This is a genomic window from Pseudomonas imrae, assembly GCF_046352735.2.
Lineage (GTDB): Bacteria > Pseudomonadota > Gammaproteobacteria > Pseudomonadales > Pseudomonadaceae > Aquipseudomonas > Aquipseudomonas imrae.
Genome location: NZ_CP110853.2, coordinates 2,528,919 through 2,990,291, shown reverse-complemented (window position 1 = coordinate 2,990,291; position 461,373 = coordinate 2,528,919). Strand labels below are relative to the sequence as shown.

The window sequence follows — 461,373 nt, the reverse complement described above, 5'->3', positions numbered from 1 at the left end:
AAAGCGGCTTCAACCTGTTGTCGACCCCGACCTTGCTGACTCTGGACAATGCCGAAGCGTCGATCCTGGTGGGCCAGGAAGTGCCCTTCGTCACCGGCTCCGTGACGCAGAACAACACCAACCCCTACCAGACCATCGAGCGCAAGGAAGTGGGGATCAAGCTGCGGATCAAACCGCAGATCAACATCGACAACACGGTGCGCCTGGATATCGTCCAAGAGGTTTCCTCGATTGCCGACAGCACTGGCGCCAGCGATGTGATCACTAACAAGCGCGAGATCAAGACCAAGGTCATGGTCGAGGACAACGGCCTGGTGGTGCTCGGCGGGCTGATCGGTGACGAGGCCAAGAACAGTGATCAACGCGTGCCGCTGCTGGGTGATATCCCCTATCTGGGGCGGCTGTTTCGCTCTGACGTCAGCCAGCGCACCAAACAGAACCTGATGGTGTTCATCCGCCCGCGGATCATGCGCGACGGCGAAACCCTGGCCCATCTCAGCAGCGAGAAATACCGCAATCTCAAGGAAAACACGACGCTGGCGTTGCCGGCGATCTCCGACAGCAATGCGTTGCTGCAACTGTTTCCGGCCAGCCGCGAGCGCCTGGACGGGGGGATCTGGTGAGTACGTTGCTGCCTTATCGACTGGCGCGCCAGGCCGGAGTGGCACGCGCACCGGGCGCCGAGGGCTGGACCCTGTGGTTGCGTGAGGATGTGGACACCGATGCCTTGCAGGAAGTGTTACGTGTCCACGGCTTGCCGTCGGCGGTCGAACACCTGGACCCGGCCCAATACGAGTTGCGCCTGGGTGGCCTGTACCAGGCGGGCGAGTCAGCGACGGCGGCCTTGATTGAAGGAATCGGCGAGCAGGTTGACCTGGACAGCCTGATCAACGAATTGCCGCGCATCGAAGACTTGCTCGAAAGTGACAACGAAGCGCCGGTAATCCGCCTGATCAACGGGTTGTTTGCCGAGGCTTTGCGCTTGCGCGCTTCGGATATTCACATCGAGACCTTCGAGCAGAGCCTGGTGGTGCGCCTGCGCGTCGACGGCCATTTGCGCGAGATCCTGCGCCCACCCCGGGCCTTGTCGGCGATGCTGGTGTCGCGGATCAAAGTCATGGCGCGCCTGGATATCGCGGAAAAGCGTCAGCCTCAGGACGGGCGTATCACCCTGCGCTCGGGCGGTCGCGAGGTGGATATCCGCGTCTCGACCCTGCCTGGGATCCACGGCGAGCGGGTGGTAATGCGGGTGCTGGACAAGCAGGCCAACCTGTTGGACTTGCGCAACCTGGGCATGCCCGCCGAGGTCGAACAGGCTTTGCGTGCCTGTCTGTCGCGGCCCAACGGCATTCTGTTGAGCACCGGGCCCACGGGTTCGGGCAAGACCACCACGCTTTACGCCAGCCTCAATGCGCTGAATGACGGTTCGTGCAACATCCTTACCGTCGAAGACCCGGTGGAATATGCGATTACCGGCATCGGCCAGACTGCGATCAACCCGCGTGCCGGCATGACCTTCGCCAGTGGCCTGCGGGCGATTCTGCGCCAGGACCCGGACGTGATCATGCTCGGTGAAATCCGCGATCAGGAAACCGCACAGATCGCGGTGCAAGCCAGTCTTACCGGGCATTTGGTGCTCTCCACCCTGCACACCAACAGCGCGGTGGGCGCCGTGACCCGCCTGCGCGACATGGGCATCGAACCCTTCCTGATTGCTTCCAGCCTCAAGGGCGTGATGGCCCAGCGTTTGGTACGGCGCCTGTGTCATTGCGCGAAACCCGCGCCCTTGCAGCCTGCCGAGCGCCAGTTGTGGCCGGAGTTGGCGCAGCTTGAGCAGAGTTTTCATCCCCACGGCTGCGAAGACTGCCAGGGCAGCGGTTACAACGGGCGCATCGGGCTCTATGAGTTCATCACCCTGGATGCCGGGCTGATCGGCCTGCTGTACGACGGTGCCAGCGAAATGGCGATGCACGAATACCTCGCCGACAAACGCCAAAGCCTCACCGCCATGGCCACCGAATGCATGCGCCGTGGCGAAACCAGTCTTGAGCAAGTATTGCGCGCGGTGCGTGACTGATGCCGACTTATCGTTATCAGGCGTTGGATCTGCTCGGACGTCGCCGCAAAGCCAGTATCCAGGCGGAAAGCGAGCGTCATGCCCGCCAGTTGCTGCGCGAGCAGGGGCTGTTCGCCCGTGACTTGCAGGTGCAAAACGCCAGCCTCGCAAGCCCTCGCGGGCAACGCCTGAACCACGGGCAACTGTGCGAATTGACGCGCCAGTTGGCCACGTTATTGAGTGCTGGCATTCCCTTGGTGGATGCCTTGGCCACGTTGGAACGCCAACTGGCCGAACCGGCTATCCGCAACTTGCTGGTGGCGGTGCGTGGCGCACTGGGTGAGGGCTTGAGCCTGGCCCAGAGCTTGCGTCGCCAGGGCGGGCAGTTCAATACGCTGTATTGCGCACTGGTCGAGGCCGGCGAGCGCTCCGGCAAGCTGGCACCGGTGCTGGAACGCTTGGCCGAGCATCTGGAGCAAGTGCAGAAACAACGCCACAAGGCCCGCACCGCGTTGATCTATCCTGCGGTGCTGATTCTGGTATCGATGGCCGTGGTGATCGGCTTGATGACCTTTGTGGTGCCCAAGCTCACCGAACAATTCAGCCATACCGGCCAGAGCCTGCCGCTGATCACCCGGATATTGATCGGCGCCAGTGAAGGCTTGGTGATGCTCGGCCCGTGGTTACTGGCCCTGGCCTTGTTGTTGGCGCTGGTCGCCCGGTTCTTGCTGCGCCAGCCGGTCTGGCGCCTGCGTCGCGATAGCCTGGCGTTGCGCCTGCCACGCATCGGCGCGTTGCTGTCGGTGCTGGAAAGCGCACGGGTGTCGCGCAGCCTGGCGATTTTGCTGGGCAGCGGCGTGCCATTACTCGAGTCCCTCGAAGTGGCAACCGCCACCGTCGGCAACCGACAGATCCACCAAGCCCTGGAAGCGGTACGTGAACAGGTCGAAGGCGGCGTGACCCTGTTCCGTGCGTTGAGCGCCAGCGGGCATTTCCCGCCCATGCTGTTGAACATGGTCGCCAGTGGCGAGGCCAGCGGCACCTTGCCCGATATGCTCGAACGGGTCGCTGATAACCAGGAGCGCGGTTTTGCGCGTCAGGTCGATCTGCTGCTGGCGTTGTTCGAACCCCTGATGATTCTGCTGATGGGTGCGGTGGTGCTGTTCATCGTGCTGGCAGTGCTGCTGCCGATCATGCAACTCAACCAAGGCCTTAGCTTTTGAAAGTAGAGAACCTGAAAATGGAGATCCAAGCCATGCCTGGCAACCCTATGTCCAAGCGTCGTCAACGCGGTTTCACCCTGATGGAAATCATGGTGGTGATTTTTATCATCGGCCTGTTGATTGCCGTGGTCGCGCCCAGCGTGCTCGGCAGCCAGGACAAGGCCATGCGCCAAAAAGCCCTGGCTGACCTGGCGACGCTGGAGCAGGCGCTGGATATGTATCGGCTCGACAACTTGCGCTTTCCCAGCTCCGAACAAGGCTTGCGGGCCCTGACCAGCAAGCCGAGCACTGAGCCGTTGCCACGCAGTTGGCGCGCCGACGGCTACATTCGGCGCCTGCCGCAAGACCCGTGGGGCAATGACTATGGCTACCGCACGCCAGGCCAGCATGGCAGGGTGGACATCTTTTCCCTGGGCGCCGACGGCCAGGAAGGTGGCGAAGGCACCGACGCCGACATCGGTAGCTGGGACCTCTAGGCATGCAGCGCTGCCACGGGTTCTCACTCCTGGAAATGCTGGTGGTCTTGTTGATCGTCGGTTTGTTCAGTGCCCTGGGAGTGGCCTCGCTGGATGCCGGCCAGGCACCGATGCACCAGGCCTTGGCACAGCTGGCCAGTGAGGCCCGCAGCCAAGCGGCCGTGGCGCGGCACAGTGGGCAAGTATTGGGCTTGCGCTGGAACGGTCGGCAGCCGGAGTTCGTGCGCTGGCAGCCAGCGCGCGGCAGGCCGTCGTGGCAGGTCGAGTCGTCGGGCACCATGTCCTGGCCGGCCGGGCTGCAGCCTGATTGGCCGGTGAGCACCGCGCCGCAGGTGATGTTCACGCCCTCGGGTCTTGCCCGCCCGGTGGCGGTCACCTGGCGCTGGGCCGAAGGTCGCCAGCGCTGGCAATGGCGTGCGGACAACACGCTGCAGATTGCGACTCGGCCATGAAGCGCCAACAAGGGTTTACCTTGCTTGAAGTGATGGTCGCCCTGGGGATTGCCGCGCTGATGGCGGTGATGGTCAGTCAGTTGTTGCGCCAGCGCATCGCCACCCATCAAGCCGTCGCGCAACACCGTGTGGGCAGTTTGTGCGCGCGGGAGTTGGAGGCGCAGTTCGGCGTCGAACGCTATTGGCCGCAGATCAATGCAGTGGCCGGTGAACTGCGTCAGGGCCACACCACGTGTCACTGGCAATTGACGTTGGGCAACACCGGTGTCAACCGTTTGCGCCGAGGCGAGTTGTCATTGTTTGCCGACCCCGAGCAGCGCCAGCCATTGGGCCAATTCAGCCTGTTTCTGGTGCGCCCGTGAAGGCGGCGCAGCGCGGCTTGACCCTGATCGAGCTGTTGGTGGCGATGGCGCTGACCGCTGTCATCGGGATATTGCTGGCGGCGCTGGTCAATGGCTGGGTCAAAGTGCGCGAGCGTCTTGATGAGCCGGGTAGCGAACCTCAAGTGCTGGAGTTTTGCCTGGCCCTGGAGCGGCGTTTCGACGCTTTGGTGCTGCGCCAGTTGTATGAGCAACGCTTGCCGGAAAAGCTCGCCTGGCTGGATTGGCAGCCCGCGTCCGCGCAGTTGCAATGGGTCGCGCTGACGGCCTGGCCGCCCGCCGAAGCTCATTCGCGGGTGCAACGCCAGCGCCTGGTATTCGATGCCCGGCAAGCACGCTTGAGTGTCTTTACCTCGGCCGATCTGTATGCCGTCGGCAAACCGCGCTGGGAGCTCAACGAGTCACTGGCGCCAGTCGAGCGCGCGGTTTTCAGTTTTTACCAGGGCACGCGCTGGCTGGCCTTTCCTTCCACTGTGGCCGCCCAGCCCAATCGCGGCGTGCGGATCGAATTCGAGCATCATGGAGCACCTTATGTCTGTACTTTCGCCTTGCCGGATACCCAACCGTGAGTTGGCGTGCGGGCATGTTTGAGCGCTTGCGGGCCAAACCGCGCGAGTGGCTGCTGTTGCGTCCACCCGCCACTGCGGACGGTGTTTGGCAATGGATGCATTACGCCGCGCAACAGGTTCAAGCCAGCGGCACCTGGCCGCCGCCGACAACCTGCCTGCAACTGCCGGGCGCGCTGGTTATCCCCGCGCTGGCGTGTAGCCATTTTTGCCTGCCGGCGCCTCCTGGGCTCAAGCGTCATGAATGGCCGCAACTGTTCGAGGAGTACGCGCAACAGCCCGCCGAGGAGTTGCTGGTCAGTTGCCTGTCCCGTGAGGCCGGGCACCTTGAGTTGCTGGTGATGCAGCGCCAGCAGGTCCAGGACTGGCTGGTCGAATGTGCGGCGCTGGGCGTGCAGATCAGCCACGGTTGGGCGGAATTGCAGTTGTTGCCGCAACCTGCGCCCGGTTACGCGCTGAGCTGGCAGCGTGAACAACTGTTGTGCGTCAAGGCTTCTTCCCGCCAGTGGTTGATCTGGCCGCAGGTGCTGGGTGAACGCTTGCCCCAGGCCTGGCGTGAATTGTCCATCGAACCATTGACCGGAGACTGGCCATCGCGCCTGGCACGCCTGGAACAGGTGCCCTGCGTGTTGGAAGATGCGCGCCCGCTACGTACCCGCGTGCGTCGGACTTCTGTGCTGACCGGCGTACAGCGGCGTTTGCTGCTGGGGTGTGGGTTGCTGGCGGCCTGCTGGGGCGCAATCTATTTGCTGCAGATCGTACGTCAGCTTGACGATTGGCAAGCCCAGGTCAAGGCTGTGGCGGCGCCGGCCAACAACCTTTCCCAGGCGCGAGCCGCACTCGCGCGGCTGAACAACCAGACGACGGACTGGCGCGTGCGCCAGCAACAAGTGGCGAGTCTGGAGCAGGCACTCTCGACCTGGCTGCAACAGCAACCCGGATGGTTTGTCTCCAGTAACCGGTTTGACGGTCGAGTCTGGCGAGTGGGACTCAGCGGTAGCGGACCTCAACCGGCGACAGGCGAATGGCAAGCGATTGCCGAGGCGGCCGGTGCTCAGTGGCTTGAGGAGCCCCAAGGCCTGGCGACGGGTATGCAACTGAGTTTCGATTTGGGAGTGCAGCCATGAAAGCGCGGATGTTGGAGTATTTGAGCAACTTCAATCAACTGCCACCGCTGCGCCGTTATTGCGTGCTGGCAGGCTGGGCCATCGCACTGCTGTTATTACTGGTGTTGCTGACACGGCCGCTGCTGGCCGCCTGGCAGGACGCACGGCAATGGCAAGCGTTGGCGCAACAGGCCCGCACATTACCGCCGCCGGCGATATTCACCAGCGAGCAATGGCAGGCGCTGGCGGCGTCGCGCCAGTGGGTGCTGACCCATGTCGAACAGCAGGCGGGTCGCTGGCAGTTGCAAGGCGAACTGCCCGGTCCAGAGGCCCTGCGGCAACTGTTGCGTACCGTGCAGGATCAGGGTGGACGCCCGATGCAATGGAGCCTGGAGCAGGGCGCCCAAGGCTATGCCTTCAGCCTGGAAGTGGCGGATGGGGTGGCTCGGCCATGAAGCGCGCCATCGCGTGGGGGACGTTGGTATTTGCCTTGACCTTGCTGGCGCAATTGCCAGCGGCTTTTATCGTCCGGCAGATCAATTGGCCGTCTGGCTGGCAGCCCAATGGTGTCTCGGGCAGCCTGTGGAATGGTCATGCCAGTGAAGTCGGCGCGTTGGCACCGGTGCAATGGGCGGTCCGACCCTGGGCGCGGGAGGTGCAGGTGAATCTGGGCTTTCAACAGCGTATTTGGGAGCTGTCGATTCATGGCTGGCCCTGGAACTGGCAGGCACAGTTGGCGCCGCGTGCGGTCAGCGCCGTGGCGCCGCCAATGTTTGTACTTGATGGCGCGTGGGACGGGCGTTTGCAAGTCAATGGCGCCGGGGCCAACTGTCGCACGGCTGCAGGTGCGCTGGTGGGCGACGATCTGGCGCTGTTGAGCCCGTGGTTGCTTAATCTCGGCAGTACCCGGCTTGAGCTGCAATGCTCTGGCGGGCTGCGGTTGCTGGCGGACTTGCAGCTACCGGCCCAGCATCGATTCAAGATCAATGCGGATCTGCAGCGCCAGCGCCTGCAAATCGACGGGCAAGTGGAGGCGGGCGCTGCGGTGACGCCGTTACTGGTTCAGGCACGCTGGCTGCAAGCGTCGGAGCAGACCTTCAGCAAGGTGCTGGGTCGTCGTCACTGACGGTTCAACCAGCATTGATTATTTCTCCCACTGCTCCAGCAGTATCGAGACAAATTTCTCCGCCGCAGGAGACAGCGATGCGCCGCGTCGGTAAACCAGGCCCAGAGAACGATTCACCACCGGCTCGATCAACGGCACGCTGACCAGAGTTGGATGATCCACCGCCGGCATTGCCAGGCTGGGCATCGCCGATACCCCCAACCCCGCTTCGACCAGGCCCAGGGAAGTCGACAGGTGCTGCACTTCGTAGAACCACTGCGGACGCCAGCTCAAGCCGGACAGCGCGTGGTCGAGCAACATGCGGTTGCCGCTCAGGCGGCCGACCCCGATCAGGCGGTAGTTGCTCAGTTCCGACCAGGTTACCGAACTGCGTCCGGCGAGCTCATGATCGCGTCGGCACGCCAAGACAAAAGGCTCGTTGACCAATGGCACAAACTCGATATCGGGGTGCTGGCCGCTCATCATATTGATGCCGAAATCCGCTTCGCCACGCAGCACCGCTTCCAGCCCCTCGTTCGCACTGAGGTCAAGCAGGCGGATGCGGATTTGTGGGTAGCGTTCGTTATAGAGACGGATAACCGATGGCAGGAAGTAGAACGCGGCGGTGGGGATGCAGGCGAGGGTGACACGCCCGCTTTGGCGTTCCGCCAGCTCGCGGATATTGAGGATCGAGTCGTCGAAGTCGTCCAGCAACCGCCGCGCCTTGGGCAGGAAGTCGCGCCCCACGCTGGTCAGGCTGACTCGCCGGGTGGTGCGGTCCAGCAGCGCGGTACCCAAGCCTTCTTCGAGCTTTTTCATCCTCCGACTGAGGGCGGGCTGGGACAGGTGCAAGGCATCGGCAGCTTCGTGGAAACTACCGAGTTCGGCGATTTTAACGAAGGATCGAATGTCGTTCAGCTCATAATTCATCGTTTTTTCTCAGGCGCGCCAGTCCGGCAGGTTCATGTCGACTCTTTTGTAAAACGCAATAATAGCTCTGATATTTGCATTGGAAACAATTTTTAAAGCCTGCGACTCTTTCATCCAACACATCAATTACCCCGATTGATCCATAAGAGTCTGTAGTCATGCAACGAATTCCCTGTGTGTTAATGCGTGGAGGTACATCCAAGGGCCCGGTGTTTCTCGCCTGGGATTTGCCTGCCGCGATCGAGGAGCGTGACGAGCTGCTACTCAACCTGATGGGCTCCGGACATGAACTGGAAATCGACGGTATTGGCGGTGGCAGCCCGCAAACCAGCAAGGTGGCCATTGTGAGCCCTTCGCTGCACCCCGATGCGGACGTCGACTATCTGTTCGTCCAGGTTCTGGTGTCCCAGCGCCGCGTCGATACCGCGCCCAACTGCGGCAACATGCTGTGCGCGGTCGGCCCGTTCGCCATTGAGCAAGGACTGGTCAAGGCCTGCAGCAAAGCGACGCAGGTACGCATCCGCAACCTCAATACCGGGACGTTTATCAATGCCCAGGTACACACGCCCGATGGCAAGGTGAGCTATGAAGGCCAGACCGCCATTGATGGCGTACCAGGCACCGCAGCGCCGGTGCAACTGACCTTCCTGGATGCCGCAGGCAGCAAGACCGGCCAACTGTTCCCGACGGGGCGCCCCCAGGACCTGCTCGACGGCATTGCCGTGACCTGCATCGACATGGCGATGCCGATGATGATTGTCGAAGCAGGCCAACTGGGCAAACGCGGCGACGAAAGCCCGGCAGAACTGGATGCCGATAAAGAGTTCCTGTGTCGTCTGGAGTCCCTGCGCCTGCAAGCCGGCCTGGCCATGGGCCTGGGTGATGTCAGCGACATGGTCATTCCCAAGCCGGTATTGGTCTCGCCAGCGAAGGCGGGCGGCACGATTCAGGTGCGCTACTTCATGCCGCACAACTGCCATCGGGCCCTGGCCATTACCGGCTCTATCGGCCTGGCCACCGCGTGTGTGACCGACGGCAGCGTGGTCGCGCAACTGCTCGGCGGCGCCAGCGAGCCGCGTTTGCAGCAGGTGCGTATTGAGCATCCAAGTGGCGGCATCGACGTCGTGCTGTCTTATACCGGAGCCCGTGGCGAGACGATCCAGGCCTCGGTGGTACGTACAGCGCGCCGCTTGTTCGCAGGGTTTGTCTACGCCAGTGCCTCCAGGCGATTGGCCGGATGACTCGTGTCGCAGCAAGTAAATACCGCTGACGGCTCAAAGTAGGCTCGACACACACGCAATACATCATTAAAAACGTTCGCCAGTCACCCAAGCATGCCGCCTGGCGGATTCGGGGGCGTCGCGCCCGCGCGTCGGCCACGCTAATCATAAGAACAAGAGAACTGACCTATGCTCGCATTACTTGGCTTGGCCATGGTGGTGGTCTTTACCGTCCTGATAATGACCAAACGCTTGTCGCCGATTGTCGCGTTGACCGTGGTGCCCGTGGTATTTGCGGTGATTGGTGGCTTCGGCGGCAGCACTGGCAAGATGATGCTGGACGGCTTGAAAATGGTCGCGCCTTCAGCGGCGTTGTTACTGTTCGCGATTCTCTTCTTCGGCCTGATGATTGACGCCGGGCTGTTCGACCCGCTGATCCGCAAGATCCTCAAGCGCGTCAACGGCGACCCGATGAAAATCGCCATCGGCACAGCGTTGCTGTCATTGGTGGTAGCCCTGGACGGCGACGGCACCACCACCTACATGATCACCTGCGCGGCCATGCTGCCCCTGTATAAGCGCATCGGCATGAACCCGATGATCCTCGCGACGATTGCCATGCTTTCCTTGAGCATCATGAGTGGCATGACCCCTTGGGGTGGCCCCGCCACACGGGCAATTGCCGCGCTCGGGCTGGATGCGGGGGAGTACTTCATTCCATTGCTTCCGACCATGATCGGCGGTGCCGCCTGGGTAGTATTCAGCGCATTTTTGTTAGGCCGTGCCGAGCGCAAACGCATTGGTAACGTGCAACTGCACAGCGGTGGGGGGGATTGCTACATCGACGCGATTCTGGGCGAGACCCCGCACAAACGCCCGAAGCTTGCCTACCTGAACCTGTTGCTGGTGATTGTTGTAATGACCGCCCTGGTCATGGGCCTGGCGCATTCGGCGATTCTGTTCCTGATCGGCTTCGTGTTGGCGCTGATGATCAACTACCCGCAACTGGATATTCAAAAAGAACGCATCCTGGCGCACTCCGGCAATGCCATGACCGTGGTGCTGCTGGTGTTTGCCGCCGGGATCTTTGCCGGGATTTTCTCCGGGACCAAGATGGTCGACGCCCTGGCCCAGACCCTGGTCGATTGGATTCCACCGTCCTGGGGGCACCTGTTCCCGCTGGTGGTGGCGATCACCAGCATGCCGCTGACGTTCGTGCTGTCCAATGACGCGTATTACTTCGGCGTGGTGCCGATCCTCGCCAACGCCGCGGCGGCCTATGGCATCGATCCGGTGGAAATCGCGCGGGCTTCGATTCTCGGTCAACCCGTACACCTGATGAGCCCGCTCGTGGCCTCGACCCTGTTGCTGGTGGGAATGGTAGACCGTGATATCGGCGACTTTCAGAAGGCCACCGTCAAATGGGCGGTGCTGACTTCCCTGGTGATCACCGCGTTGGCTCTGCTCACGGGTGCCTTGACGCTGTTCTCCTGATTCACCGCTGACTTATCTCTGATCAGACTCGCGCGTCGCTGGCCGGCGCGGGGTTTTGTGCATCCCTGAAAACAACAATATGAGTAGTACGACATGAGCCACTTCTTGACGCGCGCAAGTCTTCTTCCGCTGCTGGGTGCGTTGCCGCTGGCACCGGCCGGGGCGAGTGATTTCATCGACGACAGCAAGTTGAAACTGCAACTGCGCAATGTGTATTTCAATGAGAACTTTCGTGATGAGCACGGTATGAGTGCGCGTGCGGCGAGAACCGCGAAAAGCGAGCGTACCGAGTGGGCCCAGGGTTTGCTGCTGGATTTTCAGTCGGGCTTTACCCCAGGGTTGCTTGGCTTTGGCGTTGATGCGCTGGGTCTGGTGGGAGTCAAGCTCGATTCAGGGCGAGGCCGCAGTGGCACCGGGTTGCTGCCGGTACACGATGACGGGCGCGCGGCCGATGAGTTTGCAAGCGCGGCAGTGGCGGCAAAGGTCAAGCTGGCCAAGACCACGCTCAAGTACGGCACTCTGTTACCGAAAAACCCGGTACTGATCTACAACGATGCACGCTTGTTGCCGCAGACCTATGAAGGCGGGCAACTGATCAGCAGCGACATCGACAACCTGACGCTGACAGGCGGGCGTCTGGAGCGCTTCAAGTTGCGCGACTCCAGCAATAGCGTCGCGATTGTGCCCGACGGTTATTCCGGCGAAAAAGGCGGCGATTTCACCTACGCCGGGGCCGATTACAAACTGGGCAAGAGCACTCGGCTGAGCTACTTCTATGGTGAGCTGGAGAACTTCTACCGCCAGCAATTGGCCGGTATCCAACACGACCTGACACTGGGCCAAGGCGTCCTGACCGCTGACCTGCGCTATTTCCGCAGCGAAGACGCAGGGCAGGCCTATGCCGCGAAGATTGATAACCACATGTACAGCGGGCTGCTGTCGTACGCGGTGGCGGGGCACACGTTTGGCGGCGGCTATCAACAATTGCGCGGTGACGCCGGGCTGCCCTATGTCAGCGGGGCGACGGTGTACTCATTCAGCAACGTGGGCATTGGCAAATTTATCGAAGAGGACGAGAGGACTTGGATGCTCAGCTACGCCTACGATTTCGCCCCGCTGGGTGTGCCCGGGTTGACGTTCATGACGCGTTATCTGAAAGGCAGTGATGGCAAGTCCAATAGCCCGATCAATGAGTCCGAGCGCGACACCGAGTTGGCGTACGTTGTGCCCCACGGCATGTTCAAAGGCGTTGGTGTGAAGCTGCGCAACTATGTCTACCGCTCGGACTTCGCGCGTGGGCGGGACAGCAACCGGCTTTATCTCACTTACGACATAGCCCTCTGGTAGCCAAACAGGTCGCCCTTCGTTTTACGCGGCGGGCGTATCCCGTTGCCGCTGATCGATTTTGTAGGAAAATTCCTAGCTGGTTGTGAACTTTATTAACGTAGCCCCCTCCTACGTGCGTTGCCTGCCTTGGCAATCCTGCTGCCCCAGCCAAGTGCCGCCCCGGCGCCGAATCTGCCAGCAGGGGATTTTCACAGGGATGCGGAATGAAAGTGCTTTCTCGGCCAAGGAAGTCTCTGGCCTGCTTCGGCTCGTCGCGTGTAGCTATCAAAAAATTGCCACTGGCGCATCACCGTTCATTGGTGGTGCTACTCGGTGCGTTCGGCAGTTTTGCGGTGTACGCCGCCGATCCGCCGGCGCCTGCCCAGCAATTGTTGTTGCAACAAGATCGCGAGAGAGCCTTGCGCGAGCAACTCGAGCCGGCCCCGGATGTACGCCTGGAACTACCACCGTCTTCCTCCAGGGGCGTGTTGCTTGAGAAGCGTGAAACTCCATGCTTTCTGATCCGCCAAGTCACTCTGAACGGCGAATTGGCCGAAGATTTTCAATGGGCGCTGCGCAGCGCCGATCCCCAGCACGACCCCGCCACCGGTCAGTGCCTGGGTGCCCAGGGCATCAACCTGACGATGAAACGCATCCAGAACGCGATCATCGAGCGCGGTTTTGTCACCACGCGTGTGCTCGCGCCGCCCCAGGACTTAAACAGCGGCGTGCTGCAATTGACCCTGATCCCCGGGCGTATTCACTCGATCCGCTTCGCCGAAGGCACCTCGCGGCGGGCCAATGCCTGGAACGCCGTACCTGCCAAGGCCGGTGACCTGCTCAACCTGCGCGATCTCGAGCAAGCCCTGGAAAACTTCAAGCGTGTGCCGACCGCAGAGGCCGATATTCAGATCGCCGCGGCCCAGGGCATGCACGCAAAACCTGGCGACAGCGATTTGGTCATCGCCTGGAAGCAGGCAATGCCGGTGCGCTTGAGCCTGTCGGTAGACGATTCAGGGACTGATGCGACGGGCAAATTCCTGGGCTCGACCTCGGTGTCACTGGACAACATGCTGAGCCTCAACGATCTGTTCTATGCCAGCTTCAACCACGACTTGGGCGGCGGAGACTCCGGTGATCGCGGCTCCAAGGGCCACACCCTGCATTACTCGGTGCCTTACGGTTACTGGTTGTTTGGCATCACCTCCAGCGAATACGACTATCACCAATCGGTTGCCGGGGCCAATCAGACCTATAACTACACCGGTGAAAGCAAAAACAATGAAGTCAGCGCCTCGCGCTTGCTGTACCGCGATGCCGTGCGCAAAACCACGCTCAAACTCAGTGGCTGGACCCGCACCTCGAAAAACTTTATCGACGACACAGAAATTGAAGTCCAGCGCCGCCGCATGGCGGGATGGGCGCTGGGCCTGAGTCATCGCGAGTTCATCGGCACTGCGACCCTCGATGTGAACGGCAGCTACCGGCGCGGCACTGGTGCGCGCAACGCCATCGCCGCGCCTGAAGAAGCACTTGACGAAGGCACTTCGCGCTCGCAGATCCTCAATGCCGACGCGCAGCTTTCCGTGCCGTTTGGTCTGGGCGCGCAACGCCTGCGCTACACCAGCTATTGGCGCGCGCAGTGGAACCGCACCGCATTGGTGGCGCAGGATCGTTTCTCGATTGGCGGGCGCTACAGCGTGCGCGGCTTTGACGGTGAGAACATCCTGTCGGCCGACCGTGGCTGGCTGGTGCGCAACGACCTGGGACTGGCGCTGGGCAACAGCGGCCAGGAGACTTACCTGGGCGTCGACTACGGCAAGGTCGGTGGGCCTTCGAGTCAATACCTCATCGGTGACCACCTGGCCGGTTATGTGGTGGGGCTGCGTGGCGGATACCGTCAACTGTCCTACGACGTGTTCGTCGGGCAGCCCATCAGCAAGCCCAAAGGCTTCGACACCGCGAGCACGACCGCAGGTTTCAGCCTGACGTGGTCGATGTGAGGAACTTGCATGCAACTCGATAACCTTGAGCTGTTGGCACCCGCGTTCAGTGAAGAACCCTGGAGTGAGGCCCATGCACTGGGCGCCGCCGTGTGGTTGTGGATGCATTCGCCGACCCATCGCGAAGCCCCGTTGCACACGCTGAACGCCTTGTTGCTACCGGCCATTGGCAATCGCCAGTTCGTGATCGGCAGCGAACACGGACGCCCGGTGTTCTACGCCGCCTGGGCCTGGTTCAGCGTCGAAGCCGAGCAGCGTTATCTGCAAAACCCTGCGATCACCCTCGCGCAGGAGGACTGGAACAGCGGCGATCGCTTGTGGTTCCTCGACTGGATTACACCCTTTGGTCACAGCGCCCGGCTTGCCCGCCTGGTGCAGCGCCATCTGTTTGCCGACAGCCGTTTCAGTGCCTTGTATCACCGGGGCAATGAACGCGGGTTGCGGATCCAGCATTTTCAAGGCGTGGGCCTGGCACCCACACGCAACGCCGACCTCACCCGCACCACGTAGCGCTCGTCGCTTTTCCAGGCTTTACAGGACACAGGGATCGTCATGAACAAGAACCTCTATCGGATCGTCTTCAATAAAGCGCGTGGCCTGCTGATGGTGGTGGCTGAAAACGTGCTGGGAAGCAAAAAATCCTCCGGCACGGGCACCCGTACCACGCCAAGCGCACAGGTCACGGTATTGACGTTGCGCCCGCTGCGGTTTTCGTTGATGGCAGCCCTTGGTTTGATCACATTGGCGTCGCCCCTGGCCTGGGCTGACATTGTGGCAGACCGTGGCGCGCCTGGAGGGCAGCAGCCGGTGGTCATCAACGCCGCCAACGGCGTGCCCCAGGTCAATATCCAGACCCCAAGTGCGGCAGGTGTGTCGCGTAACGCCTACAGCCAGTTCGACGTCAACGCGCAAGGCGCGATTCTGAACAACTCGCGTACCAACACCCAGACCCAACTCGGCGGCTGGATCGAGGGCAACGCGCATTTGGGTGCCGGCACCGCACGGGTGATCCTCAACGAGGTCAACAGCAGCAACCCCAGCCAACTGCGTGGTTATGTCGAAGTCGCCGGTGATCGTGCCCAGGTAGTGATTGCCAACCCTTCTGGGATTGCCTGTGACGGGTGCGGCTTTATCAACGCCGACCGTGCCACATTGACCAGCGCCAACGTGCAGATGCAAGACGGGCAGATCCAGGGCTACCGCGTGCAAGGCGGACGCGTGGTGATTTCCGGCAAGGGCCTGGATGCCTCGCAGACCGACTTTACCGACGTGATCGCGCGCTCGGTCGAGGTCAATGCCGGGGTCTGGGCCAAAGACCTGCGGGTTACCAGTGGCGCCAACCAGGTGAATGCCGATAACACCCAGGCCACGGCAATTGCCGGTACTGGCGAAAAACCCCAGGTGGCCATCGACGTCGCTCAATTGGGTGGCATGTATGCCGGCAAGATCAAGCTGGTGGGCACCGAAGCCGGAGTGGGCGTGCGCAACGCCGGGCAGATCGGTTCCAGTGCCGGTGACGTGGTGATCAGCGCCGATGGCCGACTGGGCAACAGTGGGCAAATCAGCAGCAGCCAGAACCTTCAAGTCGACAGCCAACTGGGCATCGACAACAACGGTTCGCTGTACAGCCAGGGCAACAGCACCTTGTCCACTCGCGGCGATATCCGCAATCAGGGCGTGATCGCCGCGCAACAGGACTTGACGCTGACGGCGCGGGATATCGACAACACCAGCAAGTCGCTGCTTGGCGCGGGCGTGGCGAGCGACGGCAAGGTGACCGGCAGTGGTTCGCTGCGCGCCGACGCGAACCAGACACTCAAGCACCAGGGGGCGGCGATTGCTGCTGGCGATATCCAACTGGCCGGCGCGCAACTGGACATGAAGGCCAGTGAGACTGCTGCGCGCAACGTCACCCTGACCGCACGCAGTGGCGCCGCCGACTTGAACGGTGCGACGCTGGACGCCGCGGGAACCCTGAATGCCTCGGTGAGCCAACGCCTGACTACCGATAACGCCAAGGTCAACGCCGGTCGTGTGCAAGTGACCGCCGCCAGCCTGTCCAACCACAAGGGTGAAATCGTCCAGGTGGGCAAAGACCAGACCTCGATTGCTGTCACTGGCGCTCTGGATAACAGCGAGGGGCGTATCGCCAGCAACGCGGTCGACCTCAGCCTGGCCGGCGCCACACTGTCCAACGCCAAAGGCAAGATCGAACATGCAGGCTCAGGCAAGCTGAGCATCCGCGGCCAGGCGCTGAACGGCACCGAAGGTTCGCTGCACAGCAACGGTCTGTTGCAGCTCACGGTGGCGGATGCGGTACTGGATGGCGCGACGACCCTGGCGCGGCAGATTCAAATCGACACTCATCAACTGTCCAACCGTCAGGGACAAATATTGCAGACCGGCGCGGGCACCTTGCGCATCACCGCCCAGGGTCTGCTCGACAACACCGCCGGCACCGTGGTCAGCGACAGCGACGTGACGCTGACCGCAGATCGGGTGCTCAACCAGGCAGGCTCGGTGCAGGCTGCGGTTACCGGCAACCTCGACGTCACGGCGTATACCCTGCTGGACAACACCGCAGGCAAACTGGCGTCGGCCAAGGGCACGCAACTGACTGCCGGGCAATTGCTCAACGCCCAGGGCAAGATTACTGCCGGCGACAGCCTCTCGCTCACGGGCGGGCAATTGAGCAACGACGGGGGCACGCTGGCGTCCAGCGGTGCGCTGAGCATCAACGCCAGTCAGTTGAGCAACCGCCAGGGCACGGTGGGCTCGGTCAACGGGCCGCTTGACCTGACTGTCAGTCAAGGCGCCTTCGATAACCGTGGCGGCACGGTACAGGCGCAGCAGCGTGTGGGCATTCTCAGCCAGGGCCTGCTCAATGACGACGGCTTGATCAATGGCGCGGCCCTGCGCCTGGACAGCAATGGCCAGGCGTTGTCCAACCAGCGCGGTGCGATCATAGGCGACGCTGCGGTGGAACTGCTCAGCGGTGAGTTGAACAACCAGGCCGGGCTGATCCAGGCCAAGGGCGCCATGAGCATTAATACCCATGGACACACCCTGGCCAACACCGACTCGGGCACCACCAACGGCATTCTAGGCCAGGCCGAGGTCAATCTCACAACCGGGGTGCTGAGCAACAGCGGCGGATTTGTCGGCAGTAAAGGTGATGTGGTTATCGAGGCCACTACGGTCGACAACCTCGCTGGCGGTGTACTGAGCAGTGAAAAGTCTCTATTGCTGACCAGCCAAGGCCTGGATAATCGTGGCGGCCAGTTGCAGAGCCTGGGCAATGCGCGCCTGGACATTGGTACCGGCCGCGTCGATAACCTCGGCGGCCTGCTGCGTGCCGGTGGCACCCTGACCGTGGGGGCAGGGCAGTTGGACAACCAGCAGACCCAGGGTGCCAATCAAGGCGTCGAGGGCCAGTCCCTGGACCTGAGCGTGGCGCAACTGCTCAATGGGGCGGGCGCCATTCGCGCCGACCAGACGCTGACGCTAAACGCCAGCGGGCAACTGGACAACAGCGCCGGGCTGATTTCCTCAAGCAAGCAATTGTCGATTCGCGCCGACCAGGCGTTGCTTAACCGCGGCGGTACCTTGATCGCCGGGGAAAACCTGGGCCTGAGCAGCGCCAGCCTGAGCGGCGACGGCAGCGTGCTGAGCCTGGGCGATGCGACTCTCAACCTGGGTTCGGGCCTGGTCAATACGGGCAAGCTGCAAGCCAACGGCGACCTTAACCTGAACCTGCAAGGCGCCCTCGATAACCAAGGCGCCGTGCAGGCCAGCAAGCATGTGCGCGTCTCCAGTGGCGTCATCGAGAACCGCGTCAACGGTGAGATCAGTGGCGCCCAGGTGACCCTGGATGTCGCTGACACTTTGACCAACCGTGGCCTGATCGACGCCCAGCTCACTCGGATCAATACCCAAGTGTTGAACAACCTGGGGAGCGGGCGTATCTACGGTGATCAAGTGTCGATTGATGCGCGTCAGTTGACCAATGATGTCGAGGATGGCCGTGCGTCAGTGATTGCGGCCCGTGGCCGACTGGACATAGGCGCCGGGACGATTCTCAACCGCGAGCACGCGATGCTGTTCAGTGCCGGTGACCTGTTCATCGGCGGTAGCCTGGATGCCAACGGCCTGGCCACGGGCCAGGCGACTCTGGTGCAGAACGCGAGTGCGAGCATCGAAGCGCTCGGTGCGCTGGGCCTCAATAGTGCAGAGTTGCGCAATACCAACGAGCACTTCAGCACCCACGTGGTAGAAGTCAGCCGCGAAGGGTTGCGAGAGTTCCAGCATACCGGCTCCCCCAATCGCTATCGCCCGGACCAGGTTTCGGTCTATCGAGATGAAGTCAGTCATTTGGCGAGCCCGGAAGGCCGTGCGGATAACTACAATCGTTATGACTTCACCCGCACTACGACCCAGACCCAGATCCTCACGTCGGACCCTGGGCAGATTCTCTCCGGCGGCTCGATGCTGTTGACTGCCAACTCGGTGTTCAACGATAAGAGCCGGATCATTGCCGGGGGCACGTTGACCGGCAATATCGGGGTCTTGCACAACACTGAAGTCACCGGGCAGCAGACAGTGACGGACAACGGCACTGTCAGCCATTTGTATCGTATTCACCGCAAGGGCCGTGATCGCCAGGGCACTTCGGTGTCGGCCTACAACCCGGCAGCGAGCGTGAGCGATATCTTTCTGCGCCCGACCCAGTATCAGGAAAACACCGCCCATGGTGGCAGTGGCTTGCAGGTCGGTGAACGGCTGACCAGCAGCGTCGATCAGGCCGCGGTGGGCGCGAGTGGCGCAGCGGTCAACGTGGGTAATGGCCGCACGCCTGGCCCGGTACTCGAAGTGCCTGCGCTGCAAGGTACCCAGGCCGGGGAAGTCGGCGAGTCGATCCGCACTGGCGGTATCGATGTACAGGTGCCGGACAACAGCCTGTTTCACCTCAATCCACAGGTGAACCCGGACTACTTGGTGGAAAGCGATCCGCGTTTCACCAGCTATCGCTCGTGGTTATCTTCCGATTACATGCTCGATCGGCTGCAACTTGATCCGGGCTTGACCCTGACACGCCTGGGGGATGGTTTCTACGAACAGAAGCTGATCCGCGAACAGATTGCCCAGCTTACCGGGCGGCGTTTCCTCGACGGTTACGCCAACGATGAAACCCAGTATCGCGCGTTGCTCGACAGTGCGTTGACCTACGCCGGCCAGTGGGACCTGGTGCCCGGAGTGGCGCTGAGTTCCGAGCAGATGGCACAGCTGACCAGCGACATAGTCTGGCTGGTTAAAAGGGATGTAAAACTGGCCGACGGCAGCACCACCCAGGCGTTAGTACCACAGGTCTATGTGCGGGTGCGCGACGGTGACCTGGATGGTTCCGGAGCCCTGATGGCGGGCAACGTGGTGGACCTGCAACTGCAAGGCGACCTGGTCAACAGCGGCACGATTGCCGGACGTAGTGTGCTGGCGATCTCTGCCGAGAATATCCAGAACCTGGGTGGCCGTCTGACCGGCGCCGATGTGCAGGTGCAGGCGCGCACCGACTTGAACAACCTCGGCGGCCTGATCGACGCCAGCACGCGCTTGAGCGCACTGGCTGGTCGAGATATCAACATGGTCTCCACTACCGGCGACACCGAAAGCACCCAGGGCCGTGCGACCCAGGTATCGCGGGTGGCCGGGCTGTTTGTCTCTGCGCCCACAGGTGAACTGGTGGCGAACGCTGGCCGCGATATCAACCTCAGTGCGGCACAAATCGTCAGCGCCGGCAAAGATGGCAAGACCACGGTTCTGGCCGGCAACAACATCAACCTGGGCACCGTCACCGAGACCCGTGAGCAAAGTGTGCAGTGGAACTCCAGCAACTGGCGCAGGGACGCCAGTCGCATCGATGCCGGCAGCGTTATCCAGGGCGAAGGCGAGGTGCGCCTGATCGCCGGCAATGACCTCAATTCCCGTGGTGCCAACGTCACCAGCGAGCAAGGTGCTGTGTTGGTTTCGGCAGGGCGCGACGTTAACTTGAGCACCAGCCAAAGCTACAACCATGTCGATGAGGCGCATAAAGTCACCGGCAGCAATAGCCTGTTTTCCAGCAAGACCACCACGACCCGCGACACCCTGACTGAAACCCGCACCCAGGCCAGTACCTTCAGCGGCGACACAACGCTGGTCAAGGCAGGCAATGACGTAAATGTGCGCGGCAGCAACGTGGTCTCCAGTAACGGCACCACGCTGGTGGCGGGGCATGATGTGAATGTGTTGGCCGACACTGATCTGCTCAGCGAGCAGCATTCCAAAGAGGTCAAGAAAAGCGGCCTGTTCAGTGGCGGCGCGATTGCGGTGACCATCGGTAGCCAGCAAAGCAGCAACAAAAACCGCACCGACAGCCAGGCGGCGGCGCCCAGCACCATTGGTTCGACTGACGGGAATGTCGCGATTGAAGCCGGCAATGCCTACCGCCAGGTCGGCAGCCAGGTCACGGCGCCCCAGGGCGATGTGGATATTGCAGCCAAGACTGTGCAGATCCTTGAAGCACGAAACCAGCAGCACATCACCCAGGAGAGCAAGTTCAAGCAGGGTGGCCTGACGATTACCATCACCAACCCCGTGATCGATGCCGTGCAGACTGCCCGAAGGATGAAAACCGCTTCCGAGCGCACTGACGATGGTCGCATGAAAACCCTGGCCCTGGTCAGCACCGCACTGGGCGCCGGCACCGGCTATATGCAGTATGCCGACGATCCAGCCATGGCTGGCGGAGTCAACATCAGTATTTCTGCTGGCGGCAGCAAGAGCGAAAGCAAAAGCGAGCAGACCGCCAGCATCGCGGCAGGCTCGACGGTCCTGGCCGGTGGTGACGTGAATATCACCGCCAGTGGCGCCGGCAAAGACAGCAACCTGACGGTACAAGGCAGCCAAATCACTGCCGGGCGCAATGCCAATCTCAAGGCGGACGGCGACATTGCCTTGCTGGCGGCGCAAAATACCACCGTGCAAAGCACCACCGAAAAAGGCAGCAACGCCAGCCTCGGCATCGGCATTGCCATCGGCAGCCAGCAAACCGGTATCAGCTTTAACGCCGGCGCTTCGCAGAGCCGAGGCAAGGGGGAGGGCGCTGATCTGGCCTGGACCAATACCCATGTGGACGCCGGCAATCAAGTCACGCTGCAGTCTGGCGGCGATACTCGGCTCAAGGGCGCGGTGGTCACCGGCAAGCAAGTCACTGCGGATGTGGGCGGCGATTTCAGTGTCGAAAGCCTGCAGGACAGCAGCACCTACAAGGCCAAGCAAACTACCCTCGGTGTCGGTGTGAGCATCTGCGTACCGCCGTTCTGCATTGGTTCCTCGAGCCTGAGCGTCACCCAGAGCAAGGGCATCCAGAAGGCCAACTATGAAAGTGTCGTCGAACAAAGCGGCATTCTGGCCGGCGACGATGGTTTTGAGGTTCGGGTCAAGGGCAATACCGACCTGGTAGGCGGCTTGATCGCCAGCAACGACAAGGCCATTGCCGATGGCAAGAACAGCCTGGACACCGGCTCGTTGACCACCTCTGATCTGCACAACAGCGCCAAGGCCAGTGCCGACAGCAGCGGTATCACCCTGAGCACCGATCTGGTTTCCCAAGGGATGTACGGCGCGGGCAAAGCCTTGATCGGCAATGCCATGGACGCCGGGAAGGCGAAGGATTCTTCCAGCGGTCGCACCTTGAGCGCGGTCAGCGGTGGCAACATCCTGATCACCGATGCTTATCGCCAGCAACTGTTGACCGGGCATGATGCCAGCCAGACCGTCGCCAGCTTGAACCGCGACACCGCCAACGCGCACCTCGCGGCGCAGCGCCAGGACCTGGAAAAACTGCAACGCACCGCCGAGGCTGAGCAGGCGATCAAGAATGAAACCTTCCGCCAGACGACGCAGTACAGCGATATCGCCTATAACACCATGTTCAAGAAAGACGCGCGCATGTTTGAACTGCTGCTGGATGCCGATGGCAAACCGCTGTTGGATGAACAAAAGAACCCGCGCCGCCGCGAGTTGAATGAGGAAGAAAGGCGCAATTTGAAGGCCAGCCCTGAAGGCATCGTTTACGTGGCCGACAACGGGATTTTCAACGACGAAGGCGCGGCTGCCAAATATGCGTACCAACATCGTGAAGTCGGGTCCACCAACCCGCAATATTTCCTCTGGTTCCCCGATACTGGCAACCTCGTGTCGGAGCTGATGGTCGCCGGTTACCAGCGGGTCATGGACAACGACTTCTGGGGCCTGACCAACTCCACCGAGGCCACGCGCCAATTGCAGCTCGATTATGGCAAGAAGGGCCTGCACCTCGATGGCCACAGCCGCGGCACCATGACTATCGGCAACGCCATGCAGTCGATCCTCAACCTGCCGGATGCCAGTGGCCTGTTGAGCAATACCACCCTGAAGTTCTTCGGCGCGGCCTATAACGTGTTCAAGGCCGACGAACAACTGAGCTCCCTGCAAAACCGTGACGCCGTCACCGATCAGGCCAAGCGTGAGCAAATGACCGTGGAATACCAGATCCATAACAATGACCCGGTCGGTACCTTGGGCATCATGGGCGGCAATCCGGGCACGGGCGGGGTTATTCCGCCCGATAGCAGCAAGCTCAAGGAGCTGCTGAACGTGTTCACCGGCGATACTACGGTGCACAGTTGCTATGGCGCCGGGGTCAAATCATGCACGCGCTACTGGACCGATTCGCCGGGCTCCCTTCCGGCTACGTTGCGAGTGCCCGATAAAAAATAAGGAGTGCCGTTATGTGGACAAAGACGCGCGTGGTTGCGCTGTTATTGCTGCCTTTTATCGCTGGGTGCTTCGCCAAGCCGTTTCAGCCGCCGCGTGCCGAATCGCAAATCTGGAAAAAGGCCGGCGCCAGCGAGGCAGATGTCGTCAGATCAATGCTGGCGTGCGGCGAACATGATGCCTCCGGCGTCGATCAGACAGCCAGCCTGGAGGTGCAAGCCGAACGCTTCGAATGCATGAAGCGTGCAGGCTATACCCGCAGCGATGGGTTCGACATGTGTGAAACGAACGCGCGACACAAGCTCAAGGCTTGCGGTACCGACCGCTGAGCCGCGTACAGTTTTGCCGCGCTCGTGAATAATGCTGATCAGTTAGTGATGCTCAAGATGGTGCAGACAAAATGTGGGAGCTGCACTTGTAGGATTTGCGTTCCTCAGCTGACTGGCATGATGCCTATTTTAAAGGAGCACAACCTGTGAAATATCCACTCTGCGCCGCGTTGCTGTTGACACTAAGCGGCTGCGTCACGATGTCGGGAGACTATGAAGTCACCGCCCAGGATGCTTCAGGTGTACCCATCACCCACCTGGGTAAATACATCGCCCATGGTCATAACATTTACCCGATACGCAACGCGTTCTGCCTGAACGCACCGGGCGCCACGGTAATCATCCGTGATCTGGCCACAGGCCAGGAACTGAGCGGCGAAAGCCCTTATCACTGCAGATGAAATCGACCACGAGGGATTCCATGAGAGCACTCCTGATAGCCGGCATGGTGCTAGCCGTCGGCGCCTGCGGCAATATCTCCAATATACGCGCCTACTCCACGAACTATGTCGAACCCACGGCAGGCGATACCGCACGCGTGCGGGTGATCACCAACGGCATGGTGCGCGGTGTACCGGGGCGTGACTGCGTGGATTGGCGCGAGCCGGGTTCGGGGGTAATGGCCTCGGCGGAATCGGGGTTCGCCGACCAGAACAATGGCCGCAGCCTGGGGATGCCTGTCAGCAACCGAGATGTCAAGGCCGAACAATTGGCGCGCACCGAGCTCAAGGTGCCCGCCGACAAGCCATTTACGGTGAATTTCCAGAGCGAGGGCAGTCGCTCCGGCGGTTACTCCTATAGCTGCCAGAAATCCCTGCATTTCACCCCCAAGGCTGGCCAGGATTATGAACTCATCCTGCTGGATTCGGGCCAGTGCCTGATGGCATTGCAACAGTTGAACCACGGCACCAAACCCGCCAGCGTGGCGCTCGAGAAGGCTGGGTTGTGTAATGCGCTGGATGCGTTTTAGCGGGGAAACAACTCAAAGCCTTTAAGGTCAACGGTTGCGCATCGCAATCGCGAGCAAGCCCCACATTTAGAGTCAGGCATTTCAGCAATAGACTATGCAGTACCGGGCAAAACCTGACGGGACTGCGCAGAAACATTTGTACACAGTCTGTTTTTAATTATGGTTGTACGACGTCGTACCTAGTGTGTTCGACTGCGCGGGTTATCACAAAAAAAATAATCGGAGATACCCCGCTATGACCAGCATCCCTTCGGCCGAAGGCCAGGCTGCGGCGCCCACGCAAAATCGCCTTACCCGCACATTCAAGCTGCTGGGGCCAGGCATCATCGCCGTACTCTCCTGGTTAGGCGCAGGTGATCTGATCACCTCATCGGTGGCTGGCGCCAACTATGGTTACGCCATGATGTGGGTGTTGGCCGTGTCTCTGCTCTTGAGATACCTGATCGTCAACATCATCGCGCGCTTCCAGTTGTGCAATAACCAAGGCATGACCATCCTGCAGGGTTATGCGCAACTGAACCCGTTTTTCGCCTGGTTCATGCTCGTCTATGCCTTGTTGATGGGGCATTTGATGAACGCCTATATGATCAAGGGCGCAGGTGAGTCGTTGGCGATGTTGCTGAAAATCGACCAGCCCTTGTTGTGTTCCTTTGCGGTGGTGCTGGCGGTGTGGATGCTGGTGGGCCGCAATATCTATTCGATGATCGAAGGCGTGATGAAGGTGCTGCTGGCAATCATGACCCTGGCGTTCATTGCCCTGGCGGTCATGTCCGGACCGGATGTGGTCGGTATCGTCAAAGGCACCATCGGTTTCAGCATTCCGCCTGATGAAGGGGTGCATGGCGCGCTGCTGGTGGCGGTGTCAGTGATTGGCGCCGTGGCTGGCTCGATTGCCAATTTCGTGCATCCGTATGTGATGCGCCAGAAGGGCTGGGTAGGCCCGCAACACAAGCGCATTCAACGTAACGATCTGCTGTTTGCGGTATTTGTCGGGATCGTTATCAACCTGGCGATCTGGATCGTCGGCGCGGAAATCCTGCGGCCCAACGGCATCGAAGTCAAAACCCTGAGCGACCTGGGCAAGGCGCTGGAAATCTACTTTGGCTCGATCGGTTGGTATGTCTTCTTTATCGGTGTATTCGCGACCCTGTTTGCGAGTATCTCCGGCAAAACCACTGCGTTCCCGATGCTGATTACCGACGCCTTCCAACACGTGCGGCCCAAGCGTCGCGATAAATACGGCAAAGAGTTCCACCATGACCCGATGCACAAATGGTTCATGCTGTTTATTCTCGTCACGCCGCTGATCTGGTCGTTGCCTGGCATGCCGGACTTCGTGACCCTGACCATTGGCGTCAGCGCGCTGAACATTATCGGTTTGCCGGTGATCTCCCTGGGCTTGCTGATCATGTCCAACCAGAAGTCGCTGCTGGACAAGCAGTACCGCAACAACCTCTTCGAGAACATCGCGTTGCTGTTTGCCACGGGCCTGGCGTTGTGGGTGGCGTTCCAACTGGGGGTAGATCTGTTTGCCTGACGCGTAACAGCCGGGCAGCGAACCTCAGGCCGATACCTCGCCGCGCAATGCAGCGAGCACCAGCGAGAACGCCGGCGTCGGCAGGCGGCGGCTGGGATAATAAAGGTGGTAGCCCGAGAAGCTCGGGCACCAGTCTTCCAGCACCCGCACCAGATCACCGGTCTCGATATGCGGCGCAAATTCCTCCTCGGGCAAGTAGGCGATGCCCAGTCCACTGAGCGCCGCCGCCGGAACGTGGGCGCTGGTGTTAAGGATCAGTTGGCCCGCCACGCGCACGTTAACCTTGCGTCCACGCCTTTCGAACTCCCAGGCATCCGTCCCACCCAAGGTCGGGAAGCGGATATCGATGCAGGTGTGCTGCACCAGGTCCTGGGGTTTTTTCGGCAGGGGATGACGGGCCAGATACGCTTTCGAGGCCACTGCGGCCATACGCACTGTAGAGCCGATCGGAACCGCAATCATGTCTTTGTCGACCGTCGCGCCGAAACGTATGCCTGCATCAAAGCGGTCGGCGACGATGTCCCGGAAACCATAGTTGATATCGAATTCGACCTTGATGTCCGGGTATTCCAGCAGCAACGGTGCCAGCCTGGGAAGCAGCAAGGTCCTGAGCACAAAATCGCCGCAGGTAATACGCACCGTGCCGGCTGGCTTCTGCGAGAGCTCGGTCAGGGCATCGAGCTCGAACTCGATCTCGTCCAGGCGATGACCAATGGTCTGCATCAGGCGCTCACCGGCGCTGGTGGGCGAAACACTGCGTGTCGTGCGCGTCAGCAACCTGATCTTCAAACGCTTTTCAAGCCCGGATACGGTCTGGCTGAGCGCGGACTGGGTCACCCCTAGCTGGGCTGCTGCGCGGGTAAAGCTGCCTTCTCTGGCGACCGTGATAAAAGCCAGGAGGTCATTCAGGTTATGGCGTGGCATTGCAAGTCATTCCAATTGATTGATTAGATTTTCTTATAAGTACAACAAGAGTTCATTAGATTATCAAACATACGGCGTGCCCGGATAATAGTGCAAGCCTTGACCGTACTGGTTGCCGTAACGGCAGCTTCAAAGGTCATTCCTTTCACTCCATCGGGAGCACGCGTCATGAAAAAGCTCGTTATGTTGCTTGGACTTCTATTGGCGTCGCACTCTGCATTGGGAGCAGATATGCGCAACGGCGCGGATAACTTCTACAAAAGTGACAAGGTCACAATGCAAAAAGTGACGTTCAAGAATCAGTACCAGATGAACACCGTAGGGAATCTGTTTGTGCCCAAGGGCCTTAGCGCGGAGAGGAAAAACCCGGCGATCATTGTCGGGCACCCCATGGGCGCGGTGAAAGAGCAGAGTTCGAACCTGTATGCGCAAAAGCTTGCGGAGCAGGGCTTCGTGACCCTGGCCATCGATCTTTCGTTCTGGGGCGACAGCGCGGGCCAGCCGCGCAATCTGGTGTCGCCGGAAATCTACGCGGAAGATTTCAGCGCCGCAGTGGATTACCTTGGTACACAGTCCTTGGTCGACCGCGACCGGATCGGTGTCCTGGGCATATGTGGCAGCGCAAGCTTCGTGATCAGCGCCGCCAAGATCGACCCACGGATGAAGGCCATCGCTACGGTCAGCATGTATGACATGGGTGCGGCCAATCGCAACGGTTTGACGCACTCGTTTAGTGTCGAGCAACGCAAGCAGGCGATTGCAGCGGCGGCTGATCAGCGTTACGTCGAGTTCATGGGGGGCGAAACCCGATACACCAGCGGCACGGTCCATGAGCTGACTGAAAAATCCAATGCTATCGAGCGTGAGTTCTACGATTTTTATCGCACACCGCGCGGCGAATTCACCCCCAAGGGCCAGTCACCTTTGCTCACCACGCATCCGACGCTGACCAGCAACGTCAAGTTCATGAACTTCTATCCGTTCAACGACATCGAGACCATATCGCCGCGCCCGATGTTGTTCATCACCGGTGAAAATGCCCATTCCCGTGAGTTCAGCGAGGAGGCCTACAAGCTGGCTGGCCAGCCCAAGGAGCTGGTGATCGTACCGGGTGCCGGGCATGTAGACCTTTACGACCGCACGCAGCTGATTCCATTTACCAAGTTGACCTCGTTCTTTCTGACCCACCTGAAATGAGCCAGATGACCAGTACTTCATTACCCGTTCAGACTACGAGCCGACAAGTCTGGGGCGCCGTGCTGGCAATGGCGCTGTGTGCCTTTGCCCTGGTGACGTCGGAGTTCCTGCCGGTCAGCTTGCTCACGCCTCTGGCCACTGATCTTGCGCTGAGCGAAGGGCAGGCGGGGCAGGCGATTTCCATCTCAGGAATCTTCGCCGTCATCACCAGTTTGTTTATTGCTTCAGTCATTCGCCGGCTTGACCGCCGTCCTGTGCTGCTTGGTCTGACAGCCTTGATGATCGCTTCGGGTACGCTGGTGGCCTTGGCCCCTAACTACACGACACTGATGATCGGTCGCGCCGTTCTGGGCATTGCAGTCGGTGGCAGTTGGTCAATGTCGACCGCCGTCATCATGCGCATTGCTCCCGAGCGCTTTGTGCCCAAAGCCATTGCCATGATCCAGGGCGGAACGGCTCTGGCCACCGCCATTGCTGCACCCATAGGCGCGTACATGGGTGGTCTGGTGGGCTGGCGAGGGGCGTTCTTTTGCGTAGTGCCCCTGGCCGCTGTGGCGCTCTGCTGGCAAGCACTGACCTTGCCGAGAATGCCCAGTGATCAGCGTGCCGGTTCGGCAATGCACGTGTTTCGGCTGCTGGGCAGTGTAAAGGTCGCGCTGGGGATGGCGGCTGTCGGGTGTGTGTTCATGGGGCAATTTGCGTTGTTCACCTACTTGCGTCCGTTTCTTGAGTCGGTGACCCGGGTTGACGTGTCTGCACTGTCGCTGTTGTTGCTGATTATCGGCATGTCAGGGTTGGTGGGGACGATGCTGGTCGGCTCGATACTGAACAAAAACCTGTACCGGGTCCTTATGGGCATCCCGCTGTTGATGTCGGGGATCGCCGTGGCGCTGCTGATCTATGGCGGTTCGATGGGGACTGTCGCGGTGTTGCTGGGCGGATGGGGCTTGATCGCAACGTGCGCACCGGTCGGCTGGTTTACCTGGCTGTCACGCACACTGCCTCACGATGCCGAGGCGGGAGGGGGCCTGATGGTGGCGGTGATTCAACTGGCGATTACCCTCGGCGCGACCGTGGGAGGGGTGCTGTATGACGGGATCGGCTATCAGGCAACCTTGATCGCCAGCGCCGCGTTTCTGCTGGTAGCGGCAGTGCTGGCGTGGATGGTTTCGCGCATTTCCTTGCCGCCGGCGACGGCAGGGTAATATCAAGCCTCGCCGGGGGTCGATAGCGCCTGGAATCGAGCGCTATCGAGGCAGAATCAATGCATGTGGTGGTGGTTGTCGGTGCTGCCCAGGCTGCGCGCGGATGCCTTGACTTCAATCGACTGCTTTTGACCCTTGGCGTTTTCCACGGTCAGGGTCAGCGGCACCTGGTCGCCTTCTTTGATCTGGCCCGTCAGGCTCATCAGCATGACGTGGTAACCCTCAGGGTCAAGCGTCACCACCTTGCCGGCTGGCAGGGCCACGGCATCGACCGGGCCCATGCGCATCACGTCGTCTTTCATGCTCATTTCATGAATCTGCACGTCTTTGGCCACTGGCGACTGGACGCTGAGCAATTTGCTGTCGCTGTCGGCGGTGAGGGTCATGAAGGCGCCGCTGGATGTCTGGCCCGGTACGGTGGCGCGCACCCAGGCGTCGCTGATTTGGACCTGGGCGCTGGCGTGGGCGGCAAGGCCCAGCAGGGACAGGCCCAGGGCAATGCGCTTGAGGTGTTGAACAGCAGTCATTAGCAGACCTCCATGACGGTGAGCAGATCTTCTGCGCACTCTTGGGCGTTAAGGGATGCCGACAGGCCCAGGCGCAGATTGCCGCGGGTGTCGAAGACAAAACTGGTAGCGGTATGAGACAGGGTGTAGGTGTCGCCAGCGGGGATCTTTTCATAAAAAATCCCGAACTCCTTGGCCGCCACCGCGACTTCTTGCGGTGTGCCATAGAGTGCTTCGAAGCTGGGGTCGAAGGCCTTGACGTAGGCATCGAGCACCTGGGGCGTGTCGCGCTCCGGGTCCAGCGTGATGAAGATCACTTGCATGATCTCGCCGTCACGGCCCATCAGTTTCTTGGCCTGGGCCATGCGTGCCAGGGTGGTAGGGCAGACGGCAGGGCATTGGGTAAAGCCGAAGAACACCACCGGCATCAAGCCCCGGAAGGAGCTCAGGGTGACGGTTTCGCCTGCGGTGTTCTTGAGCTTGAAGGTACGGCCCATGATCTTGTCGCTGAGATCCTTGCCATACCTGAAGTTCAGTTTGGGGCCGGTGTCACAACCGCTCAGCAGACCCAGGCCCAGCAGGCCCATGCCGGTGAGAACAGTGCGGCGGGAAAATAACGTACTCATGAAGTGTGCGTCCCGTGAAACGCCTGACGGTTGCGCATAACAGGTAAGTCAGGCCTTGAAAAGAGGCAAGCGAGAAGGGCAGGCAGCCTGCCGACCTCGATCACTCTTGATAATCTGCGACGTCCTGCCACAGGGGCGGTCGATACCATACCAGCCAAAGCTGCGGCGGGATCTGTGGCAAGCTGTCGCACGCCCAGGCTCGGCCCGATTCTAGTGTATGGGCTTGTGTGGGAGCAGGCTTGGTCGCGATGGCGGTATATCAGACACACATAAGGTGACTGACACACCGCCATCGCGACCAAGCCCACACATTTAGATCGGTGCATCGGGCTGATATTCGACAACTTTCAGGCAGTTGCGGGGTAGTGTTCGACAGCCTCACAATGGTTTTGCTTCACAAGCGCAAGACCTTGAAAGGGCAGCGCTTTCAAGGTTTCTGAAGAGCGTAGTCGCATGGCGTTGGGTTTGGGGTACATATCCGTTGCTGCGGTTGTGGCTGATATTGGTTTCGCCCTTACGGCGACTTACTTTGGAAAAGCCCCAAAGTAAGCAAAGGGCTCTTGCCCCACCACTCGGCACCTTGCTCAGGCTCGGTGTGCCCGCACTCAGGCATTGCTCCGTGGGCCCGCTGCCATCGGCCATCCATGGCCGAGGGCAGCTACCCCGGCATCCTGCCGGGGTGCCCACTGCGCAATACCTGCCTGCGGCCAGCGTGGTTTAACGGGGCGCCTCAGATCAAGATCAAGATCAAGATCACAATCAAAAGCCAGAGCCAGAGCCAGAGCAGATCAACAGACCGCTGACGTTGTCAGCGAATAAGGATGTAGAGGCAACAGCGCGTACGCTCACGATCAGGTCGGCTGTCAGGCCGCCTCGCTCTGTTTTTGATTTTGACTTTGATCTTAGGCGCCCCGTTAAACCACGCTGGCCGCAGGCTGATATTGATTTGGGGGGTAAACCGGCAGGACGCCGGTTTAGCCGCGCTGGGCCATGGATGGCCCATCGCGGCGGCCCCCCGAATCAATGTCGGACTGCGGGCATGCCGAGCCTGAGCGAGGCACCGAGTGGTGGGCATGTACGGAACAACCACATGGGTTACAAAAAAGTGCATTCACATAGGTGACACTTTGATTGAAACATAGCCGTTTTTTGCGTCCCGGGCATTGACGTGACCGAGGATCACCGGACCGAAGATAACATTCCATACCCCGTCTTTGATCATCTCCATTCCAATGGTTTGATGCCTGAGCAGGTTCCCCACATATATCCGCAGACCATCTCGATTAATGATTCCGCTACCATCGGCCAGGTAACACTCAACATGGCTCGCATACCCCATTTCCGGTAGTTTCTCCGGGTAAGCTCGGGTTGATGGGGTATAGCAGGACGCCGGGGTTTTCTGGCCGAGTGCCTCGTGTCCCCGTTCGTGATTGTAGTGCTGCATAAATCGATCAAAGTGTTTTTGCTGAGCCTCCCAGGCAATGGCCGGCGGTTTGGGAAACGTACTCTTCAATGTCCGGTGCATACGCTCATGACGTCCATTTTGATCTGGTCGACCGGGCTCAATTCGCTCAGGAATAATCCCAAGGCGTAGCCACCAGATCGATAACTGCGACAACCCCGCACGCCCCGTGCTCGCAAACGGCACGCCATTATCGGTTCGGATGCGCTCAGGCATCCCATACTCCCGAAAGACGCGCTCGAAGGTTTGCTGGGTCTCCTTGAGATTGGTGTTAGCCATGCTCTCGCAGGCAAGCAAGAAGCGACTGGCATGGTCCATGATCGTCAGCGGATAACACCAGACACCCGCTCCGGTGAGAAATTGGCCTTTGTAATCTGCGCTGAAGAGTTGATTAGGCGATTCTGCCCTACGCAAAGGCTTGGGATAGACAGCGACACGCTGGCGCAACGGTCGAGACGTGATCAGGTCCGCTGCCTTAAGGATGTTGTAGATGGTCGTTTTAGAAGGCGGATCCTGTCCGGGAAAGCGTTTCATCAGATCGTTCTGAATCTTTTTAGGACCCGGAACCGTTTCGCCAGTAGAGCGAAACTCAATGATTGCCTGCCTCACAACCAGCGGCACCACATAGGTCTGGTTGTGCCGGCGCCGACTACGCTCATCGAGCCCACTGGGCCCCTCTAGCTGATAGCGTTCGACCCACTTATAGCCAGTCTTTCGGCTGATCTGATAGTCCTGACACAGCTGGCTAAAGCTGTGCTCTTCAGACAGATACGCCGCGATGAACATCACTTTGAGGTCCATAGGTTTCAGCTCTTTCCAGGGCATGGTCAGATCCTCGCGAAATCGACCATGCCAGTTAATAACTGTTACCTATGTGCTTGAACTGATTTGTAACCCATGTGGGTGAGTCATACCGGCAAGAGCCTTTTGCTTACTTTTGGGCTCTATCCAAAAGTGAGTCGCCGTAAGGGCGAAACCAATAGCCGCCATAACCGCAGCAACGGATATGTACCCCAACCCCAACCCCAACCCCATGCGACTGTTTTCTCCTACAACCGGTAAAGCCCCGGCGCTTGAAAGCAAGGTTGATTCGCATCAAGGCAAAACCCCCACTCGCCAGGCACAATCACAGCATCAGGATCCGTCCCCGTGAGGCTTGAATGCTGTATCTCCTGTTCCTGCTGGCTCATCTGTTCGCTGCACTGGTGTTTATCGGCACGGTATTTTTCGAGGTGTTGATCCTTTCCAGCCTGCACAAACAATTGCCGGCCAGGGTCATGCTACTGGTGGAGCAGGGCATCGGCCAGCGCGCGAGGGCCTTGATGCCGTGGGTGCTGCTGGCGCTGTTTGGCGCCGGTATCGGCATGGTCTGGTTGCGCTATTTACCGGTGCTGGCCGCGCCTTCCAGCTCTTCGTTCGGCGCGCTACTGACCCTCAAGCTGATCCTGGCAGCCAGTGTGCTGATGCATTTTCTCCTGACCATAGGGCTGATGCGGCACGGCCGGGCCAGTGCGGCGTACCTGCGTTTCGTCCACCTCAGCCTGTTCTGCCATCTGGTCGCCATTGTGTTGCTGGCAAAAAGCATGTTCTACCTGACCTGGTAAGCGCTACCGGTCTGTTTCATGTCTTGTGTCATTGGGTCTTGATGCATATCAAGGTGCGTTGTCCGGTCGCACCGGACAATGGCACACCGTAGCCAGCCCCGGAGACCGCCATGCTCACCCTCATTCACCCCGCCCGCGAGTGGCGCCTGCGTCGTGACCAAGGCGTGCTGGATCAGGGCCAAGTGGACATCGGCAAGTTCCACGATGGTGTCGGTTCCCTGGACCTGTTGCGCGCATTGCGCGATAGCCGCCAGCGGCAAAGGCCCTTGGCGCTGAACCTGCAATGGCCGGCAGGCACGCCGCCCAATGACTATTTGCCGGCGCTGGAACGAGAGATACACCAAGTCGCGCGCCACCTGGGCAACCGTCAGCCGGTGGACCAGTTTCATTGGGCAGGTAGCACGCCGGCGATGGCCGAAGTGCAGGCGTTGATGGCATTCCTGCGCAGCCGCTTGCATTTTCTCGAGCATGACCAGGGCGACTACAGCATTGATCTTGATCCGCTGCAGACCGGCTGGGCCACCATGGGCCATCTGCGAGAGCTGGGTTTCAACCACATCAGCATCGGCGTGCCCGATGGTGGCGCCGGCGCCGCGCCTCTGGTGGCCGGTTATCAGGATCCGGCGCCTGTCCAGTCTCTGATCGACGCCGCACGAACGTTTGGTTTTCGCTCGGTGAATGTCGATCTGGGTTACGGCCATGCCTGGCAGACGCTCAGCAGCTTCGAATTGAAACTCGACAGCCTGATCGCCCTGGAGCCTGACCGCATGTGTGTGTTCGACTATGCCCAGGCACCCCGACGCTACCAGCATCAGGCGCCTCGCGCGCTGTCCGCGGATGCGGACAAAAACTCGATGCGCCGCATGGCCTTCCAACGGCTGGAAGTCGCCGGTTATCACTACATTGGCCTGGGCCAGTTCGTGCGGCCCGACGATGACCTGGCGCTGGCCCAGGAGCGTGGGGGGCTGAGTCGCAACTGCCAGGGATTCACCCGTCACGGTTATTGCGACCACATCGGCCTTGGCCTGGGCGCCATCAGCCAGATCGACGCCCTGTATGCGCAAAACGCTGAGGACCTGGCGATCTACCGTGAGCATCTGTGCAACGGCGGGTTGCCCACCACACGTGGCTGGCGCTGTGAGTCAGGTGACCAGATTCGCCAGCACGTCATGGAGCGCCTGGCCTGTGACATGGAGCTGGATATCCAGGCGCTGGAGCGTCGTTACGGGCTGAAGTTTTCGCGCTATTTCTCGGCGATCTGGCCGTTGCTCGAGCATCTGCACCATGACGGCCTGATCGATTTGTCCGAGCGTTTTCTCTGCGTGCTGCCGGCGGGCCGCCATCAGGTAGAAGCGCTTTGCGCGCTGTTTGACCGGGCCGGCAACGCTGTCCCTCCTTGCTCCAACGACGAGACAATCGACCATGAATGCGTTTGAGTTCAACCGGGCCCTGGTTCAGAAATACGACCGCCCGGGGCCGCGCTATACCTCATACCCGACCGCACCACAGTTTCATTCAACCTTTGCCCTGGATGACTACCAACAGGCGGTAGCCGCCAGTAACCAGGCAGCAATGCCCAAGCCATTGTCGGTGTACATCCATGTGCCGTTCTGCCAGAGCCTTTGCTACTACTGCGGCTGCCACAAAATCATCACGCGCAAGCCTCATCGCGCGGTGGAGTACTTAAGCTATCTCAAGCGTGAGATCCAGATGCAGGCGGCCTTGTTCGACCGCACCCGAGCACTGACCCAACTGCACCTGGGCGGGGGCACGCCGACTTACCTGGACGACGTGCAACTGGCCGAGTTAATGGTGTGCCTGGGTGAAGGCTTCAATCTGGACCGCAGTGAGCGCCATGAATTTTCCATCGAGGTTGATCCGCGCACCATCAGTGTCGAGCGGATCCACAACTTGCGCGCACTGGGCTTCAATCGCCTGAGTTTCGGCGTGCAGGACTTCGACCCCGAGGTGCAGGCGGCGGTCAATCGCGTGCAAAGTGAAGAGCAGATCCTGCAACTGGTGTCTGCCGCTCGCCAGGCGCGGTTCAAGTCGATCAGTGTCGACCTGATCTATGGCCTGCCGCTGCAGACCGTGGCCAGCTTCGACGTGACCCTGAGCAAACTGATCGCCCTGCGCCCGGATCGCGTGGCGGCCTACAGTTACGCGCATTTGCCCACGCAGATCCGCGCGCAGCGCATGATCCGACCGCAAGACATGCCGCCTCCCGAGCGCAAGCTGGAGCTGCTGGAACTGACTATTCGCCGCCTGACCGAGGCCGGTTACGTGTATATCGGCATGGATCACTTTGCCTTGCCCGACGACGAGCTGGCGCAAGCCCGTGCCAACGGCTCCTTGCAGCGTAACTTCCAAGGGTACTCGACCCATGCCGACTGCGACTTGATTGGCCTTGGCGTGTCGGCCATCGGCAAGGTGGGCGACAGTTACAGTCAGAGCGTCAAGGAGTTGTCCCAGTATTACGCGCGCATCGATGCTGGGTTGTTGCCGGTGCAGCGTGGTTATCGCCTGAATGCCGACGACGTGCTGCGCCGGGATGTGATCAACGGCCTGATGTGCCATGGGCGTATCGATTTCGCCTCGGTGGAGGCGGGGCATGACATTCGTTTTACCGAATATTTTGCCCAGGCATTGGCGCGGTTGGATGAGCAGGTGGCGGATGGGCTTTTGTGTATCGAGGAGGATGCGGTGCAACTATTGCCTCAAGGGCAATTGATGGTGCGCAGTGTGGCGATGGCGTTTGATGCGTATCTTGGCGGGGAGCAAAAGGGGCAGTTTTCTCGCACGGTCTGAGTCCGGGCTGGATCGACAGGTTCCCGGCGATCAATTGCTTGGCCATCGGCAACTCGAATGAACTGTCGGCGCTGTGCAGGCGCACCAGTTGCGTCGGCAGGTAGCGCACCACGCGGTGCGTGGCATTTGTCAGCGACAGCGTCTCGATCTCGTTGACTCGCTGGTGCAAGCGCACACACAACTTGCCCGGCAACGCGAAGGTCAGGCGGCTGTTGCTGTGCAGCAAGCGCATGTAGGTGGCGTTGGACAGGCGATACAACTGCGTGGGGCACACCGCTTCGGCGCATGCCACATAGTTGGGGGTGTCCATCAGCATCATCGCTTCGGCGAAGGTCTGCCGCTCGCCGATCACTTCAAAGACCTTCTCTTGGCCATCCGGGGTCAATCGGTAGATCTTCACTGCACCGGCGATCACGAAGTAAAACGCGTCGGCGGACTCGCCCTGGCGAAACAACGGCTCGCCTTTGTCAACGCTCAGCAAGTGACTGCTGGCCATCAACTCATCCATCTGCTCTTCATTCAACGGCTCGAACAAATGGTGGCTACGCAGGATCTGGTGATGAACGCGATGCAGGACCCTTGGCGCGTGCTTGGAGCAAGCCAGGGACGGGATCATACAAGCCACAACGACAGGCCACTGGCCGCCGCCATCATCGAACCGAGGATCACAAACCAGGCGAGGGGCTGGATGACGCTTTTCATGGAGTACTCCGTGGTGCAGGGTGCTAAAGGGATAACCGGGTAGAGCAAGAGCCGGGCCAGCAGGCAATACATGGCTTGGCGCCGCAAAAGGGTAAAAATGACCCAGCATTTTCGAGGTTGTTTTTACCCATGGATGGTCATTTTCACCAAACCCTCGGTAGGAGCGAGCTTGCTCGCGAAAACCCCAGACGCACCCCGTGTCGCCGGGATGCCGCGTTATCGTTGATGTGCTTCGCGAGCAAGCTCGCTCCTATACAGCTTTTGCCGATATCGGCGCGCGCCTTGCAACCCGGTTTGGGCAACGGCCCCAAGGATATTGCGCCAGCTCTTGATGCGGCTTGATCTGCGACAAGGGCCCGGCGCGGGCAATCCCGGATGATCGGGCCGGCAATGACTTTGAGGGGTAGCTGTATGCAAGTGCTGGATCGACGCAAGGCTATGTCGATTAACCCGCTGTTTCGTCTGGCTTTCCGGCCATTTTTCCTGGGTGGCTGCCTGTTGGCGCTGTTGGCGGTGCCGTTGTGGTTGCTGGCCCTGGCCGGCGCCAGCGGCACTTGGCAGCCGGCGGGCGGGTGGTTGGCCTGGCATCGGCATGAACTGTTATTCGGTTTCGCCTTGGCGATCATCGCAGGCTTCTTGCTCACGGCGGTGCAGACCTGGACCGGGCGTCCCGGCTTGAGCGGTACGCCATTGGCCGTATTGGCGGTGGTGTGGCTGGCTGCGCGGCTGGGGTGGCTGTTCAACCTGCCATGGCCGATGCTGGCGATGCTGGAACTGGCGTTTCCCCTGGCAGTCGCCGGGTTGATGGGCTGGACCCTGTGGCAGGTTCGGCAACGGCGTAATTACCCAATTGTGCTGGTGTTGCTGTTGCTGACCCTGGCCGATGGGTTGTCGCTGTTTGGTCTGCTGCGCGGTGATGAAGGCTGGCAGCGTCAGGCGGTGTTGACCGGGTTGTGGCTGGTGGCGGCCATGATGGGTCTGATCGGTGGCCGGGTAATTCCGTTTTTCACTCAGCGCGGCCTGGGCCGGACCGAAGCGGTACAAGCCTGGCCCTGGCTGGACCGTCTGTTGTTGGGCGGCTCGGCGTTGGTAGCGTTGCTGTATGCGGTCGGGTTGGCGCTGGTTGCCAGCACCTGGATTGGCCTGCTGTTCACGCTGCTGGGGCTTGGGCATCTACTGCGCCTGGTGCGCTGGCATGACCGGGGTTTGTGGCGCGTACCGTTGTTGTGGTCGCTGCACCTGGCTTATGCCTGGTTGGCGCTGGCGTGCCTGGGGATGGGGCTGTGGCATCTGGGTGTGCCGCTGAACCCGAGCCTGGCGGTGCATGCGCTGACGATAGGTGCGATGGGCGGATTGATCCTGGCGATGATTGCCCGTGTCAGCCTGGGTCATACCGGCCGTCCCCTGACGCCGCCGGCGGGCATGACCCTGGCGTTTGCGCTGCTGAACCTGGCGTGTCTGAGTCGGGTATTGCTGGTGCTGGTCTGGCCGTATGCCGGGTTGTGGCTGGCCGGCCTGTGCTGGACCCTGGGCCTGGGATTGTATGTATGGCGCTACGGGCCAATGTTGTGGCGGGCGCGGGTTGACGGCCATCCAGGCTAGGAGATCGAGAATGCTGTATTCGTGGTTACTGATCGTGCATTTGCTGGCAGCCATTGCGTTTATCGGCACGCTGTTCTTCGAGGTATTTATCTGGCACCGCGCCCGCGAAGAACTGGCCTGGTCGGCGCGACTCACCTCGGATCAGGCGATTGCCCGGCGCTCGCGAAAAGTACTGCATGGCGTGGTCGTGTTGTTGTATGGCGCCGGCATCGGGCTAGCCTGGCATTACCGTGGCGTGCTCGGCGCGCCTTGGGCCAGCCATTTCGCGGCGCTGCTGAGCCTCAAGATCCTGTTGGCGCTGAGCATCATCGGGCACTACTTGCTGTTGGCCTACTGGCTGGGCAAGCAGCACCTGGGACCGGTGCGGGCGATGTGGATACGGCGCAGCATCCTGGCACATATGCTGCTGATCGTGATTCTGGCCAAGTTGATGCTGCGCTGATGGTTGGGTAGGCGCGTGCGGTTCAGGCGGGCGATGTGAGTGCCCGTACAAACAACACGTCGTTCTCCAGATGAATATGCTCCAGCAGATCGCCGTGAAACTGCGCAAGCCCCCGATACAGTGTGCGCCAGGTGTTGCAGGCGTCGGCCGGTGGGGTGATCTGCTCGGTCAGCGCCAGCAGTTGTTCCAAAGCCTGGGCGTGTTGTTCATGTTCAAAACGCATCACCTGGATCGGCGGTGCGGCCTGGGACCCCATGCCCATCTGCAGCATCGGGAACAACACTTGTTCTTCCTTGAGCATGTGCCCCTCCAGCTCTTGCTCGATATCACGCAGCAAATCCGCCAGGCCGTTGGGGCAGTGCAAATGATGGCCGTGAACCTGTTCAACCCGGCTGGCCAGGCGGATCAATTCCGGCAATTGCTCGCGATGACGAGTGTGGTAGCGCTCCAGCAAGTGTTCGATCAGTTGGGCCAGGGGCAGGGTGTCGGCGGCGAAGGCGTTCATCGGGTTTCCTCACAGGTGAACAGATGAACTCGCACTGCATGACCTATGCCATCGCCAAGTCATTGAAAAAACTTGTTTATTTTTTTTGTGGTGGTCAGGAATACCCTGATGCTGCACGGTACAGCCGACCATACAAGGGTATCTATGACCATGCTGCGTGAAAGCCTGTCGGCCGATCTGATTGTCGAACTACCCAATGCGGTGCGCCTGCAACGGCTGGTGCAGACCCTGCGCGAATACTTCAACAGCGGCGCCGTGGGCCTGTTGCGCCTGGATGGCGCCGACAGCCTGCGCCCGGTGGCCACCGTGGGGCTGGTCCATGAAGCCTTGGGCCGACGCTTTGTGATTGCGCAACACCCGCGGTTGGCAGCGATCATGGCTTCTCGCGAGCCGACATGGTTCGAACCCGATAGTCGTCTGCCAGACCCTTACGATGGCTTGCTGGACAACCATGTCGGCGAGCCGCTGCCGGTGCATGACTGCATGGGCGTGAGTCTGTTTGTCGAAGGCCGGCCCTGGGGGGCGATCACCCTCGATGCGCTGCACGCCGGTACGTTTGATGCCAACGCCCGTGAGCAACTCAAGCGCTGCACCCTGCAAATCGAAGCCGCGGTGCGCGTAACCCGGCTGGAGCAGGAAAACCGCAGCCTGCGCTTGTCCCGTAGCAATGCAGGCAACGGTGTGCCCAGCGCCGAAGAGGCTGAGATCCTCGGCCAGAGCCCGGTATTGCATCAATTACTCAACGAACTGGATGTACTGGCCGAGTCGGATCTGCCGGTGCTGTTGCTGGGCGAGACCGGTGTCGGCAAGGAGCTGTTCGCCCGGCGCCTGCATCGATTGTCCCGCCGCAGCCACAAGCCGCTGATCCAGGTCAACTGTGCCGCGCTTCCGGAATCATTGGCCGAAAGCGAATTGTTCGGGCACGTCAAAGGCGCGTTCTCCGGCGCCACCAGTGATCGCGCCGGGCGCTTTGATGCGGCCAATGGCGGCACATTGTTTCTCGACGAGGTGGGCGAATTGCCGTTGAGTGTGCAAGCCAAGCTGCTGCGCACTTTGCAAAATGGCGAGATCCAGCGCCTGGGTGCCGACAAACCGTTGCATGTGGATGTGCGGATCATTGCGGCCACCAACCGCCATCTGCCCGACAGCATCCGCAATGGTCTTTTTCGTGCTGACTTGTACCATCGGCTTTCGGTGTACCCGGTGCCGATTCCGGCGTTGCGCGAGCGTGGCCAGGATGTGTTGCTGTTGGCTGGGCACTTTCTTGAACTCAACCGCGCCCGCCTTGGGCTGCGCGGCCTGCGCTTGTCACCGGCGGCCGAACAGGCGTTGCTCGGCTATGGCTGGCCAGGCAATGTGCGCGAGCTGGAGCATGTGATCAGCCGCGCCGCGTTGAAGCAACTGAGCCGTGGCGGCAACCGCAACCAGATCATGACCCTGGCTGCGCCATTACTGGACCTCGACAGTAGCAATGCTGCTGTGGCCCGAGCGCCGGTTGCTGAAATGCCTGAGATGGTTTTTCAAACCCTGGGCGAGGCGGTGGACGATTGCCAGCGCCAGAAGATTCGCCAGGCCTTGAGCCAGTGTGACGACAATTGGGCGAGTGCTGCCAGATTGCTGGGGGTGGACTCCAGCAACCTGCACAAACTGGCCCGGCGCCTGGGGCTCAAGTAAGCGCTGCGACGCCATGTCGCGGCGCACAGTTGATCGTGATCAAGGTGTGATGAGCTGCGGCTGAGCAGACTGTGGCGAACTGTCCGGAGGTTCGCCCCATGCCCCTTTCCCTGGCGCAGATGCGCCGCAACTACACCTTGTACGGCTTGCGGGACGACCTGGCGCAAGACGATCCCATCGCGCTGTTCGGCCAATGGCTGGAGCAGGCACGCAAAACCGAAGTGGCGCCCGTGGAAGCCAACAGCATGGCCCTGGCTACCGTGGACGCAGAAGGTCGCGCTCACTGTCGGATTCTGTTGCTCAAGGGGTTCAGCGATCAGGGCTTTACATTTTTCGGTCATTACCAGAGTGCCAAGGGCCAGGAACTGGCGAGCAACCCCCACGCCGCCATGACGTTCTTCTGGCCGGGCCTGGAACGCCAGGTACGAGTCGAAGGTACGGTTTCACAGCTGGCGCCGGCATTGTCCGATGAGTATTTCGACTCGCGCCCGTTGGCCAGCCAGGTGGGGGCCTGGGCTTCACCGCAAAGCCAGCCCCTGAGCCACCGCGCTGATCTGGAAAGCCGATTGCGCGAGGTCACCCAACGCTTCGCCGGACAACGTCCGTCACGCCCGCCGCAGTGGGGCGGCTATTGCCTGCAACCCGAGCGCGTGGAGTTCTGGCAAGGCCGCGCCGACCGTTTGCATGATCGCCTGGATTATCGACGGCATGACGGCGCCTGGCGGCGCAACCGCCTGGCGCCCTGAATCCGTTTGGAGGTACCTCCTCGGAGGAATAGGCCCGCCACGCTTTGCAGTGCAGGCTGGGCCATTGCTCATTTATCTCGGGATTTTCACCATGGCACATTTGACTCAACACACCTTCACTTCACTGAACATCGCTGTCCTGACCATCAGCGATACCCGCAGCCTTGACACCGACACCTCCGGGCAAACCCTCTGTGACCGACTGCAGGGCGCAGGTCATACGTTGATCGACCGCGCGCTGGTGGTGGATGACATTTACCAGATTCGCGCGCGCATTTCGCAATGGATCGCCGCCCCCCAAGTGCAAGTGATCCTGACCACCGGCGGCACTGGTTTTACTGCGCGGGATAACACGCCCCAAGCGGTGCTGCCGCTGCTGGACAAGCATGTCGAAGGTTTCGGCGAGTTGTTCCGCCAGGTGTCCCTGCAAGAGATTGGCATGTCCACCCTGCAATCCCGTGCGCTGGCCGGCATGAGCAACGGCGTGCTGGTGTGCTGCATGCCGGGCTCGCCGGGGGCCTGCCGTACCGGTTGGGACAAGATCCTGCTGGGGCAACTGGACAGCCGCACGGGCCCCTGCAACTTCGCCCCGCACCTCAAGCCCCAAGCGACGCAAGCACTGGAACCTTGTGAGGTGCGTGCATGAACACATCGGTCTGTGAAAGCGGTGAATTGCTCCCGGTGGACGAGGCCGTCGAACGCTTGCTGGCCCAGGCACCGTCACCGCCTGCCACGCAACAGGTGAAAACCGCGTTGGCGTTGGATCGGGTGTTGGCCAGCGATATTTTCTCTGCGGTAAACCTGCCGGCCTGGGACAACAGCGCCATGGACGGTTACGCATTGCGCGCTGCCGACCTGCCGGCAGAGGGCGGTTACTTGCGTCTGGCCGGGCGGATTGCTGCTGGTGAAGCAGCGGCCTGCGCGTTGGGCAGCGGGCAAACCATGCGGATCTTTACCGGCGCACCGCTGCCCGCGGGTGCGGATACCGTGGTGCCCCAGGAGCGTTGCCGGGTCTACGGCCAGCGCATCTGGTGCCCGCCCATGCGTGCCGGCGAACACGTGCGCAAACAGGGTGAAGAAGTGCTCCAGGGGGCCTTGCTGCTGGCAGCGGGCAAGCGCCTGCGGGCGCAGGAGTTGGGACTGCTGGCGGCGGCCGGATTGGCCCAGGTCAAGGTCTATCGCCCGCTGCGGGTGTGCCTGTTGAGCAGCGGCGATGAGCTGCGCGAACCGGGTGAGCACCTTGCACCGGGGCAGATCTACAACAGCAATCGCCATTGCCTGGCCGCGCTGCTGCAAGGCTGGGGTGTCGAGGTGCACGATTACGGGGTGATGGCTGATGAACTGGCGGTCAGCCGTGATGCGCTGACCCTGGCGTCCTCGGAGTGCGACCTGTTGCTGACTTCCGGTGGCGTCTCCGTGGGGGAAGAAGATCACCTCAAACAGGCGATCAAAGAGCTGGGGCACATTGACTTCTGGCGCCTGGCGATCCAGCCGGGCAAACCTTTGGCGTTTGGCGACGTGGCCGGCAAGCCGTGGATCGGTCTGCCGGGTAACCCGTCGGCGGCGCTGATCACCGCGCTGGTGGTGGTGCGTCCGTTCCTGCTGCGCGCCCAGGGCGTGACTGACGTCGCAACGCTGGCGGTGCGCTTGCCGGCCGGTTTCGAATGGACCCAACGCAACCGGCGCAGGCAATACCTGCGGGCGCGCCTGGTGGCGGGCAGCGATGGCCAGGCACACGTTGCGCTGCATCCCCGGCAAAGCTCGGCGATGTTGAGCGCCGCCTGCTGGGCCGATGGCCTGGCGGTGGTGGAGCGTGAGCAACTGATTGAGAAGGGCGCCCTGGTGGGTTTTCTGTCCTTTGCCCAATTGATGCACTAAAAGCTCTTTATGAGGATCAACCATGCAACTGGTTTGCCCGGCAGGGAACCTGCCTGCGCTTAAAGCCGCCGTGCGCCAAGGCGCCGATGCGGTGTATGTCGGTTTTCGCGACGATACCAACGCCCGGCATTTCGCCGGGTTGAACATGGATGACAAACAGTTCGACGGCGCCGTCGCCCACATCCGCCAGCATCAGCGCAAGCTGTATGTGGCGGTCAATACCTACCCGCAACCCAAGGGCTGGGATCGCTGGCGCCGCGCGGTGGACCGTGCTGCAGACCACGGCGTCGATGCGCTGATTGCCGGCGACCCGGGTGTGCTGCACTACGCCAGCACGCGCCATCCGCACCTGGCGTTGCACTTGTCGGTGCAGGGTTCGGCGACCCATGCCGCAGCGTTGCAGTTCTATGCCCAGCGCTACGGTATTCGCCGTGCGGTGCTGCCCCGGGTGCTGTCGCTGGCCCAGGTCAAGCAAGTTGCCGCCAGCAGTACGGTGCCGATTGAAGTGTTCGGTTTTGGCAGCCTGTGCATCATGGCCGAGGGGCGGTGCCATTTGTCTTCGTACATCACCGGTGAGTCACCGAACCTGTGCGGCGTCTGTTCGCCGGCCAAGGCCGTGCGCTGGAGCGAAGACGCCGACGGCCTGAGCGCCCGTCTCAGTGAAGTGCTGATCGACCGTTACACCCCGGACGAGCCCGCCGGCTACCCGACCCTGTGCAAGGGCCGCTTCATCGTAGACGGCAAGCGCTTCCACGCCCTGGAAGAGCCCACCAGCCTCGACACGCTCGACTTGTTGCCGGAACTGATCGCCATGGGCGTTGAAGCAGTGAAAATCGAAGGTCGGCAACGCAGCCCGGCCTACGTCGAGCAAGTCACCGGGGTTTGGCGCGCCGCATTGGACGCCCATCGCCGTGCGCCCCACAGCTTTGTGGTCAAGGACCACTGGCGCAAGGTGCTGGCCGGTTTATCCGAAGGCAGCCAGACCACCCTGGGCGCCTACCATCGATCATGGCAGTGAGGAGAACCACATGAAGCTCAGCCTGGGACCGGTGCTGTTTTATTGGGACAAGCAACAACTGGGGCAGTTTTACGCAGAGATGGCCAACCTGCCGCTGGACGTGATCTACCTCGGCGAAACCGTGTGCTCCAAGCGCCGGGCATTCAATCTGGATCAATGGTTGGGCCTGGGCCGCGAATTACAGGCGGGCAGCAATGTGCAAATCGTACTGTCGAGCCTGACCCTGATTGAAGCTGCCTCGGAACTGTCAAGCCTGCGTCGCCTGTGTGACAACGGCCAGGTGCTGGTAGAGGCCAACGACATGGGTGCGGTGCAATTGCTCGCCGAACGCAAGCTGCCGTTTGTGGGCGGTCCGGCGCTGAATCTCTATAACGGACATGCCCTGGTGCAGTTGCTCGATGCCGGAATGACGCGCTGGGTGCCACCGGTGGAGTGCTCGGCGGCGCTGGTGAGCGATGTGCTGGAGCACGTACGCGAACTGGGTCGTCCATTGCCGCAAGTGGAAATCTTCGCCTACGGGCATTTGCCCCTGGCGTATTCGGCGCGGTGCTTCACCGCCCGCGCGCAGAACCTGCCCAAGGATGATTGCCAATTCTGCTGCCTCAACTACCCGGAGGGCATGGCCCTGAGTAGTCAGGAAGGGCAGGCATTGTTTACCTTGAACGGCATCCAGACCATGTCGGCAGAGGTGACCAATCTACTGGCGGATTATCCAGGGTTGGTAAACTGCGGCGCGGACCTGCTGCGCCTGAGCCCGCGTGCGCAGGGCATGGTTGGTATCGTCGAAGCGTTCGACCGGGTACGCCAGGGCGCTATGCCGCCCGTGTATGTCGCAGGTTGCAATGGCTACTGGCATGGCCAGGCCGGGATGTTGCGGGTTGAGGAGGTTGGACTGTGTTGAGTCGCAAGCAATGGCTACTCAAGGGCGCCGACCGAGCCCTGCCGATGTTGCGCAAAGTGCCGTTTGTGGTGCAACGCCTGACCTTGCAACAGGCGCTCAACCGTTGCCTGGCGCAGCCTTTGCGCGAGGGAGGGTTTGAACTGCTGCGCGGCCGCTGGATGTGTTTGCGGATCCCGGACTTGGGGCTGCGCTGGTATTTGACCGTGGATCGAAACGAGCTGCGGATTGCGGAACAGGCAGAGGCGCAGGTAACCATCAGCGGCAACTGGCGCGAGTTTTTGTTGCTGGCCAGCCGGCAGGAAGATCCGGATACGCTGTTTTTTCGGCGGCGGTTGGTGATTGAGGGGGACACGGAGTTGGGGCTGGGGTTGAAGAACCTGATCGACAGCCTGGACCCGGACGTGTTGCCGGCTTGGCTGTGGCGCAACCTGGAGCGGGCAGGGAAGGGGGTGGCGGTGGGGTAGTTTTTGTAGCAGCGGGAATTGATCTGCTCGAGAACCGCCCCTCGCCCCTTGCGTTCCATCCCCGACAGCCTCTGTCACAAAAACGCCACGGCGCTGGGGCTCGCCACGCAAAACGGCTACTTTGAAAGATTCCAATAAAACAGAGTACCCAAGGATGAACTACCAACCCTTTACCCGAACCCTGATAACAACGGCGCTGGTCTTGACCTTCAGTGGTGTCCAGGCAGCGTCCCAGGCCCCGGTGGCCGGCGAAAACGGCATGGTCGTCACCGCCCAGCACCTGGCGACCCACGTTGGCGTCGATGTGCTCAAGGCCGGTGGCAACGCGGTGGATGCGGCAGTCGCCGTCGGTTACGCGCTGGCGGTGGTGTATCCGGCCGCAGGCAACCTGGGGGGTGGCGGGTTCATGACAGTACAACTGGCGGACGGGCGCAAGACCTTCCTCGACTTCCGCGAAAAGGCCCCATTGGCGTCCACGGCTGACATGTACCTGGACAAGGACGGCAATGTCATCGAAGGCCTGAGCGCCAAGGGCCACCTGTCGGTCGGTGTACCGGGCACGGTGTCGGGCATGGAAATGGCGCTGGGCAAATACGGCACTCTCAAGCGCGACCAGGTCATCGAACCGGCCATAAAACTGGCAGAAAACGGTTTTGTCCTCGACCAGGGCGATATCGACATGCTGCACGCGGCCACCGGTGAGTTCGAAAAAGACCAGGACATGCGCGCAATCTTCCTCAAGGACGGCAAGCCACTGCAGGTCGGCGAGAAACTGGTACAAAAGGACTTGGCAAAGACCCTGCGGGAAATCTCCGCCAAGGGCACGGACGGCTTCTACAAAGGCTGGGTCGCCAAGGCCATCGTCGACTCCAGCCAGGCAGGCAAGGGCATCATTGCCCAGGCTGACCTGGAAAAGTACCAGACCCGGGAACTGGCGCCCATCGAGTGCGACTACCGTGGCTACCATGTGATCTCGGCGCCACCACCGAGCTCGGGTGGCGTGGTGATCTGCCAGATCATGAACATCCTCGAAGGCTATCCGATGGCCGAGCTCGGCTACGGTTCGGCCCAGGGCCTGCACTACCAGATCGAGGCCATGCGCCACGCCTATGTTGACCGCAACAGCTACCTGGGCGACCCGGACTTCGTAAAGAACCCGCTGGATCATCTGCTGGACAAAAACTACGCGGCGAAACTGCGCGCGGCCATCGATCCGCAAAAAGCCGGTGATTCCCAGGCGATCAAGCCGGGCGTCTCGCCACATGAGGGCACCAACACCACCCACTATTCCATCGTCGATAAATGGGGCAACGCGGTCTCGGTGACCTACACCCTCAACGACTGGTTCGGTGCTGGCGTCATGGCCAGCAAGACCGGCGTGATCCTCAACGACGAAATGGACGACTTCACCGTCAAGGTCGGTGAGCCCAACATGTACGGCCTGATCCAGGGCGAGGCGAATGCCATCGCGCCGGGCAAGGCACCGCTGTCATCCATGAGCCCAACCATTGTCACCAAGGACGGCAAGGCCGTGATGGTCGTAGGCACGCCCGGTGGCAGCCGGATCATCACCGCCACCCTACAGACAATTCTCAATGTCATCGACTACAGGATGAACATCCAGGAAGCCGTTGACGCTCCGCGTTTCCACCAACAATGGATGCCCGAGAGCACCAACATAGAAACGTTCGCCTTGAGTCCAGACACCCAGAAAATCCTCGAAAGCTGGGGCCATACGTTCGCCGGCCCGCAAGACGCCAACCATCTGGCGGCAATCCTGGTAGGCGCTCCGTCCCTGGAAGGCAAACCCGTGGGCAACAACCGCTTCTACGGCGCCAACGACCCACGACGCAACACCGGCCTGTCGCTGGGGTACTGAGCCCATGTACGGCGGGGGCAAGCACCTCCCGCCGTGTTGCAGCCAGAATATTTTTTGAAATCAAGGGGTTGCCAGCCCCGGCAAATGAGTACATAATTGCCGCCATCGAACGCATCGAGGCATTAAAAACCTTAATGTTTTCAATGAGATAGAGTAGAGGCAGGCATTACGTAGCCCACTCAAGTTTGTATGCGGTGGATGTCAGCAGTCAGGGCATCGATCGTTTGAGGCCGAGTAGCAAAATGGTTATGCAGCGGATTGCAAATCCGCCTACGCCGGTTCGATTCCGACCTCGGCCTCCACTCTTGAAAGCCCCGCAGCCATTGAGGTTGCGGGGCTTTTTTTGTGCTTGCGGATTGTGCTCGTCGGGACAATCCTGGGGCACCGAGACTGTTTGCATGTCCCAGGGCTGATCGGCAAAATCCGCAGCATGGCAACTATCGAGCAGCGTCCCAATGGAACATGGCGGACAAAGATCCGCAAAAAAGGATACCCGGCATTTTCGGCTTCGTTTGATATGAAAGCTGAGGCGTAACGGTGGGCTTCTGAAATCGAGGGGGATATGTCGCGCAAGCGCTTCGTCGATACCCGCGAGGCCGAAGCCACCACGGTTGCAAAGGCGCTTTGAGCGCTATGCGCGTGAAGTATCTGCGTAGAAGAGGGGGGCTCGCCAGGAGCTGACCCGGATAAAGACGTGGTCCGATGGCAAGTACGGAAGCAAGTCGCTGGCCGAACTTAGATAATCCGACCTGGCCGAGTACCGTGATGCTCGCCTGGCTGAGGGTACATCGACCAACACGGTGCGATTGTCTCTGGCCTTGATAAGCCACCTATACACAGTTGCCATCAAGGATTGGGGTATCGAAGGATTGAGCAACCCGGTTGCAAAACTGAGGATGCCCAAGGGTAGCCGAGAGCGTGACCGTCGGCCGACTGGCTTCGAATTGAAAGCAGTGTTGAAGGTCGCCGGTGAAATCCATGCTGAAATGCCGGTGATTATTGAGATCGCCGTGGAGACCGCAATGCGCCGCGGTGAACTGCTGACGCTTCGTCGCGAACACATCAGGGTAAGCATGTGCTGCTGGAGGACACCAAGAACGGAAGTCGCCGGCTGGTTCCGCTGTCGATCCGGTATATGCCGATGTACCAACGCCTTACTTCGGACACAGTTATTTCCTTCCGGGTCATGCTCGGGCGGTGGAGTGGGGGAGTTACGCGGATGAGGCGGAGAGGATCACAACCGATACGCTGGTGCCGGCGAATTCGTTGTTGTAGATCTGTGACCACTCATGCTTCAGGCCTGGCAGCACGTCTTTGCCTTTCGCGCTCGCCGGCAAAACTGCGACCAACCGCCCACCGAGCTTGAGCATCGATGCTGCGCGCTCAGTGTGAGCATGCCAGCGGCCTTCGCTGGCATGCTGATACACCTTTGTTATCACTCATATGACCTCAAGGTCATAAACGCGCCGATATTGGCGCTATCCCAGTCCTTGGGCTTGCAGGCGAAGAACTGGGTATTCCTCAATCAGGCTTCTTGATAAAAAGTAATTGTTTCTTTTAGCGAGGTTGAGAATTCATAGATCTCATCAAGCGAATTGATGGGGTGACGTGTTTCGACTTTGTCTTTGTCGAAAATACCTAGGTACTTTTGTCCGCGATTGAAGTGAAGTCTGGCGATAGGTTTTCGATTATTGTCATCCAGCAGTATGCCGAAATAGCTCTGAGTGTCTCTGCTAGCTATGCGTTTCGCGTCTATTACGGTCCGGACAATTGCTTTGATGATGTGAAAGCCTTCAAGTTCTTCCATCGTAGTCAGAATGCGATCTTCAGGGACCTCTGGCGTTTCTACCTGGTTTTCAGCCACGACCGATTCAGCGACTGTTGGAAAGGTGGCCCTGCTCATTGCTGACTTTAATCTGTCGTTGATTTGATCACTCAGGAACTGAGAAGCAGCCTTTCTGGTGAGCTGAGCAAATTGGTCTCGAACCTTTTGCGTGATCACTCCATCGTAGACGCGCGATGCAAAAAAACGAACGAAGTCATCATCAGGCTGAGAAAACTGCGTAGCCATTTCTTTTTTAATGTTCCCCACGTACTTCAGCTCGCCGGCCGCGTTGATGATCGACTCAACATCGAAAGCTGACTTTGTGAGCTTTTGGAGCTCTGGGATGATGTGCTCATCGATGTTGAGCAGGTCGATCTCTAGAAAGGGTTTCTCATCCATTTTGTTTGGGGCGTCCAGATCGGTATAGAACCGATAAAACCTGCCGTTTGTTAGGATGGAAATTCTTGCAGTGGTCACGTGAAAGTAGCGAAATAGCTGACTTGCATGATTGATATTGAGTGCTTCGCCAACCTTTTTCGTCTCGATCAGTATTTGGATCTGTCCGCCTTTTAGAATCGCGTAATCAATTTTCTCGCCTTTTTTAGTTCCGATATCACATATGTATTCAGGCACAACCTCGGACGGATCGAAGACGTCGTAGCCGAGCACTGTGTGGATGAACGGCATCACGAAAGCGGTCTTGGTTGCTTCCTCGGTCTGGATCGTTGACGCCAGCTGATTTACCTTCGCTGACATTGCGTTCAAGCGCTCTACAAAATCCATTTTTTTGCTCCGTTGCACGTTCACCCGATTGGGCTCGTAGAGGCGCAACGCTACTACGGCAGCTTCTCAGCCTGCTACTGGGTTTCCATCCACGCTGGATGCCTGGCCAGGGAGGCAGTATGTGGAACATCCGCATTCGATCCGAAGCTGCCTATCAGGAAAACCACAGAGACAATTCGGACATACGTAAAATTCAACAATAAGTTGATAATTCAACAATGTGTTGATATTTTTGTCGCCTTCGATAAATCACTTGAAGGCACCAATGAAGGTTTCCGAAGTATCACTAGCCGAGCGGCAGCTGATTCTTAACGTGCTTCACAGCACCCTCAAAATGCTCAGTAATGCTGTTGGTCTTCATACGGAGATCGTGTTGCATGACCTGATCAATCCGGAGCGATCCATCCTTGCCATCGCCAATGGTCATGTCACTGGAAGAAAAGTGGGCGGGTCAGTGTTGGGCGGCCCACGCCAGGACTTAGGGTTCAGCGCTGTCAGGCGCGCCATGGAAGATCACTCAAGCTCTGATCCCGTTGTGGTGGAGAGTTATCCGGCACTCGCGCCTGACGGCCGCCCGCTCCGCAGTTCCACCGTGGTGTATCGCGACAGTAGCGGGCAGCCTTTCGCTAGTCTGTGTATCAATTCCGACTTGAGCGGTGTTGCCGCCGCCCACGCCGTTCTCGGAGGACTTCTGGGGCTGGAAGGCGTTCCTGAGTCACGCGTCGATGAGCCGAGGGATATGGAGCAACTGATGGTGGAAATCATTCAGGTAGCTTGTCCCGGCGGTGTTGTAGGGATGAAAAAACCTCAAAAGCTTGAAGCTGTACGGCAAATGCAGGATCGCGGGGTATTCATCGTCAAAGGCGGGATTGAAAAAGCCGCTGCCGCGCTCGGCGTGACCCGATACACCATCTACAACTACCTGGAGCAGATCCGGGTTACAGACAACACTAGCGGGCAGGAATGATCAGAATGCAACTCGATATTTTCCAGGTGGACGCTTTCTCCTCTGAGGCTTTCGCCGGCAACCCGGCGGCGGTTTGTCCGCTGAAGGCCTGGTTGCCTGATGCGACGCTGCAAAAAATCGCCGCAGAGAACAACCTATCCGAGACTGCTTATGTTGTGCGTAACGGCGAGGTGTTCGAGTTGCGCTGGTTTACTCCTACGGTGGAAGTCGACTTGTGTGGTCACGCCACCCTGGCAGCAGCCTGGGTGCTGTTTGAACAGCTTGGTGAAAGCCGTGACATGCTGCGGTTTTCCACTCGCAGCGGTGAATTGCGAGTGCGCCGCGAAAGCGGGCGCTTGGCCATGGACTTCCCGGCCAAGCAGCCTAAAGCCGTAGCTGTCCCGCCAGGCCTTTTGCAAGCCTTGGGCCTAGAACGGATCGATGCGCTTTATCGCACAGATGATTACGTGGTAGTGGTCGAGGATGAAGCCATCATCGCCGGCCTCAATCCCGACTTCGTTGCACTGTCCGCTTTCGACGTGCGCGGTGTCGCGGTTACCGCGCCGAGTAGTCACTTCGATTTTGTCTCTCGTTGGTTCGGGCCTCGGGTGGGGGTGAATGAAGACCCGGTCACCGGCTCGGCCCACACCTCCCTGGCGCCATATTGGGCCAAGCGCTTGGGTAAGTGCGGGCTGAGTGCCGAGCAAGGTGGGGTGCGCAAGGGCCAGTTGCACTGCGAAGTCCTAGACAGCGACCGCGTCATTATCAGCGGCCACGGCGCGTTGTATCTACGCGGCACTATCTTTATCTGAGGTCAGTTTATTCAGGCGAACTTGCTCAACAGAGTGAATCACCACGGATTCTCTAGGCACGCTTGCCAATTGGGCCTGCCAGGAAAAGGCTCCGTTGATGGCATTCCATCCACGCTGGATGCCTGGCCAGGGAGACAGTATGTGGAGCATCCGCATTCAACTAAAAGGGATAATATTTGACTACCACATCACCTGCTCACACTCTGCGTGCGCTACCCGATCTTGATTACTATGACTGCAGGTCGGTTCTGCTCCCTGTTGACATCACCACTCTTGACGCTTGGAACATCATGACGGCTGAATCGGGACTGTTCATGCGGCTAGCTTTCCGAATGAGGGACGCTATTTCCTCGTTATTCGGTGTGAAGCGAATCGGCGGGTTCTCCGGCGCTAGGCGAGAGACAATACACACTGGAGAACTGCTGGATTTCTTTCTGGTGGAGCATAGCGCCCCCGACATGTTGGTTCTGACCGAACGTGACCGGCACCTAGATGTCATGATTTGCCTTTCGATAACAGCTCGTGTGCTCACAATCACATCATCAGTCGTAACGCATAACGTCTTTGGGCGCGCCTACATGTTGCCGGTAGGTCTCGTCCATAAGCTGATCATCAATAGTGATCTCAGGCGGCTGAAGCGAAAGCTTGAAGGACAGTAGGTTTTGGTTGTTTCGACTTTATCCCTGTGACCTCTCATGGCCGAAAGCTGGCCTCGAAATAGCCCAGCCCCGCGCTGGGCTTTTTGCATCTGAAGGGCATGCACACGCTGGAACTGGGTAAGCGTCTGGTCAATACGTCTTTCTGATCCTAACGCTTAGTGATCCGTCACACTCATTTGTCATCGCAAATGCGATCATGTAGAGCAGTAGGCTCAAGCCTGCACGCGACACAGCGATCCAACAAAGGGAAAAGCACATGACGACGTTCAATCACCAGGAGGGCCAGCACATTGAGATAGACCACGCGAGCCTCTACTATGAACAGCAAGGGAACAAGGACGGCCCTGTCTTGGTATTCCTCCACGGCGGTTTTGGTGACATCGAGACTTTTAATTCCATCACGCCCCGTTTGGGCCGGAACTACAGGTTGATCGGCATCGACAGCCGGGGCCAAGGAAAATCCACGCTTGGTCCATCACGACTGACCTATAAGCGCATCCAGCAGGATGTGGAGGCAGTGGTCAGGCACCTGGGGCTTGAGCATTTCAGCATTATCGGCCATAGCGATGGTGGCATAGCTGCACTGCGCATTGCCGCCGCCAACACTCTCCCGATAGACAAGCTGGTAACGATTGGCGCGCACTGGGCATTGAAGGCAGACGACCCAACGCGCGGCATTTATACAGAGGTAACAGGCGAGAGCTGGCGCGAGATGTTCCCGCACAGCTACGATAGTTATCAGGTCATGAATCCCGCACCAGATTTTGAGCGATTGGCAGTGGCGCTGCGGGCTCTTTGGCTCGATTCAGGCGCGGATGGCTACCCGAACGAAGCTGTGCGCAACATCACCGCCGATTTGCTGGTGGTCAGGGGCGACGAAGACATGCTTGTCTCGCGCACGAATGCAGTTGAACTCGCTGATCGGGTGCCAAACGCTAGGTTCTTGAATATTCCATTCGCGAATCACTCGCCCCAAGAAGATCGACCAGAATGGCTGATACCTGTCCTGGAGGCATTTCTGGCGGACTGATCGGTACTTCATCTTTTAGCGGTAAGCGTCCGACAAACCAAAGAGGGAGCGACATGCGGATTTTGATAGCGGCGGTAGCGGTGGCGATGCTGGCTGGCTGCACGTCATCCGCAACAGCTGTCCAGCATGCCGAGCCCGCTTCAGATACTCAGGCGTGCATGACGTACAGAGCTATGATGACCGCGCCGATGGAGCCAAGGGCTCACGCGCGGTTGAGATTGGCTTGCGAAAAATCTAGGTCAGTGAAGGCTATAGAGTAGAGGCACCAGGGTCGTCGGGGCTTAGCTGAAGCCCATATACCCGATATGCAAAAAAGCCCAACCCCGTGCTGGGTTTTTTGCATTTGGTGGTAGTAAAGCGTAAAGGCAGATTTGCCTTCAATACGTAAGGCCTCTAGGGCGGTTGGTGGGTAGCTCTATTGTCAGAAGCAGGCGTTCGCCCTGTCGCAGTCTGTAGGGGATGAATCGGTTAAAACCAGCCGTTTACCAGCGACAGTTATCGTACACTCCATAAGTGCGCCGGCCCGACAATTACTATGGTCATCGTGCGGGGAGGGGGAAATGCCGCTTCCCTCACTAACGTTATGATTCTTGGACGCCCTATGCGAATAAAACACCCAATCCTGCCCCTTGCCAAAGCCGCATTTGCCGCTGCTCTCAGGGCAGGCCATGGGCGTGTTATCCAACACATCGAGAGTCATGGGTCGAATGGGTTGGAAGACATGATCATCGAAGCGTGCATGACATGTCTTTCCTATGACCCTCAGTGCGAGGCAGAACGGGCACAGTGGCTGTTCTCGATTGTCGAGCGCGCGAAGCTGAATGCGAAGGTGTTGCAGGCTATCAAGGCGATGGAGAACACTCCACCGCCTGAGGAGCATAGCGATAGTGCTCAGCGGAGTGCGATATTGAAAGAGTTGGCTGCGTCAGGATCCGAAGACGCGAGACGTCTCTTGTATTCTTCCCTAGCGCTCTTTCCGAATACCACCAATGTGATTGGGGCCAATGAAATTATCGCGCTCGACGGCCTGGATGGCTTGATACATGTCGTCAGACATATGGGGCAGTGGTTGCAAGCTGATCCTGATTTTTGGATCGATGACTATCCCATCACACAATATGAGGCTTTCACAGGAGATAAAGGAGCACTTGCGGCATTGGAGCGTGAGGCCGCAGTTGATTCCGATATCGCAAACTATCTCGCGGGGATGCGCAAGACATGCGATAGCCGCGGCGGTCCTTCAGCCCACGTTGACTTCATGACCTTTACAGCCGATGAGGTCGTGGCCTATGTCAGAAAGAACCCAAAAGAGCAATGTTATTGGCTCAGGAGGTGGGGTTCCCAAGTTGAAGAAGATCAACGCGAGACGGTTTTCGTAGCGCTGCTGGCGTCAAAGGAGTCAGAGCATGTCAAGCGACTGCTCAGATGCTTCGGACAAACTGGCGTTCCACGATTCGACAGTCGATTGCTCCGATGGATTGACCATATCGACGCACAGGTTCAATGGGCGACTGTGGCGGCCTTGGCACCTGTGAAGCACGGAGAGCTGCGAAACGTTGCGAAGCGATTGATCGCTGATGGCAACATCGCTAACGGTATCGCACTACTGGTGAAGAACTTTCATGAGGGCGATTTTTCATTGTTCGTGGAACATCTGGCACAGCTTGATGACCCTGATGAAACACACCAAATCGTTGGGAAACTTCTCAACTTGTGCGAAGCGTATCCTGGCCACAAGGCGCTCGATTGCCTTCTCTACGTATATGAGTTTTCGCCATGTTCGACCTGTCGCAAGCGGGCCGTGAAGGCATTGATCGACACAAACACAGCTCCAGCTTGGGTGTTGGCAGAGTCGACATTCGACGCCGACCCCGAGACGCGAGCACTTGTCAGGGCAGACCGTTCCTTCACGTAGTCTTAGTACTTACGGGCAGGTTGGCAGAAAACAAGCTAGATCAATTTTAAAAGATTCGTCATCTAGCCAACTGCAACATTGGTACAGCGGATGACTGCGCGAAAGCGCCAGATAGAGACCAAAGGAATCGTTGCCACTGACTCGACTGCCGAGGATCGGCTTTAGGTGACTCAATCCTCAAATGGCAGCAGCGTCGTGCTGTATCAGAGACTGTCTTGAGCGCTTGGCTACGGTCGCGCGGTCATTGAGACGGCAGTTCGCGAGGGCCTTTGACGAACAAATAAATCAAGCCGCCTACGGGCGGTTCTTTCATGTCTGGAGAATGACGAGTAGGTGCCAAAGGCTCTGGTCCAGGCTCGCATGGCGGCTGGCATTCGGCGAGCGACTTTACGCAGTGAGGCGGGGAGGCCTGTGATGCCTTGGTTGGGTTTGCCAAGGCGCTCGCCACTCAACTGACTGCAGTTCATCGCGAACAATACGGGCTGCCCGGTCGTTGAACGGAAACTCAATGATTGCATTACTGCCGGGCTCAGTACTACGCGTGCAGCCACCAGTGGCATATTCAATATGTTTCCGTCTTGGCTGATGCATTCGGCACAACGCTTCGAAGGCGCAAGGCCGCGAATCTCCATAGCCTTCAACTTTGGCGCTTGAGATTTCGCTCGATCTGCACAAGGTTGCAGGATTTTTTGCTATGTTGCGGCATCACTTTTTAAAAAAACTGGTGTTATGAAACGTCCTGACCTTTCGCTCCTTTCAATCCTTTTATTAACGATGAGCCTGACATCCTGCAGCCTGTTGATGCCCGCAGGTAGCAAAGAGGCGTCACCTGCAACGGCCCAGTCGGAAAAAGCGCTTGTGCAGTTCGTGGCAAGAGGCAATGAGCCGTTCTGGTCAATCAAAACCAGTGCAGACACCTTGACCTGGAAAACCCCCGAAAACCCAAACGGGACAAAGCTCACGGCGCAACGTGCAACTTCTGGCGAGGGTGTTAAATACATGGGCAAGGACGGTGACAAAACGTTCATGTTGGAGGTGGTTGGCACGCCATGCATCGACACAATGTCCGGGCAATCTTTCGGGTACTCAGCCACCTGGGTGTATGCGGGCGACAGCAACGCCGGTTGCGCTGAACAAGTCGATAAATAACGCCCTTGCCGGTATCTAACCGCAGGCCACCTTAGTAGAGATTGCAGACCATGAGTACTCAACACAGCCCCGTTCCTCTGATTATCCTAGATGTACAGGACGCAATTGATCAGCCTGTCTGGGATGGCAAGAGCAATCCCGGTTACCTGGCGGCGATTCAGTGTCTTCTGGCGTATTGGAGGCTTAAAGGCTGGCCTGTCATGCACATAAAGCATGATGAGCAAGCACCAGCCTCGACCTATCACGTCCACGGCCCATGGAATGGCATCAAGCGAGAGGTTGCTCCTGTTGAGGGAGAGTTGGTGATTGTCAAACAACAGAACTGCGCCTTTATTGGTACTGAGTTGGATCAAGTTCTCAAGGGCATGCGGGTAGAGCGTTTCGTGTTAACGGGGGTAGTGATCCACAACAGTATGGATGCCACTGTTCGTGCCGGAAAAGCCCTCGGGTACCACATCATCCTGCCTTCTGATAGTACGACGGCTGTACCGGTTGTCAGCGCCGACGGAAAGTCTTGGGAGGCAGGGACGGTGCATGAACTGACCCTGGCAATCCTCAACGGCGAATATGCTGAAGTCATGACCTCGCAGGAGGTGATAGCGCTTGATATCGCTGGGTGTGCAGATGTTCATGCGGAATGAAATCGACGTCCAAACGAATAGCGGCGCCCATCGTGCACTGAATGCGTGACTGATAGAAGCGTTTGGGAAAGAGCGCTTCGTAGCGTATCGGCTGGTCCGTCTGGTCAAATCGCAGGCAAAGAAAAGCCCGCGATGGGGAGAGCGGGCTTAAAGGTGTTCACTTAGGAGCTGAGACCACCATAGGCGCTTGAGTGTGAAAGGGATGTGAAAGAGTTAGCCGAATGCACGCAGAGCCGAATATGTGCTTGACCAAAGTGTATCTCTCTATCTGTTGATAGCTGTACGGGGCGAGCCTGCGCTGAACACTCTAGTGTCAGGGCGACAATAATTCGCCTGGATGACGCCTCATGTTCATGTCCTCAAGCCTGCTTTCAGCCTTCGCACTGTTTGCCTTTGTATCTTCGATCACGCCTGGACCGAACAACACCATGTTACTGGCGTCAGGAGTGAACTTCGGATTCCGCCGTTCAATCCCGCATGCCATGGGAATCAGTGTGGGATTCATGGTGCTGGTGATTTCGGTCGGCCTGGGCCTGGGGGAGGTGTTCAAGGCACTGCCTTGGGCCTACACAGCGTTGCGCTATGTCGGGGCTGCCTATTTGTTGTACCTGGCGTGGAAGATCGCGACGTCCAGCCCTATGTCCGATGAAACCGAGGGCAAACGCAGCCCCATGACTTTCCTGGGCGCGGCAGTGTTTCAGTGGGTCAACCCCAAGGCCTGGGTCATGGCGTTGGGGGCTATCACCACCTATACGCCTGCGCAGGGTTACTTCACTAACGTGCTGGTGATCGCGGCAGTGTTTGCACTGATCAACCTGCCCAGCGTGTGCGTGTGGGCCGGGTTTGGTAGCGGCTTGCGCAGTGTGTTGCGTAACCCGCGCTGGCTGAGGCTCTTCAACTGGTCCATGGCTGCACTGCTGGTATTGTCTTTGTACCCGATGTTCTTTGCAGGTTGAAAAGGCCAAGCCTGTTTCAAACCGGTGAAACCGTGGCGAGCAAACCAATCGCAACGGTCAGCGCCAAAAAGCCGAACAGAAAAAATGCCATCTTAGCCATGGGGCCTCCGAAAGGTAGATGAACCGCAGGATAATTCCCGCCGGGCTCCACGAGTGCGTCGGGAGTGGCCCATTATCGGGGGTGGGAACTGTTCGGTACAGATTCAGGTGATCAAGAAAAAAGCGTATCAGATGCTCCTGCCACGCCGGTGCAGTGGGGTTTGACCTGATCCGCAGAGGTGCCAACCAGAGTTCTTGACCTAGCGCGGCAGGACAAATACCTTCTCTCGCGATCAGCAGAAAAGCAGGAAATATCCGGCTGTACTTCCAGTCCTGGTGATGAGCGCTGCAGGCACCTGGGTTCATGAGGCGAGGAGGGGGCTTCCAGGGCTCTGTCCGGCCGGCCAACCGTGAATGACGCGTAGATCACTGATCTGATGAGTTTTTTTCTTGGATGGGGGCCTGCGATAAATCTGAAAAAGACCGCCCGCAAACTTGCGCCGAGGGTCTTGGATCTATATATTCCCTAGCCTGTTGCGACGCTCAAGGGCTTTGATCTTGTGCTGCTTCATCGCGCTACCGCCCGAATGGCGAAACTGGTAGACGCATGGGACTTAAAATCCCCCGCCTGTAAGGGCGTCCCGGTTCGATTCCGGGTTCGGGCACCAATTAAAACAAGGACTTAGTAAAGTTTTCATGCTTGCTGGGTCCTTGATAATTTCCGCAATATTTTACTCCTTTCCGCAATTCACTTCGTCGGCGTGACTTTTTACCGATCCGTTTACGGATGTAGTTCTCTGTCATGACAACAGTTGTGTGCCCAAGCTGGTCCCTGGCTTGCAGGATATCCCCACTCGATTCCGCCTTGTCTGTGCCAGCTTTTGCGCGCAAGTCGCGCATCTGAAAATGAGCCTTTTCAACGCCGGCCGCTTTCCTTGCTGCATCAAATCTTCCGCGCAACATGCCTCATCATTCCTTGAAGTGGGCAAATAGAAGTGGCCGAATAATAGACAATCTAAAATCTTGCGCTAGCCTAAGAGTTCTCCTAGAGAGGAGATCAATTAACCAAAGGAATGAACCAATGAATAAGCCAGAATCCAAGTCGCAGTTGAAACACGGTCGTGTAATTTCCCCCGCTAGTCGTTCTGCTATTGCGACAGAACAAGGCCTCATACTTGACTGGGAGGCTAATGAAATGGAGGGAGGTAAGAACTTCCCATCGTTGACTGCTGGCCCATTCCCAAGACCTTATGAGACTGACAACGGGAGCCTGATGCCACCGACTGATGGTTATATCCTCAGTGGTAGTAAGACTGACTCCCGGGACTGCGTTAATTTCACTAATGAAGAAATGAGCCAAAAGCTAAATCGCCCATTTGCCTGGCCTCTGTTGGATGTTAACCCGGGCGAAACCTTTCGTGTTAAATGGGTATACACCATGCCTCACGTAACTCGGGGTTACAGTTGGTTTATCACCAAAGATGGTTGGGATCCTGAAAAACGTATCAGCCGCGCTCAGCTTGAACCAAAGTCCTTCTGCGATGATTTTTATACTCAGGTTCCCTACTATGAGCATACCGCCGAATTGAAGGCGAAGACTGAGCATGAAGTGAAACTGCCTACGGGTAAACAGGGACATCATGTCATTATTTTACTTTGGGTAGTTGCTGATACTGGCAATGCGTTCTATCAGGCGTTTGATGTAAATTTTAAATAAAGTTGAGTCATGTACAGCTCCTAGTATAATTCTGAAGGAATAGAATAATGCCTAAGATTGATTTTTCATTGTTAAAGTCAAAAGTAAGTGACTCAGCATCGTTAATGCCTAGCATTGCCAATAAAAAAATCCTTATGGGTTTTTGGCATAATTGGCCGGCTGGCCACAGTGACGGTTATCAAGGTGGGCAGTTTAGTAATCTAGAGTTGGTGGATGTACCCCAGGACTACAACGTTGTTGCTGTGGCTTTTATGAAAGGCGAGGGCATTCCTACGTTCAAGCCGCATAACCTCTCCGACGAAGAGTTTCGCCGCCAGGTAGGCGTGCTGAACAGCCAGGAAAGGGCTGTCTTGATCTCGTTGGGCGGCGCCGACGCTCATATCGAGTTGCACATTGGGGATGAACTACCTCTGGCGAATGAGATCATTCGTTTGGTTGAAACCTACGGCTTCGATGGGCTGGATATCGACCTTGAGCAAAGCGCCATTGATTTCGCTGATAACAAGACGGTGCTGCCTGCAGCCTTGAAGCTGGTGAAGGATCACTACAAGGATGAGGGGAAGCATTTCATCATCAGCATGGCGCCTGAGTTTCCCTATCTTAATCTTGGCGGCAAGTACATTGACTACATTCAGGCCCTTGAGGGGTACTACGATTTCATTGCGCCTCAATACTACAACCAAGGTGGCGATGGGATCTGGGTTCCAGAGGCCAATGGCGGTCAGGGGGCCTGGATTGCGCAGAACAATGATGCGATGAAAGAGGACTTTCTCTACTACCTGACCGAAAGCCTCGTAACGGGCACTAGGAACTACACCGCTATTCCCGCAGACAAATTCGTCATTGGCTTACCAGCCAACGTTGACGCTGCGGCTACAGGCTATGTGATTGATCCCGCTGCGGTGGTTAATGCGTTTAAACGTCTCGATTCTGCCGGTCACTCCATCAAAGGACTCATGACCTGGTCGACCAATTGGGACGATGGTGTTAGCAGGAACAATGTCCCCTACGGTGGGGAGTTCTACAATCGCTATGCCCCGTTGATTCACGGTGAGACAGGTATTGGTGACCGGCCAACGGCTCCCTCAAGTTTGTCCTCTGCGAGCGTGACTGAAACCAGCATGACCTTGAGTTGGAGGGCTTCAACCGGACCTCGTCCAATCGAGACATACACGCTGTATCGAAATGGGGCCCCAATAGGTCATACGGCGTCCTTGACGCTGGAAGACTCGGGTCTAACGCCGAACACCCAGTACAGCTACTTTGTCGCGGCAACAGACTCTTCGGGAAAAGAGTCGCTCCCCAGCAAGAGCCTGAGCGTTAGAACCGTTGGAGACATAACAGATCCAGAGTATCCCGAATGGCAATTGAACCACCGCTATAGCGAGAAGGACGGCGTGACTTACGAAGGCAATATGTACCTGTGCCTGCAAGAGCACACATCAAACTCAGGTTGGACACCACCAGTCGCCTTTACCCTTTGGTCGAAGGTTGCACTCAAACGACACGCTTAGAGCGGTATGCAAAGCCCGTCAGAAATGCCGGGTTTTTCTTTTTCATTTGAAGAATCGATTTTTCGATTTTGGAATCATGGCTTTGTGCAGGTCATGTTGCATGAGGAAAGTGCGCGCTCGGCCAGTGACACCAAGCTCTAGCTAATGGCACTTCCGGTTTACGAGCCGTTGTTCTGATAATCTGAATCGCCCCGGATTTTCTAGGCACGCTGCCAATTGGGCCTGGCAGGAAAAGGCTCAGTCGACGGCATTTTATCCATACTGGATGCCTGGACAGGTAGTTTAGTCACTGGGGATGGGTCAGGGTTTCGGCTCATCGGTTGCCTCTTGTGACATGCAAGTGTGGCCTATCAGAATAGTTATACAGCGTAGCAGTCGGCTTGCTTGATGAGATTGCGTTCGGTCGGCAGGACGCCTGAGGGAGGGTAAAATCAGCTTCAAAATAAAGGCAAGGGGTCACGCTCTATACGGTCTACAGAGGTGTTTTTTTGTCTTGGTTTCGGAATCAAATAACGCTACAGGACTAGGCCTGCTTGTATTTCGCTGTCGGATCGAAATTTGCCTACGCCGGTTCCATTCCGACCTCGGTCTCCACTCTTAAAACCCCCGTAGATTAACGTCTACGGGGGTTTTTATTGCCTGCTGAAAACTGTAGACGTACCAAAACACTGAAGTGAGCATACCAATACTTTCTATTTTGTCGGGTTGGCAATAGCTCCGGCCCGGACATAAGTTTTCTTGGTCGTCTGCTGTTTTGAGTAGCATCTACATGCGTTTACTGACACATATCACGCATTGACTAACATCAGTGGGCTAATAGATTGGCCGTGATCTTTGACAAGGTTATCTTCGATAACTATTTTACTGCTGGGGGAGATATAGTACTCGTTTGTCTTTGCTTGACCTTGTACGGCCATTAAATAGCCTCTTGAATCGCTACGCGACCACGTTTCGGTATTGCCTTGCTCTATTGTGTAATAGTCGTCACTACCGTCTTTGTGCCATGTGCCTACTGCAACTTTGATAAGTCCGCTTGCACCGTTTGTGATTGTGATAGCCATATTTACATTCCTTTTTGAATTTACATTCCATGAGTTGGCTCCCTATTTAGAATAAAGCTGCAGACTTGCCACTGCTACAGAGAATCTGTAGTTAGGTTAACTCGTTGGTAATTTCATATCCCATTGATACTGGAGGCGATAGATACTAGACTCCAGGGAAAATATAATTTTGTTAAGTGGTATATTGTTCTGCCTGCTACAGTCAAGCCTATAGACGGGTAAATGCAAGGTGCCATTGCCCTTCTAATGTGTCGATTCCGACGAGCGGTGAAATAGGTGTCTGAGATATTTGTTATTTCCTTATTCCCTTGAGTTCTTTCGTATAGGTCCGGCATCTGGGTATTCAGTCTGAAGTAAGTACTCTGACCGCAGGGTGATAGGTCTGTTATATCCCTGCGACGACCTATTGGTAGGGGCCTAGTAAGCAGAGGCTATTATGCTGAGGACGGTGCTTGACCTGGGTTGCTTTTCAGGCGGAATCTGTACATTGAATCTTTTGGTGTTTAACCAATAATCGGCTGCTCCAGGCCCACGCTGGTTGAGCGCTGTAGAGAAAAGTCTCAACCCGTGCTCGATGAGATTCTCGAGGCCGTTTCAGCCAGAGGGCGATCACCACAGGGAAATCCCATGAGCATCCATACCCGCACTAAACGAATGACGGTCCCGCAATTGGTCGCAATGAAGGGCCAGCAGAAAATCGTTTCCCTGACGGCGTATTCCAGCTCGATTGCCAAGTTGATCGACCCTATTGTCGATTTCATTCTAGTGGGTGATTCCACCGCTATGGTTGGCTATGGCCGGGCATCCACACTGAGCATGCAGCTTGAAGAAATCATCGGTCACACCCGTGCCGTGGTTGATAGCACGGGCCTGTCCTGTGTGATTGCCGATATGCCTTTTGGCAGCTATCAGGAGTCCAACGAGCAGGCCTTTCGCAACTGCGCCCAGGTTTTGGCGCGCACCGGTTGCGATGCCGTGAAGCTGGAAGCCAACAAGGCGCTGGCGGGAACCGTCGAGTTCCTGGTGGCGCGTGGTATTCCGGTCATGGCTCACATCGGGCTGATGCCGCAGTTTGTCAATGTAATGGGTGGGTTCAAGGCCCAGGGCCTGACGGCTGAAACAGGCGCGCTGATTGCCGAGGATGCGCGGGCCAATCTTGAGGCGGGTGCGTTCAGTCTGTTACTTGAAGGTGTGGCCGAAGGCGTGGCCCGGCAGATCACCCTGGATTCGAAAATGCCCACCATTGGCATTGGCGCCTCGCCAGCCTGCGACGGGCAGGTGCTGGTCACCGAGGATGTACTGGGCCTGGGCGGCGAGCAAATGCCGCGCTTCGTCAAACAATATGCCGATGTCGGTGCACAGATTCGCGAGGCTTGCCTGAATTTTGCCGAAGATGTGCGCCATGGCCGTTTTCCTGAAGCGCGCCATTGCTACGGGCTCTAGACCAGCCTAGCGCTCTGCGCCGATAGCCTGGGCCAGTTTCTCCAGGGCTTGGGGAACATCCTTGCTCCAGTCGAGCGTATAGCTCAGGCGCAAATGGTGTTTCCAGGCCTGCTGCTGGCTGAAGATTTCTCCGGGTGCGATGACGATATGCTGCCCCAGCAAGCGCTCGAACACCCGTCGCATGTCTACCGGGCGTGTGGCCTCGAGCCAGAAAGCTGCGCCGCCATGTGGGACGATCACCTGCAACTGGCCATCGGTATGCTCCTTGAGCAAGCTCTTCATGTGCGTCATGCGCTTGTGCAATACGCCTCGCAACCGCACCAGATGCTGGTCGACGCGCTTGGAGTTGAAGAGTTTGGCGATTGCTTTCTGGCGGATCGGCGACAGGCGAAACCCGCGCGCCAGAAATAGCCGCCGCAACTGCGGTTCATGCTGGCGACACAACACATACCCGTAAGGGGCTTCCGAACCGATGATTTTGTCGAAGGTCGAGAACACCAGCAGTCTGTCGGGGTCGGCAAAGTCACGATAACGCGAGGGTTCTGGCGAGAAGCACAACTGGCCATAGGTGTCGTTTTCAAATAGCCAGATAGTCCGCTCCGCCAGCCAGCGGCATATCTGTTGTTTATCCTGTGCCGGCATCAGGCCGCCCTGGGGAATGTTCACGGTTGACGACAGCACGGCCAGCCGGATGGGTTCACGCCTGAGCAGCTCCTCGAGTGCGGGCAGGTTGAAGCGGCCATCTGCGCCAAGGGGCATTTCGATCACGCGAATTTTCGCCGCCTGCAATTGGCGCAGAATCGCCCACGAGCATGGCGACTCCACCAGCGCCACAGTGCCTTCCAGGGCCAGGGCGCTGAGGGACAACTCCAGCACACTGTGCAGGTCCGAGCCGATATACACATGGCTGGCCTGCCAATAACAGTGAGTGGACCGGGTGTAGCGATCGGCCAATGCTGCGCGCAATTCGGGTTCGCCGAATGGTTGATAGAGCGGGGCAGGGGAACGTGGGTACTGGCGGGCCAGTTCGCGCTCCAGCATCAACAGCGGATTTTCCAACGACAACAGCATTGCCGGTGCATCGCTGCTCAGGGCCAGCATCCCCGGCTGGCGTGCGTTGGAGAACACGCTGTCGAGGAGGTTGGGCGAGCTTTCACTGGGTGAAGGGGCTGCTTGCGACTTGCTGAAGTAACCGAACTTGGGTTTGGCATAGATCCGCCCCTCGTCCTCGAGCAGCGAATAGGCGTACTTGGTTGTCGATACCGACACACTCAGGCGTTGGGCCAACTGCCGCAATGACGGCAGTCTTTGCTCATGCTCCGAAGGGACATTGTCGATCAGCTCGACGAGATAGCGGTACACAGCCTGATAGGCAAAGGACGCGTTTTTGGGAGTATTCATGCTCACTTGCCTCACTTCGTGATTGCCCACTGATCATCTGACCCGCAGTTCATCCATTGGATACGGATGAAAGCTGCCCGAAGTGTTTGGAGCACGCTTCGCAGCAGCAGCCACAGAAGCAGCACAAAGGCCGATAGTAGCGTGGAATCAGTCCTCGATAAAAACCTTCAGCGGTGGTTCATGCATCAGGAAGTTCTGGTGCGAGATGTTCCAGGCATAGGCGCCCGCCAAAGTGAATACCAGCAGGTCACCTATCGCGAGCTGCGCTACGGGTTGTTGGCGTGCAAGAACGTCTTTTGGTGTGCACAACTGGCCTACCAGGGTCACGGACTGATTGCTGATCTGTGCCGCTTGAGTACCTCGCAACACCGTGAACGGATGGTCGTGGCCTTGAGCCGCCGGGGTGCGAAAATGGTGGGTGCCGCCGCGTCCTATTGCAAAGAATTCCCCATGGCTGCTTTTGATGTCCAGCACCTGCATGACGTAGTAACCACAGGCAGCGCTGATGAAGCGGCCGATCTCGAAACGTACGCAGGTTGCGCCCATCTCATATTCATTGATCAACCCCTGCAAGCCCTGGCAAAACCTTGGCCAATCGAACGACTTCGTCGGGTCCTGATAGTTGATGCCCATTCCGCCGCCGACATTCAGCAGTGGCAGTTGCAGGTCATGGTCGGCGCACAATTGGCGGAAGGTCAGGAAGTAGCTGCGAATCAACTCAAGGTGTGCATCCACATCCAATTGGTGCGACAGCAGGTGGAAGTGCAAACCCTTGAGTTCCAGGGACGGTTCTTCGCGCAGGATTTGCAGAGCACTTGCCAGACCTTCCTCATCCAGGCCGAACGGCGTGGGTTTGCCGCCCATGACCAACCGACTCTGTGGTGCCTGGGCCAGCTTCAGGTTCAGCCGCAGCATTACCGGGGCTCGCACACCGCGTTCGCGGGCGATGCGTGCCAGGCTGCGCAATTCGGTCACGCTCTCCACATGAAACGCCGAAATGCGGTATTGCAGGGCAATCTCCAGTTCGCGATCAAGCTTGCCAGGGCCTCCGAAGATCAGCGGTTGGTCCGGGCATTGCTCGTGCAGCCACGCAAGCTCCCCGCCCGAGGCCGCCTCGAAACCATCCACCCATGGCGCCAGGGTCTTGAGTACCAAGGCTTCCGGATTGGCCTTGGCGGCGTAGAACAACTCGCAGTTTGCTGGCAGTACCTCACGCATTGCCTTTACGTGTCGTTCGAGGGCCGGCAGGTCGTAGACGTAGGCGCACAATGGTGCGTCGTGTTTGGTCTTGAGTTGCTCGATGTGCTGTATGACAGAGGCTGAAAGGTTCATGCACGTTTTCTCTTTTCAATCATCGCCAGTGGGCTGGGCAGCGAGGTGTAGCCTGCCTCGCGGTCGGCGCGCATCAACAGGCGCGTCAGGAAGTTTTCCTTGCTCGGGAAGGGCGCGCCGGCGCACAGCTCACGCAGTTGCTGCGGATGATCGAGGCGTGTGGATTGGGCGTGCAGCAGGTCGCCGATTCGCGCCCATAACTGTTGTTCCAGCAATTCGCTACCGTTGGCCAGATGGAACGTGGCTTCGCCGAGATTGTTCACCAGTGCGCAGTAAGCCACGCGCTGCCAGGCTTTTTGCGCGCTGTAGTACACCGAGCTGCGCGTGCGCTCGTCCAGCTCACTCAGGCGTGCGGCGGGCCAGATTTCCGGCACCAGCTTGGTGCCTTCCAGGTCGCGAATCCAGACCTGGGTAGGCAGGCCGTCTTTCGCGAAGCCAATCACCGTGTTCTGCAAGTGCGGCTCCAACACCACACCCTGACGGAACAGGCAATACAGCACGCCGCCGAGCATTTGGGCCGCGTACGCCTGCAGCCAGTTCAGCGTGGCCTGCTCAAGGGGCAGGCCGCTGTTGTCGGCATAGCGCTGTACTTGCTGGCGGCAGACACTGCGACCTTGCTGATCCCAGGTGAACAGCGCCATCGCCACTTGCGGCTGGTACTGCTGGCGATCGGCGAGGGACAGGTTCTCCCGATAAACGATACCGAAGCATTCGGTGACTTCGCGGGCCTCCTCCAGCGTACCCAGGGCGCTGAGGTCCAGGCTGGTGGCGCTGGGTTCCGGCATCAACACGAAGCCTGGCTGGTGTATTGCCAGCTCGCTCATGATCGGGCCGAGCAGGCGCGTCAGGGCGACGGCGCTGTCCAGTTCGTACCAGGCGTTCTTGCGCACGCAGTTGGTCAGGCGCACATGCATCGAGAACTTCATGAAATAGGGCAGTTGCGGATGGTAGAGCGTGCGCACCGACGATGTGGGGTACATGGCCTGGCCCAAGGGCCCGAGGTATTCGATCAAGCCTTGCTGTTGCGCACGCTGCACCAGCGGGTCGGCAAGTATGCGGGCGACTTCCCAGGGGTGGCACGGATAGGCGTCGTCGCGCCCGGACAACTGGCGCAGTGTGCTGCGCGGGTCTTCGCCTTGATGACGAACCAGCGTCGGATCGACCTTGAACCAGTGCAATTGAAAGTGCGCGCCGACTTCCGGTGAGCAGGCCAGCAAATCGTCATGGGAAATACCTTCGCGACTTTTCGGCGTCGGATGCAGGGCATGGCCCCACAGCTGATGCTGCTCGGATGCCAGCAGGCTGTCGGCTGCTTCGTTGGCCGGGCGTGAGTGACGCAGAAAAGTGCGGGTGATCTGTAGGCTGTTGGCCACCTGTTGCAACATCTCGCCGACACGCTCGGCGCCACTGAGAGGGGTGCAGAGCAAGCTCGCCAGTTCAAGGGCTTTCAGCGGGCGCCAACTCTGGTTGTTGCCTTTGAAATAAGGCGCGCTGCGGTAGTGGCAACGACCCAGGCGGCTGGCACGGTCGATGCGTACCACCAGGCGGCCGCTGGGCAGGCGAATGCTGATACAACGGCCATTGGCCTGGCGCAGGCTCATCGGCAGGTCCTGGGCTTGATAGTCCAGGTTGGCTTCGTTGCGGGGCAATGCGTATTCGCGCAGGTAGCAGTTGAGCAGGCACTCGATGGCATGTCGCTGAGCTTCGCCATCGAGGGCATGGTCATGCAGGGACAGGGTATTCAACGATGCGGTCTGGATTGCGAGCGTCATGCCGGTATCTCCCGGGAGGTCATCAATAGGGGGCGTGCGAGCACCATGGCTGCCATGGCCGCCAGGCATGCAACAAGAAACGGAGATGCGATGCCGAAGGACTGGCTGATCAGGGCGGCAGCCACACCGGCAGCGGTACCGGCCCATTTGCCGCTTGAGTCGAACCAGCCGAACAGGCGACCGGCGCTGCCTTTCTGGCTGCGCTGGCTCAGGCAGCGGTGCAGCCCGACAAAGCTGAGCAGCATGCCGGCTCCGCTGAGCAGACGCAGGATGAACAGCGGTTCGGCGTGTACGCTCCAGAACTGCAATGCGTTACTGATTGCCAGCAATGCCAGCCCATGCAACAGCAGGTTGCCCTGATGCTTCTGGACCCACGGCAAGGCCAGCAGGTAGACCAGATGCGGCAGGCTGTAGAGCACGCCGATCAAGGCGTCGTTGCCAATCCCCAACTGCTCGCCGAAGGGCATGAAGTAGGGGAAGGTGACGACCATGGCGAAGCTGAACAGAAACTGCACTGCCAGCAGCCGCGGCATGTCTTGCGGCAGTTCGCCCAATGCTTCCGCTTTTTTGCTCGCCAGCCCATGCTTGGGCGCGTCCTTGGGCAGTGGCAGGATGAGCACGAAGGCCAGCAGTGGTAGCCAGGCCAGATAGCGATACAGGTCCAGTCCCAGGCCTTGGGCAGTCAGCAGCCCCAGGAGGATTGGCCCACTGATCATCGCCAGGCGCGCCGAATACTGCGTCCAGTTCAGGGCGCGGGACAAGTCGCCGCCCTTGAACTGGGTCGACAGATAGGCGTTGGACGCTGCCATCGCGCCGCCGAAGGTGCCCTGGATGATCAGCGCCAGGACGAACACCGTCAGATTGGGACTGAAGCCTGCCAGCAGAAAACCCACGAACAGCCCGGCATGAGCCCGCAGCAACGACAGGCGGCAACCATTGCGATCGGCCCAACGCCCCCAGATCGGGGCCGCCAGTGCGGTGCATAAGGTTGGCAGGACGAACAGCACACCGATGGCCCAGCCAGGGGTGCCAGGTGCAAGATCGCTGAGAATGCGCGGCAGATACAACGGAATACCCAGAGCCGTGAAGGCCGACAGGTAATGCCCCAGCAGGACACTCGTGATCAGGCGTCGTTGCATGGCGCGTCCTCCAGCAGGAAGTTTGCCGCGCTGTAGCCATAAAATTTGTTGATATCGCTGGCACCGGAATGCGCCTTGCTGAACAGGCTGCCGGCGCTGAGCAGGTATTTCACCGGCAATTTCGCACTGTCGAGCAGCCATTGGCGCGCGTCATGACAATCGATGCCTTCGGCTTCGAGCTGTGCCAGGCAGGTCATGAAACGCCGGCGCAGCGTGCCGTACAGGCTGGAGCGAGTAGCCAGGCCCGCGGTGGCTATCGCTTCCAGGATTGCAACGATGTTCAGCTGCAAGGTAATGGTGCAGAACATTTCGGCCAGTGGCTGGCTGTTGTCGACACGAATGCGCTCATCCTGCAAGGCTGTCGCAGCATCAGCCAGGTCCGGGCGAGCATTGGCCAGGCGCTGCGGCCACAGGCGCGCGGCGTCGTTGTCCTTCATCAGCAGGCGCAATGGCTGGCCTTGTTCGAACATCAATACGGCGTTCTGCTGGTTGGCTTCCAGCGCGATGCCGTACTGCAGCCAGAGTCGCAGATGGACCTGCAGCAGCAGATCGAGATAGTCATCCAGCCAGTGTTGCAACGAACCTGCGTAGAAACGTTCGGCCAGTTGTTCGAGGAACAGGCGCCCGTCGGCAAGCGGGCTGGCCAATGCGGCGACAGGCACCAGCGTTACGTTCTCCAGGCCCATCGGGTACTGACGCACGATGTAGGCCAGGTGACGACTCTCGGCGGCATGCCCGCCGTGTTTTTCGTCAACGTGCAGATAGCGTGCGGCGAGCATCGGATCGCGCTCGCTCAAGGCCTGCAGGATGGTCTGGAACCGGTGGCCGTCGTACAGGGTGCTGGGCTTGATCAGGCGCAAATTGCGCGCACCGAGGGTGCTGACCAACAACGGCAGCTTGATGTGCCACTGCGGTTGATTGATGCAGACCACCGTGCGCACGGACAGCGTCGGCTCGACCTGTATGGCAGTGAGTGGCGCCTTGAGTGTGCCTTCAGGCATGCCGTGTTGCGCCAGTTCATCCCATGTCAGCGGGTGTACTGGCAGCAATGAATGGGTGTTTTGCAAGGCCGGTGGCAAGCCGATTTGTTCGAAGGTCGGCCAGTGTGGCGGCGGCGGGCTGGTCAAGCTCAGGGCATGGTTGGGAATCGCCAGCCAGTTGAGCTCGAAGCGCGGCGCGAACTCCGGCGCGTAGCCTTTGAGCGCGGTGGAATCGAAGCCACTTTTGGCACGGGCCGTCGGGTAGAACGGGTGATCCAGATAGCTCGCCAGTTGATCGATCTTCAGCAGCCGCTGCGACCAGTCCTGCAGGTCGATTGCCTCGCCCAGCGCAGGTGCATGTTCACGATATGCCTGATTGCACAGGGTCCGATGTTCGCTCGCGCAATCTGCTTCTTTCTGATATGCGGCGAACAGCGTCAGGCTTTCTTCGTCCAGGCCGTGGCTCAGGTGATCCAGCCAGAGCCGGTAGCCGCGTTGAAGCACAGCATTGCCTTGCGCCGATACTTTGATCCAGGCGTCGCACGTTCCGATCCAGTCTTGTAGTGGATACGCATTGGCCAACGGCAGCCAGAGTTCGTCGCCACCCAGATGGGCAATTCGCAACCAGTTTGCGGCGGGCGGGTGCGGCAAATGCTCGCTCAGTTCCTTGGGCAATCGACAAACCTGCCCCTGGCTGACAATTCCGCGGATGTCTTCGCGCAGGCAGCAATCGATGATGCGTCGAGCAATGAGCGCCTGATCCGCTGCGTCCGGATACTGGCTCATGCGATCACCCACTTCAGGTCGTCCAGGGTTGAATTCAGTTGTGCTTCAAGGCTCGCTTGATCCGGCGCGATCAGCCTCAGTACGCCGATGTAGTCCTTATTGGAGTGACTGATGGTCAGCGTGTCGCCGGCGTTGTGCAGCGCGCGGTAATCGCACCAATGGTCCTCGGTTTCAACATTGAAGCTGGCGCTGGCCTGGTTCAGGCACCCTGAGCGGTCGGCCACCAGATAATGGACGGTTGCCTGGGCTTGCGCGGGCTGCGCCTCGATCAGTGGTTGTCCCAGATGCAACGCGATGATGCGGTCGAACCAGCCCTGTGGCAGCAGGCGATCAAGCAGGAACTCGCGGCCATCGCCGATGCTGCGGTAGTTGATTTCAACCAGCACCGGGCCTTGGGCGGTCAGAATGAACTCGCTGTGGCAAACCCCGAAGTTGACCCCGAACGCTGCCACCTGAGCCAGTGCGGCGCTACGATGGGCGCGGCTGAGTTGCCCATCCCAGTGTGCGGCCAGCTCCACGAAATGCGGCGGTGGCGAGAGGGAGACGTCAAAGCCACCGACAGCTTGCAGGCTGCGCCCATCGCCCAGTGTCTCGAGGGTGAATAAAGGGCCCTCCATGTACGCTTCCAGTAACAGCGCCCGGTCCGGTTGTTGTTGCCAGAACTGCTCGCAGTAAACGGCCAGGTCGCCAGCGTTGTGACACAGTTTGACGTCCAGGCTGGCGACCCCCTCACGAGGCTTGGCAACCACCGGCCATGGTGCATCGTCCGGCACGCTGGAGTTGGCGGTAAGCACCTGGAACCATGGGCCGGGCAAGCCCAGGCGTTGCATGCGTTCGCGCATGGCGGCCTTGTTCTTCGCCGCATAGCACAGTCGCCAGTCCTTGCCAGGGCATTCGAATGCTTCGGCGACCAGTGCGGTTGCGGTCTGCAGGTGGTCACTGTTGGAGAACACCGCGACCGGGCGCAGGCCCTGGCCGTTGAGTGTCTCGATGACGGCCAGCGGGTTGAACACATCGCATTCGATAACGTGCAGCTCATCGGCTGATATGTGCGAGGTGGCGAGCAGGCGGCGGTGTTCCTGAGCGTGATCGGTGATCACCACGATTGGCAACCCGCGTTTGTGCGCGGCAGGCAGAAAACCCTCCAGGATGGCGGGGTGGGCGACGTGAGCAAGAATGACGAATGGGCGATGCATGGCAGTTTCCTGGGGGCAACAGTTGCCCGTCCCGTAGGATCGGGCAACTGATTGACAGGGGCGCAGGTGCGCGGTTTAGAAGCGGTAGTTGACGCCTAGGGTGAGCGAGCGCTCCGGCGCGGGTTGACGACCCCATGGGCTGGTGTCGATGCCGCGGAAGTAATACTGGCGGTTGAACAGGTTGCTGATGCCAACGGAGGTGGTCAGCAGGCTCTTGTCCGCCAGCTCGAACTCACGCTCAAGGGCTGTGTTCCAGACCCAGTAAGCAGGCAGTTTGCCTACGCTGGCATTGGCGTCTTCATTGCTGGAGTTGGCGGCGTCGGTGTAAGCGCTGCTGACATACAGCCCGTCGAGGTTGTAGGTCCAGTGCTCGGCAAAACGGTAACGACCGTCAACCGTGAACTGATTGCGCGAGGAGTACGGTACTTCGTTGTCCTTGAATGTGCCGTTGCGTTGCTTGGCATCGAGGTACGCATAGCTGGCGTGCAGATCCAGGTCAGGCAGGGCTTGCGGGGTCCAGAAAATCTCGCTCTCGAAGCCCTGGTGACGTGTACTGCCCAGGTTGTTGAAGCGGTCGGTCGTGGCGTTGTAGCTGATCTGGTCGTCGAAATCGATGCGGTACAGGTTGAAGTCGACACGCATGCCATCCCATGGGGTATAGCGCACACCGGTCTCGTAGTTCCACGCCAGCTCTGCACCGACATCGCCTTCCTTGACGATCTGCGTGACTTGCGGCGGGCGCAGGGACTTCTGGGCGTTGGCGTAGACGTACCAGGCGTCGGTGGCCTGATAACCCACGGTCAGGCCCGGCAGCCATTCTTCGGATTTGTTTTCGCGCGAGGCGCCGGTGATGCCGTCGCCGTAGTCCATGCGAGCGTTTTCGTAACGTACGCCGGGGGTGATGGTCAGGCGGCGATCGAGCAGGCTGATGGCGTTGCTGATGTAGAACGCGCGGGCATCGTCATCGAACTTCCAGTCACGGAACGGCGTCGTGACGCCGCTAGCCACGCTCTGGCGGTTGACCTTGTAGTCGATGCTTTCACTGACATAGCGGGCGCCCAGCAACCAGGTCTGGCCGACCGTGTCACCATCGATGGTGGCGCTGATGCGTGGCTCCGTGCCCCAGACTTTAAAGTCGCGTGGGCCGTCCTGTTTGGTCGCTGCCGTGCCGTCCGGGGTGAACGGCAGGCCGACCACGAAGTTGCGGTAACTGTTGTGGGCGAAGTTGGTCCAGCTGAACTCCACCGAGTCGAACGGCCCCATGGCGCCCAGGCGCTGGGTATAGGTGCCCCACACACGATCGGTGTCGCCCTCGAAGCGGTCCAGTGGACGCGTCGATTGGCGTGGATCGTTCTTGTAGTCCTTTGCGCTGAGCGCGCCAGCCAGGTCCATGTCGGCCTTGTAATGCTGGATGCCGAAGCTCAGGTCACGATCGTCGTCGATGTTCCATTGGCCGCGCAGGCGATAGTTCTGCACATCGGTATCGGAGTGTTCGCGCCCGTATTCGCCGCTCAGGGTGTTGACGTCCAGTTGCAGGCCGAAGTTGTCAGTCAGGTAGCCGCCGGTGCCCAGATAGCTGTCCCACAACTGGCGGCCGCCGGCGTTGAAGGTGATTTTTTCTTGCAGCGTGGTTTCCCATGTACGCGGAATCGGCTTGCTGATGAAGTTGATCACTCCACCCACGTTGTTCGGGCCGTATTGCACCGCAGCGCCCCCGCGCACGATATCAATCCGGTCGACGGTGGCCATCGTCATCGGAAACAACGACAGGCCAGTCTGGCCGTAGGGAGCCAGTGCCAGTGGTATGCCGTCGGATAACGCCTGAATCCGCCCGCTGCGACTCTCGTACAGACCGCGTACCGAGATCTGTGGCAAGGCGCCGGTGCCGGTCTCGTCGAAAATCTTGACCCCCGGTACCCGTTGCAGCGCGTCGTCCAGACCGCGGGTGCTAGCTTTTTTCAACGCACTTGCGTCGACGACGCTGCGGCTGCCGGCGTAGGTACGCACTTCCTGGTCGCTGGCGGTGCCAAGAACGTCACCCTGGATCACCAGGGGCGCCAGCTCCATGTCGCCGGACGGTGCGATGGACGAGGCACCGGCTTGTTCGGCCGCCATGGCGCCGTGGCAGATGCCGAGAGTAATCAGGCTGAGTGAAAAGTGTAGGGATGTTGTTATTTTCATTTGGGCTACGTTGGCTCGTTTTTTAGCTATTGGAGGGAGTTAAGGCGCGCTTTCAATGCGTTGTGCAACAAACCTCGGTCTTCACCGGCCAGGAAGCTTCGGACCCCGCGAGCGCGCCACAGCGTGTTCTGTTCAGTGGTGCGCGGGTTAGCGCAGAAGGGGATGGCGACCTGGGCGCATGCATCCGCCATGTCTTGCAGCATTTGCCAGACTTGGGGGTTGAGCGGGTCGGGCCCCAGGCCAAGATCGAGCGACAGGTCCAGTGCGCCTTCCATAATCATGCCGACGCCCGGCAGTTGCAGGATATCGCCCAGAGCGTCGACCCCGGCGCGGCTTTCGATCATGGGAATAATCGGCGTCTGGCGATTGGCCAGATCAATGTATTCGGGTAATGGCAGGCGTCCGAACCCGGTAATACGACCCCCGGTTATTCCGCGTTTACCCAAGGGTGGAAAGAACGCAGCTTCGATAGCGCGCTGAACTTGTTCGGCACTTTCGGCGCGTGACAGGACAATGGCCTCGATCCCGGCATCCAGCGCTCGACCAATCAGTTTCGCGTCTACTTGAGGTATGCGCAGCCACGGTGAAATACCCGCGCTTTCGCACGCACGGACGCAGTGCATGATGTCTTCTTCGGAGCGCAGCAGGTGTTCAAGGTCCAGAATCACGAAGTCATAGCCCGCAAACGCGAGCATTTCGCAAAGCATCGGTGAAGGTAGAGAGTTGAGCATGCCGTAGACGTTGTTCCCCGCTTGTAATCGGGAAAACACGGGAGAGGTTCGTATCACTGACGCATATCCTTCAGGCTGGATGCGCGCCAATAGTAATCATTCCCAATTATAAGTAAACATTTTTTGACACTTGATATTTGAAATTCGTGATGGCCCTCATAAAAAAACCGTTCCGGGGTTTTCTACCGGGGCACCGCCATTACTGACCTTGAGGCCTGTCATCCTGAAGCGCGTACCACGAGGCTTTTGATTCGACATAAACGTGTTTCTGCCAGGGCAACGTCACGGTTGTGTCCAGGGTGCCCAATGCAATCGAGATCCAGTCGGGGTAATCGCCGAGGCGGTTTGACCAGAACAGTGATGAACCGCACTGACCGCAGAACTGGCGCAGGATGCCTTCGGAAGAAGGGTACGACATAAGGCGGTCGGCGCCTTGAAGAAGGTGCAGGTCGGTACGACGCACGCTGGCGTAGCTGGCAAATGCAGCGCCATGGCTTTTACGGCATTGGCTGCAATGGCAATGAGAAACTGCTTGAAGGGGGGCGCTGAGCTGGTATTTAACGGCACCGCAAAGGCAACTGCCCAAGAGGGTATCGGTCATTTCAAGGCTCACCCTGGATTGGAGAAGGCATTCATTTAAACAGTGGCGATTGATGCTGTCGACTGGCCTTGATTGATAGATCGCAGGCTGTACAAACATCAGGCAAAAACTATATAGTGAGAAGCATTCCCATTAGTATCAAGTGAAGCTTACATGCACCACAACCACGTTGTCTCGCCAGTCGAACAGCTGTATGCGAGTCATCACGGTTGGCTTCGCGGTTGGCTGCACCGGCGATTGGGCCACAGTGCCGACGCTGAAGACTTGGCGCATGACACCTTCATCCGGTTGCTACGCTCGCAGCAGGATGTGTGCGAATTGCGCCAACCCATGGCGTTTCTTGCAGCGATTGCCAATGGCCTGTTGATCAACCGTTGGCGTCGTCAAGAGATCGAACGTGCTTATCTCGAGGCGTTGGCGGCACGGCCCGAAGTCGAGGAGCCCTCGCCCGAAGAGCGTTACTTGATGATCGAAACCTTGTTGCAACTCGACTCGCTGTTGGTCGGGTTATCGATGCGGGTGCGGCAGATTTTCTTTTTATCCCAGCTCGACGGTTTGACGTACCCGCAAATCGCCACTCAATTGGGCTTGACGGTAGCGCAAGTGCAGCGGGCGATGAGCAAGGCCTTCAGTGTTTGCTATGCGAGCCGTTTTGAATGAACGGTGCCTCGGTCGAGCCGAAAGTACGCGACGCCGCCATCGACTGGATTGTCAGGACGCAGTCCGGCGTCATGAATGCAACCGATCACCGGGCCTTGGAGCAATGGCGTCAAGCGAGCGCTGAGCATGAATACGCCTGGCAGCGCGTGCTCAGCTTGCCATTGCTGCTACAACCCGGAGCTGGTCTGTTGGCAGATACCACCGCACGCCGCGCCTTGGAGTCCGCCGGAACCGACCTGCAAGGTCGGCGGCAGATACTCAAGTGTTTGTTCGCTGCCGGACTGCTCGGCGGAACAGCTTGGCAAAGTGTAGACACCACTCTGGTGCGCGCAGCTTTCGCGAACTACCGTACCGGCACCGGGGAGAGACGCCGATGGGTGCTGGACGACGGCAGTACGCTGTGGTTGAACACGGCCAGTGCTGTGAATCTGGAGCTGACGGCGGACCAGCGCCACGTACAGTTGATAGAGGGTGAAGTGGCTCTTGATGCGCGAGCCGCTTCGCGACCTCTGCAAGTGATCACCCAGCATGCCGTGGTCTACACCCCTGAAGCGAATGTGCTGGTGCGGCAAGGCCCGCGTCATACCCAAGTGACGGTGTTGCGTGGTTTGGCGCACGTCAGTCCGCAAAACAGCCCTGTACCGCTGACGCTTGCAGCCGGTTGGCAAACCCGAATAGACAGCCTGGGTGCCAGCGCACCAAGACGCGTCGACCTGGTTGTGGCACAGGCTTGGCTGCGCGGTATTTTGCCGGCGGAACGCATGCGCCTGGATCTATTGCTGAGCGAACTGGCACGTTACCGCCCGGGGATTTTGCGTTGCAGCGAACAGGTCGCCGGTTTGCGTGTAACGGGGAGCTTTCAATTGGACGACATCGAGACGGCGCTGGCGTTGATTGCTCACACGCTACCCGTGCGTATCGAGCGACGTACCCGTTATTGGGTGACCGTGGTGCCCGCCTGAATATTTATTTTTGCCTGGACGATAGTTTTTCAAAAGTTGCTTGGCCTTTAGGAATAACCCATCGAAACAGGTGGGCCAAAACCTCTAGGAGCCCAACATGACTTCCCCATCAAGAGCCTTGTGTGCCCGCACGTTTGGTCGGCTTTTTATAAGTTTGCAATTGCTTTACGGTACGACCGTTTTTGCCGCAACCCAACAGCATTACGACATCGAGGCTGGCCCACTCGATCAGGCGCTCTCGCGATTTGGTGCGCAGGCGGGCATCAGCATGGCAGGCAGTTCTACGCTGACGTCTGGTAAAAGTACCCGGGGGTTGCAGGGCGATTTCAGTACACAAGCAGGCCTGACCCGCTTGTTGCGAGACACAGGCTTGAGCTTTCAACGTCAGGAGAATGGCAGTTTCAGCTTGTTTCAGACCGGTGGCGAAATTGTTCTGCCGGAGCAGCAAGTCACCGGCGAAAACCCTCAGAAAACGGTCTACTCGGCGCCACGTTCCTCGGTGTATATCTCCAGCGAAGATATGCAGCGCTATGGTGTGATTTCCCCCGCAGATCTTCTTAAAGGCCAGCCCGGCGTCCAGGTGGGCGACAGCCGAAATGGTGGTGGCCTTGACGTCAATATCCGGGGTATCCAGGGTCAGAGTCGTGTCGCGGTAACGGTCGATGGTTCGCAACAGGCGCTTGATGTCTATCGCGGCTATGCCGGCACTCAGCAGCGCAGCTATATCGACCCTGACCTGATCAGCGACATTACGATCGACAAGGGGCCGAGCCTGACCTCCAGCGCCATCGGCGGCTCGGTGAACATGCGCTCTCTGGGTATCGATGACATTTTGCGGGACAACAATACGATTGGGCTGCGCCTGAAGGGCGATTTCTGGAACAACGGTGTGGCTCCCGCTTCCCGTGATGCGCACTCCACCAGCGAGGATCTGACTGCGCAGCCGCACATGAAACGTGGCGGCCTGTTCGGCTCGAAGGCTGAGTCCGGTAGCGCCGCGTTTGCATATACCCATGACTTGTTTGATGTCGTGGCGGCTTATGCCCATCGCAACCAGGGCAACTACTTTACCGGCAAAAAGGGTCAGGATCGCTATCGCACATTCGACCGTTATGGCCGTGAAAACATGACGGTAGCAACTGCCTATAACGCGGGTGAGGAGGTGTTGAACTCATCGCTGGAAACTGAATCGTTCTTATTGAAAACGAGCCTGCGGCCAGCGGATGATCATACGCTGGACTTGGGTTATATCCGCTATGACGGACGTATTGGGGAAATCATGCCCTCAGACATTTTTCGTTTCGGCACGGGTGGCATCTATCAATATCCATTGGGCCGAGTCCAGATCAATACCTATACGGCCCGCTATAACTACCTTCCTGCGAACAACCCGCTGGTAGACCTCACGGCCAGCGTATGGATGACGGACGCTAAAACCAGCCAGTTGAGCGCGGTCCTGGCGCCGGCTTCGCAGGCCTATCGTTCGGACCGAAACTGGAGTCGGCAAGACAATCGACGCATTGGCGGTGACCTGCTGAACATCTCGCGATTTGATTCGGCCTATGGTGATTTCAAGCTGGATCTGGGCGGATCGTTCCAGCTGGAGGAGCTTCGCCCACAAAAAAGCGTGGTCACCACGCAGCACGACATCAACGCCAACCGCAGTCTGCGAGAGGGCTCGCGACAAGAGTTCAGCCTGAACGGCAAGCTGGAGTACAAACCGCTCGATAGCCTGACGTTGTGGGGAGGAGGTCGCTATCTCTACTACCGCACCAAGGATCATGTCCCGCACGCAACGGCGCAGTTGGAGGAGCGTGAGCTGCGCTATATCAGCGTCCAAAAGCCGGGGCACTACGGCAACATGATGTGGTTCCCCGACCAGAACGGGCAGTACACCGATGCCACGGACCCACGGCAAAACAACGGTATCGTGTTTGGCAACACCAACTTTCCCTTTGAAGGCGAGCGCTTTAATGACTTCGGTGCGACTGAGTCAAGGGTGTATGACTCTCAGGTCGGGACGGTAGTGAGCGGTTATGAATATTCCCCCAAGCAAAGCGAAAGCGGTGGCGCTTTTTCACCTGCGGTCGGCATCAACATTGAAGTAGCGCCAGATACCTTCGTCTATGCATCCTATACCCAGGGGCTGCGGATGCCCTCGTTGTTCGAAACCAGTCAAGGGGTGCTGCAGACCATGCCTGGCAAAGGTTTGAAGCCAGAACGCTCAAGCAACTGGGAGGTCGGTGCCAGCACGATGCACAAGGGCCTGTTGTTCGATAACGATTCGGCGGCGATCAAACTGACCTACTTCAACAACACGATCAAAAACTACATCACCCGCTATTACGATCCGAGCCCGGGATTGATGGGGCTGATGCGCTTCAGCAATACCGATAGTTTCAAAACTAGCGGCCTGGAGCTGCAATCGCGCTACGATGCGGGGCGGGTGTTTGCCGACTTGTCCTCCACCTACTATTTGAAAACCGAATCCTGCGACTCGGCTTTCGCGGCGCGATTGCGCGCAAGCTCCAACCCCTATCAGGACCTGAGCCGCACGCCGAACTGTACGCAGGGTAGCTTTATGGGGTCGTACACTAACACGCAGAATCCACCCCGGTTCGCCGGGAACCTGACTACGGGCCTACGCTTTTTTGACCAAACACTGACAGTCGGCGGGCGCGCTACCTACACCTCTGGTCCGACCGCCACGGCCAACAAGACTTGGCAGACTGGTGCAACCACCTCGCAGTTGGTCTATCACCAAGTGGCGTTGTTCGATTTATTTCTGAACTACAAGTTCATGGAACATACGAACCTCAGCGTTTCGCTACAGAACCTGACCGATCGCTACTACCTGGACCCGCTGGCACAGAGCTTTATGCCTGCGCCGGGCCGCACCTTGCGCATGGGGCTCGAGACCCGGTTCTAGGTTAAGGCTAGGGTTTACCTGGTAACTGTTCATACGCCGCGGTCATCACCTGCCAGGAATGCGCATCTGCCGGAATCAAATGCTCGATACGCAACGACGTCACGGTGATATCGAGCGGCATGCCGAAGGTGGTGAAGGTCGACAGGAAACTCAACTCGCCTTGTCGCGAGTTGACTCGGGTGAGTACCAGCGGTGGCAGTTCATCGGCCAGGGATGGCGGGCTTTGCGGCGCCGGCAGGCTTGCCAGCAGCGTAGCCAGGGCCGGGTTGCCCAGGGCCTCGCGGCTGGCGCGTTGCCAGGCGACGGTGCGGATCTCTTCAGCGTTGATCAAGTGGTCGCCCAGGCCTCCCGGCTGTAGCAGGGTCGTCAATAGATTCAATCCCGTCGCGGCGTCTGGGTTCAGCCCCACCAGATCAAACAGCACTTGGGTGCTGGCATTGGCGGCGAGTACTTCCCAGTGGCTGCCCAATACGATGGCCGGTGCCGGATTGTTGGCTTGCAGCACATGGCTGATCGCCTCCCGAATCGCCTCCATTGAGGCACATGCGAGCGGCGTGGCCTCGTAGCGCGGCGCGTATCCGGCGGCCAGGAACAGGCTGTTGGATTGCGCCAGCGGTACTTGCAGCGCCGTCAGCAGGTTATGCAGCGTACCTGGGCCGGGCTTGGCGCGGCCGGTTTCGATGCAACTGAGGTGACGCTGGGAAATCCCGGTGATCAGTGCCAGCTCCAGCTGGCTCAACTTGGCCTGGCGGCGCAACAACCGCAGTTGCGCGCCGGCGCTGGCGTCGGGGTGTGCCCGGGGGAAAGGTTGGCTGCTCATGGGTGGACTCTGGCAGGGCGAGGCGGAGGGCGTCGATGACCTCAGAGGTCATTGAGATGTCGAGGACGTTATCACTAATGTGCGCTTCGCCCAATCGTTGGTGCTGATCTCCAGGGAGGAGCATATGAACAGACCCTATATCGCCCTTGCCAGCCTGTCGGCTTTTTCGCTGTATACGCTGGGCACGATGCTCTCGGCCAACCAGTCGCTGATTGCCTTCGGCCTCGAGTTGATGTCGAGGCCGGACACGGCCCAAGTGGTGATTGATCTTTATTTGATGGCTGGCATGGCATGCGTATGGATGTACCAGGATGCCCGCGCCAAAGGCAGATCACTGATCCGCCTGCTGCCTTACTTTTTGCTGACGGCGGTCCTCGTCTCGATAGGGCCGCTGTTGTACATCGTGATCAATGGGTTTGGCCGTCATCCAGGTGGCCGGCAATGAGCTCCGTGCTGCATGTCTATGCAGGGTGTGTGCTGGTCTTGTTGTGCAAAATGTGGGCGGTCTCCTGTTACCAGGGCTTCTTGCGTATCAGGCGCCGTGCATTTACCAACCCTGAGGACGCGGGCTTCTTCCAGCGCGACGCACATCCCCAGGAGTTGCCACAGGTCAGCCGAGCGGCCAAGGCGTGGATCAATGATCTGGAAAACATTCCCTTGTTCTTCGTCCTGGGCGGGCTGTGCCTGGCGCTGGAGACCACAAGCGTTATCACGGCGTGGCTGTGTGCCGCGTTCACTGTTGCACGGGTGGTGCATACCGTGATGTACCTGGGCGGCCGACAACCGTGGCGCACGGTTGCCTATGGCGTGGGAATGATGTGCCTGCTGGGCATGGCAGGCATGGTCGGGTTCGAACTGTTGCCGGCGTTGGGAACGGCAGGGGCCTGACAGGTTTACCACACGATACTCAAGATCCATCCAATGCCAGCGCTTGCAGCCACCACTAACCAGGGGGGTAGCTTCCAGAACATCAACGCGACCAGTGCGAACAGGGCCAGGGCAAAGTCTTGCGGTTGCATAATTGCACTGGTCCAGACCGGCTGATACAGCGCTGCCAGCAACAGGCCGACCACCGCTGCGCTGACGCCGGCCAGTGCGGCCTGGGTACGCACACTGTGGCGCAACTGTTCCCAGAACGGCAGGGCGCCGAGGATCAACAAAAAGGACGGCAGGAAGATTGCCAACAAGCAGACGATGCCTGCTACCCAGCCGGAAGGGCTTGTAGTCATCGATGCGCCGAGGAAGGCGGCAAACGTAAACAAGGGGCCGGGCACGGCTTGCGCGGCCCCGTAGCCTGCGAGGAATATGTCATTGCCCACCCAACCTGTAGGCACTACTTCGGCTTGCAGCAATGGCAGCACCACGTGCCCGCCGCCGAAGACCAGCGATCCTGCCCGGTAGAAGGCGTCTACCATCGCCAGGGTCTGGCTGGGCAACCATTGGCTCAAAAGCGGCAGACCCACCAACAGCACCACGAACAGCAGCAACCACGCACTGCCGGCCCGCCGGCTGATGCTGATTGGCAGTGAATCGTGTTCGTGGCTTTGGGTGGGTTTGAACAGCAGCAGGCCGACAAGGCCTGCGGTGATGATCACGCTGACCTGCGCCCAGGCAGACGGCAGCAGTAACGCGACACAGGCGGCCATAAGCATGAGTGTCACTTTTGGCACGTCTGTACACAGGTTGCGTGCCATGCCCCAGACGGCTTGAGCAACCACGGCCACGGCGACGACTTTCAGGCCATGCAATACGCCCGGTGCGAAGGCCGTACCTTGTCCGGATATGCCCAGTGCAAACAGGATCAGCGCCATGGCCGAAGGCAGGGTAAAACCGACCCAGGCCGCAAATGCTCCGCTGTATCCAGCGCGTGACAGGCCCAGCGCAATACCGACCTGGCTGCTGGCGGGTCCCGGCAGGAATTGGCATAGCGCTACGAGGTCGGCATAGCTGCGCTCGCTCAACCAATGTCGTCGGGTGACGAATTCTTCGCGAAAGTACCCCAGATGGGCGATAGGCCCGCCAAAGGAGGTGAGCCCCAGCCGCAGGAATATCAGGAATACAGCCCATGGGCTGCTGCGCTGACGGGTATGAAACTGGGACATGTGTTTGCCTTCCTGGGGAAAGTAAGACCGGTTCGACAGGGCTCCTAGGATAATGGATTCTCGCTCATAGGAGCGTGGCCCGTTGCACGCCCACACCAGCAGCTTCATTCAAGGACTAGAATGCTTCGGTCACTACCCTTTTGGAGAGCCGAAATGATCCCCAAGACTACCCTTTGCCTCTGGTATGACGGCACAGCACTGGACGCCGCGATCTTTTATTCCAAGACCTTCCCGGACAGCGCGGTTATCGCTGTTCATCACGCCCCCGGTGACTATCCGGCGGGCAAGCAGGGTGACGTCCTGACGGTTGATTTCACTGTGATGGGCATTCCCTGCCTGGGTCTCAATGGCGGCCCGGCGTTCAAGCACAGCGAGGCTTTTTCGTTCCAGGTGGCCACCGATGACCAGGCCGAGACCGACCGCCTCTGGAACGCGATTATCGACAACGGCGGCGAGGCGAGCGCCTGCGGTTGGTGCCGGGACAAGTGGGGGCTGTCATGGCAAATCACCCCGCGAGTACTGACTGCCGCGTTTACCGACCCCGATCGCGCCGTAGCCAAGCGCGCTTTTGAGGCGATGATGACGATGACCAAAATCGACATTGCGGCTATCGAAGCGGTATTGAAAAAGTGACACACCTTGGTAAAAGAGCATCGTCGACCCGTTGGCCAAAGCAAACGAATGAACATGGAATTGACGGCTGAAAGGTTGATCGAAATTGCAACGGCCAACCTGATAAATGCTGGCTCAGGATTCTACCGGGTGGCGAACAGGCCAACGGCGGGTGTTTTGTACGAGGGCGTATCAGGGCAATGCACCCGCGCGTTGTGTGATACCGGGTGACCGGCATCCTGTGTCACCCCGATATGTGATCTAAAAAACCGCATAAGTTAATGGGAATTAATATCAAGTAATAATTAATTCATGTATCTTGCCCGGCAAATTTCTGGCCGAGCGTTTTGCGCGCCTGGCGTTTTTCAAGGGCAAGTCATCGATGCGTCGGCTTATCGTTTCTCTGTGCGTCCTCCAGGCCTCTTCCTTTAACGTCTGGGCTGATCAGTCCCTGGCTGAACCGGGCACCTTGCAGTTGGAGGCCATCGACATTACCGGCGAGGAGCAAGTAGAAACCGCCTCTGGTCCGGTTACCGGCTACCACGCTACCCGTTCCGCAAGCGCCACCCGTACTGATACCTCGATCCATGAAACGCCGCAGTCGATTACCGTGGTACCGCGTGATGTGGTGCAAGATCTCGGTGCAACGCGCCTGCAGGATGCGCTCGATTATGCGGGCGGTGTGGGCCGGGCCAATAACTTCGGCGGGCAGGGCCTGACCACCTTCACGGTGCGCGGCTTCAGCACTGGGGAGTTCTACCGTAATGGCTTTGCGATCAACCGTGGCTACCCGAACATGCCGGATGCCAACACCATTGAACGCCTGGAAGTGCTGCGCGGGCCGGCCACTATGCTGTATGGCCGTGGTGATCCCGGTGGCACCTTCAACGTAGTGTCCAAGCAGCCCTTGGCCGAACGCACCGTGACCCTGGGCAGCCAGATCAATGATCAGGGCATGCGTCGCGGCACCCTCGACACATCGGGCCCATTGGATGAAGACGGGCGTTTTGCCTATCGCCTGAACCTGGTGGGTGAGGGCGGCGATACCTTTCGCGATCACGTCGAAACCGAGCGTTACGGCATCGCCCCGGTGTTGAGCTGGCAAGTAAACGACAGCACCCGCGTGATATTCGAGGGTGACTTCATGCGCAACAACCATCCCCTGGACCGAGGGCTGACGCGCTATGCGAACCAGCGCGGCACGGCCTCGCGCAGCACGTTCTTCGGTGAAAAGGACGTTGGCAAGTTACACAACGACAACAATGTGGCGCAGTTACGCTTCGAGCATTCGCTCAACGATAACTGGACCCTGGCCGGTGGCATGCAATGGCTTGACGGCACTTTGCAGGGCAACGCTGTCGAGGCCCAGAAGCTTGGCGCCGACGGCCGCACCCTGGAGCGCAACTTCAACTACCGCAAGCTGGAATGGACCGATCGCGACTACCAGATCAACCTTACCGGCAGATTTTCCACCGGTGCGTTTGAGCACACCTTGCTGACCGGTATCGAGTACGAGGATTATGACTACAAGTCGATCATCCAGCGTTCCGCCGCCGAGCCTGGAACGTACCCGATCGATATCTACGACCCGGTCTACGGCCAGGCGCGCCCGCCACTGACACGCACGCCGACCCATGACAAGGAAAACCTCAAGACCTACGCCGCCTTCATCCAGGATCAAGTGGCTCTGAGTGAGCGCCTGAAAGTTCTGGCTGGCGCGCGTTTGGAGCGGTTTGAGCATGACTATCAGACCTACGTGGCTGGCGCCAAGGGTTGGACTGCCAGCGATAACGCTGTTACCCCGCGCCTGGGGTTGATCTACGACCTGACCGACACGCTGGCGGTGTATGCCGATACTGCGCGCTCGTTCAAGCCCAACACTGGCGCCAGCAACCAGGGGCCCGGGTTCAAGCCGGAGAAAGGCAAGTCCTATGAAGTGGGGGTCAAGTGGCAAGCCCTGGATCGACAGTTGAGCGTTGATGCGGCGGTGTACCAGATTGAAAAAACCAACGTGCTGACCAAAGACCCGGCGAACCTGGACTTCAATATCGCCACCGGCGAGGTACACAGCCGAGGTTTTGATCTGAATGTGGCCGGCAACCTGACCCCTGAATGGCGGATGATCGGCGGTTATGCCTATGTGGATGCTGAAGTGGCCAAGGATAGCCAGGTCAAGTCGGGTACACGTTTGCTCAACATCCCGCGCAACAGCTTCAGCCTGTTGAACGTCTATGAGTTCCAGGACGGAGGTCTCAAGGGCCTCGGTTTGGGCCTGGGTGGCAAATACGTGTCTGAACGTGCCGGCGCGCAAACGGCCAGCGCGTTCTCGATGGACAGCTACACGGTGGTGGACTTGCTGGCGTTCTACAAGGTCAATGACAAGATTCGTCTCAACCTGGATGTGAAAAACCTGTTCGATGCCGATTACGAGGAAGGCGCCTTTGGTGGCACCTACGCTTATCCGGGGGCGCCACGTACGGTGCAGGCGGGTATTTCCTACACGCTGTGAGTTGATGGCTCCTGGGTCAGCCCTTTTCCCCTCACACCAGCCCTCTCCCCTTTGGGGCGAAGGCTAGTGTGAGGGGTGGTTCGCAAACCACATACAAAACCATCCCTTAATCCTTGCCCATGGCCTTGGCCAATACCCGCGAGACCTGGTCGGCAGAGTAGGGTTTGGCGAGGAACTCGAAACCGTCGTAGCCGCTCCTGGCCAGCTCTTCACTGTAGCCCGAGGTCAGGATCACCGGCAGGCCGGGCCTGCGTCGACGTAGCTCCCTGGCCAGCGCCACGCCACCAATGCCCGGCATGACGACGTCCGAGAAGACCCCGTCGAATGCCATGGCGTCCGGGCCGACCATTTCCAGTGCTTCTTCGGCATGGGTGGCCCAGACCGTCTGATAGCCCAGGTCCTGCAGGATCTGATTGGCGAAACGTCCGACTTCCAGGTTGTCTTCCACGATCAGAATACGTCGCCGTGCAGTGTTCGGCAGCGGCTCAAAAATCTCCTGGGTGAGATCGCCGGGCACTGCTGCAGTTTCTACCTGTGGCAGGTACAGGGTGAACACCGTGCCTTGGCCGACATTGCTGGCAACATCGACATTGCCTCCCGACTGCTTGGCAAACCCAAACACTTGAGATAGCCCGAGCCCCGTGCCCTTGCCGACTTTCTTGGTGGTAAAGAACGGTTCGAAAATACGCTCGAACGTTTCTGAAGGGATGCCGGTACCAGTGTCCGCAAGCGAGATCGAAACGAAGGCTTTTTGCGAGCCACCGTGCCCGCGTATGCATGGCAGCGCCTGGTCGCCATCCACTCGCAGCACCAGCGTGCCTTGGCCGTCCATGGCGTCCCGGGCATTGAGGGCGATGTTGATCAGCGCGGTTTCAAACTGGCAGGAGTCGGCACAGATGTAGTAGCAGCGCTCAGGCAATTGCACGTTTACATGGATGCGTGTGCCAGTGACTGTTTCCAGCATGTCGCCAATATTCTTGACCCGCTGGCCGGCATCGAATATTTGCGGGTTCAGCGGCTGGCGCCGTGCAAAGGCGAGCAGTTGGCTGGTCAACTTGCTGGCACGTTCCACGGTATCGGCCACGGCGTTTATGTAACGCTGGCGGCGCTCTTCGGACAAGTTGGGGGTGCGCAAGAAATCCACCGACGAACGAATGATCGTCAGCAAGTTGTTGAAGTCATGCGCCACGCCGCCCGTCAACTGGCCGATGGCTTCGAGCTTTTGTGATTGGCGCAATGCGGCTTCGGTCTGGGTCAATAGCGTGGTGCGTTCCACCACCCGTTGTTCCAGGGTTGCGTTCAAGTCCGCCAGCGCCGATAGACCTTCACGCACGATCGCATCGGCGCGTACCCGCTCGATGTGGGCCCAGGACCTTTCGGTGACCTCACCCAACAATGCGAGATCGTAGGACGACCATCGACGTGGCGCGCGGTCATGCATCGCCATCAGCGCGGTCAGCCGGCCAGACTTGATCAACGGCATACAAATCGTCGCGGTCACGCCCAAGGCCTGAAAAGTCGCGGCTTCCTCCGGGCTCAGTTCCTGCAGGTTGTTATGGATGATCAGCGGTTCGCCTGCCTGCAGGCGAGTGACTGCCAGTTGGCCGAAGTCGGACAGGCTGTAATGCCCAAGGATACTGGGTGAACCTTGGGCCGCCCAATTGCCGCGAATGGTGAAGCCATCTTCATCAGGCTCCATGTCCGCGTAGGCGCAGTTGGATAATTGCAGATGAGTGGCCAGGACCTGTGTCGTGACCGCCATGATGGTTGCCGGATCGGTGGCACTGGCGATCCCGCTGCTGATGGCATCCAGCACCGCCAGGCGGCGGGCCATGAACACCGCGTTGGTGGTTTCGGTCACCGTATCGAGCATTCCCACGACCTGGCCTTGAGAGTCGCGGATCGGGCTGTAGCAAAAGGTGAAATACGCCTGTTCCGGACCGCTGCCGCGTTCGACCACCAACGGAAAATCTTCAATGTAGGTGGCGCGCCCTTCAAAAGCTGCATCGGCGATGGGCCGGATGTGGTCCCAGGCTTCTCGCCAAATGGCATTGAAGGGCTGGCCCAGTGCTTCAGGCTTGTTGCCAAGGATGGGGACGAAGGCATCGTTGTACAGCGTGATCAGGCCTGGCCCCCAGACAATCGCCTGGGGAAAATGCGAGGCAAAGCTTAGCGCCACCGTGGTCTTGAGCACGTCCGGCCATTGCTCCAGCGGCCCGAGTGGCGTGTTCGCCCAGTCGTGGCACCGAACCCGTTCGGCCATATCACCGCAGCCTTGCAGCCAGTCTTTCATTCGCCCACTACCTTGTTTGTCCGAATCGCTTGTCCCTTGGTTACAGCAGGGTGCCAAGGTACAGACCCGGACAATCTTCGCCAGTTCAGCGCGATCGTCACTGGTGCTTATTGGCTACCCAACAATGCCGTCCAGTAGATCCCCGCATCGCTTTTCGGATCAGTTGCATAGGCGGCGCCCAGCTCCTGGAATTGTGGGTTCATCAGGTTGGCGCAATGGCCTGGGCTGGCCAGCCAGCCGTCGACGACCTTGCGCGGCGTGTCCAGGCCGGCGGCGATGTTTTCGCCGCTGTTTCTCGCGATGTAGCCCGCCAGTTCGGCGCGGTCGCCGGGGGTGCGGCCGTCACGATCCAAATGATCGAAGTAGTTTTTGTTGGCCATGTTGCGCGAGTGACCTTCGGCTGCGCTCGTCAATTGGGCATTCCAGGTCAGTGGCGTGGTGGCCGCGAAGGCTTGCGTGCCGCATTGGCGCGGTTGCTGGCGGGCGGCGTTGATCATTTCCAGCACTTGCTGGCCGGCAGCCTGTGAGTCGGCCAAGCCTCTGGTCAGTAGCGGCCGCGCGAGGACGATGCGCCAGTCCTGGCCATTATTGCTGACACCGATGTCGACAAACTGCGGGTCCAGCACCACCCGGCAGAAGCTTTCACGCACCGCTTTCATGGCTGACTGAGCATCTCGCGGGCCGGTCAGGCTGATGGCCTGCACGTTGACCATCGGATAGGCCGACTGTGCCAGCGCCTGCTGCAAGTCACCAATGCTATTGACGGGCAGCACCAGGCGGGGGTCAACCGCCAGCGGTGGCAATTCCTGGGAGCCCTGTTCACCGCAGCGTTGAACCTGGCTGCGGTACTGGTTGATCGAGTCGACCAATTGGCTTTCTTCGCTCGACGACGCCGTTGGGCAAAACACCAGACTGGCGGCCAGCGTCGTAACACCCATCATCAATGACAGAACGCGCATGGACGTTTCCCTTGAGCTTGAAAGTGCCCATGATGCGCGATGAGGGGGCATGGATGCACCCCCTGGTCGAGTTTTTGCTCAGTTCTTGAAGGCGGAGTGCTTGCGGCCCTGGTCACACAAGGCGAACACTACGACCAGCAACGAAGCAATGGCGAGGATGATCACCACACCGTCGGTGGATTGGGTCGACGAAGCCGCGACCATCGACAACGCACCCAGCGGAGCCAGGCCACCGGCGATCGCGGTGCCGATTTCGCGTCCGGTGCCGAAGCCTGACGAACGGGTCTGGGTCGGGAACTGACGACTCAGGAACGAGCCCTGGGGCGCGAACATCATCGGCGCGAGGATACCGGTGCCGACGCCGATGGCGATATAGATCATCAGGCTTTCACCGGTATTGAGCAGTGCCAGGAATGGATAGGCAAACAGCAATGACAGCACGCCACCGAGTACCAGCACAGTTTTGCTGCTCCATTTGTCACACAACCAGCCAAAGCAGGGCACGGCAACAATCGCAATCAGGCTGGCGATGGTCACCGACAGCGACGTGACATGCACATCGACACCTTTGAACTGTGTCAGGTAGGCCAGGGAAAAAGTCTTGAAAATGTAACTCAGCGCGTTGTAGCCAATGGCCACGAAAAACACCACGCCCAAGCCTTTGAGATCGTTCTTGAGCAAGGCTTTCAACGGCGAGACCTTGACCTTGGCCTGGGCGCTTTCCTTGTTCAATTCGTTGAACTGCGGGGTTTCCGGAATGCTGTTGCGCACCCACAAGCCGACACCGACCAGGGCAATGCTGCAAATGAACGGGATGCGCCAGCCGCCGGCCAGCAGGAATTCGTTGCCATTGATGGTCAGCAGGTAAACGGTCAGCGACGACAGCAATAGACCCAGGTTCAAGCCCAGGGCAGGCCAGGCGCCCTGGCTGCCGCGCTTGCCTTCCGAGGCGTGCTCATAAGAGGTGACGGCCGCGCCAGACAATTCGGCACCCGCGCCCAGGCCCTGGATGATTCGGACAAACACCAGGATGATCGGGGCCCAGATGCCGATGGAGGCATAGCTGGGGATCAGGCCGATCAGGGTGGTACACACACCCATCATGCAGAAGGTCAATACCAGCACATGTTTACGGCCGAACTTGTCGCCCAGGTAGCCAAACAGGATGCCGCCGAAGGGGCGCGCGATAAAGCCAATCGCAAAGGTCGAGAACGCCATCAGCGTCGCGGTCTTGGGGTCGCTGTTATCGAAGAAGATCTTCGAGAAGACAATCGCCGCCATGGTGGCGTAGAGGTAAAAGTCGTACCACTCCAGCATCGATCCAAAAATGGTTGCAGCGGCGACTTTGCGCAGGCGCTTTTTACTCTGGGCCGGCGTCTCTTGCGTGGCGTGATTGTGGGCTGTTGCCGTCATGCTGTACTTCCTTCTGAGTCATTATATTTATTGTCAAATCGACGCGCGCAGCACCCCGTCAGCCGTCTCCCAGCCATGGGGCTTGGCAGCCGGCTTCATCGCGAAGCCGGCTGGCCGGTAAAATCCATGCCGATCAGTTGGGCTTGAACATACGTTCGGCGATCATTTCGCCAATCGGGATCGCCGACGTAGCGGCAGGTGAGGGCGCGTTGCACACGTGAAGCATGCGTGGCGTCTGGGCGAACAGAAAATCGTGGACCAGCGTGCCGTCGCGCATCACTGCCTGGGCACGGATACCCGCTTCGTAGGGCAGCAGATCATCGATCTGCAGGGACGGGCAGTACTTGCGGCATTGCTCCAGGTAACCGGATTTGAACAGCGAGTTCTTCATCTCGACGCTCCCCGAGCCGAGGTTCTGCCAAATGGTTTTCCAGAAACCGGGGAAGCGCGCGTACTCGGCCACGTCCTTCCAGTTGACGGAAAATTTCTTGTAGTTTTCGCGCCCCAGCCCAAGTACCGCGTTTGGCCCGACAGTAACGCTGCCATCGATCATGCGCGTCAGATGCACCCCCAGGAACGGCAGCTCCGGGTCCGGGATTGGGTAGATCAAATGGTTGACGATGTTGTTTTTCGTCGCCGGCAAGCGGAAGTACTCGCCGCGAAACGGGATGATCTGATGATCAATGTCGATCCCGGCCAGGGTTGCCAGGCGGTCTGACTGCAAGCCGGCGCACACCACCAGGTGTCGGGCCTGCCAGGTGCTTTGGTGGGTGCTGATGCTGACCTTGTCGGTGTCTTCTTCAATCGCGCTAACGGTTTGCTCCAGGCGAATCTCACCGCCGCCGCTGCGGATGACACGGGCCATGGTTTCGCAGACCTGGCGGTAATCGACGATCCCCGTGGCATCGAGGAACAACCCGCCCATACCGACGATGTTGGGCTCGCGAGCGCGCAACTGATCGGCATCGAGGCGCTCGACCTGCATGCCGTTGAGCTGCGAGCGCGCATACAGCGCTTCCATCCTTTGCATTTCCAGCGGGGTGGACGCTACCAGCACCTTGCCGCACACCTGGAACGCAATGCCGTGTTCGCTGCAAAACTGCTTGGTGGCTGCCGCGCCACGCTTGCACAAGTCAGCCTTCAGGCTGCCCGGAGCGTAGTAGATACCTGCATGAATCACACCGCTGTTGTGGCCGGTCTGGTGCTTGGCCAGCAACGCTTCTTTCTCCAGGATCACCAGTGATGCGCCAGGTTGGCGTTTGAGCAATTCCATCGCTGTGGCCAAACCGACGATGCCACCGCCGATGATGCAAAAGTCATAAATCATTTGGTTGCCACCTAAATCGATACATTTCAGTCTGCTTATCAGGTTGTCAGACTAATGTTTTTGTTAAAAAAACGGCGCGCCCGCAGACGCGCTTATACGAATGGGGTCAATCAGTGTGTTGCCGGCAATTCCAATTGCAGACGCTTTGCCGCAGCGCGCAAGTGCGCCTCGGCTGTTGCTGCCGCTGCGTGGGCATCACCGTCGCAGATGGCCTGGTAAAGGGCTTCGTGCTCCTGGAGAGCATCCGTCGAACCGCTGGCAATCCGTGCCGAGTTTTCCCACGCAGTCTTGCGTGCGCTTGCCAGCTGGTTTCTGAGGAAGTCGTGGAAGGCGACGAAGTAGTCGTTCTTGCTGGCGTCGGCAATTGCCCGATGAAATTCAACGTCGGCAAGTGCAGCAGCTTCCAGGTCGGTACGTTTGTCGTGCATTTGCTGCAGCGCATGCTTCATGCGTTGCAAGTCACCCGCATCGCGACGACAGGCAGCAATCGAGGCTGCCTGGGTTTCGATCCACAGGCGCACTTCGAACATTTGCGCCAGGTCCGGTCGGCGACCATTGGTTTGCGGAAAGCGGAACACCGTACCTGCCGGCGTCTGCGAAATGAACGAGCCCAAGCCACGCCGTGCTGTCAATACACCGTCGGCCTTGAGTTGCGCTATCGCCTCGCGCACCACCGAGCGGCTGACATTCAACTGTTCAGCCAGCTGTTGTTCGGTAGGTAGTCGCGATTCAGGCGCCAGTTGCCCGTTGTCGATCTCGGCGCGAATAGCGTTGACGACACGCATCACAAGGGAGTCTGGGCGCTGGAGCTCAAGCATGGCAAAACCTTGGTAGTCAGGTTGTCAGACAATAGCCGTTGGGATTTTCCCTTGTCAAGGTGCCGATGGGGACAATGCGGTTTTCCTTTGGCAACCCATGGCCATTAGCACCAGCCCCAGTGATAGGCCAAAGGTGATGTGCAGGCCATTGCTCAGTGCCTCGGGTGGGGCGCGGTTGATATCACCGGTCTCCCAGGCAAACACCGCACCCAGTGCCCAGGCGCCGACAATCAGCCCCAGGTTACGTGAAAGGTTCAGCAGGCCGGCAATCACCCCGCGGCGGTCTGGCGCAAGGTCGCTCATTACCAAAGTGTTGTTCGCAGTCTGGAATTGGGCATAGCCGAGGGTGAGGATGGCCAGCGCACCGATATAACCGGCAGCGCCGGCCTGTTGTGGCAATAGTGCCAGTGCCAGGCAGCCGGCCAGCATCGCCAGCAAGCCGGCCAGGGTCATGGCCCGGCAGCCGAAACGCTCGGTCAAACGCCCCGCAGGCATGCCCGCCAATGCTGCAATGACGGGGCCGACAGCCATTGCCAAGCCCATCCAGGCCGGGCCAAGCCCCACGCCATGGCTCAGGTAGAACGGTCCGGCCACCAGGGTGGCCATCATCACCGCCATCACCAGTGTGCTCATGATCAGCGCCGCCTTGAGCGTCGGATTGCGCAATATTGCGCGTAGATCGAGCGCGGTTTGCCGTGACGGTGCGGGGTGTTTGTCGTGGCTCAGGGCGCGATAGGCGAGGGCAAGCGCCACGAGCCCCAGCGGTACCAGGCTCAGGAACACCGCGCGCCAACCGTACCCGGCAATCAATACACCGCCTGCTGCCGGCCCGGCAGCCGTGCCAACCGCCGACATGGTGCCCAGCAGCCCCATCACCCGGCCGGTGCGTTCCTTGGATACACTCTGGCCGATCAATGCCATCGCCATTGTCATCATCATTGCCGCGCCGAGTCCTTGGACCGCGCGGGCAGCAATCAGCTGCGCCAGGGAAGAGGCTGCGCCGCACAAGATGCAGGCGATGACGAACAGCAGCAAACCCGCGAGCAACAAACGGCGGTGGCCTATCCGATCTCCAAGACGGCCGACACTGACAATGACTGCGGTAATGGCCAGTAAGTAAGCCAGCACCACCCATTGCACCGATGAAAACGTTGCGTCGAACGTGATGGCCATTTCGGGCAGGCCGACGTTCGCAATACTGGTGCCCAAAGATGCCAGCAGCATGGTCAGCGACAGGCTGGCGATGGCGCTGCGCGGGGTCTTGGAGGTCATAACCGATTCCTGAGTGAAGCTGCTGCCCAACCGGCAGCTGTCAGAAATCTACGGCGTCGCCTAAGATGGCGGAAGACGCAACAGTTGCAGGTTATAGCTGCATCAAACGCCATCAGAGGACATGCCCGTGTCGAGCCCTGACTTCAACTTGCTGGTTACCCTCGACGTCCTGCTTGCCGAGGGCAGTGTCGCCCGCGCAGCCCAGCGCCTTGGGCTGAGCCCGTCGGCCATGAGCCGGGCATTGGCACGCCTGCGTGAAACCACGGGCGATCCGCTGCTGGTACGCGCTGGCCGTGGCTTGGTGCCAACACTGCGAGCCCAGCAACTGCGGGCACAGGTCAGCCAGTTGGTGCTGGACGCCCAAGCCGTATTGCGTCCGGCCCAGGCCATAGACCTTGCGCAGTTGACGCGTACTTTTGTCCTGCGCAGCAGTGAAGGCTTCGTCGAAAGTTTCGGTCCTGCGCTGATCGCCCGTGTGGCCGAACAGGCGCCGGGCGTGAAGCTGCACTTCGTATACAAGCCGGATGGGCAGGGCACGCCTTTGCGCGACGGCAGCGTTGATCTGGAAACCGGCGTGGTCGACAGTCACGCCAATCCCGAAGTGATGACTCAACTGCTGTTCCGTGACCGCTTTATCGGGGTTGTACGTAAGGATCACCCCCTTTGTCGCGGCGAAATCACCGCGCAGCGCTATGCCGCCGGCAAGCACATCTACGTGTCGCGTCGCGGTCGGGTTCGTGGGCAAATTGACGATGCGCTCGAGGCCCTGCAACTGACGCGTGAGGTAGCCACCATCGTCACTGGCTTCTCCACGGCGCTGGCCCTGGCGCATCGCACCGACCTGATCGCCAGCGTGCCGGAGCGTTATACCCAAGGCCTGCGCGAAGGCCTTTATAGCTTCGCCTTGCCGGTCGATTTGCCGCAGTTCAGTGTGGCGATGCTCTGGCATCCGCGATCAGATGCTGATCTGGCGCATCGTTGGTTACGCGGATGCCTGCGGGAGGTGTGTGCACAATGATTCAAAGGGTCTATCTGACGGGCGCCTCGGGTGCGGGTGTTACCACACTGGGCAAGGCTCTGGCGGCGGCGCTGCAACTGCCACATGTCGATGTGGACGATTACTACTGGTATGCCACGGACCCGCCCTACGTAAAAGCGCGATTGCCGGCAGAGCGCGTGGCTTTGCTTGGACAGGCGCTGGCTCGTGGACAATGGGTGCTGTCCGGCTCATTGGACGGTTGGGGTGATGAGCTGATCGTGGATGCGCAACAGGTGGTGTTGGTTGACACGCCGACACCGCTGCGAATCGAGCGCCTCAAGGATCGGGAGGCGGTGCGTTTTGGCGAGCGCGTTGCGCCCGGCGGCGACATGCATGCTGCACACCAAGCGTTTCTGGCATGGGCCGCAGGCTATGACAACGCTACATTCGCCGGGCGCAGTCGGCCCCGGCACGAGGCATGGTTTGCTCGGTTGAAGCATCCTGCGCAACGAGTCGATGGCAGTCGATGCGTCGAAGCGCTGCTGCAACAGGTACAATCTTTCCAGGCTTAATGCGAAATATCAGGAAACAGGAATTCGATGTACACCCTGACTCACTACACCTCCCCATGCCCCGAACCCATCAACAGCCAAATCCTGCAGTTGGTGGTCGACAATCTGACTGACATCAGCATGGTCGCAATCCCGGCGAGCAACCTGCTGTACAACATCTATCAATATGCGATTGGCTATGAAGTACACCTGTACCTTGAAGCGGTGGGCGGCTCCAAGGGCATTGCGGTGGAGTTGATCGTGGCACTGGACGAGCAGGATCCGGAAAAAGTCAGTGGCTTTTTACTGTACCTGCCGGTCAAGGATGATCCCCAGGCCTGCGGGGTTGCGTACATGGCTGTGGGGGCGGCCTATCGGCGCAAGGGCGTGGCGCGGGCCATGATGCAGGACATGCTCGGTCGTTATCCCCATGCCGAACTGACCTGCGCCGTAGAGAAGGTCCCGGTATTCGAATCCATGGGGTTCCAGGTGCGGGGTGTGCGCGGTACACAGGTGTTGATGAACACCCGCGACTACAGCACCGACGGTCTGATGGGCCTTTTGGATGTGGCATCGATCTACAGCTCGCTGGAGGTGCGGCAAATTCACACCTACCTGCTGCAAAAGCATGGCAAGCGGGCCATGATCGACGCAGAAAAACAGCGGGACCGTCATTTTGACCAGATGACCCGCAAGGCCCAGGCCTTTGTACAAGGGCGACAGGCATAGCCTTCAGCTCTTCAAGCGTGCGCCTCGCCGGACCATGGCCTTGATGGTCTCCAGCAGTTCTTCCTGGGCTTGCGCGGGGCTGATTTCATCGCTGGCCGCTGCATGGGACAGTGCCTCGGCCGCACCCAGCATGGCGCGCAGGCCGGCCAGCGAGATGTCGCCCGACGGGGCAAAGGGCGCGAGCACATCGCGGCACTTGACCATGAAAATCATCTCGTACTCGCGCTTGAGCGCCTCCAACTCCGGAGCCCCGTTCAAAGCGGCGATCACGCCCGGTATTTCGCGCCCCTGAAGCAGCACACATTCGACATAGGATGAAGCGATAACGCCGGCTCGACCTTCAAGGCTTGGCTCACTGGCCGCCAGGGCCTGCTCCAGAACCGTATTCTGACGTTCGTCAAAATCCTTGTACAACGCCGCGAGCAAGCCTGCGCGCGTGCTGAAGTGGTCGTACACCACCGGTTTAGTGACCCCCGCCATTTCTGCCAAACGACCCAGGGTCAGCGCTTCGGTGCCTTCTTCGCGAACCAACCTCCAGGCCCTGTCCAGCAGCTGGCGCAGGCGATCCTCCCGGGACAGGCGGCGACGAGGCACAGGTATTTCGGTGCTTGACATGCTTATATACCAAAAGTAACTTACTGATCGTAACTTAACTCAGCGTATCACTGGAGCATCCGTCATGCATGCGCTTATTGTTGTCGCCCATCACGATCCCCGTTCCTTGACGCACAGCCTGGCCGCGCAGGTCGCAGCCGGCGTTGCCAGCCAGGGAAACACCTCTGAAATCGCCGACCTGGCGGCTGAAGGTTTCGATCCACGGTTCACCCTTGCTGACCATGCCGTACACCGCGCTCGCGCCACACCACCCGCCGATGTCCAGGCGCAGCAGGCGCGCATCGACCGCGCCGACGCGCTGGTCTTGGTTTACCCGGTGTATTGGTGGTCCATGCCGGCCTTGCTCAAGGGCTGGATCGACCGGGTATTCAGCAATGGCTGGGCCCTGGAATACGACATGCAGACGGGCAGAACGATAAAGAAACTGGGGCGTCTGCGCGTGCATCTGCTGGGCGTGGGCGGAGCCGATGAAGGCACGTTCGAGCGCCACGGTTATACCAGCGCCATGCGGACCCAGATCGATCATGGGATCTTTGATTATTGCGGGGCGAAAGTGCTGAGTTCGCAACTGTTGCTGGAGTCCGAAGTGCGCACGCCCAAGGTCCATCTGGAGGCCGCGTGGCGAACAGGGCAGGGGATCTTTGCAGGTGCTGATGCAACAGAGGCGCTATCGGTCTAGTTTACAGCCGCAGATCAGGCGTCTCTGAACAGGTCATGGGCATCCAGCAAGCGATAGGCGATTTCCGGGCGGTTCTCCAGGCCTTTGCGGATTGCCGACGGAATCGATTGCCGGGTCTTGCGGCATAGCCCTGGCAATTCGTCGATAACGATTTGAATTCCGCGCATGCTTTTGACTTCGGTGTGACCGGGTGCGATGTGTACCCGGATACCCAGTTGCTGGTGCATCAGTTGCTGCATCCGCTCAAGGTCCGCCAGGCTCTGCACGTTTTCCAGGCGCTCCAGCAAGCGCTTTTCTTCCTGGCGGGTCAGTTGCAGGATGCGCTGGTCTGCGTTCGCGACCTCGAGCAGTTGCCGGCGTTCGCAGTCACAGACAGCAGGTGGGCAGGGTTGGCGAATTGTCATGATCACTCCCTCCCCACGTTGGCGCTGTGACTCAGTAGCTGAGCTGTACGCCGAGGCTGCCCAAGGCGTTCCAGTACTCAGGATAGGTCTTGCCCACGCAATCGGGGTCCTGGATTCTGATCCCCGAGATTTTCAGGCCTGCCAAGGCAAAGCACATGGCAATGCGGTGGTCGGCGTGGGTGTCGATCGACGCGTTGCACGAGCTGCCCGCGAGTGTCGGATCACTGGCCACCAGCAGATCGTCGCCTTCGATGTGCGCCAGGCCCGGACGGATTTCGTTGAGTCCGTCGTGCAGGGCCTGGACCCGGTCGCATTCCTTGACCCGCAGGTTGGCCAGCTCCGTGAAACGCACCGGGGTGTTGTTGAAGGCGGCAAGCACCGCGAGGGTTGGAATGGCGTCCTGCATTTGCGAACCAACGACGATGGATTGCATGTTCGGGAACTGTGCAATCACCGCCTGGGCCTTGGCATCGGGCTGGGTGAAATCTTGCGGGGCTACGCCCAGGTCGATCTTGCCGCCAGTGAGCACTTCTGCGGCCCAGAGGTAGGTTGCGGCGGAGGCATCGGGTTCGATCTGATAGTCGTGGGCGCTGTAGCCGGTAGGCGCTACGCGCCAGGTGCTGTCGTCAACCACCTCCACCTGGGCACCGAACGCGCGCATGCAGTCCAATGTCAGGTCGACGTAACCACGGGCACCGATATCTTTACCGGTCAGCGCTACTTCAATGGGTTTTTCGCCACAGGCGGCGAGCATCAACAGGGCCGAGACGTATTGGCTCGACAGGCCGCCGTCGATCTCGAAACGCCTGGCGTGGACTCGCCCGGTGCCATGCACTGTCACCGGGGGGCAACCGCTTGGGCTATCCACCTGGATACCGTTCTGGCCCAGGGTTTCCAGCAGCGGGCCGATAGGGCGCTTGTGCATGTACGTGTCGCCATCGAGCACTACAGTGCCTTGCACCGTCGCAACCGCTGCCGTGAGAAAACGCATCGCGGTGCCGGCATTGCCCAAAAACAGCGGTTGTTTCGGCAATTGCAACTGGCCTTGACCGGTCACGACAAAGGTCACGTCATCCGGCTCGTCAATGACCACGCCCATCTGCCGCAATGCCACGGACATATGCCGGGTGTCGTCGCTTTTAAGCGCCCCACTCAGGCGACTGGTGCCTTTGGCCAGGGCCGCGAGTAACAGGGCACGGTTGGTAATGGATTTGGAGCCGGGCGGTGCTACCTTGCCGTTCAATGGAAAATTAGGCGGCGTAACGGTCACGGTTTTCTGCGAACTCAAGGGACAAGGCTCCTGATAAGGCTGGAGTGGCTGGGAGTGGCCGGCTGGCGGAAACGAATAATCGACCAAACCACAGGGTATGGTCAAATGCCGTGGGAGCGCCGCTGTATCAGCGCTTGCTTGCCCAATAATCGTGCAAGGCCCTGGCTGCTGGCTCGATGGCTGCCACGCGTTGTTGGTGGGCTTGCACATCCAGGTCCGCTGGCAATTCGAAGTTGTCCTGTTCGGCGCACCAGGAGATGGTTTCCAGTTGGGCGGCCTGCTCGGCGGGCAGGGCTGGCCACTTACCTATGGCCGCGCCACGGATATAGCCAAAGCACCATTCTTCAGCCAGGGTCAGCGCTCGTCCCTGATGCTCGGTTTCTTCGAAGCGCGCCTTGAAGCTTTCGGCGTCCAGCGCTAGTTGACTGGCGAGAGTGTTCGTGTGGCGTATGCACAGTTCGAGGAATCGTTGGGCTTCGTCTATCTGTTCCCACTCAGGATTCCGCCCACCCCAGATCGCAGGGAACCATTCGCTTACGTCGACCTGTGTTGGGGACGAAACCAGCGCGGTGAAGTAACCATCGAGCTCGGCCAGGTTCAACACTGAATGATCTTCGCCGTACTTCAACAGGACTTCTTCGATGAACTCGAAATCGGCAGGGGCGAGGGCTTGGTCGTGCATGAAAAATTCCTTAGAGCGTCCAGCGCCGCTGATAAGGCGGCTAAAGCGTGGAGGATGGCGGGTGTGGGTGATTAAATCCAGCACCAGTGGCTCGTGCGGTTAATTAATCAACCTGATACACCGAGCTCAGGAAGGTAGGGCGATAGCGCCGGAGCTGGACTGAAATGGGTGGTATTGATACAGCCAGGTTTCAGATAGCGTCTCGTTTTCCAAGCGTAAAAACAGACGAAGCTCCACCGGGTCCTTGCCATCGACAATCAAGTCAAATTGAACACGCCAGTGACCCGCCACACCATGGGGCACAACTTCGGTAAATACCAGTGAGAAAGTCCCTCTTGACGCGGAAAGTACCGCCTGCGGTTGTATTCCCTTGGGCAGGTTTTCCAATGACTTACCTTTGAATTCTACGCTGAACTTGCGTACCCCTTTGGGTCGTGGTTTGCCTTGCTGTCCTCCATTGCCCAAGCGAGTAGCGACACAACGAGCCAACTCAGAGGGGTAGGGCTCGTCTGCCAGCCAATGCAGTCGGTACCGTAGGCGGTAAATATCGCCAGCTTCGGCAGGCTTCTTGGGGACCCACATGGCAACGATGTTGTCGTGGATTTCGTCGTCGGTAGGGATTTCCACTAACTGCACGCTGCCTTCTCCCCAATCACCGAGAGGTTCGACCCACAGGTTGGGGCGCCGCTCGTAATGCACGCCTTCCAGATAGTGGTTGAAATCTCTATCCCGTTGCTGCAGCCCGAATCCCTTGGGGTTATTGTCGCCGAATGCCGAAGCCATGGTGCGCGGGGGGTTGTTCAAGGGACGCCAGATGCGCTCACCACTTCCAGTCCAAAGGGCCAGCCCGTCGGAGTCATGCACTTCGGGGCGCCAATCGGCGGCGGTGGGCTTGGCCTTCTCACTGAACCAATACATCGAGGTGAGGGGCGCAACACCAAAACGACTCACACTCCTGCGCAAAAACAAGACGCTGTCGATATCCATGACCACACCTTTGGTGCGACTGATCACGAAACGATAGGCGCCACAGATGCTCGGGCCATCAAGCAAGGCGTAAAGCGTAACGCCCCGATTGTTATCATCCTTGGGTGTCTCGAACCAGAAGTGCGTGAAGTCAGGAAACTCTTCGGGCTTACCGGTCGCGTGCGCTACATCCAGCGCAATGCCCCGCGCTGAGAGGCCGTATTGGTAAAGCTCGCCGATTGCACGAAAATACGAGGCCCCCATAAAACCCACCCAATCGTTGTGCTTCCAATTTAGCGTCTTTTGATTGCCGACACGACTTTCCTGCAGGCGAAAACCTGCAAACCCACTCCCAGGTGGCAGGGAGTGGGCAGGGCTATCGGAAGGCTTGTCGAAGTAGGCCGCGTCGTAATTGAACTCTTGGGCAACGCCATTTGTAATAACGTACATCTTTACCGGCACCCGGAAAAAATTTCCCAGATGCACGAAGGTAATCGGATATCGCCCCAGCCCTGTGGCGAAAAGAGCTCGTTTTGGATCGAACATGATTTTAGCGTGGGCGTCATAGTCAATTTTCGACAGCACCCCCGCCAAGGCTGTCGATGGATAGAGGTAAGGTCGCTGTGCCGTGGCTTGCGTCAGTTCAATCAAGCCTTCAAATGAGAAGGGGGCAGGCGCGCCCATCATGGGGCGTTCATCTGCAATCGACTGGTTTTTTATACCTGATGAAGCCCACGCCACTCCCAGTGATGCAAGTGTCAAAAAATGGCGGCGTGTCAGCATGATTTTCTTCCGTGAACAATCCAAAAGAGAGATTCGGCACCTAGCTCTGCATGAGAATAAAAGCATGGGCAGGTTGCCCCTGAATCAAGCAAGCTCGCTACTGTGAAAGTTGACAGGTTTGACGGTTGTTTGAAGTTGATGGTTTTCGCCAGCGGACGGAAGTCAGTAAAAAAAGGAATAAAGTCAGATCGTATCGGTATAAGTAGTTATAAGAAAAATCGCTATGCTGCCGCCAGAAATCTATAAGGCCGCAGGTAGTTGCAATGGATGTAGGTAATTTTGGTTTTGTGGTGGCGGGCCTGATTGTTGGTTTTATCGTCGGTATGACCGGCGTTGGTGGGGGCTCGTTGATGACGCCTATCCTGTTGTGGTTTGGCATCAACCCGGCGACGGCCGTGGGCACTGACTTGTTGTACGCCGCCATTACCAAGGCCGGCGGGGTGCTGGTCCACGGCAAGAACAAGAACATTGACTGGACCATCACCGGCTGGCTGACCCTGGGCAGCGTCCCGGCGGTGTTGCTGACGCTATGGTTTCTCAAAAGCCTGCACACTGATCCCAGCGCCCTGAATGAGGTGATCAGGCAGGCATTGGGCGTGGTGTTGCTGCTGACGGCCTTGGCGATTTTGTTCAAGAAAAAGCTGCTGGCGTTCGCTCAGCGTCACGCTGGTGATCACTACCACATGAACCCGCGTAACCTGAACGGGTTGACTGTATTCACCGGGGCGATCCTAGGCACCATGGTGGCGCTGACGTCCATCGGTGCCGGCGCGCTGGGCACGGTGGCGTTGTTTATCCTTTATCCGTTTTTGGCCACCAGACGCCTGGTGGGCACCGAAATTGCGCACGCAGTCCCGTTGACGCTGGTCGCCGGCCTTGGCCATGCGAGCATGGGCAACATGGACTGGCAGTTACTGGGGTTCTTGCTGATGGGCTCGCTGCCGGGGATTTATGTGGGCAGCCACATGTCCGGCAGGGTTTCGGATGAATTGTTGCGCCCGTGTCTGGCGGTAATGTTGGGGTTGATCGGGTTCAAGTTGGCGTTTTGAGGATGGCCAAGATCAAAGGTGGGAGTTGTCGAGCGCAAGCGAGGCTACGATGACGGCGGTACTGCCGGCATCTACGTTGCCTGACACTCCGCTATCGCAGCCTCGCCAAGGAAGCCCCTTTACATCTCACTTACCTGAACCCAGCGTTCTTCACGCGCAGCAACCCGAATTGCCGTGGCCAACCGCTCCACTTCCCACGCTGCGGTAAAGTCTGTGCCGGTCGATCCCTGACCCGCCAGGGCCATGATCAGCTCCTGCACTTCCAGCGTCTTCAACTCGTTGTACCCCAACTGATGCCCGGCTGCGGGGCTGAACGCCGCGTAGCCAGGCTGAGCAGGGCCTGCGAGCAATCGTTGGAAACTGTCTTCGCCGGCGCGACACAGGCGCAGTTCATTCAAGCGTTCCTGATCGAAGGCCAGCGTCCCGTGTGTGCCGCTGATCTCGAAGTTCAGGTGATTCTTGTAGCCGCGCTTGAGCCAACTGCTGCTGACGGTACCACGTGCTCCGTTGGCAAAGCGCAGCAAGGCGTGGACCTGATCGTCCACCACGATCGAGCGCATTTCGGTGCTGCCCGGGCTGGCAGGGCGTTGGGTGTGAACGGTCTGGGTATCGGCGCAGACGCTTTGCACATCACCCACCAGGAACCTGGCCATGGACAGTAGATGGCTGCCCAGGTCCGCCAGTGCGCCACCGGCATGTTCCGCCTCGCAACGCCACGACCAGGGCGAAACGGGGTTGGCCATGAAGTCTTCGCTGAATTCGCCCTGGAAACTGATGATCTGCCCCAACTCGCCGCTTTCGATCAGTTGCCGGGCCAGGTCGATAATCGGGTTGTGCTGGTAGTTGTAGCCGACCCGGGTCACCACCCCGGCTGCGCTGGCGGCGCGGCGCATGGCATCGGCCTGTTCCAGGCTGACGGCCAATGGCTTTTCGCAATACACCGCCTTGCCTGCCGCAATCGCCGCCATGGCCATGGGGTAGTGCAGATGGTTGGGTGTGGTGATCGCTACAACGTCGACCTTGGGGTCGTTGATCAACGTTTGCCAGTCGCCATGGGCGGTGGCAAACCCCCAGGCCCAAGCGCAGCGTTGAGCGCGTTCGGTATCGGCGTCGGCCAGGGCCGCCAGCTTCAGGTCGAACGGCAATTCAAACACTGCTCGGGCATTGTTGAACGCCAGCGCGTGGGCGCGGCCCATGAAGCCTGTGCCGATCAGACCGACTCCGAGTTCTCGCATAACGATGGTCCTTTTGAATTGTTGTTTTCAGGATGCGAATTAATGGAATAAAAATTGCCAAAATTCAATAGATAGAATAAAAAATCGTTTGCGCGCAGTGCCCACTCATTACTTTGGCGAATGCAGCTATATTCAGCCAATGGGCAATTGGCCTTCAGTTAACAAAACATAACGTAGCGCTGATTGTCAGACGATTCGAAAGCCCGATAGGATGGCCCTGCCTCAAGAAGTGGCTCTAGGTTGCAGGTTTCAGGACAGTGTTCTGGCCCTTGAGAGCCCGGGAAGGCGATACGACCTAACAATAATAAATGGGAGAAAGGTCTATGAGTGAGCCTGTCATGGGTGTGGGTTTTTACCGCCCGCGAGCGTCGCGCAAAGTCGCGGTGCTGGTCACAGCGCTCTCGCTGATGGGGGCTGGTGTCTTTTCGACAATCGCCCAGGCCACAACCGGCACCGTTGCGTCAGTGTCTGCTATTGAGTCGGCCATGGCCGAAAAAAGCCTGATGATCGACGTCGTCCACGCCGGCAAACGCCTGGTTGCGGTGGGTGATCGCGGGCATATTCTCTATTCCGATGATCAGGGTGCCCATTGGACCCAGGCCAAGGTGCCCACCCGGCAATTGCTCACAGCGGTGTATTTCGTCGATGACCAGCGTGGCTGGGCCGTCGGACATGATGCGCAAATTCTCGCCAGTGCTGATGGTGGTGCAACCTGGACCCAACAATTCCAGGACCTCAAGCGCGAAGCGCCGTTGCTGGACATCCTGTTCAACGACGCCAATCACGGGTTCGCCGTTGGCGCCTACGGTGCGCTGATCGAGACCACGGACGCCGGCAAAACCTGGCAGGACATCAGCGATCGCCTGGACAACGAAGACCAATACCACCTCAACGCCATCGCCCGGGTAAAAGACGCCGGCCTGTTTATCGTCGGTGAGCAGGGCAGCATGTTTCGTTCCAGCGACGACGGGCAAACCTGGGAAAAACTCGAAGGCCCTTACGAGGGCTCGCTGTTTGGCGTTATCGGTACTGCTCAGCCCAGGACCCTGTTGGCCTACGGCCTGCGCGGCAATCTTTATCGTTCCACCGATTTCGGTGATACCTGGACCCCGGTGGAGCTGAAGGCTGCCCGTGGCGCCCTGGAGTTCGGCCTGTCGGGCGCGACACTGATGGGCGATGGCTCACTGGTGGTGGTGGGTCACGGCGGCAGCGTGGTGGTGAGCCAAGACGACGGCGTGACTTTCAGCGTGTACAACCGCGCGGACCGTATTTCGTTGTCGGCGGTGACGGCGGCAGGCAATGGCAACTTGATTCTGGTGGGGCAGGGCGGTGTTCGCGTTGCCGGTCCAACCGGCACTGAGCTGATCAAGTAAGCCAAGGCACAATAATAAGAAGGCGGGGATCTACATGAGTAGTCATCACAACGACAAGGCGACGTTTCTGGAACGCCTGATTTTCAATAACCGCCCGGCAGTGATTGTCATCTGCCTGGTGGTCAGCATCTTCCTGTTCTGGCAAGCGACGTTGATCCGGCCTTCTACCAGCTTCGAAAAAATGATCCCCCTCGATCATCCCTTCATTGTAAAGATGATGGAGCACCGCAATGACCTGGCGAACCTGGGCAACACGGTACGCATCTCGGTAGAGGCCAAGGACGGCGATATCTTCAGCAAGGAGTACATGGAGACCCTGCGTCAGATCAATGACGAAGTGTTCTACATCTCTGGCGTCGACCGCTCTGGCCTCAAGTCCTTGTGGAGCCCCAGCGTACGTTGGACAGAGGTGACCGAAGAGGGGTTTGCCGGTGGTGAAGTAATCCCCCAGAGCTACGATGGCTCGCCGGAGAGCCTCGATCAACTGCGCAACAACGTACTCAAGTCCGGGCAAGTAGGGCGGCTGGTTGCGAATAATTTCAAGTCGAGCATCGTCGACATTCCGCTGCTGGAGTCGTATCCGGACCCGCAGGACCAGGGCAAATTGTTAGCCCTGGACTACCAGAAATTTTCCCACGAACTTGAAGAAAAGATCCGCGACAAGTTCGAAGCGCAGAACCCTGATGTGAAGATCCATATCGTTGGTTTCGCCAAGAAAGTCGGCGACCTGATCGATGGCCTGATCATGGTGGTCCTGTTCTTCGGCATCGCGTTCGTCATTACGCTGGTGCTGCTGTACTGGTTCACCTGGTGTATCCGCAGCACCATCGCGGTGTTGATCACCACCCTGGTGGCGGTAGTCTGGCAACTGGGCCTGATGCACGCAGTGGGCTTTGGGTTGGACCCCTATTCGATGCTGGTGCCGTTCCTGATCTTCGCCATCGGTATTTCCCACGGCGTGCAGAAAATCAACGGTATCGCCCTGCAATCCAGTGATGCCGACAACGCGCTGACGGCTGCGCGCCGTACTTTCCGCCAATTGTTCCTGCCGGGGATGATCGCGATCCTGGCCGATGCCGTGGGCTTTATCACCCTGCTGATCATCGATATCGGGGTGATCCGCGAGTTGGCCATCGGCGCTTCCATTGGCGTGGCGGTGATTGTATTTACCAACCTGATTCTGCTGCCGGTCGCGATTTCCTACGTAGGCATCAGCAAACGCTCCATTGAACGTAGCAAAAGGGACGCGAACCGCGAGCATGCCTTCTGGCGCTTGTTGTCCAAGTTCGCCAGCCCCAAAGTGGCACCCGTCTCGGTGTTTCTTGCGCTGGTCGCCTTTGGTGGCGGCCTCTGGTACAGCCAGAACCTGAAGATCGGCGACCTCGACCAGGGCGCGCCGGAGTTGCGTCCCGACTCGCGCTACAACAAGGACAACAACTTTATCATCAGCAATTACTCCACCAGTTCCGACGTGCTGGTGGTGATGGTCAAGACCAAGGCCGAAGGTTGCTCGCGCTATGAAACGATGGCGCCTATCGACCAGTTGATGTGGAAGATGCAGAACACCGAGGGTGTGCAATCGGCGATTTCCCTGGTGACCGTGTCCAAGCAGATGATCAAGGGCATGAACGAGGGCAACCTGAAGTGGGAAACCCTGTCGCGCAACCCGGATGTACTCAACAGCTCGATCGCCCGCGCCGATGGCTTGTACAACAACAGCTGTTCCGTCGCGCCGGTACTGGTGTTCCTCAACGATCACAAGGCCGAAACCCTTGACCGCGCCGTACATGCGGTGCAGGAGTTCGCCAAGGAGAACAACAAGGACGGCTTGGAATTTATCCTCGCCGCTGGTAACGCCGGTATCGAAGCGGCCACCAATGAGGTGATCAAGGAGTCGGAGTTGATCATCCTGCTGCTGGTGTACCTGTGTGTGGCTACTATGTGCATGATCACCTTCCGTTCCTGGGCGGCGACCTTGTGCATCGTCTTGCCGCTGGTGCTGACCTCGGTGCTGGGCAACGCGCTGATGGCGTTCATGGGCATTGGTGTGAAGGTCGCGACCTTGCCGGTGGTGGCGCTGGGCGTGGGGATTGGCGTGGACTACGGCATTTACATCTACAGCCGCCTGGAAAGCTTCCTGCGTGCCGGCCTGCCGTTGCAGGAGGCTTACTACCAGACGCTGAAATCCACCGGTAAAGCGGTGCTGTTCACTGGCCTGTGCCTGGCCATCGGCGTGTGCACCTGGATCTTCTCGGCGATCAAGTTCCAGGCCGACATGGGCCTGATGCTCACCTTCATGTTGCTCTGGAACATGTTCGGCGCACTGTGGCTGCTGCCTGCGCTGGCACGGTTCCTGATCAAGCCCGAGAAGCTGGCGGGGCAGAAGGGCAACTCGTTGTTTGCCCACTGAGCCGAGCGTATCGGCAAGCGCCCGATGCCAAACATCGGGTGCTTGCGTTTTGGGCGACTTGTCAGCGCGGGCCGGAGGCTGGTGCGATGGTCAGGAACAGTTGATCCACAGGCGCTGTTATCAATGTGTAGAGGATCTTCCTGACCGGCTCGGCGCCAGGCACCTGTTGCTCACGCAAAGACGCCTGGACGTGCGCCTTGAGCAAATCCTTTTGCGTGTATTTGCGTTGTGCAGCCAGTTTCAGATGCGCCCGGGTGTAGTCGCTCGGTGAAGCATCGGCCGTTGCATAGTGAAAGTGTGCATACCACAGCACCACAGGCGGTTTCTGTGCCTTGTCGTACACGGCGTACTCGGTAAAGAAGTCGCCACTGAGGGTTGGCCGTTGCGGGTCTGCGCGGCTTGTCAGGTTGATATCGATTTCACCATGGCGCCATAGATAGTCGAGGCTTTCCTGAGTCGGCCATTGCTGTTTGTACGCGGCGCTACAGACTCGCTGGGCCTCGCGCTGCATGTCCCGGGCCTGGGCGCGGAACTCGTCGACCAAGCCTTTCGCCGAGGGCTTGTCGAGATGCCCGCGTGCGATTTCGTCGGCAATCTCGGTAAGTTTGGTGGCTAGCCCGGTAAGCGATTTATCCCAGTTGCCGGGGTCGATCGACTCTTGGGTCGCGGGTGAAGCCAGCAATGGCTGTTGGGCTTCGATCACCCGTTGAACATCGACACGCTCCTTGACCAGTCCTTGGCCAAGGGTTTTCAGCATCGTCAGTGGGCGCGTCGCGGTTGGCCCAGGCGCAGGCAGTTCGAGCGGTTCCAGGGTGCTTGCCCAGCCGTCTGCGCGCTGTTCGAAGGAGGCGATGGTATTTCCGCTGAGTTGGTCGACAATTTCATAGTGCTCGCCCCCTGATGCCGCGCTGGCAGGCTTGAGGTCGCCAATAAGATAGTGCTTGTGCTGGGTCTTGAACACTCGCTTTGTCGGCGCCTTGGGACGCAGGTCTTTAGACAATGGCAACTGCACCTGCAATTGTTCCTGGGCGCGCACTACCGTCTCCAGTTCGTCTGTTGCCAACTTGCGCGCGTACTGGAGACCTTCCAGCAGCCGCTCGCTAACGGGGTTGAGCCGGTTCGGGTTAAGGGTCCTGAGGGCGAGGAGGGCGCTCTCGTATTGACGATATTTATCGAGAACGCTCTCGTATACGTCACGTTGCTCGGCAAGCGAGTAGTCTGCGCTGCTGCGCACTTCGATGTGTGAAAACGCGGTATTGCCCAGGTCGGCCTGGTCCATGCGCTTGACGTAAAATGATTCTTGCGACGGTAGAGAACTGTCTATCACCACTGTGGCCCAAGAGAGTGGGATCAAGGTGCGCAGTTTCAGGTTTTCAGGAAAGAAGGCTTGTGGATAGACGATATCTTTCAAGAGTTCCTGGCGTACGCCACGCCCGCCTGCTGAAACCTGTTCCAACTGATCGAGGGTGTTCAGCATTGCCTGGGTGATGCCTGCAAGGCGTTCTATGCCATCGGCGAGTTCAACGGCCCTGGTGACATACTCGTTATAGAGCACAGAGTCGCCAAATAGCTTACCGATGTACATGCGTTCGCTCAGGGCGGTCATGGGCTCCCCGGTAAGCGTCATAAAGAGCGTCCTGACCCACGTAGCCTCATAGATGTGAAGGGCTGTCTGCTGGTCGAAAATCGTTTTCAGTATCTTTGGCAGCTCTTGGACGTGCGCCCCGGCGCCTGCGAATTTTTTCAACGCCTTACCGACTTCGACCAGTTCCAGGCGTACCGCCATTGTAGGTTCAAACTGCTTTTTCAGATTCTCCAGCAAAATCTCGTACTGGACCCGCAGTGTTGAGTAAGCCTGCATTGCCTGGAGGTGTCGCGCTTCCAGGGCGGGCCTTTTGTCATTGCTGACTTTTTGCAGGAGTTTCCAGATCAATGAGAGTTCAGTGGCTTTTTTCTTCAGGTCATCCCGTACGCTGGTCATCTGTTCCGCAGAGGCCGTATACGCCTCCATGCGGGGGACAATATCGGCGGAGAGCGCCTGCATCTGAGCAACGAGTTCCTCGGTCTTGCGCCGGTTCTCTTCCCGTAGCGCTTGCAGGCGCTTGGGGCCTCCGCCTGATAGTTTCAGCCCGCGGTCCAACGTCCAGTGACCGCTGCCGTCGGTTTTGAGCTTGATCCCGGGATGGTCCGGTTTCTCAGGATGAACGATATACACCTCGCTGAAGCCCGGAACGATTTTGACCTGAAAAAGCAGGCCTCCCACAGCGGCGTGCCAACGGTTGTCGATCTTGTACAGCCCCATCCACGGGCCTATTGCGACAGGTTGCGGCGTGGGCACGGGCCAGCGAACGTTGACCGACGTGAGTTTCTCCAGCAGGCGCGCGGCGGCGCTGTCGCTGGCCAGGGAGCGATCGAAGTCGAGCAAGGTTCTGCCTCCGCCCGGTGGTTCGGAGGGCACGCCGAATACGCCTCGCTTGATCGACGGGAGTGGGCCCTCGGCTTGATCGACGGGGCGCCTGAGGGGCAGACGAGCAAGTGCGCGGTCGAGACTGTCGTCCCCGCTTATGGGACGTTCCGCTTGGGTGGTACTCACGGCGTTGTGTACCAGCACCATGGCCGTATTGAGCAGCAAGTCGACCCATGCCAATTCCCGGGCAATCGGGTCGTTACTTTCCAGCGCCGGCAAATCCTGCGTCAGGCCTTGCACCAGTTGCACAAACCATCCTACCGTCGCCAACGGTCCACGCACCAGCATCAACAACGTGTTGAATCCCAGTTGCGCGCCTTCCAGAATCAAGGCCCAACGGCTTTCGGCATTGGAGGTCGATTCGCGGTCGGCCTGTTCCAGCAACTGCTGTGCCTCGCTGACAAACAGAAACTCCAATAGTGTGTTGTTGGCGAGCGCCAACAGGATTTCGTCGCCACACTCATCATTGGCACCGGCCAAAGTTGCAGGTTTCGGCACCTCGGGTAGTGGGTCGAACTCCGAGCCCACGCCGCCTATGCGCACGTAATGCGGCTGGGTAAACCCACCATTGCTGTAGACGGCCCTGGCACTGTCGGAGAGCCAAGCCAACACACTGTCCTGAAGCTCTCCCGGTTTAACGATGGCTGCCAGCAACCTGTCGCGGCTGGGAAACTCCAGCAGTGACTGGCGATACGCCGGGCGATACAGCAGGTGTGGCCCGGACTGCACGTTGCGAGGCTCGATGATGAACATGTTCAGCACCTTGTCCGCCTTGGCACCGGGCCTGCGTTGAAAGGCCAGGGGCCGCATGACGATCTCATCGTTGTTTACGTGGCGCTCGGCGTGGTTGGTTGCGACCACCGCACGGATGTATTGGAAGCCACGTTGAGTCAGGCCCGCTTCGTTTTTTATCTGGTGCTCCAACGCCTGGATCTTCAGTTGCACAGGGCGCTGGGCCACGAACTGGCGTTTGCGCTGTTCGGCATTCTCGGTCTCGCCCAGCAGCGCCTCGCGGATATAGGTTGGATAGTTGCGGCCGATATTGACGCGCTGAACCAGTTGCAGTACGTATTCGGGCGTCAACCAGGCTTCAATGGCTTGATCATCGGTGTCGCGCAGGGTCATGCGACCCTCGGGCTGGCCTGACAGATTTTTAAGGGCCAGGTCGACGAGACTCATTCGTACTTGCTCAACGTAGCCGCTTTGCAGCGTGCCCACGGGGACATGAAACGTCAGTTCCAGTTTGTCCGCTCGGTACTTCAAGCCATCTTCTTTGCACTCGCGCTTGCCATGAAGCGCGTCGTGACGATCCAGGCACAGTTGATGGTCCAAGTGGCTGGCGGCATAGGTACGGATATCCTCCAGATCCTCCAGCCAGGTTTTGCCGCCGGCGAGGCGTCGGGCGCTGGCTTGTTCGAGCAGGCATTGGCGCAAGGCGAAACGGTCGCTGGGGGATGCATTGCGCAACCAACTGGGCAGGGCGTCCTGGATCGAGGACAAAGTTTCACGGGGCACGGGGTGCGCCTGGTCCAGGTGGCGCGCCACGTCGGTGATCGATTCAAACAGCTTTTCCAGCTCGATCAGGGGCCTGGTGCCAGGAAGTTCTATCGCTGCGAGGTCGTCCAGTTGCTGGTTGAGGACTAATGCCGCCTGCACCTCGAAAATATTGCCGTCGGGTTCGTACAACTGCCAGGTAATGGTATCGGCCACGAAGCGTTGGGCCACGTCTCGGCTCCATGCTTGACCGAAGGTGTCCAGGTCGGCATAAGGTCGAACCTGCCCCGCAACGGAGCAGAGCAACACCTGCTTGCCCTCAACGACCAGTACATCGCTCGATTGCAGCGTGAGTCGGGTTTTTCCGCGAACCAACCGAGCCTGCGGAATGTAGGCGCGGATCGAGCTATCCGGCCAGGGTCGGTTGCTGCGGGTTTCTCGGGCGGGGTAGTCAGCCAATGCTGTGAGTTTTTGCAACGCGCGGGTATCAGCGGCGGATTGACGGATCGCCGAGGTACGCAACTGGCCCTGCAATATGCCGGCCAGCCACTGCCAGCGGCTGCCGCCAGCATCGCCTGCCTGGCCCCAGTAGGCAGTCAGCGCGTCTTGATAACCGATGAACAGGATCAGTGGCAGCTCGTGAATGATGCTGCTGATGACTGTCAGATCGTAGTCATGCGTACCATTGGACTGGAAAGTCAATCGGTTGCCGGAGGCATCACTCAAGTACGCATCAATACCCTGGCGCGACGATAAATCGGGAAAGCTGCCGGCTGCCAGGTGCTCCAGCGCTACGGTTAACAGTGGGTGCAGGTCGCGGCCACCGCGCTCACGCGGTAGCGCCAGGCGCAGGTCGGAGACCGGATGCGTCAGTGTTGGATATTTTTCTTTCAGGTTATCGGCCAGCATTTGCATAACGACCGAACGCAGGTTCGGGCGTGTGGAAAACTGAGCCTCAACGGCTTGTTTCAGAGGATTGGTAACCGTTGTTGGAGTGTTTGACATGGGGAGTCCTTTACGAGGAGGAAGATATGCCCTCGTAAAGTACTTTCCGTTGGGCGGCTGATGCGTTAGCCCGCTACCACCGCGTTGGGTGCTGGCACAAAAGTCGCCTATGATGGGCGCTTTCTCTTCAAGATGATTGCCACGTAATGACTGCCAACAACCTGACCACCACCCTGAGAAACAGCGATATGCTGATTATCGATGGGCTGCACGCCTTCGACTTCACTCTCGATAAAAACTTGATGATAGAAAGTATGGATGGCCGGGACCTCAAGCGTTGGACATTCAGTCCAGAGCAACTGGACGCCGCCACCTTTGATGAAAGCCTGCAGAGCTGGTTGATCGGCAACGAAGACGGTGAGCACCGCCTGGTCTGCTTGAGCGCAATCAAGGGCGACAATAACAACGATGAGGATCAAGCGGATGATGATGCGTAAATTCTGGCCCCTGCTGATGGCGGGCAGCGTCGGCGCGATGTCTGTGCAGGCGACGCCGGCCCAGACGTACGAGTTATTGGTGGGTAGTTACACCGCAGGCTCCAGTGAAGGTATCTACCGCCTGAAATTCGACAGCCGCTCCGGTCGGTTCAGTGGTCAGCCGGTGTTGGCCGCACAAACGCAGAATCCGTCCTGGCTGACTGTCTCCAAGGATCAGAAGCGCGTGTATGTAGTCAATGAAAATGGTCCGGGCCAGCAGGATCCCGTGGGGCGTGTCAGCAGCTATGAACTCAACCCGCAAACCTTTGAACTGACCTTGATCAACCAGGTACAAAGCCTGGGCAACGAACCAACACATTCGAGCAGCGCCAAGGATGAGCGTCACCTGTTCATTGCCAACTATTCGGTGCTCGAAGATCCGGGCGGCAGCCTGGCGGTGCTGCCAGTGGATGCCGAGGGCAAGCTTTCTGCCCCGGTGCAACTGAGCGGGCATCCGGCCAGCCGCGTCAATCCGCAGCGCCAGGCGTCCAATCATGTGCACTCGGTGGTGTCGTCGCCGGATGGCAAGTACGTGTTTGCCAATGACCTGGGAGCGGACAGGATCTTTGTCTACCATTACGATCCCAAGGCCAACCATGAGCTGCCGTTGACCCCGGCCGAGCCGTCCTTTGTGCAGCTGCCACCAGGGAGCGGGCCGCGTCACTTGCTGTTCAGCGCCGATGGCAAGCATGCCTGGCTGACCATGGAAATGAGCGCGCAGATCGCCGTGTTCGACTATCAGGACGGCAAACTGACCCAGCGACAGTTGGTGGACATGGCTGCCGGGCAACCGGTATCGGACAAGGCGGGCGCTGCGCTGCATGCGTCCAGCGATGGCAAGTTCCTCTATGTGAGCAATCGTGGTACTGCCAATCAGTTGCTGGTCTACAGCATTGATCCGAGGACTGCCCAACTGAACGAAATCCAGCGTCGCTCCGTCGAGGGCGATCATCCCCGTGAGTTCAGTCTGGACCCGAGTGGCAACTTCCTGCTGGTTGCCAACCAGAAAAGCAACGAAATCGTAGTGCTCGAACGCGATCCCAAGACCGGTCTGCTGGGTAAAACCACGCAGAAACTAGCGATCGACGCCCCGAGCGATCTCAAGTTCTTGCTGCGACAATAAGCCATAGGCCCCGCAGGTCGGGGCCTTACCTCTTCTATTAATGCCAGTGATAACAGCTACTGTTTCAAAGAATTTCAAGCACCAAGCCACCCAGGCGTAAGTTTGCTTCAAGGCTTTCACAAGCCATCAAGCCAACCATACGCAAGGGTTACCGACATGAACTTCAATCTCTTCTCGATCATTGCCGCCTCCGCCGTTTCTGCCACCGTAGCCCTACCTGTCAGTGCCAGTGTGGAAATCAGCAGCAAAAAATCCGGCAGCAGTGCCTACACCCAGAAATACCTGCAACAAAGCGCCAATTTCTATGCGGCGCTGGATCATAAAACCCAACACTGAGTTGAATTGAGCGACGGTCAAATGTGGGAGCTGGCTTGCCTGCGATAGCATCGCCTCGGTATGACTGATCCACCGAGTTGAATCCATCGCAGGCAAGCCAGCTCCCACATTTGATTGCGTTGGGCTCAGGTTTTTGCCATCACCGCGACAAACAGTGGCGATTCCAGGAAGCGCTGCAGCCAGGCCTGCAAGCGGTGATAGGGGGTTGTGGCAAACCACACTCGATCCACATGCGCGAACTGTCGCACAAACGGCGCCAGCGCCACGTCCGCCAGGCTCAAGTGATCGGCAAGCAAGTAGTCACGATCAGCCAGTAACCTCTCCAACGCCTGCAAGAACACTTCACCCTCAGCCCGATAAAACGCCATAGGCTGTTCGGGGTAACGCTCGGCGTACTTGTATCGATTCAAGTGATACTTGAAGCCCTGGTCATTTTCGGCAATCAACGCCAGCACCGCTGGATCGCCTTGCAACAACCAATCATCCGGATCGTGCTGCGCCAGCGCCCATTGCATGATCTCCAGGCTCTCTTCAATCACTTGCCCTTCAACGCTCAATACCGGCACCGTGCCCTTGGGCGACAGGGTCAACATTTCGGCCGGCTTGGCCTTGAGGCTCACCTCGACAATACGCACCGGCACCTGTGAGTAGCGCAGCGCCAGGCGTGCCCGCATGGCATAGGGGCAGCGGCGAAACGAATACAGCACCACCTCGCTCATTTGACCTCCAGGGTGCTTAAGCCATTACCCTGGCGCTTGACCTGAATCTGCACAGGAATCCGTTCATGCATTTCCTGTACATGGGAAATCACCGCGACTTTGCGTCCCTGTGCCTGCAAACCGTCCAATGCATCCATCGCCAATTGCAGCGACTCTGGATCGAGGCTGCCAAAACCTTCGTCGATAAACAGCGACTCGATCTTCAATGTACTGGAGGCCATCGATGCCAGCCCCAGGGCCAGCGCCAGGGACACCAGGAAGGTTTCGCCACCGGACAGCGAATGCACCGAGCGCAGTTCGTCACCCATTTCCGTATCCAGTACCAGCAAGCCGAGCATGCTGCCGCCGCGTTTGAGGCGGTAGCGCCGCACCAGTTGGCGCAGTTGCACGTTGGCATGGTGTACCAGCAGGTCGAGGTTGTAGGCCTGGGCGATCTTGCGGAAGGTGTCGCCGGTGGCCGAGCCGATCAGTGCATTGAGTCGGGCCCAGCGCTGCCATTCGTCGTAGGCCTTGTCGATCGCGAGCGTCAGAGACTGATTAGCGTCCTGGCGGCGCTGGTCTTCAGCCTGGCGGGCACGCAACTCGGCACAGGTTTTTTCGTCATCGTTCAGTTGGCCGTTGAGTTCGGTCAGCGCGTTGTCCAACTGCTCGGCATCCAGATTGCCATTGTGCTGGGCCTGGTGATCCTTGAGCCGCTGCTCGCGCTCATGCAACAGGACCTTGGCTTGCGCGACGGCTTTTTCGCCGTGCTGCAAACGCTGGCGCAACTCGCCGGCTTGCTGCTCGTCGACACTTAGCAGGCGTGCGAGGCCCTCGTCGTCAAGGTCCGGATGCAAAACGCGCCAGTCATGCAGGCGCAGCTCAAGTGCCTGTTGCTCGGTGTACAGTGCGAGTTGCCGCTCTTGGCGGGCCTTGAGGTCGGCGGCCAGTTGGATCAGTTGGTTATGAGTGTCCTGCAACTGCTGGCTGGCCTGGGCTTCGCTGCTGCGGGCCTGTTCGACGGACAGGTCGAGTTGCTGTTGCCAATGATCGGCACTGGCGTGTGTGCCCAACAGTTCGGCCAGCCTGGCCTGGGCGGCCTGTTGCTGAGTGTTCAACTCGACGAATTGCTGCACCAGCACCTCCAATTGCTGCTGGCGGTGCTGTTGGCGGTCCAGCTCTTTCTCGATGGTTTGCTGGCGCTGCTGATGCTCGGTCAGCTCTTCCTGCTGCTGACCGAGTTGTTCCAGGCGTTGGCTGATCTGCCGGTCGAGCTGCATGAACGTTGCAGCCGGCTCGTGGCGCAGGTCTTCGAGCATGTCAGCCGGCAGCAGGTCGGCAAAGGCGTTTAGCGCTTCTTCGCGGCGTTCGCGGTCGTTGGCCAGTTCTCGTTGCTGATCTACCAACTGTTGGCGGGCCAGTTGGCTGGCATCCTGGGCGACTTGCAGTTGTTGCTGCAGGCGGCCGGCGTTTTGTTGCAGGTTGAGCAGGGCGCCCTGGCGTTGTTCGTCCTGAGTGATGCTCTGGTTCAATTGGCTCAGGTGCTGACTCAGCCAGGCACTGCGTTTGGCGGCCTCCTGGTTGAACAACGTGGCTGACAGTGGGTGGGTTTCAAGACTGGGAGCCAGGGTCTGTTGTTCGGTTGCAACCTGCTGCTGCTGGCGCAATAGTTCTTTTTGCTGGGCGATCAACTCTCCCAGTTCGGTACGCAGCCCATCCATTTTATCCTTGAGCACATCGACGGCTTTGCGTGCACGGGTCACTTCATCTTCATCGTGACGCTCAAGGCTGACGATCAGCACATCAGTGGCGTGATACGGATGCTCGACGCTGCCACAAACGGGGCAAGGCTGATCAGGCTCCAATTGTTCGCGCAGGGTCTGCACATTAACGTCGCGTGCCAAGCGCTGGCGCTCCAGCAACTGCTGGATCACCGAGAGCGTGTGTTCGGCGATGGCAAGTTCTGCCTTGGCTTCGACGCCGATGCGGTTGAACTCTTCGCGCTGTTGCTTGGCCAACGACTGCTTCGCCACAAGGTCGTCATATCGGTCTTGCAGCTTTTGGCTGGTTTCCCATAGCCGCGCCAGTTCCTCGAAGGCGCGCTGTTGCTTGCGATTGTCCTTGAGCAGGCTGTCCAGTAACTGGATCTGCTCGGCGACCGCATGGGGTTCGGCTCCTGCCTCCTGGTAGAGCAAGTCCAGGGTGGTGCGTTGCTGCGTCCATTGCGCCAGGGCGAGCGCGGCCTGCTGTTCCAGCGCAGGTAATTCGGCCTGGCCCTTGTTCAGGCGATTGCCGATCAGCATCAGTTGTTGCAGACGGTCGCGGTACGCGCCCCAGGCTTCGCCCAACGGCGCCAGCGTAGCGCTTTGCTCCAGTTGCACGGCCAGTTGTTGCAGGCGTACGACGACTTGCTGTTGCCGTTCGTGCAGGGCGTTCAGAGCGGCCTGGCCTTCGGAACAGGATTTTTCCGCGAGCAGCTTTTGCTCGTCGCTCTGGCTCAGGTCACGGGTCAGGCGGGCGAGGTTGCTGTGCTCCTCGAAGGCCTGTCGCAGCAGCGGTGCAGCCTCGGCTTGGCGCTTCAACGCTGCGCCTAGGGCATCTTTTGCGCCGCCTTGCTGCTGTTGCAGTTGTGCCTGGCGTGCGCGCAGCGCAGCCTCTTGCTCAAGATGCTGGCGGATCTGCAGGGCCAGGGGCTGCAACTGTTGGGCCAGCTCGGCCTGGCGCGCGAAATGATGACGCTGCGGCGCCAGTTGCTCCAGGCGGTTCAAGTCCAGGCGTTGTGAGTCCTGGGCCTGCCAGTCCTGCTCGGCCTGTTGCAATTGCTCGGCGGCGCTGTGCTGGCGTTCTTGCCATTCGCCCAATTCCTTGAGCCAGGTGTGCTGCAGTTCAAGCTGCTTGAGCCGGGCTTGTCGGGCCTTGAGCTGTTGCTGGGCTTCGCCCAGTTGTTGATCCAGCTCGACGCGGGCCTCGGGAGCCAGCGGGGTGACGCCGGTGGCCTGGTCCTGCAGCAACTTGTGCGCTTCCTTGGCATCCTTGGCCTTGATGAATGCACGCTGGCCCAACTGGGTGTAGAGCGCTGTATCGGTGAGCTTTTCCAGCAGTTCGCTGCGCTCGTTGTCGTTGGCCTTGAGGAAGGCGCTGAACTCACTTTGCGCCAACAGCACCGCGCGGGTGAACTGCTCGAAATTCAAGCCCAGCGCCAGTTCCAGTTGGGCTTTGTATTCGGTTTTCTGGCTGGCCAGCAAGTGTTCGCTGTCCAGGTCGATCAGGCTCTGTCGACTGTTTTGCAGTTTGCCGCTGGCTTTGTCCCGTGCGCGATTGGCCTCCCAGCGCGCGCGGTAGCGACGGCCGCTGACGCCGACGAAATCCACTTCGGCATACCCGCCGCCCGTGCCGCGACGAATCAGGGTGCGTGGATCACCAATGGAAATATCGGTCTCGGCATCGGGCATTTTCGCCTGGCCGGTATCTCCCAACCGAGGCACGGCGCCAAACAGCGCCAGGCACAGGGCGTCGAGCAAGGTGCTTTTACCGGCGCCGGTCGGGCCGGTGATGGCGAACAGCCCGGCGCTGGCCAGGGGTTCGGCAGTAAAATCAATCTCAAAGGGCCCTGCCAGGGAAGCCAGGTTTTTCAGGCGAATGGCGAGGATTTTCATGATTGTTCTGCCTCCTGCTGCACTTCCTGGAGCAGCACGGCGAAATCCTTCAGGGTCTGTTCATCAACCTCATTGCCATAGCTTTCCAGCCAGGTACGGCTGAACAATTCCTGGGGCGTGAGTTGGTCCAGTTCGATCAACTGATCCTGCGTGTCGTCCTCGCGGCGACCCGCACCAGCGTATTCGGCGGCAATACGCACCAGTCGCACGGCCTTGCCCAGCAGGGCATTTTCCACTTGCTGGCGCAGGTCGGGTTGGGGTTCGTCGAGCCGCACCCGAACTTCCAGCCAGGGCTGGCGCTGGGTTTCTGCCAGCAGGTCGACGTCGGGTAAGTCCGCCAGTTGCTTGAGGATCTCGGCCAGGGGGGCGGCTTCCAGGCGCTGCAGGTTGACGGCGCGGGGGATCAGGTGGGTTTGGACGCTGACCAGGGTTTCACCGTCCAGCTGCACATCAAGAATCTGATGCTGGTAGTCGATTTCAGAGAACGACAGCGGGATTGGCGAGCCGCAGTAGCGAATCCGCTCTTCGCCATTGACCCGTTGTGGCTTGTGCAGATGCCCCAGGGCGACGTAACTGACGCTCGCATCGAACAAGCTGGCCGGCAGCGCCTCGGCGTTGCCGATAATCAGGCTGCGTTCGGAGTCTTCCGAGACCGAGCCACCCGCCATATGTGCATGACTGATTGCGATCAGCGCCTGGCCGGGTTGGCGTTTTGCATTGGCGGCGTCGATCAGCCACTCATGCACTTGGGCGATCCCGCGCAAATAATCATCGCCCAACTGCGCGCCGGTGACTTCTGCCGGTCGCAGGAACGGCAGCGCCAAGCACCAACCCACCACCGCACCGCTTTTGTCGGGGAGGGGAATCAGCAACCGCTCGACGTCCAGTTGCCCATCATCGAGCCACAACACGCGCCCCAGCGCATGTGTGCGCAGGCGGCGCATCAAGGGAGCGGGCAATTCGATGCGTGAGCCGGAGTCGTGGTTGCCGGCGATCATCACGATGGTCAGCTCGGGGGTTTGTTCGTGGGCATTGATGATGAAGTCGTACAGCCGCTCCTGCGCCTTGAGTGGCGGGTTGACGGTGTCGAAGATATCGCCGGCGATCAGCAGAACATCGGGGCGCTGCTGATGCAGTTGGCTCAGCAGCCAGTCGAGGAAACAGGCGTGTTCGAAGTCGCGTTCCTGGCCGTGGAGGTTTTGGCCAAGATGCCAGTCGGAGGTGTGAAACAGACGCAAGGCGGACTCCGTGGAGAAGATCAAAAGAGGGGGAGTTTACCTGTAAATGGCGGTTGACCGGAGGTTCTTGGCGGGCGGGCGCGGTCAACCCCAACCAATGCCTACTTGGGATACAAGGGCGGCAACCCAGCGTTATCGCCTGCAGAGTCCAGAGCCCGCTCGGTCATCGGGATAGCCTTCACCGCACGCCATATCTCCTCACCCTGCCAGAATTGCCCGGTCTCGCTATAAAGCGCGCCATTGAGCCCATCCAGCGCATCGGACAGCGGCACAAACCTCGCGGCCATTTCGGCCAGAGTCTCCGGTTGCTGCCTGGCCCATGCATCCAATGCCTGGCGTGTCGCCTGAGGATCGTTGGCCTGGCTGGCGCGCTTCAGATCGTCCAGCAATGTCCGTGGGCTCGGGCCGGATTGTGCGGCACGCAGCACCGCCGGTTGCGCCCGCGCACGCCACCACAGGCCGAACCCAAGCAGCGTGGTCAGGCCCAGAGTCAGGCTGCTGAGTTGCCAGATCCACAGACGCTCATTATCGGGCGCGGTGATGATGATCGGGGTTGCCGGGGTGTCCACTACCAGGCTGGGGTTGTTCGCCACCTGCAGGGTGCGGGCTGGCAGGCTGGTGCGTTCGAGTTGGTCTGCATGGGTGTTCCACCACACCACTTCCACCGCCGGCAACTCCAGGGCGCCGGCACGGTTGGGGACCAGGGCTTCACGGTCTTCGCGGCTGCCGATTACCCCGCGTTCGCTGTTCTGATTGCCCAGTACCGGCTGGTCTGGATAGCGCCGCAGGCCATTGACTTCGGTGCTGGGCAGCGGTGGCAACTGGGCGCTGGCCAGGCCCTCGGCCTTGAGGGTCAGGCTGCGGGTCAGGGAGTCGCCGACCTGGACCTGATCCGGCTCGGGGTTCCAGCTTTCACTCAAGCTCAAGCTGCGAGCCGGCAGCCAGGCGGCGTCCGCTGGATACAGGGCGGGCTTGGCCTTGACCGTGAGGGGGATTTGGGTGGAACTGACATGCAGCAGCTTGCCCGGTTTCGGAACTTGTGGCGCAGCGTCCTCGGCAGGGCGCGGTTCGACCATGGTCGCCGTGAATACCTGCGCGGGAATCGACAATTGGCCGCTGTGTTGCGGGTAGATTCCATAGCGCATTTCGATTACGCCATGGCGCACGCCGTTGATGACTTTCTCGTAGGTGCGCGAATCGCCCAGTTGCTCGACGCGGGCATCGGACAGTTGCGGTGGCGTCAGGTTGCTGTCGTCATACATCGCCACTGAGTGATAAATGCGCACGGTCAGCAACGCCTGGGCCTGAACATAGACGGTGTCCTGGTCGAGGCGGGTCTCGATGAATACCGGTGCCAACTGGTTGCCAGTGTCTTTATTGAGGGTTTGCAAGATCTGCAGGCTGATCGGTTGGGTCTTGAGCGCTCCCAGTTGCAGCGACGGGATAAGCACGGTGCCGCTTTGCCTGGGCAGCAGGGTGATGATCCAGCGGGTGGTGGCGTGATTATCCCCGTCCAGGGTCGTGAGCTGATTGATCTGTCGGGTGCCGCGTACTTCGAATTGCGGTTGCAGGGGCGTGAGGTCTGGCTTGCCGAATTGGGTGACGTCGTTGGACTCCAGCGTCAGCTCTACCGTTTCTCCAGAGTTGAGTTGGCTGCGGTCGACACTGGCTACGAGGTCGGCTGCCTGGGACTGACCGGCCCATATCGCGAGCATAAGAACGGCGCAAGTACAGCGGCTCATTGAATCTTGTCCTGATGTTGTTGCTGTTCGTACCAGAATTTGCGCCGCAGCAGCTCGCCGGGGTTGTCCGGGATCTGTCGCAGCCATTGTTCCATGGCCTGGCGGTGCTCATCGTCGAGGTCGTCGCCCGCCGGGCGCAAGGGTGGGGTGGTGGTTTGCTCGTCATCCAGTTCGCTGCCGGGGACTTCGTTGCTGCCGGCAGGCGGCGCGTCGGTCTGCGGCTGGTCTGTGCCTGCCTGGCCATCGCCAGCAGGCGATTGTTGAGCCGCGGTTGCTGGTGGCTCACCGTCGCCTGGTTGGGCAGTTTGGCCTGGCTGAGAGGTTTGGTCATCCTCGTTCGCAGCGGGCGGCTGCGATTCGGGTTCTTCCTGCAGCAGCTTCTGCACCAGGGCCAGGTTTTTCAGGGCCGGTTGCAGATCGGGCTGGGCCTCGAGCGCTTGCTCATAGGCGTCCAGCGCGGCTTCCAGCTCTCCCGACCGAGCCAGTGCGTTGCCGCGATTGTAGTGGGAGTAGGCGTCGATGCCTTCGGCGAACCGTTTGGCGGCTTCGCCATACTGACCGGCTTCATAGAGGGCCACGCCCTGCCATTGCCGGTTTTCGAAATGCTCGGCGGCTTCTGCGGGGCGTTTATGCTTGAGCAGGTACTGGCCCTGTTGGTCTGGACGCAGCCACAGGTCCTGCAAGTCAAAGGCGTAGCTCGGCTGCGGGGCTGCCAGCAGCAGCGGCAGGCAGAACAACCAGCCACGGCGCCCGGCACAGGCGGCAAGTAACAGCAATGGCAGTAGCAGCCAGTAACCCTGATCCGCCCACGTGTCCAGCTGCAGCAGTTGGCCGTCGTTGCGCAGGTTTTGCGGGCCATCCAGCACGCCAAGGCCGCGCAGGTCCTTGTCGTCCAGCCGGGCCTGGCGGTAGCGGCCACCCATTTCGCTGGCAAAAGCCTTGAGGGGAGGGCTGTCGAGGCGCGGTACCAGGATCGCGCCTTGTTCATCCTTGAGGAACTCGCCGTTCTCTTGAGTTACCGGTGTGCCCTCACGACTGCCGATGCCGAGGATCGACAGGCTCGGCGCCTGCCCTTGCAGCAAGAGGCGGATACTCTGGCGCTCTTGCTTGGACAACGACGAGCCGATCAACAGCAAGCGGCCTTGACCGAGGCCGCCGTGCTTGAGCAGCTCCAGGGCTTTTTCGACGGCCAGGTCGGCGCGGTGACCGGCCACGGGCATGATCGATGGGCGCAAGGCTTCCAGTAGGTTGCGGCTGGTAGCCAGATCATCGGATAACGGCACCAGCGTATGAGCGCTGCCCGCGTAGACAACGATGGCGGTTTGCGCGTCGCTGCGGGCCTGAAGCAGGTCAAACAGTTTGCGTCGCGCCTGTTCCAGCCGGTTGGGCGGGCTGTCGGTTGCGAGCATCTGCGGGGTCAGTTCCAGCAACACCACCAGCGGGTCTGCGGGCTTCTGGCTGAGTTGTTCGACCCGCTGCCAGCTCGGGCCAAGCAACGCCAGCACCGCCAGCAGCCAGGCCAGGGCCAATAACAGCCACGGTGATTTGCTTTCCCGACCGTTGCCGCCACTGAGCAGGGCGGCATGAAACGCGGGCGGCAGGATCATTTGCCAGCGCCCCACGCGTTTTTGCCGATGCCACAGTTGCCAGAGCAGCCAGCCAAGCACCGGCAGCAGCAATAGCCACCAAGGGCGGAACCAGTGAGGCCATAAAGCTATCATCGACGCCTCCGCAAACGCAGGCGTTCAAGACGTTGACGCCATTGCGGGTGTTGCTGCAGAAACTGCGCCCGGGTGGTGAGGCGGTTGAACAGGCGTTGCAGCGCGTTGTCCGGCCAGCGTTCCTGGATCACCAGCAGCATGCTGAGAATCAGTGCCAGGGCCAATGGGCCGCTGTAGAGTGCCTGGGCGGGACGGGCCCGGGTCGGTTGCTGGGTCACGGGCTCAAGCTGGTCAAGGGTTTCCTTGATATCTTGCAGTTCTTCGCCGTCACGGGCACGGAAGTAGCGACCGCCGCTGGCGTCGGCGATTGCCTTGAGTGCGGGCTCGTCGAGGTCCAGGCTCGGATTCAGGCCGAGCATGCCCAGAGTCCCGCTTTGTTCGGGCGCGGCGCCAATGCCGATGGGGTAGATTTTTACACCTTCTTCGGCGGCGAGGCGGGCGGCGGTCAGCGGGTCGATCGCGCCACCGTTGTTGGCGCCGTCAGTCACCAGGATCAATACCCTGCTCTGTGCCGGCCGTTGGCGCAAGCGCTTCAGCGCCAGGCCGATGGCATCGCCAATGGCCGTGTTTTTGCCGGCGATACCAATGCGTGCTTCATCCAGCCAGGTGCGCACGGTACGCCGGTCGAACGTCAGCGGCGCCTGTAGGTAGGCCTGGCTGCCAAACAGGATCAAGCCCACCCGGTCGCCTTCGCGGTTTTCCAGGAAGTCGCCGAGCAAGTGCTTGACCACGCTCAGGCGGCTGACGTCTTCGTCCTGCCAATGCATGTCGGGGAAATCCATGGAGCCGGACACATCGACTGCCACCAGCAGGTCCCGGCCGCTGGCGGCAATTGGCAACGGTTCGCCAAGCCATTCCGGGCGGGCGGCGGCACTGAGCAGCAGCAGCCACAGGACCACGAAGGGAGCCTGTTGGCGCCAGCCTGGCAGGTTGGCCCGAGCCCGGCGTCGTGCCAGGCCTTCCAGGTCTGCGAGGAAACTGACCTTCAGCGCAGGTTCGCCGCTGTCGGCGGCCGGCAGAATAACCCGCATCAGCCATGGCAATGGCAACAGGGCAAAGACCCACGGCCAGGCGAACTCAAACATGCTTGCGAATCCACGTGTCGACGGCCTGTGTGAGGCCGGCGATGGCCTTGTCGTCGAGTTTGCATTCAGGTTTGTAGGTGCCTTCCACCAGCACCATCCAGCGGGTCAGGCCGGCAGCCGGGCACCGGTTGTCGAGGAAGGCCAGCCATTTACGTCCATTGAGGGTGTGGCTCTGGCTGTATGGATAGTCGTTGCGGCACAGGCGCTTGAGCAGGCCGTTCAGTTGCTGCAGCCATGCGCCGGCAGGGGCGCCGTCGTAGGGTTTGGGCATCAGCGCCAGTTCCGCGAGGGCGGCGATACGCAGCGGGTCCAGTGGCTGCTCGGCGCGCGCGAGCGGGCGCCGGGCGGGCAGAAAGCGGCGCAGCGACCACAAACCCCAGATAACCAACGGGATAATCAGCAGTAAAAGCCACCAGCCCGGCGCAGGCGGCCAGAAGCCGATGGCCGGCGGGGCTATCAACGGTTGCAGTTGATCCAGGCTGTTCATTGCTTTCTGACCGGGCGCTGCGGGTTGAGGTATTCGCGCAGTTGTTCGACCATCTCGCTCTGAGTGCTCAAGGGCATCAGCAGCACCCGCAGTTTTTGCGCGAGTAGCTCCCAGCGGGTGATACGGGCTTCAGACTGGGCTTTATAAGCCTGGCGCAGATCGAAGTTCAGGGTGTCGAGTTCCAGCTGTGCCCCCCGCTCGGCGAAACGCAGCAACCCGGCGGCGGGCAAGGCATGATCCAGCGGATCGGAAACCGGCAACAACAGCAGGTCGCAGTGGCGTGCCAGCAGGCTCAGTTGCTGCTCGGCGCCCTCGCTGAGGGCACGTTCGTCGCAGATCACGATTACCAGGCTGCCAGGGCGCAGCACTTCGCGAGCACGGCGCAGGGCCATGCCGAGAGCGTCGGCTTCCGGGCGGCTTTCGGTGGTGAGGCTCTGGTTGACTCGTACCAGGCGGTTAAGCAATTGCAACAAGCTCTGCTTGCTGCGTCGGGGTTTGATTTCGTAGTGCTCGTTGTCGCCGAACACCAGGCCGCCGACCCGGTCGTTGTGCCCCAACGCGGCCCAACCGATCAGGCTCGCAGCCTGAGCTGCCAACACCGACTTGAACATCTGCCCGGAGCCGAAAAACAGCCGGCAGCTTTGTTCCACCATGATGAAAATCGGTCGTTCGCGTTCTTCGTGGAACAACTTGGTGTGGGGTTCCTGGGTCCGTGCGGTTACACGCCAGTCGATGGTGCGTACATCGTCGCCCGCTTGATAAACCCGCACCTGATCGAAGTCGACCCCGCGCCCGCGCAATTTCGAGTGGTGCAGGCCTATGAGTGGGCTGCGCTGGCTGGGCGTGGAAAAAAGCTGCACTTCCCGCACGCGATGACGCATCTCGATCAATTCGCTCAGGGTGACGCGGGTACCGGACTCGTCAGCGTTCATGGGGCTCAAGCGACGGCTACGACGTCGAGAATGCGTTGCACCACGCGGTCCTGGTCAATGCCGGCGGCTTCGGCTTCAAACGACAGAATGATTCGATGGCGCAGTACGTCGAACAGCACTGCCTGGATATCTTCCGGGCTGACAAAGTCGCGACCGGCCAGCCAGGCGTGAGCACGGGCACAACGGTCAAGTGCAATCGAGCCCCGAGGGCTAGCGCCATAAGCGATCCACTCGGCCATTTCGGTGTCGAACTTGGCAGGCGTTCGGGTGGCCATAACCAGTTGCACCAGGTATTCCTCCACGGCGTCGGCCATGTACAAACCGAGGATTTCCTTGCGCGCGGCAAAGATCGCCTGCTGACTGACGCGGCGCTCGGGCTTGGTTTCACCATTGAGGGCTTCGCCACGAGCCTGCTGCAGGATCCGTCGTTCGACCGTGGCGTCCGGGAAACCGATCTTGACATGCATCAGGAACCGGTCGAGCTGGGCTTCGGGCAGCGGGTAGGTGCCTTCCTGCTCAATAGGGTTTTGCGTGGCCATCACCAGAAACAGCGGCGACAGCTCGTACGTACTGCGCCCCACGCTCACCTGGCGCTCGGCCATGGCCTCCAGCAAGGCGGACTGCACTTTGGCCGGGGCGCGGTTGATCTCGTCCGCCAGTACCAGGTTGTGGAAGATCGGCCCTTGCTGAAACACGAAACTGCCGGTTTCCGGGCGATAGATTTCGGTGCCGGTGATGTCTGCGGGTAGCAAGTCAGGGGTGAACTGGATGCGATGGAACTGTGCCTCGATCCCTTCGGCAAGCTCTTTGATGGCTTTGGTCTTGGCCAGGCCCGGAGCCCCTTCAACCAGCATGTGTCCGTCGGCGAGCAGGGCAATGAGCAGGCGCTCGATGAGTTTTTCCTGACCGAGGATCTGCGTTGAAAGAAAGGTTCGCAGCGCAAGCAGCGCTTCACGATGTTCCATCGATGACGGTTCCTGGAGAGATGAGCCTGGGAATTGTGAAAACTGCCCAGGCCTGGGGTGCTTACTTTAATGCATTGGAGGGGCTGGCGACTAACGACGCGGGGGGTATTTTTTGGAGTTTGTGGGAAGGGGCTGAAGTTTTTGGCGTTGATGCAGGCCTCATCGCGGGCAAGCCCGCTCCCACATTTAGGATTGTGGCGCGTTCAAGTGTGGGAGCGGGCTTGCCCGCGATGGCGATTAGGCGCTATTCAGAGCTCGCGGATGTAGGTGCCGGTACCCTTGAGAATGTTCTGCAGGGTTTCTTCCACTTCGGCCAGATCCGACTCCGCCGTACCGTGGGTGATCTCCAGGCGGTCATTGCCATCCAGTGCGTCCTTGTCCACTGCGGCAATTTCCACCAGCAGAGTTGTCGCGCTCAGGGTGACCTTGAGTCCGTCCAGGGTTGATGGCTCGTAATCCCACGTCAGTTCCACCTCATCCTCATCCGGATAACGGGTCAGCATGAACATTTCGCCCTTGTTGCCGTGGCAGCAGAGCATGGCCATGTTGTCTTCTTCGTCATCGCACGGGTTGACGATCAGGTGGGCGGTGGTCAGTTGCATGGGAAATCCTGTCTGGGGGAGGGTGCAGCCGGGTAATTGTGCCATTGCGGCGGATTTTGTGCTGCCTTGTGTAGTGGGTATGACTTGATGGCATATATCAGTCACTTTCGGTACTCGACGATGCAGAAATGGCAGGTTTTGAGGTCGCTGCCTGTGGGTTGCCCAAGTAGCAACCCACAGGCAGCGTGCCGATGACCGAATATGTCGCAGCATCGCAAGCAGCCAACTTCCCACTCTCGCTAAGCTGCGCAACGGATGTGTCGCTACACCAGACTTTGACCTGCCCGTCGTTCCGTCGTCTGGAGCTGCGCACCCACTGGAAGTTGAATGTGACCTGACGGTCTTGTCCAGCTTCACCCACCTGTCACTCTGAATTCGTTATGGTAGACCCCGAACAGAGCTGACGGTCTCCCCGCAAGGGGATAACACGCGACGCTTCCATCAATAACAAGCCCAAGCGGAGTACCACAGATGGCGTTCTTCACCGCAGCCAGCAAGGCCGACTTCCAGCATCAACTGCAAGCGGCACTGGCGCAGCACATCAGTGAACAGGCACTGCCACAAGTGGCGCTGTTCGCTGAGCAATTCTTCGGCATCATTTCCCTGGACGAACTGACCCAGCGTCGAATGTCCGACCTGGCTGGTTGCACCCTGTCCGCCTGGCGCCTGCTTGAGCGCTTCGATCATGCCCAACCGCAAGTGCGGGTCTACAACCCCGATTACGAACGTCATGGTTGGCAATCGACCCACACCGCGGTCGAAGTGCTGCACCACGACCTGCCTTTTTTGGTGGACTCGGTGCGTACTGAGCTGAACCGCCGTGGCTACAGCATCCATACGCTGCAAACCACAGTACTCAGCGTGCGCCGCGGCAAGAAGGGCGAGTTGCTGGAAGTCCTGCCCAAGGGCACCGTGGGCGACGATACCCTGCAAGAGTCGCTGATGTACCTGGAGATCGACCGCTGCGCCAATGCCGCCGAGCTGAATGTCCTGAGCAAGGAACTCGAGCAGGTATTGGGTGAAGTGCGCGTCGCCGTGGCTGATTTCGAACCGATGAAGGCCAAGGTCCAGGACCTGCTGGCGGGTATCGACAACAGCCAGTTCGTTATCGAAGGCGAAGAAAAAGCCGAGATCAAGAGCTTCCTGGAATGGCTGGTGGGTAACCACTTCACCTTCTTAGGCTATGAAGAATTCGTGGTACGTGACGAGCAGGGTGGCGGCCATATCGAATATGACACCAGCTCCTTCCTCGGCCTGACCAAACTGCTGCGCGCCGGCCTCACTGCCGATGACCTGCGCATCGAAGACTACGCCGTCAATTACCTGCAAGAACCGACCGTGCTGTCGTTCGCCAAGGCTGCGCATCCAAGTCGTGTGCATCGCCCGGCTTATCCGGACTACGTGTCGATCCGCCAGATCGACGCCGACGGCAAGGTCATCAAGGAATGCCGCTTCATGGGCCTCTACACCTCTTCGGTGTATGGCGAAAGCGTTCGGGTCATTCCGTATATCCGGCGCAAGGTCGCGGAAATCGAACGCCGTTCGGGCTTCCAGGCCAAGGCTCACCTAGGCAAGGAACTGGCCCAGGTGGTCGAAGTCCTGCCACGTGACGATCTGTTCCAGACCCCGGTCGACGAGTTGTTCAGCACCGTAATGTCGATCGTGCAGATCCAGGAACGCAACAAGATCCGCGTGTTCCTGCGCAAAGACCCGTACGGTCGTTTCTGCTACTGCCTGGCCTATGTGCCGCGTGACATCTATTCCACCGAAGTGCGCCAGAAGATCCAGCAAGTGCTGATGGATCGCCTGAAGGCGTCGGACTGCGAGTTCTGGACGTTCTTCTCCGAATCCGTGCTGGCGCGTGTGCAGCTGATTTTGCGGGTCGATCCGAAGAACCGCCTGGACATCGATCCGGTGCTGCTGGAAAAAGAAGTGGTGCAGGCCTGCCGCAGCTGGCAGGACGATTACGCCAGCCTGGTCGTCGAAAGTTTTGGCGAAGCCCATGGCACCAACGTGCTGGCGGACTTCCCGAAAGGTTTCCCCGCAGGCTATCGCGAGCGCTTCGCTGCGCACTCGGCGGTGGTCGACATGCAGCACTTGTTGAACCTGACCGAAGCCAAGCCGCTGGTGATGAGCTTCTATCAGCCGCTGGGTCATGTGACCGGCCAGCAAGAACTGCACTGCAAGCTCTATCACGCCGACACGCCGCTGGCACTGTCCGACGTGTTGCCGATCCTGGAGAATCTTGGCCTGCGCGTACTGGGTGAGTTCCCGTATCGCCTGCGCCACGCCAACGGGCGTGAATTCTGGATCCATGACTTCGCGTTTACCGCCGCCGAAGGGCTGAACCTGGACATCCAGCAGCTTAACGACACGCTGCAGGATGCCTTCGTGCATATCGTCAACGGCGATGCCGAGAACGATGCGTTCAACCGTTTGGTGCTGACTGCCGGCCTGCCATGGCGCGATGTTGCGCTGCTGCGCGCCTATGCCCGCTACCTGAAGCAGATCCGCCTGGGCTTTGACCTGGGTTACATCGCCAGTACCCTGAACAACCACACCGACATCGCCCGCGAGTTGACCCGGTTGTTCAAGACGCGCTTCTATCTGGCGCGCAAATTGACCGCCGAAGACCTGGAAGACAAGCAGCAGCGTCTGGAGCAGGCGATCCTGACGGCACTGGACGATGTTCAGGTGCTCAACGAAGACCGTATCCTGCGGCGCTACCTGGACCTGATCAAGGCCACTTTGCGCACCAACTTCTACCAGACGGATACCAACGGCCAGAACAAGTCGTACTTCAGCTTCAAGTTCAACCCGCATGCGATTCCAGAGCTGCCCAAGCCGGTGCCGAAGTTTGAAATCTTCGTCTACTCCCCTCGCGTCGAAGGCGTGCACCTGCGTTTTGGTACCGTCGCCCGTGGTGGCCTGCGCTGGTCCGATCGCGAAGAAGACTTCCGTACCGAAGTCCTCGGCCTGGTAAAAGCCCAGCAAGTGAAGAACTCGGTGATTGTGCCAGTGGGCGCCAAGGGCGGCTTCCTGCCGCGTCGCCTGCCATTGGGCGGCAACCGCGACGAGATCGCGGCCGAGGGCATCGCCTGCTACCGCATCTTCATTTCCGGCCTGTTGGATATCACCGACAACCTGAAGGATGGCGCGCTGGTACCGCCAGCCAACGTCGTGCGTCATGACGACGATGATCCGTATCTGGTGGTTGCGGCCGACAAGGGCACTGCGACCTTCTCTGACATCGCCAACGGCATTGCCATCGACTACGGCTTCTGGTTGGGTGATGCGTTCGCTTCCGGTGGTTCTGCCGGTTACGACCACAAGAAAATGGGTATCACCGCCAAAGGCGCGTGGGTGGGTGTACAGCGCCACTTCCGCGAGCGCGGCATCAACGTCCAGGAAGACAGCATCACCGTGGTCGGCGTTGGCGACATGGCGGGCGACGTGTTCGGCAACGGCTTGTTGATGTCCGACAAGCTGCAACTGGTCGCAGCCTTCAACCACTTGCATATCTTCATCGATCCGAATCCGAACCCGGCCACCAGCTTCGTCGAGCGTCAACGTTTGTTTGACCTGCCGCGCTCAGCCTGGACCGATTACGACACCAGTATCATGTCCGAAGGCGGTGGTATCTTCTCGCGCAGCGCGAAGAGCATCGCAATCTCGCCACAAATGAAAGAACGCTTCGACATCCAGGCCGACAAGCTGACCCCGACCGAACTGCTGAATGCCTTGCTCAAGGCTCCGGTGGACCTGTTGTGGAACGGCGGTATCGGTACGTACGTCAAGGCCAGCACCGAAAGCCACGCCGATGTGGGCGACAAGGCCAACGACGCGCTGCGTGTCAACGGCAACGAGTTGCGCTGCAAGGTTGTGGGCGAGGGCGGTAACCTCGGCATGACCCAGCTGGGTCGTGTGGAGTTTGGCCTCAATGGCGGTGGCTCCAACACTGACTTTATCGACAACGCCGGTGGTGTGGATTGCTCCGACCACGAAGTGAACATCAAGATCCTGCTCAACGAAGTGGTGCAGGCCGGTGATATGACCGACAAGCAACGCAACCAGTTGCTGGCGAGCATGACCGATGAAGTCGGCCACCTGGTGTTGGGCAACAACTACAAGCAGACCCAGGCATTGTCGTTGGCCGCACGTCGTGCCTACGAACGCATCGCCGAATACAAGCGCCTGATGAGCGATCTGGAAGGCCGTGGCAAGCTGGACCGCGCCATCGAGTTCCTGCCGTCGGAAGATCAGCTCAACGAGCGGATTACGTCTGGCAAGGGACTGACCCGTCCGGAGTTGTCGGTGCTGATTTCCTACAGCAAGATCGACCTCAAGGAAGCGCTACTCAATTCCCTGGTGCCGGATGACGACTACCTGACCCGTGACATGGAGACCGCGTTCCCGCCGAGCCTGGTGGCCAAGTTCTCCGAAGCCATGCGTCGTCACCGTCTCAAGCGTGAAATCGTCAGCACCCAGATCGCCAACGATCTGGTCAACCACATGGGCATCACCTTCGTTCAGCGACTCAAGGAGTCCACCGGCATGAGCCCGGCGAACGTGGCGGGCGCTTATGTGATCGTGCGTGACATTTTCCATCTTCCACACTGGTTCCGTCAGATCGAGGCCCTGGATCACCAGGTGTCAGCTGAAGTGCAACTGGCGTTGATGGATGAGCTGATGCGCCTGGGCCGCCGTGCCACGCGCTGGTTCCTGCGTAGCCGTCGCAACGAACAGGATGCCGGGCGTGACGTCGCGCATTTCGGTCCGCACCTGGCAGCCTTGGGCCTCAAGCTCGACGAACTGTTGGAAGGCCCGACCCGTGAAGGTTGGCAGAATCGCTATCAAGCCTACACCGAGGCGGGTGTACCGGAATTGCTGGCACGCATGGTTGCCGGTACCACCCATCTGTACACCTTGTTGCCGATCATCGAAGCCGCCGACGTTACCGGCCAGAGCGCTGCAGACGTGGCTAAGGCCTACTTTGCCGTAGGCAGCGCGTTGGACTTGCCATGGTACCTGCAGCAGATCAGCGATCTGCCGGTGGGCAACAACTGGCAGGCCCAGGCCCGCGAAGCCTTCCGCGACGACGTGGACTGGCAGCAACGGGCTATCACGATCAAGGTCCTGCAAATGGCCGATGCCCCAGAAGACATGGAAGCCCGCGTGGCCCTGTGGCTTGAGCAGAACCTGGACATGGTCGAGCGTTGGCGCGCCATGATGGTAGAAATCCGCGCTGCGGTCGGTACGGATTACGCCATGTACGCGGTGGCCAACCGCGAGTTGCTGGACCTGGCGCTGAGCGGTCAATCGGTGCTGTAACTGGCCTGATCGAGCGTTAAAACAGAAAGCCCCGTATCGCGAGATACGGGGCTTTTTTGTGTGCAGTCAGACGATTGTGCCGGCCTCTGCGAGATCCATTACTGGGTCAAGGCGGCTTGCACTTGATCCAGATGCTGGCTCATCAAGGCAATGGCTGCGCTGGCATCCCTCTGCTCAAGGGCTACGACAATCGCCATCTGTCTCTGCCAATTGGCAGGGCGGTGCCCATGCTGCGCGAGGGCCAGCGATGTCAGCGGCACCAGACTGTTGAGAAACTGCGTCAGCGGCCCATTGCCTGCAATTGCTGCCAGTTGCAGATGAAACTCCCCCGACAGACGAATCGCCGCGCCCTGTTGATCGCGCTCGATACATTCTCTCTGGTGGGCAATCAGTTCGCGTAGTTGGCGCACCTGGGCCGGTTTTGCCAAGGTGCAAGCCAATTGCACTACGGTCACTTCCATCAACCGACGTGCTTCGAGAATATGCTGTAGCTGCCGGGCATCCGGCGCGGCCACCTGGGCGCGAAGATTGGGACGCAGGATGATCACCTGCTGCTCGGCCAGGCGCGCCAGCACCCGCCGGATTACGCTGCGGCTGACGCCAAAACTCTGCGCCAGGCTTTCTTCGGTAAAGCGGCTGGCCGGGACAATGCGCTGTTCGAGGATGGCGTCGAACAGACGTGGATAGATGTCATCCGCCGAAAGTTTGTTGCCAGCCACCAGTCGCATGGCGGGCGGGGCTGCGACAACAGTATTGCGTTGCAAGGCGTAGGCGGTCATGGCCTGTCTCCAATATCAGCTGCCGAGATGGTCGTCCGGGATGTTCAGGGCTACGCCCATGCGCCGGCCTTCCATCAGGATATGGCGACGCATTTCGGCGCTGGCCAGGGCGCTGTTCTTATTGCGAATGGCGCGTACTACGGCGTCGTTTTCCTGCAAACGTTCGGCCAGGTGCTCAGGTGAATTGCGCAGCACCTGGGCGCTCTGCTTGAGGGCATTACTGGTCTGCTGCACCACGTTCTGGAAGATCGGGTTTGAGGTCAGGGCAAAGAGTTCTTCGTGGAAGGCAATGTAGGCGTTCATGCCGGCTTCGCTATCGCCGGCGTCGAGCGCTTCGCGCATGTCCATCAGGGTCAGGCGCAGTTGTCCGACTTCCTTGCTGCTGATGGATTGGGCCACCAGGCCAACAATGAAAGGCTCCAGGGTATAGCGCAACTGCAGGATGTCTTCGAGACTGGCATCGGCCACGGCATCGCTGGCCTGGGGGTCGTTGACGCTGGTTTCCAGCACGACCACGCCTTTGCCGGGCATTGAGCGTACCAGCCCGAGGGTTTCCAGAACGATCACCGCTTCGCGCAGGCTCGGGCGGCTGATGCCCAGTTGTTCGGCCAGCTCGCGCTGCCCGGGCAACATTTCCCCGCGCCGCCACTGACCCTGCGCCAGAGCGGCGCGCAGTTTTTCTACGACTGAATTGACGACGGTTGATGTGGTGATCACGTCGATGTCTCCTTGATATTGCAAATTGCGACAATGCTCCAATGTGGCAGCAGGCAAGCCAGCTGCCACATTGGATAGATGTAGTCTCAGGTACGGCTAGAACTCCTGATGCGCCGGCGATACCGGCTTTTTCGCCTGGAAGGCATAGCCTTGCTGGCCACCTAAGACCTTGTTGGCGCGTTGGATATCAATGTCTTTTTCCCAGCGTGCAATGGCCACGGTTGCCACACAGTTACCGATCAGGTTGGTCAGCGCGCGGCCAATCCCCATGAACCAGTCCACCGCCAACACCAGCACCAGGCCCACCACCGGAATGGCCGGGATGGCGGTCAGTGTCGCCGCCAGAATCACCAGGGCCGACCCTGGAATGCCGTGGGCGCCCTTGGACGTGATCAGCGACACCAGCAAGATGGTCATCAAGTCGGTCATCGACAGCGGCGTTCCGGTGGCGTTGGCAATAAACACGATGGCCAGGGTCAGGTAGATGGAGAAACCGTCGAGGTTGAACGAGTAGCCGGTAGGAATCACCAGGCCCACTGTGGAACTGCCGATGCCCAGGTGCTCCAGTTTACGCATGATCTGTGGCAGTACGGCGTCGGAAGACGCGGTGCCCATCACGATCAGCAGTTCTTCGCGCAGGTATTTGAGCAGGGGCAGCATGCGCAGGCCCGACAAACGCATTACCAGGCCCAGGATCAGTGCGACAAACGCTATGCACGTGAGGTAGAACAGGCCCACCAGGCTGCCCAGGTGTTGCAGTGAGTCCAGGCCGTAGGTGCTAGTGGTAAAGGCAATGGCGCCGAACACGCCAATGGGGGCCAGGCGTACGATCATACCCATGATGCGGAAAATCACGTGACTCAGCTCATTGATCAGGCGCGAGATGCCGGAGGCCGCTTCGCCCACCAGGTTCAGTGCGCTGCCGAACAGCACGGAGAACAACAACACTTGCAGCACATTGTTGTCGGCAAAGGCGCCTACCACCGAGTTGGGGATCAAATCCATCATGAACTGGCTGGTGCCCTTGATGTGCTGGCCGCGGTCTGCCAGTTCATTGAGGCCGGCCGAAGAAAGTTGTTCCAGGTGGATATTGGCGCCGCTGCCGATACCGGTACTGAAGGCCAGGATCAGGCCAAGCACCAGGGCAATGGTGGTCAGCACTTCGAAGTAGATCACCGACTTGAGGCCGATGCGCCCGACTTTTTTCAAGTCTCCTGCGCCGGAGATACCGCTGACCACCACGCAAAATACAATCAGGCCAATCAGCATTTTGATCAGCTTGATAAAGCCGTCACCCAAGGGTTTGAGTTGTGAGGAAAATTCGGGAAGGGCCAAGCCGCAAACTATGCCAAGGATCAGGCCAATGACGACTTGCAGGAAAATCGAGCGCGAGCACCATCTGAGCATGGGAAGGATCTCTATTCGGCGCCTTGGTGGGTCCAAGGCTTAATTGTTGTGGTCTTACCGGTATGTCCAGTTCGGGGCCAGTCTAGCCAAGGTCTTTTTCAATTAACAAGCGAATATTTGGGATGCGGTATGCCCCGGTCTGACCAGTTGCTCGGTAACCGTGGTGCTTGAGGGGTTGGAGGGGGGTAAGGTTTTTTCGTTTATCATTCGGCGCTTGGCCAAAAGGTGAGTTATGGATCTTCCAGGACTGACAACGCACGAAGACGTTACCCGATGCACCTGGCGCCTCTCGGCACCGGAATACGCTCATTATCACGATCATGAGTGGGGCGTGCCGGTGGCCGACGATATCCAGTTGTTCGAGAAGATCTGCCTGGAAGGCTTCCAGGCGGGCATGGCGTGGATCACTATCCTGCGCAAGCGCGAGAACTTCCGGCGCGCATTCGAGGGCTTTGATTATCAACGGATTGCGCACTACACCGAGGAGGATATCCAGCGCTTGTTGCTCGACCCCGGCATCGTGCGAAACCGGGCGAAGATCGTTTCGGTGATCAACAATGCGCGGCGGGCGTGTGAACTGGTGAATGAAACCGGCTCGCTGGCAGCGTGGCTGTGGTCGTTCGAGCCCGCTGCCGACGAGCGTCCCAAGGTAGTCGACCTGGCCTGTTTGACGGCCAATCCCACCTCGGCGGCGTCGACGCGTTTGTCAAAGGCCTTGAAAAAACGCGGTTGGAGCTATGTCGGACCGACCACGATGTATGCCTTGATGCAGGCGATGGGCATGGTCAACGATCATCTGGAGGGTTGCATCTGCCGGCCAGAGATTGAACGCCGTCGCCAACGGTTCATTCGGCCGCGAGGCGCTGCAGGCGAATAGGTGTCGATGCCTAATGCGCCAGAGGGGTCAGCACTTGCGCGTCGTCATCCAATACCATCACCACCAACAACCTGGCCGGTTTGGTCTGGCTGGCATTGCTCGATTCGTAGTGTCGCGAGCCTGCCGGCTCGTAGAACGACTGGCCGGCCTTGTAGGTGATGGCGTTTTCATCGTTGACCCGTGAGGTGATCTCGCCTTCCAGCACGTACGCCACTGCCGTGCCCGTGTGGCTGTGGGGCACGGTAGCCTGGCCGGGAGCATAGTCTACGGTGAGCATGATGGTTTTCTTGCCCGCAACGTCGGTGAGGGCGTGTTCCTGGAGTACGCTGATTTTTTCCTGGTTGTAGACCGGGCCGTGGGCAAGGGTAGTGAAAGAGGCCAGCAGAAAGACGGTGCCGAGGAGCGCTTTCATAATGGGAGTCCCAGGTTGTTCAAGACCCCACCCACATTAGATCCCACATCCGCACTGACCAAGAGCCAATATGCAGGAAAACACCTTAGCCAATCTGCTGCAGAATATCGCGCACCTTATCCAGCGCCGGGTCGATGTCCAGGGTCTCGATGGCCCCGAAGCCGAACATCAAGCCTGTTTGTACCGGCACTTCATGAAAGAACAGCGCCAGGGGGTGTAGCCCTATATCGTCCTCGCGCGCCCGCTCGATAAGCAATTTGATGTCTATGGGTACCTTGCACAGCGCCGCCATATGAAAGCCCGCAACGGTAGGCACGGCGGTGAACCAGGGCGAAAGATCGCCGGCCAGGCGCGCGATAATCCGCTCCCGTCGCCCGGCGTATACCGTGTGACAGCGGCGGATGTGCTTGAGCAAATAGCCTTCGCTGATGAACTTGGCCAATGCCCACTGCGGCAAGGTAGAGGTATGTTGGTCTGTCAGTTGCTTGGCTTTGAGCACGGCGCCGAAGATGGCTGGCGGCAGTACCGCGTAGCCGAGGCGCAACTCGGGTAGCAGGGTTTTGGAGAAAGTGCCGACGTAGGTGACCACGCCTCGGGTGTCCATGCTTTGCAGGGAGTCGGTAGGCCGGCCCTCGTAGCGGAATTCGCTGTCGTAGTCATCCTCGATCACAATCGCGCCCAGCTCGATGGCCCGTGCCAGCAATGCTTCACGACGTGCTTGGCTCATGGGCATGCCCAAGGGGAACTGATGAGAGGGCGTCACATAAATCAATCGTGTGCCGTCGGGGATCAGCGCGACCTGCAGGCCTTGCTCGTCAACCGGCACGCTTGCCACCGTGGCGCCCATGGCTTTGAACATCAGTCGCGCTGGCGTGTAGCCTGGGTCTTCCATGGCCACGATGGTGCCCGGTTCCAGCACGACGCGGGCGATCAGATCGAGAGCCTGCTGGGCGCCGTTGGTCACCACGATATCGTCGTCCCGACATTTGACCCCACGGGAAAAGGCAATGTGCCCGGCGATAGCGCGGCGCAACGCCGGCAAGCCTTCGGGCTGGCTGTAGAACCCGCTGCTTTGGGCGATACGGCGCAAGGCGTCCTGGGTGCAGCGGCGCCATTCATCCTGTGGGAACTGGTTGCGGGTGGTGGCACCGCCGATAAAGTCACGACGCGGGCGGCTGTCTTGGTCGGGGTGGCCCAGGGGGGAGGGAAGGGCTTGCCATTTGGCCAGGGTACTGGCGCAGGCGAGGTCCGCTGCGCGTTGCAGCTGCCCAGTCTGTGTCGCCCAGGCATTGACGAACGTGCCTCGGCCAACCTTGCCGACCAGCAGGCCTTCGTAGGTCAGTACGGCATAGGTATCGGATACGGTCTTGCGTGAAACACCCAATCGCTCGGCGAGCAGGCGGCTGGGTGGCAGTTGCGCACCGGCCGCCAGGCGACCTGACTCGATAGCGCTGCGCAATTGCTGGTAAAGCTGTTCCGCCAGGTCCTTGCGGCCCTTGATAACGACGTGCAGTTCCATGGTTCATCCCGAGGCATTCAATCGCCTGCAAGGTTACCGCAAGTCGCCATGGCTGGAGCCCCTGGCGATCAGGACAGGAAGCCACCGTCCACGTTCAGCGACACGCCGGTGGTGTAGCTCGAAGCATCGCTGGCCAGGTACAGCACCGCGCCGGCCATTTCGTCCGGCGCGGCCACGCGCTTGAGTGGGATCTGTTGCAGGGCCATGTTCAGGATCGACTCGTTCTTGACCAGGGCCGAGGCGAACTTGGTGTCGGTCAGGCCCGGCAGCAGCGCATTGCAGCGAATACCGAACTGCGCGCATTCCTTGGCGAAGACCTTGGTCATGTTGATCACGGCAGCCTTGGTCACCGAGTAGATGCCCTGGAAGTGCCCAGGGGAAATACCGTTGATCGAGGCGACGTTGATAATGCTGCCGCCGCCGTTTTCACGCATCAGCTTGCCCGCTTCCACCGACATGAAAAAGTACCCGCGAATGTTCACGTCGACAGTTTTCTGGAACGCACCGAGGTCGGTGTCCAGCACGTTGCAGAATTGCGGGTTGGTGGCCGCGTTGTTGACCAGGATATCCAGGCGCCCGAATTGTTCGCGGATACCGGCGAATACCTCAGTGATCTGTGCCATCTCGCCAATGTGACAGGCAATGGCCGTCGCCTTGCCACCGGCAGCGATGATCGCGTCGGCGACGTGCTGGCAGCCATCGATCTTGCGGCTCGAAACGATCACATGCGCGCCTTGCTGGGCCAGCAGTTTGGCGATGGCTTCGCCGATACCACGGCTGGCGCCGGAAACAAAAGCGATTTTGCCGTCGAGGTCGAACAACTGAGTCTTGGACATGGTTTTTCCTTGTGAGGTCATAGCTCGAACGATCAGAGTGCGGATTTGCCGATGACATTCAGGCTCATCTGCTCCAGCAGCTTGTTCATCTGAATGAACGAGGCAAAGCGTTTGTCCTGGGTCTGGCCATGGAAGAAACGGTAGTAGATCTGCTGCACTATGCCGGCTAGGCGGAACAGGCCGTAGGTGTAGTAGAAGTCGAAATTGTCGATCTGGATGCCCGAGCGTTCGGCGTAGTAATCGACAAATTGACGCCGGGTGAGCATGCCGGGCGCGTTGCTTGGCTGGCGGCGCATCAATTGCACGGGGGCCGGGTCGTCGGCCTCGATCCAGTAGGCCAGGCTGTTGCCCAGGTCCATCAATGGATCCCCGAGTGTGGTCAGCTCCCAATCCAGCACGCCAATGATCTGCATCGGATTGTGCGGGTCGAGGATCACGTTGTCGAAGCGGTAGTCGTTGTGGACGATGCTTGGGGTCGGGTGATCGGCGGGCATCTTGTCGTTGAGCCAGGCGCGCACGGCTTCCCATTTCGGCGCATCCGGGGTCAAGGCTTTCTCGTAGCGCTCGCCCCATCCGCGGATCTGTCGAGCTACGTAGCCTTCGGGCTTGCCCAGGTCAGCGAGGCCGCAGGCGGCATAGTCGACCTGGTGCAGTTCGACGAACTTGTCGATAAAACTCTTGCACAGGGCTTCGGTCTTCGCAGCGTCCAGGCCCAGTTGCGGCGGTAGGTCCGAGCGCAGGATGATGCCCTTGACCCGCTCCATCACGTAGAACTCGGCGCCGATCACCGACTCGTCGGTGCAGTGCACATAGGCCTTGGGGCAGTACGCAAAGCCGTCCTGGAGTTGGTTGAGTATGCGAAATTCACGGCCCATGTCATGGGCGGACTTGGCTTTGTGGCCGAAGGGTGGGCGGCGCAGGACAAATTCCTGGTCGGGGTACTCCAGCAGGTAAGTCAGGTTTGAGGCGCCGCCCGGGAACTGGCTGATTCTGGCGGTGCCGTTCAGGCCCGGAATGTGGGCCTTGAGGTAGGGATCAATGAGACTGGCATCAAGTTCTTCGCCGGGGCGAATCTGAGTCGATTGGTCGTTGAGCGCCATGCTTATCCCTTCTGCTTATTCTTGAGGCCTTGGACTATTGGCTAATCTAATGCCCACGGCCGACCCGCGACAAGGTCGGGCCGGCTTAATAGGTTAGCGTGTTGGACGATGATCAGCGTGCCTGATCGGTCATTTATCGAGCGCTGGGTTACGCGGTGGCAACGCTACGGGGGTCAGTACCGGGAGGCCGGCGAAGTACGCCAGCAAGTTGTCCGCCACCCGCTGCACAGTGTCGTGGGCCGCTTCTGGCGAAAGGCCGGCGACATGCGGAGTCAGTACCGTGTTGGCGAGTGACTTGAGGGCGTCGGGTACGTTGGGCTCGTCGTCGAATACATCCAGCGCCGCGCCACCAATGCGTCGCTGCTCCAATGCACTGATCAGGTCCGCGGTGACGATCACACTGCCACGGGCGATGTTCACCAGGAAACCATTGGGGCCGAGAGCATCGAGGGTCTGCCGGTCGACTAGATGCCGGGTGCCAGCGCCGCCTGGGGTGGCGATGATCAGGAAGTCCGAGTTCCGGGCCAGCTCCAGCGGCGTCGAGCAGTAGGTGTAGTCGACATCGTTACGCGGTTGGCGGCTGTGGTAGCTGATCTGCATGTCAAAGCCCAGGGCTGCGCGCTTGGCGATGGCCATGCCGACGGCGCCCAGGCCCAGGATGCCTAATTGTTTGCCTGACAGGGAAGGGCGCATGACCTTGGGCCACTCACTGCGCCGCACGGCGGAATCGGCCTGGGGAATGCCCCGCACCAGTGCCAGCAGCATCGCCATGGCGTGGTCTGCCACCGAGGGCGCATTCACGCCGGCTCCGTTGGTGACAACGATGCCTCGATCGCTGGCGGCTTGCAGATCCACCTGTTCATAACCGGCACCTATCACGCAGATGATTTCCAGCGCCGGCAGGGCGGCAATCTCTTCGGCATACAGGCCCAAAGGACCACGGGTCAGTACTGCCTGGATCTGGCCGCCATGGTTATTGATCGCCTCACGGCGCTCGGTTGGTGTCGGCGCCAGGATCACATGAAAGCCGTTGCTCTCGATAATGGGCAGGTAATCATTGATGGTTTCAACCAGAACCAGAACAGTTGCAGGCATTCGAGGGCTCTTCCTTAAGGGTTGGGTGAAAGCGAGTATGCGGCATTTTTCAAGGCGGGTTGCTTACAGGCGAGGAAAAGTGCTGACGCATCACAGATACGCGGCATCCCGCCAGGGTGGCCCTTCAATATGACCATTCCTCAGCTAAGTCTTTGCTTATTCAAGTGAATCTTGGACAATCGCGCCCCTGTTACGGTCGTGGCGCTGCCTGTCAGGTTTTTCTGACTCGCCGCGATTGTACGAATGCGGAGAACCGAGCGGATGAATGATCAGGCCAATAGCGTCGATGAACGCTACGCAACGACACCTGTAATCCTCACTGGCTGGAGCCGCCAGGATACGACCTGGATGCTTGGCCTGTTTGGCACGGCGATTGGCGCCGGTACATTGTTTCTGCCCATCAATGCGGGCCTCGGCGGCTTCTGGCCGTTGCTGATGCTTGCGCTGCTGGCTTTCCCGATGACGTTCTACGCACACCGTGGCCTGACGCGCTTTGTCCTTTCGGGTCGCGCGGGTTCGGACATTACCGAGGTAGTCGAAGAGCATTTCGGGATCAAGGCCGGTGCGTTGATCACCTTGTTGTACTTCTTTGCGATATTCCCGATCCTGCTGATCTACAGCGTAGCCCTGACCAATACGGTGGGCAGCTTCATGCAGCATCAACTGCACATTGAGCCGCCGCCACGGGCGTTGCTCTCGTTTGTGCTGATCCTGGGGCTGCTGGCCGTCGTGCGTTGCGGCGAGCAAGTGATCGTCAAGGCCATGAGCCTGATGGTCTATCCGTTTATCGTTGCCTTGCTGTTTCTCGCGGTCTACCTGGTGCCGCACTGGAATGGTGGCATCCTTAGCACCGCGAGCACCTTGCCAGAGCCGTCGGCGTTGCTGCATACGCTGTGGCTGGCGATTCCGGTGATGGTGTTCTCGTTCAATCATTCGCCGATCATCTCGGCCTTTGCGGTCGACCAGAAGCGCCAGTACGGCGTCCATGCCGAAGAGCGTAGCTCGCAGATCCTGTCCCGCGCCCATTTGTTGATGGTCGCAATGGTGATGTTCTTTGTCTTCAGTTGCGTTCTGACGTTGTCGCCTGCGCAATTGGCGCAGGCCAAGGCACAGAATCTGTCGATCCTGTCTTACCTGGCCAACCACTTCGATAACCCGACCATCGCCTTTGCCGCGCCATTGATTGCTTTCGTGGCGATTGCCAAGTCGTTCCTGGGCCACTACATCGGTGCCAGCGAAGGCCTTAAAGGCCTGATCGTGAAGAGTGGCAAGCGACCTGGCGCCAAGGCCCTGGACCGCATGACTGCGGCATTCATGCTGATCGTCTGCTGGATCGTGGCGACGCTGAACCCGAGCATCCTGGGCATGATCGAGACCCTGGGCGGTCCGATCATTGCTTCGATCCTGTTCCTGATGCCGATGTACGCGATCCGCAAGGTCCCGGCCATGGCCAAGTACCGGGGGCAGGCATCTAATGTGTTCGTGACCCTGGTGGGTCTGGTGGCGATTTCTTCGCTGATTTACTCGCTGATTCCTTGATGCAGTAAGCCTCAGGGCCGTTGTAGGTCCTTAAGCTGATGTGAGTACGGCCGACTCTGCGCCCAACGCGTGTCGGCCGTTTTTCTGCCAGGCCGGAAAACTCAGCGCTACCACATGGTCCTTGTTTACCCGTTGCGGGGAGCCAAGGCGACTCAACTGCACACCGTTCTTCAGGAAGTAACGTTCCAGCGCCGGCGTGGTCACCGCGACCACCCGATCGGCACCCTGGCTCCAGGCATGGTGCAGGCTGTTCCACCACACCCGCATCGGCAACGTACCTTGCTCCAGGGCGCGCGCGGCAAAGCGCGACACTTCCCAGGTGTCACTGCTTCGCGGGCTTGGCTGGTCGCAGAGAAATCCGAAGACTTCCGACAGCAGATAAGGCTGGGTCGTTGGCAGCAATCGCGCACAGCCACAGACTTGGCGTTTGGCATTCAGGGCCAGGATATGGCGGGTGTCAGCTTGGTCGAACTGATCGAATTCGCGCTGGGGCGCTGCGTGGGTGGAGTCCAGTTGCCAGCCCAATTGCTGGATGAATACCTCGTATCGATAGCGGCCCAGGTCGTCCTCAAGTGCAGCAGACAGCTCATGGTGATGGCGGGTGATGATGCTGATCATAGGATGTCCTTATCGTGATCGGTGGGGTTTAGATCAGGCCCAGTGCGGCGGCGTAGGCCGCCGCCAGTGTCTTGTTGGCGGCCCCGAATTTCTTCTGGATGGCCTTGAGGTGAAAGTTGACGGTGTTGATGGAAATGGCAAGGATCAACGCGATTTCGCCTGAGCTTTTGCCATCAGCGGTCCACTGCAGGATTTCCCGCTCACGCTGGCTCAGATGCACCGATTCGCCGGAGCGTTCGCTATGGCCCAGGTCTTTCAAGCGCAATGTCGCCTGCTCGAGAATGCAGCGCAGGCGCAGTTGGATCTCATCGCTTTCCGCCAGGGAAATAGGCTCCTGGCGTCGGGCTACCGACAGTATCCGCAGTGAAAGGTCGTGACCGCGGATCGGCAGCGTGGCGCCGACGCACAAACCCCAGTCCCTCGCTTCCTGCCATAACTTCGGGCTTTTCTCGAAGAGCGCGTCGGTCCACAGCACCATCTCGGTAGATCGCAAGCCATTGAGGATGGACGGATCGACCGCGGCATAGTTTTGTTCCTCGTAATGCTCCAGCCAACTTTCGGGGTAAGAGCCGTAAATCTCGGTTTTCGGGCGGGTAAAAGGGGTCAGGTGGCGTACACCATAGGCGTAATACTCGAACCCCAGTTGCAACACTTCCCGCTCCATAAGTGCGAACACTTGTGTGCCTGCCTGTTGCTTGAGCATCTCGATCCGCAAGCGATTCCACCAGCGGATGAGGTCGTTTTCCTTCTCCATGGACAGTCGCCTCGAATCCTGGAACCTTTGGCAATCTAGCCCACGTGATGTTTCTGTCAAACTATTCCTGTTCATGTCGGACCGCTCTGGCACAGTCCTCTTGCCTGCAACCCTATGGTTTATGAGACTTGGCGAAGGTGAGGTATTGAATGACGTGCGTGGCATTGTTCAATGGCTTTGACTGCGGTTTCACAGGCTGGCGTATTGGCAGGCATCAGGCTGCTTGCCTGGCGACAGGCCGCTTGCAGACGGGCATCGTGCAGGAGGGATGAAATCGCACCTTGCAAGTCGTATTTGCCCAGCGGCAGCGCCATACGTATCCCACATCCCATGCGTACGAGTCGTTCGGCGTTATCAAACTGATCATGTGCGATCGGCAGAACGATCTGTGGGATACCAGCCGCCAGTGCCAGGCTCATGGCGCCGATCCCGCCGGGATGGACCAGGCCAGCCGTGCGAGGCAACAGCGAGCTCATCGGTAAAAACTGGCGCTGCAGCACCGTGGGCGGCAAGTCGGCGTTGATCGGTCGATCGCCGGTCAGGAAGATGCCGCGCGCGCCCATCCGGTGCAGCGCTGCCAGGGCATACTGATAGAACTGCTGGTCGAAATGTTCGGTTGAACCTTGGGTGAAGACAATCGGAGCCGGTCCGGCATCGAGAAACTCGCGGGTCTGCTCATCGAGCCCCAGCTTGCCGCCATCGAACAGTGCAAAGCCAGCCATGTGCAATGGCTGCGGCCAGTCCTGCTGCACAGGCGCAAACCATTCAGGGAACAGGCAAATCACCCCTTGAGGGGCGTGCATCCATTGACTGAAGATGTTTTTCACCGACCCCGGCAAGCCGTGTTTGCGGCGCAAGGCATTGATCTGTGGTGCGCAGGTACGGTCCAGGCTCAGGTATTCGATGCCTCGCCAGAGTAATTTGCGCATGCTCAACGGGAGTCGCTGCGGCACGTTGAACGTGGGGTGTACGGGCGGCAAATGCGCCGACAAAAGGGTTGAAGGGGATACCTGGACGGACAAGTATGGGAAACCGTACTTCTCGTGAGCGATGCGTGCGCCCAGCGCCCACAGCGAGCCGATGACCACGATATCGTCGTGGCGCTGGGCTTGCACATAGTCGTAGACCGGCTCCAGAAGGCCGGCGATGGCTTGCCACAGCACTGCAAAGGAAGTTTTCGGGTCCCACATCCGTGGATCTCCCATGGCGGCGCTATAGGTCGTCTCATCGCATAACGGCACGAAGGCCAGGCCGTGCGCTTCGATGGTGCGTTGGAAGGTCGGCATACTGCACAGGGTGACCTGATGGCCGCGCAAGGTCAGGGCGGCGCCCAGGCCGATAAAGGGAAAAACGTCACCGGCCGAGCCGATGGCAATCATGATTACTCGCATCATTCACATCCTTGCTGAAAAGTGCTCAGGCGAAGTTCAACTGCACTTGGTGCGCGGGCGATACGTAAAACGCCTCCGGCAGGGCGACGTGAGGCTTAAGCAAGTGGCCGAGCAGCGCGCGGTGAACACCGTTGGCCGCAGCCCTGGATTCCAGATCCAGAAAATGCCCACTGCTCTGGGCGGTAGAGAAGCTGCAGCGGCGGATGTACTGTTTGAAGCGCTGTACGTCCACGGCGCTGGTGTATTCGTCCCACGCACCGTTCAAGAAGTGCACATGGCTGTCGATCGTCGACAGTTGCGGCAGGTAAGCCCCTTCATTGAGCTTGAGTGCCTGCTCGATATGGAATCGCGCTTGATGCTGCTCGGCGTCGATCAGCAGCGTCATGTGCTGTTGATTGGCAGTCTTGAGTCGGGCCGGGAGGTGCTTGCCCAGCGTCTGGTTGAGTAGGTGACCGATACCTGCGTTGTCATTTCGAGCCATGAGAGCCTGGGCACCGGCGACGTAATCTCGCATCGGGGCATTGAGGCCGGGAGCGAAAGACATCACCACCGAGCTTTCGACCCTGACGGGTTTTTGGGCGAGGGCCAGCAGGGTTGACAAGCCACCCCAGGATGCAGAAACCAGGTGGTGGATGTTGAAGCGCTCGATTAATGTCAGCAGGATCTGCACTTCGTCGTCTTTGGTTACCAGACGCCGGTCCGGGTTATGGGCGCGGGAGTTCCCGGCGAACGGCAAGTCGAACAGCACCACGTTGAAATGCTCGGCCAGGCACTTGCTGGTACGGGCAAAGGCTGATGTCGTGGCCATGGCGCCATTGACCAGCAGAATGTTTTTTCTGTCGGCTGCGTCGCCGATCTGCTCCACCGACACTGCGTAATCCTTGAAGACCTTTCTGATCACGTATTGATTGCGCCACATAACACACCTCCATTAAGCACTTAAAAACGGGCGAAAACGCCCCTGCCGCTCGGGTTCAGGTGTCGAGGGCAAGGCTTAGCTGTTTTTTTATTAGAAGTAGTACGGCTTAGAGCGCGAAGTACATCCAAAGCAGGCAGATCCCATGGGGAATCACGGTGCAGAGAGTTTTAGTCTTCAAGGCGTTGGGGGACAACTACCTGATCTGGTAGGGGGCTGATGAAGTTCAACCGCCAGCCATTTTTTTCGTCCTGGAGTGGTTCTCCAGACATAAAAAAACGCCGCGAATCCTGCGATCCGCGGCGTTTCGATACCCGCTACATCAACACATCTTAGGCTTGCAGTACCGGGATGTTGGCGTTTGCAGCGCTTTCACGGAACTCGGCGATCTGGTCAAAACTCAGGTAGCGATAGACATCGCTGGCCATGGTGTTGATCTTCGCCGCGTACTCCATGTACTCCTCGACGGTCGGCAGGCGACCCAGGATGGAAGCTACCGACGCCAGCTCGGCCGAAGCCAGGTAGACGTTCGCGCCGTCACCCAGGCGGTTCGGGAAGTTACGGGTCGACGTCGACACAACGGTCGAGTTCGGTTCTACACGTGCCTGGTTACCCATGCACAGCGAGCAGCCCGGCATTTCCATGCGCGCGCCAGCCTTGCCGTAGATGCCGTAGTAGCCTTCTTCGGTCAGTTGGTGAGCGTCCATCTTGGTCGGCGGCGACAGCCACAGACGGGTTGGCAGCTGACCCTTGACCTGATCCAGCAGTTTGCCGGCAGCGCGGAAGTGACCGATGTTGGTCATGCACGAACCGATGAACACTTCGTCGATCTTCTCGCCAGCAACGCTGGACAGCAGACGGGCGTCGTCCGGATCGTTTGGCGCGCAGAGCACAGGCTCATTGATCTCGGCCAGGTCGATCTCGATCACTTCGGCGTATTCGGCGTCGGCGTCGGCCACCATCAGCTCCGGGTTGGCAACCCAGGCTTCCATCGCCTGGGCGCGACGCTCCAGGGTACGTGCATCGCCGTAGCCTTCGCCGATCATCCAGCGCAGCAGAGTGATGTTGGAGTTCAGGTACTCGGTGATGGACTCTTTCGACAGCTTGATGGTGCAACCGGCAGCCGAACGTTCGGCGGAGGCGTCGGACAGTTCAAACGCCTGCTCGATGCTCAGGTCGTCCAGGCCTTCGATTTCCAGGATGCGGCCGGAGAAGGCGTTTTTCTTGCCTTTCTTCTCTACGGTCAACAGGCCTTTCTGGATCGCGTAGTAAGGAATGGCATGCACCAGGTCGCGCAGGGTGATGCCGGGTTGCATTTTGCCTTTGAAGCGCACCAGGATCGATTCCGGCATGTCCAGTGGCATTACGCCAGTGGCGGCGGCAAAGGCTACCAGGCCGGAGCCGGCCGGGAACGAGATGCCCATCGGGAAGCGGGTGTGAGAGTCGCCACCGGTACCGACGGTGTCCGGCAGCAGCATGCGGTTCAGCCAGCTGTGGATGATGCCGTCGCCCGGACGCAGGGACACGCCGCCACGGGTCATGATGAAGTCAGGCAGGGTGTGGTGGGTGGTAACGTCGATCGGCTTTGGATAGGCCGCGGTGTGGCAGAAGGACTGCATCACCAGATCGGTAGAGAAGCCCAGGCACGCCAGGTCCTTGAGTTCGTCACGGGTCATTGGACCGGTGGTGTCCTGGGAGCCGACGGTGGTCATCTTCGGTTCGCAGTAGGTGCCGGGACGAACGCCTTTGCCTTCTGGCAGGCCGCACGCCTTGCCAACCATTTTCTGTGCCAGGGTGAAGCCTTTGCCGGTGTCGACAGGTGCTTCAGGCAGTTTGAACAGATCGGTAGGGCCCAGGCCCAGTTCAGCACGTGCCTTGTCGGTCAGGCCGCGACCGATGATCAGCGGGATGCGGCCGCCGGCGCGCACTTCGTCCAACAGCACCGGGGTCTTCATTTCGAAGGTAGTCAGGACCTCATCGGTGCCGTGTTTGCAGACTTTGCCAGCATGCGGGTACAGGTCGATCACATCGCCCATGTTCATGTTGGTAACGTCAAATTCGATCGGCAGGGCGCCGGCATCTTCCATGGTGTTGTAGAAGATTGGAGCGATCTTGCTGCCGAAGCAGAAGCCGCCAGCGCGCTTGTTCGGCACGTAAGGCACGTCGTCGCCGAAGAACCACAGCACCGAGTTGGTTGCCGATTTGCGCGACGAACCGGTACCGACCACGTCACCGACGTAGGCGATCGGGAAACCCTGGCCGCGCATTTCTTCGATCTGCTTCATCGGGCCGGTCTTGCCTTGCTCGTCCGGCACGATACCTTCGCGAGCCATTTTCAGCATGGCCAGGGCGTGCAGCGGGATGTCAGGGCGAGACCAGGCATCGGGAGCAGGGGACAGGTCGTCGGTGTTGGTTTCGCCAGTGACCTTGAATACGCGCAGGCTGATCTTGTCTGCCAGGGTAGGGCGGTTGCTGAACCACTCGCCGTCAGCCCAGGACTGGATCACGCCTTTGGCGTGTGCGTTGCCGTTCTTGGCTTTTTCGGCCACGTCATGGAACGCGTCGAACATCAGCAGGGTGTGCTTGAGTTGGGCAGCGGCGACAGGTGCAAGCTCGGCGGCGTCCAGCAGCTCGACCAACGTCACGATGTTATAGCCACCTTGCATGGTGCCCAGCAGCTCTACAGCGCGTTTCTTGTCGATCAGGGGGGAAGTGGCTTCGCCCTTGGCCAGGGCGGACAGGAAGCCGGCCTTGACGTAGGCAGCCTCGTCAACACCTGGGGGAATGCGGTTGGTGATCAGGTCAACGAGGAACTCTTCTTCACCAGCCGGGGGATTTTTCAGCAGCTCAATCAGGCCTGCGGTTTGTTCGGCATTAAGCGGCTGGGGAACGATACCCAGGGCTGCACGCTCTTCGATATGTTTGCGGTAGGCTTCAAGCACAGTTATTACCCTCATCAGTGGTCCCACGGGACGCTCATCCAGAAATGAACGGCACGCATGCGCTCGGGGGCTTTTTGGGCCGCAAAGCCAGCGCTGCCGGCATTCCTCACAGAAGCTGCTTTCAAAGTTTTACGCCTGCAGAACGGAGCTGATGAGGGTTGGCGCTGGTTATTGACCTACCGGGTTATAACCATCGCCAACACCGTTCTGAAGGAACGACTGTGCTCGTGACGCTTTGAAAACAGCTTCCAGCGGATTATTGGCGCCTTACAAGGCCGGGTGATTCTACGGCAAAAAAATTCTAAAGGTAAGTTGCCGCACCAAGTTTGCAGGGTGATGAAGATTAGACAAAGGGCTAACATGGCGCACTGTTTCGCTGATTTGCGTGTTGTTGCCATGTCCAACCAAACCATCAAGACCCCTTGCGTCGGCCTGTGCTCCACGGTTTACGGCGATCTCGTGTGTCGAGGGTGCAAGCGTTTTCACCATGAAGTCATCCAATGGAACGGCTATGGCGAGGAAGAGAAACGCGCCGTGTGGCTGCGTCTGGAGCAACTGCTGGTGCAGGTAATGGCCGGCAAACTGGAGGTTTTCGACCCCAAGACCCTGCGCAGCCAGCTGGAGCAACGCAAGATTCGCTTCGTGCCACACCAATCCGAATATTGTTGGGCCTACCAGTTGATCGCCCGCGGCGCTCGGGTCATTAACAATCTGGAGGCCTACGGCATGGTGTTGCTGCCGGAGTTTCGCGACTGGAGCCTGCCCGAACTGCGCGATGCCATTGACCGTGAGTTTTTTATCCTGTCCGAGGCACATTACCAGCGTTATATCGCGCCGGGGTTTCTAAAAGACGCGCTATCTGGCTGATGATGCAAATCAGAATGTGGGAGCGGGCTTGCTCGCGATAGCGGTGGGTCAGTCACGTAAATACCGGATGACACACCGCAATCGCGAGCAAGCCCGCTTTGTTCTTCATTGACTCAGGGTTTGGTTGCCAATTCCTGCAGCTTATCCATCAGGCCCTGGGGCTTGAGCACCAATACATCGCTTTCCACCGCATCCAGCACCACTTCCGCAGTATTGCCGATCAACGCCCCGGAAATTCCGGTGCGCGCTACCGTACCGATAATGGTCACCGCCGCCTGCCATTTATGGGCAGCATGGGGGATCAAGACGTCTGCCGGGCCCTCCTCGATATGCAAGTGGGCATCATCCACATCGAACTCGGCCTGGAACGCCTTGCACTGCTCGCGATAGCGCGCCTCGATGGTTTCCTTGAGCTGGAATACCGGGTCGGCGGCCGACAGCATGGGCGATGGATGGGCACTGATCACATGCAGTTGCGCCTTGGCCAGGCTGGCGATGTCGAAGCCATGGTCAATGATCGAGTTGTGCAGGGAACGGTGTTCGGTGTCGGTATTGCCCACATCGATGGCTGCCAGGATCACGCCGCCAGTCCACGGGGTCGAGGTCTTGACCAGCAACATCGCCGCAGGGCAATAACGCAGCAGTTTCCAGTCTGCCGGGGTCAGCAGGGCTTTTTTCAGCGGGCTGTCGGGAAAGTGCTGCTTGATCACCAGGCCACAGCCTTCGGCTTGCTGCACCTCGATGATGGTTTCATGCAGGCTGTCGTTCCAGGCCTGTTCGGTGGTGACGCTGTAGCCATCCTCCTGCAAGCCGGCCTTGAGCACACTTAACAGCGCCGAATGCTCGTGTTTCCTGTCACAGACCAGCAAATGCAGGTGTGCATCGGTGACCCCGGCGATCAATTTGGCGCGCTTGAGGGCCAGGCTTTCCGAATGTTCTGGTTCGATGACCACCAGGATACTGCGAATGGCTTGCATGGTCGGGATCTCCAGGAAAAGGGCTGTTGAACAACTATAGTTGCTGTCTGCCAGGCGTCATGTTGATGCACATCAAGCCCGGTGACTGGTGGTCTGCGGCACGGTCGGTATAATCGGCGGTCTTTTGTGATCCTTTGTCCGTGAGCCCGATGAACCTGCCCGAAATCCACGAATTCCTCGGCTGCCGTACGCCTGCTGCCTGGGTCCAGGCCGCGCTGGCCGATCAGCAGACCTTGTTGATCGACCATAAGAACTGCGAGTTCAAGGCTGCCAGCACCGCCCTGAGCCTGATCGCCAAGTATCACGGGCATGTCGACCTGATCAACATGATGTCGCGTCTCGCCCGGGAAGAGTTGGTGCACCACGAGCAGGTCATGCGCTTGATGAAAAAGCGCAAGGTGGAGCTGCGTCAGTTGTCCGCTGGGCGTTATGCCTCTGGACTGCGCAAAGTGGTACGCAACCACGAGCCGGTCAAGCTGGTGGACACCCTGGTGGTCGGCGCCTTTATCGAGGCGCGCAGTTGCGAGCGTTTCGAGGCGCTGGTACCGCATTTGGACGAAGAACTCGGCAAGTTCTATTTCGGCCTGCTTAAAAGCGAGGCGCGACATTTCCAGGGATACCTGAAACTGGCATACCAGTACGGGGACGCCAAAGACATTGCTCAGGTCATCGAGCGGGTGAGGGCGGCCGAGCAGGAGCTGATTGAATCAGTGGATGTTGAGTTCCGCTTTCACAGTGGCGTGCCAGCCTGAGGCGACGGCCACGCCGATCAGCGCAGTGGCTCCGGTCAGGAGCATGATCACCGTTTGGGTGCCCAGTGGCGCCGCCAGTACTGCAATCAACAGGCCCGCCAATGGTTGGGACAGGTTGTTGAGCAGGGTGATCACTCCCACCGTCTTGCCAAAATCCTGTGCCGGAATCACGCGCTGGCGAGTGCTGCGCATGTAGACGTTGAACATCTTGTCGAAGCCTGTGACTAGCAAAAACCCCAAGGTATACGTCCAGAGATCGGGACTGATCGCGGTGATCAGCGCCCCGACGGTAATCGTCAAGTACGACAGGCCGCCCAGTACTTTCAGGGACAGGGTGGAGCGTGCGAGATAAAGCAAAATCACGATAGTCACCACAGCGCCAGCGGCTTGCAACAAGGCGTAGGCATCCTTGTCGGCGGCGTATTGACCGGTGACCATCGCGGCAGACGTGGCCAGTGTCACACCAATGATCAGGTTCACGCCGGCAGCCAGGGCAATGATGCGCTTGAGCTCCGGCAGGGCGAGGATGTGCCTGAAGGCGATGCGTAGCGGTTGCAGCCAGATGTCCCGCTGTTGTTGAAAAGTCTCCAGGTTCACCGTGGTATTGCGCTGCCAGGCCCGCATTGCCAAGTCTGCCAGCACAAACAGCGCGGCGATCCCCAGTACCACCCAATGCCAGGCCCAGACTTGCAGCAGCAACGCCGCCAACAGCGGCCCCAGTACCAGGCCGCTCTGGTCGGCTATCTGCGAGTAGGAGAGTGTCCGGGCGTAGGTGTAGTGCTTGAAGACATGCGGCATCAGCACTTCACGGGCCATGATGCCTTGGGTGGTCAGTACACCGCACAGGGCTGAGAGCAGGATCAGCCAGGAGATACCGCCAAACAAGCCATAAAGTGCCATCGCCACCAGGCAGGCCAGCGCCCGGTACACTTGGCTGACGTGCAGGATGCGCACCGGCGAGAATTTATCGCACAGCGCTCCGCACACAGGAAAGGCTAAAAAGCGTGGCAATGACTCGACAAAGAACGCCAGCCCAGCCCAGGACACGCTGCCCGTGGTCTGGAATACGATCAATGGCACGATAAACAGTAGAATCTGGTCCGCCAGCCGGGACAGGAACAGAGAGATGAAAAAAGCCAGGTAATCCTTGCGCATACAGCTCCCTGTGGCTGCTGTTAAAGACTGCAGGCAATTTGTTAAAAACTCTTAAAAGCATGAAGCTTCCTCGATCAGCGAGAGCCAATGCTTTTGTCGATCAGCTTGCCACCTATAATGCCCGCACTTCAATCCACGTGCGCACACTGAGAATTTATGGAAAACCAGGGGCTTGGAAAGGTCTTGCTCGTTGAGGACGATGAGAAGCTGGCAGGATTGGTCGCACACTTTCTTTCGCAGCATGGGTTTGAGGTCCGAGTCGTGTACCGAGGCGACGAAGCCTTGGCGGTGTTCCTGGACTACAAGCCGAAGATCGTCGTGCTTGACCTGATGCTGCCAGGCCAGAGCGGCCTGCACGTGTGCCGCGAGATTCGTAATGTGTCCGATACGCCCATCGTCATTCTGACTGCCAAGGAAGACGATCTGGATCATATCCTCGGTCTGGAGTCCGGGGCCGACGATTACGTGATCAAGCCGATCAAGCCCCCGGTGCTGCTCGCACGCCTGCGGGCCCTGCAGCGACGTCAGCTCCCCGAGCCGACGGTGCGCGGTTCGTTGGAGTTTGGCCGCCTGGCCATTGATCGCAGTTGCCGAGGGGTGAGCCTGGGCGGTGAAAAGATCGACCTGACGACGATGGAGTTTGAACTGTTGTGGTTGCTGGCCAGCAGCGCCGGGAAAATTCTCTCCCGGGACGACATTCTCAATCGCATGCGCGGCATTGCCTTCGACGGGCTGAACCGCAGTGTCGATGTGTATATCAGCAAGCTGCGCGGCAAGCTCAATGACAACCCCCGTGAGCCGGTGTGCATCAAGACTATTTGGGGCAAGGGCTACCTATTCAACCCGTTTGCCTGGGAGGTCTAGATGCTGCGCCTGTATCTACGCCTCTATCTTTTCCTGGCACTGGGGTTAGCGGGGGCTATCTGGCTGGTCAACTATACCTACGATGAGTTACTTCCCGAAGCCAACGAAACCTATAACCGCGAAGCCATGCGTGGCCCGGCCTACGGTTTGGTCGAGCAACTGAGCCCGGTGATGGGGGATGCCCGTATCTTGCGCCTGGCCGAGTTGCAGCGCCATTACGGCCTGCGACTGGCATTGGTAGAGCGAGATGAGTTGTCCCTCGACGAACGCGAGAAAAAACTGCTGGCCGCAGGACAGTTGGTGGTACGTGGCGATTTCATGGAGTTCATTGCCAACATTGATGGTGGCCCACAGCTGTTGAATATCAAGCTGCCCGAGGAGCCCAAGTGGCTGTACGTCTGGGCCTACAGCCTGCTGGGCTTGTGCCTGGCGATCGTGCTGTATTTTTGGGTGCGCCCGCACTGGCGTGATCTGGAGCATATCCGTCTGGCAGCGCAACGCTTTGGCGACAATGACTTGAGCTCACGCATCCTGCTGCCGCGCCGCTCTACCGTGTGCGAGCTGGCAGGGCACTTCAACCAGATGGCCGAGCGCATCGAAAGCCTGATCGCCAATCAACGTGAATTGACCAACGCGGTGTCTCACGAGCTGCGAACCCCCATTGCGCGCTTGTCGTTCGAGCTGGATCAGCTCAAGCAGCAGGCAGATCCGCGCCAGAGCGGCGCGTTGATCAACGACATGTACGCAGACCTCGGCGAATTGGAGGAGATGGTCTCCGAACTGCTGACCTACGCCAGCCTGGAGCGGGGCGCGACTCAGGTCACGCGGGAAAACATCGAGGCCCACAGCTGGCTCGACAGCGTAATCGGCAGCGTGGCCCTGGAGGCCGAGGCGGCGGGCGTGCAATTGCTGCTGCGAACCTGTGATGTCGACTTCATACGCATTGAGCCGCGCTTTATGGCGCGTGCGGTGATCAACCTGCTGCGCAACGCGATTCGTTATGCCGACCGGCGCGTCGAGGTGTCGCTGGTCAAGTTCGGCAGTGGTTACGAAGTGCGGGTCTGCGATGATGGTCCGGGCGTACCGCTGGAGGGAAGGGCGAAGATCTTCCAGCCGTTCATGCGCCTGGACGCTAGTCGCGACCGCCGCACCGGTGGCTTTGGCCTGGGACTGGCGCTGGTGCAGCGGGTGTGCCAATGGCACGGCGGGCAAGTTGAGGTGCTGGATTCGGAATGGGGCGGTGCGTTGTTTCGGATGACGTGGGCGTATGACGAGTAAAGGCTCCCGCGCCGATGGCGCGGGAGCGTTCAGTCAAAACGTGTACTTGAGCACTCCCATCACCGACGTCTGCAAACGCCGCTCGACAATCGGGCTCTTGCCCGCATCGCCCGAGAGATAGTGCATATCCAGCAGCGTTGTGAACTGTGTGTGTTCGCTGATGGGCAGGTTCCACGTCAGGTTCAGCCCACGACTGACCAGCCCGCCCTTGGCATCAAAGGCATGAAAGCGACTGCGCGTGGCCTGACCTGGCGTCACGCCATACCAGGTCTGTACATAGTTGCCGTCGCCAAAGCGGCTGTTGAGGCTGGCATCCAGGCTGCCGTAGTCACCTTTATACAGCAGGGTGCCGATGCTCAGTTCGAGGGAGGTAAACGCTTTGCCGCTGTCTTTTTTATCGTCCTGTTCAAGCGCATGCTCCAGGGTGGCGCCGAGAATGGCCGAACCCAGGGAATAGCTGGCGCTGATGCCCAACTGGGGCCGTGACTTGATTTCGCCCATGCCCTGGAGCCGATCGGAGCCCGCGTGCCCGCTCTTCTTCTTGTCCTTGCGCCCGGCGCTGGCGCCCACATAAGCACTGAAACTGGCTCTTTGCCCCTCGTAGCCCCAGCCCAGGCCTCGATCAGTGTCGAGAAAAATTCCCCAGGGGCTGATGACTTCGGCCCCCAGCAAGGGCGCAGTCATCCGTTCGTTGCTGCCGCTGTAACGAGGCAAATTGGCCACGCCGGCGCTGAGGCTGTATTGCCAGTCCTGCGCGGCCGCGGCGTGAGCCCAGGGGGCCAGGCACAGCGAAGTAACGCACAGATAGATCGTTTTAGAGCTCATGATGACCTTCGTTTGGGTTAGGAATGTATGGCGGGGCGCGGCGTTGGGCCTGGGTCCAGGCGATAGTCGGCAGTGCGACGGTTGGCACGGATACGCGAGGGTGACAGCGCAGGAATGGAGCATGACGAGCACCGCAGGATGGATGCTCGAATGCTAGGGAGGGGGACGAAGTGGGTCTTTGACAGTTTTGTCGAAAAACTGTCAAGGACTGTTAAGCGTGGGATGGCGGCACCAAGGCTGCAATCAGCGCCTGGATAGCCCGGCGTACGGTGTGAAGGAAGATCCAGGTGCTATTGGCGCAGGCGGCTGAACAACCGGATCAGTGATTCATGGCCTCCAGAATAGTGTGCGCCGCCTTTACGCGTTCGGCGTTGGGATAGTTCTTGTTGGCCAGGATCACAATGCCGATCTCCTTGCTCGGCACATACGCAACGTAGGCGCCAAAGCCACCGGTAGAGCCGGTTTTGTTGATCAGGGTATTGGCCCCCAAGGGGCGCGCCGGGGTTAGCCAATCGACCTTGTGGGGTTCCATGGCCATGGGCGTCGAGTTACCTGCGAGCAGGTCATCAAGCTTGACCGGGTACTCGTACATTTCCCAGCCGAGTCCCTGGGTGGTGTTGCCAACACGGTAGTAACCCGTGTGGGTCGCGGCGATGGCCTGTTGCAGCGGCTTCTCCAGGCCTGTCGGATTGATGTTCATGGCCACATAGTGGATGAGATCCGCAGGGCTGCTCTTGACCCCGTAGGCTTCGCCGTCAAGGGCGCCGGGCTCGACGCGCACGGGTTTGTCCTGCTTGTCGTAGCCTTGGGCGTAGAGGCCCATTTGCGTCTTGGGTACGTTCATATAGGTGTGTTTGAGCCCGAGCTTTGGCAGCAGGGTATTTTCCATCGCCTGGTTGAATGGCTGCTTCAGGCTTTGTGCTGCCAGGTAACCAAACAGGCCGAGGCTCGGGTTGGAGTAGAGGCGCTGGGCGCCAGGCTCGAAATCGGGCTTCCAGTGCTGGAAGTAGCGGATCATCTTGCTGCTGTCGTCCGCATCGCCTGGAAACTGTAATGGCAAGCCTCCCGCAGTATAAGTACCCAGATGCAGTACGCTGATGCGATCGAAAGAGCTGCCTCGCAACGCTGGCAGGTACTGGCTTGCGGGGGCTGACAAGTTCAGTTTGCCACAGGCCTTTGCATAGCCGGCGAGGGTTGCGGTGAAGGTTTTGCTGACGGAGCCGATCTCAAACAAAGTGTTTTCAGTAACCGGCTGCCGAGTGTCTTTTGACGATATACCGTAGTTAAAGTATTGGGCCTTGCCGTGTTGCACGATGGCCACCGACAGGCCGTGAATGCCCTGCTGTTGCATCAGCGGCAGGATCGTGGCGTCTACTGTCGGGCGAATGTCGGTGGCTGCCATGCAGTTGCCTGCACCCAGTAACAAGGCGAAGATTGTGGTGTTGCGCACATGTTGGTGCATGATGAGGTCGCTTCCATGAGGATGATCGGGTGTTACCGCTGCCTGCGCAGGCGTCGCAAATGTAGGCAGTCTGCCGGCCTCGGGCAAACGATGAAATCTTGCATCTATCATTAGAAAAATTTGGGTTAAGCCATGCTCCGTTCTCATTTGCCCCTCAACGCACTACGGGCTTTCGAAGCCGCGGCGCGCCATTTGAGCTTTACACGGGCAGCCATTGAATTATGTGTGACCCAGGCGGCGGTCAGCCATCAGGTCAAAAGCCTCGAGCTACAACTCAATGTCACACTTTTCAAGCGCCTGCCCCGTGGCCTGATGCTCACCAGTGAAGGTGAAACCCTGTTGCCGGTACTGCGTGAGACCTTTGACCGCATTGCCCAGACCCTTGGCCAGTTCGAAGGCGGGCATTACCGCGAAGTGCTGACTGTCGGCGCGGTAGGCACTTTCGCCGTGGGCTGGTTGTTACCGCGCCTGGTAGACTTTCAGGTGCGGTATCCCTTCATCGACCTGCGGTTGTCCACCCACAACAATCGTGTGGATGTGGCTGCCGAAGGGCTGGACTACGCGATCCGCTTTGGTGCCGGTGCCTGGCATGGAACCGAGGCCTGCCAATTGTTGGAAGCACCGCTCACCGCGCTATGTGCTGCGCATATAGCCGAGCAATTGCGCAGCCCCTCGGACCTTCTCAAGCACACTTTGCTACGGTCCTATCGCAGCGATGAGTGGACACAATGGTTTCAGGCGGCGGGCTTGCCTGCCGATACGCTGGTGCCACGCAGCATTGTGTTTGACTCCTCATTGGCGATGATGGAAGCCGCGTTGCAAGGCGTGGGAGTGGCATTGGCGCCTGCGCTGATGTTTTCGCGACACTTGGCCACGGACGTGATCCGGCAGCCGTTTGACGTGGGTATTACCACGGGGAGTTATTGGCTGACCCGTTTGCAGTCACGCGCCGAGACGCCCGCGATGCTGGCTTTCAAAGGCTGGTTACGAGAGCACTGTGAAGCTGCGGATTTACACCAGGTACTTACGAAACCAGCCTAGGGTCCTCTCCCACGCAAGGTTCGCGGCGGCTTCGTCGTAGCGGGGCGTGGAGTCGTTGTGAAAGCCGTGGTTGGCGCCCTTGTAGATAAACGCCTCATAGAGGGTGCCGGCCTCTTTCAACGCTCTTTCGTACGCCGGCCAACCCTCGTTGATCCGCGTATCCAGCTCGCCAAAGTGCAGCATTATCGGTGCCTTGATCCTGGGCACGTCCCTGGCTTCGGGCTGGCGTCCGTAAAACGATACGGCCGCGCCCAGTTCCGGATAAGCAACTGCTGCAGCGTTGGTCACGCCGCCGCCATAGCAAAAACCGGTGATGCCGACCTTTCCGGTGCTGGCGTCGTGGTGCATCAACCATTCGATGGCGGCGAAAAAATCGTTCATCAACTTGGCGGGGTCAACGGTTTTTTGCAGTTCCACACCTTTTTCATCGTTGCCAGGGTAGCCGCCGACCGACGTCAAGCCATCGGGGGCCAAAGCGACAAAGCCGGCCTTGGCCAGGCGCCGGGCAACGTCTTCGATGTAGGGGTTCAGGCCTCGGTTTTCATGAGCTACAACCACAGCGGGCAACTTGCCGCTGGCTGTGGCTGGCCGCACCAGATAGCCACGGACTTCACCGTTGCCCTTGGGTGAGGGGTAGGTGATGTACTCGGCGAGGATGTCCGGATCTGTAAACTTCACCTGTTCGGCCAAGGCGTAATCTGGGCTCAAGGCGGTCAGCAGCGCCGAGGCGGTCAGCCCGCCAAAGGTGAACAGCGCCGCACGGTCGAGAAACTCGCGTCGGTTGAGCTTACCGTGGGCATAGCCGTCGTAGAGTTCCAGCAGTTCAGGGGCAAAGTCTTTGGCGGTCAGGCGAGTCATCGGCAAGCTCCTCTACAGGTGGTGGCATTGAATGTAGACCATGCCTACGCCGGCCGACCATGGGCTGACGCTGCCAATTGTCCGGTGTCGACCCGCACGAAGATCGAGTCGCCAATCGCCGTCAGCACGTCACCGGCGTACACCTCGCAGACCACACGGCTCTTACGCCCGACTTCACCTTCGACCCTGGCCCGCAGCGTCAGTACTACGCCCATCGGTGTGGGCTTGATGAACTTGATGCCAAGGTTGCCGGTCACGCAGTCGATACGCGGCAGATCGCCGGGCTCGCGCTGTTCGGCGCGGTAGTGATAGGCCATGGCGGTCCAGTTTGAATGACAGTCCACCAGCATTGCGATCAACCCGCCGTAGACCAGATCTGGCCAGCCGCAGTACTTGGCGTCAGGCACATGCTCGGCAACGAGGTGGACACCGTCAGCGTCCCAGCGACTCTTGATGTGCAAGCCGTGGTGATTGCTGGCGCCGCAGCCATAACAGACACCTTCTGGTGCGGTGATGTCCTGCAAAGAAGCGGGGGGCATGGGTAATCCTTATTATTTTGGGTTCGGTCAACGAGCCTAATGGGCAGATCCTTATCGCGCAAACTTCTTCGCCCCGGCCACGCACGCAAGCACGGCCACAGTCACTGCCAGCATTCCCACACTGACCTGCTCGTGCAGCAAGGTTGCCGCCAGGGCCAGGCCGAAAAATGGTTGCAGCAGTTGCAGTTGGCCGACTGCGGCGATCCCGCCCTGGGCCAATCCGCGATACCAGAACACAAAACCGATCAACATGCTGAACAGCGATACATAGCCCAGGCTGAGCCACGCCGGCAGGCTGATACCTGAAAAAGAGGTGGGCGCCAGTATCACCGCTGATGGCAGTACCACCGGCAGCGATACTGCCAGCGCCCAGCAGATCACTTGCCAGCCGCCGAGGGTACGGGACAGCTTGGCGCCTTCGGCGTAACCGAGGCCGCAAACCAGCACCGCCAAGAGCATCAATAGGTCGCCCGCAGGTGCGGCGTTCAAGCCTTGGGACAACGCGTAACCCACCACCAACAGGCTACCGAGTAGCGAGAACAGCCAGAACACCGGGCGTGGCCGCTCGCCGCCACGCAGCACGCCAAACAACGCAGTGGCCAGGGGCAGCAGGCCGATAAACACAATGGAGTGGGCCGACGTGACGTATTGCAATGCGAGCGCCGTGAGCAGCGGGAAGCCAATGACCACACCGAGTGCGACGACCAGCAGCGGTGCCCATTGGCTACGGGTCGGGCGCTGTTGCTTGAACAACCTCAACAGGCACAGACCCAATAGTGCGGCAATGCTCGCCCTGGCCACGGTCAGGAACACCGGGTCGAACTCCAGCACGGCCAGGCGGGTGGCCGGCAAGGAACCGCTGAATATCAATACGCCGATAAAACCGTTGATCCAGCCACGATTGCCACGCGCGGCTGGGTTGCGCTGCGAGGTAGTTTCCATGAGATGTGCGCTCGAAAAGGATGGGTTGCGTCTCGCGCATCCTATGACTGAGAATCATGACAATCAAAAAATTGTCATGGATACGGTGCCTATGCCTCGCGCCCGCTACAAGACACTGGTGGATACATTTGCCCGGGATATTCGCTCAGGTAGCCTGGTGCCTGGCACTCGATTGCCGACGCATCGCCAGTTGGCGGCGACCCACAGGCTGGCGCTGGCTACGGCCAGTCGGGTGTACGCCGAGCTGGAGGCCATGGGGTTGGTCAGCGGCGAGACTGGGCGCGGGACGTTTGTGCGCGAGATTGCATTGTCGCCAGGGCAGGGCGTGGGGCAGATCGCGGTGGCGGCGGGCATGGTTGATCTGAATTTCAACTATCCCTCTTTGCCGGGCCAGGCTGAACTGTTACGCACGGCTCTGCGCCAGTTGGCTTTGTCCGGCGACCTGGAAGCCCTGTTGCGTTACCAACCCCATGCCGGCCGGCCCCATGAGCGCGCAACGGTGGCGCAGCATCTGTTGCACCGTGGGCTGACCGTGCAGGCCGAGCAGGTGTTGCTGGTCAGTGGCGCCCAGCATGGGTTGACGGTGGCGATGATGGCGCTACTCAAACCGGGTGATGTGGTGGCGGTGGATGCGTTGACCTATTCCGGCTTCAAGGTTCTGGCCGAGACCCTGCACCTTGAAATCGTCGCGGTGCCGGTCACGGCGACAGGGCCCGACCTGGCCTTTCTCGAACACCTGTGCCGCAAGCGTGCAGTACGTGCGGTGTACTGCATGCCGACTTTGCATAACCCATTGGGCTGGGTGTTGGATATCGAGCAGCGTCGGCAGATCGTCGCTATCGCCCGCCAGTATGAGTTGATGCTGATTGAGGACGCCGCCTACGCCTTCCTCGTCGAGCATGCGCCACCGCCCCTGGCCGAGCTGGCACCGGAGCGCACGGTGTACGTGGGTGGACTGTCCAAGAGTGTCGCCACCGGTCTGCGGGTAGGGTTCATCGCCGCGCCGGTTTGCTGGGTGCCGGCCCTGGAGCGCAGCATCATGGCAACCGTCTGGAACGCCCCCGGTGTCATGACGGCGATCGCTGTGGCCTGGATGGACGACGGCACGGTCCTGCAACTGGAAGCGCAAAAGCGCGAAGATGCCAAGGCTCGACAGGTCCTTGCAGGTGAAGTGCTGGCGGGGCTGGATTACCGCAGTCATCACGCCTCGTATTTCTTGTGGTTGCCGTTGGCGGAAGACGCGCGGGCCGATCAGATCACCATGGCGCTGGCGCGGGAAAATATATCGGTGTCCACCGCTGAACCGTTCTCGGTCTGCGCCCATGTGCCCCATGCGATTCGCCTGGCGCTGGGCTCGGTGGACAAGGCTGCGCTGCGCAAGGCCTTGGAGACAGTGAAGCGGGTAGTGGAGGCCTGCCAGGCAAGCCTGCGTTGATCTTGCTGTTGGGTTCTATCCAAAGTGAGTCGCCGTAAGGGCGAACCCAATAGCCGTCATAACCGCAGCAACGGATATGTCACCCATTCCCAACCCTCAAAGCCCTCGAAATGGCTGGCCCTTAGTAGTTGATCATGTGTTTCTTGGCGTGCCGGGTGGTTTCTCGATTCGCACCAGGATGATACGAACCGCCATGACGACCCCCAAGAGAACGGCAGCAAGGCCTGAAGTTTCCAGAGGAGTGGGTAGCCGGCCATGAAATAACAGGCCGAGCAGTGTTGCAAACAGCGATTCAAGCGCAATCAGTTGGCCACAAAGCACCATGGGAAGGCGTCGGGACGCTGCGTTCCAGGCCCAGGCCCCGATCAATGAAGACATGAGCGCGATCACAAGGCCCCACAGATAAAGCTGTCCTGCCACGCAAATACTAAAACCAAGGTGTGGCAACTTGAGAAGGTCCAAAGCCAGCACAATGGGTAACATGCAGCAGGCACCCAGCCCGGCTCCCGCCATCATCAGGCCTGTCCAGGCAGCGGTTGCATGGGCCGGGAGCTGGCTCAGAGCGCGTTGATTCAGTACGCTGAATGCGAGCCACAGGGCAACGGCGCTGATCGAGAAAAACAAACCCAACGGCCACGAACCGTCACCGGCCATGGGTTGATTGATACTGCTGATGTTCGACAGCACAAGCCCGACGCTCAGACACGCCAGCGGTAGCGCCAACCTGCGCCAGGGCAGGTTTTTTTTCGTGGCGTTGCCCAGCACTGCCAGCAACACCGGCACCATGCCAATAAACGCTGCTGTCAGAACAGGGCCGCCAAAGATTACCCCGGCGGCAATACACGTGCTGTACCCCAGGTAGCCAATCAGCCCCAGGCCTGCAGCGAGAACCTGTTGCTGACGAGGCAGGAGTCGTAATTGCCAGCGACAGCACACCATCACCGCCACGCCCAGCACACCTGCGATCAGAAAACGGATAATCATCAGGTCATAGATGCTGTAGGCGCCTGTCACGTAGGGTGCAACAAAGTTCAGCGCCCAGCTCAGGGTCGCGACCACGGCGAGCGTCACACCGGCGAAAATGTTTAAGTGAGTCGAGGTCATCCGGCCAATCCGTGAGGTGTTCAGCTTATGTTGCACAGCCTGCGGGATATGCTACAAACGAGTTCTCGGCCCTGGATGTATAACCTCTGATTATGAATACACTTGGGAAATCATTGCCGCCGCTTGCCAGTTTGTTGCCCTTTGAAGCAGCTGCTCGACTGGAGAGCTTTTCGAAGGCCGCGGATGAATTGCACATCACGCAGGCGGCAGTCAGTCGCCAGATCCGTGGCCTTGAAGACAATCTTGGCTTGAAGCTCTTTTGCCGGCGCAACCGCGCCGTCTTCCTGACTCAGGAAGGGCGTGAGTTGGGACGGGTAGTGAGTGCCGCGCTGCAAAGCGTCAGCGCCAGTGCAGTCTACCTTCGTGAGTCGCCTGGCAAAAACCGTGTGGTTTTGCTCTGCCAGTTGTGTGAGGCGTTCTACTGGTTGATGCCACGTCTGTCGACATTTCACCAGCTACACCCGCACATCGAGATTCAGGTGGCCACATCCACCCGACCGCTGGCCGAATTCAATGACCATTTCGATGTGGCCTTGCAAACTACTGGACGCCCCAGCGGACCACATGTTTTGGCATTCACCGCTGCAGATGAAGTGTTTCCGGTCTGCAGCCCTGATTATGTGAGTGCCCGGCAATCACTGAAGCTCAGCGAGCTTGACCTGCACAGGCTGTTACACCATCGCGCCACGCCACCTAACTTTATGGAATGGGATGACTGGTTGCAGGTGTTCGGGCAAACATTGACGGGCGGGCCTCAAAACCGTTTTTTTGACAGTTACCCCTTGATGCTTCAGGCCGCTGTGCAAGGACATGGCATTGCCATGGGCTGGCGCAGGACTACGGCAAAACTCATTGAAAATGGCGCGCTGGTAAGACCTTGCGCAGAAAGTGTCCCGTTACCCGATGCGATATCGGTTTTCAGGCAACAGGGCGGGAAAGACCGGCTTGAGGTGCGAGCGTTGATTGACTGGCTTGAACAGCAGTTACGCGGTGAATCTGATTTTTGCGGGTGACGGATTGATCAACGAGATCGCGTTCAGGCACATACCCGTGATATCTGGCGACGGATTTGTACAGCCGTCTGAAGTTTTTATACCTTCCTTCTACTGATTGCCAATCAAAGGAACAGACATGTCGGTCTACTCGATTACCCTGCCGTGTTTTGCCCAGATGCTGCGATCCTTGTCTGCACTTTTAGCCAAGGGTCAAACATGTGCCTCTGAGCGGGGCTACGATCCGCAGGTTCTGCTTGAAGCACGGCTTGCGCCGGATATGCACAACCTCGCCAGGCAAGTGCAGTACGCCTGCACTCAAGCGCAAGAGGCGGTTCAGCGGCTTACACAACAGCCGTTGGCATCACTGGCGACACCCACAAGTTTGCCTGCCGCCCAGGCGTTGATCGAGCAGACACTGACGGTGCTTGCTGCGGTGGGCCAGGCCCAAGTAGATGAAGGGGCGGAGCGCCAAATCATCATTGAGCTACCGGATGGCTTGACGTTCGAGATGACCGGAAATGAATACGCGGTGAATTGGGCTATCCCGCAGTTCTACTTCCACCTGGTCACGGCCTACAACATCCTGAGGCATAACGGCGTGCCGCTCGGTAAAGCCGATTATGTACAGCACATGTTTGCTTACCTGCGACAATAACTATGTTTGCCTATGCCCGATGCTGCTGTCGCAAACTGCTGCGCCGCTTTGTGATCAGTCCCGAAACGAATATCGCGCCATGACTACCATCTGGATTTCTGCAATGTCGGTGCGAAAAGGTAGTTCTGCCAAGGATTGAAAGCCATTTGCTGTGTAGAAACGCTGGGCGCCGATATTGGTCTTGAGCACTTCCAGCCAAAGAATCGACTCGTTGCGGTTCTGTGCCAGTTGATCAACGGCCGTCAGAAGTTGCTGCCCATAGCCTTTGCCCGCTGAGACTTGAGGAAGTAGATTTTTTGTAGTTCCGCGCCGACTTTTTTGCTGCCAGGCAGCGGCTTGGCCCAGTTTACTTTGGCAAACCCTACCGGGCGGGCGTCTTCGTCGTGCGCCAGCAACCAACAATGTTGCTCGGGCAGCTCCAGGGTTTTTTGCAGGGGGTGTATGCCGAAGTCTTTGTCCAGAAACGCCTGCATGCCCAATGGGCTCCAAATCGTGGCGAAATGCTCTGAATAGGTTTTGATGCCGATATCGTGCAATGCGCGAAGGTCATCGAGGCTGGCTTTTCTGATGGTGATCATTTTTGCTCCAGGTAGACGCTATGCCCCTATAACCTATTTGCGTGCGACGCTCGGTAGGCTCCGATTCCCTGCCCGGGTGTATGGTAACTCCTGGACTATCTCTGGAATAAGAGAGGTGACTATGAGTATTCCCATGTTGAACAAGATGCACCTCAATGGCTACGCCATCGTACGGGTCAATAGCGGTCCGTGGAGGGTGTGTACGCGCGACGATCGGCTGGCGTCGTTTGGCTCCCGTGAGCAGGCATTGGCCTATGCTGCGGCGTTGCCAGGGTACAAGGCTCACCCGACGGCGATTGCAAACGACAATTGAGCGTTGGCAACTGTCGAGTTTCAGCGACGCTGCAATGCAGGTGGATGGGGCTGTTCCCATCTGCCTGTAGCGTCCGGACGCGCTGGGTGCCGGGTATATCGATACCGATGCTTTTTTTGCCGTTCGAGCCGGTCCGGGACTAGGCGGCACTGGACGTTTTAGTGGATCATTCGCCACTCGTTGGCTGCGACCGAACCGCATTTGCCAGGAAGCCCTGATGTCTCTCGCTACGTTATTTGTATTTGTCATGATGAGCGCTGCAATTATTGCGATTCCGGGGCCGACAGTGTTGTTGGCATTGCAGAATGGAACGCGTCACGGATTACGGGCGGCGGCATGGGGCATGGGCGGCGCGGTGCTTGCCGATGCGCTGCTGGTCACTGCGGTGGCGTGCGGTCTGGGTCTGTTGCTCGCGGCCAGTGAGGGTTTGTTCCAGGTGCTGAAATGGTTTGGCTCGGCGTACCTGGTCTGGGTGGGCTGGCAGATGTTGCGTGCGCCGCAAGCGACGTTGCCAAGGGTTGGCGGGGGGAATGACCTGGGCCCTCGTTCGGCGAACATTTTCACCCGCAGCTTTCTGGTAGCGATCTCCAACCCCAAGGCCTTGCTGTTCATGTCGGCGTTCCTGCCGCAGTTTGTCGACAGCACTCAACCCCAACTGCCGCAATACGCGTGCCTGTTGCTGGCGCTGTGTGTATTGAATGTGGCGACCATGATGTTCTATGCCGTATGCGGGGCGCGCTTGTTGAGTCGTTTACGGCCGGCACACTTGCAGCATTTCAATCAAGGTGCAGGCGCCCTGTTAATCACGATGGGAGTGCTGCTGGCCGCCTACCGCCGTGCCCCGGCGTCTTGAAGTGGACGAATGACTCGTCGCAGCCCAGAAACCATGCGGCGTATAAACAAATCATGAAAAGGAATGAGTGATGAGCGTTGAAGTAGTTTGCCGGGAGGGTGGTTGCCGGTGTAATCGAGTTCGGTTCACCGTCAGTATGAAGCCGATTATCACCATGGCCTGTCATTGCACGGGCTGCCAGAAAATGTCCTCCAGCGCCTTCTCCCTCAGCGCGCTTGTACCTCAGGCAGGTTTTACCATCAATCAGGGCGAACCCGTGATCGGTGGGCTCCACGGTGCTGCGCGCCATTATTTCTGTGGGTACTGCATGAGTTGGCTATTTACACGCCCTCAAGGCATTGATGATCTGATCAACCTGCGGGCAACGATGCTGGACGACGCCAGTGACTATGTTCCATTCATGGAAACCTGGACCAGCGAGAAGTTGCCATGGGCATCCATACCGGCAATCCACAGCTTTGCGCAGCTGCCCGAATCTGAAGAATTCTTGCACCTGCTACAGGCTTACGCCGAGTTTGCGGCAGCGGCTGCCAATCGGTAAGTCGACGCCAGCCGCGCGATCTTGGCGTAATAGGCATGAGCGGCTATTGTTCTTGGTCTGGAGTACAGCCCAAAGGAGGGCGTCACCATGAACACCAGCGATTTACTGGAACAGTTGTTGCGAGCCGGTCAGGCCTCGATGTCACAACAGGGTGGATCGGCAGCACCCCAAGGCGGGGCAGGCGGGCTCGGTGGATTGGGTGGTTTGCTGGGCGGCTTGCTCCGTGGCGGCGGTTCTGGCGCTCCGGCATCGGGCGGTGGCGGACTTGGGGATTTGCTGGGTGGGCTGGGCGGGCTAGGCGGGATGCTCGGGGGTACAGCGGCAGGTGGCTCGACTCAAGGACGTGCCGGTGGTACCAACTATGCGGCCCTGGCGTCACTGGGCATGATGGCTTTCCAAGCGTATCAAGCCTGGCAGCGGCAACAGGCATCGGCGCCACAACAGGCGTTGCAGACGGTTGACCAACTATCCGGCGCGGCCGTCGAGGAGCACAGCCATGCAGTGTTGCGGGCATTTATCGCGGCGGCCAAGGCTGATGGACGGATTGATGAGCAGGAAACGCAAGTGATCAACGCCGAGATTAAGCGCCACACCGACGATCCGGACTTGCAGCAATGGCTGGACGCCGAAGTCGCCAAGCCATTGAGTGCAGCAGATTTTGCCGAGTACTCCCACGACCCGGCGATGGCCGCGGAGGTTTACCTGGCCAGCGTCATGCTGGTGGATGATCAGCAGGACGCTGAACGCAGTTATCTGGATGAACTGGCGGGCAAGCTGAAGATTGACCCCGAGCTGCAATTGCACCTTGAGCAACAGGCCAAAGGTGAGGCTGCCTGAGGTGGTGGCTTAAAACCGCAGCGTAGCCCCGGTCGTCATCCACTGGTTACGCTCTCCAACCAGGCTGCGCCCGATCAGCAGATCGACATCCAGGCGTTTGCCGACATGCAGTCGCGGCCCGGCCTGCCAGGCCTGGTCGCCACGCTGTTGACCGTAACGCTCAGCAACCAATGTCAATTGATCTGCCGCGTTGTATTCAAGCCCGGTGCCCCAGGTCAGGCGGTGGCTTTGTTCGCCGTCGTCATAGGCGTGGGCCCATCCGGCATTGAGGTTCAATCGCAGTGCGTCCAGAGGTTGCCAGGTTAGCGGGAGGTTCAAGTCCGCACCTTCGAAGGCATGCCGACGATTCACTGCAACATGCGCGGCGCCGGCCACGGCGATTTCGATACCTGCATCCTGCCAGGACCATAATGAGGCCTTGAACTGTGGGCTGACCTGAGTCTCGGCCCTATCGTCATCGAGGGCAGCCCCCCACTGCACCGTCGGTAATGTTTTGGACGTACAAGCGCTAGACAGCGTGGTGTGGTGCGTGGATGAGCCATGCCGATTGCGGGTGTACCAGGCGTCAACGTTGCATTCACCGGGGGCATTGAGCGCTCCATCGTCAACCACATACGGACCGCCGGCCGCAAAGGCCCGGGACAGCAGGCTGAGCAACAGGGCGCTGCCCAGGGTCGTGCCGATAAAGATCAAGTTCCGACGTAGCGCCCGTTGCCGTGAGGTCGGCAGGGACTTGAAGAGGGTGTTGGCTGTGTGCTTTTGCCGCTTGCGGTATTTGGCAAAGCCATCCGGGCGCAGCGTGGTGTATTTGTGCATGGGCTCATGCTCCAGAAAAAGATCAATCAATTGTCGATGGTCAGCACATGAATGCCACAGGCCTTAGCCTGGCTGACCAGTTCAGAGGTGTCCTCGCCGCCAGGCAGGGCGAGGATCACATCGGGGTGACTGTCGGCCAGCATGAACCGGTTGCGATGGCGCTCAGCATGCTTGCCGTGCCGCTGCCAGTTGGGTGGATAACGCACAACGTCCACTGCGGCTTCCCGGGCCCAGTCCTCCACGTCGCTGCCCAGGAACTGGTTGCCACCGTGGATCAGCACCTGCACCGGGTGCAGGCGGTGCCAGGCGTCCAGCACCCGGCGAGCCATCTTGGTATCGGCGTAATGACGACCTGCACAGATCAAGACGCGCATGGTGAGGTTTCCTTGTCTTGCCCAGGCACGGGTCATCGGATGATGGCCCGCGCCTGGTGGCTCAGTACCACTGCTTGAAGCGGCGGATGTAGAGGGTCTTCATCAGTTGTGCGACGCAGCAGTAGCTGATCAGAGTGCCGACCAGCCAAGGGAAGTACGCCAGAGGCAGCGGTTGCAGGCCCACCAGGGTGCCCAGGGGCGAGAAGGGCACGTAGATCCCCAGCACGATGACGATGCAGGTCATCATGAGTACCGGCCAGGCGGCAGTGCTCTGGAAGAATGGGATCTTGCGGGTGCGCAGCATATGCACCACCAGGGTCTGCGAAAGCAGCCCTTCGATGAACCAGCCGGACTGGAACAAGGTCTGCATTTCCACGCTGTTGGCCGAAAACACGTACCACATCAGTGCAAAGGTGGTGATGTCGAAGATCGACGAGGTCGGCCCGATCCAGATCATGAACCGCCCGATGTTCTTTGCATCCCATTTACGTGGCTTGGCCAGGTATTCCTTGTCCATCTTGTCCCAGGGCAAGGCCAACTGAGAGATGTCGTACATCAGGTTTTGCAGCAGCAGATGGATCGCCAGCATCGGCATGAACGGAATAAACGCACTGGCCACCAATACTGAGAACACGTTGCCGAAGTTGGAACTGGCGGTCATATTCAGGTACTTCATGATATTGCCGAAGGTTTCGCGTCCCTTGAGCACGCCTTCCTCCAGCACCATCAGGCTCTTTTCCAGCAGGATGATATCGGCCGATTCCTTGGCTATATCGGTGCCACTGTCCACTGAAATACCGACGTCGGCGTCGCGCAATGCCGGCGCATCGTTAATGCCATCACCCAGAAAGCCGACAGTATGCCCATTGGCCTGCAGCGCCTTGAGCACCCGGGACTTTTGCAGTGGGGTCAATTTGGCGAAGACTGTGCGTTCCTCGACCTGCCGCTTGAGGGTGGCATCGTCCATGGCTTCGATGTCCACACCCAATAGTGGCTCGCCGGGCTCCAGGCCGACCTGGCGGCAAATCGTGCGGGTGACCACGGCGTTGTCACCGGTGAGTACTTTGATAGCGACGCCGATTTCTTGCAGGGCGGCAATGGCAGGGCCGGCTGTTTCCTTCGGCGGATCGAGGAAGGTCAGCAAGCCCTGGATCACCAGGTTGCGCTCATCAGAGGCGGTGTATTGCTGGCGGGCCAGGGCCTTGGGAATGTTGCGTGTGGCAACCAGCAGTACCCGCATGCCGTCTTCGTTGTAGTCGTTGGCGATCGCCAGTAGTTGCTGGCGACGTTGCGCATCCAGCGAGACGGCGATTTTACCCTCCATGACATGGGTGCAAATGTTCAACATTTCCTCGACGGCACCTTTGCACACCAGCAAGTGATCGTCGTGGCTGTCCTTGAGCACAATTGACAGGCGTCGGCGCACGAAGTCGAAAGGCAACTCATCGACCTTGCTGTAGGCAAACGGCGCCTGGAAGTCGGGATTGTGCCGGGAGAACTCCAACACAGCCTGATCCATCAGGTTCTTCATGCCGCTCTGATGGTGGCTGTTGAGCCAGGCCAGGGACAGCACCGTGTCGTCCCGCTGACCTGAGGCATTGACGTGGTGGGCGAGGATGATTTTGTCCTGGGTCAGGGTGCCGGTCTTGTCGGTGCACAGCACGTCCATCGAGCCGAAGTTCTGGATCGCATTGAGTCGCTTGACCACTACCTTGCGCTTGGCCATGGCTGTGGCGCCTTTGGCCAGATTGGCGCTGACGATCATTGGCAGCATTTCCGGGGTCAGCCCAACAGCCACCGCCAGTGCAAACAGGAACGCATCGCTCCAGTCGCCTTTGGAGAAACCATTGAGGAAGAACACAATGGGCACCATCACCAACATGAAGCGAATCAGCAGCCAACTGACGCTGTTTACCCCACGGTCGAACGCAGTCTGCACCCGGGAGCCGACAATCGCCTTGGCCAGCGAGCCAAAATAGGTACGTGGCCCGGTAGCGACCACCACTGCCCGAGCCCGGCCACTGACGACGTTGGTGCCCATGAAGCAAATGTTCGGCAGCTCCAGCAGGTTGCCCTGGTCTGGCGCCTTGAAGGTCGCGGACTTTTGCGTGACATCGCCCAGGGTGTCGTACTTTTCCACGGGCAAGGCTTCCCCGGTCAGCACTGCCTGGCTGATGAACAGATCGCGCGACTCCATCAGGCGAATGTCGGCAGGGATCATGTCGCCGGCCGACAATTGCACGATATCGCCTGCCACCAGATCGCGCATCGGCACTTCACGCAACGTAGGTTGCGCGCCGACTTGTGTACGCCGCAGTACCGTTGCGGTGGTGCGAACCATGGCCTTCAAGGCTTCGGCGGATTTTGCCGAGCGATGTTCCTGCCAGAAGCGCAACAGGCTGCTCAGGAGAACCATGGTCATGATGATAATGACCTTGGTCAGTTCGGTTTCCTCGCCTGCACGCAGCGGCAGCCAGTAATCGGTGACGAAACTGATGGTGCCCAGAGTAAGCAGCACGTAGATGAACGGGTTGTTCAGGGCCTGGAGAAACTGCACGACGGCATGGGGTGGCTTGTCGTGGGCCACCTCGTTGTAGCCCTCGCGTTGCAGGCGGGCACTGGCGTCCAGTTCGGTCAGGCCTTCCTTGGTGGCCCTGACATTGGCGAGCGTGGCAGTGAGGCCATTGTGTGCTTCGCGGGCGGCTCGCATCGACAGTTTGGCGTCAGCCGCGGTGCGGTTTTTGTCAGGCAGCCGGGTGGTTTTTACTGCGCTCATTGTATGTGCTCCTGTCGCTTTTTTTCGACAAAACATACCTGTTACTTGCCTGGTGACAGGCGAGCGAAAGCATGCCGAGTCGCTGGTTCTGCGATCGGTTTGAATAAATTTTAATAACTTTTTATGGATGGGTTATTTAACAGGCGCGCAGCGAACTAGTACTGGATTAGTTCATAAGGAACACCAGTTAAATAATTAACCAATCATCAAGAAGTTGCGGTTTCCAGTCGGCTTGCGCCGCACGAGCGCTCAGGCAGCGGCTCAGCATCACACGCGTTCAGGCGAGCAGGCTGGAAACGTTTCGACTCTGAGGGTCTTGAGGGTCGGCGTGATCCCACTGCTGGACCAGATGGCCAGTATTGGGACACAGGCGCCAGTAGGCGTGGAGATGCACCAGGCTGATACGCGGGGAGGGGAAAATCAAGGCGGTGCGCGGTTGGGCAACACCCGGGAACTCACGACGCAGCCTGGCCTGCAGGGCCGTGGCCAGCCCATGCAGATCGGGTAAAACAAAGGTTTTGAACTTCATAACACACCTCCGGACCGGACTGGCGCCGGCGAAGGCAGTTACGTTGGAGCATCAAGCTCTAGCGCAGCTTACCCGGCCTGAAAGGCGAGTCCCGTCATTACTCTGGGTTTGGTGTCCGACTCGCGCATTCACGGTGAGCGGACAGCGACTAGATACTGTGTCCATTGGCTTCTTTTGTGAGATTTAAAAAGGCCTGATTTGCAGGCACGGGCAATCTACTCAAGCGTGCAGAAGTTGTCAATGTTTAACAACTTGATTGAGTGTTGGTTCAGAGTCTGTTCAGGTAAGCGAATCCCTTATATATATTCACACACTGCGTGCGGCCAAGAACGCCAGATAGATCAGTACCACACCACAAGATCCATAACTGAGACGCTGCCAAGTTGCCGATGCGTTTTTTCTCAATACATTTACCAAGGCCGCAGTCAGGAAGCACGACAGGACCGAAGCCAACATGAAACCGGCAAAGAACATCAGCGTCTGGCCGTGGCTCGGCGTGGCGCCGACAATGCCTGACAGCGCGCTGCCAAGGGCGCCCCAATAGACAATGTTTTTCGGGTTGGCCAACGAGATGGCTGCTCCGACCACCAGAGCATTGCGCCCGCTGCCCGCGGGAGCGTCGTCGGATTGCGGCAGGCGCCAGGCGTCCAGCAGGCTGCGTATCCCGAGCCAGGCCAGATACAGCGCGCAAACAGCGGTCAGCGGGACTCTTATCGCGTCGTGTTGAATCAGTAGTGCCATGCCGGTCAGGCCTATCACTGCCCACGTTGCATCACCTACCAATGAGCCGAACTGCACCAACAGTGCCGGGGTAAAGCCGTGCAACAGGCCGCGGCGCAGGGTCTCCGCCAGCACGGCGCCGGGGGACAGGCAAAACACAAAACCAAACACCAGGGCGGAAAAAAAGATCGTCAACATCGTCAAAACCTTTCAAGGGATGGCGGTAAGCCTGAGGCTTGGGAGGGCCGGTGTCTTGAGCAGTGCACGGAGCTGGTGGCGTGGTCGCGCTGGATCCAGCCGCTGCGATTGATCTGCGTCAAGGTTCCTGCGGTTGAGGCCAAGTGATTGAAATTAAAATGAAACATAGCTGTCGTAAATTGCTCGCTCTTGGTGAATAAGGAAGTACCCGCGTGACCCGTGCCACTCGAAACCTGCGCAAGACCCTCGACGCCGTTGCGGATAATAACGAAACCGCAGCCTTTGATCTGATGCGCGCGGTGGAAAAACTGGCTGATGAGGTATTGCGCCAGCGTTTGCTCAATACCATTCACCGCCTTAACCAAGACGCCCACGAACTGCGTGAAGCCCGCGACGCAGTGGAGCGGGTGTCGGTCAAACTGGCTTGAGCAACGTGCAATATCGTTCAAGACAACCCTTATTGGCGCTGGCATGCTTGTCGACTGTCTGTCGACGAGCCTGCTGTCTATGTCCGCCACCTTGCCTCATTACGCTTTCGCACGCGGTGCGATTGCAATTATTCCGCTGTCGTTAGCCTGTGGCCCATGGGGGCTGTTGGCCGGCTCCCTGGCGATTGACGCGCAATTTACTCCGCTGGAGAGTCAGGGCCTGTCGGCCATTGTGTTTGCCGGTGCCGCGCAGTTGGTAGCCATCGGGATGGTCAAGAGCGGCGCGAGCCTGATCGCTATTTTGCTGACGACCTTGCTGCTGACGTCTCAACATTTGCTCTATGGCATGCATCTGCGCCCGACGTTGTCGCCGCTCCCGGCGCGATGGCGCATGAGCCTTGGCTTTCTGTTGACTGACGAGTTCTTCGCGCTGGTCAGTCAGTACGACCGCCAGACCTTCAATCGCTGGTACGCCCTTGGGGTTGGCCTGACCTTCTACCTGATCTGGAATCTGTTTACCTTGGCCGGCATCGTGCTTGGCAAGAGCATTCCAAACCTGGACCAGTTGGGCCTGGAGTTTTCCATCGCTGCGACTTTTATCGCCTTGATCACGCCGGTGGTACGTGACGTGCCGAGCGTGGTCTGTGTCGCGGTTGCATTGCTGTTCTCGGTACTGCTCAGTTACTGGCACTGGGAGTCGGCGGTGGTGGTGTCGGGCCTGTTGGGGATGAGCGCAGGGTATGCCTGCAAACGGCTGGGGGTAGGGCAACCATGATTTTCGTGATGATTTTCGGCATGGGCCTGGCTGTGTTCTTCAACCGCTACCTATTCCTTGAGCCGCGCCTGCCGGTACGCCTCAATCGTGGCGCACGGGAGTTTCTTGGCTTCGCGGTGCCTGGCATGTTGACCGCCATTTGTGGCCCGATCATTTTCCTTTCCGAGCACAAGCTCAACTTGAGCCTGGGCAATCCATATCTGTTGGCCGGGGTAAGCGCAGTGGCGTTGATGTACTGGACCCGCAGTGTGCTGGTCACGGTGCTACTGAGCATGAGCCTGTTTTACCTGTTTCGCTGGGTGTTGTGATCGGTTATGGCGCGACTGGGTTGTGCCACTAAATGACTTTTTCCGGCGTGCCGCCTGTTGCGTTAAAACCAGTGGTACAGTCGCGGTTTTTCCCAAGGAAGCGATGGCATGCGGAAGGTGGTAATAGGCGCGTTGGTACTGGCGGCGTTGGGTGGCTGTGCCGGCTCGAAGATGAAAGAGGCGCGCGCTGGCGCACCCTATAAGACCCTGGCGTCAGATAAAGCGCCGCTGGTGGTCGCCCAGTGCATCCAGTTCGGCTGGCAAGACGAAGCGGTATTCGGCGTCGATGCCGGCGGTTTCATGGAGCCCGCGCAGGGCGGTGGCCACACGGTCTACACCACGGGCGGTGACTACTTCGTCGACGTGCGCAGCGCGGGTGCCGCGACTACGGTCAGCTACTACGCCATCGTGGACAACTGGGCTGCCAAACGCCGCCTGGCGGCACTGGCGACCTGTCTTTAAGACGCTACCTTAGATTTATTCAGAAATGCCCGGCGGACACACTGCCGGCGCTGTCTTACTATGCTCGTGCTTGCCTGGCATTGGCTCTTTACCAGTACACGGATGTCGAGGCGTAATGTCGGGCAAGCACCCTTTTCATCGCGGCATGTAACCCAGGTGCCAGCGCCGGGGGATCTTCAGCGACACCAGCCCCAGCAGTGCCGACAGCAGGCCGCTGACCAACAGCGCACGAATGCCCATTTGCTGCTCCAGCAAGGCACCGATCACTGCGCCGACAAACATCCCGGCCCAGGGAATCAGTTGTACGCGCCAGCCGTTACGGCGCTCCCCCAGTACCCAGCGCCCCAGCCCTCGCCCGAAGCGCGACAACGCGCCGGTCACGTAGGTGAGCCCAACGGGCAGGCCATTCACTTCTTCGACTGCCGCATTGAGCATGCCCATGGCGATGATCGCCGCCAGCAGCGCTGGCAACAGATCGTCCCACGGCCATGCGGCCGCGCCGCACAACAGCATGGCGATGCACAGCAACAGCGGTAGTGCATGTCGCTTGCTGGCGCGGCTGATGATCACCCCCAGGGCATTGCCGAGGATAAACGTGCCGACCAGCAGCGTCAGGCGTGCGCTCAGGCCGAGGTCGCCGTCACTGATGGCGACCGCCAGGCGCGTGGTGTTGCCGCTCATGAACGAGACAAAGTCACCGCTGGCCATAAACCCGATGGCATCGGTCATGCCTGCGAGTACCGACAGGCAGGCCACCAGCATCAGCCCGACACGGCCGCGCCATTTGTGACGTTGCAGCAGGGCTGCATTGGCCGCACGTTTGGGGGAGGAGGGCAGCATAGGGTCGGGCATCCTTGATGACGGCGGCAGCTAATGAAAATACAACAGGGTGGGCCTGTTAAGGAACGCAAATCCTATCGCCCAGCAAAACCTGTGTTGGCGTGGTCGAGCTCCCACCTTTGAGCAACGGGTCAGCATTAAGCAGGGTGGCTGCTTTATCCCAAGGCAGGCTGGTGCTGGTCATCGCCCTGACTCAGATGGCTCAACTCCCACAGTACGTCCAATACATGCTGTGTCGCTCGTTCGACATGTTCCTCACGATGGGCGATTCCCAGGTGGCGCCACAGTTCAGGTCGCAGTGGCCGCATGACGATTCTGCTGTCGGGCAAGGGCGTAGAGGCTTCATGGGGCAAAAGTGTCGCGCCGTAACCGGCAGCTACCAGGCTTTTGATTGCATCGTTGTAATTAAGCTGGATACGCGCAATCGGCTGTTCCCCTTCGCTGGCGAACCATTGTGAGGTCAGTCGCGAAAGTCGGGTGCTGCTGTCGTTGAGAATCAATGGCTGTGTGGCGAGCCAGCCGGGTGTAATGAACTCCGGGCAATCCCGGCGAGCCGGCAGAAAGGCCATGACCGGGTCCCGCCGCCACGGTTTAATCCGCAATCCCTTCATGGGCTGTTGCGGTAGCGCCACCAGCCCAATATCCAATGTGCCGTCGACGAGCTTTTTCAGGGTTTGCTGTGAGGTGAGCACCGAAACTTGCACGTCGATCGTGGGGTGGTATTGGCTCAATGTGTCCAGGGCTCGGGGCATCAACTGTGCAATCGCTCCCGTCGACGCCCCCAATCTCACACGCCCTGCCAGCCCCAGTACTTGACGCTGCACGTCGTCCAGCGCCTCTTGCGCATCGGCCAACAGCTGGCGTGCCCGCTCCACCAGCGTTTCGCCAATCGCTGAAGGCTGAACTCGCCCACGGGTACGCGATAGCAACAGGGCGCCGACACGAGCCTCCAGATCGGCGATATGTAAGCTGACCGTCGGCGGCGCCAGGTTGAGCAAGCTGGCGGCCTTGGCAAACGAGCCCAGGTCGGCGACGGCTACCAAGGTGCGCAAGCGGTCTAGGCTGATTTCCCGCATGAGTAACTCCTGATTCAGAAAAACTGAATGAAACAGTCCTGAAATTAAACTTTAACTATTGTACGGCTATGGGGAAGATCGCGGTTATTCAATCTTGCTGACGAGAACTTTGCATGACCACTCCCCTGATATTCATCGACGGCGACCAAGGCACTACCGGCCTGCAAATCCACCAGCGCCTGAGAGGTCGCCATGATCTGCAATTGGTCACACTCGCCGAGGAATACCGCAAAGATCCCCAGCGCCGCGCCGAAGCGATCAACGCCTGTGACATCGCCGTACTCTGTTTGCCTGACGACGCCGCTCGCGACGCGGTCGCCAGCATCCGAAACCCAGCAGTACGAGTGATCGATGCCAGTTCGGCGCACCGTACTCATCCGGACTGGACCTACGGTTTTGCGCAAATGAGCTCACGCCAGGCACAACGCATCGCAACGGCGCGGCGGGTGAGCAATCCTGGCTGTTATCCGACGGGCGCTGTTGGACTGCTGCGTCCGTTGCTGGAGGGCGGTTTGCTACCCAGGGATTACCCGGTCAGCATTCATGCAGTATCAGGCTATTCCGGCGGTGGGCGTGTTGCGGTCGAAAAGCACGAGGGTGAAGGGGCTTCCCAAGCGTGCGCATTTCAGATTTATGGATTGGGACTGATGCACAAGCATGTTCCGGAGATTCAACTGCATAGCGGCCTGACGCAGCGGCCTATGTTTGTCCCAGCCTACGGCGCGTTTCGCCAGGGCATCGTCCTGAGTGTACCGCTGGAACTACGCTTGCTGGCGCCCGGCACGGATGCGGCGCAGATACTGGCTTGCCTGGAACAGCACTACGCCGAGGCCGATCATGTTCAGGTCATGTCGGTGGCCGATGCAAGGGAGCTGGCGTACCTCGACCCACAATCGCTCAACGGGACGGACGATATGCGGCTGATGATGTTCGAAAATGCCGGCCAGGTTCTATTGGCCGCAGTGTTTGACAATCTGGGCAAGGGGGCTGCCGGCGCAGCCGTGCAGAACCTGGATTTGATGCTTGCAGGCGTCACTCGCTGCTCTGCTTAGCCAATTGCTCGGCCATCCAGTTCGAAAAGCTCCGTAGGTGAGTGACAAACTCTTTGCCCTGTATTTCATGACCGTTGGCGTGAGCCAGGAAGAACACCATCTGCGAACCTTTTGCCGGGAATTGCACGAGGAACAGCTCAATATGTTCTTCCAGCGTCCACGGCCACGCCAATGCGTGTTCCGGACGCAGGACCTGGGTCGAGCGGATCAGCTTACGCGATGCCTCCCGCTTCAGCCGCAGTTGCTGGGTCGGTGTTTCAGCTTGCTCAATGAGCGTCGCGTAGGCTGCCAGCTTGAGCTGGAAGTCACCGTTCACGGCCACGGCAATTTCGCGCGACGGCCAAAATCGCCCAAAGTGTCGGGCCAGGTCGTTGCCCCACAAATTGCGACAGTGATGTTTGAGCCAGTAGCCCCAGCTGTATAGATTTTCAGGGGCCAACACTTGCGATCGGCTGCCGACATCGAAGTCGATCTTGGAGACTGTCTTGTGTCGAGCCTGCAATTGCTGGCGAACAGTTTCAAGTGTCTGTGTTTCAAGCCCAGAGGGTGGATCGCGAAATACGAGAGTAAGGTCCAGATCGCAAACACCGGGCCGGGCCTCGCCCCGGGCAATGCTCCCGTACAGATAAACTCCGTCCAGAGTCGGCTGCACAAGCGCGAGCGTGGTGCATACATCGGCCAGCAGCACCTCAAACTCGGGCTGGAGGCTGGTCTCGGGCAGGGTGAGGATAAAACCGTCTTCATCAACACCCATGACAGGCAAACGGGTCATGAGGCCTTCCGGGGCTTAAGGGCGATGAACCATGATGACAAGCTCTTCATCCGGATGAGGAACGCAAAAGTGGCTGGTAATCAGGTCAAACTCGGCATCGGTTGCTGCAAAGTCGTGGTCGCCTTGCTGGTTGCGTGCGTGAAGCCGGGCACGGCAAGTGTCGTCACTCACCTCAAGCAAGTGCAGGCAATGCGCCGTGCGCGCGCTCAAGGCCAAGCCACGCAACCACGCGCGATCGGCAATGGTGTTGGCGGGAAAATCCAGCACTACGCAGACGCCAGACTCAAGCAGGTTGATCACCAACGGCCCCACCACACCACGAATTTTCTGTGCACACTGCAGGTAATCCGCTATCGAACGGATCTCTCCAGGGTAGAGCCGGGAGAGCCAGTGGTCTTCACTCAGCACAATCGCGGCGTGCTCAACCGCGAGGGTTTTGGCCAGTGTAGATTTGCCGGATGCGATCTTGCCGCACATCAGGTGCAGCGTGGACGTTGGCATAAGTGACAAGCTCCTTGTGTCGGCCCTGGATCATGAACGACGCAGACTGAAGGTGCAAAGACTGGACAATTGCGATCAGTTAGCCTTTTAGTTGGCGTGGTCGCCACCTTGAGGGCTTGCGCAGTTTTATTGCTCACAGAAACCAGGCGCTTACATAATTTGTAGCGTACACACGAAAATCCACGGCGCGCCGAAACACTCAAAATCAGGGACGATGATGCAACAAGTCAAGATTCAACAGATAACGGACCTGCCCCCACAGATCCTGGCCCTGGAAAAGGAGGCGGTTGGTGGCGGCTTCAGGTTTCTCACTCGCTTGATTGCCGAGTGGCACTCTGGAGCAAACCGCTTCGATGCACCCGGCGAGTGCCTCATGGCCGCGTATGTGAACCAGCAACTGGTCGCTATCGGAGGTCTTTCAATTGATCCATATGCTCAGACCAATACGGCAAGGCTGCGGCGGGTGTACGTTGCTGCTTCGTCAAGGAGGCAACACATCGGTCAGATGCTGGTAAATGCGCTGGTTGTACAGGCCGCTCTTCGCTTTGAGAACGTGCGTCTTAGCACCGATACATCCGAAGGAGATGCGTTTTACCTGCGCTGTGGCTTTACGCGAACAGAGGATGCCCAGGCCACCCATAATATGTTGCTGGCGGATATCTGACTCAGGCCGGGATCGGCCAGGCACCTGTCTTGAATCCCGGTTCTGGGTCGTATAACGACGGTCTCGACCGGCAATCCGAGTCAGAAGTAGCTCTTGAGACGAGCACCGGTCTTGTTCCAGCTCACTGATGACAGGGACCAGTCTGCGCGGTCAGAGTCGTGCAACAGTGGGAAAAACTGAGGCAATCCTGCGGCTGGGTGAGTTCGACGCTTGCCTGCCGCGCCTGACTCTCAACATATCGTCAGGCGCCAGCCATCCGCTTGCCAGCTCAGAACATGAGTGGGGTTGAGTGCTGCAAGAAATGCGGCGTCGTGGGATACCGCAATCATGGCACCGGTAAACCCTTGCAAGGCGTGTTCAAACGCAGTGATCGACTCCAGGTCCAAATGGTTTGTGGGCTCATCCAGCAGCAGTAATTGCGCCGGGGTTTCGCGCCACAGGGCGACGGCCATGGCTGCTTTCAGCCTTTCACCACCGCTGAGGTTGCCCACCGGTTGGGTGACGCGCCGCGCATCCAGTTGCAACAGCGCCAGCCGCGTGCGCAACTCGGCTTCGGCCAGTGGTGTGTTCAGCAGGTCGAGCTGTTCGACAATGGAATATCGATCGTCCAGCAGCGTCAGGTGTTGATCGATATAGGCGCAGGGGACGTGGACCGTGGATTCGCCGCTGATGGGTTGCCATTGGCCGGCAAGCACCTTGAGCAGGGTCGATTTGCCGCAACCGTTCGGCCCGTTTACTGCCATGCGCATCGGGCCGGTGAGGTTGAGGTTCAGGAAGGTGGCCGGTGCGCGCGGATCAAGCCAGGGAAGCTGGACGTCGATCAAGGACAGCACTTGCCGCCCGGCGGGTAGAGGAGGGCCGGGCAACGCCAGCAGAATGGGCGCATCCTCCACGACGCGTTCGTGGGCTGCTCGCACCCGTTCGTTCAATTGCTGCTTGTGTTGCAGGTGAGCGCTGCGCACGTTGCTGACGATTTCATTTGCGCTGCCCTTCCAACGTGCCTGGGTGAAGGCATCGACATTCGCGGTTTCTGCGTGTTTGCGTGCACGTGCTGCGTGGCGCTGGAGGTTGTCATGGTCTTTTTGCAGGCGCTGGCGTTCGCGACGACGCTCCAGGCGGGCGTGCTCCAGCACCGCGTGGGCCGCGTTTTGCTCGGCATCACGCTGGCGGCGGTAGTCGTCATAGTTGCCGCCGTAGACATGGGCGCCCAAGGATGACAGTTCGATGATCCGGCCCATTGTGTTGAGCAGTCGCCGGTCGTGGCTGACCACGATCAAGCCGCCGCGCCAATGCGCCAGTGCCGTCAGCAGCCAGTCGCGGCCCGCGCTGTCGAGGTGGTTGGTGGGTTCGTCGAGAATCATTAATTGCGGTTGCGCCAGCAGGGCGCCGATCAAGGCGATCCTGGCCAGTTGCCCACCGCTGAGCTGTTCGGCGGGCTGGTCGAACTCGATATCCGATAAACCGGCAGCGTCCAGTGCCTTGCGCAAGCGTTCGGCCAGGTCCCAGCGATCATCGATCAACTCCAGGTCATCGGGCTGAGCCTGCCCAGTCGCCAAGCGCTGCAGAGCGGCGAGGACCGTGGCGCAACCCATTAATTGCGCCACGGTTTGACGAGGCTTGGGGTCGATGATCTGGGGAACGTAGGCAATGTTGGCTGCGGATTTGATCGTGCCGCCGGAAGGTGTGAGTACACCGGCAATCAAACGCGCGAGCACACTTTTACCCATGCCGTTGCGCCCGACAATCGCGGTAGGTGTGTGATCGAAAGAGACGGTGAGGTCCTCCAGCAAAGTTTCGCCATTGGCAAACTGGAAACTCACGTGATGCAGGGAAACAAGTACGGGCAGCCGGTTGACGTCAGTCATCAGCACCTCCAGAACAATGTGGTACAAGCCAACAAGCACGCCGGGCGGCTCGTTGCGTTTACATGTTGGAAGGCTTAGTGATTCACGTCTGCGGTCATCCTGGGGGGCAGAAAGGATTGGCAGGGTAGCGCAACTGGCGGTTTTCCTACAAGCTCGCAGCCAGTCGTTCAAGAAACATTGCCAACCCTACCTCCTCGGTTTTCAAACCTTGGCGCGCTCGGGGTTTGGGCAGTTTCGCCAGCTCACCGAGGGTGAAGTGCTCGAGCACGGCCGGATGGATATAGCATTTGCGGCACACCGACGGCGTATTGCCCAACTGCCGGGCAACGTCCTTGACCATCTGGACCATGTGTTTTTTTGCGTCGGATTCCGGCTGCCAGGCCAATGCCCGCAGTACCGCCAACGCCTGGGCACTGCCGGCCCAGGTGCGGTAGTCCTTGGCGGTAAAGTCGGCGCCGGTAAGGCTGTGCAGGTAGGTGTTGACGTCGGTGGAACTGATCGTGCGCCGCTCGCCGTTCTCGTCCAGGTACTGGAATAGGTTCTGTCCCGGCAGTTCCAGGCAGCGCTTGAGGACATTGGCCAGTCGCCGGTCCTTGACGCTGACCTGATGCTCAATGCCGCTCTTGCCACGAAACTGGAACAGGATTTCACTGCCGTTGATGTCTACATGCCGGGTGCGCAGGGTGGTCAGCCCATAAGAGCGGTTGTCGCGCGCGTACTGGCTGTTGCCGACCCGAATCAGCGTAGCATCGAGCAGCAATATGACGGTTGCCAGGACCTTTTCCCGGCTCATGCCGCGTGTGGCGATCTGTGCTTGCAGCTGTTTGCGCAGTTTTGGCAATGCGTTGCCGAATGCCTGCAGGCGCGAATATTTGTCGCTGTCACGCACCTCTCGCCAGCGAGGATGATAACGGTACTGCTTGCGGCCTCGTGCATCGCGTCCGGTGGCTTGCAGATGGCCTTGCGGGTCGGCGCAGATCCAGACATCGGTGTAGGCCGGTGGGATGGCCAGGGCGTTGATGCGCTGGATTTCAGCGGCGTCGGTGACGCGCTGGCCGTTGGAGTTGAAATACTGGAATTTGCCCCGCGTTTTTTTACGGTGCAGGCCAGGTTGGGTGTCGTCGACGTAATGCAGGTCACGGGGCAGATCGGCGGGCAACGCAGCGTCGGGCATGGCACAAAATCCTGGGTGGCCAATCAGGCGGGTATGACTGATTGACCGTAACGGCGTGCGGGGGTGCCAATAAATTACGACCGATCAGGCCAGTACTGCCACCGCCTTGATCTGCGCCCATAACGCCTGTCCGGGATGCAACTGCAATTGATCCCGGGAGTAACGGGTAATGCGCGCCAGCAGCGGGGTGCCCGCAGCGTCGAGACGCACCAGCACATGGGCACTGTTATCGGCGGGTATCTCGTCGGTCACGGTGACGGGCAAGCGGTTGAGGATGCTGCTGTGCTCCTCGGGTTGCAGGCTGAGGCTGACATCCCGTGCCTGGACCTTGAAACGCAATTGTTTACCCAGGCCCAAGGGGCCGTGGGCCACGCGCATCTGTAGCGGGCTGTCGGGCAATTGCAGGGTAAGCAACTGGTAGTGGGAGTCGTGGGCGCTGACTGTACCGTTGATCACCACACCGGCCTCATCGCCCAGAGCCAGGGGCAAGTCAAGCCGGGCCAGGGTTGCGCCGATGGGGCCGCTGGCCAGGGCTTTGCCCTCGCCGAGCAAGACAATGTGATCGGCCAGGCGCGCCACTTCATCCTGAGCATGGCTGACGTAGAGCAGCGGAATCTGCAGTTGGTCGTGCAAGCGCTCCAGATACGGCAGGATTTCGCCTTTGCGTTTGCTGTCCAGCGCGGCCAGGGGCTCGTCCATCAACAGCAATTGCGGGCTGGTGAGCAAGGCACGGGCGATACCGACGCGCTGGCGCTCGCCACCGGACAAATGTTCGGGACGACGCTCCAGCAGGTGGCCGATGCCTAATAGTCCAGTGGCCTGCGCCATGTCGACCTGCCGTAACTTGCGGGGGATGCGCTTGAGCCCAAACTCCAGGTTGGCCTGTACCGACAAATGGGGAAACAGGCTGGCCTCTTGAAATACATAGCCAATGGCGCGTTTGTGTGGCGGCACAAACACATTATTGTGGCTGTCTTGCCAGACTTGATCGTTGATCTGCACGAAGCCGCTATCGGCCCGTTCCAATCCGGCGATGCAGCGCAGGCAAGTGGTCTTGCCAGAGCCGGAGTGCCCGTAGAAAGCCGTCACACCGCGGCCGGGCAATTGCAGGTCGACGTCCAGGGCAAACCCCGGATAGTTAAGTTGCAGGCGCAGTTCAATCATTCATCTCAACTCCAGCCGGCTCTGGTATTACGGCTGGAGTAGAGGGCCAGCAGCACCAGGAAAGAAAACACCACCATCGCCCCTGCAAGCCAATGGGCTTGCAGGTATTCCATGGCTTCGACGTGATCGTAGATCTGCACCGAGACCACCCGTGTTTTATCCGGGATATTGCCGCCGATCATCAACACTACGCCGAACTCGCCCACGGTATGTGCAAAGCCGAGAATAGACGCGGTAACAAAACCCGGACGGGCCAGGGGCAGGATCACACTGAAGAACGTGTCCCAAGGATTGGCGCGCAAAGTGGCAGCCACTTCCAGTGGCCGGGTACCTATCGCGCAGAACGCGTTCTGCAGCGGTTGCACCACGAACGGCATCGAGTAGATCACCGAACCAATCACCAATCCGGTAAAACTGAAGGTCAGTGTGCCCAGGCCCAGCCACTGGGTGAACTGGCCGAGATAGCCGTTGGGCCCCATGGTCAGCAGCAGGTAAAAGCCGATGACTGTCGGTGGCAATACCAGGGGCAAGGCGACTATCGCGCCAATCGGCCCGCGCCACCACGAGCGCGTGCGTGAAAGCCACAAGGCAATCGGTGTACCGATGATCAGCAGAATCACGGTGGTCAGCGACGCCAGTTTCAGGGTCAGCCAGATCGCGGACAAATCGGCACTGGATAGAGGCATTTACAGTTGGTAACCGTAGGATTTGATGATGGCAGCGGCCTTCGGTCCTTTGAGGTAGTCAACCAGCGCCTGGGCGGCCGGGTTGTCCTTGCCTGTGTTGAGGATCACGGCGTCCTGTTTGATTGGCTCATGCATCTGCCCGGGAACGATCCATGCCGAACCGCTGCTGACTTTGCCGTCCTTGTAGATCTGCGACAAGGCGACAAAGCCAAGTTCCGCATTGCCCGTGGACACGAACTGGTAGGCCTGGGTGATGTTCTGGCCTTCCACGATCTTGTCCTTGACCTGTTCGGTCAGCCCAAGCTTGGCCAACACCTGTGCGGCGGCGAGGCCATAGGGGGCAGTTTTCGGACTGGCAACCGACAAATGTCGAAAGGCGTTTTTTTTCAGTACCTCACCGTTGACGTCGACATAACCTGCCTTTGACGACCACAGCGCCAGGGTGCCGACGGCGTAGGTAAAGCGCGAACCCTTGATACTGGCGCCTTCGTTTTCGAGCTTTTGCGGGGTCGTATCGTCTGCGCTGAGGAATACCTCAAACGGTGCGCCGTTCTTGATCTGCGCGTAGAACTGCCCTGTAGCCCCGTAGGCTGCAACCAGTGTATGGCCGGTGTCTTTTTTGAAATCAGCGGCAATTGCCTGGATCGGCGCGGTGAAGTTGGCGGCTACCGCAACTTGGACCTCGTCGGCCTGGGCAGGGCCAAAGGAGAGCAGGGCGGCCAGGCTCGCAAAGGTGGCTGCCACACGATGGCGGCATAAAAGTGTGTGGATACCCATATCAAACAGCTCCGAGGCGTAGGCAGGAAGATAAAAGCGCTATGTATCGGAATATATAGCGCTAGGCCCTCGGCGGTACAGCACAAAGTTTCCCGGGTTATGCGTGTTTTCAGCTGTTCTTGAGTTTTTCCAGGGCTTGTTGCGCCAACGTTCGGGTCAGCTCATAGGTTGTCTGCTCCTTGCACAGGCGCAATGCCTGTCCCGACCATAAGCTGCTGAAGCCGGATGCATCCTTGGCCTTCAATGGCATCAAGGCGCCGCCGGACAGCGGGAATGCCGGAGCTTGCGCGTTGATTGGACCTAATTCACCCATGACCCGATTGATGATGCCCCGCGCCGGGCGCCCGGTGAACAGGTTGGTCAGTGCGGTCTCACTGGCCTGGGCATGGCGCAAGGCTATGCGATGCGGCGCTGTGACGCTGGCTTCTGGGGTAAACAGATAAGCCGTGCCGATCTGCACCGCCGATGCCCCGAGGGCAAATGCGGCGACGATACCGCGCGCATCACCAATGCCGCCGGCGGCGATCACCGGCACACTGACGGCATCGACAATCTGCGGCACCAGGGCCAGGGTGCCGATCTGGCTGTTGAGATCGGCTGTCAGGAACATCCCGCGATGGCCGCCGGCTTCATAGCCCATGGCGATGATCGCGTCGCAACCGTGCAGCTCCAGCCAGACAGCCTCTTCTACTGTAGTGGCGGATGACAACACCTTCGCCCCCGTAGCCTTGACGCGGTGCAGTAAGCTTTCCTCTGGCAGGCCGAAGTGAAAACTGACCACTTCAGGGCGAAACTCTTCCACCACTTCACAAGCCGCGTTGTCGAACGGTGCTCGGTTCGACACGGGTGTCGGCGCATCGAAATCGGCGCCCAGTTCACGGTAGTAGGGCTCCAACAGGTTTTTCCACTGACGATCACGCTCGGCGTCGACCGGTGGTGTCTGATGACAGAAGAAGTTGACGTTCAGCGGTCGCGTGGCGGCGTCATGCAAGACGCTCAGTGCTTCGCGCAGTTGCACGATGCTCAGGGCCGCGGCGGGCATTGAACCCAAGGCTCCGGCTCGGCTGGCGGCTATCACCATTGCGGTGCCGGTGGCGCCGGCCATGGGCGCCTGAATAATCGGCAGCTCGATGCCCAGCAGGTCAAGAATGCGAGTGTCTGGCCAGGTGCTCATGGGACGCGTCTCCAGTAGGGGGATTGCTTGCCTGCTATTTAGCAGAGGCTGAAGGCGTGCGGCCAGTGTGTTTTATTCACTGGACGAACCCGGGTTTTCATGCCGGGCATCATGCCGATGTGAACCTTCGCGCTCCAGCAACTGGCGCTTGCGTTCTACCCCCCAGCGGTATCCCGACAGTTCGCCATCGCTGCGTACCACCCGGTGACAGGGGATTGCCACCGCTAGACGGTTGGCTCCACACGCCTGGGCCACGGCGCGGAATGAGCCTGGTGCTCCGATCTGCCTGGCAATCTCTGCGTAACTGGCGGTACTGCCTGCAGGAATCTGCCGCAAGGCTTGCCAGACTCGTTCTTGAAACGCTGTACCGCGCAAATCCAGGGGCAGGTCCAGGCCCAATGCCGGGGTTTCGACAAAGCCGATGACCTGGGCGATCAGCTGTTCGAAGGCAGGGTCGGCTCCGATCAGATTGGCCTGGGGAAACTGATCCTGCAGGTCACGCAGCAATTTGTCCGGATCATCGCCCAGCAGAATCGCACACACACCGCGAGTGCTTTGTGCCACCGCGATGGCACCCAGGGAACACTGGCCGACGGCGAAACGGATGTCGCTATTGGTGCCTCCGGCTTTGTAGTCGCAAGGTTTCATCCCGAGCACCTGGTCGGCGGTTTCGTAGAAGCGGCTATTGGAATTGAAGCCGGCGCTGTATAGCGCATCCGTCACCGAGTGACTGTTCTTGAGGCGGCTACGCAGTTTGCGTGAGCGATGGGCGTTGGCGTACCCCTTGGGTGTCAAGCCGGTGACTGCCTTGAACGTGCGATGGAAGTAAAACGGGCTCAAGCCGGCGAGTGCGGCCAGCGCTTCAAGGCTGGGCACGTTCTCGGCGCGCTCGATATGCCTGCAGGAGGCCTCCACGATCTGGGCGTGGCGCTGCGCGACCTGGGTCTGATCCCCCGACGCGCGCTTGCTGGCACGGTAACCCGCCGCTTCGGCATGTTGCGGGGTGTCGAAGAACTCGACGTTTTCCGGGCGTGGTAAGCGTGAGGCGCTGCTGGGGCGGCAATAGACACCCGTGGTTTTCACGCCGTAGACGAATTGCAGATCGGCCTTGGCATCACGGGCGACGACGGCGGCCCAGCGTGGGTCTTGTTCGGTTGGATGAGGCGTTGTCATGGTCGCTTACTCTGGGGCGAATACGGCCAGATTAGCTCGGCAGTCTATTCACGGCACTCCGATGCTTGCGGTCAAATTCAGCCGGCCTTGCGAAAGGTCAGGTTGATGCGCTGCGCGCCCATTTGCGGATGCACGCCTTCCTTTATGGGCAGCACCCCATGGAAGCGCAACCGATCCACCCCGCCCCAGACCACCACGTCGCCATGGAACAGGGAGATCTTTTGCGTATTGTCATTGCGCTGGTGCCCACCGAACAGAAACACCGCCGGCAAGCCGAGGGACACCGAAACCACGGGTGATGCGTAGCTGCGTTCGTTCTTGTCCTGATGCAGGGACATTTTTGCTCCCGGCACATAACGGTTGATCAGACAGGCGTCGGGTTCGAAATGGCCGAACCCCGCTTCGGCTGCCGCAGTCACCGCCAGTTGGCGCAATACATCGGGCAGTGCGGGCCAGGGCTGCTGACTGTCAGGGTCCAGAGGGGTATAGCGATAGCCGGTGCGATCCGTGCTCCAGCCCAATTGGCCGCAACTGCTCAAGGCCGCTGACATGGTAAAGCCGCCCGGAGTGACCATTTTTCTAAAGGGCGATTGCGCCAGCACGCGTCTTAACTCAGGCAGCAGGCGCTCGACCCAGGGCAGGGCATAGCCTCTGAGGACGTAGGACTGTTCACCTATCTGTTTGTTAGACGTCAGTTGTTGCAGTGCGTCGCCGCTGAACAGATCTGCGATGGAGCCGGAAATCGGCTTGTTGAGCATCGTGAAAAATCACTCCGCAAAAAGTCCTGATACAGGCAGTTAACGCTGCTTTACAGCGCCTTGCTCACGTTGATGTCGGTGACTTCATCACTGGCATCGTGAATTTTCGCCAGTGCTTGCCTGGCCTCTTCGACGCTGGCGGACTGCAATTGCGCGAATTCGAAGCGTCGTTCGCCGTTGAGTTTGTACTTGATGACGTACTTGGTGGTTTGAGTCACGGTTTCTTCCTGTCGGCTGCGGTTGAACAATCAGCTCAGCTTGGAGTTGGTACGACGAACGATGCGGATCTTGTGGGACAAGGCCGGCTTGCGGGTGACGCTGATGGCCCGGCGGGTAACAACGTCGAGGGTGATATTCCAGAACCCGGTGCTGGGTGCGGTGATCTTGGCTGGAAATTTTTCGAACGCGCCGCCATGGTAGGTGTGGCGCCCGCCATTTTTGAAGCTGCGAAAGTTCGCATCGCTCATCAGGCGAATATTACAAGTTTGCGAGCACTCGATGACGACAATGTCTCCCTCATTGAGGTGTTCGCGCTGGTGAATGAATTTCATGGGGTGTCTCCAGAAGGCTTTTTCTGAAAAATCAGAACGATACGTAGGTTAATATGGAGTTTATCAGTCCCGGCGCGTTTATTATCGGGTCGTCTTCGACGTCTTCGACAATTTAAAACAGTTATTTCTCGAGTTATCAGGGATAAATCCTACATTGGCGGGAGAAAAACACCGTCCTCGCTGTCGTAGGGTCTTTATCGGAGGTTTTGTATGAAGTGGAGTGTATTGGTTCTGGCCCTGGCAGTAAGTGGATGTGCTTCGGTTTCAGACATCAAGCAGACGCCGCCAACGATGGCGGTCATCTCCGGGAAGAAGCCACAAGAGTATGCGGCGTGTGTGGTCCAGAAACTCTCGTCGACCCGTCGGCCGTCGCAGATCGAGCCGCAGAAGGAAGGTGTCCGGGTAATCGTGCCGCAGAAATTTTCTGCCGATCCGTCTGCCATTTTCGAGATCGAAAACCGGTCAAGCGGTAGTAGCATCAAGCTCTATGAGAGCATGTCCAATGTCCCGATTCGTCCAGGAGATGTGAAAAAAGCCGCGGAAGAGTGTATCTCCGGCTGATTCCACGGGCCTGCCCCACACCACTGAATCCGATTTAAGAAGCCTGGGCTGTGATTGCAGCACCAGGTTTTTTTTGCTCTGGAAAATTCCCGTTATTTTGTAGGGGCTTGTCGCTAAGAGTGCATTGTCCTACCATTTGCAGGCTTATTCCTTATAGGTCTAAGCATATAACTATAAAAAATGGAGTAGTGATGATGTCTCTGTACCGAGTACTGATGGGAGGTGCGCTGCTATTGATGCTGGGCACCGCACATGCACTGGAAGGAAAGAAAATCTTCGATGCGGGCGGCATGCAGCCTGGCGCGACAGCCTGCATGGCTTGTCACGGAGCTGACGGCCTGGGCTTGGCTGCCGCGGGCTTCCCACGTTTGGCGGGGCTGCCGGCAGGTTATTTGAGTAAACAACTGCAGGACTTCAGAGACGGTACGCGCACCAACCCGGTGATGCAGCCGTTGGCCAAGGCGCTGACAGACGAAGAAATCGCAGCCGTGACTCAGGTGCTGGCCGCAATGCCAGTGCCCGGGGCTGTCACGGCCTTTCGTAGTGCTCTCCCAGGCAGTCCTGCGCAGAAGCTCGCTTTGCAAGGCGCCTGGGATCGACAGATTCCCGCGTGTGTCAGTTGTCATGGTCCAGCAGGTGTGGGGGTTGGCGACGCGTTTCCGCCGCTGGCCGGCCAATCTGCCGCTTATCTGGCGGGCCAGCTCAGTGCCTGGCAGAGCGGGGCGCGGCGCAACGACCCGAATGATCTGATGGGGCATATCGCCAAATCCCTCACGCCTGAAGAAATACAGGGCGTCGCCAGCTATTTCGCCTCTCTTGGCGTTCGGGAGGTCAAGCCATGAAGCTATTAGCCGTTGTACCGTTACTGGGTTGGTTGATCGGCTCGCCCGCCTTGGCGACGACTATTGCCATGGAGGACCAGTCGCAGTTGCAGATGTCGACCGCAGCGCAGTCTGCGAATACACCGTTTCAGCCGCCCCACGAAAATGAGCTGCCAGACAATGCCTACGGCAAGTTGGTGATGCAAGGCTATGCGTTGTTTGTCGATACCAAGCGCCTGGCGCCAGACTTTGTCGGTAACGGCCTCAATTGCAGCAACTGCCACCTGGATCAAGGGCGGTTGCCCAATTCGTCACCGCTGTGGGGCGCATACCCAATGTACCCGGCCTATCGGAAAAAGAACGACAAGGTCAACACGTTCGCCGAACGCCTGCAAGGGTGCTTTCAGTTCAGCATGAACGGTGGCACACCGCCGGCAGCGGACAGTCATGAGATCACGGCGTTGTCGGTCTATGCCTATTGGCTGGCGAGTAAAGCGCCCTTGGGTGTGGAGCTGGCGGGGCGCGGGTATCCTGAAGTCCCGCAGCCGACCAAGGGCTATAACCTGGCCCAGGGGGCAGCGGTCTATAAAGATCAGTGTGCGCTATGCCACGGTGCAGAGGGGCAGGGACAGAAGGTCGGCGAGAGCTATGTCATGCCACCCTTGTGGGGCAAGGACTCATACAATTGGGGCGCGGGCATGCATCGCATCAATACCGCTGCGTCTTTCATCAAGCACAACATGCCGCTGGGCAAGGGCGGCAGCTTGACCGATCAGCAGGCGTGGGATGTGGCGGCATATGTCAATCGCCATGAGCGGCCGCAAGATCCGCGCCTGGTAGAGGGGTCGGTGGAGAAAACCCGGCTCAAGTTCCATGCCAATGACGGCGTGAACCTGTATGGGCAAACGGTAGATGGTGTGCTGATCGGCCAAGGCATCCGGTAAACTGTGCTCCAACCATACAAAATGCCGCTGAAGCCTCGGGTTTCAGCGGCATTGTTATTTTGGAGTATCACAATGAAGCGCGAACGCGTCAGAGAGCGGCATGCAGAGGGGCACATTTGCGCCACCCATGTGATTCAAAACCCGGCCAATTCAGGCGAATGGATCGTGTTTTTCAAGAAAAGCGCCGGGCGCAGCTTCTTCCTGGTGGATGAGCAGGACGAAGTCGAGTCCTTCCCGCGGCTGGATGACCTGATCGAGACTATCCGCGGCCTCGGTATCAAATTTGCCGAGATCCACCTGTAGTCAGCGATATTACTTGCAGACCACCACCACACTGCGGCCCTTGAAATTGCCGACGTCCGCGCCCAGCGTCTTGTCGCTTTCCTTCAAGACTGGCGTGCCCTCTGTACCGACAATGCGGTAACCGGTACCTGCGCAGGATGCATCGGCTTTCTCGTAGCAACTGGCCCAGGAATTGGCCTCGCCCGAGCAATCAATTGTGAGTCCCTGCTCGCCGTTTTTCAGGTAGATATCCGAGGTGGTGGTGCAGCCGGAGAGCGCCAGTACCGCAATCAGTGCCAGAGTCTTGTTCATGTGTGTGGTCGTCGTTTAAAGGTGCTGGAAAGGCGCTGACACTGTTGTGGGCGTTTGTAGCGAGATTATAGCGAACGGCCATCAAGGTACAGGCAAACACAAAAAAGCCCCGTTTAACGGGGCTTTATGCGCAAATGCAGCAGCTTATTTGCCTTTCGGCCTTTTGCTCGACGCGTGACCAGCTTCGTCCACGAACACTTCTGCTACCGCGATAGCCTGGCTTTCGCTCGCGAATGCCCCGGCAACACTGTCTCCGTGGAAATTGATCAGGTGCCAGCCGTCTGCTCGCTTGGTGATCAGGTAGCCGTTTACGCCTTTGGGTTCTGACATCTATTAACAATCTCGTGGTCTGGTTCAGGCAGGCATGATAACGCCAAATGCCATGGCTGAGCGCATGTTGTTGCAGGTCCGTGCTCTGTACTCAAAAGCGTGCTAAAACGACTGAAGCCCTTTTAAACCGAGACACCGTTTGTTTTCTCGTACCCTTGGTAAGGCCAATTGCAGGGTAGGCGGAACTAACGGCGACATTTTTTCTCTATGTTGACATCGCAACGCCAGCAGGACCCATTGTAAGGTGGCTGCGGCCTGATTAGACTGCGCCGAATTTCGTACGCACAGCCCTTTTAAGGACTCATATGATCAAGAAATGCTTGTTCCCAGCAGCCGGTTACGGTACTCGCTTCCTGCCAGCGACTAAAGCCATGCCCAAAGAGATGCTGCCGGTGGTAAACAAGCCACTGATCCAGTACGGCGTCGAAGAAGCACTGGATGCCGGCCTGAACGAAATTTCAATCGTGACCGGTCGCGGCAAGCGCGCCCTGGAAGATCACTTCGACATCAGCTACGAGCTGGAAAACCAGATCAAGGGCACCGACAAGGAAAAATACCTGGTCGGTATCCGCAAACTGCTCGACGAGTGCTCGTTCTCCTACACTCGCCAGACCCAAATGAAAGGCCTTGGCCACGCTATCCTGACCGGCCGTCCGTTGATCGGTGACGAACCCTTTGCGGTCGTGCTGGCGGACGACTTGTGCGTCAACCTCGAAGGCGACGGCGTATTGACCCAAATGGTCAAGCTTTACCAGAAGTACCGTTGCACGATCGTTGCGGTTCAAGAGGTCGACCCTCAAGAGACCAACAAATACGGCGTCATCGCCGGCGATGATATCGGCGATGGTCTGATCCGCGTGCGCGACATGGTTGAAAAGCCGGCGCCGGAAGATGCACCGTCGAACCTGGCGATCATTGGTCGTTATATCCTGACCCCGGATATCTTCAAGCTGATCGAAGAAACCGAGCCGGGCAAGGGGGGTGAAATCCAGATCACCGACGCCCTGATGAAGCAGGCCAAGGACGGCTGTGTCATTGCCTACAGATTCAAAGGCCGTCGTTTCGACTGCGGCGGCGCCGAAGGTTACATCGAGGCCACCAATTTCTGCTACGAGCACTTCTACAAGACTGGCAAGGCTTACTGATTCAGGTTTGCCGCCCGCTGTGAAAAAGCCACCTTCGGGTGGCTTTTTCATTATTCAGCTCCCTGTATGACCCGAGCTGTGTCAGCAGGTATGCTGATGTCCTGCCGAGGAGAGTGAAATGGCTTACGATTTTGATCTATATGTAATTGGCGCCGGTTCTGGCGGTGTGCGAGCAGCGCGGTTTGCGGCCGGGTTTGGGGCTAAAGTGGCCGTGGCTGAAAGCCGGTACTTGGGTGGTACCTGCGTCAACGTGGGCTGTGTGCCGAAGAAACTGCTGGTCTATGGAGCGCATTTTGCCGAAGACTTCGAGCAAGCTGGCGGCTTTGGCTGGTCCCTGGGTGAGGCGAACTTTGATTGGGCAACCCTGATCGCCAATAAGGATCGCGAGATCAATCGCCTCAATGGCATCTACCGCAACCTGCTGCTCGACAGCGGTGTCACCTTGCATGAGGGGCATGCACGGGTGACCGGCCCACATGCAGTGCAAATCAATGGCGAGAGTTTCACCGCCAGGCACATTCTGATTGCCACCGGCGGCTGGCCGCAGATTCCTGAAATCCCGGGGCGCGAACACGCTATTGGTTCCAACGAGGCGTTCTTCCTCAAAGAGCTACCCAAGCGCGTACTGGTGGTTGGCGGTGGTTATATTGCGGTGGAGTTCGCCGGGATCTTCCACGGCCTGGGTGCGAAAACTTCGTTGCTATATCGCGGTGATCTTTTCCTGCGCGGTTTTGATGGCGCGGTACGCAAGCATTTGCAGGAAGAGCTGACCAAGCGTGGCCTTGACCTGCAATTCAATGCGGATATTTCGCGTATCGAAAAGCAGGCCGATGGCAGTCTGAAAGCCACGCTGAAAGATGGCCGGGTATTGGAAGCCGATTGCGTGTTCTACGCCACGGGCCGGCGTCCGATGCTGGACAATCTGGGCCTGGAAAATACCAGCATCAAGCTTGATGAGCGTGGTTTTATCGAGGTTGACGACCTGTACCAGACCGCTGATACGTCAATCCTCGCCATTGGCGATGTCATTGGTCGCGTGCAGTTGACGCCGGTGGCCTTGGCGGAAGGCATGGCTGTCGCTCGCCGCCTGTTCAAGCCCGAACAGTATCGTCCGGTTGACTACGCGATGATTCCGACAGCGGTGTTCAGTCTGCCCAATATTGGTACGGTGGGCTTGAGCGAAGAGCAGGCGAGGGCTGATGGCTATAAGGTGCGGATTTTCGAGAGCCGTTTCCGCCCGATGAAACTGACCCTCACCGATTGCCAGGAGCGTACGCTGATGAAGTTGGTGGTCGATGCCGACACCGACAAGGTGCTGGGTTGTCATATGGTTGGGCCGGACGCGGGTGAAATCGTGCAGGGTCTCGCGATCGCCCTCAAGGCGGGCGCGACCAAGCAGGACTTTGACGAAACCATCGGCGTGCATCCGACGGCGGCCGAAGAGTTCGTCACCATGCGCACGCCTGTCTCGAGCTGATCAGGTAGGGTTGGGTGTTTCTGGCGGCGTCGCAACGACGGCCGCCAGGCGCAGTGCTTCGATACTGGCCTGGGCCTTGATCAGGTCTGTTTCCAGGGATTTGCTGAGCTGCTGGTGTTCGGCCAGTGCCTCCTGGCGTGCCTGGGTTTCCAGCAGGGCAACCCGCAGGCGCTCCTGAAGCAGGCTGCGTTCGGCATCGACCAGATTGAGTTGCTCGCCTAGCTGGCGCTGAGCCTCGCGGTCCTGGGTAAGCTGTGTCTGCAAGGTACTCAGTTCTTTGGAGGTGACACGATGCTCAATCAGCAGGCGCTCGTTATCGCGGTGCAATTGGGTAATTTCATCCTGGCGCACCATGGCGCTCTGCTGCGCCAGACGCAGTTCGGCCTGCACTTGCTGCAACTGACCCTCATGGCGTCGCTGCTCCTGCTCGCGTTGTTCCTTGATCGCGTTGCGGTAATGCTCCAGGGCATCACGTGCATGCAGGTGTTTCTCTTCCAATGAGCGAATCTGCTCGTCCTTGTCATTGATCCGCAGTTCGTAGTCGCTGCAGGCCTGGCTAAGCCCGGCATTTCGGGTTTGTTCCGTCTGCAGGCTGGAGAGGGTGCTTTGCAGCGTGGCGCTTTCCTCTTGCAGCGCGGTGGCCTGGATCTCGAACTGCTGTTTGAGTTGCGTATGGGCTTGTTCCAGCTCGTTCAGTTGCGCAAGTAGGGCGGCTTTGTCCTGCTCGAATTGCGCCAGGGCGCTATCAATCGGCTCCTGGGCCTTGTCTTTCAAGCGTTGGGCCAGCTTGCCCACCAGCTCCGCCAGCTCCTCGTCAAGCGGGGCTTGAGTGATGGATTGCCGGGATTCGCTCTCGTCCAGCTCCTTCAAGTACCGATGAATCGTGGTTTTCGAGCCGGTATTGCCCATTTCTATGCGCACTGCGTCGATGCTTGGGTTTTCGCCGCGGGCGATGATCGCCTGGCGGGCCGTCTGAACCACTGCTTTGTTAATGCCGCCGCGCGCCATGAAGTCTCCGTCGATTTAGTACTGTGGTACATGTTATGTATTTACGTACTATAACATGTGATTATATTTGTTTGAAATCATCATTTTACAGATGGGATATTGACGTATTATCCCGTGTCATATGTGTTTTCATCGAACCGCCGCCCTGTAGCCGTACACATGAGGTCATGTCATGAGCGAACTGGATCGTTATCTGAACGCCGCCACTCGCGAAAACACTCGCCGTAGCTACCGTGCGGCCATCGAGCACTTTGAAGTGGGTTGGGGTGGCTTCCTGCCCGCCACCAGTGACAGCGTGGCGCGCTATCTGGTGGCGTACGCCGGTGTGTTGGCAGTCAACACCCTGAAGCTGCGACTCTCAGCCCTGGCCCAGTGGCACACCAGCCAAGGATTTCCCGACCCAACCAAGACGCCTGTCGTGCGCAAGGTGCTCAAGGGGATTCGTGCCCTGCATCCCGCTCGGGAAAAGCAAGCGGAGCCATTGCAGCTGCAGCATCTGGAACAGGTAAATCAGTATCTGGGGCAGGAAGCCGATCAGGCTCGAAGCGCAGGAGACCGGCCACGGTGGCTGCGCGCCAGGCGTGACAGTGCCTTGATCCTGCTGGGCTTTTGGCGAGGGTTTCGCAGTGATGAGCTATGTCGTTTGCACATTGAGCACGTGCAAGCGAGGCCGGGGGAGGGAATTGCCATGTATTTGCCGCGCAGCAAAAGCGATCGCGAGAATCTCGGCAAGACCTACCAGACCCCGGCGCTCCTGCGCTTGTGTCCGGTCCAGGCCTATACCGAGTGGCTCGGCGCTTCGGCCCTGGTTCGTGGGCCGGTGTTTCGCGGCATCGATCGCTGGGGCAACCTCAGTGACGCGGGCTTGCATCCCAACAGTGTGATTCCGTTACTGCGCCAGGCACTGGAACGTGCAGGCATTGATGGCGAGCAATACACCAGCCATTCCCTGCGCCGGGGCTTCGCCACCTGGGCTCACCGCAGTGGTTGGGACATGAAGTCGTTGATGAGTTACGTCGGCTGGAAAGACATGAAATCGGCCATGCGCTACGTTGAAACGACGCCCTTTCTTGGGATGGCTCAGGCTGACGTCCCACTGATTTAAGAATCTTCTATTAATACAGTCGCCTGATAGGCAAAACCAATCGTGAGCATCAGGTTTGCCAATGAGCCATCGGAAGTCAGAGTCGGTAGGCTTCACTCATCAACTTACTAACCCCTGACGGAGAGTCAACGATGCCTATCATCAACAGCCAAGTAAAACCGTTCAAAGCAACCGCATTCAAAAACGGCGCTTTCGTCGATGTGTCGGATGCCGACCTGAAAGGCAAATGGTCTGTCGTATTCTTCTACCCAGCTGACTTTACTTTCGTTTGCCCAACCGAGCTGGAAGACCTGGCTGACAACTACGCCGAATTCCAGAAACTGGGCGTCGAAATCTACAGCGTGTCCACCGACACCCACTTTGCCCACGCTGCCTGGCACAACACCTCGCCAGCCATCGGCAAGATTCAATACACCATGATCGGCGACCCGACCCTGGCTATCTCCCGCAACTTTGACGTGCTGATCGAAGAAGCTGGCCTGGCAGACCGCGGTACCTTCGTGATCAACCCTGAAGGCCAGATCAAAATCGTTGAAATCAACGACGGCGGTGTAGGTCGTGACGCATCCGAGCTGCTGCGCAAGATCAAGGCTGCTCAGTACGTTGCTGCTCACCCAGGCGAAGTGTGCCCAGCCAAGTGGAAAGAAGGCGAGGCTACTTTGGCTCCGTCCCTGGACCTGGTCGGCAAGATCTAAGTCTGTGAAACGCTACAGGGCGGGCTTTACCGCACCTCAGTAAGCTGCACCGCCCTCAAAGACGCCCGGGCGAGATTCGCTCGGGCGTTTTTTTTCGACCGCAATAAACCGAATTAACAGGAAATCGCCCGTATGTTGGACGCCAATCTTAAAGCTCAGTTGAAGTCATACCTGGAACGGGTCACCCAGCCGATCGAGATCGTCGCCTCCCTTGACGACGGTGCGAAATCCCAGGAAATGCTTGCCTTGTTGCAGGACGTAATCAGCCTCACCACGCGGATTACCTTGCACACCGATGGCAATGACGCGCGTAAGCCGTCGTTCGCCATCAATCGCCCGGGTGCCGATATCAGCTTGCGTTTCGCCGGCATACCCATGGGTCATGAATTCACTTCGTTGGTGTTGGCGTTGCTGCAAGTTGGCGGCCATCCTTCGAAGGCCAGTGTCGAAGTGCTTGAACAGATCCGTCACCTCAAAGGTGAGTTCAATTTCGAAACCTACTTCTCGTTGTCCTGCCAGAACTGTCCGGACGTGGTCCAGGCGCTTAACCTGATGGCCGTACTTAACCCGAACATCCGCCACGTCGCCATCGACGGCGCGCTGTTCCAGGCCGAAGTCGATGATCGCCGCATCATGGCGGTGCCAAGCGTCTACCTCAACGGTGTGAGTTTCGGCCAGGGTCGCATGGGCCTGGAAGAAATCCTCGCCAAGCTCGACACCAGTGGTATCGAGAAACAGGCAGAGAAGATCAGCGCCAAGGCTGCCTTTGATGTGCTGGTGGTCGGCGGTGGCCCGGCCGGTGCATCGGCGGCGATCTATGCGGCGCGCAAAGGCATTCGTACCGGGGTTGCTGCCGAACGTTTCGGTGGGCAGGTGTTGGACACCATGGCGATCGAAAACTTTATCTCGGTCCAGGAGACCGAAGGGCCGAAGCTGGCCAGCGCCCTGGAAGAACACGTCAAGCAGTACGATGTCGACATCATGAATCTGCAGCGCGCAAGTGCGTTGATTCCGGCGAAGAATCCCGGTGAGTTGCACGAGATACGTTTTGAGAGCGGTGCAACGCTCAAGTCCAGCACTGTGATCCTGGCAACCGGCGCCCGCTGGCGTGAAATGGGCGTGCCCGGCGAGCAGCAATACAAGGCCAAGGGCGTGTGTTTCTGCCCCCATTGCGATGGTCCGCTGTTCAAGGGCAAACGCGTGGCGGTGATTGGTGGCGGCAACTCTGGCGTCGAGGCGGCGATTGACCTGGCAGGTATCGTCAGTCATGTCACTTTGCTTGAATTTGACAGTAAATTGCGCGCTGACGCGGTATTGCAGCGCAAGCTCTACAGCCTGCCTAACGTCAAGGTGATCACCAGCGCCCTGACCAGCGAGGTCAAAGGTGATGGCCAGAAGGTCACCGGTCTTGCCTACAAAGATCGGGACAGTGGTGAGTTCCATACTGTTGAACTTGAAGGCATCTTTGTGCAGATCGGCCTGCTGCCGAACACCGACTGGCTCAAGGGAAGCGTCGAGCTTTCGCCGCGGGGCGAGATCATTGTCGATGCTCGTGGTGAAACTTCGCTGCCAGGTGTGTTTGCCGCCGGCGACGTGACCACCGTGCCGTACAAGCAGATTGTGATTGCAGTAGGCGAGGGCGCGAAAGCTTCGCTCAGTGCCTTCGATCACCTGATCCGCAGCTCGGCGCCTGCATAACGCAGGTCTGAAAATAAAAAAACCCATGAGCGATCATGGGTTTTTTTTGCGTCACACTTACAGTGGCGCGGGTTGGATGATCTCGACCCAATAAGCGTCCGGGTCTTTGATAAATGCCAGGCTTTTCATACGCCCGTCAGTCAGGCGCTTCTGAAAGTCGCAGCCCAGGGATTCAAAGCGCGCGCAGGCGGCCACGATATCCGGCACCGAGATGCAGATATGACCAAAGCCACGTGGGTCTGTGTTGCCGTTGTGGTAGGCGAAGTCGGCATCGTTTTCGGTGCCGTGGTTGTGGGTCAGTTCCAGGATGCCCGGAATCGACTTCATCCATTGGGTGCGCTCGGCGGCGTCGGCTGGAATCTGTGCCTTGTCCACCAGGGCCAGGAAGTACAGGCTGAATTCGGCTTCAGGGAAGTCGCGTTTTTCTACCAGGGAGAACCCCAGGACGCGGGTGTAGAAGTCCAGCGATTTGGTGATGTCCTTTACCCGCAGCATGGTGTGGTTGAACACGAAGCTCGAGGTGGCGGTATCAGGTTGGGCGGTGACGCCCGGGAAGGTGTTCAATTCGTGCAGGCTCATGGGCCCTCCAGAAAAAAATGGGGCATACGCGACTCATTGCATGAGCGATCCGTTGGCGTGCGGCTGACCGGCATCCGTGCAGCCAGGCCATGATACGCAAGCCCTGAGTGCTGCGCCAAATGAAAAAGCCGACTCGCCCCTTGCGATTGCCGGTTGGACGGCCGCAAACTTTGTCGCTGGCAACTTGAGTGATTTTCGCAATGACCCGATCTCGCATTTCTTCCTTTGGCATCTTTTGCCTGTTGTTGGGCAGTACCGGTGTGTTGGCTGTCGACCCGCAAATCCATTGGCCCGCTGGGTGGCAGGTGGAGGAGGTTGTGCCAGATGGTGAATTGCCGAAGCAGCCTGCGCAGGTTTCCCGACAGCGCGCGATAAAAAACAATGAAAACGGCGCGACGTTGATGGTGATGGAGCTGACGCGTACACCCATTGAGGCAGGGCATAAAGTCAATTTGCAGGGTGTGATGCTGGAGATGCGCAAGTCCATCCAGAAGGATTTCGGGCGCACGGGCTATCAAAGTGTTTGCAACAAGATTCACCCCACAACTTTGAGTCGTCTTGAGGCGCTTGAAACAACCTGCGTCATCACCGAGAACGGCCGGCACGTATTGTCGCAAACATTGGTGGGGGCGCTTGATAGTGATACGGCCTATGTTTTTTCGTACGCCGGACAAGCCAAGGCTTACGAGGCCAGTAAGGATGAAGTGCGTTCGGTGCGTGAAAGCTTGAAACTTTAACCCTTCAGACTAATGCTTAGGTATGTTCTGTAGGTCACTGGGTTCAACTACGCATCATTATGGGTCGTCTGGATCGTGCACGATTACAACGTGAAATGTTATTTAAACTTCATGGGCAACAGCAAGTCCTTTGCATTTTTGTTCAGAATCGAAAATCGATCATAAAAAACCCCGCATCGGCGGGGTTTGTATGAACCAAATGATACTAGCCACGTAGCCACGAATCGACAGTGGCTGCGCCGTATTCTTCTTTCCAGGCTTTGAGGCCGCGGTGGTTGCCGCCTTTGGTTTCGATCAGTTCACCGGTATGCGGGTTGTGGTACACCTTGACCACGCGAGCGCGGCGCTGTTTTGGGGCCGCCGTTAGTTGAATACCCGACTTGCCCGGGTTTGGATCAAGGATTGCGATGATGTCGCGCAGGCTCTTGCCGTAGGTTTTCATCAAGCCTTGAAGTTTTTCTTCGAATTCAATCTCTTTCTTCAGGCCCGCATCATTTTTCAAGGATTCCAGCTGGGCAAGCTGTTCTTGAAGGGCCTTTTCTGCTGCGCGAAACTCGGCGAGTCTGGACAAAATATTTACTCCAATAGTGTATTTGGCTGATACCAACTGCAAATAAAGCTATAAGCCAAGAGCCATTAAGGTGACCCTCCTGCCAATTCTGCACAGGCAGGAAAAATTGTAGTAGTTAATTGCTCGAGAGTAAATCCTGAGTTTTGCAAACATAGCAATATTCCAATCGTATGACAGATGGTTAGTCAATGGCTACGCAGGCATCTAATGAACTCGTCTGCTGGCATTGGCCTGCCGAACAGGTAGCCTTGTAAGAAATCCACACCTTGTGTCGCAAGATACTGGCACTGCTCGGCAGTTTCGACACCCTCGGCGACGATACCCAAGTCCAGCTTGCCCGACAGTTCAATGATGCTGTCGAGTATATGGCGTGACAATGCATCCACTCCGATCATCGCCACAAAGCTCTGGTCGATTTTCAAGTAATCGACATTGAAGCTACGCAAGTACCCCAGGCTGGAGTGACCGGTGCCGAAGTCGTCAATTGCGATCATCACCCCCAGGCGATGCAGAGCCTCGAATAGCTCGCGGGTGATGTCGGTCGGTTCGATCAACTCGCGTTCGGTCAACTCCAGCACCAGCGTTACTTGGCCTGGGGGGAAGGCGGCGAGGAACTCCCGGCAGGCATCCACCAGTTCCAGGTCGTGACAGTGACTGGCGGCAATGTTGATACCTACATGAAAGCCCGCAATGAATGAGTCTGCATGGGGTGCCAGTTGAGCCGCAGTTTCGCGCATCAGGGCGCGTGTCATGGGGACGATCAACCCGGAGTGTTCTGCCAGCGGGATAAACAGATCGGGGCGTACAAGTCCCTCTCTGGGGTGCGCCCAGCGCATCAGCACTTCACAGCCGGCCCACTGATGTGTATCGCCGCGTACCACCGGCTGGAAGTAGGGAAGAAATTCATTGGCTTCCAACGCCCGGCGCAGTTCGTGGGTAGGGGCAGAGGAGCGTTTCTGCAACCAATGGGCCAATGCCCCTGCCAATACGCCGAAGAACACGATCAGGCTGAACAATGGTGGATAGCGCGCTTCCATATAACGCCACACTTCACCTTCAGGCATACCGGCTACGACGCGAAAGGCATAGTGCGAGGAAGCGAGTTGGTGGTGCGCGACGGGAAAGACAGGGGGGGCGGTGGTGTGGACTTTGCCATCGCCCCCCAACCAGTTGGGCCCGACTTGCAATACCAGTTCGGTGTAACGACTGATCAGGCGCAAGGCGTTTGTCAGGTGGTATCCATCAACCGAGGCAAAGGCGCCTTGATCGCCCTTTGTCAGCCGGTACACCAGCAGTGCGGTGTCGGGAGTCACCGGGTTGCCATTCATCAGCCACAGTCGACCGTCGACGTAGTCTTCGGGGTTGACCGGTGACACCTGACCATCGCCGAAAAGCGAACTGCAGTAAATGTTCTTCTGCCATGACAGGGTGGTTGCGCGCACGAACGGGCGACGTGTGACCTGTTCGCGCAGTGCCAGTGTTGTCGTGCTGTCACAAGGGCGGCCGGCCAGTGGCAATAGGGCTTGGGCGGCGAGTTCAGTATTATCGAGCATCAGGTCGAATTGGCGCACCGCTTCGATGGCGTTTTGTGCGGTGCTTTGCTCCAGGGTGCGCTCGGCCTGCCAATAAAGAATCGGCACCCCGAGCAAAATTGGCAATGCACCACTGATCAGTGTCAGCAAAGAGCGAGTCTTGCGTGTTCGTGGGCCGTTGACGGTCAGTGGCATTTGCGCAACCTGTAGCAGGGAAGGGCGAGGCTCTCGACTGCGGGCAGGCAGCGAGGCCATTCAAGAAAATGTGCTGGCATCGGCCATGATAGATGGCTGGACGGATCTGTGCGCGTGCGTGGTGTGATTGCGAGCGCGCTAAGTGACCTGCATCAAGCGCCGTTGCCATAATCCAGGCCGGTCGCCAGTTTGATAAACGCCAGAGTAGCGGGCGACGCCTGGCGCTGATCCAGTACCGCCAACCCTACTTGGCGCGTGATCGCCGGTTTCAGTGGCTTTATCAAATAGCTCGCCGGTTGTACGTCGGGCAGCGACAGTTGCGCGACAACGGTTACGCCGTCTCCACGCCGCACGGCGTCCAGCGTGCTGAGCAGTTGCGAGCAGCGGTAGCGAATATCTGGCTTGAGTCCGGCACCAACGAACAACCGCGATACCAGCTCCGACGACCCGGCTTCGGTCAGGATAAACGGGTCGCTGCATAGCGCCTTGAGACTGATATCCGGTTGATCGGCCAAAGGATGGCCGGTGGGCAGCAGCGCCACCATCTGATCTTCGATCAGAGCAAAGGTATCGAAGCGTTCTTCGGGCAACACCACAAACGCGACATCGATCCGCCGCTCCTCCAGCCACTGTACAACCTGGCGATCGGGACCTTCGTCGACATGCACCATGATCCCTGGATGCGCCTGGCGAAAACGCCGCAGGATCCTGGGCAGCAAGCGAATCGAGGACGTTGGGCCAAAGGAGCCAATGCGCAAGGTGCCGCGTTTCATGCCCCGGGCATCATCAGCTTCCTGTTGCAGAGTGTTGGCCAGCCCCAGCATCGTGCGGGCACGTAACACTAGTTGCTGACCAATATCGGTGAGCTCGATCAAGGCCTGGTGTCGATGGAACAGTTCGACGCCCAATTCCTGCTCCAGCGACTTGATCGCATGGGAGACCGCGGACTGGCTGATACCCAGTCGATTGGCTGCGCTGGTGAAACCTTGCAGTTGCGCAACCTGGGAGAAGATTTCCAATTGAGTAAGGGTCATGAGGTTTTACTCATTTTACGATGAGATGGCATTAGTAAAAGAATAAAGCAAACCCCACGTCGAATGCAGGAATATCATGCCCGGCCATATCATTGCCCTTACCGGCGAGCGCACGACTTACTTCAAGCTGGCGGCAGTCACCATGATCTGGGGCGGCACCTTTGTTGCGGGCCGCTTCCTGGCAGCAGACCTGGACCCCCTGGTGATTGCGAGCCTGCGTTTTGGCTTGGCCAGCCTGGCATTGTCGCTATTCATGGCCTTCGCCCGTATACCCCTGGTGTGTCCCGACCCAGCACAAATGGCCCGCTTGATGGTGCTGGGGTTGTTCGGGATATTCTTCTACAACCTGTGCTTTTTCTACGGCCTGCACTTTATCAACGCATCACGTGCTTCCTTGATTGTTGCGTTGAACCCGGCAGTGATTGGCCTGGCTTCCTGGTGGTTTTTCAAGGAGCGCCTGGGCCGTGGCAAAGTCTTGGGTATCGCGTTGTGCCTGGGCGGGGCCGGGGCGGTGATCGCCAGCCGCAATCCGCAAGTGCTGCAAGGCACGGCCGATGCCTGGGTCGGTGACCTGCTGATATTTGGCTGTGTCGTGAGCTGGGGCGTTTACTCGTTATGTTCGCGCTCGCTCAACCAGAGCCTGGGGCCATTGCAGACGGTAACGTGGTCGATCCTGCTGGGCACGCTGATGCTTGGGGTTGTTACCCTTGTGACGGGCAGGGTCACGGTTGAAGCCATGAGCGCTATTCGCTTGCCCCAGTTATTGGCACTGCTGTACCTCGGTGTGCTGGGTTCGGCCCTGGCCTATATCGGCTATTACGACGGTATTCGCCGTATTGGTGCGACCCGGGCTGGCGTGTTTATCGCCCTCAACCCGCTGACGGCGGTGGTCTGCGGTGCGCTGTTGCTTGGTGAACCCCTGACAGCCCCGATGTGCCTGGGCGGCGCGGTGATTTTGCTGGGCATTTATCTGTGCAACAAACCGCTTGCGCCGGGCAAGGCATAGGGATTTGATAAGGAATACGGACAAACGTGGTTACGCTGTGTAGAATCAGGTTACGCATACAAGAATAAGCGCTTGCCTTAACGCAAGCCTCGTCCGTCAGAGACGCCCGTAAGAGAATGATCCAACCATGAAGCTACTCGGGTTCCAACTCATCTACGGTGACTTCCTCGCCCGCAGCGTGCGGGGCATTTCCTGTGCGCCACCTTCCCACCTCATCCTTGCTGGCAATTAACCCGTTTAATTCTAAAAAGATGATGAGGCGCCAAATCATGGCAGATCTATACGAAAACCCAATGGGCCTGATGGGCTTTGAGTTCATTGAGTTCGCATCGCCAATCCCGGGCACCCTGGAGCCGATCTTCGAGATCATGGGCTTTACCAAGGTCGCGACCCACCGCTCCAAGAATGTGCACCTGTATCGCCAGGGCGCGATCAACCTGATCCTCAACAACGAACCCAACAGCGTGGCCTCGTACTTTGCCGCCGAGCATGGTCCGTCAGTGTGTGGCATGGCGTTCCGGGTCAAGGACTCACAAAAGGCCTACAACCTAGCGCTGGAACGTGGGGCCCAGCCGATCCACATTGAAACCGGCCCGATGGAGCTGAACCTGCCGGCGATCAAGGGGATTGGCGGCGCGCCGCTGTACCTGATCGACCGTTTCGGCGAAGGTAGCTCGATCTACGACATTGACTTTGTGTTCCTGGAAGGCGTGGACCGCAACCCAGTGGGTGCCGGCCTGAAGATCATCGACCACCTGACCCACAACGTGTATCGCGGACGCATGGCCTATTGGGCCAACTTCTACGAGAAGTTGTTCAACTTCCGTGAAATCCGTTACTTCGACATCAAGGGCGAATACACCGGCCTGACCTCCAAGGCCATGACTGCCCCGGACGGTATGATCCGTATCCCGCTGAACGAGGAGTCGTCCAAGGGTGCCGGCCAGATCGAAGAGTTCCTGATGCAGTTCAACGGTGAAGGCATCCAGCACGTGGCGTTCCTGACCGACGATCTGATCAAGACCTGGGATCAGTTGAAGGGTATCGGCATGCGCTTCATGACCGCGCCGCCGGACACCTACTATGAAATGCTCGAAGGGCGTCTGCCGAACCACGGCGAACCGGTCAGCGAGTTGCAAACGCGTGGTATCTTGCTGGACGGTGCGGCGAATTCCGAAGACAAGCGCCTGTTGCTGCAGATCTTCTCGGAAACCCTGATGGGGCCGGTGTTCTTCGAGTTTATCCAGCGCAAGGGTGATGACGGCTTCGGTGAAGGTAACTTCAAGGCGCTGTTTGAGTCCATCGAGCGTGACCAGGTGCGTCGTGGTGTGCTGACCGCTGACTGACCAAGGTTGCGACAAAACCAAAAGCCCGGTCGGGGAACGCCTCGACCGGGCTTTTTGATTGTTCGCAGTCAGGCTTTGCGTTGCCGCACCAGATGCTTGAAGCCTTCGAATACCAGCACCAGCACCGCCATCCAGATCGGGATATAGGTCAGCCACTCACCTGGCCCGATGCTTTCTCCCAGCAGCAAGGCCACGGCCAGCAACAGTACCGGCTCTACATAGCTGAGCAAGCCGAACAGGCTGAATGCCAGGAGTCGGCTGGCGATGATATAGCTCACCAGCGCGGCGGCACTGATCAGCCCCAGCATTGGAATCAGGGCGTACAGCGCTTTGTGGGTGTCCAGCACACCAAACCCCTGTTCACCGCTTTGTACAAACCACAGCGCCACTGGCAGCATCAGCGCCATATCGAGCCATAGCCCGCCCAAATGGTCGGTGGCCAGGCGTTTGCGCAGCACAAAGTAAAGCGGGTAACCGATGATCACCACCAGGGTCGCCCAGGAAAAGCCGCCAACCTGATACAGCTCGTTGAGCACGCCGGCGGCGGCAAAAAATACCGCGATCTGCTGCAACCGCGACAAACGCTCGCCGTATACCAGGCGTCCGGTCAGGACCATGGTCAGCGGCAGCAGGAAATACCCAAGGGACACGTCGAGGCTACGGCCGTTGAGCGGCGCCCACATAAATAGCCACAACTGCACAGCCAACAGCGCCGAAGACAGGACAATCCCGCCGATCAGCCGGGGCTTGCCCGCCACCAGCCGCACCAGCTCAAACACCCGCCGCCATTCACCGCTCAAGGCCATGAAGACCGTCATGCACGGTACGGTCAGCAGCATGCGCCAGCCAAAAATCTCCAAACCGCTCAACGGCGTGAGCAGGGAGGTGAAGTAATACATCACGGCAAATAACACCGAGGCCAATACCGATAGAGCAACACCTTTAGACACGCTGTCCTCGCGAAAACGACTGATACAAGAAGAAGGGGTAATTCGGATGGGAATATATTGCTTTTGCAGTGAGACGTTTGCTCTGTTTTACGGCATCTTATGAGAAAATTTCTCATGCCAAGGTGCGTCCGGATGCCCATTCAACCCCAATCGCCCCTCGATGCCTTCGACTTGGCGATTCTCAAGCAACTACAACAAGACAACACCACCGCGCTGCGAGTGATCGGCGACACGGTCAACCTGTCCACGGCAGCGGTGCAACGGCGAATCAAGCGCATGCAGCAGAACGGTGCGATCAGCGCGAATACGGCAGTGGTCAATCCAGAGGCGACAGGCAAGCCCATCACTATCTTGGTGGAGGTTCATGCAGAGCGAACCCACATTGAAGACCTTGATGTGCTCAAGGCCCAGATGTCAGTGCCGGCGGTCCAGCAGTGCTACTACGTGACCGGTGATGCGGATTTCATGTTGGTGGTCGTGGTCGAGACCATGAAGGCCTATGAAACCCTGGCTCGACAGCTATTTTATGAGAACCGCAATATCAAATGGTTTCGCAGCATCGTGGTGATGGACCGGGTCAAGGTCAGCCTGGACGTGCCGCTCGGCTGACAGGACATCAGCGACCGGATGCAGGAACCGGCGCGCCCCCACAAACGGTCGGCGCGCTATCAAGAACGGACGATCCGCCCCGAGACAAAATGCCCCACATCATTGAACCCTGGCGTCGAGGCGTGCCCCGGTGTGACCAGAGAGTCGATGAACGCTTCATCCTCGGCGGTGATTTCAACGTCCAGCGCCAGGGTGTAGGCGTCCCACTGTGCTTCGGTACGTGGCCCGACAATCGCTGAGCTGACCGCTGCGTTGTTCAGCACCCAGGCAATTGCAAATTCGACCATGCCCACCCCGCGCCCCTGGGTGTATTGCTGGATCTGCTGGGCAATACGCAGCGATTCCATGCGCCATTCGGTCTCCAGGATGCGCTTGTCCTGGCGTGCGGCACGGCTGCCGGCCTCAGGGCTGACATCGGGGGCGTACTTGCCGCTGAGCACGCCGCGGGCCAGCGGACTGTAAGGCACAACGCCCAAACCATACGCCGCAGCGGCAGTGATTTGCTCGATCTCGGCCTGGCGATTGACGATGTTGTACAGCGGTTGGCTGATGATCGGTTTATCCACCCCGAGGCGCTCGGCTACGCGGATCACTTCAGCAATGCGCCAGCCTCGGTAGTTGGACAGCCCCCAGTAACGAACCTTGCCTTGGCGAATCAAGTCGCCGATGGCCGATATGGTGACTTCCAGTGGTGTGTTGTGATCTTCCCGGTGCAGGTAGTAGATATCCAGATAGTCGGTATCCAGGCGCCCGAGGCTGGCCTCCAGGGCATTGAAAATCCGCTTGCGGCTCAAGCCACTGCGATTGGGCAGGCCGTCCCCGGGGCCAAAGCCGACTTTGGAAGCCACCACCCAGTCTGCGCGATGGCGAGTGATCGCTTCACCGACAATCTCCTCCGAGCGCCCGCCGGTGTAGACGTCAGCGGTGTCGATGAAGTTGATGCCCTGGTCCCAGGCTTTGTCGATGATGCGCAGCGAGTCTTCGGTGTTGGTCTGTTCGCCAAACATCATGCTGCCCAGGGTCAAGGCGCTGACCTTAAGCCCGGACTGGCCCAGTGTGCGATAAATCATGGAGAACTCCTCGGAAGGTACGACGGGTTCTATCCAATACCAGATCGCGAGGCTCTGGAACAGGCCTCGCGCGTGCATTGCAGTGATCGATAGGCCTATGCGCGCAACGTCCGGGTCATGCGCAACGCCAACACACTCCCGCCGACAATCACTGCCGCCAGCAGGTACAGCGCCAAATCGGTAGACCCGGTGGCATCCTTCACAAAACCCACCACATAGGGGCTGAGAAAGCCTGCCATCTGCCCCATCGAGTTGATCAGCGCCAAGCCACCGGCCGCCGCGCCGGCACTGAGCATGGCCGTCGGCACTGGCCAGAACATCGGCAGGCCGGTAAGGGCGCCCATGGTCGCGATGGTCAGGCCGAGGATGGCGATGGCGGGCGTGGTGGCGAAATTCACCGCAATCACCAGGCCGATCGCCCCCATCAACATCGGCACTACCAAATGCCAGCGTCGCTCCTTGCGCAAGTCCGCGGAGCGGCCCACCAGCAACATGAACACGGCGGCCAGCAGGTAGGGAATCGCACTGATCCAGCCGATCACCAGGTTGTCGGAGAAGCCCATGTTCTTGATGATTGATGGCAGCCAGAAGTTGATGGCATACACGCCGCTCTGGATACAGAAGTAGATCAGGCCGAACGCCCAGATTGCCGGGTTCTTGAACACCTGCAACAGCGAGTCGCTGGTGGTTTTTGGCTTGTTGGCCAGGTCTGTAGCCTGATCGGCTTCCAGCACCGAGCGCTCATGGGCACTGAGCCACTTGGCATTGGCAAAGCTGTCGCTGAGCAGGAAGTAGGCGAGGGCCCCCAGGATAACGGTGGGTACGCCTTGCAGCAGGAACATCCACTGCCAGCCCGCGAGCCCGCCTTGGCCTGCGGCAAAGTGGTTGAGGATCCAGCCGGAGAACGGACCGCCAAGCAAACCGGACACCGGGATCGCGGACATGAACAACGCCATGATCCGGCCTCGGCGGAACGTCGGGAACCACTGCGAGAGGTAAAGCACCACGCCAGGGAAGAACCCGGCCTCGGCGGCACCGGTAAACAGGCGCAGGGTGTAGAAATGGGTGGGCGTGGTGACGAACAGCAGGCAGGTGGACAACGTGCCCCAGGTGATCATCATCAACGCAATCCAGCGCCGTGGACCGAAGCGTGTCAGCGCCAGGTTGCTCGGCACGCCGCACAGCACATAGCCGATAAAGAAGATCCCGGCGCCAAGGCCGTATACGGTTTCGCTGAATTTCAAGGCGTCGAGCATCTGCAGCTTGGCAAAGCCGACATTGACGCGGTCCAGGTAATTGAACAGGTAACAGACGAAAATGAAGGGGATCAGGCGCAGGGTGATGCGCTTGTATACGGCGTTCTTGTCGTCTTCGTGGGCCAGGATGGCGGCGCTCTGTGACATGGCGTTCTCTCTATTATTATGATTTTTCGCGATGCGGGGGTAACGTTGATCGCCCCCAGAGTCTCGTCTACAGGACAGGGGTGTGTCTTTGTGCCCCTGCACAGCGATCCGCCATTTGCGCTGTGCCGTTGAACAAGCATTACTGCGCTCGTTTTCAAGGAATTTAACCCCATGTTCGAACTCGATCATGACTTGGCGCAGGATATCGTCGATCGAACGATGGCCATCCTGCCCTATAACGTCAACGTCATGGACAGCCAGGGCCTGATCCTTGGCAGCGGCGAGCCGGAGCGTATCAATACCCGTCATGAAGGCGCGCAGTTAGTGCTGGCCAACGGGCGCGTGGTGGAAATCGACGGGCCCACTGCCAGGCATCTCAAGGGTGTCGCGCCGGGGATCAATTTGCCGCTGTTCCATGATCAGCGGCTGATCGGCGTACTGGGTATCAGCGGCGAACCCGAACTGCTGCGTACCTACGCCCAACTGGTACGTATGACGGCGGAAATGCTCGTCAGCCAGCGCCATCAGCAGGCCGAACAGCAATGGCGGCGTCAGCGCAGCGACGATCTGCTGGCCTTGTTGCTGGCCGATGACAGTGATTCGCCACGCCTGGTGGACGAGGCCCGACAATTGGGGCTCAAACCGCAATTGATGCGCACGCCGTATCTGTTTGAACTGGGCCCCGGGCAGAGCGCAGAAGCGTTGGCCATGTGGTTGATGTCCCGCTATCCAGACAGTTGGTGCGTCAGTGGCGCGCCATTTTCCTTGTTGTGGTGCCGACCGGCTTCAGCCTCGATAGACAACCCGCGCCTGCTGGAGAAGCTCGATGGCTTGGGCTGGAAGATCCTGCGGGTCGCCGTCGGTGGGCAGGCTGACGGCCTGGCTGGACTGCGCCGTTGTTATCGACGGGTCGCCGACTTGCTCGCCTACGGGCGCGACATACTGCCGGATTCACGATTACTGACCCTCACACGCTATCGCCTGCCGGTCATGCTCTGGCGCCACCGCAACGATGATGCGCTCGATGAGTTGCTCAACCCATTACGCAAGGTCCTGGCCAAGGATAACAACGGTCAACTGCTGGCCACCCTGCGCAGTTGGTGCGAGCACGATGGTCAAAGCCAGGCCTGCGCCGACGCCCTGGGCATCCATCGCAACAGCCTTCGCTATCGCATGGAACGTATCGCCGAACTGAGCGGAGTCGACCCGTTGACCCTGGACGGAATGCTGGCGTTGTACTTGGGCGTGCAACTGTTGCCGCAGAACTGAGCATTGTAGAAATGAACAACAAATCTCGCTGGCACTTGTGCAATGGACAGGCGTTATTGCCAGTGGCAACTGGCAGCATGAGGGCATAAAAACGGAGAAAGCCCATGAAGATCATCATCGCCCCCGACTCGTTCAAGGACAGCCTGAGCGCCGAAGACGTGGCCGACGCCATTGCCCTGGGGCTGACCCAGGTCTGGCCCGATGCGCAACTGGTCAGGTGCCCGATGGCCGATGGCGGGGAAGGCACAGTGGCTTCGGTGCTTGCCGCTTGTGAGGGGCAGTTGCGCTGCCACCCAGTGCAGGGGCCTTTGGGCGCGACGGTACAGGCCCGCTGGGGCTGGTTGGCGGCAAGTCACACCGCGATCATCGAGATGGCCGAGGCCAGTGGCCTGCAACTGATTGCGCCGGGCAAGCGTGATGCCTGTGCCAGCAGCACTTACGGCACCGGCGAACTGATCCGCGCCGCGTTGGACGCTGGCGCGCGCCGCATCATTTTGGCCATAGGCGGCAGCGCCACCAACGACGGCGGCGCCGGTGCGATGCAGGCGCTCGGAGTGCAACTGTTTGATGCCCGGGATGCGGCACTGCCTCTCGGTGGCCTGGCCCTGAGTACGTTGGCGCGTCTGAGCCTCGAATCCCTGGACCCACGCCTGGCCGGGGTGCGCTTTGAGATCGCCGCCGACGTCGATAATCCCCTGTGCGGGCCCCATGGCGCTTCGGCGATATTTGGTCCGCAAAAGGGCGCCGATCACGGGCAGGTCGAGCAGTTGGATCATGCCCTCGGCCACTTTGCCGATCACTGTGCAAAGGTTTTGCCCAGGGACGTGCGCGATGAGCCCGGCAGCGGCGCGGCGGGCGGCCTGGGCTTTGCGGCCAAGGCATTTCTTGGCGCGCAGTTTCGCCCCGGAGTGGAGGTAGTCGCCGAACTGGTGGGGCTGGAAAGCGCAATCCACGGTGCCGACCTGGTGATCACCGGCGAAGGCCGTTTCGACGCGCAGACGCTGCGTGGCAAAACTCCGTTTGGCGTGGCACGGGTCGCCAAACGGCATGGCGTCCCGGTGATCGTGATTGCCGGCACCCTGGGCGACGGTTATGAACAGATGTACGCCCATGGTGTCGATGCAGCTTTTGCCTTGCCGGGCGGGCCGATGAGCCTGGAGCAGGCCTGCAGCGAGGCGCCGCGACTGTTGCGCGAGCGGGCTGCGGACATTGCCAGGGTGTGGCGATTGGCACGCCATTCCAGAGAATGACAGTTACTTGAAGTGTGCCCTACACTGGTCGGCCATGTGTCTTTCAAAGGATGAAACACAATGCCCGCACCTGAACCTGAAATCGTGATCCAGCGCTTTGCCGAAGCTCATCTGGACGGTATGAACGCGCTATACAACGAACCGGCCGTTTGCCGTCAGGTGCTGCAGATGCCCTTCCAATCGGTGGAGGTGTGGCGCAAACGCCTGGCAGACACCAACGAGCGGCTGATCAGGCTGGTGGCGTTGCACGGTGCCGAGGTGATTGGCAGCTGCACCCTGGAGCAATATTCCCGCAGCCGGCAAAGCCATATCGGCGGGATTGGCATGGGCGTCTCGGTAGCCTGGCAGGGCAGGGGTGTCGGCTCAAGGCTGCTGGGCGCAGCGCTGGAGGTGGCTGACAACTGGATGAACCTGCATCGGGTGGAGCTGACAGTGTATGTCGACAACGAACCGGCCCAGGCGCTGTACCGCAAGTTCGGTTTCAAGACCGAAGGCCGGCTGCGGGACTACGCGGTGCGTGACGGCATGTTTGTCGACGCCCTGACCATGGCCCGCCTGCGTCAGACGGCCTGATCGTCCAGGGCGAACGCCACCGCGGCTTGCGCATGCAACTCGGTGGTGTCCAACAACGGCAGGTCGCTGTGTTCGGGCTTGATCAGCAGGCCGATCTCGGTGCAGCCGAGGATGATGGCCTGGGCGCCACGGGCTGCCAGGGACTCGATAACCCGCTGGTAGACCTGACGCGAGGCGTCGCTGATCACCCCGACACACAACTCTTCATAAATGATCCGGTGCACGGCCTGGCGTTCGTGTTCGTCAGGTACCAGCACGGTCAGTCCCTGCACAGCCAGGCGCGCCTTGAGGAACTCCTGTTCCATGGTAAACGCGGTGCCCAACAAGCCCACGGTGAGGGTGTTCGCCTCGACGGCTGCCGCACCGGCTGCGTCGGCAATGTGCAGGAACGGAATCGACACCGCCGCTTCGATCTGCGGTGCCACCAAATGCATGGTGTTGGTACACAGCACGATGCACTCGGCACCACCGACTTGCAGGCGCTTCGCGGCATCTACCAGGATCTGCGCCGCGTCGTTCCAGCGCCCGGCATGCTGGGCCTGCTCCACAGGACCGAAATCCACGCTGTACATCAACAACTGCGCTGAGCGCAGCGGGCCGAGCTGGTCCCGGATGCGTTGGTTGATAATCCGGTAATACTCGGCGCTGGACTCCCAGCTCATGCCGCCGATAAGGCCAATGGTGCGCATGCGGTGCTCCTCGAGCAGGTGGGCGAGGGCATACCTTACCCAACTGGGGGCGTTAGTCATACGCACCGGTGTGGTATCTGCCATGATCATCGCTCGCAGTTTGGTTCACCCGAGGAACACCGCAATGGACGATGTAGAGCAATTGGGCGAGATGCTTCGTCATTACGCCGACAGCGAAGCGCACAAGCGTCAGCAGTTCGAGGTGCAGTCCGGGCACTGGGTGCAGAAAATCACCGAGTTGTTCGGGCAGATCGATCAGTGGCTTGAACCTGTCAAAAGGGTTGGCCTGCTGGAAGTTCAGCGAGAGGACTATGTGGCTTTCGGCCCCAGCGTGCCGCTGGAGACCTCGACTTTCAAGAGCGAGAAGTTGACGATCAATATTGCCGGCAAGCCGGTGGAGTTCGTGCCGGATGTGATGGGCGCTGGCGGCCTGATTTCCCTGTCGGTAATCGGTTTGACCGCTGCACGCTACGGCAGCGTTTCCCTGGTGCTGCTGCCGGGTAAAAGCGACTGGCTGTGGAAAAAAACCAACGGTCTGAAGGACCCGGATACCTTCGCCTTCGATGCCAACTTCCTGGCCGTGCAGTTGCAGAGCCTGATTCCCCGCGAACGAGGTTAAGCCGGTCAATCATGTGAAGGCGTGCGTGCCCCACATGAGGCTTTCATACAATGACGCTATTTTTCCAGAATTGGCTATACCTACAGCTAATGTTCCAAAAAACCACCGCCAGGAGTTTCATGATGAAGCCAGGGTTAATGATCAGCGCACTATGCATCGCCTCTATCGGCATGGTGGGGTGCGCGAGCAAAGTCACGCAGCCGGACGAATACTCCGGGTTTCTCTCGGATTACAGCCGGTTGAAGGAAGCCAAATCGCCGTCAGGCGTGGAAGTGATGCGCTGGATTGACCCCAAGCTGAACCTGAACCGCTACACGGCGGTATACATCGAGCCCACACAGTTTTTCCCAAAGCCTCAAGCTACCAGCAAAATCCCCGACACTACCCTGCAAGGCATCAGCAGCTACTACAACGAGGCGCTCAAGCGTGAACTGGTCAAATCGCTACCTCTGGCCAACGGACCGGGGCCGGGGGTGATTGTGGTGCGGGCAGCGATCACCGCAGTCAGCAGCAAGACCCAAGGCCTCAAGCCTTACGAGTTTATTCCTGTGGCGCTGGTGGCAGCAGCGGTCAGTACCGGTACTGGAATTCGCGACCAGGACACCACCCTTGCCACCGAAGCCCAGTTTCTGGACGGCAACAAAGTGATTGCCCAAGTGGTACGCAAAGGCACGGGCAAGCCGTTGCAGAACGACAGCCAGGTAATGCGAGCCGACGATGTGAAAAATGTCATCGACGGGTGGGCGCAGGATCTGCATCAGTCGTATTTGAAACTCAAGGACAAGTAGCTCCGAGCTGCAAAGCTCATCGTGCGAGAATGGTCTGGACCTTGTCCCGCAACTGATCGATGGAGAACGGCTTGCCAATCACATGCATGCCGTCAGGTACGTCGATGTTTTCTGCATAGCCGCTGGCAAACAGGATGGGCAAGGTCGGGCGTAACTCCCGCACCTTGGTCGCCAGTTGCTTGCCGTCCATGTCTGGCAGGCCGACATCGGTCATCATCAAGTCAATGGTTTGTTTACCGTCGTCAAAGAACTCAAGGGCAATTTCGGCATTTGCGGCTTCAATCACCTGATACTCCAGTTCCTCGAGGACATCGACGATCAACATGCGCACGATCGCGTCGTCTTCGACTACAAGGATGGTGGGGGAGGCTGCGGACATAATGAGGGTTCCCGAGAAGTAGAGTTACAGGTCTTTAGCCGTTGAAAGACCATGCTCTAGTGAGTCACGGCAATCCTGGCAAGTTCCCGAAGCAGGGCGGGTATTGTGCGGGGAATGGAGGCAAATGTCCCGTTCGCAACGATGCCGATGGACATCATGATGCAAGGCAGGCGCCATAGGAATTTCAGGATGCCCGACACCCAACTAGACGGGTACCGGGCAATTACATCAAGCTGAAACGACGGGGTTCGAGGGTCTTGGAATGGTTATAGGTGCTGAAAACAAACTACTGACGCCTTGGATACTTCCGGTTGCCTGCATCAAGTGCAGCTCGCTGAATTGCACGATGCCATAGCCGCTGGCTTTGTCGGCGGGCTGGAACAAATGACTGGTTTTACCGCTACTCAAGGCGCGCTCAATGCCATCGCGCATAGACGCCTGCGTAGGGAATTTGGCTAAACCAAGATTGGGGTCATAGTAGAACCAGGTTTTTTGACCGCCATCGACCACGGCTCCGGCAATGACGCCGTGCTTTGTGTTGCCGATGAGCAATGTTTTTGATGCCGTGGCTTTTTCCAGTTGTGAAATAATTTCCTCATAAGTGGCGGGGGTTGAGGACTGCCCTGCATAAAAGTTTTTTCGCAGCGTTTGCTGGAAGTTAGTCAAGTCCTGGCGAAATTTTTTGGTGTTGGCATGTTCGGGGTGTGCCATGGCCGTGAAGAAGTTCTCAATCAGAACCGCTTCTTTCTTCTCGTTGATAGCCATTGCCATCGCATTCGACAGGGCTGCACATTCGCCTCCAGACATTGGGTTTACCTGGCTGAGATAAAAACCCTGCGGCATGGGGGTTACTGAGCCGCCAGCGGCTCTGATTTCGTCGCTGAACTTTCTCGCGACCGACAGGTTTACCTCAATCGCTTTTCTTTCTATCTGCCTGAATAGAAAACCTATTTCCTCTGGCGTACGGTTTGGTGTCAATGCCAACTCCTCAAGTTGCTGCACATTCATTGTCGGTGAGTAATCGGCGATTGTATTTAGCGTGTTCGTGTCGTAACCGCTTTTAAATTGGTCAGGCGCTGTTAGCTTGGTGACTTCCAACTTTGTATTGAGGCGTTCCGGAAGTTCTTCCAGATTCTCTATCCGCCTGTACAAACTGCCCATTTCTTCGGGCGTGCGGCTGATTTCCAACGCAAGTTTTTTGAGCTGAGTCGTATCCAGCGCAGGTGAATAACCATGAATACTGGGTGGGCGGCTACTCTGATAACCACGTTCGTACGCCGCCCTATCTGCTTGATGTGCTGCATTGTGCGCAGCATTAAATTCTGTGGGGATATCGATATTGGGGCGCGCGGGTCTGAACCAACTGGCCAGCCATTCGCTGGCCGCGGCTGGGGTCGAAGCTTTGATCTCGCCATCAGCGGCTATGAGTTTCGGCGTAAAACCTTGAAGTGGCTGCCCGTACGGCTGCTGCTTGACGACATCGAAGCCATACCATTTACCGCCCTGAAGCACAGCGGCAGTTTCGATGGCCTGGTCAGCGATTGTGCAAGTGCCGGTTGCCGAAGCCTTGTAGCGCGTACTGGCTTGGATCAAGTCATAACTGCCGGATGCACCACGAAGCTGATTGACGCCGTTGTTAAGCACCGATAAACCTTCGCTGCCAACTTTACGTACGCCCTTGTAGAGCGACTGCGTTGCGGTTTTTGTCACCCTCGCCGCACCGACGAGCATATCGCCCACCCCATCCAATGGATTAAACGCGTTAAGAGTGCCGACACCGATGATTTTTCCTACCTGCAGCGCCTTGGCGCCTGCAGAAAGACCCGTTTGCGCAACCTTCGCGACTTTCGCCGCGGTGCCTACACCTGCTGTAAGAAAGCCAAAGGCATCCAGTGCCAGATCAAAGGCACCCTCGGCATAATTCCCATTTTTAAAGTTGACGATGGCTGATCGAAGCGGGACCAAATTCAGGAAAAAATCCGCAGCTTTCGATTCTATTTCTTGCTGTTTGTCATAGGAGGTCATGCCCTTGGCATGTTTGACAGCGTCTGCACCGTCGATATCAAGATGCTCCACGAACGCATTGGCGATGGACTGGCTCCGGGCGCTGGAAAAACTTGCAGGTGGCAGTGATGAGTCATTGCGGGCTTTTTGTGTGAGAGCTGCTGCCTCGACGGTAGTTGGCGTGAACTTTTCCAGCCGCTCTTCCTGGTTGGCATTACGCTCTCGCTTTCGCGTCAGTTCGTCAGGCCGCACTGGATGAATCGCACCTTTTGCCAAGTCAATTTCATAGACCTTTTCGTTATCTCCTTCCAGTACTTTCATCAGCAGATTAGTGTTTTTCTCAGTGAGGGCTTTAGAGGTGAAATCCATGCCCAGGGTATAAGTCTTCCGCTGATAAAACTCGAGTGCTCCCTGTTCAAGGCTTTTTCTGTCAGCCAATGGAAGTTGGCTGATCATGTGTTTCAAGGTTGTAGCAATACCCTTCTTGCGGGAGTCGATGGTTTGGCTGAATTGTTCGTTGAAGGCTGCGTTGACGCCTAGCTTGAGAGGCGCATTGATCGCGTCAATCGGAATGCGGGAGTCGCTGGTTTTCCACTGGGCGCCCGGCAACTCCATCATCGCGATATCCAACATCGAGTGCAGGCCGGCGGGTGGTCGACGTGGGTCGTAAAGTGGTTGAGCGTGGGGCTGCCTGTGGTCCTGAAACCTTAGTAGCTTTTCTTCAAAGGGCAGATTTTCACCAAATTGCTGCTTGAGCTTGGCCAGTGCGATTTCTTTACGGCTGGGTACTTCAGCGTTCAGCAAACCAGAGGCGGTGATCCGTTCATTCTGTTCTTGGGTGAACGTTGTTCTGATGCGTTCAAGTTCATTGTGGGTATAAGTGTCGCCTTGTTTGTGAGGAACAACGCCTTGGGCGACGGCCCAATCTATCAGGGCTGCTTTCTGTGCAGAGGCGGGCGCAGGATTGGCATTTTCACCAGCTGTGGCCATCACTTGCGCAAAGCTCATGTTCGCTACTGTTCCCGGCGCATCAGATTCTATCTTGGCGACCGCGATACATAAGTTGGCCCACGCCTGGCTACCAAAGGCGACAGCGGCAGGAATGTCTTTGACCAATAGCTGGGGAGCGGCCCTCATCAGCAGAAGGTGGCTCGCCAGCTTGGCGGTCTGTGCAGACGCTGTACCGTTCTTGACCAGGTGTTCGCTCAGCGCGGTGACTATTTCAGACGCCGGTTTGCCCCAGTACTGCGGCTTGGCCAAGTCAAACCCGGCAATACGGTTGCGGCTGGGAGACATGATCGAATCGTGATCCAGCCCTATCTGGATCGCGGCCAATGTGTAGTCGTTTCTGCTGTTGGGCGTAGAGATACCGCCTTGGCTGTTTTGGAGCGCAAGTCCCAGGGCCTGGCCCCGGGGGGAACTGATGAGCTTTTCCAGGGCAAGGGTGGGATTTTGCAAGTCGGACGCGGTCAAGTCACAGCCTGCAACCAAGTAGCCCAGCGCACCTTTACGTTCGTCGAGCATCGGCAGCCCTGGCAGGTTGGCGGTATTTTTATCTACCAGGGTACTGACCTGAAGCTGCTGGGAGGTGCTCAAGGGGATGGGCCAGGACAGGCCACCGCCGAAACTGCCCAATGGATGCGCCAATGCTCGCTGAGCCAAGGCCTGCGCCAGGTAACGCAGATGGTTCCGGTTTTTTGGCAGAGCCAGGCCACTTTCGATAATAACTGTTTCAAGGCTGGTCGATCCCAGGGGCCCGGTTTTAGTCGAGGGAAATGAAGAGTCCGGATGGACATTCATGCGCGTGGCTTTCAAGGAGGCCTGCACAGCCTTTTCATCGGCGTCCGAGGGCAATTGGCTGGCTGTTTCAATAAGCATCTGCGCCAGTCTCTGCAGGTTCTTCTGGTTGCCAAGCCCCTCCTTCAACGCAGGACTGCCGTTGTCGGTGATTTGGCTTTCGGGCACGACTGGCGGGCTATCGGCGTGGGATTGCACGGTTTGGGTCGCGCTGCTGGACGAAGTGGTTGCCATTGACGCTTGTAGACTGACCGGTTTCAACAGCACGGCGGGTAGCATGGGTTGCGAAGAAAGGGAAGAAATCATTGTATTAGACCTGTTCGCAGAGTCTGAATAAACGCCCTCTCAAGGGAGCTTCCCTGTACCCGAGGCGTGCGATTGGGTGTGTGCAAGCCGATCACACGTTCCACTTTTGCGCCCTCAGATCTGTCAGATTTTATGTGGGTGACACGATGTAAAAGCCGGGAACCGGTCGAGTTTATATGAAGCCTGTCGATGGTTTGACGCTTAGAAGATGTCAGAAACATAGCCGCTCCCCTCGACTTTGGGGCAAACTTCCGGCTTTTCCGCATTTGGCCAAGGCATGACCATGACTCCTGCGTCGTCAGTCGATGAGAACAGTTTTCGCAAACTCCTGAGCCGTAACGTCGGGTTGCCGCTCGGAGTCGGTGTACTCAGCGCGGTATTTTTCGTCTCCCTAATCACCTATTTGCTGTCTGTGATCCAGTGGGTCGAACACACCGATCGTGTGATCAACAACCTCAATGAAACCGCAAAACTGACCATCGACCTGGAAACGGGCATGCGTGGCTATCTGATCACGGGTGACGAGCACTTCCTCGATCCTTATGAAGTGGCCAAGCCGCGCATCGTCGCTGACCTGCGCGGTTTGCAGGAGTTGGTGGCGGATAATCCGCAGCAGGTCGAGCGCCTCAAGCGCCTGGAGTCGATGCAGGTTGAATGGAATGGTTATGCCCAGGAGATGATCAGGCTGCGCCGCGAGAACGGCGATTATCGCGGCGCGGTGCAGGCCGGGCGCGGCAAACGCCTGACGGACGAGATTCGCAGGGAATATGAGCAAGCGGTTGCGGTCGAGCAGCAGTTCCGGGTGGCCCGTAACGAGGAGGTCACCCGCACCACCGTCATCAGCGTCTCGCTCTACCTGCTGTTCATCCTCGGCCTGAGTGGCTTTCTGGCTTATGTGGGGCGGAAAAATCTTTTGACGCTGTCTGCCGATTACAGCGCCAACCTCGCCTCGCAGCAAAAGATCGCCAAACGCCTGGAACAGCAAGCCTGGCTGCGCAATGGCCAGACCGAACTGGCCGAACAGGTGCTCGGCCAGCCGACACTCAACCTGTTGGGGCGCAATATCTTGCAGTTCTTCGCCCAGTACATGGGCTCGGTGGTCGCGGCGTTATATGTGCGCGAGGAGCACGGTGGCCTCAAGCGCGTGGCGGCCTATGGTTTCTCCCGGGAGCAGGAGCAGCAGGAGCAGGCGATCTACAACGACGAAGGCCTGGTTAGTCAATCGGCCCGGCAAGACCGCTTGATTCGTCTGGATGATGTGCCGGTGGATTATTTCAAGGTCAGTTCCGGCCTGGGCGAAGGCACCACCCGCAGTGTGCTGATCGTGCCCACCAGTGACGACGGCCGGGTCAATGGCGTGGTCGAGCTGGGCTTTCTACGGCCCTTGGACGCGCGTGACGTAGAACTACTGGAGCTGATTGCCGACAATGTCGGCACCTCTATCGAAGCCGCGCGCTATCGACAGCGCTTGCAGGAAATGCTCGCCGAAACCCAGCAACTCAACGAAGAGCTGCAGGTGCAGCAGGAAGAACTGCGCACGGCCAATGAAGAACTGGAAGAGCAGTCCCGCATTCTCAAGGAGTCCCAGGCTCACCTGGAAACCCAGCAGGCTGAGCTTGAACAGACGAACGAGCAGTTGGCCGAACAGACCCAGACCCTCGCCGATCAGCGCGACGCCATGGACCAGAAGAATGTTGAACTCAATCGAGTGCAGATCGAACTGGAGGAGCGCGCCGACGAGCTGACGCGGTCCAGCAAATACAAGTCCGAATTCCTCGCCAACATGTCCCATGAGCTGCGCACGCCGCTCAACAGCTCATTGATCCTGGCCAAGTTGTTGGCCGAGAATCCTCAGGAAAACCTCAGTGCCGAACAGGTCAAGTTCGCCGAGTCGATCTATTCGGCGGGTAACGATTTACTCAACCTGATCAACGACATCCTCGACATCTCCAAGGTCGAGGCCGGAAAACTGGAGGTGCGCCCGGAAAATACCAGCGTGCCGCGCCTGATGGACGGCCTGCGCGGGATGTTTGAACCGCTGGCTGCCGACCGCAACCTGGCCTTCACGGTGACTGTGCAGGAAGACACGCCAACGATGCTGTTCACCGACCGCCAGCGCCTGGAGCAGATTCTCAAGAACCTGCTGTCGAACGCGGTCAAGTTCACCGAAAAAGGCCAGGTGAGTCTCACCGCCGTCCGCCAGCAGGACGAGGGCATCGCCTTCATTGTGCGTGACTCGGGAATCGGTATTGCCCCGGATCAACAGGCAAGCATTTTCGAGGCCTTCCGCCAGGCGGACGGCACGACCAATCGGCGTTATGGCGGCACCGGCCTGGGCTTATCGATCTCCCGTGACCTGGCGGCCTTGTTGGGAGGCTACATCAGCGTCACCAGCCAACCGGGCCAGGGCAGCACTTTTACGCTGGTTCTTCCGGAGCAATACGTGGAGCGCGATGACGACGCGGCGGTGGTCGAGCCGGTACGCACGTTGCCGGTCGCGCCGGCTGTAGTGCCGGCAAAGGTTTCGCCCATGCCGATAGTCGACGAAACCCTGATTCCGCGCTTTGCCGACGACCGCGACAAGGCGCCGTTCGCCACGCGTTGCATCCTGGTGGTGGAAGATGAGCCCAACTTTGCGCGCATCCTCTTTGACCTCGCGCATGAGCTGGGTTACCAGTGCCTGGTGGCCCATGGCGCAGACGAAGGCTACAACCTGGCGCAACAGTACATCCCCGATGCGATCCTGCTGGACATGCGCCTGCCGGACCATTCCGGCCTGACGGTATTGCAGCGCCTCAAGGAGCACGCCAACACCCGGCATATTCCGGTGCATGTAATTTCTGTCGAGGACCGCGTCGAAGCGGCCATGCACATGGGCGCCATTGGTTATGCGGTCAAACCCACGACCCGCGAAGAACTCAAGGATGTGTTCGCGCGTCTGGAGGCCAAGCTTACGCAGAAGGTCAAGCGCGTATTGCTGGTAGAGGACGATGATTTGCAACGTGACAGCATTGCCCGGCTGATCGGTGACGAGGATATCGAGATCACGGCCGTCGGCTTTGCCCAGGAAGCCCTGCAACTGCTGCGCAGTACGGTCTACGACTGCATGATTATCGACCTCAAGCTGCCGGACATGCTCGGCAACGAGTTGCTCAAGCGCATGGACACCGAAGATATCTGCTCGTTTCCGCCGGTCATTGTCTACACCGGGCGCAACCTGACCCGGGATGAAGAAGCCGAGCTGCGCAAGTACTCGCGTTCGATCATCATCAAGGGCGCTCGCTCACCCGAACGCCTGCTGGATGAGGTCACGCTGTTTCTGCACAAAGTCGAATCGCAGCTGTCCCATGAGCGTCAGAAGATGCTCAAGACCGCGCGCAGCCGCGACAAGGTGTTCGAGGGACGCAAGATCCTGTTGGTGGACGATGATGTGCGTAACATCTTTGCCCTCACCAGTGCCCTTGAACATAAAGGGGCGATTGTGGTTATCGGGCGTAATGGGCGCGAGGCAATCGACAAGCTTAACCAGGTCGAGGATATCGATTTGGTGCTGATGGACGTGATGATGCCGGAAATGGATGGTTACGAGGCTACCGCCTTGATCCGCCAGGACCCGCGCTGGCGCAAACTGCCGATCATTGCGGTAACGGCCAAGGCGATGAAGGATGACCAAGAGCGGTGCCTGCAAGCAGGTTCCAACGACTACCTGGCCAAGCCCATCGACCTTGATCGCCTGTTTTCACTGATTCGTGTGTGGCTCCCCAAGATGGAACGTATCTAATTGGAACGAAACGCTGATATCGAACTTCGCTTGTTGATCGAGGCGATTTACCTCAAGTACAGCTATGACTTTCGCGACTATTCGGGTGCGTCGGTCAAGCGCCGTGTGGCCCACGCCTTGACCCAGTTCGACTGCAAGACCATTTCTGCCTTGCAGGAGCGCGTGCTGCACGATCCGTCGGCGTTCCTGCAGTTGTTGCAGTTCCTGACCATTCCGGTCAGCGAAATGTTTCGCGATCCTTCGCATTTCCTGGCGATTCGCCAGGAAGTGGTCCCGCTGCTCAAGACCTATCCGTCGATCAAGGTCTGGATCGCCGGGTGCAGCACCGGCGAAGAGGTGTATTCCATGGCCATTCTGCTGCGCGAGGAAGGGCTGTTGGAACGTACGATCATCTACGCCACCGATATCAACCCAAGGTCCCTGGAAAAAGCCAAGCAAGGCATCTTCTCCCTGCAGAATATCCGCGCCTATACCCATAACTATCAGCAGGCCGGTGGCCAGCGTTCGTTTGCCGATTACTACACGGCTGCCTATGACCACGCGATTTTCGACAAGACCCTGCGCGAGAACATCACTTTCGCTGATCACAGCCTGGCAACCGATAGTGTATTTTCTGAAACTCAATTAATTTCATGTCGTAACGTGCTGATATATTTCAATAAAAAGTTGCAGGACAGGGCCTTCGGGTTATTTCATGAGTCGCTTTGCCACCGCGGCTTCCTAGTGCTGGGCAGCAAGGAAACCGTGGACTTTTCAGGCTATAGCAAGCATTTCGAGCCCTTGGTCAAGCAAGAACGGATCTTTCGAAAACTATGAGCGACGTCGTTGCCAGCGAGCTGTGCTTGCCCGGGATCAAAGCCGTAGTCATCGGCGCTTCGGCAGGCGGTGTCGAGGCATTGCTGAGTATTTTTGCTGCCTTGCGGGCGGGATTCGGCCTGCCGATCATTGTCGTCCTGCATTTGCCGGACGAGCGACACAGCCAGTTGGCAGAGGTCTTCTCCCGACGCGTGCCGATACTGGTCAAGGAGGCGCAGGACAAAGAGCTGATCCAGCCTGGCACCTTATACTTCGCCGGGCCTGGTTATCATTTGTCGGTTGAGCAGGACCGCAGCCTGTCATTGAGCCAGGAAGAGCGCGTGTACCATTCGCGTCCAGCCATTGATTATCTGTTCGCCTCGGCTGCCGATGCCTATGGCAGCGAGCTGCTGGCGATACTGCTGACCGGAGCCAATCAGGACGGAGCCCAGGGCTTGGCCGAAGTCAAACGCCGCGGTGGTACGACGGTGGTCCAGGACCCCGACGAAGCACGAATTGCGACCATGCCTCTGGCTGCCCTGGCGTTGCACACCCCCAACCACATTCTTACCTTGAGCCGCATTGGTGCATTGCTGGCTTCGCTGGAACCTTCCCCATGATAAGTACTGTCCAGGCCAAGCTGCTGATCGTCGACGATCTGCCGGAAAACCTGCTGGCCCTCGAGGCACTGATCAAGCGCGAGGATCGTCTGGTCTATAAGGCACTGAATGCCGACGAAGCCTTGTCGCTGTTGCTTGAGCACGAATTTGCCATAGCCATTCTCGACGTGCAGATGCCCGGCATGAACGGCTTTGAGCTGGCGGAAATGATGCGCGGCACGGAAAAGACCAAGAACATCCCCATCGTGTTTGTCAGCGCCGCCGGCCGCGAAATGAACTATGCCTTCAAAGGCTACGAGAGCGGGGCGGTGGACTTCCTGCACAAGCCGTTGGACATCCATGCGGTCAAAAGCAAGGTCAACGTCTTTGTGGAGCTGTATCGCCAGAGCGAAGCCATGAAACTGCAGCTCGAGGCGCTTGAGCGCAGCCGTCGCGAACAGGAAGCCTTGCTGACCAGGTTGCAGGCGACCCAGGCGCAACTGGAACAGGCGGTGCGCATGCGTGACGACTTTATGTCCATCGTCGCCCATGAGGTGCGTACGCCGCTTAACGGCCTGATCCTGGAAACCCAACTGCGCAAGATGCATTTGGCCCGCAATAACGCCAGCGCCTTTACCCTGGACAAGATGCACGCCATGGTCGACCGCGATGAGCGGCAGATCCAGAGCCTGATTCGCTTGATCGAAGACATGCTTGATGTGTCGCGCATCCGTACCGGCAAGTTGTCGATTCGCCCTACGCGCTTCGATCTGGCGCTGCTGGTGCGCAACCTGCTGGACAACTTCGCCCCTCAAGCGGCCGCTGCCGGTTCAACCATAGATTTTGTGGCTGAACAGCCGGTGGAAGGGCATTGGGACGAATTCAGGATCGAGCAGGTGGTGTCCAACCTCCTGACCAATGCCTTGCGTTATGGCGCCAAGAGCCCGGTAGATGTGCGTGTATACGCGGAGCATGGCGAGGCCCGGGTCGAGGTGCGAGACCGTGGAATTGGGATCAGCGAAGAGAATCAACAGCGGATCTTCCAACAATTCGAACGAGTTTGCGCCAACCATGCGGTCGCGGGCCTGGGCCTGGGGCTGTTCATTTCCGAGCAGATCGTCACCGCCCATGGCGGGAGCATCGAGGTCGAAAGCCGGGTGGGCGAGGGTGCTTTATTTCGGGTGTGCCTGCCTCTGGAGTCCGACGCGTGAAATCATACGTATATTCAACGCAACCTCTGCGTGACCTTATGGTCGTATCTGCAGCAATCGACCGAACAAAGGCTTCCCATGAGTGAAGATGCACAAGATGTTGTACTGATCGTCGAAGATGACGAATCGATCATGTTTGTGCTGGGTGAATACCTGGCAGGCCTGGGGTATCGGGTGTTGAAGGCGGTCGATGGGGAGCAGGCCTTCGAAATCCTCGCCAGCAAACCTCATCTGGACTTGATGGTCACTGACTATCGGCTGCCTGGCGGCATCTCCGGGGTGCAGATTGCTGAACCCGCACTGCTGTTGCGCCCGGAGCTCAAAGTCATCTTTATCAGCGGCTATCCACAAGAGATTCTCGACTGTAACAGCCCGATCACCCGTGATGCGCCGATTCTGGCCAAACCGTTTGATCTGGATACGTTGCAAGAGCATATACAGCGGTTGCTGGCTTGAGGGCGTCTGCTCTGAAGCGCATTTCCGAGACCCGGACACTTTCCCTGTGTCCGAGTGCAGGCACCGCAGCTTGACGTCAACGCAGACTAGCTAAGCCGCGTTAACCGAAGTGGCTGGAGCAGGTAACGGTTCTTTGTAGAGTGCTTCGAAAGCTGCGTTATCGTTCCCTGTCGTCTTTTTCCAGGAGTTATTGTACTCGGAGACCTTGAACTCAAGTTTATGAGGGTCCACGCTATGCGTCTTATACTGTTTGCCCAGTTTTTTATCATTGAATATTTTACTCATTTCAAGTTTCATGCTTTCCATGTTCTTGAACTTGATCAATCCGAAGTTGGGGTCGTAGAAAAAAAACGTTTTGTTTGCACCTTCAAATTTTACGCCTCCAGTCATCGCATGTCCTGGAAACTCTATCATGAATGTCTTTGAGGCTTGGGCACTGCCGAGTTCATCGATGAGAGAGAGGTAGGAAACCTGCTTTTGCGGTTGCAGGACGTGAAAAGCCGACGCACCGGTTACCTGGTCATGTAAATTACTCAATGTTTTCATAAAGCTCTGAGACGCAGGGGCTGCCGGGTACGCGGCGGCGGTATACATGTTATTGATTAAGTTTAGTTCCTTGCCTTCCGCCACCGCGGAGGCCATCGCCCTCGAAAGCCCTGCGCACTGCCCCCCGGAAAGTTGCGAGGTTAAAGCAAGATATGAAACCTGTGGCATAGGTATTAACGTGCTGACACTGGGATCAATCTTATTGTAAAGATTGCGTATGTGAGTAGCCCCTGCCTCAAAAGCTATATTTTCACGTTGCTTTACCAAGGCGCCTAATTGTTCTGATGTCAGGCTTTCATTTTTTGCCAAAGCCATTAGCTCCTCACTTTTCATCTTTTGGGAAAAGCCGGGAATGTCATGTACGTTGCCAGAGTTGTAACCCCGTTCGAAAGCGATTTTCTCAGTGCCATCCCGTTTTTTGTGAACGGCTGTGGCCCAGTCCCTTTCAATATCTATGGTTTTTTGACTCTTGGGGCTTGTGATGTTTTCCCATTTGGCGAGGTCCTGCGCACTGACACGCAGTGAGGGCGTGAAGTTGTCAAGGGGCTTTCCAAAGGGTTGGCTGGTAACGAAGTCATAGGAGTACCATTTTCCCCTCTCAAAAATAGCGGGTGCTTCCAAAATTTCATCATTGAGCTTAAAGGTGCCAACTGAGCTGGCCTCAAAGCGTTTACTGGCCGCCAGCAAGTCATAACTTTCAGCTGCCCCACTTATTTGCCTGATATTTTTGATGGCTGTATTACCCCCTCGAACCGTACCTCTCGCTAAGCCAACAACTACATCATCGAGCCCACTAACCGGATTGAGTGAGCCAATGGCAGCACGGCCCATAATCCTTGCGGCATGGGTCAATTTCTGGCCCGCCGAAGCACCCGCTTTTAAAGCTTTTGCACCCTTCGCCGCCGCCCCAACGCCTACGACAAAGCCAAATACATCGAGCGCCAGATCGACAAAACCCTCTCCAATATTGCCTTTTTGGAAGTTTTGAATGGCTGATCTGAGTGGGATCAGGTTCAGCATAAATTCTCTTGCTTTGAGATAAAAAGGCTCCTCGGTATCAAAGGTAGTGAGACCTTGTGCTTGATCTTTCAAGTCATTTAGGTTCATTTCCTCTACTAACGCGTCAGCAATGTATTGTGTTCTTTCGCTACTAAAGCTGTTAGGAGTAAGCCCGCGTGAATTACTTTCGGCAGCGATGTTCGCAGTGTAGTTTCCACGAGGGGTAATGGCTTGCAGTTCCGTATAAGGTCGATAGCCTCCATGGGATTTGACCCCTGTGATGAAATCTGAATCGAGCACAATGGGAGTTATGCTATTTTGTTTAAGATCTACCTTGTAATTTTTTTCCGTGCCGTTGAGTGTTGTATTGATCAGGAGTACATGTTCGCCGTATGAGTTGGTAGGCTCGCGCTTCTCGATTGTATGATGGGTAGTCAGTGATTTAGCAAGGCGAATACCTCCATACTCAAAACGTTTTCTATCCTCCAGAGGTAACTGCGAGATTAAAAGCTTTGTTTGGGTTGCAATGCTGTTTTCCATTTTCTTGAAATAGTCAGGCAGTTCCTTGTCAAAAACGGCCTGAATGTTTGGAAGTTCGTGGGCCCGCGCGTCAATACTATTGATATGCACGTCAGCACTTGAAGATGCCCAGCTAAAATCGCCGGGTGGATTGCCGAGAAACCCCTTCATATAGAGGTCGACTATCGAGTAAGGTCCAGGAAACTGTTTACCCACTGAATCAGGTGAAATACAGCGTTTCTCAAAGTCGATATGCTCCCCATAATGCGCTTTCAGGTACTTGAGCGCCAATTCACGGCGCGTGGGTATCGGTGTTTCCTGAGCTTGGGAAGCAGCACTCAGTTCGGCTACTTGAGTATTAAATGCGTCATGTACGGTGTTCATTTGCGCAGTGTCATACACATCCAGTGTATTCAAGGGAATCAGGCCGTTAGCAACGCCCCAGTCTTTGAGTGCATCCTGCTGGGCGTCATATTCGACCTGCCTGTCCGCAGCCGTGACCGGAGCCAGGGAAGCTCGAGCCATCACGTCACCAAAGGTCATGCCTGAGGTGGCGCCAGGTGCCTGGGCTTCTATTCGAGCCACGGCGGTGGTAAACGTGACCCAGGTATGAGAGCCATAGGTCACGCTCCTCGGAATATCTTTGACCAGAAAAGCGGGGGCCCGGAGCGATAACAGGATATAGGCCGCAAGACGGGCTAGCCGTGGTGACGCTTTTTTCTTGTCGATTAAGTGAATGATCAATTCTTCTACGGTGTCTGAAACCGGTTTGCCCCACTGTTCACTGCGGGCCAAATCAAATCCCCCTACGCCAGTTCTTACCGGGGCCAGGGTGCTGCCTTGAGTGGTTTCTCGGTCGAGGGAGGCGCCGATAGCCGCCAGTGTCCAGTCATCGATACTGGTATCTGTGGCAATTGCATCAAATTTGTTTTGCAGTGCCAAACCCAGAGCCTTGGCTTTAGGCGTATCCAGAAGGTTGTTGATCACTCTGCGAGGATTAGCCAAATCTCGAGGTTCCACCCGAAAACCCTGGCCCAGGTAGCCCAATACTTCTTTGTCGCTGTCGTAGTGGGTCAAGGTGGCAAGGCCAAGGGTATTCCCCAGGATGGCATAGCGTACGTTAAGGCGCTCTTGATCGGTCAACGGAATGGGCCAGGATAAGGCCCCTCCCAGATTGCCATGGAGTGCTTGGCCCGGCGTATCTTTTCTCAGGTATTCCCCAAGGTTCATGATCTCTAAAAAGCTCTTGGGTATATCCAGCCCGTTTGCCGTCAAATACTCTTTAAGGCTTGCGCTTGCACCGGGCACCAGGTTGTTACTCTGGCTGCAGGAAGAGTGCGGGGCGGGAGTGAAGTGGGTATTTTCCAGCGCAGAAAGAATGCCATTGTCCAGTTGCTCTTGTGCCAATTCTGGCGTCAAACGCTGCACACCGTAAATACTTTGTCTCTGTCGAGACTCAAGCTCATCGGCTAACTTGGCAATTGACGTTGCAACTGTCAACAATGGTGGAGTGGCCCTGCGACGATCGGAAACGTCTGCAAGTTTTCTTCTCCCTTGCTCCAGAAATGCCTCTGAGTGCTGGGAATCAATGTTGTTGAAGGTTTTGTGGGTTTCCAGTTTTAACGCTTGCTGCTCCAGCTTTTTTTTATCGTCATCGGTTAAAAGTGCGTGATGCTCGGTCGACACGTCTTCACGGTAAAACCTGGCTATTTCCGATAGTGTGGCGATGCTTTTTTGCCCTGCGCTAACACTGCCTCCTGAAGGGGCGAGTGCTTTGGCGGCACCTTTTAACATTGGCCATATCGGTGCGAGACTCTTACTTGCGTCATTCGCTACTTCAAAATGTTTTTTAACACCAGAAGCTGTGCAAGTGATAATCCCTAACGATTGATTGATGACAATATCCTTTGATAGATCCACGCGATTTTCGGCAGCCCACGCGTTGAAGTCTGGACTTTTTATTATGTTGTGAAGGTGTGTTCGCCACTGCCAAAACAGAGAGTCCTGCGGGGGAGTTTCAATGAATTCGAACGCTATAAAGTTGACGGCTAGATCCTCTTTTACACCCTCACGTAGTTTTCGTGCGTAAAGCTCAGCCAGTGTACTGTCACCCTGGGAGTAGGGTGTGTCATTGAGTATCGACTGGGAGGTGTGAGTGACGGCAGTCTCGACGCTGCGCATGGCAGAGCCTTGTGCAGATACTGGCAAATTATTGGAGGTCTGCGGGGAGGACTTGAGTTGGATAGAGTTAATAGTCATAGGATTACCGTCGAAATTGCGAAAGGCTTCCATTCAGCTGAATTTTCCTCGGCTAAACGGTAACTCTGCGTACCGAAATCAACGGGTCGGTTCCATTAGATAATGAGCGGTAACACTCTTGGCTCAGTGCCCGATCATCTCTCTTACTTTCGCTGTCAACAAATCAAACGTAAATGGCTTGGTGATCAATTGCATCCCAGGATCCAGAAAGCCTCCACGCACTGCTGCGTGCTCGGCATATCCGGTGATGAACAGCACCCTCAGGTCCGGCCGGATCTGCCGGGCGATCTCGGCTAACTGCCGACCGTTCATGCCCGGCAACCCCACATCGCTGATCAACAAGTCGATGCGCTGCTCGGATTGGATAATCGCAAGCGCACTGTCGGCGTCACTGGCCTGGACAAAGGCGTAACCCAATTCCCCCAGCACCTGGCTTACCAGCACCCTGACGGCGGGGTCGTCCTCGACGATCAGCACAGTCTCGCCAGTATTGGCATAGGGTAACAACGCAAGATCCAGCGCTTGATCAGCGATTACTTCGCCGGCAAAGCGCGGCAGGAACAGGCTGACGGTGGTGCCTTCACCAACCACACTGTGAATGCAAACATGACCGTGGGACTGGCGAGCGAAACCGTAGATCATTGACAGGCCCAAGCCGGTGCCCTGGCCGATGGGTTTGGTGGTGAAGAACGGATCAAATGCACGGCTGACAACGCTAGCGGGCATCCCACAGCCGGTGTCACTGACGCTCAGCTCCAGGTAGTCACCCGGCTGGAGCGTGCCGTAGGCTGCGGTAAAGACATTGTCCAGATGGCGATTGCTTGTCTCCACCACCAGTCGGCCTCCGTCGGGCATGGCGTCCCGGGCATTGAGGACAAGGTTGAGCAGGGCGCTCTCCAGTTGATTGGGGTCTGCTTCGGCGATCCATAGCTGGTCGCTCAGGCGCATCTGCAGCGTGGTGCTTTCATTGAGGCTGCGCTGCAGCAGTTCGCCCATGGACCTGACCAGGTCGTTGATCTGTACCGGCTTGGAGTCGAGCGATTGCCGGCGGGAAAACGCCAGCAAGCGGTGGGTCAGGCTGGCGGCGCGGTTGGCAGAGGTCACGCCCAGGTCAATCAGGCTATCGAGATCTTCCAGGCGCCCACGGGCGAGGCGCCGGCGCAGTAGCTCGAGGCTGCCGATAATGCCAGTGAGCATGTTGTTGAAGTCATGGGCGATACCGCCGGTCAACTGGCCGACAGCCTCCATTTTCTGTGATTGACGCAGAGCCTCTTCATTGTTGCGCAACTGGGTGGTGCGTTCTTCGACTTGCTGTTCGAGCGTTTCCAGGGTGCGCTGCAGGCGCAACTCGCTTTGGCTCAAGTCAATCAGGCGATCCCGCGCTTCGTATTGCCGACATCGCCCGCGCAGGGCGGTGGTCACCAGGCTGATCAGGGTAACCGGATGAAAGGGACGTTCCAGCAGAGTGATGTTGCCCAGTAGCGCACTCAAGCGCGACGAGCTGGTTTGTTCGCTACCACCATGCTGGGTCATCAATACAATAGGCAAATCCGACCAGGCCGGCTGTTGCTGCAAATAGTCGAGCAGCGGCTGCAGATCGACGCCGCGTAGCGCTTCGGCGGCGATGATCAACAGGCCGGCACCTTGCTCCAGGGTTTCACAGAGCATCGGCAGGTGGTTGGCAATAACTGCGCTGAAGCCCGCCTCGTTGAGCATTTGCGCCGCCAGAGTGCTGTCGCGTCCCAACGGCGCGAGGATGATTGCGCGTCCGTGGATGCCGGACAGATCACTCACAATCGCGGCTCCTTGAGCAGTGGCTGGCCGGCGCCCATGTAGGTCGGCACGCCACGCAGTACACCTTGGAACGATTCAAGTGGTTCGCCGACGGTCATGCCCTGAGTGCTGATACGGTATTCGCGAATGGTCGATTCATGGCTGCCGGTGCGTTTCTTGATGATGGAGATTGCCCGGCGCACCTTGCCCATTGCTTCGAAGTAGCGCAGCAGGATCACGGTATCGGCCAGGTACGTAATATCTACCGGTGCCTGCATGCTGTCGCCGATCAGCCCATGCTGGGCAACTGTCATGAAGGTCGCGACACCTTGGCGGTTGAGGTACAGCAGCAGCTCATGCATGTGCAGGATCAGCGCGTTCTCTTCAGGCATGGCCGCCTGGTAGCCGTTGATGCTGTCGATGACTACGGTCTTGATCCCGCCTTCGTTAACGTGGCGTCGCACACGGTGGGAGAACTCGCCGGGCGACAGTTCGGCCGCGTCGACCTGTTCGATGATCAGGTTGCCGCTGTGTTGCAAGGTCTGGAGGTCGATGCCCATTTTCTTCATGCGCTCGAACAATAGCCCCAGGTCTTCATCGAAAATGAACAATGCGGCTTTCTCGCCACGGGTCACGGCTGCGGCGGCGAAGATCAGCGAGATCAGTGATTTTCCGGTACCGGCAGGGCCAAGGATCAGCGAGCTGGAACCGGTCTCGATACCTCCGCCCAACAAGGCGTCCAGCTCGTTTATGCCGCTGCTCAACGTCTGCTGGATATAGCCGCTACGATGTTCAGCCGCCACAAGACGGGGGAATACATGGATGCCATCGCCCATGATGGTGAAATCATGAAAACCACCGCGGTATTTCTGACCCCGGTACTTCACCACTCGTACACGGCGACGTTCGGCGCCGTAGTTGGGGGTCAGTTCCTCCAGGCGGATCACACCGTGGGCCACGCTGTGCACGGTCTTGTCCAGGGCTTCGGTGGTCAGGTCGTCCAGCAGCAGGACTGTTGCGTCGTAGCGCACGAAATAGTGCTTGATCGCCAGGATCTGCCGGCGATAGCGCAACGAACTCTGCGCCAGCAGGCGAATCTCCGAAAGGCTATCGATCACCACGCGGGTGGGCTTGACACGTTCCACCACTTCGAAAATCTGCCGGGTGGCTTCGCCCAGCTCGAGGTCCGAGGAGTACAGCAGGCTCTGCTGGTGATCGGCATTGAGCAGATTCTCTGGCGGGGTCAATTCAAAGATATGGATGTTCTCATCCAGGTCCCAACCGTGGGATTTGGCACCCTGGCGCAATTCGCGCTCGGTTTCCGACAGGGTGATGTACAGCGAGCGTTCGCCTGCCTTGGCTCCATTCTGAAGAAAATGCAGGGCCACGGTGGTTTTACCGGTGCCGGGCTCGCCTTCAAGCAGGAACAGATGGCTGCGCGACAGCCCCCCGCAAAGAATGTCGTCGAGTCCTTCGATACCGGTTGCTGCTTTTGCTGTGAACAGCTCTTTGGATGTAGACAAGAAGTGCCCTCGGGTCACGAACAAATGGTGGATGCAGCCCAATTGGGTGCGCCATGTGTACTTGACCGTAGCGGCGTGCGACGGTTCACGTTTTTTATTGATGGCGGCAAGCGACTGGCGTTTGCGTTCGCCGGCGAGGCTTTCTACAAGCCCTGTTGCAACGCTGGATCATCCGGGTTCTGCTGCTCCAGTTGCGCCAATAACACCTGGACGTTCTGCAACTGGCCGCTTTCCTTCCAGTAATGCACCAGCAGCACCCGAGCCTTGCGATTTTGCGGGTAACGCTGGACGATTTCCTCCAGTTGACGTTGAGCGGCTTCCAGTTCCTGCTGGGCGTGCAGGGTGGTGGCCAGGTCGTAGCGATAATCCTGATTGTCCGGTTCAAGCTCCACGGCCTTGGACAAGCCGAGCAGCGCATATTCGCGCTCGCCGTGGTTCAGCAGCCACATACCGAGGGCATGTTGCAGGTAGGCCGACTCCGGGTACGCTTGTAACTGGCCGGCGAGTAATTGGCGCGAATCGTCGACCTTGCCTTGTTTATCCAGCAGCTCGATCTGCGCAACCACGGCTGGCAGGTTGTCGGGTTCCAGGCGCAAGGCCTGTTGCAGCGCGTTTTGTGCCTCTGGCAGGCGCGCGTTATGAATGTACAAGCGTGCCAGCTGAATCCAGGCTCCTGGCGTTTCGGGCTGACCCTTGAGCTGCTTTTCGAACTCGTCGAGGACGCGCTGCAGCGCGCCGAAATACAAACCCAGTACGTCAGGCGAAAGTCCCAGCAAGGCATTGGCGGCGGCAAACCGCACGCTCTGTTCGGAGTCTTCGAGTAATGGCCCTAGCAGCAAGGTACGCTGGCCGCTGGGCACCAGCCCGACGATGCTGCCAATGGCTGCCTGGCGTACCAGTGGAGCGCTGTTGGCCAAGTCCTTGTCCGCCAACTTCAGCGCCTGGGGGCTGGGGTAGTTGGGCAACTCGGCGTGCAGCGCAACTCGGCGGGTGTCGGACAAGTCCGCTCGCCCCAACTGTTGGTACAGCACCCGAGCAGCACCCGGCTCGCCGTTGCGGGCCTGTTTCAATGCCTTGGAGTAGCCGTGGGCGATGGCCTGGGGGATGGCCTCCTGGGATGAGCGATTGAAATACCAGACGATCAGCAGGATAAACAGCAGGGTACACAGGCCGATGAGGGAGTAACGGCGAGACTTTGACATGCAGGCGTCCGGAAGTGGGCAGCTATTACAAAGCCACCAGCTTCGGTCAGGCCAGTCGGTGTGTCAAACCCTTGGCACAGGGGGATAGGTGCCTATCCATCTTTCTGAATGGATGTTGGGTTGGCTGTCCAGGCGAAACCCACATCCTGCAGTCCTGCCTTTGGCACAACCACAGCCTTACCCCCCGTCACACTCCCTTGCTATAGTTCGGCCCTAATTTGCCGCCAGCCAGGGATTTCTGCCATGTCCGAATATCAAGCCTTTGTCGTCGAACTCAACGGCAACGTCGCCCATGTGCAGATCAATCGCCCGGAAAAGATCAACGCCATGAACGCGGCGTTCTGGAACGAGATCATTGATATCTTCCAATGGATCGAAGACACCGATGCGGTGCGCGCCGTGGTGCTCAGTGGCGCCGGCAAACATTTCTCCTCCGGCATCGACCTGATGATGCTGGCCTCGGTGGCCAATGAGTTCGGCAAGGATGTGGGGCGCAACGCACGCATGCTGCGGCGCAAGATCCTGCAGTTGCAAGCTTCTTTCAATGCCGTGGACAACTGCCGCAAACCGGTGCTCGCGGCGATCCAGGGCTACTGCATTGGCGGTGCCATCGACCTGATCAGTGCCTGCGACATGCGCTATGCCGCCGCCGACGCGCAATTCTCCATCAAGGAGATCGACATCGGCATGGCCGCCGATGTGGGCACCCTGCAACGCCTGCCGCGCATCATCGGCGATGGCATGTTGCGCGAACTGGCCTACACCGGGCGTACCTTCGGCGCCGAAGAGGCGCGTAGCATCGGCCTGGTCAATCGCATCTTTGCCGATCACGAAAGCCTGTTGGCCGGGGTAATGGAAATCGCCGGGCAAATCGCCGCCAAATCGCCGATCGCGGTGACAGGCACCAAGGCCATGATCAGCTACATGCGTGACCACTCAATCAATGACGGCCTGGAATACGTTGCCACCTGGAACGCAGCTATGTTGCAATCCAACGACCTGCGCGTGGCCATCGCGGCCCACATGAGCAAGCAGAAACCCGAATTTGTGGATTGAGTGAAATGACCCCAGGCTGGATTACCACGACGCTGCTGGACAACGAGACCCCTGGCGGCTGGGCCGTGGCCCGCAGCCGCGAAGGCTTCCTGCATGACGACAACGGGCCGCTGTTTCCCAGGGAGTGGCTCAAGCGCCAGGACCTTTCGGTACTGGCCGAGCACGGTATTGGCTACCTGGATGGCGAGCCGATGTATCTGCTGGAGCTCGATCGCCCTGGCGATGTGCAAGGCTGTCGCTGGCAGGGCCTGCGGGGCTTCATGCTGCAGGATGACCATCAACTTTACAAAGTCTTGGGGTATGCGGCACAAATCGGCACGTGGGCACGCGAACACCGGTTTTGCGGCAGTTGCGGCCAGGCGATGGTGCAGGTTCCCCGCGAACGCGCGATGTTTTGCCAGGCCTGCGATCTGCGCAGCTATCCGCGTATTTCACCGAGCATGATTGTGCTGATTACCCGAGGCGACGAGATACTGCTTGCACGCTCGCCGCGTTTTGTCACCGGCGTCTACAGCACCTTGGCCGGCTTTGCCGAGCCTGGTGAGTCTGCCGAAGATTGCTTGATCCGCGAAGTGCGAGAGGAAGTGCAGGTAGAGGTGAAGAACATCCAGTACATGGGCAGCCAGTGCTGGCCGTTCCCGCATTCGATGATGCTGGGGTTTCATGCCGAATACGCCGGTGGCGATATCGTGCCCCAGGCCGACGAGATCGAAGACGCGCAGTGGTTCAACATTCACCAACTGCCACCGCTGCCGGCGTCACGCTCGATTGCGCGCTACCTGATCGACCTCTACGTAGCGCGGCGCTTAGGCCACGCTGAACCAGTGCTGCCAGGCTAGGCGCACCGTCAGGCCCAATACCACCGTGATAAACACTGGGCGAATGAACTTGGCGCCGCCGCTGATCGCGCTGCGAGCGCCAAAGAAGGCGCCTACCATCACCGAAAAGCCCATGCACAGGCCGACGATCCAGTCGACCGAACCGTTGAAGATAAACACCGACAGCGCCGCCGCGTTGCTGACGAAGTTCATGCTGCGTGCCACGCCGCTGGCCTTGACCAGGTCGACGGGGTACATCAGCAGTGTGCTGACAGTCCAGAACGCCCCGGTACCCGGACCGGCCACACCGTCGTAGAAGCCCAGGCCGAAACCCTGGGTCGACTGCCATTTCTTCTTGATCGGCGCATCGGCATCCAGCGGTGCCTTGGGCGTACCGCCAAACAGCAGGTAAAGACCGCAGCCAAAGACAATCACCGGCAACATCTTGTTCAGCCATTCGGCCGGCAGGTAGTGAGCCACAACGGCTCCGGCCAGCGCGCCGACCAAGGTGCCGACAATGGCATGTACCCATTGGCGTGGATGAAACAGCTTGCGCCGGTAAAAGGTGAAACTGGCAGTGGCCGAGCCGAAAGTCGAACTCAACTTGTTGGTGCCCAGCACCATATGCGGCGGCATACCTGCGGTGAGCAGTGCCGGGGTGGTCAACAAACCGCCTCCGCCGGCGATGGCATCGATAAAACCGGCGACGAAGGCAACAACGGCCAGAATGGCCAGGGTAGTGAGGTCAACGCTGAGTTCAAAAGGCATGGAGGCGACTTATTTTCGGCGAGGCGCAGAAGGGCTGCGCGAAAGGCCGATAGCTTACCTATAACCAGATGTTACGGCGACTGTTGCGATGCGCCTTATTCCGCTGACGGTTGCAGGGTCAGGACTTCGTAGCCATCGGCCGTCACTGCCACCGTGTGTTCCCACTGCGCTGACAAGCTGTTGTCGCGTGTCACCACGGTCCAGCCGTCTTTGAGATCGCGGACCTTGGCACTGCCCTGGTTCAACATCGGCTCGATAGTGAAGACCATGCCTTCGCGCAATGTCATGCCCGTGCCGGGGCGGCCAAAGTGCAGGATTTGCGGTTCTTCATGCATCTCGCGCCCGATACCGTGGCCGCAATACTCACGTACCACGCTGTAACCATTGGCGTGCGCGTGGCGCTCGATAGCGTGCCCGATATCGCCCAGACGCGCGCCGGGCTTGACCTGGTGGATCCCGGCCCACATGGCTTCGAAGGTTTTTTCTACCAGGCGCCGCGCCTTGGGCGAGACCGCGCCGATCATGTACATCTTGCTGGAGTCGGCAATAAAGCCGCCTTTCTCCAGGGTGATATCGATGTTGACGATATCGCCATCCTTCAACACCGCCTTGGCGTCCGGCATGCCATGACACACCACCTCGTTGATCGAGGTGTTGATGGAGAAGGGATAATCGTACTGCCCGAGGCTGGCGGGGCGTGACTGCAGGTCGTTGCGGATGAATGCCTCGACGGCCCGGTCCAGCTCCAGAGTCGACTGGCCGGCAGCGACTTGACGGTCGAGCATCGTGAATACCTGCGCCAGCAGACGCCCGGCTTCACGCATCAGGGCAAGCTGTTGGGCATTCTTGATCATCGACCGCGCCCCCGGATCAGGTCGGGTTTGTCCAGCAGCAGTTTGTTGATCAGATCGTTGTAGCCCAGGTGCGGGTTGAGTTCGGCCAAAAGACCGATCTTGATCCAGAACTCTGCCTGGGCATTGATGGAACGATCCATGGCGGCACTGGCCAGACGGATTTGTTCATGCAGTTGATCGGTGATCTTGACGATGCCCATGAGCTTCACTGTGTAATTTGATATATGAATCGTATGCGTTTCATATAGCGATCGTAAAGACTTTCATGCTGAGTAAAGAGCCCTGAGTCGTACGGGTTTGCCATTGACTTGCCCCACACCGCCGGTTAGTTTTGCGTCATGACATTTCAAACCTATCGTTCCCAGCCAAGCATTATTACCGCCATTCCTCATTTGGCGGGATAGCACTTGGCTGTACCCAAGACCCGCCCTCGAGGCGGGTTTTGTTTTTCCGTCTCCCAGGCTCGGCACCACCCCAGGAGACACCCATGAGTACCCCGCACCGCCACGCTGCCGATCAGGACCTGCTCGAACGCTACGTCAAAATGATTCTTGCCGCGCCAGTCTATGACTTGGCGGTGCGCACTCCGTTACAAGCTGCGCCGGCACTGTCGGCATTGCTGGGCAACCAGCTCCTGCTAAAGCGCGAAGATTTGCAGCCGACCTTTTCCTTCAAGGTCCGCGGTGCCTACAACCGGCTGGTGCAGCTTGACGACGCGCAACGGCTAAGGGGCGTAATCACCGCTTCGGCGGGTAACCATGCCCAAGGCGTGGCGCTGGCAGCGCGTGAGCTGGGGATCAAGGCGACGATTGTCATGCCCAGTACGACACCGGAGTTGAAAGTACAAGGTGTACGCTCCCGAGGCGCCGATGCGGTGCTGCACGGCGCCAGCTTTCCCTTTGCGTTGGCCCACGCGCTGCAGTTGGCAGAGCAGTCGGGCAGCACCTTTGTTTCGCCGTTCGACGACCCGTATGTGATCGCCGGGCAAGGTACGGTGGCCATGGAGGTGTTACGTCAGCAACAGGGGACGCTGGACGCTATCTTTGTGCCGGTCGGCGGTGGCGGCTTGATCGCCGGCATTGCGGCCTACGTCAAGTATCTGCGTCCTGAGGTGCGCATCATCGGGGTAGAACCCGAAGGTTCCAGTTGTCTGCGGGCAGCCATGCAAGCTGGCGAGCGGGTTGTACTGCCCAGTGTCGACAGCTTCGCCGATGGTACAGCTGTCGCACAGATCGGCGCCTACGGTTTCGAGGTCTGCCGCCAGTATGTGGACGAGGTGATTACGGTCAGCAACGATGAGCTGTGCAGTGCAATCAAATTGATCTACGACGATACGCGCTCCATCACCGAGCCTTCAGGAGCCCTGGCGGTTGCGGGAGTTCGCGCCTATGTGGCGCGCACCCAGGTCCAGGGGCAAACGCTGGTCGCGATCAATTCAGGGGCCAATATCAACTTTGACAGTTTGCGTCATGTGGCCGAACGCGTGGCAGCGCAGGTGCCTGGGGCCGGCCATCCGACGGTTCTCGGTAACTGCGACCCTCAACCAAACCAAACTGCTTCCTACCAATCGGAAAAATCCTATACGAATGGCCACTCCCGGTTGTTAACGTCGCCGCCAGATTTGGCCTGACGGCGGACGTACCGGGAGTGGACCTTGCAACAAAAGATAGCGGCAGAATTTCTTGGGACCTTCTGGCTCACCTTCGGTGGCTGTGGCAGTGCAATCCTGACGGCGGTACTTGCTGGGCTCGGTGTTGGTTATACCGGCATAGCCCTGGCATTTGGCCTGGCGGTATTGACCATGTCCTACGCGGTGGGCGCTATCAGTGGTGCGCATTTCAACCCGGCCGTGACCATTGGTTTGTGGGTCGGCCGACGGCTGCCGGGGGCTGATGTGTTGCCTTACATCATTGCCCAGGTGGCCGGCGCGATGGTCGCTGCGGCGGTGCTGGCCTTGATCGCCAGTGGCCGGCCGGGCTTTGAAATGGGCACCTTCGCCGCCAATGGTTATGGCGAGCTGAGCCCAGGGCAGTACAGCATGCTGGCGGCGCTGGTGGTCGAGACGGTAGCGACGTTCTTTTTCGTGTTCATCATCATGCGTGTGACCGCTCCGGGTGCGGCGGCAGGCTTTGCGCCGATTGCCATCGGCCTGACACTGACCTTGATCCACCTGGTGGCGATTCCCGTCACCAACGCTTCGGTCAACCCCGCGCGTAGTACGGGGACGGCGCTGTTTTCCGGTAGCGCATACTTGGCGCAACTCTGGTTGTTCTGGCTGGCACCGCTGTTGGGCGCCGTGGCCGGGGCAATCGTGGCAAACGCCGTCAGGGCGCGATAACCCTGACGGCGTGGGCAGGTCAATCCAGTTGAGCACGATAAGGAAGATCCGGCCCGGTCTTGCTACAGGTCAAGGCTGCGGCACGAACCGCAAACTTGAGCAGGTCGTCGACCTGCTCCTTGTCAAGGCGCTGCAAACCCTCGACCGAGTCCAGTTGGTGTTCAGTTAGCCAGGCAATCAGTGCCGCCTGGAAGGTATCGCCGGCGCCGACGGTATCGGCCATTACCGCCTTGACTGCCGGTACTGACCAACTGCCATGCTGGTGGCTGAAGACTGTCGCACCATCGGCGCCACGGGTCAGGAATATCAACTGGCAACGGTGCTGCAGCCAGCCCTCGAGGACGTTTTCCGGCGCTTGCCCGGGGTAGAGCAGGTGCAGGTCTTCATCGCTGACCTTGATCAGGTCGGCGTGCTGTACCAGTTCGCCGACGCGCTGGCGCCATAATCCGATGTCCGGCTGCGGGTTCAGGCGCACGTTGGGGTCCAGGCTGATCAGGCGCTTGCCACTTTCCCGGCGGATCAGCGCCAGGAGCGTATCGGCAACCGGCTGCACCACCAGGGAGAACGAGCCAAAGTGCAGGCCGCGCACGTCATCGTCCAGTGTCGGCAGGTGTTCGAGCTGTAATTGTCTGTCTGCACAACCTTCGCCGCGAAAGCTGTATTGCGGTGAGCCGTTGGCGCCGACTGCGACCATCGCCAGCGTGGTGGGCGCCGCGAACTCGTGCAGATAACTTCCCTGCACGCCTTCAAACTTGAGCACCTGGCGCAGGCGCTGCCCCAGGTAGTCGCTGGACAGCCCGGTAAACAGCGCAGTCTCGATCCCCAGGCGGCGCAAGCCCACGGCGACGTTAAACGGCGAGCCGCCGGCTATGGCCTTGAAATTGACTCTCGATGCCTGCCCACCTGCATCGTCTTCACTGAAAATATCAAACAGCGCTTCGCCACACACCAGATACATAGTTATTCACTCTTAAGGGTTGCCACGTGCTGTTGATAGCGCTCATAGGCGTGTTGATAGGCGCTGACGCTGGTTGCCGACGGGCGCGTCAAGCTGCCTGCGTCGAGACTGACGCAGCGTGTGCACAGCGCCTGCAGGCTTTCTCCGGACTGACACCAGGCTGCCTGTATCGCCGCACCCAGGGCCGCCGCTTCGCTTTGCTCGGTACAGATCACCTCGGTGTTCATGATGTCCGCCACCATCTGGCGCCACACCAGGCTTTTCGAGCCACCGCCGATCAGCCGGATACTGTGGCTCTGCAAGCCGGTCTGGCGCAACAGGTCCAGGCCATAGCGCAAACCGAACGTCGTGCCCTCGACCACCGCACGACACAGGTTGGCGCGGGTCAGGTTGTTCATGGTCAGGCCATGCAGGCTGCCGGTGGCATGGGGCAGGGCGGGCACCCGCTCACCGTTGAGGAACGGCAGCATGCTCACCCCTTCAGCACCAATCGGTGCGTCGTTGACCTGGGCGTTGAACGCAGCCAGGTCCAGCTCGAACAAGTCGCGAATCACGCCGGTGGCATTGGTCAGGTTCATGGTGCAGATCAACGGCAGCCAGCCACCGCTCGAGGAGCAGAACGTTGCTACCGATGCTTGCGTGCTGATATTTGGTTGGTCGGCGAAAGCGTAGATGGTGCCCGACGACCCCAGGCTCATGGTGATCACTCCAGGGGTGATGTTGCCGGTGCCAATGGCCCCCATCATATTGTCGCCCCCTCCGCTGGAAACGATCGCATCGGGGTTGATCCCCAGGCGTTCGGCAATTGCTGGCAGCACCTTGCCCACCGCCTGGTCAGCCTCGATCAGTTGTGGCAGCGCCGCTTCCAGGCGCCCGCTGGCATCGATATGACGCAGCAATGGCAAGTCCCATTCACGGGTGCGCACATTGAAATAACCGGTGCCTGACGCGTCACCGTACTCGGCGCAAGCGCGCCCGGTCAGCCAATAATTGAGGTAGTCGTGGGGCAGGAGGATATGGGCAATGCGTGCAAAAACATCGGGGTGTTGCTCCAGGGTCCATAACAGCTTGGACACGGTGTAGCCCGGCGCAATGGCCACGCCCAGGCGCTCCACGGAGCCTTGCTCGCCGCCGAGATAGTGCAGCAGACGCAGGTTTTCAGCGCTGGTTTCGGTGTCGCACCAAAGCTTGGCGGGGCGCAAGACCTGGCCTTTTTCATCGAGCAACACCAGGCCGTGTTGTTGGCCTGAAACACCGATGGCGAGAATGTCCTGGCCGTCGACACCGGCTTGCTGCAGGGCGCGGTGTGTGGCTTCGGTAAACGCATCGAGCCATTCGTTGGTGTCTTGTTCGCGACGGCCATTGGCGCCGCTGAGCAGGCGATGGCTGGCGGCACCGAGGCCCAGGACTTTTCCGGTCAAGGTGTCGAGGACGATCGCCTTGGTGCCTTGGGTGCCGCAGTCGATGCCGAGGTAGAGGTTTTGCTGGGTCATGATGAGTTTGCTCAGCGTTGAAATCGATCCCTCTCCCCAAAGGGGCGAGAGGGCTGATTGGGGGATGTTGGTGGTTCACATTGACCTGAAAGAACACCGTGGAATCCATAATCGATGCGGTCTTTCAGGTCGCAATGTTTATCAGCACACCGTGGTTAATACCCGCTCCAATGTCTTGCTGACACCCTGATCGCGCAAGCTGGCATAGCAGCGCTCGAACGCTGCCACAAATCCGGGCGAGTTGGGAATAGCCGTACCGAAAATCTCTTCCACTCCCAACAAGCGCTGGCTGATCAACGCGTCATCGGCCACCAGCCCCTGACAAAACTCACCTCGCGGATCCGGGATCCGGTAGCTCACGCCATTTTCATCCACACCCTTGAGGTACAACGCCCAGGCCGCCACCACCAGCGCTGCCCGCTGGGTCTCGCGGCCGTCGGCAATCAAGCGGTTGATGGTCGGTACAGTGAATTTGGGAAACTTGGAGGAGCCATCGGAACAGACGCGCTCCAATTGGTCGGCAATTGCCTGGTTGGAGAAACGGTCCACCAGCGTCTGCTTGTAGTCCGTGAGGTCGATGCCGGGCACTGGCGCCAGGTTCGGCGTTACGTCCAGGTCCATATAGGCGCGCATGTACCTCACGAACAGGGGGTCGTTCATGGTCTCGTGGACAAACCGATAACCCTTGAGAAATCCCAGGTAGGTGAGGGCCAGGTGGCTGCCGTTGAGCAGGCCGATTTTCATCTCCTCGTAAGGCGATACGTCATCGGTGAATTGCACGCCGACCTTTTCCCAGGCGGGCCGCCCATTGACGAACTTGTCTTCCAGAACCCACTGCACAAAAGGCTCGCAGACCACCGGCCAGGCATCGTCAATGCCGTGTTCGTCATGCAGTTGCAGGCGATGGTCGATGCTGGTCATGGGAGTAATGCGATCGACCATTGCATTGGGAAAACTGACATTGGCCTTGATCCAGTCATGCAAGTCGGCGTCATACAACGCGGCAAATGCCAGCAAGGCCTTGCGGGTGACGGCACCGTTATGCGGCAGGTTATCGCAGGACATAACGGTGAACGCGGGTGTACCGGCGGCGCGGCGGCGAGTCAGGGCAGCACAGATAAAACCGAATACGGTTTTCGGTGCGCCAGGATGAGCGAGGTCATATTGAATCTGCGGCAGATGAGCCATGAATTCGCCGGTACTGTCGTCGATACAGTAGCCACCTTCGGTGATGGTCAGCGAGACGATGCGAATGTCCGGGCTGGCCAGTTTTTCGATCAGCGCCTGGGCGCCGTCTTCGGCCAATAGCATGGCGCTGATGGAGCCGATCACTCGAACTTCGGTGCCCTGGTTGTCACCCAGTTCGTACAAGGTAAACAGATAGTCCTGACCCGCGAGGTCGTCACGCGCCCTGCGGTCTTCAGCTCGCAGGCCAACACCGCAGATGCTCCAGTCCAGGTCCACGCCGGTGTTCATCAAGGCATCGGTGTAATACGCCTGGTGGGCGCGATGGAAACCGCCGACGCCGATATGCGCGATGCCCTGGCGCGTCTGGCCGGGCGCATAGCGTGGCAGTTGTACTTCTGGTGCCAGTTGCGTGAGATTTTGCTTGTTGAGTTTCATCGGACAGTTCTCGCGAAATCAGGCAGCAGCGCGCAGTGGACGGGCCACGGCGACGCCATCGGTATCGAACAGATGGCAATGCGCAGGGTTCAGGTGCAGGTTCAGGGTTTCGCCGTACTGACTGGCCATATCGCCACGAATGCGCATGGTCAGGGGCTCGCCGCTTGCGGTGACGACATGGCAAAAGGTGTCGCTGCCCAGTCGCTCGCCGACGTCGGCGGTAACGGTCAACGTGGTGTCGCCTGGAGCGGCGATTTCCAGGTGCTCCGGGCGAATGCCCAAAGTCACCGCGCTGCCCACGCTCAGGGTGGAACCGCTGAAGGGCAGGTTGATCAGGGTGCCGGCATCCAACTGCACTTCGCAGCCCTGGGGTTCAATCCGTGTGACTGCGCCCTTGAGAAAGCCCATTTTCGGCGTACCGAGAAAACCTGCGACAAACAGATTGGCTGGCTGGTGGTACAGCTCCAGGGGCGAGCCGACTTGTTCGATACGGCCACTGTTGAGCACCACCACCTTGTCGGCCAGGGTCATTGCTTCTACCTGGTCGTGGGTCACGTAGATCATGGTCGCTTGCAGCTCTTTGTGCAGGCGGGCCAGTTCCAGGCGCATCTGTACCCGCAGTGCCGCATCCAGGTTGGACAGCGGTTCGTCGAACAGGAAAATTTTCGGATTGCGCACAATGGCGCGGCCAATGGCCACACGCTGGCGCTGGCCGCCGGACAGCTGCTTGGGCTTGCGCTCCAGCAGCGGGCCGAGCTCCAGGATACGTGCCGCTTCACTGACTTTGCGCTCGACCACTTGCTTGTCGACGCCCGCCAGGTCGAGGGCAAACGACATGTTCTTGCGTACGCTCATGTGCGGGTACAAGGCGTAGGTCTGGAACACCATCGCCAGGTCGCGCTTGGCTGGCGTCACTTCGGTGATGTCGCGACCATCGAGTTCGATGGTGCCTTCAGTGACTTCTTCCAGGCCGGCGATCAGGCGCAGCAGGGTGGACTTGCCACAACCGGAAGGGCCGACGAAAACCACGAATTCCTTGTCGAGCACCTCAAGGTCAATGCCTTTGATGATGGAAAAGCCCTCGAAGCCTTTTTGCAGATTCTTGATTTTCAGGTTGGCCATGATGGGCCTCCACATTGAATTTTTTATAAGGCGGCGTTATTTCACTGCGCCGAAGGACAATCCGCGCACCAGCTGTTTCTGGCTGATCCAGCCGAAAATCAGAATCGGTGCGCAAGCCAGGGTCGACACAGCGGACAACTTGGCCCAGAACAAGCCTTCAGGGCTGGAGTAAGAGGCAATCAGCGCCGTCAGCGGCGCGGCGTTGGAGGAGGTCAGGTTCAGCGACCAGAAGGCTTCGTTCCAGCACAGGATCAGCGACAGCAATACGGTGGAGGCCAGGCCACCCTTGGCGATAGGCAACAGCACCCGGACCATTTCCTGCCATAAGGTGGCACCGTCCAGGCGTGCAGCCTCGAGGATGTCCTTGGGGATGTCCTTGAAGTAGGTGTAAATCATCCAGACCACGATCGGCAGGTTGATCAGGGTGTAGATAATGATCAGCGCGACCCGCGTATCCAGCAGGCCCATGCTCTTGGCGAGCAAGTAGATCGGCATCAGCACGCCCACCGGTGGCAACATCTTGGTCGATAGCATCCACAGCAGCGTGCCTTTGGTGCGCTGGGTTTCATAAAACGCCATGGAATAGGCCGCCGGTACCGCAATCAGCAGGCACAAGGCTGTGGCGCTGAAGGAAATCACCACCGAGTTCCAGGCGAAGCTGAAATAGTTGCTGCGTTCGTTGATGTGCAGGTAATTCTCCAGCGTCGGCGTGAAGATGAACTGCGGTGGCGTGGCGAATGCGTCGATTTCGGTCTTGAAGCTGGTGAGCACCATCCAGAAGATCGGGAAAAAGATCACGATCGCGATGGCCCAGGCCAGGGTGCCGAGCAGCAGGCTTTGCAGGCGGCGGGATTGTTGAAGGGTCATGGTGCGGGCCTCAAGGCTTGTCTGTCAGGTTTTTGCCGAGCATCCGCACGAGGATGATCGCCGCAATATTGGCAATGACCACGGCTATCAAACCGCCTGCCGAGGCCATGCCCACATCGAATTGCACCAGCGCCTGGTTGTAGATCAGGTAGGCGAGGTTGGTCGAGGCGTAGCCGGGGCCACCGTTGGTGGTGGTGAAGATTTCGGCGAACACCGAGAGCAGGAAGATGGTTTCGATCATCACCACCACCGCAATAGGACGGGCCAGATGCGGCAAGGTCAGGTGCCAGAAGATCGCGATGGGACCGGCACCGTCCAGGCGGGCGGCTTCTTTCTGTTCCTGGTCCAGGGACTGCATGGCCGTCATCAGGATCAGGATCGCGAAGGGTAGCCACTGCCAGGACACAATGATGATGATCGACAAGAGCGGGTAATGCGCCAGCCAGTCCACCGGTTGGGCGCCAAACAACTTCCATACGGCGGCCAGCACCCCGGAAACCGGATGGAAAATCAGGTTCTTCCAGATCAGCGCACCGACGGTGGGCATGATGAAGAACGGCGAAATCAACAGCACTCGCACCAGTCCGCGACCGAAGAATTCGCTGGCCTCAAGCAAGGCACTGATCAATACCCCCAGCACCACGCTGATCAACAGCACGCTGCCCACCAGCAGCAAGGTATTGGTCGCGCCCGGCAGGAACCCCGAGTCAGTGATGAAGTAATGGAAGTTTTCCAGGCCGACGAACTGGTTTTCGCCAGGGTAAAGCAGGTTGTAGCGGATCAGTGAAAAGTACAGGGTCATGCTCAGGGGCACGATCATCCACAGCAGCAACAAGGCTACCGAGGGGCTGACGAGGAACCAGCCGGGGTTGGCCAGACGGCTTTTGCCTGGCTTGTCCGGCACGACGGTTTGCACTTGGGCAGTGTTGGTATTCATAGGATCAGAACCAGTCAGGTACATGCAGAACGAGAGTCGGAGCGCGGTCAGTGTGGGAGGGAGCAAGCCCCCTCCCACATTTGACTATGGTGGGGTTGGGTTACTTGGGGTAGCCGGCCCGCTTCATTTCCCGCTCGGTGGTGGTCTGCGCGGCGGTGAGTGCTGCATCCACCGTCTGCTGGCCCGTCAACGCACCGGCGAAGAACTTGCCCACTTGGGTACCAATGGCCTGGAACTCAGGAATGGTCACCAACTGAATGCCGATATACGGCACCGGCTTGAGGGTCGGTTTGCTTGGGTCGGCGACCTTCAGCGATTCCAGGGTCACTTTGGCAAACGGCGCAGCCTTCATGTACTCCTCACTGTAGGTCGAGGTACGGGTACCTGGCGGTACGTTGGCAATCCCGTCGGTCTTGGCCACCAGTGCGCTGTACTCTTTGGAGGTAGCCCAGGCGCTGAATACCCTGGCGGCATCCTTGGACTTGGAACTGGCAGGGATCGCCAGGGACCAGGAGTACATCCAGGAGGTGCCTTTGTCAGTTTTTTCCTGCGGGGCGAAGGTGAAGCCGACATGTTCGGCAACCTTGCTCTGGGTCTTGTCGGTGACAAACGAGCCGGCGACGCTGGCATCGACCCAGATCGCGCACTTGCCGCTGTTGAACAGTGCCAGGTTTTCGTTGAACCCGTTGCTCGAGGCACCCGGCGGACCGGACTTTTTCATATTGTCGACGTAGAAGTTCAGCGCTTCTTTCCATTCGGGCCCGTTGAATTCGGGTTGCCATTTTTCATCGAACCAGCGCGCACCATAGCCGTTGGCCAAGGTGGTGATCAGCGCCATGTTCTCGCCCCAGCCAGCCTTGCCCCGCAGGCACAGGCCATACTGCTCCCTGGTCTTGTCGGTGAGTTTTTCAGCGAATTGGCCGATCTGCGTCCAGGTTGGGTGTTCGGGCATTGTCAGCCCAGCGCCCTTGAACAGATCGGTACGGTAATAGGTGATGGAGCTTTCGGCATAGAACGGCAGGGCATACAGCGTGCCTTTGACGGAAAGTCCGTCACGCACCGAGAGAAAAACGTCGTCCAGATCGTAGGATGCCGGCAAGTCTTTCATCGGCTCCAGCCAACCCTTGGCTCCCCAGAGTGCGGCTTCGTACATGCCGATGGTCAACACGTCGAACTGTCCGCCCTGGGTGGCGATGTCGGTAGTCAGGCGCTGGCGCAGGACGTTTTCTTCGAGTACTACCCAGTTCAACTTGATTTGCGGATGCTCGGCTTCGAAGGTTTCCGAAAGCTTTTGCATGCGAATCATGTCGCTGTTGTTGACGGTGGCAATGGTCAACGTTTGCGCGCCAAGGCTGACAGCGCTGAGGGTCATGCAGGTGCCGGCAAGCAGTGCTTTTGCTGTGAAGTTCATCGCGCACTCCGTTTCTGCGCCCGAAGGCGGCAGAAGGACAGTTATTGTTGTTGTGTCTTCCCTGGCAACTGGAAGAGTGTGCGTTGATTACAGCGTTCTAACGACGCGGTGACAAATCCTTGGGAACACTTGCGCTGATACTTTTTTGCACTGATTGGAGACCTGGCTGATTCGATCTGGTTGTGCGCTTGACATCGATGGGTAGCAAGCTCGCCCGGGTTCAGGCCAGGTTCTGCTCGGTCAGGCGTTGTACCGCCAGTCGACGGTAATGGGAGGGCGTCATGCCTTTGAGTTGCTGGAAGCGGCGGTTGAAGTTGGAAATGTTGTTGAAGCCGGACTCAAAGCACACGTCAGTGACCGCCTTGTTGCCATCGGCCAGTAATTCGCAGGATTTACTGATGCGCAGCCGATTGACGAACTCGATAAAGGTACGGCCGGTTGCCTGTTTGAATACCCGGGAAAAGTAGGTGGGCTTCATGCCCAGGTAGTCTGCTACCTCTTCCAGCGACAGTTCGCGGGCGTAGTGGGCGAAGATGTAATCCACCGCGCGGTTGGTACGGTCGATACTGTGTTCGTCCGCTACCTGCGGTGTGGTTGCGCCGGACAGCAACTGGTAGTCCTCGCAGGCAACCAGCACTTCCAGCAGGATCAGGAAATGCCCAAGCCGCGCCACGCCCCTGGCGTCCTCGATGCGTTGCATCAACGTCATTGCCTGGGCAATGGTGTGCTTGCAACGGAACTCGATACCGTACTTGGCCCGTTCCAGCAACGGCGTCAGGGCCTTGAGTTCACTGAATACCGGGATGGCGCTGTCAAACAACTCGTCGGTGAAATTCACCAGCATGTCGCGCTTGGGCACCACTTCATCCTCAGCCACCTGGCTGATCCAGTTGTGGGGCAGGTTGGGGCCAGTGAGAAAAAGGCTTTCGGGGTAGAAGTTGCCGATGTAATCGCCGATAAACACCTTGCCGGAGCTGGCGACGATCAAGTGCAGCTCGTATTCCTTGTGGAAATGCCAGCGCACCAGCGGGCAGGGGAAACCGTGCTGGCGATAGATGATGGACAGGCCGTTGTGGTCGTCCATCAGTTCGTAGGAAGGGTCGGTGATTCTCGCTGCTCGGGTCATGCTGCCGTCGCTTTTATTGTGGTTGCGCAAGCCATAATGCCTCCTTGCGTATTGCCTCGCCAACGCCTGAATTCAAAGCGCGCGGTTTTTCGCCTCGATCCACTGCGCCATATACTGGGTGCTTTTGTGTAAATGGTGACGCAGCATGCTGCCGGTGAAATTGGTGCGTCGGTGTTGGCTCAGTTCGCGACGGCATTGCTCCAGGCGTTGTACCAACTGAGCTCCATGGAGCGCAGGTGCATAGCGCTCGGCAAGTAGCTGGCGTCCGTTTTCCTGGGCCTGGGTCCAGGCTTGTGGGTCTTGATACAACGCCACAGCGGCATCGGCCAGGGCACTGGCGCTTTCGGCGATCAGCCCGGGCCAGGGCTGAGTGTCTGCCATACCTTCGGCCCCAATGGGTGTGGTGATATTCGGGGTTCCACAGAGCATGGCATCGGCCAGCTTGCCCTTGATTCCGGCGCCGAAGCGCAGCGGGGCCAGACATATGCGCGCCGCCGACATCACTTGCAAGGCATCCTCGGCCCAGTTCATCACATGGAAGCCCTGGGCGGGGTTATGCAGCGCCGTGGCCTTGGGCGGCGTATACGCGCCATAGATATGCAATCGGGCGCCGGGCAAGCGCTGGCGAATCAACGGCCAGACGCTGTTTTTCATCCATAACACGGCGTCCCAATTGGGCGCGTGACGAAAATTGCCGATGCTCAAGAAATGTGCGCGCTCCTCATACGGCGTAAACGCCGCGGTGGGCGCCTCGACCAGTAACGGAAACCAGTGGAGCAGGGCGGCCGGCACCTTGAAGTGTTCGGTCAGTAGCTGGATCTCGACATTGGAGATCATCAGGCTGATATCGCAACGGTAGATCGCCGCGATCTCGCGTTTGGCCAGGTCGGTCCCGGCCATCAACTGGAACTCTTCATGCAGTGCCGGGGTAAAGAGCGCCTGGAAATCATCGCAGTCGGGCTGGTTTTTCAAGTGTTCCTTGAGACGTTGCTGGCGCGCGTCCCGCAGGCTTTGCAAATCGGAGGTTTCCAGCACACGCAAGGCGTGTGGGCATTGTTGCTCCACGCGCCAGCCAAACTGTTCCTCCATCATGAAACGATCAAACAGCACGATATCCGGGGCCAACTCACGAATAAAGTCGTCAAAGCTGCTGCTATTGAGCTCAATAGTGCGTTCGTGAATGCCCAGGGCCGCTAAATCAGCCTTGTGCTCCCCGGTGGTCGCCGGGCTGCTGAAGGTAATGTCCCAGCCCTGGCGCAGAAAACAATCGAGAATCTGCATCATGTGCCCGCCCGCTGCCGAGGAGCGAGGTTCTGGCCAAACGTAACCGATGACCAGGATTTTGGTGGCGGGCTGACTCATCGAAAAGCGTTCCTTTAGTAAAGCTGGATAAGAAACCGCAATTTAACCACAGCAACCCATTCTCCCGGGTTGCCGACTTCGGTAAAAGAAACAGCAAGCTGGAGATGAGTCGGGACTCGTCAATACCCAACTCAGCTCCTGCCGTTGGCAGAGTGGTCAGTCTCGGACGAAGTCCATCACCCCCCTGATCATCTGCGCGTTGAAAACGCCCTTGCCAGAACCATCGATCAATTTGAAGGTGCCGTCGGCGTTGATATCCACGCCGACCGAGCTGGCTATCTCGACGTCCACACCGGGCTTGCTCAGGAGATCAAGGAGTGGTTTTTTACCGGCGTACTCTTGCCCCAGGACGACGGCCATACCCACTGTGCTGTCAGAGTTGACCCCCGCGACGAATATTATTTTCCCACCTGCATCCAAAGAGTCGCTCAATTGCTTCACGACCTGATTAGCGTCTTGATCCATCAAGCCGCCATCCAGGTTACTGCCTGTCAAATGCATCAAGGTGCGCTTTTCATAGATGCCGTCTTTCAAATCTGTCAGTACGGCCAGGGCGGAGCAGTCGGTCAGACTGCGTGTTGACAGTATCGAGCGCTCATCTTCAACCGTGTGGGAATACCCCATGAAAACTTCCACTTTCTGCGGTGGGGCTGTGACTGGCGTCTTCTCGAAGACTTTCCATTCGTGATCATGTGGGCGACGTATGTTTGGGTATTTTTCCAGAAACCAGTATCGGTCATTGGTGACTTTAAACTGTGAAACTGTACCGACCGGTGCCTTGACCGGCATCTTCAGGTGGTTTGATAGTTCTTGGGCGAACCCCGTTTGAGCGGACTTGCAACTGAGCAGCCTGACGCTGGTGGCGCCGGTTTTCTTCAGCAGTGGGGCGATCAGTTTGGCGAGTGATTCAGGCGTTTGGAATTGTGCACCGGCCAAGTCGCTTTTAAACGTCACGCCACCTTTGTCGCCATGCCCGACGATGTTCAGTCGCGTCTCTGTACCGTTCTTCGGTCCATCCAGGAAATACTCGAACTGAGAGTCGGCAGAAGCAGTAAATGCGACACTGTCAGCAATTTTCTCGGCATCGGACAGTCTTTTGAACGCTTGAAGTTCGGCCAGGCTGTACAGCTCTTTGGTGGTGTGGCGCACTGGCGTTTGAGAAAGCGGCTCATTTTTGGCAGGGCCGAAGCGCACAGGTCGGTAGTCGACTTTTATTTCTGTATAAACCGGGTGCTCGATACTTCCGATATTCACCTCAATCGGGGTGCCCTGTTGCTTGAAAACGTTGGCGAGAATGGGTTTTTTCGCCAAGTTGTTATCAAGCTCGACTTGCGCAAGCCGCTTTATATCCTCTTGGGAAAGGTGGGGGAATTTGGCTCTTTGGGTTTCCAATGACTTCTGGTAGACATCGGAAAGGGGCTCACCATTGGTGAACTCGGTAATGACTTGTCCTTCGAAACCTTTGACCGGTACCCCGGTGATCGAGTGCAACGTCGAGGCAAATGATTGCGAACCTCCGTGGCCGGAGTAGCAGAATAAGGCCCGGATATTTGCATAGTCCCGGATATCGACACCGCGGGCGAGGAGCTCGTTATAGATGTCTTCCGCAGAGTAACTCTCGCCACTCTCTCCTAGAATCCTTGAGGGTTGATCTGGCAAAGGTTCAACGGCATGGCCAAGGATATTGATACGCCTGGAGCCGTTGTAAAGGTCGACAAAGGTCTGAACATCGCCATCGATGGGGGTGACGCTTTCGATAGGCCCTCCCAGCCTAACCCGGTAGTTGGAAGGTGGGGCAGGTACAGGCTGGAGCGATAAAAGTCGACTCTCGGTCAGTTGGCCGGATGAACCAGTGCGGGGAGACGTCGTGGGTGAACGAGACTGAAAATGAGCCAGCACATTGGCGAAATTAAGTAACAGGTCTGCAGCGCCGGCTTCCTTCTTTCTCTTGTCATCGCCGCTCAATGTCTCAAGGTCATTCAAAATAACTTCAAGCTGCAGCGCCGTCCCAATAGCCGCGCCCGGACCGCGCATCACTGGTAGCACCGTGTTGAGCAGCAGATAACCGCCCTTTTTGAGGGAGGCCGAACGACTTTCTTCGTTGGACGTCGATTGTTCATCGGCCAGCGTCAAGAGGCTGTGTACATGGGACTCGTACAGGTGATCGGTCAACTGACCATCTTGCAGTTTCTGCTGCAGCATATCGGCAACCTTGAAATCATTGGTGGCCAACGGGTTTGCCGCAGCAGGGCTGGTGAAAATGCGACCGGTGTTGAAGCCGAAAATGATCAGGTTCGGGTGGAGAAAACCGTTGCCTGTGTAAATTGCGCGCGTTGTCTCGTCGGGAAACCAGGCCAAAATGTCTTGCTGTAATTTGCCCGGTTTCTGGATCGCCTCCAGCAATGCTTTGCGTGAGGAGAATTGCATCAACGGGGCATCGGAAATCATTGGGCGATAAAGAACGTGGGGCCCCTTGCTCAAATCCATGGGTTCGATCAGGTACATATCATCAACCACGTCGATCTTGCCCTCTGCCCTCCTGTCGAATGCCAAGGGCCTGATCGCAATTTCGTACCCATCAACCGTCTTTGCTCCGGGTTGAGGACTCATTATTTCCCTTACAAACTTGAACCCGGTCGAGTCCAGGCCATGCTCCCCTTTGGCTGCCATTTCAAGGGCCTTGATTTGTAAATCAATCGGTAGCTCTTGGGTAAACAACGACATTCTTTGAGCTTTAGTCGAGGGGGTGTCGAGCATTTCCCGTTTCAACAGTTCGCCGTAGCTTTTGCCAATATCAAGGTCCTGAACAATTTTCTTGAGGACACCTTCTTTTTCAAGTTTGGTTATCCGAACATTGCCCGGCTTATAAAAGACTTCAATCTGACCATCGGGCAGGCCTGAAACGTTTTGTAGAAGTACGTCGGTCAAGCTCATGGTTTTGCGTTCGATAAAACCGTTACTTAAAGTTCCCACCGGAACTTTGAAGACAACCTCCAGATCCTCGGCTGTATATAACCTGGGCGAAGGTAACGTGGCATTGAACTGTTCCAAGGCAAAGGAGCGGATATCCTTGATGCCACTGTTATATAGGCGACCATTATTGCGCTGTATATAACTGGCTACTTGTAATGTGAGGTCGCGCAGAACAAAGCGCTCGGCATCCCCCGCGGCTTCCATCCAGTCGGGCAATTTTTCCTCGGATTGGACGGTACCTTCCGCGGCTATAGCTGAGGAACTGAAAGACAGCATCTTGCCTAAATGCTGATTGATGATAATGCCAGCCTGCGCTGCAAATATATTGCCGGTCAGTGGCTTGTCGAATTGCAGGTTGGCTGCCGCCAATTCGTCCAAAGAGTCATAAGGGATGATTTTTCCGTTGGGTTCCAACAACAAGAAAGTTTCTGGCTTGCCTTCTCCAAGGCAATGAATCAGCAGGTTTGGCGTGGCTACTGGGTTTGTCCCTGTTTTCACCGAGTATACGTCGAGTCGCCCTGTATCCATGAGGTCTAGACGTGTAGAGGCTTCGGGATACCTCACCACCATGTCTACGGCTTCACGTTGTCTATCATCAAGCCCCGGCTGCTTTAATCCCGCAAGTTGCAGGTTTTCTCGCAAAAGATCGCCAAGCAAAGCCTTGCGGCTGCCGGTGTAGACACCACTGGCAGTATGCGCTTGGCCTGTCTGGTCTGAGGCCGGCTCCCCAAAGGCCGGTTGCTCCCAATACTTGCTCACCGCAACGGCGTAGTAATCATTGAGTAGTACCGGAAGTTCGAGCATTGCCAGCCTGATGGCCCCCATTGCTATATCAAGAGGTGCATCTGATGTGGGTTGGGTGGCGGTTGGAAGGCGAGGCTGGGTGTCGAAAAGTCTATTTTCATTGGTAAACTGAATGGATTGGTCGCCAGCAATACAAGACAAAGCAACTTGCATCAACGGGGTGCGTTTGTATTGCCCAGGATTATCCGGGTCAGGCTGGCCAAAGCTCAGATGGTTGCTGTCCAGGTTCAAGGTGCCGCCTGATCCCGACTCGATGGCAGCGTTCAAGCGATCCGTTATCAACGTATGCAAGTTTGGTTCATCAGCAAACAGACTCCTTACAATTTTGGTGGCGGGATCGACAGTTGGTTTTAACGCCGGTACTGCGGGGGCGATGGCCACGTTGGGGTCAACCGCAGTGGTAACGGTGACACGTGGTTTTGCAAAGCCTGGGTTTTCAAGGCGTTCGATGAGGGTGCGGCGTTTTTCCTGGAATGCACGGGAGCGCTCATCCGAGGGGGGATTACTCTTTCTCGCCGCGGCGAATCCCTCACTTATTAAACTCGAACATTGCTCCAGCGTTCCTTTTAGCCCCTCTGTTTTTGGAGGCTGTGCATAAAAATTCAAGATAGAGTTGACGTCATATAACGCACGCCCCTTCCAACGATCCCCTAAAGGATTGCGGACCGCTATTGTCGATCCGGCGGCGAGGCTTTTCGCCAAACTCACTATCTCGTGGGATACAGCTGACCAGCCAGACGCGTCGGTAGTTTTAAATACCCTCTTGGCGATATCGCCATTGGCGTCATGCGCGTCGCATAACAGGTCGCCGGTTTGCGGTGCGATGCTGATGCTCTCGAAAACAATGTTTTTCTCATTCACGAAGTCTAGAAAAGCGGGCGCGGTGAGGGCTCTATCAAGATCCTTGAGCACCAGTCCCATGGTCGACTCTTTTGACGGCAACTGAGCTAACCCTGATACCCCGAAGCGGCTACGCATTTCAGGCGCATGTTTGCTTCCCAGGATCAGGCTGGACATTTTTGCCTCTCTGCGATCGGCTTCGTCAATTCGGCTCGCCCATGTTTGGTTGCGCTGCGCCGGCAAAAGCCCCTCGGGCTCATTGGCGAGCATGTACGCAGTGCTTTCGATCGCGTCCTGTTGCCGCAACTGGATACGTTCGTACTCTGGCCTGAACGGAAACTCTTTTTTCCAATACCCAGTATGCAGGGCGGGAAAAGAATTAATAAGTTGCAGACAACCGATGAAGTAGAGGGTGTCGGCCTTTGTGTTGTTGTAGCTTGCGCTATAGAAATCGCCGATCAGCTCGTAACGGGTAGCGTGTTCTCCTGCATAAGCAATAAAGTTACTCTTTGGGGCCAAGTCTCGTGCGGCAGCCAGCACACCCGCAGATGCTTGCTCCCACCCAGGCGAATGGCTTCCGAACGTCGCGAGCTCACCACCGATTCTGCACTGCAGCGTATTTGTGGATAAGTCCAGGTTGAATACAGAGGTATCGATATTATGTGTCCGGGCATAGCTCGCGAAAGGCTCTTGCTTGAGGGCCAGAGTCAAGCGCCCCCATGCCTGCCCGAAAGTAGAGTAGGGGGGAATGTCGGAAACAATCCGGGCTGCTGGCGTGTCAGTTGCGCCTGGTTCGAGTGAAATCACCCGTTTCATCAGGGTGGCGGCGAATAATTTCGCCAAGTCTTCATCGCCCTGCTTGATCAGCTTTTCTGCATTTTTCTGCGCGTGGGCCGGGATGACAGGGGTCTCCATTGCGATGACATGCGGCACGTGGCGTCGGGCTCGCACCCGATTGGTCGATGTCGTCGCAGATTGATGGCTGTTGGATTCTGCCAGCAATTCGCCAATCAGCTCTGTATAGGTCTTTTGCGCATCTTTGGGACTGGGCTTATTCAACAGCTGGCGCACCTGCTCGTGCAGCCCGGTGTCGTCAACAGGGCGGGCGCAACGCCGAACGTGCTGTTGGATCTGTTCGGCCAGGCTGGGTTGGCCCGTTGTGGACGCCAGCCGTAGCAGGTATTCAACCTGGTTCAGGGCATCTGCCTGGTGACCCGATGCATAGCCCTCCAGGCCAGCGAAAAGTGATACCACGCGGGATGCTACTTGGTTGGAGTGCTCTGCCGCTGCACCGGTAGACCTAGCCGTGAGCGATAGGTGAGGTGTAGCTGCAGGTCCGGCAAGTCTCATGAAATTTCCTTCGAGCGTTGACTGACATAGTCGCCTTAGGCCAGAGGGCGAGTCCGAAGGGGTGGTGGGATTTTGGCGCTGGGCAGTTCCGGCTTGATGTAAAACAGGATGTGTGAGGCGGTTTTTTCACTGCATCGCCGTCCATGAGATTTTGCGCTCGGTTATAGGTGCTCACGCCACTTTGTGGTTAACTTCGGCCTCTCGAATTCGTTTAATCAAACCCAGCATAAGGATTCCGTTAATGGCTCAAGTCACTCTCCGTGGTAACCCAGTCCAGGTTGAAGGCCAATTGCCGCAGATCGGTACCCTGGCAGCAGACTTTTCCCTGACCGCCGGCGATCTGTCGGACGCATCCCTGGCCTCCTTCGCCGGCAAGCGCAAAGTGCTGAACATCTTCCCAAGCGTTGACACCCCGACATGCGCCACTTCGGTTCGCAAGTTCAACGCCCAGGCCAACGACCTGAGCAACACCGTGGTGTTGTGCATCTCCACTGACCTGCCATTCGCCCAGGCGCGTTTCTGCGGCGCCGAAGGTCTGGAAAACGTGAAGAACCTGTCGGACTTTCGTGACCCAGGGTTCGCTGTTGACTATGGTGTGGCCATTGCTGACGGTCCACTCAAGGGCCTGACTGCCCGCGCAGTAGTGGTACTGGACGAAAAAGACAAAGTGCTGCACAGCGAACTGGTCAGTGAAATCGGCCAAGAGCCAAACTACGACGCAGCCCTGGCGGTTTTGAAGTAATTACCCAGGCTCATAAGTGAACGCCGAACCCTTGTAGGCGCGAGCAAGCTCTCTCCTACATCTGGCAGTAACACGAATGATGCATGATTGCGGCCTGGACTAGTCCAGGCCGTTTTTATTTACGGTTCAGCGGCTTAGCCCGGAAGATATGACACTTGCAGTCTAAAAGTGAATGTTTGTAAATCCGAAGGTAAATAGCCGGTAAAGGCGCTTTTCTTAAGGCGCTCCAGTGCTTATCTTTCAGCCTCCCGAAAAAGAAGCTCTAGTCCCCAATGGTTGATCAATCCATGCAATCCTCCCCGCGTAAATCCCGCCGCTGGCTTTTAGCTTTGCTCGTTCTGTTGGTTATTGCCGGCCTGTGCTGGAAATTCTGGCCGGCAGGCACCGAGAGTAAAGAGCCGCCCGCCACTCGCACCGGCAAAACCGGGATGATGCGTCCAGGTTTCGGCGGTGCTGGCGGCCCGGTGCCGGTGCGTGTGGCACCTGCGATCCAGGGGGAGTTTGCGGTGTACTACAAGGCGCTGGGAACGGTGACGGCATTGAACACCATCAATGTGCGCAGCCGGGTAGGGGGAGAGTTGATCAAGATTGCCTTTGAGGAGGGGCAAATGGTCAAGGCGGGGGACCTGTTGGCAGAAATCGATCCACGCAGTTACCAGAATGCCTTGCTTCAGGCTCAAGGTACGCTGCTGCAGAACCAGGCCCAATTGAAGAACGCCCAGGTCGACCTTGAGCGCTATCGTGGCCTTTATGCACAGGACAGCATCGCCAAGCAAACCCTGGACACCGCGGCCGCGTTGGTCATGCAGTACCAAGGCACAGTCAAGACCAACCAGGGCGCGGTCGACGATGCCAAACTCAATCTTGAATTCACCAAGATCCGCGCGCCGATTGCCGGTCGCGTGGGCCTGCGCCAACTGGACGTGGGCAACCTGGTCGCGGCCAATGACACCACCGCCCTGGCCGTGATCACCCAGACCCAACCCATCAATGTTGCCTTCACCCTTCCGGAAAACGCCTTGCAAACCGTACTGGCTCGTTATCGCAGCGGTAACAAGCTACCGGTACAAGCCTGGGACCGTGGCGATGTGAAACTGCAAGCGACTGGCGTCTTGCAGAGCCTGGACAACCAGATCGACGTCACTACCGGCACCCTGAAATTCAAGGCGCGCTTCGATAATCAGGACCAAGTGCTGTTCCCCAACCAGTTCGTCAATGTGCGCCTGTTGGCCGACACCTTGAAGAACGTGGTGCTGGCGCCGTCGGCTGCTATCCAGTTCGGCAACAACGGCACGTTTGCCTACGCCCTGGACGGTGGCAACAAAGTCAAGATTCGCCAGTTGGTGATTGGTGACACCGACGGCGAGAATACGGTGATCAAGGAAGGTCTCGCCGCCGGCGACCGTGTGGTGCTGGAGGGCACCGACCGCTTGAAGGATGGGACCGAGGTGGAGGTGGTCAACGACAGTACTGAGGTGCCCACTACGCCGGCCGAGCACCTGCAGGGCAAGCCTGGGGCCAAGGATGACGACGGCTCGACGGCCGACAAGGCGCAAAAGGCCAGCGCATGAACCTCTCAAGGCTGTTCATCCTCAGGCCTGTCGCCACCACCTTGAGCATGCTGGCCATCGTCCTGGCCGGCCTGATTGCCTACCGATTGTTGCCGGTTTCGGCATTGCCCCAGGTAGATTACCCGACCATTCGGGTCATGACCCTATACCCAGGCGCCAGCCCGGACGTCATGACCAGTGCGGTGACCGCGCCCCTGGAGCGCCAGTTCGGGCAAATGCCCGGGCTGACACAGATGGCATCCACCAGTTCCGGCGGCGCCTCGGTGTTGACCCTGCGTTTCAATCTTGACGTCAACATGGACGTCGCCGAACAGCAGGTCCAGGCCGCCATCAACGCCGCCAGCAACCTGTTGCCCAATGACCTGCCGGCGCCACCGGTATACAACAAGGTCAACCCGGCCGATACGCCGGTACTGACCCTGGCCATTACCTCCAAGACCATGCTGCTGCCCAAGCTCAACGACCTGGTCGACACCCGCATGGCGCAGAAAATTGCCCAGATCAGCGGTGTCGGCATGGTCAGCATTGCCGGGGGGCAGCGCCAGGCAGTACGCATCAAGGTCAACCCCGAGGCCCTGGCGGCCAACGGCCTGAACCTGTCGGATGTGCGTGCACTGATCGCCGCATCCAACGTCAACCAGCCCAAGGGCAACTTCGACGGCCCTACCCGTGTTTCGATGCTCGACGCCAATGACCAACTGGTCTCGCCCGAGCAGTACGCCGAACTGATCCTGGCCTACAACAACGGCGCGCCGCTGCGCCTCAAGGATGTCGCGCAGATCGTCGACGGCGCAGAAAATGAACGCCTCGCGGCCTGGGCCAATGAAAACCAGGCGGTGCTGCTGAACATTCAGCGCCAGCCCGGGGCCAACGTCATCGAGGTGGTAGACCGCATCAAGGCATTGTTGCCCAGCATCACCGACAACCTGCCGGCAGGCCTGGATGTGATGGTGCTTACCGACCGTACCCAGACCATCCGTGCCTCGGTTACTGACGTGCAACACGAACTGCTGATCGCCATAGCCCTGGTGGTGATGGTGACGTTCCTGTTCCTGCGCCGCTTCAGCGCCACGATCATCCCGTCAATCGCCGTGCCGCTGTCGCTGGTGGGCACGTTTGGCGTGATGTACCTGGCAGGTTTTTCCATCAATAACCTGACGCTGATGGCCCTGACCATCGCCACCGGCTTTGTGGTGGATGACGCCATCGTCATGCTGGAGAACATTTCCCGCTATATCGAGGAAGGCGAGACGCCGATGGCGGCGGCGCTCAAGGGCGCCAAACAGATCGGCTTTACCCTGGTTTCCCTGACCCTTTCGTTGATCGCGGTGCTGATTCCGCTGCTGTTCATGGCTGATGTGGTAGGGCGGTTGTTCCGCGAGTTCGCTATTACCCTGGCGGTGGCGATCCTGATTTCCCTGGTGGTTTCCCTGACGCTGACGCCGATGATGTGCGCGCGTTTGCTCAAGCGTGAGCCAAAGGAGCATGAACAGGGACGTTTCTACAAGGCCAGCGGCGCCTGGATCGACTGGCTGATTGCGACCTACGGTCGCCAGCTGCAATGGGTGCTCAAGCACCAGCCGCTGACATTGCTGGTGGCCATCGCCACACTGGGCCTGACCGTCGTGTTGTACATGGTTGTACCCAAGGGGTTCTTCCCGGTGCAGGACACCGGCGTGATCCAGGGCATTTCCGAGGCGCCACAATCGATCTCGTTTACCGCGATGAGTCAGCGTCAGCAAGAACTGGCGAAGATCATCCTCGAAGATCCTGCAGTCCAAAGCCTGTCTTCCTATATCGGAGTGGACGGCGACAACGCGACCCTCAACAGCGGCCGGCTGTTGATCAACCTCAAGCCACACAGGGAGCGTGATCTGAGCGCCACCCAGGTGATCAGCCGCCTGCAGCCCGAGTTGGACAAACTGGTGGGCATCCGCCTGTTCATGCAGCCGGTGCAGGACCTGACCATTGAAGATCGTGTCAGCCGCACGCAGTACCAATTCAGCATGTCCTCGCCCGATGCCGACCTGCTGGCACTGTGGAGCGGCAAGCTGGTGCAGGCCTTGAGCCAGCTGCCAGAACTGACCGATGTGGCCAGTGACCTGCAGGATAAAGGCTTGCAGGTGTATATGGTGATCGACCGTGACGCCGCCTCGCGCCTGGGCGTGTCGGTTGCGAACATCACCGACGCGTTGTATGACGCATTCGGCCAGCGGCAGATCTCTACCATTTATACCCAGGCCAGCCAGTACCGCGTGGTATTGCAGGCTCAGGCCGGGGAAACCCTGGGACCGGATGCCCTGAACCAGATCCACGTCAAGACTACCGACGGTGGCCAGGTTCGCTTGTCGAGCCTGGCGCGCATCGAACAGCGCCAGGCGCAGTTGGCGATCGCCCATATCGGCCAGTTCCCGGCAGTGATGATGTCATTCAATCTGGCGCCGGGTGTGGCCCTGGGCACGGGTGTCGAACTGATCAACCAGACCCAGCAGGATATCGGCATGCCGGTCGGAGTGCAGACCCAGTTCCAGGGCGCAGCCCAGGCTTTCGAGGCATCGCTGTCGAGCACCTTGCTGCTGATCCTGGCGGCGGTAGTGACCATGTACATCGTGCTGGGCGTGCTCTACGAGAGCTACATCCATCCGATCACGATCCTTTCGACCCTGCCATCGGCGGCGGTGGGGGCCTTGCTTGCGTTACTGCTCAGTGGCAATGACTTGGGAATGATCGCCATTATCGGCATCATCCTGCTGATTGGTATCGTCAAGAAAAACGCGATCATGATGATCGATTTTGCCCTGGATGCCGAACGCAACCAGGGCCTGGATCCGCAGACCGCGATCTATCAGGCAGCGTTGCTGCGCTTTCGGCCCATCCTGATGACCACCCTGGCCGCGCTGTTTGGTGCGGTGCCCCTGATGCTCGCCACGGGTTCCGGTGCCGAGTTGCGTCAACCGCTGGGCCTGGTAATGGTCGGCGGCTTGCTGTTGAGCCAGGTGCTGACGCTGTTTACCACGCCGGTGATCTACCTGTACTTCGACCGCCTTGGCCGCCGCTGGCGCAAAACGCCGCAAACGCCGGAGCCGGTTGAGCCATGAACCTGTCCGGACCGTTTATACGTCGGCCGGTAGCGACCATGCTGCTGAGCCTGGCCATCATGCTGCTGGGGGGTGTCAGTTTCAATCTGCTGCCAGTGTCACCGTTGCCACAAATCGACTTCCCGGTGATCGTGGTCTCCGCCAGCTTGCCCGGCGCCAGTCCCGAGGTAATGGCGTCCAGCGTGGCCACGCCGCTGGAGCGCTCCTTTGGCTCGATTGCCGGGGTTACCACCCTCAGCAGTTCGTCCAGCCAGGGATCGACCCGAGTGATCCTCGCGTTTGACTCCGACCGCGATATCAATGGCGCGGCGCGAGAAGTACAGGCGGCTATCAATGCCTCGCGCAATCTGTTGCCCAGCGGCATGCGCAGCATGCCGACCTACAAGAAGATCAATCCGTCCCAGGCACCGATCATGGTGCTGTCGCTGACGTCGGACGTATTGCCCAAGGGCCAGCTCTATGACCTGGCCTCGACTATCTTGTCCCAGAGCCTGTCCCAGGTGCCCGGCGTTGGCGAAGTGCAGATCGGTGGCAGTTCGTTGCCGGCGGTACGCATCGCCCTTGAACCCAAGGCGCTGGAGCAATACGGCGTGGCCCTGGATGAGGTACGTGACACGATTGCCAATGCCAACGTGCGCCGGCCCAAGGGCTCGGTGGAGGACGGCCAGCGCAATTGGCAGATCCAGGCCAATGACCAGTTGGAAAAAGCCAAGGACTATGAGCCGCTGTTGATCCGTTACCAGGATGGCGCCGCATTGCGCCTCAGTGACGTAGCCAAGATCAGCGACGGTGTTGAAGATCGCTACAACAGCGGCTTCTTCAACAATGATTCAGCGGTATTGCTGGTGATCAACCGCCAGTCTGGCGCCAACATCATCGAGACCGTGAAGCAGATCAAGGCCCAGTTGCCGGCGTTGCAGGCGGTATTGCCGTCCAGCGTCAAGCTCAATCTGGCCATGGACCGTTCGCCAGTCATCACCGCCACGCTGCATGAAGCGGAAATGACCCTGTTGATCGCCGTCGCCCTGGTGATCCTGGTGGTGTACCTGTTTCTCGGCAACTTTCGTGCTTCGCTGATTCCTACACTGGCAGTGCCTGTGTCCCTGGTGGGCACCTTTGCGATCATGTACCTGTACGGGTTTTCCCTGAATAACCTGTCGCTGATGGCGCTGATCCTGGCCACCGGGCTGGTGGTGGACGATGCGATCGTGGTGCTGGAAAACATTTCCCGGCATATTGATGACGGAATCGCACCGATGAAAGCGGCTTACCTGGGGGCCAAGGAGGTCGGATTCACCCTGCTGTCGATGAACGTGTCGCTGGTGGCGGTGTTCCTGTCGATCCTGTTCATGGGCGGGATCGTCACCAGCCTGTTCCGTGAATTTTCCATCACTCTGGCCGCGGCAATAATCGTGTCGCTGGTGGTCTCGCTGACCCTGACCCCAATGCTTTGCGCGCGTTGGCTCAAGCCCCATGTCAAAGGTCAGGAAACCGGGTTGCAGCGCTGGAGCAACAAGGTCAACGAGCACATGGTGGCCGGCTACGCCCGCAGCCTTGATTGGGTGCTCAAGCACAAACGCCTGACTTTGCTCAGCCTGTTTGTCACCGTCGGGGTGAACATCGCGTTGTACGTGGTGGTACCAAAGACCTTTATGCCGCAACAGGACACCGGACAGTTGATCGGCTTTGTGCGCGGCGATGACGGTTTGTCATTCACGGTCATGCAGCCGAAGATGGAGATCTTCCGCAAGGCAGTGCTGCAAGATCCTGCCGTCGAAAGCGTGGCGGGCTTTATTGGTGGCAGCAACGGTACCAACAACGCGGTGATGCTGGTACGCCTGAAACCGATCAAGGAGCGCAAGCTCTCCGCCCAGGCGGTGATTGAGCGCCTGCGCAAAAGTGTGCCGCCGGTGCCCGGTGGCCGCCTGATGCTGATGGCCGACCAGGACCTGCAATTTGGTGGCGGTCGCGACCAAACCTCCTCGCAATACTCTTATATCCTGCAGAGCGGCGACCTGGCGGCCCTGCGCCTGTGGTATCCAAAAGTCGTCGCCGCCTTGCGTGAACTGCCGGAGCTGACGGCCATCGATGCGCGTGAAGGCCGTGGCGCGCAGCAAGTCACGCTGGTGGTCGACCGCGACCAGGCCAAGCGCCTCGGCGTGGATATGGATATGGTCACCTCGGTGCTGAACAACGCCTACAGCCAGCGGCAGATTTCCACGATCTACGACAGCCTGAACCAATACCAGGTGGTGATGGAGGTCAATCCGAAATACGCCCAGGACCCGATCACCCTCAATCAGGTTCAAGTGATTACCGCAGACGGCGCACGGATACCCCTGTCAACCATCGCGCACTACGAAAACAGCCTGGCGGACGATCGTGTCAGCCACGAAGGCCAATTTGCCTCGGAAGACATTGCTTTTGATATGTCGCCCGGCGTAACGGTGGAGCAGGGCACCGCCGCCATCGAGCGCGCCATTGCCAAGGTCGGCTTGCCGGAAGATGTGATTGCCAAGATGGCCGGTACCGCCGATGCCTTCGCCGCCACTCAGAAAAGCCAGCCGTTCATGATCCTGGGTGCGCTGATGGCGGTGTATCTGGTGTTGGGGATTCTCTATGAGAGCTATATCCACCCGTTGACCATCCTCTCGACCCTGCCGTCGGCCGGTGTCGGCGCATTGCTGTCGATTTATGTACTGGGCGGCGAGTTCAGCCTGATTTCCCTGTTGGGCCTGTTCCTGCTGATTGGCGTGGTCAAGAAAAACGCCATCCTGATGATTGACCTTGCCTTGCAACTGGAGCGCAAGGAGGGCATGGAGCCGCTGGAGTCGATTCGCAGTGCCTGCCTGCTGCGATTGCGGCCGATCCTGATGACCACCCTGGCGGCGATCCTCGGTGCCTTGCCGTTGTTGCTCAGTACCGCAGAGGGCGCGGAAATGCGCCAGCCCCTGGGCCTGACAATCATCGGCGGGCTGGTGTTCAGCCAGATCCTGACCCTTTACACCACTCCGGTGGTCTACCTCTATCTCGACCGCCTGCGCCACCGTTTCAACGGCTGGCGCGGCGTGCGTACCGATGCTGCCCTGGACACTGCGCTATGACTGACTCAACGCTGCCCCCTGTAGACGCAAGCTTGCTCGCGAAAAACCTGAGGACGTCTCGGGGCGCCGGACTTCCCGCGTCATCGTTGGCGATTCTTGCGAGCAAGCTCGCGCCTGCAGCCGGGGTAGTACTTCTCGGGCTACTACTGAGTGCCTGTGCCGTCGGCCCGGATTACGAACGTGTGCAGGTGAGCGAACCTGTGCAGTACAAGGAGGCGCAGGGCTGGCGTCAGGCCACCCCCAGCGACGCCCTGGCCCGTGGCGCCTGGTGGGAGCTGTACGGCGACGCCCAACTCAATGACCTAGTGGCCAGGCTAAACAACGCCAACCAGACTGTGGCCCAGGCCGAAGCCCGTTATCGCCAGGCCCAGGCCACCGCGCGCAGCTCTCGCGGGGCGTTTTATCCAAGCGTCGACCTGAGTGTCGGGAAAACCCGGGCCAGCCAGGGCACTGGCAGCAGCAGCGCCAGCTTGAGCAGTTCCAGCAGCGGTATTCGCGACACCCTCAATGCCCAGTTGGGGGTCAGTTGGGAAGCAGATATCTGGGGTAAATTGCGCCGGGGCCTGGAGGCCAGCGAAGCCAATGCCGAAGCCAGCGCCGCGGACCTTGCCGCCATGCGCCTGAGCCAGCAGTCGGAGCTGGTGCAGAACTACCTGCAGTTACGCGTGATGGACGAGCAGACCCGGCTGCTGCAAGCCACCATCGAGGCTTACCAGCGTTCGCTGACCATGACACAAAACCAGTACCGCGCAGGCGTTTCCGGCAAGGATGCAGTGGCCCAGGCCCAGACCCAGCTCAAAACCACCCAGGCCAGCCTGATCGACCTGATCTGGCAGCGGGCACAACTGGAAAACGCGATTGCGGTACTGATCGGCATCCCACCAGCCCATTTTGAGCTGGCCGTGAGCAAGGACATCCCCCGCCTGCCGCAGATCCCGGCCAGCCTGCCATCGCAGCTGCTCGAACGTCGACCGGACATCGCCTCGGCGGAGCGCTCGGTGATTGCCGCGAACGCCAATATCGGCGTGGCCAAAACCGCCTATTATCCGGACCTGACCCTGAGCCTGGCCGGTGGTTATTCAAGCAGCGCCTATGAAGACTGGATCAGCCTGCCAAACCGCTTCTGGTCGGTGGGGCCCAAACTGGCGATGACCTTGTTCGATGGCGGCCAACGTTCGGCCGAAGTCGATCGGGCCGAGGCATCCTATGATGAAACCGTGGCCAAGTATCGCCAGACGGTATTGGATGGCTTCCGGGAAGTGGAAAACTACATGGTTCAACTCAAGGTCCTGGAAGACGAGGCTGGCGTAAGCAACGAGGCGCTGGAGTCGGCTCGCGAGTCCCTGCGCCTGACCCAGAACCAATACAAGGCCGGGATGATCGCCTACCTTGATGTAGTGAACGTGCAGGCGACAGCGTTGAGCAATGAACGTACCGTGCTGACGCTGCTGCAAACCCGACTGGTGGCGAGCGTGCAATTGATCGCTGCCCTGGGTGGTGGTTGGGATGGGAAGATGCAGCCTGACGAGAAACCATAACCGCGGTTTGCACTTGCCCTGGGTCGTCTAGACTGAGGGCGGTAGCTACGGGACGGGGTAGGTGGCATTTTGATAATTTTCAGGCTTCCGAGAATTATTCTCGCTACAATCGCGACCTTTCCCCACGGCACGGACGCTCTTCGAGCCGTTAGTATCGAGAAGTCCAATGCTCACCGGTAGTTACTCCCCTGCGCTGGTTGTTATTTCCCTGTTTGTGGCAATCCTTGCGTCCTATACCGCCTTGGACTTGACCGGGCGCATCGCCACGGCAAAAGGGCGCGCGGTGTACCTGTGGATGGCCGGCGGTGCGTTGGCCATGGGGGTTGGCGTCTGGTCGATGCACTTTATCGGCATGTTAGCGTTCCGCCTGCCGATTGCCCTGGGGTACGACATCGGCATCACCGCGCTGTCGCTATTGATCGCGGTCCTTTCCTGCGGTTTCGCCCTGTGGCTGGTCAGTCAGCCGCGCTTGCCGATGTGGCAACTGGGGTTTGGCGCACTCGTCATGGGGGCAGGCATCAGCTCCATGCACTACACCGGCATGGCCGCCTTGCGCATGACACCCGGCATCGACTATGACCCGACCTTGTTTGGTGCGTCCTTGCTGATCGCCGTCGGCGCCTCGGCCGCTGCGCTATGGATCGCCTTTAACCTGCGGCGCAATACCCCCTATGTGCGCCTGGCCCGATCCGGGGCTGCGGTGATCATGGGCGTGGCGATTGTCGGCATGCATTACACCGGGATGGCCGCTGCACGCTTTGCCGATGGTAGTTTTTGTGGCGCAATCGTGAACGGTTTGAGTGGCAGCGGTCTGGATATTCTGGTGCTGATCACCACGTTGGCAGTGCTGGTCATCGCGTTATTGACCTCATTGCTGGACGCGCGCCTGGAAGCACGCACCGCCGTGCTGGCTGATTCTCTGAGCCAGGCCAACGAGGAACTCATCCACCTGGCCCTGCACGATACGTTGACCGGCCTGCCAAACCGTACGTTGCTCTCGGATCGCATCCAGCAGGCGACGCAGTGGGCTACTGAACAGGATGGTTGTTTTGCCCTGATGTTTATCGACCTTGATGGCTTTAAACCAGTCAACGACGCCTTTGGTCATCATATGGGCGACCAACTGCTGCGTGAGGTGGGGCTGCGCCTTCGCGAAGACCTGCGCAGCCAGGACACCCTGGCCAGGATCGGTGGTGACGAATTTGTATTGCTGGTGCAGCTGCATTCGCCCGATGACGCGGTCCGCCTCGCGGCACGTCAGGTTGGCCTGATCAATCAAGTCTTCCGGGTGGCCGAGCAGGAGTTGAATATTTCTGCCAGCATCGGCATTGCGTTGTTTCCGGGCAATGGCGTAACCCCCCAGGAATTACTGATGAACGCCGATGCGGCGATGTATCACGCCAAAAGCATGGGCAAGAACGGTTATAGTTTTTTTGATGTGTCGATGAACACCAACGCGCGCAAGCAACTGCAACTGTTGCAAGACCTGCGCAATGCCTTGGAGCACCGGCAGCTCAAACTCTATTACCAGCCAAAGTTCGATGCAGGCAGCGGCCAGCCGGTCGGCGCCGAAGCCCTGCTGCGTTGGGAGCACCCCCAGCATGGGCTGTTGATGCCGGACAAATTCATTGAACTGGCGGAAAAAACCGGGTTGATCATTCCCATCGGCGAATGGGTGCTTGATGAGGCATGCCGCCAGATGCAAGTCTGGTATGCTCAGGGTTATAAGAGCTGGCGTATTGCCGTGAACCTTTCGGCCTTGCAGTTTTGCCATGCTGGGTTGGTCAAGAGTGTTGCCGACGCGTTGGAACGTCATCAATTGCCGCCCAACAGCCTGACCCTTGAGATCACCGAAACCACGGCAATGAGCAATGCCGACGCAAGCATGACCGTGTTGCAAAAACTATCGGACATGGGCGTCGACCTGTCCATCGACGACTTCGGCACCGGCTATTCGAGCCTGATGTACCTCAAGCGCTTGCCGGCCAATGAGCTAAAAATCGATCGTGGTTTTGTCCGTGACCTGGAGCACGATAGCGATGACGCGGCTATCGTCTCGGCCATCGTCGCGCTGGGGCAGGCCCTGGGCTTGCGAATTGTGGCCGAAGGTGTGGAAACCGATGTGCAGCAGAATTTCCTGACGCGCTTGGGGTGTGACTCTCTCCAGGGATATCTACTGGGGCACCCGTTGCCGGCCGAGGATTTCATGCTCGAAATCTGTCGTGAACGTTCATTGTCGAGCACTAAGTAACAGTCCTTTCACAACCTGGAAAGGACTGGCACCAAATAACCATGATTGAGGGACAACCTTTGTTGAGCGATACCTGTCAATTCTGACAGTAGAACCCATGTTTGCCGCGTTGTAGCCTTTGATTTGCAAGGACTTGCAAATCAAAGGCGCAAAAGTCGAGGGACATGATGACTACGAATCCAGGCGGGTTTATGCCGGTCAATGCCATGCAGCAGGCGCGTGCTTTCCACGCCAGCGTGGTACTTGCGGATGAAGGGCTCCTGGTTATTGGCGGTAGCGATGCAAGGGTGCACCAGAACTATCGACTTTATGATTCATTCCTGAACTGGATGTTTCCCAGGCATTGGGAAGCGCGACTCCCTGGCCGGGGTGCAGTGGCTGGCGTGGAGCGGTTTGATCCACGCACCGGACTCTGGCGGCAGGTTGCGCCCCTGGCACAGCCTCGAACCGGCTGCGGGGCGGTGCTGCTGGCCTCAGGCCAAGTGCTGGCGGTAGGGGGCAGTGGTAACGGCCAATCATACGCAAGTGCCTTGCTTTATGACCTGGCGGGTGACCAGTGGACATCGACCGGCGCGTTGGCGTTTCCACGCTTCGGTCACAGCACTACGCTGTTGCCGTCGGGTGAAGTACTCGTCGCGGGGGGCAACAACCTGCAATCGAGCGGTGGCCAAGTGCAGGACAGCGCAGAACGTTATGACCCTGCCACCGGAAAGTGGCGCCTGGCGACGGTGCTGCCGGTTGATTGCATGGATCACACCGCGACTCGCTTGCCCACGGGGAAAATCCTCGTGATCGGGGGCTACTCGGGACGTAAAAATGCTGCCCTGACGCAGGTTTCAATATATGACCCATCGGACGATTGCTGGCATGCAGTCCGCCCCTTGCCACAACCGCGCATGCAGCACACCGCGACTTTGCTGGAGAACGGTCGTCTATTGGTTGCCGGCGGCAGTGCAGAACCGTTCGGTGTAGCTCAGGACGTCGCGTTTATCTACGACCCGGGCGCCAATACCTGGTCTTCCACGCAAATGATGGTGCCACGCAAAGGCCACAGTGCTACGCGCCTGCTGACAGGAGAGGTGCTGATGGTCGGTGACAGCTCAATCGCCAACCCGCAAAACGCCCAGAGCGCAGAGTTGTTTCTCCCGTCATCGAACCAATGGTCGCTGACAGGGGAGTTGTATGATGGCCGCTACGGCCACAGTGCTGCGTGCCTGAGTAACGGGCATGTCCTGGTCGCAGGTGGGTATAGGCCGGTGCCTCACCCCGCGCCATTGAATAGAGTGGAGCAGTACCAGTCCAGTGTGCTGGCAGGTGATATGACAGGGCGTTGATGTGGATCCATGCAAAACAGGGCGGTCGCGGGTATTCTTGGATCCAACCGTTTTGAGGTCCACCAGGAGACAACACCCATGGAAAAAGTCGTCATCATCACCGGTGGCAGTCGTGGGATCGGCGCCGCCACCGCGTTGTTGGCCGCCCGTCAGGGCTATCGCATCTGCATCAACTTCCAGTCTGACGAAGAGGCCGCTCACAGTGTGCTGGCGCAAGTGCGCGCACTTGGCGCCCAAGCCATCGCGGTACGTGCCGATGTCAGCATCGAAGATGAAGTGATCAGTCTGTTCAACCGTGTGGATTCCGAACTGGGCAGGGTCACGGCACTGGTCAACAATGCAGGCACCGTCGGCCACAAGTCGCGGGTCGATGAAATGTCCGAGTTCCGCATCCTGAAAATCATCAAAACCAATGTCCTTGGCCCAATCCTGTGTGCCAAGCACGCAGTGCTGCGCATGTCGCCCAGGTATGGCGGACAAGGCGGCAGCATCGTCAATGTCTCGTCGGTGGCCTCGCGCCTCGGCTCACCGGGCGAGTACGTCGACTATGCGGCGTCCAAAGGTGCGCTGGACACCTTCACCATCGGCTTGTCGAAGGAAGTGGCGGGCGAGGGCATTCGCGTCAATGGGGTACGTCCTGGCTACATCTACACCGACTTTCATGCCCTGAGTGGTGACCCGGACCGGGTCAGCAAGTTGGAATCGGGCATCCCCATGGCCCGTGGTGGGCGTCCGGACGAAGTGGCTGAAGCGATTGTCTGGCTGCTGTCGGACAAGGCTTCGTACTCCACCGGGACGTTCATCGACTTGGGTGGTGGGCGTTAATCAAGTCGGCAGATTGCGCAGCGCTGAATAACCCGCTGCGGAAAACTGCTTGAGCAAATGGGCTTCCGAGTTTTCCTGAGTGGTGTACCCATAGTTAGAAAAACCTTCAACAACACCGCTGCGTTCCTGACTGCCGTCAAGCGTGCGCTCATCTACGTTATCGATAAACCGCAGCACCTGGTCCAGGTTGTATGCGGCGTCGGCACGGGACTCCGGGCTTGCATTGGCAGCGGTCCAGTCACCTACGTGCATTTTGAGGTTGTCACCCACCTCATAATGGTCGCAAGTACCCAAAAAATGCGTGAGCGTAGAACTCTGCTCAATAATTCGCTCGGCTGAACGATGATCGCCAGCAGGGCGTCCCAACGGACCCGTTTCAGCCATGTTACGTACTTGCTGTTGTTCCGTCATACGCATGTAGTGCGGCGGGAGGGGCAATGGTTTCGGGGCGCTGGGCAACAGGCTCAAATTGCTTCGTAGAAAAGCGATACTCACGAATGACCTCTGATGCTAACCGGCGTGGGGGAGGGCAACTCCTTACGTGAGAAGTGCCAGTTTTGAGTGGCTCGGCAGCAGCTTTGGTTCCGAACCAATCAATGAGGTTACCCTCAGAACGAGCGCACGATACGCCCCAATGTCTCCATCGCCTTTTCACTGGCTTCATCCCAGGGGCTGCCGTAGTTCAGGCGGATACAGTTGCCGAATCGCTGGGTCGGCGAAAAGATCGGCCCCGGTGCGATGCTGATGCCTTGGGCCAACGCCATCTGGAACAGTTTCAGCGAATCGGTTTGCCCTGGCAGTTCCAGCCACAGGAAGTAGCCGCCGGCAGGCTGGCTCACGCGGGTTTGCGCAGGAAAGTAACGGGCAATGGCGGCCAGCATTGAACGTTGTTGTTCTTCCAGCGCATCGCGCAGTTTACGCAGGTGGCGGTCGTAACCGCCGTGTTGCAGGTAGTCGGCAATCGCCGCCTGGGCGGGCATCGAGGCGCATAACGAGGTCATCAGCTTCAGCCTTTCGATCTTTGTCGCATAGCGTCCCGCCGCCACCCACCCAATGCGGTACCCGGGTGCCAGGCTCTTGGCGAAGGAACCGCAATGCATCACCAGGCCTTCGGTATCAAAGGCCTTGGCCGGTTTTGGGGCCTGTTGCCCGTAGTACAGTTCGGCGTACACATCGTCTTCAATCAACGGCACCTGGTGCTCACGCAGCAACTGCACCAGCTCCTGCTTTTTTGCCTCGGGCATGGTTGCCCCCATGGGGTTATGGAAACTGGTCATGCACCAGCAGGCCTTGATCGGGTAACGCGCAAGGCTTTGGGCCAGCACTTGAAGGTCAAGACCATCACGGGGGTGCACGGGGATTTCCACCGCCTTGAGTTTCAAGCGCTCGAGCACTTGCAGACAGGCATAAAACGCCGGGGCTTCGATGGCCACCAGGTCGCCCGGTTCTGTCACGGCCTGCAGGCACAGGTTCAGGGCTTCCAGGGCACCGTTGGTAATCAGCAGCTCTTCCATCGGCAGCATCAGGCCGCCGACCATATAGCGCAGGGCAATCTGCCGGCGCAGTTGCGGGTTACCCGGCGACATGTCGGTGACGACCATGCGCGGGTCCATCTCCCGGCTGGCGGTGGCCAGGGAACGCGCCAGTCGCTGCAGCGGAAACAGCGTCGGGCTGGGGAAGGCAGAGCCAAACGGTACGGTCTGCGGATCCTTGATCGAATCGAGCACTGAAAACACCAGTTCACTGACGTCGACTTCAGTGGTCTCGTGAACATGAGTACTCACTGCAGGCTCAGAAAACGGGCTTGGGGCGTGGGTATTGACGAAATAGCCGGAGCGCGGTCGGGCGCGAATCAACCCACGGCGCTCCAGCAGGTAGTAAGCCTGGAACACCGTGGACGGGCTGACGCCATAGGTCTGGCTGGCATAACGCACCGACGGCACCCGCTGGCCAGGGCCCAGGACGCCGGAGCGGATCAGTTCTGCGATGTCTTCGGCGAATTTTTCGTAGCGTTTCATCAAGGGCCTAGTGCAGTGGGTAATGTTTGCCAATCCAAACCGCAGCGTTGTATCAGCGATTCAACGGTGCCACAAACCGGCTGTTGGCGACGCTGTAAATACCGGGTTGATCGGTGTCTGTCACCTTGAAGCTTATGGTTTGCGAACTGCTGGAGGGTTTGTCCGCCGTCATCGCGACGGATACCGGTACATCTGTTATTTCGCCGGGCGCCAGGCTGATCCGGGTCTTGCCCTGGAGCTGGAAGCCGTCACCGTCTACCAGCTCCAGGCGGTAATCCTGACGCTGCTGGGTCTTGTTGATGACCTTGAGGCTATAGATATTCTCGATCAAACCTTCGCTGTTCTCGCGAAACATTCCGCGATCCTTGGTGACATCCAGCGACACCATCGGGCGTTCGACCAATGCCACCACCAACGCGCCGATCATCACCAGCAGCACCGCACTGTAGCCGATCAGCCGGGGCCGTAGCAGTTGCGTCCTGCCACCTTGCAGCTGATGTTCGCTGGTGTAGCTCACCAGCCCGCGGGCATAACCCATTTTATCCATGATCGAGTCGCAGGCATCGATGCAGGCCGCGCAGCCGATGCACTCCATTTGCAAGCCATCGCGGATGTCGATGCCGGTGGGGCAGACTTGCACGCACAGATAGCAATCAATGCAGTCACCGAGGCCGGCGTCGGTCGGGTTCACGTCACGTTTGCGTGGCCCGCGACGTTCGCCCCGGGCAGCGTCATAGGAGATGGTCAGGGTGTCCTTGTCGAACATCACACTCTGGAACCGCGCATACGGGCACATGTGCATGCACACCGCTTCGCGCAGCCAGCCGGCATTGACGTAGGTGGCTCCTGTGAAAAACAGCACCCAGAACAGGCTGATGCCGCCCATTTGCCAGGTCAGCAACTCTTCGGCCAAAGGCCGGATCGGTGTGAAGTAGCCCACAAACGTCAGCCCGGTGAGGATGCTGATCGCCATCCAAAGGGAATGCTTGGCCGAACGCCTGAGTAGCTTGTTGATGCTCCACGGTGCCGCCTGCAGCTTGATCCGCTGGTTGCGTTCGCCTTCGGTGACTTTCTCACACCACATGAATAGCCAGGTAAACGAGCTTTGCGGGCAGGTGTAGCCGCACCACACCCGGCCAGCGAACACGGTGATCGCAAACAGGCCAAACGCGCAGATGATCAACAGCGCCGACAACAGAATGAAGTCCTGGGGCCAGAAGGTCGCGCCAAAAATGTGGAACTTGCTTTCAGCCAGGTCCCATAACACAGCCTGGCGACCACCCCAGTTCAACCACACGGTGCCGAAAAAAGCCAGGAACAAGAAGCCGGCGCCGCTTACGCGCAAGGTACGGTACAAACCGGTGAAACTGCGGGTATGAATCAGGTTGTCGCTGGACTTGGCCTTCACCTTCTTTGGGTGTGCAGGCTCGAATGTCTCTACTAATCGGACGGGGATTTTATCGCTCATGGTCTTTCGCTCATCAGCCTCCATCAGGCGGATGAACTATGGGCTGTCATCTGTTTGCATAACAGACTCAGGTAAAACCATAAAAAGCGGATCAGATGGGACTCTGACCCGCCGCTGCGACAATGTGCTGCACCCCGCGCGCCGGGACGCCCGTATCTGGATCAAGCCACCCGGGGCTGTGCTGATCCAGATCAATCAGATCACCGAATCACCTTCGCTGGCCTTGAGGTGCTTGCGGCCATCGGTAGCACCTGCAACGGTCAACGCATCGGCTTCGACCTCGGTGATGTAGATCCGCTGACCGTCGAGTTCAACCGCCGACATGGATTTTTCGCTGTCGGTAATGACCGTCAACGTGGCGGCCGCACGGCTGGTTTCCTGGCCGTTGTCGTCGATCTTGAAGTAGCACGTCTGGTTTTCGATGCGTACAGGCATGGTGTTCTCCTCGCCTTGTGGGCCTATACCTTAGGAGGACGGCAGTGCGGTGATGGTTCGGGGCAACTGACTGGCGGTCGCTGCTGTCCATCCTTTATTCCCCCCTGAAAGGACTGCTCCATGGACGCCTGGTGGCATGAAGTCTGGCAAACCCTGCAAGCCGAATTCAACGGTATCGGCGATGCACAACAAGTGACCCAAATTACCCTGCGCCTGCTGTTCGCGGCGCTGCTGGGCGGCATCCTGGGCTTTGAGCGCGAACACAAAGGCAAGGCCGCCGGCGTGCGCACCCATATGCTGGTGGCGATGGGGGCGGCGTTGTTTGTGCTGGTGCCGCAGATATCCGGCGCCGAGGCCGATGCAATGAGCCGGGTGGTCCAGGGGGTGATTGCCGGTATCGGCTTTCTGGGGGCGGGGACCATTCTCAAGGGCAAAGCGCAAGATGCAGAAGAAAACGTCAAGGGGCTGACCACCGCCGCTGGCCTCTGGATGACCGCCGCCATTGGGGTGGCGGCGGGGATGGGCAAGGAGTCGACAGCCGTATTGAGTACGGTATTGGCGCTGGTGGTGTTCAGCGTGATGCCGAGGATCGTCCGGCTTTTCGAAAAACCCTGATCGATATTTCAGACAATTATTGGTGGCATGGTTGTGGGCGGTTCTTCAACCGGTGGTGGCTCGTTGCCGGGCGGTTCCTGGTCGGGAATCGGCTCAGGCTCCGTCGGCGGCAATGTCGGTTTGTCTATGTTGGGATCAGGGGGTTCAGGCGGGATCGGGATATTCATCGGTGTGGCCTCCTTTGTGCTTGGTTGTATCGGTGGACAACCTGCATGGCCAATTGATTCCCGCTCAATGGCGGTACATCCACCTGAACTTTTGCGCCGCAAGCGGGCTCGGACCTTATGCAACCCGGCTCGGGAAGAGCCAGGCTGTTGCGCAATTACGATCAAGCAAAAGAGCGTCCTTGGGGCGTAGAGGTGATGCTCGATGACTGCTGAATTTTTGCAACACCCACTACCGGAACTAAACGATTCAACCTCGCTCTTGCCGTTGTCTAAAGCGCTTTTGATGCCCAGGATCGCCATTGAGGACACCATGCCGGTGATCGACGGCGGTGAATTTGCGGTCAAGGCGGTGGAGGGCGAGCGAGTCCACGTCACCAGTAAAGTATTCGCCGATGGTCACGACCAATTGGCGGTGCGGGTGCGCTGGCGCTCCATTACGCATGAGCACTGGCACAGTGTGGCAATGAACGAGCTGGGCAATAACGCGTGGGAATGTGCTTTTACCGTGACTGTGCAGGGCCCGCATCAGTATTGCGTCGAGGCGTGGGTCGATCAGTTCGCCAGTTTCTGCTACGAACTGGGCAAGAAACACATGGCCGGTGTGCCCGTCAGCCTGGAACTGCAGGAAGGCCGCAACCAGATACAGCAGGCTGCCGAGCGCAGCGAGGGTGAGTTGCGCGAGCGTTTGCTGCTATTGCATCAGCAAGTGTCGGGCCTGCTGGAAACCGAGCAAGTCGCGCGGTTCCTGCACAAGGACAGTGCAGGCCTGATGGCCGAGGCCGACCTGCGCCCTTATTTGAGCACCAGTGCGATTTACCCCATCGATGTGGAGCGTCAACAGGCTCTGTTCGCCAGTTGGTACGAGCTTTTCCCACGCTCGGTCACCGATGATCCCGCGCGCCACGGCACGTTCAACGACGTGCATTCGCGGTTGGCGATGATTCATGACATGGGCTTTGATGTGCTGTACTTCCCGCCGATTCACCCCATCGGCCGCAGCCACCGCAAGGGCAAGAACAACGCCCTGAACGCAGGCCCCGATGATCCAGGCAGCCCCTACGCGATTGGCAGCGAGGAGGGCGGCCATGACGCCATTCACTCCCAATTGGGCAGCCGTGAAGATTTCCGGCGCCTGGTCGCTGCGGCCGCAGATCATGGCCTGGAAGTCGCCCTGGACTTTGCGATCCAGTGCTCCCAGGACCATCCCTGGCTCACGCAGCATCCCGGTTGGTTCAACTGGCGGCCGGACGGCACCATCAAATATGCCGAGAACCCGCCGAAAAAATATCAGGACATTGTCAACGTCGACTTCTATGCCGCCGATGCGATCCCCAGCCTGTGGATCGAGCTGCGGGATATCGTCATCGGGTGGGTCAAGGAGGGCGTCAAGACGTTCCGCGTCGATAACCCTCACACCAAGCCACTGCCATTCTGGCAATGGTTGATCAGTGACGTGCGCGCCAGCCATCCCGAGGTGATCTTCCTCGCCGAAGCCTTTACCACGCCCGCGATGATGGCTCGCCTGGGCAAGGTCGGTTATTCCCAGAGCTATACCTATTTCACTTGGCGCAACACCAAGTCCGAGCTCAGTGAATACCTGACGCAACTCAACCAGTCGCCATGGCGCGAGTGCTATCGACCGAACTTTTTCGTCAATACGCCGGATATCAACCCCGGTTTCCTGCATGGTTCGGGGCGTGCCGGCTTTCTGATCCGTGCTGCGCTGGCAACCATGGGCTCCGGGCTGTGGGGCATGTATTCGGGCTTTGAACTGTGTGAATCCGCGCCGGTTCCCGGCAAGGAAGAGTACCTGGACTCGGAAAAGTACGAGCTACGGCCCCGAGACTTCACCGCTGCCGGCAACATCATTGCCGAAATCGCCCAGCTCAACCGCATTCGTCGACAGAACCCGGCCCTGCAGACGCATCTGGGGCTCACGCTCTACAACGCCTGGAACGACAACATCCTGTACTTCGGCAAACGCAGTGAGGACGGCAGCAACTTCATTCTAGTGGCCGTGAGCCTTGATCCTTTCAACGCCCAGGAGGCGCACTTCGAACTGCCGCTCTGGGAGATGGGGCTGCCCGATGACGCCCAGACCCAAGGCGAAGACTTGATGAACGGCCACCGCTGGACCTGGTACGGCAAGACGCAGTTCATGCGCATCGAACCATGGCACCAGCCGTTCGGGATCTGGCGAATCAGCACGTCCTGACCCGCGTCTTTAGCCAGACCGGGCAAGGGTTTTTCAGAATTTTCAGGAGTTACCCCATGGCGAAGAAGCCCAAGGCTGCCACCTTTATCAAAGACCCGCTCTGGTACAAGGACGCGGTGATCTATCAAGTTCACGTCAAATCCTATTTCGACTCCAACAACGACGGTATCGGTGACTTTCCGGGCCTGATCGCCAAGCTTGACTACATTGCCGACCTTGGCGTGAACACCATCTGGCTGCTGCCGTTCTACCCCTCGCCACGGCGTGACGATGGTTATGACATCGCCGAATACCGAGGTGTACACAGCGACTACGGCACCATGGCCGACGCCAAGCGCTTTATCGCAGAAGCCCATAAACGCGGACTGCGTGTGATCACCGAGCTGGTGATCAATCACACTTCCGACCAGCACCCCTGGTTCCAGCGGGCCCGCAAGGCCAAGCCCGGCTCCAGTGCACGAGACTTCTACGTGTGGTCCGATGACGACCAGAAGTACGATGGCACGCGGATTATTTTTCTCGACACCGAGAAATCCAACTGGACCTGGGATCCGGTCGCCGGCCAGTATTTCTGGCATCGCTTTTATTCCCACCAACCGGACCTGAACTTCGACAACCCGCAAGTCATGAAAGCCGTATTGTCGGTAATGCGCTACTGGCTGGACATGGGCATCGACGGCCTGCGCCTGGACGCTATCCCGTACCTGATCGAGCGCGATGGCACCAACAACGAAAACCTGCCGGAAACCCACGACGTCCTCAAGCAGATCCGCGCCGAGATCGACGCCAACTACCCGGATCGCATGCTGCTGGCCGAAGCCAACCAGTGGCCGGAAGATACCCAGCTGTATTTTGGTGACAAAAAGGGCGATGACGGGGATGAATGCCACATGGCCTTCCACTTCCCGCTGATGCCACGCATGTATATGGCCCTGGCCCAGGAAGACCGCTTCCCGATCACCGATATCCTGCGCCAGACCCCGGAAATCCCGGCCAATTGCCAGTGGGCGATATTTTTGCGTAACCACGATGAGTTGACCCTGGAGATGGTCACCGACAAGGAGCGCGATTACCTGTGGAACTACTACGCCGCCGACCGTCGTGCGCGCATCAACCTGGGCATTCGCCGGCGCCTGGCGCCGTTGATGGAACGAGACCGACGCCGCATCGAGTTGCTCAATAGCCTGTTGCTGTCGATGCCGGGTACACCGACCCTGTATTACGGCGATGAGATCGGCATGGGTGACAACATTTACCTGGGGGATCGCGATGGCGTACGTACGCCCATGCAGTGGTCGATCGATCGCAACGGCGGCTTCTCCCGCGCCGACCCGGCCAGCCTGGTACTGCCGCCGATCATGGACCCGCTCTACGGCTACCAGTCGGTCAACGTCGAAACCCAGACACAGGACCCGCACTCGTTGTTGAACTGGACCCGGCGCATGCTGGCGATTCGCAAACAATCCAAGGCGTTCGGGCGTGGCAGCCTGAAAATGCTGTCGCCCAGCAACCGACGCATTCTGGCGTATACCCGCGAGTACACCGGCGCCGACGGCAAGCAGGAAATAATTCTGTGCGTGGCCAACGTGTCGCGTACCGCCCAGGCGGCCGAGCTGGACCTGTCAGCGTTTGCCGGCATGGTCCCGGTGGAAATGCTCGGCGGCAATGCATTTCCGCCCATCGGCCAGTTGAATTTCTTGCTGACGCTGGCGCCTTACGGTTTCTATTGGTTCGTGCTTGCCGCAGAAAACCAGATGCCCAGTTGGCACGTGGAACCTGCACAGAGCATCCCGGACTTCACCACTCTGGTGCTGAAAAAGCGCCTTGAGGAATTGCTTGAAGCCCCATGTCGCACCACGCTGGAGCAAACCTCGCTACCGGTATGGTTGCCCAAGCGCCGCTGGTTTGCCGGCAAGGATTCGACCATCGACAGCGTTCATATCGCGTATGGCGTGCGTTTTGGCGACCCGCAGCACCCGGTATTGCTCAGTGAACTCGAAGTCAGCAGCGGTGGGCAGGTGAGCCGCTATCAATTGCCGTTCGGCCTGCTCGGCGAAGACCAATTTACCAGCGCCTTGCCCCAGCAATTGGCCCTGGCGCGTGTGCGGCGTGTGCGTCAGGTCGGTTTGATCACCGATGCCTTCAGTCTCGACACCTTTGTGCGCGAAGTCATCCAGGCGATGCAGGCTAACACCGTGCTCAACTCCAGCGACGGCGATATTCACTTCGAGCCAACCGCGCAGTTGGCCCAATGGCTACCTGCCGAGGAGTTGCAGGTGCGTTACCTGGCAGCCGAGCAGTCCAACAGCTCGGTGGTGATCGGCGAAAGCCTGGTGCTCAAGCTGATCCGCAAGATCAGCACAGGCGTACACCCGGAACTGGAAATGAGCGCCTATCTGACCGCTGCCGGCTATGCGCATATTTCGCCGCTGCTGGGCTCGGTGGTTCGCCGCGATGCCGAAGGGCAGGACAATTTGCTGATGATTGCCCAGGGCTACCTGAGCAACCAGGGCGATGCCTGGGCCTGGACCCAGAACAACCTGGAACGGGCGATTCGTGACGAATTGGCCGAGGCGATTTCCGAGCAGGAGCAACACTACAACGCCCTCGGCGAACTGGCGGATTTCGCCGCGCTGTTGGGGCAACGCCTGGGCGAAATGCACCAGGTGCTGGCCGTGCCTACCGACAATCCGGACTTTGCGCCGCAGGTGACATCGGTCAAGGACAGCCAGGCCCTGGCCAAACAGGTCGCAGCCCAACTGGATCAGGCCTTGCACTTGCTCAAGCAGCACCAAAGCACCTTGAGTCGGGCAGACCAGTCGTTGGTCAGTGAGCTACTGGCGCAGAAAAAAATCATCGCCAGCCACGTCCAGGCACTGGCCAAGGCCACCGTCGGTGGCTGGCGCATCCGTGTGCATGGCGATTTGCACCTGGGCCAGGTGCTGGTGGTCAAGGGCGATGCCTACCTGATCGACTTTGAAGGCGAGCCGGCGCGCGCCCTGCATGAACGTCGAGGCAAGCACAGCCCGTACAAGGATGTGACCGGCGTGCTGCGCTCGTTCGATTACGCCGCGGCGCTGGCCCTGAATGTGCAAGGCCAGGGGCTGGATCATTCGCCCGAAGCCAATGCTGCACGGCAGCGGGTCGCCGATCGCTACGTAAGCGAAGCACGCCAGGCGTTTATTCAGGCGTATCAAGAGGCTACGACTACACTTGCGCATGATTGGCAGGATGCCAATGGGCCTGATGCCGCGCTTGCGTTGTTCAGCCTGGAGAAGGCCGCGTACGAGGTGGCCTATGAAGCGGAAAATCGTCCTGCCTGGTTGCCGGTACCCTTGAGAGGGTTGCACGACTTGCTCAGTGGCTTGAAAACACCGCCCAAAACTGCACGCGGAGGGGAAACGTCATGAGTTTTACGCATAATGAACCGCTGCAGCCAACATTGACCGTAATGCCGGCGCCCAAGGACATCGATGCACTGGTGCGTGCCGAGCACCCGGATCCGTTCGCGATCCTGGGGCCGCACGATGATGAGCAGGGCGGTCAGTTTATCCGCGCCTTCCTGCCAGAAGCCCTAAGTGTCGAAGTGCTGGCGCGCGACAGCGGCGAGCTGATTGGCCGCCTCGACACCACGCCGGTGCCGGGACTGTTTGTCGGGCAATTCGCCACACGCCAGCAATACCTGCTGAAAATCCAATGGGCCGGGGGCGAGCAGGTTACCGAAGATCCCTACAGCTTCAGCCAATTGCTGCTGGGGGAGATGGATCTGTACCTGTTTGCCGAAGGCAACCACCGTGACCTGAGCAGTTGCCTGGGCGCCCAGTTGACCCATGTGGACGGCGTTCAGGGTGTGCGCTTTGCCGTATGGGCACCCAATGCCCGACGCGTCTCGGTCGTCGCAGACTTCAATATCTGGGACGGCCGCCGCCATCCGATGCGCCTGCGTCACCCCGCGGGCGTGTGGGAGATATTTATTCCACGGCTGCAACCGGGCGCGGCCTACAAATACGAAATTCTCGGCGCCCACGGCATTCTGCCTCTCAAGGCCGACCCCATGGCCCTGGCTACTCAGTTGCCACCCGACACCGCCTCGAAAGTCGCCGCACCGTTACAGATCGACTGGCAGGACGATGCCTGGATGCAGGCCCGTGGCGAACGCCAGCAACCCGCTGCGCCCCTGTCGATCTATGAACTGCACGTCGGTTCATGGCAATGCGAGCTGGACGAGGCGGGCGAAGTGTCCCGTCAGTACGGCTGGCACGAGTTGGCGCAAAGGCTGATTCCTTATGTACAGGAGTTGGGCTTCACGCATATAGAACTGATGCCGATCATGGAACACCCGTTCGGCGGTTCCTGGGGTTATCAGTTGTTGTCGCAGTTTGCCCCCAGCGCGCGCTATGGCTCGCCAGATGACTTTGCTGCTTTCGTCAACGCCTGCCATCAGGCCGATATCGGGGTGATTCTCGACTGGGTTCCGGCGCATTTCCCCACCGACACCCATGGCCTGGCGCAATTTGACGGTACGGCGCTTTACGAATACGGCAACCCGCTGGAAGGCTTCCACCAGGACTGGGACACGCTGATCTACAACCTGGGGCGTACCGAAGTCCATGGGTTCATGCTGGCCTCGGCGCTGCACTGGTTGAAACACTTCCACATCGACGGCCTGCGGGTAGATGCCGTGGCATCGATGCTGTATCGCGACTATTCACGCGAGGCCGGCCAATGGGTGCCCAATCGCCACGGCGGCCGGGAGAACCTGGAGGCCATCGACTTCCTGCGTCATCTCAACGACGTCGTGGCTTTGGAGGCCCCCGGCGCGCTGGTGATTGCCGAAGAGTCCACCGCCTGGCCCGGCGTCAGCCAAAGCACCCAGCAGGGCGGGCTGGGCTTCGACTACAAGTGGAACATGGGCTGGATGCACGATTCGCTGCACTACATCCAGCAAGACCCGGTGTACCGCGCCCATCATCACAGTGAGTTGAGCTTTGGCCTGGTGTACGCCTGGTCCGAGCGCTTCATCCTGCCGATTTCCCACGACGAAGTCGTCCATGGCAAGCATTCGCTGATCGATAAGATGCCGGGCGACCGTTGGCAGAAATTCGCCAACCTGCGCGCCTATCTGAGTTTTATGTGGATGCATCCGGGCAAGAAGCTGCTGTTCATGGGGTGCGAGTTCGGCCAGTGGCGCGAGTGGAATCACGACCAGCAACTGGACTGGTACCTGCTGCAATACCCGGAACACCGGGGCGTACAGAAACTGGTGGGCGACCTTAACCGCTTGTACCGCGAAGAGCCGGCGTTGCACGACCAGGACGATGCACCGCAGGGCTTCCAGTGGCTGATTGGCGACGACGCCATCAATAGCGTCTATGCCTGGCTGCGCTGGAGCAAGGAGGGCAGGCCAGTGTTGGTGGTGGCCAACTTTACGCCGGTGCCGCGCAAAGCCTACAAGGTCGGTGTACCGTTTGCCGGACACTGGCGCGAGGTGATCAACAGCGATGCCGATACCTATGCCGGCTCCAACTATGGCAATGGCGGCGAGGTCTTTACCCTCGACGAACCCAGCCATGGGCAGCCGGTATCACTGTCCCTCGACCTGCCGCCGTTGGGCGTGCTGATCTTGCGGCCTGCCTTGAATTGAACTGCACCCCGTAGCAGCTACCGAGCCCAGGCTCGGCAGCTGCTACGGGAACCCTCATTAGAACTCGCCCCTGACACCCAGCGTGAATTCACGCGCATCCAACGCGTTGCTGTCCAGGTTGCTGTTGTAACCCGCTTCGCCATACACGCTGAAGACTTTGGATACTTGCCAGCTAGCCCCGACCTTGAGGCCCAGCGTGGTGGATTTCTGCTCGGTATCAATGTCAGTGACATCATTGAAACTGACACGATTGGTTCCGGATGAGGCGTGCCAGACGTTCGCTCGCAAATAGGGCTGGAACGGCCTGTCAGCGAGCATATAGTCGCCGCGCAGGCGAACGCCAAGTCGAGTAGTGATGGCGGTATCGGCAGAAAATTTCACATCGGAAATCCCGTCATTGCGGCTATCCAGCGAGGTCTGGTTGCCGATCACTTGCAGTTGGGGCTCCAGTTCCCAGCGTTGGGAGACGCGCCACGGCACACCTATTTCAACGGAGGCCAGCACGTCGTGGCCTTCGGTCTTGAGCTTGAGCCCCCGGTCGGACTCACTGTTGCCGTCCAGGCGCGAGCCCATCAGCACCGCATCCACATACCAGCCATAGGGATCAATCAGCGTCCAATACACGCCGACGCTATCGCTGCGCAAAGTGGTTTTGCCGCTATCCAACTGCTGCCAGCCACGGTTGAAACCATCAATTGTGCCCTTCAGACGGCTATGGCCGACAAAGAAACCGACGCGTTGGGTCTGGCCATTGTCAGTGGTCCAGGCGTATAGATCGCTACCCACCTGAAACCCGTTCAGCGAGCTGTCCAGCCGCGGACTGACTGTGCCTGCATAGCTCTGGCGACTGCTGTTGCCATAGACCCGGCCCCAACCGGCGGGCAATGAACCGGTACTTCGCTGCTGGCTCTGGTCTCCCATGCGTTCGTGATAGGTGCCCAGCGCCGCCTGGACCATTTGCTGTACGGCAGGAAAGAATACCGAGTAGTTGGGCACTTCCGGGCGATAGAGGACAATCGGCTGCGCGCTGGGAACCGCGGTGGGCAACCCGATCGGGGCGCCCTCGGCGGGAACCGGCACGGGCACAGGCGGGCCCTGCGGGTCAGTCGGCGGGGCCGCTGCGATGGTTGAACGAAGATACCAGTGCTCTGCAGTGCCATCGGTGACACCGCCTTTGAACAAGAAGTACTCGAAAGCGCCAGCGGACATGGAGCCACCACCCAGCCTGAACGCCTCGGGTCTGCCCATCGCACCATTGCGCGCTTCGACCACCTGGATCCCGTTGCTCAGGGTTTCGGCGCCCGGCCCGCTCAGATTGGTGATACTGAGCGTCGTGTTACCTTGCACAGTGCCCTTGTTTACCACCAGCTTGTCGCTGGGCGAGCCGTCGTCGCCCAATACGCTTTGCAACGCAATCTGGCCGTTATTGCCGTTGTAGTTGCCGTTGACTGTCAGGCTGTCGGTGGCACTGGCTGGGCCGGTGGTCATGTCGATCAGCCCACTGTTGTTCAATACCGCCGACTGATCGGTGGAAAAGGCGCTAATACTGCCTTGGTTGACCAGCAAGACGCTGGTTTTATCGATGGACAGGCTTCCGGTGCGCGTTACGCTGTCGCCCAGCTTGAAGTCGCCTCCCAGGGTCAGTTGCGATCTGTCTGCCAGTTTTACGTTTTCCCAGTTGATGTAACGGCCCGGTGAGGCTGAGCGGGTATTGTTGAAGGTCAAGGTGTCATCGCCATCTCCCCCGTCCAGCGTAGGGGTGGACGCCATCACACTTTCACTGAGCCCTGTCAACAGGGCCTCATCATTGCCCGCAGCCATCAAGATGGGCGAGCGGATCGTTCCTGCAGCCTCCCACACAAACCTGTCATTGCCTGGGCCGGCACGGATCTCGCCGGCGACTTCACCGCCCGTGATAGTGATGCTGTCATCGCCACCGCTGACGCTGATATTGCCACCGATCCTGCCGTCTGACATGACGATGGTATCGGTGTCAAAACCTGTGACCAGATTGCCAACAATTTCGCCACCGGACATTCTGAAGATGTTTTTATCCAGCTTCATATCCACCCGACCGATGCGGCCACCGCTCATTTGCGCCACATCACCGTCTTCAAAGGCTCCAAGGATTTCCCCGCCCAGCATCCAAAACGTATCCCGGTTATCGCCTTGGTAAAGGGATGCGATGGTCCCTCCGGTCATGAAGAAATCGTCGATACCATTGCCCTGCAGGATCCGGCCGGCGCGACCGCCCGTGAAGCGCACTGTGTCGTCACCATCGCCAAGGTCAACCACACCCGTGATTTCACCAGATGCTTGTTCAAGCCGGTCCCGGCCCGCACCGAACGTGACGTTGCCGTCAATACGTCCGCTGCCTGCGGCGGGGAGTGTCAGTGTGTTATTGCCATCGGTGTCGTTCAGGCCCGGACTGGTCCCACTGTCGCAGGTGTAGCGGGTATCTCCTGGCATGGACGCCAGCGTGCAACTGGCCTGGGAGACAAGCGGCCAACCGGCGAGTATCAATGCCGAACCGATGGTAATCCCCAAGCACATCAACGGTGATAACCGTGCGCTCATGATCATCCTTCCTTTTGGATAAGGGCCACAGCAACACAGCGCGCGATACGGATCAGGAGGGACTACAGGTTTCCTATCTCGGAAAACATCGACCAATGCAATGAGTTGGCATGGCTTTCTCGACTGCACCTCAAGATATGCAGCACCTGATCCACGTTAGCAACAGCCTGCGACGGCCGCCACTGTCAGAATTCACAGGTACAAGCAAGTCAAGTAGCCACTACACAAACACAATCTCATAGGGATCACGCATCCGTTCCAGCAACACCGGCGGCAACATCGGCGCCAGGCAAATCTGCGGGTCGCCGGCCAATTGGCTGGCATAGGCGTAGGCGGCATGGCGTTTGCGCGCCACCTGCCGGGTTTCGAGGTGGATCTTGCGGGCCCGCGACCAGGGTATGCGCGTTGCGTCGCGGGCGGGCCAGTGCCAGGCCCAGATGGGCATTTCCAGCAAGCGTACGCCCATCAACGCGCAGGCACTGGCAGCGGCGCGGCCGACCGCATCGTGATCATCGTTCCCATCGGTACGCCAAGTGCTCAGTACGACGTCACCGGTTTGCAGGTAACGCGCGATAAACTGGCTCAATTGCTGCTCGCGCACCGCCAGGGCACTATCGGCGAAGCCGCCGCGCAGCCACTTCAAGCTGTGCAGGGGCATTCCCAGGCGGCGCAGGGCCTCAGCACTTTCCTGGGCGCGAAACACACTCAAGCGCTTGGGCGGCCACAGGCTGGAGCCGGGGTGGCTGGCACTACCATCGGTGACGGAAATCAATTGCAGCGGATAGTCGAGACTGGACAGCAATTGCAGGAGGCCGCCGCATGCCACGACCTCATCGCCTGGGTGAGGGGCGACTACCACGACGCGTGCGCCGGGAGGTATGAGTGTCGAGAGTTCAACGTGTGGAACTTGCGCCAATTGGGCCGCGCTGTTCCAGATTTGCGCGGGACCGCCGCTCATGGCAGTGGGCTTGATCATTGCTACATCCTTGTCTGAAGGGTGCTCGGTCGTACCCGTTGCCGAGACGACTCTGGTTGCTACGCAAACGTCACTGCTTGCGTGACACGACGGCGCTCCGAATCCTGGGTTGCCGCGCAAGAGTATTGACCATAGGTGCGATATCGTCGCGCCTTTACCAGCCGATACAGCGCTTTTTTCAGGAAACCTGCGTCAGGCTCCTCAGATAATCGCCAAAACCTCCCTGCACGCGGCAATCCAGGCGGCCACTGGTCGTTACCTGGGGTGTGTGGCTCCAGGCAATGGTGGCACCACAACGCTCCAGTTGCCGTACCAATAACACGTCCTCATGACAGGCCAAGGGTTCAAATCCACCGGCACGTATGTAGGCCCCCGCACTGAACCCCAGATTGGCGCCATGGATGTGCCGGTGCCCCTCGCAGGCTTGATAGGCCTGCTCGTAGCGCGCTTGTGCGCTGCAACCAAAGTCCTCGCTCCAGGCGTCGACTTCAACCGTCCCACACACCGCATCCACTTCCAGGGCCAGTTGGGCCACCAGCCAGTCGGGCGCCACCCGGCTGTCGGCATCGGTACAGGAAATCCAGCGCGCGCCGTTATTGAGCAAGTGCCGGGCACCGATGCCACGTACCTGTCCGACATTGCGTGCCTGCACGCAAAGACTCTGCACTTGATAATCCTGGGCAATGGCGGCACTGCGATCGGTGCAACTGTCCAGGACCACCAGAATCTGCACTTCTTCGCCCAGCAACGCTGGGTGATTCGCCGCCACAATGGCGGCCTCGAGACACTCGGGCAATAGCGCTTCTTCGTTGTGTGCCGGTATCAGGATGCCAATCATCGCAGGCCCTCGAGCGTCGCGACCGAGGCGCTTTGGTGACCCCACAGGTCCAGCAGAAAATCTTTGTCGTGCAAATGCGCCTGGCCAGCCATGCCCAGTTGCTGTTCCAGCAGTGCATGCACTTGTTCGGCGGTGAGCGGGCAACCTTCGATAGGCCCTCGCCAATGACAGGCCAGTACCTGGCCGTCATCCGTCAGCGAAGCTTTGGCACGATCAAGCAGGGCGCATAGATCGTCATGGTCCAGGTAGTAGCACCATTCGCTGAGCACGATAAGGTCAAACGAACCATCAGGCCATTCCTGCGGCAGGCGACTTTGTTGCACATCCACGTGTGGGAACGCCTGCAAGCGCGCTCGAGCCAGGGCCACCGCCGCCGCCGCTGTGTCGCAACATAAGAGGCGATCACAGCGCATCGCCAGCGCGGCACTCAGCTCGCCATTGGCGCAACCGGGTTCGAAAATCGAAAGATAGTGTGGGCGTGTCAGCACTGCCAGGGTCAGCGCGCGTTTGCGTTGCTCATACCAGCGTTGGCGGAAGGCCCACGGGTCATCATTGTCGCTGAACAACTGGTCGAAATAGGCGGTAGCGACACTCATAGGAAAACCACCTCGAAAGGGCGCAACAGACGCTCAATGACGTATGGCGCCAGCACCGCAGGCAAGCCAATCTGTGGATCACCTTCCAACTGGCTGGCGAAAGCGTGCATGGCGTGACGCTTGCGCGCGATGGCCTCGGCAGTCAGCTCAATCTTGTACGCGCGGTGCCAGGGCACACGGTGATCTTCGGGCGTTGCCCAGTGCCAGGTCCATACCGGCAACTCGACCAGCCGCGCACCGACCGCCAGTGCGGCCTTGGCACTGGCCCGGCCGACAGCTTCATGATCGCAGTGACCGTCCTCGCGCCAGGTGGTGAACAGCACATCGGTGGGCTTGAGATGACGCTGGATAAAATCCTCCAATTCGTCCTCCTGTGCTGCTACCTGACTGTCGGCAAAACCGGCGCGCAGCCATTTCAGGCTGTGCAGTGGCAAACCCAGGCGGTGCAGGGCCTGGGCCGACTCTTGGGGACGGACCACCCTCAGGCGTTGCACCGGCCAACGGCGTGAGCCGGGATGACTGGCGCTGCCATCGGTCACGGAGATCAATTGCAAGGGACGGCCCAGCGCCGCCAGGTTTTGCAACAAACCGCCGCAACCGAGGACTTCATCGTCGGGATGAGGCGCGATGATCACGGCGCGACTACCTGGCGGAACAAGGCCTGCGACACTGATCACAGGCAGCTTGGCCAGGCGGGTTGAACCCTCCCACAGGCGCTGCGGCGTACCTCGGCCGACAATCGGATTGGCTTTCATAATGCCCACGCCTCGTTGGTCTGTCGGGCCAGTTGCTGACCCAGGGCTGCCAGGTCACGCTCGGCGTGGCTCTGGCGCAGATACACCGGCAGGTCCGCAATCAAGCGGGCGAAATGCCGATCCTTGCAATAAGGCCCAGCCCCCAATGCGCGGCCTGCATGCCAGATCACCTGTTCTGCTGCTGCCTCGACAACAGCACGCGCCCGGCGTGCCAGCAGTTGCGCATCGGCCTGTGGATACCGGTCAATTTCCTCGGCGCAATCACACAAGACGGCCGCCGCGGCATAGAGGGCCGTGTCCACTGCGCCCAGATGCGCCAGCGCATGTGGCTCTTCGCGGCGGGTGCAGTGCTCGCGCAAGACGTCTGCCAGGGAGCGAGCCGCGCCATACCAGCACGCCGCGATGCCGACCCCGCCGTGCCAGAATCCAGGGCGCTGCAAATAGTCGCCGGGGTGGCCCACTGCCACACCGCTGGCGCCGGTGAACAGCACCTCGACACTGGCCGTGGCCCCCATGCCAACCGCTTCCCAGCCTTCGCCCGTGACCACGACGCCTGCTTGATCCATGGGTACCGCAATCAGTTGCTGGCGACCCTGTTCATCCCAAGCGGTCAGCAGTCCGTGGCTGACCACGGCGGCACCTGAACACCAGGCCTTGCGCCCCTCGAGCACCCAGCGCTCGCCCATGGGTTTGACCCGGACCCGCGCCGTGGGCGGTTCAGCGGCCCACATGCCCCAGGTGCTGCCCGCCGGTGAAGCGGGGCCGCCGAGTTCGGCCATGATTGCAAGCGCATCGGTGTGGCCTTCAAACAACTTGCACAGCCCCAGATCGTGACCGGCCACCTGCGCCAATTGGCTGAATCGCTGCAACGTCTGCCCGCCACCGGGCAGGGGCAATTGATCCAGACCTTGTCGCACCATTGTCGTCAGGGTTTGCCCGAGGCTTTCGGTATCCGCAGATGTCTGGCGATCAAGCTGCAAAAATGCGTGCAGCGCCATTTCACACCTCGTCTTCCTGTTGCAGTTCGAACAGCAGCAACGAGCGGTTCGTCACCGCATATTCGTGCTCGAAATCAAAGCGTTCCTGACCCCGTACAGCCGTTTGGTTGGTATCGACCAGGCAGGTCCAGAAACCACCGTCCGGTACCGGCGGCAGACGGAAGTTGACGACGTCGTGATGCGCGTTCACCACCAGCAACAGCGTGGCATCCGCACCGGGGCGGCGGATGCCGGTTTCCTGGGCGCGACCGTCAAGCAACATGCCCAGGCACCGACCGTTACTGTCGTGCCATTGCTCGGTGCTCATCTCGTTACCATCCGGCGCCAGCCAGGTCACATCTTTAACGCCGATGTCTTCGTTGTAGTCGCCTACAAGGAAGCGGCCACGGCGCAGGATCGGATAAGCCTGGCGCAACTTGATCAGACGCTTGACGAACTGCAGCAGGGCCTTGCCGTCGTCATCCAGATCCCAGTTGACCCAGCCGATCTCGCTGTCCTGGCAGTAAGCGTTGTTGTTGCCATGCTGCGTACGGGCGAACTCGTCACCGGCCACCAACATCGGCGTGCCCTGGGCCAGTAACAGCGTGGCGAACAGATTGCGCATCTGGCGCAGGCGCAGTGCGTTGATTTCAGGATCATCTGTAGGCCCTTCGACACCGCAATTCCACGACAGATTGTTGTTGCTGCCGTCCTGGTTGTTCTCGTCGTTGGCTTCGTTGTGTTTGTCGTTGTAGGACACCAGGTCATGGAGGGTGAAACCATCATGGGCGGTGATGAAGTTCACTGAGCTGTAAGGCCTGCGCCCGCGCTGGTTGAACATCTCGCCAGAGGCGGTCATGCGCCCGGCGAAATCCGCCAGTTGGCCGTCGTCGCCTTTCCAGAACGCACGCACGGTGTCGCGGAAACGGTCGTTCCATTCCACCCAGCCCGGTGGGAAGTTGCCCACTTGATAACCGCCGGGGCCGCAGTCCCAAGGCTCGGCGATCATTTTCACCTGACGCAGAACCGGGTCCTGGCGGCAGGCCACGAGGAAACTGTGACGTTCGTCGAAACCTTCGTGATAACGGCCAAGAATCGTCGCCAGATCGAAGCGGAAGCCGTCGACGTGCATCTCGCTGGCCCAGTAGCGCAGGGAGTCGGTGACCATTTGCAGCACGCACGGGTGACTCAGGTCCAGGGTGTTGCCGGTGCCGGAATCGTTGATGTAATAGCGTTTGTCGTCGGGCATCAGCCGGTAGTAAGAGGCGTTGTCAATGCCACGCATGGAGAGTGTCGGGCCTTGCTCGTTGCCCTCGGCGGTGTGGTTGTAGACCACATCCAGAATCACCTCCAGCCTGGCCTCGTGCAGGTGCGCGACCATCTCCTTGAACTCGGCAATCTTGCCGCTGGCCAGGTAACGCGGGTCGGGGGCGAAAAAGGCAATGCTGTTGTAGCCCCAATAGTTGGTCATGCCTTTTTGCAGCAGATGCTGGTCGTTGACGAAGGCGTGGACCGGCAGCAGTTCGACCGAGGACACGCCCAACTGGCGGATATGCTTGAGCACATCGTCGACCATCAGCCCGGCGCAGGTGCCGCGTGCCACCTCCGGGACCGAAGGGTGGCGCATGGTGAAGCCACGTAAATGGGTTTCGTAGATGATGGTGCGATCCCACGGCGTGCGCACCGGCAAGTCGTTGCCCCAGGTGTGCGCCGGGTCGATGACTTTGCTTTTGGGCACGAAGGGCGCGCTGTCACGTTCGTCAAAACTGAGGTCGGCATCAGGATGGCCGATGGTGTAGCCGAACAATGCTTCGGACCACTTCAATTCGCCCACCAGTTGTTTGGCGTAGGGATCGATCAGCAGTTTGTTGTGGTTGAAGCGGTGACCGTTGGCTGGATCGTAGGGGCCGTATACGCGATAGCCGTAGATCATGCCGGGGTGGGCGTCGGGCAGGTAGCCGTGGAAGGTTTCGTCGGTGTATTCGGGCAGTTCGATACGCTCCAGCTCGATTTCACCGGTGTCGTCGAACAGGCACAGTTCGACCTTGGTGGCGTTGGCCGAGAACAAGGCGAAATTGACGCCCAGGCCATCCCAGGTGGCGCCCAGGGGGAAGGGCAAACCTTCACGAATCCGCGACGGCTCGGTATCGGCCGTCGATTGGGTTTTATCGGGTTTGCTCATGGTGTTGCTCCTGCAAATATGAGTTACCCGTGGCAACTGTCGAGCCCTGGCGGGGCTGGGTCAGGCCGGGCGCTGAACGCAGCCCCGGCTCGACAGCTGCTACGGGGTGTACAGCTTTCGGTTGCGGTAGCTACGGGGTGTACGGTTGTTGGTGTCGTTTCAGCTGGCAGGCTTGCGAGGCGCCCTGGTTTTTTTTGCCACCGCAGGCTTCTGCGCCGCCGCTGTAGCGGTTGGCCTGGGCTTTGGCTTGGCTTTCGCGGCGGCTTTGGTCTTGCTTGGCGCCAACGCCTCAGCCTCTGCCAACTTGCGGGCCATCTCCCAATGACGAGCCTCCTGGCCTTCAGGTTTGCCCTCGGACTCCCAGATCTGATACGCGAATTCACGAACGCGCTTGTCTTCGGTACTCATCGCAATGCTCCTCGAGAAAATTTCAGCTTTCTTGGCCATCAGGATTAATGAATATATTCACCGGGGCATCCCCCAGAGCCACACTGACCATCAGCTCCTTGTTGGGTGTGACTGCGCTTGTGCGCAAAAGTCCCTTCCAGTCTTGCAGCGTGGCGGCGAACGGCAGTTTGATCCGGGTATCGCCCCAGATTTGCGCATCGACCCGGGGTCGGGCGCTGTTTCCAAGCAAGCCATGGACCCAGCGCGGTACCACCACCAGCAGCCTCTTGCCCTGATATTCGCGGCAGAAGGCGACGATCCGTTCGGCGTGTTTGCCCACCACCTCAAGCGGTTCATAGCTACCTCTGGCGAACAACGCCGGGTGGGCCCTGCGCAGGTTCAACGCCTCGCCGATCAAGGCCTGTTTGATGCGCCCGTCACGCCAATGCTCAAGCAGGGCTTCAGTCTCGCCTGATGCTTGCAAACCCCGTTGCCGGGCCATGAAATCCACTGGTCGGCGATTGTCCGGATCCACCAGGCTCAAGTCCCAGAACTCGGCGCCCTGATACAAGTCAGGTACGCCCGGCACGGTGATACGCAGCAAGGATTGCGCCAGCCCGTTGAGTGCCCCGGCGGGTGCGATGGACTGGGCTGCGCGTCCCAGCGCAGTGCGTAGCGCCAAACCTGAACCATCCAGCAACAAGCGACCGAGGAACGCCTCGACGCCTTGCTCGTAAACTTCGTTGGGTGCGCTCCAACTGCTATGCAGCTTGGCCTCGCGCAGGGCCTTTTGCTGCCATTGCCAGAGCCGCTGGTTATAGTCGCCACGCGCAGTTGCGTCGAGGTCCGGATCCAGCGGCCAACTGCCCAGCAACACCTGATAGAGAATCAACTCATCGCCGGCCGACGGCGTGGCTTTATCACTGCGCAAAGGCGCAGCTAGCCTGCGCCAGTGCATGATTTGTTTGATGTACCAGTGGGCGCATTCGCTGAGCACGGCCAGACGCGCGCGGCTGTCCTCGCCACGTTTGTGGTCATGGGTGGCGGTGGCCAGCAGGTTGTCCGGGAACGTTTGCAAGCGTTGCTGGTTGACGGCGTGAAAGTCCGCCAGGGATGCGCTGAACTGTTCGGTGTTAAACCCGACATCGTTGCGCGACAGCAGTATGGCCGAACGATAAAACGCGGTGTCTTCCACCGCCTTGGCTGCGGCCGGTGAAGTCAGTTGCTGAAAACGCACGCAGGCATGCTTGAGCATCTTGCGCTCGCGCCCCAACGGCCGTTCGCGCCAGGGTTTGCCGCCAAGCCACTGCTCAAGATAATCGAGTACCGGCCAGTCGCCTTCGTTCAGGGTGCTGCGGGCACCGGCCAGAGCCTGCAGGAAAAAACCGTCGTCTCGTTCGCTACGTCCCAGGGCACTGATATAGGTGCGATACACCGGGAAGTGCACAATCAGCTCCTGCAAGGCGCGGCGAATCGCGCCCAGGGTCAGGTCGCGACTCATCACGTCGTTGCGGGCCACTTGCAGGAGGGCCTGGGCGACGCTTTCGAAGTCTCCGGCGAGGGAACCATTGAGGATTTGCTGGCGGGCTTGCCAGGCTTCTTCGATAAACGCGCTGGGGCGCTCGGCCTGGCTGGTCCAGAGTTGTGCCAGCGGCGCAAAGCCCTGTGGATCATGCTGCAGCAAGGACAATTGGTTCATGAACTCGTAGCCGGTGGTGCCATCCACGTTCCAGTTTTCACGCAGGGTTTCGCCCTCGCCGAGGATCTTTTCGACGAAGATCGGCAAATGCCGCCGAGGCGACAACGCGTCAACCCGACGCCGCAGCTTGCGGCAGTAACCTCGCGGATCCGCCAGGCCGTCGATATGATCGATGCGCAGGCCATCGATCAAGCCTTCGCTGATCAGTTGGAAGATCTTGCTGTGGGTCGCTTCGAACACTGTCGCCCGCTCGACCCGCAGGCCACCCAATTCGTTAACGTCGAAAAAGCGTCGCCAGTTGATGTCATCGGCCGCCGTGCGCCAACTGGCCAGGCGGTAGTTTTGTTGCTCGAGTAATTGATGCAAGCGGGCAAAGCCCTCAGGCTGCCGCGAGTCGAACAGCGCCAGAACGGCATCGATAGCACTACGTATCGCCGGGTCACGGGCCAGTTCGGCCAGCGCCTGCTGCAGACCTCGCGCCTGGGCATAGGCATCGGCTTGATAGGCGAGGACACTGAAACGGTCGGCCAGGTCTTTGAGGGAAGTTACGGCGCGCAAGATGTCGCCGTAATCACTGGGGCAGATCGGGAAGCGATGCTCATAGTGTTCGACAAAAAAACTGCCGTGCTGCGCATCGAAACGCAAGGGCAGGGCGCCGCTTTGCAACGCCTCGCCGTAATCGCTGCCCAAGAACGGCATCAGCAATTGGCCTTTGAGCAGCGGGTCCGGGGAGTGCCATTGGATATCGAAGAATTCGCTGTAGGGGCTCAGGCGGCCCCACGCCAGCAAATCCAGCCACCAAGGGTTGTCGCTGCCGCCGACTGCCATATGGTTGGAGACGATATCGAGGATCAAGCCCATGTCGTGCTGACGCAGCGCGTGTACCAGCCGACGCAGGGCGGGTTCGCCGCCCAGCTGCGGGTTGACGGTGGTCGGATCGACGACATCGTAGCCATGCATGGAACCGGCGCGGGCGCGTAGTAACGGTGAGGCGTACACATGGCTGATGCCCAGTGCCGCAAAGTAGGGCACCAGGGGCACCGCATCGTCGAGGGTAAAGCCTTTGTGAAATTGCAGCCGCTGAGTGGCGCGCAGGGGTATTGCGTTCATCGGTCACGCTCGCTGGCTTGTTGGCGGGCTACCGCCAGCAGTTCAAGACGCCGGGCGGCATTTTCATCGTCAAGCAAGGACGCAGCTTCGTCCGGCAAGCGCCGGCGCCAGTTGGGATGGATGTCGGTGGTGCCGGGCAGGTTGGCTTGCTCCTCGACTCCCAGTGCATCCTCCAGGGGCAGCAGCACCAGCGGTGCGCGGGTGTGGCCCAGGTAACGCACGCTGGCATCGAGCATATGCTCGGTTTCGCTGCGCACTTCATCGCGGAAATTCTGCGGATCCTGGCGTAATGCCCGGCGCAGTGACTCGCGCTCACGCAATCGGTGCTCGCTCCACTGCTCGACTGTCGGCGCATCGATAAGCCCCAGTTGAATATTCCAGTCGATGTCGCGGCTGTGCCACCAGCCATTGAGTGTCGGCAGATCATGGGTGCTGGTGGTGGCCAGGGCGTTGTCAGGCCAATCGAGGATCGGTGTGAATTGGCCGCCGTGGTCTTGCTCGAACAACAGCACGCGCATCCCGAGCATCGCGCGTGCGATCAGCTTGTCACGTAGGCCATCGGGCACGGTGCCAAGGTCTTCACCAAGAACGATGGCCTGGTGACGGCTGGACTCCAGCGCCAGCAACCGAAGCAGGTCGTCCACCGGGTAATACAAATAGGCGCCGTCCCTGGGAGAAGCGTCTTTGGGGATCACCCATAGCCGCTGCAGGCCCATGACATGGTCAATGCGCAAGCCGCCGGCATGGGCGAGGTTGGCCCGCAGCATCTCGATAAAGGCACGAAAACCATGGCGTCTGAGACCTTCGGGGGAGAACGCGGAGATGCCCCAGCCTTGCCCGGCGCGGTTGAGAATGTCCGGCGGTGCGCCCACGGTCAGCTCGGCGAGCAGTTCATCCTGACGACTCCAGGCCTGGCTGCCGGCGCCATCGGCCCCCACGGCCAGATCGGCAATCAAACCCACGCCCATACCGGCACCGCGTGCTGCTTGTTGAGCACGCTCCAGACAGCGTGCGATCAGCCATTGGCTGAAAGCATAAAAAGCAATCTCTTCAATATGCTCTTCGGCGAACTGCCGCAGTTCCGGGCTTTCGGGGTTACGCCAGGCTTGGGGCCAGTCACGCCAGTCGAGGCTTTCACCGTTGGCAGTCTGGCGGGCTTGCAGTGCCTCGAAGCGGCAGTGGTTTTCCAGGGCTTCACCGCCGGCCTGGCGAAAGCTGAGGAAATCGGCATGTTGCGGGTGATCCCCGGCACGAAAGTCCTCAAACAGCGCCCGCAGCAGCCGTTGCTTGGCTTTCGCGGCAGCGGGCCAGTCGATCAGGCTTTGTTGTTCAAGCTCTTGCAACTCATCCGCCAGCCCGGTGGAGTCAATCGCGTCGCGCAATGCCCGCTCCCCCAGGATGCAACCGGGTGAGGCGTACAAGCTGTTAAGAAACAGCCGGCTGGAGGGCGAGTAGGGGCTATAGCGTTCGGTGTCGGCGCTGAACATCGCGTGCATCGGGCTGATCGCCAGGGCGTCGGCACCTCGTTCAGCCGCCGCACGGGCCAGTTGTTCCAAGGCCTGGGTGTCACCGAAGCCACCGTCACCACTGCGGCGCAGGGCATACAACTGGGCGCTCAGGCCCCACGCGCGCGGGGTCTGGCAGTCCACGGCGTCGGCCACGCTGTAGCAACGGCGCGGTGCCACCGCTAGGGTGAACTGCTGGTCGGCGATGTGTACACGGTGATAACCCACGGGAAGATCACCCGTGAGCGCCGCATCGGCATTCAGTTCAAGGGTCAGGACCTTGCCATTTTCCAGATCCAGCCGGCAAGGCGTACCCGGCGTGAAATAGCGTGCCAGATCCAGGGGAGTATCGATGTCTACGCTGAGTAACGGTGGCAGATGCTTGTCTTGCAGCATCCGTTCCAGGTCTTGCAGGCTGGCGGCGATAGCCTCATCGGTGTCTGCAGGATGGCCCAGGCCTTTGAGAACGGCGCGCAGGGCGTCGGAACTGACATGCTGCAGATGGCCGTTCGCGTCGATCCAATCGACCGCCAGCCCGGCACGGCTGGCAAGTATTTCCAATTGCGCGTCGCTCAAGAGTGCTCTCCAACAGATGATGAGGTGTCGCCCGGGGTCAGACTGACGCGGGCGCAGAAGGGCGTGAGTAAGGCGTGGTCGGTATCGCTGGCAAACAAGAGGTGGGAGCCAACCGGATGCTTGAAGGTGGCCTGACTGAGGTTGAGGTCGATCTGCAGCACCTCGCCATTGCCCAGGCGCCAGCGCGCGGATACCGCACCCGGCCCCAGAACCTGGGCACCGAGAGCCATGCTGCCGGGAAGGTGCGGCACGATATGACGCTGGCGCAGCCTCAGCAGTTGCCGGTAGAGCTCGGTGTGCGGGTTCTCGGTAAAGGTGGGTGTCGACTGGTGGAAGGTTGATTCGGCATTGGGGTCCGGAATCCGCTCACGTCGCTCGGGGTCCTGGAACGCGGCAAACTCGGAAAATTCGTTGCGCCTGCCTTCACGCACTGCCTCGGCCAGTTCACCGTGATGATCGGTGAAGAACAGGAAAGGTTCGCTTGCGTTGACTTCGTCGCCCATGAACATCAGCGGAATCATCGGCGACATCAGCAGCAGGGTGGTGGCCGCCCTGAGTGCTTCGGGTGAGCAGAGTTGGTGCAGACGCTCGCCCAGGGCGCGATTGCCGATTTGATCATGGTTCTGCAAGAACAATACAAAGGCACTGGGCGGCAAATGCCCACTGCGCTCGCCGCGTGCGTGCCCATGGCGTGTGGGATGGCCCTGGTAGACGAAGCCCTCGCTCAGGCAGCGCGCGAGCTTGGCGGTGGGGTCTTCGGCAAAATCGCGGTAGTAGGCATCTGTCTCGCCGGTCAGCAGCACATGCAGGGCATTGTGGCCATCGTCGTTCCACTGGGCATCGAAATCTTCCTCCAGTAGATTGGCCTGGTTGAACTCATTCTCCAGCACCAGCCAGACATGGCGGGCAGGGTCCACCTGCTGGCGTACGCGATGCGCCAGTTCCTTGAGGAACTGTGGGTTGTCGATGGCATGCACTGCATCCAGGCGCAGCCCGTCAAAACGGTATTCGAGCAGCCACATCAATGCGTTATCGAGGAAAAAGTCGCGTACTTCGCGGCGATCGAAGTCGATGCCAGCCCCCCAGGGTGTATGCACGTCTTCGCGGAAAAAGCCTTTGGCGTACTGACCCAGGTAGTTGCCGTCGGGGCCAAAGTGGTTGTAGACCACATCCAGGATGACTGCGAGACCCAGCTCATGGGCGCGGTCGATCAGTTGCTTTAGTTGTTCGCCAGAGCCATAGGTTGCGTGCGGTGCGTAGGGCAGCACGCCGTCGTAGCCCCAATTGCGCTCGCCGGGAAACTGCGCCAGGGGCATCAGTTCAATCGCCGTGACGCCCAACTCGGCCAGGCGCGGCAGGTGCTTCTCGACTTGCGAATAACCGCCTAACGCACCCACATGCAGTTCGTAGATCACCGCCTGGTGCCAAGGGCGGCCTTGCCAATGCTCGTGCCGCCATTGATAGGCGAGCGGGTCGACCACCAGGCTCCAGCCATGCACATCAAGCGCCTGTGCCCTGGACGCCGGGTCTGGCACATCTCGCTTGCCGTCTATGTTGTAGCGATAGCGAGTGCCCGCAAGGCACGGTAGTTCGACGACAAACCAACCATCTGCCTGGGGCAGCATGGCCACTGACGCTCCCTCCTGTAATTCAACGCTGACAGAAAATGCATCAGGCGCCCACAAAGCGAAACGGGTATGTTCCGCGTCCAGCATCGTTGCGCCGTGGGGCCATGTTTCCAGAGTCCGTAACGGCATTAGGTATGACCTCGTCAGAATTTTCCGATTGTTACCCGCGCGTTGGCTACCAGTTGTTCATACAGTTCGGCATAGGGTTCGACTGCCTGGCACCAGTTGAAGGGCGCGCTCATGGCCCGGCAACGCATGGCGTTGAGCAGGCCGGGGTAGGCAAATACCTTGAATGCCCGGGCCAGGGCGGCTTCGTAGCTTGACACCGTGGACTCGTTGAACAGGAACCCGGTGACGCCATCTTCAATGGTGTCTGCCAGGCCGCCGGTATTGCGGGCTACGGGCAGCGAACCAAACCGCTGGGCGTACATCTGGCTCAAGCCGCAAGGTTCATAACGCGATGGCATCAGCAAAAAGTCGCTGCCGGCGAACATGCGCCGGGCATCGGTTTCATTGAAGCCAATGCGTACACCGATACGCCCGGGAAAACGCAGGGCCAGGGCCCGCATCGACTGCTCTTCTTCGGGTTCGCCACGACCGATGATTGCGATCTGGCCACCGTTTTCGACGATATAGCTGGACACGGCCTCAGTCAGGTCCAGGCCTTTCTGGTACACCAGCCGCGAGACCACGGCAAACAGCGGGCCGCTGGAAGGGTCAAGACCGAACAGCTCGCGCACCTGGGCGGCGTTGACGGCTTTGCCCTCCCAGTCACCGATATTGAACGGGTGGGCCAGGTGCGGATCAGTGGACGACTCCCAGCTTTCGTCGATGCCATTGGGGATCCCGCTGAGCAGGCCCTGCTGGGTCTTGCTGGCCAGGAATCCATCCAGGCCGCAGCCGAATTCGGCGGTGGTGATTTCCCGAGCGTACGTGGCGCTGACCGTGGTGATGTGACTGGAATAGGCCATGCCGGCCTTGAGGAACGACATCTTGCCGTAGAACTCCATACCTTCCTGCTGCAAGGCGTGTTCAGGAATCCCCAGTTCCGGGCACGAGCCCAGGCTGACCACGCCCTGATAGGCAAGGTTATGAATCGTGAACAACGTCGGGGTGCGCGACCCACGCCAGTGCATGTAGGCCGGTGCCAGGCCGGCTGGCCAGTCATGGGCATGCACCAGGTCCGGGCACCAATGGATCTGCGCCAGATTAGCGGCCATGTCGGCAGCGGCCAGGCCCAGGCGTGCGAAGCGAATATGGTTGTCGGGCCAGTCACGCCCGTTATTGGCACCATAGGGCGTGCCTTCGCGCTCGTAGAGCTCGGGACAGATCAGTACATAGATGACCAGGCCGTCCTTGAGATCCATACGCCCGATCTTGCAAGGAGGCAGTGCGGCATGGCCACCCAGTTCGCCGATGATATGGATCGGGTTGTCGCTTTCCAGGACCTGCGGGTAACCGGGGATCAGCACCCGCACATCGTGCAGATGACCCATGGCCCGTGGCAGGGCAGCGGAAACATCGCCAAGGCCGCCGGTTTTCACCAGATCGGCGAATTCGGAGGTGACAAACAGCACTTTTTTACGATTTGGGTTGGGAGACGAGGTTGGCCGCACCGTGCCGGGAAGGTCGGCCAACGATGTTGGCTCACCTGCTGGCTGACTGAAACACACTCCTTGGTTATCTAAAGCGGCACTGATCATAAATCTCTCCCATGTATTGTTCAGCTGACGACCTGGCGCCATCAGTCAGGGTGACTGCATCCTGCAGCCATGCGCGCGAGCACTACACAGACTGGCAAGCCTTATGCCAGTTGCATTGGAGTCTGAAGTTGAATGGATAGACGGGCGTTTTACGGGGGCCGTCAACGCTCCTCTCACTCTAAACCTGACCTGCGGCGCAATTGAAAAGTTTAGAATTTTTGCGGGGCTTTTGTTCTGAAGGGGACCCATCGGTCATGAGTCTAGGCCAAAACCCCGAGCCCGCATGGCGTGTAGGGATATTTTGCAGGACAAAAAAAATATGGCGACTGTGAGTTTGGGTATATGGATGGCCGCACTGTCTTGGGGGGGGCATTTTTCAGGCTTGCGGGTGAGCTGTTCGTGCCGGGGCTTTTGAGGTTTTTGAGAGGTCGGGTGCAGTGGGTTGGGGTTGGGTGTACATATCCGTTGCTGCGGTTGTGGCTGATATGGGTTCCGCCCTTACGGCGGGTCACTTTGGAAAAGCCCCAAAGTAACCAAAGGGCTCTTGCCCCACCACTCGGCACCTCGCTCAGGCTCGGTGTGCCCGCAGTCAGGCATTGCTCCGTGGGCCCGCTGCCATCGGCCATCCATGGCCGAGGGCAGCTACCCCGGCATCCTGCCGGGGTGCCCACTGCGCAATACCTGCCTGCGGCCAGCGTGGTTTAACGGGGCGCCTCAGATCAAGATCAAGATCAAGATCACAATCAAAAGCCAGAGCCAGAGCCAGAGCAGATCAACAGACCGCTGACGTTGTCAGCGAATAAGGATGTAGAGGCAACAGCGCGTACGCTCACGATCAGGTCGGCTGTCAGGCCGCCTCGCTCTGTTTTTGATTTTGACTTTGATCTTAGGCGCCCCGTTAAACCACGCTGGCCGCAGTCCGATATTGATTTGGGGGGTAAACCGGCAGGACGCCGGTTTAGCCGCGCTGGGCCATGGATGGCCCATCGCGGCGGCCCCCCGAATCAATGTCGGACTGCGGGCATGCCGAGCCTGAGCGAGGTACCGAGTGGTGGGGCAAGAGCCTTTTGCTTACTTTTGGGCTCTATCCAAAAGTGAGTCGCCGTAAGGGCGAAACCCATATCAGCCACAACCGCAGCAACGGATATGTACACCCCAACCCCAACCACTCCTAGACCTTGAAAGAGCCCGCTGTTAGTGCGCACGGATGCCCCGCAGAGACCATGCCGCCCAATAACGGTGCACCCGCAAGGCACTCGTCATGGCAGCAGCCAAAATCCTACTTAATGTAATCTGTCACGATGCAAAATCCTTATATAACAATCATATATAAAATAAATATGATGTTAAATGTAATGGAGACCCCCTCATGTAACCAACGCTAGCCCAGCACACGCACAACCGACCCGCCGGCCCAGGCCCGAATATCTTCGATCATCTGTGTATAGAACTGTCGATAGTTCTGCGCACTGACATAACCCACATGGGGCGTGGCCAACACATTGGGTAGTCGGCGAAAGGGATGCTCGGTGGGCAGTGGCTCCTGATCGAACACATCCAGCGCCGCCCCCGCCAGGCGTCCTTCGGTCAGCGCATCAATCAACGCCTGCTCATCGACGATAGCCCCGCGTGCGGTGTTCACCAGCCATGCGCTCGGCTTCATCCAGCCCAGCGCCTCGGCATTTACCAGGCCTCGGCTGCGATCGCTCAGTACCAGATGAATCGACAACACGTCCGCCTGTTCAAACAATTCCCGCTTGCTGACCCAGGTCACGCCTGACGCTTGCGCACGTTCTGGCGTCAGGTTTTCACTCCAGGCGATCACCCGCATTCCGAACACTTGGCCGAACTGGGCAATCCGCTGGCCGATGCTGCCCAGCCCGAGGATGCCCAGCGTGTTGCCGTGCAGATCGCCCCCCAGGCCTTGCTGCCAATGACCAGCGCGCAGCGAATTGGCTTCGGCCAGCAGGTTGCGGGTGGAGGCCATGATTAACGCCCAAGTCAACTCCGGCGCGGCCTGTTTATAGCTGTCAGTGCCACAGACCTGAATGCCCAGGGCCTTGGCCGCCGCGATATCAATCGCGGCATTGCGCATTCCGCCGGTTACCAGCAACTTCAGGGCTGGCAGCCCGGCCAGCAGCGCCCGGTCGAACACGGTCCGCTCGCGCATCACGCAGATAACCTCAAAGTTCAGCAGGCGCTGGATCAACGTGGCGGTGTCGGCGGGGTAGTCATGGAGGAAATGCACCGTGCCAATAGCTTGCAGTGCGGACCAATCCGCTGCGCCATGGGCCACTTTCTGCCAATCATCAAGGACCGCGATTCGCACCGACATACCGAACACCTCGCAAAAATACCGACCAGTTAAGTAACGCAATCCTACAAGCGCAGCAAAACCAGTGTGGGAGTTGCCTCGGCAGGCTCCCACATTGATTTTCGCCATATCGAGCATCGCCTTCGCTTAAAGGCTCTTCACCACTTTTGCAGCCCTTGCAGCAGCGCTTTGTGAAACTTCGCCGGCTCTTCCATCTGTGGCGCATGGCCCAGGCCTGGGAATTCTACCAACGTCGAATGGGGAATCAGCTTGGCCGCCTGTTTGCCCAACACCTCGTAATGACCAAGCTTGGCCTTGACCGCTGGTGGGGCGATATCGCTACTGATGGCAGTGGTATCACTGGTGCCGATCAACAGCAGCGTCGGTACCTGTAAGTCCTTGAATTCGTAATAAACCGGTTGGGTGAAGATCATGTCGTAAATCAGTGCCGAGTTCCACGCGACCTGTTTTTGCCCGGCCCCTTTGTTCATGCCTACCAGCATTTCGATCCAGCGCTCGTACTCGGGCTTCCAGCGGCCACCGTAGTAGGTGCTGCGCTGGTATTTGCGCACGCCTTCGGCAGACATGTTCAGCTCACGCTCGTACCACTGGTCCACGGTGCGATAAGGCACGCCAAGGGATTTCCAGTCTTCCAGGCCGATAGGGTTGACCATCACCAGTTGTTCCGTCTGTTCCGGGTAGAGCAGCGCGTAGCGGGTGGCGAGCATGCCGCCGGTGGAATGGCCGAGGATCGTGGTTTTTTGAATACCGAGCTTTTCCAGCAGTTGGTGGGTATTGATTGCCAATTGCTGGAAGCTGTACTGGTAGTGGTCGGGCTTGCTGGAAGTGCAGAACCCAATCTGGTCGGGCGTGATGACGCGGTATCCGGCCTCGCTCAACGATTTGATCGAGGCCTCCCAGGTGGCACCACAGAAATTCTTGCCGTGCATCAGCACCACGACGCGGCCGTTGGCCTTGCCTTTGGCGGGCACATCCATATAGCCCATTTGCAATGACTTGCCTTGGGACTGGAAGTTGAAATGCTCCACCGGATAAGGATATTGAAAGCCCTGCAGTTCGGGACCGTAGGTAGGGCCATCGGTAGCGGCCAGGGAGGAAAAGGAAAGGGTGGCCAGCAGGCCGGTGAGGCAAAATGCGCGAGCTAGAGGCATCGGAAAGCTCCAGGGGGGATGGCTGGATGCTGTGTCGGTTGGATTAAGCGTTGATTAACGATCAGATCCACTGCAGGGTCAACATCACCAATACGGCATAACGGGAGGCCTTGGCCAGGCTGACGATCAGCAAGAAGCGCCACAATGGCTCACGCATGACCCCAGCTACCAGCGTCAGCGGGTCGCCGATGATGGGCACCCAGCTAAGCAGCAATGACCAATGCCCCCAGCGCTGATAATGACTGCGGGTCTTTTCCAGCTGTGCTGAACTGAGTGGAAACCAGCGGCGTGCCCTGAAATGTTCGACCGAGCGCCCCAACAGCCAATTGACCAGCGAACCGAGGACATTGCCCAGCGTCGCGATTGCCAGCAACCACCACAGCGAGTAGTCGCCACTGAGCAGCAGGGCCACCAGTACTGCCTCCGATTGCAGCGGCAACAGGGTCGCAGCGCCAAAGGCACTGATAAACAGCCCGGTGTAACCGGCGAGCATCAATCAATGTGCCGGATAGTCAGCCACCACCACGTCTTTGCCGTCACGGGTCAAGCCGATGACTTGATAGGCATCGCTCATTCCGTCCATTTCCATACCGGGCGAACCCATGGGCATGCCCGGGGCTGCGATGCCCAGCAGGTCGTCCCGTTTGCGCAAGGCCATTACCTGATCGGCAGGTACATGACCTTCGACGAATTTGCCATCAATCACCGCGGTATGGCAGGACGCCAGTCGTGGGGTGACCCCCAGCCGTTGCTTGACCGCACTCATGTCCGCTTCAACATGGTCGTTGACCTTGAAGCCATTGCTTTGCAGGTGGCTGATCCACTTCTTGCAGCAACCGCAGTTGGCATCACGGTGTACGTCGATAGGGATCAAGTCGGCGGCCTGGGCCAGCGAACTGATGAGCAGCGCTGAAAGCACGGTGATGCGCAGGGTGTTTTTCATAGCAATTTCTATCCATTACGGAACGCAGAGAAGCGCATTCTCCGCGCTTTCAGGCCGTGGGCGAGATGGTTTTGTTTCAAAATTATACGGAAGTTCGACAGCGCCGAAACTCATGAAGCTTAGCGTCGGGCGACTGTCGGCAAACTGAAGGGGAGATGACAGTTTTGTCAGCTCAGGATGCTTCCAGATGTTGCTTGAGTTGGTCCAGCGCCTGGTTCGACAGCTCAATCATGCGCTTGTGCAGGGTGGGAAGTTGCAACTCGGTCCCGTAGCTGAGTACACGTTTGAACAAAGTCCCGCTGCCTTGGGGTTCAAGCAGATAGTGGATGCTGCCGTTGACGGCCTGCGAGGTGAATACGGTTTTGAACTCCTGGTGTGGAGTGGCCACCTGCACCCTGTAGCTCATGGGCATGCGTACACCCAGCAAATTGATAGTCTCGGTGAAGCGGTGACCGGCAGCGAGTGTGCCGATCGTACCGGTATCGGCGCTTAGGGACGTCGGATGCCACTCGTGCCAGCGATCCGGCTGAGTCACGTAGTCGTAGACTGCCTCCATGGAAGCCTGGATATAGCGTTGCTGACTGATTAGCTCGAGGTGAGCAGGGTGTTCAACGGCATTCATGAAACACCTACTGTGTGGCAGGGAACAGACAGTCAGAATAGTCGGGCTCCGGAACAACGCACGGGTGTCTCCAGGCTTTTTTCAGCCCAGATCGAAGCCGTTTTATAGCTGATAGTTCTTCAGCTCCCTGGCAATCACCATCCGTTGAATCTCGCTGGTCCCTTCATAGATCTGGGTTATGCGTGCATCACGGTAATAGCGCTCAACCGGGTAATCCTCCAGGTAGCCGTAGCCACCATGGATCTGCATCGCCGAAGAACAGACCTTTTCCGCCATTTCCGAGGCGAACAGCTTGGCCTGGGAGGCTTCCGACAGACACGGTTTTCCGGCACTGCGCAGGCGCGCTGCATGCAGGATCAGCAAACGCGCGGCATTGAGCCGGGTCTGCATGTCTGCCAGCAAATTGGCCACGCTTTGGTGCTCGATGATGGCCTTGTCAAACTGCACCCGGTCACGGGCATAGGCCAGTGCTGCTTCAAAGGCCGCGCGGGCAATGCCCAGCGCCTGGGCGGCAATGCCAATGCGGCCTCCTTCCAGGTTGGACAGGGCAATGGCCAGGCCCTTGCCGCGCTCGCCCAGCAGATTGGCTTCGGGCACGCTGCATTGGCTGAGGGTAACGGCGCAGGTATCCGAGGCACGAATGCCCATTTTGTGTTCGGTGCGATCCACAGTGAAGCCAGGGGTATCGGTAGGCACCAGGAACGCTGAAATACCTTTTTTGCCCAACTCTGGATCGGTCACGGCAAATACAATCGCCAGTTTGGCCCGCTTACCGTTGCTGACAAACTGCTTGGCGCCGTTGATCACCCATTGGCCGTCGCGCAGTTCGGCGCGGGTGCGCAGGTTATGCGCTTCGGAGCCTGCCTGGGGTTCGGTCAGGCAGAAGCAGCCAATGGCCTGCCCACTGGCGAGTTCTGCCAGCCAGGTTTCTTTCTGGGCTTGTGTGCCGTAGTTGAGGATCGGGCCGCAACCCACTGAATTATGGATACTCATCAATGCACCCGTAGCGCCGTCACCGGCGGAAATTTCCTCCACGGCCAGCGCATAGGCGACATAGTCTACGTAGGTACCGCCCCATTCTTCCGGCACCACCATGCCCAGCAGGCCCAACTCACCCATCTTTGCAACCAGGGCATCATCGATCCAGCCGGCTTTTTCCCAGGCTTGGGCGTGAGGGGCTATTTCGCCACGGGCGAAGTCGCGGGCCATGTCGCGAATCATGACCTGTTCTTCTGTAAATTCAATATCTTGCATGGCTTAGTTCCCGCTCTGCTGGAAGTCGCTGAAGAAGCTTTCGACGTGCTTGGCATCCAGTGCCTGTAGCTCTGATAGATTCCAACGAGGTTTTTTGTCCTTGTCGATCAGCAGGGCGCGCACACCTTCGATCAGATCGCCACGGGCAAACCACTGTCGATCCAGGTGCAACTCCAGGGCAAAACAGTCCTCCAGCGCCAGTTGACGTCCACGGCGCAGCATCTGCAAGGTAACGGCCATGGCCAGCGGTGAGCGGGTGTGCATCAGTTGTGCGGTACTCATCGCCCAATCATGACTATCGGCAACGGTCACGGCCTGTAGTTGCCCGACTATGGCCGGGATATCCGGCAGCGCAAAAAAATGGTCTATCGCTGTACGCAAGAGGGCCAAGGGGGCGTCGGGTAATTGCTGCTGCCCCAGCTTGGCCAGTACGCCCTGGAGGTCCTTGAGCGGCGTGTCTAGCCACTGCAGGTGATCCAGTTTCTCGTCGAGTTGGCTGAGCCGCTCGCTGTCCAGGTACCAGTCGGCCAACCCGCAGTACAGTGCGTCGGCGGCACGGATCTGCACGCCGGTGACCCCCAGATAGGTTCCCAGTTCGCCAGGGACCCGCGACAGGAAATAACTGCCCCCCACATCCGGGAAATAGCCGATGGCCACTTCCGGCATCGCCAGACGGCTGCGTTCGGTGACGACCCGCAGGTCCGCGCCCTGGACCAGCCCCATGCCGCCGCCCAGGACAAAACCGTCCATCAGCGCCAGGACGGGCTTGGAATAATGATGAATCATCAGGTCGAGGGCGTATTCCTCGACGAAGAAATCCTCATGCAGGCTATCGCCATTTTTGAAACTGTCGTAGAGCGAGCGGATATCCCCCCCGGCGCAGAACGCCTTTTCGCCCGCGCCGCGCAGCACCACGGCATATACCTGGGGATCCGCGGCCCAGGCACGCAGGTACCCGGCGAGGCTGCGCACCATGTCCAGGGTGATGGCGTTGAGACCAGCAGGGCGATTGAGGGTGAGGTGCCCGATGTGGTTGCGCACTTGGGCAAGGACATTGTCCTGAACGGAGACGGCGCTGCATGTCGCCTGCGTTGGAACTTGAGCAGTCATCTATAACTCCCTGCTTTTATTGTTCTTTATCAAAATGTTCGCGGACGAACCATTTCCCGATCCTAGCAGTGCAAATTTGCCCATTACAAGCCGGAATCGTGCAGGTCATCTTTGCATTTATGCAGGGAGTCGCTCGATAAAGTACGCTTTAGACACGCCCGGCCAGCACTTGGCCGATGCTGCGGCGGCGAGCATGATCTTCTGCGATGTGGATCAGTTGTTCCAGTTCGGTGGGCGTGACATCGAAAAACTGCTCCATCTGCGCCAGGGCTTGTTCCAGGTCGACAGCAGTAATCTTCGGATCAACCTCTTGGGGACGAGGTGCAACCAGTACCGTTGGCTCGCTTGCGCCTTTGGGGTAACGGGTGCGTGTCAGGTTGTTGTAGGCCAGGGCCGTGAGCAGCAACGTACCAGCGCCGAGCATGACCGGACCGACTTCCAGCCAACCCAGGGCGATCGTCGCCGGATCGGCCAGCACCAGCGTCATTGCCAGGCCACCCGATGGCGGATGCAGGCAGCGTAGCCAGCACATCAGGATCAGCGCCATGCCGGCAGCAAGGCAGGCACTTTCCAGGGTACGTCCCAGTACCCTGGCCACCAGCAGCGCAACAACACTGGCGCACAGGTAGCTGCCGATAATCGACCATGGCTGGGCCAGGGCGCCGGATGACACGGCAAACAATAGGACTGCCGACGCGCCCAAAGGGCCCAGCAGATGCAGGGCGACTTCCAGGCCGAACACTTGGGCACAAAGCCAGATACTGAACAGGGTGCCCAGGGCCATGCCAATCGCGGCACGGCTCCATTCGGCGGGGCGGGTATTGATGGCAGCGGGTAACCAGCGAGCGAGCATTGCAAGAAAATCCAATCTGAAAATCGGGCAAAAAAAAGGGCTCTTCGGTTTCCCGTAAGCCCTTCGAAAGTTCCTGCATTTGGGGGAGGAACCGGCGCAGTTTGCCGACCAATCAATCTGATTGCCAATGCATATTAATGCAGCTTAAGTGCAGTAATTTTGCATAGACAACGGCTTAATCCCCCAGTCGCGTCAGCTGAGCGACGGGCGTACTGACCTTGCCCAGTACGCGCTCCTGATTCTCGGCATTGACCAGCAGCTTGTGTACATTTTCCCGCACCAACGGGTCATTGGCCAACGGCCCCTTGAGCGCGACAAGGGCATCGCGCAGTTCCATCAGTCGATCCAGGGGCGGGACCGGTATATAGCCGACATTGACACGCTCGCTGGATACGGGCATCGGGAATACGGAGGCAGGCGTTTGCTCATCAGACACTGGGTATTCCTTTGCAAAAGAGACATGCCCTGGATAGCTTGGCTTGAGCCAGCGCCCAGCTGTCTACGCGTTGAGCAGTGGTGTGGGTGGTAATTAAGTAACTCAAGTTGCGAGCCGAGTTTACCGTTGGCCCTCGAGAGCCGAAAGAGGCGCTCATACAGGCCGTTACGGATACTGCCGTAGGAGCTTTCTCAATGCCCCTCGAGAGAAGGCCGTGCGCGACGACAAGGTAGGCCTAAGCCTCGAGCAAGCGCGGGACCCACTGCTGCTGCGGCATCGGCAAGGTGCACGATGCGCCGCGGCCCATCGGGAAATACTGGAAACCCTTGCGCGCCAGGCGCTCGGTGTCGTACAGGTTGCGCCCGTCGAAAATCACCGGAGCCTTGAGGCGTTGTTGCAGCAGGTTGAAATCCGGCGCCTTGAATTGCTGCCATTCAGTGCAGATGATCAGGGCATCGGCGCCGCCCAGTGTCGATTCCGGCGTGCCCATCAGCATCAGTCGTGGGTCATCGCCGTACAGGCGCTGGGTTTCCTGCATGGCTTCGGGGTCGAACGCGCGAACGTTGGCGCCCGCGGCCCACAGCGACTCCATCAACGCACGGCTGGGTGCGTCGCGCATGTCATCGGTATTAGGCTTGAATGCCAGGCCCCACAAGGCGAATGTCTTGCCGCGCAGCTCGCCCTTGTAGAAGGCCTTGACCCGCTCGAACAGTTTGCTTTTCTGCCGCTGGTTGATGGCTTCCACTGCCTCCAGTAGGTCGCTGGAGCAATTGGCCTGCTTGGCGCTGTGAATCAAGGCGCGCATGTCCTTGGGAAAACACGAACCACCGTAACCGCAGCCTGGGTAGATGAAGTGGTAGCCGATTCGCGAGTCGGCGCCGATCCCCAGGCGCACCGATTCGATATCGGCCCCTAGATGTTCTGCCAATTCGGCGATCTGGTTGATGAAGCTGATCTTGGTTGCCAGCATGCAGTTGGCGGCATACTTGGTCAGTTCGGCGCTGCGCAAGTCCATGAAGATAATGCGGTCGTGGTTGCGGTTGAACGGCGCATATAGATCACGCATCACGTCGCGCACTTCCTCACGCTCACAGCCGATGATGATCCGGTCCGGCCGGCGGCAATCGGTCACCGCAGAACCTTCCTTGAGAAACTCTGGATTGGAGACGATATCGAACACCAGCGTGCGGCCAGAGCGGCGCAGTGCGTCGTCGATATGGACCCGCAGGCTGTCGCCGGTGCCCACCGGCACGGTGGATTTCTCCACCAGGATCACCGGCTGGACCCGATGGCGGGCCACTGCATCGCCCACCGAGAAGACATATTTCAAGTCCGCCGAACCGTCTTCGTCCGACGGGGTACCGACGGCGATAAACAGGACTTCGCCATGCTCCACTGCAAGCTTTTCGTCACAGGTGAACGTCAGTCGGCCGCTTTCCAGGTTCTCCTTGACCAGGCTGGCAAGCCCTGGCTCGAAAATGCTCACGTGCCCCTGTTGTAACAGATGCACCTTGTCTGCATCGATGTCCATGCAAATGACATCGTGGCCGACCTCAGCCAGTACGGTAGCCTGTACCAGTCCAACATAACCACTACCAAATACGCTGATTTTCATGGGGTTTTCCTCTGGCGGGTGGTGCTGATGCGACGGGAGTTGATCGTCAGGACGCCGAAGATGACGAGTGCCACCCCCAAGGTTCTGGACAGCGACAAGTGCTCGTTGAAAACCGGCAGGCCGGCGGCCAGCAGGTACACCAGGGCATAGCTGAAGCTCAGCAGCGAATAGGCGCGCCCCAGCGGCAAATGCTGCAGTGCGCCGAGCCAGCAGAGCATCGACAGGGCATAGGCGAAAATGGCCAGGGTCACGCCGCCAAGAGCGACCAGGTCCAGGGTGCCGTTATCAACGGTGGCCATCCAGTCGGCAGGAAGTGGCAGGCGGGTCATGCTCCAACGCATACCCAGTTGGGCGGCGCTGACCAACGTCACGCTGCCCAGCGCCAGGATAAAGCCGCGCACTCGGCTCATGCTTCGACTCCCAGCAGCACCACACCGGTGATAATCAGCACAACGCCTGCCCAGTGCCGACGATCAACCGCCTCGTGAAACACAAAGCGCGCCACCAGGGTGATCAGGACAAAGTTCAGGCTCAGCATGGGGTAGGCGATGCCGACCTCCAGGCGTTGCAATACCAGCAGCCATACCAGCAGGCCCAAGCCAAGGCACATCAGCGCCGACCACAGCCAGGGTGTGCGCAGTTTCATGCGCCAGCCGCCGGGCTGGCCGCGCCAGCCTTCGACTGCACATTTCTGCGAGACCTGCCCCAGGCAGGTCAGCAGGCAGGCGGCCAATAGCAGGAGGAGGGTGATCACGGCAGCACCTGTGGGAAGATCAGAATTACTGTATTGCCTTGCTCATAACGCTTGGCGTCCTTGGGCAGGCGATTGAGTTCCATGCGTGCATAGTCGCCCTTGACCCGCATTACGACGCCAACCGAGCCCTTTTGACGAGCCTTGGCCAGCCATTTCTGGACCTGCGGGATATCGACACGGCGGTAGGCGGTGTCTGGAAGGGCGATACCGTATTTCACTTCACCGACAGTGTTGTACAAAATGATTTCCGGACGTCCCAGTCTCCAGGACAAGGCCGAAGCGGCCCCCAGGTCATTGCTCAGCAAGGCTGAGGCCTGCTGCAGCTCGGGGACATGATCGATGATCAGTTGGTCCGGCGTCTTGTTGTACACCACCGAATGGGGCAAGGCTGCGGGTACCAGCGCCACCAGCAGCCAACTACCCACCGCCGGCGCAGCCCACAGGTGCAAAGGCCGTATGGCGTGCAACAGGTTGGCGAGAATCCAGCCCAGCAGCACGATAAACACCAGCACCAGGCTGAGCAGTTCCTCGTGGTACGAGTACAGCGGCTTCTTCAACTGCAAATAGACTATGGCCACCAAGCCCAGCACGCCAAGAGCCAGGTTTAGCCAGCCATTGACCTGCAATGTCCGTCCGCGAGCCTCGGCCAGTTTGTTCGTCAGGGTGTTGCCCATCAACAGGGCCAGGGGCAGCAGGCATGGCAGGATGTAAGCGGGCAGCTTGCCCTTGCTCAGACTGAAGAACGCCAGGGGCATCAGCAGCCACAACAGCACAAACCCGGTCTTTTGCGCGCGCTTTTCCTGCCAGGCCTGTTTCAGGGTAGAGGGCAGCAAGGCGACCCACGGCAAGCTGAACGCTGCCAGCAAGGGCAAGTAGTACCACCAGGGGGCATCGTGCTGGGCATCTTCACCGGCAAATCGTTGGATGTGTTCATGCCAGAAAAAGAAGCGCCAGTAATCAGGCTCCTGGGCATGCACCATCAAGGCCCAAGGCAGGCTCACGACAATCGCCACGGTAACCGCCACCCATCCATGGGTCAGCAGCTCTCGCGCACGCTTTTGCCAGATCATATAGGGCAGGGCGATCAACACCGGCAGCAACCACGCCAAAAAGCCCTTGGTCATGAACCCCATGGCACAGGCCAGGCCGAGCAAGGCCCATGACCACCACCGGGCGCGTCGAGTGTGGCTGTCAAGGCACAACCACAAGGCCAGGCCGCTGAGGTTGACCCAAAAGGTGAACTGCGGGTCAAGGTTGGCATACCCCCCCGACCCCGCGATGCTGATAAAACTCATGTACAGCACGCTGCTGACCAGGCTCTTGCGCGGGTCGTTCCACAAGCGCCGGGACGTGAAGTACACCAGCAGAATACTCAGCCCCGTCGCCAACGCCGAAGCAAAACGCACGCCGAACAGGTTCTGTCCGAAAATGGCCTGGCCCAGGGCGATCATCCAGTAACCGGCCACCGGCTTCTCGAAATAGCGGATCCCCATGAAGTGCGGGGATGCCCATTTGCCGGTCAGCAGCATTTCCTGGCCGATCTGCGCATAACGGGTCTCATCGGGTATCCACAAGCCATGAGTCGCCATCGGTGCCAGGTAGCATAAGCCAAAGACCAACAAGAGCAGGGGCAGGGTCCAACGCCGAATCATGCCTTTTGCACTCCCAGCCAGCCTTCGCGGCCACTGAGCACGCCGCGAGTCAGGTGCGCCAGGGGCAATGTTGCCAGTTGCGCCGGCAACAGATTGCCCAGGGGCTGGAAATCGATGCCGCGCTGCCCGGCCTGGGCCAGCAGCTGGCGAAAATCATTGGCCATCAGAATCCCTTCCACTTCTGCGTGGATCGTATAGACGTTGAATGTCGATTCGGTGAATCGGTCGAGAATGAACCTATTGAAGTCCTTGGCCGCCACCTGTGGCCCCACCACTTCATCGAAGGTTGGCAGGTTCACCGGTATCTGCGGTGTGCCGGCGCTGCCATCGGCCAGGATCGGACGGAACAGGCTATCGCCGCGGCAATCACTGTTGTAACGCAAGTCGAATCCTTGTTTGGCCTGCACCACGCGCTCATCGGCCCGCCAACCGGCTGCGGCAGAACAGTCGACAGGCTCGCCCAGGATATCGCTCAAGGTATCGACGCCACGGCGGATCTGTTCTACCAACCGGGCCTGGCTCCAATGTCCGGCGTTGGCTTGCCAGCCATGGTGATCCCATGCGTGCAGGCCCACCTCATGCCCGGCGACCCTGGCCTGGCGCATCAGGTGCCCCAGGTCGCGGCCGATGGGTTTGCCCGGCCACGCGGTACCCGCCAGCAGAATGTCCCAGCCATACAGCCCAGGCGCATTCGAGCGCAGCATCTTGCTCAGGAACTGCGGGCGGATCAGGCGCCACAAGTGGCGCCCCATGTTGTCTGGCCCGACGCTGAAGAAGAACGTCGCCTTGATCCCGGCCTCATCGAGCAATTCCAACAACCGCGGCACACCTTCGCGGGTGCCCCGATAGGTGTCGACGTCGATGCGCAAACCCACCTTCATTAATGGGTTTCTTTGCTGGATTGCGCGATTTCCAGCATCGCTTCACGCAGGAAGAAATCCAGGGTATTGCCAATGGTTTCGTGCATTTGCACGCTAGGTTCCCAGTCCAGCAGGCGCTTGGCGTTGGCAATGCTTGGCTTGCGGTGCACCACGTCCTGGTAGCCGTCCCCATAGAACGCCTTGCTTTCGACATCGCGAAAACCGGCGAACGGTGGGAAGTTATCGCGTAACGGGTGGGCCTCGAACTGACGCAACAGTTCCTCGCCCAGCTGGCGGATGCTCGCTTCGTTGTCCGGGTTGCCGATGTTGATGATCTGACCGTCACAGACGCCGTTTTCGTTATCAATGATGCGCGCCAGGGCTTCGATGCCGTCGGCGATATCAGTGAAACAGCGCTTCTGTTCGCCACCATCGAATAGACGGATCGGCGTGCCTTCCACCAAGTTGAGGATCAACTGGGTAATGGCGCGGGAGCTGCCGATACGTGCGGAGTCCAGGCGATCCAGACGCGGGCCCATCCAGTTGAAAGGACGGAACAGGGTAAACTTCAGGCCCTTGACGCCATAGGCCCAGATCACTCGATCGAGCAGTTGCTTGGAAACCGAGTAGATCCAACGCTGCTTGTTGATCGGCCCGACCACCAGGTTGGAGGTGTCTTCATCGAAGTTCTGGTCCTGGCACATGCCATACACTTCGGAAGTCGAGGGGAAGATCACACGTTTGTCGTACTTGACGCAGTAACGAACCAGTTTCAGGTTTTCTTCGAAGTCCAGTTCGAACACACGCAACGGATTGCGGGTGTATTCGATCGGGGTGGCGATGGCCACCAGCGGCAGGACAACGTCACACTTCTTGATGTGATACTCGATCCACTCCGAGTGGATGCTGATATCGCCTTCCACATAATGGAAGTTGGGGTGGCTGCGCAGACGCTCGATGGCGTCGGAACCAATGTCCAGGCCGTAGACTTCATAGCGGTCGTCACGCAGCAAGCGTTCGGACAGGTGATTGCCGATAAAACCGTTCACCCCCAGGATCAATACCCGGGTACGACGCGGCTTGCGACCCGATTCGGCGCCACGCAGCAACGAACCGTCCACCAGGCCGAGCTCGTCAGCCAGGGCCGCACCGGCCAGGTACAAGCCATTGTCGTTGCGCTGGCCAAAGTTGATCACCAGCGAGTCTTCACCACAGGCAATGCGCAACGGGTCCACGCTGATCACGCGGCCAGGCGCCTGGCCGCTATTGCCCTTGACGACTTCGGCGCTCCAGACAATCAGCTTGTGTTCGCCGACCGAGCAAAACGCCCCCGGGTACGGCTGAGTCACGGCGCGGACCAGATTGAACAGCTCTTCAGCCGGTTTTTTCCATTCCAGCTTGCCGTCGGCAGCGGTGCGGCGACCGAAGCAGGTGGCCTGGCTTTCGTCCTGGGCGGTTTCCGCCAGGGTACCCTGGGCCAGTTGCGGCAGCGCATCGCTCAGCAGGTGACGAGCAGCTTCGCACAGCTTGGCGTGCAGGCTCAGGCCTGTGTCGCTGCGTTCGATACTGACCTTCTGCTGGGCCAGAATCGCGCCCGCGTCGGCACGCTCGACCATGCGGTGCAGCGTCACGCCGGTTTCGGTTTCGCCATTGACCAGGACCCAGTTGGCCGGTGCGCGGCCACGATATTTTGGCAGTAGCGAACCGTGCAGGTTGAACCCGCCTTTAGCGGCAGTGGCCAGCAGGGCCTCGCTCAACAGGTTGCGGTAGTAGAACGAGAAAATGAAGTCTGGCTTGAGCTTGGCAACACGCTCGACCCACAGCGGGTGGTTGGCATCCTCCGGTGCATGCACCGCAATGCCCTTGCGGGCGCACAGTTGGGCAACGGAGCCGTAGAACGCATTTTCCTTGGGGTCATCGGCATGGGTGAACACGGCAGCGATGTCGTAGCCCGCGGTGAGCAGGGCTTCGATGCCTGCACAGCCAATATCGTGATAAGCAAAGACAACAGCTTTTGGATTCATGACGAAACCTGATCGGAAGGTAAAGAAGGAGTACGGGCGCAAGGCAGGCCGTCAACCATGACCACAGGGACGGGGGCGGCGGGCTCGTTACGCAGCACTTTCTCAATGAAGAAGCGTGGGCGTGCGCGCACATCGCTGTACATGCGCCCCAGGTATTCGCCCAACAGGCCCATGCCGATGAATTGGCCCCCGGTGAACACAAACAGCACGGCGAACAGCACAAACAGACCGTCGCCGGCCCAGTCGGCACCGAAGGCCAGGCGCAGGACAATCAGTGAGAAGGCGAAAAGCATACCCAGCGCGGCAAGGCTGAAACCGACAATGCTCAACAGCCGCAAGGGCGTGGTGGTCATGCAAGTGAGCAGGTCGAACATCAGGCTGATCAGGCGCATGGCGCTGTATTTGGACTCACCGTGTTCACGCTCGGCGTGATGAACAGGGATCTCTGTGGTGTGACGGGCGAAGCTGTTGGCCAGGATCGGAATAAAGGTGCTGCGTTCACGACACGCCAGCATCGCGTCGACAATGGTGCGACGGTAGGCGCGCAACATACAGCCGTAGTCACTCATGGCCACGCCGGTGGAGCGCTGTACCGCCAGGTTGATCAACCGTGAGGGCCAGCGGCGAAAGGCCGAGTCCTGGCGATTGTTGCGCACCGTGGCGACAACATCGAAACCCAGGGCGGCTTGCTCTACCAGGCGCGGGATTTCTTCCGGCGGGTTTTGCAGGTCAGCGTCAAGGGTAATCACCACATCGCCCCGGCATTGCTCGAAACCGGCCATGATTGCTGCGTGCTGGCCGTAGTTGCGGTTGAGGATCACCGCCACCACGTGGCTACCGGGCTCGAGCGCGACATCTTCGAGCAACTGCGCTGAGCGGTCGCGGCTACCGTCATCCACCAGGATGATTTCGTATTCATACGCCAACTGCTCGCACGCAGCCCGAGTGCGACGCAGCAGTTCAGGCAGGCTCTGTTCTTCGTTGTAGACCGGAATAACGATCGACACACAATGAATAGGGTAGGGTTTCAAAGATTCATGCCTCGGATTAGAACAACTTGGCGCGTGCAGACGACAACAGTCAATGATTGAAAGTTCGGGCACCAGAGATGCTTTGAGTAAACACTGGAGCGGTCAAAGATAAAGCATAATCAACGGGTTAGTCTGCAGATCATGATTTATGTTCAAGCCCTGCGTTCAAGATTAAGCGCAAAAATGTAGAACGAGTATGAAAGGCCGATGAAAAACTCGTTTATTTGGTACGCAGACAGCAAGTGTTCAGATAAACATTAGGAAGGATAACCTTTTGGTTATGTAGCCCTCATCCCCGTGTTGTCTATCAAGCAATTAAGCCGAATACAGCCTGGTTGTTGGCCTGTGCAGCGAAAGCCACAAAGCCCTCGGTTTGGTGCAAAGGACTGACCTGCGCTAGACTCGACGCTCGCTAAACCCATAAATACCCCGGCTAAACAGAGGCTTAGCCCAGGAATTTAATCCCAAGGCTGATCTATTTTGACTGAGATTCACCGCAATCCCCTCACGCTTTATCTTTCGCGGCTGGCGCCCTCAAGCCAGTTGACCATGCGCTACGTGCTGCAAGACGCAGCCGACCGCCTGGGGTACGAGGAAGTTAACCTGGAGGATATCGACTGGCATCTGCTGCAGCCCGAGCACGTGATGGCACTGGTGGCAGTGCTAAGGGAAGACGGCTACGCACCCAATACCTCGTCGCTGTATGTCAATGCTGTGCGTGGCGTCATGAACGAAGCCTGGCGCATGAGCCTGATCAGCCAGGACCATTTGTTGAAGATGCGCTCGGTCAAGGCTACGCCTGGCACCCGCCTGAGCCAGGGCCGCAACCTGCGGCGCACATTGATTCGCGAGTTGATGGCGGTCTGCGCCGCCGACCCGCGCCCCCAGGGCCTGCGCGATGCGGCGGTGATCGGTATTCTGTATGGCTCGGGGATGCGCAAGTCAGAGTCGGTCAACCTTGACCTGGCCCAGGTCAACTTCCAGGAACGCAGCTTGAATGTGATCGGCAAGGGCAACAAGGAGTTGATCAAGTACGCTCCAGCCTGGGCCTTTGCCAAATTAGAGGCATGGTTGGCGTTTCGCCGCGCGCAGTTGAAGGAGGGGGAGGTGGACGACGGCTTCCTGTTCAACCGAATCCGCCGGGGTAGTCATATCACCCGCGAGCGCATCACCAAGCACGCAATCTACTACATCGCCCGCCAACGCGGCGAGCAAGTGGGCGTGAAGATCATGCCCCACGATTTCCGGCGTTCGTTTATCACGCGGGTGATTGAAGAGCATGATTTGTCTATCGCGCAGAAGTTGGCGCATCACACCAATATCCAGACCACGGCCAGCTATGACATGCGTGATGACAACGAGCGGCGGCGGGCGGTGGATCGGTTTGATCTTTAAGGCGCCCATGTAGGAGCGCGGGGGGGCGCCTACACGGGGCCGGAACGCCGTCGCGAAAAAACAGAATTATAGAATCGGCTTACCCCCCGTCACTGAATACCGAGCCCCCGATATGTAGCTGCCTTCATCCGAGGCCAGCAACACATAAATCGGCGCCACTTCCACCGGTTGTCCCGGACGGCCCAGCGGCGTCTGGCTGCCGAAGCTCTGCACTTCTTCATCGGGCATGGTCGATACGATCAAGGGCGTCCAAATCGGCCCCGGCGCCACGCTATTGACGCGAATCCCCTGGCTGCCGAGCATCTGCGCCAGCCCACCGGTGAAGTTGGCGATCGCGCCCTTGGTGGTCGCATAAGCCAGCAGGGTCGGCTTGGGCATGTCCGAGTTGACCGAACTGGTGTTGATGATCGATCCGCCAACTGGCATATGGGGCAGGGCGGCCTTGCAGATGCGAAACATCGCTGTGATGTTGATATCGAAGGTCCTGACCCATTCCTCGTCCGAAATCTGCTCGAGCGTCTCGTGGCTCATCTGGAAAGCCGCGTTGTTTACCAGTACGTCGATCCGCCCGAACTGTTCGACAGTCTTGTCGACAATCGCCTGGCACTTGGCTTTTTGCGCGATGTCTCCCGGCAGCAGTAAACACTGGCGACCGGCTTCCTCCACCCAGCGCGCGGTCTCTTGCGCGTCTTCGTGCTCATCCAGGTAGGCGATTGCCACATCGGCACCTTCACGGGCAAAGGCAATGGCCACGGCGCGCCCGATTCCACTGTCAGCACCGGTGATCAGCGCGATCTTGTCGGCCAGCCGACCGGACCCACGGTAGCTCTGCTCACCGCAGTCAGGATAGGGATCCATGTTCTTTTGCAAACCGGGGACTTGCTGGGCCTGGGAAAGAAAAGGAGGGCGTGGGTAGTCATTCATCATGAGTCTCCATCAATCACAGTGGGTTAATGGATTAGTGATTTTGCCTGTGACGATAGTTGGAAAAAATTGGCGGCCACCCCGACGAATGGCACTGCGGATCTTTTGTACATGGCTTTTCAGATAAAGATTGAATTATCACACAAAATGTTATTTAAATAACAAAACAAGAGCGTCGCGACCCATCTGGTCGTGCCCGCAACAAGGTGAAAAGCAATGAGCAAGATCGCAGTCATCGGCAGCAATATGGTGGATTTGATCACCTACATCGAGCGCATGCCAGCCCAGGGCGAAACCCTCGAAGCGCCTGGCTTTGCCCTCGGGTGTGGGGGCAAGGGTGCCAACCAGGCGGTGGCTGCGGCCAAGCTGGGTGGCGAGGTGCTGATGCTGAGCAAAGTCGGTGACGACATGTTCGCCGACAACACCCTGGCCAACTTCCAGCGCTTTGGCATCGACACACGCCATGTGCAACGGGTGCCCGGAGTTTCCAGTGGCGTGGCGCCGATTTTCGTCCAGGCGAACTCCCACAACAGCATTCTGATCGTCAAGGGCGCCAACGCACATTTGCTGCCGGCCGATATCGACGCAGCCGCCACTGACTTGCGCGCTTGCTCGCTGATCGTGCTGCAACTGGAGATCAACCTGGCGACGGTGTACTACGCCATCGAGTTCGGCCGCACGCACAGCATCCCGGTCCTGCTGAACCCGGCACCGGCGTTGGCCGGCTTGAGTGCCGAGCACCTGGCCCAGCTGGATTTCCTGGTACCCAACGAATCGGAACTGGCGTTGATCACCGGGCAAGTCGTCGACTCGGCGGACGCGGCACGCGTGGCCGCACGCACCCTGGTGGCCAGCGGGATCCGCCACGTCATCGTCACCCTTGGCCAGGCAGGCGCGTTGTATGTGGGCGAGGAGGGCGAGTTCCAGGTCGAAGGCCTGCGCGTGGCGGCCCGGGATACCACGGGCGCCGGGGATGCGTTTATCGGCTGCTTTGTCCGGCACTGGAGCCGTGATGGCGACATTCGCCAGGCCATGCAACAGGCAGTGGCTTATTCCGCGTGCTCGGTCATGGGCCTGGGAACCCAGACGTCCTACCCAGACCGCGAAACCTTCGCACGTTTCCAGCAACAGTCGTAACCCCCAATCCAGCCCGGAGAACAATAATGAACAAACCTGCGCTGCAACAGACACCCGATGGCTTCTACCTCAATCGCACGCCCTGGTTCGCCTTTATCTTGCTGTGCAGCATTTTTGCGCTGTGGGCAGCGGCCGCGAGCATGAATGATGTGTTGATCGCACACTTCAAAAAAGCCTTTATGCTCAGCGATTTCCAGACGGCATTCGTACAGTCGGCGTTTTACCTGGGCTACTTCTTCGTGGCGATTCCGGCGGCGATGGTGGTACGCCGGTTCAGCTACAAAAGCACGATCCTGATCGGCTTGTTGCTGTACATGCTCGGTTGTCTGCTGTTCTTCCCGGCGGCGTCCACGGCCAAGTACGGCATGTTCCTGCTGGCGCTGTTTGTGATTGCCGCAGGCCTGTCGTTCCTGGAAACCGCGTGCAACACCTACTCGACGCTGATGGGCCCACGGGAAACCGGGACCCGGCGCCTGAACATCTCCCAGACCTTCCACCCGTTTGGTGCGATGGCCGGGGTGTACGTCGGCAGCTTCGTGATGTTCAAGGAGACCGACGCCACCACCGAGCAACTGGCGCAAATGAGTGCGTCGGATGCGGCCATCCAACAATTGCAGATGATCCAGTCAACGTTGATCCCTTACAAATGGATGATCGTGGTGCTGGTGTTGATGTTCATTCTGATCGCCATCACGCGTTTCCCTGCGTGCAAGGGCAACCAAAAAGTCGACAGCAAGCGCAGCAGCCTGGGTGAAAGCCTTGGTCGGCTGTGGCGCAATCCGCGTTTCACCTTCGGCGTGCTGGCGCAGTTCCTCTACGTTGGCGCCCAGGTAGGCGTGTGGAGTTTTACCATTCGCCTGGCGATGCAAATGGGTGGGATGAGCGAACGCAGTGCCTCGTGGTTCCTGCTGACTACGTTTGCTGCCTATTTTGTCGGTAAGCTGATTGCCAACCTGCTGATGCGCCGCCTGCACCCGGCCAAAGTCCTGGCGATATATGGGGTGCTGTGTATTGTGCTGCTGGCTTATACCATTCTGGTGCCGAATATCTCGGCGGTGTACGCAGCGGTAGGCGTGAGTATTTTCCTCGGCCCGTGCTGGCCGACCATCTATGGCCTGACCATCGACGGCCTGGGCGAGGACACCGGCGTCGGCGGCTCGCTGTTGGTGATGAGTATCGTCGGCGGCGGGGTGATCCCGATCTTCCAGGGGCTGCTGTCGGACGCCACCGGCGGCAACATGCAACTGGCCTACAGTGTGCCGCTGCTGTGCTTTATCGTGATTGTGATGTATGCCCTCAAATGCCTGCGTCAGTCGAGCGAACAGCCCGCAGGTGCGGCGGCGGTCGCCTCATGATCACGCGCATCCCGCTGTATCGGGCGCTCTTCGATGAGCAGGAAAAAGTGCTGCTGCAATCGGCGCACTTCAAGGTCAGCGCCTGGGTTTACCCCTCTGGCGTATTGGCCTTGGGCCTGGAGAACAGCCGCGGCCGACTGGTGGTGTTGCCGTATCAGGGGCAAATGATCTGGTCGGCGGTATTCGATGGTTGCGACCTGACCATGACCAACCTGTTCGAGCAGCCAAGGCCGAGCCCGACGGTGATCGGCACCTACGGCTGCTTCATGTTCCACAGCGGCCTGCTGCGCAACGGCTGCCCGGCGCCTGCGGATGATCATGCGTTGCACGGCGAAATGCCGTGCGCAACGATGGACAGCGCCTGGCTGGAGATCGGCGAAGGGTTCCTGCGCCTGGGCGGCGAGCATGAGTATGCCCAGGGTTTCGGCGACCGTTATCGAGCTGAGCCCTGCGTGACGCTGCATGCAGGGTCCGCGCTGTTCGACATCGCCATGAACGTGCGCAATCTTGCCGGCAAGCCCATGGACCTGATGTACATGGCGCATATGAACTACGCCTACGTCGAAGACGCGCGCTTGGTCGAACCGTTCGGCATGCAGCGTCTGCGCTTGCGCAGCAGCGTACCGGACCACGTCAAGCCGACTCCGGCGTGGAGTGCCTACATGGCGCAACTGGCCGAACATCCTGGGCAGTTGGCGACTCTGGACCAGCCCGAGCTGTACGACCCGGAAATTGTATTTTTCTTCGACGACGTAGGCACCGATGCCCAGGGACAGGCGCACTTTCTGCTGGAACACCCCAATGGCGCGGCGTTCTACACGCGCTATCGGCCTGAGCAGTTCGAACATGCGGCCCGTTGGATCCTGTACAACCCGGATCAGCAAGTGGCGGCGTTTGTCTTGCCGTCAACCTGTGAGCCAGAGGGTTACGCCGCCGAAATGGCCAAGGGCAATGTGCGCTCCCTGGCGGCTGGCGCCAGCGCCGCGTTCAGCGTGACCACCGGTTACTTGAGCGCTCCGGAGCGCCGGGCATTACTGGGCTAAACCAGCAATTGCGCGCCGCAGGCTTTGATAGCGTCCTGATACAGGCGGGGGATTTTCTTGTCGCTGACCACGTACTGGAAGTCTTCCAGCGTGGCGAAGTGAGCGGTGCGCACCGTGTCGAACTTGCTGAAGTCCGCCAACAAGACCCGCTGGCGGGCCTGGCGCAGGACCTTTTGCTTGACCTGTACTTCATTGAAGTTGAAACAGGTGACACCCAATGCCTGGCTGACCCCGGCGGCGGAAACAAAGGCCCAGGTCAATCGCACGCCGTCGAGGATGCTGCTTTCCGCGGTGCTTTCAAAAACCTGGTTCTGGCGGTGGAAGGTGCCACCGCACATCACGATGTGGCAGTTGGGTTTGTTATACAGCTTGAGCAGTACGTTCAACGAGCTGCACACCGCCGTGAACTCCAGTTCGTCGGGCAGAAAATCGATGACAAACGGCGTGGTGGTGCCGCAGTCGAAAAACACCGTATCACCCGGTTGGATCAGGCCTGCGGCAAGTTTGCCGATCCGGCGCTTTTCTTCGACGTGACGGGTGTCCTGGTCCGCCACACGATAATCGCCGGCGTCACTGCCCACACGAGTGATGTAGCCGCCCAACAGGCGCAGATGCTCGCTGAAGTGGTTCAGGTCGCGGCGCAAGGTCATCTCGGAAACCTCCAGCAGCGCCGCCATTTCCCGCAGGTGAATAGCGCTCTGGTCTTGCAGGGCTTGCTGGATAAGCTTGAGTCGCTCGGCTTTTTTACTGTCCACGGGCATTCCAGGGCTTGATTAATGATGTTATATAAGTAACATTAAATGTGATTATTGTAACGTATTTGTGCGTACACCCGTACGGCTACGCACGACCATTGGCAACATACAGGCAAGGGCACGCTAAATGAAGAATCTTCAACCCGCAGCATTGGCCAGCTACATCGATCACACCCTGCTGGCACCGGATGCTTCCCGCGAGCAAGTTCGTACGTTGTGTGAAGAAGCCATGGCGCATGGCTTCTATTCGGTATGCCTGAACTCCGCGCAGGTGCCCTATGCCGCGTCATGCCTGACAGATGCGACGGTAGTGATTTGCGCGGTGATTGGCTTCCCCCTGGGCGCCGGCTTGAGCGACACCAAGGCGTTTGAAGCCCGACGCGCTATTGAAGCCGGCGCGCGCGAGATCGACATGGTGCTCAATATCGGCTGGCTGAAAGACGGTTTGCTGGACCTGGTGCGTGACGATATCGCCCTGGTGCATCAGGCCTGTGCTGCCGTGCCGTTGAAAGTCATCCTGGAAACCTGCCTGCTTACCGATGAACAGAAGGTCCAGGCCTGTGAAATCTGTCGGGAACTGGGCGTCGCGTTCGTCAAGACTTCTACGGGGTTCAGCCGCAGCGGCGCAACGCTCGAAGACGTGGCGCTGATGCGCAAGGTCGTGGGTGAGGGCGTGGGAGTCAAGGCCTCTGGCGGGGTGCGCGATTACCCGACGGCGGTAGCCATGATTGAAGCTGGGGCCACACGGCTGGGCAGTAGCTCCGGTATCGCGATTATCGGCGCAGGCATGACTGACGGCACTGGCTATTAGTGGCAGCATTGCGGCGCGCCGTGGCAATGAGCCGTGTCCCAGCCATTAAAAAAAGCCGGCCTTAGCCCCAGATAACATGATTTTTCACCCGTCCACTCCCTGCTTATAGTCGTCTCGGCCCACTCAAAAACACAGCCGTGTTTCATTGATACGAGACGACCCGTTTATGGACATCAAACAACAAGCCGCTTCACACCCCGAGGCCGCAATCGGCACTCGCGTAGTCTGGGGAGGCGAGCAAGTCCAGCATCCCTATAACGCAACTCAAACCCCGATTGTCGCCAGCGCCGCCTACGGTTACGACGACATCGACAAGTGGTACGACGTCGCCCTCGGCAAAGAGCCAGGTTTTATCTACAGCCGAATGAGCAACCCTACGGTCGCGGTGCTGGAGAATAAGCTCTGTGAGCTTGAGCGTGCAGAATCGGCCGTGGCCTTCAGCACCGGCATGGCCGCCATCAGCGGCGTGCTGCATACCTTTCTGTCCCACGGACAGCGTGTGGTGTCTACCCGTGACAGCTACGGCGGAACCAACAAGATTTTCGAGGAGTTCCTGCCGCGCATGGGCGTGGATGTGATGCTCTGCGATACCGCAGACATGGACGCGCTGGAGCGCGAAATCGCCAAGGGCTGCAACGTCCTGTATCTGGAAACCCCTACCAATCCAACATTGAAAATCGTCGATATCCGGCGTCTCGTCGCCGCGGCCAAGCGGGTCGGCGCGTTGGTGATTGCGGACAATACCTTCGCCACGCCGCTGAACCAGAACCCTCTGGCACTGGGCGTGGATGTGGTGGTGCATAGCGCGACCAAGTTTCTCTCCGGGCATGGCGATGTGCTTGGAGGAGTGGTGTGCGGCGCCGAGTCGCTGATGGCTCAAGTGCGTCATTACCGCGAGATCAATGGCGCGTCGCTGGACCCGTTCTCGGCTTACCTGATCATCCGGGGTATCAAGACCCTGGCGTTGCGTCTTCGCCAGCAACAGGCGAGTGCGCAACTATTGGCCGAATATCTGTGTACCGAGCCGATGGTGGAGACGGTGAACTATCCGGGGCTGCCTCAACATCCAGGGCATGCCATCGCATGTTCGCAAATGAGCGGTTTTGGCGCCATCGCAAGCTTTGTGCTGGTCGGCGGCATGCCTACCGTGACGCGCCTGCTGCCGCTGCTCAAGTACGCGCACCGTGCAGGTAACCTGGGCGCGGTTGAAACCATCTATGGGCCGGCCCGTACCACCAGCCACGTTGAGAACACCCTGGAAGAACGCCAGGCGCTGGGCATTTGCGAAGGATTGGTCAGGGTATCTGTCGGTATCGAGGATGCAGCGGATCTACTGGCTGACCTGCAGCAGGCGTTTGCAGCAATACGCAGCCAACCAGGCCAGGCGGGCCTTCACGTCCTCAGCGCCCAACGCCCCATTGAGGTAAGTGCCTGAAGTCGGGCCGGGATTTCGATACCGTCACGAAAGCCCTTCATGAAGAGAAAAAATAATAACAATCCTGTGACAACTTCCTTGTACGGCTGAACAGTCGATTACACGGCATTTGTCCGCGCATTTCATGAGAGTTCAATTATGTCCTCGCAGATAGATAACCCATCCGAACAAAGTACTTATTTCAAGAAGGAAATGCAGACCCGCCATATCGTGATGCTGGCCCTGGGAGGGGTGATCGGCACAGGGTTATTCCTGACCTCTGGCTACACCGTCAACCAGGCGGGACCGCTCGGCGCGGTGATTGCGTACATCATCGGTGCGGTGATGGTGTACCTGGTCATGGTTTGCCTCGGTGAACTGGCGGTGCAGATGCCGGAAACCGGCTCCTTCAGCAGCTACGCCACGCGATACCTGGGCCCCGGCACGGGCTACACCGTGGCCTGGCTGTACTGGCTGACCTGGGCGGTAGCGATTGGTTCTGAATTTACCGCCGCAGGCATCCTGATGGTGCGCTGGTTTCCCGACACCCCGGTGTGGATCTGGAGTGCGCTGTTTGCCGGTGCGGTGTTTCTAAGCAATGTGGTGTCGGTACGTTTGTTTGCCGAAACCGAGTTCTGGCTGTCGCTGATCAAAGTGCTGACGGTCATCACCTTTATCGTGATCGGCGGCGGAGCCATCTGCGGTATTTTCGAGGTACAAAACCTGCAGGGTGCCGGGCTTTCGAACTTCACCCGGGAAGGACTTTTCCCGACTGGGTTCCTGCCGATTGCCATGACCCTGCTCGCGGTGTCGTTCGCTTTTTCCGGGACCGAGCTGATCGGCATTGCGGCCGGTGAAGCGCAGGACCCACAGACCAGCGTGCCCAAGGCGATCCGCACGACGGTGGTACGTTTGGCGCTGTTCTTCGTGGGCACGATTTTCGTTCTCGCCACCTTGCTGCCACGCGAGCAAGCGGGGTTGGTAGAAAGCCCGTTCGTGATGGTGTTCGAGCTGATCGGCATCCCGTACTCCGCTGACATCATGAACTTCGTGATCCTGACTGCACTGATCTCCGCCGCCAACTCCGGGCTGTACGCGGCTTCACGCATGCTCTGGACCCTGAGTGACCAGGGCCACATGCCCAAGCGCTACGCCCGGCTTTCAAGGCGCGGCACCCCGGTGAATGCCATCGTGCTGAGCATGGCCGGTGCCGTGGCTTCGTTGCTGAGCAGCGTGCTGGCACCGGATACGGTGTACTTGGCACTGGTGTCTATTTCCGGCCTGGCAGTGGTCGTGGTGTGGATGAGTATTGCAGCGAGCCAGATCGCTTTTCGCCGTCACTACGTGGCCAATGGTGGGCGGGTTGAAGACTTGCACTTCCGGGTTCGCGGTTATCCGTGGGTGCCGATCGGTGCAATATTGTGCTGTCTGCTGGCCTGTGTGGGGATCGCTTTTGACCCCGAGCAGCGTGTGGCGCTGTATTTCGGCCTGCCTTTTATTGCCTGGTGCTACTTCGTTTACTGGGTCACGCGAAACAAGCGCGCAGAACGCTTGGCGCTGGCCGCGCATTCCTCTGGCACCGCGTGATATCTCAGGCAATGATGACGCACAGATAACGTCCCGATGAGGTTGCGCCGATGAGTCAGAAGTCACTACCCCCCTTGAACTGGTTGAGGGCTTTCGAAGTATCGGCGCGCTACCTGAACTTTACCCATGCGGCGGACGAGCTGCACCTCACCCAGGGTGCGGTGAGCCAGCAGATACGCCAGCTGGAAAGCCATCTTGGGGTGGCGCTGTTCAAGCGCCTGCCGCGCGGCCTGGGCATGACCGAAGAAGGGCAGTCCTATCTGCCGGTCGTGCAGGACGCCATCAGTCGCCTGGCTGTCGGCACCAACGAAATTTTCGGCCAGCACAATCGAAGACACGTGAAGGTCCGTGGCAGCCTGTCCTTTCTGCATTACTGGCTGGCCCCGCGCCTGGCAGATTTTTGCCGGGAATACCCACACATCGATATCCGCTACATCAGCAATCTCTGGGTCAAGGAGCCAGACGGCGAAGACGACCTGGAGATTCGCTGGGGCTACGGACAGTGGTCGGGGCTGCACGCCCAGCGCTTGACCTGGGACCTGCTGCAGCCGGTGTGTTCCCCCGCGCTGATGGCCCGTTCGCCGATCCTTGAGCCAGCGGACCTGGCCCATCACTCTTTGCTACATGTGCTGGGGTACGAGGAGGGTTGGGGCTATTGGTTGAAGCGCATCGGTGCCGACAACATCGATTATTCCCGTGGCCTGCAGTTCGACACGCTGATTTCTACCATTCGCATGGCAGAACTGGGGCAGGGCGTCGCGCTGGCGCGCTCCTCGGTGGTCGAGGACTTGCTCAAGAATGGGCAACTGGTGGCGCCGTTCAACCATCGGATCGAGGCCAGCGAATCGTTTTACCTGGTGCATGAGCAGGGCGAGGCGCTATCGCCCGACGCCGTACTTTTTTCTACCTGGCTGGTGGCTCAGGCCCATCGGCTGTGGTGATACCTATCTGGAGTGATCATGCATTACGTAAGCACACGCGGCGGTGACGAGCAGGCGGATTTTCGCAGTGTCGTGCTGTCCGGGCTCGCCAAAAATGGGGGTTTGTACGTCCCGGCCAGCTTGCCGGTGTTCACCGAGAAACAGATCAGTAGCTGGTCATGGCTGCCGTTCGATGAGCTGGTATGGCGGATAATCTCGCCCTTTGTCGGCGCCTCCTTGCAGGAAAACACCCTGCGTACGCTACTCAGTGACAGCTACCAGGCGTTCAGGCACCGTGCAATCACGCCGCTTGAGCAGATTGGCCACAACGAGTGGATCCTTCAACTTTTTCATGGCCCGACTCAGTCTTCAAAGGATTTCGCCGCACAATTGCAGGCGCGCCTGGTCGCGCATTTCCTGGATGAGGTCGGCAAGCAGGCCTGGGTAGTCGGAGCGACTAACGGTGATACCGGCCTCGCAGCGCTTGCTGCGTTTGAGCATTGCCCGACCACCCGCATGGCAATTGTGTACCCGCGCAACGGGCTCGCCCCCGAGCAATTGGCTGCCTTGCTGGCGGCCGACCCACAACGGGTTCAGCTGTTTGCGGTCGATGGGAATTTTGACGATTGCCAGACGCTGGTCTCGCGGCTGTTGCGTGAGTGGCCGCTGGACGACGTGATACCGGTCTGCTTCAACTCGACCAATTGGATCGGCGTGCTGGCGCAGATCGTTTTCTACTTTCATGCGGCCCTGCAACTGGGCGCTGGTTCGCGTCCGGTAGGGTTCAGCGTGCCTGCCGCCAGCTCGGCCGAAATCTATGCCGGCTACATTGCGCAGAAAATGGGTTTGCCGATCAATCAAGTGATCATTTCCACCAACAGCAATGACGCTTTGCACCAGTTTTTCCATCGTAATCGCTACTGTACCCAGGCGAGTAATCGAACGCTTTCACCGTCGATGGATTTTTCGTTGTACTCCAACCTGGAACGCTTCATCTGGGAGATCTATCAACACGATGGTCACGCGACCAAGGCGCTGATGGAGCATTTCGAGCGTTATGGCGAGTTGAGCATCGGTAACGCGCAATGGCTGCGCGCCCGGGTCTTGTTCGACTCTTACTCGGTAGACGAATCGCAAGTACGTGATGAAGTGGTGGAGTTGTTTCGCCAGACCGGGTCGGCCATTGATCCTCATACGGCGGTCGGCGTCCTGGCTGGCCGGCTTCACCGGCGCAGCCTGGGCGCGCCGATGGTCACTTTCGGGCAGATTGCACCGGCCAAGTCGGCGGCGCTATTGGCCGAACTGGGTGTGTGGCCGGCAGGCGCTGCGCAGGCTGTCGAACCGGGCGCGCAAGCGGCGTACCTGGCCAAAGCGGATCTGGGCGGGCTGTGCCAAGCCTTGTGCGCGGCGCAGCAGAGGTTCGTATGAAACGCATCCTGGACCCGCTGGACGAGCGCATCCTGGCCGAACTCACCGCGAACGCGCGAATCTCGCACATCGAGCTGGGCGCCAAGATCAACCTCTCGCGCAATGCGGTACGCCAGCGCATCGAGCGCCTTGAGCGCGATGGTGCGATCCAGGGTTATACCGTGCGCCTGGGCGAGTCCCGGCGGCCCGGGTCGCTGATCAGTGCGGTGATCTTCGTCTACCGCTACGACCGTATGCGTGGCGAAGAAGTATTAGGCGCGCTGCGCAGTATTCCCGAGGTCGTGCAATGCGAAGTGCTCAGCGGCGAGTTCGATTTGATGCTCAGGGTCAATGCCGCCACTCCCGAGCGCGTGCACCTGGTCTGGAAGGAAATCGCCGCGATGCCCGGGGTGGAAAACACCGTGACCTCGTTCGTCCTTTCTGCCGAGTTCTGAAAACCACGGACATGGGCAAAACGCCCAACTAATACAGCATTTTGCCATATACAACTGCCAAGGCCCGGCACCTAGGATGTTCCTATCGAACAACATCAAAAAAAGGAACAGCTTCATGACCGAATACAAAATTGCCTTGGTAGGTTTTGGTGGCGTCAATCGTGGCTTCGCCCAACTGGTCGCTGATCACAACGCTGAGTGGAAAGTAGCCCTGGGGTTCAGCGTCAGGATTGTCGGTGTCACGGATTTGTTCCTCGGCTCCATCGTGGACAAAGACGGCCTGGATGCAAAACAGCTGGTTGCATTGCCGACCGAGAAAGGCGCCTTTGCGCAATTGCCAGGCGGTAACGCCGAGGCCTTCAATGAAACCGTGATCAAGCATTCCGGCGCAGATATTATCGCCGAGGCCACGTTCACCAACCCGGTGGACGGCGAACCCGCCACCACGTTCTGCCGCTGGGCCCTGGAAAGCGGGATCCATGTCGTAACCACCAACAAGGGACCGGTTGCGCTGCACGGTGCCGAACTCAAGGCGTTGGCGCGGCGCAATAACGTCGCTTTCGAATACGAAGGTGCGGTCATGAGTGGTACGCCCGTGATCCGCCTCGCCAGGCAGGCGCTGGCCGGGTCCAACATTCTGGGCTTTGAAGGCATCTTGAACGGCACCTCCAATTACGTGCTCACCCAGATGAAAAACGGCCTGACATTCAATGAAGCTGTCACCCAGGCGCAGCAGCTTGGCTACGCCGAGGCAGATCCGAGCGCCGATGTGGAAGGCTTCGACGTGCGGCTCAAAGTAGTGATTCTGGCCAACGAACTGTTGGATGCGCGCTTGAATGTCAGCGATGTCACATGCTCGGGCATCAGCAACATCACCGCGCAAGATATCGCCCAGGCCACGGCTGATGGCGCGAGCTGGAAACTGATTGGCTGCGCCGAGCGTGACGTGCAGGGTTCGGTGCGGGCCAGTGTCGAGGCGCGCCTGTTGCCAGGTACACATCCTCTGGCCGGGATTGGCGGCGCCATCAATGCCGTGTCCTTTCACAGCGAACTGCTTGGCGCAGTGACGGTATCGGGCCCGGGAGCAGGGCGTATCGAAACGGCGTTTGCCTTGCTTTCGGACATCGTCGCCATCCACACCGTCTACGGCAAATAAGAGGAGAGCCATCATGAGCGTAGCCAGCATCGCCAGTATCCCGCGCGTGGAAACCCGACAGATTGATGTGTTCAGCCCCTTCGACGGTCGCCTGGTAGGCAGTGTTCCTTGCCTGGACGCCAGCGCAGTGCCCGCTTTGCTGGAACGTGCGCGAATCGGTGTTCTTGAAAGTGCAGCACTGCCTCGGCACCTGCGCGCAAGTATCCTGGAAGAGGCTGCGCGACGTGTAGCGCTTGAATCCGAGGCGTTCGCCCGGCTCATTGTCGCCGAGGCCGGCAAAACTCTGCGACAAGCCGAAAAGGAAGTGAAGCGGTGTATCAACACACTGAAACTGTCGGCCGAGGAAGCGCGGCGTAACGCCGGAGAAGTGATTCCCTTCGACGCCTATGAAGGCTCGGAGTCGCGCCAAGGCTGGTTCACGCGAGAACCGTTGGGGCTCATCGTAGCCATCACGCCTTACAACGACCCGCTGAACCTGGTCGCCCATAAACTCGGCCCAGCCATCGCCGGCGGCAATGCGTTGATCCTGAAACCTTCGGAACTGGCCCCTTTATCTGCACTCAAACTGGTGGAGTGCCTGCTACAAGCAGGCTTGCCGCCTAACGTTGTCACACCTGCGACCGGCGGCGTGGAATTGGGCCGGGCGCTGGTGGCGATTCGTGAAGTACGGATGATTTCCTTTACCGGCGGTTTCGCCACCGGCGAGGCCATTGCACACAGCGCCGGGTTGAAGAAGCTGGCTATGGACCTGGGCGGCAATGCACCGGTATTGGTGCTGGAGGATTGCGATCTTGAATCGACGGTGGAGTCCTGCGTATCCGGAGCGTTCTGGGCGGCAGGGCAAAACTGCATCGGTACGCAGCGCATCCTGGTCCAGCGTTCACTGTATGAAGATTTCCGCGACCGTTTCGTCTGCCAGGCCCGCGCGTTGGTAGTAGGCGACCCTGATCTGCGTGCTACCGATGTTGGCCCGATGATCAGCGAACAGGCCGCGCGCAATACCGAGCATTGGGTGAACGAGGCTCTGGGGGAGGGCGCCACACTCTTGTGCGGGAACCATCGCCAGGGCGCCAGTTATGCACCGACAGTGCTTGAAGATGTGCGGCACAGCAGCAAAGTCTGGCAACAGGAAGTGTTTGCGCCGGTGGTCATCCTTGAGCCTTTCGATCATCTGGATGACGCGGTGGCGCTGGCCAATGCCACCGAATACAGCCTCCATGCAGGCCTGTTCACCCAGGACATTGCCAAGGCACTGAAACTGGCAAGACAGATTGAAGCGGGTGGCGTGATGATCAACGACTCTTCCGATTATCGCTTCGACGCCATGCCATTCGGTGGTTTCAAATACGGAAGCCTCGGGCGTGAAGGCGTGCGGTTTGCCTACGAGGACATGACGCAACCCAAGGTGGTGTGCATCAACGATGTGGGGTGAGCTGGTTGTGCAAGGGTGATAACTAAACTAAATATCCATTTAGTTTAGTTATTCTTATTGGTTATCAGTAAGGAGGAGGGTAGCTCATTAGATGAACAAGGGTTCGTTCATCCGTGTCAGTTATCTTTCAAGCATGTACGTTATCTTTCAGGGCAGGTAAATCAGTTACTCTCTGACAGCGCGTGTAATCGGTAACAAGCTACGTTTTCCGTGGCCTGTAGCCGTTTTCCCTTCAAATATCTGGAGCAAGGAAGCTATGATTCGTGAAAATTTGCCAAGTCTTCGCGTTGTTGAAGAAGCGCGAGAATACTTAAAATCTGCACAGCTTATCGAGCGACATGCCCGAAACGGCGACTTCGGCCTGTTCTGGCCAGCGGCATTGAATGCTGGATTAGCGTGCGAGCTTTATCTCAAATCATTTCTTGTCGAGCTTGATCCTAATCACCCTGGAGATAGAGAAGATCCCGAAGGGTATCTGAAGTTGATAAGCGGCCTGCCAAACGACAAGCACGATCTGCGGGCTCTCTATAAGGCAATTCTTCCAGAACTGGCTGAGCAACTGCGTCAAATCTCGAACCGTCTTTCACCTGGCTTTCCGCTCGAGGATAGAATCCAAGCATGCTCAAAACTTTTCGTCGAAACTCGCTACACGTACGAGGCCAGGTCCGCTCAAAGGTTTGATGACGAGGTGTTTGAACTGGCGCCGCATCTGGATCAGGTGCTGGAAGAAATGACTCGTCGACCAGTCAGCAGTTGATTATCAGGGTTTTGATTTTCGCGTCCGCGAAAACGTCACTGTGAGCCAGTGCCAAGCTGCAAATCTGACCACCCAGAGCCCCCAGCTCCGTATAGGACGGTTCGCATAATGTATATTATGTTAAATTACCTATTACAAGTTAGCTATCCCTCGTTCGCAGCTGACGCCTCGAAAGCTAGATGCTGTATCGCTGCTCAACCTCGGCGACATCAGCATGCATGACTTTCTAGCTACATTTGATCATCAAACTCAAAAGTCGCTGGTTTAGGGGAGACTGTCCGCGTCAGACAGCCTCCGGCCAAAACCTTACTTGCCTTCAGTCAACGCGTTGTAGCTGGTGAACAGGTTGCGGTAATCCGGGATGTGATTGGAGAACAGGGTTCCCAGACCTTCGATATCGTTGCGCCAATCGCGATGCAGCTCGCAGGCCAGGCCAAACCAGGTCATCAGTTGCGCGCCGTTGGCTGACATACGGGCCCAGGCCGATTGTTGGGTCAGTTCGTTGAAGGTGCCGGAGGCATCGGTCACCACAAATACGTCATAACCTTCCGCCAGGGCCGACAGCGCCGGGAACGCCACGCATACTTCTGTCACTACGCCGGCGATAATCAGTTGCTTCTTGCCAGTGGCCTTGATGGCCTTGACGAAGTCTTCGTTGTCCCAGGCGTTGATCTGACCAGGACGGGCAATATACGGGGCATCCGGGAACAGTGCCTTGAGCTCGGGTACCAGCGGGCCGTTAGGGCCGGTTTCAAAGCTGGTGGTGAGGATGGTTGGCAGCTTGAAGTACTTGGCCAGGTCAGCCAGGGCCATCACATTGTTCTTGAACTTGTCGGGCTCGATATCGCGGACCAGTGACAGCAAGCCGGCTTGATGGTCAACCAACAATACGGCTGCCTGGTCTTTGTCCAGACGAGTGTAGGGTGTAGACATCATGAATCTCCTGATAAGCGAAACACGCCTTTATGGCTTGTACGGGGAAAGGTCCATTGCGCTGGAGGCCGTCGACAGGCAGTGCACCACCCTCCTCCAGCACGGCTAATAGGATCAATTCACTTTAGCCATCACTCTAGGTGTTCGGTAGTGGTTGGATTAAGCTTCACCATCTCAAAAATGGAACGATACGCATGTTTGACCTCAATGAACTCTTCCTCTACGCCAAAGTGGTTGAGCATGGCGGCTTCGCGCCTGCCGGTCGGGCGCTCAACATGCCGAAGTCGACGTTAAGCCGCAGAGTCAGCCAGCTTGAATCAAGGCTTGGGGTGCGCTTGATACAGCGTTCCACGCGTCAGTTTCAGGTCACCGACATTGGCCAGGCGTATTACCGGCACTGTGTTGCGATGACCGCTGAGGCCGAATCGGCCGAGGACGTGATCGCATTCAACAAGTCAGAACCGCGCGGGGTGATTCGCATGAGTTGCACCACCCCGCTGCTCACTTACTGGGTTGCGCCAATGCTCGGGCAGTTCATGGCGCAATGCCCCAACGTCGAGCTCAACGTGAAGAGTTTCAACCGCAAGGTCGATGTCATCAGCGAAGGCTATGACGTTGCTTTGAGCCTGTGCTTTCCACCGCTGGAAAGCAGCGAACTGGTTATGAAGGTGCTCGCCAGGAGCCCGCAGGTATTGGTGGCGAGTGCGCTGTTTTTACAGCAACATCCGCTGCCGGGTTTACCCGCCGACCTGTCAGATTTGCCCACGATCAGTTGGGGCAATCCGATGCTTCAGTACGTCTGGAGGTTGACCGGCCCAGGAGGCGTGACGGCAGAGGTTTCCCACACGCCACGACTGATCAGCGATGACATGGCCACGCTGAAACATGCCCTGCTATCGGGAGTGGGGATCGCCAATCTGCCTTTAGTCGTGGTGAAGGATGAGATTGCCAAGGGCCAACTGGTGGTCCTGCTTCCCGAGTGGCAGCCAACCGAAGGCGTTATCACTGCGGTTTTCCCGTCAAGGCGTGGGTTGTTGCCCTCGGTACGGACGCTGATCGACTTTTTGGCAGACTCTTTCGAAACTGCACATTCTCGTTACCCGCTGTAATTTTCCTCGCTTTGTTGAATCGTCAACATGCCGCTGTTTTTTAGGTTTTAGGAAAAGTCTGAATCCGGTAATGAACTGAGCTCGATAGCCTTCACAAAATTTAAGTGAGGAAATCCCCATGCTGACTTCGAGCCATTCACTACCCAATTTGCACATCGACAGTCGCGCTCAGGAATTGTCAACAACTGGCAATGTTTGCGAAAAAAAATCTGCCTTATCTAATTCCGGTATCTTTGCATACAACACTTGCACAGCAACACTTTCCAAGGTCGATGACGTTACCCAGCGGCTGTCACAAGAACAACCTTGCTCGTTAAACGGCAGTGCATTGGAATTGTTGAGTCTTGCGCTGGTGAACGATAAAAACTGGCCCGCCGATGTGGCCCTGGCCTGGAAACATGACACTGATACGAAGCCATATATAGCGTTTGTCCCTCGTGAAGAGAAACGCTGGATTGATGCCGAGAAGCTAACCGAGGGCCAACAAGAACACAGTATTGAGATATGCCACGATGGCCAGGATAACTACTCAGCGACAAAGTCCGGAGAAACGTGGGAGGCCAGCGGCAAAGATGCATTTTTTAAAGTCATGCTGGCCATCAGCGATGGCGTATCTGTAGAGGTGATCAGTGATAAACAAGCCGCTGCGTTTCGGAAGGAAGTGGCGAACAGTACCATTGAGCAGCGCACAATGCTGGGGGCGCAGTGGAAAGAAGGTTTCCAGGAGTCTCTCAAGCTCGATAGTGCCAGTGCTATCGCCTCTGACAGAAATATGGCTCACAGTATGAGTGGCGCACCAATCACCGTGGAGCGAAACCCCCAGTGGATCAATCCAGAGACAAGACCTGCGTGTAAATACTCCCCGGTTAAAGTAAGCGATTTACCGCAGAAAAATGCCCTAACAAACATCCGGGAAGAGACGACAAAAAGCATGCAGGCGGTTCTTGATAACCGAATTTCCACCTGCAGGGAGCTCGCCATGGAACGGGGAACACCCAGCGCTGGCAGTTGGTTTTCATTTATCAGAGGTGCGCAGTTACATCAACCCCAGCTGAATAAACGGACGGTTCCGGCAATTGTCCTCAGTGGTGGGAGTGCCAGCAAACTCACGGCGGATCTGAGCAAGGACTACAGCCTGGCGTGGCACCCGAAAAACATGAGGAACGAGCCCGTCTATCTTCTCGTTCATAAAATGGATTACCCAACCTATGCCTCGACGATGAAAGAGACACTGGAAAAATATCCAAATCTGCACCTCATTGGTTGGGATGGCGGGAAGTTGACCGGGTTTGGCGCTGCGCGAGCATCGGCAATAGCCTTTGCCGACTCCCTGGCGTATCGACCTGAACGAGTCATGATGATTGACCAGGATGTTGTAAAGACCGAGCAGACCCGGCATACCCATCCAGCAGTACGGGCTAAAGTGGCAAATCTGCACCAGACAACCAATCAGCCGGTTGTCGGTTACGGCATTGGTTATCCATCACGACAGTCCTCTCCCCCGCCTTTTGGAGAAACACTCCCACCTGATCCATCGTCGGATCTGAACGGACCTGCCGAGCAGTTTGTCTCAATCACGGCACCATTCCGTAAGCAATGGGAGGACGGTATTTACCCTCCGTACATGGTCGCAGGTGGCGAAGACATGTTGATGAGCAAACAACTCGGCTTGAGTAAGAATGGCCGCAATGTAGCTTTGCCGGAACACAGGATTATCAAAAAAGAGTTGAAGGGCCCCGCAGACACACCGAATGTTTACTGGAATGAAGGCCGCACCCAGACCCTGAAGGCACTCTTTGAGGCGGAAAAAAATACGTTGGTGGAGTTTGAAAACCAAAAAATGAGCCTGGACGACCTGATGCATAAGTTCGTAGAGAATGGATGGATTGATTCACACCCAAGCGTTGAATCCTACAATACTTCGGCCTGTGTCATTGAGCGCATTATCTTGCGGCTGAATAATGAACTCAATAAATCGGCGATCCAAAAATAGCGACTAGCTTCCCGTTGAAAGCTGTTAGCCGGCAGGGCCTGCTCGCGAAACAAGAGTTTCAGTCAACTTCAATGTTTAGACAGATCGCGAACAGCCCCGCTCCCGCCTGGACTATGGCGGTTGCAGCGCCGGCGTGTAACCACGTCATTGATGTTTCATTACCGCAAGGCGCTTCGTGCTTAACTGCGAGCCCTACCCATCGGCTGCTTTGATCCCAACATCTTAGTGATTAAACTGCCCGGCTTATTGGATGACATCACCTTCTTCACCTCATCATCAGGAGCCCCCATGGCCAATCAAGACCTCGCCTTTACCCCCGATCTCGATCCGGACTCGATTTCCTCCGACGTCGTCGGCTTCAACGGCATTCTGGTGTCCACGCAGATCCCCACCCGCGCCGATGGCAGCCTGGAACTGGGGGATATCACCCTGCAAAGTGAATGCACCCTGCAAGCCCTCAAGGTTGCCCTCGAACGCGCCGGCAGTTCCATGGACCGGGTCATGCACTTGACGATCTACCTGACGGACATGGCCGACCGCGCCGCCTTCAATGAGGTTTACAAACGTTTCTTCGCAAAACCCTGGCCGGTGCGTGCCGCGGTGGGTGTCGCAGCGCTGGCGGTTGAAGGCATGCGTGTTGAAGTCACCGCGATGGCGGCCAAGGGCTAAGTCAGCCGCCATTGGGCATCCAGCGGGTGCCGGCCAGGCCATTCACGGCTACAATGCGCGCCTCGACCGTGACAAGCCTGACTAAAAAAACTATGTCCTTGCCCAAGCATCATCTGGAATTGCTCAGCCCTGCCCGCGATGTCGCCATCGCGCGCGAGGCTATTCTTCATGGCGCCGATGCCGTGTACATCGGCGGCCCAAGCTTTGGTGCGCGCCACAATGCCTGCAACGAAGTCAGCGATATCGCGCAATTGGTGGAGTTCGCCCGCCGTTACCACGCCCGGGTCTTCACCACCATCAATACGATCCTGCACGACAATGAGCTGGAGCCGGCCCGCAAGCTGATCCACCAGCTCTACGACGCCGGGGTCGACGCGTTGATCGTCCAGGACCTGGGGGTGATGGAGCTGGATATTCCGCCCATCGAGCTGCACGCCAGTACCCAGACCGACATCCGCACCCTGGCCCGGGCGAAGTTCCTCGATCAGGCCGGTTTCTCCCAACTGGTGCTGGCCCGCGAGCTGAACCTGCAGGAAATTCGTGCCATTGCCGATGAAACCGATGCTGCCATCGAATTCTTCATCCACGGCGCGTTGTGCGTGGCGTTTTCCGGCCAGTGCAATATCTCTCATGCCCAGAACGGCCGCAGTGCCAACCGTGGCGATTGCTCCCAGGCCTGCCGCCTGCCCTACACCCTCAAGGATGACCAGGGACGCGTAGTCGCGTTCGAAAAACACCTGCTATCGATGAAAGACAACAACCAGAGCGCCAACCTGCGTGCCCTGGTTGATGCCGGCGTGCGCTCCTTCAAGATCGAGGGCCGCTACAAGGACATGGGCTACGTCAAGAACATCACTGCCTATTACCGACAGCGCCTGGACGACATCCTCGAGGACCGCCCGGACCTTGCCCGCGCTTCCAGCGGACGGACCGCGCACTTCTTCCTGCCAGACCCGGAAAAGACCTTCCACCGTGGCAGCACCGACTACTTTGTCAGTGACCGCAAGATCGACATTGGTGCCTTCGATACGCCGACGTTCACCGGCCTGCCGGTTGGCGTGGTGGAGAAAGTCGGCAAACGCGATATGCAGGTAGTGACGCACGAACCGCTGTCCAACGGCGACGGCTTGAATGTGCTGGTCAAACGTGAGGTGGTCGGCTTTCGCGCAAACATTGCCGAAGCCCGGGGTGAATTCGAAGAAGACGGCGAAAAACGCTACCGCTACCGCGTCGAACCCAACGAGATGCCGGGTGGGCTGTATAACCTCAAGCCGAGTCATCCACTCAATCGCAACCTGGATCACAACTGGCAGCAAGCGTTACTCAAGACCTCGGCCGAACGCCGGATTGGCCTGTCCTGGCTGGCGAGCCTGCGCGAGGACTGCCTGGAACTGACCGCCACCAGTGAGGAAGGCGTGAGCGTCAGCACCACCCTGCCCGGCCCGTTTGGTATCGCCAACAAGCCAGAGCAGGCCCTGGAGCAATTGCACGATCTGCTGGGCCAACTGGGTACCACCCAATACCACGCCACGACTATCGAACTGGATGCACCGCAGGCGTACTTCATTCCCAACTCGCAGCTCAAGGCCTTGCGTCGCGACGTTATCGAAGCACTGACTGGCGCTCGAATCCAGGCACATCCTCGCGGCGGGCGCAAAGCTGAAACCTCACCGCCGCCGGTGTACCCCGAATCGCATCTGTCGTTCCTGGCCAACGTCTACAACCAGAAGGCCCGTGACTTCTATCACCGTCATGGGGTCAAGCTGATCGACGCGGCCTACGAGGCCCACGAAGAAACCGGCGAGGTACCGGTGATGATCACCAAGCACTGCCTGCGCTTCTCCTTCAACCTGTGCCCCAAACAGGCCAAAGGCGTCACGGGCGTGCGTACCAAGGTGGCACCGATGCAACTGATCCAGGGTGACGAAGTGCTGACCCTGAAGTTCGACTGCAAGCCCTGCGAGATGCACGTCATTGGCAGGATCAAGGGTCATATCCTTGATTTGCCATTACCGGGCAGTGGTGTGCAGCAGGTGGTGGGGCATATCAGCCCGGCCGACTTGCTCAAGACCATTCCTCGCGGCACGCACTAGCCGTTCCCGCACGCGGCGCCCGGCGCCGCGTGCGTGTCAAGCGCCCTGAGCCCGGCCATCGGGCTTGAGGCGCCACCACCATCCGCGCTGCAACCCCGCCGCTGCCAGCAGAATCGCCGCCACACCCAGCCATTGCGTCCAGCCCAAACGATGCCCATAGGCAATCCAGTCGACCAGAATCGCGGCAATCGGATAGATAAACGACAGTGCGCCGGTCATAGCCGTCGGCAACTTCTGGATCGCGCCGTAGAGCAACACGTACATCAAGCCGGTATGCACCACACCCAGCGTCAGCAATGCCGCCCAGGCCTCGAAGGGCGCGGATAGACTCTGCCACGAGACCAGCGGTGCCAGCAGCACGGCTCCGGTCGTCACCTGAATCAATGCCATCAGGTGCGGTGGCACTGCCTTCAAACGCTTGATGATCAGCGCCGCAATCGCATACAAAAACGCGGCACCCATTGCCAGCGCCACGCCCAGTAGATACTGGTCACCGCTGTTTTGCTGCTCGCCATGGGCAGTCACAATCGCCAGCATTCCCAAAAAGGCAACGCTCAGCCATGCGAGTTTTTGCACGGTGATCTTTTCACCGAGAAATAGCGCAGCGAGCATGACCAACATGAACGGCTGCACGTTGTAGACTGCCGTACTGATCGCGATCGATGCCTTGGCATAAGAAGCGAACAGCAACAGCCAGTTGCCTACGATGGCCACGCCACTGAGCACCGCCCATCCAAGTGTCGAATAGCTCACCAGATCGACCCGCAGATAGCCCAGCAGCCAGCACACCAGTAACAGGGTCAGGGCGCCGATGACGCAGCGCCAGAACACCACCTCGATTACCGGCACGCGGGATACCAACACAAACCAGCCGATCGTGCCTGAGATCAGCATGGCGCCGACCATTTCCCACGACCCGCGACGCATGGATTTGTCCATAGTTGAGCTCCTCGAATGAGGCTAAATTATGGCAATCTGCATCACTCAGGCTCCAGCGTCTAAAAAAGGCAAAGAGCTGCTATTACCTTTTCTTATTAGGCAAAGTTGCACATTCACTACAGGGGATAGTCATGATTGACGTTATCGACCAGCAATTGATTGCGGCCTTGATGGAGGATTCACGACGGTCGCTCAAAACCCTGGCGGGCATTACCGGCCTGTCCTCGCCCAGTGTCAGTGAGCGACTGCGGCGACTCGAAGAGCGTGGGGTGCTCAAGGGCTATACCGTCGATATCGACCCCAAACACTTCGGTTATCTGCTGCAGGCCATTGTGCGCATCCGCCCCCTGCCCGGCCAATTGCAGGAAGTGGAGCGCCAGATCCAGGCGATCCCGGAGTTTACCGAGTGCGACAAAGTGACGGGCGACGACTGTTTCATCGCGCGGCTGCACGTACGTACCATGGATCACCTGGATACACTGCTGGACCGGCTCAACAGCTACGCCGAAACCAATACCGCAATTGTCAAGAAAACCCCGGTCAAGCGCAGGCTGCCGCCGTTGGCCGAGTAAGGCAATTGCCGCTCAGGGCTCGGGGTCATCCGGATCCTGAAGTGGTACCTCAGCGTCGTCCATCAGCGAACCTGGGTCTTCATTGCCTGGGTCATTGATGGGTTCCTCTTCAGGCTGGGTATGCATGCTCACCTCCTCTAGCCGCCCTGGGTATCAATATCGGCATCTGTCTCGGGCTTGGGTTCACGCTCGGGCTTGAAATCCGGGCTGAACTCGTTGTCCTTGGCTACCGGGTCGGCATCCGCCCTGGGGTCCTTGGGTGCGGCAGCGCCAGTGTCTGCAGGTGGAACCTGGCGCGTATGCAGGTCTTGGTTGTCCTTCGCGTTCATGTGTACCTCTTTGCAGCTGAATCAATACGCACATGCGTAAGGTTAAGGTCGCACCGGGCAAGCCGAAGTTCAGTCAAATGGGGCGCGGCTGATCAATGGTCATCCGCCGGGGTTGTCCACCTGGATATACACCGAGAACGCCCCCAGTACGATCCAGAACACCATGAACAGCCAGGGCGTGCGCACCGAGAACAGCAGGGACTTGCGATACCCTTTGTGGGACGACTCGGTTTCACAGAACAGCGGCGACTCATCGTAGGCCAGACCCATCATAGGTTCGCTGCGCAACAGCTCGCTTTGCTTGAAATGCCAATGGTCAATGATGTCATAGGCCGCACGAATGCCCGGCCAGGCATTCAGTGAGCTGAGCACCCCAAGCAGTGCCAGAAACAGCGGCACCACTAGCGTGAACAACTTGCCCCACTCCGGGTTGAGATTGCCCATGCCCGAAACAAAGGCAATCACCAGGAACGATTGCGCCGTCAGATAGGCGTCGGTGCGGTTGGCCAGGATGCTGGTTTCGTATTGGATTTCACGACGGTAGAAATCCAGACGCTCCTTGGGTGAGCCAAATATCCTCGCGTTGTATTCAGCGTGTTCGCTCAGCGCCGACTCGGGGTTCTGTGGAGAAATAATCCTGGGCACAAGCGGTGATCCTCGCAGCACTTAATTCCCTTAGAAGAATCTGCCTGGTCCTAAGTTCAAGTAGGTTGGCTGCACCATCCTGACGCAGTGGTCGCACCGTGCATGCACCGCACTTGAGCATGACGGGCCGATAAGCCGCCCCCATAGGCGGTTTACCCTGCAAAAAACGGTTTAGGCACAGGCATTGCTTTAGTCCTGCCGGTGCCTACCTGCCAAGGTCAATACAGGAGTAATCGTTACCCCCCTGACCCAGAGCCGACTCCACAAGAAAGTAAGGACCAGGCCTGCTGGCGCCCAACGCCACGGGCTCATAAAAAATGCGTTTTCTAAAGCGGCAGTGCCAACCCATGGTTTTTTCACGGCACTGACAGGGTAATTGGAATGGCTCGATCTTTCTTTGATGAGATGAATGACGCAAATGGTATCTGCCGTGCGCACTACCAGGACTTCTGCAACTGGCTGGCCAATACGCCGCCGGAACTGCTGGCACAGCGCCGCCGTGAGGCCGACCTGCTGTTTCACCGGGCAGGCATCACCTTCACCTTGTACGGTGACGAACACGACACCGAACGCCTGATCCCCTTTGACATCATTCCCCGCAGCATTCCCGCCAGCGAATGGAGCATCATCGAGCGCGGGTGCATCCAGCGTGTCAATGCCTTGAACATGTTTCTGGCCGACATCTACCACGATCAACGCATTATCAAGGCCGGGATCATTCCCGCCGATCAGATCCTGGGCAATGAGGGTTATCAGAAGGCCATGCTCGGGCTGGACCTGCACCGCGATATCTATTCCCACATCTCCGGGGTCGATCTGGTACGCGATGGCGACGGTACTTACTACGTTCTTGAAGATAACCTGCGCACCCCAAGCGGTGTGAGCTACATGCTCGAAGACCGCAAAATGATGATGCGCCTGTTCCCGGAGGTGTTCGCCAGGCAACGTATCGCCCCAGTGGACCATTACCCCAACCTCCTGCTCAAGACCCTGAAAAGCGCCAGCCGCCTGGACAACCCCAACGTCGTGGTACTGACACCGGGGCGTTTCAACAGTGCGTTCTTTGAACACGCGTTCCTGGCCCGGGAAATGGGCGTGGAACTGGTGGAAGGTGCCGACCTGTTCGTCCACGACCTGAAAGTATTCATGCGCACCACCGATGGCCCGAAAGCCGTGGACGTGATCTACCGCCGCATCGACGACGCGTTCCTCGATCCCATGGTCTTCAACCCAGAATCAATGCTCGGCGTCCCTGGCCTGGTAGCCGCCTATTGCGCCGGCAACGTGGTGCTGGCCAATGCCATCGGTACCGGTGTGGCCGACGATAAATCCATCTATCCCTATGTACCGCAGATGATCCGCTTCTATCTGGACGAAGAACCCATCTTGCAAAACGTACCCACGTTCCAGTGCCGCAAACCGGACGAACTCTCCCACGTGCTGGCGCACTTGCCGGAACTGGTGGTCAAGGAAACCCAAGGCTCCGGAGGCTACGGCATGCTGGTGGGCCCGGCGGCCAGCGCCGCCGAAATCGAGGACTTCCGCCAGCGCATCAAGGCGCGCCCCCACGCCTACATCGCCCAGCCCACCTTGAGCCTGTCGACCTGCCCGACCTTTGTCGAAAACGGAATCGCGCCCCGCCACATCGATTTGCGACCGTTTGTGCTATCGGGCAAGGAAACCCGGCTGGTGCCTGGAGGCCTGACCCGTGTTGCACTGCGCGAAGGTTCATTGATTGTCAACTCGTCGCAAGGCGGCGGAACCAAGGACACCTGGGTGGTGGAGGGCTGAGTATGCTGAGTAGAACCGCCGCAGATCTGTATTGGATGTCGCGTTATCTGGAACGTGCGGAAAACCTGGCGCGTATGCTGGAAGTCAGTTACTCGCTATCGCTGATGCCCCAGGCCGGGCGCAGCGATGGCCTCGACGAACTGGCGATGTCGTTGCTCAGCAGCGGCACCCTCGACAGCTACCTGGAGCGCCATCGGGAACTGGACGCCGAGCGCATGCTGCACTTCTTCGCCTTGGACGCAGCCAACCCGGCGAGCATCTATAACTGCCTGCGCGCCGCCCGTGGCAACGCCCATGCAGTACGCGGGCGGATCACCGCCGACATGTGGGAGAACCTCAACGCCACCTGGCTGGAGATGCGCAGCATCGCCACAGGCGGCCTGGCGCGCCATGGCATCAGCCACTTCTGTGACTGGGTCAAGCAGCGTTCGCACCTGTTCCGTGGTGCCACCGCAGGCACCATCATGCGCAATGACGCCTATCGCTTCATTCGCCTGGGCACTTTTGTCGAACGGGCTGACAACACCTTGCGCCTACTGGATGCGCGCTACGAGATGTTCGGCGAAGAGTCCGAAGAAGTCAGCGACCTTTCGGCCCGGGGCTATTACCAATGGAGCGCCCTGCTCCGTGCCTTGTCATCGTTTGAAGCCTACACCGAGCTGTATCCCAATGCGCTGAATGCCCGGTCCGTGTCGGAACTGCTGTTGTTGCGCAGCGACGTTCCCCGCTCGCTGCACGCCTGTATCGAAGAGTTGAGCCATATCCTGGCCGACTTGCCGGGCAGCTACGGCCGTGCTGCACAACGCCTGGCCGCCGAGTTTGAAGCGCGGCTGCGCTATACCGGGATTGACGAGATTCTGGAAGAAGGCCTGCACACCCGGCTGACGGCGTTCATCGACACGGTGCGTGAGCTGGCACAGGCGATTCACAGCTCTTATCTGGAAGTGGTCTGAGTCGCAGCCCTGTAGAAGCGAGCTTGCTCGCGAAAAACCTCAACGATAACGCGTACATCAGGATAAACGCGGCGCTTTGGAGTTCTTCGCGAGCAAACTCGCTCTTACAGGGGAGGCATTCACTGACCACCAGCGTGGCAACAACTGCCTGACTTTACTCTCGGCAAAGCGATCGTCGATCAGCATTACCGTGCCCCGGTCCTGTTGGGTGCGAATCACTCGGCCCGCAGCCTGTACCACCTTCTGGATCCCCGGGTACAGGTAGGTATAGTCATAACCGGCGCCAAAGATCGCCGCCATGCGCTGCTTGATCTGTTCATTGACCGGGTTCAACTGCGCCAGGCCCAGGGTGGCAATGAACGCACCGATCAGGCGCGCACCTGGCAGGTCGATACCTTCACCGAACGCTCCGCCCAACACGGCAAAGCCCACACCCTGGCTGTGCTGGGTGAATTGGTCGAGGAAGGCCTGACGTTCGGCTTCGGCCATGCCTCGCGCTTGATGCCACAGCGGAATATGGGGATAGCGCTCAGCCAGTAACTGCGCCACTTGCTGCAAGTAATCGAAGCTGCTGAAAAACGCCAGGTAGTTACCTGGCTGGCGCTGGAACTGCTCGGCGATCAACTCGACAATGGGCGCCAGGGACGCTTGGCGGTGCACAAAACGCGTGGATATCCGCTCGACGATGTGTACCTGCAATTGTTCTGCGTGGAACGGCGACTCGACGTCGATCCAGGCCGTGTTCGCCGGCAGTCCAAGTAAATCAGTGTAGTAATGCCGGGGGCTCAAGGTCGCGGAAAACAGCGCGCTGCTGCGGGCCGCCGTCAGCCGCGGCCGAAGGAACTCGGCAGGCACGACATTGCGCAGGCACAGGCGCGAAAAGCGGCGTTTGGCGAGTGGGTCTCGTTGGGTGATGTCAAAAATGAACTGCTCGTTGAACAGCTCTGCCACCTTTGAAAACTGCAACGCATCAAAGTAGAAGCGTTGCAGCTCACCACCCAGCGCCTGGGGATGGTCGTTGAAATATTCGCCCATGGCGCCAGTACACAGCGCCAAGGCTTGCAGCAGTTTTTCCGGTTTGTCCCCATAGGCCTGATACGGCGCGATCTGCTCCTTGTGCAAGGCATTCCATTCGCGGTTCAAGCGCTGCAACGGCTTTTGCAAAGGCTCTGGCGCGGTGGCCCGCAAGGCCTTGAGGGCGTGCTGGTCCAGCTCGGCGCTGTACATCGAGCGGCCACGTTCCACCAGGTTATGGGCTTCATCCACCAGCACCGCGACACGCCACTGGTTGAGCTGGGCCAAGCCAAACAGCATCGCGCTGAAATCAAAGTAATAGTTATAGTCGGCGACCACCATGTCGGCCCAGCGCGCCATTTCCTGGCTCAGGTAGTACGGGCACACCTGGTGGGCCAGGGCTACTTCTCGAAGCCGACGCTGATCGAGCAGGCGCACTTTGTCCGCAGCTTCACGGGCTGCCGGCAGGCGATCATAGAAGCCTTTGGCCAAGGGGCAGGAATCGCCGTGACACGCCTTGTCGAGGTGTTCGCAGGCCTTGTCCCGCGCCACCAGTTCCAGCACCCGCAGGGTCAAATCCGCACGGCTGTCGTGTAGCACCTGCACGGCGTCCAGGGCCAGTTTTCGCCCGGGGGTTTTCGCGGTAAGAAAGAACACCTTGTCCAACTGCTGGGGCGCCATGGACTTGAGTAGGGGAAAGATCGTGCCGATGGTTTTACCGATGCCGGTGGGCGCCTGTGCCATCAGGCAGCGCCCGGTGCTGGCGGCCTTGTACACCGATTCGGCAAGCGCCCGTTGGCCTGGGCGGAAGTCGTCATGGGGAAAAGCCAGGGCCTGGACCGCTGCGTCACGGGCCTGGCGTTGGCGCATCTGCTGCGCGGCCCAGCCAAGAAACAACGCACACTGCTGATTGAAGAACCCCTCCAGTTCACCGGCCCGGCAGGTCTGGCTGACCAGGGTTTCACGCTCGCTGACAATGTCGAAATACACCAGCGCCAGGATGATCTCGGCAAGGCCCAGCTTCTGGCACATCAACCAGCCATACACCTTGACCTGGGCCCAGTGCAATTGCCTGTGGTTGGCGGGCTGGGCTTCAAGGTCGCCACGGTAGGTCTTGATCTCCTCCAGTTGATTGCGCTCAGGGTCATAGCCATCTGCACGGCCCCTGACGGTCAACTGCAGATAGTTGCCCTCCAACGTTACCTCGTTCTGGTAGTGGGCGCTGCGCCGGGCAGCCACGGTACGGTGGCCGACAATCCCTTCCTGAGCGCTGGGTGAGGGAGTGAAACGCAGGTCGAGATCACCGACCTTGGCGGTGAACTCACACAATGCGCGTACCGCGACGGTGTAGCTCAAGCCCCCTGCTCCGCCCAGCGCACGTAGCAGACCGTGACTGGCATCTGATGCACGCCACAAAACTCCAGCCAGCGCAGTTGGTTGTCTTGCAAGCGATCGCCGGGGCCTTTGACTTCGATCATGCGGTAGCTCTTTTGCGCAGGCCAGAACTGGATCAGGTCCGGCATCCCTGCACGATTGGCGCGAATATCCAGCAACAGGCGGGCGAACCAGTGCCGCAAATGCTCGGCGGGCAAGCAGTCGAGAGCCTGGTCGAGCAGCTCTTCATTCAACACGTTCCAGAACACGAACGGCGACTGGATACCCCACTTCTGGGCATAGCGCTGGCGAATGGTGGTCTTGTAGCGTTCGTCCTGCAGTTCATCCAGGCAGGCGGCGAACAGTTCGGCTCGACGTTGATGGAAGTCTTCGCTGTGCAAATCCACCGGGCCACGCTGGAAAGGGTGAAAAAATGCCCCTGGCAACGGCGCGAAAATCGCCGGCCAGCACAACAGCCCGAACAGCGAATTGATCAGGCCATTCTCGACGTAATGCACCGGTGCGTCTGCCTCGCTCAGGTGCTGTTGGACGCAAGACTCCACGGCTGCCAGCGGCTGCGGGAATGGCAACTCCAGATCCAGGCGCAGGATCTTGCACGGCTTTGGCTTGGGCACGGCGGGCTCGCCCAGCCTGCGGCGCAGCCGGGGTAGCACCCGCAACAGATGCTGTTGCTCGGCCGCGCTGTGGGGGGCGGCTTGTGCCTGCAGCGCCAGGGTCATCGCCTGGGCAAAGTCTTCCCGACGCTCCAGTACCCGGATCAGGCGCGCCCGCGCACCGGGATAAGAACAGTCTCGATAGATCACTTCGGCCAGGCCCAGCTCGGCTATCCGCTCACAATGCTGGCCGACTTGAAACAACAGCTTGGCGCGGCGCTGCTCCAGCCATGGGTTATCGGTGTCCAGCGCGGCGATTTGCTCCAGCACGCCATGCAGTGAGTCACCGGCCTCGAACGCCTGCTGGCATTGATGGAGAAACACCAGCCCGTAAATATCGTCACGGCTGCGCAGCCCACGGGACTCGGCGCAGAACTCGACTTTTTCGTAGGCATAGATACCCAGGTCCGCCAGCACGAACTCCGACCAGTCCTGGTACAGGTTGCCGAAGAACATCAGGCGCAGCCGATCACACAGGTCCATGATCGTCAGGCTGTAGAGCGGCTCTTCAAGTTGCGGGCACCATTGCTGGAAACTGCGCGGTTCAGCGAACTGCGCCGCCAGCAGCGGCAGCCAGTCGGCTTTCTTGCCTTTGCGTTGCTCGATCCAAGGTTCGAAAGCCGCGAGGACTTCGCCTTTGTTCAGCAACGCAAACAGCTCTGCAAACGTGAGCAAGCCCTGCTCTTGGACCCAGCCGTGTTCCAGCAAGGGAATAACCGCTGCCTGGGTCGGACCGATCTCGCCATACGCCAGCTTGCCAGCCCGAAAGTGTCGGCCCTTGCGCATGACCATGCGTACCAGCAAGGCCTGGGCGGCTTGCGGCAACAGGTCGAATTGCCGAATGAAATGCTGCTCCTCGCGGTCCAGCAAATCGGCATAGCGCTGCCCTAGCCAATCAAGAACTTGGCGGAAGTTATGCAGGTAATAGAAAGGGTCTTCCAGGGGATTGGACATTGCAGGCACTTGATCAAACACTGGTTATGCATACAGATTGCCGTTCCTGACCAGCCGTTGCAATCGGTAATAGATCAATGGCTCACGCAACTTTTTGCATAAAAGTGATCAGATGCTGGGCAATCGCGTAACATTTATGGCCCGCCGCCGCTCAGGCGCGGGCTTTTGAAGAGTGAAGGTAAGGGTAAATGAACATGAAACACTTGGGGCTGCCACTGGTTGCACTCACTTTTCTGGTTTTGGCCGGTTGCTCGACGCCGACCGTCGTGACGTTACAGAACGGTACCCAGTACTTGACCAAGGACACGCCGAACGCCAAGACGCCGGACGGTTTCTACGAGTTCACCGATATCGCTGGCAAGCGCGTACGGGTCAAGGCTGCCGATGTCGCGACCGTGATCAAGGAATAAAAGCGCTCCAGTGACAGAGGGCCGAATCGCTTCGACAATTCGGCCCTCTGTCTGTCAGGCAATGGTGATGCTGTTCGCAGACAGGCTATCTAACCCTATCCCCACCAGCGTCACTGAATCGGCGCCGAAGCTGAGCACTGTATCGCTCCCTACCGCCTTGGCGTGTTCGAGGTAGTCATACTGCCCGCCTACACCGTCCACCCCCATAAATACCAGCTTGTCCGTCGATTGATAGCCCAGGACCCGGTCCTGGCCAAACTGCCCGTTGAACAACAAGGTATTGCCGCCGCCACTCAGGTGCAGCAAGTCATTGCCCTCGCCACCGACAAGCACATCATTGCCTTTGCCGCCGATCAGTTGGTCATTGCCATCCAGGCCAAACAGCCACTGCCCGTTGTCGCCAGCCTTGAGCAGGTTGTCGCCGGCATCGCCCTGGGCCGACGAGGCATAGGCTGTGAGGTGCTTGCCCGCCAGCAAGCCCTGGTCGGTGACGGTGTGGGTCACGTTCTTGCTGAAAAAGATCAGGCTGCTTTCCTTGCTCACCAGAGCGCCTATATCGCGAGTCATGCTGACACCGCCATGCTCATCACGAATGTACAAAGTGCCGGCGCCGTCATTGGCCACTTCCACGCTTTTGAGCGACTGCTGCAGGTCCAGGGTGTTGAAACCCGAGCCGCCGAGCAGGATGTTGTAGCCGCCGCTGTCGCGGAAGGTGTCATTGCCGGCACGACCTTCCAGGTAGTCGTTGCCCCTGCCGCCCAGGATCAGGTCATTACTGTCAGTACCGATGATGAAGGTGCTGCCATGGTGGGTCTCGGCGTTGCGGTTGAGGTCCTGGACCCAGGTGGTGGCACGCGCCGGGTCTGACAGGTTGGCGACAATGATCGTCGAATCGCGGGTGGTCAGTTCATAGAACCCGGACTCGAGAATGCGCGTCATGCCATCACCGTAGCCGGTGGGCAGATGCGAGACCCAGGTCGGCAAGTTGAGGATCGAGAACGGCAGTACATTCCACAGCGACGAGGCGTAGTGATCGTTGAAACTGACGATGTTATCCGCGCTGGATTCATGCGGCTGGTCGTGTACGCCAATGGACGCCAGCGTGAACGATGAGCCGTCCAGGGCACGGTACACCGGGTCGTTTTCATAACCGATGTTCAACACCTTGTCGCTGGCACTCTGGGTCGGTGAGGCATAGGCCACATAGTTGGCATCCTGGTAGAAGCCCGACCAGGTACTGTCGCTCAAGTCTGCCATGCTGTTCACGGCCAGGCCTCCAAGACTGTGACCGCTGACCAGCACATCCTGGCCGCTCAAGCCCTGGGCACTGGCATATTCGGCAACCTTGCCAAGCAAGGTGCCGAAGGCTTCGCCCGAGTAGTTTTTGGCATAGTCCTGCGGGCCGAAGGCGGCCAATAGATCATTGATCACATCACCGATCGAGTCGGTGATCAGTGTTTCCCTGGGGCCCGAAGTCCCGCGAAAGGCGATGCCGATTTCCAGTAGTTTGCCGGCTTCGTCGTACTTGCCCAGCACTTCCACCTGCGCACTGGTATAACCCGGTTTCTCTCCAAAAAAAGTGCCTCGACCATCGACCTGGCCAGCGTAATCCAGGGTGCTGGCACTGATCGGCGTCCAGCCGGCCTTTTGCACCGCTTCCAGGGCGGCCTTTTCCGAGTCGGGGTTCCAGGGAATTCCCGGGATCACGCCTTGAGAATCAGTACTGCCAATCAGCGCCTGCACCAAAGTCGCTGGCAACCCAAGGCCCAGGCCGTTGTGTTGATAGCCTGCGGCAAAGCCGTTGTCCAGGTTGTGATAGGAGTACATCGTGATCGCCATGGCATCGGCGAATAGTGCTTGGGAAGCCTCGGCTCCGAGGTTTTTGTAGTCATAGACACCCATGGTATTGCCTCTCTTTTGTTGGAATTGTCGAGAAAGCCAAAACGGTTGGAGTGCGCTGGATGTGGGAGCACCCGGCTCCCACATGTTCCTGTATGGCTAAAGACCTGGCATCAGAACGCCCAATCCAGGCTCAAGCCCACCCCGTGAATTTTCTCCTTGCTGGCCAGCAGCCCGTTGTAGTCAAAGTTCAGCCGTGCGTCCTTGCTCAACGCCAGGCTGACCCGCGCGCCCACCAGTGCCGCGTCGCGCACCATCGGCGAACTTTCTACCGCAAAGGTGGTGCCGCCGGAGGCAAAGGCCAGGTGTTGCTCGGAATCAGTCGAGCTGAGGTTGTGCTGCCAGCCCAGGGTGCCGGAAACGTCCAATTGCTGGTGATCCGTAACATTGAAGGTCTTCAATGCCCGCACGCCCAAAGTACTGAGGACCAGATCGCGGTTGTCATCAGCACTTTTGAGCGCCGCGGCATCCCCCTTCTCGGTGAAGCCGTCGGTAGCCAGGTGGATGTAGGCCAGGTTGGCGAAAGGCTCAAGCGCCAGTGCTTGCAGATTCACGCGGTACGCCGCTTCGGTGAACACTTGGGTGGTGCCGGCGTCGACCTTGGCTTTCTGCTTGCCGGACACGCTGCCATATTGCAGGTCGCGTTTTATGTCCGCGCGATGCCAGCTGTAGGTGGCGCCGCCGCTCAAGCGCCAGGCACCGATCTCATGGCCGGCATAGGCGCCGAAGTGATAGCTGTCCACCGCGGCCCGGGAATGGGTGCCACTGCCCATGTTCAGGGAGGTGTCGCTGTAACCGGCGATCAGGCCCAGGCGGGTATTTTCGTCCAGCGCCCCATCAACACCTGCCAGCATGCCGCCGATGGAGGTGGTGTAGCCCGCCGTATCACTGCGGCTATCGGTCTTGCCCCAGGCACCCAGCGCCTTGACCCAAACGTTGCCACGGCTGTCGACGGTTTGAGTGGACGTGCCCATTTCGCCTTGCTGCAAGCGTTCACCCACGGCCTCACGCAGATAGCGACTGTCGTTGATCAGCGCAGTTTCCAGCGCCGGGTAGATCTCCCCGCTCAACTGTTGAAATGCCCCTTGGGCCGAGGCCGCATCGGGAGCCAGCAGCAGGCTCTCATAGACGCCATTACCGGCACCTAATTGTTCGGCAGCAGCTGCCACGGAGCGCTGGTTGTCGGTGGCCGCGATACTGGCGAAGCTGTTGCCGTTACGCCCGACATCCAGTTGCACGCCGTTGGCCGCGTAGTTGAGCGTGCCTCCCAGGAACAGATAGTTGGGCAACACCGCACCGAAAGTGCCCGTGACGCCACCCGCTGCCTGCAAAATGTCGTATTGACGGCCGATCAGGCTTTGCACTTGGGACTGGCTGAGCAGCGTCGAGCTGTTTTCCAGCGCCAGGGTTACATCGCCGCCATTGAGCGTGGCCTTGCCGCCGGCGACGATACGGTCGCTGGCACTGCTCGACAATTGCACTGCATAAGTAGAACCGGCATCGAAGCGCACATCCCCGGCAACGTTCAAGGTGCCGATGGAGTTGCCCGGCGCCACGGTACCGCCGCTTCTCGCGTTAAGCGAACCCACGGTCCCGGACCCGCCCAGCACGCCGCTGCTGGCGACCGTGACTGCCGAGATCAACGAACCATTGACCGCCAACAGGCCCTGGTTGACCAGGGTCGGCCCGCTGTAAGTGTTGTTGCCCGTCAGTACCAGCGAACCGATGCCTTGCTTGGTCAGGCCACCGTGACCGGAAATATCGTTGCTCCACACATCCAGGCCGCAATGCACGTCGGTACACAGGCGCTGGGTCGGTTTGCCAGCGTCAACCACGGCGCCAATACCTGGCAAGTCCGCGACAAACTGGCCGCTGCCATAGGCACCGTCGATTCGAAACTGGGGCGCAATATCCTCGGCGGTGACCAACATCCCCGGCCCGTTCACCGCTTTGCCCAGATTGATCATGCCCCAGCCGTACAACGCGTCGATGCCCGGCGCGCCGAGGTCGGTGGCCGTGGTTTTCAGCACGCTGGCAACCTGCTCGCCACTCATGTACGGGAATCGTTCCATCAATACGGCCGCTGCCCCTGCCACATGGGGGGCGGCCATTGATGTGCCGCTTTTATTGGCCCACCCCAGGTTCATGTTGTCCACCGTGGTGCCGACCATTACTGAACTGAAAATGGCGCTTCCCGGTGCCGATACGCAGAAGCTGGCCGCATAACCGCAACGGGACGAGAAGGTACTGATGACGTAAGGGTCGGTACTGCTGGTGTCGGGGTTGCGCTGCAACGCTGCCACGGACAACCAATTAGGTGCGATCTCGGGCACGAAATAAGCCAGGCCGGAAATCGCATCCGGGTTGTTCAGGTTGTAATCGTTGCCGGCGGCAAAAATGGTCAGCGCACCGCTGCGCGCCGCATCGATTGCGCCCTGGTAAGCGCCGCCCGCAGCCGTACCCAGTAAGGGTTTGATCTGGTCGAACTGAGCCTGGGCATCACTGAGGCCGAAATGGGGAAATGCCGGATCCTTGCCACCCTGGGCAAACTGCTCGCCGATCCCGATGCCCCAACTGTTGTTGATAATGCGCGCGCCGTTGGCCACCAGACTGTTCCACCCGGCCTGGTAGACCGCGCCGTCGTTGCCCAGGATGATTCCGTCCTCCGGGCCCGGATCGCCGTTCTCGGCACTGAGGATCTGCGCGTTATAGGCCACACCGTGCATCGGCCCGCCATTGCGGTCACCCGCGGCAATGCCACCCACATGCGTACCGTGATCGCCGAGCTTGCCGTTGGAGCCCTGGGTCGGTGTGCCGTCGTAGCGAAAGGCATCACCGGCCTTCACCGGGATATAGGGGTCGGTGTATTGGCGGATGCCCTCGGTGACAAGGGTCACCACTTTGCCGGGGCTGGAGAACTCCGGGTGCAAGGCGTACACGGGTTGATCGAAGATCCCCAGCTTCACACCCTTGCCGGTGTAGCCGGCGGCATAGGCAACATCGGCATTTACTGCGCCCAACCCCCAGTCGGCCTTGAACTCATCGCTGCGCCAACTGGCGACATCCCCAAGCTTGCCGGTTTCCACGTAGGGTGCGGCCTGGGCGGTTCCCAGGCTTGCCAGGCAACACAGCAACGCGCCGTATGGCACGCGGCTCAAAGCCTTGAGCGGGTAGCCCGGGCCTGTTGGGATGGCGGTTTGAAACCCTCGTCGTTTTGCGTTCACGGTGACCGTCCTTAGTTTTGTTGCGTTTGTTGTTCTTGTGGGCATCTGCACCCCGTCATCAACGCTGCGCAGGACCAAACGCCTCGTCCACCTTGGCCAAGTCGGTGTCGCGCAGGTTGCCGGCGTAGTAATGCAATTTGGTCCAGGCCATCAGGTAGTCGTAGCGCGCCCGAGCCAGGTCGCGGCGAGTGCTGAACAATTGCTGTTCGGCGTTGAGTGCGTCGAGGTTGACCCGTTCGCCCCCGAGGATGCTCTGTCTGGTCGACACCACCAGCGCTTGCGCCGAAGCCAGGGCTTTCTGATAGGCCCGCAGCTTGCTCACGCCCGACAGGCAGGCGCTGAACTGACGGCGCAGTTCGATCAGGGTCTCGCGGGTTTTGCCTTCCAGCTCATACTCGGCCTGTTCCATCGCACGGCTGGCCTGGCGGGTGGAGGCAGACACGCCACCTCCGGCATACAACGGCAGGCTGACTTCGATACCGATGGTGTTGGTGTCGTAACGTTGGTTGTAGGTATTGCCGCTGTCGGACTCTTGCTGGCGCGAACTGGCGTAAGCGGTAACGGTGGGCAAATGCCCGGCACGGTTGCGCGCAATTTCCTGGCGCGCCACTTCCACGGCCTGGCGCTGAGAGGCCAGCGTCGGGTTGTTGGCGATCGCCAACTCATGCCAGCTGTCGTAATTGGCCGGCGCCAGGGTGAAGGCCGCAAAATCTTCATTCAGCGGTGCCAGATCAGCGATGTCGACACTCGGTACACCGAGCAAGGCCCCCAACTCCCTGAGCGACGCGTCCTGTTCGTCCAACGCCTGGATTTCCTCGGCGATAGCCAATTCATAGCGGGACTCGGCCTCCAGAATGTCGGTGCGTGTGCCCTCGCCTTGCTCAAACAAGTGCTGGTTCTGCTGGAACTGCTGCTCAAAGGCTTTTTTCTTGGCGCGCGCAATATCGATCTGATCCTGGGCAAACAGCGCCTCGGTGTAATAGGTCAACACGCGCACCAGCAGCGCCTGGCTCTTGTCACGAAAACTCTCGTCGGCAAACAGTGCCTGCGCCACACCTTTGCGGTAGCTGGCATAGGCTTCGTAGTCAAACAACGGTTGTTGCAGGGTGAACGTGGAGCCGTAGCTGTTGTAGTTGCGATCGTCGTGATAATTGCCACCACGCCCATCGGGCAAGGTGGCCTGGGAGTTGTTGCGGCCCTTGTTGTAGTTGTACGACAGCCTGGGCAATAACCCGGCGCGGCCAATAATGCGATTTTCCAGGCCGGCATCACGTTCCTTGACGGCGCCGAGGAATACCGGGTCGTTACGCAATGCCTGTTCGTAGACATCGAACGGCCCCATGGCCGCCTGGGCGCTGCTGCAACCGAGCAACACCGCCACCAACAGCTGTCTGTGAAAACTCAAAGCCATGCTCATTCCTCGGTCAACGCAGAGCCGGCGCGATCCAGCAACGGCTTGAACAGGTAATTGAGCAGCGAGCGCTCGCCGGTACGCACAAACATTTCGGCGGGCATTCCCGGCTTGATCACCAGGCCCTGCAGTGTTGCCAGGGCCTGGTCACTGACCGAGGTACGCAGCACGTAATACGGCGCGCCGGTTTTCTCATCGAGCATCTGGTCGGCGGAAATCAGGCTCACCTGCCCCGGCACCCGTGGCGTACGGCTCTGGTTGAAGGCGGTGAAGAGAATATCTACCGGCAACTGGGTGCCGACCTTATCCACCAGGTTGACTGGCAGATGCCCCTCCACTTCCAGGCGCGTGCCTTGAGGCACTATTTCCAGCAAGGTTTCCCCGGCACGCACCACTGCGCCTTCGGTATGCACGCTGAGGTTGACCGCGATACCGTCCGCCGGGGCATTGATTTCGCTGTGCTGCAAATCGAAACCGGCCGATGTCAGTTGCTGCTCCAGGGTCAAGCTGCGCAATTGCGCATCGGCCAGTTGGCTGCGCACTTCCTTCTGGTATTCCTCGCTGTGTTGCTGCAGCTTCAAGCGCGACTCGAGGATGCCCTGCTCGATGCGCCCGCTTTCACCGCTGTTCTGCGCCAGATCCTGCTGCACCTGGGACAGTTGACGTTGATATTCGAGCAGACGATTACGCGGGATATAGCCGTTGTCGGCCAGGGGTTGCAGGTTGTTCAACTGATCACGCAGCGATTGCGCCTGTGCGTTCAGGTCGCTGCGGGCCCGGCGCATACCGTTGAGCTGGGCATTCGCGCCCTCGATACTGGCGCGGATCCCCGCTTGCTCACGGGCAAAGGCTTCGCGGCGACTGCTGAACAATTGGCGCTGGCCTTCAAGCACCAGCGCCAGGGCCGGATCAGGGTTGCTGCTCAGTTCGGTGGGGAACGTGATGCCCGCCAGGTTATCGCGCTCGCTCTGCCAACGGGCGACGCTGGCCCAGGCCATCCGGTACTGGGCTTGCAGCGAGTGGACGTCCGCCTGGTTTTGCGTCTGGTCAAGCCGAAACAATGGCTGGCCCTGCTTCACCACCTCGCCTTCGCGCACCAGAATCCGGCTCACCACTCCGGGGCTCAACGTTTGTACTGCTTTACGCTTGCCAGACACCACCACCGTGCCCTGCACAGTAACCCCCTGATCCAGCGGCGCAAGGCTGGCCCACAGGAAAAAACCACCGGCGCCGACTACAGTCAGCAGCCAGCCCATCCGGGCAAAGAAGCGCGCATCACGTTCCCCGTGGACCGGCTCAAGTTGAAGACTGCTGTCGATGCTCATTGGCCTGGGTTCCTTGCGGCGGGATACTGACGGCTCAGGCTGACACCGGCCTTTTCGCGAGGCGGCTCCTGCTGCCCCGACAGCGCTTTGAGTACTTCCTGGCTGGGGCCGAACGCCTGCAGGCGGCCTTCGTTGAGCACCAGTAACTTGTCGGCCTGGGCCAGGGCCGAAGAGCGATGTGTGACCAGGATCACGCTGCTGCCCTGGGCTTTCATCTGCATGATGGCGCTGGCCAGCGCGGCCTCGCCGACGGTGTCGAGGTTAGAGTTAGGCTCGTCGAGAACGATCAGGCGTGGCCCGCCATACAGCGCCCGCGCCAGGGCGACCCGTTGTTTCTGGCCACCGGACAGGCCGCTACCGTCATCCCCCAGCACCGTGTCATAGCCCTGCGGCAGGCGCAGGATCAGATCGTGAACGCCCGCTTGCCGCGCGGCCTGCACCACGCGCTCGGGATCGGCTTCGCGAAAGCGCGCGATGTTGTCGGCGATGCTGCCGCTGAACAGCTCGATGTCCTGAGGTAAATAGCCGATGTGCGGTCCCAGGTCGTCGCGGTCCCAACGATGAATATCTGCCCCGTCCAGGCGCACCGTGCCAGCCAGCGCCGGCCACACCCCCACCAGCACCCGGGCAAGTGTCGACTTGCCCGAGCCGGAAGCACCCAGCACGCCGAGCACCTCGCCCGGCGCCAGGCTGAAGCTGACCTGTTGCAAGGTAGCGACCCGCCGACCGGGCGGCCCGGCACTGACCTGCTCGAAGCTCACCTGCCCCTTGGGCGCTGGCAACGCCATGGCTTCTGCCGATGGCGGGAATTCCTGCAACAGGCCGTCCAGGCGTTGATAGGCGAGCTTGGCCGAACTCCATTGTTTCCACACCGCGATCAATTGATCGATAGGGCTGAGCACCCGGCCCATCAGGATCGTGCCGGCGATCATCATTCCGGCCGTCATCTGGCCCTTGATCACCAACAAGGCCCCCAGGCCCAGCACCAGCGACTGCAGGCACAGGCGCAGGGACTTGCTCAAGGAGCTGATCACTGAACCGGTGTCACTGGCCTGGTTCTGCAAGCCGAGAAACCGTGAATGCACCTGGAACCAGCGGTTGCGCAGCGCTCCCAGCATGCCCATGGCCTGAATCGTCTCGGCGTTATGCAAGTGGCTGGTCGCCAGTTGCGTTGACTGCTGGGAATAGCTACTCGCTTCGCGCAAGGGCTTTTTGGTCAGGTATTCGTTCAGGCAGGCCAAGGCGATCAGCAACACCGCGCCTGCACTGGCCAGCACGCCGAGCCAGACATTGAACAAAAAGATCACTGCCAGGTAGATCGGGAACCACGGGGCATCAAAGAAGGCGAACAACGCGGGACCGGTGAGGAACTGACGGATGTGGGTCAAGTCCCCCAGGGACTGCCCGGCATGCCCTTCGCCCCGTTGCAGATTGCGCTCGAACGCGGCCTTGTAGACCTTGAGATTGAAACGCCGCTCCAACTGGCTGCCGATGCGGATCACGATGAAGCTGCGCACCACTTCCAATGCGCCGATAAAGGCGAAGAAACCCACCACCATCAACGTCAACATCACCAGCGTGGTTTCGTTCTGCGACGACAATACCCGGTCGTAAACTTGCAGCATGTAAATAGACGGCACCAGCATCAGCATATTGATTAGTGCCGTAAAGAAACCGACGCTGACCAGGATACTTTTGTAATCGCCAAGGGCCTTGAACAAGGGTGCAGCGGGAGTGGTCTTCGCCATGTTGCTTAATCTTCCCTAAGCTGAGACGCGCACAATAGTCTGCCGGACAGCCCTGTTCAGGAGCCGGCAACTACTACAATTGCGTAAAACTGACAGACTCGAATTCAAAGTGACTCTTCGGTCACTGGTTATAACGATATAACTGTTTTGTTATTTATGGTGCGCGCTGCAATACAAGTTCAACGCCCAAGTGGCTGCGACCTTTATATTCATCTTCTTTGAGTCGATTCAAGTGGGTAATGCCAGTGCCTTCGGCATTCATCAGCCATATCCCGTCGGGTGTGGGCAACCAGGTAATGGGTTTATCCCCCAGCCATTGTTCGGCGCAATCGACATCACCGCCCAGTGCATTGGCAGCTTCAATCAGGTCCAGCCCACAGACCTGCTCTTGCCGGTGCAATTGCCAATGCCCGGCCAATTGTGCGGCGCTGGGTAAAACGAGACTGCTTGCCATTGCGTTGGCTCCTGCCGACACGAGCAATGCCTGGATCAAACAGGCGATTGCATTGCGATATTTGTTCATCACCATTACCCGTTTACGGGGGTGTTGCAAGGAGAGAGCAGCGCCGGGGCGCCGCTCTCCTTAGGCCTGGATCAAGCCACGATGTCGCTGAACCCTGCCTGGCCAACGGTGGTGACGAGGAAATCCGCCATGCCGTGCCCGGAGAAGTCCACCGCCAGGGTGCCCAGGTTAGTGCCCGAGGCATAGCTGAGCACTGCATCGCCGGCCGCGCCGGTGAACGCATTGACGAAGTTCAGGCCCGCCCCGTTGGTGATCCCGGTCAGGTCGATCTTGTCCGATCCCGAAGTGAAGTCGAGGATCTGATCAGCCGTGCCGGGCTTGGAATCCGAGCTGGCACCGAACACAAAGGTATCCGAGCCCGCGCCGCCCCACAGTTTGTCGGCGCCGCCGCCGCCGTAGATCAGATCGCTGCCGGCCCCGCCCTTGAGGGTGTTGGCCGCAGCATTGCCGATCAGCAGATCATTGCCGGAGCCACCGAAGGCGTTTTCGACCGTCACGCCCTGGGCAATGGAAACGTTGCCCACCAGGCCACCAACATCAGAGAGCGAGGTCTCATTCAGGTTGATTTTCTGGTTTTGGGTGAAACCGGAGAAGTCCAGGGTGTCATTGCCGCCACCGTCCCATACCGAGAACACCAGCTTGTCGGCGTTGGAGCTGGCGCTGAGGAAATCACGCCCGGTGTTGGAGTTGAAGCCGTAGGTGGTGTCACCGGCGCGTGTGTTGTAATTGGCGCCGTAGAGCTGCTGGATCGCGGCGATATCGTCGATCAGCGGCCCCGATGCATAGGCCCCGACCCCACCCTTGGTGAAGTTCTGGTCGGTGTTGCTTTCGCCCCAGTAACTCATGACGCTGTAGCCGCGCGTGTCCTGTCCATAATCCGCGTCGGCGTAGGAAGGGTTGCCGGTCCCGGCGTTGTAATCGCCAGGGTGCGCCAGGCCCAGGGTATGGCCGATCTCGTGGGTCAGGGTCTGGCGACCGTAATTGTTCAGGTCTGGATTGACGTTGGCCGTATAGCTTCTGTTGGTCAGGTACCAGGAGGAGCCATCCAGGCCACTCATGTTGTACTTTTCATTGGTGCCCGGCAGATAGGCAAAAGCCGCCGCGCCATCCTGGCCCGCGCTGTAGTTGCCGAACGTCATGTGCCCGTCGCCGCCAGAGGCTCGCTCGGTAAACGTCACGTTGGCCACATCGGCCCAGGATTGCATGGCCAGCACCGCCTGGCCTTTTTGTACGCTGCTGAACTGGCTGAACCCGGAGATGCCATGTTTGTTCATGGTCGCCGAGGAGGCCGAGGTCAGGAAGGTGTAGGTAAGATCGATCCTGCCGTTGCCGTCCACGTCCCGATACGCCGCGTTATCGCGCAGTAGATGGTCCGCTGCCTCATCGACGGAAAAGGACGGTTTGCCATTGACTGTAAGATCGCCGCCGCGGTCATACAAATGGCTGAAGCTATCGATCTGCGCATAAGCGGTACTTGCCTGAGCCGCCGATACGATAGCTTTCTCTTTAACTTTCGACATAAACGTACTTCCTTGTTTGCAAGTGGAAAAGTTTTTGTCCGATAGCAACGCTCTCTGGCGAGATCGCCCTATCATTCGCCTCTTATGAAGGCGAAAGAAAACTGACACAATTTGAAATCACCCGTCCAGCAGTTTTTTACATTAAAAAGTGCGGCGAACGAATAATTCCAGCAAACATTGGAAAGCTGCCTATATATTCCTCATTATTGGCCCGCGTGACGGCAAGACCTTTATTTAAATATTAAATAACCCTAAAGCCCCAAGTGTTAAGTACCTCACACTTCGAGCTTTAATGGATCCAATATATTGAGAGGGTATCACTTACAAAGTGCCACCGTGTCATTAGCGTAGTTGGGTTTGTTATTTAACTATTAATGACAGCTGTCAACTGATGAACCGGTGTGCCAGCCCGTCCGACGTAATGCGTCAAGCAAGGTGCGTGGATCCAGCCCCGGCACCAGGACCCCGTCCTCGGTATGCATGTCCTCTCCAGCCAGGATTGCATTGATGATCGCCTCCTCCACCGCTTGCGCCGCCGCGCTGAACAGCGGCGAAATATGATCGTTGTTGACCATGCTCAGCGGCGTGCTCAGGGGTAAATTCTTGCGCCCATAATCTGCGGGCGGTAAATCCCGGTTGCCCGTGGCAAATGCCAGGAACAGATCGCCGCTCGAATCTTCGGTCCCGCCGCCGGTGCGAGCGATGCCGATGGACGCCCGCTGCGCCAGGCGCCGGCACTGGTGGGGCAGCAACGGTGCGTCAGTCGCAATGATCACCACGATGGAGCCCATGCCCGGCGTCCCGCGCTCGGCGAACGGTGAAGGAATTTCCATCAAGTGTCGGCCCACCGGGTAGCCATCGACCCGCAACTCCTCGCGCTTGCCATGATTGGCCTGTACCAGCACCCCGACGGTCCAGCCGCCCTGCTCCGCCGGCAATTTGCGCGATGCGCTGCCGATGCCGCCCTTGAATTCATGGCAGATCATTCCGGTGCCACCCCCTACAGCCCCCTCCGAAACCGGCCCCGACTCGGCGCTGTTCAAAGCCTGGAGTACGTGTTGCGGACCAACGTGCTGGCCCCAGATGTCATTGAGCAGGCCGTCGTAGGTTTCCATCACCACCGGCATACACCAATACACCGCCGGATCCGCCAGTTGTTCGCGCTCCAGCGCAATCAGCGTATCGCGCACGATGCCGACGCTGTGGGTATTGGTGATCGCCAACGGCGTAGTCAGCAAGCCGGCCTCGGCAATCCATTCCAGGCCGGTGGCGTCTCCGTTGCCGTTGAGTACGTGATAACCGGCAAAACACGGTTGGTGCCGCGCCGCGCCTGCGCGGGGCTGGATCACCGTCACTCCGGTGCGGACTTGCTTGCCCTCGACCTGCTCCCTGACTGTGCTGTGGCCGACCCGCACACCTGGAACATCGGTAATTGCATTCAATGCGCCGGGTGTACCCAGCCCCAGCGTGATCCCCAATTGACGTGCACGCATAACCACTCCTCACAGTTTCTGAAACGCCGGGCTTGTCCGGCCGCTGATGCAATACAGGATCACCGACAGGGCCAGCAGGCCGACGATGATCATGATGTCCCTGACAGAAGCTTCCAGGAACAAGGTAAACAGCAGATAGCCGGCTCCCGCGATGGCCAGCAATGCCGGAAGCGGCCAGAGCGGCATGCGATAAGGATGCTCGCGATCACGCAGCAGCACCCGGCTCATCAACGCGCTCAGCGCCACCACCAGGTACACCAGAATAATCAGCAGCACACTGAAGGAAGTCAGGTCCGCCAGGTTGGAGCTAAAGCTGAGCAACGCCGAAGGTACCGCCAGGAACAAGGTGGCCAGCCACGGCGAATCCCAGCGCGGGTGTATCCGGGTAAAAAGTCGGTTGATGGTCGGTATCCACAGCGCATCACGACCGCTGCTGAACACCACGCGACCGATCTGGATAACGATAGCGACAATGGCATTGAATACTGACAGGAAGATCCCGGCGCTGACCAATCGTGAAAGGGTTTCGTTGCCATGGCTGGTCAGCAGGTAGCCGATGGGGTCGGGGCTGCTGATCATTTCGCTCAACGACGGCGCACCGATCAATAGCGCAGTGATGGGCACCAGTTCGATCACGACCACCAGCCCCAGCGACCACAACACTGCCTTGGGTACACCTCTGCCACCACATTTCATGTCCTCGGCCAGCAACACCGCCGAGCCGTAGCCGTTGAACGAGAACAGACCAATACCGATGGCGCCGATCACCAGGGCCCAGGGCGCCAGGTGCAAGACTCCGTTTTCGACGATCTGGGGTTGCAACAACACGCTGACGGGCTGCACCGGGTTGCCGAAGCCGATAAACACGATCACCAGCAAGGCTGCGACTTCCAATAGCAGGCAGGTTCCGGTGATCCATGCGTTGAGCTTGATATTCAAAATGCCCAGAGCGTAACTGCAGACCACGATCACCAGGGCCACGGTTTGTGAGTCAAATTGCGTGCCCAAGGCATTATTGAGGTAAGTCGCCGCGCCGGTCGCCAACACCGGCGGGATGAACAGCAGCATTACCAGCACGGTCAGGAACGTCGCATACCCGGCCATGCCGCCAAACACGCGCTTGGTGTACACATACTCACCGCCAGCGCTGTTGTGGGCGCGGCCCAGTTCTGCGTAACAAAAGGCGAACATCAGGGCGAGCAGCCCAGCCATCACGAACGCCAGGAACACCCCGCTGCCCGCTTGCTGGATTGCAAACGGGGCGATGACAAATACGGAACTGGCCGGGGTCACCGCAGATACGGTGATGGCTACGACATCGAACACACTCAAGGTAGGTTTCAACACACCATCGGGCGCAGGTGAAGCACTCATATCGTTATCCTCTTGTTTATTCTTGGTTTGAGGCAGAAACGAAAAAGGGATGCGGTGCGGGTAATGCGGGTATGTTTCCCGCTGACTGTCACGCAAACTAAGCCTTGCCAGGGCCCAGGCCAATTCCCCTATTGGAGTACTCCCCTTGACGGCATCCGGTAAAAGCCGAACCCTTGCCCGAGATTTTCACCATCGGAGCATCGTCCATGAGCCTGTTCAGCGATATCGGCATGCATGCAGGCCTGGGCCGTACCGTGGCGCAGATCGGCACTGAGCGCTTCTGGAAGCAACTGGTGCTTTTGCTGCACCAGAACCTCGCGTTCGATAACGCCCTGGCGATCTTCTATCCTCTTGACGGACCACCCCAGGCATTGGAGGAATACGACGCGCAACCGAGCAGCAAGCCCGCGTCGATGCTGATTTATCTCAATGGGTTGTACCTGCTGGACCCGTTTTACCAGGCCTGTCGCGAAGGCTACGCCAGTGGCGTGTATCGCCTTGAGGAAGTAGCGCCGGACCATTTTCGCCAGAGTGAGTACTTCCTCAACTACTTCCATGACAATGTGCTTGAAGATGAGCTGCAGTTCATCCTGCAACTGCCAGGCGCGGGTACTTTGTCGCTGTCATTGGGGATGCAACGGCCGTTCAGCGCGGATGAAGCTGGCCTGATGACGCTAGTGGCCGCGTGGGTAGTGCCCTTGATGCAACAGCATTGGCAGCAGAGCACATGGCGCGCACCGGCCAGCAACGCGATGGCCAGCCAGATCCGCGATGCATTGAGTCATTTTGGCAGCGGCGTGCTGTCGGATCGCGAACTGGAAATCGCTCGCCTGGTATTGCGCGGTTTCTCTTCCAAAGCCATGGCCGAACGGCTGAACATCTCGCCGGACACGGTCAAGGTTCACCGTCGGCATCTGTACGCCAAGTTGGATATCTCATCACAGCCGGAGTTGTTTTCGCTGTTTATTCAGTCGTTGGGCCATGACTTGGATAACCCATGACGATAATTGTTGTATTGATTCAAATGAGCCGAGAGGTCATCCCATGGAATTTCAGAGACTGTCGAGCCATAAAGTATGGCTCGACAGGGTAAGTGGACGCCGCCGAGTGCTTTGCAATCAAGCTATTCCATTAATTTCAAAATCCACCTTTATGATATAGCGTTTTTCTTCAGGACCTATTGCGAGCGCATGAACCCTTCCATGAATCCGGCAACCCCGCTGGCCAGCCTGCGCCGCCATGCAGCGGTGTCGGGGTTGGCCAGGATCTGGTCTTCGTGGACAAAGCTGCGAATCATCGCGTTATAGCCCAGCCAGCGACAGGGTTCAGGCTCCCAGGCCTTGAGGGCGCTCAATCCCGCGTCGTTGAATACCCACGGTTGCTGGATAAGCGTTGTTTCGCGACCCAGGATCAGGTCCGCCAGCGTCCGCCCGCCCAGGTTGCTGGCGCCGACACCTTCACCGCCGTAGCCGCCAGACAAGGCGATGCCGTTTTGCCGGTCGCACAGCATGTGTGGCCGAAAGCGCCGCGACATACCCAGGTTGCCGCCCCACGAGTGGGTGATGCGCACGTGCTGCAGTTGAGGGAACAACTCACTGAACAGATAGCGGCGCAACTGCACTTCGCTGTCAGTCAGGTCGAAGTTATGCCGCAGCCTGCCGGCAAACTGATAACCGCCACGGGCGCCAAACACCAGGCGGTTGTCAACGGTGCGCTGGCCATAGGTGACCTGGCGGCTGCTCTCCCCAAAAGCCTGCCCGTGACTCAAGCCGATTTCCTCCCAGGTACCGGCCGGCAATGGCTCGGTGGCGACGATCAGGCTCTGTACCGGCAACTGATAGCGGCCCAACGGGGCCAGGGTCGGTGCATAGCCCTCGACGGCCGGCACCACCCAGGCCGCGCGAACCTGGGCTTTGTCGGTGCGCAAGCTGCCGGGTTGCCAGTGAGTGACCGGGCTGTTTTCATGGATCTTCACGCCCATGCCCTCGACGATCCGCGCCAGGCCGCGCACGAGCCTGGCGGGATGAATCGTTGCGACATGGGGGGCGTAGATGCCGCCATACGGTTTGGCGATACGAATCTGCTCCGCCAACTGCGCGGGGCTCAGCCAGCGATAATCGTCTTCGGTGAGGCCCTGGGCGTGCAGCTTGGCGAGATATTGGCGCAGGCTGCTTTCCTGCTCGGGATACCGCGCAGCGCAGTACAGCGCCCCGCCCTTGCGAAAATCGCAATCGAGGCCTTCACGCTCAAGGACACGCGCCACCTCGTCGGGGATGCCGTGCAGCAAATCGAATGAGGCACGCCGTTGTTCCGGCGTCAGGCCGGCGAGCAAGCGGTCTTCGCCCAACAGATTGCCCATCAACCAGCCGCCGTTACGGCCTGACGCCCCAAACCCCGCAGTGTGAGCCTCGATAATGACGATGTTCAACGCAGGAGCGTGGCACTTGAGGTAATAGGCGGTCCACAGCCCGGTAAAGCCCGCGCCAATAATGGCCACGTCAACATCCAGGTCGTGCTCCAGGGATGAGCGCGCCACCAGCGGCTCTTCCAGTTGCTCCATCCATAAACTGATATTGCGCCATGCCGGCATGCCGAACTCCACCATCCTGCGTCGATGGGGCGATCCTAGTACCTGGTCTCAGGTGCCGTCTTGCGCGCGTGCCCGCACAGAAATTTGTTTGACGTAGGCCTTGGGCGTCAACCCCGTGTGTTGGCGAAAACAGCTGTAGAACGCCGACAACGAATTAAAACCAGCGGCAAACGCCAGCTCATCAATACGAATCGGCGGCGTGGCGCTGTCCAGTGCTGCCAGAAGATGCTGCAGGCGAGCCTGGTTGACGTAGCGGTAAAAGCTCTGCCCCAGCACCTGGTTCAACAGGTAGGAAATCTGGTTTCGGCTATAGCCACACTCCCTGGCTACCCGCTGCAGGTTCAGTTCCGGGTCCAGATAGGGTTGCAGGCCCTGGAAATATTGCTGCAAGTCATTGGCCAGGTAGCTCAATTGCTGGGGCGACAAGCCCAGCCGGCTGACGGTCGGACGTGTAGCCTGGGGCCGGGCACGACTTGCGGGCTGCTCATGTACCAGCGAAGCATATTCATTGACCCGCCAGATCAGGCCGTCACGCACGGTGATCGCTTCGCTGGTACGAAATGAAACCAGGCCCTGACCACCACGCAAGGTCACGCGGTACTGAATGAACGCGGTATCGCCATCGGTGCGGATGCGGTCGGTATGCTCAATGGCCTCATCGGGATCGCGAGGCATGCTGGCACGCAAATACTCGCGCAGCTCATCGAAACCTACTACGCGGTTTTGAAAGAAGTCGTGGTACTGGATATCGGGATGGTAGTGCGCGATGACTCCATCCAGGTCCCGGCGCTTCCAGCACAAGTGATGACTCAGGACCACCTCGCCGGTGGCTTGGCTCTGTTGGGAGGTGTCGTGCGCAGGGGCTTGGGGCATACAACGCTCAGGGACGGATAAAAACCTGAGCTTGCCCAACTTTACGCAGTGCTTCAATGCCAAAGTGATGGCGCCTACTAATGGCCTTTTGCCCAGCTGGAGGCAAGATATGACCCACGTCAGATTAATCGAAAAGAACTGCCGAACGGCGAGTAAAACACTGATGCGTAGTGCGAATGAGTGCTAATTTTAATCTTTCACGGCCAGGACCACTGTCGGACCTGGCACCCTTGCCGCGAGCTAAAGGAAGCGCTCAATGAACAAGGTGAGCAACATGAACAAAGTGACGTTCCCCAATGCATGCCAACTGATGCGCTGGCATTTTCACCCAATAGGCTTTGAGGGGCGCATGGATGCCCCGGCCAGCATGATCGCGCGATTGTTTGACCGGCAAAGCGGTGAAACCCTGATCGCCATCGCGGGCATTCCGTGCGCCACGGTGATGAATGCCAGCGATGTCGAACGAATCATCGAGGCGATCGAGGACGAACTGGAGTCCTTTGTGCCACCTGTATCGCTGCGGGCCTGAGTCCGCCTCGGTAGAAGCGAACCTGTTCGCTTCTACCCCTTCGTTATTGCGCGCTGATCGTCAAAAAACGGCTTGTCTCTGGCAACACGGTCAGACGCTTTGTGTGCGTTCACACCCGCCTCTTGCCCTTCGACATACCAGTAGCAATGGCTGACCGCCCGGGTAATACCCACATAGGCCAGGCGCAATACTTCATCCCGCTGGGCATTGTCATAAGGTTCAGCGTCTGCATCCTTGCCGAGGCCTGCCATGCGGTAAACCTGATTCTTGTAGGGTGAACGGGTCAAATGCTGGCAATCCCCCAACAGAAACACCGCATCGGCCTGCAACCCCTTGGCACTGTGGAACGTCAGTTGTTTGAGTCTTCGCGCTGTGGGCGGCAGACTGGATTCAGCGCTTATTACAGACTGAATATGCTCTTGAATCAGTAGCTTATCGCTACTTTTTCGATACAGCATTAATACGGTTTCGCCATTCTCATAGTGCGTCACCAACTGTTGCGCCAGGGCGACATCGTCCCGCTCGCGAACACTGACCGGTACCAAAGCCTTTGCGCTACCGCTGGCCTTGGCCTTTTTGCCGCTGATTGCCGGTGCGGACTTAACGATATGCTCGGCCGCATCGATGATGTGCTGATGGCTGCGGTAGTTCTCGCCCAGCATCACTCGGGTGGTGCCCGGTGATGGAAACTCCTTGGTGAACTCCATGAAGTACTTGGGCGAGCTGCCGCGCCAACCGTAGATCGATTGCCAGTCATCCCCGACACACAACAGCGAGGAATGCTGGGCACCCCGTCCCACGTGCATGGCCGGCCCGCGACTGCGGATCTCTCGCAGGCTGGCGCGGATCCACGAGACGATCTGTGGCGATACATCCTGGAACTCATCGATCATCAGGTGTGACATAGGCCGCAGCAAACCGTCGCCGAGCAGCTTGAGGTTTTCCGGGGTGTTTTCGCCGAACAGCGAGAACATTCGGTTATACGTCATGATCGGTGGCGACTGGTCCAGCAGGTGATCCTCCAGGGCCTTCCAGTAAATACTCAGGGCCTCGAAGAACAGACGGTCCGGATCGTCCTGGGCAAAACTCATTTGGCCAACGGCGTGGGGTACATCCAGGCCGAGGTTTTCGATAAACCCGGCGGCCATCACAAAACTGTCCAGCAACGGCGCTGAAGCCAGCTCGCCCTTGACCTTGTAATCGAAGCCTGGCCCGGCCGTCGCGTCTCCCGCAAGGCTACTTGCAACGCGTCTTGATGAATCATAATTATCAAGCCATATCAGTGGCTTACGACAGAAAGCTTGAAACAGCGTACGTTTGACCGCCGCCTCCGCACGAACCGTGAGCTTGGCACCGGGACGCACCATTCGAGCATCCTCCCGAGGGTCAAAACCCAGTACGACCCAAGCGTCCAGCGCGGCGATGTAACCATGGCAATGGAACTGCGCGCCGTTGATCTCCACGGTCTGGCGGTTGGGTGCAATGCCCTTGATTGGCCAGGCACCGGCGCGCAACCACAGGTCTTCAATCACATCACACAGGTCTTCGTCACGCTTGGCCGCCAGCTCGGTCACGGCTACCCGTTTCTGCACATCTGGATGGTCGCGTTCCAGCTCCTTGAGCTGCAGGGCATGGCGCGCCAGGGGCGCGATCAGTTCGCGAAAGCGTGGATGGCTGGCGTACAGGTGGTGATAACAGGCATTGAGCTGCTGGCGCTGTGTGTCGTTGATACGTAGTTCGAACGGGTTGCTGTCGCCTTCGTCATCGCCATGGCCCGTACGAGCATTGAGGTTTTCAAAGGCTTGCAGCCGCTCGAGACCGGGCAGGCTGCGCACCATGGGCAGGATGCGCGAGTGAAAGGTGCGCACCACCGCCTGTGCTTCTTGCAAACCAAGAGGTTGGCCCCAAAGGTTGAGGATCTGCATGAGCTTGTTGACGAAGTCCTTGCGCGACTCACGGGTGAAAGTCACCACGGTCATCGAGCTCAACTCAAAGCCCAGATAGTGAGTCAACAAAAGGATACGCAGCACCAGAGAAGTCGACTTGCCGGCGCCGGCGCCCGCAATGACCGAGGTCGAGGGCGTATCGCTGAAGATCATTTTCCACTGGGCGCTGCTCGGTTGGGCATGCGCCGGCAGCAGGCGCGCTACATCGGCCTTGACGCGCTTCTTCAAGTCGGCGCTCAACGGCAAGCGCCAATCGTCGAACAGGCTATCGTCGATACCCGGCGCGCGGTGTTCATCGCTGCGAAAGTCACGGATCAACAGTACCTGGCGCCCCTCTTCGATGCCGTCCGCCTTGCCTTCCCGGTAGCCATATTCCACACCCGCCTCATGGCCACTGCGAAAGCCATCAGCCTGGCCATGCAGCCAGGAAAACCGGTGCTGGGCGCGCAGGCGCGTCAAGCCGTGGCCGAAAAAGCGCGCGGCGAGTCGTTTCAACAAGGGCATTTCGGCCAGAGGCCGCAGTTCGGGAGGCAGATCGGGGGTGTGTTGCGGCACGCGGACTCCTGCGATGCTTGGCTCGGACAAGAGCGCTATGGTCGCCGGAATCTTCCGCCAGTTCCAGCCAATTGCTTTGCGCTCATGCAGTTAGGCGATGAAGTGAAGATGCAGTCTAGGTTTGAGGGGACCGGCAGAGCACCATCTCTATGGCGAGGATGGTGCCCGATACCCGAATAACTATTTTGCGGTGATGGCGCTATCTACCAACACTTGCGCCTCTTCCACCAGGCGCTTGAGGTGATCCTCGCCGATAAAGCTCTCGGCATAAATCTTGTAGATATCCTCGGTGCCGGATGGCCGTGCAGCGAACCAGCCGTTTTCAGTCATGACCTTCAGCCCGCCGATCGCCTGATCATTACCCGGTGCATGGCTGAGGATCTGCTGAATGCTCTCCCCGGCCAATTGGGTGGATGTAACCTGCTCCGGCGCCAGCTTGCCCAACAGGGCCTTCTGCGCAGGCGTGGCCTTGGCATCGACGCGAATGGCAAACGGCTCGCCCAGCGCATCCGTCAGCCCACGGTAGATCTGGCTTGGATCCTGGCCCTTGCGCGAGGTCATTTCCGCGGCCAACAGGGCGGGGATCAAGCCGTCCTTGTCGGTACTCCAAACACTGCCGTCCTTGCGCAGGAACGAGGCGCCAGCGCTTTCTTCGCCACCGAACCCCAGGGAACCCTCGAACAACCCATCGGCAAACCACTTGAAGCCCACCGGCACTTCGTACAGTCGGCGACCGATACGCGCGGCAACACGATCGATCAGGCCACTGCTGACCACCGTCTTACCGACGGCGGCATCGGCGCGCCAACCTGCACGGTTCTGAAACAGGTAATCGATGGACACCGCCAAATAGTTGTTCGGCGCCAACAGGCCACCGGATGGCGTGACAATGCCATGGCGGTCGTGGTCCGGGTCACAGGCGAACGCGACGTCAAAGCGTTCCTTGAGACCGATCAAACCCTGCATGGCATAGCTGGAGGACGGGTCCATGCGAATCTGGCCATCCCAGTCGACGCTCATGAAACGGAACGTCGCATCGACTTCGGTGTTCACCACCTCCAGGTTCAGACGGTAATGCTCGGCAGTGGCCGACCAATAGCGCACCCCTGCTCCGCCCAGCGGATCAACGCCCAGGCGCAGGTCCGCGCTGCGGATGGCGTCCATGTCGATGACATTGACAAGGTCGGCGACGTAACTGTTGAGATAGTCATGGCGATGCGTGGTGTCAGCCTTCAGCGCCTGGGCGTAAGTCATGCGCTTGACCCCCGCGAGCCTGGCGGCCAGCAGTTCGTTGGCCTTGGCTTCGATCCATTTGGTGACATGGGTATCCGCCGGGCCACCGTTGGGTGGGTTGTACTTGTAGCCGCCGCTTTGCGGCGGGTTGTGCGACGGCGTAATCACAATGCCATCCGCCAGGCCGCTGGTACGGCCACGGTTGTAGCAAATGATGGCATGGGAGATTGCCGGTGTCGGGGTGTACTCGTCGCCTTCGGCGAGCATCACATGCACGCCGTTGGCCGCCAGCACTTCCAATGCACTGGCGCCCGCCGGTGTCGACAGCGCATGGGTGTCCAGGCCGACGAACAACGGGCCGTTGATGCCCTGGGCTTCACGGTACAGGCAAATGGCCTGGCTGATAGCCAATACGTGCCATTCGTTGAAACTCAAGTCAAAGGAGCTGCCACGGTGGCCCGAAGTACCAAAGGCTACGCGCTGGGTAGAGATCGCTGCATCAGGCTGGCCGGTGTAATAGGCCGTCACCAGTCGCGGGATATCCACCAACAACTGGGTTGGCGCCGGTTTGCCCGCAAAAGGACTGAGAGTCATGCAAAAACCTCTGGAAATAGAAGGATTCGTAAAAGAATTGCAGTTTACTGAGAGTTCGACCACCAAGCGATGTTATCTATCCTACAACAACAGACGATTCCTCCCATGCAACTCGATTTAGCCGATCCGCCCGTACTTGAGCGCCTCGGCCAACGCTTCCATCACCCGATCAAGCGAGTGATTGCCATTGAAAACATGACTCAAACGCAAGTGCTGCGGATAAAGGCCGCTGACGCTGAACAGCTCTCCCGGCGCGATGACCACCTGCCGGGCAAGCAGGTGCTCGAATACCCGGCGCATGTCCACAGTCTGGGTCGAGCACAGCCAGAAAGTGGCCCCAGCCTGGGGCATGGAATAGCTTAAACGGGCGCCCAAATATCGTTGCAGGTACCCATCCATCAATATTGCTTGCTCCTTGAGCAATGTACGTAACGCGCGCAAATGTTGATCAAGACGACCGTTCTGGTAAAGCCGGGCAATCGCGCGCTGGCGGATCGGTGACAAACGAAACGCCCGCAGCAGGAACTGACGCTGCAAGGGCGCGCTCAAGTGCCTTGATAGCAGATACCCGTAAGGCGCCTCTGGCCCGATGAACTTCTCGAACGTGGAAAACACCAATAGCCGCCCCGGGTTCACCAGGTCCCGCAGAAAGTGGGTGGACGGGTCGAACACCAGCTCGCCATGAATGTCGTTTTCCAGCAACCAACATCCCTGCTGCTCCAGGAGTCGCGCGGCGTGCGGGCGCTCCTGCGGTGGCAGGCTGGCGGTCGATGAGAACAAGGCCAGATGCACTGACTCGGTGCGCAGCAAGTGCTCAAGCTGCATCAAATCAAGCTTGCCGCTTTCGTCACAAGGAGACTCGATCACACGCACGCCAGCGTCTCGCAGCAATCGCAGGATGAGCCAATCACAGGGCGATTCCACCAGAACGGCAGCACCTTTGAGTCCCAGCACTTCAATCAGAATCTCCAGAACACCCCTCAGGTCAGCGCCGACATAAACATCATCGGCCTGCCAGCAGCGCGTCGCAGATTGGGTATAGCGGGCCGCCAGCGCGGTGCGCAATTCCCAGATACCACAAGGCTGGGAATAGGGCTGCAGCTGAAGCGGATGCCGGCGTAGCAGTTCACGCTCCAATTGCAACAAGGACGCGTCCAGCGAAAGCAGCTGCGCGGGCTCATCGGCGCTGAGTACTTGCATTCCGGGCCTTCGGGTGCCGGCATAGAGGCGTTCGAGTAAGTCTGCGTCGGTGCAGTACGAAGCTGGCGCGGACACGGGCAATGCGTAGTACCCCGATTTGGCAACCGAGTACACCCTACCCTCCTTTTCCAGCAAGGAATACGCGTATTGAACGGTCGAAATCGACACATTCAGACGCTCTGCCAAGTGCCGCAGGGAGGGCAGTTTGACCCGTACGTCCGGGCTGACCTCGTTGATCAAGTCAATCATGTAGCGATAGACCGCCTGGTAGGCAAAATCTGCCTGCTTGCCCGATCTCATGAGCGCTGCTGCCCGAGCGAACCATTCACTCCCCGGCCCCTCAGCGCCCCTGGCCCCTGGATTGATCGTGAGGTCTACACGGTTCGTCGGTCGGCAAAGAGGTGCGATAGAGATGCTGCAAAAGCTCCAGCGGTAATCCACTGGTATGCACCACCCACTGCTGGATCATCTCGGCACCGGGCTTGCCCTGCAGGACTTTATGCAACTCCGGTAACGCCACCAACATGCCGGGATGGCAGCGCCGCAAGAATACTTCGAGTTTTTGACCTTGCTGGAGAAATGGCGAATACAGCAGACAGACCAGTTGGGCCTCTTCAAGGTTGTAAAACTCTCGGGCATAAGTGGCGGCCAGCATGCGCCCCTCCTTCGTGCCAACCTGAATGCTCGACAACTCCAGGATCTGTTTGCCATACAAAAAGGCAATGGCCTTCTCGGCGAAACTCATCGCTCCTTGCCGGTAATCGCCCCCCCGCAACACCTCGGCTTGCAACCCACGCAAGTGCGCGGTCAACAGCGGGTTGGCGTACGCAGGACGGCTGAATCGAAAGGCGAAGGCATCGGGCTTATAGCCCATGAAATCGTTCAACAGGTGCCTGGCGATCCTGTTGGTGTTGCCCGCCAAATCAGCAATGCCGATGTAGGCAAGGCGGCGATCATGCTCTTTGGATGTTGAAAGAGGCGACTGGTAGTGCGGGCCATAAATTTCGTGATAATAAGCCGCACGGCGCTCATCCATATCCGCGAATAACGCACTGAGCGAGATTGGCCGGACCCCACGATCTTCACTAATCACCCCCCGGGTAGTTCTCTTCAGCCACGCCAGGTATCGGTTCTGCTTGCGCGGCGAATCGCTGCTGACCAAGGCGTGCACCCCGCCATTGCACGAGGTGACGCGTTGATAGAAGTCCCCCAGGGACAGATAGCCGTCGTTGCACAGGCTGGCGCAGATATCCCCATCATTTTTATGCCCGATCATCAGCATGTTGCGCCGACTGGCATCCTGGGCAGCAACACAAACCGGGCGCAGATGATTGAACGGCAACACCTCCTGGTTTTCCACCGTCAGCAACTCGACCCTTGGGTCGTCATAGAGAAACAATGCGCTATAACCACGGTGAATGTTATCGAGCACCGTTTGTGTCATGCCGACATGTCGCAAAGTGGCGACCCGCAGTTGGAAGCTCTTCGGTGCACGCCCAGCGATGCTTAACTGTGCCGCCCGCAAAAACGCCAATGTATAACTACTGCCTTTGCCTGCGCCGTGGACGAGCAGGACTTTATACTCACCAATATGTTCAATACCGCCTGCCGCCACAATTAACCGCTGAATCAATAATTGAAGTACTGTGCGCTCCTCCCGGGAAAAGTGCCCCAGCAAGCGCTGCAAGACTTGTTGATAAACATAGTTCATGGCTTGTTCGTGAATAGCGCTCATAGTCTTGTTACCTGAGATTAACGATCCGTTTCCGACAAACTTTCACTTAGGCTTGCCCGAATTATTTCTTATGCAGAGAACGCCTATTGCGACACGGTCCCGCATTCCAAGTATCCGTACCGCACAACAGACGATAGCTGGAACGCACGACGGCAAAACCCTGAAAACCAGGCGGGGAACTCGGGCCTTGACGTGTCCATGCCACCTTTCGCACTCCTAGGAAAAGTCCTACAGCTCCCTACCCCTTTCGAGCACGAAACTTAAAGAGGACTCCGACACATATACCGTCTAAAGCAAATAGACAGTTTTTTCGATTACTGAAAACTTCCAACGAAATCCCCTCTAAGGTCGACTCATGCAGATCAGCATTAGTTACGGTGCGCCATAAAACGAGCGCGAGTGTGTCCCTTCAGTGCTCAGTCCCTGAGATGAAAGTGGCCCTGCAATTATCGGCACTTGAATAATGATTAAAAGATACAGAGCCGGCACGAAAACCAGTGCAGATTGTTATCCACGGGCAAAAGTCTGCGCCCATGCAAAACGCCGCCGCTCTGGGATCCAGGGCGGCGACGGCATCAGGAGCAGGAATTGAAGGGGGGAACCCGAAGTTACATTCCTAGGACTTGCGTAGGTTCAGTCCTTCTAAATGGCGTATTAGCCTCACGAGGAGCGTAAGAAAAATACCCATTTACGAACATTCCCACAGATCAAACAGCTTCGACCTGCAACGCAACCCGCTCACGACATGGGCATTCGTCCATATAACGATGGGCCTGGACGAACTCGCCGAAGGGAAACACTCGCGTCTTGAGCGGCACCAAGACACGGTCCGCAGTCAATTGATTGATGTCACGCAAGGCACGTTGCAGCGCGACCTGGTCCTGGATGATGCCCAGCTCCGGCTTGCCGGTGAAATTGCCGATGCAGTGCACAAAAAACTGAATATTCTTCTGAAACGCCGCACAGGCCGGGAAAGGCGTCTGGTTGCCGCCCTGCAAGCCATAAAGTACCAGGCTGCCGCGCGGTGCCAGGACATCGCCGAGCAGCGACATCTGCGGACCACCCAGGCCGTCAAACACCACATCGACACCACGATTGTCGGTGAACTTGTTGATCTGCATCAGCAAGTCCTGCTCTTCGGTGACAATGACCTTCTCGGCCCCCAGGGATAGCAGGTATTCGCGCTCGTCAGCCGTTTTGGTTGCCGCAATCACCCGCGCACCCAGTGCCTTGCCCAACTGTACGAACGAGGGGCCGGCGCAGTGGCTGGCGTCGGTCACCAAGGCGAACTGGCCGGGTTTGACCCGGGCCAGATCCATATAGGCAAAGTAGGCAATCAGCAATGGCGTGTAATGCACACTCGCTTGCACCGGGCTCAGGACGTCCGGGTAACGAGTCAAGGCCGAACGGGGCAAAACGATCTGTTCGCCATATACCGGGTAATCATTGGGGCTTTCGGCCGGGAAACTGGCGACCTTGTCGCCTACGGCCAGGTCATCGACCCCATCCCCCACCGCGATCACTACGCCTGCCATTTCATGACCCAGGCCTGACGGCAGGCGTGCATGGGAGGACGCCAGGTTCTGGCGCCAGAGAATATCGTACCAACTGATGCCAATCGCCTCGACGCGCACCTGCACTTCGCCCGGTGCGGGCAACGTGGCTTCATGCTCTTCGCATTTGAGCACCTCGGCCGGACCAAACTTGTGAAAACGGATCGTGCGGGACATCGCAAACCTCGCCAAAATAACCTCTAATGCCATGAACTCTATCTGGGCTTTCCGGGCAAGACCACCGGTCAGCGTTAATAGTCGACATGTCTGTCATTGATTCGCACCTTCGGAAATTACCGCCGGCAACGTAGGAAAACTGAATTAGCCGGTGCAGAGTACCAGCCTTTCCCCGTAAGATTCATGCTGGCCATTGTTCTTATGTGGCCGCTCTCGTCAAGTTTGCTGACGCCGCCTGGGACACAAGATGAACCGTAACGACCTGCGACGTGTCGACCTCAATCTGTTGATCGTATTCGAAACCTTGATGCATGAGCGCAGCGTGACCCGCGCCGCCGAGAAATTGTTCCTTGGCCAGCCAGCCATCAGCGCCGCATTGTCACGCCTTCGCGGATTGTTCGATGACCCGCTGTTTGTGCGCACCGGGCGCAGCATGGAGCCCTCCGCCCGGGCGGTGGAAATCTTCGCCCTGCTCTCCCCGGCACTGGATTCAATCTCCACCGCCGTCAGCCGTGCCGCCGAGTTTGACCCGGCGACCAGCACTGCGGTGTTTCGCATCGGCCTTTCGGATGATGTGGAATTCGCCTTGTTGCCCCAATTGCTCAAGCGCCTACGCGCCGAAGCGCCGGGCATCGTATTGGTGGTACGTCGCGTCAACTACATCTTGATGCCGGGCCTGCTGGCCTCCGGGGAAATTTCCATTGGCGTCAGCTATACCACCGACCTGCCGGCCAACGCCAAGCGCAAGGTCTTGCGTCGCAGCCTGCCCAAAATGCTGCGCGCAGACACCATGCCCGGCGCCCTGAGCCTGGATGACTTCTGCGCCCGTCCCCACGCCCTGGTCTCGTTTGCCGGTGACCTGAGCGGTTTCATTGATGAAGAACTGGAAAAACTCGACCGCAAACGCCATGTGGTGCTGGCTGTCCCACAGTTCAACGGGCTGGGGACACTGCTGGCAGGCACCGATATCCTCGCCACCGTCCCGGACTATACCGCCGAAGCCCTGACCGCCGCCGGCGGCCTGCGCGCCGAAGACCCACCCTTGCCAGTGCGCACCTTTGAACTGCACATGGCATGGCGCGGATCCCAGGACAATGATCCGGGCGAGCGGTGGTTGCGGTCGCGGATTCAGATGTTCTTTGGCGACCCTGAGAGTCTTTGATTCAAGCCGTCGCACACTTAAACGCTGGATGACCGGGCACTCACAACGGCCCGCAAAAGAGCTGCAGGCACTGCTGCTGAGCCAGATGGGTGGCGACCAGCAAGGTACGCCAACCCTCAAGGTCATATGACAGCACCTGCCACACCAGCCACAGCCACAGGTAGCTGAGTTGGAACACTACCCAGGTCAATCCTGGCTATCCACGGCGGTCAAGCATGGCGATTATCCGTACCGTCCATGACACGACGGGCTTTGGCGACCGTGTCTGCGGCCAGGCGTCCTTGCTCCACCAGTGCCTGCAGAGCCGTCAGGCAGATCGCCTGGCTGTCCACCTCGAAGTAACGCCGCAGGGCTCGCCGGGTGTCTGAACAGCCGAAGCCATCCGTGCCCAGCACCTTGAACGGCGCACTGACATAGGGAGCGATGAGTTGCGCATAGGCCCTGACATAGTCCGTCGCCGCCACGACCGGCGCGGACCCGCCCAGGCATTGCTCGACATGTCCCAGTGTCGTCTGCGCACCCGCCAGACGCGCGTATTGGGCAGACCTGGCATCGCGTTCAAGCTCGCTGAAACTGGTGACACTCCAGACCTGCACCGTCACGCCCCATTGCTCGCGCAGCCGGTTCGCCGCCGCCAGCACTTCATTGAGGATCGCGCCGCTTCCAAGCAGGCGCACCAACGGTGCGTCCGACCCGGCGTCCAGTGTGTCGAGCAGGTACATGCCCTTGATCACATCCGCCTCGGCACCATCCGGCAGCGACCGTTGCAGGTAATTTTCATTGGTCACGGTGAGGTAGTAAAAGACGTCCTCCTGGGCGGTCAGCATGCACTTGAGCCCATGGTCCACAATCACTGCCAATTCACCGGCAAACGCCGGGTCGTAGGCTCGGCAGTTGGGCACGGTCGCCGCGACAACATGGCTTGAACCGTCTTGATGCTGCAACCCCTCCCCGGCCAGGGTCGTGCGCCCTGACGTCGCCCCGATCAGAAAGCCGCGGGTGCGCTGGTCAGCCGCGGCCCAGATCAAGTCGGCAACACGCTGGAAGCCGAACATGGAATAGAAAATGTACACCGGCAGCATCGCCATGCCGTGGGTGCTGTAGGCGGTACCTGCTGCGATCCATGAAGACATCGCCCCAGCCTCGGTGATGCCTTCCTCAAGGATCTGACCATCGCGAGCCTCGCGGTACGACACGATAGAATCCTTGTCCTCGGGTATATAAAGTTGGCCCTGGGGCGAATAGATACCGTACTTGTGGAAGAGATTGGCCATGCCGAACGTGCGCGCCTCGTCGGCTACAATCGGCACGATGCGCTCGCCTAACACCGAGGCCTTGAGCAATGTGCCCAACATGCGCACGAATGCCAGGGTGGTGGACATCGGTTTGCTTTCCCCCACTGATGCAAAGCCTGCGAACTCACTGGCCGCCGGCGTTTCCAAAGGCACTGCAACGCTGCTGCGGCTCGGTAGGTAGCCGTGGAGGGCCTGGCGGCGGCTGTGCAGGTAGCGCATCACAGGGCTGTCGGCTTCAGGCTTGAACAACCGAGCAGCATGAACATCCTCGTCGCTCAGGGGCAGCGCGAAGCGGTCGCGGAACGCCAACAGCGCCTCAGCGTCGAGCTGTTTCTGCTGGTGCGCGATCATCTTGCCTTGCCCCCAGCGCCCCATGCCATGGCCCTTCTCGGTTTTGGCCAGGATCACCGTCGGGCGGCCCTTGCAGGCCAGCGCGGCGGTGTAGGCGGCGTGAATCTTCAAGGGGTCGTGGCCGCCGCGGCGCATTTGCTCCAGCTGGTGGTCATCCAGGTGCGCGACCTTCTCCAGCAACCGTGGGTGCCGGGCGAAAAAGCGTTGACGCCTGCCCGCGCCGTCCAATGTGGAGAGCGACTGGTATTCACCATCGACGGTGATGTCCAGGTAATGCTGGAGCACGCGATCATGGTCTTGGTCGAGCAGTGCATCCCACTCGCTGCCCCACAGCACTTTGACCACGTTCCAGCCGGCCCCTAGAAACTGCGCCTCAAGCTCTTCAATCACTTTGCCGTTGCCACGCACCGGGCCGTCGAGGCGCTGCAGATTGCAGTTGATCACGAAGGTCAGATTGTCGAGCCCTTCACGTGCCGCCAGGCCCAGCGCCGCGAGCGATTCAGGCTCGTCCATCTCGCCGTCGCCGAAAAAGCCCCAGACGTGGCGTGTCGACGATGGGCTCAGGTGACGATGCTCCAGGTAGCGCATAAAGCGGGCCTGGTAGATGGCGCTGATCGGCCCCAACCCCATGGAACCGGTTGGGAATTGCCAGAAATCAGGCATTGACCATGGGTGGGGGTAGGAACACAGGCCCTCACCGCCGGCTTCGCGCCGGTAGTTGGCCAGTTGGCGCTCGCTCAAGCGGCCTTCGAGGAAAGCGCGCGCATAAATGCCCGGCGCCGAATGCGCCTGGAAGAACACCAGATCATTGGTTTCACCGCTGGGCCCGGCGCGGAAGAAGTGATTGAAGCCCACCTCGAACAGGTCGGCCGCCGACGCGTAGCTGGCAATGTGACCACCCAACTCGCCATGACGGCGGTTGGCCTGGACCACCATAGCCATGGCGTTCCAGCGGACCCATCCCGCCAACTGGCGCTCCAGTTCCAGGTCACCGCTAAAGTGTCCCTGCTCACTGTGATGAAGCGTGTTGCAGTAAGCGGTGCGCAATGTGGTAGACGCTGCTATGCCGCAACGCCCGGCCTGCTTGATCAGGCGCTGCAACAAGTAGCGCCCGCGCGCCACTCCAACGTGGTGCACGACGCCATCAAAGGCGTCCAGCCATTCCTTGGTTTCCTCGGGGTCGACGTCAACGGGAAGCTGCAGCGCAACACCCAGCTGCACGCCCCCAAGTCTGGCATCCATTGTCATGTTGATAGGCTCCGAAAAATTCAAAGTAGCGCGTCGGCACCCGGTTCCGGCGAGTGCTCAGCCGACCGCTCAGGTCACCAGGCCACCGTCCACCACCATGACCTGGCCGGTCACGTAGGCCGCGTCCTGCGACAACAGAAAAGCCACCACCTTGGCCACCTCTTGCGCGGTGCCGAAGCGACGCATGGGGATGCGGTTTTCCATTTCTGCCACCCGTCGCTCGTTAAGCTTGCGTGTCATATCGGTGTCGATGAACCCAGGTGCGACAACATTGAGACGCACGCCACGGGCGGCAAATTCGACTGCCATTGAGCGCGTCATACCGATCAAACCCGCCTTGCTCGCGCAATAGTTGGCCTGCCCAGGGACGCCGATCAGCCCGGAAATCGAGGCCATGTTCACCACCGCACCAAAGCCCTGTTCGACGAACAGCGGCAACACCGCCTTGCAGGCATGAAATGCGCTGTCGAGGTTGCTGCCGATCACGCTGTGCCACTGTTCGGCGCTCATGGCCAACGCACTGCGGTCCTGGGTGATACCGGCGTTATTGACCAAACCCTCGAGGGCGCCAAAGTGCGCCACGCAACGCTTTACCGCCTGCTCGATAGCATTGGCATCACGCCCGTCGGCGCGCACCGGCAGCACCCGGTCGGTACCGAGGGAGGCCGCCAATTGTTCGGCCTGATCCGCATTACTGAGGTAGGTGAAACACACGTTCAGGCCACGTGCCACCAGGTCTTCGACTACCGCGGCACCCAGCCCGCGTGAACCGCCGGTTACCAGAACCGTGCGCATTGGGCTACCGGCCTCGTTGGATTTATCGGTCATGGACGCGCCTCCCTGGCAGGTGTTTCGAAGGAAAAGATCTTTCCGGGGTTGAGAATATTGTGCGGGTCCAGCGTGCGCTTGATCGCGCGCATCATCTCGACGGCGCCTGCACCTGCCTGGTCGACCAGGTAGCCTTGCTTGTGCAGCCCGATACCATGTTCGCCGGTGCAGGTGCCCGAGAGCCGAATGGCCCGTGCCACCAGCCGATCGTTCAGTGACTCGGCCAATGCCCTTTGCTGAGGGTCGTCAGGGTCAATCAAGTAGCCGAAGTGGAAATTCCCGTCCCCCACATGCCCCACCAGGAAATACGGCAGGCCCGTCGCGTCGACTTCAGCGATGGACTCAAGCAGGCATTCGGCGAGGCGGCTGATTGGCACGCAAGTGTCGGTGCTGATTGCGCGGCAGCCGGGCTGCGATTGAATCGCGGCAAAATAGGCATGGTGCCGGGCCGTCCATAGCCGCCGACGCGCCTCGACGCTGGTCGCCCACTCAAACGCCTGGCCGCCCCACTCGCCAGCAATCTCTTCCACGGCCTGCGCTTGCTCACGCACACCCAGTTCGCTGCCATGGAACTCCATCAACAGCATCGGCGTCTGCGGCAGTTCCAGTTTGCTGTGCACATTGACCATGCGCACGGTGTTGGCGTCGATCAGCTCGATTCGCGCCACGGCGATACCGGATTGGATGACCTGGATCGCCACGTTCACCGCCTGGTCGATGCTGTCGAACGAACACACCGCAGCGCAGATCGACTCCGGCACCGGGTGCAGGCGCAACGTGATCTCACTGATGATGCCCAGGGTACCTTCGCTGCCAACCATCAAATGGGTAAGGTCATACCCGGCACTGCTTTTTTTCGCGCGGGTACCGGTACGGATAACATCGCCGCCAGCGGTGACCACTTGCAGGGCCAGCACATTCTCTTTCATCGTGCCGTAGCGCACGGCATTGGTCCCGCTGGCACTCGTGGCGCACATGCCACCGATGGACGCATCGGCACCCGGGTCGATGGGAAAGAACAGACCGGTACTTTTCAAGGCTTTTTCAAGCTGGCGGCGGGTCACGCCCGGCTGCACGGTGACGCTCATGTCTTCGGCATGGATCGCCAGGATCTGGTTCATCTGGCTCAGGTCAAGGCTGATGCCGCCCTGCACCGCCAGCAGATGGCCTTCGACCGACGATCCGGCACCGTAAGCGATCAGCGGTACGCGGTGAGCGGCCACCAAGCGCACGGTGTCAACGATGTCCTCGGTGCTGCGGGCAAACACCACGGCCTGGGGCAACGGCGCATCGACATACGCCGATTCGTCGCGGCCATGCTGCTCACGTATGGCCGTAACGGTCGAACAGCGCTCATCGAAACGTGCCGCGAGTGCCTCGATCAGCTCGGCCGGCGCTTCACGCAGTACCGTGCAGGTAAAGGTCTGGGCGAGTTGGGTCATGTCACTTCCTTATAGAATGCGCGGCATACTTGACGCTGCGCGCCCAGGCCGACTACCTCGGCCTCGACCACATCGCCGTCGCGCAGAAACGGCTGGTCTGGTCGCCCCAATGCCATGCCGCCCGGGCTTCCGGTGAGGATCACGTCGCCAGGGTGCAGGGTCATGAAGCGGCTGAGGTAATGAATCAGGTGATGCACGTCGAAGATCATGTCCTCGCTGCTGTCACGCTGCATGACCTCGCCATTGACCCGGCAGATCAATTCCAACGACTGGGGCGACGGCACCTCATCGGCCGTCACCAGGTACGGTCCCAGCGGGGCAAACCCATCGAATGACTTGCCCTTGATCCATTGCCCGCCCCGTTCCAATAACCAACTGCGTTCGGACAGGTCATTGGCGGTGCAGTAACCCAGGATGCAGGCGGCCGCGTCAGCGGGCGTGGCCAGGTACTGGACCCGACGCCCGATGACCACACCCAACTCCACCTCCCAGTCGGTCTTGTCGCCGTCGAGCGGCAGCACCAGGTCATCGAACGGGCCTCCCAACGCATGCACCGATTTGCTCGACACAATCGGCTCTTCCGGCACCGCCATTCCGGCCTCCCGGGCATGCCGGTGGTAGTTCAGGCCGATCGACAGGATCTGCCCCGGCCGCAATGCCGGGCCGATGCGTTCGTGCTCGATATGAACCTGCGGCAGTTGCGCCCATTCCAGCGTGAAGCGCCGCGACAGCGCCTCCATTGCCACCACGGCCAGCGCTGCCCCGGTCCAGTCATCGACCCAAGTACTGAGGTCCCGAACCGAGCCATCGACGCCGACTGCGCAGGGGCGCTCGCGCCCCGGTGCACCGACCCTCAGCAGGCGCATGACAGCGCCTTGCGTGGATTGAGGAAACGTTCGAAAAACGCCGTTTCCTCATCGCTCATGGTGCGCGGGTAGCGCCCCTCGTAATTGAATGGCGCCATGGTGGTCGCTGCCAGGGCGCACAACGTGTCGCCGTCGCGCACTTCATACTCGATCGTTACGGCGGCGGCACGAACTTCTGAGACCCACATATGGATGGCCACGGGTTCGTGGCGGTGGACCAGCGGGCGCTTGTACTCGATCGCATGCCTGACCACCACGGAGCCGCCGCTGAAGAAGGCATCGCCCTGCTCCGCGCCCAGGCGCCAGATGAAGTCCACCCGCGCTTCCTCCAGCAAGCGCAGGAACGAAACATTGTTGACCACCCCATACACGTCCATGTCGGACCAACGGACGGGGCATTGATAAATGTGTACGGACATGGAGGTCTCCGCAGTGGCCGAAGGGGCAACGCGTGCGCTGGCGGTATCAGTCGACATTGGCGCGCACCTGTTTGCAGAACGCCTGGATGTAGTCGTCCTGAGCGATGGGCGCGCGCAGCAACTCAGGGGACAGGGCAAAACCGTCGATCAGGGTCGTCACGTGTGGGCGCAGGGCTGCGCACTGTTGGTCGATCCGACCTGGCAGCGACAGGGCTTGGCCGGCGTCGATAAGCTCATGTGCCAGGAACCAAGCGGCGTCACGCTGCAGAAGATTAAGGCCATAAAGTGATGCCAGGCCATTGAGCGCCGCTTTGGCCTCGTCATGCTGCGCATGCAGCGAGGCACTCCAGAGTTGCTCCAGGGCCACACGTTCACCGCGCAGACGCGCAAGCTCCAGACCGGGATTCATGGCGTCGTTCCACACCTCGAAATAGCCGCGCTCGTCAGCGTTCATCTCCTCGCGAACGGTCAGCCACAGCTGGTATTCGCGAAAGGCGATAGCCGCGATCAACCACTCTGGCTCGGCCAGACGCCGCGCTGGGGCCGGGCGCAGCGGCAACGGACCTTGCCAGGCCTGGGCGAGCAGTTGGCCGGCGACGGTGGCGAGCAGCACCAGGTTGTCACCTTCGGCCGTCACCAAACCTTGCAGCAGGGAACCGTAATCGGCGATGCGGTTAACGCTGAAAATACCTTGTGCACCACAGCGCTCGCGGCACTCGGCGATAACGGCGGTTGCATCCCAGGTGGCCAGTGCCTTGGTGATGTTGATCAGGCTGACGACATCGGCAGCCGGCTCAGCTGTATTGGCCAGGAAACGTGCCTTGGCTTCATTGAGCAGCAGCGTCATCGCATAGGTGCTGGCCAGTGCCGAGAACATCGCACGCTGGTAGCTGCGGTATTCGATGACCGGCATGTCGTTGGTCCCGGGGGCGTTGGTCAGCCGCTGCTGGCCATAGCGCAACGCGATGTACAGGCTCGCGCGACTTGCGCCCTGGGCGGCACTGGCGACGCACAAACGGCCTGGCACGATCCGCGACATGGCGCGCAGGAAGCGTGACCGGGCGTTGCCCGCGCCGAGGACAAAGCTGCCGTCTTCAGCGAAGTAGCCCATGTCGCCGTGCAGCAGACTGCTACGCGGTACACGCACGTTGTCGAACCAGGTCAGGCCGTTGTCCAGCCCTTGCACCGGCTTCTCGGGGCACAAGGCCGCGCGGATACCAGGGCATAAGCCCTCTTCAGTGGACAGCCTGATCAGGAACGGAAATACGCCGTGATCCTTGCCTTCGATTTTCAAGCGCGCCATCACGGTCGCGACTTTGGGGATATCGCCGAACCCGCTATAGGACATGTACTTTTGCGCGCTGGCACTGGGCGTATTGAGCGTAAACGTCTGGCTATGGCGGTCATACACGGCCTCGGTCTGCAACGCCGCGACGTTATTCCCAAAACCCAGTTCGGTCGCCATGTAGGGGCCGAATGAGGTCAGTTCGTCCAGCGCCTCGGTGAACCCCGCGATGTCGGGACGGCCCTGGGCATGATCGAATACCGTGCCCAGGCACAGGTTGTAGTGGACCATCAGCAGCGAGAAGCTGGCAACGTCCAGCAGGCTTGGCCATTCCGCAAGGGCAAACAGCCGACGCGGGTTGGCCAGAATCTGCAGCGGGCGTTCGAGCGCCGCGTGTACATGGCGGCTGCGGGCATAGGCCAACCGTCCGGCCTGCTCCATGTTCAGGTCCGGCTGCGGGTCGAAGATCGGGTCGAGCAGCACGTCGCGAATGCTCTGGTGATGGCTCTCGAACGTGCCGGCGAATAGCAGGTCGCGCAGTTCGTCGCGCGCCGAGGGGGCGACAGTTCCCGGGATGCTTGGATGAGTCATGACATGTCCTGTGCAATGAGCGGCGAGGTCTCAGGCGGCGAACACCAGTGAGACATTCTGGCCGCCAAATCCGAACGAATTGGAAAGCGCCACCTTGATTGGCTGCGCGCGCGCCTGGCCCTGGACCAGGTCAACGGCTATCTGCGGGTCGGGATTGCGCAAGTTGGCCGTCGGCGGCACAAGGCCGTGCTCGAGCGCGAGCAAGGTGTAGGCCGCCTCGATAGCACCGGCGGCACCCAGCAGATGCCCGGTGACACCTTTGGTCGAACTGACCAGCATGCGAGCACCGAACACCTCGGCGATGGCGTGCGACTCGATCACGTCGTTGCCCGGCGTCGACGTGCCATGGGCGTTGACGTAATCCACGGCGCTGGCTTCGATACCGGCGTCGCGCAGCGCTGCCTGCATGGCTAAACGGGCACCGAGTCCCTGGGGATGGGGCGTGGTGACGTGATGCGCATCTGCCGACGCGCCATAACCGAGCAGACGCCCGCGGGCGTGCGCACCTCGGGCCCGGGCATGCGCTTCGGACTCAAGGACGAACATCCCGGCGCCTTCACCGATGACGAAGCCGTCGCGCGCGGCATCGAACGGGCGCGATGCACCGACGGCATCGGTGTTGCGCGACAACGCGCGCATCTTGGCAAACGCGGAAACATACAGCGGTGTAATCGGGGCTTCCGCACCGCCGGCCACCACGATGTCGCATATCCCACGGTTGATCAGGTCCTTGGCCATGCCCAGCGCCGAAGCCCCCGACGCACACGCCGAACACGGAGCCAGACACGGACCACGCGCGCCCAGCTCAATGGCAACCTGTCCGGCGGCCATGTTCAGCAGGCCCATGGGCAGGGTCAGCGAGGACACATCGTCAGGCCCTTCGGCGAGCAACACGGCGTGCTGCTGCTCCAGGGTGGCGGTGCCCCCTGCGCCAGAACCGATGATCACCGCCACACGGCTCTCATCTTTCCAACTGCAGGCCTCGAGACCGGCATCCGCCAGGGCCTGGCGCGCCGCCAGCAAGGCGAACTGCGCATAACGGTCCCACTGCCAGGGGTTCTTGACGCCCAGCAAGGCGCTGTCAAAACTCGGCACGCGGCACGAGATCTCCACCGGCATCGCTTCGAGGGTCTTGTCCGGCGCGGCCGTGGCTTCACCTGCCACCACCCGCTGCCAGTTCGCCTCAAGGCCGATGCCGGCGGGTGTGACCAGGCCGATACCGGTCACAACCACCGCTTCGGCGGCCATTACGCCTTACCGTTGGCCAGCGCCAGAACGTCACCGACAGTGGCGACCTCCGACAGCTGTGCATCGCTGATCTGTACACCGAGTTTTTTTCTCAGCAACTGGGCCAGGTCGACCTGCGACAGCGAGTCGAAACCCAGGTCCTCAAGGGAGGCATCAGGGACGATACGGCTTTCTTCGATGTTGAAACGCGCGGCAATGGCTTGGGCGATCGCTTCGTTACTTACGGTCATCACATGACTCCTGTTGTGTGGAACTGTAGGTTGGGAAAAGTCTGAATCAGTCCTGCCACTCGCTGTTGCGGGTAGTCAGTTGCGGCCAGCGCAGTACGGTCGAGCCCCACGAGAGGCCCGCGCCGAATGCACTCACCAACACACGTTGACCGGCCTTGAGGTCGCCGCGCAGGGCCAGGTCGTTGAGCAGCAGCGGGATGGAGGCCGTCAGCGTGTTGCCCAGGCGCTGGATATTCACCGCCACCTTCTCTGCGGGCAGGCCCAGCTCGAAAGCCACGGACTGCAGGATGCGCACATTGGCCTGATGACCGACGAACCAATCGATCTGGTCCATCGACCAGTGCGAGCGGTCCAGCACGCTCTGGGCCGATGTGGACATGCGTGCAACGGCCTGCTCATAGACCGCGCGACCGTCCATGTGCAGATAGAAATCACCCGGCGCTACCCCCTCATGGCCCAGCCCGGCGCTGGCCGAACGTTGCCGCGAGCCGCCGGCGGGAATTGCCAGCAAATCCGAACGGGCACCGTCGCTGCCGAGGTCGAAGCAACCGAGGGCACCGGCTTCATGCGCCTCGCCACGGCGCAGGACCACCGCACCGGCACCGTCACCAAAGATCGGCCGGGTGGCGCGGTCTTGCGGGTTGACGAAGGTGGTAAAAGCTTCCGCACCGATCAGCAGCACACTGTCGGCGATACCTGCGGCAATCAGGCCGGAAGCAGTGGCCAGCCCATACACAAAGCCACTGCAGGCAGAGGTGATGTCATAGGCGGCGATGTCACCCAGGCCCAGCGCCGACGCCACTTCCGGTGCTACCGCCGGGCAGATGCGCTCGGGCGAGGTGGTCGCGACCACCACCGCCTGCACCGCCCGCCCCTCTGCCGAGGCGAGTGCCCGGGCGCCGGCCTTGATTGCCAGGTCGAGCATGCTCAGTCCGTCACTGACCATTCGGCGCTCACGGATGCCAGTGCGCGACTCTATCCATTCGGGCGTGGTATCCAGCCCGCTGGAAATTTGCTGATTGTCAATTATCTGAGGCGGAAGGCAGCCTCCCAGGCCACACAAGATCACAGTCACGATCAACTCCCTTGATTTAACGATGGTTCAGATGGCGGGCGGTGTCGCGCCAGGCCCTACGTCACTTCCTGACGCGGGGCACGGCCCAGCGACCAACCAAAATTCATGCCCGCCGCCGCCAGCAGGATCGCGCTCGCGCCAAGCACTTGCAGGCCGCTGAGCGGATGGGCGAAGGCAACCCAGTCGACCAGGATGGCGACGATCGGATAGATGAACGACAGTGCGCCGACCAGCGCCGTGGGGATTTTCTGGATGGCGCTGTAAAGCAGGGTCGACATGAGCCCGGTATGGACCACGCCGATAATGATCAAGTATGTCCAGGCGCCCTCGACCGTATCGACCCTGCTGAAATCCACGAACGGGGCAAGGACCAGCACACCTACCACCATCTGGATCAGCACGATCAGGTGCGCGGGCAAGTCCTTGAGGCGCTTGGTGATCGCCGCCGCCACGGCATAGAAGAAGGCCGAAGCCAGGGCGAGGCAGACGCCGAGCAAGTAGTCGGTGGCAGTGGACTGTCCACTGCCCTTGGCGGACACGATCAACATCAGCCCGGCGAAGGCCAACAGCAGCCAGCCAACCTTAACGGCGCTGAGGCGTTCAGCGAAAAACAGCACACCCAGACCGACCAGCATGAACGGTTGAACGTGGTAGACCACCGTGGCAATGGCGATAGAGGAATGTTTGTAAGCACTGAACAGCAGCACCCAGTTGAGGATCAGCGCCACCCCGCCCAGGCACACCAGAATGAACTGCCGGGCGGTGATCAGGGACCGGCGCAGCACCCCAAGCACCAGGCACGCGACCAGCATCGCCAGGGCCCCGAACAAACAACGCCAGAACACCACAGCCTCCGGGGCCTGCCCCGACATAATGACGAACCAGCCTACCGTGCCGGAGATGACCATGGCCGAGATCATTTCGAGTGTCCCACGGGTTTGCGACTTCATCACTCACTGCTTCCTTGCCGCCGACATTGCCGTAACCTAAGCCGCTATTCGCGGACGCTGTCTCGGCAAAACGAACCTTATAATGAATTAATGACCACTATAATGAACACTGCGCCAAAGAGCGTCAACCTAGTTAAGGATGATTTATAAAACAAATGAACGACATAACGAACATTTTTCCGAAAAACAACCCGAGCCGAATCGATCTGCTGGCGCTTTCAATCAAACGCGAACGCTTGGCCGCAGGACTTTCCTTGACCGAGCTGGCGAAGCGCGCCGGGGTGGCTAAGTCGACCTTGTCTCAATTGGAGTCAGGAATCGGTAACCCCAGCATCGAAACCTTGTGGTCGCTGGCGATGGCAATGGGTTTGCAAGTCACCCGGTTCTTCGAGCAACCCCAACAGCCGTTGCGGGTGATTCGCGCCAACGAGGGCATGACCGCCTATGCCGAGACTGCCAATTACGCAGCGACACTGCTTGCCGATTGCCAGGCGGGAGTACAGCGCGACATCTACCGGCTCAAGGTGCAGCCCGGCGAAGTTCGGCTGTCTCAGCCTCACCCAACGGGAACCGTAGAGCACGTAGTGCTGTGCAGCGGCAGCGCCCATATTGGCCCGGCGACTGGGCCTGTATTGCTGAATGCCGGCGACTACATCAGCTACCTGGCGAATGTGCCTCACGTGTTCGAAGCACTTGAGGCGGACACCACAGCGGTGATGGTGATAGAGCATTCCTGAGGTAGGCGCCATTTTTCGCTCGCTCGTGTATCACGAGCGACCTTGGGGCAACATTGGGGGCATATTTGAAATTTTTATGCCTGAAAATGTTGTTCTAGAGCGTAGTCAAAATGTTCTTTGGCGACCCTGAGAGTCTTTAGGCGTCGTCGGATAGGCGGTTCAGTTGATCATTTCTGCCTTTCCACAAACCATGGAGCTCCATTCACTTCCAGTGGATTGCTACATTGTGTAGGTTTTTAAGAACCATCAGGAAATGGCTCAGGTCACTCAGATCAAGACGCTAATCAATGCTGAGCAGAAGATGATTGGCTGGGATTTGATCTTCAAGGTTGAACGATTAAAAAGTTGCTCCTGCCCACTCGAAAACGGTCCTATCATGCAGTGTGATCCCCCGGCCAGACAGGGGATCTACTTCTTCAAAAGAAGCCATAGCTGCCGCTCGAAGTAACGCGGCACAAACTCTACAAGCGCTGGGCTATTTGTAGTGCCCTACTGCTGCACTTGCCTTTGCAGGTGTCGGTACCCTGCCGCCTGAATGAAATCGGCCAAATGGCAAATCGCTCCGTTGGCGGCCCAGAATCCGTCTTTGACTTCATCAAGGATGATCGAGCTCATGATGATCCGCTCGTCGCCCGCCGCTCGCGACCGGCTTACCGCTTGATGCAAACGCTGTACATAGTCGCTTCGCATGGCCTCATTCAGCACGCCCTCGGGAACCTTGACCTGCACAATACAGGGGGTGACTTGAGCGCTGACATCTACCGCGCCGCAGGTCCAGGATCCGGAAGCCACTTCCTCAATGAGAGTCCAGCACAGGCTCCTTTGACGAGGGTCGTTGCCGATTTGCTCGACCGCAACGGCCACTTTCGTAATCTCGTCGCAAAGCAGTGCCCGTTGTTCGCAGGTAAAAGAACCTTGCGGCACCTTGATCAGGATATTTGGCATATCGTTAAACGCTCGATGAAATGGAAGCGTTATTAAGCCTGCCTTGAGACACTGCAACCAGCGACCGATTCGACATCTTTCGGGCATAATCAGCCAATGAATGACTTCACGATTTTAGTAACTCATGACGCCTTTGCCTCCAGTGTCGCGCTGACGCTCGATATCCTTTCGACGGCCGCCGTGCTCGCCCGGCGAATGGGTACTGCTATTCCTCGCTGGCAGGTCTGCGGGGTGAGCACGGAGTGCGTGACGCTCGGCCACGGTATGCACATTGCGGTTCAGCCTCTGGCCACTAGGTCCGATGACCGCTCTTGCTGGATAATCCCTGGCATCGGGGTAGCTGACGCTCTCATGATCGAGCACCGATTACAGCAAGCGGATATTGCTCTGCTAGTGCCGGCATTACGCGCGCATGTACAGGCCGGGGGCAATGTAGCCGCATCGTGTTCTGCTGTGTTCGTACTGCAGGCCGCGAACCTGCTCGCGGGGCACAGTGTCACCACTTCCTGGTGGTTGGCACCCTTGCTCCAACAGAAAGCCCCTGAATGCCAGGTAGATGCCGATCGCATGGTAATCCTCGACCCGCCGTTGACTACCGCGGGTGCAGCGCTGGGTCAAAGCGATCTGATGTTGCATCTTCTGCGAAGCAGATTTTCTCCTGCATTAGCAGATGCCGTTGCACGGGCGCTACTGATAGATGGTCGGCAACTGCAGTCACCCTTTATGGTTCCGGCAATGATGGCTCAGGGTAACGAATTGATCGCACGATTGACGGCTCATATTGAAGCCTCGCTACCGACCATTATCAGCGTCAGCACACTCGCATCCGACTTTGGCCTGTCAGAACGAACCTTATCCCGACACATCAACAAGGCTACCGGTAATAGCCCATTACGGCTGATCCAGCGAGTCCAGGCCAATAAAGCCCGGGAGTTGCTGGCAAACAGTAAATATTCAATTGACACCATTGCCGAACACGTTGGATACAGAGATGCCACATCCCTGCGGCGACTGATGAAAAGAATGCTGAACGCCACACCACGACAATTGCGTTAACTGCTGCGACGTCCTTATTTTCAATTCAGTTATCCATTTGGGAGCGCGACTCAGACAAACCAATATACTTGGCCCATCGCTGAATAACCTCAGGCGATGGCGACGCTAAACGTTCTGCTTCCCCCCCTTATCAGGAAAAGGTTATCCATGACTGGGTTCAGTCCGGCCGTTAAGCAGCCCCTTGAAATGACAGTCAAGCCCTGCGCTTAGAGCAATACTCCATAATGAGCCGAGTAACCGCTGCCAAAATTGCCTGATCCGCGTCAGGCGAGGTGAACAACCGACATTGCGCATCCGGCAATTCCGGCAACCCTTGCTCTACCCCAATGACCGCCAACCCGTGCCCCAGCTGACTGAGAGGCATGGGCGCGACCGCGAAGCCTGACAGGGCTGCCGCGCGCAACCCGGCGATGCTGCTGCACAACATCGCCGTGCGTTGGGAGATTCCCGCCTGCGCCAGCCTCGTCAGCGCGGCCTCGCGATAGGGGCACGGCTCGGGAAACAAGGCCAGCGGCAATGGCGTTGGTAAACGGGCGACGGGTTGCGCCGACCAGGCCCACACCAGCGGCTCTTGCCATAGCAACAGCCCCGTTTCGCTGGTTTCGCAAAGCGAACCGATGACCACCTCCAGATGCCCTTGCTTCATCAGCGCCAATAACGTCCCCGGAATGTTCACCTGCACCTCGATCTCCATCCCGGGGTACTGCGCTGCGAAATCCTGAACAGTGCGCAGTAATCGAGACTCGACAAAATCTTCGGACACCCCAATCCGCAATCGCCCGTGAAACGGCGTGCGTGTCAGGTCTGTCCAGGCATCACGGTTCAGCGCGAGGATCGTGCGCGCATAAGAGACCAGGCGCTCGCCATCGGCCGTCAGTTGCTGGGAACGGGTGGTGCGCATCAACAGGGGTTTACCAATCTGTTCTTCCAATCGCCGCACATGGCCACTGACTGCCGACTGAGTCAGGTGCAGCTTCTGGGCCGCACGGCTGAAGCCCTCTTCATCGACGACGGTGACAAATGTCTTGAGCAGCAGAGCATCGAACATAGTTTTATACGTGATTAATCCAGCAAGAATTTACGATTTATATTTCAAATACAACTATGTTGCAATACTCCCTCCTACGCTGCCTCCCCATCACTCAAGGTGTGTCATGACAACTCTTCTCCATATTCAGTGTTCTCCACGCAAGCAGCGTTCGGCTTCCCTTGAAGTCGCCCGCAGCTTCATTGCGCGTTATCAAGCAAATACCCCGGAAACCAAAATCATCACCCTTGACCTCTGGAACCTGGCTCTGCCGGAATTTGATGATGTGGCCATGGAGGCCAAATACGCCGGGCTCAATGGCACGCCGTTGACCCCGGCACAACAAGACGCCTGGAACACGTTAAAAGAGTTGGCAAGTCACCTGCACCGTGCGGATGTACTCGTGATGTCCGTACCGCTGTGGAATTTCAGCATCCCGTACAAACTCAAGCACTTCATCGACCTGGTTTCGCAGAAAGACATCCTGTTCAGCGTTGACCCGGAACGCGGTCTGGAAGGTATGCTGCACAACAAACTCGCCGTGGTGATGTACGCGCGCGGCCTGGACTTTTCGGCGCAATCGATCACTCCGGCGGAGCGCTTCGACTTCCAGAAACCCTACGTGGAAGCCTGGCTGAAATTTATCGGCGTCACGGATGTGCATTCGGTGATTGTGGAGAAAACCATCCTGGGGGAAGACGTTGATCGGCACGCGCGTGAGGCAGCGACTCAGCAGGCCAGGAACCTGGCAGACAGTTTGTCGCTGACGCTTCAGGTGCCCCTGCTGCACATCGACCCATTACAAACCGAAATACCTGAATAGCCACAACCCTCCCACACCCACCGCCAGCGTCATAACAGTATTGCGAGTCTGCCAGGTGAGCCAGGCCATTCACGACAGCTTATTTGACCAGCGTAATGGGTATATCTGAGAGCTGAATTACTTTGGCCGCGACAGATCCCAAAAAGATTCCCGCCAAAAAACCGTTCCCATGTGAACCCAATATGATGGTGTCACAATCTATGGTTTGCGAGATAGCCACGATTCTGCTGGCTGCATCACCTTGTAAGGTGTGGAGAGTGAATGCAATCCCTTCTTGCTTCAGAAGCTCCACAACCGTGTGTGAGTCCTCAGCACTTTTATCACCGTAGTAGCGATCGACTTCATCTTCGCTCATGTCGTGAGCTACTCGAGTGGGTAAAAGTGGCTGCACATTCACCAAATGTACCTCAACGCTCCCGCCGAGTAGTCCACCCTCCTGAATCAGCCCGATAAGGTAACGCACTGCGCGTTCCGAATGCTCGGAACCATCGACAGCTACCAGTATTTTATGCATTTCCAGATCCTCTTTCAGTCAGATGAAGGTGCTTGTCGTTCAGGAATGGGCCGTTCGCGATTCATTCTATTCGGACAAGCGGATTCGAATCTGTTTTTCAATCTCGATGATTGCAAAGAGCGCAACGCCAACCCCAATAATCAGCAGGCCATCAACGAACGGGATAGCCTCCGTTGCAAACACCCTTTGCAGCGGTGGCGCATACGTGATCGCAAACTGAGCAAAGATGACCAGCGCCACGATCATCCACACAACCTTGGTGCCACGAATGCCCTTCCAGGTAAGTGAAGTACTATAGATATTGCGAATGAAGAACAAATGGAATATTTCCATTACAACTAGCGTGTTTACCGCAATGGTTCGGGCTAACTCCACGGAGTAACCACGCTCGAGCGCATACGAAAAAACGCCATAGACACCACAGAGGAACAGAATAGAAACCAGCGTCATATGCCAAACTAGTGCACCGTTTATAAGTGGTTCTTTGCGTGACCGGGGTGGTTTGAGCATAGTGGTTTCTTCAGTAGGCTCGAATGCGAGTGCGACGCCAAGTGTCACTGCAGTAATCAGATTGATCCACAGAATCTGTATCGGAGTCACCGGCAACGTAATGCCGAGTAGCAGAGCCACAATGATAGTCATGGTTTCGCCAGCGTTGGTGGGCAGCGTCCAACTCAACACTTTCTTGATGTTGTCATAGACCGTCCGGCCTTCGCGAACTGCCGCCACGATGGAGGCGAAGTTGTCATCTGCCAGCACCAGATCCGCAGCTTCCTTGGCCGCTTCGCACCCTTTTCCTCCCATAGCGATACCCGCGTCGGCGCGTTTTAATGCAGGAGCATCGTTGACGCCATCGCCGGTCATGGCCACTGTCATACCATTCGATTGCAGCGCCATCACCAACCGGAGCTTATGCTCAGGGCTAGTGCGTGCAAAAATGTTGACGTGTTTTATTGCCTCTTTGAGAACAGCGTCATCCATGGAGTCCAACTCCACACCGGTCAGCACCTTGTCGGGGTTTTGCAGGCCAATCTGCCGACCGATAGCCACAGCAGTTCCGCCGTGATCGCCAGTGATCATTTTTACGACAATGCCTGCAGCCTGGCATTGCTGAACGGCCTTTATCGTCTCGGGTCTAGGTGGGTCGATCAGTCCGACCAAGCCCAGCAGGGTTAACCGTCCTTGTACGTCCCCAAACGCCAGCACAGTGTGTTCGGGTGCAACTGATCTAACCGCAAACGCCAATACACGCTGCCCCTTGGCAGCAATGGCGTTTGCCTGTTCGTGCCAGTAAACCGCATTGAGCGGTTCAACTCCGCCAGCGTTTACGTATTGCTGGGTGCTCATGGCCAAGATCTGCTCTGGCGCGCCTTTCACATAGATTAAGGCCTGTCGATCGTGGCTGTGATGCAGTGTCGCCATAAAGCGGTGTTTCGGGTCAAACGGAATGGCATCGGTGCGGGGCCAGACTCGATGATCTTCAGCAATATCGATTCCGCTCTTTCCGGAAAATGCCAACAAGGCACCCTCCATCGGATCACCCTCTACCCTCCATAAATCTTCATGCAGGTGCAGTACAGCATCGTTGCACAGACCCGCTGCCCTCCCCAACTCCGCTAACGCGGGGCTAGTCGATATGTCGACTAACTGGTCCCCAACGCTGATGCATCCCGTTGGTTTGTAGCCAGTGCCATTGACAGTGAAGTTGAGGCCGTTCGTCACTACCGACGCCACCATCATTTCGTTGCGGGTGAGTGTGCCGGTCTTGTCAGTACAGATGACAGATACCGAGCCTAGGGTTTCAATGGCCGGCAGGCGACGCACGATGGCGTTGCGGCGAGCCATTGCCCGGACGCCGACAGCCAGCGTGATGGTAAGGACGGCGGGCAGCCCTTCAGGGATCGCCGCTACAGACATCCCGACCACGACCATGAAGATATCGGGGAAGGCGTAGTGCCCGACATAATGACCGAACACAAGTAGAAGACCGCCGACTAACAAGATCAAGATCGTCAGCCAACGCGCAAATATGTTCATTTGCTGCACCAGCGGAGTGGTCAGCGTTTCTACTCCGGCAAGCAGCGTACTGATGCGTCCGATTTCAGCCGCTGCTGCGGTCGCAACGACGACCCCAGTTGCTTGCCCGCAAGTCACAAGCGTACCGCTGAACGCCATGCAAGTCCGATCACCCAGGGCTGCGTCAAGGGTTACTGGTACGGTATTTTTTTCTACTGGTACGGATTCACCGGTGAGAATTGCTTCTTGAATTTGTAGTCTGTTCGCGTGCAGCAGGCGTAAGTCTGCAGGGACTTTATCTCCCGCCTCCAGCAGTACGATATCGCCCGGCACCAGCTCCTCGCCCACAATACTTAAGCGTTCGCCTGCCCGAATCACGGCGGCGTGCGGTGACAGCATCTGCCGGATAGCGTCCATGGCTTTTTCCGCTTTGCCTTCCTGGACATAGCCAATGATTGCGTTGGCAATAACCACCGCAAGAATCACCACCGTATCCCACAGATGTTGCAACATCGCAGTAATTACCGCAGATCCTAAAAGCACATAAATCAGAATGTTATGAAATTGCAGCAAGAATCGCAGCCACGCAGGTCGCCGTGCTGCTTCTGGCAAGCGATTGAAACCAGTGCGGTCAAGCCGGACTTGAACTTCGGCAGTCTCCAGCCCGACACGCTCATTGACCTCAAGCAGGTTCGTCACTTGCTCTGCAGGCACTGAGTGCCAAGCCACCGAATGCAGGGAGATGGGTGTTTGCTCATTAGCCACGTCGATCACCTGCTTGATCAATGAATATCTCCTGTGGGAACAGCTCAACTGAAACGGGCTGAGGTGGTCATGAGCGGGCATGGCTATATCAGAATGCTGAAAACTCGCTCGTCGCTTTTACATTCTCTCCGTCTTCTAGCTGATACGAACTAAAATATCTGTGCAACCGGCCGTTAAATGCCTATTGACTTACATCAAGTTGTTCGCCGTTAGTAGTGTGACAAGATATTTTACCGAACAACCTATTCGTCGCTCTAAAGTTCTGTGATGACACCAGCATCCCAGTGTTATTTTTCAGGAAGCTCTATCTGTTGAGCATTCAGCGGTCAATGTCTTACCCCGTCACCGAGCCCTAACCAGCTCCCCACACCGTCGTATCGGTATCACCTTCGCAACCAAACAAGCGCAGATTCGCAAGCGCGGCGCAGCGGCTGAAGTCGGTGATGATTCGCTACTGAGCCCAACCTCGATATTTTTCGATTTTCATGTGACGGCTTTTGCAGCTCTGGCGATCAAACAACGCTAGAGTATTTGCTGTCTCACATAAGGAATTGACAGATGTTCATTGGACGACTCGCCGAACTGACCGGCTGCACCCCGAAAGCCATTCGACTGTACGAGCAAATGGGCCTGATCAACGAGCCGGCGCGTGAGGGGCGGTATCGCCTCTACAACGCTCATCACTTGGAAATCGTCCACCTCATACGCAAGGCGCAAATGGCCGGGTTCAAGCTGGCCGAGATGAACCCGCTGATTGCGGCAAAAAACAAACTGAAGTCATTTCCGCTGGCGTTGGCCAACCAGGCCGTCGACGACAAGCGCCGCCAGGTCCAGGACAGGATCGCCGAACTGCAGGCGCTTGATCTTCACTTGATTGAACTCAAAAGCGAGATGAACTCAATGTTTGCGCCTCGCCCTGTGGCGGGTTTTCATAAGGTTGATGCGCTTGTCTGTACAGATAAGCAAACGCTTGCCTTAAAGCCACTTCAGGCGGCCGGGGGTTGAAGCCCAACTCATGTTTCGCCTTGGTGATGTTGTATTCCTGCGCCACGTTGTGAAACAGGCGCACTTGGCTCAAGAGCAGTTGGGCGGGCTTGCCAACTAATTGCGCCCAGCGCTCCTGGAGCCAGGCCACGCTCAGCAATAACCAGCGTGGCGCTGAGACAGGCTGGCGATACCCGGGAGCTTGGGTGTTGGCGGCCTCGATCAAATCGCTGAGTGGCGACGAACGCTCATTGGCCAGGATATAGCGCTGCCCCGGCCGGCCCTTTTCGGCAGCGAGTATCATCCCTTCGGCCACATCGCGAACATCCACAAAGTTGAAGCGAAACCCCGGATCAAACGGCATCTGCCGCTGCCGAACCGATTGAAGAAATCCCATGGTATCCGTGAGGTAGCCGGCATTGGGGCCAACCATCGCCGAAGGCAATACCGACACCATGCTCAACCCCAATGCCTCCGCGCACTGCCAGGCCACCTGCTCGGAGAGAATCTTCGATTTGTAGTAGGCGTTTTCGCTTTCCGTATTCCAGTGCGCCTCATCCAGCGCGGTACCATCATGGCCGACGGCGGCCACCGAACTGACGTAGACAACACGCTGCACACCCGCCCGAGAAGCGGCCTCCAGCACACGTCGCGTACCCTGGATATTCGGCTCGACAATCTCGGCCTGCGGGTTGCGAGCCCAGTGCTTGAACACGGCGGCCACTTGAAACAGCACCTCCACGCCTTCCAGCGCCTTATCCAGCGCCGCACGGTCCAGCAACTCGGCATACACCAACTCGCAGTCCAGCCCGGCAAAGGGTGTGTTGTTACAAATGTCACGAACCCCGGCTCGAACCCGATAGCCCTGATTGAGCAGCGCTCGCGTCAAGGTGTTGCCCAAATGGCCGTTGGCGCCCGTCACCAGACATAAACCTTTCACAGGAACTCCTTGTTGGCAGCGCGCCAGAGTGGACGCTGAAAAAAAGCATACGAGGTGTCCCATGGGACAGAGTCAAGTAGCCATTGGCACGTTGGTTTCAGTTTTAGATTTTAGTATCACGGAAACATCTAGACACATTTATAGTGAGTATTAAGCAAAACATTATCTGGGGGACAGTTATGACACGAACGTTCCAAGTTAAAAAAAACACCATATAAACCGCGGCCTTAATCATCTGTCCCTAAGGACAGATGACACGATTTTAAAGCAAAAACATTTCGAAGCACTCTTGTTGAGTTAAGTAACGCGCACTGATAGCATTTCGACACCGCTGAAATATTACGCTTTTGACTGATCACGCATGGACGCTTCAATGACGCTGAACAAACAACTTCTCCCTCATCATCACCTTCCCGGTGAGGATTTGAAAAACCTGAGCCACGGCAGAAATCGGTTTATCTCATACACCGCCGTCATCACGTCATACCACTACGCCCACCTCTAGCTTAATTACGAAACTCCACAGTTCAATAGAGCACCGATGCACGTATTCTCCGACCTGTAATCCGTGCGCAGACTTTATCGATACACATAATAATATTAGAGCTAGTTCTAAGGCGCCCCCATGCTCAAATCAATCATATTCTCAGCATCCTTGCTGCCTATGCTGGTGCTCGCTGGAGAACTCACCTCGGACTCAAGAGTTTCGTATCAGACGGCTGAAAACATAGCTGAGGGTAAACTTTCAAAGTCTGAAACACGCTTCTACAACTCGCTGTCCTACGAGACCGAGTCAGAAGCTCGGCTGTTCCTCTCCACCCGCCTGCGCTGGAACATGAGCGGCCAACTTGAACCCGGCGAACCGGACCAGACGGCACTTTCACCGATCAACGATGGGCGCAAAATTTACGACAACTACCCTTTTCAGTTCGACCTGCGTGAACTCTATTACCGACAGGCATTTGGCCAGGAAGGCACCCTGACCCTGGGCAAGCAACAAGTGGTCTGGGGGCAGGCAGATGGGGTGACGGTGCTGGATATCGTCAACCCGATGAACTACCGCGAATTCATTCTCGAAGACTCGGAGGAAGCCCGCATTCCGACGTGGATGGCCAATATCGTCGTGCCTGTCGGCCCATTCGATATGCAGGTGTTATGGATTCCCGACCAGACCTACACCGACTTTCCCAATTACAATGAAGGTGAATTTGCCATTCGTTCACGGCGACTGATCCCCGCAGCCCCCGCCGGACTCAGCCTGCCGGTACAACGACAGCGCGCCGAGCGGCCAGACCGGCCGATAAAGGACTCCGACGTGGGCATTGCCCTCACGTCCAGCGTCGACTCCTGGGATTTTTCCCTGAACTACATGTATCACTACAACGACGCGCCCTTCTTTGAAACGCAAATGGTCATGACAGGCACAGGCCCGGTGATCAATGTTCGCGAACGCTATGAAAGAACCCACACGTTCGGCGGTAGTGCCAGTACTTCAATCGGCGACTATGTATTACGCGGCGAATTGGCCCATGCGACCCAGCGCTCAGTCATCGACTATGACCCGAGCAGCAAAGATGGACGCTTCCAAACCAACGACACCAGTTACGTGCTCGGGCTTGATTATTATGGTTTCACCGAAAGTGTCGTCAGTGTGCAGTTCTATCAAAGTATCCTGGGCGAAACCACGGATTATCTGCCGCGTAAAAAAGTCGATAATATAATGACGTTCCTTTATCGAAAGGACCTGCGTCATCAACGCGACAGTTTTGAAGCCCGCTGGTTCACCAACAATAACGACGGCGACGGACTATTTCGACTGCAATACGCCTCTAAACTGACCGAAAGTATTAAGGGCACTATTGGCCTGGATGTGTTTTACGGAGACCGCAATGGTGTATTCGGACAATTCGAGAATAACGACCGCATTCAAGTAAAACTCGACTTCTACTTCTAACACCTAACGGCCAACGTCCCCAAACATACTTGGGAAAGACTGCCTGCGAGAATAAAAAATGCTGACCATCAATCATTCATTCAGCCATGCACTTGACAACAACACTGCGCGATGGACGTTCGCAGACACACAGCAGTCGTACAGCATTGAAGCACTGGGTTTGCTGGTGGATAAGTGCGCCGCAAAACTGGCAGCTCACGGTTTTCAGGAACAGGATCGCGTCGGCTTGATCCTCAATAACAGTATCGAATTGGTCGGCTACCTGATGGCGTGCTGGCGATTGAACCTGGTCGCCGTCCCACTGCGGACCAAGTCCGGTAAATATGTGAATTACTCGGATTTCCTATCCGGGTGCAATCAGTCGTGCAGCTTCCAATTGCTGTTGTGCGACAAGGCGATCAGCAACGACGACATCGCGCTGTGGCGCACGGAAACCGGGCTGAATATTCAATCGGAACCGACATTCGACCCACCTGCCCTGCCCTCCGCGCCGGCCGTGGCCGTGGCCACGCCTCAGGACATGGCGATCATTCAGTTCTCGTCGGGCAGCACCGGCTTCCCCAAAGGCGTGATTGTGACCCACGCCATGATCATCAATCAGCTCCAGCACATCGAGCACACCCACACCACCAGTCGCCATGGCGTCAGCGTGCGAAGCAGCGCCTCGTGGACGCCGATCCACCACGATATGGGCCTGTTCACCGGTGTGCTGTTCCCGTTGTTCCGCGGCTGCAACCATCTGCTCGCCACCCCGGATTACTTCATGCGCAATCCGGCCCGCTGGTTCAAGCTGTTGTCTGAACATCAGGTCGATCTGAGCTTTATCACCAACTCTGCACTGGTTGCAGCACTGCGTACGGTTAAGCGCTTGTACGACAATGAACACGTCGACCTGTCTCGCCTGCACCTCTACATCTCGGCAGAAAAAATCAGTGCCCTGGTACTCAGGAAAGTGCAGGAGCGCTTCGCCCCGCTCAAACTCGCCCCGGAGCATATCCACTCCGCCTATGGCATGGCGGAAAACAGCCTTGGCGCCAGCGCGAGCAAACGGGGCACGCTGAAGATCCTCGCAGTCACCCTCGGCGCCGATGGGGAGGTGCGCCTGGCAAACGAAACCGACGAAACCCGCATTGAGCTGGTCTCCTCTGGTGAAGCTAACCGTCACCACGTGATCAGCGTGCGGGATGCCAACGATCAGCCTCTGCCGGATCTCAAGCTCGGTGAAATCAATATCGAGAGCGACTGCCTGACACCGGGTTATTTGAATATGCCTGAGGCAACCTTCGCCAAGCTCAAGGACGGTCGCCTGCGTACCGGTGATCTGGGGTTCATGCATGAGCAGGAGCTGTATTTCTACTCGCGCCAAGATGATTTGATCGTGATTGGCGGCAAGAACATCATCCCCGAGGACATCGAGGAGACCATCGAAGGTTTTGACTTTGTACGCCCCTCCGGCAGTGCGCTGCTGTCGATCGAAAACGCCCATACCGGTTTGATGGAGCTGCACTTGGTGCTTGAGGGCGACGCCAACGACACCGGCAGTGAGCTGGCCAGAAAACAACAAACCCTGACCCTGGCCGTGCTCGACATCCACGACGCGCTGTTGAACCGCGTGCATTTCTGCCCCAAGGGCAGCATCGAAAAAACCTCGAGCGGAAAAAAACGCCGGCGTGTCATTCGCCAACGCTTGATCGACAAGCAACTGGTGCCTTTTCAGCCTGCTGCCACTGGGCTTGAGCCTCACGCTATTTCACATGGAGAAGTGACCTGATGAACTCCCCCGCTGCTGATGTACTGGATTACACCCCACCGCCTTTGTCATCCGTCACGCGAGACGCCGTTGGTGATTGGATTTTCCGCTGGCTGCTTGATCGCGACTACAGCGAGAACCTGTCGATGTCGATTGATACGCCGTTTTCCGAGGTGGGCATGACCTCCATGGACGCCGTGGAACTCGCTGCCGAGCTGTCCCTGGTATCCAAAGTGCCGCTGGACTCGACGATTGCCTGGCATTACCCGACGCCCGGTGAACTAGCAGGTTATGTGGCTGACACGGCAAAGGCCGGCTCGCCTGCGACGCAGCCATCACGCCCGATGGCCGAGCCTGCCGTCGACAAGGCCGGTCTGGGGCAGATGGATGAACAGGCAATGATGACATTGCTCGAGAATTTGCTCGGCGCCAAAAGCCCGACTACCCGCAGTTGACCGTCCCAAGCGGCGCGCCTGGCGCCGCTCAAGACCTGCACAAGCTCTAAAAACCCCTGCACGACTGGCGGCCAGTGCGGCACGCCGGTCAGCCCGTGGCCAGGATTTGGCGATGCGCACCGCTTTTTAATCACCCTGTTGCGGGTGAAGACTAACTTCTTGAGATCAAACCAATGAAATCGACAGACTCTAAACCCATGGGAATCAAGGAGCTTCTGGAAAATTCTGTCTGCGAAATCCTCAATCTCAGGCGGCAAGTCCAGCACCTGCAATCGAACCTGGATGAACCGATCGCCATCGTCGGCATCGGCTGCCGGTTCCCGGGCGGCGCGACAACACCGCAAGCCTTCTGGCAGCAGTTGAAGAACGGCGACTGCGCCGTGCGCAATATCAGCAATGAGCGCTGGTCATCGGACGATTACTTCCATCAGGACGCCAGCATGCCCGGGAAGATCTACAGCCAGCACGGCGGCCTACTGGACAACATCGATCACTTCGACGCCCAACTGTTCAAATTGCCGACCCACGAAGCCAACCTGATGGACCCACAGCAGCGCCAACTGCTGATGGTCTGCTGGGAAGCATTGCGCGATGCGAACCAGAACCTCGATGAGTTAAAAGGTAGCAAGACCGGGGTGTTCCTTGGTATGAGCACCAACGACTATGCGCGCCTGGCCATCGACCCGCTGGCCCCGAGCCTTATCGACGCCTATGCGTGCCTGGGCAATGCCCAGAGTGTGGCGGCAGGCCGTGTGTCGTACCTGTTTGGTTTCCACGGGCCGACACTGGCCCTGGACACCTCATGTTCGTCCTCGCTGCTCTGCGTGCACCTGGCCTGCGACAGCTTGCGCAAAGGCGAGTCGAGTATGGCGTTGGCCGGCGGGGTGAATGTAATTCTCGGGCCGGAAAACAGCATCGGTCTGTCGCGCATGCAGGCCTTGTCCCGCCAGGGACTGTGCCGCACCTTTGATGCCGAGGCCGACGGCTACGTGCGCGGTGAAGGTTGCGGTGTCGTCGTGCTTAAGACACTGACTCAGGCACGCCTGGATAACGATCATATCTACGCGGTGATCCGTGGCTCGGCGGTCAACCATGATGGCGCCAGCAACGGCCTGACGGCACCCAACGGACGCATGCAGCAGGCCGTGATCGAAGCGGCACTCAAAGAGGCCCGGGTCAGCCCCGAGCACATTCATTATGTCGAGACCCACGGGACCGGCACGCCCCTGGGCGACCCGATTGAGGCCAATGCGCTACTGCGCGCATTACGCCGGGACTTAGCGGGCGTGCCACTGCTGATTGGCTCGGTGAAGACCAATATCGGTCACCTGGAGTCGGCAGCCGGCATCGCGGCATTGATCAAGTTGACGCTCTCGCTCAAGCACAACCTAATCGTGCCGCACCTGCACTTTTCCACGCCCAACCCTCATATCAATTGGGCCGCAAACAACCTGGTGGTGCCTACCCGGAGCCAGGCCTGGCCACACCCGGACACGCCCCATTACGCCGGCGTCAGTGCATTTGGTTTAAGCGGCACCAATGTCCACATGATCCTGTCTTCGGCGGATGATGATGGCCGGTCGGACGCGCCCGAAACCAGCCCCGGCGTGCTCAGTTTTACGGCCTCTTCGGCGCAGACGCTCGCGCTCACTGCTACTCGCTGGCAAACCTACCTGCGCGACACCGAGCACGCATTTACCGACGTCTGCCTCGCCAGTAATCGCTACCGGCAATCGTCGACACACCGCTTGGCGGTGGTGGCGGACAGCGCACAGGACGCCAGCCAATTGCTCGCCCGATTTGTCGCCGGCGAGTGCCCGTCCGCGATTTATCAGGGTGTCACGCCAGACAAACCCAGCGCCCCGAGCCTGATGTTTTCCGGCCAAGGCGCGCAATACACCGGCATGGGCGAGCAGTTGTACGCCAGCCAGGCGGTGTTTCGAGAAGCCCTGGATCAGTGCGATGCGCTCTATCGGCTGGAAGTCGGCCATGGCATTAAAGATGTGCTGTGGGGAAGCCGCGCGGCAGAATTGGCGGAGACCCATTACACCCAACCGGCGATTTTCTGCCTTCAATATGCCTTGACCCGCCTCTGGGCCAGCCTGGGCGTCACCCCGGCTGCGGTGATCGGCCACAGCCTGGGCGAATATGCAGCAGCTTGCGCCGCTGGGGTATTTTCCCTGGAGGACGGGCTCAAGCTGATTATCCAGCGCGGCCAGTTAATGACCGCCCTCACCGCCCCCGGCGCCATGCTGGCGGTGCAGACCGAGCGCCACGCCCTCGAGCAACTGCTGGTACCGTTTGCCGATCAGGTCTCGATTGCCGCGCAGAACAGCTGCAATGACCTGGTGATCTCCGGCCAAGCCTCGGCGATCACCCAGATAAAACACCAGCTCGATGAACAAGGCGTTCGCAATACGTCCCTGGCGGTTTCGCGGGCGTTTCACAGCACGTTGATGCAACCGATGCTCGAAGCGTTTGCCCAGGTGGCCGAGCAGGTTCGCTACAACGCGCCAACGCTGCCGTTCTATTCGACAGTGCTCGGGCGGCGCGTCGACCATGAGCTGTGCCACGCTCACTACTGGGTCCGTCAGATCGCCGCGCCCGTGGAGTTCCATGCCGCCCTCCAGGCACTGCTGGCGGAACAACCGCACCTGCTGCTGGAAGTCGGCCCGAGTGCCACGCTGACCGATCTTGCCCGACGCGAACGGGCCCCTGACGATACGCGCGCGCTGCTCGCTTCGCTGCACAAGGGCCACGACGACAACCGCATGCTGCGCAAAAACCTCGCGCAACTCTACGTCCATGGTGTGCTGCTCACCCTCTCCCCCCTAGGTGACGTGCGCAAGCTGGCGCTGCCGTTTGAAGCGCTGGACGAAAAACCCTACTGGTTTGAAGGCGGCGCAAAACCTACGGTCAAACGCCGCGAAGCCTCGGCGACGGCGACACCTACCGAGCTGCAACTGTGCGTCCATCGCCAATGGCACCCCACCGGCAACTTCCGTGAACATCGACAGCCCTTGAACGGCCGTTGGCTGCTGGTGTGCGACGCCCCAGACTTGATCGAAGCGCTGCAGCACCGCGCGTTCACCCACGTGCTCGGCAGCGAACTCGCAACGCTCGACCGCTTCACAGGCGCGCCATTCGATGCCGTCCTATACGTTAGCACCTCGGCCAGAATCGATGCCGGGCCGGCCGCCGTCGAGCATATCCAGGATTTCGTCACCCTCGGCACACGCCTATGCGCCGCGCCGTACCTGGCGCCGAATGCCCGTTTCGTCGTCGCCCATTACAACTCAAGCCCTGAGGCCCGTTTGATTCACAGCACCAGCGTCGGGATGTTCAAGACCCTGGCGCAAGAGTTCACGCACCTGCGGTTCAGTCAGGTCGACGTGCAGCCCGGCCCATCATTGGCTGAAGACGCTTTGCGCCTGCTGGACTGGCTGGCAGCCCCCACCAGCGCCGCGGTTCCGTTTGAAGTGCGCCTTGAAGCCGATTACGCCTACGAATGTCGCCTCGTGGACGTGGCATCTGCACATACGACGCCCCTGGATATTCGGGCCGACCGCAGCTACTTGATCACCGGCGGCCTGGGTGCCCTTGGTCTGGAGATTGCCCAGGGCCTGGCGGCCCAAGGCGCCGGCCAGTTGCTGCTGGTTTCCCGCCGCAGCGCGCTGGACGCCGCCCAACAGGCCATCGTCGACCGCCTGCGCGCACAAGGCTGCGATGTCAGGACCCTGTCTATGGACATCGCCGACAGAGCTGCCCTGGCCGGGTTGATCGCCGAGTGCGGGCAGACCCTGTTGCCGCTGACCGGCGTCATCCACACCGCCGGCACACTCAATGACTGCCGGGTTGACGGCCTCAGCCACGCTGCACTGGCAGCGATACTGGCGCCCAAGGTCGCGCCCGCCTGGTACCTGCATGAGCTCACCGCTCACCTGGCACTGGATTGCTTCGCACTGTTTTCGTCAGTGTCCGCCGTGTTTGGCAACTACGCCCAAGGGCCGTATTGCGCCGGCAACAGCTTCCTGGATGAGCTGGCGGCCTTTCGCAATGCGCAAGGAAGAGTCGCTACCAGCTACGCCTGGGGCCCATGGGCCGGTGCCGGCATGGCCAGCACCGATGCGATCACCGCCGCCGCACTGGCGGCCCAGGGCCTGGGCCTGATCACACCTGCCGACGGGCTGAAGGCGTTCTTCACGCTGCTGTCCGGGCCACACCACAATCCGCTGGTGCTCGCTCTGCGCCAGGACGCCCTGGCCGCGTTCCAGCACAGCCCCTCCAGTCCCGCCCTGATGAGGCTCTACAGCCAGTCAACCGGCAACGCGCCGGCGCCTTCGATCGAGCCGGCGGCACAACCTCCGTTGCGTACCTACGTTGACAGAATGCACCCCCTGCCCCCGAGCATCGCGATTGAGCGTCTATTGCGCGAGAGCATCGCCGAAGTTTCCGGCAGCCAAGAAGGCGAGCATTACAACGTCGACGCGCCGCTGATCGAAATGGGCCTGGACTCCTTGATGGCGGTGCAACTGCGCAATCGGCTATCGACCCTGACCGGCGAAACATTGCCGGTGAGCTTGCTGTTCGATTATCCAAGCCTGGGACAACTCACCGATTACCTGCTGTCATTGCTCAAGGAGCGCAGCCCGCAAACCGTCGAGGCCGGCGCCGCCGCGGATGCCTGTGCACCTGCGCGACAGGACATCGCGATTATCGGTATGGGCTGTCGCTACCCAGGTGGCGTGACCGACCCGGCGTCGTTCTGGTCGATGCTGGTGGAAGGGACCGACGGGGTTGGCGAAGTCGGCAATACGCGCTGGAACAGCGCGGAGTACTTTGATGCAGACCCTGATGCCCCCGGCAAAATGTACAGCCGATGGGGAGGTCTGCTCGATGATGTCGCTGGCTTCGATAACAGCTTTTTCAATATCAGCAGCCAGGAAGCCATCAGCATGGATCCCCAGCAGCGGCTGTTGCTGGAAGTCGGCTGGGAGGCATTGGAGCACGCAGGCGTACTGCCTTCGACGGTGGAAAAAGGCGGGATTTTTGTCGGCTGCGGCCCCAATGAGTACAGCCACATCCTCAATGCCCCGGGTGCTCCAGAGACCAGCGCGTACTTCGCCACGGGCAATTCAATCAGCGTGAATGCCGGTCGCCTGGCCTATTTTCTCGGCTGGGAAGGCCCCGCCATTGCCATCGATACGGCCTGCTCATCCAGCCTGGTCAGCGTGGCCCTCGCCTGCCAGAGCCTGCGCAGTGGCGAGTGCACTGTGGCTCTGGCGGGCGGTGTGAACCTGACACTGTCCCCCCACACCAACGTGGCGCTGTCCAAGGCTCGCATGCTGTCCCATGACGGTCGCTGCAAAACCTTCGATCAAGCCGCCGACGGCTATGTGCGCTCCGAGGGTTGCGGCCTGGTATTACTCAAGCCGCTGGACGACGCGCTGCGCGATGGCGACAACGTGCTGGGCGTGATCAAAGGCAGCAGTGTCAATCAGGATGGACGAAGCCAAGGGCTCACCGCCCCCAATGGCCCGGCACAGGAACGTGTGATGCGCGCCGCCCTGGCCAACGCGGGCGTCGCGCCGCACTCCGTGCAATACCTGGAAGCCCATGGCACAGGGACGCCGCTGGGCGACCCGATCGAAATGCGCTCCATCGAAGCCGTCTATGGGCAGCGGGCGGACCTCACCCCCCTGTATGTCGGTTCGGTCAAGACCAACATCGGTCACACCGAAGCCGCCGCAGGCGTGGCCAGCCTGATCAAGCTGGCGTTGATGCTGCAACACGGCACCATTGCGCGCAACTTGCACATGAACCAGCTCAACCAGCATTTCAGCGCAAATATCCTGGGCGACACCCCCAGCGTCGTGGTCGCCGACCAACTGCGCCCATGGCCGGCGCACGTACCCGCCATTGGCGCGGTCAGTTCGTTCGGCTTCAGCGGAACCAACGCCCATCTGGTGCTTGCCCAAGGGTCCGCTGCGCCCGTCGGGCTGCCAGCCGAGCAAGACGACCGGCCCTACTTGCTAGCGCTTTCCGCGCGCACCCCGAACGCATTGGCCGCGCTCAAAGCCAAGTACGTCCAGTGGCTGCAGAACAGCGAAGTGGACCTTGCCAGCCTGTGCTACAGCGCCAGTACCACGCGCGCGCACTTCGAGATCCGCCAGGCGTACGTCGCGACGACGTCCCAGCAATTGTGCGAGCAACTGCTCGCCCCCTCGCCGCAGCCACCTCTACCCGACCTGCGCAGTACAACGGGTACCGCGTTCCTGTTCACGGGTCAAGGCAGCCAGTACCTGGGCATGGGGCGAACGCTCTACGCCCAGGAACCGACGTTCAAACAGGCGCTGGATGAATGCGTTGCACTCATGCAGCCATTACTGCACGGCTCGATCCTGGACGTGATGTGGGCAGCCGATGCGCGTCAGTTGAACGATACCTACTACACCCAGCCGGCACTGTTCGCCCTGCAATATGCCTTGGGCAAACAATGGATGGCGTGGGGCGTCATGCCTGCTTATGTGCTAGGGCATAGCGTGGGTGAATACGCGGCGGCCTGCCTGGGCGGCGTGATGTCGCTTGAGGATGGCGTTCTCCTGATCTGTGCCAGGGCCAGGCTGATGGTCGAGCACTGTGAGAAGGGTTCGATGCTGGTGGTGCATGCTGACCACGCGACCACGCTGGGTCTGCTCGATACCCTGGGTGACGTCACCCACACTCTGGCAATCGGTGCGCATAACGGCCCGGCGAACACGGTAGTCTCGGGGTGCTCGCAGGCCATGCAGCGCCTGATCGCTCTGTGCGCCGAACGTGACGTAGACGCCCAATCGCTGCGCGTCTCCCACGGTTTCCATTCACCGCTGATGGCGCCCATGCTGGAGGCGTTCCGCGCTGTGGCAGAGGGCATTGCGTTCCAACCATCGTCTATCCCCTTTGTATCCACCGTCACCGGCACCGTGCTGCAGGACGAGTACGCCTGCGCTGACTACTGGGTCCGCCACGTCCAGGCCCCTGTGCTGCTCGATGCGGCGCTCCAGACCCTGCAAGCCCTGCAGCCACTGGCCGGGCTGGAAATCGGGCCGTCCACCCAGTTTATCGGGATGGCCAGGCGCTGCCTCAACGACTCCAGCATCTGCTGGTTGTCGTCCTTCAAGGCAAAAACCTGTGATCGCCAACAGATGCTGGATGCTCTCGCGCAGCTGTATATCCGCCAGCTCACACCGAGGTGGCCGCAACTGTTTGCCCAGCAACGCATCTGGCCGCGCCTCACTCTGCCGACCTATGCCTTTGAGCACCGGCCGTTCTGGCCCAAGCACGACGGCCAGCAGCTGTACCCATCGCGCCAGCCCAACAGCCAGGCGCAACTCCCCGACCTGCCCAAACTGGGGCAAAAGACCACCAGTGCCACTGGCGACGTGATTTATCAACTCGGTTTTGGCGGTGAGACGCCCTTCCCGATCAATGACCACCAGCTCTACGGCACCACAGTTATTGCCGGCGCCACCCATTTGGCAATGTCCGCGCTGATTGCCGAGGACCTCAGGATTGCTCTCGGATACGAACTCAGCGATGTCACCTTTCCCGGTGCCATGGTGTTCGCGCCAGATGAAGTCAAAAGTTTCCAGTACATCGTTTCGCGCCAGGAGGGCGTTGTCGATATCGCCGGCTATAGCCGTACCAAAGACACTGACGGTGCCTGGCAACATAACTTCGCCTGCACCCTGGCTGCGGCAAGCCCGGCGAAGGCGGTTGCCATTGACCCGCAGTCCCTTGTCCAAGGCCTGGATCAGCAACTGGATGGGCCGGCGTTCTACCGCGAAATGGCGGCGGCCGGTTACGAGCTCAATGGTTGTTTCCGCTGGGTGGAACAGATCTGGCGACGCCCGGGTGAAGCCTTGTCGCGCCTACGTAAACCGGGCAGCCTGGAGCAAGGCTACGTCGTTGCGCCGGGGTTGATGGACGCATTCTTCCAAACCACCGCGGCGGCCTCCTATGAGGCGCAGTTCAGCCTGGCGGGACGCGATACCCTCTACATCCCTTTCGCAATCGACACGCTTGAGGTGCTCCAGCAGGTTAAGGGCCCGCTCTGGTGCCACGTGGTATGCCTGTCTCCTGCGCCCCTGAGCCCCGACGATGCCGCCCTTGAGGCCTACAGTCATCGGGTCAGCGTATACGACCAGCAAGGCCGGCCGGTGGTGGTCGTGGAGGCGCTGCGCAGCAAGCGGGCGCCCAGGTCGGTGCTGATCGATTCGCTCAATCAACAACGCTCACTGGCCTATCAGCTCGACTGGGTGCCGGCTGTCGCGCCTGTCGAATCAGCGCGCCCGATATCGACGGCGGCCAACCCGCTGTGGGTGATCCTGGCGGACAACCACGGACACGCCCCGGACCTGCAACAGCGCTTGCAGCACCTTGGCAAACGGGTGCTGTGTCTGAGCGCCGACGTCGACGGTGAGCTTGACTGCCACGCAGGTTTTGAACTCGCGGCGTTGCCCGGGAGCCTGGCAGCCGTGATTGATCCGTGGGCCCAGGGGCAACTGATCGAGCACGTCATCGACTTGCAAGGCTTGAGCCATCCGGCAGCCAGCCAGGAGAACCTGGCGGAACAACAACGTGCCTTACTCCTGCCCATCCTGGCGCTGCAGCAGTATTGCCTGGGTACCGGAGCGGAGCCGGACTGGACCTTTGCCGTCAGCGGCACACCGTTCATCACGGACCAGCCGCCCCTGCCTGCCATGCTGCGAGGCCTGAGCAACGTCATGGGTGAAGAACACCCTCAGGCGCGCAGCCGGCATATCGACCTGGGCGCGAGCACCCCACTTGAGCGCATCGACCACCTGTTGGCCGAACTGGCTGTGGCGGATGACGAGCGCACCGTTCGCTACATCGACGGTTCCCGTCAGGTCGCGCGGCTGGCACACATGTCCCTCGACACCGACACGGCGCAATCTGCCGCGTTCAGCGCCGACCGCACGTACTTGATCACCGGTGGGCTGGGCGCCATCGGGCTGAGCCTGGCCGACCTGATCATCGAGCGCGGTGGTCGCCACCTGGTGTTGGTGGCGCGCAGCGTCAACACCCAAGCGCTGGCACCGTACCTCGAGCGTTGGCAGGCACTGGATGTTTCGGTAGTGATCAAGCCCTGCGATATCGGCGCACGCGACCAGATCACGCAATTGCTGGACGAGATCGACCGTACCTTACCCGCCCTCGATGGTGTGTTTCATTGCGCGGGGGTCTTGCGCGATGGTTTGCTGGGCGCCCAGTCATGGGAGGACTTCCACGCACCGCTGCCCGCCAAGGTCGACGGCGCCTGGTGGTTGCACCTGGCAACACGGGAACGGGAGTTGCGCTGGTTTGTGCTGTTTTCTTCCGCCGCAACTGTGTTTGGCTCACCGGGCCAGGGCAACTATGCCGCGGCCAACGCATTCCTCGATCAACTGGCACTCGACCGGCGTACTCAGGGCCTCGCCGGGCTCAGCGTCAACTGGGGACCGTGGGACGGACAAGGCATGGCGCACAGCGTCGCACGCCAGGCCAACTTCCAACGTGCCCCAGGCATCGGCCTGCTGTCGCCTCGCCGTGCCCTGGAGATGTTGTTGAGCCTGGCCGGCACCACGCAGGCCAACCCGACCGTTATCGATATCGACTGGAGCCAGGTCCACGTATCGATCAGCGAAGGTGCACAGCGCTCCACCCTGGCCAACCTCATCCGAAAGCCCGTCAGTGAAAGCGCGTACCTGGCGCAACTGAGCGTGCTGCGCAGCGACTGCGACGACCTTACGCCCCCCGAGCGCCAGGCCTATATCGAGCAATTCGTGCTGCGGGTGGCCCGGGACATCATGGCCCTCAACGAGCGCCAACTACTGGACGTCAACGAGCCCTTGCAATCGGAAGGCCTGGACTCGCTGATGGCGCTGGAACTGCGTAACAAACTGGCGGGCATCGTGGGCAGAAAATTGCCTGCCACGCTGCTGTTCGACTACCCGACCGTTCGCAGCATGAGCACCTTCATTATTGAGCAGTTGTACCCCGTCACCGAGGACGCGCGCGTCCTCACCCCACCACCACCCTCCGCCGGCCCCGTGCACGAAGTACACGACAACTTCAACCACCTGACCGACGAAGAACTCATCGCCCTCCTGGCGGATGAAGCACTTTGAGCCGACACGCACGCGAAAAGGGAATGCCAGCATGACGCAACACAACGATAGCCGCGCGCTCATGGAGAGCGCGCTGAAGAAAATCAACCGGCTCAACGGTGACATCAAGGCACTGGACGACCGTGCGCACGAACCCATCGCCATTGTCGGCATTGGCTGTCGCTATCCGGGCGCCGATGAAGGCGTCGAGCAGTTCTGGCGCAATCTGTGCGACGGAGTGGACAGCGTGTCGCCGCTCACCGACCAGCGCTGGAACCAGCAGCGCTTCTTCGATCCACAGGCGCCACGGCCGGGTAAAACCTATTCGCCCAATGCCGGGCTGCTCGCCGATGTGCTGCGTTTCGACGCACAGCTCTTCGGCATCACGCCCCGTGAAGCCGAATGCATGGACCCGCAACAACGCACCCTGCTCGAAGTTACCTGGCAGGCCCTCGAAGATGCCGGCATGCCACCCGACAGAGTGCGCGGCGCGAATGCCGGGGTGTTTACCGGCATCATGAACAAAGACCATTCCGATTTGCTGGTGCGGCATTTGAGCCTCGATGAAATCGCGGCGCATATGAATGCCGGCAATCATGAAAGCGTGCACTCCGGTCGCGTGTCCTACACGTTCGACTTCAAGGGCCCGTGCCTCACCCTCAATACCGCCTGCTCGTCTTCGCTGGTCACGGTGCACCTGGCCTGTCAGAGCCTGCGCCTGGACGAGTGTGATTTCGCCCTGGCCGGTGGCTGCAATGTGATCCTCGCGCCGACCACCTCGGTGGCCCAGTCGCAGGCCATGATGCATTCGCCGCAAGGCCTGTGTAAGGCCTTCGACGCGTCGGCCAATGGATATGTACGCGCCGAAGGCTGTGGGGTGGTGGTACTCAAGCGCCTGTCTCGGGCGGTTGCGGACGGCGATCATATCTACGCCCTGATTCGTGGTTCGGCGGTCAATCAGGATGGCCTGAGCCAGGGCATCATGGCCCCGAACGGCCCCTCCCAGGTGCGGGTCATTCGCAGCGCCTTGGCGAATGCCCGGGTCAACCCCAAGGACGTCGGTTATGTCGAGGCTCACGGCACCGGCACCAAGCTCGGCGACCCCATCGAACTGCAATCCCTGGGCGCCGTCTATGGCCGTGCGGCGGGGCGTGACACCGCGCTGCGCGTCGGCTCCCTCAAGACCAATATCGGCCACAGCGAATCAGCGGCCGGGGTCGCGGGCATCATCAAGGTTGCCAAAGCCCTGCAGCAAGGCGAAATCCCGCCGCAGTTGCACTTCAATTGCGTGAACCCGTTTGTCGATCTCGATGAAGAGAACATCGCCATCTGCACCGACCGCCAGGCGTGGCCGCCCGGCACCAGCGCCTCTCGCCTGGCCGCGGTCAGCTCATTCGGCTTCAGCGGTACTAATGCGCACATCATCATGGAGTCGTACAGCCCGTTGCCGAGCACACCGTCCAGCGTGGAACAGCGGCCTCATCTGTTGTTCATCAGTGCTCGGGAAACGCTCGCGCTCGACACGTATGCATCGCGACTACTCGCATTCCTGGAAAGCAGCGATGAGCAGGCACTGACCGACATCTGCTACTCGCAAAACGGCGGGCGACGTCAGTTCGAACAGCGGATTGCCGTGAGCGGCAACAACCGCGCTGAGCTGATCCACATGTTGCGACACGCCCTGGATCGCCCACGCAGTGCCACGCAGCCGATAGAAGGGGCAGGCCAGGTCGGCTGGGTCATCGGCGTGCTCAGTGCTTCGGACCGGGAGCGCTATCACGCCTTGCGCCAGAGCAGCCTGGCGTTTCAATGCGCCTACACCGAATGCATCGAGACCATCGGACGAACCCTGGCGATCGACCTCGATGCCCCGGAGCTGAATCCGCAGGCACAGCGCTTGGCCGATGCGGCACTATTTTATGGTCACACCATAATGTGGCGCTCATTTGGCGTGCAGCCACGCTGGATCGTCGCCCACAGCACCATGCAGGGAATGGCCGCAGTGATTGCTGGCAACCTGTCCTTAGACAAGGCCCTGCAGCGCATTGCCGCCGCATCCGAGCAGGCCGACGCTTGTGCCTATGTGTATCGCCCCGGCCACGACCGCGCACTGCCCTACGCCGCACGCGGGTTGCTGGAACAGGCGCTCGAACGCGAGCCCGTACAGACCGTGATTGCCCTGGGATCACTCGACAGCTCACTGTGGGACCAACCGGATGGTGCACACGCCGCACAGCCTATCTGGACCACCATCGCGACCACGCTCGCCGGTTTGTACGAAGCCGGCGCACCGATCGTTCCGGCGGCCTGGGACACTCATGCGCAACGGCGCAAGCTGCCATTGCCCACCTATGTTTTCCAGGGCAGCCGTTATTGGCTCAAGCAACTGGATGCCTTGAACGACCACACGCTGGAGCGCAGTACCGCATCGCCCACCCCCGAAGCGTTGGCAGCACCGGCCGGCATGACCACCCGCGACTACATGAAGTACCTGATTCGGCACCTGGCCAAGATGGAAGACAAACCCTTGGATGAGGAAAGCCTGCTGATTGACGACATCGGTTTCGACTCACTGATGCTGGCAGAGCTGCGCACGCGCATCGAACGGGCATACCCCAACGCCGGCAAGGTGTCCCTGGAACTCTTGCACACCCAGAAACTCGGGTTGCTGCTGGACTTCGTTGAACAAAACGCCGGCACGGACACAGCGCAGCCGGCCATGCCGCAGGCCACCCATGAGCTGGACGTCGCGATCGGCTGGCTGACGCACTGGAACAGTTCGAGGTGCCACCGCGAGCCCCGGCGTATGGACAAGCGCCATGTGCATAAGTCCAGCGAAAGCAACGTACTGCTCGGCGACATGGCGGCCATTGACGATACCGGCTGGTACGCCGCCGAGCTGTTCCACGACGCGAACCACCCGTTCTTCTACGAGCACGCCCAGGATCACATTCCCGGGCTGTACCTGATTGAGGCCGCACGCCAATTCGGCATCGCCTGCACACACGTGTTCCAGGGTGTCCCCCGCGAGTTTCCGTTCGTGCTGGATGACATGCGTATTCGCTTCGACAGCTTTGCCGAGCATGACGCACCGGTTTACCTGCTGGCCCAGTACACCGACCTGATGTTCAAGAACGGGTACCTGCACCGCAGCCACAGCCACTGCCACATCGTTCAGAACGGCGTGGTACTGGGCACGATTGAAGGCCGCGGGCTGATTTTGCCACCCGCCGACTACCAGGCCGTTCGCGCGCTGGAAACCACCCATTAACGCATTCCCCGGAGGGATCATTTGTGCCTGATCAAACGCAAGGTAAACCCGTCGTCGCCGTCTTCGATTTTGACCGCACGCTCACCAACCGCCACACCTTCTGGCGTTTTCTGCGCCGGCTGATAGGCGGTCCACGCTTCACGCTGGTCGCCATCAGCCTCATCCCCACGGCCGTGCTCCTGGCACTCAGGATCATCCCCTTGATGGCCGCCCGTGAAGTGATGATTCGCCGCTGCATGACCGGCATCAGTGCCGAGCGCTACCGCGCCCTGGGTGTGCTGTTCGCACAGCAGGACATTCCTGGTTGGCTGAACCCCGAGGCGCTCGCTCGCCTGAAATGGCACCAGGCCCAAGGGCACCGCTGCCTGCTGGTGAGCAACTCGGCGGATGTGTACCTGGAACCTTGGGGTAAAGCGGCAGGCTTCGACGCCACCAGCGGTTCACGCTTCAAGGAACGTGACGGTCGGCTGACCGGAGAGCTGGATGGTCCGCACTGCCAGGCCGAGGAAAAAGTCATCCGCGTGCGGCAGATTCTCGGAAACCCCCAGGACTACGTGATTCATGCCTACGGCGACAGTGAGGGTGATCGCAACCTCCTGGAGATGGCCGAGTACCCCTATTACCGTTCGTTTGCACAGCCAGTTCAGTGACCAGGGAGGTCCGAAATGAGCCACACAGCCAATACTGCTACACCCGTATTGATCGTCGGCGCAGGCCCGGTAGGGTTACTGATGGGCTTGCAATTGCAGCGCTATGGCATCGCACATCGACTGATCGACAAGCGCCTGCAACGTCAGTCGTTCTCCAAAGCCTTCGCCATTCATTCGCGGTCTATGGAGGTGCTGGAAGACCTGGGCTTGCTGGAGCCGTTGCTGGCGCGTGCCGTGCGGGTCGAGCAGATGAATATCTACAGCAATCGCAAACGCTTGATTACCTATGACCTCGGTCAACTCGACGTGCCCTACCCCTTCACGGCCAGCATTCCCCAGAACAGCGTCGAGGACATCCTCGAGCAGCGTTACCTGGCCTTGGGTGGCCATGTAGAGCGCGGCCTGGAACTCTACAACCTGGTGCAACATGAACAGGCCGCGTACGCCACGCTGGTGGATCAGCACGGCCAGCAACAAGAACTGGAGTGCAGTTGGCTGGTGGGCTGCGATGGCGGCACGAGCCACGTCAGAAAGCTTGCGGGCATTGCCTTTGACGGCGGCGCTTACCCACGGCCGTACATCATTGCCGACGGCACGTTGTCGTGGCCCGGTGACAATCGCAGCGGGCATGTTTTCACCTCAGGCGATGGCTACATGATGCTGTTCCCTCTGCCCGACGGCAGGCACCGGGTGGTGATCGATTGTGAGGATGTGACCCTGACGACGGAAGACCTCAGCATCGAGCAGGTCAATGCCCGGTTGCATGAGCGCGGCTTCAACGACATCAGCCTGGCTGATCCGGTGTGGCTGTCGGTGACGACGTTTCAACACCGCCTCGCGGCGCAGTATCGCCTCGGCCGCGTATTTCTCGCTGGCGATGCCTGCCATGTGCATAGTCCGATTGGCGGGCAAGGGCTCAACACCGGGCTGCAGGACGCCTACAACTTGTCGTGGAAGATCGCCCATGTGCTCACGGCGCGTGCGCGCCCGGCCTTGCTGGACAGTTATCAAGTCGAGCGGCGCCCCGTCGCGCAGACAGTGTTGAAAAACACCAACCAGCAAATGCGCATGCTCAACCTGAAGAATCCGCTGCTGCGTTGGCTGCGCGACACTTTCGTCCCGCACCTGGCGACGACCCGGCGCTTTCAGGCGCGGATCATGAAACAGGCCACCGGCTTCCAGATCGACTACGCAACCGCCTCCACGGCACAGCACAGCAGCGGCCCTGCCACCGGCCAGCGCATGCCTGACGGCGTGATCGCCGGTACCGCCGCCGGCGGCCGGCGCGTATTCGACCTGCTCAAGGGCACTCATTTCTGCGCGCTGGTGTTCGAACCGCGCTCCGCCGCCAGCGCCTCACAGCTGGAACAACTGAGCCGGGCCCTGTGCGCCCAGATGCGTCATACGAACTTCCTGCAGGCGTACTTGCTGGGCGGTCCCACCACGGTAGCCCTGGCACCACCCCATGGTTTTACCTCGACGTATGCCATCGAGGATGCGTTGCGCGAGCAACTGGGCGTCGAGGATGGCGGGCTGTTTCTGGTTCGACCCGATGGTTACCTGGCTCTGCGCTGCGAGCTCTCGCAGGTTGAGCAATTGAAGGAGTACTTCCAGGAGTTCTATCCCTCGCCCGCCCATGCCGAACCGCGTGATGACATTCGCGCCACGCAACCGATCATCGGTTGATTGGCCCCTCTCATGCCCACACTTACGACTCAAACAAGGAACCGTGCTGTGACGTCCCTTTCCCTGCGCTACGCCAACTTCATATTGAGGCACAAGAAGGCCACCCTCGGGCTTCTGGTCCTGACCACCCTGTTTTTCTGCCTGCAGTTGCTGTCCCTACAAGTAAACCCGTCGCTGTTCTTGCTTGGCAAAGACTTCAAGGGCCGGGTCTTGATGGCCGAGGCGCGCAACCACTTCAGCGGTTCGGGTGAACAGATCCTGGTGGGCGTGGTGACCCAGCAGCCGTCTATTTTCAATCCGGACTCGCTGGCAACCATCAAGACGCTGACCCAGCAATTCTCCAAATTGACACTCATCGACGAGGACGACAGCGAACAACTCCAGGCCGCAGCCGTGGATGCACAAAGCAAAGGCCTGGTGGACCACATTCTGCTGGGAGGCTTGAATGCGCAAGACAAAGCCAGCCTGAAAGAGCTGTCGGCGTATCTGGCGACACTCCAGGATTGCCCGCAAAGCACCAAGGACTATGTGGCGGACCTTATCGTGCGGGTCGCCCCCGTGGTTAAGGTGCGCAGCCTCGCTGATGTCGAGAATATCGAGTTGGACGGCGACGCCCTGGATGTCCACGACCTGATGGTCGAGGTGCCTTCGGACCCGCAGGCACTGAACAAACTGTCGGAAGAAGTCTTCGGCAACACGATGTTCAGTAACTCACTGATCTCGCCCAAGGGCAAAGCCTCCATGATTCAAGTCGAACTGGCGGTGGACGAAGAGGACTCGCGCAATTTGCAGCGCGCGTATGTGGAGATCCTCAGGCAGGTCAATGAAATCGCCTCCGAAGACTCCTTCCATATCGGCGGCACCGCCACGTACTACGCGGCGATCACCGATATCGTCGAGAAGGACAACAACAAGTTCCTGCCCTTTGTCGTGCTGGTCATTTCGCTGTTGCTGTATATAAGTTTCCGTCGTTGGCAAGGCGTCTGGATACCGTTGCTGATCTCGATCCTTTCGCTGATCTGGACCATGGGCCTGGTGAGTTTGACCGGCTACAAGCTCAACATCATCACCAACATGATCCCAGTGTTTATCATCTCGATTGCGGTGGCGGACTCCATCCACTTCATCACCGCCTATTACGAGCGTGTGGTCGAGAGCGATTCGGAAACCGCCATTCGCGGCACGATGGACTACCTGTTGATCCCCATGGGCATCTGGTCGTTCACGACGTTTGTCGGCTTTATCGCCATGGCATTTACCAACCTGACATTCATCCAGGAATTCGGCATTTTCGTTGCCATCGGCGTGGCGTTTGCGTTTGTCATCACCGTCACCCTGCTGCCGGCGATGTTGCCGTACTTGAAGTTGCCCAAGCAACAGATCCGTCAAAGCAACGATAACGGTTTCATGCTGCTGGTGGATCGCTTCAGTAACCTGTCCAACCGCCTGTCTCGCAAAAGCCCCTGGCCTTTGTTGAGCCTGAGCCTGGTAATGCTGGTGGGCGCGACCTACATGAGCTTGCAGGTGCGGGTGGATAACGAAAATATCTCGTCGTTCTCCAAGTCGACGGCGGTGCGCCAGGACAACGACGTGCTCAACCAACACTTTGGCGGTACGGTGCCGGTGTCGATCTGGCTGAAATCCGACACCCCGGACATGGTCAAGCGTCCTGACTTTATCCAAGCCCTGCGTTTGATCGAACAACGGCTCAAGAGCCACACCCAAATCGGTTACACGATTTCACCCGTCGACTACTTGAACCGGATCAATGAAGTGATGGCCGACGACTCCGTCGCGCAACTGCCTCCCGGCGCATCGGAGGAGCTGATCTCGCAATACTTCCTGCTCTACGAGTTCGGCAACGGCAGCGAGATCAAGGACGTTGTGGACTACACCTACAGCAGCGCCCGCATCATCGGCATGGCCTATACCGACCGTGGTACGACCTGGGAAGCAATCATTGCCGATGTGCGTGACTACGCCACTACCGTGCTGCCCAAAGGTGTGACTCTGGAAGTGTTCGGCACCGGGGAACTTCAAGCTAGCAACATCCCCGAGATCGTCAAGAGCCAGGTCTACAGCTTTGTGTTCTCGTTCGTCCTGATTGCCTCGATGATGATTGCGATTTTCCGTTCGCTGAAATTCGGCATGGTCAGCATGGTCCCGATGATCTTTACGCTGACCTTCATTGGCGCACTGATGCATGCCTTCGATATTCCGATGGATATCGGCACCGCGATGATTTGCGGCATCTGTTTCGGGGTTGGCGTGGACTACACGATCCACTTCCTCACGGTCTACCTGAGCAATTCGAAAGAACCGGGAACCGACCATGAAGAGGTCCTGAGCAAAACCGTCAACGAAGTGGCGCGCCCGATCATGATCAACTCACTGTCGCTGGCGTGCGGCTTCGCCATCCTGTGCCTGTCGAACTATGCGGCCATCGTCAACCTGGGCCTGCTGACGGCCGTGTCTATGGTGGCCTGTGCCGTCTTCACGCTGATTCTGATCCCGGCCACCTTGAGGGTCGTGGTCACGTTCGTGCCCGTCACACATGCGCCAGGAACATTTGAGCCCACCCCCCAGTAACCCACGGGCGATGTTCATCGTATCAGCGGCTATCAGGACCTATTGATGAAGCAAACATTTGTATCTTTTACCGAGAAACCCTCATCGGGCCCGGTGTTGCTGTGCTTCGGACCGGCCGGGTGCGGTGCAAGCTTCTACCGGCGCTGGGCGAAACAGCTCGACTCGACCATCAAGGTACTGGCCATTCAACTGCCTGGTCGCGAGAGCCGTTACCGAGAGCAGCGGCCGACGGATTTTTCGGCGGTGGTGGAACACCTGGCCGACGCCATCCAGCAACATCTGCCTGGGGATTATTCCATCTTCGGTCATAGCCTGGGCGGCGCGCTGGGGTTTGCGGTCAGCCAGGCGCTGGAGCAGCGCCATGGCCGTCCGGCGAAAACCGTCATCATCTCGGCACGCACGGTACCGGATGAGACCCACCTGAGCGATATAGACCCAGAATCGTCCAACGCGCAGTTGACCGAGTTCCTGATGTCCCTGGGCTGCCTGCCGCCTCAACTGGCGGCCGACGCGCAAGCCATGGCGGTGTACCTGCCGATCATTCGCGATGACTTACGCTTGAACGTCAATGCACAGCGTCATGGGTTTGGCCAGATCAGCTCGCGGGTGGTGGCTCTCTCGGGCGAGTCGGACCTGTTGGCAACACCTGCGCAAATGCGGCGCTGGTCTGAACACACCCAGCGGGATTTCACCTTGCATACCTGCCAGGGCGGGCACTTTTTCATCCTCGAACAACAACCCGACATCGTCGGTTTGTTGAGCCGGATCGTCGATGGCCACGACCACCTCCCCGCGCAGCGCGCACTCACCGGACACGCCCATTGAACAACATGAAACGAACCGCCTGGGTCGCAGGCGCCAACGGCCAAGTGGGCAGTGAATGCGTCGCCTTGCTGTGCAACGACGCGCGATATGAGCGGGTGCTGGGGCTGGTACGACACCCGACGGCCTTTGCCCACCCGACCTACCAGGAAAAAGTCATCGACTTTGACAACTTGCCAGCTGCCACCGAATGGGGGCCGTGCGATGACCTCTACATAGCCCTGGGGCAATCGAGCAAGGACAAGGCGTTGTTCTTCAAAGTCGATTGCCAATACCCCGTCGAACTGGCGCTTCATGCCCAGCGTCATGGCGCCAAGCAGGTCGGTTATGTTTCGACCCTGGGCGCGAACCTGCACGCGCAAAACGACTATTTCCAAGTCAAGGCACAGGCAGAAACCGAACTCTGCCAGCTGGGGTTTGAAAGCTGTTGCTTCGTGCGCCCGTCAATGACGTACGGAAACAAGGATAACCGCCGCCCGCTTCAACGCCTGAGTCGCTATATCGACCACGGTTTGGGTTGGGCCTTCCTCGGCCCGTTGAAAAAATACCGCCCTGTGTCGGCCGTCTCGGTGGCCGCCAGCCTGATAGAAGCCTTGAACAGCCAGGTACTCGGTAACCGCCCCATAGAGTCCAATGAAATAAACCGCTGCGTCGCCTGAACAGTGTGCAGCCCCACTTTTTTGCCAAATGGAATGGTACTTCGATGAAAAAACTCAGCCTTATCGCATTGATCCTGAGCGCAGCAGCCTCCTCTGCCTTTGCCCAGACCTATACCGCCGAGCAGATCATGCTGCTCAACGAAGACTCCCGAAAAAGCCTGACAGAGACCAGCGACGTCTTTATTAAAATGACCGATGCCCAAGGCAACACGCGCGAACGCACGTTGAAGCTGAGGATTGACGACGGCGACAAAGCCGCGCGCAAATCCTACCTGGAGTTTGTAGAACCCAAAGATGTCAAAGGCACACGTGTGCTGGCCCTGGAGAAATCCAATGCCGACGAAGACCCGGACCGCTGGATCTACCTGCCGGCCTTACGCAAAGTACGGCGCATTGCCGGGGCCGACCAGACCCAAAGCTTCGTGGGAACCGACTTCACCTATGAAGACATGTCGATCACCGATGGCGTGGTAGGCGTCAAACATCACACCTACAAACTGCTAAAAGAAGAAACGATCAAGGACAACAGCGGCGTCGAGCGCAAATGCTGGGTCGTCGAGGCGATTCCCACCACCAAGAAGCAGATTGAGCAAGGCTTGTACGGCAAGCGGATCATTTGGGTCGAACAGCAGTACTACACTGCGATCCAGGAACATTATTACAATAAGGCGGGCGAGTTCTTCAAAGTCCGCACCAGCTCGGACATCCGCCAATTCCCTGCGGCAGGCGGCACCCTCGAGTGGCGACCTAATCTCTTCTCGATGAAAAATCTCGAAACCGGGCACAGCACTCAGGTTCGCTTCGAACAGGTCCTGGATCAGCCGATTGACGCGAAGATATTCACCCGGCGCTTCATGGAAATCGGCCTGTAACCCTCGGGCCTGCATCAGGTTCGTAACCCACAGCGCCGTGTCGGTCCAGAAACAGGTTTGCGCCTGTTTCAGTCTCAAAACGCCCGATGCACCGCATCGGGCGTTTTGTACTTCTGGGATAAGTGCGGCCGCTCCCCGTTGTCGGTCGCGTACTACCGCCTGGGCTATGAGCAGCGCAATCGCCGAGGCCCATACCTTTTTCACCACCCGCGAAGCCCTGCTCGAAAGTCTCAGCCTATCGGCCACCCGGTGCGACAAGAACGCCGACAGCGCTGTATCCGAAGAGGAAGTGTATCTGCTGTTGGGCACCCATCCTGGCCGGCAATGGAGTATTTGGCTGACCCAGCGCATGCGCGATTACCTGAAGGCCAAGCAGCTCAACCTGATCTACGTCACCAGCGGCGACGAGGCCAAGGTGGTGCGCTTGTACAACGCCACCCCGTTCGCCTAGACAAGAGCGATCTGAATTCGGGCTGGCTGGGCCTGGAGATGGATGACCGGGAAGTGTCCAATACCTTAAGCGATCACAGCGCGGGGGAGTTCACCATGTTTAACTCCCAGGGATGGTTTCACTTCGCCGGTAGATCTTCGTCTTTCGACGAACCGGTATCAGCCAAGTGTGTCTGGCTTTTCAAAGACCTGAAAGGACTGGCTCTTACAATCCGACGCGTTCACTTGCATCAATACCCAGTTTTAATATTGCCACTGCCCAGCAAAATCCGTAGTGACACCCGCCACGGGCACCGACGGCACAAGGTAAAGTAGGTAAAAAACCATCCAGAACCGAGGTGTGCAGTGGCGTCCTATTCCTTGCGTCAGTTGAAGTACTTCGTCACCACCGTCGAATGTGGCAGTGTCGCTGAAGCGTCGCGCAAGCTGTACATCGCGCAGCCATCGATCGCCACGGCGGTCAAGGGCCTGGAAGACTCTTTCGGTGTGCAATTGCTTATCCGCCATCACGCCCAGGGCGTTTCGTTGACCCCTGCAGGTGCGCGTTTCTATCGCAAGGCGCAGGAACTGCTGCGCATGGCCCGGGAGTTCGAGCAGAACGCCCTGGCCGACAACGATGTGGTCAGTGGGCAGATCGATATCGGTTGCTTCGAGACGGTCGCCCCGCTCTACCTGCCGCGGCTGATCGCCGGTTTTCGCCAACGGTTCCCTGGCGTGGAAATTCGCTTGCAAGACGGCGAGCAACAGGAGCTGGTGCAAGGGTTGACCGGGGGGCGTTTTGATCTGGCGATTTTCTATCAGCACGATCTGGACAGCACCATCGAGACGGAAGCATTGATGGCGCCACAACGGCCCTACGCGTTGTTGCCGGCAAGTCATCGGTTTGCTGGTCAGGCCGAAGTGTCATTGCGCGACCTGGCGCTGGAGCCCATGATTCTGCTGGACGTACAACCCAGCCGCACCTATTTCGTAAGCATCTTCGAGGAACTGGGCCTGACGCCGAACATTGTGTTCAGCTCCCCCTCCATCGAGATGGTGCGCGGCATGGTGGGCCAGGAATTCGGTTTTGCGGTGCTGGTCACCCGACCGCATTCAACATGCACCTACGATGGGCAGCAAGTGGTGTGCGTCAACATCGCCGAAGATGTGACCGGTTCGGCGCTGGTGGCGGGCTGGCTCAAGCGTACGCACCTGACCAAGCCGGCGCAGTTGTTCGTGGATTACTGCAAGGAGCAATTTACCCAATGGCTGGTATGAATGCGGCACCAGAACCACACCGGGCGTCGCAGCTGTCAAGCCTGGCCAACGCTCGGCAGCTGCGACACCCGGTGTGGTGCTCTGTTTAGTCAGCGAGCAGCCCAGGCATTGAAGCGCTGTTCCAGCTCCTCGCCATGGTCAACCCAGAACTCGGCATCCACCGCCCGCCCCTGAGCCAGGTTGGCCTCGGCGGTGGGCAGTTGATCGCGCACGGTAGCCGGCAGCAACGCCAGGGTCTGGCGATGCACGGGGCCGTAAGGGATGTTTTGCGAGAACACTTTCTGGGTTTGCGGCTGGCTGGCAAAGGCAATGAACTTCTCGGCCAGGGCCTTGTTTGGCGTGCCTTTGACCACGGCCCAGTATTCGGGGTCGTACAGGCTTTGCGGCCATACGATACTCAGTTTCACCCCTTCCTTCTGCGCCGATGCGATGCGCCCGTTGTAGGCGGCACTCATCACCACATCCCCTGCCACCAGCCACTGCGCTGGCTGGGCACCCGCCTCCCACCACTGGATGTTCGGCTTGATCTGGTCAAGCTTGGCGAATGCTCGCGACACCCCTTGCGGCGTGCTCAACACCTTATATAAGTCCTCAGGCGTGACGCCGTCGGCCAGCAAGGCAATTTCCAGGGTGTACTTGGCACCCTTGCGCAGACCACGCTTGCCCGGGTACTCGGCAACATTCCAGACGTCAGCCCAGGATTTTGGCGCGCGGCTCAGCTTGCTCTGGTCATAAGCCAGCACCATCGACCAGACATAAGTAGCCACGCCGCACTCGGTGAGGGTTCCCGGCACAAAATCAGCCGAATCACCCATGGCCGTCAGGTCGAGCTTTTCGAACAGCCCCTCCTCACAACCGCGCAACAGCTCGGGGCTTTCCACTTCGACCACGTCCCAGCTGGTGTGTCCGGCCAACACCATGGCCTTGATCTTCGAGAGTTCGCCGTTGTATTCGCCGGCCACAATGCTTCCCGCACCGCTGGCGTTAAAGGGTTGAAAGTAGGCCTTGTCCTGGGCCTGCTTGGTGGCGCCGCCGAAGGAAATCACGGTCAGGCTTTGTGGCGCGGCCAGCACGCTGGTACTCAGCAACGCCAGGGCACACGCAATAGTGCAACGCAAGGATCTGGACATGAAGCGTTCCTCGAAAAGCCGGCTCGCCCGCACGAGCCGGCGACGGGACTCAGAGGCGACCGTAAGCGCGGGCGGTGCGATCTACAGCAATACGGGTCTTGTCGACCAGTTCATTGATGTCGGCATGGCTGGCCACCAGCGCCGGCGCCATGATCATCCGGCCCAGGGTCGAGCGGATGATCAGGCCTTCCTCGAAGCCAAAGGTGCGGCATTGCCACGCCATCTCGTTTTCATTGGCAAAGCGCTTGCGGCTGTCCTTGTCTTCGGCAAATTGCAGCGCCGCCACCATCCCGGCGCCCTGGATTTCGCCGATCAGCGGGTGAGCGCCGAAAACTTCGCGCAGGCAACCCTGCAGATACGGGCCGGTGTCGCTCTTGACCTGGGCGACAATGCCTTCATCGCGCAAAGCCTTGAGGTTGGCGATCGCCACCGCCGCCGCAACCGGGTGCCCGGAATAGGTCAGGCCATGGGCGAACACCCCGCCCTGCTCCACCAATACCTCTGCCATGCGCTTGGACAGGATCAGCCCACCCATAGGGATGTAGCCGCTGGTCAGGCCCTTGGCGATGGACAAGGTGTCAGGCTCGAAACCGAAGTATTCGTGGGCGAACCATTCACCGGTACGCCCGAAACCACCGATAACTTCATCGGCACACAACAGCACGTCGTACTGGCGGCAGATACGCTGGATTTGCGGCCAGTAGCTCTCTGGCGGAAAAATCATGCCGCCAGCGCCCTGGAACGGTTCGGCCACGAACGCCGCGACATTCTCGGCGCCCAGCTCCAGAATTTTCTCCTCCAGTTGCCGGGCGGCGCGCAGCCCGAATTCGGCGGGCGTCAGGTCGCCTTCGTGGGCGAACCAGTACGGCTCATCGATATGCGCCACATCCGGGATCACTCCGCCCATTTCATGCATGAACTTCATGCCGCCAAGGGCCGAGGCGCCCAGGGTCGAGCCGTGGTAGCCATTCCAGCGACCGATCATGATTTTCTTCTGCGGTTTACCGAGGATCTGCCAGTAACGACGCACCGTGCGGATCAATACTTCATTGGCCTCGGAGCCGGAGTTGGTATAGATGGCGTGGCTGTAGTGGTCCGGCAGCAGGCTGAATAGCAGTTCCGAAAGCTCCACCACCGCCGGATGGGTGGTGTGGAAGAACATGTTGTAGTACGGCAGTTGTTCCAGTTGGCGGCTGGCCGCGGCGGCCAGGTCCTGGCGGCCATATCCCAGATTGGTACACCACAGGCCGGACATGCCGTCCAGGTAACGCTTGCCATCGTTATCCCACAACGCCAGGCCTTCGCCGCGAACGATCACCCGAGGCCCTTCGGCGTTGAGAGCCTTCTGGTCGAGAAACGCATGGATATGGTGCGCCGCGTCCAGCGCCTGATATTCGCGGGTGCTGCGGGTTGCGTTGAGTGAGGCTTTCATTGCAGGTCTCCTTGCTTATTGATCTTGTCGCAATGGGTGCCCGATACAGCCGCCAGCGGCTCGGGCTTGAACAGAGGTTTGCGCATGACACACTTGACCCACACCACCGCGATCAGCGAAACAATGCCCAGCACCACGCCGGCACTGGCAAAGATCGGAACAGTCATGTCGGGGCTTGGGGATACATGCCAGATCGCAAAGAGCATGCCGGCGATGCCAAACAGCTGCGGCAACGGGTAGAACGGCGTACGAAATGGCCGATGCACATCGGGATAACGCCGGCGCAAAGCGATCACATTAATGTGGGTGATGATGTAGGCCAGCAGCCAGGCCAGCGCCGCAGCCAATAACAGCAGATTGATCGCGCCGGGGTTGTCATGCATCAGCAGCAACGGCAGGCCGGTCACCGCCGCGACGAACAACACCGCAACCCAAGGCGCACCGCTGCGCTTGCCCTGCAGTTTGAATACCCCAAACGCCTGGCCGTTACGGGCCATGCCCAGCAACATGCGCGGGATGGCCGCCAGTGAGCTGTTCAGCGTACTGCAGGTCGCAGTGATCGCCGCCGTCACCAGAAACACCTGCCCCGCTTCGCCGAACACTGTGGTGGCGAACAGATAATGCGGCAAGCCGTTGCTGGCCAGTTCCGCCTGCGGAACCGTCAGCAAGGCGCCCAGGCAGTACAGGCAAATGATCACGAAGATCACCGTCAGGCCGATCATCATCGAGGCCGGGATGTTGCGCTCCGGACGCTGGGTTTCCTCCACCAGTGGGCAAACGAACTCCGCGCCGACAAAGCCCCAGACAGCCATCGCAGCCAGGGCGATCACCCCCAGGCCCATCGGGTTCCAACCGGAAGCCGCCACCAGGGTCGAGACGCTGCTGGCGCCCTCGCTGGTCAACGCTCCCAGGCCCATCACCAGCAACATCACCGTCATCACCAGCGCCAGCACCGTCTGCAGGCGCGAAAAAATGTCGATGTTGAACAGGTTGAGTACGGTGAACAGGCACAGCACGCCCAGCGCGACGCTCAATGGCGGCATCGAGTGGGGGTAGACCTTGTCGATGATGAACTCCATCAGCAGCAGTTCCGCCGACAGGGCGAACATCGCCACCACCACATACCCGGAGAACGTCGCCAGGATAGCCGGGAACTGGCCGATGGCGACTTCGGTGTAGCTGCTCAGGCTACCGGCGCGCGGGATCATCAACGCCAGTTCGGAAAATGAACAGGCGTAACTGAGTGCCAACAGCCACGCCAGGGCCAGCGGTATGACAAAGCCCATGCCGGCGATCCCGACGCCCTGCAGCATCAGCACCATGACGCCCTGGGACACCACCAGGCCGACGGCCACCGCCAACAGGGCGCTCAGGCCCAGGCGTCGGCGCGAGCCCACCGGGGCAGGAGTAACGTTTTGCAGCGGCACGCTTGAGGAACTGTCCATCGGTTGCTCCGTTTTCTTGTTTTAAGGGAGAACAAATCGATTACGGGTGAAGCCTGTGGGATAGCCGTCAGCTACGCAGCTGGATCCAGGTGGTTTTCAATTGGGTGTATTTATCGAATGCATGCAGTGACAGATCGCGACCGAACCCCGACTGTTTGCCCCCGCCAAAGGGCACCGTAACGTCCAGCGCGTCCACGGTATTCACCGACACCGTGCCCGCGTTGAGGCGTCGCGCCACGCGGTGGGCGCGGTTCAGGTCATCGGTCCACAGCGATGCAGCCAGGCCGTAGATATGCTCATTGGCCATGGCGATCGCCTGTTCCTCGTCATCGAACACGCTGACCGCCAGAACCGGCCCGAACACTTCTTCGCGCGCCAACTGCATCCCTGCATGCACCTGGGTGAAAATCGTCGGTTCGATAAAGTTGCTCGACCCATCGATGCGCAACTGCCGACCACCGCAAGCCAGGCTCGCGCCTTCAGCCTCGGCCTGTTGGATGTAGCCCATGATTCGCGCGGTCTGTCGGGCATCGACAATCGCCCCGGCGCGGCTCGACGGATCCAGTGGATTACCCGGCTGCCACAGGCGCGCCTGGGCGATCAGGCGCTCGACGAATTCATCGTGAATCGAGCGCTGCACCAGCAACCGCGAGTTGGCCGAGCACACTTCGCCCTGGTTGAAGAAGATCCCGAACGCGGCTTTTTGCGCCGCCAGGTCCAGGTCCTGGCAATCGGCAAACACCAGGTTCGGGCTCTTGCCGCCGCACTCCAGCCAAACCTGCTTGAGATTCGATTGCGCTGCGTATTGCATAAAGTACTTGCCGACTTGGGTCGAGCCGGTGAACACCAGTGAGTCGACATCCGGGTGCAAGCCCAGCGCCCGCCCCGCCTGCTCTCCCCGCCCCGGTACGACATTCAGCACGCCCGGCGGCAACCCCGCTTCCAGGGCCAGTTCGGCCAGGCGCAGGGCAGAAAACGGTGACTGCTCGGCAGGCTTGAGCACCACGCTGTTGCCGGCGGCCAGCGCCGGGGCGAGTTTCCAGGCGGCCATGTCCAAGGGGAAATTCCAGGGCACCACCGCTGCGATCACTCCCAGTGGAACCCGGGTAATCGTGGCCAGGACATTGGCGGCCGAGGGCGCGACCTGATCGTAGAGTTTGTCCAGGCTTTCGCCGTACCAGGCGAACACATGGGCAGCGCCCGGCACATCGATGTTCCAGGCATCCATTACCGGCTTGCCCATGCTCAGGGAGTCCAGCAGCGCCAGTTCCTCACGGTGCTCCAGCATCAATTGCGACAGGCGCAACAGCACGGCCTTGCGCTCGATGGGTGCCATGCGCGCCCAAGGGCCTTGTTCGAAAGCCTTGCGGGCACTGGCCACGGCAAGGTCGACTTCCCGGTCGCCGCAGGCCGCTACATGTGCCAGGCATTTGCCGGTGGCCGGGTTGATCACTTCCAGTCGCGTGCCGTCGGCTGCCTGGCGAGGCTCTCCGTCGATCAACGCGCTGTCGCGCAGGCGCAACTGTGCCGCTCGGGTTTTCCACTGATTGAAATCGTTCACTGCAAGTTCCTTGGGTCAGAGGTCGCTGGGTTCACTGAGGTAAATCGCCAGGCGATCCATCAAGCGGTCGCACGCCGCCATTTGTTCAACGCCCACGTATTCATCGGGTTTGTGCCCCTGGTCCATGCTGCCGGGGCCACAGACCACCGTCGGTACGCCGGCCTGATGAAACAGGCCACCTTCGGTACCAAACGCCACGGTGCCGAACGCATCACTGCCGCATAGCCGGGCAATCAGACGCGCGGCGTCGCTGTCGGGCGCGGTTGCGAGGCCCGGATAGGCCGACAGCGGCTCAAAATCAATCGCCGTGTCGGCTTGCACCGCACGCATGCCCGGCAGCAGCGTCTGCTCGGCGTAGTCCTGCAATTGCTCGACGACGTTTTGCGCGGTGAAATCCGGCAAGGCCCGCACCTCGAAATCGAAACGGCAATCGGCGGGCACGATATTCAGCGCCGTACCGCCCGTAATCACCCCCACCTGCACCGTCGAATACGCGGGATCAAAGCGCGGGTCATGTCGCGATGGGGCCGCCAGGTCTGCACCGATCTCGGCGAGGCGACCGATCAAGCGGGCCGCCTGTTCGATGGCATTCACCCCATAAGGCGCGTAAGCCGAATGGCAGGCCGCGCCTTTGACATGGCAGCGCATCGCCAATTTGCCCTTATGACCTAGCACCGGTTGCAGCAGGGTCGGTTCACCAATCAGGCACAGTGCTGGTTGGGGAATGCGCTGGGGCAGCAACGCCAACAGACTGCGTACGCCCAGGCAGCCGACTTCTTCGTCATAGGAAAACGCCAGGTGTACCGGCCGGCGCAGCGGGCTGGCGAGGAATATCGGCACGGCGGCCAACACCGAAGCCAGGTAGCCCTTCATGTCTGCAGTGCCGCGCCCGAACAATTTGCCCTGTGCCTCACTCAGGCAAAACGGTTCGACCGTCCAGGCCTGTCCATCCACCGGCACCACATCGGTATGCCCCGACAACACCACGCCGCCGGCTACCTGCGGGCCGATGCTCGCCAGCAGGTTGGCCTTGGTCCGCTCAGGGTTGTAGATCAATTCGCAATCCACACCCAGGCCTTGCAAATAGTCACGCACGAACTCGATCAGCGATAGATTCGAGTCGCGACTGACCGTGGCGAAACTCACCAGCCTGGCCAGCAGTGCGCGGCTGCGCAATTCACTCATCGCCCGGTACTCCATAGCGAGGCGCCAGGGTCGGGTTCAAGGCACGGGTCAGGTAATCCTGCAGTTGCGGTTCGTAGGCAAGCCACAGCTCCTGCAGTTGGCCAATCGGGTTTTGCTCAGCCCAGTCCACCCGCAGATCGACAATCGGCCACGTCAGGTCATCGACTACCGACAGCGCCGCCGAATGGACCGCCCCGGCTTCACCGCCGGCGCCCTGCCCGGCCTGCAGCGCGCTCAGCAGGCGCGCTGCAAGGCAACCTTCGCTGCGCTCGAAGGCCCCGACCATCGCGGTGATCACCCCGACATCGGCCAATAGATTGCCGGCCGCCACGCACTGCTCACCGGCCAGCGCGTGGTGACTGCCCAGGGCCTGGCTGCCGCTGAAAACAGCGGTGTGGCCCTGCGCATCCACCACTGCCACCTGGCGATACTGGCTATAGCCGTTGCGTGCCAGGGCGCGATCCATGGCTGTTTGTGCGGCGAGCCCGCCGGCCAGTTCGTCGAGGATCTGTGGGCCAAGGGCCGGCAGCGTGATGTTCTGGCTGGCTACAGCGCCGACACCGGCCCGTAGCCAGGGGCAGCGGGCACCCACGGCAATGCTTGAGGAGCTGATTGCTATGCCCAACTGGCCGGTTTCGGCGCAGCGTCCGACAATTGAAAATGTCATGACCAGCTCCTTATTCGGGAATTACCGCAATCACGTCGATTTCCATCAGCCACTGCGGCTGACCGAGCGCGCTGACCACCAGCCCGGTGGAAATCGGAAACACACCCTTGAGCCATTTACCCACCTCCTGGTACACCGGCTCGCGGTAGCGCGGGTCGATCAGGTACGTGGTGGTCTTGACGATGTGGCTCAAGTCGCTGCCGGCCTCCTCCAGCAATTGCTTGACGTTGCGCATCGCCTGTTCGGCCTGGGCGCGCGGGTCGCCAAGGCCCACCAACTGGCCGTTGAAATCTGTGCCGACCTGGCCACGTACATAGACGGTGTTGCCAGCGCGCACGGCCTGGCACAGATCGTTGTCCAGCGCCTGGTTGGGGTAGGTTTGCTTGGTGTTGAACATGCGGATGCGTGTATGAGTAGGCATCAACGGACTCCCATCAGGTTGTGGTTCTTGGCCGGTTGCGCTTGGCGGGTGTCGCGCTCGCATAACTGCTCGCCGGCGTCCTGGTAGGCCAGATAGGTACGCTGCTTGGCGATGTGATCGCCAATGTGCCTGGCGTCATGCCAGACGCCCCAGATAAACGCCGAACCGCGCCGTGACAGCCATGGCAGGCCAACGAAGTACACCCCCGGTTCGCTGGATACACCGCGCTGGTGCCGCGGTTTGCCGTTGGCATCGAGGGCGTCGACTTTCAGCCAGCTGTAATCCACCGAATAACCAGTGGCCCAGATGATGGTGGCTACGCCGGCCTTGAGCAGGTCCAGTTCAAGGAGCGGTTGCGTCAGGCATTGTGGGTCGGGCAGCAACTCGCGCGCTGCGGGTTCGAGGGGCAGATCCAGGCCATTGCGGGCGACATAGGCATCGGCCGCGTCCAGCAGCGCCAGGTAGTTTTCGTCGCCGCGAGCAATGTTCTCGGCCAGGTTGGACTCGAATGTCACCACGCCACCGTTGAACGCCTTGGTCAGGCCCACCAGCGTGACGCCTTCATGGGCCAGCCGCCGGAAATCCACGGTATGCCCGCCCCGCGCACCGCTTACGGCAATGGTCACGTGCTCCTTGCCCGGCTGGACCGCTTCGGCATCCCATTCGCCGAGCACCCCCAGCCACCAGCAGAAGTCACGTTTGCGATAGGCCCGTGGCGGACGGTCATGGGCGCCCACAGAGAGATACACCTGCTTGCCGGCGCGCTGCAGTTCATCGGCGATCTGTACCCCTGAGGACCCTGCTCCCACCACCAGCACCGCGCCCTCGGGCAACTGTTGCGGGTTGCGATATTGAGCGGAGTGCATCTGGGTAATGCCCGGCAGATCCGGTGCGATCGGCGGAATCACCGGCCGCTGAAACGGCCCGGTGGCAACTACCACATGCAAGGCCTCGATCAGGCCTTCGCTGGTTGCTACGGTGAAGCCCGGACGACCGCTGTTACGCTGTACATTCTTGACCTCCACGCCAACGCGGATCGGCGCATTGAATTTGCTGGCATAGGCCTCGAAATAATCCGCCACCTGATCCTTCGTTGCGAAGGCATCGGGTGCCAGCCCCTCGAACTCCAGCCCCGGGAAACGGTCATGCCAGGCCGGACCGTTAGCTACCAGGGAATCCCAACGCGCCGTACGCCAGGCTTCGGCAATGCGGTTGCGCTCCAGCACCAGATGCGGCACCCCTTGCCTGCTCAAATGCTCACTCATGGCCACGCCGGCCTGGCCGGCACCTATAACTAGCGTGTCTATCTGTACTGTTTCAACGGGCATGTCTGTGCACTTCCGACAGTGGGTTCAATTCAGGCCGGCATGGCGCCGCCTCGGGTTGTGGTGTTTTTGTTGTTCTGCGGTTGCGGCTATCGAACGGCGGTGTCGAGGCGATTGTGTTGGCAGGCGGGAATTTGCGAAACGAGGGTTTTTATCGTTGCGGGGAAGGAAAAAACTGCATGCGCCTGAGCGGCGCGTGTCAGTGGGCCAAGACGAGAGGCGTGGTACTGCAAGACATGTGTTTGTAACTACTGAGCCGCGGCTGCCTGAAGCGTGTGGGCAAGCTCAATAAAACTGTCGGCGTGCCAGTCCCATTGCTGGGCATCTGCCGCGTCCGGCGCAGGCGCTGCGCCATACTCCAGCGGACGATCGACATACGCAGTCATCAAGCCGCATGCCCTGGCCGCCGCGAGATCCCGGTGGTGACACGCCACCAGGCACAGTTGCTCAGGCGCCAGGCCCAGGGCCTTGACCGTGGTCAGGTAGGCGACAGGGTCCGGTTTATAGGTTTGCGCGAACTCCGCCCCCAAAAGCGCATCCCATTGCAAACCGTTATAGCGGTTCATCGCGATCATCAACTGCACATTGGCGTTCGACAACGTCACGACGGGAAAGCGGCGGCGCAACCGGGCCAGACCTTCAACCACATCCGGCCAGGGGTCCAGGCGGCGCCAAGCATGGGCAACGTGCCACAACTCGCCAGGGTCAATCCGGCTGATATCCGCACCATAGGCTGTCAGCACCTTCTGCAGAGTCTCGTGATGCAACGTATCGAGGACCACGAAACCACGCTGGCCGCTGATGCATTCGCCCATGGCTTGTGGGTACAACTCGCGCCATTGCAATGCAAACATCGCTGGGTCCACCGATGGCAAATAGGTGGACAGAAAGGTGCGGGTTTCACGGGCAATACTCGAATGCCAGTCAACCACGGTACCGAAGACGTCGAATGCCAAGGCCTTGGGGAGGGTCATTGGGTGATTCCTCAGGTTATTGGTGACGTTGTGCCCGTCACGGGATCACGCTGATCACAACTTTACCTTTTGCCCTGCCCTTATCGACATACGCCAGAGCCTCTGCCGCGGACTCCAGAGCAAACGTGCGATCAACCACAGGCTTGATCACGCCGGACTCGATAAGGGCGGTGATCTCGTGCAATTGGCTGCCGCTGGCCCGCATGAAAACAAAACTGTAGTTGATTGCGTGCTTGCGCGCCTTGCTGCGGATGCCATGGCTCAACAGGCCCATGGCCTGCCTCAGCACCCAGGACAGCCCCTGCTCCCGGGCAAACTGCGGGGTCGGGGGTCCGGAGATGGAAATCAGCTGCCCGCCAGGCTTGAGGACTTTGAGAGATTTGGCCAGTACGTCCGAGCCCAGGCTGTTCAACACGACATCGTAATCGTGCAGCAGCGTTTCGAAGTGCTGCTGTGTGTAGTCGATCACCAGATCAGCACCCAACGCCTTGACCCACTCGACATTGCGGGTGCTGGTGGTGGTGGCCACGAAAGCGCCCAAGTGCTTGGCGAGCTGGATAGCGATTGTTCCAACACCGCCGGAGCCCGCATGAATCAGTACCTTCTGGCCTTTTTCCAGCTTGGCGGTCTGTACCAACACCTGCCAGGCGGTCAGGCTGACCAGAGGAAGCGAAGCAGCCTGCACCATATCGACATTCACCGGTTTGAGCGCGAGAGCGTCTTCCTTCGCGCACGCCAATTCGGCGAAGGTGCCGATACGGGTTTCGTGTACCCGCCCATAGACCTCATCACCGGCCTTGAAACGCCGAACCCCGGCGCCCACCCGTACGACCACGCCAGCCAGGTCGTTGCCCAGCACCAAGGGAAAGGTATAAGGCAGGATCAGCTTGAACTCGCCGCTTCTGATCTTGGAGTCCAACACGTTGATACTGGCGGCGTATACCTGGATCAATACCTCGTCGTCACCGACTTCTGGTGGCGGTAAGTGGCCAATGCGGCCAGTGTCCTTATAACGCTCGATGAAAAATGCCTTCATGGTTTGGCTCATTCAATGGTGGTTTGCCGAGGCAGGATGCAGTACCCATTAGCGACACTACTGTCGTTGATTGTTCTCGACGCGCTGATCGCGGGAGTACACGACTATGATGATAGTCGTAATCTTAATCGTCAATATTTTTGATTACGATTGACATCTATATATTGAGAGCATAACCGTTGCTGCATTGTCAGGCAGCAAAATGAGAGCTGTTTTCTGAGGGGATGGTTTTTTTGTCTGGCTTGAGAACCGCCCCTCACCCTAGCCCCTCTTGGGAGAGGGTTAGGTGTACATCGGTATCTCATCCTATTGCGACGTAAAAACCCGCAAAATCGCCGGGCCGCCGGCCGCTGCCTTACAACGGCGCCGGCTGCACGTCCTTGAACGTCAGCCCTTGGCTGCCCGTTACCTGCCAGGGGCTGGCATCGCCGGCCTCGCTGAACACCACGTCGTCAAAATGCGAATCCTTGAGGCCATCCAAGCGCGCCTTGGCCGGTCCCTTGAAGCGTACCCGCTCGAAAACCAACCCCTGGTGGTAAGCGTTTGCGCGGCTGTCACCCTTGACCTCAATGGCCGCGCCCTGGGCATTTTCGACGCTGACATCGCTCACCCGGATGTCCTTGAATTGCCCAGGTACGGTGGACCGCTTGTAGTCGAGCTTGGCGTTCGGGTCGTTGTAGTCGAGGGTGAAGATGAAGGCCTGTTTGACGGTGTTGCGGATCGCCGAATCACGAAAGGTCACATTCCGTGCACCACCGTCCATGAAGTTGGTGCTCTTCATGCGCAGGCCCGCATCGGTGCCATCGGAGACGTTGTCTTCGGCAAGGATGTTCTGGATCCAGGCCCCGGTGTGGCTGCCGGCGACCACCATGCCGTGACCCTTGCGAAAGTAGTTGTTGAAGATCCAGGCGTCTTCCTGGGGTTTCTGACGCACCGCATCTGCACCGGTGCCTGCGGCAAAATTAACGCAGTCGTCCCCGGTGTCGAAGAAGTTATTGAACACCAGCGCTCCCTTGCTGTTGGCAAACTCGATGCCGTCACCGTTATTGGCGTCGTAAGTCTTGTGGCTGGTGTTGGCCATGACCACGTTTTCGGTCTCCAGGTTCATGATCCCGTGGAACGCCGGGTTCAGCACGGTGAAGCCGCCATAGAACACGTTTTTCACATCGCGCAGGGTAATCAGTGACGAACGCATCTGCCCGTAGGCATCCTTGACGTTCATGCCGCGCGCCACCGCTTGCTCAACCTGGGCCCTGGCCAGAATGCCGTCCTGCAGATAACGGGTGTTATCGCTGGGCAGATAGAACGGCAGCGCCTGCCCACGCTCGTCGGTCACATCGGCCTGACGCTTCCAGCCATTACCGTCGATCACGCCCTTGCCGACGATGCGGATGTTCTCGAACCGCTGGTGTTTGCGCGGATCGCGCGGCAAGGCATTGATCAGTGAGGCCGGGCGCACGGTGCTGGAATACGGGTATTGAATGTAGCCCGCCAGCGGATAGTCTTCGGCACGCTCGGAACCCAGCAGCGTCGCACCTTCGGCGATTTCCAGGGTCATGTTGCTTTTGAGGTACAGCGCGCCGCTTTTATAGATGCCCTGGGGCAACAGCACTTTGCAGCCCGGCGTGCAGGCGTCGATGGTGCTCTGGATGGCCTGGGTATCCAGGCTGCTGCCGTCGCCCTTGGCACCGTATTGCTTGACGTCGAACACCGCAGCAGCAGGCGTGGTGCGCTGCACCAGCGCAGCGCTGTCGGCAGACTCGCGACCATCGGCGCCTACCGAACGCACGGTGAAGCGGTACTGGGTATCCGGCTTCAGCCCTTGAGCGGTATAGCTGTGGATCCCGATGCGGTAATGGAAGTTGGCGGTGTCTTGCTCGTAGAAACGGTCGATGTACGGTTTGGCCGGCGACACTTGATCGCTGTTGGCATTGGCGCTGCCCAGCAGTGTGCCGTTGGCGTAGACCCGGTAATCGGTAATTGCGCGATGATCCGCAGGTTTTTCCCAGACCAGGATGATCTCCTGATCGTCAAACGCCAGCGTCGGCACTTGCAGTTGCGTCGGAGGTTGCAGCGCCCAGGCCGGCAGGCTGACGCCCAGTGCCAGTACTGAAGCCAGGCGCAGGCACACAGCAGTCGTTGAATAAGGCATTTTTGTTTTCCTTGTTTTTGCCTGAAATCGTACCGGGGGGCTACGCCTGCAACCCGGTTTCCTCGAGGTATTGGCTGCGGTTGACGAAGGTTTCGCGGGGCATTTGCCGTACATCCATGGATACCGCCTCGACCTCGGGCAGCAACTGCACCAGCGCGGCGACGGTAGCGCTGGCAAGGCTGCGCTGTTGCTCGGCGCTGCGCCCGGCGAACAGATAGAGCGCGACGTGGATAAAGTCATCCTGAGTCGCACCGCAACGGTAATGCTCGAAACCCTGCAAGCGCACCTTGATATCCCCCGGTTTGAACAGGCCAAACCCGTCAAGGGTATCGTGTACGGCGGCCAGCAGTGCCTGCTCGCCAACGCGGTTCGCCAGGGGTGCGGAACAATCGATAATGCAATGGGGCATGTTTGATTCCCTCTTCGGCAAATCAGCAAGTGGTGGTGTTGGCGGGGGGCTTGCCGTATCGCCAACACACCACAGCAGGTTGTCCATCCTTGTGTTTCAGCTGACCCTTTCGCGTTGCGACTCGCGACTGAAGTCTCGGCTGGCCTGTACCAGCATCTGCGTGTAGGCATGGCTAGCGCAGTCCTGGCTGAGTGCCTGGCTGTCGAGCAGCTCAACGATCTTGCCCTGCTGCATCACCGCCACCCGGTCGCACAGGTGTGTCACCACGCCGAGGTCGTGGGTCACCATCAGGTACGTCAGCTTTTCGCGTTGGCGCAGGTCAGCCAGCAGGTTGAGGATTTCGGCCTGTACCGAGACGTCCAGGGCCGAGGTCGGCTCATCGAGCAGCAACACCCGTGGTTCAAGAATCAACGCCCGGGCAATCGCAACCCGCTGGCGCTGCCCTCCCGACAGCTGATGCGGATAGCGAAAGCGGAAACTGTCGTTCAAGCCGACCTTGAGCAGGATCTCGTTGATCCGATCATCCTTGTCCTCTACGGCGTGGATAACCAGCGGTTCGCGCAGGGCGGTGTCGACGGTGTGGCGTGGATGCAGCGAGCCGTACGGGTCCTGGAAAACCATTTGTACCTGGCGAAAATGCGCCTTGGAGAGCTTGTGTTGCAGAGGCGCGCCGGCAATGCTCAGCTCGCCGTGCCAGTGTCGATATTGACCGGCCAGGCAGCGCAGCACAGTAGTCTTGCCCGAACCGGACTCCCCCACCAGGCCAAAGGACTCGCCGTCGGCCACGCTGAGACTGACATCGTGCAGCACCTGGTTGGCCGTGGGGCCAGTGCCGAAACTCAGGTTAAGTGCATGGGCTTGGATCATGGGCATGGTCAATTCCTCAGCAGGTCAGCCACAACGGATCGCGCTGCAGCACCGGCAGCCGTTCGCGACGGTTATCCATGCTTGGCAACGCGGCCAGCAGGCCACGGGTATAGGGATGTTCGGCGTACTGCAAGTCACAGGCAGCCAGGGACTCGACCACACGCCCGGCATACATCACCAACACGCGATCGCAGTAGTTGCGCACCAGGTTGAGGTCGTGACTGACGAAAATCAGCCCCAGTTCCTGTTGCTCGACCAGCTCCTCCAGCACGCTCAACACCTGTTGGCGCACCGAGACGTCGAGAGCCGAAGTCGGCTCGTCGGCGATGATCACTTCGGGTTTGGTGATTACCATCATCGCGATCATGATGCGCTGCCCCATCCCGCCGGAAACTTCGTGGGGGTACAGGTTATAGACCCGCCGCGGGTCGCGGATGTGCACCTTTTCCAGCATTTGCATGACACGCTCGCGGGCCTCGCTGCGGCTGGCCTTGTGATGCGCCAGGTAGGCCTCGGCGATCTGGTCGCCGACCTTGACCACCGGGTTGAGCGAGTACTTGGGGTCTTGCATGATCATCGAGATACGCTGGCCACGAATCTTCTGCATGGCTTTTTCACTGGCCGACAGCAGATCGACTTCACCGAACTGCATGGCCCTGGCGCTGACTTTCGCGCTGGCCGGATGCAGCTTGAGCAAGCTGCGCCCCACCGTCGACTTGCCCGACCCGGACTCGCCGACAATCGCCAGCTTTTCACGGCCCAGGGTGAACGACACGTCACGCACCGCATGGGTTTCTTTCTGGCCGCTGACGAAGCGCACATCGAGCCCTTCGACCTTCAATTTAATGACAGACATGGAGCCTCCGGTTACTCGCTACGCGGATCGAGAATGTCCCGCAGGCCGTCGCCCAACAGGTTGAATGCCAGGCTGACCAACATGATCGCGGCCCCCGGAACGGCTACCAGCCACCAACACTCGAGCATGTAGCGTCGCCCCGTGGAAATCATCGCGCCCCACTCCGGCAGCGGTGCCTGGGCACCCAGGCCAAGAAAGCCCAGGGCAGCGGCGGTAAGGATGATGCCGGCCATATTCATGGTCAGGCGGATGATCACCGACGACAGGCACATGGGCACAATGTGCCGCAGGATGATGCGCGACGACGATGCGCCCTGCAGCTCTACTGCGACCACAAAGTCCGCTTTGCGCAAGGACAGGGTTTCCGCCCGTGCCAGGCGTGCAATCGGTGGCCAGGAGGTCAAGGCAATTGCGACCACCGCATGCTCCAGCCCAGGACCGAGGGCAGCGATGAAGGCCAGCGCCAGCACCAGGCTGGGAAACGAAATGAAGATGTCGGTCAGGCGCATGAACACCGTGTCGACGATGCCGCCGTAGTAGCCGGACACCGTGCCGATAAACAGGCCGATAGGGCCGACGATCACCGTTACCAGCGCAATGATGTAGAGAGTGATGCGCGAGCCGTAAACCAGACGGCTGAAAATATCCCGGCCATATTCGTCAGTGCCAAACCAATGGGCCGCACCCGGAGCCTGCAAGGCATTGGCGAGGTTCTGTGCCACCGGGTCGTGGGTAGCGATCCATGGCGCGAACGCCGCCACCACGATCAGCAGCGTCGCGACCAGCAGCCCGGCCAGGGTCATGGGGTTACGCAACAGATGGCGCAGCACACGCAGGCCGTTCTTGCACAAGGCATCGAAACTGGACCCGGGTGTGCGGTCAACCTGCCGCTTGGCGGTGGACTCGGTAGAAGACATGTTGGCAATCATTGGCATGTTCTCGGGTTGAAATGGAAATCACCCGGCGCTTGCTAGCGCCAGGTCGCAGTCAGCGTTGCTTGTGCACACCCAGGTAACGGGTGGCCAGCGCGTCATCGCCGTCAAAGCCCTTGACGTCCGCGGCGCTGACCACGGTGTCGGTCATCTGCGAGATCATCATGATCGGGCCGATCTGCTGGTCGTAGATCTTCTGCGCCTGGTGATACAGGTTCAGGCGCTGGGTGCTGTCACGCTCCTGCCCGGCCTTGTCGATCAAGGTGTTGAGTTGCGGGTTGAAGAACGAAGCGCGCCAGCCCTGGAAGTTCGGCAGGCCGGCGTCGTCGCTGTTATTGGGGTTATAGGCAAAGGTACGCAGGCTGAAATACGGGTGCGGATAACGCTCGGCGCCCCGGGCCACGATGATCTCGAAGTTGCGCGCACGCATTGCGCCGTACACCTGGTTGCCGGTGCCGGTGACGATAGAGGCTTTGATGCCGCCTTCGGCGAGGGTCGATTGCAGACGTGCCGCGATATCAATGAACGGTGGTTCGGACAGCGTTCGGATGGTAGTGGTGAAACCTTGTGGGTAACCCGCCTCGGCCAGGAGTTTTTTCGCCTTGGCCACATCCATGTGATAACCGGGATCAGGCAGGCGCGCCTGCAGGCCCAATTGCATCGGCTGTTGGTTGAGCGTGCCGTAATATGGCATCACTTGTTGGTCCAGTCCCTTGTAGTCAATCAGGTTGCGCACCGCCTCACGCACCAGGGGCTTGGCAAACTCAGGCTGCTTCATGCTCATGGCTACGTAATACATGGTGCCGCGCTGCAAGGACTGCACCTGCAGTTTGTCCGAGCCGTCGATGGCCCGTATATCCGGCGCCGCCATGCCGTAGGCCAGGTCCAGGTCGCCACGCTCGAGCATCAGACGCAGTGACTGCGATTCGGTCATGTGCCTTACCACCACACGCTTGAGCTTGGCCGCACCCGCCCAGTAGCCGTCAAATCGGGTCAGCAACAGCGAGTCGTTGGCACTCCATTTGGTCAGCACAAACGGGCCGCTGCCAGCTTCATTGGTCACCAGCCAGGCAGCGCCCAGGTCGCCGTTTTTCTCGTGGGCCAGAACCGTCTTGCGGTCCACCACCACCGCGCTTGGCGAAATCGCCAGGGAATCCACCAGCAGCAATGGGTCCATGACTTGCGGTAGATCGACGACCAGGGTGTGGGCATCGGTAGCGCGGATCAGCGCCTGGATATTGTCGACGCTGTAGCCGTAGGCCTTCCAGGTCGTGGCCAAGCCGTAGTTGAGTTTCATCACGCGATACAGCGACCAGGCGACATCCTCGGCGGTCAGCGGATTGCCGGAGTGGAACTTCACGTCCTGGCGCAAATGAAAGGTCACCTGCTTGCCGTCTTCGCTGATTGCCCAGCGTTCGGCCAACTGTGGCAAGTGCTTTTCCGGGTTGTTGTTGTCGCGCTTGATCAAGGTGTCGTAGAGATTGGCGTTGACGCCCGAGGCATCCAGGCCCGGGGCGTTGGCCGGATCGATGGAAAACAGGTTGACCATGCTCATGCCGACGATCAACTGATCGGCCGGGGTCTTGGCGTGCGCCGCTGTCACCGGGCCCAGCGCCAGGACGGCGGCCAGCAGACTCATGTGCAGTGTGGAGAAAGTGGGCTTCATTGAAAAATTCCTTCTTTTTATAGTTTTATCGTTGCGCCTGCCGACGAGGTTTAACGGGTGCGCGGATCCAACACCTTGTACAAGGCATCGCTGATCAAGTTGAGCGCGACAAAAATCAAGCCGATGACCAACACACACCCCATCACCGCGTTCATATCACCGAGCATCAGGCTGCTGGTCAGGTACTGGCCAAACCCGGGCCAGGCAAACACCGTCTCGATCAGCACTGCACCTTCGAGCAACGACCCGTAGGCCAGTGCCACCACGGTCAGCAATTGCACGAGGATGTTGCGAAAGGCATGCCCCCACACCACTTGCCGACGGGACAGCCCTTTGACGCGGGCGGTGATGATGTACTCCTGGGACAGTTGCTCCAGCATGAAGCTGCGGGTCATGCGGCTGATGTAGGCCACCGAGTTCAGGCCCAGGATCAGCGCTGGCAGTACGATATGCCGCAGGGCGCTGGCAAAGGCGTCCCAGTCCCGCGCCAACGTCGAGTCGATTAGCAGCAGACCGGTGACTTGCGGCACCATGCCGTCATACGCCAGGTCGATACGCCCCGCCCCGCCGGCCCAGCCGAGCCAGGCGTAGAACACCAGCAGGCCCATCATGCCCAGCCAGAAGATCGGCGTGGAGTAACCGAACAAGGTGATGACACGCGCCACGTGATCGCCCAATCGCCCTTGATTGCTGGCCGCGCAAACCCCCAGCGGCAAGCCGATCACGATCCCGAACAAAATCGCCAGCGTCGCCAGTTCAATGGTCGCCGGGAACACCCGCAGGATGTCATCGAGCACGGGGTGGCCGGTCAATAGCGCGTTGCCGAAATCGCCATGCAACAAGTCGTTGAGGTACAGACCGAACTGGGTCCAGATCGGTTTGTCCAGGCCCATGGCCTGGTAGACCTGATCATAAGTGGAACTGTCCGCGTCCGGCCCGACCACCGCCAATACGGGATCCAGCGGCATGACCCGGCCAATCACAAAAGTCAGCGCCAGCAGGCCGAGCAAGGTTACCAGTACGGTACTGGCGCGCCGCGCGGTGTTGGATACACGAGCCCCCAACACAGAGGCAGTCGAAACAAACATAGTGAGCTCCTGGTAAAACGGTCAGAGATGCACGTGTACAGCCCGGTCGGGTCAGCGCTTCTTGTAGACATCCTTGTAGCGGGTAGTCGCCGCCGTATGGCCCTGGAAGTCGGTTACATCGCCATAGACCAGCACCGTATCGGTCATCTGCGAAACCGGCAGGATCGCCCCCACCTGCTGGTCGAGTTGCGTCTGGATTTCGCGGTACTGGGCCAACTGTTTGCCGGCGTCGGGTTCGACTTCGGCGCGTTCGATCAACTGGTTCAACTCGGGGCTGTAGAACGAGGTTCGCCAACCCTGGAAGTTGCTCAGCTTGGCTTCGTCGCGATTGTCGGGGTTGTAGACCAGCGTGCGCAGGCTTGAATGCGGGTGACGTTCCGCCCCGCCGCCGCCCCGCCCGACGATGATGTCGAAGTTGCGCTCCCGCATCGCCCCGTAGATCTGGTTGCCGGTGCCGGTGACGATGCTCGCCTCGATTCCGGCCTGGGCCAGGGTCGATTGCAGGTTGGCGGCAATATTGATAAACGGCGGCTCAGCCAGCACGCGAATGTTGGTCTTGAAGCCACTCGGGTAACCGGCCTCGGCCAGGAGTTTTTTTGCCTGCGCGACGTCCAGGCGATAACCCGGATCGGGCAGGCGCGCGGCCAGGCCCAGCGGCAACGGGCGTTGATTGATCAGGCCGTAGTGCGGCATCACGGTTTGATTGATGCCTTGATAATCGATCAACGAACGCACTGCCTGGCGCACCCGGGCGTCAGCGAACATCGGTTGTTTTACGCTCAAGGCCACGTAGTACAGCGTGCCGCGTTGCAGCGTCTGGGTACGCACCTTGTCGTTGTTTTGCAGGGCCTGGATATCCGGCGCGGACATGCCCTTGGCGATATCCAGGTCGCCGCGCTCGATCATCAGGCGCAGCGACTGGGACTCGGTCATGTTGCGCATGACGATGCGCTTGAGCTTCGCCTGGCCGCCCCAATAACCGTCGAACCGGGTCATCAGGATCACATCGTTGGCGCGCCAGTCATTGAGCACAAACGCACCGCTGCCGGCTGCATGGGTGACCAGCCAGGCGGCGCCCATGTCGTTGTTTTTCTGGTGTTCGAGAACCTTTTTGCGATCGAGGATGAACGCGCTGGGCGAAGTCGCCAGGGTATTGAGCACCAGCAGCGGGTCGGTTGGGCGTGGCAACTCGATGACAAAGGTATTGGCGTCGGTGGCGCGCATGTAGCGCTCGACGTTATCGGCGCTGAAGCCATAGGCCTTCCACGTCGAAGCCAGCGCCAGATTGAGCTTGAGCACCCGCTGCAGCGACCAGGCGACATCTTCGGCACTCAATGGGTTGCCGGACTGGAACTGCACACCGGAGCGCAGATTGAAGGTCAGGGTCTTGCGGTCATCGCTGACCTGCCAGCGCTCGGCCAGGGCCGGCACCAGGCGATCCGGCTGTTTGACATCCTGCACCAGCAGCATGTCATAGAGATTGGCGTTGACCTCCGACACATCCAGGCCCGTGGCGGCCGCCGGGTCCAGGGACAACAGGTTGATCATGCTCATGCCGACGATCAGTTGGTCGGCCGGGGTTTTGGCATAGGCAACCGGCACGATGCCCACTGCCAATGTAGCCGCAAAAACCCGCGCACAAAGCGAAGGAAGAATATTCATAGCGAGAGTGCCTTTCTTATATTTATAGGGCTCTCGGATAACCCGGCATGCACCGGGTCGCCCGCGCACAAATCAAAAACTGTTGAGGGTGTGAGTCTCGATAAAGTCGAAATCGATATCTTCGCCCAGGCCCGGCTGGTCGGACAGGTGAACAAAACCGTCCTTGTCCATCGGGTCCACCAGGCGCTTGAGGTATGCCGGTACCTCGTCGTAATCCAGGTAGGGATGCAGCAATCCGCGTTCGTACCAGGTGCAGTTCTTGATCGCACCGACCACCGCCAGATTGGCTGCGCCGTTGCCATGGATTTCGCAATCCATGCCAAACGCCTCAGCCATGTGCGCGACTTTCAGGCACGGCGCAATCCCGCCGACCCCGGCCACGCCGGCGCGCAGAATATCGCAGACGTCGTTCTTCACCCAGCTGGCGCGACTCAGGTGTTTGCCGGCCAGGGTTTCCGGGCCCAGCACCGGGATATCCAACTGGTTCGCCAGCCACCCATAAGACTCGGCGGACTCTTCCATCATCGGCTCCTCGAACCAGGCGAAGTCCAGTTTCTCCAGTTCGCGACCGATATACAGCGCGTCGGTACGGCTGTACCAGTGGTAACCGTCGAGCATCAGTGCGATGTCCGGGCCAACGGCCTCACGCACGGCGGCACAGGCCTTGACGTCAATGCGCGGGCTCGGCGCGAAAGACACCGGCGGCATCCACGTGTGCAGCTTGATGGCCTTGTAGCCGCGCTCAACCAGAGTCTGGGCAAAGCGCCCGTAGTCTTCAGGAGTGGCCAGGCCGCCCGGCAGTTCGTCACCGCACATCGTCGAACCGTAGGCCGGGACCTTGTCGCGAAAACCGCCGATCAACTTGTGTACCGGCACGCCCAGCTTGCGCCCGGCCCAATCCCACAATGCTTGCTCGACCAGCGCCAGGGCGCGGTCGGTCAGTTGGCTGGCGCTGCCGCGCTGCCAATGTGCCAGGTCCTGCCAGATTTTTTCGCGGTCATGGGCGTTCTGCCCCACCAGCACCTTGCGCACAAAACCATCGAGCACATAAGGACGAATCAATTCCGGGGCGCCGAATGCGAAGCCTTCAGTGCCATCTTCGGTCTGGATCCGCAGCAAAGCCATCTTGGCCTGGGTGACATCACCAGGGTGCGCGTGGCCAGCGCTGTCCACCGCGCGGCGGGTCGGATAAGAAAAAACCTGGACGTTGACTGCTGTGATTCTCATGGATGTCTTTAGCCTTTTTATTGGATTTGTGACGATAGCGTCGGCTGCTGAGAATGATCATAAGTCATCGTACAACATTTTAAAAGACACTCGTGAAAACCTTGAATCTCTCAATAAATCCCAGAATTCCTAGATAATACGGCCCTGAAAGAGATAACGAACAAATAACCTATCCGTACGCAGACAAGCATTCAGCGGCGATATATATGTCTAATTGTTTCAAATGTACCCAAGCACCGTAGACATGTTGTCTTGTTGTACGATAACGTATTTCTAGCGCTCTAATGAGAAACAACCTCAACAAAAAGCGCCGCCGCACTGTTCGACACTCCCAACAAAAACAATAAAAGAAGACACCATGAACAACACCCTACGTACGCTCATTACCGTCGCGGTCATCGGCCTGCCCTTTTGTGCCAGCGCCGATTCCGCCAGCATCAACTACCGCCACCAGTTCACCGAAAGCGACAGCATCCACGCCGACCGGGTCAAGCTGAGCTATCGCATGGACAATGGGCTGGGGTTCGAGGGAGAGCTCAAATACCGCACCGCCGGTGATCGGGAGGATGTCGCCTACGACAACATCATCAACAACGGTCACGAGCTCACCGTCAGTTACAACTACAAGCTCAGCCCCCGATCGACGCTGACCCCGGCGTTCCAGATGGACAGCTCGAAGGACTCGACCAGCTACAAGTTCGGTCTCAAGTATCACTACAAGATCAACGACGCGTTCTACGTGGCCACCCGCTACCGAATGGATGCGAAGAAGCTGGATCGCGACCAGATCAACGAAGACCTGCCCGATCGCGCCAAGGACAACCAGAACACCCATCGTGTCGAAGGCTGGCTCGGCTACACGCCGGCCAGCAAGTGGGCGTATGAGTATCAGTACATCTATTTCAAGACGGACTACATTCGCTACGACAACGAGAAGAGCGATTACGAACAGAACCTGAGCGTCAAATACAAGCTGACGAAACAATGGGTGCCGTTCATGGAAGTCGGCGATATCAAAGTCAACTCCACCACCGACGACCGCCAGGCCCGCTGGCGTCTTGGGGTCCAGTACAACTTCATGTAGGCCAGCCCCAGGCCTGGCGATCGCGCATCGTTCGCCAGGATGGCGCCCGTCTTCGCATCATCAAACCCGAGTAATGGAAAACCCGACCATGACGTCTTCGCAAAAACCGTTTAACCGCATCCTGCTGACCGGCGCCGCTGGAGGCCTGGGGCAGATCCTCAGGGAAACCTTGCAGGCCCATGCCACGATCATCCGTTCAACCGACATAAGCCCGATGACGCCGAGTCGCGGTGCTCATGATGAAGTCATCAGTTGCAACCTGGCAGACAAGGCCGGTGTCGACGCCCTGGCCCGGGACGTCGATGTGATAGTTCACCTGGGAGGGATTTCGGTTGAGCGCGCGTTTGAAGAGATTCTTGAGGCGAATATTCGCGGCACCTTTCATATCTATGAGGCGGCGCGCAAAAATGCGATCAAGCGCGTGGTTTTCGCCAGCTCCAACCACGTCACCGGCTTCTACCCGCAGGATGTGGAGCTGGACGCCCATGTTCCTCGCCGTCCAGACGGCTATTACGCGTTGTCGAAAGCCTATGGAGAAGACCTCGCGGCCTTTTACTTTCACCGCTACGGCATCGAAACCGTCAGCCTGCGTATCGGCTCGTCCTTCCCGCAGCCGCGCAACCAGCGCATGCTCGCGACCTGGTTGAGCCACGCGGACCTTGATCGGCTGGTGGTCCGTGCGCTATTGGCCCGTGATGTCGGCCACAGCGTGGTCTATGGAGTTTCGGCCAACCGTGACCGGTGGTGGAGTAACCGTCATGCCGAGCATCTGGGTTTTGTCCCGCTGGATAGTTCAGAAGCGTTTCGAGCACAGATCGAACGCCAGCCCAAGCCTGCGACCGACGACCCCGACAACTTGTTTCAAGGTGGCGCCTTTACCGCCGCCGGGCCGTTCGGCGATTGACTCAACTGCCTCGAACCACGTCCACTGCCTCATAAGCGCGCCGCATGCGCTCGCGACTATTGGACAGATGCAGGCGCATGGCGGCACGTGCCGCGTCGGCATCACGCCGGGCGATCGCGTCGTAGATATCCTCGTGCTCGCGGCTCAAGCGTTCCAGATAAGGTTCCTTGTTGTCATTCACCAGGCGGGTGGAATGCACGCGGGTGCGCGGGATGATGCTGACCCCAAGATGCAACATGATGTCAGTGAAGTAGCGATTGCCCGTGGCCAGGGCGATTTGCTGATGAAAGCGAAAGTCTGAAGCCACGGCGTATTCGACGCTGACCATCCGCGAGTTGAGTGCGTCCAGCGAATCGCGCATCACCTGCAACTGCTCCTGCGTCCGCCGCGCACAGGCCAGGCCTGCAGCCTCTACCTCGAGGCTGATGCGCAACTCCAGAACGGCCAGCACATCATTCAGCGTCACAATGCTGCCAGGGTTAATGCGAAAGCCGCTTGGCCCGGGCACATCACGCACAAAGGTACCGATGCCATGCCGTGTTTCCACCAGCCCCGCCGCCTGCAGGCGAGAAATCGCCTCACGCACCACCGTGCGGCTGACCCCATGCTCTTCCATGACTTCTGACTCGGTCGGCAGCTTGGTGGCGCACGCAAGCTCGCCATCATGAATACGCCGGGACAGTTCGGTGACCAACTCCTCAGTCAGGCTGCGGTGCTTGTGGCGAGCGCGGGGATGGGCGTTCTGATGGTCCATCAAGAGCGGTTATCTCAGTGTGTCGAATGAATCGCAATCATAGCTCATGTAGTTGTACGACAACATTGTTTCGACCCGGGCCACGGCCGCTCCCAACTTGCAGCGGCCTTCCATTCCGTCATTCGAGCTCCAGGAGTACAGATACCCCCACTAGCCATATAGCTCCACCCAACATAATCATTGTTACGATTTGCAACCGAAGCTTAAGGCGCCGAGGAAAGTTTTCGAGATCGATGGGGTCCAGATCACCGAGCCGGATATATGCCTTCGGCATCGTGATCATTCCGGCGATTTTTGCGATCTCCAAGAGGGACCAAATCCACCCCCGTTTTCCCAGGCTCGTACCCCAAATATAGATGTAACGACTGTTTTTCAGCGCCTCCTTGATAGCCTCCATGTGACGGTGACTCAGGTACAAACTGTATGCAGAGCCCGTGATGGCAAGCAGAAATGGGCCTGCCAAAATCCAGATGGCTAGCCAGGATCTCCAAAACTCCTCCGCTGTCATGGCAGTGTTTTCTCGTATAACTTTTCTCCTAATCGTTCGCCACCCATACCGCCGTAAGTCGTACCCACCCATGCGCCAGTCCCTACTATGGCTGCGACGCAGGCAACACCACCGAGACCTGTAGAAACACCAAGTGCCAGGCAAATCGGACCACTTGCATAACTGGCTGCCCATCCGCCCAAAGCACCACCTGCGGTAGACAAGCCGAACTTACCCCCTTCAGTAAACTTCACTCTCTCACAAGCCTCCCCGGAATCCTCATTACACACCTGCTCAATCGCCAGCAACGACGACACCCCACCCACCCCAATTCCGATATACCCGCCAGTCTTCATGTACTTCTGCGCACGACCGATCGCCTCCACATGCCCGGCATACCCCGGAATCTGCCCCGGCGCACCCGCCTTGTCCCAGTGATGCACCAGGCCACGACTGGAAGGTTTGAGGAGTGTTTCAATCTGGAGCGTAATCATCTAGTCATCTGAACTTCAGCAGTACAGCTACGGCGGCCATCCAGGCCAAGGAGGAGAGGATCATGGTCATATTTATGATCAGGTGCCGTTTCAAGTAAGGAGGGAAGTGTTCTACATCGACAGGATCTACATCCCCCATATGGATATACGCCCTCGACCACACAACCATCCCGGCGATTTTCGCTATTTCCAGAAGGGACAAAATCAAACCTCGTTTTCCCAGGCTTGGCCCCCAAAGATAAATATAACGGCTGTTTTTCAAGGCCTCCTTCATGGCGTCCATGTGACGGTGGCTAAGGTACAAACTGTATGCAAGGCCCGCAGCTGCAAGCAGACTCGGGCCGCCGGTAAAAATAATCGCTAGCCAGGGAGACCACGTGTCGATATTCATCACGGTTGAGTAACCTCGTAGACTTTCTCACCCATGTATTCGCCACCCATCCCACCGAGCGTTGTACCCACCCAAGCGCCAGTCCCAACTAAGGCCGCCACACACACAACCCCTCCTAACCCCGTAGAAACGCCAAGCGCCACGCAGATCGGCCCACTGACAAGCTCGCCTGCCCATCCACCCGCAGCACCACCTGCAGTAGCCCCACCAAACTTCCCCCCTTCCGTAAACCTGACCCTCGTACAAGCCTCCCCAGAATCCCCATTACACACCTGCTCAATCGCCAGCAACGACGACACCCCACCCACCCCAATTCCGATATACCCGCCAGTCTTCATGTACTTCTGCGCACGACCGATCGCCTCGACGTGACCGGCATACCCCGGAATCTGCCCCGGCGCACCCGCCTTGTCCCAGTGATGCACCAGGCTCTTGCTGGAAATGCCCAGCGCCGTTTTCAACTTCGGGTGATCGCCGAAGGTTGTCTGGCCACGCAGCCGGGTGGAGTTCAACAGGTGGGCATCCAGTTGTTTGAGCAGGTGCTGGCGATCGGCGAAGAATTGCGCTGATTTGAGATGACCGTGTCGGCGATAGTTTTCCTGATGCAGGCGCTCCATGGCCTGGAGCGTGTCGCGCAGGTTGGCCAGGTGCTTTTCCATCATCACGGCGCTGACGCCCAGCCAGGTCGAGCTCTGGCCGGAAAAGCTGGCGATTTCGGCAGCGTGCCGATGCAGGAAGTCAGCTTCCTCTGGCGTGAGGGGCGCAAGGGTTGCCTCGACTTGCTGGGCGGCCTGCATCAGCTGTGCTTCCTGGTAGGTACAGGAAGTGTTTCGGGGATCGCCGAGCACGATCATCGAGCCGGCTTTTACATCGCCAATCTTCGGGTTGAGCGCGTAAAACTTGCGCATCACACTGGGATCAGGCACAGGAAAAAGCATGGCCTCCAGTGCTTCGCGGGGCATGCTTTTGGAGGGCACGTAGAAGCCCGGTTCCTCGCCTTGCACGTCCGTAAACGTGTCGGGTGTCGGGTTGCGTGGAGGGGTGTAGGAAGACTGAGGCGGCGCAACCGGGCGCCGGGTTGACGGAGCCGGTTCAGGCGCGCGCCTGCTGGATTGCAATGAATAACCTTGATTGCTGTAGCTGACGGTGAATACCGACGGAATCAGCTGGGCCCGACACGGGCAACTGCTGAAGCTGTCCAGCGTGCCAGCCATATGCCGGCCATGACTGCTTATATGGGAAATGCCGCCGAGAATCGTATAAGCCTGCCCGTTCTGTCCACAGGTGACCCGGTCGCCTTCGCACGCATGAAGCAGGCCATAGAGACTGACCCTGTTGTCGCCCTCCAGAACTTCGCCACCGCAGCTGGTTTTGTCACCTAGCCCAATGAAATAGCCTTTATTCATCCGTGCGTCTCTCCAGTTCATGCGGCGTAAGCCAATTAGCGGAACTGGAGATGAAACGACGGGGGACGCCCCGTCACAAGCCTGCGGGCTGGGTTGTCAGTGACGAAAAGGAAGCGTCCCCCAAGGAAAAACCAGATGTCCTACAGTGCAGTCTTAATGAGTGAATACTCCATCGGCCCCTTTGCAATAGTCCTTTGTCATCAACGACATTGATAGCCCCCTAACTAAACCCCCATACTAGAGGGCTTCGTCGCCGCTTATATCATTCCGGATGATAGTTACCTTTGGTTCATTCGATTCGTGAGATAGCCCTGCGCCGAGCATGATCCGCCCATCTCAAATACATTGGCGGATGCACCTCATGGAACAGTCACTCAAACATTTGCGCTATCCACTGGCCATTTTGGCCGTGATGGTGATGAGCGCATGCGGCAAGACCCCTGACCAAGCGGCCGCCATGCCAGCCAGTAAAGTCAGCGTTGCCAAGGTCCTGGAACAGCCCGTCAATGAGTGGGATGAGTTCACCGGTCGCCTGGAAGCTCCGGAAACCGTGCAGATTCGTCCGCGCGTGTCCGGCCAGATCGATCAGGTTGCGTTCACCGAAGGCGCGCTGGTCAAGAAAGGCGACCTGCTGTTCCAGATCGACCCGCGCCCGTTCCAGGCCGAAGTGCGTCGCCTCGAAGCCCAGTTGGCGCAAACCCGGGCTGCCGCCAACCGCAGCGATAACGAAGCCAAGCGCGGCGAACGCCTGCGCCAGAGCAACGCAATCTCCGCCGAGCTGGCCGATTCACGTACCACTGCAGCCCAGGAAGCCCGCGCGGCTGTCGCCGGGATCCAGGCGCAATTGGACCTGGCCAAGTTGAACCTGAGCTTCACTCGCGTCACTTCCCCCATCAGTGGTCGTGTCAGCCGTGCCGATATCACCGCCGGCAACCTGGTGACAGCCGATGTGACCGAACTGACCAGCGTGGTTTCCACCGATAAAGTCTATGCGTACTTCGATGCCGATGAACGCGTGTACCTCAAGTACACCGAACTGGCGCGCCAGGGTCGCCGTGGCGCGACGACCCCGGTGTACCTGGGCTTGTCCAACGAAACCGGCAACCCGCACCTGGGCCAGATGAATTTCGTCGACAACCAGGTCAACCCGGCAACGGGCACCATCCGTGGACGCGCGGTGTTTGATAACGCTGACGGGCGCTTCACCCCCGGCCTTTACGCACGCCTGAAACTGGTGGGCAGTGGTACCTACTCTGCGGTGTTGATCACCGACGAAGCTGTCGGCACCGACCTGGGCAAGAAGTTCGTGCTGGTGATGGATGGCGACAACAAGTCCGCCTATCGCGCCGTAGAGCTGGGTCCGAAAATCGAAGGTTTGCGTATCGTGCGCAGCGGCTTGAACAAAGACGACACGATTATCGTCAAGGGCCTGCAGCGGGTGCGTCCGGGTTCGCCGGTGACACCTGAAACCA

Annotated in this window: 376 protein-coding genes, 2 tRNA genes and 6 pseudogenes (2 of these 384 running past the window's edge); 171 read left to right on the top strand and 213 right to left on the bottom strand. The window is 59.1% G+C overall.

Annotation, left to right across the window (positions count from 1 at the left end; all coding sequences use genetic code 11):
- The 10 genes in view from gspD to gspN are tightly spaced (at most 32 nt apart) and all read left to right on the top strand, a layout consistent with a single transcriptional unit that may run on beyond the window.
- Positions 1–623: the 3' end of a type II secretion system secretin GspD gene (gene gspD, locus OQ460_RS13235; protein ID WP_410017932.1), read on the top strand. It extends 1,324 nt beyond the left edge of the window; 623 of the gene's 1,947 nt are visible here — the last part of the coding sequence; its start codon lies off the left edge, out of view; its stop codon occupies positions 621–623.
- 5 nt (positions 624–628) lie between these two features.
- Positions 629–2,077 carry a GspE/PulE family protein gene (locus OQ460_RS13230; RefSeq protein ID WP_410022000.1) on the top strand — a complete coding sequence of 483 codons (1,449 nt, stop codon included), beginning with the start codon at positions 629–631 and terminating at the stop codon, positions 2,075–2,077.
- The gene (gene gspF, locus OQ460_RS13225) at positions 2,077–3,279 is read left to right on the top strand and encodes a type II secretion system inner membrane protein GspF (RefSeq protein WP_410017931.1); all 1,203 of its coding nucleotides are present in this window, start codon (positions 2,077–2,079) and stop codon (positions 3,277–3,279) included. Before OQ460_RS13230 ends, gspF begins: the two co-directional genes overlap by 1 nt.
- 32 nt (positions 3,280–3,311) lie before the next feature.
- Entirely contained in the window at positions 3,312–3,755 is a 444-nt protein-coding gene (gene gspG, locus OQ460_RS13220; RefSeq protein ID WP_410017930.1) for a type II secretion system major pseudopilin GspG, read from the top strand.
- A gap of 2 nt (positions 3,756–3,757) precedes the next feature.
- Entirely contained in the window at positions 3,758–4,207 is a 450-nt protein-coding gene (gspH, locus tag OQ460_RS13215) for a type II secretion system minor pseudopilin GspH (protein ID WP_410017929.1), read from the top strand.
- On the top strand, positions 4,204–4,569 hold the full coding sequence (locus OQ460_RS13210) for a type II secretion system protein (RefSeq protein WP_410017928.1): 366 nt from the start codon (positions 4,204–4,206) through the stop codon (positions 4,567–4,569). Before gspH ends, OQ460_RS13210 begins: the two co-directional genes overlap by 4 nt.
- A complete protein-coding gene (locus tag OQ460_RS13205) occupies positions 4,566–5,156 on the top strand; it encodes a PulJ/GspJ family protein (protein WP_410017927.1) in 591 nt (196 codons plus the stop codon). The genes OQ460_RS13210 and OQ460_RS13205 overlap by 4 nt, the downstream gene beginning before the upstream one ends.
- Positions 5,153–6,280, top strand: coding sequence for a type II secretion system protein GspL (locus OQ460_RS13200; RefSeq protein ID WP_410017926.1), 1,128 nt, complete (start codon positions 5,153–5,155; stop codon positions 6,278–6,280). The genes OQ460_RS13205 and OQ460_RS13200 overlap by 4 nt, the downstream gene beginning before the upstream one ends.
- On the top strand, positions 6,277–6,714 hold the full coding sequence (gspM, locus tag OQ460_RS13195) for a type II secretion system protein GspM (protein ID WP_410017925.1): 438 nt from the start codon (positions 6,277–6,279) through the stop codon (positions 6,712–6,714). Before OQ460_RS13200 ends, gspM begins: the two co-directional genes overlap by 4 nt.
- Entirely contained in the window at positions 6,711–7,385 is a 675-nt protein-coding gene (gspN, locus tag OQ460_RS13190; RefSeq protein WP_410017924.1) for a type II secretion system protein N, read from the top strand. Before gspM ends, gspN begins: the two co-directional genes overlap by 4 nt.
- An 18-nt stretch (positions 7,386–7,403) precedes the next feature.
- Here gspN and OQ460_RS13185 read toward each other — a convergent pair whose 3' ends face one another.
- Both OQ460_RS13185 and OQ460_RS13180 read right to left on the bottom strand, forming a co-directional pair.
- On the bottom strand, positions 7,404–8,294 hold the full coding sequence (locus tag OQ460_RS13185) for a LysR family transcriptional regulator (protein WP_410017923.1): 891 nt from the start codon (positions 8,292–8,294) through the stop codon (positions 7,404–7,406).
- Positions 8,284–8,454: a hypothetical protein gene (locus tag OQ460_RS13180; RefSeq protein WP_410017922.1), complete on the bottom strand. Its 171-nt coding sequence runs from the start codon at positions 8,452–8,454 to the stop codon at positions 8,284–8,286. The genes OQ460_RS13185 and OQ460_RS13180 overlap by 11 nt, the downstream gene beginning before the upstream one ends.
- Between OQ460_RS13180 and OQ460_RS13175 the strand changes: the two genes are divergently transcribed.
- The 10 genes from OQ460_RS13175 (at position 8,453) to OQ460_RS13130 (ending at position 25,966) form a co-directional block, all read left to right on the top strand.
- Complete coding sequence (locus OQ460_RS13175) at positions 8,453–9,535, top strand: 4-oxalomesaconate tautomerase (protein WP_410017921.1); 1,083 nt, start codon at positions 8,453–8,455, stop codon at positions 9,533–9,535. The two genes, OQ460_RS13180 and OQ460_RS13175, sit on opposite strands and share 2 nt — an antisense overlap.
- Positions 9,536–9,703: 168 nt before the next feature.
- Positions 9,704–11,008 carry a CitMHS family transporter gene (locus OQ460_RS13170; RefSeq protein ID WP_410017920.1) on the top strand — a complete coding sequence of 435 codons (1,305 nt, stop codon included), beginning with the start codon at positions 9,704–9,706 and terminating at the stop codon, positions 11,006–11,008.
- A gap of 93 nt (positions 11,009–11,101) precedes the next feature.
- On the top strand, positions 11,102–12,355 hold the full coding sequence (locus tag OQ460_RS13165) for an OprD family porin (protein WP_410017919.1): 1,254 nt from the start codon (positions 11,102–11,104) through the stop codon (positions 12,353–12,355).
- A gap of 203 nt (positions 12,356–12,558) precedes the next feature.
- On the top strand, positions 12,559–14,337 hold the full coding sequence (locus OQ460_RS13160) for a ShlB/FhaC/HecB family hemolysin secretion/activation protein (protein WP_410017918.1): 1,779 nt from the start codon (positions 12,559–12,561) through the stop codon (positions 14,335–14,337).
- Positions 14,338–14,346: 9 nt separating this feature from the next.
- A complete protein-coding gene (locus OQ460_RS13155; protein WP_410017917.1) occupies positions 14,347–14,847 on the top strand; it encodes a toxin-activating lysine-acyltransferase in 501 nt (166 codons plus the stop codon).
- A 42-nt stretch (positions 14,848–14,889) separates the two neighbouring features.
- A complete protein-coding gene (locus tag OQ460_RS13150; RefSeq protein ID WP_410017916.1) occupies positions 14,890–23,133 on the top strand; it encodes a hemagglutinin repeat-containing protein in 8,244 nt (2,747 codons plus the stop codon).
- An 11-nt stretch (positions 23,134–23,144) separates the two neighbouring features.
- Positions 23,145–23,459 (top strand): hypothetical protein, encoded by a 315-nt coding sequence (locus OQ460_RS13145; RefSeq protein ID WP_410017915.1) that lies wholly within the window; start codon positions 23,145–23,147, stop codon positions 23,457–23,459.
- Positions 23,460–23,605: 146 nt separating this feature from the next.
- The gene (locus OQ460_RS13140; RefSeq protein ID WP_410017914.1) at positions 23,606–23,860 is read left to right on the top strand and encodes a hypothetical protein; all 255 of its coding nucleotides are present in this window, start codon (positions 23,606–23,608) and stop codon (positions 23,858–23,860) included.
- 20 nt (positions 23,861–23,880) lie between these two features.
- Entirely contained in the window at positions 23,881–24,429 is a 549-nt protein-coding gene (locus OQ460_RS13135) for a hypothetical protein (RefSeq protein ID WP_410017913.1), read from the top strand.
- 235 nt (positions 24,430–24,664) lie between these two features.
- Complete coding sequence (locus tag OQ460_RS13130) at positions 24,665–25,966, top strand: Nramp family divalent metal transporter (RefSeq protein WP_410017912.1); 1,302 nt, start codon at positions 24,665–24,667, stop codon at positions 25,964–25,966.
- A 24-nt stretch (positions 25,967–25,990) separates the two neighbouring features.
- Here OQ460_RS13130 and OQ460_RS13125 read toward each other — a convergent pair whose 3' ends face one another.
- Complete coding sequence (locus OQ460_RS13125; RefSeq protein ID WP_410017911.1) at positions 25,991–26,890, bottom strand: LysR family transcriptional regulator; 900 nt, start codon at positions 26,888–26,890, stop codon at positions 25,991–25,993.
- Between the two features lie 168 nt (positions 26,891–27,058).
- On the opposite strand from OQ460_RS13125, the gene OQ460_RS13120 reads away from it, so the two are divergent.
- A complete protein-coding gene (locus OQ460_RS13120; RefSeq protein WP_410017910.1) occupies positions 27,059–28,087 on the top strand; it encodes an alpha/beta hydrolase in 1,029 nt (342 codons plus the stop codon).
- 5 nt (positions 28,088–28,092) lie between these two features.
- Positions 28,093–29,292 (top strand): MFS transporter, encoded by a 1,200-nt coding sequence (locus OQ460_RS13115; protein ID WP_410017909.1) that lies wholly within the window; start codon positions 28,093–28,095, stop codon positions 29,290–29,292.
- Positions 29,293–29,348: 56 nt separating this feature from the next.
- Here OQ460_RS13115 and OQ460_RS13110 read toward each other — a convergent pair whose 3' ends face one another.
- The 3 genes from OQ460_RS13110 to OQ460_RS13100 form a co-directional block, all read right to left on the bottom strand.
- The gene (locus OQ460_RS13110; protein WP_410017908.1) at positions 29,349–29,819 is read right to left on the bottom strand and encodes a copper chaperone PCu(A)C; all 471 of its coding nucleotides are present in this window, start codon (positions 29,817–29,819) and stop codon (positions 29,349–29,351) included.
- Positions 29,819–30,424 (bottom strand): SCO family protein, encoded by a 606-nt coding sequence (locus tag OQ460_RS13105; RefSeq protein ID WP_410017907.1) that lies wholly within the window; start codon positions 30,422–30,424, stop codon positions 29,819–29,821. Before OQ460_RS13105 ends, OQ460_RS13110 begins: the two co-directional genes overlap by 1 nt.
- Before the next feature lie 1,111 nt (positions 30,425–31,535).
- Entirely contained in the window at positions 31,536–32,711 is a 1,176-nt protein-coding gene (locus OQ460_RS13100) for an integrase core domain-containing protein (protein ID WP_410017906.1), read from the bottom strand.
- Positions 32,712–33,046: 335 nt separating this feature from the next.
- On the opposite strand from OQ460_RS13100, the gene OQ460_RS13095 reads away from it, so the two are divergent.
- From OQ460_RS13095 to hemN, 3 genes are all read left to right on the top strand, one after another.
- On the top strand, positions 33,047–33,490 hold the full coding sequence (locus OQ460_RS13095; protein ID WP_410017905.1) for a hypothetical protein: 444 nt from the start codon (positions 33,047–33,049) through the stop codon (positions 33,488–33,490).
- Positions 33,491–33,600: 110 nt separating this feature from the next.
- Positions 33,601–34,926 (top strand): coproporphyrinogen III oxidase, encoded by a 1,326-nt coding sequence (locus OQ460_RS13090; protein WP_410017904.1) that lies wholly within the window; start codon positions 33,601–33,603, stop codon positions 34,924–34,926.
- Complete coding sequence (gene hemN / locus OQ460_RS13085; RefSeq protein ID WP_410017903.1) at positions 34,913–36,298, top strand: oxygen-independent coproporphyrinogen III oxidase; 1,386 nt, start codon at positions 34,913–34,915, stop codon at positions 36,296–36,298. Before OQ460_RS13090 ends, hemN begins: the two co-directional genes overlap by 14 nt.
- A 4-nt stretch (positions 36,299–36,302) precedes the next feature.
- On the opposite strand, the pseudogene OQ460_RS13080 reads toward hemN, so the two are convergent.
- Positions 36,303–36,914, bottom strand: a pseudogene (locus tag OQ460_RS13080) (Crp/Fnr family transcriptional regulator); the annotation flags it as partial.
- 497 nt (positions 36,915–37,411) lie between these two features.
- On the opposite strand from OQ460_RS13080, the gene OQ460_RS13075 reads away from it, so the two are divergent.
- Together OQ460_RS13075 and OQ460_RS13070 are read left to right on the top strand one after the other, a co-directional pair.
- Complete coding sequence (locus OQ460_RS13075) at positions 37,412–38,602, top strand: NnrS family protein (protein WP_410017902.1); 1,191 nt, start codon at positions 37,412–37,414, stop codon at positions 38,600–38,602.
- A gap of 10 nt (positions 38,603–38,612) precedes the next feature.
- Positions 38,613–39,044: a hypothetical protein gene (locus tag OQ460_RS13070; RefSeq protein ID WP_410017901.1), complete on the top strand. Its 432-nt coding sequence runs from the start codon at positions 38,613–38,615 to the stop codon at positions 39,042–39,044.
- Between the two features lie 22 nt (positions 39,045–39,066).
- Here OQ460_RS13070 and OQ460_RS13065 read toward each other — a convergent pair.
- Positions 39,067–39,522: pseudogene (locus tag OQ460_RS13065) on the bottom strand (hemerythrin domain-containing protein); the annotation flags it as partial.
- A gap of 177 nt (positions 39,523–39,699) precedes the next feature.
- Here OQ460_RS13065 and norR point away from each other — a divergent pair.
- The 10 genes and pseudogenes from norR to OQ460_RS13015 form a co-directional block, all read left to right on the top strand.
- Complete coding sequence (gene norR / locus OQ460_RS13060; RefSeq protein ID WP_410021999.1) at positions 39,700–41,223, top strand: nitric oxide reductase transcriptional regulator NorR; 1,524 nt, start codon at positions 39,700–39,702, stop codon at positions 41,221–41,223.
- 98 nt (positions 41,224–41,321) lie between these two features.
- On the top strand, positions 41,322–41,969 hold the full coding sequence (gene pdxH, locus OQ460_RS13055) for a pyridoxamine 5'-phosphate oxidase (RefSeq protein ID WP_410017900.1): 648 nt from the start codon (positions 41,322–41,324) through the stop codon (positions 41,967–41,969).
- 91 nt (positions 41,970–42,060) lie between these two features.
- On the top strand, positions 42,061–42,615 hold the full coding sequence (gene moaB, locus OQ460_RS13050) for a molybdenum cofactor biosynthesis protein B (protein ID WP_410017899.1): 555 nt from the start codon (positions 42,061–42,063) through the stop codon (positions 42,613–42,615).
- On the top strand, positions 42,612–43,847 hold the full coding sequence (gene glp, locus OQ460_RS13045; RefSeq protein ID WP_410017898.1) for a gephyrin-like molybdotransferase Glp: 1,236 nt from the start codon (positions 42,612–42,614) through the stop codon (positions 43,845–43,847). Before moaB ends, glp begins: the two co-directional genes overlap by 4 nt.
- 22 nt (positions 43,848–43,869) lie before the next feature.
- The gene (gene ubiU / locus OQ460_RS13040; protein WP_410017897.1) at positions 43,870–44,865 is read left to right on the top strand and encodes a ubiquinone anaerobic biosynthesis protein UbiU; all 996 of its coding nucleotides are present in this window, start codon (positions 43,870–43,872) and stop codon (positions 44,863–44,865) included.
- A 10-nt stretch (positions 44,866–44,875) separates the two neighbouring features.
- A complete protein-coding gene (locus tag OQ460_RS13035; protein WP_410017896.1) occupies positions 44,876–45,766 on the top strand; it encodes a U32 family peptidase in 891 nt (296 codons plus the stop codon).
- Positions 45,760–46,230, top strand: a complete 471-nt coding sequence (gene ubiT / locus OQ460_RS13030) for a ubiquinone anaerobic biosynthesis accessory factor UbiT (RefSeq protein ID WP_410017895.1) — start codon at positions 45,760–45,762, stop codon at positions 46,228–46,230. Before OQ460_RS13035 ends, ubiT begins: the two co-directional genes overlap by 7 nt.
- Positions 46,231–46,384: 154 nt before the next feature.
- On the top strand, positions 46,385–48,109 hold the full coding sequence (ggt, locus tag OQ460_RS13025) for a gamma-glutamyltransferase (protein ID WP_410017894.1): 1,725 nt from the start codon (positions 46,385–46,387) through the stop codon (positions 48,107–48,109).
- A 228-nt stretch (positions 48,110–48,337) separates the two neighbouring features.
- Positions 48,338–48,411 (top strand) — tRNA-Cys (locus tag OQ460_RS13020).
- A 128-nt stretch (positions 48,412–48,539) separates the two neighbouring features.
- Positions 48,540–49,241: pseudogene (locus OQ460_RS13015) on the top strand (tyrosine-type recombinase/integrase); the annotation flags it as partial.
- Between the two features lie 79 nt (positions 49,242–49,320).
- Here the strand turns inward: OQ460_RS13015 and OQ460_RS13010 are convergent.
- Positions 49,321–49,548 carry a hypothetical protein gene (locus tag OQ460_RS13010; protein WP_410022102.1) on the bottom strand — a complete coding sequence of 76 codons (228 nt, stop codon included), beginning with the start codon at positions 49,546–49,548 and terminating at the stop codon, positions 49,321–49,323.
- Between the two features lie 86 nt (positions 49,549–49,634).
- Positions 49,635–50,717 (bottom strand): type I restriction endonuclease, encoded by a 1,083-nt coding sequence (locus OQ460_RS13005; RefSeq protein ID WP_410017893.1) that lies wholly within the window; start codon positions 50,715–50,717, stop codon positions 49,635–49,637.
- Positions 50,718–50,982: 265 nt separating this feature from the next.
- On the opposite strand from OQ460_RS13005, the gene OQ460_RS13000 reads away from it, so the two are divergent.
- The 10 genes from OQ460_RS13000 (at position 50,983) to OQ460_RS12955 (ending at position 59,532) form a co-directional block, all read left to right on the top strand.
- Positions 50,983–51,684 carry a helix-turn-helix transcriptional regulator gene (locus OQ460_RS13000; protein ID WP_410017892.1) on the top strand — a complete coding sequence of 234 codons (702 nt, stop codon included), beginning with the start codon at positions 50,983–50,985 and terminating at the stop codon, positions 51,682–51,684.
- A gap of 5 nt (positions 51,685–51,689) precedes the next feature.
- A complete protein-coding gene (locus OQ460_RS12995; protein ID WP_410017891.1) occupies positions 51,690–52,475 on the top strand; it encodes a PhzF family phenazine biosynthesis protein in 786 nt (261 codons plus the stop codon).
- Between the two features lie 176 nt (positions 52,476–52,651).
- Entirely contained in the window at positions 52,652–53,134 is a 483-nt protein-coding gene (locus OQ460_RS12990) for a DUF2867 domain-containing protein (protein WP_410017890.1), read from the top strand.
- Positions 53,135–53,390: 256 nt separating this feature from the next.
- Complete coding sequence (locus OQ460_RS12985; protein WP_410017889.1) at positions 53,391–54,164, top strand: alpha/beta fold hydrolase; 774 nt, start codon at positions 53,391–53,393, stop codon at positions 54,162–54,164.
- A 721-nt stretch (positions 54,165–54,885) separates the two neighbouring features.
- Entirely contained in the window at positions 54,886–56,079 is a 1,194-nt protein-coding gene (locus OQ460_RS12980; RefSeq protein WP_410017888.1) for a hypothetical protein, read from the top strand.
- 567 nt (positions 56,080–56,646) lie between these two features.
- Positions 56,647–56,733 (top strand): putative 2OG-Fe(II) oxygenase, encoded by an 87-nt coding sequence (locus OQ460_RS12975; RefSeq protein WP_410021998.1) that lies wholly within the window; start codon positions 56,647–56,649, stop codon positions 56,731–56,733.
- Between the two features lie 75 nt (positions 56,734–56,808).
- Positions 56,809–57,228 carry a hypothetical protein gene (locus OQ460_RS12970; RefSeq protein WP_410017887.1) on the top strand — a complete coding sequence of 140 codons (420 nt, stop codon included), beginning with the start codon at positions 56,809–56,811 and terminating at the stop codon, positions 57,226–57,228.
- A gap of 50 nt (positions 57,229–57,278) precedes the next feature.
- Positions 57,279–57,869, top strand: a complete 591-nt coding sequence (locus OQ460_RS12965; RefSeq protein WP_410017886.1) for an isochorismatase family protein — start codon at positions 57,279–57,281, stop codon at positions 57,867–57,869.
- A gap of 347 nt (positions 57,870–58,216) precedes the next feature.
- The gene (locus tag OQ460_RS12960; RefSeq protein WP_410017885.1) at positions 58,217–58,825 is read left to right on the top strand and encodes a LysE family translocator; all 609 of its coding nucleotides are present in this window, start codon (positions 58,217–58,219) and stop codon (positions 58,823–58,825) included.
- A gap of 620 nt (positions 58,826–59,445) precedes the next feature.
- A tRNA-Leu gene (locus OQ460_RS12955) sits at positions 59,446–59,532 on the top strand.
- Positions 59,533–59,612: 80 nt separating this feature from the next.
- Here the strand turns inward: OQ460_RS12955 and OQ460_RS12950 are convergent.
- Positions 59,613–59,827: pseudogene (locus tag OQ460_RS12950) on the bottom strand (tyrosine-type recombinase/integrase); the annotation flags it as partial.
- A 118-nt stretch (positions 59,828–59,945) separates the two neighbouring features.
- On the opposite strand from OQ460_RS12950, the gene OQ460_RS12945 reads away from it, so the two are divergent.
- Positions 59,946–60,581 (top strand): lytic polysaccharide monooxygenase auxiliary activity family 9 protein, encoded by a 636-nt coding sequence (locus OQ460_RS12945; RefSeq protein ID WP_410017884.1) that lies wholly within the window; start codon positions 59,946–59,948, stop codon positions 60,579–60,581.
- Positions 60,582–60,628: 47 nt separating this feature from the next.
- Complete coding sequence (locus tag OQ460_RS12940; RefSeq protein ID WP_410017883.1) at positions 60,629–62,095, top strand: glycosyl hydrolase family 18 protein; 1,467 nt, start codon at positions 60,629–60,631, stop codon at positions 62,093–62,095.
- 788 nt (positions 62,096–62,883) lie between these two features.
- Here the strand turns inward: OQ460_RS12940 and OQ460_RS12935 are convergent.
- Entirely contained in the window at positions 62,884–63,156 is a 273-nt protein-coding gene (locus OQ460_RS12935) for a hypothetical protein (RefSeq protein WP_410017882.1), read from the bottom strand.
- Between the two features lie 627 nt (positions 63,157–63,783).
- Here OQ460_RS12935 and panB point away from each other — a divergent pair.
- Positions 63,784–64,599: a 3-methyl-2-oxobutanoate hydroxymethyltransferase gene (gene panB, locus OQ460_RS12930; RefSeq protein ID WP_410017881.1), complete on the top strand. Its 816-nt coding sequence runs from the start codon at positions 63,784–63,786 to the stop codon at positions 64,597–64,599.
- Positions 64,600–64,605: 6 nt separating this feature from the next.
- Here the strand turns inward: panB and OQ460_RS12925 are convergent, their stop codons facing one another.
- The 9 genes from OQ460_RS12925 to OQ460_RS12885 form a co-directional block, all read right to left on the bottom strand.
- Complete coding sequence (locus tag OQ460_RS12925) at positions 64,606–66,000, bottom strand: PLP-dependent aminotransferase family protein (RefSeq protein WP_410017880.1); 1,395 nt, start codon at positions 65,998–66,000, stop codon at positions 64,606–64,608.
- Between the two features lie 147 nt (positions 66,001–66,147).
- Positions 66,148–67,332: a type III PLP-dependent enzyme gene (locus OQ460_RS12920; protein ID WP_410017879.1), complete on the bottom strand. Its 1,185-nt coding sequence runs from the start codon at positions 67,330–67,332 to the stop codon at positions 66,148–66,150.
- Positions 67,329–69,104 (bottom strand): IucA/IucC family protein, encoded by a 1,776-nt coding sequence (locus OQ460_RS12915; RefSeq protein WP_410017878.1) that lies wholly within the window; start codon positions 69,102–69,104, stop codon positions 67,329–67,331. The genes OQ460_RS12920 and OQ460_RS12915 overlap by 4 nt, the downstream gene beginning before the upstream one ends.
- Positions 69,101–70,243 (bottom strand): MFS transporter, encoded by a 1,143-nt coding sequence (locus OQ460_RS12910; protein ID WP_410017877.1) that lies wholly within the window; start codon positions 70,241–70,243, stop codon positions 69,101–69,103. The genes OQ460_RS12915 and OQ460_RS12910 overlap by 4 nt, the downstream gene beginning before the upstream one ends.
- Entirely contained in the window at positions 70,228–72,009 is a 1,782-nt protein-coding gene (locus OQ460_RS12905; RefSeq protein WP_410017876.1) for an IucA/IucC family protein, read from the bottom strand. Before OQ460_RS12905 ends, OQ460_RS12910 begins: the two co-directional genes overlap by 16 nt.
- Positions 72,006–73,205 carry an ATP-grasp domain-containing protein gene (locus tag OQ460_RS12900; RefSeq protein WP_410017875.1) on the bottom strand — a complete coding sequence of 400 codons (1,200 nt, stop codon included), beginning with the start codon at positions 73,203–73,205 and terminating at the stop codon, positions 72,006–72,008. The genes OQ460_RS12905 and OQ460_RS12900 overlap by 4 nt, the downstream gene beginning before the upstream one ends.
- A gap of 75 nt (positions 73,206–73,280) precedes the next feature.
- Complete coding sequence (locus OQ460_RS12895) at positions 73,281–75,386, bottom strand: TonB-dependent receptor family protein (protein ID WP_410017874.1); 2,106 nt, start codon at positions 75,384–75,386, stop codon at positions 73,281–73,283.
- A gap of 26 nt (positions 75,387–75,412) precedes the next feature.
- Complete coding sequence (locus OQ460_RS12890) at positions 75,413–76,156, bottom strand: HpcH/HpaI aldolase family protein (RefSeq protein ID WP_410017873.1); 744 nt, start codon at positions 76,154–76,156, stop codon at positions 75,413–75,415.
- A 160-nt stretch (positions 76,157–76,316) separates the two neighbouring features.
- Positions 76,317–76,718, bottom strand: coding sequence for a GFA family protein (locus OQ460_RS12885; protein ID WP_410017872.1), 402 nt, complete (start codon positions 76,716–76,718; stop codon positions 76,317–76,319).
- Between the two features lie 153 nt (positions 76,719–76,871).
- Between OQ460_RS12885 and OQ460_RS12880 the strand changes: the two genes are divergently transcribed.
- The 3 genes from OQ460_RS12880 to OQ460_RS12870 all read left to right on the top strand — a co-directional run bounded on the left by OQ460_RS12880 (position 76,872) and on the right by OQ460_RS12870 (position 81,269).
- Positions 76,872–77,378, top strand: a complete 507-nt coding sequence (locus OQ460_RS12880) for a sigma-70 family RNA polymerase sigma factor (protein WP_410017871.1) — start codon at positions 76,872–76,874, stop codon at positions 77,376–77,378.
- Positions 77,375–78,340, top strand: a complete 966-nt coding sequence (locus OQ460_RS12875) for a FecR domain-containing protein (protein WP_410017870.1) — start codon at positions 77,375–77,377, stop codon at positions 78,338–78,340. The genes OQ460_RS12880 and OQ460_RS12875 overlap by 4 nt, the downstream gene beginning before the upstream one ends.
- A gap of 97 nt (positions 78,341–78,437) precedes the next feature.
- The gene (locus OQ460_RS12870; RefSeq protein ID WP_410017869.1) at positions 78,438–81,269 is read left to right on the top strand and encodes a TonB-dependent receptor; all 2,832 of its coding nucleotides are present in this window, start codon (positions 78,438–78,440) and stop codon (positions 81,267–81,269) included.
- Positions 81,270–81,276: 7 nt separating this feature from the next.
- Here OQ460_RS12870 and OQ460_RS12865 read toward each other — a convergent pair whose 3' ends face one another.
- Positions 81,277–82,089, bottom strand: coding sequence for a helix-turn-helix domain-containing protein (locus tag OQ460_RS12865; protein WP_410017868.1), 813 nt, complete (start codon positions 82,087–82,089; stop codon positions 81,277–81,279).
- 124 nt (positions 82,090–82,213) lie between these two features.
- Between OQ460_RS12865 and OQ460_RS12860 the strand changes: the two genes are divergently transcribed.
- Both OQ460_RS12860 and OQ460_RS12855 read left to right on the top strand, forming a co-directional pair.
- A complete protein-coding gene (locus OQ460_RS12860) occupies positions 82,214–82,534 on the top strand; it encodes a DUF2834 domain-containing protein (protein ID WP_410017867.1) in 321 nt (106 codons plus the stop codon).
- A complete protein-coding gene (locus tag OQ460_RS12855) occupies positions 82,531–82,977 on the top strand; it encodes an MAPEG family protein (protein WP_410017866.1) in 447 nt (148 codons plus the stop codon). Before OQ460_RS12860 ends, OQ460_RS12855 begins: the two co-directional genes overlap by 4 nt.
- A 5-nt stretch (positions 82,978–82,982) precedes the next feature.
- On the opposite strand, the gene chrA is transcribed toward OQ460_RS12855, so the two are convergent.
- Entirely contained in the window at positions 82,983–84,191 is a 1,209-nt protein-coding gene (gene chrA, locus OQ460_RS12850) for a chromate efflux transporter (RefSeq protein WP_410017865.1), read from the bottom strand.
- Positions 84,192–84,344: 153 nt separating this feature from the next.
- Here chrA and OQ460_RS12845 point away from each other — a divergent pair, with 153 nt between their 5' ends.
- Positions 84,345–84,824, top strand: a complete 480-nt coding sequence (locus tag OQ460_RS12845; RefSeq protein ID WP_410017864.1) for a VOC family protein — start codon at positions 84,345–84,347, stop codon at positions 84,822–84,824.
- 361 nt (positions 84,825–85,185) lie between these two features.
- Positions 85,186–87,312: a TonB-dependent siderophore receptor gene (locus OQ460_RS12840; protein ID WP_410021997.1), complete on the top strand. Its 2,127-nt coding sequence runs from the start codon at positions 85,186–85,188 to the stop codon at positions 87,310–87,312.
- 106 nt (positions 87,313–87,418) lie between these two features.
- On the opposite strand, the gene OQ460_RS12835 is transcribed toward OQ460_RS12840, so the two are convergent.
- The 6 genes from OQ460_RS12835 to OQ460_RS12810 all read right to left on the bottom strand — a co-directional run bounded on the left by OQ460_RS12835 (position 87,419) and on the right by OQ460_RS12810 (position 95,394).
- A complete protein-coding gene (locus tag OQ460_RS12835; RefSeq protein ID WP_410017863.1) occupies positions 87,419–89,605 on the bottom strand; it encodes a GAF domain-containing hybrid sensor histidine kinase/response regulator in 2,187 nt (728 codons plus the stop codon).
- A gap of 107 nt (positions 89,606–89,712) precedes the next feature.
- Positions 89,713–90,564 carry a CAP domain-containing protein gene (locus OQ460_RS12830; RefSeq protein ID WP_410017862.1) on the bottom strand — a complete coding sequence of 284 codons (852 nt, stop codon included), beginning with the start codon at positions 90,562–90,564 and terminating at the stop codon, positions 89,713–89,715.
- Between the two features lie 78 nt (positions 90,565–90,642).
- The gene (locus OQ460_RS12825) at positions 90,643–91,977 is read right to left on the bottom strand and encodes an MFS transporter (RefSeq protein WP_410017861.1); all 1,335 of its coding nucleotides are present in this window, start codon (positions 91,975–91,977) and stop codon (positions 90,643–90,645) included.
- A gap of 133 nt (positions 91,978–92,110) precedes the next feature.
- Entirely contained in the window at positions 92,111–93,304 is a 1,194-nt protein-coding gene (gene lhgO / locus OQ460_RS12820) for an L-2-hydroxyglutarate oxidase (RefSeq protein WP_410017860.1), read from the bottom strand.
- Positions 93,305–93,414: 110 nt separating this feature from the next.
- A complete protein-coding gene (locus OQ460_RS12815) occupies positions 93,415–94,122 on the bottom strand; it encodes a FadR/GntR family transcriptional regulator (RefSeq protein WP_410017859.1) in 708 nt (235 codons plus the stop codon).
- Between the two features lie 54 nt (positions 94,123–94,176).
- Entirely contained in the window at positions 94,177–95,394 is a 1,218-nt protein-coding gene (locus OQ460_RS12810; protein ID WP_410017858.1) for an MFS transporter, read from the bottom strand.
- Positions 95,395–95,521: 127 nt separating this feature from the next.
- On the opposite strand from OQ460_RS12810, the gene OQ460_RS12805 reads away from it, so the two are divergent.
- From OQ460_RS12805 to OQ460_RS12795, 3 genes are read left to right on the top strand one after another with little or no spacing between them, the layout of a single operon-like run.
- Entirely contained in the window at positions 95,522–96,412 is an 891-nt protein-coding gene (locus OQ460_RS12805; RefSeq protein ID WP_410017857.1) for a LysR family transcriptional regulator, read from the top strand.
- The gene (locus tag OQ460_RS12800) at positions 96,409–96,945 is read left to right on the top strand and encodes an AAA family ATPase (protein ID WP_410017856.1); all 537 of its coding nucleotides are present in this window, start codon (positions 96,409–96,411) and stop codon (positions 96,943–96,945) included. The genes OQ460_RS12805 and OQ460_RS12800 overlap by 4 nt, the downstream gene beginning before the upstream one ends.
- 27 nt (positions 96,946–96,972) lie before the next feature.
- Positions 96,973–97,653, top strand: coding sequence for a GNAT family N-acetyltransferase (locus OQ460_RS12795; protein WP_410017855.1), 681 nt, complete (start codon positions 96,973–96,975; stop codon positions 97,651–97,653).
- Between the two features lie 3 nt (positions 97,654–97,656).
- Here OQ460_RS12795 and OQ460_RS12790 read toward each other — a convergent pair whose 3' ends face one another.
- Positions 97,657–98,268 carry a TetR/AcrR family transcriptional regulator gene (locus OQ460_RS12790; RefSeq protein ID WP_410017854.1) on the bottom strand — a complete coding sequence of 204 codons (612 nt, stop codon included), beginning with the start codon at positions 98,266–98,268 and terminating at the stop codon, positions 97,657–97,659.
- A 64-nt stretch (positions 98,269–98,332) separates the two neighbouring features.
- Between OQ460_RS12790 and OQ460_RS12785 the strand changes: the two genes are divergently transcribed.
- Positions 98,333–98,947, top strand: a complete 615-nt coding sequence (locus OQ460_RS12785; RefSeq protein ID WP_410017853.1) for an NAD(P)H-dependent oxidoreductase — start codon at positions 98,333–98,335, stop codon at positions 98,945–98,947.
- 14 nt (positions 98,948–98,961) lie between these two features.
- On the opposite strand, the gene OQ460_RS12780 is transcribed toward OQ460_RS12785, so the two are convergent.
- The 4 genes from OQ460_RS12780 to OQ460_RS12765 all read right to left on the bottom strand — a co-directional run bounded on the left by OQ460_RS12780 (position 98,962) and on the right by OQ460_RS12765 (position 102,953).
- Positions 98,962–99,351 (bottom strand): hypothetical protein, encoded by a 390-nt coding sequence (locus tag OQ460_RS12780; protein ID WP_410017852.1) that lies wholly within the window; start codon positions 99,349–99,351, stop codon positions 98,962–98,964.
- Between the two features lie 31 nt (positions 99,352–99,382).
- Complete coding sequence (gene aroA / locus OQ460_RS12775; RefSeq protein ID WP_410017851.1) at positions 99,383–100,639, bottom strand: 3-phosphoshikimate 1-carboxyvinyltransferase; 1,257 nt, start codon at positions 100,637–100,639, stop codon at positions 99,383–99,385.
- Between the two features lie 109 nt (positions 100,640–100,748).
- Positions 100,749–101,303 (bottom strand): UPF0149 family protein, encoded by a 555-nt coding sequence (locus tag OQ460_RS12770; protein ID WP_410017850.1) that lies wholly within the window; start codon positions 101,301–101,303, stop codon positions 100,749–100,751.
- A 126-nt stretch (positions 101,304–101,429) separates the two neighbouring features.
- The gene (locus OQ460_RS12765) at positions 101,430–102,953 is read right to left on the bottom strand and encodes a glucan biosynthesis protein (RefSeq protein WP_410021996.1); all 1,524 of its coding nucleotides are present in this window, start codon (positions 102,951–102,953) and stop codon (positions 101,430–101,432) included.
- 362 nt (positions 102,954–103,315) lie between these two features.
- Between OQ460_RS12765 and OQ460_RS12760 the strand changes: the two genes are divergently transcribed.
- On the top strand, positions 103,316–104,101 hold the full coding sequence (locus OQ460_RS12760; RefSeq protein ID WP_410017849.1) for a sulfite exporter TauE/SafE family protein: 786 nt from the start codon (positions 103,316–103,318) through the stop codon (positions 104,099–104,101).
- A 119-nt stretch (positions 104,102–104,220) separates the two neighbouring features.
- Here OQ460_RS12760 and OQ460_RS12755 read toward each other — a convergent pair whose 3' ends face one another.
- Positions 104,221–105,336, bottom strand: coding sequence for a Gfo/Idh/MocA family protein (locus tag OQ460_RS12755; protein ID WP_410017848.1), 1,116 nt, complete (start codon positions 105,334–105,336; stop codon positions 104,221–104,223).
- A gap of 338 nt (positions 105,337–105,674) precedes the next feature.
- Between OQ460_RS12755 and OQ460_RS12750 the strand changes: the two genes are divergently transcribed.
- Positions 105,675–106,709, top strand: a complete 1,035-nt coding sequence (locus tag OQ460_RS12750; RefSeq protein WP_410021995.1) for a WD40/YVTN/BNR-like repeat-containing protein — start codon at positions 105,675–105,677, stop codon at positions 106,707–106,709.
- A gap of 34 nt (positions 106,710–106,743) precedes the next feature.
- Positions 106,744–109,119 carry an efflux RND transporter permease subunit gene (locus OQ460_RS12745; RefSeq protein WP_410017847.1) on the top strand — a complete coding sequence of 792 codons (2,376 nt, stop codon included), beginning with the start codon at positions 106,744–106,746 and terminating at the stop codon, positions 109,117–109,119.
- Between the two features lie 61 nt (positions 109,120–109,180).
- On the opposite strand, the gene OQ460_RS12740 is transcribed toward OQ460_RS12745, so the two are convergent.
- Positions 109,181–114,085: a dermonecrotic toxin domain-containing protein gene (locus OQ460_RS12740; RefSeq protein ID WP_410017846.1), complete on the bottom strand. Its 4,905-nt coding sequence runs from the start codon at positions 114,083–114,085 to the stop codon at positions 109,181–109,183.
- A 146-nt stretch (positions 114,086–114,231) separates the two neighbouring features.
- Here OQ460_RS12740 and OQ460_RS12735 point away from each other — a divergent pair, with 146 nt between their 5' ends.
- The 3 genes from OQ460_RS12735 (at position 114,232) to OQ460_RS12725 (ending at position 116,020) form a co-directional block, all read left to right on the top strand.
- Positions 114,232–114,522, top strand: coding sequence for a DUF5629 family protein (locus OQ460_RS12735; protein ID WP_410017845.1), 291 nt, complete (start codon positions 114,232–114,234; stop codon positions 114,520–114,522).
- Entirely contained in the window at positions 114,509–115,684 is a 1,176-nt protein-coding gene (locus OQ460_RS12730) for a lactonase family protein (RefSeq protein ID WP_410017844.1), read from the top strand. The genes OQ460_RS12735 and OQ460_RS12730 overlap by 14 nt, the downstream gene beginning before the upstream one ends.
- A gap of 156 nt (positions 115,685–115,840) precedes the next feature.
- On the top strand, positions 115,841–116,020 hold the full coding sequence (locus tag OQ460_RS12725; RefSeq protein WP_410017843.1) for a hypothetical protein: 180 nt from the start codon (positions 115,841–115,843) through the stop codon (positions 116,018–116,020).
- A gap of 125 nt (positions 116,021–116,145) precedes the next feature.
- Here OQ460_RS12725 and OQ460_RS12720 read toward each other — a convergent pair whose 3' ends face one another.
- From OQ460_RS12720 to OQ460_RS12675, 10 genes are all read right to left on the bottom strand, one after another.
- The gene (locus OQ460_RS12720; protein ID WP_410017842.1) at positions 116,146–116,739 is read right to left on the bottom strand and encodes a glutathione S-transferase; all 594 of its coding nucleotides are present in this window, start codon (positions 116,737–116,739) and stop codon (positions 116,146–116,148) included.
- Complete coding sequence (locus OQ460_RS12715) at positions 116,736–120,374, bottom strand: AAA family ATPase (protein WP_410017841.1); 3,639 nt, start codon at positions 120,372–120,374, stop codon at positions 116,736–116,738. The genes OQ460_RS12720 and OQ460_RS12715 overlap by 4 nt, the downstream gene beginning before the upstream one ends.
- On the bottom strand, positions 120,371–121,612 hold the full coding sequence (locus OQ460_RS12710; protein WP_410017840.1) for an exonuclease SbcCD subunit D C-terminal domain-containing protein: 1,242 nt from the start codon (positions 121,610–121,612) through the stop codon (positions 120,371–120,373). The genes OQ460_RS12715 and OQ460_RS12710 overlap by 4 nt, the downstream gene beginning before the upstream one ends.
- 101 nt (positions 121,613–121,713) lie before the next feature.
- Entirely contained in the window at positions 121,714–123,354 is a 1,641-nt protein-coding gene (locus OQ460_RS12705) for a BatD family protein (RefSeq protein WP_410017839.1), read from the bottom strand.
- A complete protein-coding gene (locus tag OQ460_RS12700) occupies positions 123,351–125,075 on the bottom strand; it encodes a VWA domain-containing protein (RefSeq protein ID WP_410017838.1) in 1,725 nt (574 codons plus the stop codon). Before OQ460_RS12700 ends, OQ460_RS12705 begins: the two co-directional genes overlap by 4 nt.
- Entirely contained in the window at positions 125,072–126,160 is a 1,089-nt protein-coding gene (locus tag OQ460_RS12695) for a vWA domain-containing protein (RefSeq protein WP_410017837.1), read from the bottom strand. The genes OQ460_RS12700 and OQ460_RS12695 overlap by 4 nt, the downstream gene beginning before the upstream one ends.
- Positions 126,153–126,647, bottom strand: coding sequence for a DUF4381 domain-containing protein (locus OQ460_RS12690; protein WP_410017836.1), 495 nt, complete (start codon positions 126,645–126,647; stop codon positions 126,153–126,155). The genes OQ460_RS12695 and OQ460_RS12690 overlap by 8 nt, the downstream gene beginning before the upstream one ends.
- Positions 126,644–127,579 carry a DUF58 domain-containing protein gene (locus tag OQ460_RS12685; protein WP_410017835.1) on the bottom strand — a complete coding sequence of 312 codons (936 nt, stop codon included), beginning with the start codon at positions 127,577–127,579 and terminating at the stop codon, positions 126,644–126,646. Before OQ460_RS12685 ends, OQ460_RS12690 begins: the two co-directional genes overlap by 4 nt.
- Before the next feature lie 5 nt (positions 127,580–127,584).
- Complete coding sequence (locus OQ460_RS12680; RefSeq protein WP_410017834.1) at positions 127,585–128,544, bottom strand: AAA family ATPase; 960 nt, start codon at positions 128,542–128,544, stop codon at positions 127,585–127,587.
- Between the two features lie 248 nt (positions 128,545–128,792).
- The gene (locus tag OQ460_RS12675; RefSeq protein ID WP_410017833.1) at positions 128,793–129,146 is read right to left on the bottom strand and encodes a hypothetical protein; all 354 of its coding nucleotides are present in this window, start codon (positions 129,144–129,146) and stop codon (positions 128,793–128,795) included.
- A gap of 471 nt (positions 129,147–129,617) precedes the next feature.
- Here OQ460_RS12675 and OQ460_RS12670 point away from each other — a divergent pair, with 471 nt between their 5' ends.
- Positions 129,618–134,477 carry an NAD-glutamate dehydrogenase gene (locus OQ460_RS12670; protein WP_410017832.1) on the top strand — a complete coding sequence of 1,620 codons (4,860 nt, stop codon included), beginning with the start codon at positions 129,618–129,620 and terminating at the stop codon, positions 134,475–134,477.
- Between the two features lie 98 nt (positions 134,478–134,575).
- On the opposite strand, the gene OQ460_RS12665 is transcribed toward OQ460_RS12670, so the two are convergent.
- The 3 genes from OQ460_RS12665 to OQ460_RS12655 form a co-directional block, all read right to left on the bottom strand.
- A complete protein-coding gene (locus tag OQ460_RS12665) occupies positions 134,576–135,256 on the bottom strand; it encodes a GntR family transcriptional regulator (protein WP_410017831.1) in 681 nt (226 codons plus the stop codon).
- A 15-nt stretch (positions 135,257–135,271) separates the two neighbouring features.
- Positions 135,272–135,973: a FadR/GntR family transcriptional regulator gene (locus OQ460_RS12660; RefSeq protein ID WP_410017830.1), complete on the bottom strand. Its 702-nt coding sequence runs from the start codon at positions 135,971–135,973 to the stop codon at positions 135,272–135,274.
- 96 nt (positions 135,974–136,069) lie between these two features.
- Complete coding sequence (locus OQ460_RS12655; protein WP_410017829.1) at positions 136,070–137,380, bottom strand: C4-dicarboxylate transporter DctA; 1,311 nt, start codon at positions 137,378–137,380, stop codon at positions 136,070–136,072.
- Between the two features lie 232 nt (positions 137,381–137,612).
- Here OQ460_RS12655 and OQ460_RS12650 point away from each other — a divergent pair, with 232 nt between their 5' ends.
- Positions 137,613–138,257 (top strand): DNA-3-methyladenine glycosylase I, encoded by a 645-nt coding sequence (locus OQ460_RS12650; RefSeq protein ID WP_410017828.1) that lies wholly within the window; start codon positions 137,613–137,615, stop codon positions 138,255–138,257.
- A gap of 10 nt (positions 138,258–138,267) precedes the next feature.
- On the opposite strand, the gene OQ460_RS12645 is transcribed toward OQ460_RS12650, so the two are convergent.
- The 5 genes from OQ460_RS12645 to OQ460_RS12625 form a co-directional block, all read right to left on the bottom strand.
- A complete protein-coding gene (locus tag OQ460_RS12645; RefSeq protein WP_410017827.1) occupies positions 138,268–138,669 on the bottom strand; it encodes a cupin domain-containing protein in 402 nt (133 codons plus the stop codon).
- Between the two features lie 85 nt (positions 138,670–138,754).
- Complete coding sequence (locus tag OQ460_RS12640) at positions 138,755–140,188, bottom strand: PLP-dependent aminotransferase family protein (RefSeq protein WP_410017826.1); 1,434 nt, start codon at positions 140,186–140,188, stop codon at positions 138,755–138,757.
- 68 nt (positions 140,189–140,256) lie between these two features.
- A complete protein-coding gene (locus OQ460_RS12635; protein ID WP_410017825.1) occupies positions 140,257–141,024 on the bottom strand; it encodes an SDR family oxidoreductase in 768 nt (255 codons plus the stop codon).
- 32 nt (positions 141,025–141,056) lie between these two features.
- Entirely contained in the window at positions 141,057–142,124 is a 1,068-nt protein-coding gene (locus OQ460_RS12630) for a phosphotransferase family protein (RefSeq protein ID WP_410017824.1), read from the bottom strand.
- A 129-nt stretch (positions 142,125–142,253) separates the two neighbouring features.
- Entirely contained in the window at positions 142,254–143,219 is a 966-nt protein-coding gene (locus OQ460_RS12625; RefSeq protein ID WP_410017823.1) for a 2-hydroxyacid dehydrogenase, read from the bottom strand.
- Positions 143,220–143,480: 261 nt separating this feature from the next.
- On the opposite strand from OQ460_RS12625, the gene OQ460_RS12620 reads away from it, so the two are divergent.
- A complete protein-coding gene (locus OQ460_RS12620) occupies positions 143,481–144,758 on the top strand; it encodes an HAAAP family serine/threonine permease (RefSeq protein ID WP_410017822.1) in 1,278 nt (425 codons plus the stop codon).
- Between the two features lie 30 nt (positions 144,759–144,788).
- Here OQ460_RS12620 and OQ460_RS12615 read toward each other — a convergent pair whose 3' ends face one another.
- From OQ460_RS12615 to acnB, 5 genes are all read right to left on the bottom strand, one after another.
- On the bottom strand, positions 144,789–145,376 hold the full coding sequence (locus tag OQ460_RS12615) for an acyl-homoserine-lactone synthase (RefSeq protein ID WP_410017821.1): 588 nt from the start codon (positions 145,374–145,376) through the stop codon (positions 144,789–144,791).
- 28 nt (positions 145,377–145,404) lie between these two features.
- Positions 145,405–146,130 (bottom strand): autoinducer binding domain-containing protein, encoded by a 726-nt coding sequence (locus OQ460_RS12610; RefSeq protein WP_410017820.1) that lies wholly within the window; start codon positions 146,128–146,130, stop codon positions 145,405–145,407.
- Between the two features lie 119 nt (positions 146,131–146,249).
- Positions 146,250–147,521, bottom strand: a complete 1,272-nt coding sequence (locus OQ460_RS12605; protein ID WP_410021994.1) for a glycosyltransferase — start codon at positions 147,519–147,521, stop codon at positions 146,250–146,252.
- Positions 147,522–147,546: 25 nt separating this feature from the next.
- On the bottom strand, positions 147,547–148,440 hold the full coding sequence (locus OQ460_RS12600; protein WP_410017819.1) for an alpha/beta fold hydrolase: 894 nt from the start codon (positions 148,438–148,440) through the stop codon (positions 147,547–147,549).
- A gap of 329 nt (positions 148,441–148,769) precedes the next feature.
- Positions 148,770–151,379, bottom strand: coding sequence for a bifunctional aconitate hydratase 2/2-methylisocitrate dehydratase (gene acnB, locus OQ460_RS12595; protein WP_410021993.1), 2,610 nt, complete (start codon positions 151,377–151,379; stop codon positions 148,770–148,772).
- A 396-nt stretch (positions 151,380–151,775) separates the two neighbouring features.
- Between acnB and OQ460_RS12590 the strand changes: the two genes are divergently transcribed.
- Positions 151,776–152,246 carry a DUF1289 domain-containing protein gene (locus OQ460_RS12590; protein WP_410017818.1) on the top strand — a complete coding sequence of 157 codons (471 nt, stop codon included), beginning with the start codon at positions 151,776–151,778 and terminating at the stop codon, positions 152,244–152,246.
- Positions 152,247–152,359: 113 nt separating this feature from the next.
- Here the strand turns inward: OQ460_RS12590 and OQ460_RS12585 are convergent, their stop codons facing one another.
- On the bottom strand, positions 152,360–153,223 hold the full coding sequence (locus OQ460_RS12585; protein ID WP_410017817.1) for a universal stress protein: 864 nt from the start codon (positions 153,221–153,223) through the stop codon (positions 152,360–152,362).
- A gap of 149 nt (positions 153,224–153,372) precedes the next feature.
- Here OQ460_RS12585 and OQ460_RS12580 point away from each other — a divergent pair, with 149 nt between their 5' ends.
- A complete protein-coding gene (locus OQ460_RS12580) occupies positions 153,373–153,975 on the top strand; it encodes a tRNA-(ms[2]io[6]A)-hydroxylase (protein WP_410017816.1) in 603 nt (200 codons plus the stop codon).
- Here the strand turns inward: OQ460_RS12580 and OQ460_RS12575 are convergent.
- A complete protein-coding gene (locus OQ460_RS12575; RefSeq protein WP_410017815.1) occupies positions 153,931–155,130 on the bottom strand; it encodes an MFS transporter in 1,200 nt (399 codons plus the stop codon). The genes OQ460_RS12580 and OQ460_RS12575 overlap by 45 nt on opposite strands.
- 156 nt (positions 155,131–155,286) lie before the next feature.
- Here OQ460_RS12575 and OQ460_RS12570 point away from each other — a divergent pair, with 156 nt between their 5' ends.
- Complete coding sequence (locus tag OQ460_RS12570; protein WP_410017814.1) at positions 155,287–155,994, top strand: response regulator; 708 nt, start codon at positions 155,287–155,289, stop codon at positions 155,992–155,994.
- A complete protein-coding gene (locus tag OQ460_RS12565) occupies positions 155,995–157,272 on the top strand; it encodes an ATP-binding protein (protein ID WP_410017813.1) in 1,278 nt (425 codons plus the stop codon).
- 33 nt (positions 157,273–157,305) lie between these two features.
- Here OQ460_RS12565 and OQ460_RS12560 read toward each other — a convergent pair whose 3' ends face one another.
- Together OQ460_RS12560 and ampC are read right to left on the bottom strand one after the other, a co-directional pair.
- Positions 157,306–158,097 carry a MipA/OmpV family protein gene (locus OQ460_RS12560; RefSeq protein WP_410017812.1) on the bottom strand — a complete coding sequence of 264 codons (792 nt, stop codon included), beginning with the start codon at positions 158,095–158,097 and terminating at the stop codon, positions 157,306–157,308.
- Between the two features lie 319 nt (positions 158,098–158,416).
- The gene (ampC, locus tag OQ460_RS12555; protein ID WP_410017811.1) at positions 158,417–159,559 is read right to left on the bottom strand and encodes a class C beta-lactamase; all 1,143 of its coding nucleotides are present in this window, start codon (positions 159,557–159,559) and stop codon (positions 158,417–158,419) included.
- A gap of 132 nt (positions 159,560–159,691) precedes the next feature.
- Here ampC and OQ460_RS12550 point away from each other — a divergent pair, with 132 nt between their 5' ends.
- The gene (locus tag OQ460_RS12550) at positions 159,692–160,600 is read left to right on the top strand and encodes a LysR family transcriptional regulator (RefSeq protein ID WP_410017810.1); all 909 of its coding nucleotides are present in this window, start codon (positions 159,692–159,694) and stop codon (positions 160,598–160,600) included.
- Here OQ460_RS12550 and yghX read toward each other — a convergent pair.
- Genes yghX through OQ460_RS12535 form a run of 3 tightly spaced genes read right to left on the bottom strand, consistent with a single transcriptional unit; the run spans position 160,571 to position 162,939 of the window.
- Positions 160,571–161,458: a YghX family hydrolase gene (gene yghX, locus OQ460_RS12545; RefSeq protein ID WP_410017809.1), complete on the bottom strand. Its 888-nt coding sequence runs from the start codon at positions 161,456–161,458 to the stop codon at positions 160,571–160,573. The two genes, OQ460_RS12550 and yghX, sit on opposite strands and share 30 nt — an antisense overlap.
- A 44-nt stretch (positions 161,459–161,502) precedes the next feature.
- Entirely contained in the window at positions 161,503–161,997 is a 495-nt protein-coding gene (locus OQ460_RS12540) for a PaaI family thioesterase (protein ID WP_410017808.1), read from the bottom strand.
- A gap of 51 nt (positions 161,998–162,048) precedes the next feature.
- On the bottom strand, positions 162,049–162,939 hold the full coding sequence (locus OQ460_RS12535; protein WP_410017807.1) for a DMT family transporter: 891 nt from the start codon (positions 162,937–162,939) through the stop codon (positions 162,049–162,051).
- 91 nt (positions 162,940–163,030) lie between these two features.
- On the opposite strand from OQ460_RS12535, the gene OQ460_RS12530 reads away from it, so the two are divergent.
- A complete protein-coding gene (locus tag OQ460_RS12530) occupies positions 163,031–164,374 on the top strand; it encodes a PLP-dependent aminotransferase family protein (protein ID WP_410017806.1) in 1,344 nt (447 codons plus the stop codon).
- 132 nt (positions 164,375–164,506) lie between these two features.
- On the opposite strand, the gene OQ460_RS12525 is transcribed toward OQ460_RS12530, so the two are convergent.
- Positions 164,507–165,478 carry a DMT family transporter gene (locus OQ460_RS12525; protein WP_410017805.1) on the bottom strand — a complete coding sequence of 324 codons (972 nt, stop codon included), beginning with the start codon at positions 165,476–165,478 and terminating at the stop codon, positions 164,507–164,509.
- A 92-nt stretch (positions 165,479–165,570) separates the two neighbouring features.
- On the opposite strand from OQ460_RS12525, the gene OQ460_RS12520 reads away from it, so the two are divergent.
- Both OQ460_RS12520 and OQ460_RS12515 read left to right on the top strand, forming a co-directional pair.
- On the top strand, positions 165,571–166,491 hold the full coding sequence (locus OQ460_RS12520; protein ID WP_410017804.1) for a LysR substrate-binding domain-containing protein: 921 nt from the start codon (positions 165,571–165,573) through the stop codon (positions 166,489–166,491).
- A gap of 118 nt (positions 166,492–166,609) precedes the next feature.
- On the top strand, positions 166,610–167,128 hold the full coding sequence (locus OQ460_RS12515) for a DUF1993 domain-containing protein (RefSeq protein WP_410017803.1): 519 nt from the start codon (positions 166,610–166,612) through the stop codon (positions 167,126–167,128).
- Between the two features lie 54 nt (positions 167,129–167,182).
- Here the strand turns inward: OQ460_RS12515 and OQ460_RS12510 are convergent, their stop codons facing one another.
- Both OQ460_RS12510 and OQ460_RS12505 read right to left on the bottom strand, forming a co-directional pair.
- Complete coding sequence (locus tag OQ460_RS12510; protein ID WP_410021992.1) at positions 167,183–167,356, bottom strand: hypothetical protein; 174 nt, start codon at positions 167,354–167,356, stop codon at positions 167,183–167,185.
- A gap of 14 nt (positions 167,357–167,370) precedes the next feature.
- Entirely contained in the window at positions 167,371–167,706 is a 336-nt protein-coding gene (locus OQ460_RS12505) for a hypothetical protein (protein ID WP_410022101.1), read from the bottom strand.
- A 121-nt stretch (positions 167,707–167,827) separates the two neighbouring features.
- On the opposite strand from OQ460_RS12505, the gene OQ460_RS12500 reads away from it, so the two are divergent.
- From OQ460_RS12500 to OQ460_RS12485, 4 genes are all read left to right on the top strand, one after another.
- Positions 167,828–168,019, top strand: coding sequence for a DUF2188 domain-containing protein (locus OQ460_RS12500; RefSeq protein ID WP_410017802.1), 192 nt, complete (start codon positions 167,828–167,830; stop codon positions 168,017–168,019).
- Between the two features lie 217 nt (positions 168,020–168,236).
- A complete protein-coding gene (locus tag OQ460_RS12495; RefSeq protein WP_410017801.1) occupies positions 168,237–168,872 on the top strand; it encodes a LysE family translocator in 636 nt (211 codons plus the stop codon).
- Positions 168,873–168,942: 70 nt separating this feature from the next.
- Positions 168,943–169,413: a GFA family protein gene (locus tag OQ460_RS12490; RefSeq protein WP_410017800.1), complete on the top strand. Its 471-nt coding sequence runs from the start codon at positions 168,943–168,945 to the stop codon at positions 169,411–169,413.
- Positions 169,414–169,500: 87 nt separating this feature from the next.
- Positions 169,501–170,250, top strand: a complete 750-nt coding sequence (locus tag OQ460_RS12485) for a tellurite resistance TerB family protein (RefSeq protein WP_410017799.1) — start codon at positions 169,501–169,503, stop codon at positions 170,248–170,250.
- Between the two features lie 9 nt (positions 170,251–170,259).
- Here OQ460_RS12485 and OQ460_RS12480 read toward each other — a convergent pair whose 3' ends face one another.
- From OQ460_RS12480 to OQ460_RS12460, 5 genes are all read right to left on the bottom strand, one after another.
- The gene (locus OQ460_RS12480) at positions 170,260–171,066 is read right to left on the bottom strand and encodes a hypothetical protein (RefSeq protein ID WP_410017798.1); all 807 of its coding nucleotides are present in this window, start codon (positions 171,064–171,066) and stop codon (positions 170,260–170,262) included.
- Positions 171,067–171,092: 26 nt separating this feature from the next.
- Complete coding sequence (locus OQ460_RS12475; RefSeq protein WP_410017797.1) at positions 171,093–171,440, bottom strand: DUF2493 domain-containing protein; 348 nt, start codon at positions 171,438–171,440, stop codon at positions 171,093–171,095.
- Between the two features lie 61 nt (positions 171,441–171,501).
- Complete coding sequence (gene mgtA / locus OQ460_RS12470) at positions 171,502–174,216, bottom strand: magnesium-translocating P-type ATPase (protein ID WP_410017796.1); 2,715 nt, start codon at positions 174,214–174,216, stop codon at positions 171,502–171,504.
- Positions 174,217–174,493: 277 nt separating this feature from the next.
- The gene (locus OQ460_RS12465; RefSeq protein WP_410017795.1) at positions 174,494–174,745 is read right to left on the bottom strand and encodes a hypothetical protein; all 252 of its coding nucleotides are present in this window, start codon (positions 174,743–174,745) and stop codon (positions 174,494–174,496) included.
- Between the two features lie 306 nt (positions 174,746–175,051).
- A complete protein-coding gene (locus OQ460_RS12460; protein WP_410017794.1) occupies positions 175,052–175,663 on the bottom strand; it encodes a LysE family transporter in 612 nt (203 codons plus the stop codon).
- 212 nt (positions 175,664–175,875) lie between these two features.
- Here OQ460_RS12460 and OQ460_RS12455 point away from each other — a divergent pair, with 212 nt between their 5' ends.
- The 4 genes from OQ460_RS12455 (at position 175,876) to OQ460_RS12440 (ending at position 177,636) form a co-directional block, all read left to right on the top strand.
- Positions 175,876–176,091: a hypothetical protein gene (locus OQ460_RS12455; protein ID WP_410017793.1), complete on the top strand. Its 216-nt coding sequence runs from the start codon at positions 175,876–175,878 to the stop codon at positions 176,089–176,091.
- A gap of 79 nt (positions 176,092–176,170) precedes the next feature.
- A complete protein-coding gene (locus tag OQ460_RS12450; RefSeq protein WP_410021991.1) occupies positions 176,171–176,866 on the top strand; it encodes an AzlC family ABC transporter permease in 696 nt (231 codons plus the stop codon).
- The gene (locus tag OQ460_RS12445; protein ID WP_410017792.1) at positions 176,863–177,174 is read left to right on the top strand and encodes an AzlD domain-containing protein; all 312 of its coding nucleotides are present in this window, start codon (positions 176,863–176,865) and stop codon (positions 177,172–177,174) included. Before OQ460_RS12450 ends, OQ460_RS12445 begins: the two co-directional genes overlap by 4 nt.
- Positions 177,175–177,282: 108 nt before the next feature.
- Entirely contained in the window at positions 177,283–177,636 is a 354-nt protein-coding gene (locus tag OQ460_RS12440; protein ID WP_410017791.1) for a hypothetical protein, read from the top strand.
- A gap of 135 nt (positions 177,637–177,771) precedes the next feature.
- Here OQ460_RS12440 and OQ460_RS12435 read toward each other — a convergent pair whose 3' ends face one another.
- Together OQ460_RS12435 and OQ460_RS12430 are read right to left on the bottom strand one after the other, a co-directional pair.
- Entirely contained in the window at positions 177,772–178,476 is a 705-nt protein-coding gene (locus OQ460_RS12435) for a YoaK family protein (protein WP_410017790.1), read from the bottom strand.
- A gap of 155 nt (positions 178,477–178,631) precedes the next feature.
- Complete coding sequence (locus tag OQ460_RS12430) at positions 178,632–179,552, bottom strand: LysR family transcriptional regulator (RefSeq protein ID WP_410017789.1); 921 nt, start codon at positions 179,550–179,552, stop codon at positions 178,632–178,634.
- A 113-nt stretch (positions 179,553–179,665) separates the two neighbouring features.
- On the opposite strand from OQ460_RS12430, the gene argC reads away from it, so the two are divergent.
- Entirely contained in the window at positions 179,666–180,604 is a 939-nt protein-coding gene (argC, locus tag OQ460_RS12425) for an N-acetyl-gamma-glutamyl-phosphate reductase (protein WP_410017788.1), read from the top strand.
- Here argC and OQ460_RS12420 read toward each other — a convergent pair.
- Together OQ460_RS12420 and OQ460_RS12415 are read right to left on the bottom strand one after the other, a co-directional pair.
- Complete coding sequence (locus OQ460_RS12420; protein WP_410017787.1) at positions 180,585–181,376, bottom strand: nucleotidyltransferase domain-containing protein; 792 nt, start codon at positions 181,374–181,376, stop codon at positions 180,585–180,587. The genes argC and OQ460_RS12420 overlap by 20 nt on opposite strands.
- Positions 181,377–181,391: 15 nt before the next feature.
- A complete protein-coding gene (locus OQ460_RS12415; RefSeq protein ID WP_410017786.1) occupies positions 181,392–181,877 on the bottom strand; it encodes an AAA family ATPase in 486 nt (161 codons plus the stop codon).
- A gap of 217 nt (positions 181,878–182,094) precedes the next feature.
- On the opposite strand from OQ460_RS12415, the gene OQ460_RS12410 reads away from it, so the two are divergent.
- On the top strand, positions 182,095–182,541 hold the full coding sequence (locus tag OQ460_RS12410; RefSeq protein WP_410021990.1) for a GNAT family N-acetyltransferase: 447 nt from the start codon (positions 182,095–182,097) through the stop codon (positions 182,539–182,541).
- Between the two features lie 230 nt (positions 182,542–182,771).
- Here the strand turns inward: OQ460_RS12410 and OQ460_RS12405 are convergent, their stop codons facing one another.
- From OQ460_RS12405 to OQ460_RS12360, 10 genes are all read right to left on the bottom strand, one after another.
- Positions 182,772–184,406 (bottom strand): ABC-F family ATP-binding cassette domain-containing protein, encoded by a 1,635-nt coding sequence (locus OQ460_RS12405; RefSeq protein WP_410017785.1) that lies wholly within the window; start codon positions 184,404–184,406, stop codon positions 182,772–182,774.
- Positions 184,407–184,551: 145 nt separating this feature from the next.
- Positions 184,552–185,580, bottom strand: coding sequence for a DNA topoisomerase IB (locus OQ460_RS12400; protein ID WP_410017784.1), 1,029 nt, complete (start codon positions 185,578–185,580; stop codon positions 184,552–184,554).
- Between the two features lie 84 nt (positions 185,581–185,664).
- Complete coding sequence (gene modC / locus OQ460_RS12395; RefSeq protein WP_410017783.1) at positions 185,665–186,744, bottom strand: molybdenum ABC transporter ATP-binding protein; 1,080 nt, start codon at positions 186,742–186,744, stop codon at positions 185,665–185,667.
- A 5-nt stretch (positions 186,745–186,749) separates the two neighbouring features.
- Positions 186,750–187,430 carry a molybdate ABC transporter permease subunit gene (modB, locus tag OQ460_RS12390; protein ID WP_410017782.1) on the bottom strand — a complete coding sequence of 227 codons (681 nt, stop codon included), beginning with the start codon at positions 187,428–187,430 and terminating at the stop codon, positions 186,750–186,752.
- A complete protein-coding gene (gene modA, locus OQ460_RS12385) occupies positions 187,431–188,207 on the bottom strand; it encodes a molybdate ABC transporter substrate-binding protein (RefSeq protein ID WP_410017781.1) in 777 nt (258 codons plus the stop codon).
- Positions 188,208–188,316: 109 nt separating this feature from the next.
- Positions 188,317–189,381: an NAD(P)H-dependent flavin oxidoreductase gene (locus OQ460_RS12380; protein WP_410017780.1), complete on the bottom strand. Its 1,065-nt coding sequence runs from the start codon at positions 189,379–189,381 to the stop codon at positions 188,317–188,319.
- A 72-nt stretch (positions 189,382–189,453) separates the two neighbouring features.
- On the bottom strand, positions 189,454–190,554 hold the full coding sequence (gene ada / locus OQ460_RS12375; protein WP_410017779.1) for a bifunctional DNA-binding transcriptional regulator/O6-methylguanine-DNA methyltransferase Ada: 1,101 nt from the start codon (positions 190,552–190,554) through the stop codon (positions 189,454–189,456).
- A gap of 77 nt (positions 190,555–190,631) precedes the next feature.
- Positions 190,632–191,297 (bottom strand): DNA oxidative demethylase AlkB, encoded by a 666-nt coding sequence (gene alkB, locus OQ460_RS12370; RefSeq protein WP_410021989.1) that lies wholly within the window; start codon positions 191,295–191,297, stop codon positions 190,632–190,634.
- 65 nt (positions 191,298–191,362) lie between these two features.
- Complete coding sequence (locus OQ460_RS12365; RefSeq protein WP_410017778.1) at positions 191,363–191,530, bottom strand: hypothetical protein; 168 nt, start codon at positions 191,528–191,530, stop codon at positions 191,363–191,365.
- 30 nt (positions 191,531–191,560) lie between these two features.
- Complete coding sequence (locus tag OQ460_RS12360) at positions 191,561–191,863, bottom strand: DUF1883 domain-containing protein (RefSeq protein WP_410017777.1); 303 nt, start codon at positions 191,861–191,863, stop codon at positions 191,561–191,563.
- A gap of 210 nt (positions 191,864–192,073) precedes the next feature.
- On the opposite strand from OQ460_RS12360, the gene OQ460_RS12355 reads away from it, so the two are divergent.
- The 4 genes from OQ460_RS12355 to OQ460_RS12340 all read left to right on the top strand — a co-directional run bounded on the left by OQ460_RS12355 (position 192,074) and on the right by OQ460_RS12340 (position 194,492).
- Positions 192,074–192,424 carry a hypothetical protein gene (locus OQ460_RS12355; RefSeq protein WP_410017776.1) on the top strand — a complete coding sequence of 117 codons (351 nt, stop codon included), beginning with the start codon at positions 192,074–192,076 and terminating at the stop codon, positions 192,422–192,424.
- Positions 192,425–192,615: 191 nt separating this feature from the next.
- Positions 192,616–193,266, top strand: coding sequence for a c-type cytochrome (locus tag OQ460_RS12350; protein WP_410017775.1), 651 nt, complete (start codon positions 192,616–192,618; stop codon positions 193,264–193,266).
- Complete coding sequence (locus OQ460_RS12345) at positions 193,263–194,189, top strand: c-type cytochrome (protein WP_410017774.1); 927 nt, start codon at positions 193,263–193,265, stop codon at positions 194,187–194,189. Before OQ460_RS12350 ends, OQ460_RS12345 begins: the two co-directional genes overlap by 4 nt.
- 72 nt (positions 194,190–194,261) lie before the next feature.
- Positions 194,262–194,492, top strand: a complete 231-nt coding sequence (locus tag OQ460_RS12340) for a hypothetical protein (RefSeq protein ID WP_410017773.1) — start codon at positions 194,262–194,264, stop codon at positions 194,490–194,492.
- A gap of 9 nt (positions 194,493–194,501) precedes the next feature.
- Here the strand turns inward: OQ460_RS12340 and OQ460_RS12335 are convergent, their stop codons facing one another.
- Together OQ460_RS12335 and OQ460_RS12330 are read right to left on the bottom strand one after the other, a co-directional pair.
- On the bottom strand, positions 194,502–194,783 hold the full coding sequence (locus OQ460_RS12335) for a hypothetical protein (protein WP_410017772.1): 282 nt from the start codon (positions 194,781–194,783) through the stop codon (positions 194,502–194,504).
- A gap of 144 nt (positions 194,784–194,927) precedes the next feature.
- Positions 194,928–195,113 carry a hypothetical protein gene (locus tag OQ460_RS12330; protein ID WP_012724166.1) on the bottom strand — a complete coding sequence of 62 codons (186 nt, stop codon included), beginning with the start codon at positions 195,111–195,113 and terminating at the stop codon, positions 194,928–194,930.
- Between the two features lie 305 nt (positions 195,114–195,418).
- Between OQ460_RS12330 and galU the strand changes: the two genes are divergently transcribed.
- Complete coding sequence (gene galU, locus OQ460_RS12325) at positions 195,419–196,258, top strand: UTP--glucose-1-phosphate uridylyltransferase GalU (protein ID WP_410017771.1); 840 nt, start codon at positions 195,419–195,421, stop codon at positions 196,256–196,258.
- Between the two features lie 118 nt (positions 196,259–196,376).
- On the top strand, positions 196,377–197,735 hold the full coding sequence (gene gorA / locus OQ460_RS12320; protein WP_410017770.1) for a glutathione-disulfide reductase: 1,359 nt from the start codon (positions 196,377–196,379) through the stop codon (positions 197,733–197,735).
- On the opposite strand, the gene OQ460_RS12315 is transcribed toward gorA, so the two are convergent.
- Positions 197,736–198,743 carry a DNA-binding protein gene (locus OQ460_RS12315; protein ID WP_410017769.1) on the bottom strand — a complete coding sequence of 336 codons (1,008 nt, stop codon included), beginning with the start codon at positions 198,741–198,743 and terminating at the stop codon, positions 197,736–197,738.
- Positions 198,744–198,915: 172 nt separating this feature from the next.
- On the opposite strand from OQ460_RS12315, the gene OQ460_RS12310 reads away from it, so the two are divergent.
- From OQ460_RS12310 to ahpF, 3 genes are all read left to right on the top strand, one after another.
- The gene (locus OQ460_RS12310) at positions 198,916–199,848 is read left to right on the top strand and encodes a site-specific integrase (protein ID WP_410017768.1); all 933 of its coding nucleotides are present in this window, start codon (positions 198,916–198,918) and stop codon (positions 199,846–199,848) included.
- A gap of 131 nt (positions 199,849–199,979) precedes the next feature.
- Positions 199,980–200,543, top strand: coding sequence for an alkyl hydroperoxide reductase subunit C (gene ahpC / locus OQ460_RS12305; protein ID WP_339532477.1), 564 nt, complete (start codon positions 199,980–199,982; stop codon positions 200,541–200,543).
- Positions 200,544–200,675: 132 nt separating this feature from the next.
- A complete protein-coding gene (gene ahpF / locus OQ460_RS12300) occupies positions 200,676–202,241 on the top strand; it encodes an alkyl hydroperoxide reductase subunit F (protein WP_410017767.1) in 1,566 nt (521 codons plus the stop codon).
- 57 nt (positions 202,242–202,298) lie between these two features.
- Here the strand turns inward: ahpF and gloA are convergent, their stop codons facing one another.
- A complete protein-coding gene (gene gloA, locus OQ460_RS12295) occupies positions 202,299–202,820 on the bottom strand; it encodes a lactoylglutathione lyase (protein WP_410017766.1) in 522 nt (173 codons plus the stop codon).
- Positions 202,821–203,020: 200 nt separating this feature from the next.
- Here gloA and OQ460_RS12290 point away from each other — a divergent pair, with 200 nt between their 5' ends.
- Positions 203,021–203,557: a DUF4946 domain-containing protein gene (locus OQ460_RS12290; protein ID WP_410017765.1), complete on the top strand. Its 537-nt coding sequence runs from the start codon at positions 203,021–203,023 to the stop codon at positions 203,555–203,557.
- A gap of 205 nt (positions 203,558–203,762) precedes the next feature.
- Here the strand turns inward: OQ460_RS12290 and OQ460_RS12285 are convergent, their stop codons facing one another.
- From OQ460_RS12285 to OQ460_RS12275, 3 genes are all read right to left on the bottom strand, one after another.
- On the bottom strand, positions 203,763–204,128 hold the full coding sequence (locus OQ460_RS12285) for a histone-like nucleoid-structuring protein, MvaT/MvaU family (RefSeq protein WP_410017764.1): 366 nt from the start codon (positions 204,126–204,128) through the stop codon (positions 203,763–203,765).
- A gap of 185 nt (positions 204,129–204,313) precedes the next feature.
- Positions 204,314–205,855, bottom strand: coding sequence for an EAL domain-containing protein (locus tag OQ460_RS12280; protein ID WP_410017763.1), 1,542 nt, complete (start codon positions 205,853–205,855; stop codon positions 204,314–204,316).
- A gap of 152 nt (positions 205,856–206,007) precedes the next feature.
- The gene (locus OQ460_RS12275) at positions 206,008–206,889 is read right to left on the bottom strand and encodes a LysR family transcriptional regulator (protein WP_410017762.1); all 882 of its coding nucleotides are present in this window, start codon (positions 206,887–206,889) and stop codon (positions 206,008–206,010) included.
- Positions 206,890–206,965: 76 nt separating this feature from the next.
- Between OQ460_RS12275 and OQ460_RS12270 the strand changes: the two genes are divergently transcribed.
- Complete coding sequence (locus tag OQ460_RS12270; protein WP_410017761.1) at positions 206,966–207,895, top strand: DMT family transporter; 930 nt, start codon at positions 206,966–206,968, stop codon at positions 207,893–207,895.
- 269 nt (positions 207,896–208,164) lie between these two features.
- Positions 208,165–209,241, top strand: coding sequence for a 4-hydroxyphenylpyruvate dioxygenase (gene hppD, locus OQ460_RS12265; protein ID WP_410017760.1), 1,077 nt, complete (start codon positions 208,165–208,167; stop codon positions 209,239–209,241).
- A 68-nt stretch (positions 209,242–209,309) separates the two neighbouring features.
- Here the strand turns inward: hppD and rarD are convergent, their stop codons facing one another.
- A complete protein-coding gene (rarD, locus tag OQ460_RS12260; RefSeq protein ID WP_410017759.1) occupies positions 209,310–210,191 on the bottom strand; it encodes an EamA family transporter RarD in 882 nt (293 codons plus the stop codon).
- Between the two features lie 132 nt (positions 210,192–210,323).
- On the opposite strand from rarD, the gene OQ460_RS12255 reads away from it, so the two are divergent.
- The gene (locus OQ460_RS12255; protein WP_410017758.1) at positions 210,324–210,800 is read left to right on the top strand and encodes an Lrp/AsnC family transcriptional regulator; all 477 of its coding nucleotides are present in this window, start codon (positions 210,324–210,326) and stop codon (positions 210,798–210,800) included.
- 59 nt (positions 210,801–210,859) lie between these two features.
- Here OQ460_RS12255 and OQ460_RS12250 read toward each other — a convergent pair whose 3' ends face one another.
- Together OQ460_RS12250 and OQ460_RS12245 are read right to left on the bottom strand one after the other, a co-directional pair.
- Positions 210,860–211,870: an aldo/keto reductase gene (locus OQ460_RS12250; RefSeq protein ID WP_410017757.1), complete on the bottom strand. Its 1,011-nt coding sequence runs from the start codon at positions 211,868–211,870 to the stop codon at positions 210,860–210,862.
- Positions 211,871–211,965: 95 nt separating this feature from the next.
- Positions 211,966–213,273 carry an MFS transporter gene (locus OQ460_RS12245; RefSeq protein WP_410017756.1) on the bottom strand — a complete coding sequence of 436 codons (1,308 nt, stop codon included), beginning with the start codon at positions 213,271–213,273 and terminating at the stop codon, positions 211,966–211,968.
- A gap of 171 nt (positions 213,274–213,444) precedes the next feature.
- Between OQ460_RS12245 and OQ460_RS12240 the strand changes: the two genes are divergently transcribed.
- From OQ460_RS12240 to OQ460_RS12230, 3 genes are all read left to right on the top strand, one after another.
- The gene (locus tag OQ460_RS12240) at positions 213,445–214,542 is read left to right on the top strand and encodes a sugar diacid recognition domain-containing protein (RefSeq protein ID WP_410017755.1); all 1,098 of its coding nucleotides are present in this window, start codon (positions 213,445–213,447) and stop codon (positions 214,540–214,542) included.
- A gap of 104 nt (positions 214,543–214,646) precedes the next feature.
- Entirely contained in the window at positions 214,647–215,792 is a 1,146-nt protein-coding gene (locus OQ460_RS12235; protein ID WP_410017754.1) for a glycerate kinase, read from the top strand.
- Between the two features lie 60 nt (positions 215,793–215,852).
- Positions 215,853–216,365: a GNAT family N-acetyltransferase gene (locus tag OQ460_RS12230; protein WP_410017753.1), complete on the top strand. Its 513-nt coding sequence runs from the start codon at positions 215,853–215,855 to the stop codon at positions 216,363–216,365.
- Here OQ460_RS12230 and OQ460_RS12225 read toward each other — a convergent pair.
- Positions 216,353–217,054, bottom strand: a complete 702-nt coding sequence (locus OQ460_RS12225; protein ID WP_410021988.1) for an aspartate/glutamate racemase family protein — start codon at positions 217,052–217,054, stop codon at positions 216,353–216,355. The genes OQ460_RS12230 and OQ460_RS12225 overlap by 13 nt on opposite strands.
- Before the next feature lie 124 nt (positions 217,055–217,178).
- Here OQ460_RS12225 and OQ460_RS12220 point away from each other — a divergent pair, with 124 nt between their 5' ends.
- Both OQ460_RS12220 and OQ460_RS12215 read left to right on the top strand, forming a co-directional pair.
- Positions 217,179–217,673 carry a hypothetical protein gene (locus tag OQ460_RS12220; RefSeq protein ID WP_410017752.1) on the top strand — a complete coding sequence of 165 codons (495 nt, stop codon included), beginning with the start codon at positions 217,179–217,181 and terminating at the stop codon, positions 217,671–217,673.
- A gap of 122 nt (positions 217,674–217,795) precedes the next feature.
- Complete coding sequence (locus OQ460_RS12215; RefSeq protein ID WP_410021987.1) at positions 217,796–218,461, top strand: DUF3313 domain-containing protein; 666 nt, start codon at positions 217,796–217,798, stop codon at positions 218,459–218,461.
- Between the two features lie 16 nt (positions 218,462–218,477).
- On the opposite strand, the gene OQ460_RS12210 is transcribed toward OQ460_RS12215, so the two are convergent.
- Positions 218,478–218,840 carry a response regulator gene (locus OQ460_RS12210; RefSeq protein WP_410017751.1) on the bottom strand — a complete coding sequence of 121 codons (363 nt, stop codon included), beginning with the start codon at positions 218,838–218,840 and terminating at the stop codon, positions 218,478–218,480.
- Between the two features lie 228 nt (positions 218,841–219,068).
- Positions 219,069–222,947, bottom strand: a complete 3,879-nt coding sequence (locus OQ460_RS12205; protein ID WP_410017750.1) for a hypothetical protein — start codon at positions 222,945–222,947, stop codon at positions 219,069–219,071.
- 283 nt (positions 222,948–223,230) lie between these two features.
- On the opposite strand from OQ460_RS12205, the gene OQ460_RS12200 reads away from it, so the two are divergent.
- From OQ460_RS12200 to OQ460_RS12180, 5 genes are all read left to right on the top strand, one after another.
- Positions 223,231–226,728: a response regulator gene (locus tag OQ460_RS12200; protein WP_410017749.1), complete on the top strand. Its 3,498-nt coding sequence runs from the start codon at positions 223,231–223,233 to the stop codon at positions 226,726–226,728.
- Positions 226,729–227,544, top strand: coding sequence for a CheR family methyltransferase (locus OQ460_RS12195; RefSeq protein WP_410017748.1), 816 nt, complete (start codon positions 226,729–226,731; stop codon positions 227,542–227,544).
- A complete protein-coding gene (locus OQ460_RS12190; protein ID WP_410017747.1) occupies positions 227,541–228,143 on the top strand; it encodes a chemotaxis protein CheB in 603 nt (200 codons plus the stop codon). Before OQ460_RS12195 ends, OQ460_RS12190 begins: the two co-directional genes overlap by 4 nt.
- Positions 228,140–229,333 carry a hybrid sensor histidine kinase/response regulator gene (locus OQ460_RS12185; RefSeq protein ID WP_410017746.1) on the top strand — a complete coding sequence of 398 codons (1,194 nt, stop codon included), beginning with the start codon at positions 228,140–228,142 and terminating at the stop codon, positions 229,331–229,333. The genes OQ460_RS12190 and OQ460_RS12185 overlap by 4 nt, the downstream gene beginning before the upstream one ends.
- A gap of 78 nt (positions 229,334–229,411) precedes the next feature.
- Positions 229,412–229,789, top strand: a complete 378-nt coding sequence (locus OQ460_RS12180) for a response regulator (RefSeq protein WP_410017745.1) — start codon at positions 229,412–229,414, stop codon at positions 229,787–229,789.
- A 90-nt stretch (positions 229,790–229,879) separates the two neighbouring features.
- Here OQ460_RS12180 and OQ460_RS12175 read toward each other — a convergent pair whose 3' ends face one another.
- From OQ460_RS12175 to OQ460_RS12160, 4 genes are all read right to left on the bottom strand, one after another.
- A complete protein-coding gene (locus OQ460_RS12175) occupies positions 229,880–234,145 on the bottom strand; it encodes a hypothetical protein (RefSeq protein WP_410017744.1) in 4,266 nt (1,421 codons plus the stop codon).
- 90 nt (positions 234,146–234,235) lie between these two features.
- Complete coding sequence (locus tag OQ460_RS12170; protein ID WP_410021986.1) at positions 234,236–235,828, bottom strand: response regulator; 1,593 nt, start codon at positions 235,826–235,828, stop codon at positions 234,236–234,238.
- 74 nt (positions 235,829–235,902) lie between these two features.
- Positions 235,903–237,408: an ATPase domain-containing protein gene (locus OQ460_RS12165; protein ID WP_410017743.1), complete on the bottom strand. Its 1,506-nt coding sequence runs from the start codon at positions 237,406–237,408 to the stop codon at positions 235,903–235,905.
- Positions 237,409–237,551: 143 nt separating this feature from the next.
- On the bottom strand, positions 237,552–238,610 hold the full coding sequence (locus tag OQ460_RS12160) for a tetratricopeptide repeat protein (RefSeq protein ID WP_410017742.1): 1,059 nt from the start codon (positions 238,608–238,610) through the stop codon (positions 237,552–237,554).
- A 243-nt stretch (positions 238,611–238,853) separates the two neighbouring features.
- On the opposite strand from OQ460_RS12160, the gene OQ460_RS12155 reads away from it, so the two are divergent.
- On the top strand, positions 238,854–239,666 hold the full coding sequence (locus OQ460_RS12155; protein ID WP_410017741.1) for a crotonase/enoyl-CoA hydratase family protein: 813 nt from the start codon (positions 238,854–238,856) through the stop codon (positions 239,664–239,666).
- A 5-nt stretch (positions 239,667–239,671) separates the two neighbouring features.
- Positions 239,672–240,505: an NAD(+) diphosphatase gene (gene nudC / locus OQ460_RS12150; RefSeq protein WP_410017740.1), complete on the top strand. Its 834-nt coding sequence runs from the start codon at positions 239,672–239,674 to the stop codon at positions 240,503–240,505.
- On the opposite strand, the gene OQ460_RS12145 is transcribed toward nudC, so the two are convergent.
- The 3 genes from OQ460_RS12145 to OQ460_RS12135 form a co-directional block, all read right to left on the bottom strand.
- The gene (locus OQ460_RS12145; RefSeq protein ID WP_410017739.1) at positions 240,473–241,252 is read right to left on the bottom strand and encodes a TSUP family transporter; all 780 of its coding nucleotides are present in this window, start codon (positions 241,250–241,252) and stop codon (positions 240,473–240,475) included. The genes nudC and OQ460_RS12145 overlap by 33 nt on opposite strands.
- Positions 241,253–241,347: 95 nt before the next feature.
- Entirely contained in the window at positions 241,348–242,106 is a 759-nt protein-coding gene (gene map / locus OQ460_RS12140; RefSeq protein ID WP_410017738.1) for a type I methionyl aminopeptidase, read from the bottom strand.
- Positions 242,103–242,306 (bottom strand): ParD-like family protein, encoded by a 204-nt coding sequence (locus tag OQ460_RS12135; RefSeq protein WP_410017737.1) that lies wholly within the window; start codon positions 242,304–242,306, stop codon positions 242,103–242,105. The genes map and OQ460_RS12135 overlap by 4 nt, the downstream gene beginning before the upstream one ends.
- A 287-nt stretch (positions 242,307–242,593) precedes the next feature.
- On the opposite strand from OQ460_RS12135, the gene ilvA reads away from it, so the two are divergent.
- Both ilvA and aqpZ read left to right on the top strand, forming a co-directional pair.
- Positions 242,594–243,736: a threonine ammonia-lyase, biosynthetic gene (ilvA, locus tag OQ460_RS12130; RefSeq protein WP_410017736.1), complete on the top strand. Its 1,143-nt coding sequence runs from the start codon at positions 242,594–242,596 to the stop codon at positions 243,734–243,736.
- A 24-nt stretch (positions 243,737–243,760) separates the two neighbouring features.
- The gene (gene aqpZ / locus OQ460_RS12125; RefSeq protein ID WP_410017735.1) at positions 243,761–244,444 is read left to right on the top strand and encodes an aquaporin Z; all 684 of its coding nucleotides are present in this window, start codon (positions 243,761–243,763) and stop codon (positions 244,442–244,444) included.
- 19 nt (positions 244,445–244,463) lie between these two features.
- Here the strand turns inward: aqpZ and OQ460_RS12120 are convergent, their stop codons facing one another.
- The 10 genes from OQ460_RS12120 to OQ460_RS12075 form a co-directional block, all read right to left on the bottom strand.
- A complete protein-coding gene (locus OQ460_RS12120) occupies positions 244,464–245,402 on the bottom strand; it encodes a carbohydrate kinase family protein (protein ID WP_410017734.1) in 939 nt (312 codons plus the stop codon).
- Positions 245,403–245,404: 2 nt separating this feature from the next.
- Positions 245,405–246,895, bottom strand: coding sequence for a xylulokinase (gene xylB, locus OQ460_RS12115; protein ID WP_410017733.1), 1,491 nt, complete (start codon positions 246,893–246,895; stop codon positions 245,405–245,407).
- A gap of 141 nt (positions 246,896–247,036) precedes the next feature.
- Complete coding sequence (locus OQ460_RS12110; protein WP_410017732.1) at positions 247,037–248,518, bottom strand: mannitol dehydrogenase family protein; 1,482 nt, start codon at positions 248,516–248,518, stop codon at positions 247,037–247,039.
- A gap of 18 nt (positions 248,519–248,536) precedes the next feature.
- Positions 248,537–249,640 carry an ABC transporter ATP-binding protein gene (locus tag OQ460_RS12105; RefSeq protein ID WP_410017731.1) on the bottom strand — a complete coding sequence of 368 codons (1,104 nt, stop codon included), beginning with the start codon at positions 249,638–249,640 and terminating at the stop codon, positions 248,537–248,539.
- Between the two features lie 36 nt (positions 249,641–249,676).
- Positions 249,677–250,507 carry a carbohydrate ABC transporter permease gene (locus OQ460_RS12100; RefSeq protein WP_410017730.1) on the bottom strand — a complete coding sequence of 277 codons (831 nt, stop codon included), beginning with the start codon at positions 250,505–250,507 and terminating at the stop codon, positions 249,677–249,679.
- A 10-nt stretch (positions 250,508–250,517) separates the two neighbouring features.
- A complete protein-coding gene (locus tag OQ460_RS12095; RefSeq protein ID WP_410017729.1) occupies positions 250,518–251,444 on the bottom strand; it encodes a carbohydrate ABC transporter permease in 927 nt (308 codons plus the stop codon).
- Positions 251,445–251,544: 100 nt separating this feature from the next.
- On the bottom strand, positions 251,545–252,855 hold the full coding sequence (locus OQ460_RS12090) for an ABC transporter substrate-binding protein (RefSeq protein WP_410017728.1): 1,311 nt from the start codon (positions 252,853–252,855) through the stop codon (positions 251,545–251,547).
- Positions 252,856–253,075: 220 nt separating this feature from the next.
- Positions 253,076–253,981: an AraC family transcriptional regulator gene (locus OQ460_RS12085; protein ID WP_410021985.1), complete on the bottom strand. Its 906-nt coding sequence runs from the start codon at positions 253,979–253,981 to the stop codon at positions 253,076–253,078.
- Between the two features lie 72 nt (positions 253,982–254,053).
- A complete protein-coding gene (locus OQ460_RS12080) occupies positions 254,054–255,343 on the bottom strand; it encodes a glycosyltransferase (protein ID WP_410017727.1) in 1,290 nt (429 codons plus the stop codon).
- Positions 255,344–255,499: 156 nt separating this feature from the next.
- Positions 255,500–261,310, bottom strand: coding sequence for a dermonecrotic toxin domain-containing protein (locus OQ460_RS12075; RefSeq protein WP_410017726.1), 5,811 nt, complete (start codon positions 261,308–261,310; stop codon positions 255,500–255,502).
- Positions 261,311–261,551: 241 nt separating this feature from the next.
- Here OQ460_RS12075 and tpx point away from each other — a divergent pair, with 241 nt between their 5' ends.
- From tpx to OQ460_RS12035, 8 genes are all read left to right on the top strand, one after another.
- Entirely contained in the window at positions 261,552–262,052 is a 501-nt protein-coding gene (gene tpx, locus OQ460_RS12070) for a thiol peroxidase (protein WP_410017725.1), read from the top strand.
- 272 nt (positions 262,053–262,324) lie between these two features.
- Positions 262,325–263,623 carry an MdtA/MuxA family multidrug efflux RND transporter periplasmic adaptor subunit gene (locus OQ460_RS12065; RefSeq protein WP_410017724.1) on the top strand — a complete coding sequence of 433 codons (1,299 nt, stop codon included), beginning with the start codon at positions 262,325–262,327 and terminating at the stop codon, positions 263,621–263,623.
- Positions 263,620–266,721, top strand: a complete 3,102-nt coding sequence (locus OQ460_RS12060) for an MdtB/MuxB family multidrug efflux RND transporter permease subunit (protein WP_410017723.1) — start codon at positions 263,620–263,622, stop codon at positions 266,719–266,721. Before OQ460_RS12065 ends, OQ460_RS12060 begins: the two co-directional genes overlap by 4 nt.
- Positions 266,718–269,825 carry an efflux RND transporter permease subunit gene (locus OQ460_RS12055; protein ID WP_410017722.1) on the top strand — a complete coding sequence of 1,036 codons (3,108 nt, stop codon included), beginning with the start codon at positions 266,718–266,720 and terminating at the stop codon, positions 269,823–269,825. The genes OQ460_RS12060 and OQ460_RS12055 overlap by 4 nt, the downstream gene beginning before the upstream one ends.
- Positions 269,822–271,363, top strand: coding sequence for an efflux transporter outer membrane subunit (locus tag OQ460_RS12050; protein WP_410017721.1), 1,542 nt, complete (start codon positions 269,822–269,824; stop codon positions 271,361–271,363). The genes OQ460_RS12055 and OQ460_RS12050 overlap by 4 nt, the downstream gene beginning before the upstream one ends.
- 166 nt (positions 271,364–271,529) lie before the next feature.
- A complete protein-coding gene (locus tag OQ460_RS12045; protein ID WP_410017720.1) occupies positions 271,530–273,614 on the top strand; it encodes a putative bifunctional diguanylate cyclase/phosphodiesterase in 2,085 nt (694 codons plus the stop codon).
- Positions 273,615–273,778: 164 nt separating this feature from the next.
- Positions 273,779–274,948, top strand: coding sequence for a Kelch repeat-containing protein (locus OQ460_RS12040; protein ID WP_410017719.1), 1,170 nt, complete (start codon positions 273,779–273,781; stop codon positions 274,946–274,948).
- Between the two features lie 78 nt (positions 274,949–275,026).
- On the top strand, positions 275,027–275,773 hold the full coding sequence (locus tag OQ460_RS12035) for an SDR family oxidoreductase (protein WP_410017718.1): 747 nt from the start codon (positions 275,027–275,029) through the stop codon (positions 275,771–275,773).
- On the opposite strand, the gene OQ460_RS12030 is transcribed toward OQ460_RS12035, so the two are convergent.
- From OQ460_RS12030 to OQ460_RS12015, 4 genes are all read right to left on the bottom strand, one after another.
- Positions 275,774–276,268, bottom strand: a complete 495-nt coding sequence (locus tag OQ460_RS12030; protein ID WP_410017717.1) for a hypothetical protein — start codon at positions 276,266–276,268, stop codon at positions 275,774–275,776.
- 113 nt (positions 276,269–276,381) lie between these two features.
- Positions 276,382–277,791 (bottom strand): GntR family transcriptional regulator MpaR, encoded by a 1,410-nt coding sequence (gene mapR, locus OQ460_RS12025; RefSeq protein ID WP_410017716.1) that lies wholly within the window; start codon positions 277,789–277,791, stop codon positions 276,382–276,384.
- Between the two features lie 52 nt (positions 277,792–277,843).
- Complete coding sequence (gene ccoG / locus OQ460_RS12020; RefSeq protein WP_410017715.1) at positions 277,844–279,259, bottom strand: cytochrome c oxidase accessory protein CcoG; 1,416 nt, start codon at positions 279,257–279,259, stop codon at positions 277,844–277,846.
- 195 nt (positions 279,260–279,454) lie between these two features.
- Complete coding sequence (locus OQ460_RS12015; RefSeq protein WP_410017714.1) at positions 279,455–279,694, bottom strand: DUF3203 family protein; 240 nt, start codon at positions 279,692–279,694, stop codon at positions 279,455–279,457.
- Between the two features lie 120 nt (positions 279,695–279,814).
- Between OQ460_RS12015 and OQ460_RS12010 the strand changes: the two genes are divergently transcribed.
- The 4 genes from OQ460_RS12010 (at position 279,815) to glgB (ending at position 288,335) form a co-directional block, all read left to right on the top strand.
- Positions 279,815–280,309, top strand: a complete 495-nt coding sequence (locus OQ460_RS12010; protein WP_410017713.1) for an MgtC/SapB family protein — start codon at positions 279,815–279,817, stop codon at positions 280,307–280,309.
- Positions 280,310–280,678: 369 nt separating this feature from the next.
- The gene (locus OQ460_RS12005) at positions 280,679–282,691 is read left to right on the top strand and encodes an alpha-1,4-glucan--maltose-1-phosphate maltosyltransferase (RefSeq protein ID WP_410017712.1); all 2,013 of its coding nucleotides are present in this window, start codon (positions 280,679–280,681) and stop codon (positions 282,689–282,691) included.
- Between the two features lie 56 nt (positions 282,692–282,747).
- Positions 282,748–286,101, top strand: coding sequence for a maltose alpha-D-glucosyltransferase (treS, locus tag OQ460_RS12000; protein ID WP_410017711.1), 3,354 nt, complete (start codon positions 282,748–282,750; stop codon positions 286,099–286,101).
- Entirely contained in the window at positions 286,098–288,335 is a 2,238-nt protein-coding gene (glgB, locus tag OQ460_RS11995) for a 1,4-alpha-glucan branching protein GlgB (protein WP_410017710.1), read from the top strand. The genes treS and glgB overlap by 4 nt, the downstream gene beginning before the upstream one ends.
- Positions 288,336–288,392: 57 nt before the next feature.
- Here the strand turns inward: glgB and OQ460_RS11990 are convergent, their stop codons facing one another.
- The 28 genes from OQ460_RS11990 to arnC form a co-directional block, all read right to left on the bottom strand.
- On the bottom strand, positions 288,393–290,912 hold the full coding sequence (locus tag OQ460_RS11990) for an autotransporter outer membrane beta-barrel domain-containing protein (RefSeq protein ID WP_410017709.1): 2,520 nt from the start codon (positions 290,910–290,912) through the stop codon (positions 288,393–288,395).
- Between the two features lie 220 nt (positions 290,913–291,132).
- Positions 291,133–291,888 (bottom strand): PIG-L deacetylase family protein, encoded by a 756-nt coding sequence (locus OQ460_RS11985; protein ID WP_410017708.1) that lies wholly within the window; start codon positions 291,886–291,888, stop codon positions 291,133–291,135.
- Positions 291,889–292,066: 178 nt separating this feature from the next.
- The gene (locus OQ460_RS11980; protein WP_410017707.1) at positions 292,067–292,726 is read right to left on the bottom strand and encodes a glycosyltransferase; all 660 of its coding nucleotides are present in this window, start codon (positions 292,724–292,726) and stop codon (positions 292,067–292,069) included.
- A complete protein-coding gene (locus OQ460_RS11975; protein WP_410017706.1) occupies positions 292,723–293,322 on the bottom strand; it encodes an SAM-dependent methyltransferase in 600 nt (199 codons plus the stop codon). The genes OQ460_RS11980 and OQ460_RS11975 overlap by 4 nt, the downstream gene beginning before the upstream one ends.
- Complete coding sequence (locus OQ460_RS11970; RefSeq protein WP_410017705.1) at positions 293,319–294,077, bottom strand: PIG-L deacetylase family protein; 759 nt, start codon at positions 294,075–294,077, stop codon at positions 293,319–293,321. The genes OQ460_RS11975 and OQ460_RS11970 overlap by 4 nt, the downstream gene beginning before the upstream one ends.
- Positions 294,074–295,075: an acyl-CoA dehydrogenase gene (locus tag OQ460_RS11965; RefSeq protein ID WP_410017704.1), complete on the bottom strand. Its 1,002-nt coding sequence runs from the start codon at positions 295,073–295,075 to the stop codon at positions 294,074–294,076. Before OQ460_RS11965 ends, OQ460_RS11970 begins: the two co-directional genes overlap by 4 nt.
- Before the next feature lies 1 nt (position 295,076).
- Entirely contained in the window at positions 295,077–297,236 is a 2,160-nt protein-coding gene (glgX, locus tag OQ460_RS11960) for a glycogen debranching protein GlgX (RefSeq protein WP_410017703.1), read from the bottom strand.
- Positions 297,237–297,395: 159 nt separating this feature from the next.
- Positions 297,396–297,644 (bottom strand): DUF2934 domain-containing protein, encoded by a 249-nt coding sequence (locus tag OQ460_RS11955; RefSeq protein WP_410017702.1) that lies wholly within the window; start codon positions 297,642–297,644, stop codon positions 297,396–297,398.
- Positions 297,645–297,666: 22 nt separating this feature from the next.
- Positions 297,667–300,432, bottom strand: coding sequence for a malto-oligosyltrehalose synthase (locus OQ460_RS11950; protein ID WP_410017701.1), 2,766 nt, complete (start codon positions 300,430–300,432; stop codon positions 297,667–297,669).
- Positions 300,429–302,513, bottom strand: coding sequence for a 4-alpha-glucanotransferase (gene malQ / locus OQ460_RS11945; protein WP_410017700.1), 2,085 nt, complete (start codon positions 302,511–302,513; stop codon positions 300,429–300,431). The genes OQ460_RS11950 and malQ overlap by 4 nt, the downstream gene beginning before the upstream one ends.
- Positions 302,510–304,270, bottom strand: a complete 1,761-nt coding sequence (gene treZ, locus OQ460_RS11940) for a malto-oligosyltrehalose trehalohydrolase (RefSeq protein ID WP_410017699.1) — start codon at positions 304,268–304,270, stop codon at positions 302,510–302,512. The genes malQ and treZ overlap by 4 nt, the downstream gene beginning before the upstream one ends.
- A gap of 14 nt (positions 304,271–304,284) precedes the next feature.
- Positions 304,285–305,844, bottom strand: a complete 1,560-nt coding sequence (gene glgA / locus OQ460_RS11935) for a glycogen synthase GlgA (protein ID WP_410017698.1) — start codon at positions 305,842–305,844, stop codon at positions 304,285–304,287.
- Positions 305,845–307,225: 1,381 nt separating this feature from the next.
- Positions 307,226–308,179 carry a D-2-hydroxyacid dehydrogenase family protein gene (locus tag OQ460_RS11930; RefSeq protein ID WP_410017697.1) on the bottom strand — a complete coding sequence of 318 codons (954 nt, stop codon included), beginning with the start codon at positions 308,177–308,179 and terminating at the stop codon, positions 307,226–307,228.
- Positions 308,180–308,316: 137 nt separating this feature from the next.
- Entirely contained in the window at positions 308,317–309,330 is a 1,014-nt protein-coding gene (locus OQ460_RS11925) for an alpha/beta fold hydrolase (protein WP_410017696.1), read from the bottom strand.
- A 61-nt stretch (positions 309,331–309,391) separates the two neighbouring features.
- Positions 309,392–309,823 (bottom strand): YqaA family protein, encoded by a 432-nt coding sequence (locus OQ460_RS11920; RefSeq protein ID WP_410017695.1) that lies wholly within the window; start codon positions 309,821–309,823, stop codon positions 309,392–309,394.
- Between the two features lie 3 nt (positions 309,824–309,826).
- Positions 309,827–310,273, bottom strand: coding sequence for a DUF411 domain-containing protein (locus OQ460_RS11915; protein WP_410017694.1), 447 nt, complete (start codon positions 310,271–310,273; stop codon positions 309,827–309,829).
- A 172-nt stretch (positions 310,274–310,445) separates the two neighbouring features.
- Positions 310,446–310,895: an SRPBCC family protein gene (locus OQ460_RS11910; protein WP_410017693.1), complete on the bottom strand. Its 450-nt coding sequence runs from the start codon at positions 310,893–310,895 to the stop codon at positions 310,446–310,448.
- Positions 310,896–310,997: 102 nt separating this feature from the next.
- The gene (locus OQ460_RS11905; protein WP_410017692.1) at positions 310,998–312,149 is read right to left on the bottom strand and encodes an acyl-CoA dehydrogenase family protein; all 1,152 of its coding nucleotides are present in this window, start codon (positions 312,147–312,149) and stop codon (positions 310,998–311,000) included.
- Positions 312,150–312,152: 3 nt separating this feature from the next.
- Positions 312,153–313,259 carry an enoyl-CoA hydratase/isomerase family protein gene (locus OQ460_RS11900; RefSeq protein WP_410017691.1) on the bottom strand — a complete coding sequence of 369 codons (1,107 nt, stop codon included), beginning with the start codon at positions 313,257–313,259 and terminating at the stop codon, positions 312,153–312,155.
- Positions 313,260–313,407: 148 nt separating this feature from the next.
- Entirely contained in the window at positions 313,408–314,112 is a 705-nt protein-coding gene (locus tag OQ460_RS11895) for an HPP family protein (RefSeq protein ID WP_410017690.1), read from the bottom strand.
- 175 nt (positions 314,113–314,287) lie between these two features.
- On the bottom strand, positions 314,288–314,548 hold the full coding sequence (locus tag OQ460_RS11890) for a type VI secretion system contractile sheath small subunit (RefSeq protein WP_410017689.1): 261 nt from the start codon (positions 314,546–314,548) through the stop codon (positions 314,288–314,290).
- Between the two features lie 235 nt (positions 314,549–314,783).
- The gene (locus OQ460_RS11885; RefSeq protein ID WP_410017688.1) at positions 314,784–316,163 is read right to left on the bottom strand and encodes a UDP-glucose dehydrogenase family protein; all 1,380 of its coding nucleotides are present in this window, start codon (positions 316,161–316,163) and stop codon (positions 314,784–314,786) included.
- The gene (gene arnF / locus OQ460_RS11880; RefSeq protein WP_410017687.1) at positions 316,160–316,573 is read right to left on the bottom strand and encodes a 4-amino-4-deoxy-L-arabinose-phosphoundecaprenol flippase subunit ArnF; all 414 of its coding nucleotides are present in this window, start codon (positions 316,571–316,573) and stop codon (positions 316,160–316,162) included. Before arnF ends, OQ460_RS11885 begins: the two co-directional genes overlap by 4 nt.
- Positions 316,570–316,917 carry a 4-amino-4-deoxy-L-arabinose-phosphoundecaprenol flippase subunit ArnE gene (gene arnE, locus OQ460_RS11875; RefSeq protein ID WP_410017686.1) on the bottom strand — a complete coding sequence of 116 codons (348 nt, stop codon included), beginning with the start codon at positions 316,915–316,917 and terminating at the stop codon, positions 316,570–316,572. The genes arnF and arnE overlap by 4 nt, the downstream gene beginning before the upstream one ends.
- The gene (gene arnT / locus OQ460_RS11870) at positions 316,914–318,569 is read right to left on the bottom strand and encodes a lipid IV(A) 4-amino-4-deoxy-L-arabinosyltransferase (protein WP_410017685.1); all 1,656 of its coding nucleotides are present in this window, start codon (positions 318,567–318,569) and stop codon (positions 316,914–316,916) included. Before arnT ends, arnE begins: the two co-directional genes overlap by 4 nt.
- The gene (arnD, locus tag OQ460_RS11865; protein ID WP_410017684.1) at positions 318,566–319,450 is read right to left on the bottom strand and encodes a 4-deoxy-4-formamido-L-arabinose-phosphoundecaprenol deformylase; all 885 of its coding nucleotides are present in this window, start codon (positions 319,448–319,450) and stop codon (positions 318,566–318,568) included. The genes arnT and arnD overlap by 4 nt, the downstream gene beginning before the upstream one ends.
- A complete protein-coding gene (gene arnA, locus OQ460_RS11860) occupies positions 319,450–321,453 on the bottom strand; it encodes a bifunctional UDP-4-amino-4-deoxy-L-arabinose formyltransferase/UDP-glucuronic acid oxidase ArnA (RefSeq protein WP_410017683.1) in 2,004 nt (667 codons plus the stop codon). The genes arnD and arnA overlap by 1 nt, the downstream gene beginning before the upstream one ends.
- Entirely contained in the window at positions 321,450–322,484 is a 1,035-nt protein-coding gene (gene arnC, locus OQ460_RS11855) for an undecaprenyl-phosphate 4-deoxy-4-formamido-L-arabinose transferase (protein WP_410017682.1), read from the bottom strand. The genes arnA and arnC overlap by 4 nt, the downstream gene beginning before the upstream one ends.
- Before the next feature lie 480 nt (positions 322,485–322,964).
- Between arnC and OQ460_RS11850 the strand changes: the two genes are divergently transcribed.
- Complete coding sequence (locus OQ460_RS11850; RefSeq protein WP_410017681.1) at positions 322,965–323,879, top strand: site-specific integrase; 915 nt, start codon at positions 322,965–322,967, stop codon at positions 323,877–323,879.
- Between the two features lie 66 nt (positions 323,880–323,945).
- Here the strand turns inward: OQ460_RS11850 and OQ460_RS11845 are convergent, their stop codons facing one another.
- Entirely contained in the window at positions 323,946–324,803 is an 858-nt protein-coding gene (locus OQ460_RS11845; protein ID WP_410021984.1) for an SDR family oxidoreductase, read from the bottom strand.
- 216 nt (positions 324,804–325,019) lie between these two features.
- Between OQ460_RS11845 and rbsK the strand changes: the two genes are divergently transcribed.
- From rbsK to OQ460_RS11830, 3 genes are read left to right on the top strand one after another with little or no spacing between them, the layout of a single operon-like run.
- Positions 325,020–325,940 (top strand): ribokinase, encoded by a 921-nt coding sequence (gene rbsK, locus OQ460_RS11840; RefSeq protein WP_410017680.1) that lies wholly within the window; start codon positions 325,020–325,022, stop codon positions 325,938–325,940.
- A 26-nt stretch (positions 325,941–325,966) separates the two neighbouring features.
- Entirely contained in the window at positions 325,967–327,295 is a 1,329-nt protein-coding gene (fucP, locus tag OQ460_RS11835) for an L-fucose:H+ symporter permease (protein ID WP_410017679.1), read from the top strand.
- A complete protein-coding gene (locus tag OQ460_RS11830; protein ID WP_410017678.1) occupies positions 327,292–328,338 on the top strand; it encodes an aldose 1-epimerase family protein in 1,047 nt (348 codons plus the stop codon). Before fucP ends, OQ460_RS11830 begins: the two co-directional genes overlap by 4 nt.
- On the opposite strand, the gene deoR is transcribed toward OQ460_RS11830, so the two are convergent.
- Positions 328,335–329,093, bottom strand: a complete 759-nt coding sequence (deoR, locus tag OQ460_RS11825) for a DNA-binding transcriptional repressor DeoR (protein WP_410017677.1) — start codon at positions 329,091–329,093, stop codon at positions 328,335–328,337. The two genes, OQ460_RS11830 and deoR, sit on opposite strands and share 4 nt — an antisense overlap.
- Before the next feature lie 127 nt (positions 329,094–329,220).
- On the opposite strand from deoR, the gene deoC reads away from it, so the two are divergent.
- The 9 genes from deoC to OQ460_RS11780 all read left to right on the top strand — a co-directional run bounded on the left by deoC (position 329,221) and on the right by OQ460_RS11780 (position 339,032).
- Positions 329,221–329,904 carry a deoxyribose-phosphate aldolase gene (gene deoC / locus OQ460_RS11820; RefSeq protein ID WP_410017676.1) on the top strand — a complete coding sequence of 228 codons (684 nt, stop codon included), beginning with the start codon at positions 329,221–329,223 and terminating at the stop codon, positions 329,902–329,904.
- Between the two features lie 166 nt (positions 329,905–330,070).
- Complete coding sequence (locus OQ460_RS11815; protein WP_410017675.1) at positions 330,071–331,339, top strand: cystathionine gamma-synthase family protein; 1,269 nt, start codon at positions 330,071–330,073, stop codon at positions 331,337–331,339.
- A 138-nt stretch (positions 331,340–331,477) separates the two neighbouring features.
- Positions 331,478–332,905, top strand: a complete 1,428-nt coding sequence (locus OQ460_RS11810; protein WP_410017674.1) for an amino acid permease — start codon at positions 331,478–331,480, stop codon at positions 332,903–332,905.
- A 50-nt stretch (positions 332,906–332,955) separates the two neighbouring features.
- A complete protein-coding gene (locus OQ460_RS11805; RefSeq protein ID WP_410017673.1) occupies positions 332,956–333,846 on the top strand; it encodes a LysR substrate-binding domain-containing protein in 891 nt (296 codons plus the stop codon).
- Between the two features lie 18 nt (positions 333,847–333,864).
- Positions 333,865–335,253 carry a threonine synthase gene (thrC, locus tag OQ460_RS11800; RefSeq protein ID WP_410017672.1) on the top strand — a complete coding sequence of 463 codons (1,389 nt, stop codon included), beginning with the start codon at positions 333,865–333,867 and terminating at the stop codon, positions 335,251–335,253.
- Positions 335,250–335,687, top strand: coding sequence for an Lrp/AsnC family transcriptional regulator (locus OQ460_RS11795; RefSeq protein WP_410017671.1), 438 nt, complete (start codon positions 335,250–335,252; stop codon positions 335,685–335,687). Before thrC ends, OQ460_RS11795 begins: the two co-directional genes overlap by 4 nt.
- Positions 335,688–335,802: 115 nt before the next feature.
- On the top strand, positions 335,803–336,843 hold the full coding sequence (locus OQ460_RS11790) for a homoserine dehydrogenase (protein WP_410017670.1): 1,041 nt from the start codon (positions 335,803–335,805) through the stop codon (positions 336,841–336,843).
- A gap of 13 nt (positions 336,844–336,856) precedes the next feature.
- Positions 336,857–338,275 carry an aldehyde dehydrogenase family protein gene (locus OQ460_RS11785; RefSeq protein ID WP_410017669.1) on the top strand — a complete coding sequence of 473 codons (1,419 nt, stop codon included), beginning with the start codon at positions 336,857–336,859 and terminating at the stop codon, positions 338,273–338,275.
- Positions 338,276–338,531: 256 nt separating this feature from the next.
- The gene (locus OQ460_RS11780; RefSeq protein ID WP_410017668.1) at positions 338,532–339,032 is read left to right on the top strand and encodes a hypothetical protein; all 501 of its coding nucleotides are present in this window, start codon (positions 338,532–338,534) and stop codon (positions 339,030–339,032) included.
- Between the two features lie 306 nt (positions 339,033–339,338).
- On the opposite strand, the gene ycaC is transcribed toward OQ460_RS11780, so the two are convergent.
- Positions 339,339–339,965: an isochorismate family cysteine hydrolase YcaC gene (ycaC, locus tag OQ460_RS11775; RefSeq protein ID WP_410017667.1), complete on the bottom strand. Its 627-nt coding sequence runs from the start codon at positions 339,963–339,965 to the stop codon at positions 339,339–339,341.
- 194 nt (positions 339,966–340,159) lie between these two features.
- Here ycaC and OQ460_RS11770 point away from each other — a divergent pair, with 194 nt between their 5' ends.
- The 4 genes from OQ460_RS11770 to OQ460_RS11755 all read left to right on the top strand — a co-directional run bounded on the left by OQ460_RS11770 (position 340,160) and on the right by OQ460_RS11755 (position 345,829).
- Complete coding sequence (locus tag OQ460_RS11770) at positions 340,160–341,074, top strand: LysR substrate-binding domain-containing protein (RefSeq protein WP_410017666.1); 915 nt, start codon at positions 340,160–340,162, stop codon at positions 341,072–341,074.
- A gap of 118 nt (positions 341,075–341,192) precedes the next feature.
- On the top strand, positions 341,193–343,067 hold the full coding sequence (locus OQ460_RS11765; RefSeq protein ID WP_410017665.1) for a hypothetical protein: 1,875 nt from the start codon (positions 341,193–341,195) through the stop codon (positions 343,065–343,067).
- A 288-nt stretch (positions 343,068–343,355) separates the two neighbouring features.
- Positions 343,356–343,736, top strand: coding sequence for a RidA family protein (locus OQ460_RS11760; RefSeq protein WP_410017664.1), 381 nt, complete (start codon positions 343,356–343,358; stop codon positions 343,734–343,736).
- A 92-nt stretch (positions 343,737–343,828) separates the two neighbouring features.
- The gene (locus OQ460_RS11755; RefSeq protein WP_410017663.1) at positions 343,829–345,829 is read left to right on the top strand and encodes a peptidase U32 family protein; all 2,001 of its coding nucleotides are present in this window, start codon (positions 343,829–343,831) and stop codon (positions 345,827–345,829) included.
- 36 nt (positions 345,830–345,865) lie between these two features.
- Here the strand turns inward: OQ460_RS11755 and OQ460_RS11750 are convergent, their stop codons facing one another.
- Complete coding sequence (locus tag OQ460_RS11750) at positions 345,866–346,768, bottom strand: DMT family transporter (protein WP_410017662.1); 903 nt, start codon at positions 346,766–346,768, stop codon at positions 345,866–345,868.
- A gap of 131 nt (positions 346,769–346,899) precedes the next feature.
- On the opposite strand from OQ460_RS11750, the gene OQ460_RS11745 reads away from it, so the two are divergent.
- Positions 346,900–347,340: an Lrp/AsnC family transcriptional regulator gene (locus OQ460_RS11745; RefSeq protein ID WP_410017661.1), complete on the top strand. Its 441-nt coding sequence runs from the start codon at positions 346,900–346,902 to the stop codon at positions 347,338–347,340.
- 137 nt (positions 347,341–347,477) lie between these two features.
- On the opposite strand, the gene OQ460_RS11740 is transcribed toward OQ460_RS11745, so the two are convergent.
- Complete coding sequence (locus tag OQ460_RS11740; protein WP_410017660.1) at positions 347,478–347,669, bottom strand: hypothetical protein; 192 nt, start codon at positions 347,667–347,669, stop codon at positions 347,478–347,480.
- 99 nt (positions 347,670–347,768) lie between these two features.
- Positions 347,769–348,314, bottom strand: coding sequence for a hypothetical protein (locus tag OQ460_RS11735; RefSeq protein ID WP_410017659.1), 546 nt, complete (start codon positions 348,312–348,314; stop codon positions 347,769–347,771).
- Between the two features lie 381 nt (positions 348,315–348,695).
- Between OQ460_RS11735 and OQ460_RS11730 the strand changes: the two genes are divergently transcribed.
- Together OQ460_RS11730 and OQ460_RS11725 are read left to right on the top strand one after the other, a co-directional pair.
- Positions 348,696–350,105, top strand: coding sequence for a circularly permuted type 2 ATP-grasp protein (locus OQ460_RS11730; RefSeq protein ID WP_410017658.1), 1,410 nt, complete (start codon positions 348,696–348,698; stop codon positions 350,103–350,105).
- 2 nt (positions 350,106–350,107) lie between these two features.
- Complete coding sequence (locus OQ460_RS11725) at positions 350,108–351,058, top strand: alpha-E domain-containing protein (protein ID WP_410017657.1); 951 nt, start codon at positions 350,108–350,110, stop codon at positions 351,056–351,058.
- A gap of 57 nt (positions 351,059–351,115) precedes the next feature.
- On the opposite strand, the gene OQ460_RS11720 is transcribed toward OQ460_RS11725, so the two are convergent.
- Positions 351,116–353,428 (bottom strand): ATP-dependent DNA helicase, encoded by a 2,313-nt coding sequence (locus OQ460_RS11720; protein WP_410017656.1) that lies wholly within the window; start codon positions 353,426–353,428, stop codon positions 351,116–351,118.
- The gene (locus OQ460_RS11715; protein ID WP_410017655.1) at positions 353,425–355,074 is read right to left on the bottom strand and encodes a VRR-NUC domain-containing protein; all 1,650 of its coding nucleotides are present in this window, start codon (positions 355,072–355,074) and stop codon (positions 353,425–353,427) included. The genes OQ460_RS11720 and OQ460_RS11715 overlap by 4 nt, the downstream gene beginning before the upstream one ends.
- A 188-nt stretch (positions 355,075–355,262) precedes the next feature.
- Between OQ460_RS11715 and OQ460_RS11710 the strand changes: the two genes are divergently transcribed.
- Positions 355,263–355,484: a YgdI/YgdR family lipoprotein gene (locus OQ460_RS11710; protein WP_410017654.1), complete on the top strand. Its 222-nt coding sequence runs from the start codon at positions 355,263–355,265 to the stop codon at positions 355,482–355,484.
- A gap of 54 nt (positions 355,485–355,538) precedes the next feature.
- Here the strand turns inward: OQ460_RS11710 and OQ460_RS11705 are convergent, their stop codons facing one another.
- From OQ460_RS11705 to OQ460_RS11665, 9 genes are all read right to left on the bottom strand, one after another.
- Complete coding sequence (locus tag OQ460_RS11705; RefSeq protein WP_410017653.1) at positions 355,539–357,386, bottom strand: polyurethanase; 1,848 nt, start codon at positions 357,384–357,386, stop codon at positions 355,539–355,541.
- Between the two features lie 110 nt (positions 357,387–357,496).
- Complete coding sequence (locus OQ460_RS11700) at positions 357,497–360,652, bottom strand: autotransporter outer membrane beta-barrel domain-containing protein (protein ID WP_410017652.1); 3,156 nt, start codon at positions 360,650–360,652, stop codon at positions 357,497–357,499.
- Positions 360,653–360,665: 13 nt separating this feature from the next.
- A complete protein-coding gene (locus tag OQ460_RS11695; protein ID WP_410017651.1) occupies positions 360,666–362,018 on the bottom strand; it encodes a TolC family outer membrane protein in 1,353 nt (450 codons plus the stop codon).
- A 2-nt stretch (positions 362,019–362,020) separates the two neighbouring features.
- Positions 362,021–363,343: an HlyD family type I secretion periplasmic adaptor subunit gene (locus OQ460_RS11690; RefSeq protein WP_410017650.1), complete on the bottom strand. Its 1,323-nt coding sequence runs from the start codon at positions 363,341–363,343 to the stop codon at positions 362,021–362,023.
- On the bottom strand, positions 363,340–365,091 hold the full coding sequence (locus tag OQ460_RS11685; RefSeq protein WP_410017649.1) for a type I secretion system permease/ATPase: 1,752 nt from the start codon (positions 365,089–365,091) through the stop codon (positions 363,340–363,342). Before OQ460_RS11685 ends, OQ460_RS11690 begins: the two co-directional genes overlap by 4 nt.
- 154 nt (positions 365,092–365,245) lie before the next feature.
- A complete protein-coding gene (locus OQ460_RS11680; protein ID WP_410017648.1) occupies positions 365,246–365,614 on the bottom strand; it encodes an AprI/Inh family metalloprotease inhibitor in 369 nt (122 codons plus the stop codon).
- 71 nt (positions 365,615–365,685) lie between these two features.
- Positions 365,686–367,134, bottom strand: coding sequence for a serralysin family metalloprotease (locus tag OQ460_RS11675; protein WP_410017647.1), 1,449 nt, complete (start codon positions 367,132–367,134; stop codon positions 365,686–365,688).
- A 371-nt stretch (positions 367,135–367,505) separates the two neighbouring features.
- Positions 367,506–368,627 (bottom strand): P1 family peptidase, encoded by a 1,122-nt coding sequence (locus tag OQ460_RS11670; protein ID WP_410017646.1) that lies wholly within the window; start codon positions 368,625–368,627, stop codon positions 367,506–367,508.
- Between the two features lie 9 nt (positions 368,628–368,636).
- Positions 368,637–370,001, bottom strand: coding sequence for an APC family permease (locus OQ460_RS11665; RefSeq protein ID WP_410017645.1), 1,365 nt, complete (start codon positions 369,999–370,001; stop codon positions 368,637–368,639).
- A gap of 206 nt (positions 370,002–370,207) precedes the next feature.
- Between OQ460_RS11665 and OQ460_RS11660 the strand changes: the two genes are divergently transcribed.
- Complete coding sequence (locus OQ460_RS11660; protein WP_410017644.1) at positions 370,208–371,002, top strand: helix-turn-helix transcriptional regulator; 795 nt, start codon at positions 370,208–370,210, stop codon at positions 371,000–371,002.
- Positions 371,003–371,178: 176 nt separating this feature from the next.
- Here OQ460_RS11660 and OQ460_RS11655 read toward each other — a convergent pair whose 3' ends face one another.
- Positions 371,179–372,591 carry an NAD(P)/FAD-dependent oxidoreductase gene (locus tag OQ460_RS11655; protein WP_410017643.1) on the bottom strand — a complete coding sequence of 471 codons (1,413 nt, stop codon included), beginning with the start codon at positions 372,589–372,591 and terminating at the stop codon, positions 371,179–371,181.
- Positions 372,592–372,639: 48 nt separating this feature from the next.
- The gene (locus OQ460_RS11650; RefSeq protein WP_410017642.1) at positions 372,640–373,464 is read right to left on the bottom strand and encodes a helix-turn-helix domain-containing protein; all 825 of its coding nucleotides are present in this window, start codon (positions 373,462–373,464) and stop codon (positions 372,640–372,642) included.
- A 256-nt stretch (positions 373,465–373,720) separates the two neighbouring features.
- On the opposite strand from OQ460_RS11650, the gene OQ460_RS11645 reads away from it, so the two are divergent.
- Positions 373,721–373,993 (top strand): DUF1652 domain-containing protein, encoded by a 273-nt coding sequence (locus OQ460_RS11645; RefSeq protein ID WP_410017641.1) that lies wholly within the window; start codon positions 373,721–373,723, stop codon positions 373,991–373,993.
- A gap of 32 nt (positions 373,994–374,025) precedes the next feature.
- On the opposite strand, the gene OQ460_RS11640 is transcribed toward OQ460_RS11645, so the two are convergent.
- The 5 genes from OQ460_RS11640 to OQ460_RS11620 all read right to left on the bottom strand — a co-directional run bounded on the left by OQ460_RS11640 (position 374,026) and on the right by OQ460_RS11620 (position 382,986).
- Complete coding sequence (locus OQ460_RS11640) at positions 374,026–376,494, bottom strand: UvrD-helicase domain-containing protein (RefSeq protein WP_410017640.1); 2,469 nt, start codon at positions 376,492–376,494, stop codon at positions 374,026–374,028.
- Between the two features lie 180 nt (positions 376,495–376,674).
- Complete coding sequence (pgm, locus tag OQ460_RS11635; RefSeq protein ID WP_410017639.1) at positions 376,675–378,321, bottom strand: phosphoglucomutase (alpha-D-glucose-1,6-bisphosphate-dependent); 1,647 nt, start codon at positions 378,319–378,321, stop codon at positions 376,675–376,677.
- A 117-nt stretch (positions 378,322–378,438) separates the two neighbouring features.
- Positions 378,439–379,821, bottom strand: a complete 1,383-nt coding sequence (locus tag OQ460_RS11630; protein WP_410017638.1) for a PLP-dependent aminotransferase family protein — start codon at positions 379,819–379,821, stop codon at positions 378,439–378,441.
- Positions 379,822–379,861: 40 nt separating this feature from the next.
- A complete protein-coding gene (locus OQ460_RS11625; RefSeq protein WP_410017637.1) occupies positions 379,862–381,256 on the bottom strand; it encodes a hypothetical protein in 1,395 nt (464 codons plus the stop codon).
- Between the two features lie 707 nt (positions 381,257–381,963).
- Positions 381,964–382,986, bottom strand: a complete 1,023-nt coding sequence (locus OQ460_RS11620; protein ID WP_410017636.1) for a zinc-dependent alcohol dehydrogenase family protein — start codon at positions 382,984–382,986, stop codon at positions 381,964–381,966.
- Between the two features lie 247 nt (positions 382,987–383,233).
- Here OQ460_RS11620 and OQ460_RS11615 point away from each other — a divergent pair, with 247 nt between their 5' ends.
- Positions 383,234–384,148 carry a LysR substrate-binding domain-containing protein gene (locus OQ460_RS11615; RefSeq protein WP_410017635.1) on the top strand — a complete coding sequence of 305 codons (915 nt, stop codon included), beginning with the start codon at positions 383,234–383,236 and terminating at the stop codon, positions 384,146–384,148.
- Between the two features lie 40 nt (positions 384,149–384,188).
- Here OQ460_RS11615 and OQ460_RS11610 read toward each other — a convergent pair whose 3' ends face one another.
- From OQ460_RS11610 to OQ460_RS11560, 11 genes are all read right to left on the bottom strand, one after another.
- Positions 384,189–384,326 (bottom strand): hypothetical protein, encoded by a 138-nt coding sequence (locus OQ460_RS11610; RefSeq protein ID WP_310658366.1) that lies wholly within the window; start codon positions 384,324–384,326, stop codon positions 384,189–384,191.
- 31 nt (positions 384,327–384,357) lie between these two features.
- Positions 384,358–387,036 (bottom strand): pyruvate dehydrogenase (acetyl-transferring), homodimeric type, encoded by a 2,679-nt coding sequence (gene aceE, locus OQ460_RS11605; RefSeq protein WP_410021983.1) that lies wholly within the window; start codon positions 387,034–387,036, stop codon positions 384,358–384,360.
- A 75-nt stretch (positions 387,037–387,111) separates the two neighbouring features.
- Positions 387,112–387,870 (bottom strand): 3-oxoacyl-ACP reductase FabG, encoded by a 759-nt coding sequence (gene fabG, locus OQ460_RS11600; RefSeq protein WP_410017634.1) that lies wholly within the window; start codon positions 387,868–387,870, stop codon positions 387,112–387,114.
- Positions 387,867–389,312: an FAD-binding oxidoreductase gene (locus tag OQ460_RS11595; RefSeq protein ID WP_410017633.1), complete on the bottom strand. Its 1,446-nt coding sequence runs from the start codon at positions 389,310–389,312 to the stop codon at positions 387,867–387,869. Before OQ460_RS11595 ends, fabG begins: the two co-directional genes overlap by 4 nt.
- Positions 389,309–390,178, bottom strand: a complete 870-nt coding sequence (locus tag OQ460_RS11590; RefSeq protein ID WP_410017632.1) for a fumarylacetoacetate hydrolase family protein — start codon at positions 390,176–390,178, stop codon at positions 389,309–389,311. The genes OQ460_RS11595 and OQ460_RS11590 overlap by 4 nt, the downstream gene beginning before the upstream one ends.
- On the bottom strand, positions 390,166–390,654 hold the full coding sequence (locus tag OQ460_RS11585) for an acyl-CoA thioesterase (RefSeq protein WP_410017631.1): 489 nt from the start codon (positions 390,652–390,654) through the stop codon (positions 390,166–390,168). Before OQ460_RS11585 ends, OQ460_RS11590 begins: the two co-directional genes overlap by 13 nt.
- Entirely contained in the window at positions 390,644–392,473 is a 1,830-nt protein-coding gene (locus OQ460_RS11580; protein WP_410017630.1) for an acyl-CoA dehydrogenase, read from the bottom strand. The genes OQ460_RS11585 and OQ460_RS11580 overlap by 11 nt, the downstream gene beginning before the upstream one ends.
- Before the next feature lie 30 nt (positions 392,474–392,503).
- Positions 392,504–393,721 carry a beta-ketoacyl-[acyl-carrier-protein] synthase family protein gene (locus tag OQ460_RS11575; RefSeq protein WP_410017629.1) on the bottom strand — a complete coding sequence of 406 codons (1,218 nt, stop codon included), beginning with the start codon at positions 393,719–393,721 and terminating at the stop codon, positions 392,504–392,506.
- A complete protein-coding gene (locus OQ460_RS11570) occupies positions 393,721–393,951 on the bottom strand; it encodes an acyl carrier protein (RefSeq protein WP_007936684.1) in 231 nt (76 codons plus the stop codon). Before OQ460_RS11570 ends, OQ460_RS11575 begins: the two co-directional genes overlap by 1 nt.
- A gap of 46 nt (positions 393,952–393,997) precedes the next feature.
- The gene (locus OQ460_RS11565; protein ID WP_410017628.1) at positions 393,998–395,026 is read right to left on the bottom strand and encodes a beta-ketoacyl-ACP synthase III; all 1,029 of its coding nucleotides are present in this window, start codon (positions 395,024–395,026) and stop codon (positions 393,998–394,000) included.
- 56 nt (positions 395,027–395,082) lie between these two features.
- The gene (locus OQ460_RS11560; protein WP_410021982.1) at positions 395,083–395,976 is read right to left on the bottom strand and encodes a DMT family transporter; all 894 of its coding nucleotides are present in this window, start codon (positions 395,974–395,976) and stop codon (positions 395,083–395,085) included.
- A 155-nt stretch (positions 395,977–396,131) separates the two neighbouring features.
- Here OQ460_RS11560 and OQ460_RS11555 point away from each other — a divergent pair, with 155 nt between their 5' ends.
- The gene (locus OQ460_RS11555; RefSeq protein ID WP_410017627.1) at positions 396,132–396,713 is read left to right on the top strand and encodes a helix-turn-helix domain-containing protein; all 582 of its coding nucleotides are present in this window, start codon (positions 396,132–396,134) and stop codon (positions 396,711–396,713) included.
- Between the two features lie 489 nt (positions 396,714–397,202).
- On the opposite strand, the gene OQ460_RS11550 is transcribed toward OQ460_RS11555, so the two are convergent.
- Positions 397,203–397,658 carry a tautomerase family protein gene (locus OQ460_RS11550; protein ID WP_410017626.1) on the bottom strand — a complete coding sequence of 152 codons (456 nt, stop codon included), beginning with the start codon at positions 397,656–397,658 and terminating at the stop codon, positions 397,203–397,205.
- A 96-nt stretch (positions 397,659–397,754) separates the two neighbouring features.
- Between OQ460_RS11550 and OQ460_RS11545 the strand changes: the two genes are divergently transcribed.
- Positions 397,755–398,714: a GlxA family transcriptional regulator gene (locus OQ460_RS11545; RefSeq protein ID WP_410017625.1), complete on the top strand. Its 960-nt coding sequence runs from the start codon at positions 397,755–397,757 to the stop codon at positions 398,712–398,714.
- A gap of 193 nt (positions 398,715–398,907) precedes the next feature.
- Here the strand turns inward: OQ460_RS11545 and OQ460_RS11540 are convergent, their stop codons facing one another.
- The gene (locus OQ460_RS11540; RefSeq protein ID WP_410017624.1) at positions 398,908–399,762 is read right to left on the bottom strand and encodes a LysR substrate-binding domain-containing protein; all 855 of its coding nucleotides are present in this window, start codon (positions 399,760–399,762) and stop codon (positions 398,908–398,910) included.
- A 106-nt stretch (positions 399,763–399,868) separates the two neighbouring features.
- Here OQ460_RS11540 and OQ460_RS11535 point away from each other — a divergent pair, with 106 nt between their 5' ends.
- The gene (locus OQ460_RS11535) at positions 399,869–400,564 is read left to right on the top strand and encodes an FMN-dependent NADH-azoreductase (protein WP_410017623.1); all 696 of its coding nucleotides are present in this window, start codon (positions 399,869–399,871) and stop codon (positions 400,562–400,564) included.
- 79 nt (positions 400,565–400,643) lie between these two features.
- On the opposite strand, the gene OQ460_RS11530 is transcribed toward OQ460_RS11535, so the two are convergent.
- Both OQ460_RS11530 and OQ460_RS11525 read right to left on the bottom strand, forming a co-directional pair.
- On the bottom strand, positions 400,644–401,078 hold the full coding sequence (locus OQ460_RS11530; protein WP_410017622.1) for a universal stress protein: 435 nt from the start codon (positions 401,076–401,078) through the stop codon (positions 400,644–400,646).
- A gap of 66 nt (positions 401,079–401,144) precedes the next feature.
- Positions 401,145–403,877 (bottom strand): cation-transporting P-type ATPase, encoded by a 2,733-nt coding sequence (locus OQ460_RS11525; protein ID WP_410021981.1) that lies wholly within the window; start codon positions 403,875–403,877, stop codon positions 401,145–401,147.
- Positions 403,878–404,417: 540 nt separating this feature from the next.
- Here OQ460_RS11525 and OQ460_RS11520 point away from each other — a divergent pair.
- Positions 404,418–404,726, top strand: a pseudogene (locus tag OQ460_RS11520) (MerR family transcriptional regulator); the annotation flags it as partial.
- Positions 404,727–404,739: 13 nt separating this feature from the next.
- Here OQ460_RS11520 and OQ460_RS11515 read toward each other — a convergent pair.
- The gene (locus tag OQ460_RS11515) at positions 404,740–405,783 is read right to left on the bottom strand and encodes an NAD-dependent epimerase/dehydratase family protein (protein WP_410017621.1); all 1,044 of its coding nucleotides are present in this window, start codon (positions 405,781–405,783) and stop codon (positions 404,740–404,742) included.
- Positions 405,784–406,408: 625 nt separating this feature from the next.
- Between OQ460_RS11515 and OQ460_RS11510 the strand changes: the two genes are divergently transcribed.
- The 13 genes and pseudogenes from OQ460_RS11510 to OQ460_RS11450 all read left to right on the top strand — a co-directional run bounded on the left by OQ460_RS11510 (position 406,409) and on the right by OQ460_RS11450 (position 432,346).
- The gene (locus OQ460_RS11510; protein ID WP_410017620.1) at positions 406,409–407,737 is read left to right on the top strand and encodes a DUF1302 family protein; all 1,329 of its coding nucleotides are present in this window, start codon (positions 406,409–406,411) and stop codon (positions 407,735–407,737) included.
- A 58-nt stretch (positions 407,738–407,795) separates the two neighbouring features.
- On the top strand, positions 407,796–409,508 hold the full coding sequence (locus OQ460_RS11505) for an AMP-binding protein (protein WP_410017619.1): 1,713 nt from the start codon (positions 407,796–407,798) through the stop codon (positions 409,506–409,508).
- Positions 409,508–409,942: an acyl carrier protein gene (locus OQ460_RS11500; RefSeq protein ID WP_410017618.1), complete on the top strand. Its 435-nt coding sequence runs from the start codon at positions 409,508–409,510 to the stop codon at positions 409,940–409,942. The genes OQ460_RS11505 and OQ460_RS11500 overlap by 1 nt, the downstream gene beginning before the upstream one ends.
- Positions 409,943–410,115: 173 nt before the next feature.
- Positions 410,116–420,111, top strand: coding sequence for an SDR family NAD(P)-dependent oxidoreductase (locus tag OQ460_RS11495; protein WP_410017617.1), 9,996 nt, complete (start codon positions 410,116–410,118; stop codon positions 420,109–420,111).
- A 31-nt stretch (positions 420,112–420,142) separates the two neighbouring features.
- Complete coding sequence (locus OQ460_RS11490) at positions 420,143–423,361, top strand: beta-ketoacyl synthase N-terminal-like domain-containing protein (protein ID WP_410017616.1); 3,219 nt, start codon at positions 420,143–420,145, stop codon at positions 423,359–423,361.
- A gap of 23 nt (positions 423,362–423,384) precedes the next feature.
- A complete protein-coding gene (locus OQ460_RS11485; RefSeq protein ID WP_410017615.1) occupies positions 423,385–424,011 on the top strand; it encodes an HAD family hydrolase in 627 nt (208 codons plus the stop codon).
- A 15-nt stretch (positions 424,012–424,026) separates the two neighbouring features.
- On the top strand, positions 424,027–425,697 hold the full coding sequence (locus OQ460_RS11480; protein ID WP_410017614.1) for an FAD-dependent monooxygenase: 1,671 nt from the start codon (positions 424,027–424,029) through the stop codon (positions 425,695–425,697).
- 48 nt (positions 425,698–425,745) lie between these two features.
- Entirely contained in the window at positions 425,746–428,286 is a 2,541-nt protein-coding gene (locus OQ460_RS11475) for an efflux RND transporter permease subunit (protein ID WP_410017613.1), read from the top strand.
- 45 nt (positions 428,287–428,331) lie between these two features.
- Positions 428,332–429,111, top strand: coding sequence for a thioesterase II family protein (locus OQ460_RS11470; protein ID WP_410017612.1), 780 nt, complete (start codon positions 428,332–428,334; stop codon positions 429,109–429,111).
- A gap of 5 nt (positions 429,112–429,116) precedes the next feature.
- Positions 429,117–429,767 carry an NAD(P)H-binding protein gene (locus tag OQ460_RS11465; protein ID WP_410017611.1) on the top strand — a complete coding sequence of 217 codons (651 nt, stop codon included), beginning with the start codon at positions 429,117–429,119 and terminating at the stop codon, positions 429,765–429,767.
- Between the two features lie 44 nt (positions 429,768–429,811).
- Entirely contained in the window at positions 429,812–430,639 is an 828-nt protein-coding gene (locus tag OQ460_RS11460) for an outer membrane lipoprotein-sorting protein (protein WP_410017610.1), read from the top strand.
- A gap of 166 nt (positions 430,640–430,805) precedes the next feature.
- Positions 430,806–431,203, top strand: a pseudogene (locus OQ460_RS11455) (hybrid sensor histidine kinase/response regulator); the annotation flags it as partial.
- 231 nt (positions 431,204–431,434) lie between these two features.
- Positions 431,435–432,346 carry a LysR family transcriptional regulator gene (locus OQ460_RS11450; RefSeq protein ID WP_410017609.1) on the top strand — a complete coding sequence of 304 codons (912 nt, stop codon included), beginning with the start codon at positions 431,435–431,437 and terminating at the stop codon, positions 432,344–432,346.
- Between the two features lie 89 nt (positions 432,347–432,435).
- Here OQ460_RS11450 and OQ460_RS11445 read toward each other — a convergent pair whose 3' ends face one another.
- From OQ460_RS11445 to OQ460_RS11355, 19 genes are all read right to left on the bottom strand, one after another.
- Positions 432,436–433,476: an ABC transporter substrate-binding protein gene (locus tag OQ460_RS11445; protein ID WP_410017608.1), complete on the bottom strand. Its 1,041-nt coding sequence runs from the start codon at positions 433,474–433,476 to the stop codon at positions 432,436–432,438.
- A gap of 49 nt (positions 433,477–433,525) precedes the next feature.
- The gene (locus OQ460_RS11440; RefSeq protein WP_410017607.1) at positions 433,526–434,908 is read right to left on the bottom strand and encodes an aspartate aminotransferase family protein; all 1,383 of its coding nucleotides are present in this window, start codon (positions 434,906–434,908) and stop codon (positions 433,526–433,528) included.
- Complete coding sequence (locus tag OQ460_RS11435; RefSeq protein WP_410017606.1) at positions 434,905–436,353, bottom strand: APC family permease; 1,449 nt, start codon at positions 436,351–436,353, stop codon at positions 434,905–434,907. The genes OQ460_RS11440 and OQ460_RS11435 overlap by 4 nt, the downstream gene beginning before the upstream one ends.
- A 67-nt stretch (positions 436,354–436,420) precedes the next feature.
- On the bottom strand, positions 436,421–437,914 hold the full coding sequence (locus OQ460_RS11430; RefSeq protein ID WP_410017605.1) for an aldehyde dehydrogenase: 1,494 nt from the start codon (positions 437,912–437,914) through the stop codon (positions 436,421–436,423).
- Between the two features lie 15 nt (positions 437,915–437,929).
- Positions 437,930–439,099: an acetylornithine deacetylase gene (argE, locus tag OQ460_RS11425; RefSeq protein ID WP_410017604.1), complete on the bottom strand. Its 1,170-nt coding sequence runs from the start codon at positions 439,097–439,099 to the stop codon at positions 437,930–437,932.
- The gene (locus OQ460_RS11420; protein ID WP_410017603.1) at positions 439,092–439,766 is read right to left on the bottom strand and encodes a DUF1028 domain-containing protein; all 675 of its coding nucleotides are present in this window, start codon (positions 439,764–439,766) and stop codon (positions 439,092–439,094) included. The genes argE and OQ460_RS11420 overlap by 8 nt, the downstream gene beginning before the upstream one ends.
- A 10-nt stretch (positions 439,767–439,776) precedes the next feature.
- On the bottom strand, positions 439,777–440,187 hold the full coding sequence (locus tag OQ460_RS11415; protein WP_410017602.1) for a RidA family protein: 411 nt from the start codon (positions 440,185–440,187) through the stop codon (positions 439,777–439,779).
- Positions 440,187–441,515 carry a flavin-containing monooxygenase gene (locus OQ460_RS11410; protein ID WP_410021896.1) on the bottom strand — a complete coding sequence of 443 codons (1,329 nt, stop codon included), beginning with the start codon at positions 441,513–441,515 and terminating at the stop codon, positions 440,187–440,189. The genes OQ460_RS11415 and OQ460_RS11410 overlap by 1 nt, the downstream gene beginning before the upstream one ends.
- A gap of 245 nt (positions 441,516–441,760) precedes the next feature.
- The gene (locus OQ460_RS11405; protein ID WP_410021895.1) at positions 441,761–442,486 is read right to left on the bottom strand and encodes a haloacid dehalogenase type II; all 726 of its coding nucleotides are present in this window, start codon (positions 442,484–442,486) and stop codon (positions 441,761–441,763) included.
- A gap of 37 nt (positions 442,487–442,523) precedes the next feature.
- Complete coding sequence (locus OQ460_RS11400) at positions 442,524–443,522, bottom strand: NADP-dependent oxidoreductase (protein ID WP_410021894.1); 999 nt, start codon at positions 443,520–443,522, stop codon at positions 442,524–442,526.
- 355 nt (positions 443,523–443,877) lie between these two features.
- Positions 443,878–445,674, bottom strand: coding sequence for a glycoside hydrolase family 28 protein (locus tag OQ460_RS11395; protein ID WP_410021893.1), 1,797 nt, complete (start codon positions 445,672–445,674; stop codon positions 443,878–443,880).
- Positions 445,675–445,714: 40 nt separating this feature from the next.
- Positions 445,715–446,083, bottom strand: coding sequence for a 5-carboxymethyl-2-hydroxymuconate Delta-isomerase (locus OQ460_RS11390; RefSeq protein WP_410021892.1), 369 nt, complete (start codon positions 446,081–446,083; stop codon positions 445,715–445,717).
- Between the two features lie 96 nt (positions 446,084–446,179).
- A complete protein-coding gene (locus OQ460_RS11385; protein WP_410021891.1) occupies positions 446,180–446,956 on the bottom strand; it encodes an ABC transporter ATP-binding protein in 777 nt (258 codons plus the stop codon).
- Positions 446,957–446,966: 10 nt separating this feature from the next.
- Positions 446,967–447,806 carry an ABC transporter ATP-binding protein gene (locus OQ460_RS11380; RefSeq protein ID WP_410021890.1) on the bottom strand — a complete coding sequence of 280 codons (840 nt, stop codon included), beginning with the start codon at positions 447,804–447,806 and terminating at the stop codon, positions 446,967–446,969.
- Between the two features lie 11 nt (positions 447,807–447,817).
- The gene (locus tag OQ460_RS11375) at positions 447,818–448,735 is read right to left on the bottom strand and encodes an ABC transporter permease (RefSeq protein WP_410021889.1); all 918 of its coding nucleotides are present in this window, start codon (positions 448,733–448,735) and stop codon (positions 447,818–447,820) included.
- 58 nt (positions 448,736–448,793) lie between these two features.
- A complete protein-coding gene (locus tag OQ460_RS11370; protein WP_410021888.1) occupies positions 448,794–450,404 on the bottom strand; it encodes an ABC transporter substrate-binding protein in 1,611 nt (536 codons plus the stop codon).
- A 50-nt stretch (positions 450,405–450,454) separates the two neighbouring features.
- Positions 450,455–451,492 carry an ABC transporter permease gene (locus OQ460_RS11365; RefSeq protein WP_410021887.1) on the bottom strand — a complete coding sequence of 346 codons (1,038 nt, stop codon included), beginning with the start codon at positions 451,490–451,492 and terminating at the stop codon, positions 450,455–450,457.
- Positions 451,493–451,543: 51 nt separating this feature from the next.
- Complete coding sequence (locus OQ460_RS11360; RefSeq protein WP_410021886.1) at positions 451,544–453,154, bottom strand: ABC transporter substrate-binding protein; 1,611 nt, start codon at positions 453,152–453,154, stop codon at positions 451,544–451,546.
- 72 nt (positions 453,155–453,226) lie between these two features.
- Positions 453,227–454,381, bottom strand: a complete 1,155-nt coding sequence (locus OQ460_RS11355; RefSeq protein ID WP_410021885.1) for a mandelate racemase family protein — start codon at positions 454,379–454,381, stop codon at positions 453,227–453,229.
- A gap of 358 nt (positions 454,382–454,739) precedes the next feature.
- Between OQ460_RS11355 and OQ460_RS11350 the strand changes: the two genes are divergently transcribed.
- Together OQ460_RS11350 and OQ460_RS11345 are read left to right on the top strand one after the other, a co-directional pair.
- Complete coding sequence (locus tag OQ460_RS11350; protein ID WP_410021884.1) at positions 454,740–455,465, top strand: oligogalacturonate-specific porin KdgM family protein; 726 nt, start codon at positions 454,740–454,742, stop codon at positions 455,463–455,465.
- Positions 455,466–455,553: 88 nt separating this feature from the next.
- Positions 455,554–456,369, top strand: coding sequence for an NAD-dependent epimerase/dehydratase family protein (locus tag OQ460_RS11345; RefSeq protein ID WP_410021883.1), 816 nt, complete (start codon positions 455,554–455,556; stop codon positions 456,367–456,369).
- A gap of 1 nt (position 456,370) precedes the next feature.
- Here the strand turns inward: OQ460_RS11345 and OQ460_RS11340 are convergent, their stop codons facing one another.
- The 4 genes from OQ460_RS11340 to OQ460_RS11325 form a co-directional block, all read right to left on the bottom strand.
- Complete coding sequence (locus OQ460_RS11340; protein ID WP_410021882.1) at positions 456,371–457,123, bottom strand: FadR/GntR family transcriptional regulator; 753 nt, start codon at positions 457,121–457,123, stop codon at positions 456,371–456,373.
- 504 nt (positions 457,124–457,627) lie between these two features.
- Positions 457,628–458,104 carry a hypothetical protein gene (locus OQ460_RS11335; protein WP_410021881.1) on the bottom strand — a complete coding sequence of 159 codons (477 nt, stop codon included), beginning with the start codon at positions 458,102–458,104 and terminating at the stop codon, positions 457,628–457,630.
- 4 nt (positions 458,105–458,108) lie between these two features.
- Positions 458,109–458,495 carry a hypothetical protein gene (locus OQ460_RS11330; RefSeq protein ID WP_410021980.1) on the bottom strand — a complete coding sequence of 129 codons (387 nt, stop codon included), beginning with the start codon at positions 458,493–458,495 and terminating at the stop codon, positions 458,109–458,111.
- A complete protein-coding gene (locus OQ460_RS11325) occupies positions 458,495–459,901 on the bottom strand; it encodes a PAAR domain-containing protein (protein WP_410040591.1) in 1,407 nt (468 codons plus the stop codon). Before OQ460_RS11325 ends, OQ460_RS11330 begins: the two co-directional genes overlap by 1 nt.
- A gap of 361 nt (positions 459,902–460,262) precedes the next feature.
- On the opposite strand from OQ460_RS11325, the gene mexE reads away from it, so the two are divergent.
- Positions 460,263–461,373 carry the 5' portion of a multidrug efflux RND transporter periplasmic adaptor subunit MexE gene (mexE, locus tag OQ460_RS11320; RefSeq protein WP_410021879.1) on the top strand. The gene runs 134 nt beyond the window's last position, so only the first 1,111 of its 1,245 coding nucleotides appear in the window; it begins with the start codon at positions 460,263–460,265; its stop codon lies beyond the right edge, outside the window.

Bases quoted from the DNA above. Each gene is read 5' to 3' on its own strand.
- gspF (WP_410017931.1), top strand. From the start codon at position 2,077: ATGCCGACTTATCGTTATCAGGCGTTGGATCTGCTCGGACGTCGCCGC.
- gspG (WP_410017930.1), top strand. From the start codon at position 3,312: ATGCCTGGCAACCCTATGTCCAAGCGTCGTCAACGCGGTTTCACCCTG.
- gspH (WP_410017929.1), top strand. From the start codon at position 3,758: ATGCAGCGCTGCCACGGGTTCTCACTCCTGGAAATGCTGGTGGTCTTG.
- OQ460_RS13210 (WP_410017928.1), top strand. From the start codon at position 4,204: ATGAAGCGCCAACAAGGGTTTACCTTGCTTGAAGTGATGGTCGCCCTG.
- gspM (WP_410017925.1), top strand. From the start codon at position 6,277: ATGAAAGCGCGGATGTTGGAGTATTTGAGCAACTTCAATCAACTGCCA.
- gspN (WP_410017924.1), top strand. From the start codon at position 6,711: ATGAAGCGCGCCATCGCGTGGGGGACGTTGGTATTTGCCTTGACCTTG.
- OQ460_RS13185 (WP_410017923.1), bottom strand. From the start codon at position 8,294: ATGAATTATGAGCTGAACGACATTCGATCCTTCGTTAAAATCGCCGAA.
- OQ460_RS13175 (WP_410017921.1), top strand. From the start codon at position 8,453: ATGCAACGAATTCCCTGTGTGTTAATGCGTGGAGGTACATCCAAGGGC.
- OQ460_RS13180 (WP_410017922.1), bottom strand. From the start codon at position 8,454: ATGACTACAGACTCTTATGGATCAATCGGGGTAATTGATGTGTTGGAT.
- OQ460_RS13170 (WP_410017920.1), top strand. From the start codon at position 9,704: ATGCTCGCATTACTTGGCTTGGCCATGGTGGTGGTCTTTACCGTCCTG.
- OQ460_RS13165 (WP_410017919.1), top strand. From the start codon at position 11,102: ATGAGCCACTTCTTGACGCGCGCAAGTCTTCTTCCGCTGCTGGGTGCG.
- OQ460_RS13160 (WP_410017918.1), top strand. From the start codon at position 12,559: ATGAAAGTGCTTTCTCGGCCAAGGAAGTCTCTGGCCTGCTTCGGCTCG.
- OQ460_RS13155 (WP_410017917.1), top strand. From the start codon at position 14,347: ATGCAACTCGATAACCTTGAGCTGTTGGCACCCGCGTTCAGTGAAGAA.
- OQ460_RS13150 (WP_410017916.1), top strand. From the start codon at position 14,890: ATGAACAAGAACCTCTATCGGATCGTCTTCAATAAAGCGCGTGGCCTG.
- OQ460_RS13145 (WP_410017915.1), top strand. From the start codon at position 23,145: ATGTGGACAAAGACGCGCGTGGTTGCGCTGTTATTGCTGCCTTTTATC.
- OQ460_RS13135 (WP_410017913.1), top strand. From the start codon at position 23,881: ATGAGAGCACTCCTGATAGCCGGCATGGTGCTAGCCGTCGGCGCCTGC.
- OQ460_RS13130 (WP_410017912.1), top strand. From the start codon at position 24,665: ATGACCAGCATCCCTTCGGCCGAAGGCCAGGCTGCGGCGCCCACGCAA.
- OQ460_RS13125 (WP_410017911.1), bottom strand. From the start codon at position 26,890: ATGCCACGCCATAACCTGAATGACCTCCTGGCTTTTATCACGGTCGCC.
- OQ460_RS13120 (WP_410017910.1), top strand. From the start codon at position 27,059: ATGAAAAAGCTCGTTATGTTGCTTGGACTTCTATTGGCGTCGCACTCT.
- OQ460_RS13115 (WP_410017909.1), top strand. From the start codon at position 28,093: ATGACCAGTACTTCATTACCCGTTCAGACTACGAGCCGACAAGTCTGG.
- OQ460_RS13110 (WP_410017908.1), bottom strand. From the start codon at position 29,819: ATGACTGCTGTTCAACACCTCAAGCGCATTGCCCTGGGCCTGTCCCTG.
- OQ460_RS13105 (WP_410017907.1), bottom strand. From the start codon at position 30,424: ATGAGTACGTTATTTTCCCGCCGCACTGTTCTCACCGGCATGGGCCTG.
- OQ460_RS13100 (WP_410017906.1), bottom strand. From the start codon at position 32,711: ATGCCCTGGAAAGAGCTGAAACCTATGGACCTCAAAGTGATGTTCATC.
- OQ460_RS13095 (WP_410017905.1), top strand. From the start codon at position 33,047: ATGCTGTATCTCCTGTTCCTGCTGGCTCATCTGTTCGCTGCACTGGTG.
- OQ460_RS13090 (WP_410017904.1), top strand. From the start codon at position 33,601: ATGCTCACCCTCATTCACCCCGCCCGCGAGTGGCGCCTGCGTCGTGAC.
- hemN (WP_410017903.1), top strand. From the start codon at position 34,913: ATGAATGCGTTTGAGTTCAACCGGGCCCTGGTTCAGAAATACGACCGC.
- OQ460_RS13075 (WP_410017902.1), top strand. From the start codon at position 37,412: ATGCAAGTGCTGGATCGACGCAAGGCTATGTCGATTAACCCGCTGTTT.
- OQ460_RS13070 (WP_410017901.1), top strand. From the start codon at position 38,613: ATGCTGTATTCGTGGTTACTGATCGTGCATTTGCTGGCAGCCATTGCG.
- norR (WP_410021999.1), top strand. From the start codon at position 39,700: ATGCTGCGTGAAAGCCTGTCGGCCGATCTGATTGTCGAACTACCCAAT.
- pdxH (WP_410017900.1), top strand. From the start codon at position 41,322: ATGCCCCTTTCCCTGGCGCAGATGCGCCGCAACTACACCTTGTACGGC.
- moaB (WP_410017899.1), top strand. From the start codon at position 42,061: ATGGCACATTTGACTCAACACACCTTCACTTCACTGAACATCGCTGTC.
- glp (WP_410017898.1), top strand. From the start codon at position 42,612: ATGAACACATCGGTCTGTGAAAGCGGTGAATTGCTCCCGGTGGACGAG.
- ubiU (WP_410017897.1), top strand. From the start codon at position 43,870: ATGCAACTGGTTTGCCCGGCAGGGAACCTGCCTGCGCTTAAAGCCGCC.
- OQ460_RS13035 (WP_410017896.1), top strand. From the start codon at position 44,876: ATGAAGCTCAGCCTGGGACCGGTGCTGTTTTATTGGGACAAGCAACAA.
- ggt (WP_410017894.1), top strand. From the start codon at position 46,385: ATGAACTACCAACCCTTTACCCGAACCCTGATAACAACGGCGCTGGTC.
- OQ460_RS13005 (WP_410017893.1), bottom strand. From the start codon at position 50,717: ATGGATTTTGTAGAGCGCTTGAACGCAATGTCAGCGAAGGTAAATCAG.
- OQ460_RS13000 (WP_410017892.1), top strand. From the start codon at position 50,983: ATGAAGGTTTCCGAAGTATCACTAGCCGAGCGGCAGCTGATTCTTAAC.
- OQ460_RS12995 (WP_410017891.1), top strand. From the start codon at position 51,690: ATGCAACTCGATATTTTCCAGGTGGACGCTTTCTCCTCTGAGGCTTTC.
- OQ460_RS12985 (WP_410017889.1), top strand. From the start codon at position 53,391: ATGACGACGTTCAATCACCAGGAGGGCCAGCACATTGAGATAGACCAC.
- OQ460_RS12980 (WP_410017888.1), top strand. From the start codon at position 54,886: ATGATCATCGAAGCGTGCATGACATGTCTTTCCTATGACCCTCAGTGC.
- OQ460_RS12975 (WP_410021998.1), top strand. From the start codon at position 56,647: ATGTTTCCGTCTTGGCTGATGCATTCGGCACAACGCTTCGAAGGCGCA.
- OQ460_RS12970 (WP_410017887.1), top strand. From the start codon at position 56,809: ATGAAACGTCCTGACCTTTCGCTCCTTTCAATCCTTTTATTAACGATG.
- OQ460_RS12965 (WP_410017886.1), top strand. From the start codon at position 57,279: ATGAGTACTCAACACAGCCCCGTTCCTCTGATTATCCTAGATGTACAG.
- OQ460_RS12960 (WP_410017885.1), top strand. From the start codon at position 58,217: ATGTTCATGTCCTCAAGCCTGCTTTCAGCCTTCGCACTGTTTGCCTTT.
- OQ460_RS12945 (WP_410017884.1), top strand. From the start codon at position 59,946: ATGAATAAGCCAGAATCCAAGTCGCAGTTGAAACACGGTCGTGTAATT.
- OQ460_RS12940 (WP_410017883.1), top strand. From the start codon at position 60,629: ATGCCTAAGATTGATTTTTCATTGTTAAAGTCAAAAGTAAGTGACTCA.
- OQ460_RS12935 (WP_410017882.1), bottom strand. From the start codon at position 63,156: ATGGCTATCACAATCACAAACGGTGCAAGCGGACTTATCAAAGTTGCA.
- panB (WP_410017881.1), top strand. From the start codon at position 63,784: ATGAGCATCCATACCCGCACTAAACGAATGACGGTCCCGCAATTGGTC.
- OQ460_RS12925 (WP_410017880.1), bottom strand. From the start codon at position 66,000: ATGAATACTCCCAAAAACGCGTCCTTTGCCTATCAGGCTGTGTACCGC.
- OQ460_RS12920 (WP_410017879.1), bottom strand. From the start codon at position 67,332: ATGAACCTTTCAGCCTCTGTCATACAGCACATCGAGCAACTCAAGACC.
- OQ460_RS12915 (WP_410017878.1), bottom strand. From the start codon at position 69,104: ATGACGCTCGCAATCCAGACCGCATCGTTGAATACCCTGTCCCTGCAT.
- OQ460_RS12910 (WP_410017877.1), bottom strand. From the start codon at position 70,243: ATGCAACGACGCCTGATCACGAGTGTCCTGCTGGGGCATTACCTGTCG.
- OQ460_RS12905 (WP_410017876.1), bottom strand. From the start codon at position 72,009: ATGAGCCAGTATCCGGACGCAGCGGATCAGGCGCTCATTGCTCGACGC.
- OQ460_RS12900 (WP_410017875.1), bottom strand. From the start codon at position 73,205: ATGCATCGCCCATTCGTCATTCTTGCTCACGTCGCCCACCCCGCCATC.
- OQ460_RS12895 (WP_410017874.1), bottom strand. From the start codon at position 75,386: ATGAAAATAACAACATCCCTACACTTTTCACTCAGCCTGATTACTCTC.
- OQ460_RS12885 (WP_410017872.1), bottom strand. From the start codon at position 76,718: ATGACCGATACCCTCTTGGGCAGTTGCCTTTGCGGTGCCGTTAAATAC.
- OQ460_RS12880 (WP_410017871.1), top strand. From the start codon at position 76,872: ATGCACCACAACCACGTTGTCTCGCCAGTCGAACAGCTGTATGCGAGT.
- OQ460_RS12875 (WP_410017870.1), top strand. From the start codon at position 77,375: ATGAACGGTGCCTCGGTCGAGCCGAAAGTACGCGACGCCGCCATCGAC.
- OQ460_RS12870 (WP_410017869.1), top strand. From the start codon at position 78,438: ATGACTTCCCCATCAAGAGCCTTGTGTGCCCGCACGTTTGGTCGGCTT.
- OQ460_RS12865 (WP_410017868.1), bottom strand. From the start codon at position 82,089: ATGAGCAGCCAACCTTTCCCCCGGGCACACCCCGACGCCAGCGCCGGC.
- OQ460_RS12860 (WP_410017867.1), top strand. From the start codon at position 82,214: ATGAACAGACCCTATATCGCCCTTGCCAGCCTGTCGGCTTTTTCGCTG.
- OQ460_RS12855 (WP_410017866.1), top strand. From the start codon at position 82,531: ATGAGCTCCGTGCTGCATGTCTATGCAGGGTGTGTGCTGGTCTTGTTG.
- chrA (WP_410017865.1), bottom strand. From the start codon at position 84,191: ATGTCCCAGTTTCATACCCGTCAGCGCAGCAGCCCATGGGCTGTATTC.
- OQ460_RS12845 (WP_410017864.1), top strand. From the start codon at position 84,345: ATGATCCCCAAGACTACCCTTTGCCTCTGGTATGACGGCACAGCACTG.
- OQ460_RS12840 (WP_410021997.1), top strand. From the start codon at position 85,186: ATGCGTCGGCTTATCGTTTCTCTGTGCGTCCTCCAGGCCTCTTCCTTT.
- OQ460_RS12835 (WP_410017863.1), bottom strand. From the start codon at position 89,605: ATGAAAGACTGGCTGCAAGGCTGCGGTGATATGGCCGAACGGGTTCGG.
- OQ460_RS12830 (WP_410017862.1), bottom strand. From the start codon at position 90,564: ATGCGCGTTCTGTCATTGATGATGGGTGTTACGACGCTGGCCGCCAGT.
- OQ460_RS12825 (WP_410017861.1), bottom strand. From the start codon at position 91,977: ATGACGGCAACAGCCCACAATCACGCCACGCAAGAGACGCCGGCCCAG.
- lhgO (WP_410017860.1), bottom strand. From the start codon at position 93,304: ATGATTTATGACTTTTGCATCATCGGCGGTGGCATCGTCGGTTTGGCC.
- OQ460_RS12815 (WP_410017859.1), bottom strand. From the start codon at position 94,122: ATGCTTGAGCTCCAGCGCCCAGACTCCCTTGTGATGCGTGTCGTCAAC.
- OQ460_RS12810 (WP_410017858.1), bottom strand. From the start codon at position 95,394: ATGACCTCCAAGACCCCGCGCAGCGCCATCGCCAGCCTGTCGCTGACC.
- OQ460_RS12800 (WP_410017856.1), top strand. From the start codon at position 96,409: ATGATTCAAAGGGTCTATCTGACGGGCGCCTCGGGTGCGGGTGTTACC.
- OQ460_RS12795 (WP_410017855.1), top strand. From the start codon at position 96,973: ATGTACACCCTGACTCACTACACCTCCCCATGCCCCGAACCCATCAAC.
- OQ460_RS12790 (WP_410017854.1), bottom strand. From the start codon at position 98,268: ATGTCAAGCACCGAAATACCTGTGCCTCGTCGCCGCCTGTCCCGGGAG.
- OQ460_RS12785 (WP_410017853.1), top strand. From the start codon at position 98,333: ATGCATGCGCTTATTGTTGTCGCCCATCACGATCCCCGTTCCTTGACG.
- OQ460_RS12780 (WP_410017852.1), bottom strand. From the start codon at position 99,351: ATGACAATTCGCCAACCCTGCCCACCTGCTGTCTGTGACTGCGAACGC.
- OQ460_RS12770 (WP_410017850.1), bottom strand. From the start codon at position 101,303: ATGCACGACCAAGCCCTCGCCCCTGCCGATTTCGAGTTCATCGAAGAA.
- OQ460_RS12765 (WP_410021996.1), bottom strand. From the start codon at position 102,953: ATGGGCGCGCCTGCCCCCTTCTCATTTGAAGGCTTGATTGAACTGACG.
- OQ460_RS12760 (WP_410017849.1), top strand. From the start codon at position 103,316: ATGGATGTAGGTAATTTTGGTTTTGTGGTGGCGGGCCTGATTGTTGGT.
- OQ460_RS12755 (WP_410017848.1), bottom strand. From the start codon at position 105,336: ATGCGAGAACTCGGAGTCGGTCTGATCGGCACAGGCTTCATGGGCCGC.
- OQ460_RS12750 (WP_410021995.1), top strand. From the start codon at position 105,675: ATGGGTGTGGGTTTTTACCGCCCGCGAGCGTCGCGCAAAGTCGCGGTG.
- OQ460_RS12745 (WP_410017847.1), top strand. From the start codon at position 106,744: ATGAGTAGTCATCACAACGACAAGGCGACGTTTCTGGAACGCCTGATT.
- OQ460_RS12740 (WP_410017846.1), bottom strand. From the start codon at position 114,085: ATGTCAAACACTCCAACAACGGTTACCAATCCTCTGAAACAAGCCGTT.
- OQ460_RS12735 (WP_410017845.1), top strand. From the start codon at position 114,232: ATGACTGCCAACAACCTGACCACCACCCTGAGAAACAGCGATATGCTG.
- OQ460_RS12730 (WP_410017844.1), top strand. From the start codon at position 114,509: ATGATGATGCGTAAATTCTGGCCCCTGCTGATGGCGGGCAGCGTCGGC.
- OQ460_RS12725 (WP_410017843.1), top strand. From the start codon at position 115,841: ATGAACTTCAATCTCTTCTCGATCATTGCCGCCTCCGCCGTTTCTGCC.
- OQ460_RS12720 (WP_410017842.1), bottom strand. From the start codon at position 116,739: ATGAGCGAGGTGGTGCTGTATTCGTTTCGCCGCTGCCCCTATGCCATG.
- OQ460_RS12715 (WP_410017841.1), bottom strand. From the start codon at position 120,374: ATGAAAATCCTCGCCATTCGCCTGAAAAACCTGGCTTCCCTGGCAGGG.
- OQ460_RS12705 (WP_410017839.1), bottom strand. From the start codon at position 123,354: ATGAGCCGCTGTACTTGCGCCGTTCTTATGCTCGCGATATGGGCCGGT.
- OQ460_RS12700 (WP_410017838.1), bottom strand. From the start codon at position 125,075: ATGATAGCTTTATGGCCTCACTGGTTCCGCCCTTGGTGGCTATTGCTG.
- OQ460_RS12695 (WP_410017837.1), bottom strand. From the start codon at position 126,160: ATGTTTGAGTTCGCCTGGCCGTGGGTCTTTGCCCTGTTGCCATTGCCA.
- OQ460_RS12690 (WP_410017836.1), bottom strand. From the start codon at position 126,647: ATGAACAGCCTGGATCAACTGCAACCGTTGATAGCCCCGCCGGCCATC.
- OQ460_RS12685 (WP_410017835.1), bottom strand. From the start codon at position 127,579: ATGAACGCTGACGAGTCCGGTACCCGCGTCACCCTGAGCGAATTGATC.
- OQ460_RS12680 (WP_410017834.1), bottom strand. From the start codon at position 128,544: ATGGAACATCGTGAAGCGCTGCTTGCGCTGCGAACCTTTCTTTCAACG.
- OQ460_RS12675 (WP_410017833.1), bottom strand. From the start codon at position 129,146: ATGCAACTGACCACCGCCCACCTGATCGTCAACCCGTGCGATGACGAA.
- OQ460_RS12670 (WP_410017832.1), top strand. From the start codon at position 129,618: ATGGCGTTCTTCACCGCAGCCAGCAAGGCCGACTTCCAGCATCAACTG.
- OQ460_RS12665 (WP_410017831.1), bottom strand. From the start codon at position 135,256: ATGACCGCCTACGCCTTGCAACGCAATACTGTTGTCGCAGCCCCGCCC.
- OQ460_RS12655 (WP_410017829.1), bottom strand. From the start codon at position 137,380: ATGCTCAGATGGTGCTCGCGCTCGATTTTCCTGCAAGTCGTCATTGGC.
- OQ460_RS12650 (WP_410017828.1), top strand. From the start codon at position 137,613: ATGGATCTTCCAGGACTGACAACGCACGAAGACGTTACCCGATGCACC.
- OQ460_RS12645 (WP_410017827.1), bottom strand. From the start codon at position 138,669: ATGAAAGCGCTCCTCGGCACCGTCTTTCTGCTGGCCTCTTTCACTACC.
- OQ460_RS12640 (WP_410017826.1), bottom strand. From the start codon at position 140,188: ATGGAACTGCACGTCGTTATCAAGGGCCGCAAGGACCTGGCGGAACAG.
- OQ460_RS12635 (WP_410017825.1), bottom strand. From the start codon at position 141,024: ATGTCCAAGACTCAGTTGTTCGACCTCGACGGCAAAATCGCTTTTGTT.
- OQ460_RS12630 (WP_410017824.1), bottom strand. From the start codon at position 142,124: ATGGCGCTCAACGACCAATCGACTCAGATTCGCCCCGGCGAAGAACTT.
- OQ460_RS12625 (WP_410017823.1), bottom strand. From the start codon at position 143,219: ATGCCTGCAACTGTTCTGGTTCTGGTTGAAACCATCAATGATTACCTG.
- OQ460_RS12620 (WP_410017822.1), top strand. From the start codon at position 143,481: ATGAATGATCAGGCCAATAGCGTCGATGAACGCTACGCAACGACACCT.
- OQ460_RS12615 (WP_410017821.1), bottom strand. From the start codon at position 145,376: ATGATCAGCATCATCACCCGCCATCACCATGAGCTGTCTGCTGCACTT.
- OQ460_RS12610 (WP_410017820.1), bottom strand. From the start codon at position 146,130: ATGGAGAAGGAAAACGACCTCATCCGCTGGTGGAATCGCTTGCGGATC.
- OQ460_RS12605 (WP_410021994.1), bottom strand. From the start codon at position 147,521: ATGCGAGTAATCATGATTGCCATCGGCTCGGCCGGTGACGTTTTTCCC.
- OQ460_RS12600 (WP_410017819.1), bottom strand. From the start codon at position 148,440: ATGTGGCGCAATCAATACGTGATCAGAAAGGTCTTCAAGGATTACGCA.
- OQ460_RS12590 (WP_410017818.1), top strand. From the start codon at position 151,776: ATGTCCAACCAAACCATCAAGACCCCTTGCGTCGGCCTGTGCTCCACG.
- OQ460_RS12585 (WP_410017817.1), bottom strand. From the start codon at position 153,223: ATGCAAGCCATTCGCAGTATCCTGGTGGTCATCGAACCAGAACATTCG.
- OQ460_RS12580 (WP_410017816.1), top strand. From the start codon at position 153,373: ATGAACCTGCCCGAAATCCACGAATTCCTCGGCTGCCGTACGCCTGCT.
- OQ460_RS12575 (WP_410017815.1), bottom strand. From the start codon at position 155,130: ATGCGCAAGGATTACCTGGCTTTTTTCATCTCTCTGTTCCTGTCCCGG.
- OQ460_RS12570 (WP_410017814.1), top strand. From the start codon at position 155,287: ATGGAAAACCAGGGGCTTGGAAAGGTCTTGCTCGTTGAGGACGATGAG.
- OQ460_RS12565 (WP_410017813.1), top strand. From the start codon at position 155,995: ATGCTGCGCCTGTATCTACGCCTCTATCTTTTCCTGGCACTGGGGTTA.
- OQ460_RS12560 (WP_410017812.1), bottom strand. From the start codon at position 158,097: ATGAGCTCTAAAACGATCTATCTGTGCGTTACTTCGCTGTGCCTGGCC.
- ampC (WP_410017811.1), bottom strand. From the start codon at position 159,559: ATGCACCAACATGTGCGCAACACCACAATCTTCGCCTTGTTACTGGGT.
- OQ460_RS12550 (WP_410017810.1), top strand. From the start codon at position 159,692: ATGCTCCGTTCTCATTTGCCCCTCAACGCACTACGGGCTTTCGAAGCC.
- yghX (WP_410017809.1), bottom strand. From the start codon at position 161,458: ATGACTCGCCTGACCGCCAAAGACTTTGCCCCTGAACTGCTGGAACTC.
- OQ460_RS12540 (WP_410017808.1), bottom strand. From the start codon at position 161,997: ATGCCCCCCGCTTCTTTGCAGGACATCACCGCACCAGAAGGTGTCTGT.
- OQ460_RS12535 (WP_410017807.1), bottom strand. From the start codon at position 162,939: ATGGAAACTACCTCGCAGCGCAACCCAGCCGCGCGTGGCAATCGTGGC.
- OQ460_RS12530 (WP_410017806.1), top strand. From the start codon at position 163,031: ATGCCTCGCGCCCGCTACAAGACACTGGTGGATACATTTGCCCGGGAT.
- OQ460_RS12525 (WP_410017805.1), bottom strand. From the start codon at position 165,478: ATGACCTCGACTCACTTAAACATTTTCGCCGGTGTGACGCTCGCCGTG.
- OQ460_RS12520 (WP_410017804.1), top strand. From the start codon at position 165,571: ATGAATACACTTGGGAAATCATTGCCGCCGCTTGCCAGTTTGTTGCCC.
- OQ460_RS12515 (WP_410017803.1), top strand. From the start codon at position 166,610: ATGTCGGTCTACTCGATTACCCTGCCGTGTTTTGCCCAGATGCTGCGA.
- OQ460_RS12505 (WP_410022101.1), bottom strand. From the start codon at position 167,706: ATGATCACCATCAGAAAAGCCAGCCTCGATGACCTTCGCGCATTGCAC.
- OQ460_RS12500 (WP_410017802.1), top strand. From the start codon at position 167,828: ATGAGTATTCCCATGTTGAACAAGATGCACCTCAATGGCTACGCCATC.
- OQ460_RS12495 (WP_410017801.1), top strand. From the start codon at position 168,237: ATGTCTCTCGCTACGTTATTTGTATTTGTCATGATGAGCGCTGCAATT.
- OQ460_RS12490 (WP_410017800.1), top strand. From the start codon at position 168,943: ATGAGCGTTGAAGTAGTTTGCCGGGAGGGTGGTTGCCGGTGTAATCGA.
- OQ460_RS12485 (WP_410017799.1), top strand. From the start codon at position 169,501: ATGAACACCAGCGATTTACTGGAACAGTTGTTGCGAGCCGGTCAGGCC.
- OQ460_RS12480 (WP_410017798.1), bottom strand. From the start codon at position 171,066: ATGCACAAATACACCACGCTGCGCCCGGATGGCTTTGCCAAATACCGC.
- OQ460_RS12475 (WP_410017797.1), bottom strand. From the start codon at position 171,440: ATGCGCGTCTTGATCTGTGCAGGTCGTCATTACGCCGATACCAAGATG.
- mgtA (WP_410017796.1), bottom strand. From the start codon at position 174,216: ATGAGCGCAGTAAAAACCACCCGGCTGCCTGACAAAAACCGCACCGCG.
- OQ460_RS12465 (WP_410017795.1), bottom strand. From the start codon at position 174,745: ATGAAGTTCAAAACCTTTGTTTTACCCGATCTGCATGGGCTGGCCACG.
- OQ460_RS12460 (WP_410017794.1), bottom strand. From the start codon at position 175,663: ATGTTGACGATCTTTTTTTCCGCCCTGGTGTTTGGTTTTGTGTTTTGC.
- OQ460_RS12450 (WP_410021991.1), top strand. From the start codon at position 176,171: ATGTCCGCCACCTTGCCTCATTACGCTTTCGCACGCGGTGCGATTGCA.
- OQ460_RS12445 (WP_410017792.1), top strand. From the start codon at position 176,863: ATGATTTTCGTGATGATTTTCGGCATGGGCCTGGCTGTGTTCTTCAAC.
- OQ460_RS12440 (WP_410017791.1), top strand. From the start codon at position 177,283: ATGCGGAAGGTGGTAATAGGCGCGTTGGTACTGGCGGCGTTGGGTGGC.
- OQ460_RS12435 (WP_410017790.1), bottom strand. From the start codon at position 178,476: ATGCTGCCCTCCTCCCCCAAACGTGCGGCCAATGCAGCCCTGCTGCAA.
- OQ460_RS12430 (WP_410017789.1), bottom strand. From the start codon at position 179,552: ATGCGGGAAATCAGCCTAGACCGCTTGCGCACCTTGGTAGCCGTCGCC.
- argC (WP_410017788.1), top strand. From the start codon at position 179,666: ATGACCACTCCCCTGATATTCATCGACGGCGACCAAGGCACTACCGGC.
- OQ460_RS12420 (WP_410017787.1), bottom strand. From the start codon at position 181,376: ATGACCCGTTTGCCTGTCATGGGTGTTGATGAAGACGGTTTTATCCTC.
- OQ460_RS12415 (WP_410017786.1), bottom strand. From the start codon at position 181,877: ATGCCAACGTCCACGCTGCACCTGATGTGCGGCAAGATCGCATCCGGC.
- OQ460_RS12410 (WP_410021990.1), top strand. From the start codon at position 182,095: ATGCAACAAGTCAAGATTCAACAGATAACGGACCTGCCCCCACAGATC.
- OQ460_RS12405 (WP_410017785.1), bottom strand. From the start codon at position 184,406: ATGACTGACGTCAACCGGCTGCCCGTACTTGTTTCCCTGCATCACGTG.
- OQ460_RS12400 (WP_410017784.1), bottom strand. From the start codon at position 185,580: ATGCCCGACGCTGCGTTGCCCGCCGATCTGCCCCGTGACCTGCATTAC.
- modC (WP_410017783.1), bottom strand. From the start codon at position 186,744: ATGATTGAACTGCGCCTGCAACTTAACTATCCGGGGTTTGCCCTGGAC.
- modB (WP_410017782.1), bottom strand. From the start codon at position 187,430: ATGCCTCTATCCAGTGCCGATTTGTCCGCGATCTGGCTGACCCTGAAA.
- modA (WP_410017781.1), bottom strand. From the start codon at position 188,207: ATGGGTATCCACACACTTTTATGCCGCCATCGTGTGGCAGCCACCTTT.
- OQ460_RS12380 (WP_410017780.1), bottom strand. From the start codon at position 189,381: ATGAGCACCTGGCCAGACACTCGCATTCTTGACCTGCTGGGCATCGAG.
- ada (WP_410017779.1), bottom strand. From the start codon at position 190,554: ATGACAACGCCTCATCCAACCGAACAAGACCCACGCTGGGCCGCCGTC.
- OQ460_RS12360 (WP_410017777.1), bottom strand. From the start codon at position 191,863: ATGAAATTCATTCACCAGCGCGAACACCTCAATGAGGGAGACATTGTC.
- OQ460_RS12355 (WP_410017776.1), top strand. From the start codon at position 192,074: ATGAAGTGGAGTGTATTGGTTCTGGCCCTGGCAGTAAGTGGATGTGCT.
- OQ460_RS12350 (WP_410017775.1), top strand. From the start codon at position 192,616: ATGATGTCTCTGTACCGAGTACTGATGGGAGGTGCGCTGCTATTGATG.
- OQ460_RS12345 (WP_410017774.1), top strand. From the start codon at position 193,263: ATGAAGCTATTAGCCGTTGTACCGTTACTGGGTTGGTTGATCGGCTCG.
- OQ460_RS12340 (WP_410017773.1), top strand. From the start codon at position 194,262: ATGAAGCGCGAACGCGTCAGAGAGCGGCATGCAGAGGGGCACATTTGC.
- OQ460_RS12335 (WP_410017772.1), bottom strand. From the start codon at position 194,783: ATGAACAAGACTCTGGCACTGATTGCGGTACTGGCGCTCTCCGGCTGC.
- OQ460_RS12330 (WP_012724166.1), bottom strand. From the start codon at position 195,113: ATGTCAGAACCCAAAGGCGTAAACGGCTACCTGATCACCAAGCGAGCA.
- galU (WP_410017771.1), top strand. From the start codon at position 195,419: ATGATCAAGAAATGCTTGTTCCCAGCAGCCGGTTACGGTACTCGCTTC.
- gorA (WP_410017770.1), top strand. From the start codon at position 196,377: ATGGCTTACGATTTTGATCTATATGTAATTGGCGCCGGTTCTGGCGGT.
- OQ460_RS12315 (WP_410017769.1), bottom strand. From the start codon at position 198,743: ATGGCGCGCGGCGGCATTAACAAAGCAGTGGTTCAGACGGCCCGCCAG.
- OQ460_RS12310 (WP_410017768.1), top strand. From the start codon at position 198,916: ATGAGCGAACTGGATCGTTATCTGAACGCCGCCACTCGCGAAAACACT.
- ahpC (WP_339532477.1), top strand. From the start codon at position 199,980: ATGCCTATCATCAACAGCCAAGTAAAACCGTTCAAAGCAACCGCATTC.
- ahpF (WP_410017767.1), top strand. From the start codon at position 200,676: ATGTTGGACGCCAATCTTAAAGCTCAGTTGAAGTCATACCTGGAACGG.
- gloA (WP_410017766.1), bottom strand. From the start codon at position 202,820: ATGAGCCTGCACGAATTGAACACCTTCCCGGGCGTCACCGCCCAACCT.
- OQ460_RS12290 (WP_410017765.1), top strand. From the start codon at position 203,021: ATGACCCGATCTCGCATTTCTTCCTTTGGCATCTTTTGCCTGTTGTTG.
- OQ460_RS12280 (WP_410017763.1), bottom strand. From the start codon at position 205,855: ATGCCACTGACCGTCAACGGCCCACGAACACGCAAGACTCGCTCTTTG.
- OQ460_RS12275 (WP_410017762.1), bottom strand. From the start codon at position 206,889: ATGACCCTTACTCAATTGGAAATCTTCTCCCAGGTTGCGCAACTGCAA.
- OQ460_RS12270 (WP_410017761.1), top strand. From the start codon at position 206,966: ATGCCCGGCCATATCATTGCCCTTACCGGCGAGCGCACGACTTACTTC.
- hppD (WP_410017760.1), top strand. From the start codon at position 208,165: ATGGCAGATCTATACGAAAACCCAATGGGCCTGATGGGCTTTGAGTTC.
- OQ460_RS12255 (WP_410017758.1), top strand. From the start codon at position 210,324: ATGCCCATTCAACCCCAATCGCCCCTCGATGCCTTCGACTTGGCGATT.
- OQ460_RS12250 (WP_410017757.1), bottom strand. From the start codon at position 211,870: ATGATTTATCGCACACTGGGCCAGTCCGGGCTTAAGGTCAGCGCCTTG.
- OQ460_RS12245 (WP_410017756.1), bottom strand. From the start codon at position 213,273: ATGTCACAGAGCGCCGCCATCCTGGCCCACGAAGACGACAAGAACGCC.
- OQ460_RS12240 (WP_410017755.1), top strand. From the start codon at position 213,445: ATGTTCGAACTCGATCATGACTTGGCGCAGGATATCGTCGATCGAACG.
- OQ460_RS12235 (WP_410017754.1), top strand. From the start codon at position 214,647: ATGAAGATCATCATCGCCCCCGACTCGTTCAAGGACAGCCTGAGCGCC.
- OQ460_RS12230 (WP_410017753.1), top strand. From the start codon at position 215,853: ATGCCCGCACCTGAACCTGAAATCGTGATCCAGCGCTTTGCCGAAGCT.
- OQ460_RS12225 (WP_410021988.1), bottom strand. From the start codon at position 217,054: ATGCGCACCATTGGCCTTATCGGCGGCATGAGCTGGGAGTCCAGCGCC.
- OQ460_RS12220 (WP_410017752.1), top strand. From the start codon at position 217,179: ATGGACGATGTAGAGCAATTGGGCGAGATGCTTCGTCATTACGCCGAC.
- OQ460_RS12215 (WP_410021987.1), top strand. From the start codon at position 217,796: ATGAAGCCAGGGTTAATGATCAGCGCACTATGCATCGCCTCTATCGGC.
- OQ460_RS12210 (WP_410017751.1), bottom strand. From the start codon at position 218,840: ATGTCCGCAGCCTCCCCCACCATCCTTGTAGTCGAAGACGACGCGATC.
- OQ460_RS12205 (WP_410017750.1), bottom strand. From the start codon at position 222,947: ATGATTTCTTCCCTTTCTTCGCAACCCATGCTACCCGCCGTGCTGTTG.
- OQ460_RS12200 (WP_410017749.1), top strand. From the start codon at position 223,231: ATGACTCCTGCGTCGTCAGTCGATGAGAACAGTTTTCGCAAACTCCTG.
- OQ460_RS12190 (WP_410017747.1), top strand. From the start codon at position 227,541: ATGAGCGACGTCGTTGCCAGCGAGCTGTGCTTGCCCGGGATCAAAGCC.
- OQ460_RS12185 (WP_410017746.1), top strand. From the start codon at position 228,140: ATGATAAGTACTGTCCAGGCCAAGCTGCTGATCGTCGACGATCTGCCG.
- OQ460_RS12180 (WP_410017745.1), top strand. From the start codon at position 229,412: ATGAGTGAAGATGCACAAGATGTTGTACTGATCGTCGAAGATGACGAA.
- OQ460_RS12175 (WP_410017744.1), bottom strand. From the start codon at position 234,145: ATGGAAGCCTTTCGCAATTTCGACGGTAATCCTATGACTATTAACTCT.
- OQ460_RS12170 (WP_410021986.1), bottom strand. From the start codon at position 235,828: ATGCTCAACGAGGCGGGCTTCAGCGCAGTTATTGCCAACCACCTGCCG.
- OQ460_RS12160 (WP_410017742.1), bottom strand. From the start codon at position 238,610: ATGTCAAAGTCTCGCCGTTACTCCCTCATCGGCCTGTGTACCCTGCTG.
- OQ460_RS12155 (WP_410017741.1), top strand. From the start codon at position 238,854: ATGTCCGAATATCAAGCCTTTGTCGTCGAACTCAACGGCAACGTCGCC.
- nudC (WP_410017740.1), top strand. From the start codon at position 239,672: ATGACCCCAGGCTGGATTACCACGACGCTGCTGGACAACGAGACCCCT.
- OQ460_RS12145 (WP_410017739.1), bottom strand. From the start codon at position 241,252: ATGCCTTTTGAACTCAGCGTTGACCTCACTACCCTGGCCATTCTGGCC.
- map (WP_410017738.1), bottom strand. From the start codon at position 242,106: ATGATCAAGAATGCCCAACAGCTTGCCCTGATGCGTGAAGCCGGGCGT.
- OQ460_RS12135 (WP_410017737.1), bottom strand. From the start codon at position 242,306: ATGGGCATCGTCAAGATCACCGATCAACTGCATGAACAAATCCGTCTG.
- ilvA (WP_410017736.1), top strand. From the start codon at position 242,594: ATGAGTACCCCGCACCGCCACGCTGCCGATCAGGACCTGCTCGAACGC.
- OQ460_RS12120 (WP_410017734.1), bottom strand. From the start codon at position 245,402: ATGTATCTGGTGTGTGGCGAAGCGCTGTTTGATATTTTCAGTGAAGAC.
- xylB (WP_410017733.1), bottom strand. From the start codon at position 246,895: ATGACCCAGCAAAACCTCTACCTCGGCATCGACTGCGGCACCCAAGGC.
- OQ460_RS12110 (WP_410017732.1), bottom strand. From the start codon at position 248,518: ATGAAACTCAACAAGCAAAATCTCACGCAACTGGCACCAGAAGTACAA.
- OQ460_RS12105 (WP_410017731.1), bottom strand. From the start codon at position 249,640: ATGGCCAACCTGAAAATCAAGAATCTGCAAAAAGGCTTCGAGGGCTTT.
- OQ460_RS12100 (WP_410017730.1), bottom strand. From the start codon at position 250,507: ATGACCCTTCAACAATCCCGCCGCCTGCAAAGCCTGCTGCTCGGCACC.
- OQ460_RS12095 (WP_410017729.1), bottom strand. From the start codon at position 251,444: ATGAATACCAACACTGCCCAAGTGCAAACCGTCGTGCCGGACAAGCCA.
- OQ460_RS12090 (WP_410017728.1), bottom strand. From the start codon at position 252,855: ATGAACTTCACAGCAAAAGCACTGCTTGCCGGCACCTGCATGACCCTC.
- OQ460_RS12085 (WP_410021985.1), bottom strand. From the start codon at position 253,981: ATGACCCGAGCAGCGAGAATCACCGACCCTTCCTACGAACTGATGGAC.
- OQ460_RS12080 (WP_410017727.1), bottom strand. From the start codon at position 255,343: ATGAGTCAGCCCGCCACCAAAATCCTGGTCATCGGTTACGTTTGGCCA.
- OQ460_RS12075 (WP_410017726.1), bottom strand. From the start codon at position 261,310: ATGAGACTTGCCGGACCTGCAGCTACACCTCACCTATCGCTCACGGCT.
- tpx (WP_410017725.1), top strand. From the start codon at position 261,552: ATGGCTCAAGTCACTCTCCGTGGTAACCCAGTCCAGGTTGAAGGCCAA.
- OQ460_RS12065 (WP_410017724.1), top strand. From the start codon at position 262,325: ATGGTTGATCAATCCATGCAATCCTCCCCGCGTAAATCCCGCCGCTGG.
- OQ460_RS12060 (WP_410017723.1), top strand. From the start codon at position 263,620: ATGAACCTCTCAAGGCTGTTCATCCTCAGGCCTGTCGCCACCACCTTG.
- OQ460_RS12055 (WP_410017722.1), top strand. From the start codon at position 266,718: ATGAACCTGTCCGGACCGTTTATACGTCGGCCGGTAGCGACCATGCTG.
- OQ460_RS12050 (WP_410017721.1), top strand. From the start codon at position 269,822: ATGACTGACTCAACGCTGCCCCCTGTAGACGCAAGCTTGCTCGCGAAA.
- OQ460_RS12045 (WP_410017720.1), top strand. From the start codon at position 271,530: ATGCTCACCGGTAGTTACTCCCCTGCGCTGGTTGTTATTTCCCTGTTT.
- OQ460_RS12040 (WP_410017719.1), top strand. From the start codon at position 273,779: ATGATGACTACGAATCCAGGCGGGTTTATGCCGGTCAATGCCATGCAG.
- OQ460_RS12035 (WP_410017718.1), top strand. From the start codon at position 275,027: ATGGAAAAAGTCGTCATCATCACCGGTGGCAGTCGTGGGATCGGCGCC.
- mapR (WP_410017716.1), bottom strand. From the start codon at position 277,791: ATGAAACGCTACGAAAAATTCGCCGAAGACATCGCAGAACTGATCCGC.
- ccoG (WP_410017715.1), bottom strand. From the start codon at position 279,259: ATGAGCGATAAAATCCCCGTCCGATTAGTAGAGACATTCGAGCCTGCA.
- OQ460_RS12015 (WP_410017714.1), bottom strand. From the start codon at position 279,694: ATGCCTGTACGCATCGAAAACCAGACGTGCTACTTCAAGATCGACGAC.
- OQ460_RS12010 (WP_410017713.1), top strand. From the start codon at position 279,815: ATGGACGCCTGGTGGCATGAAGTCTGGCAAACCCTGCAAGCCGAATTC.
- OQ460_RS12005 (WP_410017712.1), top strand. From the start codon at position 280,679: ATGACTGCTGAATTTTTGCAACACCCACTACCGGAACTAAACGATTCA.
- treS (WP_410017711.1), top strand. From the start codon at position 282,748: ATGGCGAAGAAGCCCAAGGCTGCCACCTTTATCAAAGACCCGCTCTGG.
- glgB (WP_410017710.1), top strand. From the start codon at position 286,098: ATGAGTTTTACGCATAATGAACCGCTGCAGCCAACATTGACCGTAATG.
- OQ460_RS11990 (WP_410017709.1), bottom strand. From the start codon at position 290,912: ATGAGCGCACGGTTATCACCGTTGATGTGCTTGGGGATTACCATCGGT.
- OQ460_RS11985 (WP_410017708.1), bottom strand. From the start codon at position 291,888: ATGATCAAGCCCACTGCCATGAGCGGCGGTCCCGCGCAAATCTGGAAC.
- OQ460_RS11980 (WP_410017707.1), bottom strand. From the start codon at position 292,726: ATGATTGGCATCCTGATACCGGCACACAACGAAGAAGCGCTATTGCCC.
- OQ460_RS11975 (WP_410017706.1), bottom strand. From the start codon at position 293,322: ATGAGTGTCGCTACCGCCTATTTCGACCAGTTGTTCAGCGACAATGAT.
- OQ460_RS11970 (WP_410017705.1), bottom strand. From the start codon at position 294,077: ATGAAAGCCAATCCGATTGTCGGCCGAGGTACGCCGCAGCGCCTGTGG.
- OQ460_RS11965 (WP_410017704.1), bottom strand. From the start codon at position 295,075: ATGGCGCTGCACGCATTTTTGCAGCTTGATCGCCAGACATCTGCGGAT.
- glgX (WP_410017703.1), bottom strand. From the start codon at position 297,236: ATGAGCAAACCCGATAAAACCCAATCGACGGCCGATACCGAGCCGTCG.
- OQ460_RS11955 (WP_410017702.1), bottom strand. From the start codon at position 297,644: ATGAGTACCGAAGACAAGCGCGTTCGTGAATTCGCGTATCAGATCTGG.
- OQ460_RS11950 (WP_410017701.1), bottom strand. From the start codon at position 300,432: ATGAACGCAATACCCCTGCGCGCCACTCAGCGGCTGCAATTTCACAAA.
- treZ (WP_410017699.1), bottom strand. From the start codon at position 304,270: ATGCCGTTACGGACTCTGGAAACATGGCCCCACGGCGCAACGATGCTG.
- glgA (WP_410017698.1), bottom strand. From the start codon at position 305,844: ATGATCAGTGCCGCTTTAGATAACCAAGGAGTGTGTTTCAGTCAGCCA.
- OQ460_RS11930 (WP_410017697.1), bottom strand. From the start codon at position 308,179: ATGTCGGTGCGAATCGCGGTCCTTGATGATTGGCAGAAAGTGGCCCAT.
- OQ460_RS11925 (WP_410017696.1), bottom strand. From the start codon at position 309,330: ATGCCTCTAGCTCGCGCATTTTGCCTCACCGGCCTGCTGGCCACCCTT.
- OQ460_RS11920 (WP_410017695.1), bottom strand. From the start codon at position 309,823: ATGCTCGCCGGTTACACCGGGCTGTTTATCAGTGCCTTTGGCGCTGCG.
- OQ460_RS11915 (WP_410017694.1), bottom strand. From the start codon at position 310,273: ATGAAAAACACCCTGCGCATCACCGTGCTTTCAGCGCTGCTCATCAGT.
- OQ460_RS11910 (WP_410017693.1), bottom strand. From the start codon at position 310,895: ATGAATGCCGTTGAACACCCTGCTCACCTCGAGCTAATCAGTCAGCAA.
- OQ460_RS11905 (WP_410017692.1), bottom strand. From the start codon at position 312,149: ATGCAAGATATTGAATTTACAGAAGAACAGGTCATGATTCGCGACATG.
- OQ460_RS11900 (WP_410017691.1), bottom strand. From the start codon at position 313,259: ATGACTGCTCAAGTTCCAACGCAGGCGACATGCAGCGCCGTCTCCGTT.
- OQ460_RS11895 (WP_410017690.1), bottom strand. From the start codon at position 314,112: ATGCTCGCTCGCTGGTTACCCGCTGCCATCAATACCCGCCCCGCCGAA.
- OQ460_RS11885 (WP_410017688.1), bottom strand. From the start codon at position 316,163: ATGAAAATCAGCGTATTTGGTAGTGGTTATGTTGGACTGGTACAGGCT.
- arnF (WP_410017687.1), bottom strand. From the start codon at position 316,573: ATGAGCCGAGTGCGCGGCTTTATCCTGGCGCTGGGCAGCGTGACGTTG.
- arnT (WP_410017685.1), bottom strand. From the start codon at position 318,569: ATGATTCGGCGTTGGACCCTGCCCCTGCTCTTGTTGGTCTTTGGCTTA.
- arnD (WP_410017684.1), bottom strand. From the start codon at position 319,450: ATGAAGGTGGGTTTGCGCATCGACGTCGACACCTATCGGGGCACCCGC.
- arnA (WP_410017683.1), bottom strand. From the start codon at position 321,453: ATGAATCCAAAAGCTGTTGTCTTTGCTTATCACGATATTGGCTGTGCA.
- OQ460_RS11845 (WP_410021984.1), bottom strand. From the start codon at position 324,803: ATGAATGACTACCCACGCCCTCCTTTTCTTTCCCAGGCCCAGCAAGTC.
- rbsK (WP_410017680.1), top strand. From the start codon at position 325,020: ATGAGCAAGATCGCAGTCATCGGCAGCAATATGGTGGATTTGATCACC.
- fucP (WP_410017679.1), top strand. From the start codon at position 325,967: ATGAACAAACCTGCGCTGCAACAGACACCCGATGGCTTCTACCTCAAT.
- OQ460_RS11830 (WP_410017678.1), top strand. From the start codon at position 327,292: ATGATCACGCGCATCCCGCTGTATCGGGCGCTCTTCGATGAGCAGGAA.
- deoC (WP_410017676.1), top strand. From the start codon at position 329,221: ATGAAGAATCTTCAACCCGCAGCATTGGCCAGCTACATCGATCACACC.
- OQ460_RS11815 (WP_410017675.1), top strand. From the start codon at position 330,071: ATGGACATCAAACAACAAGCCGCTTCACACCCCGAGGCCGCAATCGGC.
- OQ460_RS11810 (WP_410017674.1), top strand. From the start codon at position 331,478: ATGTCCTCGCAGATAGATAACCCATCCGAACAAAGTACTTATTTCAAG.
- OQ460_RS11805 (WP_410017673.1), top strand. From the start codon at position 332,956: ATGAGTCAGAAGTCACTACCCCCCTTGAACTGGTTGAGGGCTTTCGAA.
- thrC (WP_410017672.1), top strand. From the start codon at position 333,865: ATGCATTACGTAAGCACACGCGGCGGTGACGAGCAGGCGGATTTTCGC.
- OQ460_RS11795 (WP_410017671.1), top strand. From the start codon at position 335,250: ATGAAACGCATCCTGGACCCGCTGGACGAGCGCATCCTGGCCGAACTC.
- OQ460_RS11790 (WP_410017670.1), top strand. From the start codon at position 335,803: ATGACCGAATACAAAATTGCCTTGGTAGGTTTTGGTGGCGTCAATCGT.
- OQ460_RS11785 (WP_410017669.1), top strand. From the start codon at position 336,857: ATGAGCGTAGCCAGCATCGCCAGTATCCCGCGCGTGGAAACCCGACAG.
- OQ460_RS11780 (WP_410017668.1), top strand. From the start codon at position 338,532: ATGATTCGTGAAAATTTGCCAAGTCTTCGCGTTGTTGAAGAAGCGCGA.
- ycaC (WP_410017667.1), bottom strand. From the start codon at position 339,965: ATGTCTACACCCTACACTCGTCTGGACAAAGACCAGGCAGCCGTATTG.
- OQ460_RS11770 (WP_410017666.1), top strand. From the start codon at position 340,160: ATGTTTGACCTCAATGAACTCTTCCTCTACGCCAAAGTGGTTGAGCAT.
- OQ460_RS11765 (WP_410017665.1), top strand. From the start codon at position 341,193: ATGCTGACTTCGAGCCATTCACTACCCAATTTGCACATCGACAGTCGC.
- OQ460_RS11760 (WP_410017664.1), top strand. From the start codon at position 343,356: ATGGCCAATCAAGACCTCGCCTTTACCCCCGATCTCGATCCGGACTCG.
- OQ460_RS11755 (WP_410017663.1), top strand. From the start codon at position 343,829: ATGTCCTTGCCCAAGCATCATCTGGAATTGCTCAGCCCTGCCCGCGAT.
- OQ460_RS11750 (WP_410017662.1), bottom strand. From the start codon at position 346,768: ATGGACAAATCCATGCGTCGCGGGTCGTGGGAAATGGTCGGCGCCATG.
- OQ460_RS11745 (WP_410017661.1), top strand. From the start codon at position 346,900: ATGATTGACGTTATCGACCAGCAATTGATTGCGGCCTTGATGGAGGAT.
- OQ460_RS11740 (WP_410017660.1), bottom strand. From the start codon at position 347,669: ATGAACGCGAAGGACAACCAAGACCTGCATACGCGCCAGGTTCCACCT.
- OQ460_RS11730 (WP_410017658.1), top strand. From the start codon at position 348,696: ATGGCTCGATCTTTCTTTGATGAGATGAATGACGCAAATGGTATCTGC.
- OQ460_RS11725 (WP_410017657.1), top strand. From the start codon at position 350,108: ATGCTGAGTAGAACCGCCGCAGATCTGTATTGGATGTCGCGTTATCTG.
- OQ460_RS11715 (WP_410017655.1), bottom strand. From the start codon at position 355,074: ATGTCCAATCCCCTGGAAGACCCTTTCTATTACCTGCATAACTTCCGC.
- OQ460_RS11710 (WP_410017654.1), top strand. From the start codon at position 355,263: ATGAACATGAAACACTTGGGGCTGCCACTGGTTGCACTCACTTTTCTG.
- OQ460_RS11705 (WP_410017653.1), bottom strand. From the start codon at position 357,386: ATGGGTGTCTATGACTACAAAAACCTCGGAGCCGAGGCTTCCCAAGCA.
- OQ460_RS11700 (WP_410017652.1), bottom strand. From the start codon at position 360,652: ATGCCCACAAGAACAACAAACGCAACAAAACTAAGGACGGTCACCGTG.
- OQ460_RS11695 (WP_410017651.1), bottom strand. From the start codon at position 362,018: ATGGCTTTGAGTTTTCACAGACAGCTGTTGGTGGCGGTGTTGCTCGGT.
- OQ460_RS11690 (WP_410017650.1), bottom strand. From the start codon at position 363,343: ATGAGCATCGACAGCAGTCTTCAACTTGAGCCGGTCCACGGGGAACGT.
- OQ460_RS11685 (WP_410017649.1), bottom strand. From the start codon at position 365,091: ATGGCGAAGACCACTCCCGCTGCACCCTTGTTCAAGGCCCTTGGCGAT.
- OQ460_RS11680 (WP_410017648.1), bottom strand. From the start codon at position 365,614: ATGAACAAATATCGCAATGCAATCGCCTGTTTGATCCAGGCATTGCTC.
- OQ460_RS11675 (WP_410017647.1), bottom strand. From the start codon at position 367,134: ATGTCGAAAGTTAAAGAGAAAGCTATCGTATCGGCGGCTCAGGCAAGT.
- OQ460_RS11670 (WP_410017646.1), bottom strand. From the start codon at position 368,627: ATGCGTGCACGTCAATTGGGGATCACGCTGGGGCTGGGTACACCCGGC.
- OQ460_RS11665 (WP_410017645.1), bottom strand. From the start codon at position 370,001: ATGAGTGCTTCACCTGCGCCCGATGGTGTGTTGAAACCTACCTTGAGT.
- OQ460_RS11660 (WP_410017644.1), top strand. From the start codon at position 370,208: ATGAGCCTGTTCAGCGATATCGGCATGCATGCAGGCCTGGGCCGTACC.
- OQ460_RS11655 (WP_410017643.1), bottom strand. From the start codon at position 372,591: ATGCCGGCATGGCGCAATATCAGTTTATGGATGGAGCAACTGGAAGAG.
- OQ460_RS11650 (WP_410017642.1), bottom strand. From the start codon at position 373,464: ATGCCCCAAGCCCCTGCGCACGACACCTCCCAACAGAGCCAAGCCACC.
- OQ460_RS11645 (WP_410017641.1), top strand. From the start codon at position 373,721: ATGAACAAGGTGAGCAACATGAACAAAGTGACGTTCCCCAATGCATGC.
- pgm (WP_410017639.1), bottom strand. From the start codon at position 378,321: ATGACTCTCAGTCCTTTTGCGGGCAAACCGGCGCCAACCCAGTTGTTG.
- OQ460_RS11630 (WP_410017638.1), bottom strand. From the start codon at position 379,821: ATGAGATCGGGCAAGCAGGCAGATTTTGCCTACCAGGCGGTCTATCGC.
- OQ460_RS11625 (WP_410017637.1), bottom strand. From the start codon at position 381,256: ATGAGCGCTATTCACGAACAAGCCATGAACTATGTTTATCAACAAGTC.
- OQ460_RS11620 (WP_410017636.1), bottom strand. From the start codon at position 382,986: ATGTCCCGCACGATCCGTTTTCACAAGTTTGGTCCGGCCGAGGTGCTC.
- OQ460_RS11615 (WP_410017635.1), top strand. From the start codon at position 383,234: ATGAACCGTAACGACCTGCGACGTGTCGACCTCAATCTGTTGATCGTA.
- aceE (WP_410021983.1), bottom strand. From the start codon at position 387,036: ATGGATGCCAGACTTGGGGGCGTGCAGCTGGGTGTTGCGCTGCAGCTT.
- fabG (WP_410017634.1), bottom strand. From the start codon at position 387,870: ATGACCGATAAATCCAACGAGGCCGGTAGCCCAATGCGCACGGTTCTG.
- OQ460_RS11595 (WP_410017633.1), bottom strand. From the start codon at position 389,312: ATGACCCAACTCGCCCAGACCTTTACCTGCACGGTACTGCGTGAAGCG.
- OQ460_RS11590 (WP_410017632.1), bottom strand. From the start codon at position 390,178: ATGCGCCTGCTGAGGGTCGGTGCACCGGGGCGCGAGCGCCCCTGCGCA.
- OQ460_RS11585 (WP_410017631.1), bottom strand. From the start codon at position 390,654: ATGTCGACTGATACCGCCAGCGCACGCGTTGCCCCTTCGGCCACTGCG.
- OQ460_RS11580 (WP_410017630.1), bottom strand. From the start codon at position 392,473: ATGACTCATCCAAGCATCCCGGGAACTGTCGCCCCCTCGGCGCGCGAC.
- OQ460_RS11575 (WP_410017629.1), bottom strand. From the start codon at position 393,721: ATGGCCGCCGAAGCGGTGGTTGTGACCGGTATCGGCCTGGTCACACCC.
- OQ460_RS11570 (WP_007936684.1), bottom strand. From the start codon at position 393,951: ATGACCGTAAGTAACGAAGCGATCGCCCAAGCCATTGCCGCGCGTTTC.
- OQ460_RS11560 (WP_410021982.1), bottom strand. From the start codon at position 395,976: ATGAAGTCGCAAACCCGTGGGACACTCGAAATGATCTCGGCCATGGTC.
- OQ460_RS11555 (WP_410017627.1), top strand. From the start codon at position 396,132: ATGAACGACATAACGAACATTTTTCCGAAAAACAACCCGAGCCGAATC.
- OQ460_RS11550 (WP_410017626.1), bottom strand. From the start codon at position 397,658: ATGCCAAATATCCTGATCAAGGTGCCGCAAGGTTCTTTTACCTGCGAA.
- OQ460_RS11545 (WP_410017625.1), top strand. From the start codon at position 397,755: ATGAATGACTTCACGATTTTAGTAACTCATGACGCCTTTGCCTCCAGT.
- OQ460_RS11540 (WP_410017624.1), bottom strand. From the start codon at position 399,762: ATGTTCGATGCTCTGCTGCTCAAGACATTTGTCACCGTCGTCGATGAA.
- OQ460_RS11535 (WP_410017623.1), top strand. From the start codon at position 399,869: ATGACAACTCTTCTCCATATTCAGTGTTCTCCACGCAAGCAGCGTTCG.
- OQ460_RS11530 (WP_410017622.1), bottom strand. From the start codon at position 401,078: ATGCATAAAATACTGGTAGCTGTCGATGGTTCCGAGCATTCGGAACGC.
- OQ460_RS11510 (WP_410017620.1), top strand. From the start codon at position 406,409: ATGCTCAAATCAATCATATTCTCAGCATCCTTGCTGCCTATGCTGGTG.
- OQ460_RS11505 (WP_410017619.1), top strand. From the start codon at position 407,796: ATGCTGACCATCAATCATTCATTCAGCCATGCACTTGACAACAACACT.
- OQ460_RS11500 (WP_410017618.1), top strand. From the start codon at position 409,508: ATGAACTCCCCCGCTGCTGATGTACTGGATTACACCCCACCGCCTTTG.
- OQ460_RS11495 (WP_410017617.1), top strand. From the start codon at position 410,116: ATGAAATCGACAGACTCTAAACCCATGGGAATCAAGGAGCTTCTGGAA.
- OQ460_RS11490 (WP_410017616.1), top strand. From the start codon at position 420,143: ATGACGCAACACAACGATAGCCGCGCGCTCATGGAGAGCGCGCTGAAG.
- OQ460_RS11480 (WP_410017614.1), top strand. From the start codon at position 424,027: ATGAGCCACACAGCCAATACTGCTACACCCGTATTGATCGTCGGCGCA.
- OQ460_RS11470 (WP_410017612.1), top strand. From the start codon at position 428,332: ATGAAGCAAACATTTGTATCTTTTACCGAGAAACCCTCATCGGGCCCG.
- OQ460_RS11465 (WP_410017611.1), top strand. From the start codon at position 429,117: ATGAAACGAACCGCCTGGGTCGCAGGCGCCAACGGCCAAGTGGGCAGT.
- OQ460_RS11460 (WP_410017610.1), top strand. From the start codon at position 429,812: ATGAAAAAACTCAGCCTTATCGCATTGATCCTGAGCGCAGCAGCCTCC.
- OQ460_RS11445 (WP_410017608.1), bottom strand. From the start codon at position 433,476: ATGTCCAGATCCTTGCGTTGCACTATTGCGTGTGCCCTGGCGTTGCTG.
- OQ460_RS11440 (WP_410017607.1), bottom strand. From the start codon at position 434,908: ATGAAAGCCTCACTCAACGCAACCCGCAGCACCCGCGAATATCAGGCG.
- OQ460_RS11435 (WP_410017606.1), bottom strand. From the start codon at position 436,353: ATGGACAGTTCCTCAAGCGTGCCGCTGCAAAACGTTACTCCTGCCCCG.
- argE (WP_410017604.1), bottom strand. From the start codon at position 439,099: ATGAGTGAATTGCGCAGCCGCGCACTGCTGGCCAGGCTGGTGAGTTTC.
- OQ460_RS11420 (WP_410017603.1), bottom strand. From the start codon at position 439,766: ATGACATTTTCAATTGTCGGACGCTGCGCCGAAACCGGCCAGTTGGGC.
- OQ460_RS11415 (WP_410017602.1), bottom strand. From the start codon at position 440,187: ATGCCTACTCATACACGCATCCGCATGTTCAACACCAAGCAAACCTAC.
- OQ460_RS11410 (WP_410021896.1), bottom strand. From the start codon at position 441,515: ATGCCCGTTGAAACAGTACAGATAGACACGCTAGTTATAGGTGCCGGC.
- OQ460_RS11405 (WP_410021895.1), bottom strand. From the start codon at position 442,486: ATGACCCTCCCCAAGGCCTTGGCATTCGACGTCTTCGGTACCGTGGTT.
- OQ460_RS11400 (WP_410021894.1), bottom strand. From the start codon at position 443,522: ATGAAGGCATTTTTCATCGAGCGTTATAAGGACACTGGCCGCATTGGC.
- OQ460_RS11395 (WP_410021893.1), bottom strand. From the start codon at position 445,674: ATGCCTTATTCAACGACTGCTGTGTGCCTGCGCCTGGCTTCAGTACTG.
- OQ460_RS11390 (WP_410021892.1), bottom strand. From the start codon at position 446,083: ATGCCCCATTGCATTATCGATTGTTCCGCACCCCTGGCGAACCGCGTT.
- OQ460_RS11385 (WP_410021891.1), bottom strand. From the start codon at position 446,956: ATGCCCATGATCCAAGCCCATGCACTTAACCTGAGTTTCGGCACTGGC.
- OQ460_RS11380 (WP_410021890.1), bottom strand. From the start codon at position 447,806: ATGTCTGTCATTAAATTGAAGGTCGAAGGGCTCGATGTGCGCTTCGTC.
- OQ460_RS11375 (WP_410021889.1), bottom strand. From the start codon at position 448,735: ATGATTGCCAACATGTCTTCTACCGAGTCCACCGCCAAGCGGCAGGTT.
- OQ460_RS11370 (WP_410021888.1), bottom strand. From the start codon at position 450,404: ATGAAGCCCACTTTCTCCACACTGCACATGAGTCTGCTGGCCGCCGTC.
- OQ460_RS11365 (WP_410021887.1), bottom strand. From the start codon at position 451,492: ATGTTTGTTTCGACTGCCTCTGTGTTGGGGGCTCGTGTATCCAACACC.
- OQ460_RS11360 (WP_410021886.1), bottom strand. From the start codon at position 453,154: ATGAATATTCTTCCTTCGCTTTGTGCGCGGGTTTTTGCGGCTACATTG.
- OQ460_RS11355 (WP_410021885.1), bottom strand. From the start codon at position 454,381: ATGAGAATCACAGCAGTCAACGTCCAGGTTTTTTCTTATCCGACCCGC.
- OQ460_RS11350 (WP_410021884.1), top strand. From the start codon at position 454,740: ATGAACAACACCCTACGTACGCTCATTACCGTCGCGGTCATCGGCCTG.
- OQ460_RS11345 (WP_410021883.1), top strand. From the start codon at position 455,554: ATGACGTCTTCGCAAAAACCGTTTAACCGCATCCTGCTGACCGGCGCC.
- OQ460_RS11340 (WP_410021882.1), bottom strand. From the start codon at position 457,123: ATGGACCATCAGAACGCCCATCCCCGCGCTCGCCACAAGCACCGCAGC.
- OQ460_RS11335 (WP_410021881.1), bottom strand. From the start codon at position 458,104: ATGATTACGCTCCAGATTGAAACACTCCTCAAACCTTCCAGTCGTGGC.
- OQ460_RS11330 (WP_410021980.1), bottom strand. From the start codon at position 458,495: ATGAATATCGACACGTGGTCTCCCTGGCTAGCGATTATTTTTACCGGC.
- OQ460_RS11325 (WP_410040591.1), bottom strand. From the start codon at position 459,901: ATGAATAAAGGCTATTTCATTGGGCTAGGTGACAAAACCAGCTGCGGT.